This window comes from Pseudomonas sp. SORT22, from assembly GCF_018417635.1.
Classification (GTDB): domain Bacteria; phylum Pseudomonadota; class Gammaproteobacteria; order Pseudomonadales; family Pseudomonadaceae; genus Aquipseudomonas.
In genome coordinates this window covers 2528795-2990167 of sequence record NZ_CP071007.1, presented here as the reverse complement: position 1 = coordinate 2990167, position 461373 = coordinate 2528795, and the positions used below count along the sequence as shown (strand labels likewise).

Sequence of the window (461373 nt, the reverse complement as noted above, 5' to 3'; positions counted from 1 at the left end):
CGTGAGGTCCCATGGCCTGCACCTGGTAGGCGTGCACATGCATATCGGCTCGGGCGTGGACTACCAGCATCTGCAGCAGGTTGCCCGCTCGATGGTCGATCTGGTTGGCCGGTTGGGTATGGACATCGAAGCCTTTTCGATCGGTGGAGGGCTGTCCACGCCCTACCAACGCGGCGACAAGCCGGTCGACCTTGAGTGTTACGCCCGCACCTGGGCAGCGGCCCGGCTGGAGATCGAGGCAATACTCGGTCATGGGGTGCGCATGGAGATCGAGCCGGGGCGGTTTCTGGTGGCGCAAGCGGGCTGCCTGGTGACCGAAGTCCGTGCAGTGAAACAGGTGGGCCGTAATCTCTTCATCCTGGTCGATGCCGGCTTCAACGACTTGATGCGCCCGGCGCTGTACGGCGCCTATCACCGCATGACCCTGCTCGACGCCCAGGGGATGCCGGTAGATCGCCCGCTGCAGCCCAGCCTGGTGGCCGGGCCGCTGTGTGAGTCAGGTGATGTGTTTACCCAGGACGAACTGGCGCTGGCCCCTCAGCACCTGCCACAGGCTCAAGTCGGTGATCTTCTGGTGATCCACGACACAGGCGCCTACGGTGCATCCATGTCTTCGAATTACAACAGCCGGCCGTTGCTACCTGAGTTGCTGATCGAAGACGGTGCCTTGCGGATGATCAGGCGCCGACAGACCATACAGGAGCTCATGGCACTGGAAATGGAGGTGTAGGTTTCCCCTTCGCCAGCGTCCCGCCCTTTTGGAAATGACCTGTGAAGGCCGTTATGATGAGGCGCTTCGTCATGCGTAAACGCAGGGACGCGAAAATACGGATAGCCCGGCTAAGCCGGGCACTTGAAGATGGGTATACGGCATGACTGACCGGGAATTACTGGAACTGGCAGCCAAGGCTGCCGGCTATGAACTCATCGAATGGACGGATGCATGGCAAGGCCATACGGGGCACCCGAGGGACGGTGAAGCGGGTTTTCTGCTGCGCGTCGACACACGGCACGTGCTGTGGAACCCGCTACTGGATGATGGCGACGCCCTGCGCCTGGCGGTGCAGCTAGGTATTCACATCGATTGCGCATTTCTCTGCGCGATGCCCAGGGACCTTTACGGAAAGAGCCCCGACGACTGGACTGAAGGCTCGGATATCGACTCGGACGACGAGTGTGAGTTGATGCGCCGCGCCATTGTCCATACCGTGGCCCGTATCGGCAAACGCCAGCATCAGATCAACGGTGAGTCCGCATCCACTCATCCGCCACGTCGCCCATCGTCAGGGGTTCCGCCGTTTTAACCCAGGCCATGAAGGGTCGGTCGAACTTGAATGACGCCCCGCACTGGCCAATCAGAAACCGCCGGACCTCCTGGGTATTGCGATAATTCTTGTCCAGCGGCGTGCTGCGGGTAATCGGCCCTGCGTGCCAGTCGAAGCTCATTTCCTGTTCCCTGGATGGTGTGGTTCGCCCAAAGCCTAGCACTGCCCAGGCCACAAAACACCAGCAGGGTGACCCGCACCGTTCAAGGCAGTGGATAGATCTGCTAGTACCCGCTACCTTGAGGCTTCACGCAAGGAGTTCGGACATGGCCGATAAATATGTTGGAAAGCTCATGGGTGTCGGCACGGACAACGTGCAGTACGTGATCAACATTTATCAGGACGAGACCGTTGAACGCTCATCTCACGGCATGGTTCGCCATGAGGGCCGCAAGCATTTCGAGATGCAATTCGGCGGTGAGGTGAAGAAGATTTCCGAGACGGAGTACGAGATTGTGGCCACGGGCATCAGGGTCACTGTGCGCGGTGACCAACGCTAGCCTCACCCTTTGCCTTTATTCCTGTTCCTGGCCCCGCCCTGGCGTGCTTTGAATTTCGGATTTATCCCGCCAGATCGATTCGCCCGAATCGCCTTCACCAGATTCGCATCGAAGCCGATGTCTTGCCCCCTGCATGCGCGCCAGCATTGACACTGTTACGGCAGGTTGATGTTAATATTCGGCGCGGCCACGCCGCACTGCGCAACAGGAGCAGCATGCATACCTTGCAGGTATGCTGATTTTTGATAAGGACTATTTCTCATGCGTTTTCAACGTTCGGGCATCGCCGCCCTTCTCGCCACGTTAACCTGCACGGCTGTTCTGGCCGCAGATGACATTTCCGGCGTCGCCCTTGGATCCTCGTTGGCTGTCGCCAAAGAAGCCATTGCAGAGGCAAACCCAAACTTCAAGCTTTCGCCATTGATGCTGCGTGACGGCAAGGAAGCCGGCGTTACAGCAGTTACAGCAGACCGACTCAAAGGAACCGGCCTCAGCAATCCGGGGGGGCCTTCTGACGAGTTTGCAGCGCTTCAGAATGATGCTGGGAAAGTGTGGTTCATTGCGCGTGTTCAACGCTTCGAAGACGGGTCGCGCATCAAGACAGAGGCACTTAAAGCTGCCTTGACTGAAAAGTTCGGTAAACCGTCGAACATTACCCAGATGATGTCGCTCGGCCTTGTCTGGCAGTACGACCGCGACGGGAAACAGTACTTTGGCCCCAGCTCAGAGGGTCCATGCAAGGGCGTGCGCAGCGCCAGCAGCAACATTCCCGGTGTGTCGTTTCCGGCGCCGCAATCGTTTAGCCCAACCTGCGGGAAAATCATCCAGGTTGGCGCTTCGGAACAACCAGACGAAATGGTGCCTCACTACACAGTGTCCATCATCGACGTCAAATCGATGTTTGACGAGCTGGCTGCGCGTGATGCTAACGCCGAAGCCGATCGAAACAAGAAACTGTCTGATGAGCAAGCGAAGAACGTAAAACCGAAAATCTGACAGGAAGGAAAAGGCCGTTGGTAAAACAACGGCCTTTGATCTTCAGGTCAAGGCTTGGCTTCATCACCACCGTGCATAACGACCTATCCTGCCTGCCAAACGCATCTGCCTAATGAGTCTTGCAATAGTAATGCAAATAGGGGTAGATCGCTTCAACGCGTTAATTCATCACACGTCTCGAAGTCAGGCCAAATTATGCCGTTAAGCTTTCATAAAATGCACGCCAATGGTGATGATTTCGTCATCGTAGACTCGCGAAATTCACTCAGTCCGGTTACCAGCAATATGGCTCGGCGAATGGGCGATCGGAACCGAGGAGTCGGTTTCAATCAACTTGCGGTGATGCTCGATTGCGATGACGCAGATGCGCGTTTGAAATTCTGGAATGCGGATGGCTCACCGCTGGACGTTTGTGGCAGCGCAACGCGCGGTGCCGCGGATATGTTGATGCGTAGCGCCCAAAAGACTTCAGTAATACTGCGAACCAAGCGTGGCTTGCTAACGTGCAAGCGAACCTCAACCGGCGGCGTTTCTGTAGACATGGGAAAGCCGCTTTTGGGCTGGTCAGATGTTCCTCTGGCTATGGAAATGGATACTTTGCTGTTGCCACTGCCGGGGAGCCCAACAGCCTGTGGCATGGGTAATCCGCACTGCACCTATTTTGTCGATGATCTGACAGCCGTTGAGGTTGCGTCGATTGGGCCGACAATTGAAACCACGTCCTTGTTTGCGCTCAGGACGAACGTGCATTTCGTGCAGGTCATTGACCGAAAGCACATCCGGTTGCGAATTTGGGAGCGCGGGGGTGGTATACCGCTGGGTTCAGGCTCCTGCGCTTGTGGCGCCGCGGTGAACGGCATTCGTCGTGGCTTGTTAGACAATTGCGTTGAAGTTGAATGTGACGGTGGAGCCGTGACGGTTCAATGGGACGGCGTGGGATCAGTCTTTCTCTGCGGGCCGGTAGAGACGACTTTTTCCGGAACAATCGCGGATGCTTTGTTAAAAGCCTGATTTTCAGGCAGGCCGCTCGATTCATGCCGCGTTCTACGAGTTCGAATTTTTCACTGGCATGAGGTTATCTGCACCACCAATGACGGCCAATCCTCAAGGAATTGGGGATCGGCTACCGGCGGCCATACAACTGCTGTCACACCTATGCGACAATATGCTCAATGTCTGGCCTCAACCCCGCATTTATCGCCCAACAGCTCGGGCATAGCGTGCAGATGCTCTTATCGACGTATGCACGCTGGATAAACTCGTCCAATGACTGGCAGGCGCTGGAAAAGCTCCAGATTGGTCCGAAATTGGTCCGCAGCTGCGAAGACGTCACATAAGCTATTGATAGGTAAGCCCTTTGATCTCCACCGCTAACATCACCATGCAGTCCTGCATGGGTGTTAGCGGGTGCCAATGCGTTGATTTCATTGGGCGAAATCCCCCATCAGCACCCACCCAAGCGCACCCATTGGTATCAAAATTGGTATCAGCATCACCCCTCCTCTGGCGTTCTTGCGCAGCCCTGCAACTGCCCACGTCGGCACCCCGTCATCTGGCGCGTGGCAAGGCACCTGAACCGGCACTTCGACGCGCACGAGGCGGGCCTCCGGTTGAGCCTGCGCAACACAGCCGCCCAGAGCCAGCAAGATCAGCAGTCCGCACCTACGAATAGCGCCAGTAAATACGGGGCTGCGGTTCGGACAAGGCCATTCCCGCCCCCACAAGAAGTGTCGTAGACCAGCGGGCTATAGACCAAGCTCCTTCGTGCGAATTTGGTTGCCAGCCCGCAAGAGAAAAATAGCGGCCCTTACTATTACCACAGTGCATCTCTTATAAAAAATAGAAGCTCATAAAAAATATCGTCACCCTTAAATCTATCGAGAAACACAGGCGATTACGCTCGCCACACTATCCCCATTAAAGCAGAAATTAAAATTTCTCCCTTTTAGCGAACAAGAAATAAATTGTAACAAAGGCCTCTTGAAATACTCTAAACACCAAGAAACCAACATTTATTGACGAAGAATGAGAAGCCTTGCCTTCTATAGCTGGATGGAAACCCAGTTCATTAAAACCCCACCCAATGGTAACGTATGCTTTCGCATTGCTCAGAACAAGAAGTAGCACGAGCAAACTTGTTGGTTGAATAAAGGATTAACGAATGACTATCGAGCGAGAGATTTTCTCGGCCCTTATCGCGCAGAACGCATTACAAGGTGAAAAGCCAAGCGTACAAAGCTACGCCCAGCTAGCCGTCGACAAGGGGTTTAGAGCGCTTTCGTCAAAGCAACAGGCAGTGGTAAGCCCCTTCCTGCAAAAAAAATGCGAGGGAACGAAAAAACCAAATGAAAAACATAACAACTGCCAAAATACTATAGGCGGTCGTGAATTGGTTACAGCCCTTGAGAGGTCAGAGCTTTATAAAGGATGGCGCTGCGGGAGCTGCCGAGGCGCATCTGAATAATAATACAGCGACCTCAAGAGAGTAGTAACCTAAAAACCTATAAGAACAACCAGGAAAACCACTATTACTCTCGCCACTCCTGAGCGATATTGCAGCAGGCCACCACAGGCCTGCTCGCAGTTCTTTTCGATAGCCCCATCAAATCGCCGCCCACTCGTCACGCACTTGAGCGCTTCGGAAAAATTCTGTACGACGCTGCCAAATCCTTCTGCGTGTCTAATTTTTAAAGGAAAAAATAGTGCCTATATATCAAATAGCACTGCTGGTCGTTTTCGGTATTGCCACACTCTGGTGAGGTTACCGATTGGATAAGAGGAACCGTCAAAAAGAGCTGGCCGCAAAAAGACAAAGCGAAACCCGAGCTTCCTAGGGTCGCTGGCAAACTCCCTGATATACGTCTGCGCCGCCCTCAAGGCTGCTTTGTCGACGATGAGGTCTCTGCGTAAATCGAGAACAGCTTGTCCAGTTTCTCGACTGAGTTCGATGGTTCCTGTATCACCCACGCTGCCCTGCCACCTGGGGTGCAATGCCGCCGCAGGGTTAGCGCTTAGTGCAGCGTGCGTGCAGGTCCGCCAAGCGACCGCAGCTGATACTCAGTGACAGCCTGGTAGAGTGATTCGGCCTCCAGGCGCAGGCGTTCGATTTCTGCCGCTGGTTCGCCGGCGTCCTGGGCTGCTTGGTAGCGTCGCTGCGCATCGATAGCTTGCTGAATCAGTGGCTCGCCCGCCTCGATAACTCCCGTCAGGGTCTTCTTCACGCTCGCCGCTCCAGTAATTTAATCAAGCAGCATAGGCCAATAGCGATTCAGGCCTTGCTGTGGGGCGGCCAGATCAGTGACGATCACCAATGTCTGCTTCCGGCCAGAAGCAGCCCTTCACAACATGCAGCTATAACTCTGATGTAGCTTGGATTCCATTCCAGGCTAAGAGCATGGCAAGATGGTAAGGGCCCTAGGAAAGCGGTCTGGTAGGTCACTGCTGTTCTTAAGCTCCCATTCCTCTGAGGGAATTAGCTCCTCTGGCACAGGATGCAAGGCATTGGGGTTATGGAACATTTTTATGCCTTCGGCTCAGGTTTCCTCGCAGTTATCGTCAACCTCATAGGCAAACAGTTTTGGCAGCGATGCATTCGGATTGTGATCATGCATGGCGCTTCTGTGGATCAATTCAATGTTGCTATCACCGAAGCCAGCCTGCGGGGGCTTTGATTTCGATCGCGCTACCTCGACATCAAGCACTTAGCCCCTGAAGACGCTTGGGTTTATTGAATCCGACGCTGTTGCCATTTCGATTTCGGCATCAGAAGATGGAGGTGGAATTTTCGCAGCGACTGGATGTTGACCACGGTACGTTTACAGGAGGTAAACAATATGAGTTCGGCTCGGCATGACTACCAGCAATTCCTAACTTGGCTTCATCTTCCAGAACGCGGTGCTACCGAAGACACTCGACGGTTTGCAAATCTGGTCGACCAAGATTTCGACACCGTAGCCGCACACTCGCGTGCTATGAGCCGCCGATCGGTGCTATTGGCTGCCAAAGCTAAAGAATCTCTGCTCCAGACCGACTTCACACCTCCCGCAGTTGCGGGAGCGGTTACTGTTGGTGAGTGGGCATGGAGCGCACTGCATAGTCTTACCGTCGGCCCTTTTCGTGGCTTCCGAGTGGCTGAGACGTTCAATTTTCCTCAGCGAATTACCATGTTCTATGGCCCTAATGGCAGCGGCAAAACGAGCCTCTGCGAAGCGTTAGAGCTGGCACTCTTGGGGGCCGTAGATGAGGCGTCGGCTAAGCGAATCCCTGCTCAACGCTATTTCGCGAACCTTCACGAAAATAGGTATGAAGCCCCCACCCTCGCTGCACGAGGCGCGGAAGGTCAGGTCTCGGCAGTGCAAGCGGACTCAGAGGCCTATCGATTCTGCTTCGTTGAGAAAAACCGCATAGATAACTTTTCGCGAATCGCATCTAAGAGCGCAGGTGAAAAGAAGGATCTGATAGCGGCTCTGTTTGGTATGGAGCAGTTCCATGACTTCGTCACTAACTTCAACGAGTCGATGGACCAGCAGCTCAATCTAGTTGCGATCCAACAGCAAGAGCTCGAAACGCAGCGTGCAGCGCTGCAGCGCGATCAAGCAACAATAAATGGCGAGCTCCAGGCAGTTCAGACAATCGCGCAAGAGGAGACTGCCTATGCTGGAGCGTATGCTGCCGGCCTCTCGTACCAGCAGCTTCTTGAACTCATCGGCAGCGAAGTCGCTCCAGGTCGTCTGCATTACCTCAATGCGCAACTGGATGGGCCAACGCCAGGTCTCTATGGCGTCAGCAGCGAGGCGTTGGTTGCGGCATATCAGGCTGCGGATCGTGAGCAGGAGCTGCTCGAGGATGTGGACAAAAGGCTAACTGCCAAGACTGGTGAGACCTCCTTCCAAAATCTGTACAACGCGGTTCTTGGCTTACAAGCCTTGTCGCCCGATAGCTGCCCCGCTTGCGGGACGCCAATCAATGGTGATTATCACGTTGTACGTGACCCATACGTGCAGGCGCGTGACGGTCTGGCTCAGCTTCAAGAGCTCGCTAACCTGCAGGCTGAAAAAAACGCAGTACGAGGCGAATGGGAACGTGCGTCCCGAGGCTTGGAGGGGCTGTTAACTGCCTTCGGTCAGCGCGTTAGCGCTCAGCCTGATCATGCCGATGACAGGGTGCGATACCTCGCATCTCCGGGTGCTGACCACCGTGCTGCCTGGTGGAAAGCGAGCTATGTAAAACAAGGCGATGCGCCTTCGATGGCGCAAAGGATCGTCGACTTAGCAGTCGAATGCGAAAGGATTGATACCCAGACAAACCAGGCACTGGCAGATCGCGCGGCACTGGCACAAGAGCGCACTCGGCTTGTTCAGGCAGCGCAAGATGTAGCTGGTTTTCAAACACGTCGCGCTGAGGTAGCTCGGCAAGTCGGCATTGCTAGACAGACAATTGCCAACTTTGACCAAGCGAATGCAGCGCTCATCGATGCTGTACAGCAAGAGGCAGTGCAGCTCGCACTCAGTCGACGCATTAAAGCGGCCTATGACGAATTCTTGAGGTTGCTCAGGCAGTTCAGATCAGAGCTGCCCGGTACGCTCATAGCTGGGCTTAACACTGTCGCTCTGGAGATCTATAACGAGTTCAACAGACGCGATCATGACGGCGACAAGCTAGCGGCACTTTATCTGCCGACCAACGAAGAAGAGCGTATCGGGCTGGCGTTTCGCGCTACCCCAGATACCAGGGTAGATGCGTTGCACGTCCTCAGCGAGGGACATGTTCGTTGCCTGGGCGTTGCAATCCTTCTTGCAAAGGCACTGCATATTCAGGCTCCGACGATCATCTTTGACGATGCGATCAACGCGATTGACACCGAGCACCGTGAAGGCATCAGAGAGGCGATCTTCCAGAGTGAACGCTTCGCAGCAACTCAAATTATCGTCACGTGCCATAGCAGCGAATTCATCAAGGATCTGCAGAACCATGTCGAGAAAGGCCAATGGACGGCCTACTACTTCATGCCTCATATCGGGGATCACCGGCCGCGGGTAAAAGGTAACGAGATCACCTTCAACTACTTGGAGCAGGCCCGTGCCGCCTTGGACATTGGTGACTGGCGCAACGCACTGGGCGCATCCAGGCAGGCCCTGGAGATGCTTACGGACAAGATTTGGAAGTGGCTCGGCAAGAACGACCTCGGAGTAATAACCCTGCCGTTAGCTGGCCGCGGGGCGGAGCCGAATCTGAGAAATCTCTGCGAGTCTTTGAAAAGACGGCTCGATGACTCGAGAACATTTGTGCACCAGGACAAGCCCGCCGTCGTTCAGGGGCTTGGTGACGTCATAGGTGTTCCGGTGCAATCGAACGTATGGACGTATCTAAACAAAGGCGTCCATGAAGAGGCTGACAGAGATGACTACGATCCGAACCTCGTCCGCACCATTGTGGAGAACCTTGAAAGGATGAATCAGCTTCGGCTTGGCTCAATGCCTGTTGCTATCGCTGGAGCCGCCCAAGCGGCAGTTACGCAAGCGGTCGCTGACCTGGCTAATCCGCTATAACTGTTTTCTGTCATCGGTAACCCGGCGACACATACAGAGGAATAGCCAGGCTCTTCCAGTGCTGTCGGCGACCTCGGGGAGTTGCATATGGAGTGCTTCAGAGTTGACGAAAGTGGCTATACCGGATTTGACTTGCTAAATCTCGAGCAGAGGTTTCAAGGGGCCGCAGCCATTGCCATTGATGATGATCAGGCCAGACGCTTGATCCAAGAGCACTTTCCTAAGCTACAAGCGGAAGAGCTCAAGTACCGGGCTCTGTCACGCCGGCCAGCCAATCACCCACGGCTTCTGGCGTTAATGCGCGATGTCCTGACCCATCACAAGTGCGTTACCTACGTCTGTGATAAGCGCTTTCTGCTGCTGCTGATGTTTCTGGATTACGCAGTTGAACCCTACTACTACGAGCGCGGATGCGACTTTTATAAGGATGGGCAGAACTACGCGCTCGGGTCGCTGCTTTATGTGGCGGGCCCCACTCTTCTCGGAGAGGCAGCCTTTGAGCAGTTGCTCGTTTGTTTCCAGCGCGCAGTAAAGGAAAAAAGCCCTGCAGCACTTACCGACCTCGCGGCTGCTGCTCGCGCCACACGCTGGCAGGAACTACCGGAAGCTTTGGGGCCTTTGGCGCAGTATGCCGCGCCGGAATGCCTTCAAGCGATCGCGACATCAGGTGTCACCACTGACGCCGCTTTTGTGGTGTTGCAATCGCTGATAAGCCGGATGGAAGTCATGGCTGATGGCCCCTACTTGGTTGAGCATGATCAGTCCAAGAACCTGCTCACTTACCATGACTTGCTGCTGCGCTTTATTAATCACAAGGACGAGGTCACATTTCGCCAATCGGAGATCGCGAGCCTCACCTTTCCACTCAAGCTCCAGTCAGTGACACAAGTCGACTCGAGGACCAGTCCTGCAGTACAGCTGGCGGACGTTATGATTGGTGCTGCCATTGAGGCGACTAACACGCTTACGGGACAGCGCGCCGGAGGGTTGAATCCTCATGATGTTATGTCCCTCTATGCGGATCATCAGATAATCCACATGCTGCCTTCGACTGACTTCGAAGGGCAGAAACGTTTCCGCCAGGATACGCAGGCCAATGAGGTCATAGATTATTTCGGCAAAATTTTCAATGAGCCCTAGGTGATATTCCGCTTCGGGTGGAAAGCTGTCTTCATCAGGCGGCTGCTTCAGGCCGATAACTGTGTGCCGTGGAGGTCAGCTATGGGTCGAAAGCAGTCTCTTTACGGCTTATTCCCGATGCCTCGTGCGTAGGCCTGGCACGCTCGCAGGGCAATCAATCCTTGGTCACCGGCATCGGTGATGGTGACAATTCGTTGAGCAGTTGCTGGGTCAAGTTCGGCTCGCGGGGCTCCATAAACCATGCCGCCGGCGCCGTTGGTGGCTGACACCCCACAGCCACTACCCTGGGCTGGGGCGGCGAGTAGGACTGACAGCCGGAGATCAGAAGAAGCGAGGCGATCACGTAGGCGAGCCTGGGTTGCTTGAGCATTGGTCAGTTCCTGGTGGTGGGTTTTGTCGATGGCTTGCAGTTGATCTTCTAGGGCGCGCCGCCGGGACTGCTCTGCGCCCTGCCAGTTGATCAGCGCCAAAGCGGCCGCCTCTCGCTCCCGCTGGAAGGTATTGGCTTGCTTCTCGCTCTTGGCCTGCCATTCGGCATCCATGGTCGAGCGGCCGTGCTCGTAGGTACCCCAGAACGCCCAGAGCACCAGCGCCAGCGATGCCGCTGCACCGATCGTGCGCCAGCTGATCACGCCAGCACCTTCAGCGCGCGGTCATACAGGGCCTTTCGCTCAGCGGCACCGTGCGGCACCCGGCCAGGCTTGCCAGTGTTGATCACGCTGCCAATGTCCTGGAAGCGGCCGGCGTCGGCCAGCTCATTCAGGCCGTGGGTCGACCACCACCAGGCGGCGGACATGGCGGCGTGCTCGAGCTGCTCGAGCAGCTCGGGGCTGTCCTCCAGCGGCAGGGCCAGGCCGGCGCCGGCGGCGGCATAGTTCGACCGGCCGGTGAGTTGGATCAGCCCGCGCCCACGGTACCGCCAGCCGTCCCCCGGGCGAGTGTTGCCCATGCGCCCGCTGTACACGATGTTGGCGATCTTCTCCGGCTGCCGCGCACAGACAGCCGCCGACTCTGCAGTGAACCGGCTGGGCCAGGTACGCACCAAAGCCTCGGCGCTGTAGTTCAGGTTCTCCACCATGGTGCGCAGTTGGCCCGACTCATGCCCGACCTGGGCCAGGAACGCAGCCACTCGCACGCGGCTGTCGATCTTGTAGCGCGCCTTGGCCCGGTTCAGCGCAGGCAAAAAAATGCCCGCGACTGGGCGGGCGTTCGGGAAAATCTGCAGTAACTGCTGCATTGTAATTGGCATGGGCTTCAAACCTCGAATAGTAGGAAAGAAAAAGCCCCGACAGTGCGGGGCTTTATTGGGTGTGTTCCGCCTCTTGTGGCAGCGGCGCGGTAGCATCCTCGGGGCTTGGCGGCCAGTCGATTGACAAGGGGTAATCGGGTTGCTGGTCCAGGCGATTCAGAGCTATGCGGTAGCGCTTCCAGGCCAGCAGCGCTTCCTGCTCCTGCGCTGACGCCTCGCCGAGGTCGACCGCATCCTGCAGGGGCGCGATGCGCGTCGAGGCATAAGCCAACTTCTCTTCGCGCAAGGCCAGCCCTTCGGCGCGGATGCTCTCGTTCTGCGCCACGGTATCCAGTACCCAGGCGGCGCCGTCCCAGTAATAGAACTCGCCCGGGTACTCCTGGCGGGTCAGTTCGGGGGGTAGCTCGCCAAGGGCGGTGTGCTCCGTGGCATTGCCGGTGGCCACCTCGTAGACGGTACCTCGGTTGTCCTCAACCAGGGCCCAGGCATTGCAGGCCAGATCTCGAACCACGGCATGGCCGGGCACGGACTCGGGCGGCGTATCGAGGTAGGCATACGCCGGAATCAACCAGTGCTCGGCATCGAGCGGGTCCGGGTCTGCCACACCCTGGCCGATGTACTGCAGGGTTTCAGGGTGTGCGTTGTAAATGATTGGAGCGTCCATTAGAGGCCTCTTCAGTATTTGATACAGGCAAGCAGTGCGATGTTGCGCGGACGCGCTTCGCTGCCGCCATCTGCATGAATCGTTACGCCGTGAACGTGGTCGCCTACAGCGGCCGCAGTACCAACCACGGGGTGCGCGTGGTTACCACCAGAAGAAGTGAAGTTCCTCCATGCCGTAACCCCAGCGGTGTTGCCCGCCAGCGATGCAGCGGATTCTCCCGGGGCGATGCTACCGAAGCCCCCCACCCCCACCAGATCAGCGGCGTTTGCAACGGCCGTGGCGGTACCGCTTACAGAGTGGGCATGCCCACCCGCAGCGGAAACCGTTCCGCCGTGCACGTGGTTCGCGTTCTGACCCGCTTGAACAGAGCCAAGCGCTCGCCCAGGGTCAACGCCGCGCCCTTCATCAAAGCAACGGATAAATTCCCCGCGCAGGTCCGGCACGTTGAAGGTGCTGTAACCATCGCCGGCACCGCCAAACGTCCCGATAGCCGCGAATAACGCCGCGTAAGTGGTTCGACTGATCACCGCGCCGTTCGCTTTGAGGAATCCGGGCGGTGGGTTGGCACCAGGGAAGTACACAATGGTTCCAGGCGGGGTGTTGTTGTCGAGCCGCGTCCAGGCGTTCCACTGCTCCCCGTAACAGCTACGGGCATAGACGGCATTGCCCTGGTTGTACTGGATGGCCAATTGAGAGCGGTTCGCTCCCGGGGCCAGGTACCCGTAAAACGTCGTGGTGATATGCCAGTAGTACCTGTTATCCGGCGTGTTGGCGTGCTGGGTCAAAATGACTTGGTTCACGGCCAGGTTGGGGTCTTGATCAACCGGCCCCTGATTCATGCCACTGGCTGCCGTGAGTGCTGCGGCCAGGCCTGAGATGTCCGCCATGGCATGGCTGTGCGACGCTGCTGCAGCGCCCAGGGTGCCCCGCGCTGTTGCAGTATCAGCGGCGCCGAGAAGCCCGCGCATCAGAGCCGACAGCGGCGCCATAGCGAACTGATCAACACCGGTGCTGAAAATGATCTGATTTGCTGCAGTGCTCAGCGCTGCCAGAGCCGACAGGGTGTTATCCATCGGCTGCTTACTTGCCAGCGCATTGGTCATTGTCGTGGCAAAGTTTGGATCATTGCCCAACGCTGTAGCCAACTCGACCAACGTGTCGAGCGCACCCGGCGCGGCGCCGATCACGCCATTGATCAAGCTCTTAACCCAGGCGGTGTTAGCAATCTGAGTGTCATTCGCCGCCACTGCAGCGGTCGGCGCTTTCGGCGCACCGGTAAAGTTCGGGCTGTCGATCGGTGCCTTGCTGGCCAGCGCGGCATTGATCGCCTCCAGGTCAGCGATAGTCAGTGCCCGCGACCACTTCATTGACTCGGGGCCGCCCGGGGGCTTGGCGAACTCGCCAAACCAGACCCGGTGCCCGTATTCAAAAACAATAAAGTTCGTCATGTCGGCACGCGGCGTGCTGGCAATAACCCCCAGCAGCACCGAGCCCGTTCCAGGCGGCGCGTTGGGCGTCGGCGCCGACGTTGCCGCACCGTTTGCCTGGTAGAAACCACCCGGCACAATTGCCTTGAAGTCAGGAAGTGCCGGCGCTTTCGTGGCATCCAAGCCCACTTGGCCAATTTTCAAGGCATCGGTAATGCCCATGCCGGCGAGCGTGTCCGGGCTCGATGCGCTCACTACGCGGCCGTCAGCGGCTACCTTGACTTTGGTGTACTCACCTGCAGCTACGCCGGTGCGCCCCAGGGCCTGGGCGAAGTTCAGCGGAGTGCTGCCCAACGTCGGCGGCACCAGGTTGGTCAGCTGCCAGGTAGTGCCGCCGTTGGCCGTGCCACTCTGCACAGGCACCAGGTGGCCCGGGATACATTCAACGCTTTCGTTGGCGTCCTGAGCCCGCACCCAGGCCCCGGCAGCGGCGGTATAGATCCAGTTCTGTGCGGCGTTGGCTTGGTTCTTCACCAACACCCGGTCGCCGGCCAGCACGCTCACGCCATCAATGTTCTGCAGGCCGCTCAGGGCGATAGGCCCCGTGGTCGCGCAGCGCACCGAACGCTTGGCATCGGTCGCGGTGATGGTCTGAATCGCCTTGAGCAGCTGGCTCAAGTCGCCTTCGGTCGGCGTCATGCCGGCCGAGAGGATCACGTTCAGGATTTCTTCCGTAACAGCGTTGCCCCAATGCGCCGGGATCAGCGAACCGATCTGGCCGAGGGTTGGGTTTTCGTCCACAAACTTGCCGTCCACCAGGCCAACGCCGGGCGTACTCTTGGGGTAGTCCATCAGGGTTTATCCGTATTGAATGAATTCGAGGGTGTGCGCCGGCGCCGAACGCCTGATCACACATTCCAGGGCGCCGCTTGGGTTCATCCCGAAGCGTTGCCCCCAGTAGCTCGCGCCAAAGCGGCGCCCGAGGCGCAGGCGCGGCCCGGTTTCTAGGGTCCACATAAACTGGGCGGTCCACGTCCCGAAGTGCGCGGCGCCAAAGCGCGACCGGCCAAAGCGTGGCGCGCGGTGCTCGACCACCCGGGCCTGCGTGTAACCCAGGCTGAAAGCCAGCTCGACAAAGTACGCCGGCGTCTGCCCGCCGACCTCGACCAGCCGGCGACGCACCGCCAGTTGCCGGTCATCGAAGGTCGGCGACTCGCCCAGGCACGGGTCGGGCAGTTTCATGACCCGTTCCCAGTCCGGTACCAGCTCGCGCACGGTGTCCGGCTCGCTCTCGGTCAGCAGGTCCGCCACCCGCAAATCCTCGCGGGCCAGCTCCTGGGCGGCGGCAGCCAACAGCGCGTCAACCTGCGGGTTAAGCTCACGGTCCCAGGCCGGGCCCGGGGGCAGTAGCGCGCGCAATTGCCCGTGGTAGTCCTCTGCCGTCCTTACAGCCACAGCACACCCCCATAGGTCAGCAGCTCATGGGCGGCGGCCGATACGTTGCCCACCGGCGCAGTCAGGGTGTGGTCACGCTCGCCGGCGGCGCCGCTGATTGCCTCGCCGATATGCGTGGCCAGCAGCTCGGCGCCCAACTCCGACTCGCGGTTGTGCAGATCGATCAACGCCGCCTCGACCGCCCGCCGCACCGCGCTGCTGTCGGGGGTAACCTTGAGGTGGTACTGAACCGGCTTTTCTGCCGGCGGCAGCACGTACACCTCAGCCGTTACCGGCCGTTCTTTCTCGATGTAGGCCTTCACCTTCGCGCAGGCCTCGGCGTTGGGGATAATGTCGATATCGCCGTCACGCACAAAGAAAACCCCCACCGTGCCGGGGCCCATCCAGCGGCGCACCACCCAGGCCCGCGTCACCCCGGCCACCTCAAGCGCCCAAGTGACGTAATCGTCCTTACTGCCGCCGTGCGGGATCACCTGATAAGAGCGGATCACCCGGCCGCGCAGCGTCTCGATACTCTCCTGTTCGGTACCGCCCTGCAGGCCGGGTTCCTCAACGGTGAAAACCTCATTGAGCCCGAGCACCGGGCTGATAAGCCGCAGCGTAGTACCGGCCGGGGTGTTGCCCAGCAGGCCGGCTTCCAGGGCTTCCAGCTTGGCCACGCCCTGGGCTGCGCTCAGCTTGACCGTGGCCACCACCCGAAAGCGTGCCCCGTCATCACGCTGCAGCAGCGTGCCGGCATCGAGCAGCGCCGAGACGGCACCGGTAAAGGTCGCGGTACCGCTGGCCGCTACTGCCGCCAGGCGGTCACGCTTAAGCCGCGCGCGGGCCATGCGGCGCAGCGTGTCTTCATCGGCAGTGTCGGGCAGGATCTGCGCGGCGATGTACTCTTGATGCCCATAGCGGGCAAAGGAGGCGCCGCCCAGCACCCGGGCCAGCACCTCCGCGTCAGACCGTAGCAGCGCGCTGGAGCCCGCCAAGTCGGCCTGCGCCCGAGCGATCAGCCCGGGTAACGTCGGGGTTTCAAACGGCATTGATCACCTGCCAGAGATTGTCGAGTTTCAGGTCTATGGCGGTGCCGTCCTTCATCGACAGCACCACCAACATGTTCAGCCGGTCCACCCCGCGCGTGGTCGTTACGCTAACGCTGGTTACCCGCCCGTCCTCCAGCATCCAGGCCAGCGCCTCCCGGGCGAAGGCCACCGCGTCGCGCTCGGTGTCAGCGGTCAGCGTGCGCCGGCGCAGTTGCCACAGGCGCGACCCAATGCGGTCATTGGCCAGGGTGGGGAAGCTGTCGCCCCACCAGCCATACCGCTCGCTGTCGTCCAAGCGGTCGTCAGCCTCGGCGCGGCGCCAGGTCAAAAGGCTGATCACCGCCGCCCGGCGCCAGGCGCTTTCGCACGCGTCGTCATTGAGCAATGCCATGTCAGCCCTCCGGTACCGGCTTTTTGTCCGAGCCTTCGTGAACGTGCAGGGACGTGCTCACGCCGGCGGCGATCTGGTCGCCGGCCGATTCGATGCGCCCCGTGGTGCGAATAACCGGCGTGTCGAACTCAACCGCCGTTTCCGCCTTGACCTTGAGGGTCAGCGTGCTGACCTCGATCACGCGGTCACGCTTGAAGTGCAGGTAGTCGCCTTCGTCGGTGTACAACGCCACCTCGCCGCTTTTGAGCCCCTGCAGACGAAAGCGCCGGTCGGACACACAAATCACTACCCCAAGCGAGCGGTCACCGTTCAGAAAGGCCGCCAGGGCCTCCGCGCCGGGTTGGGGATTTGAGGTCAGGCCGTAGGGCTCGAAGTGCTCCATGCCGTCTTTCACTTCATCAGCAGTCAGCCGCATTTGCAGGCCCTGCATCTTGCTGCCGGCGTTCACCAGCGACAGCACGCCCCGGGCCAGGAAGTTTTTGAATCCACTCATGTGCCAGGCTTCCAGTCAGCGGGAATCAGGTATTCGAAGTTGTCCGCCTTGCCGCCCTTCTTCAGCTTGCGGGCTTTGTGCGGGTCTTTCGGTTCGGGGTCGAAGGCATCCGGCGGGCCTACGGTGATGTTGGCCACCGTGCCGTTCTCGTCCAGGCTGTATTCGATTTCGCTGATCAGCATGTCGCGGTCGATGCCGATCAGGCCATCGACCACCCGCACGACCATGTTGGGCAGCCATAGCGCGCCGTTGGACTGCCGCCACCCCTGCACTTTGTATTGCAGGGTCAGCGCCTTGCCCATGCGGTTACCGCGCTCCCAGTTGGCCCGCGCCTCGGCGAGCGTCGGCGTCATCTGGCCGCTTTCGTGGATCAGCAGCACCCGCTTGCGCGTGGCGCGCGGATCAGTGACCGACGCCCGCACCTCCGAGGCCTTTACGCCGAATTCCTCATCGGTGCCCGAGCGCTGGCCGGTCACCCGGTATTCAGAAAACACCCCGGAAAAGTCCAGGGCGGCCGAGCCGGTCAGGATGTTTTGCCCCAGCTCCAGGCGGTCAACCGCGCGGCCGGCGCTCCCCGGCCGGATGATCACCAATCGGCCGCGGGCATCGTCGGTCGAGAGCAGCCGGGAAAGCGTCAACAGGCGGTCGATCGACTCGAACACCGTTTCTCCCGGTTCGATGCTGTGATCGGCCAACTTCGTGGTTTCGGCCGCCTGGCTCAGCACCTGCACCCCGTAGGGTTCGGCCAGGGCTTGGACGATCTTTTGCACGCTCTGCCCGCGCCACTGCCCGGGTTTGTTGATCGCCGAGCAGTCGACCAGATCAGACGTCATCGAGCGGCCGGCAACGGCCCGATTGACCGACTTGCTGTCGTAGCTAACCGGTGTGCTGTAAATCCAGCCCGACAGCACCAGGTCATCACCAATGCGCACTTGGCAGTAATCACCCTGGCGCACAGGTATTTCGGTGTCCTGGCCGGGCCACCGCCAGGTAACGTCGAGCTTGAAGTCTCGGCTCTGCCGCTCGATCCCGGCGCTGATGCTGACTTTCGTCCAGCCGCGATAATCCAGGCCGTTCACGCTCAGCGTGACAGCGTTCAGGTTGTCCATGGGTTTAATCCTGGGCGACGGTCAACACTCCCGGCGGCAGGAAGCCCGGGTGGATGGCCTTGTTACGCGTAACGATTTCGCCGGCGCGCGTGGCGTCGCCGAAACACTGATAAGCCAGCACCAACGCCGGCAAACTTTCCTGCGTCGTCACCTCGGTCAGGCGAACGCCCGAACGGGCCACCTCGGTCAGGTGCCCGGTAACGTGCTTGCGCACGGCCTCCAGCACCTCAAAGTGATCATGCGATGCGGTCTGCGCCGCCTCCCACAGCGCGGCACCGATGGCGTCACGAATCAGCACCACCTCATCGGCCGCCGGCACCTCCGGGCGCTGGATCGGCGCCGCCACCTGCTGGGCCAGGGACGGGCTACCCGGCAGCGGCGCCGGCGCAGCGATCACCGGCATAACCGCCGCCGTGCGCGCGGCCAGCACAAGCAAGGCATCGCGCACCAGCTCGCGGGCCGCCTTGACGACTGCGACCGTAGCCGCGCCGCCGGCGGTGTTGCTGATCGATTTGTCGGTAGCAGCCTCGGCGGCCAGCGCCCTGGCCGTTTCGACTTGGCCGGTGATATCCCGGGTCGCCGTCACGAAAGTGGTAAAGACCGGCTCAACCTCAGCCAGGCCGGCGACCGTGCGGGCAAACTCCGGGTCGGCCTCGAGGTCGGCCGCCGCGTTGCCGCCGCCCCCTCCACTGCTGCCGTTACCACCGCCGCCGCTCGATCCGCCACCGCCGCTACCCGTGCCGCCACTGCCGCCACTGCCGCCGGCACCAGAGCCAGAACCGCCACTGCCGGTACCACCCGACGAACCGCCGGCACCGCCCGAGCCGCCCGACGACGGCGCCCAGCGGTAGCCCGAGGAACGCGAATGGCCGCCGATATCCGCAAACTGCGCCCGGATCATCGCGGCGAAGTTGCCCGGGGCGTTGATCAGCATGTCAGCCAGCGCCTCGACGGAACCGACCAGGGCGACCAACTGGCCGAATTCCTGATAGATCGCCATCTGTATGCCGGAAATGCCGTTTTGCAGGGCGACCACCGCCAGGCGCGCCCGATTCACCACCGACATGGCTGCCTTGTATCGGCTGATCGCCGACTCAAGCAGGCTTTCCGATGATTCCTCAAGCTGCCGTGCAGTGTTCGGCACACCGGCCGGAAAACCCTTCTCCCCGGCTTCGATGAACACCAGGTCAAAGCGCGCCATGCCGCCTTCGCGCCGCTCGTGGGTGACCTCGCAATCTCCCGCCGTTACGTTCATGCGCCCGAACCAGGGATGCACCAGCTCCCCCGGGCCGGGCTCATCCAGCGCTTTCAGCAGGTCGTCACGCTTCACCAGGTAGTCATCACCAATGACAAAGGCGGTTAGCTTGGTCGTCCGCGTGCGCCGGCCCATATCCTCAACCAGCGGCTTATCCCGCTGGGGATATTCATGCAGCTGCGTGCGCCGACCAACCGGCATGGCGTCGCTGTCCACATGAAACGGCACCCCGCGAAAGGATGCCGGGTGCAGCTCATCCCGCCAGGTTCTTTCCATTGTCACCCCCTCAACGAGCGGTAGCCGACTTGCGGGGTTACCGTCAGGCCGGGTTGATTGGTTTGAGGCTGGTCCACGCGCATACCCGCCGGGGCGTTCTCAAAGCGCACCAGCATGGAACCTTCCAGATTGGTTTTCTGCGTGGCCGCCGCCTGCTGCACCAACGACCCGCGCGCGGCTGGCAAACTGGCCGCTGCCGCTAACTGCCCCGCCGATGCGCCCGAGCGTGGCGGTTGGGCTAACTGCTGGGCCGCCTGGGCGGCTTTGAGCATGTCCGCCGGGGTCACCCCCTTGGGTTGCTCAAACTGCGGCACCTTCGGCATCGCTGGCAGCGGCGCCGGTGCGGGTTGTTGCGTCAGTTCGCGGGCCTTGGTTGGCACCACCTGCAGCACCGGGCCCGGCACTTTGGGCGGAGCCACCTGCAGCACCGGGGCCGGAACCTTGGGCGCCTCAGCCTTTGGCACCTGGGCATCGGCCGGCCGCTGTTCGGCTTCCGGCAGCATGTCCTGCGGGCCCACCTTGGGCACCAGGGCAAGCCTTGGCAGCGCCGGTGCCGGCACTGCAGCAGCGGCGACCGCCGGCGGTGTTGCCGGTACCGGCGGTGCCGGCGGCCATTTGGCGGCATCTGGAAGCGCCGTAGCGGCCGCCTGCGATACCGGCAGCGGTTGCGGTACCGGTTGCGGCTTCAGCAGCGGCAGCGGTGCTGCAGGCGCCTCAGCCCCTGGCGCACGCAACAAACTGGCCACGCTGGTTGCTGCCGGCATCAACTCCGGCGCCTGCGCAATCGGCTTGACTAGTTGCCCCGGTGCCGGGTGCTTGGCTGCGTTACGGACCTTCTGTTCCTCGGCCCAGGCATTGACCTTGTCCGTCGCCGCGTTGACCACGCCGGAACCATCAGCACCATCAGACTCGAAGCCAAGGAACTTCATCATCGGTTCAATGATGGGCCGCAGCTTCTCCCATAGGCTGCGGAAAAATCCGGTGATCGGCTCCCAGTGCTTGATGATCATGCCCAGCGGCGACCAGTCAAACACCGACTTCAGGAAGTCGAAGAACGGCACCGAGAAGGCTTTGACCAGCTCCCACAGGGCGCCGAAGAACCCGCTGATCGGCTCCCAGTTGGCGATAATCTGCCCCAGCGGCGACCAGGCAAAGGCCGTTTTCATCCAGCCCCATACCGCCATCGCAGGCCCCTGAATCCGCGCCCAAATCGCCTCGAAATACGGCGCCAGGGTCGCCCAGTTGGCGATCACCAGGCCTGCAGCTACAGCGATGCCACGCACCACCAGGCCAATCGGGCTCATGCTGGCAACGCCGTTCATCACCGTCAGCGCAGCGGTTGCCGCTGCCGTGGCCAGGCGCAGCACGGTAAAGCCCGCAGCCGCGCCGATAATGCCCTTGATCAACCACGGGTTGGCCCCGGCAAGCTCCGTCACCTTGCCAATGATCGGCCCCACGGTGGCCATGAACTCGTTAAACGGCGGCAGCAGCACACTGCCAACCGTGATGCCCAGCCGGGTCACCCGGTTCTGCAGGAGCTGCATGGCGTTTTGCGTAGTCGCCGCGCGGGCCGTGTATTCCGCCTGCATCGATCCGGCGTATTCGCTTTCGTCGCCGACAGACTTAAAGTTCTTCTGCAGCGTGTTCAAGCTGGTCAGCAGCGGCGCAATGGCCCCTACCGATTCCTTGCCGAACAGGTTGGTAAGCACGGCCGCTTGCTTACTTTTCTCGACCTTGGCCAGCGTCTGCAGCACGCGGTTAATCGTGCCCTCGCTGTCGGTCTGCATGCCCTTGGAGATTTCCTTCGCATCCAGGCGCAACGACTTGTAGGCCTGGGCCTGCGATTTAGTCGCGGCAGTGCCTGCAGTGAGCGTCAGCATGAAGTTCTTGATGCCGGTGGCGGCCACGTCCTGGGCGATACCCACACCGGCCAGGGTCGAGCCCATCGCCGCCAACTGCGCAGCGCTGACCCCGGCCACCTCACCCAGCGGACCAATGGCCGTCAGGATCGCCGAGATTTGCCCGGTGCTGGCCGCGCCGGTGTTGCCCAGGTAGTTAATCTGGTCGGCCAGGGTGACGACCTCAGCCTGATTCATTTTGAACGCCGTTCGCCACTTGGCCATCATGCTGCCCGACTGTTCGGCCGTCTGGTCGAACGCGACGCCCATTTTCACCGCGTCTTCAGCAAACTGATTCAGTTCTTCCCGGGCAATGCCCGACTGGCCGCCGGCGGCGACAATCTGCGCAATGCCCTCGGCCGCCATCGGCAGGCGTTCGGACAGGCCCAACACGTCGTCGCTCATCGCCTTGAACTGCTCGGGCGAATCGAAGTTAACCACCTTCTTCACGTCCGCCATGGCGCTTTCAAAGCCCATGGCAGCCTGTACCCCCATGACAAACGGGGCCGCGATGGCCCCGCCCTGAATCGCATCCATGAAGGTGATCTTGCCAAGGCCCGAGCTGTTCAGCTGCTTGCGCAAATTGGCCGCATTCTTGCGAACCCCGCTCAGCACCGGCGATAGCTTATCGACGCCGGTAATAAGCGCTTTGAGCTGGAACTTATCCGCCATTGCCGCCCCCTACTAACGCCTGAATTCGCCAGGCGTTTTCTTCACTCTCGAACAACACGTCGAGCGGCCAGGCCGTGACCTCTCCCGGGCTGACTTTCCAGTACCAGGCCAGGTCGTAGGCCAGCTCGATCAGTCCGTCGATTGAGCTGAAGCGGGGGCCATGAAAAAACCAATGACCATCCACGCCAGGGTGTTCAGGTCGGACAGGTCCAACTGGTTAACCGAGCTGGGCGGGATGCCGGCACAGACGGCGATGTACTTCGACGCGGTTTCAACATCTGCAATGGGGTAGCCGCTTTCGCCCATGGTGTACGGCAGGAGTTTGATGGCCCGAACCTCCTGCACTGTCGGGCGGCGCAGGTTCAATTCAGTGACTTCCTCGGCGTGGGCTTGAATGGGGGCGTTCAGCTTGTGGGTTACGGTGCTCATTACTGCCAGTCTCCTGCAATGCCTTCAAACTTCAGCGCGACTTTCGCGTCATCGCCGGTCACTTTGGTTTCATCAACCAGATACGCGCCGCTCAGCACGTAGCTACTACCGTCGGCCAACTCGGCGGTAATGGTCATGTTGGTGGCGTTGGCCAATTTGGCCCGGGGGAAGTTGGGCGTTTTAACCGCATCGACGCTGATGTAAGGCACCAGGTCTTCTTCCTTGTAGTAGCCCCGCGTGATGGTTTCGCGCTTCTTGTCCGACAGCGGGCATTCCACGCCGCCGGTGATCGTGAGCTGTTCGCCGTCGGCCTTGACGTAACAGGTGCCCGCGACTTTCTGACCCATGAAGGGATCTCCCATAAAAAAGCCCGCGCGTGGCGGGCCGGAGTTGTACGAAAAGGGTTACACCGCTTCGGGGTACTGCAAGCGGAACTGATACGCCAGGGCGAACACCCGCAGTTGATTGACCAGATCCGGCGGGAACAGGACGCTGACACGGTTGGGGTTACGCGGATCACGCTCGACCACCAGGTACTCTTTGAACAGTTCGCTGTTCTCAACAATGCCGTCGCGCTCAAGCGCGCCATAGGCGGCGATCAGTTCGCCCCGGATCACAACCGGGGTGACGATTGCCTGGCCAGCACCGAAGCGGGTGCCGTCGTTGGCCAGCTTGCTGCGCCCGTACTTGCTGGTAATGATCCCGCGCAGGTAGCGGATAACGTGCGCCGACTGGTGCAGCGTCTCGCTGTCGAGGTAGGAGTCATCCGGCTGGCCTAGGTCGTTACGCTGGTAGGTCGTAACGGCGCGCTCGATGCGGTAGTTACCGCCGGTGTAACAGGCCGTGGCAATGCCGCTGGTCAGCAGCGATTGCCGCTCGGTCAGCATGAAGCGCTCGCTCGACGGCGCCGGTTCAATGCCTGCCAGCGCACCGGTTTGCGTCGGGCGAGCCGGGTCGGCACTGATGAACACGGCAGTACGCGCGGCCCACTGCGCCGCGATTTCCCAGACTGGCTGGGGCACGCCCTTTTCACAGCCGTGAATGCTTACGTGCGGGTCATTGCGCAGGCGCCCCGCCGCCACCAGCTGGCCCAGCGTGCCGCGCTTGGCGGTGTAGACGTGGCCATACAGCTGCTTTGCCCAGGACCAGCGCCCGGCGCTGTCATCCATTGCGACTTTCCAGGCATCGAGCGTCGCGGTGTCAGTCCAGGGCTGACAAATGAACTCGAATTCCTCATCACCCAGGGCCGCCAGGGCCTCGGCAATGTCCGGTGTTCCGGTGCCACCGGTCATGGCAGTGATGGTCAGCACCAGGCCGGCGGGGGTTACCTCGCCGTTATTGCGGCCCAGGCGATTGAGCTGCAGCTGAATGTCGTTGCCCAGCTCACCCGAAAACTTGGCCACCAGCTTCACCGCCGTGGCCTCTGCCGTGGCCTTCACCGGCATATCAGCCGCCGCGTTGATGCTATCCGCCAGGGCGGCGGCCACCACGTCAGCGGTAGCGCCGGCGACCACCGGGACACGCACACGCTGCCCGGCAATGGACAGATTCACCAGGCCGCTCACGGTGACCGTGCCCGTTACGGTAACGCTGGCTTTCGCCGGCGTGCCGACCGCCTTGAGCGGCAAACACCAGACCTCGCCGGCCGAGTCAATGGCGCGGTGCTGTTTGTGCATGGCGGCCAGCATCGAGCCGTCACCCGCGATAGCGCGGGCCTCGGCGGTGCGGGCCACCAGTACCAGGCTACCGATCTCGGGGCTGTCGGCGTCGTCGTTGACCTGGCCGACCAGCAGCCGGCGCAGGGTCGAGGCGCCGCTATTGGCCTGCGAGTTGTCGACCTCGGCATAAAACAGCGGCACGCGGATGTCGACCGGAATAGTGCTGAAACCTACGCTCATTGCGCCTTACTCCCTCGGGCTGGCTTGGATTGAGTGACGGGCTCAGGCGCCGCCACAGGTTCGGGCCCTACGACCGGGCTTTCTGCCGGCGCAGCTTCGACGCGTACTACGTCGCCGTCGCTGATACGGCGCTGCCAGTACGCGTCGTGGGGCACCTTGGCGCCCGCCTCCGGCAGCAACTGGCCGCCCTTCTCCGGCATGGGGCAGAGTCGCCCCGGTACCGGCTTCACGTGAATCAGGTTCATGGGTTCAAGTCCTCTCGGGTTTCAAGTTCGACCCGCCCGTCAGGCCCGCCAGGAGCCGCGTTCGGATCCCTCAGGGGGTCGATAAAGTCGTATCGCATATCGATGCCCTCCAGCGGAGGCAGGCCATCAAGCTCGCGCTCGTGCCACGTCTCAGCCGGGTCACCCTCACGACTACGGCCCAACTGGAACTCAGCGCTGAAGCTGTAGCGGTAGATCACGCGGGCTCGGTTGATGAAGATCAGTGCGCCCCCGCCATAGGTGATGGCGTCGTACTCGCTGCCAGGTTTCCACCCCACCAGTGCCCGCCAGATTTCCGCGCGCAGTTCGTGCAGATCCTGCGCGGCCTCCTGGCCACGTTCATCGCTGGTGTCCAACACAACAACCACGTCGAAGCCATCTGAAATAACCTGGCGGACACCGGTCTGCAGGTCATTCGGTTCTGCCTGATCGTCGGAAGCGATCACATAGGCCGATGGGTGCTGCAGCTTGGAACTGCTCGCGACTGCATCCCAGTCGATACCCGCCGCAATCCGTGTGGAAAACGTCGGGCAGTAGGCGCGCAAATGCGCGACGATCACATTTAGTCTCATCGTGGTTTCCGGTTCGGAGGTCAGTTCAAGGCGGCCGCAAATGCAGCTGATAGCAGCGCCTGCACCGATGATCTCGAGTCCTGCAAGGCATCCGCCATGTAGTTGTCGCGGGGGGTAATACGCCACCCAGCAGCGGCACGGGCAGCAAGGGCCAGCGCCCTATCGCCCTTGGCTCGGCGGTTCGATTTGCCTTTACCCATGCCTGGTGCAAGCTTTCCGGGGCGGTTTCCTTTCTTGACCCCGTAATGCAGGTAGGCCGGATAGAACTCCTTCATGGAACTGGTCTTGCGCGGAGCGATCCGCACGAGAAAGCCGGCCCGCGACACCTTGAAGTTGATCGATTCAAGGGTGGCGCCCGTACGGTTGACCGGATAGCCGTCCTGGCCTTTACCAAGCGCTAGGTTCATCTGCGCTCGTTGCGTGACCAGGCGGCCGGCTTTACGCATCGCCGCGCGGATCTTGGACTTGTCGAAGGCGTCACGCTCAAAACTGTCAAAGCCCTCAAAGTGCACATAGCCTTCGACCGAAGAACGGCTAGCCATAAACGCCCCCTCCAGCGGTCACCCCGCCGATCATCTCAACTTCCAACACCGTGAAACGATGGGCTCCGTTCAGATCAGCCACGCGACGCACCCTGTAGATTTTGGCCCCGTGCACCACCTCATGATCCTCCGAGATACCGTCCAGAAAGCGAAAGGTAACGCGGTGAGTGACCTTGGCATCCAGCTGAACACCCGCAGCGTACGCAGCGGTACCAACAGGCAAAATGGATGCCCAGCGCCAAACCTCGCCACTGAAAGCCGAGTCCAAGCCGAAGTCTTTAGCCGGCTTATCGGTGCGTTGCCGAATCATGACTCGCCGGTTTAATTCGCCCGTTGCGGGCTCCCTGAGTGCCATGATTAAAATCTCGGCGGGACAGTGATGTCCGCTATCAGATGGTCGATAAAGCTCGACGGCAACTCGGTCAGCGACTGGCCAACGACCATCAGCCCACGATTAGTAAATGCGGTTTCGGCGGCCATCAGCAGCCAGCTCAAAACACCCGGGTGCGCCTTGAAGTCCACCCCGGCGCGATAGCGAATACGCAGCCGGCCCTCAGGTCGCCCCCCCGGAAAGATCAGATAGCTCTCCTTCCCTCCTTGGCGGAGCTCTACCCTCCCTTCAAATGCCTTTTCCTGCCCGGCATCGCCGACGGCCAGCACCGATTCAACGGCAACCACCTGGCCAACATCCAGCGAATGCCCCGACGGATACGACGCTGGCCAGTCCTCCTCATAAACCGCTTCACGAATGGCCGCCCCGGTTTTCGATTCGGCCTGGGCGGTAACCCCTGGGATGATGATCTGATCGATCAGTTCTGGCTGCAGGTCCTCTGGCTCAGCCCTGCACTGAAAGGCCACCTGCTCCAGCGTCAGCACCGGCGCCCCTGTATAGGCGATGCGGCGAGCCATAATTACGGTTTCCCGCTTTCGTCCACCTGCTCACTGGCCTTGCCGGCAGGCGCTGAGCCCTCTTCGTTATCAGGCTTTTTGCTCGCAGGTGCAGGGCCGTCAGCGCCGGCTTTACCTTTCTTCGAAGCCGGCTTGCCCGCTTCTACTGCATAGCCTGATCCGATCAAGCTTTCAGCGATTCCAGCGTCAAAGCCAGCGGTTTCACCCGCGGCATAGCCGCGCCAGTTTTTCTCGAAAGTAACGATGCTTTTGCTCATGGGATGTTCCCCGGTTTTAAGTATTGGATGCCCGGCGTGCCGGGCGGATGCCTTACAGCGAGCGGCCCCATTTGACGTCAGTCATCACCGCCACAGACTCGACATGGCGCGGGCCAAAGTCATGCTTGGCGATCACACGCACGAGCGTCTGATCACGCTGGAAAGAACTGATGACATTGCCGCTGCCGTCCTTGTAGGTGGCTTCCTTGCTGAAATCGATGACCATGGCGTCGTCCTCGCCGATGAAGCAGTCGGCGAAGTCCGCGAAATGGATTTCCGAAGCATCGCCATCGGCGCCCAGGTTGATTGGGATCTGGGTAGTCGAGCCGACCGGAAACCCTTTCAGCATGTTTTGATCCAGCTCCGGGTAGGCCTTGTTGCCGTTACCATCACGCAGGGCCGCCAACCAGCGCTTGGTGCGGGGCGCCATGGCAAAGCCTGGTGCCGTCATGTTGGAGTTGGCATTCTCCAGACGCAGGATCAAGGCTGACAGGGCGAGCTCCACAGCCTGCAGTGTCATTTCCGCCGGTGCGGCGAACACGTTGAAGGCCGGTGCCCAGAAGCGCAGCCCCTTGGGCAGGTTTCCGGTGCCGGCGCCACGCAGGAAGGACAAGTCTTCAGCCGTCGCTACGGATGCCACCAGGTCGTTCACGACCAGGCGATCAACACTTGGATTAGTGCCGGAGTACGACAGCAGGTCATTACTGATCGGCACCAGGGCCGCCAGCTTCTTCGACGAGAGTTTCAGATCGTCGAACTGCATGTCGGTGGTCGGCATGTCTTCTTCAGTGCCGATGTAACCGACAACTGCACCACCCTTAATTCGCGGTACCGTCAGGTTGCCGTTGTGCAGCGGCAACGACACGGCGCCCAGGCTGCGTACCACCGACTTCGGTCGTAGCAACTCGATCACTTCGCTGGAGAAGTTCTGCGGTACCAGTACGCCGCCGGCACCGGGTGTGACGGTGCTGAGCGCCATGGCGATTTCGGGGTTGTAGCCGGAATCTGCGGCCATTTTGGCGGCGGCATGCTGGTCGCCACGTGCGGCAGCCAGCACGCGCACCATCTGCGCCATGTTGGCACCTGGTACCGGCTTGGCGGTGAACGGACCGCTGATATTGCTGGGTGGACCATTCAGACCCTGAGCACTCTCGTTGACAGGTACTGCGCTTGCGGTCGCCATTCGCTCAGCGGCTTCTGCACGCGAAAGTTTGTCCGTGAGAGCATTGAACTGGGTGCTGAGTTGTTCGAACTGGGCCAACTGCTCGACGCTGAGCGAGGTGCCCGCGGCTTCAAGCTGGGCCAGGGCCTGGATCTGACTGTTGAGAGTGGCGCGTTCGCTACGCAATTGAGTTACGAGGGACATACTGCCTCCTGGGCATAAAAAAGCCGCCCGTAGGCGGTTGGTATCACTGCCGCGAACGCGGTCAGAGTTGGGTCTGAATGGCGAGCGCTGCGGCTTGCACACTGATTCGTTGTCGCGGTTGGGCGCCTTGTCGCTGGGCTCGACTGAGTGCGACCGCCTGAGAAAGATTGTCTACCGCGAGCTGGGGCGCTTCGAGGCGATCGGCCAGGCCGGCGGCAATAGCCGCTGCGCCGCGATAGCAGGCTGCCTCGGTCGCGATGATGTCTGCCACGTCACGGTTGCGATACTCGGCGACATGCGTGGTAAAGAGCTGGTAGCTCTCCTGCACGATATTGTTGAGCACCTGCTGGGACCGTTCGGTCAGTGGCTCGTTTGGGCTCAAGTCGTTCTTGTGCGCCCCCGCGAACACCGTGGTCACTTTGACGCCCATACCGTCGAGCATCTTGGAGCGATCCATGTGGCTGGCAATCACGCCGATGGACCCCACACCCGATGTCAGGCTGACCACGACTTCGGAGCAAGCAGCCGCGATCAGATAGCCGCCGGAATACGCCATGAAATTGACCAGGCCGGTGATGGGTTTGACCTTGGTAGCGGCACGGATGTCAGCGGCAAGCTCGAAAGCCCCCACTGCGCTGCCCCCAGGGCTGTCGATATCGAGCACGATGTGTTCAACCAGCGGGTCAGCTACCGCTACGTTCAGTGCGGCGCGTAGTCCTTCGTAGCTGGTCATCGTTTCGCAGGCATTCAAGTGACTACCGCGGCTCACCAGTACGCCATGGACCGGGATCACCTCAACACCTGTTTGGGCGATAGCAGCGCGGCGCTGCTCTTCGCGGCGCTCCTGCTCAACCTGGTAGTCCTCTTCATCGTGGAACAGCATTGGACCAGCAGCCGCGCCGCCCACGCCTAGATTGACGATGTTCAAGCTCATGGTTTGGTTGGCCCAGCGCACCGCCAGGTCCAGCATATCGGGGGTCGTTAGCAGCGGCTGATTGAACAGCAAGCTGGCAGCGCGCAGATGTCGTTTCATGCAGCAAGCATCCTCAGGATATCGTCGCGCTGCTGCTCGAGCTGGGCGCGGACGTCAGGGTTGTTAATGTCGGGCAGGCCGTGGGCAACGTCGGTCATGTTCAGCGGCTGTAGATAGCTATCGCCGTTGGCAACGGGCGGCATGTTTTCCAGCCGCCGGATATCGTTGATCGACAACCAGCCCCATTGCCTGCCGATCGCGTAGGCGTCGTACCGACTTTTCTGGTCGCCACGTAGCAGGCCGGAGAGGTTGAACTCGATGAAGTACTCGCGCCGCTCCGCCGGTAGCAGGAAGTCGCGCATCATTGCCTGCTCGTGGCGCTTGACCCACGGCACCAGGGCAAAGATCACGTATTGGATCAGCAGTTGTTCAAGGCTGTTGTAGCTGGCCTTCTCCAGCTCGTTGATCATGTGCGGTGGAATCTTGTAAATCCGGGCGATATCCAGGCCAGTGGCTTTGAGTATGCCCAGCAACTCGGCGTCGACGTTGTTCATTGACACCGGTTTGAAGGTCATGCCTTCCTGCAGCATTGCGACCTTTTTCGCATTGTCGATCCCAGAGAACTTGTTGCCCCACTGGTCGAGAATCCGATCGATACTGCCCTGCTCTTTGATGGGCGGCGCCTCGCGTGGACGCTCGATAACGCCGCTGACTGCAGTGCCATTGGCAAATGACTTGCCTGCGTATTGCCTCACCGCCTGCGCCAAGCCAACCGCATCGGCATGTAGTTCAACGGGTGAAAGGCCCGTGTAGTGATTCTTGGTGTGCCATCGCACATGATGGACCAGCCGCATAGGCAGAGGATCGTGCCCGCCAATCCGATAGACAGGCCGCAGATCTCCTCCCTTGAGTACCGTCACCTTGTCGTTGCCCAGCGGATAGAGCGCCTTAACTGAACCATCGTCGTTGCGCTCGATGTAGCTGTAGCAATTACCGCGCAAGCCCAAGGCGAATTGGCCAGCTTCGCGGTACTCGTAAGGGGTCTGCCAGGGGTTTGGCTGATAGCGAAGAACGTCATAGAGCGGGTGGGCCGTAGCAGATTCGCGCTTGCCGTCACCCAGTCGGCGATACAGTTCAAGTGGCAGCTGGCCCACGCTCTCGGCCAGAAGCGTGACGCAAGTCTGCAGAACAGTAATTGCAAGCGCGCTGTCTGGAGTTACCGTAACCCCAGCCGCCGAGCGGCTAGAGCCGATCAGGCCCCGCCAAAAGCTGCTTCCCCCAGCGGAGACCAGCCCCTCATTGGCACCGAGAAGGTTGCTGAAGAACATGCTCAGCCTCCCTCAGGCTTATGATTGATTTGCATGCGAGCGGCCGCTTTGTCAGCGAGCCAGGCCCAACCGATGAGGCCGAGGCCCGCAGTAATGAATGCCGCGGGCACATTGATCAGAGCGACGCCGGCGACCAGCGAGCCGAAGCCAACCAGGCCGGCAACCCATGCAGCGATTGCGATGCTGTTCAAACTCCAACTCCTTCGTCGTATATGGAACTGCCATTGCTTCCGGATGACGCAGCGCCGCTGATGCCCGTGGCCATGATCGCGGCGATGATGCCGTCGATCCGACCTGTTGCCTTCGCCTTGTCTGCTTTGCGGTTGTTTGCAGGGTCGGAAACGATTACCGCGTTGCCGGCACACCACGTCATTACCGGATTGCCGTCATGGCGCAGCGACTCCACCGCTTCTGCCGTGACCGCATCGTCAAAGAATTCCTCGGCTTCATCTTCAGGTCCCGGCTGAAGCTCCGTCATTCCCAGCAAACGCCGCTCGAACTCATCAACTGCAGGCCCCATGTCCTTGAAGCCCTGACCGAACTCAACGAGTTCGGGCAGCGTGATGTCGTACTCGACCATCAGCTGACGCATGTCTTCGATCCGCCAACGGTCAAATGCAATCTTGTCCACCTGAAAGAAATCGCAGATCGTCTGCATCCTGCGCAGCACGTGTAGCTTGCTGATCGCACGCCCAGGGGTTGTTTCTAGATCCCGCGATTTGATCCACGCGGCGTAAGGCACCTTGTCGCGGACTTCGCGCTTGTCCAGCTCGTGGTCAGGAATCCAGAAGTACGGGAGCAGTCGCCAGTGCGGATCCTCATAGGTCGGATAGAACAGCAAAACGAACGATGTCAGATCGGTCGTGCTGGACAGATCCAGGCCGCCAACGCTGGGACGATTGCGCAGCAGCGACATCGGCACGCGCTCTTCAGCCTGGCTCCAGACATCCCACGAGATCCAGGGCGACTCTGCGCCAGTCCATTCACAGAAGTTCAGGCGGCGCACCATTGCCTCCTTGCTCGGCATGCCTCGCGCCTCTGTGACCTGCTCTCGCAAGTACTTCATGCCTGGGAGGTCGGCGTCTTGCAGCGATGGGTTTGATTTGAACCAACAGCTCTCATCCCTGATGGGATCATCGCCCTCATCAAGCGAGCAGATGTAGGCGAAAAAGCCGTCATCGATCAATGATCCCGCTGCCACCCTGGTGCCGTACTCGTGGTATTCCCAGCACGGCCCGCGCTTGTTGGAGCCGCTGTTGGTGATCATGAAGATCAATGCCTGCTTACGGCTTTTTGTGCCGGCTCGCATCATCTCCACGACCATGTTGGTCTTGTGCTCGTGCACCTCGTCGATCAGTGCCATGTGCGGCCTTGGGCCGGACTGGCCATCATCCGAACTGATCGGGCGAAAGAATGACCCCGACTTGAGGTAAGCCAGGTTCCAGATGTTTTGGCCGGTGCCGCTACAGGCGAGGCGCTTGGTCAGCTCCGGCGACTGCTGGACCATCGCAACGGCATCACGGAACAGGATCATTGCCTGATCCTTCTTGGTCGCAGCCGCATAGATCTCGGCGCGAGCCTCATTGTCGCTGACCAGTCCTTTCAGTCCGACGCCGGCGGCCAAGGGAGACTTGCCCGAGCCCTTTCCGCTCTCGACATACACAACGCGAAAGCGACGATAGCCATCCTCAGACTTCCAACCAAAGATGCTGCCGACGATGAATTTCTGCCAGGGCAGCAGCTCGAACGGCAGCCCTTCGAACTCCCCACCATTGAGCTTCAGAACAGTGCGATAGAAGCGAATGGCCTTGTTGGCCTCTTCGAGATCCCAGATCAGCCCGCGCTTAGGTCCTTCCTTCAGATCCCGAAGATGGCGAGCGCAGGCGTTTCGGATGTCGGGCCCCGCTGTCCGCTGGCCGGAATGCACTTCCTCGGCGTACTGGGTCGCCGGATCTTCAACCGAAGAACTCCGCGAACTCGTCTTCTTTTGGCTCATCGTCTTTTACTTGGACCTTGGATCGAGCGGCCGGAGTCAGGCCGAACTCGACCAGGTAGCTTTTGAAGCGACGGTCGACGTCGGCCAGCATGGCAACTGCCGGGTTCGCCTTGAGTACCAGCTCACCTTGGGTGCTGGTGGTTTCGTAGGTGCGCCCCTGTGCATCGACCAGGTCGCGCAGGGCAAGAATTTCGGCGTAGCAATCACAGAGCCGCTCCAGCGCGAAGCCATCGGCTTCAGTGAGCACCCCCATGCGATCCAGCAGAACCGTGAGGCGTCCCCATGCGACCTGGCCTTCACTGCTCAAATGTCCTGGCGCGCTGGGAATACGCTTCGCAGGCTTGGGTTCGTTCTTGTTGATCGGACGCTTACCAGGATTCCCTCTGACAAGCTTCAGCTCCGTCGGAGTGGGTCGTCTCCCGGCCATTGTTTGCTCTCAAAAAAAAACTTTTCATTTCGCGGTTTTGCACAAAGAGGGGGGCGAACGGTCAGGAAAAGCTTCGCAAAAAACTTTTTACCCCCCCTACCCCTGGGAAGAGCGCTTGACGGGGCCTGTGAGGGCTCAGGAGGGCCGATTCCAGTGGTGCCGTGGGTCCAGAGGCCTGCCGCTGACGTCGCAACCAACCTCGCGCCCTGACTTCTCCAAACGCTGCTTGTAGGAGCTGTGGCAGTTGGTACATAGCGATTGCCAGTTGCTCCGATCCCAGAACAGGGACATGTCGCCGCGGTGTGGTTTGATGTGGTCAACGACGGTGGCGGGCTTAACGAGACCGTCTTTATGGCATCGGGTACACAGCGGATGGCTGCGTAACCAGCCTTCGCGGGCCTGCTGCCAGCGGTAGCCATAAGGCTTTGGCTTCTTGCCTTCTGCGGGTAGAGTCATGCGTTAGCCCTGCGCCTTGCGGGACAGGAACAGATCGGAGTATCCCCGCAGCTTCTCCACACCCATGAAGCCAACAGCACCGCCGGCGAAGGTGGCCATGCCCTGCGGCAGACCCATCCATTCGAGCAGCGGCACCAGGGCCAAGGTGATGAGGCCGCACAAGGCACCCTCCAAGAACATCTGCCGGCGTGTTCCGCCGCCGTACACAACGCGCAGCGCGGCGATTACAACGGACAGACCAGCAGCGTAGAGCTGTGGCTGGTGGGCGATCACCCAGGCAATCACTGCGGCCCACAGGCCGGGGTCCTTCTCAGGCATGTTTGGCATCTCAATTCCTCCCGTTGCGGGGAGCACAAAAGAAAAAGCCCAGCGCTATGGCTGGGCTCTGATAAAAATTGTGGCTAGGGAAACTTAATTAGTCGTCGCCCGGCTTCCTGACATTGCGATTACGTTCGGGCTTGAGCTCTTTCTGCTTCAGAAGCTCAATCTCATCCTTCGCTAGCGCCTCACTTGAGAAAGGAAGGGGGTACGGCTCTCCATCCACATACACGTTCCAGATCTCAAAACCATCAATCGTATTCTTCTTCCAAGTGTAAATAGCCATTGCATCTCCTTTGTTCAGAGGCAACGAATACCACTCAGAACGAGGAGTCGCAATTAATGCCGGATACATGTTGATAAAACAGCACAAACAAAAAGCCCGACTCAATGGCCGGGCTTCTTTGGTCACTCCTCAACACGCGCAGGAATGACAGGATGGAGATAATTTCGCTCACTCGCTCACTGATGTCAACAGGGAATCACGCCGCGTCTTTCATCAGCAGTCCTTCAGCCTCCAGAATCTCCCGCACCTCGGCCAAGGCGTCGTCTACCATGCCATCGAGCTTCTCGTTGATCTGTGCTCTCCAGCGACGGCGCGTTGGCTCGGGGGTGGCATCCAGGTCCCAGGTGTTCATGTCGTAGAAGCTGTCGGCCAGGATGATCACATCCTCTTCCAGCGCCTCGATCCGGCGCTTTTCGGACTGCCCCGCAGCAACTGCAGCATTCACCGTCGCCTCGCGGCGCCATGGCGATGCGTCGAGAGGCACCTCAACCGACACTGAGCGCGGCGCCTTCCGGCGAGCCCCCTTCAGCTTAGGGATCGCCCAGGCCGTCACCGCCTTGTAGATGAATAGCGCCGGCGCCGGGCTCGCGATGAGCGGCCTCACCAGCGTGATGGCCTGAACCTTCTTCGCCTTGCTGGTGCTGTACTTCGCGACCAGCGCATCCCAGTGCCGAGGGATCAGCAGGTGATGCAGGCGCGCTGACAGCCAGTAATCCACCTGGGTGCGGTCCAGCCCGTGCGACTGACCGCCCAACGAGGCCAGGCAACCACCCTCCTCTTCGGTTGCCTTGTACAGCTTCTGCCAGGCCTGCCCTTTCGCTGCTCCCTTTTCCCCCGCAGCCAATGCTGCAACCACTGCTCCCGATACGCTTCCGTAGACCATGTCCTTCCCCTCAATCCAATGTTCTGTTCGAACCGCCGGCACCGCGGCGGTTGTTGTCCTGGTAAATCGCCTCCGGCCCACTGGCCCGAGGCTGTTTCAATTCGTTGATCTGTCGCTGTACAGCCTGCAGGCGCAGGCTCAATTGGATGACCAGCTCTTCCACCGGCAGCGCCTCACCCGTTGCGGCGGCCACCCAACCCGAGGCGTTGCATTGCACGCAGGCCAGGTCATGGAACACGCCCTTGATCACCGCTTTGCCACGGCACGCCGGGCACTGGGCCAGCTCCATCGCCTGCTTGCGAAACGCCGGTCCATGGCTCTTGATCATGCTTTTGAAACCTCGCTATTAACAATTTTCGGAATTACCTTGCAGGCCACGTCGTTCAAGGGCTGCACAGGGTTTTGCGAATCTTCATATTGGGCGCCTGTCAGGTTGTGAACCGTGTTGAACCCGCGCTCATCTAACCAGGCGTGCCACTTCTCCAGTGCGGCCAGACGCTGCTCCCGGGCCTGGGTGTTGATATAGGTCGAGGCGATCTTGCCCAGCGAGTGGTTCAGCAGCATCTCGCCGATATGGCCGTCGATGCCCAGGTCAGTCCAGGCGGTACGGGCGACCTTGCGCAGGTCATGGCTAGTCCATTCGCCCTGGCCCAGACGGGTGAACACGGCGCTGGCCTGACCCTCGCTCAGTGCCCGACCACGCCGGGACGGGAACAAGTAGATACCCTCGTAGCCCTGGGCGGTCTGGGCGGCGCGGTACCGGCTCAGCATGGCCTTGACCTGGGCGGTTAGCGGCAACCGGTGCTCGGTGCGGGTCTTGGCGTGCTCGGCCGGAATGAACCACTCGTTATCGGCCATCGAGATATCGGACCAGCGCGCCAGGCGGGTCTCCCCCACCCGGGTGCCGTGGCACAGCATCATCAGCGCGAGCATGGCCTCGCCGGGCTCAGTGTCGAACAGGCCGGCCAGCATGGGCACCAGCTCGACCAGGTGTACGCCACGCAGCCGGGCCGGCTTGGGCATGATCCGGGCCTTGGTGAAGTCGACGAACTTCAGCGCGGCCATGGGGTTGGTATCGATCAGCCCTAGCTTATGGGCTTGACGGAACGCGACGACCAGCAGGCCAAACAGTTGGCGCACGTAGGACAGCGAAAGCACTTCCTGCGCGGGCCACATCAACAGCTTGTCCAACTCAGGTGCCGACACGGCCCGAATCGGCAGATCGGCCAGCCGTGGTTTCAGGTGGCACGCAATGGCCGACTTGGCGCCGGTCTTCCGCTTGGCCGACAGCGAGCGGTCGCGACTCATGCGGTCGCTATACCAGTCGAGCAACTGGCCCACGGTGGACAGGCCGCCCAAGGCAACGGCGGCGTCTGGATCACGTAGCAGGCGCTGACGCAGCGCAGGCAGCTCGGCCAGCACCGCGGCGGCGCCCAGCTCGGGATAACGGGCGATCTGGTTCCAGGCCTTGCCCTTCACCAGGTACCACGACCCGCGCTGCCGGTCCTGGCCGAATCGCAGGTAAAGGCCGGGGTGACGCGGGTCGCGCAGGTCATGCACGGCGGGGTCGGCGGCCTGCCGGCGGATCTCGGCGTCGGTGAACTTCACAGCGCGAGTCTTGCTCATGCGGCAATCACCCCTTCACGGATCAGCAGATCCTGGGTACGCATCACGCCTTCGGCGTGGTACTGGCGCGCGGTCACACGGTCAACAAACTTGCTGCGGCCGCCGCATGCATCGTGACAGGCGCTGCAGGCATGGGCGCCCTGCAGGTCATTCGGCTTCATGCCGACGCCGCAGGTGCCGGCCATGCGGTAATGGGCCAGCACGGTAGTGTTGGGGTCGCCGTTGCAGACACCCGGAATGCGTACCTGGCATTCCCGTCCGCGGGCGGCTTTGGTCAACTTGGATTGCTTCATGAACGTTCGTCCTTGTGAAGATCAACAACGAGCCAGGTGGATGGCCACAGCTTGCCGCCATGAGCTCGGGCGACCTGCTCGTCTCGGTAAATGGCAACAGGCGGCTCAGGCTTGTCAGAGAGGCCGAGCAAGTGGCTACGGCAGTACAGTGCCCAGCGGTACTCCGTGGGATCGGGAGGAAGCAGCATTGGATCGATCATGCTCGGGCACCTCGAGCGGACCGCAACGCGTCAAGCGCGGCACGGCCAACATCCAGCGAGCGCGGAGCAGCTGGTGCAGCGAGCTCAGCAACCGGAACCGGGCCAAGGCTTTCGCCCTGCCAGATCTTCCGGCACTGCGCCAAATAGTGTTTCTCGAAGCAGGTCAGGCCAAGTTCACGCGACATCAGCGGCAGGCTGTGAAAGCCGACCGTGGCCGTGGCGTGGTAGACCGCCGGATGCATCCACTTCGCCGCCGATCGCATGGCCGGATGGCAGTTGCGAAGCCCCTGGGCGTAGGCCTTGTCGGTACTGGGTAGGCCCAGACCTTCCGGGGCAAAGCACCAGCTCACGAACACGCCAGGTGCCGGAACAAACGGGGACTTGCTCGCGCTCAGCACCCGCATGCCGTGGTCGATCTGCTCCAGGCGGGTAATGCCCGAGCGCATGAACTCTCCGAGCCACTCCAACTTGGCCGCATTCATCACAGCCTCGGTTGGCCAGGACTGGCGCCAAGCCCCGCAAGCGCCGCGCAAACGCAAGAACAGATCCTCAATCACTCGCTGGGTGGCTGGGTCAATCGGCATCGCCCCAGGCTCTACCGGTGGCTGGTAGGCGGGATCAGTCCGGCGGTTGGCCAGCAATTGGCGGACGTTGGTTGCGGTCATACTCGAACTCCATTCTTGGCCCAGTCGGCGCCGGCCTCTTCCTGCTCAGCTGCACCTTTTGCTCTTTCGGTCTTGACCCACTTGGCCAGCCGGAAGCACCAGCCGCCGTTGCTGTCGAACACCCGCGGCTTGGCGACGTAGTAACCCAGGAAGCTCTGGAGCATTTCCTCGGTCAGCGCCTCCAGGGCCAGGCCTGCCAATTTCAGCTGGGTGGTTACCAGGTCAGCCGGTGGGTTCCACTCGGCGAACATGGCAAAGCGCTGCCGGTCGTCCTGTGATTCGATGGCCTGGCGATCCTGCTTCATGATCATGTCGGCCAAATCGCGCGGCTGCTGCTCTTCGGTTCCTTGATGGTTCACTGACGGATTGGGTGCAGCTGCTGCACCCCGTTCTGCGTTTTCCTGCACCCCGTTCTGCTGTGAGCTGCACCCCGTGCGGTTATCTGCACCCCGTTCTTTACGAGGTGCAGCAGATGCACCCCGTTTTAACTGAAGGTCATAAACCACTGGGCGCCGGTCGCGGCGATCGATGTAGGCAGCGGCGATTGCTTGATTGCCTTCGGCGATCCACCCACCCTTCTCCAACTCATCCAGTTTCAGGCGCACGGTGCGCTCGGACAGGCCGGTGTCTTCGGAGAGGGTTCCAGCAGATGGGAATGCACCGCGCCCGTCGCTGCCGGCATAGTTGGCCAGACACAGGAGAACATGGCGCGCAGCGGGGTTATCCAGAGCAGCCTTGGGGATGGCCAGTGCCCAAGTCATGGCTTGAACACTCACACCCTGCCCCCACTCTTCCACGACCCGTACTGACGCGACAGCTTTGGAGAAATACCGAAAGCTGACGCGCTAGCCCTGGAGTTGATTGCCTCGACTGTAGTGTGCATAATCGACCCTGTTATGTTTTGAAGAAGCCGCCCTGCCAGGCGGTTTTTTTATGCCTGCGATTCAGGCGTTATGGGCGTCCGGCGCATCCGTGGTAGCTTTTTGCTTCCACACGAAAAGGCCATCGGAGGCCGAACATATGAGTCTTAATAGAGACCTGCAGAAACGAATCCTGGAGCGCATTTCTGCGGCTTATCCATACAGCTTGCCCGACAGTGAATACGACGAACTGGCGGAGGCCAGCGGGGAGGAAGTTCTTGATGCCAATCTCTACTATCTGATTCAGCACGGACTGATTGAAAACTGCCTGCGGGTCGCAGACAGGGAAATCTTGGTCAACACCAGCCTGATGAAATGCACTGCCAAGGGCATGGATTTTCTGGCTGATGACGGTGGCCTTAGCGCTATTCTCGACACAGTGACGGTCAAGCTTCATGAGGACACGCTCCGTCAGCTGATCGAAGCGAAAATCCAGGCTGCCGACCTTCCAGAGGAAAAGAAGAGCGGGATTCTGAAAGCTCTGCGAGAAGCTCCCGGCGAGACCACAAAACAGCTGATAACGAAGTTAGTGGACCTGGGCATGGAGAATGCGCCGAAAGCACTTCCGCTAATTCAAACGTTGCTACAGGGCGGCCCCCCCTGAACTCATCAGCGCTGCGCACACGAGCGAGGCGAGCAAAACCGAGAAGCTCGCCCTGCCCCCACAGTTCAAGGAACACTTCCTCGAGGTCGGACTCGGTTTGAAGGAAGAGCTCGGTCGATGATGGGGATTTGCGTCCCTCAAGCGCTAGAAGCGTGAGCAATTTCATGTGGGTTTCCCTACTGGTTAAATTCACAGCTAAACCTGATCACTACTGGCGCAATGCCAGGAGCTGGATAATTCGTTTCGTACTCAGGCGGCCCCGCTTTGCTGCTTGGCCTTCAGGGCGCCCCTGGTAATTCGCTCAATCTGGTACTGCCGCAGCTCCGGCACTTCATCCCACTGGCGAATTGCCTCGTAGGTGACGCCGAGAGCCTTTGCCAACACCGAGATGGACCCGAAATGTTGAATTGCTTGGCTTTTGGTCATGGCGACCTCCTTTGCTTGTCTCGATATTCAAGCATGCTTGTATTTTCAAAACAAGCATGCTTGCCAAGCACTCTTGTAGATTGCCCACATGAAAATCACTGACCGAATTACGAAACTCGTACTCGCAAGGAAGCCCACGATCGGCGTTCGGAGCGTGAAGCGAGACATTGCGACCACATGCGGCATCAGCTACGAAGCCGTTCGCCAGTGGTTCGCAGGTGACACCGAGAACATCAAGAACGAGAACCTGGTTGCTATCGCCGATGGATATGACACAACCGTGGATTGGCTTCTTGCCGGCAAAGGCGAGCCACCGAGTAAGCGGGCGCCTGGGTCGGCTGGACTGAACCTCCCTCCCTCGTCGACGTCATCGGCAGATCTGGTGCAACGGATGCTCGAAAAGCACGGCAAAGGGTTGTCGGAAGAGGCGCGCCGGAAAATTGTCCAGGCAGTAGAAGCTGACCCATCGGGCTCAGGCGGCAGCAGTAACTTGCTCGCAACTAATATCGCTACAGAGGGTGACATCTCTGTCCCCCAGTACGACGTCCGCGCCGCCATGGGCCATGGTCAGTTGCCGCCTGAGTACAGCGAAGTAATTCGGAACGTGGTCATCCGCGAGGAGCTGCTGCGCGACAAGGGAGTGGCATACACCTCACCTCAAGCGCTGGCGATCATCACTGGGTGGGGCCAGAGCATGGAAGGCACGATCAACGACAAAGATCCCGTGATTGTCGACCGCGGAGTCAATGACTATGCGGGCGAAGGGGTGTACGTGCTGAGTTGGCACGGGGACCTACTGATCAAACGCTTGCAGCGGAAAGATGAAGATCACGTCTGGCTGATCTCAGATAACCCGAAGAACAAAGATCTTGAGGCCCGGATCGACGACGTAACGATCCATGCAAAGGTACTTCTGGTATGGAATGCAAGAAAAGTCTGAACCACCTCCAGAGCTGAGGGAAAGTTGCGTTTAAAGGAGTAACCGGTGAAACCTGAAAAACAACGAAGTTACGTCTTCGACTTCTACTGCTTGAACTCAAACCAGAACGATCTATTTTCGACTCCAACGGACATTGCTTTTGAGCGCCTTCTAAACGAGGAGGCGTATGGGAATATTTCTCACTACGGCTCCACAAGAGAACTATTCGGGCTGACTTATCGTAAGGAAAGCAACTCCTACGCTGGACAGATTCGCAAAATCCGAAAAGCCGACTTGCCAGAGGTCGGGGCTCCAGGAAAGCACAGCAAAACAATTGAGCTCAATGCTGACGAAGGCGTAATTGAAAAAAATTTCTTTGTATTCTACAAGGAAAATTCTTTGCTTGTGATGCATCGCAACGATACTGGGAACACTGGAAGTCATCTAGCCCAACTATTAACCGGGACGACTGGTGTAGCATTTTTTGCCGGCCCTCTGATTCGTCCGGACCAAGCAGAAAAGCTCCTCAACAACAAGCTGAATATCAAGAAATTCTCCGTCAAGATCCCGAAACCGACTAATCCAGAGCTGTATCCACAAGACAGTATAAGCGCCAAGACCATCGAGCTCCTTAATCAGTCTGGTGCGGATAGCTTAGATGTAACTTTCACAATTGACCAAAAACTTGACACTAGTGCTGGTCGCCTCACAAGTGCCCTTCAAAGTGCAATTGGATCGTTATTATCAATGGGCGCGACAAAAGCAAAGTTAGACACAGATGAAAATGGCAAAATATTGCCTATAGACTTAATCGCAAACCGTATATACTCGAAGCAATACATCAAGACGAATTCATTTTTTCCGCCGAGTGAAAGCATGTACAGACTTGCCGACCAAGCGAAGGAAGAACAGAGGGAATTACTCGATGAATATTTCGGGAATACTTCAAGAATCATTTAAACTATTGATTGCAGCAGGTGCAACAATAGTTTTTCACCGCAGAGAGTTTTCTTTTCAGCCTAGTGACATAACAACACTAGCCAATGCAATTGCAAGTAGCTCCGGGACCATTTTAGGCTTTTTAATAACAGCGATTGCTTTAATGGCGTCAGTAATGGACAGAGGCCTACTGAAAAACTTACGCGCCACGGGAGGCTACCGGGTACTGATTTCAGGAAGTTTTACGTGCGCAGCCCTTTTCTTGACTCTACTAGCATTGTCGCTGTCTCTGCTACTGCCAGGAGCGAGCCAAGCACATTGGTTGCTTTTAGCCACCATCTTTGTGGGGGTGCTTGCCGCTATAAACCTGGCCCTTTCAGGCCTTGGTTTCTACAGGGTGATCATGTCAATCAGTAGGAGCTAACGCTTGAATAGCCCGCCTTGGCGGGCTTTTTCATGCCTGTCAAAAAGGTGCTTCCTCCTCTTCCCGCTCCACCGCCTCCACATCTTGGTTGCTCTCGATCACTCGATCATCGTCGGTCTGCCTTTCCCATTCAAGGATGACCGACCCGTCGTCGCAAAAGGTCATCTCCAGGCCGTCAGTCTCAGCAAGCAGCTCCATCATCGCTTCCCAGTCCTGATCCACATCCGTGTCCAGGCGGTGAATCAGCACCCTCCTCCCCAGCTGCGCCAGTGGCGAATTGATCATCGCTGAAACCCTCAGACCCAGTCTCTCCAAACCAGTCAGCTCCTGATGCTTTGACTTCTCTGCTAGTGCGGACATTTCCCATCTTCCAAGAATACTGTATGCACATACAGTATCGAAAAACGACACAAGCTCGCTTGCATTTAAAGCACAAGCATGCTTTTATTAATGCAAGTTTACTTGTGTTTGAGCTTACCGAAATGCCGGATCACCACCGGCCAGCAACGAAGGCAGCGATGGACAGGCCTCAACAGTCCAGAGGGTTGGCAACTGACCCAGGCGTGCAGCGTAAAGCGCCAAGAACAGTTATCCGGCGGGCCAGGGTCGCGGTCGGAGGAACAACAAACGATGTGCACCCGGCCTGCCGCCAGTAGCGAGGCCGGGACTATTTCACCGATTGGCCTTGGCAACAGGACCAAACGGGAAATCAAACGGAGCACCTCCCATGAACAAAGAAGAAATCTACGACAGCCAAGTCAGCCCACTGATGCAGCAGGTGATTCAGATCGCGAGGGATAACGGTATCGCCATGATCGCAAGCTTCGCCATTGGCCATGAAGACGGCGGCCCCAACGGCGAGGATGCCACCAGCCTAACCGTGACCACCCACTTGCCTGATGGCGACGATAAGTTCGATGCACGCTTCAGCAGGTCGGCGAACACCATCCGCAGCGGTTTCTCTCTCCCCGGCAGTACAGGCTCAGTCATGCACATGACTACAACCAAGCCTGACGGTAGCAAGATCCTGACCGCGGTTATCTGATCAACCAGCGCCACGTCAGCCTGACGCTAACTGCCCGATCACCTGGTCTTCCCCAGCACCAGGCTGCATCGGTAGAGCTCTTCCTGGTCCTATTCAAGGGTTCAGGGCGACAGTGCAGGAAGAGCTCTACCAATGCAGCCCAACGGAAATTAATTGCGATGGCAAAGTCATTCAAACAAATGATCAAGGACGGCGAGGTTCGTCGAGCCGATGCGATGAAGGTCAAGCTTGAAGACCTCCATGAAGAACCCGGTTTCAACCTTCGTACTGAAGGTGCGGCCCTCGAAACCAGTATTGAGTTGCTTGCCGAGTTCATTGCTGAGGGCGGCCAGATACCGCCCCTTGAGGTGCGCCCGCGTGCTGATGGCGGAGTCTGGGTTGTTGACGGTCACCGTCGTCGCCGAGCGCTCCTAAAGCTAGATGCAGCAGGACGCTTGCCCAGGACACCGAACAAGGACAACCCTGATGTTCTCGAAGCCTGGGTATCCGTTATTGCCTTCGAAGGCAGCGATGCCGATCGGGTTGCACGGATTATCTCCAGCCAAGAAAATGAGAAGCTCTCACCTCTCGAATTGGCTGAAGGCTACAAGCGGCTCAGGGCGTTCGGCTGGACCAGCGATCAAATTGCGAAGAAGGTCGGCAAGACGCGTCAGCACGTTGAGCAGGTCATCACAGTAGGCAATGCAAACACCGACGTGCAGAACTTGATTGCAGCAGGTCAGGTCTCGGCAACCACTGCAGTTCACGCGGTTCGCCAACACGGCGACGCTGCTGGGCAGGTGTTGAGCTCGGAGCTTGAGAAAGCCCAAGCCAACGGCAAGAAGAAGGTAACCGCAGGAACCATCAGAGGGCCTTCTATTCCGAAGCCCCGTCTCGAAGCCGTACACATCGCCTCAAGCAATTTGATTGCAGCGCTCGGGCAGATCGACGAGCAGGCCGACACCATTCCGCTGTCCACCGACCTAGTAATCAAATTGCGTGCAGCCCTGGGCGGCGCTCAGCTCAGGTAATTCATCATGGAAACGATCACCAGCGGCTCATGGAAGGGCTTCCTCGGGCGCGGCCTGGCTCCGCGCGAACTGGAATGCCTGCTGGCCGTGGCCCAGGGCATGACCGCAAAAGAGATTGCCCGCCTGATCGACATTGCCCCTGGCACCGTCGTAAAGCGGTTGAGCGCAGCCATGTTCAAGCTCGGCGTGCAGCGTCGTACCGCCCTAGTCGCTGAGGCCATGAAGCGCCAAATCATCAGCCCGATGTGCATCCTGCTGGCCAGCCTGATCGCCATGCACGCCGCCATGGGCGACACCGACCCGATGCGCCGCGACCGCCGCCTGCCCGAGCGTCGCATTGCCCAGGTCCGAATCATCCGCAAGGCCGAATCCTTCGACCTGCACGCCTGAAACCCACCCCGAGGAGTTCACCATGCACCCAGTCCTGCAGCACCGCGTCGACGGCCTGGCCGCCCTGCGCGCCCGTGCCACTCTCGCAACTGCCGACTTCTGCGCGCTGACCGGCCGGCCGGCGCCAGCACAGAAGATCCGCTACCAGGTCGTGACCAAGGGTAAGGCGTACCACATCGTTGAGGTGACCACCGGCAAGACCAAGGGCTTCTGTTTCAGTTACCGCGCGGCGATCAACTTCGCCCAGGCTATGGAGGCAGCTGCGGACCGTAAGCTGGTACGGCGGCAATGATCGGCGACCCTATCCCAGACCCACGCATCCAAGTGCTTGAGCAACTGAACGCGAGCATCGACAAATTCTTTGCAGCTAGCGGCCAGGCCACTGAGGTCGAAGGCTGCCAGAGCACTACCCCGCCGGAGCGATCCACGAAGATCGATCCTGAAACCATCCTGAGGCGTCGGCGCCGTCGCCCAACCCCGGCAGAACGCGCAGTCCTGCGGAATCTCGCGGAGGGTCTATGAGCAAGCGCAAACCGCACAACATGCGAGCTCGGATCGAGCGCGCCTGCCGGGCGCTACTGGGTACCAACCATGTGGCAGTAGTGAACATCGACCCCAGCGGCCAGCAGTGCCTGGTCAACTGGAAGAACTACAGCCGCATCCGGAGCCGCCAGATCGTCGATGCGGTGTGCAATATCCCGCATCGCTGGACCATCTACTTGAGAGTGATGTGCCAGAAAACCAAGGGCGAGCAGTACTGCAAGTCCATCGAGGTCGCCCCTCAGGGCAACTACCTGGCATCGCATCTGACCGACGTTATCGAGGCTGTCCACACGGACCTTCGCGCCCGGTGCAACCAGGGACACATCGTTGCCTCGGGATGGCTCGCTATTCCTTTCGACGTGTCGCTCGACGAGGCGCAGGCCGCTGCAGTGTTTGAAGCCGTCGGCGCTTGGCGTCAGCATAAGGTAGCAGCATGAAACGAATGCGCCGAGTCCAGCATGACCGGCGCCAGCAACATCAAGCTGCTGAGTCAGTGAACTTACTACCAAAATATTTCCCAATCGCGGCGCATGCAAAAAACTGTGGTTTGACGTAGCTGCCGGGGCTATATTTACGTAATTTTTTCCGCTTTTTACGAAGGGTAAACCCTCTAGTTATAAGCAAAACCATTTCGCAAGGCTCCATTGCATCATAGAAAATAGAAAAATAGTACTTTTTCCTATCGTCTGGCAGACTAGAGCCATCAATGAAGTCGAACACCTTCCAAGCTCGAGCGATAGTCTTAGAAAACCTATCCAGACGAAGCTCGCTGTTAATGTGAGATTTCAGGGCAGGCAGGCACTCTTTAAGAGTTTTAGCATCGAACTCTGCGCGTTGCTTTCTTAAATCCTGTAACGCACGAAGCCCATAAGTTAACTTGTCTTTCGGCACCTTAACCCTCAGATATGATTCTGCCGATGCCTCATATCTTTCCAATAGCGTATAGAAAGTTGTTTCGAAGCGCTCTTCCTGCATCAATTTTTGTTGTTCAAGCATGATAGTTGAAGTTTTTCTAGCCTCCTCGGTCTGTATTAGCGTGGTACGCAAAAGAACTATCAAAGCCATGAAACTGAGAGCAGGATTAGTTAGCCCGCCTACAAAATCACCAACCTGCCCAAGATTCTCGCCAAAGTTAAACTCTGGACTGACAAATACATGGAATAGGAAAAGCATTGACAACCCAAATGCACAAGCCCCCAGACCGATATAAAACTGATTATATGGCTTGACTTCATCGTACTCTTTGCCAGGCAGCTTATATAGATAGAAAGCTAACCCAGCGGTGAAAAATTGGAGAACAACCAAACCTATTACCAACAGCGTCATTTTCTCGCCCCTCCTCAGGAGGGAGGATGATAATTTTTTCTCATTAATTTTCCTAACCAAATTGCCACCATGCCGCATCCGGCCACGGAGGGCGGCGCATGCATGGAGAAAGCCATGAGCCAGTTCTACTTACAGGACAGCCGCAGCCATGTCGGCGACGGCATGATGTTCTGGGCGAAGGAAGGCCGCGGCTACGTGACCAACCTGGACCAGGCCGAGCTGTTCACCTTTGAGGAGGCGTGCCGACACCGCGACACCGATATCCCTTGGCCGAAGGAGTACATCGATGCCAGGGCGCACTACGGCATCGACTGCCAGCTGATGGATGACGATCGGCGCATCGCTGGGCTTCAAGCCGGCACCAATGTCTACGTGCACGTGCCAGGCGACTGGAACGGGAACGATGTCTACTGGGTCAGCGAGCAGCGCGGCAAGGTGACCGAGAACCTGCAGCAGGCTCTCAGCATGGGCCTGGAAAACGCCCAGTTCACGTATGCCAACCACGCCGGCCAGGGCACGCGAGTTTTCTGGCCTGCAGCCTACATCGAGGAGATCAGGCGGCGCCTGGTGCATCGCCAGAACGTCGACCACAAACTAGCCCTGCGCGTGGCCGGCGTGAAGATGCCCAAGCCACCCAAGATCGCCAAGCGCCGCCAGCCGATGCTCAATTGCCAGGGTTGCGGACGCTTCATCAGCTGGGATGGCCGGTTCCTGAATGACTGCCGCAACTGCGGCGCGAACAACTGCCCCTGACCCTCCCGCGCTGCCCGCCAGCGCCTTCCCCTATTCAACGATAACGCTTCCTCGGCAAGGGCGGAGTCTCCGACTGATAAAGTCTAGGAAATATTGAGGCCACGACGCTTCAGATTACGAAGGCCTTATAAGCAAGGATTGAAAGCACGCCTGCGAGTATCGCTCCGCCCACAGTAAAAACCAGAAAAGCTCCATATTTCATGCGTCGAAATACAGTTTCACCTTCTTTCACTCGATTCCATTCCATCTTAAACAGTAGAGCGAAGTCGCGGACCAACTCACGACTCATTTCAGCTGATTTTTTATGTCCATCACCGATTGAACTTTCTAACTTACTAAGCTTTTCGATAAGCGCCGCATGCTCTTTTGGATTTAATCTAAGCACAATTCTATTACACAGCAAGTCTATTTTTGCATACTCCTTTTGATGTGACTTCCAGAACTCGTTGACCTGATTCTGCACCTCCGCCTCCTCAAGCGAGAAATCAATTGTCACATCGAATACACCCTCCAGAATATTATATTCCCCAAGGAGCTCTGAAACATCGTTTCGCATCGACTCAATCCATGCCTGCCGGAATTCAGATGTTTTATTTTCTTTAGCTAATACAGTGACAACAAACGTGATTAGCGCAGCGATTAAGGCGGCTACCACCGGACCGATGACAGGAATAAAGCTAATGGCCTTGTCCATATAAAAATTGCTCCTCATTAGAATGTGCAACTATACCGGCCAGGAGTCATCATGCCCATCACTTGCGGAAGCGTCTGCAGCGGCATTGAAGCTGCGACTGTTGCCTGGCACCCGCTGGGCTAGCTCTCACAGAGCCACAAAACCCAATCCCCCACTTCAACGAATCACGCCACCCCGGCTAGGGCGGCGCCTGCACGCAAGGACCACAACATGACCGAGCAACAGCACGACGAAAGCAAACTCGAGCGGGTCATCCGCAAGATCAAGCGCTGCCTGGCCCTAGCCAAGAGTTCGAACGAGAACGAAGCAGCCACGGCCATGCGCCAGGCTCAAGCGCTCATGCGCGAATACCGCCTCACAGAAATGGATGTTCACCTCAGCGATGTAGGTGAGGCTGAGTCAGGGGTGGCCCGAGCCAAGCGCCGACCTACGTGGGACCGCCATCTAAGTTCGATTGTCGCCCAAGCCTTCGGGGTTCGACCGCTCTCTCGCCAGCACTGGTGTCGCTCTACCTGCAGAATGGTTGATCGCGCTCTGTTCGTAGGCGTGACCCCGGCGCCACAGATTGCGATGTACGCCTACGAGGCATTGCTCGCGATGTTGTCTCTGGCCCGACGGGAATACGTTTCGCAGGTGCGATCAGGCGAGCGGCGTAGCGCTTATTCGCCAGAGACCGCGGGCGATCACTTTGCACTCGCGTGGGTTTCAGCTGTGCACGGGAAGATTCATGAGCTCGTACCCCGCGGAGAAGAAGACCTCTCACTACCCCACCATTCCAGCGGGTACGGCCTCGTTGCAGTAGAGGCGCAGGACAAAGCTCTGATCGATCAATACCTCGCAGGCCGGGAGATTGGTAAGCCTCGGAAGGCGCGGGAGGTCGAACTCGACATGAACGCACAGATAGCCGGACTTCTCGCGGGGCAGCGCGTCGAGCTCAATCCCGGGCTGGCAACTTCGGGTCAAGACCAGCTGAAACTGGCAAGCGCATGAACATCAACCCCTACCACATCACAGGGCCGGCGCAGATCGGCGTAAGTGGCGGCCGCACCAGTGGGCACATGCTCTGGAGAATCCTTGAATCCAACGGCGGCAAGCTCCCGGCAGACGTGCACGCGTTCTTCCAGAACACCGGCAAGGAACGCGAGGAGACGCTGGTCTTTATCGACGCCATGGCCAAGCACTGGAGCGTCAAAATCGTCTGGATGGAATGGTGCCGGGTGTACGGCCAGCCGGCCGACGCTCCCTGGTATAAGATCGTCGACTTCGAGACGGCCAGTCGCAACGGCGAGCCTTTCACCATGATGCTCGAGTACTACCAAGCATACCGGAAGGCTGAGAAGAGCCTACCCGCGGTGCTGCCGAACTTCAGCAACAACATGTGCACCGCCTACCTCAAGGTGAAGATCGGCGAGAAGCACATGCGCGCCCTGGGCTACGACGAGTGGGACTGCATCGTCGGCATCCGCTACGACGAGCCCCGCCGCTATAGCCGGATGATGACCGCCAACGAACGCGGCAATGCTCGCTGGGACAGTGTTTGCCCATCCTACGTCGCCGGTATCATCAAAGAGGACGTGGCCGACTTCTGGGCCGATCAGCCTTTTGACCTGGGCATGGATTCTGACTACGGCAACTGCGATCTGTGCTGGAAAAAGAACGAGGTCAAGCTGATCAGGACCATTCAGGAAGACCCGTCCAGGGTGATCTGGTGGTCTGGCACCGAAGAGCGTTTTGGTCAGGTGTTCCGACAGGATCGATCCAACTACCGAGCGCTAGCCTGGTCAGCGGACCAGCGGGCCAGGCAGAAGGATTTCAACTTTGACTACCTGGCCCAAGATATAGACTGTTTCTGCGGGGACTAATTCGTTAGCTCTCTTATCATATTAACCACTGCAATGGTTTATAACCTGATCTTGATCTCGCGGTAGCATCGAGCTGATCAAAAAGCAGCCCCATAAAGAATCTGATTGGTTGAGTATCATCTGCGAATGTTAAATATCGACCGTCATGCGCCAGCTTAATTTTTTCGCCAAATTTTTGATCGTGAGTCCATAGGCCTATACCATCCAGACATATGAGGCTTTGTGAGTTACGTATAATGGGATTACGAAAACACTCATCTGCAAATCCCTTATAGCCAGATTCGAATCCAAACATTGCACACAACGGGTAATATGTCTGGCCACCTCCAAGCTTCCCGTAACTCGCAACCTTCAACCCTTTGGGGTTGTTCGGATCAAAGCACTCTATCATTTTCGAAAACTGGTCCAGCGACTCCTTTCTTACATTGCTTTTCACTTCAATCACCCGAAGAACCGAGTCAACTGGATAGATTCCGCGCCCAGCAGCCTCCAAAATCGGCGGCATAGATCTTTTATCGTAAATTATTATATCGGCTTGAACGCTCTGCCCACCAAAAGCATCAACAACTAAACCAGAACCTATACCGAAAACTTCCGGCAAAAATTTACTTATCAAATTAATCAGAAACGACTCACGAAGCGATCCTTTTTCACCGTTATGCAAAATAGAGCCAGTAGCCAAAAACATCGACCTGAGCTCAGAAATTCTTGCCTTATAAATTTCTCCATGCATGATCTGCTTCTCCAGACTGTATGACAACTATTCCGCAAGAGACTTGAATATACATCTCGCCGGCTGACAGACTGCGATCCGACAACCACCGGCTGACCATTCACATGGGCGGCAACGTTGTACCGCCGCTAGCCGGACAACGGGTGATTGAAGCGCTCCTGAAAGCAGCCTAATGCTTCCGGCTTTTGCCAAGCCCGTAAGCACCACCGTTGACGGTGAGGACGCTGCGACCCTTCTTCTTTTTCTTCTTGGGACTGAAAAGCAGTCGGAGCCGGCGTGCACGGGCTTCCCCAGTCAAATCGCACACCCTGGCTCCTACTGGCCCTTTGCAGGTGTCGATGTGCTTGCGCAGTTTCTTGACCGTGAAGAGCCTGCCGCAGTGCTTGCAAGCCTGGTCGATCGGCCTTCCCCTTGAATCCACTTCAACCGTCATGGCTTCCCTCCAGCAGAGCCGTGATCATAGCCGCGAGGTATCCCCATGCCCACAGAAAACCGATCCAGCAACACCGAACAGATGGTCAGCGCCCGCGTGTGCGCTTACACACCAGGCCAATCGAAGGTCGAGCTTCAGTTGATCCCACCCAGCGCTCTGCCATCCTGGCTTGAGTTAGGGCAGCAAGTCATAGCCAGGCCAGCCGCCCAGCATCAGGGCACGCCGGTGGCATATCTCGTCACTGATGTTCACGGTCAAAAGAAGGCTCTCGCCGGAGCCGAAGGCATTGAAAGGCATCGCCATTCAGGTTCTACCCTGGTACCGCTCTACACCCACGCCGATGCTGGCGAGGTTGAGCGGCTGCAATCCCAATTGATAGACAGCAGGGATGACTTGAGGGCGGCTATCAGTCGTAACCAGAGCCTGATGCGTCGATTGGACGAGCGGGATCAGCTCCTGCAGCGATGCCTGATGTCCGTCCGCGAGCAGCACTGCGATGAGGGCGAAGCTGACTTCGACCTGCCCGCCAACCTCATGACCGAGATCGACGCCGCCCTATCCGCCAGCGCAGAGCCGAGCGCGCCGAAGTGCAAGCACGCTGCCTGCAAATCGCTGGGTGAACATCACCCGTTCTGCGACTTCGTTCAGGCTATAGAGTCGAGTGCGCCGGTAGAGCGCGACCAGGGCATACCTGGCACCTCCTTCCAGCGCCTGAACATGCTCGCCAATCAGGGTGAATAACCAAGGGGGTACATTTGTACTCCACGAAATGAATCAAGCCTTGCGAGCGCGCATCGGCGCCTGTGCCACACCCTCCTCGGCGATGTGCCAAGCCTTGCCCACACCCCAGGCCAGGGCGCGAGTCATTGATTCATTCGAGCGGCAGTCGATGCCCTCTTCATAGAGCGCCATCCCAGATGCTGAATACACCCCTATGAACAACTGGGTAACGCCTGCCCGGGACAGCCTGACCTGAACATCGATAGTTGCCCCACCACTGAGCTCCTCTTCATGAGTTCGGCAGTGAAGCGTTGGGTCTGCCCATTCCCAATAGGCCTTACCTCTGGTGCGCATCTAGTTCCTCCTTGCTGACCATTAAGTAAGGCATACGGGGGGACGAACGACTACACCGCTACTCCGGTTCTTTGAACCAATTCGAAATTAGAACACGAAATTCTTGATAGCCGCGGCAGCGGCGAGGACGAAGTCATGCCCAGGAAAACGCACCTCATCGTCGACTCAGGATGCACCCAGGACAATGAGCGCTGGTCTCTCTCGGCCTGCGGGCTGAATGAAGACTCCGATGGGGAGTGGGACGGCGCCCGCGATCGGGAGTCGGTCACCTGCAAGCGGTGCCAGGCCCACATGGCGAAGCCGCGAAAGGCACCAGATCCATTCCACAAAGATCGCCCCATTCTGTTCAACGGCGCGATGGTCCGCTCAATCTTAACTGGGCAAAAGGTGGTGACGCGGCGGCCGATCAAGGGCCGCCAAATACCCAGCCGCAGCAAGTCCGACTCTCCTGAGCACCAATGGATCGCGGTGGTTCAAGATCATCCGCGATGGGGATTTGCTGTTTTTGGCGCGACAGAAGCGGAGTGTGCCGCTGAACTGGTTGTTTACGGAGCCTGCCCGTATGGCCGCCGCGGTGACCGGCTGTGGGTGCGCGAGGCCTGGGCCGAGATCGACGTAGCTCAAGCGCCTGGTGAAAAGTGGGTGGTGTACCGCGAACACGACAACCGCACCGACTACGGCGGCCCCTGGAAGCCGAGCATTCACATGCGCCGACGCGATAGCCGCATCCTGCTGGAGATTACCGACGTGCGCGTCGAGCAGCTGCAGGACATCACTCCGAGCCAGCGCATCGCCGAGGCGGCTTGGCGAGAAGAAGACAAAGAACTCGGGCGCGGCCAAGAGGCAGTGGAAGCCTTCGCTGATCTCTGGAACTCCACCGGCGGCGACTGGGATGCAAACCCCTGGGTCTGGGTCGTCGAGTTCAAGAGGATCGAGCCATGACCCTGCTACTGCTGTACATGGCCTACCTGATCTGGAAGGGGCCGAGGCCATGATGATCGACGTTGGAGGTGGCGTGCTTGAACCGGGAGAGCTGACCAACAGGGCGAGGCAAGAGCAGCCGGAGCGGCGCCAGCGGTTCATCGCTGTGATCCATGGCTGGCACGTCCACAGCAAAGGCTTCAACGTGCATCAGCTATCGGCAACTAATTACGACGAAGCCGAGAGGGAAGCCTGCTGGCTCAATCAGCAGCGGGACGCCCCCTTCGACCGCTGCGCCTATGTGGTGGTCGAGATCGACGGCCGCGAGCACCTTCCCCGGCGCCTGACCTGGCGCGAACGCCTCACCGGCAAGATTCAGTAACCCCTCCCCCTACAACAACTCAAGCCTGCCGGTAGGCGGGCGAGGATGAGCTATGTCCGCAACAACCCGTTTTCACGAAGCAGCCAACGACGCCCTGGTGCAAATCAGCGACAACCTGTGGCCCGAGGCCAAGCTCGCCCTGGTCATCTACACGCCTGGCGAGCCCGGCAAGGATATCGTTCTGAAGGACCAAGGCATTGTCCTTGGTGAGGTGGTCAGCACCCTACGCCGGTCGGGCCTGAGCATTGACGGCGAAAACGCCTACAAGCAGGACCTCTGTGACTCGATCTTCGGAGCTTTGGCTTTCGGCAAGCAGAACACCAACCCGCCTCCCGCTGATCATTGGGGTCAGCGCTTCTGGGATATCGGCCGGGCCGAAGGCGAGCTGCAGGAAGAGCTACTTCTGGCCTTGGCGCAGGTGACCGACTGTTTGAGCAAGGCGCTCACTGGTGGCGAAGTGTCCGCCGCTGCAGCTGGCAACGCGCTGACGAAGGCCGGCGAGCTGATCATCAAGCACCGAACCTAACCCCTCCTCACCTCTGCCGCCATGCGCGGCGTGGAGACAATCATGACCACCGAAACAGACGGTGACTTCGACAAGGTCACCGAACAGCGCATGGCCGATCTACTGGGATGCACAAAGCGAACCCTGGAGGGGCGGCGCCTGCGCGGAGTATTCCCCGAAGGCGTCTGGATGAAGCACCAGGGCCGAATCATCTATAGCAAGAAGAGGTATGACGAATGGCTGGAAAGCCAATGGATTTACCCCGAGGGGTCGAAGTCTTCCGCAACTCCCTCCGGATTCGTTTCACATGGGACGGTATCCGTCGATGCGAAACGCTCCCTTACCCCCCGACACAAAAAGGCATCAAGGCTGCATCCCAGCTTCGCGATCAGGTAGTTAGCTTTAACAAGCTTGGCCTTCTGGACCAGGACAAGTACGCCGAGCTTTTCCCGGGCTCGCAAACTGTCGCGGGCAGCAAGCCGACATTTGGTGAGTACGCCCAGCTCTGGCTCGACAGCCGGGAGATTACGCCCGGCACTTACAACAACTACAAAAGCGCGCTGAACAATTACTGGATGCTCCACTTCGCGATGGTTCGTGTGGACCTGATCACCACCACCCTGGTTCGCAAGGTGGTGAGTTCAATCACCTGGAGATCGCCGGGGGTAAAGCGCAACGCCCTGGTGAAGCTGTCAACGATTCTGCGCTCAGCGGTGATCGACGGATTGATCAGCAGAAATCCTGCCGAGGCTCTGCAACTGCCCAAGCGCACCAAGAAAGAGATCGACCCGTTCACTTTAGAGGAGGCGAACCAGATCACCGCCAGGCTCTACGAGCACCCGCACTGGCCAAGCCAGATCTACGCGGCGTTCTTCGAGTTCGTGTTCTTCAGCGGCGTACGCCTGTCGGAGGGCCTGGCGCTGCGCTGGGATGCTGTCGATTTGGAGAAGAAGGTTGCCCATGTGAAGCGCACTGTAGCGCTGGGCGAGGTAGTCGAGCGCACCAAAACCGGCAAAGATCGGTTCGTGCTACTCAACGAGAGGGCCTTGCATGCGCTCGAGTTCGCCAGGGAGTACGCCGAGCGACGCAGGAAAGGAAAGGGGCGGGTCACGGAGTCACCGTTTATTTTCCCGCCATCGAAGAACGCAGAGTACGTCCGGCAGACCTCCGATCTGCATCATCAGTGGCGGCCGGTGCTTAAAGAACTGGGGATTCGTTACCGTCCGCCATACAACTGTCGTCACACCTATGCGACAATATGCTTAATGTCTGGCCTCAACCCCGCATTTATCTCCCAACAGCTCGGCCACAGCGTGCAAATGCTGCTGTCGACGTATGCGCGTTGGATTAACTCAAGCTCCGACTGGAGCGAGCTGGAAAAGCTGCAAATTGGTATCAAATCGGTATCAGCCGCAATGCCAGCGACGTAAGCTATTGATAGGTAAGCCCTTTGATCTCCACCGCTAACATCACCATGCAGTTCGGCGCCAAGCCCTTGTTCGAGAACGTCTCGGTCAAGTTCAACAACGGCAACCGCTACGGCCTGATCGGCGCCAACGGCTGCGGCAAGTCGACCTTCATGAAAATCCTCGGCAACGATCTGGAGCCGTCCGCCGGCCAGGTCATGCTCGAGCCGAACGTGCGCCTGGGTAAATTGCGCCAGGATCAGTTCGCCTACGAAGAGTTCACCGTGATCGACACCGTGATCATGGGCCATGAAGAGCTGTGGAAGGTCAAGGCCGAGCGCGATCGCATCTATTCGCTGCCGGAAATGACCGAAGAAGACGGTATGGCCGTCGCCGAGCTGGAAACCGAGTTCGCCGAGATGGACGGCTACACCGCCGAATCCCGCGCCGGTGAGCTGCTGCTGGGCCTGGGTATCCCGCTGGAACAGCATTTCGGCCCGATGACCGAAGTCGCGCCAGGCTGGAAACTGCGTGTATTGCTGGCCCAGGCGCTGTTCTCGGACCCGGAAGTGTTGCTGCTCGACGAGCCAACCAACCACCTGGACATCAACACCATCCGCTGGCTGGAAAACATTCTCACGGCGCGTAACAGCACCATGATCATCATTTCCCACGACCGCCACTTCCTCAACAGCGTCTGCACCCACATGGCCGACCTGGACTACGGCGAACTGCGCCTGTTCCCGGGCAACTACGACGAGTACATGACCGCCGCGACCCAGTCGCGCGAGCAGCTGCTGTCGGACAACGCCAAGAAGAAGGCCCAGATCGCCGAATTGCAGACCTTCGTCAGCCGCTTCTCGGCCAACGCCTCGAAAGCCAAGCAGGCCACCTCGCGCGCCAAGCAGATCGACAAGATCCAGCTGGCCGAGGTCAAGCCATCGAGCCGGGTCAGCCCGTTCATCCGCTTTGAGCAGACCAAAAAGCTGCACCGCCAGGCCGTGACCATCGAGAAGATGTCCAAGGGCTTCGACGGCAAGACCCTGTTCGAAAACTTCAGCTTCACCGTCGAAGCCGGCGAGCGCGTAGCGATCATCGGCCCCAACGGTATCGGCAAGACTACCCTGCTGCGTACCCTGGTCGGTGAACTGAGCCCGGATGCCGGCGCGGTAAAGTGGACCGAAAGCGCGGAACTGGGCTACTACGCCCAGGACCACGCCCACGACTTCGAAGAGGACCTGAGCCTGTTCGACTGGATGGGCCAGTGGACTCAAGGCGAGCAGGTAATCCGTGGCACCCTGGGGCGCATGCTGTTCTCCAACGACGAGATCCTCAAGTCGGTCAAGGTGATCTCCGGTGGTGAGCAAGGCCGCATGCTGTTCGGCAAGCTGATCCTGCAAAAGCCCAACGTACTGGTGATGGACGAACCGACCAACCACCTGGACATGGAATCGATCGAGGCGCTCAACCTGGCGCTGGAGAACTACCCGGGCACGCTGATCTTCGTCAGCCACGACCGTGAGTTCGTATCGTCGCTGGCCACCCGCATCATCGAGCTGAGCCCGAGCGGTGTGGTGGACTTCAGCGGCACCTACGATGACTACCTGCGCAGCCAAGGTGTGGTGATCTGATCCAGATCTGATCGCGGGGCAAGCCCGCTCCTATAATCCTGTAGGAGCGGGCTTGCCCCGCGATGCTGGAAAATCCGTTAGCCTGCTTCCTTTTCTCTTCGCACCCGGCGATCATGGGCCCTCTCCCACCGCCCGCCAGCGAACGAGCTCATGTCCGCGCAAGCACCCGCCCCCGTCGATACCGGGTCGATCACCCGGCAAATCCTTTCGATTGTCTTTTATACCTTTATCGCCTTCCTCTGCATCGGTTTGCCGATCGCGGTGCTGCCCAGCTATGTGCATGACCAGTTAGGCTTCAGTGCGGTGATCGCCGGTATCACCATCGGCCTGCAATACCTGGCCACCCTGCTCAGCCGGCCGCTGGCCGGACGCGCGGCAGACAGCCTGGGTACCAAGCGGGCAATCATTTACGGCTTGATCGGTATTGCCGCCAGCGGTGTGCTGACCTTTGCTTCAGCGCTGACAGTCGATGTGCCGTTGCTGAGCCTGCTGGCGCTGCTGGGCGGGCGCGTGCTGCTGGGCATCGCCCAGGGTCTGATCGGCGTCGGCACCTTGAGCTGGGGCATCGGTGCGGTGGGCGCCGAGCACACCGCGCGGGTGATTTCCTGGAACGGCATTGCCTCCTACGGGGCCATCGCCATCGGTGCGCCGCTGGGCGTGGCACTGGTCGACCGAGTCAATTTCGCCACCCTGGGCCTGGCCTTGAGCGTCCTGGCAGTGCTGGCCCTGCTGGTAATCCGCAACAAACCGTCGACGCCGGTGGTACGTGGCGAGCGCCTGCCGTTCTGGGCCGCATTCGGCCGGGTTGCGCCGTGCGGGGTCAGCCTGACTCTGGCGTCGATCGGCTACGGCACCCTGACCACTTTCGTCACCCTGTTCTACCTCGAGCAGGGCTGGAGCGGCGCAGCCTGGTGCCTCAGCGCATTCGGCGTGTGTTTCATCCTCTCACGGCTATTGTTCGTCAACGCAGTCAACCGCTTTGGCGGCTATCCCGTGGCGATGGCCTGCATGGCCACCGAAGCCCTGGGCCTGGCCTTATTGTGGCTGGCACCCAGCCCGGTGCTGGCATTGATTGGCGCAGGTCTTGCCGGTTTCGGCCTGTCGCTGGTGTATCCGGCGTTGGGTGTCGAGGCGATCAAACAGGTGCCCAGTTCCAGCCGCGGTGCAGGCCTGGGCGCCTATGCGGTGTTCTTCGACCTGGCCCTGGCGATTGCCGGGCCATTGATGGGTGCGGTGGCCCTGCACCTGGGCTATGCCTGGATTTTTTGCCTGGCTGCTTTGCTTTCGCTGCTTGGCGTCGGCCTCACCCTCCTGCTGTCACGGCGCGCCGGCAACTACTGATCGGCCATGTGCAGGCCGGCCTGATGGCGGTCAGCCAGGGTGTGGTTGAAAAACCGCGCAGCCTCAGCCTGCAACGTCAGGTGAATATCCTCACGGTCGACGCCGTCCGGGTCGTTGCACAAGGCGGCCATTTTCTGGCGCTGCTCGTCGTCGCACGGCGCCATGAACACGAAGTGCCCGGCACCGGCCAGCAGCTTGTAGTTGGGCGTGACCGGCAGCTTGCGCGCCAGGGCCTGGGCATTCTTGTCGATGGCCAGCAACTGGTCCTTGTCGCCGCTGTAGATCAACGCCGGGACCTTGACCTCGGCCAACGCGTGACGGCCGAACATCAGGCTCAGCGGCGCCATCAACATCAGCGCCTTGACCCGCGGATCGGGTGCGGCACGCAGGTCGGCGCGGTCGGCGATCAGCACGCCCTTGGTTTTGCAGGCATCGGCATCCAGCGGCCGCTCCTGGCAGTAGCGCTGCAAACGCTCCAGGTCCGGTTGCGCCCCGGACAGGATCAAGGCGGTCTCACCGCCAGCCGAATAGCCGATCACGCCCACCTGCGGGCCATTGATGTACGGGGCCAGAAAGCTATCGCCGAGGCTGGCGGTGATCGCTGCGCTGATCTGCAACGGCCGCCCGTAAAGGTTGCTCAAGGTGCCCAGGCGGCTGTGGTCGCGGGCATTATCGCCCGGGTGGGTGACGGCAACGACGATAAAGCCGCGCCGCGCCAGGGCGGTGGCCAGATCGTGCAAGGCCAGCGGCGTGCCGGTATTGCCGTGGGACAGCATCAACAGCGGATAACGGCCGATAACCATCGGCGCACCTTCCCAAGCCTGGACCCGGTAGCCGTCGATGCGGCTGCTGCGCTCAACTGCACTGGAAGGATAGAACGCCAGGGCCTGCACCGGCTGCGCATCGAGCGGGTCGGCGAAACTGAGGCGATGCACGCCAACACTCCAGTGCGCAGCCGGCTCGGCCTGCACCATCAGCGGGCTGCCCAACAGGACTAACAGGAGTAATGCGCCAAGACGCCGCATCGTTTTGCACCCTAAGCAACGCTATCGATCAATGCTGATAGTGCGCAGCATAGAACGGGCCAGCCCGGCGCAGATGAAACCTCAATGAAAAAACCGACTGCAGGCGCTGCCGGCAGTCGGTTTGATTACTGGCCCAGAGATCAGGCGGCGACGAACAGGTCGGTGCTGATCTGCACTTGCGCGGCGTTCAGGGCCTTGGCCCGGTGCTCATCGCCATAGGCCAGGCCGTGGGCACGGACGATTTCCAGGTCGGTGATGCCGATGAAACCAAGGAACACCTTGAGGAACTCTTCATGGCCGACCGCGGTAGGCTGGCCGGCGTGCAGGCCGCCTGCGGTCGATACCAGGATCACCTTCTTGTTGCCGCACAGGCCTTCAGGGCCGGCTTCGGTGTAGCGGAAGGTCTTGCCGGCCACTGCGACCCGGTCAATCCAGGCCTTGAGCTGGGTCGGCACGGTGAAGTTGTACATCGGCGCGGCCAGTACCACGGCGTCGGCGTCGAGAAACTCCTGCAGGGTTTCGGCGCTGAGTTTGGCTTCATGCTGCTGGGCGGCGTCGCGCAGTTCTTCCGGGGTGCCGGCGGCGACCAGGGTTGCGGCCGAGAAGTGGCTGATGGCGTCGCCGGCCAGGTCACGGTAAGTCACTTGCAGCGACGGCTCGGCGGCTTTCCAGGCTTCAACCACGCTGCGGCTCAGCTGACGGGAGGCGGAATTATCGCCCAGGATGCTCGAATCGATATGCAACAGTTTCATGGGACTCTCCTGAATGAAGACCGCGAGTGGGCGATCACGATGGGGAGAATCCTACTTGGGTGGCGAATAGCTGATAAGTCAGCAAAAATGCGTTAGTTTGTCCTACTGGCAGGACAATGGTGACGCACATGCAAGACCTCAATGATCTGTTCTATTTCGCCCGGGTGGTCGAAGCTGGTGGTTTTGCCGCCGCTGGCCGTGTGCTCGGGATTCCCAAATCACGCCTGTCGCGACGTATCGCCGAACTCGAAGAGCGCCTGGGCACGCGCCTGCTGCAACGCACCACACGCCAGTTGAAGCTGACGGCCGTGGGTGAACGTTATTTGCGCCACTGCCAGGCCATGCTGCTGGAGGCGGAAATGGCCGACGAAGCGGTGGCGAGCATGACCAGCGAACCGCGCGGGCGCTTGCGGGTGTCGTGCCCGGTGGGCCTGGCCCATGAATTTTTACCGAACGTGATCAGCCGCTTCCTGCAGCAATACCCGCAGGTGCAACTGGACATGATCCTCCTCAACCGTCGCGTCGACCTGATCACCGAAGGTGTCGACGTTGCCCTGCGAGTGCGCGACCTGGGCGATGAAGACCCGGCGCTGGTCACCCGGCGCCTGCGTCAGGCGCAGATGCTGCTGGTGGCCGCCCCGCAGTTTGCCGCCGCGCAGGCGCTCGACCACCCGCAAGACCTGGCCAGCCTGCCGGTACTCGGTGCGGTGGATGCCGACCGCCTGGTGCATCTGCGCCTGCTCGATGGCCAGGGCCACAAGCACGAACTGGCCCTGGAGGCACGCCTGGCGATCGACGACTTTGTCGTGCGCAAAGCCGCCGCTGTCGCCGGCCTTGGCTTTACCACGCTGCCGATCATGCACTGCGAAGAAGAACTCGAACGTGGCGAGCTGGTGCGCCTGCTGCCAGACTGGTCGCTGCCCGGCGGTTATCTGCAGGCGGTCTACCCCCATCGGCGCGGGCTGCTGCCGGCGGTGCGGGTATGGATCGATCACCTGGTCGCGGAATTTGCCCAATGCGGGGAGCGTTATGTCTGACAAGAAAATCAGCGAAGAGCAGGTCGCAGCGTTCTGCCTGAGCCTGCCGGGTGCGCGCGAAGACTACAAATGGGGCGGTATCCGGGTGTTCTCGGTGGCCGGCAACAAGATGTTTGCCGTGCTTGACCTGGGCGGCGCCGGGTTGTCGTTCAAGGTCGATAGCGAGCTGTTTCTCGGCTACGTCGACCGCCCCGGCGTGCGCCCGGCGCCCTACCTTGCGCGGGCGCACTGGGTCAGCATGGCACCGCCCTACCCCATGGGCCGCGCCGAGCTGACCGAACTGCTGCAACGCTCCCATCAACTGGTGGTCCGGCGCCTGCCCAAGCGCCTGCAGCCAGGCTTGCTTATCTGAGGATTGGCGCCAGGGCAGCGCCAAGCCAGCGGCCGCCGAGCAGCAGGTGGTCGATCCAGAACAACTGATGCACGCCGACAATGGCCCAGAAACTGAGCTGAAACGACAGTTTGCGGGTCTTGTGCCGAAAGCGTTGCTGGGCCAGCAAGGCGCCCGGCCAGCCGCCGCACAGCTCACTGGCGTGGAGGACTTTCTCTGGCGTGCGCCAGGCCTGATTGCGGGCCTGCTGCTTGTCGCGCCAATACAGCACGAAACTCACCAGGCTGGCCAACGGGTAGGCCACGGCCGGTAGCCAGGATTGCCCGCTCAAAAGCATCTGCAAAGCGCCGCCCACCGGCAGCAGGCACAAGCCGACAAAGGCCAGCAATTTGCTGCGGGGGTTTTGCAGGGCGCCGCTGGTTTGGGCTGCGCGGCGTGGCTGGCTTGGGCTACGGCTCATCTCAACCGTGCGCCGTGGTCCAGTCAACCCAGCCGAACAACCAGGTGCCGAGGATGATCAAACCGAACACGATACGGTACCAGGCAAAGGCCGCGTAACTGTGGTTGGCGATGAACTTGAGCAGGCCGCGTACCGCGATCATGGCGAAGATGAACGAGACCACAAAGCCGATGGCAAATACCGGGAAGTCGTCTGGCTGGAACAGATCGCGGTACTTGTAGCCCGAATACACCGCCGCACCGACCATGGTCGGCATGGCCAGGAAGAACGAGAACTCGGTGGCTGCTTTGCGCGACAGGCCGAACAGCAGGCCGCCAATGATGGTCGAGCCGGAGCGCGAAGTACCCGGGATCATCGCCAGGCACTGAGCGCAACCAATCTTCAGGGCGTCGGACCAGCGCATGTCGTCGACCTGGTCAACGCGGATCACATGCTCGCGGCGCTCGGCCCAGAGCATGATCACGCCACCAACCACCAGGGCGGCGGCCACGGTGATGGGGTTGAACAGGTACTCATGGATCAGGTCGGCAAACAGCACCCCCAGCACCACCGCCGGCATGAAGGCGATCAGCAGATTGACCGTAAAGCGCTGGGCCTCACGCTGACGCGGCAGCCCCACCACCACCTCGAAGATCTTGCGGCGAAATTCCCAGACCACCGCCAGGATCGCGCCCAGCTGGATGATGATGTTGAAGGCCATGGCCCGCTCACCACCGAAATTGATCAGGTCGGCCACGACAATCTGGTGGCCGGTACTGGAGATCGGCAAGAACTCCGTCAAGCCTTCGACAATACCTAGAATGACAGCCTGCAGGCCGGTCCAAAGATCCATGCTTCCCCCGTGGGGCAATGCCTGTGGCATGCCCCTTTATAGTCTTTTAGTTGCCAATGGCTGTTCAGCGCCTGGCCGTTTTACAGCGACAGTTGGTCGCAAAGCCAGCAGAAAAGTTCACGCGGCCTTCAGGTTTATCCCGTCGAGGCCGAAATCCTATCAGACCTCTCGGATAAACGCTGCTGGGACGACGCAACAGACCTCAACGAATCAAGCACTTAGTCCTTGGTCGAGTAGGTGGCGGGAGGCAAAGCATGCTTGGATGTGGGCAACAATAAAAAAGAACTCGAGGTAAGCATTCCATGAAGACTCTTCGCAGTATGTCGATCAGCCGGCGTTTGTGGCTGATCCTGGTAGTGGCAGTGGTGATGCTGGTAACCCTCGGTTTGCTGATGCTGCGCCAGATTCATGGCGACCTGTACCAGGCCAAGGCGGAAAAAACCCGCCATGTGGTAGAAACCGCCGCTGGCGTGCTGGCGTATTACCAAGGGCTGGAAGCAGCCGGCACATTGAGCCGCGACGCGGCCCAGCAACAGGCCCTGAGCGCGGTGCGCGGCCTGCGTTACGATCAGAATGACTATTTCTGGATCAACGACCTGGGGCCGAAGATGATCATGCATCCGACCAACCCCAAGCTCGACGGCCAGGACCTTTCGGCAATCCGCGACCCGGACGGCTTTGCCCTGTTCAACGAAATGGCCGCCCTGGCCAAGGCCAAGGGCGCCGGCAGCATCGACTACCGCTGGCCCAAGCCCGGCGCCAGCGAGCCGGTGAAAAAGACCTCCTACGTGCAGCTGTTCAAGCCCTGGGGTTGGGTGATCGGTTCGGGCGTTTACATCGATGACATGCAGGACGAGTTTTTGCGCCAGTTGCGCGATGCCTCGATCCTCGGCCTGGGCATCGCCCTGGTCATGACCCTGCTGGTGGTGCTGATTGCCCGCAGTATCGCCCGGCCGCTGCAGGAAGCTGTCGATGCCATGGCCACCATTGCCAGTGGCGAGAGCGACCTGACCCGGCGCCTGGATACCCACGGCAACGATGAAGTCACCCAGCTGGGCATCCACTTCAACAGCTTTACCGGTAAGTTGCAGGGCGTGATCAGCCAGTTGCAGGGCGCGGTGCATGCCCTGGCGCAATCGGCCAGCGATGTGGGCAACAACGCCGGCCAGGCCCAGCAGCGCAGCGAGCAGCAATCCCAGCAAATGGAGCAGGTGGCCACGGCCATCAACGAAGTGACCTACGCCGTGCAGGATGTGGCGAAGAATGCCGAACAGGCGTCCAGCGAAATGCATGACGCCCAGTTGCGCGCCGAACAGGGGCAACACAGCATCCACGGCAGCCTGCAGCGCATCGACCAACTATCGACGACCATCGATGAAGCGGTGCAGGTGATCCGCGCCCTGGCCGGTCAGAGCACGCGCATCGGCAGCGTACTGGAAGTGATCCGCTCGATTGCCGAACAGACCAACCTGCTGGCCTTGAACGCCGCCATCGAAGCGGCGCGGGCCGGTGAACAGGGCCGCGGTTTTGCCGTGGTGGCCGACGAAGTGCGCCTGCTGGCCCAGCGCACCCAACAGTCCACCGCCGAAATCCAGAGCATGATCGAACACCTGCAAGGCCAGTCCGAGGCGGCCGTGAAAGCCATCGACGCCAGCAGCGAAGCCTCGCGCCAGACCGTCGAACAAGCCAGCGAAGCCGGAGTCAGCCTGGACGCCATCAGCCAGGCGCTGCACAACCTGACCGCGCTCAATGCCTCGATTGCCAGCGCTACCCTGCAGCAGTCCCATGTGGTCGAGGAGATCAACCGCAACGTTACCGAGACGGCCGACCTGTCGCGTCAGACGGCAACGGCCGCACAGCAGTCGAGCAGTGCCGGCGTGGCCTTGAACCGCCTGAGCGAGCAGCTGGATCGAACCCTCAGTCAGTTCCGGGTCTGACGGTTGGGCCCCGGGGAGCGTACCTGCGGCTACTTCGCCAGCGCACTAGTGGCGCTTGGCGTGCCACAAGGTACAATCCCCGCCCTACCCTCGAACCCTCCAAGGAACGCCGATGTCCGGCCTCGAACTGTTCGCCGCCGTGCTCGGCGTTATCGCCGTGTGGCTCACGACCAAACAGAACCCCTGGTGCTGGCCGATCGGCCTGGTGATGGTGTTGCTGTACACCTGGGTCTTCTATGACGTGAAGCTGTATTCGGACATGCTCCTGCAACTGGTGTATGCCGTGCTGCAACTTTATGGCTGGTGGCAATGGACGCGGCCGGGCAGCACGCGCGAAGCTCGCCAGGTCAGCCTGTTGCCGGCGCATTCGGTTGCCTTTGGCCTGGGCATTGGCTTGCTCGGCAGCCTCGGCCTGGGCGCGGCCATGGCCACCTGGACAGACGCCGCCCACCCCTGGCTGGACGCCGCGCTGACCGGTTTCAGCCTGGTGGCGCAATGGTGGATGGCGCAAAAGCGCCTGCAGTGCTGGCCGCTGTGGGTGGTGCTTGATGTTATTTTCGTCGGCCTGTTCCTGTCCAAGGCCATGTACCTGACCGCCGCGCTCTATGCCCTGTTCACCTTGATCGCGGTACAGGGCTGGCGCGACTGGCGACGCGATCCGGCGTTGACCTACGCATGAAGGTAGTGGTACTCACCGGCCCTGAATCCAGCGGTAAAAGCTGGCTCAGCGCCGAAATCCAGGCGCACTTCGGTGGCGAACGGGTGGGCGAGTACGTGCGCCACTTCATTGACGAGCAGGCGCGTGACACCTGCTATGCCGACATCCCGGCCATTGCCCGCGGGCAGTTGGCCTGGGAAGACGCCGCACGAGCGCGGCAACCGGCGCTGCTGATCCTCGACACCCACCTGCTGAGCAACATGCTCTGGAGCCGCACGCTGTTCGGCGATTGCCCGGCGTGGCTGGAACAGGCGCTGCTGGCCCGTCACTACGACCTGCACTTGCTGCTCAGCCCCGAGGCCGTTGCCTGGCACGACGATGGCCAGCGTTGCCAGCCGCTGCTGGCCGAACGTATGGCGTTTTTCAATGCCACGGGCGAGTGGCTGGCGCAGCACCAGCAAGCGTTCCAGGTCGTGCAAGGCGACTGGGCGCAGCGCCGGCGCGCAGCCTTTGCCGCAGTTGCGCAGTTGCTCAAGACCTGAGCAGCTGCGCGCTGCACAGTGTCCATTCCTGAAACACTCTCACCTGCGCAAAGCCGCGAGCTAAAGCGGCCAGCCCGTGCCCGGAGAAAAGTGTTAAGCCGCTGAAACAATCCCCGGGCATGCCTGTTGCCGGGCCGTGGCGCCCGCAGTATCAGGTGCTGAACAGCGCCGGTGTCTCAGCGGCGTTACAACATTTTTTTGACCCTGGCCAAGCATAAAACCAAGCCATTGTTTTCGCTTGATAAATAAAAACCGGCACACCTTCTGCTCTCTTCTTCGCAACGCTGAACAGGGCCAGCGCACCATAAGAAGGAATTGCCATCGTGGGAAAGATTGATAAAGGCATCTACCGCCTCCTGCTGCTTGCCTGTGCAGTGAGTTCAAGCCTGAGCTTGAGCCTGCCGGCCCAGGCCGAGAACGGCATCGTCGTCATCACCCGCGATGTGCAGCCGCGCAACGCCATGCGCCCACCGCTGGCGCCCGACCCTTATCCGACCACGGTCAACACCAACCCGTCGGCGCAGATCCTCAAGCAAACCAACGAGCTGAGCGACGGCGATTTTGCCTCGATCACCAGCGGCTCGGGAATCGGCGCCATGGTCACCCAGCAGACCAATAACCTGGGCAGCAACATCAATAACCAGACGCAACTGCCGAACCTGGCCGGTGGACGTTCCGGCAACTCCGGCAACGGCATCTCCAACATGGTCAATTCCAGCGTGCAGAAAGGCCTCGCGCCCCTGCAGATCCTCACCGGAGGCAAGTGAGATGAAGCACTCGTTGCTGATTCTGGCCATGTTCTGCAGTGTACCGGCCTTCGCCCAGCCCCCCGTCGTCAATAACGCCAACATCGACAATTCCGGTGCCCAGTACCAGGGCAACCTCACGGTCAACCAGGCTGCCGGCGATCAGCAGCAACAGGCCAACGCCCGGGCCATCGCGGTGGGCCATGGCGCCAGCGCCAGCACCCAGATCCGCCAGCGCCTGCGCACGACAGTAGACCCAAGCATCGATGCCCAGTCGAACATCCAGGGCAACTCTTTCAGCCACGGCAGCGGCGCCCTGGGCGTCAACCAGAGTGCCGGGGCCAGCAACCAGCAAGCCAACGCCATGCGGATCAGCATCAGTTCCGGTCCGCAAAGTATCGACGACAGCGTCCTCATGCAACAGAACGTGGCGCTGCTCAACAACTCCGACTCAGCTGACTCCGCACCCGGCTTTCGCCAGGTCACTACCAGTGACCAGGCCTTCACCGGTAGCCGTGGGGTGATTCAGCTGAATCAGAGTGCCGGGGTGGGAAACCGAACGGCCAACACCCTGAGCATCCGGGTCGCGGACTGACCCAAATAGTTAGGAACAACACTTAACCTAAAATAAAGTACGGAGAATCACCATGAAACCTTCGATGGCACTCAAGCCTCTGGTTTTCGCAATTGCTGCGGTCATGGCTGTTGCTGTACAAGCTGGGCAGAACGAACCACGTGGCCATGGCCATAACGGTCATCACAACAATGGCCACCACACCCCTCCTCCTCCCACCAAAATCTCGATCAACGCGACCGCCAACGCGTGGGACAAGCAAAGCAGCACCAACAACCGCATCCGCAACGAAGGCACTGTGAACGAAGCCGAAATGAGCAGCTCGGCCACCGGCACCAGCGGTAACGTCGGCGTCAACGTGGCTGCCGGTGCCGGCAACCAGCAAGACAACGCCGCCGCCATCGCCAACGCCGCCACCGACAACTCGGAAATCGACAACACCTTCGTGTTCGGCAACGCAACGGCGACCGCCAAGGTCTCGCAATACAGCAACAACAACCGGGTCGACAACTACGGCAGCACCAACTCGGCGGTCATGGGCGGTTCGGGCAACAACGGCAGCGGCAACATGGGCATCAACATTGCCGGTGGCGACCTGAACCAACAGAAAAACACCATGGCAATTGCCAATACCAACGCTGCACTGGGTAACGCAACCGCCACCGCCTCCGCCGAGCAAAGCGGCCCTGGCCTGACCGTCAACAACAACGCTGACCGTACCTATCGTGTCGATACCCTGACGGTGACCAAAACCGCCAGTGGCAGCGCTTCCTACGACAAGTCCATGGAAGCCAGCGGCAGCAAGAGCAACTCTTCGAGCTTCGAGCTCGCCGGCGCCAACAGCTTCAATGCCAGCGGCTCGCACAACTCCGAAGCTAGCGGTTCTAAAAACCATGAAGCCAGCGGCTCGAGCAGTGCTTCTCTGACCGCTTCGCTGGATGCATCGGTTGAAGCCAGCAGAAACTCGTCCTATGACTATGGCCGTCATCACAGCGGCAGCAGCTCGCAGTCGGCCGATGCTTCGCTGACTGCCTCGCTGGATGTTGATATCGACAAGTCGTGGAACAAAGAGTCCAGCTCTTCGTACGATAAGTCCAAGAGCTCTTCGTTCGAAAAAGCCTTCGATTCTTCGTTCGAAAAATCGGGCAGCAAATCCTCCGAGTCTGAGTACAACAAAGCGAAAAGCTACAGTGAAAGCAGCTCTTATGATTTGAGCAATACTTTCTCTTATCAAGTGCTGACTCCAACCGGCTGGGCCAACCCTGTAACCAACACTGCAACCCTGAGCGGTTCGGTGAACGGCGGCAGCGGCAACCTGGGCGTCAACGTAGCAGCCGGTGTGGGCAACCAGCAAAGCAACTCGCTGGCCATCTCCAACACCTCGATGTAAATGCTGTGATCTGGAGGCCCCCTTCGGGGGGCCTTTTTCAACACCATCAGGGGGGCGTCGGACATGCGCGTTATCGCCTTGGCATTTTTGCTCTGCCTGAGCAGCATCAGCGAAGCGGCGCAATTGCCGCTTTCGGTATTACCGGGTGGTGCGGTGGTGTTCAAGCCCATCCAGAGCGTGCGTGAACGCAAATTCGCCGACCTGGTGCAACAGAAAACCGATTTCAGCTGTGGCGCCGCGGCATTGGCGACCATCTTGCGCCAGGCCTACTGGCTGGACGTCAGCGAAGAACAGATCATCGAAGGCATGCTCGCCCACTCCGACCATGATGTGGTGCGGGTCCAGGGCTTTTCCATGCTCGACATGAAGCGCTACGTCGAAAGCCTCGGGATGCGCGCCCGCGGTTACCGGGTACAACTGGACGCCTTGCAGAGCGTGCGCATTCCGGTGGTGGTGCTGATGGACGTGCGCGGCTACAAGCACTTCGTGGTCATGCAGAAAGTCCACAACGGCTGGGTGTACATCGGCGACCCGGTGCTCGGCCATAAACGCTACAAGATCGAAGACTTCGTCAAAGGCTGGAACGGCATTCTCTTCGCCGTCATCGGCCGGGGCTACGACAAGGCCAACGCCTTGCTCGACCCACCACTGCCGCTCACGGCCAAGAACCGCATCAATACCTTCACCCCGGTGCAAGACGCTGAGTTGATGGATTTCGGCTTCATCCAAAGCGACTTCTTCTAATGACAAGGGAGCATGAGGCTCCGGGAGCATCCCATGAAGACTTCTATCTGGCTCGCCGTGCTTTGCCTGGCCGCCAGCCTGCCAACCCAGGCCCAGACGCTCAAGCCCATTGAACTGAAGGATCAGGAACTGGCCAACCTGCGCGGCCGCTTTGTCATGCCCGGGCGGATCATCAGCTTTGGCATTGTCATGAGCAGCACCTGGCAAAACGCCAATGGCGAAGTGATTGGCGCCAGGTCTTCGATGCAAATCCAGCAAACGACGATCAAGCCGCAGTTCTACGTGTCGATGATCGACGAAAAAGGCAGCGGCGCGGCGCGCTCGCAGAGTGTCGGCAGCGGTAGCGTCACCGGTGGCAGTGGCCTCAACAGCACCGAGGGCGTGACCCAGGTGGTGCGCGCCGCCGGCGACAACAACAGCGCCTACAACAACGTCGATATCAACGTCACCAAGGCCAACCAGGCGCCCGCAGCAGCCACGCAGCCACAGGGCGAGGCCCTGGCCGCAGGTTCCACCCTGGTCGGCGCCAACGGCGCGGGTTCGCTGAGTGTGTCCTCAACCGGCAGCGGCGTGCAATTCAACATCATCGCCAACAACAACCAGGGCAGCACCGTGCAGCGCCTGGCCCAGGGTGGGCTGATGCAGAACACCACCTTGCTCGGCGCTGGCAACAAGGTCAGCAACCTCACCTCCCTGAACGTCGTGCTGCGTGACAACGTGCCGAGCGCCGGGGCGCTGAACGGTAACCTGGACCAGCTCAAAGGCCTTCGCACTCTCGGTTTCTGATCTACGCTCTGTCTCATCACTTGTAGTCAGAAGGGACGGCTAACCCATGCACCGATCGTTAACCTTCAGAGCTATTGTCTGTTTGAGTAGCCTGACCCCGGCCACATTGCTCTACGCAGCAGCCGACCCCCAGGTCGAAGCACTAAAACAAGAACTCATGGAGTTGAAACAACGCTACGAAGCCCAGCAGAACGCGTTGATGGTCCTTGAACAGCGCGTTCGCCAGGTCGAAACAGCACCGGCAGCACCCGCGCCCAGACGCCTGACCAAATCCCCCGCCGAAACCGTCAAGGGCGGCCAGACCGTGGCCACCGGTGCGCCGGGAACCACCGGCAGCTCTTATGGGCAGTCGCTCAAAGACGACTCGGAACCGGCGCAAAGCGTTTCCAACCTGTATGACGAAGCCAGCGGCTTTTTTGGTGGCGGCAGGTTCAGCGTCGAAACCGGCCTGACCTACACCCACTACGACACCCGCGCCCTGGTCCTCAACGGTTTTCTGGCGCTGGACTCGATCTTCCTCGGCAACATCAACCTCGACCGCATCAAGGCCGACAACTGGACCCTGGACCTGACCGCCCGCTACAACCTCGATCAGCGTTGGCAGTTCGATATCAACGTCCCGGTGATCTACCGTGAATCCACCTATTCCTCCGGCGGTGCCGGCGGTGCCGGCCCGGTTACTTCCGATGCGACCGTCAGGCGCGATCCAACCATTGGCGATGTCAACGTCGGCATTGCCTACAAGTTCCTCGATGAGTCGGAAAACTGGCCCGACGCGGTCGCCACCCTGCGGGTCAAGGCCCCCACCGGCAAAGACCCCTACGGCATCAAGCTGGTCAACGACCCGACCAACGACAACCTCTCGGTGCCTGAGAGCCTGCCCACCGGCAACGGCGTCTGGGCGATTACACCGGGTATCTCGCTGGTCAAGACCTTCGACCCGGCGGTGCTGTTCGGCAGCCTGTCGTATACCTACAACATGCAGGACTCGTTCAGCGACATCAGCCCGACGATCAACACCAAGGTCGCAGGTGACGTGAAACTGGGCGACTCCTGGCAGATTGGCGCCGGTATCGCCTTTGCCCTTAACGAGAAGATGAGTATGTCGTTCTCGTTCACTGACCAGTTTGCCAGCAAGAGCAAGATCAAACCCGATGGCGGTGACTGGCAATCGGTGCCCAGCAGCGACTACAACGCGGCCAACTTCAACATCGGCATGACCCTGGCCGCCACCGACAACCTGACCATCGTCCCCAACCTGTCCATTGGACTGACCGACGACTCGCCGGATTTCTCCTTCAGTCTGAAATTCCCTTACTACTTCTAAGGTTCACAGCCATGAAAAAGCCCGCTTCAGCGGGCTTTTTCATGCGCATTGGTCACGACTCAACGAATCTGATGCTTGTGCAGCAGCCGGTAAAAGGTCGGCCGGGAAACCCCCAGCACCTTGGCTGCGATGCTCAGGTTGTCGCTGTGGCGGTTGAGCACGTCGCACAAGGCCTGGCGCTCGGCCCGGTGCTTGTAGTCTTCAAGGGTGCCCATGCTCGGGGCGAACTCGTGCTGGCCCAGCAAGCCCAGATCCTGTGCCTCGATCTGCCGGCCTTCGGCCAGAACCAGGCCGCGGCGCACGCGGTTGGCCAGCTCACGGACGTTGCCGGGCCAGTCGTGCTTGCCCATGGCCACCAGGGCGTCTTCGCTGAAGGAGCGGGGCCGGCGGCCGGTTTCCAGGCTGTAGAAGTGCGAGAAATGACTGGCCAGCATCGACAGGTCACCATGGCGATCGCGCAGCGGCGCGGTGACCACCTGCAGGACATTCAGGCGGTAATACAGGTCTTCGCGAAAGCGCCCGCTGTCGATGGCTTTTTCCAGGTCGACGTGGGTCGCTGCCAGTACCCGCACATCGACGGCTATCGGCTGGCTGCCGCCGACCCGCTCGATGTGTTTTTCCTGCAAAAAGCGCAGCAGATTGGCCTGCAGCTCCAGCGGCAGGTCACCAATTTCATCGAGAAACAGCGTGCCACCGTGGGCGGCTTCGATACGGCCGATCTTGCGTTGATGGGCGCCGGTGAAGGCGCCTTTCTCGTGGCCGAACAACTCGGACTGGATCAGGTGCTCGGGGATGGCGCCGCAGTTGATCGGCACGAAGGGTTTGTCACGGCGCTGAGACTGGCGATGCAAGGTGCGCGCCACCAGCTCCTTGCCGGTGCCGCTCTCGCCGCGAATCAGCACCGGCGACTCGGTGGGCGCCAGCTTGCTCAGCAGCTTGCGCAGTTCGCGAATCGGCCGGCTGTCACCGAGCAGTTCGTGCTCCGGTTCATCGACATGCACATAGCCCTTGCCGCGCAGGCGCGCCATGCCGAACGCGCGGCCAAGGGTGACCTGTACCCGCGAGACATCAAAGGGCAAGGTATGAAAGTCAAAAAACCATTCGCAGACAAAATCACCGACATTCTGCGCCCGCAGCTCCTGCGGACTGAGTACGGCGATCCATTCGGTATTGCTGCGGCTGATCAAATCCTTGACCGCATCCGGGTGCTGCAGGTGCGAAGCCTGCAAACGCAGCAGCCCGACGTCGCAGGGATGTTCCAGGGCCGAGTTCAAGGTGCAGCTGTGTACATCCCAGCCCACACTGCGCAAGCCAGGCAATAGACGATGGCAGTCATCGCAAGGATCGACGATCAGCAGGCGGCGGTTGGATGCAGGCTCTAGCATGACCTATTCCTTGGCGCCAATAGTTGGAATTTTAAATAGAAACAGTGTGTTGGCAGGCCCGTTTTAACAGTAGCAACGATGCGTCAATCGCCCACTACCGTCTGTCTGCTGGAAGGGAGTATTTGTCGAGCATTTGCGGTCAAAGGCGGCGCCGCAACGAGCTGGATACCGGGTGGGTATCACTGCGGCTACCCATAAATTTTGCTGACGCTAGAACGCCTGGATCCTCAGTATTCAGCGTACCAGCTGGCGGCGTTCGGGCAAGCCCGGGTCGAGCTGGCCGGTGGCGGGTTGAGCGGCACTCGGGCAACTGCTGGCCGCCACGCATCGCTGGGCCGACGGGGAATAGAAGCTGCCGGCCGGGCAGCTGTAGTCAAAGCGATGCCACCGCCCACCTGTTAGCACACACCTGAAATAGCGCGTGCAATCGCTGGGGTCTGGATGATAACCCGCCCCGACCGCCGCACAATTCACCTGAACCTCTTCGTTGCTGACGCCCCCGGATGAGCTGCAGCCTGCTAACAAGATGAACGCTGATGCGACTACCAGACGCCCCAAGGTACGACGTGAACGGTATGACATGATGCACCTCTTTGCTCGGTGGAGAATCGTTTTAATGTCCCATACCAGATTCAGTCAGCGGGCCTTGTGCTTGTCAGAAACCAACCGCCCGCATTGATAGAGCGGGAATTACAGCGAAAGGTATTAGCCGAGCCCACTTCATAGACGCGCTCGGCTCCGGGGCATTGACCGTTGGTAAACATGAAGAAGTAGCGCCGCATCAGCGATGGAAACGGCTGCGCATAGTGGCCCAGCAACAACGCTTCATCACTCGCCTGCACCGGGCTGCCGCCCCGACTCTGCATCAATTGCAAGCCGGTCGCATAGGACGTGGAGAGCTCGTCGACATTGAGCCAGCGTATGTTCGACACCTGCACCGTGTAGGCAACGCTGCGCTGGTTAGCATCGCGAACCGTGATGGTGGTTGTCCCGTTGCCCATGCCGGTGACTTTCCCCTGTTGATCCACAGCGGCTATCTCGGGGTTACCGGCGACATAGGTATACGGCGGTTGGCCACCCGTAGGCTGGCGCTGCGAAGTGTTGCCAGAAAAGTCCCTGGTCTGTTGCCAGTTTTTCGTCACCCGGACTGCCGGACCATTCAACACCAGGAGCTCTGGGGCAATGCTAAGACCCGTACGCAGCGTCAGGCGGAGCAAGGGGAAGGTAACCGCGTCGGCTTCTTGTTGCGTGCGCGCGAAGCTGACTTTGAATTCCACCCGTAGTTCGGAGTTATCCCGCAGAAGCACCAGACGGTTGCGCGCGATCGCCCTGCTCAGGCCATTTGCGGCTTCGCCTTCATTCACCTCGGCGGCGCTGCCCAACTCGATGACATCGGCATCACCGTTGAGCTTGGTGCCATGACAACGCAGCCACACGCGTTGCCCTGCGTGGGCGAAACTCCACCGCATTATCGATACCAGGGGATTGTCGGTTACTCGATCAAGGTCCAGTGTCGTTCCAATCACACCGGCGACGGCGGGCTGCGCCAGCCCTGCCAGGGGCCGTATGCCCAGACTCAACAGCGGCGACCGCTGTGCCCCGCCGCCCACGCGCTCGACGTCATAGCGGACCTGTACCGTGCGCAAGCTGGGCCCGATGTTTGCGCCCACAAGCTCAGGGGCAAGGGTAAATTCGACTTCACCGCGAGGATCTCCCCTGAGCGGTTCGCTAATGGTCGATCCAATGGCCGAGCCGGTCCAGTTCAAGGTAATGTTTTCCTGCACGGTCATGTGCGGGTAACCAACCTTGATGTTTACCCCGGATAACGCTTGCAAAGGATCAAGCTGTCCCGCCGTGGCCTGAGTAACGCAGGGCTGCTGCAGTTCCAGGGTCTGGAGCCTGATCCATAACGACAGTAACTGCGAGTGCCGGGTCCGTACACCTGGCTCCACCACCCAGTATCGGAACAAGATATTTTGGCCGATGGTCGGAATAATGAATTCGACAGGCAGGTCAAAGGTCAGGTCCGTTAAGGCGGTCACCTCCTTGTCCCTCAGATAGCTGCCCCCGCCACCTGTTCGAAGGCACTCCAGATAAACCCTTTGTCCAACTAACATGCCATCGTAGACAACCACGCGCACAGTAGCGGTTGTCAGACCGATTGGATCCAGCCTGCCCTCCTTGGCTTCGTCTACCAAAGGGGGAGACAGCACCAGGTCTGTGCGCCCGACTTCCAGATCCAGCTGGTCAGATTCGTGCCAGTCGGTTTCAAAATCAAATACACGATACCGCACCATCAATAGGCCCTTGTTGAGCGGGGCGATATGTTCGGCCAGCACGAGGAAATCGATAGGCTCTCCCACCCTGTCGGCGTCAACGATCCGATCCTCGGTATGCAAATAGTGCTGATTGTTTTCCCGCCGCCCATCCCAGATCATTCGCACCAGCTGGTTGGCGGCCATTTGCGCATACACCGGGATTTGTACCGTCGCACGCTCAAGGGTATCGACGAGGTTGTTGCCAACGGCTTCAAGTACGACCGGCGCCGGCAAAAGTTGCTGGGTTACTACACCTTGGCGCATCCCATCCTCCCGTCATTGGCGCATAAGCGCTGTGGCTGGCCCTATTCAACGCCGCTCCTGACATGGCCGCTACTGACAAAAATGCCAGGTGCCCCGTCATCAACCGATGAGCGGTATTCAACTATTTTTAAAAGAAGTGTGACTTACCCCCCGGTCGGGTGCATCAGTACAAGTAACTCACCGCTGCGCAAACAGGCGCGCGGGTTTATTCCATGTTTGGGCCCACAGAGAGACCGAACCCATGAACGCCCCGCTGCGTATCAACGATGCCCTGCTGATTGCCGACCACGCCTTTGAACCTTTCCAGTGTGTTGCCTGGGATGTACCCAACGGTACCGGTGAGTTGAGCCTGGCAGTCATCGACCGGACCAGCACCCGAATTGGCAGCAAGCAAGTCCCTTGCAGCACCTACTCCGACCCTGCGCAACTGGCTAATTTGATTGAAGAAGTTCGCGCCGAGTTGAGCGAGAAAGGTTATGCGTTGCAGCCTTGGTCGATGCCCAAGTAATAGCGGTTAATTGCCAAAGGCGCTGTATTCGCGCACGCCTTTGGCAACTTTGCTATAACTCGCTGGACAAACTGCGACACTTGGCCGCAGTTGTTTTTATTGATACCAGGTTATCCGCCGAGCAGTGCCAGTGTCTCCAGGTGCTGGTAATCGGCATGCAGTTGTTGCGCAAGTAACTGTGCCCTTCCCAGCTTGACCGGCGAACTTTCGATATCCACCAACAGCGATTGGCAAGGCAGCGGCTGCAGCGCCTGCCAAGCCTTGAGCCGGCCATCGGTCACGATCAGGCATCGCTGCAGTTCTGCCGGATAGCGTCGTTGACGCTCCTGCAGCCAACTCCGTGCCTGCTCCAGTGCCGCCAGCAATGGCGTACCGCCCCCCGCCCCCAACGCCTCCAGCCACGGCTGCAAGCTCGCCGAGGCTTTTAGCCCGTGACGTTGCCAGCGCGGCGCATTGCCGCTGGCGGTGAGAAGGGTCAGTCGCGCGCGGTTGCGGTAGGCCTGATCGAAAAACCCCGCCAGCATGCCCTTGGCCCGGCTCAGGGCCTGGTGACGGCGGGTTGACGCCGAAGCATCGACAATCACCAGCCACAGCTCTTGGGCGCTGGCCGTGCGCTGCTGCCAGCGCAGGTCGTTGCGCGTGCGCGGGCGGCCCTTGAGCAAGGTCGCCGGCCAGGCCACCGCGCCGGATGCAGCCTGCTTGCCACGCCCACGCGGGCCCGCAGTCAGTGCACCGGGTCGGGGTCTGGCATCCGCGCTGGTGTGCCGGCGGATGCTCAGGGCTTTTTTGCCCAGCTCGGTACCTCGCGCCGGGCGCCGCTCGGGGTGGCTTGTGGCGGCAGTTCGCCCCATTGACCCTGGCCTTGCTGGCCGGCCGATGGCGGCATCGCCGCACCGTTGTCTGGCGCTTGCGATTGTGGCGCCGGGGCTTCACGGCGGCGATGGCGCAAGGCGAATTCGGCCACGGCATCGATATCCTCAGCTTCGATCGCCAGCGCTCCGCGCCAGGCCGCGTGGGCCCGGGCCGCACGCAGCCAGACCAGGTCGGCACGCAGGCCATCGACGCCAGCGGCAAAGCAGCGCTCGGTAATCTGCGCCAGGGCCAGGTCGTCCAGGGCAATCTGCGCCAAGCACTCGCGAGCGCCATGGCAACGCTCGCGCAGGGCCGCCTGAGCGGGTGCCCACTGGGCACAGAACGCCTCGGGATCACTGTCGAAATCCAGGCGCCTGCGAATGATCTGGCCACGGGCTTCGGGCAACGGCTGGCCCTCGAGCAGCACATTGAGGCCGAAGCGGTCGAGCAATTGCGGGCGCAACTCGCCCTCTTCCGGGTTCATGGTGCCAATCAGCACGAAACGGGCACTGTGGCGGTGGGAAATGCCGTCGCGCTCGACCCGGTTGGTGCCACTGGCGGCGACGTCCAGCAACAGGTCGACCAGATGATCCGCCAGAAGATTGACTTCATCCACATAGAGCACGCCGCCGTCGGCCTTGGCCAGCACTCCGGGGGAAAACTGCGCCTTGCCCTGGCCCAGCGCCGCATCCAGGTCGAGGGTACCGACCAGGCGCTCTTCACTGGCACCCAGCGGCAGGGTCACGAACGGCCCTTCGCCGAGCAAATCAGCCAGGCCCCGGGCCAGGGTGCTTTTGGCCATGCCGCGCGGGCCTTCGATCAGCACGCCGCCGATCTTCGGGTCGATGGCGGTCAGGCACAGCGCCAGTTTCAGCTCATCGGCGCCGACCACGGCGGCCAGGGGAAAATGTGCAGGTTCGCTCATCTCAATTCTCTTCTTCGCCGGCCAGCAGCTGTTCTTCCAACGCTTCACGGTAGTCGCCCGGCTCCTGCCAGAGCCCGCGCTGCTGGGCTTCGAGCAGGCGCTCGGTGATGTCGCGCAAGGCCTCGGGGTTGTGCTGGCGGATAAAGTCGCGGGTCGCATCGTCGAGCACATAGGCGTCGGCCAGCGACTGGTAATGGTGGTCGTCGATCAACTGCGTGGTGGCATCGAAAGCGAACAGGTTATCGACGGTGGCAGCCAGCTCGAAGGCACCTTTATAGCCGTGACGCTTGACCCCGTCGATCCACTTGGGGTTCAGCGCCCGGGCGCGGATCACCCGGTTCAGCTCTTCTTTCAGGGTGCGGATGCGCGGCCGGTCCGGCTGGCTGTGGTCGCCGTGGTAACTGGCCACACTGCTGCCGCCCAGGCTCTCCACGGCGGCGAGCATGCCGCCCTGGAACTGGTAGTAGTCATTGGAATCGAGCAGGTCGTGCTCGTGGTTGTCCTGATTTTGCACCACCGCCTGCACCTGGCTCAGGCGCCGGGCAAAATCGGCGCGCGCCGGCGTGCCGTCATCGGCGGTGCCATAGGCATAGCCACCGTGATTCAAGTAGACCTCGGCGAGGTCCTGGCGGTCATTCCACAACCGTTCGTCGATAGCATTCTGCACGCCGGCGCCATAAGCGCCCGGTTTGGCCCCGAACACCCGCCAGCCGGCCTGGCGAGCGGCCTGTTCGGCGTCCAGGCCCTGGGCCAGCAGTTCTGCGCGCTCGCTACGGACCTTGGCCGCCAGCGGATTGAGCTCATCCGGCTCATCCAGCGCCGCCACCGCTTGCACCGCCGCATCGAACAGCTTGATCAGGTTGCCAAAAGCATCGCGGAAGAACCCCGAGACGCGCAAGGTGACATCCACCCGTGGCCGGTCGAGCAGGCTCAAGGGCAGGATTTCGAAGTCGTCGACGCGCTGGCTGCCGCTGGCCCACACCGGCCGCACGCCAAGCAGGGCCATGGCCTGGGCGATATCGTCGCCGCCGGTGCGCATGGTCGCCGTGCCCCACACCGACAGGCCGAGCTGGCGCAGGTGATCGCCATGGTCTTGCAAATGGCGTTCGAGGATCAGGTTGGCCGAGGCAAAACCGATGCGCCAGGCGGTGGTGGTCGGCAGGTTGCGCACATCGACGGTATAGAAGTTGCGCCCGGTCGGCAGTACGTCCAGGCGCCCGCGGCTTGGCGCGCCACTGGGGCCGGCAGGCACGAAGCGACCGTCGAGGGCAGCCAGCAAGCCGTGCATTTCTGCCGGGCCGCAGTTGTCCAGTTGCGGCGCGACCTGCTGCGCCAGCGCGTCGAGAATCGCCTGTACCTGTGCCCATTCAGGGCCGCCGACCAGCTGCACGCTGCCATCGAGGGTCTGCTCGATCAGTTGGCTGGCGTACAGCTCAAGGCGCTCGCGGGTATCGCCGGCGGTGCGCCAGGCTTCGTCCAATGTCGCCAAGAGTGCGGGCCGAGGGCCTTGCCAGGGCTGGCCGAGGTCGCAATCGAGCGGGTCGAAGCCCAGGTTCAGCGCCTTGGCCAGGGCCCGCAACAAACTGCCGTTGGCCCCGCGCCCATCACCGCGTTCCACCCGCAATAGCGCCAGCAAGGTGTCGATACGCAGGCGCCCGGCCGGCGACTCGCCGAACACGTGCAGGCCATCGCGGATCTGCGATTCCTTGAGGTCGCACAGGTAGGTGTCCAGGCGTGGCAGCCAGATCGCGGCATCGTCCAGGGCGCCTTCGATCTGCAGTTCGCGATCGATATGGTTGTCGCGCACCAGCGCCAGGATGTCGCGCTGCAGCTCGCGGGCCCGGCGCGGATCGAGCAACTGCGCCTCGTAGTACTCGTCGGCGAGCAGCTCCAGGTGGCGCAACGGCCCGTAGGTTTCGGCGCGGGTCAGCGGCGGCATCAGGTGGTCGATGATCACCGCCTGGGTGCGGCGCTTGGCCTGGGCGCCCTCGCCCGGGTCGTTGACGATAAACGGATAAATGTTCGGCAGCGGCCCGAGCAAGGCGTCCGGCCAGCAGCTATCGGACAGCCCGACACCCTTGCCCGGCAGCCATTCGAGGTTGCCGTGCTTGCCGACATGGATCAGCGCATCGGCGGCAAAGCCATGGCGCAGCCAGAAGTAGAACGCCAGGTAGCCATGCGGCGGCACCAGGTCCGGGTCGTGATAGACCGCGCTCTGGTCCAGCTGGTAACCCCGTGCCGGCTGGATGCCGACAAAAGTCAGGCCGTAGCGCAGGCCGGCGATCATCATCCGCCCGCTGCGCCACATCGGGTCCTGGCTCGGTTCGCCCCAGCGCTCGCGCACAGCGAGCTGATTGGCCTCGGGCAAGGTAGCAAAGGCCGCCAGGTAGTCCTCCAGGGCCATGCTCTGCATGCACGGGCGCAGGTCGAGGCTGTCCAGGTCGTTGCTGACGCCACCGAGCAAAGCCTGGATCAGCGCCGTGCCGCTGTCGGGCAAGGGCGCCAGCGGATAGCCCTGGGCCTGCAGGGTGCGCAGGATGTTCAGCGCCGCTGCCGGCGTATCGAGGCCCACGCCATTGCCGATGCGACCATCGCGGGTCGGGTAGTTGGCGAGGATCAGCGCCACGCGCTTCTGCCCGTTGGGTATCTGCGCCAGCGCACACCAGCGCCGCGCCAGCTCGGCGACAAAGTCCATGCGTTCGGCCTGGGCGCGGTAGCAGACCACATCGGACTGGCTGCGCTCGCTGCGCCAGGCCAGGTCCTTGAAGCTGACCGGGCGGGTGATGATGCGCCCGTCCAGCTCCGGCAAGGCGATGTGCATGGCCAGGTCACGGGCACCCAGGCCCTGCTCGCTGGCCTGCCAGGCCGGTTCGTTGTCCTGGGCGCAGATCGCCTGCAACACCGGGATGTCGCGGCGAAACGGGCGCAGGTGCGGCTGCTCGGGGCTGGACTGGGCAAAGCCTGTGGTGTTGATGATCAGCGCAGCGTCGACCTGGTCCAGCCAGTCTTCGACCTGCTGCAGGCACGCAACCTCCTTGAGGCTGGCCACGGCAATCGGCAAGGGGTTGAGCCCGGCCAGTTGCAAACGCTGGCAAAAGGTGTCGATAAAGGCCGTGTTGGCCGCCTGCAGGTGCGAGCGGTAGAACAGGATCGGCACCACTGGCTGCTCGACCTGCCACTCACCGAACCAGTCCTGCAGCGCCGCAGCGGCCTTGCGCGGGTGGTACACCGCGGTGCGCGGCAGTTGCTGCGGCGCGCTCCACGGGTAGTCGCGCTGCAGGTACTGGCTGGCCAGGCAGTTGAACAGGTTAAGGGCATTGGCCTTGCCGCCCTGGCGCAAGAAGTGCCAGAGCCGTTCGGCCTGCTCGGCCGGCACCGTGCTCAGGCCGGTCAGTTCCGGGTCAGGGCGGTCGTCGCCGGGCACCAGGATCAACTGCACGCCACGGGCGGCCAGTTCCAGCAGTTGCTCCACACCATAGCGCCAGTAACCGACGCCGCCGTGCAGCGACACCAGGATAACCTTGGCATGGCGCAGCACCTGGTCGACATACAGGTCGACCGAGGCATGATTCTGTACCTGCATGGGGTTGGCCAGACGCAGGCTGGGGAAATCCTCGGGCAGCTGCTGGGCGGTTTCGGCCAGCAGCGCCAGGTGCGAGTCACCGCTGCAGAGGATTACCAGCTCGGCCGGGGTCTGGCCGAGGTCGGCAATGCTGTCGTCCGGTACAAAACCACCGGGCTGGGTCCGCAGCAGGTGCATGGGTCAGGCGCCCAGGGCGGCGCGCAGGCTCGCTTGCAGCTGCGGCGCATCCAGCTCCTGGCCGATCAGCACCAGGCGCGTGGTGCGCGGCTCTTCGCTGCGCCAGGCGCGGTCGAAGTGCTTGTCGAAACGGGTGCCTACGCCCTGGATCAGCAGGCGCATCGGCTTGCCCGGGATCGCCGCAAAACCTTTGACCCGCAGGATGCCGTGTTGCACCACCAGTTGGGTCAGGGCGTCGAGCAGCAGGCTTTCGTCGGCTTGCGGCAGCTCGATGGAGATCGAGTCGAAGGCGTCGTGGTCATGGTCGTCGTGATCGTCACCGTCGTGGTGCGAGTCGTGGTGGGTGCGGCGGCCATCGATGTGCGCCTCGGATTCGGCACCCAGGCCCAGCAACACTTCCAGCGGCAGGCGGCCGCTGCTGGCTTCGATCACCTTGACCGCCGGCGGCAGCTCTTCTTCGACTTCGGCGCGAACCTTGGCCAGGTCGTCGGCGGCGATCAGGTCGGCCTTGTTCAGCACCACCAGGTCGGCGCTGGCCAGCTGGTCGGCGAACAGCTCGTGCAGTGGCGATTCGTGGTCAAGGTTGGGGTCGAGCTTGCGCTGCGCATCGACCTGCTCCGGGTAGGCGGCAAAGGTGCCGGCGGCAACAGCCGGGCTGTCGACCACGGTGATCACTGCATCAACGGTGCAGGCGTTACGGATTTCTGGCCACTGAAAGGCTTGTACCAGGGGCTTGGGCAGGGCCAGGCCGCTGGTTTCGATGAGGATGTGGTCGAGGTCGCCGCGACGCGCCACCAGCTCGCGCATCACCGGGAAGAACTCTTCCTGCACGGTGCAGCACAGGCAGCCGTTGGCCAGCTCATAGACGCGGCCGCTGGCCTCTTCTTCAGTGCAGCCGATGCTGCATTGCTTGAGGATTTCGCCGTCGATGCCCAGCTCGCCAAACTCGTTGACGATCACCGCGATGCGCCGCCCCTGGGCGTTGTCGAGCATGTGCCGCAGCAGCGTGGTCTTGCCCGAGCCGAGGAAGCCGGTAACGATGGTGACGGGGAGTTTGGCCAGTGTTTTCATTTCGATGCCCTTGGCAGGATGGCGGGCATGCGGGACGAGCGCCAAAGGTGTTGTGCACCTGGCCTGTTCGCCACCGGATCACCCCGCCCGGTTGAATGTCGGAAACTGTTCGAGGCAGGTCTCCTGGCTTGCATTGCACCGGCGCAGTGGCCAGTCGAACGACGCCTTCCCGCACGTGCTGCAGTGGCTGTGTCGAACCCTTCAATGCTTACAGTTGCGGGGGCAGCCGCGGCTTGAACCGCGTTCCCGTCTTAGCTTCGGCCAGCGCCGAAGAACCTCGAAGCGGCTAGGCTACGCAGTGCCCGGTGAGCGGTCAACTGCTGTCACGATTGACGCCTGCCCGCGCCCGTGATTTGCTAACGCCATTCGTTTGGGTGCCCCTTGAGGGTGAAACTGGGAAACCGGTGCGTCGTACGCTCTTTATAGGGTGTATGGCAAGTCCGGTGCTGCCCCCGCAACGGTAAGTGAGAAAAGCGTCAGAGCCACTGTGCCCGCTGTCTGGCATGGGAAGGTGACGCCTGTGGTGTGGCCTGCGGCCAACCCTCACCAGCCCGGAGACCGGCCCAACGCTTGACCGAACAAACCCGCGGTGGGCGGGCGCTGTTACAACCCCTGGGCGAACGCCGCGCAGGGGTTTGCTGCGCTTGCCTGTTGCCGACAACACCAAGAGGAAAGCGCCATGCGTACCAGTACCGCCATTAACCAAGCCGTTACCCCGTCAAGCCTCAGCCAGCGCCTGCTGGTTGCTGTCGGCGCCTCGCTGCTGGGCCTGTGCCTGGTGTACTTCGCCGGTTTCTCGCACATCGAAGCGGTGCACAACGCTGCCCACGATACCCGCCACAGCGCCGCCTTCCCTTGCCACTGAGTGCTGCCCCGATGATCAAGCGTATTGCCAGTACCGCAGGCTTTACCGGCCTGCTGGCCGCCCTGCTACTGACCCTGCTGCAAAGCTTCTGGGTCGCGCCGCTGATTCTCCAGGCGGAAACCTATGAAAGCGCCGCGCCTGCGCTCGAAGCGCCCCATGAACATGCCGCCGGCACCGCCGAGCATCATCACGACAGCGAAGCCTGGTCGCCGCAAGACGGCTGGCAGCGTGTGCTGTCGACCACCGGTGGCAATCTGGTGGTGGCGGTCGGTTTCGCCCTGATCCTCGCCGCGCTCTACACCCTGCGCGCACCGAAAACCGTGATCAGCGGCGCGCTCTGGGGCCTGGGCGGCTTTGCCGTGTTCTGCCTGGCGCCGACCCTGGGCCTGCCACCGGAACTGCCGGGTACCGCTGCCGCCGACCTGGCCCAGCGCCAGGCCTGGTGGGTTGGCACCGCTGCCGCCACCGCCGTGGGCCTGGCCTTGATCGTGTTTGCCCACAACTGGCTGCTGAAGATAGTCGGCGCAGTCTTGCTGGTAGTGCCGCATGTGATTGGCGCGCCACAGCCGGAGGTGCACCAGATGCTTGCGCCAGAAGCCCTGGAAGCCGAGTTCAAGGTCGCCTCGCTGCTGACCAACGCCGCATTCTGGCTGGCCCTGGGGCTGATCAGCGCCTGGCTGTACCGCCGTTCGAGCCAGGCCTGAACTATGCAGCTGTACCTCGGCCTGGGTTGCCGTCGCGGCTGCCCGGCCGATGCCCTGAGCGAGCTGCTCACCCGCACCCTGCTCGCCCATGACCTGCCGCCCGGCGCGGTCATGGGCCTTGCCAGCATCGACCTCAAGCACGACGAAACCGGCCTGCATGAACTGGCCCGGCGCCTGGGCGTGCCGCTGCGGTTCTACAGTGCGGCGCAGCTGGCCGCTTTCGAATCACAGCTGAGCCATCGCTCTGCGGTAGCCTTCCAGCACAGCGGCTGTTATGGCGTGGCCGAGAGCGCCGCCCTGGCCCTGGCCGAGCAGCTCGGCGGCCCGGCCCGGCTGCTGGTCACTCGCACCTTGCAGGCCGACGCCAGCCTGGCATTGGCCTGCACCAGCGGTTTTCGCTGATAATCAGCCCTTTACCCGCAAGGACACCCCATGACCGTCTATTTCATCGGCGCCGGCCCCGGCGATCCGCAGCTGATCACCGTCAAGGGCCAGCGCCTGATCCAGCGCTGCCCGGTGATCATCTACGCCGGCTCCCTGGTGCCGCCCGCAGTGCTGGAAGGTCACCGCGCCGAAATCCTGATCAACAGCGCCGAACTGCACCTGGCGCAGATCATCGAAGCCATCAAAAGCGCCCACGACAATGGCCAGGACGTCGCCCGGGTGCACAGTGGCGACCCCAGCCTGTATGGCGCCATCGGCGAGCAGATCCGCTACCTGCGCGAGCTGGGCATCCCCTACGAGATCGTCCCCGGCGTCACCGCCGTGGCCGCCAGCGCCGCCCTGCTCGGCTGCGAGCTGACCCTGCCGGACATCGCCCAAAGTGTGATCCTCACCCGCTACGCCGACAAATCACCCATGCCGGCTGGCGAGCAACTGGCCGACCTGGCCCGCCACCAGACCACCCTGGCAGTGTACCTGGGGGTCAAGCACCTGGCTAAAATCGTCGAAGAGCTGCGCCCGCACTATGGCGGCGACTGCCCGATTGCCGTGGTGCACCGCGCAACCTGGCCGGACCAGGACTGGGTGCTGGGCACCCTGGAGACGATTGTCGAGCTGGCGGCAGCGAAGGATTTTCGCCGTACCGCGCTGATTCTGGTAGGCCGGGTGCTGGGCAACGACAGCTTCAGCGAGTCGGCGCTGTACCGCGCTGGCCACGCCCACCTGTTTCGGCCCTGAGCGTATACACTGACGATTCCGTTCCGCCTGCGAGGACCTGACCATGCTCGAATTGCGCCCCAACTGTGAATGCTGTGGCAGCGACCTGCCCGGAGATAGCGCGGATGCGTTGATCTGCTCGTTCGAATGCACCTTTTGCCGTGACTGCAACGAACGTCAGCTCAAGGGCCAGTGCCCCAATTGCGGCGGTGAGCTGGTCAAACGCCCGGCGCGCTCGGCGGCCAAGCTGGTCAACAACCCGGCCTCGACCCAGCGGATCGTCAAGGAACAGGGCTGCCCCAGCCACTGACACACTCACTCAGGGCTCTGGTACTGGCTCAGGTATTTGTCCAGTACCGCCTTGTCGCCGCTGCCATCCCCCGCCACCTGCCACAGGCGCCGTTCAATGCCCTGGGCCAGCAAGTGCCCCACCGCCGCCTCGATCGCCGACAGCACGCACAGCTGCGCCGGTTCGTTGGTGGTGTAGCCGACCTCGGCTTCCAGGAGCTTCTTGAATTCGATGAACTTGAACACCCCGGCGCTGCGCCCGACCGAGTAGATGGTCTTGCTGGTCATGACGTTGGCCAGCACCTGGCCGCTGCGCACGTCCACCGCCCGCAGGTTGACCGAGACCTGGTCGACCCGGTACTCGCGCGACAGGTCGATACCCAGGTAGCGCGCGCCCTCGCCGCCGCTGCGCACGTTGGTGTCGTAGGCGATGATGCCGCCTTCGAGCATCAGGTTGGCCGCCTGCAGCGGCGGCAGCTCGCCCTGGATATTCACCGGGGTGTCGGGCTTTTTCTGCGAGGCGCGAATGATCTTGCGTTCGGTCAGCAGGTTCTGCAGCCCTTCGCGCTCAAGCACCACGAACCAGCCGCTGGCCTGCAGGGCATCCATCAGCATGCTCGCCGCACCCTGGGTGACGCTGGTGGAAAACGAGCTGGCCGGGGTCGGCTTGTATTGCCCGGTCTGGTCGCGAAAACCATACACCACCGCCATCAGCCGGCCCTTGGGCCGCGGCATGTTGAGCAGGTCGTAGTAGGTCGAGGCCCGTGGCGTCAGGGTCGGGCTTTCGCTGTCCTGTTCGGCCGGCATCGGTTCGCGCAGGCTGCAGCCTTGCAAGGCGGCCAGGATCAGCAGTGTGCTCAGAAATCGTTTCATGGCTGTCTCTCCCCGTTGTCCTGGCCCTTCAAGGGTTCAGGCCGTTGACCTGAATTTCCGAGATTTCCCCGGTTACCCGGTCGGTCACCTGAATGCTCAGGGCCCCCGAGTCGTCGATGACGTTGATGATGAAGGCGTCGGTCTGCAGGCTGCCGGTGTTGCCGTTGTTGATGTTGGTCAGCAGTTGCGAGAGCAGGCGCGACTCCAGCTGGCTGGTGAAACGCTCCAGTGCCGAGGTGCTGGCAAAGGCCGAGGTGCGGTCCTTGATGGCCGGGTCTTCGTGATCGTTCTGCGCCTGGGCGTTGTTGAGCAGCCAGGTGCCGTTCAGCGGGTTGCCGCCAAACGCCGGGTTGACCGGGGTGTAGACCAGTTCCGTGGCGCTGGCTGCACTGGCGAGGCTCGCCAGCAATACCAGCGAGGCCAGGCTGCAGGTTTTGTTGTTGTTCATAGCTCGTCCCTCTCCAGATCAGTGGTGTCCTGCAGCAGCATCTGCAGCTTGCGCTGGATGATCTGCGCCTTGACCAGGTCCGCAGCCTCGTAGGCGGCGTCCTTAAGCTCGGTGGTGTTGGGTGGCAGAAAACGCCGGTACAGCACGCGTTGCTCGTACTCGACCGTCACCAGGCTACCCCAGCGCGGGTCGGGTCGTTCACGTACCACCAGGTTGAAATCCAGGCGGCTGGTGGCACGCAGCCGCTCGGCAAAGCTGTAATAGAAGTCGTGGCCGATGTGCGAGATGGTGTTGTCGACGATAAAGCCCATCATCTCGTCCTCGGCGCCGCCCCGGGCGGTGCCGGCCAGCAGCACCAGGGCCAGGGCCAGGGCACTGAGGCGGCGGTTCATTGCCCGGCTCCCTGGGCCAGGCCCTTGCGTGCGCCGGCGGCGCTTTCGTTGAAGGCCTTTTCGGCGACGAACTGCCAGTCGCTGTAGTGCTCAAGGCCGTCGAACTCCGACCATTGCCCGGCAAAGCCGGTGCGTTTGAGCGGCAGGGCCTGGGAGCGGCTGTAGACGCCGGTGATGCGCCCGTCGATCGAGCGCAGCAGGCCCCAGTCATCGCTGGCGGTGATCGGGTCCGGGTACAACTTGCGCAGGTGCCGCTTGGGGTTGGGGTAACGGCTATCCTCCAGCAGCTCCTCAAGGCTCTGCGGGTATTGGGCCAGGCCAGGTGAGGCGCGAAAGTAGCTGCGCAGGGCCTGGGCATACTGGCCGCCGACCCACAGCAGCTCGCGTTCGCGCTCGCGCTGGGCGACGGTCGACCACAGCGTGCCGGTGGCCGCCAGGGCCATGCCGGTGACGGCGATCAGCAACAGCACGCCCAGGTAGGTGAAGCCTGCCTGCCCGGCATTACCACTCGGCATAAAGGCTGCCATCACGGGCCCTCCCGGTTGAACCGCTTTTGATGTCGGCAACGGCGCCGGCGACGCCTTCAGGCGGTGCCACCAGCAGCCAGCCGTCACGGCGTTCGGTGATCGGGTCCAGCGGCGCGCCGCGCAGGTAGCGCTGCTCGACCAACTGTTCCAGCGACTCGGGGTAGCGACCGGTGTCGCCGTAGTAGTGGTCCAGCGCCTCGCGCATCACCGCCAGGCTCTGGCGCAGGGTGGCCTCGCGCGAGGTCTCGAGGCTGTTGAAGTAGCGCGGCATGGCGATGGTCATCAGCGTGGCGATGATCGCCATCACCACCAGCAATTCGATCAAGGTAAAGCCCTGGTTGCGTTTCATGCTGCTCACCACTGCCCGTAGGCGATGCCGTTGAGGCCCTTGCCGCGGGCCCGGGAGTACACATCAAAAACGTCTTCACCATCACGCGGGCTCTGCGCCGGGCTGTCGTAGGCGCGCAGGCCCCACCCGCCCTGCTCGTCGTCCTTGCGCGCGGCCAGCAGCGGGTCCTGGGGAATGCGCCGCAGAAAGTAGAACTTGGCGCCCTTGGCACTGCGCACATCGCGCACGCCATCGACCAGCACCTGCAGGTTCGGCGGGTAGCCGCTGGCGTCGAGGGACTTCTCGATATAGCCGGCGTCGAAGGCGCGCTTGTAGGCGTCGATGGCATCGCGCAGTTGGTACAGCGCGGTGCGCAGCTCCTGCTCCTTGTTGCGCCGCACCAGGGTTTCGGTCAGCGGCGCAGCAATCGAGGCGAGCAACCCGAGCAGTGCCAGGGTCAGCATCACTTCGATCAGGCTGAAACCTGCCATCGGGCGTTTCATGATTTACGGCCTCACCGCGGTCGGTACCGCCGCAATCGGTTGTTCGTCGTCGACCTCGATGCTGCGGTTGAGGTTGCGGATCTGCATGCTGGTTTCAGTGCCGGTGGCAAACTCCATGTCCGACGGGCTCTGGTACGGCAGGTTGCGGATGATCCGCGGGGTGATCGACAGCACCAGCTCCGACTGGCTGTTGTCGCTGCGGTTGCTGCCGAACAGCCGGCCCAGGCCGGGAATGTCGCCAAGCCCCGGGATCTTGTTGCCGCTGCCACCCTGGTCGTTGCGCATCAACCCGGCCAGCACCTGGGTTTCGCCGTCGTGCAGGCGCAGGCTGGTCTGGGCGTTGCGGGTGTCGACCTGAACCGGGATGGTGCCCTGGCGGGTCGGCTCCAGCGGCTTGGCGTTGCTGACTTCCAGGGCCACCTTGATCGCCACCTCGTTGTTCAGGTGCACCACCGGGGTCACTTCGAGCTTGAGGCCGACGTCCAGATAGGTGACGCTTTCGGTGATCACCGGGCCCTGGGTCGAGGGCACCGAGGTGGCGCTGATGATCGGCACCCGCTGGCCAATGTGGATGCGCGCCTGTTCACGGTTGCTGACGCGGATCACCGGGCTTGCCAGGGTGTTGATGTCGTTGTCCTGGGCGTTGATCTTGGCTTGCGGTGCCGGGGCGATGCTGATGCGCGAGGAGTTGATGCCGCGCAGTTGGTCGAGGGTGCCCACCGGGTTGCCATCGGCGTTGAGGATGCCAAAGGTGTTGGGCCACTGCAGGCCGAGTTCGAGGATCCGCGAACGGGCAACCTCCATCACTTCCACCTCCAGCACCACTTCCGGGTTGGACTGGTCCTGGGATTGCAGCAGTTTCTCGGCCATGCGCACGGCGTCGGGGGTGTCGCGCATGGTCAGGGTGTTGAGGCGCTCGTCGACGAACACGTCGCGGGTCTTGAGCATGGTCTTGACCATGTTCAGCGCAGTGTTGGCGTCGATGCTGGTCAGGTAGAAGGTGCGCATCACCAGCTCCTGGTAATCCTTGATCTTCTGCGGCGAGTCCGGGTAAATCAGCAGCGTGTTGTCGTTCACCACCTTCTGGTGCAGCTGGTTCTGTTCCAGCAGCAGGGCCACGGCGTCTTCGATGCGCACGTCACGCACGAAGATGGTCGCCTTCATGTCCGGGCGCAGGTCTTTGTCGAAGATAAAGTTCAGCCCCGCCACCTGCGACAGCACCTCGAAGATGGTCTTCAGGTTGGCGTCGCGAAACTCCAGGGTCACCGGCCGTTCGAGCTTGCTGCGCAGTTGCGGGTTGGGCTGGGCGGTGCGGCTTTGCACCAGCTCGATGTCCTTGCGCAGGGCCAGGCCGCCTTCGTTCTGCGGGTCGAGCAGCAGCACTTCGCGCATGTGCCGCTCGGCGCCGAACAGGTCGCCGCTGCGCAGCGCCGCCTGGCCCAGGGCAATGCGCTCGCCGAGGTTGCGCATCTGCTCGATCTGGCGCACCGCATCCAGGGCCCGGCGGTTGTTCGGCTCCAGGGTCAGCACCCGCCCGTAACCTGTGCGCGCACCGCCGAAGTCATGGCGGCTGCGGTCGCTGTCGGCCTGGGTCAGCAGCGCCTCCACCGCCTGGCGCCGGCCCTGGATCAAGGCGATGTTCAGTTCGGTGTCGCGCGGGTGTTCCTTGAGCGCGTCTTCAAGCTGGGCGATTCCGGCCTCGTACTGGCCCTCACCGATCAGGGCCTGGGCGTCCTTGCGCACACCCGAAGTGCCGCATCCGGCCAGGGCGACACACAGGGCAAGCATCAGGTACGGCGCTTTGTGGCTGAGCCTTGGCGAATTCATGGTGCGCTCCCTACAGACAAGGTCTGGGACAGGTGCAATGGCAGGTAGACCAGGCTCAGCTCCGTAGCGGAGATCTGCTCGATCCGGTAGGTGTCATCGATCACGTCGCCGCGGCGCACGACGTAGAGTTTTTCGCCGCTTTGCAGGAACACCTGCTGGTCGTCGCGATCATCCAGGCGGCCAACGAACTGGAATGGCAGTGCCGGGGCGACAGGCGCCACGGCCACCGGAGCGATGACCACCGGTTGTTCGGTGACGGTGGTGACCTGCACCGCAGGCTTCCAGCTCTTGCTCGGGAACAGGTCGCGCGGCTGCAGGGCTGCCGGCCTTGCCGCCATCTGCGCAGTCGGCGTCAGCGGTGCAGAAGCCTTGCCGGCGACCTCAACAGCCGCCTCGGCGTCTTCAGCTACGTCGTCGAAGAAATACCCCGGCGCCCAGGCCAGCACCGCGGCGGTGCCGAGAAAAGCCAGCCAGGCCAGGCTGCGTTGAGTGTTCATCATGACCTCGACAGGTAAAGGGTCATACGGATGCGCCCGGTCAGCTCGCGGTCGCCGATCTTCTTGCGCTGCAGGTCAATGTCTTCGAGCACCAGTGCCGGCAACTGGCCGAGCAAGGCATGCACGTAGCGGCGGATTTGCGGGTAGCTGCCGCGCACCGGCAGGAGGATCTGGTAACGCGCCAGCTGAGTCTTGGGATCGACCCCCAGGGCGTACTCGCCGCGGGCCAGGGTGATCTGCTCGGCCTTGGCCAGGGCATAGATGCGGTCGATGGCCACAGTGGCCTGAGGCTGGGCCGGCAGCTGTTTGTGAAAGTCTTCCAGCTCGTGCCTGGGCACCTGCGCCAGCTTCAGCGTGCCCTGCTTGAACTGCGCGACCTGCAACAGCGCCTGATCACGCTGCTGCTCCAGCTGTTGCAACTGCTGCCATTGGCCGAGCAAGGCAGTAACGCCATACAGCAGGGCCAGGGCCAGCAACCCGGCACCGGCCAGGCCCACTACGCCGAGCTGGCGGGCGCGTTCATGGAGGATCAGGCTAGGGATGCGCATTGCCGTTCTCCCAGGTGGCCGACAGGTTGAACTGCACCGGATGCTCGGCCTGCTTGGCGATGATTTCGTGGTTGAGCAGCGACACATCGCGCAGCTCGTCGCTGGCTTCCAGACGCTTGTGGAAGGCCAGCATGGCCTCCAGGTCGCGGGCCTCGGCGCTGATGCGCAGTTGGCCCTTGCGCGCATCGGGGGTCAGGGTGAGCAAGGCAACGTCGTCTTGCGGCAGCCCTTCAAGCATGTTGAACAGGCGCTCCCACGGCCGTTGCAGTTGCTGCGAGACGCTGCGCATCTGTGCCAGTTTTTCGGCCTGCTCGCGGCTTTGCGCGGCATTGAGCGCTGGCTCGGCCTGGGGCCGTTTGCCCAGTTGCCGGTCGAGCTGTTCAAGTTGCTGTTCAAGCCCGGCCTGTTGTTGATCGAAGCCCTGCTGCAGCAGCGCAGTGCCGAGCAGCAGGCTCAGTGCGCATGCCAGCAGCGCCCAGGCGGTCCAACCTGTGCGGGCGGGCTGCAGGTCCAGCATCAGGCGGCGCATTTCAGGCCACCGCCCGTGACATGCTGCACAGCACGTCGCGTACCGCCAGCGGCGCTGGCGCCAGCTCGCACAGTTGCACGCCCGCCAGCGCCGGTACTGGCTCAAGGCGCCCGGGCGCATGCAGGTACACCGGCAGTTGCCCCTCGCCCTGGTGCAACTCGCTGTGGCGGGCGATCAAGGCTTGCAGGGCCTGGTCACTGTCGCTGCAGCCCTGGGCACTGACGTGCTGCCAGGCGCCGTTTTGCGCCAGCAGGCAGACGCTGCGTTGCGGCTCGGCCAGGACGAAGAGAAAGTCGCCCTGCCCCAGTTGCTCGGCAAAGTGGTTGTAGGCCGCCATCAGGTAAGGCCGCGTCGAGCGCAGGCGTAGCCCGAGGTTGCGGCACAGGGCCTCAAGCTGATCGAGCAAGGCCTGCGGCGTGGCGCTGGCGATGCGCGGGCAACCGCCGGCTTCGGGGGATACGACAATGCGCCAGCCTTCCAGGCTCTGCCCGTAATGCGCCTCGAAACAGGCGCGGGCGTACTGCTGCAACTCGTCCGGGCGGCTGATGGCGGCGCTCCAGGGCACCAGGCAGAAGCGGCTGTACTGGGCCGAGAGCAACACCTGCAACTGCGCACCCTTGCCGGCATGTTCAACCAGCAGGTGCTGCAGCGACTCCAGGGCCACGGCCCAGGCCAGGCTGCGCTCGGCGATAAAGTCCAAGCTTGAGAGCCAGCGTTGCTGTTGACCCTGGCGTTGGCACAGGCCCACACCCTGGGCGCCGAGCACGGCGATAAAGCGATCAGGCGATAAAAGTGACACGATTGATCTCCTCCAGGGTGGTCCGGCCATCACGCACCAGCTCCAGCGCCGAGCTGCGCAGCAGGCGCAGGCCGCGTTGGCAGGCCAGGGTCTTGATTTGCGCCAGGGGCTTGCGCTCGACGATCATCTGGCGCAGGTCGTCATCCAGGTGCAGCAGCTCGGCAATCGCCGTGCGTCCGCGATAACCGCTGCCCCGGCACTGGCCGCAGCCACTGCCGTGAACGAAGCGGTAATGGCCGACCTGGCCGGGCTCCAGGCCCGAGGCGACGAGTTCTTCATCACTGGGTTGCTGGGCAGCGGCGCAGTGCGGGCAAACCAGGCGAATCAGGCGCTGGGCCAGCACGGCGTTGAGCGCCGAGACAAAGCTGTAGGGGTCGACCTGCATCTGGCTGAAGCGGCCGATCACATCGAAGACGTTGTTGGCGTGGATGGTGGTGAACACCAGGTGCCCGGTGAGTGCCGACTGCACGGCGATTTGCGCGGTGTCCGGGTCGCGGATTTCGCCGACCATGATCTTGTCCGGGTCGTGGCGCAGGATCGAGCGCAGGCCGCGGGCGAAGGTCAGGCCTTTCTTTTCATTGACCGGGATCTGCAGCACCCCCGGCAACTGGTACTCGACCGGGTCTTCGATGGTGATGATCTTGTCTACGCCGTGGTTGATCTCGCTGATCATGGCGTAAAGGGTGGTGGTCTTGCCGCTGCCGGTGGGGCCGGTGACCAGGATCATCCCGTAGGGTTCGCTGGCCAGCCGGCGCAGGCTGCGCAGGGTCTGCTGTTCAAAGCCCAGGGCCTGCAACTGCACGCCGCTGACGCGATCGGCCAGGTCCTGTTTGTCGAGCACCCGCAGCACCGCGTCTTCGCCGAAAATGCTCGGCATGATCGAGACTCGGAAATCGATCTGCCGGGCGCTGATGCCGATCTTGAAGCGGCCGTCCTGGGGTACGCGTTTCTCGCCGATGTCAAGCTCAGCCATGACCTTGATCCGCGAGATCACCTGGTCGGCGAACTCGCTGCCACTGACCTTGCTGATGCTGTTGAGTACGCCGTCGATGCGGTACTTGATCACCAGGCCGCTGCCGGTCACGCCCAGGTGAATGTCGCTGGCGTGCATCTTCAGGGCATCGTAGAGGGTCGAGTTGACCAGCTTGACCACCCGGCTCTGGTCTTCGCTGATGCTCGCCAGCGACAGGCTCTGCAGGCTGTCGAGCTCGTTGGCGGTTTCGCTTTCGGTGTCCAGCGAATCGACCGCGTGGAAGCTCTCTTCGTGGCGGGCCAGAAAGCCCGTGAGCTCGGCGGCTTGCACCAGGTACAGCGGTGCGCCTTGCAGGCAGTCGTCGATCCAGGCCAGGCGGGCGTCGTCGAAGGGGTCGGCGAACACCCCGAGGGTCTGGCCGTCATGCTGGAGGAGGATGAATTCGCGTTTCAGGCACTGGGCCAGGCTGACCCGCTCGAACAGCGGCGTGGCGGCGAACAGCGCCGGGCCGTCGAGCAGCGGGTAATGCAGGGTGGCGCCCAGGCACTGGACAAACGCTGCCGGCTCAAGGCCGCTGAGCGATTGCAGGGTATCGAGCAGGCGCTCGCCGCTGAGTTCGGCACTGGCCCTGGCCTGGGCCAGCAGCGCGCGGCCAAGGGGCGCCGGGGTGCTGGCTAGAACGGGAGGAACGAGCGACAACGGTTCCATGGCATGCTCTCCGACGCGGGGCGCGGAGAGCCTGGTTCAGCCCTGCTCGCGCGTTATTCCCCGGTGAGCAGCTGGTCGTCGTCGGGCCCCGGCGGCCGTGCGCCATTACGTCGGCGATCGGCCAGGACCCAGCTACCGTCGAACAACTGCAGGGGGAAACTCTCACTCCTGCTCTGGCGTCGTTCGACGAACCCTGTGTCCTTGTCGGCTGCGCGCCGGCTTTCTCGCTTGATGCCCATCAGGTCGAGGACTGCGCGGGCCAGTTCCGCCAGGGGAAAAGGCTTGAACAGGATATGGCTGACACCCAGTTGGCTGGCCCGCTCACGGACCTCGGCGGTCGGGTGGGCGGTGATCAGCACGAAATGACAGCGCGTACCTTGTTGGCGCACAGTCTCAAGAACCTGAAACCCCTCCATATCGGGCAAGCGATAATCCAGCACTACCACTTCGGGCCGGGTGCGTTCGGCAGCGCCGATGGCACTGGCTCCGTCGTGGGCAACATGGACGTCGAGGCCTTGCAGAACCAGGTAATCCTGGATATTGCCGGCAAGGGTCTGTTCGTCATCGACTACCAATACTCTGTTCACCAAGGTCCACTCCCTGAAGCATCGCTGGCCCGGTTTCCCGGCCCGGCACGAGTGCGGCCTTGTAGAGGCTTACGCATGCTTCGTGCCAGACGTGATACGGCGCAAATCAATGTGCTATGTCGTTGATTCTGTAAGCATAGACGCAAACGGGTGCTAGCCCCTTCCCCAATCCCGGGGGACAGATGGCGTTTTGCCCCTAGTGCTGCCCCCAATAGTGGGGGCGGCGCTGCGCTCAGTCGATACGCTGCAGTTGACCGCTGTCGCGCAAGCGTTGCAACAACGCCTGACGCGCCTGCGTCTGCAGTTGATCGATAAGAAGGGTTTTAGCCATTGCAAGTCCTTGCTCCCGTTGGACAGGGTCGCCCTGGCTTTGGTTCTGCCCACCCGCAAAGGTTTTCGCGTTGGCTTGATAGAACGCCGACACCTGCGCCGCGCTTGGCTCCGGCACGCGGCTGGCAGCCACGAACACCTGCTGCGCGGCCATCTCCTGACGGGTGTAAGCGGCAAAGCTCTGGGGGTCGAAACCGGCATCGGCCAGGCGCCGCTCGAACACTTCATTGCTGCCGAACGCCTGGCGCAGGTGGCCGATGCGCGCCTCGACCTCGGCATCACTGACCGCCACGCCCTGGCGCTGGGCCTCCTGCCACAGCAGCTCGCGGTCGATCAGGTCGTTCAGCGCCTGTTCACGCAGGCGCTTGTACACGCTGGGGTTGCGGATACTGGTCAGCGCCCTGCCCTGGTCCTCAAGATACTCGGCAAAATAGCGCTCCAGGCGCATCTGGCTGATCTCCACGCCGTTGACCCGCGCCGCCGGCGGCCCGTCCGCGGCGTGCAGCGATACAGCCAACAGGCACAGCAGCAACGGCATCAGGCGGTTCATGGCGACCTCGTCTCAAGGACACTCTGATAGGCGGCAACCGGATAGAACACCGGGCCGGGCATTTCAACGGTGACCACATGCGCACCGTTCAGGCCCTGGCGCCGGCCCGGGCCAAAGCCCAGGGCCGGGGTCAGGCCGGTGTGCACGTCGTGCAGGCCTTCGAGGGCCTGGGTGAGTTTCTCGCGGCTGGCATCACGCCCGGCGCGCTTGAGCGCTTCTTCAAGCAATTGCATGGCGCACCAGGTACTGACCTGCAACAAGCCTTGGCGGCCATCCAGGCCCTGGCGCTGGCGCAGCGCGGTGAGCGCCTCGCGGCCCTGGGCGGTCCAGTCGCTGGGGATGAACGGATAGGCCAGGAACACCCGCCGCGACCACGCCTGTGGTACCAGCAGCAGCTCGCTGGCGACCTGGCTTGAGGCGGCGAACAGGTAAGGCGTGCGCCCGGCCTGCTGCAAGGCGTCGGTCAGGCGGCTGAAACCCGAGGCCTTGCCGAGATAGAACAGCGCCTGCCCGGTCGGCGCCTGCTGCTCGAAGGCCTCGACCTTGACCTGGCTCCAGCCGCGCGCCAGCAAGGCCTCGCGCAAACTGGCCGCCAGCGCGGTCTGGTTGGCCTCGGCATAAACGATAGTCACCTGGGCCTGCTGCAACGACAGGCTGCCCTGGGCGTAGTCGGCCAGGCTCAGCAGCTGCTCACGCAGCCCGGGCAAGGGGTCGAACACCTGACGACTGCCGGCCAGCTGCGGGGCGGCGCCGATCAACGGCAGGCGCGCCTGCTCCAGGCGCTCGCCCAGCGTGGCATCAAGGGCTGGCGCCATCGGCGCGACCAGGGCGAATACCCGCTGCTGGTCGATCAGTTGCGCCAGCGCCTGCTCGGCACTGGCCTGGTCGGGGCCGGGATCGAGGTTGACCAGCTGCAAGCTGCGGCCATGAATGCCGCCCTGGCGGTTGATCTGCTCGATACGGTCGGCCAACACCGCCGCCACCACCCGCGCAGGCTGGGCCAGAGCGCCCTGGGTCGGCAGCAAGGTGCCCAGGCGCAGGGTCTGTTCCTCCAGCCCAGGATCGCGGTCATCGGCCAGGCGCTTGAGGTAGGCACTGAGGTCGCGCTGGTCGGCCATGCTCAGGACAAAGCGCGGCATCGCCGGGTCCAGGCGGTTGCCGGCCGGGTCGCGGCCCTCCTGAATGGCGCGGTCCAGGCTCGCCTCGGTGTAGACCGGATAGCGGCGGCCATTGACCTCGCGCATGCCCTGCCCGCCGGCCAGGCGCTGCCAGTTCAACGACGGCGGACGCACTCCGCCCTCGGCCCGGCCCAGGCCATCGTTGCCGTGGCAACTGGCACAGGGTACGACGCTGGCCGGCACCAGCATGTCGGCGGCGCCGACCCGCGCCGACACCTGGGCATCGCTGCTCGACAGGCCTTCGCGGTACAGGCGCTTACCGGCCTGCTCCTGCGGGCTGAGCTCGAGGGCGCTGGCCAGCGGGCTGACCAGCAGCACGCTCAGCAGCAGGCCGATAGCCAGGCGCGCGGCCATGGCTCAGCGCCCCGCCAAGGGTTGCGACAGCAGTTGCAGACGCTGGGCGATGGCTTGCGCCGGCGCGTCCGGGCGGATCTTGCTCCAGCGCTTGTTGGCCACGTCGCCGGCAATCAACTGGGTCGAATGCTGCTCGGGGCTTGGAATCAGGTGGCCCAGGCGCGCCAAGACTAGGTCCATCTGCGCCTTGTCACCGGTGAGGAACAGCCAGTTGGCGCTGTCCACCCCCTGTTTTTCAGCAAAGGCCTTGAGCACCGCCGGGGTGTCGTTCTGCGGGTCGCTGCTCAGGGAAATGAAGGTGACCTTGCTGGCTGCGTCTTCGCCCAGGGCTTCGCGCACCTCGCGCAACTTGCGGGTAATCAGCGGGCAGGCGTCATTGCAGTGGGTGAAGATCACATTGAGCAGCACCACGCGGTCTTTCAGGACGTCTTGGTAAAAGCGCAGGTTGCGACCGTTCTGGTCCTGCAGCACGGTGTCGGTGAAGTACGTGCGGGCGTCGCGGGTCCCGCCCTCGGCCGTCGCCGGGGTGGCGTTGGGCGGTGGTGCGCCATGGCCTTCATGGGCCAGGGCCACTGCGCTGAGGATCCACAGGCACAGCGCCAGGGCCAGCCAGTCGGTGCTGCGCATGCCACGGCTGACGGCGCTCATGGTTGCACCTCCTGGGCGATGGCGGTGTGCTTGGCGTGCACCCGGCGGGCGCTGAGGCGGTCGATCTCGCTGATCAGCAGCTGTGGGTCGGTAAAGCCGTAGTAACGCGTCCAGTGGCCGCTGTGGCCGTCACCGACGAGGATCAGCGGCGGGTGCTGGCCGAGGTCGGCGCTGAAGCTGCCCAGGCCCTTGAGGGTTTCGTTGATGGCATACGGGGTGCCGGTCAGCCAGCTCCAGCCCGGACCATTCTGGAACGCCTGGGCATAGCCGAGCAGGCGCTTGGGATCATCGCGCTGCGGGTCGACGCTGATCGACACCAGTTGTACCTCGGTGCCGACCCGGCCGCCCAGCTGCTTCTGCACCTTGGCCATGATCGAGGAAACCACCGGGCACACCGTGGTGCAACTGGTGTAGATAAAGCCCATGACCACCAGGTGATCGGCCACCAGGTCCTTTTCCAGGCGCACCGGCATGCCGTTCTGGTCGAGCAACGAGACATCGGCAAAGCGCACCGAGGTCTTTTCCTGGTGGGCGGCGGGCGCGCCATGGCCGCTGTGGTCGACACCGTTGTGGGCCTGGGCGATACCGCAACTGGCGGCGAGCAGGCAGAGGCTGAACAGTCTGCAGCGATCGAGCAGTTTCATTGCACACTCCTTGGTCCGGCGTCGGATGCTTGCTGTGCGCCGGCGGGCATTACCCGCAGGCTGGTGTAGTTGTTCTCGGCAAAGCGCTTGCCCAGCGACGGCGCCTGCACATGCAGGTACCAGGCGCCGGCTTCAAGTTGTTCCAGCGGCGCCTCGTAGATGCCCTCGCCCACTTCGCGGACCACGCTGGTCCGGGCCCGCGAGGTGGGCGCAAGGAAGTAGCGCAGGCTCAGGTCCTTGATCCCGGTGCGCGGCGTGCCGTTGCCCTCGCTGATGCGAAAGCGCGCAACCAGCGGCCGGCCCTGGTCGACCACCGAGGGGCCGATAAGAAACTCCACCCGTGGCGTTTGCCGGTGCGGGGCGCTGCTGGAGGCCGCCACTTCGGTGCTGAAGCAGTGAATGATCTGCGGCTGGTTGAGCAAAAAGGCGACATCGAAGGTACCGGCGGCCGGCAGCTTGATGGTCGAGCTGTACACCCCCGGCGCCACCTCGCGCAGGCTGCGGTCGATGACCAGTGCGGCGCGAGCGCTGTGGCCACGGTTGGCGTAGCCGGACATCGGCGCGTTCATGCCTTCGGCGTAGAAGTAGGTGGTGTTGTCCACCGGGTTGACCACAAACACCGAGTTCTCGTCGCGGGCCACGGTCAGGCCCTGGGCCAGCGGCAGGTCGCCGGCCTGACGCGGCGCCGCGGGCCCGGCTTCGAAGCCCTGGACGATCGGCTGGCGGCCTTCGCCGAGGCTGCTGAGGTTGATCATGCTGACCTTGGGCGAGGCCAGGCCGCGGACATAGGCATAGGCCTGGGTGAAGGTCAGCTGGTAGGGTTCGGCGGCCACCGGCAGGCTGTGGATCAGCCGGTCGCTGCTGGCATCGATGACCATGGCCTGGCTTTGCAGGGTGTTGAGGACGATGCCAAAGCGCCCGTCATTGCTGAAGCGCATCGGCCCCAGGCCCTGCTTGCCTTCGATCAGATGGCGCTGGGTGTGGCTGCGGGCATCGATGACGATGATGCTGCCGTCGCGCCCATCGGCCACATACACCGCCTGGGACAGCGGCGAATAAGCCACCGACAAGGGGTGCGAGCCGACCTTGAGGGTTTTTACCAGGCGCATCTCGCTGGCATCGATCACGCTCAGGGTGCCGCTGTCGCGGTTGCTGACAAAGGCGTAGCGCGAATCGCTGCTGAAGGCGATTTCGTGGTGGCCGGCGCCGGTGGCGAAGAACTTCAGGGTCTTGCGGCTGGGCACGTCGATCACTGTCACCCCGCTGCTCTCGGCGTCGCGGGCATTGTTGCCGACCCACAGCAGGCGCTGGTCGGGCTGCATGGCCAGGCGCAGCGGCTGCTTGCCGGCCGGCAGGTTGGCGACGCGCTGGAAGGTCTCGGTGTCGATCAGCGCCACTTCACCGCGCTCCGGCATCGACACGTAGACCTGTTTGTCATCCTTGCTCGCCACCCAGTCCATCGGCGTTCCCGGCAGTTCGATGCGTGCCAGGGTGCTGGTGACCCCGCCCACCGACACCGACGGATCAATCACCGTGAGGCTGGCGTCCTTGTTCAGCACCAGCAGGAAGTAGCTGTTCAAATCGAGCAAGGGCCGTGCGCCGATGCTGCTTTTGAGAAACAGCGCCACCCGTGCCTTGCAACTGGTGCTGCGGTCCTTGGCCGCTTCGCCGGTCAGCGCCGGGTCCAGCCAGGCGCCGGGGGATACCCCCGACAATGGCTGGCCGCTGTTCTGGTCGGTGATCTTGAAGCGCACATTGGCGAAGCTGCCTTCGGTCAAGGTCCCGCCGCTGCCCAGCGGCCGCGCCTCGAACTCGACGCTGACGCCGTCGCGGCTGAAGCTATGCAGGCCCTGGGGGTCACCTTCGACCTGCTCGCTGCGCGGGTCGCACCACAGGCTTTCGTAACTCACCCCCAGGCCGATCAGGGTCAGGCCCACCAGCAGGCCCAGGTACAGCGGTCGATTCTTATTGTTCATGACCTTCCCCTCACTCACTGTGCTGGCGGCGTGGCCGGTGGTGTTTCGTTGGTCACCCGCAGGATGCCCCACAACCCGGAGGCGTTGCCGTAGGCGGCGTAGTCGCGGAACAGGTAGTCACCCGGCACCGCGTTGCTGCCGCCGGCGCTGGGCAGCATGAAGCTGAAGTGCGCGGCCGGCAGCACGCTCTCCTGGGCGCCGATGTACATGGCCTGCGGGTTGTAGCCAAAGCGCACCGAACCGATACCGGGCTGGTACATCGGGTAGCCACCGGGGTCGGCCTTCTCCGGCTGGTAGGCGTGCAGAGGCCACAAGTGCCCGTCGAGCTGGTAGGTAATGCCGCGGCTGCCGCCGGTGGGCATCAGCACGTGGTTACGCAGCGGCTGGCCAGGCTTGGCCCAGAGCACCGGGGTTTGCGGATCGCCGCCGACCAGGGCGTTGCTGTAGGCCATGTGGGCGTTGGGCACGTCGGCCCAGCCATTGCCATCGGCATGGCCGAACGGCGCATCCGGGGCCAGGCCGAAGCGGAACCACAACGGCTCGGTCTTGTAGTTGATGGCCATGTTCGAGTTGTCCTTCGGATCGCCCGGCACGCCATTGCCTTCAGTGGCAATGCCCTCCACCGGCCGGCCATCGGCCCAACGCATGTTCAGCGAGCGCTGCCACAAAGTGACGAAGTCGCGGAACGCGGTTTGCCCCGGCACCTGTACCGTGGCCGAGGCGCGGCTGGCGCTGTCTTCACTCCAGGTAGCGCCCAGCGGCAGGATGCTCATGGCGCCGATCAGGCCCTTTTGCCCCTGCTTGATGACATCGGCCGGGGTAATGTTCAGGCCGCCGAACTCGATAGCGGTGGTGTTGATGTTGTCCACCGCACGGCCCATCTGCAGCACCGGCTTGCCTTCACGCTCCAGGTGTCCGGCGTAGTACTGGTAGACCTTGCTCGGGTAGGCGCCGCTGTTGCCGGCCCGTGGCGGCACGGTCTGCACCGGGTTCTGGCCGACGTTGGCGCCGTCCGACTTGGTGATGTCGTAGGCCAGCAACTGGGCATGCAGGCCGACATGGCTGGAGGGCCGCATGAGGTTGTTGTTGAAGGCGGTGGAGCCTTCACTGCCATTGCGGTCGCGCTTGACCACGTTCTGCATCACGGCGGTACTCGGCAGGTCGGGCATTACCTGCGGCAGGCGGTTTTCCAGGGTGACCTTCAGGCACTCACCGGCAGCGGCGCGCAGCACCAGCGGCTCGATCGGCACACCGGGCTTGAGCTTGCCGGTGCCCGGGTCGAGGTCGGCCTTGCGCACATAGAGGATTGCCGTCGGGTCGTGCAGCGGGCCGCTGTGGCCGCCGATGGTGAAGGTCTCGCCATCTTCGGGGTCGGTCACCGTCACCTGCGGGATGCTGGTGCGTCGGCTGTTGTACACCAGAGTGCCGCCGTTGGCCTTGAGCGGGCCGCCGACGTGCTGGCCGGCGCCGGCCGGGTCGGTGATGCTCACACCCAGCGAGTTGCCGAGGATATCGTTGGCCAGGGCGGCGACGACTTCATAGCTGCGCTGCACCGTTGGCCGGGTGCCGATGCCATTGGTGTTGGCGGTAAAGCGCGGGCAGATGCCGTCAAACGCCACGGTATTGCGCGCCGCCATCGGCAACGGGTTGTTGGGCAGGGCAAACAGGTCGTTGCGGCTGTTGCTGTAGTTGCGCATAACGCCCCAGATGCCATTCCAGTAGCCTTCGTGGGCGGCGTCCAGCGAATACAGGTAGTCACCGTTGGGCGCCGACGCGCTGGAGATCATCGACACCGGTGCCATGAAGCCCAGTTGCTCGGAGATCCCGACCATCTGCGAGGCCTTCCAGCCGGAGTTCGAGCTGTTGCCGAAGCCCGAGCCGTTCTGCAGCCATTTGACGCCATGCAGGGTCACGTTGTGTTCCTCTTCATGGCCACCGGCATGCATGCGCAGGCGCACGTTGTCGCCAGAGTAGGTGCGCAGCATCGGCGTGAACGGGTCGCCCGGCTCGGCCCCGGCGGCGTTGATGTGCGGCGGGAACAAGGTGGTGCCACCGGTTGGCCCCACAGCCGAGGTAACAGCCGCCGGCGACAGGTTCATCGCCGGGATGGCGCGGTCGGTGCGGCTCTGCATGGCATAGGCGAGATCGCCGGCCAGGCCGTCGGCCTGCATGCCGCGCTTGCCGTCGGGGGCGACCTTGTTGGGGTCGTAGACACGCAGGGCCAGCGGCTCGTTGCGGTAGTTGACGACGAACATCCCCGGGTCATCCACCGAGATTGCCTGCGGGCAAGGCCGGCTCGGGCAGCCCGGGTTGAGCCCGCCGCGCGACTCGACCACCGATTCCAGCAGGTTCGAAGCCTTCTGCCGCACCGGCGGGTTGATCGCATAGCGGAAGCTGTCGGCGCTGGCCGGGTAAGCCTGGGCATTGGGGATGCCGTCCGGGCCGGCACCCACGTAAACACCGGCCTCATAGGCATGCTGGAAGTCGCTGTACTCGAGGAAGAACTCGCGGTAGCTGTCGTTGCGCCCGTCACCATCGAGGTCGCCGGTTTTCACCACCGCCTGCCACGAGGTCGGCCCGCCGTCTTCGCGCAGGGCACTGTTGTACAGCAGCTCGCCGGTTTCGGCGTGGTACCAGGTAGAGCCGGCAGGCTCGGCCAGCACGGTGGCGTACAGGCCCAGTTGCTGGTGGGTCGATGGGCCGAGGTGGTCGTGGGTAAAGATGGTGCCCAGGCCACGGTCGACGTTATGCACGTTGACCACCGGGTCGACGAACCAGCGCTGCATGGCCGTGCGTGCGCCCAGCCAGTCGGCGCGCCCGTAGCGGCCGAAGAACGGGTGCGCCTTGGCCACCGGGCACTCGGCCGTGCCTTCGCGCGGGTCGCCGGCGCGGCACTCGTTGAACTCGCGAATCGCGTGGATACGCTCGACCACGGTGCCAGGGGAAAGGATACCGTCCTCGTAGTTCCAGCCGTTGGCCGAACCATCGGCGGCGGTCAGGTCCCATTTGGGCAGGTGGATGTGCTGGCCGATAACGTCGGTTGGCGTACGCACCTGGTAGTCGTCCATTTCATAGTACGAGGGGATCAGGTTGGTGTGCTGGTACATCACGCAGTCGAAGGTGTTCATGCGCATCACCAGCGGCTCCGGCGGGCGCTGCTTGTTGATCACCGCCCAGGCGTCTTCCCAGAGGCTGATGATCCGCGCCTGCGGAAAGTGGTAGCCGACCTTGTTGTACACCGCGTCGAACTGGATGTTGGCGCCCTTGTAGATGCGCGGGCGGTCGGCGGTGAAAGTCGAGCTGCCGGTAAAGCTCATGCCGTCCAGGCGCTCGCCGCTGTTGAACTCACCGGCGCCGGACAGTTGGGTCAGGCGCTTGGCGCGATCATCCATGCACGGCTCGTAGTACGGCGCGCCGGCGGTAGGTGCGGCGCCGTTGGTGCGAAAGTTGCGCGCCACGGTCTGCTTGCCAGGCAGCACGGCATAGCTTGGGTGCTCCAGTTTGGAATGGAAGCTCATCGCCGCCTGTTCGACGTCGGTACCCTCCTCGGGCAAAAACACCGCCTTGGCCTTGGTGATCGCCTTGGTGAAGTCCAGCGCAGTGGTGGTCACCAGCGCCTCGCCGCCGGCCGACAGGCCGTCCAGGGCATGGCGTGGCAGGCCGCCGTCCCAGCCACCGACCTGGGCCGGGTCGAGGTTGGCCCACAGGGCGTTGCCGGAGTTTTTCAACTGTTGCGCCTTGGCCGGGTCGAGCATGTCCAGCGGCGGGGTTGGCGGGCGCTGGCCGACGGTGTTTTCCATGCCGCCGATCCAGAACGGGAAGCCCGGGTTCTTCAGGCTGCCGTCGGCGTTGCGGTTGGCCTCGCTGCGATCGACCAGGGCCAGCGAGCCGACTGCGCGCGGCGCGGCGTCGTCATGGCCAGCGTCATCATCGCCCTCTTCTTGCTCATCGTCGTCATGGTTTGCGGCAACCAGGGTTTGCGCCAGCTTGGGAATCACCGCAACCTTGCCGGGCATCGGCGCCATGGCCTTGCCGGGCAACGGCACGATGGCCGGGATTGGCGTACCGGCGACGATCTCGCCGTCCGGCAAGGCCCGGGCGCCCGCGGCCGGCTTGCCGCTGCGCAAGGCGAACGGCACGCTGTGATAGCCGTTTTCGCTCTGCCCGGAGACTTCCAGGCGGGTGCCTTCTTCGAACACATCGTGGACCCGCCACATGCTCCACATACCCTGGGCAAAGTGCGGGTAGAAGTGGCAGTGATAGATCGCATCGCCGGCCACGCGGTTACGGTTGCCCGAGCCGCCGTTGGCGATTTCGTAGGTGTAGCCGACACCCGGGCCGATGCCCTGGGCGTCGACATAGTCGGAGTTGTCGTCATTGGGGTTGAACAGCCACTGGTGGCCGTGCAGGTGAAAGATGTGCTGCTCGTGGCCGTTGTGGGTGTTGCGGAACTTGACCATGTCACCGATGTAGCTGTGGTTGACGTTGGCCGGTTCCGCCGGGTACAGGGCCATGGTCGCCTTGACCCCGACCTGCTCGGCGCTCGGGGTCTGGCCCGGGCGGATGTTCTCCAGGCCGACGTTAGCCGGTACGTCCACCAGCATCGCCACGTCGCCGACGGTGTGCGAACTCAAGAAGAACTCTTCATAGGCGCATGACAGGCAGTCATGCATCGGCCCCACGCCCAGGCGGTTGGCCACAACCTCGGCGCCCATGCCGCCGGAGCCATAGTTGATCATGAACGAGTCGCGGGTCGGCTCCAGCACATGGCCCATTACCGGGTCTGCCCAGTAACCGGGGAAGGCCTGGGTCGAGGCGGCTTCGTCGGTGAACTGCGCGGCGAAATCACGGAACGGCTCCAGGCGGTTGGGGATCGCCGGGTTGCGTTTGCCGATGCTTTCCAGCGGGTAGGTCGAGGCCGGGAAACTGCCATCGGCGTTGGGGCCCATGACAATTGCGTCGGATTCGCTGGAGATGATCTCGTTGCCATCGGTCATGGCAATGATCGGCGAACCGGCCTTGCCTTCGCGGATCCACGGCTCCTGCTGCGGGTAGCGCGCCTGGTAGTCGACGATCGGCTGGCCGGTGGGGGTGCGGCCGCTGCTGCTCAGGCGCATCTCTTCTTCGGTCAGGGTATTACGGAAGGTACGCCCACCTTTGGGCACCACCACCACCTGGCCGAACAGGCCATTGGCGACGTTGCCGGCACCGCCCTCGCCGCCAAAGGTCGCGCCCTGGCTGGTGGCGGCAAACGCGCCTTCACGCTCGGCGTAAAGGGTGTAGGAACGGCTGGCGCCGGGGGCGATCAGGAAGTTGCCGTTGCGCCCGGTATTGGCGGCGATGTCACCGATACTGTTGACCGCCTGCATGCCGTTGACCTGAAAACCGACATGACGGTCGCTGACCTGCTCGTCGGCGACAAAATGCTCGCCGCCCTGCTCGTTGCCCTCGCCGGCTTCGTTCTCAGCGCCTTCGTTTTCCTCGCCTTCGACCTCGTTCTCTTGCTCGTGGTCGATGCCGTGCTTGTTCGGGTTGGCCTGGTAGGCCAGCAGGTTTTGCAGGTTGATGGTCAGGCAGTCGCCCGCCGCCACCCGCAGCACGATCGGCCGCGGGCGTTTGTCCGGGCGCAGGCTGACCTTGCCCGGTACCGCGGCGCCGCCAGTGGCCAGCGACACCTGGTGCTCGTCGACCACGTCGCGGCGCAGGGCGAACATCATGCCGTTGGCGTTCTGCGCACCGAGGCGGTTGAACATCAGTGGCTGATCGAGCGCCACCACATTGGCCACCAGGTTGCGCTCGCAGCGCACGGCAGCTTCGCTGAGCGGTTGCCAGGCAAGGCTGGCGGCCGCAAGCAGCAGTGAAGTCAGGACTGAGCCTTTGATTGGAGTCATCATGGCGTGCCTCGGTGGTGCAAGGGGACTCTGGAGGGGCCGGAGCAAGGCCCATGCCAAATTTTTTATTGTTGTTTTTCAGTAGCTTATAAAGCTGAATGAATCTTGATTGGGGGTGATTCCCCGGTATTCCCCACTAATCGGGGGTTGCCTCATCGCGGGGCAAGCCCGCTCCCACAGGTTTTGCGACTACAACGGCGCATCCACCGCCAGGCCCTGCAGCCGCCGGTACTGGCGCAGCACCTTGGGCACGTAGCGCTGGGTTTCGGCAAACGGCGGTACTACCCGACCGCGACGCAGCACCGCATCTGGCCCGGCGTTGTAGGCGGCCACGGCCAGGGTGATGTCGTTGTCGAACAGGGTCAGCATGCGCTTGAGGTAGCGCGCCCCGCCCTGCACGTTGGCGGCCGGGTCGAGGACATTCTTCACGCCCATTTCCTTGGCGGTGTCGGGCATCAGCTGCATCAGCCCGGCCGCGCCGCTGGTCGAGCGGGCGTTGGGGTCGTAGCGCGATTCGGCCTGGATCACTGCGTGCAGCAAGGCCGCCGGCAGGTCGTTGGCCTGCGCCGCTGCCGCCACCACTTCGGCGTAGGGCATGCCGGTGATCAGTTGCGGGCCGTTGCTGGCCAGGCTCACGGCCTCGCTGATGACCCGCTGGTAGGTTCGCCCCGGCCGGTGGACGTTGCTCAACACATAACTGCCATCGGCCTTGATCGAGATGTACACATCGGCCTGAGCCGGATTGCCTGTGGCCAGCCAGGCCAGGATTGCCGCAGTGAGCCAGCGCATCGTGCCACCCTCCCCGTTGCGTCCCCCAGAAAGTGGGGCATATGCCCCGATTGCCAGGGCGTTACCCTTCTGACGCAAGCACTGTGCCGCCTTGCCAGGCCCGTGCGGCAAAGGCCCGGCGCAGACGCGCACGGCAATTGCATAAGACCTTGCAGCGCACCTGTGGAGGGCCTGGCTATGAACAACAACCATCGCGCGCAACGCGGCTTCACCCTGCTCGAACTGCTGGTAGTCCTGGTAGTGCTGGGCCTCTTGGCCGGCATCGTTGCCCCCAAGTACTTCAGCCAGTTGGGGCGCTCGGAGGCCAAGGTCGCCCGGGCGCAGATCGAAGGCCTGAGCAAGGCCCTGGACCTGTACCGGCTGGAAGTGGGGCATTACCCCAATTCCGAGCAAGGCCTGCAGGCACTGGTGGCGGCACCCAGCGACGAAACCCGCTGGTCGGGCCCGTACCTGCAGAAAAAGGTCCCGCAAGACCCCTGGGGGCGTAACTACATCTACCGCCAGCCCGGTGAAAACGGTGAGTACGACCTGCTGTCGATGGGCAAGGACGGCCAGCCCGGCGGCGATGGCGAAAATGCCGAGATCACCAGTTGGCAATAACCGGAGGGCTTGCGCATGCGCTATGAACTCAAGGCCCTGGGCAAGGCCGGGGTGGTCTTGCTCCAGGTCGACGCCCAGGACCCGGGCCAGGCCCGCGAGCAGGTCGAGCAGCAAGGCTTGCGGGTGGTCAGCGTGCGCAGTTGCCAGCGCCTGGCCGGTCTGCGCTGGCGGCGTGGCGAGGTGTTCAACCTGGTGCTGTTCAGCCAGGAGCTGACCACCCTGCTCAATGCTGGCCTGCCGCTGATCGACGCCCTCGAGAGCCTGGCCGAAAAAGAGACCGCGCCCCAGGCACGCAAGACCCTCGGCGAACTGGTGCGCCTGCTGTATGAAGGCAAGTCGTTCTCCCAGGCCCTGGCGCAGTTGCCCAGCGTGTTCCCGCCGCTGTACGTGGCGCTGGTGCAATCGAGCGAGAAGACCGGCGCCCTGGGCGATGCCCTCGGCCGCTATGTTGCCTACCGCCAGCGCATGGACGAAGTGCGCCAGAAGATCATCAGCGCCTCGATCTACCCGCTGCTGCTGTTGCTGGTCGGCGGCGGCGTGGTGCTGTTTCTGCTCGGCTATGTGGTACCGCGTTTCAGTCTGGTGTTCGAAGGCCTGGGCACCGAGCTGCCGTGGATGTCGCGCTGGCTGATGCAGGCCGGGATGTTCCTGCACGCGCATCAGCTGGCCATGGCCAGCAGCTTTGGGCTACTCATGGCGCTGCTGTTCATGCTGCGTCGCGAGCCGCGGGTGCGGCGCTGGCTGAACCGCCAGCTGGAACGCCTGCCGGCCCTGCACAAACGCCTGGTGATGTATGAGCTGGCGCGGTTCTACCGCTCGCTGGGGATCCTCCTGCAGGGCGGCATCCCGATTCTCACCGCCATGGCCATGGCCCGCGGCCTGCTCGGCGCGGCCAGTGGCCTGCGGCTGGAGCAGGCCTGTGAACGGGTCAAGGAAGGCCAGTCGCTGTCGGCGGCGCTGGAGGCCGGGCACCTGGTGACGCCAGTGTCGTTGCGCCTGCTGCGCGCTGGCGAGCAGTCGGGCAACCTCGGGCAGATGATGGAGCGCAGCGCCGACTTCTACGACGAGGAGATCAGCCGCTGGATCGAGTGGTTCGTGCGCCTGTTCGAGCCGCTGCTGATGACCTTCATCGGCCTGCTGATCGGCCTGATCGTGATCCTCATGTACATGCCGATCTTCGAGTTGGCCTCGAGCATCCACTAGCGCAACGCGTGACAATCCAGGGCCCTTGCTGTATAGATTCGGCCACCAAGGGGAGCCCGGCAACGGGCTGAGAAACCGCTGGCATGTGCAGCGCGGTGACCCTTCGAACCTGATCCGGATCATGCCGGCGAAGGGATGGGTATTGTGCACCTGCCTTTTTGCCGGCCTCACTGCGGGGCCGACCATGCCAGACATCACCGGCCCCGCTGTCGTCACGATAAAAAGGACAACAGCATGACCGCGCGCTTCACCGACAGCCTTCGCCAGCAAAGCGAGCCGAGCTGGACCCAGTGCATCGAACACCGCTTCGTCAATGAGCTGCTCGACGGCAGCCTGGCCGACCCTGTGCTGGTCAACTACCTGATCCAGGATCACCGTTTCATCGATGCGTTCCTGACCCTGCTCGGCGCCGCCATCGCCAGCGCCGATACCTTCGAGGCGCGGATTCGCCTGGGGCGCTTTACCGGGGTGATCGCCGGTGAAGAGAACACCTACTTCCTGCGCGCTTTCGAAGCCCTGGGCGTCAGCGAGGCGCAGCGCCTTGAGGCACCGGACTCAGCGCCGACCGCAGGCTTCAAGGCGATCATGCGCGAAGCCGCGGCCACCCGCTCCTACGCCGCCGCCCTGGCGGTGCTCAACGTCGCCGAGGGCCTGTACCTGGACTGGGCGCTGCGGGCCAACAAGCAACTGCCGCCGCGCTTCGAGCACGCCGAGTGGATCACCCTGCACGACAACCCGGCGTTCCAGGACTTTGTCGCCTTTCTGCGCGCCGAGCTGGACCGCGTCGGGCCTGCACACGCACAGGTCAGCCGCGACTTCTTCCTGCGCAGCGTGGCGCTGGAACAGGCGTTTTTCGACGCCGCCTACGACATTGAGGGCTAAGCCATGGATATCTTCGAGCGCCTGAAACAGGCCGCCAGCGCCGACTGGCACAGCTACGTCGAGCACGACTTCGTTCGCCAGATGGGCGCCGCCACCCTGGCGCAACCGGCGTTTCGCAAGTACCTGGTGCAGGACTACCTGTTCTTGATCCAGTTCGCCCGCTCCTGGGCCCTGGCCGCCTACAAGAGCCGCACCCTCAGCGACATCCGCGCCGCCCAGGCGGGGCTGGCGGCGATTCTCGACGAAACCGAGCTGCACGTGCGCCTGTGCGAGCGTTGGGGGCTGTCGGCCGACGACCTCGCGGCGACACCGGAGCACCAGGCCACTGTCGCCTACACCCGCTTCGTGCTGGACTGCGGCGCCGCCGGCGACCTGCTGGACCTGCACGTGGCCCTGGCGCCGTGCGTGATCGGCTACGCCGAAATCGGCCGCAACCTGACCCCCGACGGCGTTCAGGCACTGGGCGATCATCCTTACCGCGAGTGGATTGGCGAATACGCAGGCGCCGGCTACCAGGGCGTGGCCACGGCTGCCCGCGCGCACCTGGATGACCTGGCCGCGCGAACCATGACCGAGCGCCGCTTCGAGGAACTGGTCAAGGTCTTCGCCCAGGCCTCGCGGCTGGAAGCCGACTTCTGGCAGATGGGGCTGGATGCGGCTGGACAGTAAGGGTTAAAGATTCCACAGGTCAGTAATCGTAGCGATCCACCGCCCGCCGCCGCTCGTTGTCATCGCGCATGTCGTAGTTGGCGGTGGTCTGGATGTTGGTGTGGTGGGCCAGCTTTTGCGCGATCGACAGGTCATGCTCTTCGATCACCCGGGTGATGAACGAGCGGCGAAAATCGTGGGGCATGATCTTTACCCCTACTTGAGTGCCACGCTGGCGGGCGATGTAGTAGATCGCGTGCTTGGTGATGCGCTCGCGGGTGATGTGGCTGCCACGGCGGATGCGGTTGAACAGGAACTCGTCGTCGGCCTGCCCTTCAGGCAACTGCTCGCGGCGAAACGCCAGCCAGGCGTTGAGCTTTGCAAACGCCCAGGGCGGCGCGTACTTGATCAGTTGCTTGTTACCCTTGCCCAGCACCTGCAGGCTGCGTTCGCTGAAGTCGACCTGGCTGAGGGTCAGGTTGACCGACTCGGACTTGCGCATGCCGGTGCCGTACAGCAAGGCGATCACCGCCGCATCGCGCAACCCCTGCGGGCGCGGGTCGGCAGCGCAGGCGTCCATCAGCTCGCGAATCAGGCTGCGCTTGAGGTTGCGCCCGGCCGGCAGGCGCGTGCCCTGGGTCGGCTTGACCGTGCGGATCTTGAGCAACTGCTCCTGGCTGATCAGGCTCAGGCGCCAGGCCTCGTTCATTACCCCGCGTACCGCGTTGACGTACAGCGACGAGGTGTTCGGCGCATAGCCATCGGCGCGCAAGGCCGCCACCAGGGCGGTGACATGCCCGGGCTCGAGCTGGTGCCAGGGCACCTCGGCGATGTCGCAATCCTCGAAGCCCAGGCGGTCGGCAGCATCCTGGAGGATGTACTTCATGGTCAGCTGGCTGGACGGCGCCAGGCGGGCGAGGTATTGCAGCAAGGGGTTTTGCAGTGAATCGGACAAACCGGGAATCCTGTAGAGCGCAGCTGAGGTCAGGGGCCTGCAACGGGCCAGTCTGACTCGTGACAACACCGTGGCCACTGACCTGCATCACAATCAGGTCATTGATTGGCAAGTCTTTTTAGCCACGGCAAGAATCCCGATAGTACCTCATCGTCGCCCCCGGAATCGATTGAGGGCATTTTCATGGCACCGAGTCATCCAGGTACAGCTTCACGGTTTCGCGGGTCAGCGACATGACTTCATGGGTCAAACCGTTGAAATCCGTCTCGCCATGCTCCAGGTAGCCGTCACTGCGCTTGACCACATAGGCCACGTAGCCGCGTGGGCGGCCGGTGTCGTTATCGATGATTTGCAGGCGGTCGCTGTACAGCGGCAACGGCTCGATCCGCGGCACCAGGGGCGAACGACCGATGACAATCGGCTCGGGCTGCCACTGCACCAGGCGCTCGCGGTGCCGGGCCACTTCGGTGAGCACCTGGTCGACCGGCAACTGCAGGGTTTTCGAATAGTAGGCATCGTAAAGAAACGCGGTAATGCTCAGTTTGCAGGGGACATGCGCCTTGTCCGCCAGCAGGCGCTGGATCGCCGGCTTGAGCAGTTCGGTCTGCGTGCTGCGGTCCGGGGTGGTCTTGTAGAAATGCGCGTTGACCACGTAGTTGTAGCCCTTGATTTCGGAGATGCCCTCGAAATCGACACCGCCAACCAGGCTGTAGATCATCGCATGGCCAACGGTGAAATCCTGGTCATCGTCCAGGGCGCAGGTAAACCACTCGCCGATCTGCCCGTCGCCGGTATGCCGTTCGAACAGGCTGATAATCTCTTCGTCGCTGCGAAAGCGCAGGGAGTAAGAACCATCATGATAGGTGAACGAGGTGAATTCCAGCGGCATCGACTCGATACCGTGGCTGCAACCGCCAAGCGCTAGCGCAGCGCCCAGGGCGCACGCGGCGAGGCGTAAAGAGGGGGCGAACAAAGGGGCGTCATCCATGAGCAAGCGAGGCGCGCAAGAATGCCCAAGGCCGCGCCCGCCAGCAAGCATTTCCGCGCCCGCAGGCGGCAACGATGGGCTACAGTTGCCGAGGAACCCCCTGCCCCGAGGCCCCATGGCTTTCCATCGACTGACCCGCACCCACCCGCGCCTGAGTTTTTCTGCCGTTGCCGGCTGCCTGGGCGGCTGGCTGATTCCCGCCGACAATCTGGTGCAGCACATCCTCACTGGCTGGAACATCGGCGTCTGGCTGTACCTGCTGCTGGTGCTGTGGCTGACCCTGCGCGCCAGCCCCGAGAAGGTACGCGAAGTGGCCTGTGTCGAAGATGAAAACGCCGGCCTGGTGCTGCTCACCGTCAGCATCGCAGCGATCGCCAGCCTTGCCGCAGTGACCCTGCAACTGGCCGCCAGCCGCGGCCTTGGCGGTGGCCCGCAACTGCTGCACTACGCCTACACCGGCTTTACCATTGCCGGCTCCTGGCTGATGATCGGCACCATCTTCAGCCTGCACTACGCCAGGCTGTTCTACACCGCCGGCAGCAAGGAGCCTTTGCTGCGCTTTGCCGATGGCGAGCTGAACCCCGACTATTGGGACTTCCACTACTTCTCGTTCACCCTCAACGTCGCCGTGCAGACCTCGGACGTGGGCGTTGCCGACCGGCAGATGCGCCGTATCGTCCTCGCCCACTCATTGGTGGGTTTCGTGTTCAACACCGCGATTCTGGGCTTTACCATCAACATCGCCGCCGGCCTGTTGAACTGACGGCACGCCTTCAAGCACCTGCATGGCGCAACGGGCGATGCGCTGGCAGGCCTGCTCCAAACGGTCGCTGTCGAGCACCAGGCCAAAACGCAGGTGGCCGGCGGCGCTGGGGCCGAAGGCGTCGCCAGCGAGCACCGACACCCCATGCTCCTCCAGCAGACGCTCGGCAAAGGCCTGGGCGCCAATGCCGGTCTCGCGGATATCGATCATCACGAACATGCCGCCATCGGGCTTGTGCACGCGGATGCCCGGGCAGCCGTCAAGGCTTGCGCAAACCCGGTCGCGCCGCTCGCGGTAGCGCTCGCGCATCTGCCGCACCTGGGGCAGGTCTTGCTCCAGGGCCACCTGGGCGGCGTCCTGGATAAAATCCGGCAGGCCGTACAGCATGCACAGCGCCAGGTTGCTCAAGTGCTCGGTCAACTGCTGCGGGCCGATCACCCAGCCGACCCGCCAGCCCGACATGGCATGGGACTTGGACAGACTATTGATGGTCGCGCTGCGTTCGGCCATGCCCGGCAGGCTGGCCGGGCTGAAATGCTCGCCCTCGTACAACAACTCGCTGTAGACCTCATCGGAAATCAGCCACAGGTCGTGGTCGATGCACAGTTGCGCCAGGCGCTGCCAGGTAGCCTTGGGCAGGCTGGCGCCAGAGGGGTTGTGCGGGCTGTTGAGCAGCAAGGCGCGGGTGCGCGGGGTAATACGCCGGGCGATGTCGTCAGGGTCGACCCTGAAGCCCTGCTCGGGGCGTACCGGCACCGGCACCAGACTTGCGGCGCAGGCACCGAACACCGCTTCGTAGGTGACATACATGGGCTCGGCGACGATCACCTCGTCGCCCGGGTCGAACAGGCACTGGGCCACGCCATACAACGCGCATTGCGCCCCGGCCAGCACCACCACTTCCAGCGGGTCGACCGGCTGGCCGCTGTGGCGGGTGTGATGGGCGGCGATGGCGCGGCGCAGGGCCTCGCTGCCGCGCACATCGGAATAGTGGGTGTGGCCACCGCGCAGGCTGTCGATGGCGGCGTCGACTATTGGTTGCGGGGTGTCGAAGTCCGGGTCGCCAATCGACAACAGGATGATATCCCGGCCCTGGCCTTGCAGTTCGACGGCGCGGTAGTGGATGTTCCAGGCAGCAGCACCGTCACCGGCGATACGTTGGGTGAGCGCGGAATAACGCATTGACGGTCTCCTTGACTGAACCTGGACGCGCCATTGGTCTGAAACTCCCAGGCAAGCATCCCAGCCGACTGTCGGTAAAAATAGCAGAGCGGCGCCATAGCAGGCGGGGAAATATTGCCAGCAAACGTTTGCCGCCAACACCAAAGTGGTCGCCGCGCCTGCCGGGGAACGTGAGCTGGGTCAAACTCTCGACAAACCGTCATCATCCTGGGCCGACACTGGCGCCATCAATGCTATGTTTAGGTTTCCCGCCGGGTCGCACCGACCCGCCCATTCTTGCGTGAGGTTCACCGTACAAGGAGGCCGGCATGAACAAGCTGACGTTCCCCAACGCCTGCCAGATGATGCGCTGGCATTTTCATCCGCTGGGCTTCGAGGCCAGCATGGACGCCCCGCGCAGCATGGTGGCGCGCCTGTTCGACCGGGCCACCGGCGAAACCCTGCTGGCGATTGCCGGCATTCCCTGCGCCACGCTGATGCACGCGGCGGACGTCGAGCGCATCATCGAAGCGGTTGAGGCCGAACTCGACGCCTTCGAACCGTCCTGCAACCTGCGTGCGGTCGGCTGATCAGCTGACAACCCGGGGCTCGCGCCCGCGCTCGATATCGGCAATGAAGCGCTCGGCCGGCTGTGGCTGGCCGAGCAGATAACCTTGCAACGAGTCACATCCCAGGCGGGTCAGGAAGCTCTGCTGGCGGTCGGTCTCGACCCCTTCGGCGACAATCCGCAAGCCCAGGGCCTGGCCCAGCGCGACGATGGCCGAAACGATGGCAGCGTCGTCGCTGTCCTGCTCCAGGTCTCGCACGAAGCCGCGGTCAATCTTCAATTCGTTGGCCGGCAGGCGCTTCAAGTACATCAGGCTCGAATAGCCGGTACCGAAGTCATCGATAGACAGGTCCACACCCATGTCCGAAAGCCGCTGCAGCACCTGCATGCTGGCGTCGGCATCGCGCATGGCGGTGGTTTCGGTGATTTCCAGGGTCAGGCTGTTGGCCGGCAACTGATGACGCGCCAGCACCCTGGCAACGCTCTCGACCAGCCCGGTGTGGCAGAACTGGATGGCCGACAGGTTAACGGCGATGCGCCAGTTGCTGTGGCCCCGGTCGATCCAGATGCGCATCTGCCGGCACGCCTCGTCCAGCACCCACTCGCCGATGGGGATGATCAGGCCGGTTTTTTCCGCCTGGATGATGAACCGGTCGGGCAGCAGCAGGCCATGTTGCGGGTGTTCCCAGCGCAGCAAGGCCTCGGCGCCGATCGGCTGGCACTCGAGGGCGTCGAACTTGGGCTGGTAGTACAGGCGGAACTGGCCCTGCTCCAGGGCCACGCGCAAATCCTGCAGCAGTTGCAGTTGCAGGCGGGCGTTGCTGTTCATCGACACGTCGAAGAAGCTGTAGCCGTTCTTGCCGGCGCTCTTGGCGTGGTACATGGCCGCATCGGCGTTGCGCAGCAGTTCGTGCTGGTCGATACCATTGCCCGGGTAGAGGACGATGCCGATACTCGCCGAGATCTGCAGGTTCTGTTCAGCAACGCGAAAGCTGCGCGAGATCAGGTTGACCTGCTTGGCCGCCACGCCCACGGCGTCGTCGGCTTCCTGCAGCTCGACCAGCAGCACGAACTCATCGCCGCCGATCCGCGCCAGGGTGTCCTGGCTGTGCAGGTGGCCGCGCAGGCGCAGGGCGACTTCCTTGAGCAACTGGTCGCCCATGTGGTGACCGAAGGCATCGTTGACCGGCTTGAAGCCGTCCAGGTCGATGAACATCAGCGCAAAACAACCGCCCTGCTCGGCCACCTTGCTGATCGCCTGGTCGATACGGTCGGCCAGCAGCGTACGGTTGGGCAGGCTGGTGAGGGTGTCGTGCAGGGCCAGTTGGGTCAGTTCCTGGTTGGCCAGGGTCAGCGAGCGGGCAAGCTCGGCGGTGCGCGCTTCCAGGCGCGCATCCAGCACCGAGGTCAGCAAGGCTGCGGCCAGCACTGCCAGGGTGGTGATCAGCACCAGGTAATCCAGGCCGTTGCCGCTCAGGCCGCCGCCCAGGGCGCCGCAGTAACTGCCTTCGGGGAAGTTCGCCGCGGCCATGCCGGTGTAATGCATGCCGACGATCGCCACGCCCATGATGATCGCCGCGCCGCCACGCAAGTGGCGCACGTACAGGGTTTGCTGGCGCAGGCGGAAGGCGATCCACAACGCCGCTGCCGAGGCGCCGACAGCGATCAGCAGCGAGGCGCTGAACAGCGCGGGGTCGTAGTCGATGCCCGGGGTCATGCGCAGCGCGGCCATGCCGGTGTAGTGCATGCTGCTGATGCCGGTGCCCATGATCAACGCGCCAGCGCCCAGTTGCAGCCACGGCAAGGTCGGCTGGCTGACCAGCCACAGGGCGAAACCCGACGACAGCCCGGCGATCAGCAGCGACAGCAGGGTCAGGGTAATGTCATAACCGAGCTCGATCGGCAGGTTCAGGGCGAGCATGCCGATAAAGTGCATCGACCAGATCCCGATGCCCATGGCCAGCGCCCCGCCACCGATCCACAGGTACACCGCACGGCCCTTGGCGGTGTTGATCCGGCCGGCGAGGTCGAGGGCGGTATACGAAGCAAGGATGGCCACACACAGCGAAATCAATACCAGCGACGAAGAGTAACTACCGATCAGCATGAGGCCTTCCACAACCCGTAGACCGGGCACTGGCGAGGCCCGGATAAAAGCCGATGATTGTACTCAACCTTTGGCGAAACGCACGGAGTTTTCGGTGGAAGATGGCAATGACGAATCACTGCCATCTCAAGTGATTTCTAGCAGAAAAATACTTTATAAATCAATAAGATATATAACTTTATTAATGTGAAAAGCAAGAAAACAGTGCAGCTTGCACCACAAGCTAACCTACCGAACAAACAACATTAATAAATCAACTTATACCTTTGATTTATATTGATTAATTAACACTATCCTGCTCGGCAAACACCGCCTGCGCCTCCCAGCCCCCACCCAGCGCCGCGATCAACTGCACGCTCGCCACCAACCGCCCCTGCAGCAGGTTGAGCACGCTGCGCTCGTTGCTCAGGGCGGTGGTCTGCACGTTGACCACGTCCAGGTAGGCGATCAGCCCGGCCTTGTACTGGTTGTTGGTCAGGCGCAGGGATTCGCGGGCCGAGGCCAGGGCTTCGCTGCGCACCCGCGCTTCGTCTTCATAGACCTTGAGCTGTACCAGGTAGTTTTCCACTTCCTTGAAGCCGTCGAGCACGGTCTGCCGGTACTGGGCCACGGTCTGGTCGTAGACCGCTTCGCTGCGGTCGACTTCTGCCGCGCGCTGGCCGGCGTCGAACAGGGTCATGGCCAGTTGCGGGCCGACCGACCAAAAGCGGTTCGGCAGGCTGATCCAGTCGCTGAAGCTGCTACTGCTGTAGCCGCCGCTCATGCTCAGGGTCAGGTCCGGGAAGTAGGCGGCGCGGGCCACGCCGATGCTGGCGTTGGCCGACATCACGTTACGCTCGGCCTTGGCGATGTCCGGGCGGCGCTCCAGCAGTTGCGAAGGCAAGGCCAGCGGCACTTGCGGCAGGGCCGGGATGTCCTTGCTGTCGGCCAGGGCGAACTCGGCCGGGGCCTTGCCGAGCAGCACGGCAATGGCGTTTTCCAGCTGCGCGCGCTGCCACACCAGGTCGATCAGGTCGGCCTGGGTGCTTTTCAGCTGGGTCTGCGCCTGGGCCACGGCGTCCTTGCCCGAGACCCCGGCACGGTACTGGTTCTCGGTCATTTTCAGCGAACGCTCATAGGCCTCGACGGTGGCCTCGAGCAGGCGCTTCTGTTCGTCGATCACCCGCAGTTGCAGGTAGTTCTGCACCAGTTCCGACTGCAGGCTCAGGCGGATCGCCGCCATGTCGGCGAGGCTGGCCTCGGCGCTGGCCTGGTTGGCGGCCAGGCCGTCACGCAGTTTGCCCCACAGGTCGGCCTCCCAGCTCACCCCCAGCTGGGTGTTGTAGGTGTTGCGGATGCCGCTGCTGTTGTTGCTCAGGCTCGAACTCGAGCTGCCGGTGCCCTGGCTTGAGCGGGTCTTGCCGGCCGACAGGTCGAGGCTTGGGAACAGTGCGCCGCGGGCGCTTCGCACCAGAGCCTGGGCCTGGCGGTACTGGGCTTCGTACTGGGCGACGGTCTGGTTGCCGGCGTTGAGCTGCTCGACCAGGCCGTTGAGCTGGGCGTCGCCGTACAGCTCCCACCAGGCGCCGCGGGCGATGGCGTCCGAGGGGTTGGCCTGGGTCCAGCCTTCGGCGTGCTTGAAGGCCACCGGCGCCGGGGTTTCGGGCCGGTGGTAGTCCGGGCTCAGGGTACAGGCGCTGAGCATCCCCAGGCACAGGGCCGAGGCCAGCAGGCGCGAGCCGCGGGCAGCCAGCAACGGCTGCAGCGAACGGTCGGAAAGAAGCGGACGTCGGGTCATAGCGGGGTTTCCAAAGCAGCGTCGGTACGCACGCCGCGCCAGCGGTTGAAGCGATGGCGCAGGCGGTCCAGATAGAGGTAGACCACCGGGGTGGTGTAAAGCGTGAGGATCTGGCTGAAGACCAGCCCGCCGATGATGGTCAGGCCCAGCGGCTGGCGCATCTCGGCGCCTTCGGCGTGGCTGAGCAGCAGCGGCAAGGCGCCGAGGATGGCCGCCAGGGTGGTCATCAGGATCGGCCGCAGGCGCAGCAGGCAGGCACGGCGGATCGACTCCTCCGGGCTCAGGTGCTCGTGGCGCTCCAGTTGCAGGGCCAGGTCGATCATCATGATGGCGTTCTTCTTCACCACGCCAATCAGCAGGAACAGGCCCAGCAGCGAGATCAGGCTGAACTCGCTGCCGACCACGTACAGCGTCAGCAAGGCCCCTACCCCGGCCGATGGCAGGGTCGAGAGGATGGTCAGCGGGTGAATGTAGCTTTCATAGAGAATGCCCAGCACCAGGTACACCGCCAGCAAGGCGCCGAGGATCATGAACGGCTGGCCCTTCTGGCTTTCGGCGAAGGCATCGCCGGTACCGCCGAGCTTGGCGATCACGTCCTCGGGCAAGCCGACCTTGGCCACTGCCCGCTCCACCGCGGCCAGGGCCTGGTCCTGGCTGTAGCCTTCGGCAATGTCGAAGTTGATGCTCTCGGAGGCAAACTGGCCTTCGTGGCTGACGCGATCATCGGCCAGGCTGTTCTGGTAATGGGCGAAGGTGGACAGCGGTACCCGCGCGCCATCGGCGGTGATCACCTGGACCTGCTCGAGGGTGCGCGGGTCCTGGGCATATTTGGGGTTGATCTCCATCACCACCTGGTACTGGTTGAGGCTGTCGTAGATGGTCGAGATCTGCCGCTGGCTGTAGGCGTTGTTAAGCACCGAGGTGACCATGCTCATGTCGATGCCCAGGCGCTTGGCCTGTTCGCGGTCGACCACCAGGGTGATCTGCTGGGTACCGCCGCCTTCGCGGGCGTCGATGGCGGTCAGTTCCGGCAGGCTCTTGAGCGCCGCGACCACCTTCGGGTACCACTCGCGCAGGGCCGAGAGCTCGCTGCTTTGCAGGGTGTAGAGGAACTGCGAGCTGCTCTGGTCGCGACCGCCGCCGAACTGCAAGTCCTGGTCGGCCATCAGGAACAGCCGCCCGCCGGGCACCTTGGGCATCTCTTTGCGCAGGCGCTCGATGATCTTCTGCGCCGAGACCTTGCGCTCGCTGATCGGCTTGAGGCGCACCAGCACCATGGCGTTGTTGGTGCCGCTGTTGCCACCAATGAAACCGGCAACGCTTTCCACTGCCGGGTCGGCCAGCAAGGCGCGGCGGAAGATCTCCATCTTCGGCTGCATGACCTGGAACGACAGACCGTCGTCGCCGCGGACAAAGCCCATCAGCTGGCCGGTGTCCTGCTGCGGCAAAAAGGTCTTGGGCACTACCACGTACAGGGCGATGTTGACCGCGATGGTCACCAGCAGGCTCAACAGGGTCAGGCGCCGGTGGCGCATGACCCAGTCAAGGCTGCGCCCGTAGCCGGCCATCATGCGCTGGTTGAGCTGCTCGCTCCAGCGTTGCAGGCGGGTCTGTTGCCCCTCGGCGTGGGGCTTGAGCCAACGTGCGCAGAGCATCGGCGTCAGCGTCAGCGACACCAGCAGGGAGACCAGGATCGCCACTGCCAGGGTGATCGAGAACTCGCGAAACAGCGAGCCGACGATGCCGCCCATGAACAGGATCGAGACGAACACCACCACCAGCGACAGGTTCATCGACAGCAAGGTGAAGCCCACCTCCTTGGAACCCATGTACGCCGCACGCATCGGCGGTACGCCTTCGTCGATATGCCGGGAGATGTTCTCCAGCACCACGATGGCGTCATCCACCACCAGGCCGGTGGCAAGAATCAGCGCCATCAGCGACAGGTTGTTCAGAGAAAAGCCGCACAGGTACATGGCCGCGAAGGTGCCGACCAGCGACACCGGCACCGCCAGGGTCGGGATCAGCGAGGCGCGCAGGTTGCCGAGAAACAGGAACACCACCAGCACCACCAGCACCACGGCGATGATCAGGGTGTGCTCGGCTTCCTTGAGGGTCGCCTTGATCACCGGCGAGCGATCCATGGCCACGTCCAGCTTGACGCTGGCCGGCATCAGCGACTCCAGGGCCGGCAACTGCTCCTTGATTTTGTTCACGGTCTCGATGATGTTGGCGCCGGTCTGGCGGTTGATCACCAGCAGCACCGCGTCCTGGTCATTGAAGAAACCACTGTTGTAGCGGTTCTCCACCGCGTCGCTGACCTTGGCCACATGGCTCAGGCGCAGCACCGCGCCATCCTGGTAGCGAATCACCAGCGGCTCGTAGTCCTTGGCTTTCTCCAGCTGGTCGTTGGCCTGCACCTGCCAGTTGCGCTGGCTGTCTTCGACAAAGCCCTTGGGCCGGCGCTGGTTGGCGTTGGCGATGGTCTGGCGCACGTCGTCCAGGGACACGCCGTACTGGTTGAGCAAGTGCGGCTCGAGCTCGACCCGCACCGCCGGCAGCGAACTGCCGCCGATCTGCACTTCGCCGACCCCCGGCACCTGCGACAGGCTCTGGGACAGGATGGTCGAGGCCAGGTCGTACAACTGGCCCTTCTGCAGCACGCTTGAGGTCAGCGCCAGGACCATGATCGGCGCCTGGGACGGGTTGTATTTCTTGTAGGTGGGCATGCTGCGCATGCCGCTGGGCAGCAAGTTGCGCGAGGCATTGATCGCCGCCTGCACCTCGCGCGCGGCGGCGTCGATGTCGCGGCCCTGGTCGAAACCGAGGATCACCCGCGTCGAGCCCTGGCTCGAGCTGCTGGTAAGGGTGGTCACCCCGGAGATCGCGCCCATCGAGCGCTCCAGCGGCGTGGCCACGGTCGAGGCCATGACCTCGGGGCTGGCGCCCGGCAGGTTGGCCTGGACCACGATCACCGGGAACTCGATCTGCGGCAGCGGCGCCACCGGCAACAGGCCGAAGCTGACACCGCCAAGCAGCATGATCGCCAGGCTCAGCAGCATGGTCGCCACTGGGCGGGCGATGAACGGAGCTGAGAGGTTCATGGGCGGCTCCAGTTGCAAGCTGCAAGCTGCAAGCTGCAAGCAACTTGAGGTGACCTTCGATGCACAGATCGAACACCGGACCGCTTGCAGCTTGTAGCTTGCAGCTTGTAGCTGGCCCCGATCACACCAAGTCTCCAGTCAGGCCACGGGAGCGAAGGCGCCTCGACAACCGATCAAAGTACAAATAGATGACAGGCGTAGTGAACAGCGTCAGCACCTGGCTGACCAGCAGCCCGCCAACCATCACCAGGCCCAGGGGCTGGCGCAGCTCGGCGCCGGAGCCGCTGGCGAGCATCAGCGGGATGGCGCCGAACAGTGCCGCCAACGTGGTCATCAGGATCGGCCGGAAGCGCAGCAGCGCGGCCTGGTAGATGGCCGCTTCCGGGGCCATGCCCTGGTTGCGCTCGGCCTCCAGGGCGAAGTCGATCATCATGATCGCGTTCTTCTTGACGATACCGATGAGCAGGATGATGCCGATGATGGCGATCATGCCCAGGTCGTTACCGGAGAGGATCAACGCCAGCAAGGCGCCCACCGCCGCCGACGGCAGGGTCGAGAGGATGGTCACCGGGTGGATGTAGCTCTCGTAGAGCACGCCAAGCACGATGTACATGGTCACCACCGCCGCCAGGATCAGCAGCAAGGTGCTCGACAGCGAGGCCTGGAAGGCTTCGGCCGCGCCCTGGAAGCGGGTTTGCACGCCCACCGGCATGCCGATGTCCTGCTGCACCTGCTCGATGACCTTGACCGCCTCGCCGAGGGCCACGCCGTCGCCAAGGTTGAACGACATCATCACCGCCGGGAACTGGCCGATATGGGCAATTGCCAACTGCGCCTGGCGCTGCTCGATGCGCGCCAGGCTCGACAGCCGCACCTGGCCGCCGTCGGCAGCCTTGACGTGAATCTGCTCGAGCACCTGCGGGCCGATGCTCGACGCCGCCTCTGCCTGCAGCACCACGCGGTACTGGCTGGCCTGGGTGTAGATGGTCGAGATCTGCCGCTGACCGAAGGCATCGTAGAGGGCGTTGGTGATGTCGGCGACGTTGATGCCCAGGCGGCTGGCGGCGTCGCGGTCGATCACCAGGAATACCTGCAGGCCCTTGTCCTGCAGGTCGCTGGCGACATCGGTGAGTTCCGGGCGTTGCTGCAGGGCATCGACCAGCTTGGCGCTCCACTGCGCCAGCAGCTCGGCATCCGGCGAGGACAGGCTGAACTGGTACTGAGTGCGGCTGACCCGGTCTTCGATGCTCAAATCCTGCACCGGCTGCATGAACAGGCGGATGCCGACCAGCTTGTCGACCTCCGGTTGCAGGCGGGCAATCACCTGGGCTGCGGTGAGGTCACGCTCGCCATGGGGCTTGAGGTTGATCAGCAGGCGACCACTGTTAAGCGTGGCGTTGTCGCCATCGACGCCGATGTACGACGACAGGCTCTGCACCGCCGGGTCCTTGAGGATCACCGCGCTGAGCTGCTGCTGGCGCTGGCTCATGGCGCTGAACGACACCGACTGCGGCGCCTCGGAAATACCCTGGATCACCCCGGTGTCCTGTACCGGGAAGAAGCCCTTGGGCACCACCAGGTACAGCAGCACGGTCAGGCCCAGGGTCGCCACGGCCACCAGCAGGGTCAGCGGCTGGTGGCGGAGCACCCACTGCAGGCCACGGCCGTAGTAGTCGATCATCCAGTCGATCCAGGCGCCGCTGGCACGGTAGAAACGCCCCTGCTCTTCCTCCTTCGGTTCGCGCTTGAGCAAGCGCGCGCACATCATCGGCGTCAGGGTCAGCGACACCACCAGGGAAATCAGGATCGCCACCGCCAGGGTGATGGCGAATTCGCGAAACAGCCGGCCGACCACATCGGCCATGAACAGCAGCGGGATCAGTACCGCAATCAGCGAGAAGGTCAGCGAAACCAGGGTGAAGCCGATCTGCCGCGCGCCTTTGAGCGCCGCCTGCATCGGCGTCTCGCCCTCTTCGATATGCCGCGAGATGTTCTCCAGCATGACGATGGCATCGTCGACCACAAAGCCGGTGGCGATGGTCAGGGCCATCAGGGTCAGGTTGTTGATCGAGAACCCGGCCAGGTGCATGACCGCAAAGGTGCCGATCAGCGACAGCGGCACAGCCACCGAGGGGATGATGGTGGCGCTGAAGCGGCGCAAAAAGATGAAGGTGACCATGACCACCAGGGCGATGGCGATCAGCAGCTCGTGCTGCACGTCCTTGACCGAGGCGCGGATGGTCTGGGTGCGGTCGGTGAGCACGCTGACATCCAGGCCCGCCGGCAGGTTGTCGGTGATCGACGGCAGCATCGCCTTGATCCGGTCGACCACCTCGATGACGTTGGCCCCGGGCTGGCGCTGGATGTTCAGCAACACCGCCTGGTTCTGGTTGGCCCAGGCCGCCAGGCGCTCGTTTTCGGCGCCGTCGACGATCTCGGCGACATCCTTGAGGCGCAGCGGCGCGCCGTTGTTGTAGGCGAGAATCAGGTTGGCGTATTCCTCGGGCGAACGCAGCTGGTCGTTGGCGTCGAGCATCGACACCCGCGTCGGGCCATCGAAGTTGCCTTTGGGCTGGTTGACGTTGGAAGCGCCGATCAAGGTGCGCACGTCGGCCAGGTTGAGCCCGGCCGAGGCCAGGGCGTCGGGGTTGACCTTGATCCGCACCGCCTGGCGTTGGCCGCCGGCGATGCTGACCATGCCGACGCCGCCGATCTGGGCGATTTTTTGCGCCACGCGGGTGTCGACCAGGTCGTTGAGCTTGGGCAGCGGCATGGTTTTCGACGAAATCGCCAGGGTCAGCACCGGCGTGTCGGCCGGGTTGACCTTGTTGTACACCGGTGGCGCCGGCAGGTCGCTGGGCAGCAGGTTGCTGGCTGCGTTGATCGCCGCCTGCACCTGTTGCTCGGCAACGTCCATGTTCATGTCCAGGCTGAAGCGCAGGGTCAGCACCGAGGCGCCACCGGAGCTGGTCGAGGCCATCTGGGTCAGCCCGGGCATCTGCCCGAACTGGCGCTCAAGCGGCGCAGTGACCGCGCTGGTCATCACCTGGGGGCTGGCGCCGGGGTACAGGGTCATCACCCGGATGGTCGGGTAATCGACCTGGGGCAGCGCCGCCACCGGCAGCATCTTGTAGGCGATCAGGCCGGCCAGGACGATGGCCAGCATGCTCAGGGTGGTCGCCACCGGGCGCAGGATGAACAGCCGCGAGAGGTTCATGCGCCGGCCTTGCCCTGTGCGCCGTCAGCGGCGGAGGCTTCTTTCTTGTCCTGGCCCTGCAAGTGCTGGCCAGGGGTGACCGGCACTTCGGCGCTGTCGTTGACTACTTCGACCTCGCTGCCATCACGCAAGCGGTCGGTGCCTTCGAGCACCACCCGCTCGCCCTTGGCCAGGCCTTCGTTGACCACGGTGAGATCACCATCGCTGGCGCCCAGCGTGAGCTTGCGGATGCGTACCTTGTTGTCGCCTTCCATGACATAGACGAACGAGCCGTCGGTGCCGAACTGGATCGCCGCCGACGGCGCCATCACCACACCCTTGAGGGTATCGGCGAGCAGGCGCACGTTGACGAACTGGTTGGGGAACAGCGCTTCGTCCTGGTTTTCGAAGAAGGCCTTGAACTTCAGGGTGCCGGTGGTGGTGTCGATCTGGTTGTCGAGGCTGCGCAGCACGCCGGCCGCCTGTTGCTTGCTGTCGCTGCGGTCCCAGGCCTCGACCGGCAACTGCGCGCCGCTGCGGTAGCGCGCCAGCACCGTGTTCAGCTCTGTTTCCGGCAAGGTGAAGGCCACGGTGATTGGCTGGGTCTGGGTGATGACCACCAGCGCGGTGGTGTCGTTGGCCGCCACCAGGTTGCCGACGTCCAGCTGGCGCAGGCCCAGACGGCCGCTGATCGGCGCGCGGATGCGGGTGAAGTCGAGGTTGAGCTTGGCGTCGCCTACCGCCGCCTGGTTGGTCTTGATCGTGCCCTGGTACTGGCCGACCAGTGCCTCCTGGGTATCGAGGGTCTGCTTGGCGATGCTGTCTTCGGCGAACAGGCCTTTATAACGCTGCAGGTCGATCTGGGCGTTTTTCAGTTGCGCCTGGTTCTGCGCCAGAGTGCCTTCGGCCTGTTGCAGAGCGATCTGGTAGCTGCGCGGGTCGATCTCGGCCAGCAGGTCGCCGGCCTTGACCTTCTGGCCTTCCTGGAAGTTGACCTTGACCAGTTCGCCGCCGACCCGGCTGCGCACATTCACCGTGTTGGTCGCGGTCACCGTGCCCAGGGCCTTGAGGTATACCGGGAAGTCGCCAACCGTGGCCGGCTCGACCCGTACCGGTACTGGCCCGCCGAACGCGCCAAAACCCGGCCGCCCGCCCTTGCCGCCCGGCGCGGCACCTGCCTTGTGCGCCGCCGGCGACGGCCACAGCCACCAGCACAGGCCGGCGACCAGCAGCAGGATCAGCAGGCCGACAAGCCAGCGACGGGAGGAACGGGAACGAGAAAGCATCGGTTGATCGACCATTGTGCGGGAAAGAATTCTTTTCAGGAGGCTGAACGATAAGCACTGCAGACAGATAAGCAAAGCGCCTTTACCGGCACTTTACCTTGAGCTTACGTAGCTAACGTAATGAACTATAAATAAAAACGGCCTGGACGAGGGCCAGGCCGTTACATCTCTTCGCAATTCTTCGCGGGGCAAGCCCGCTCCTACAGGGATGGTGTAGGAGCGGGCTTGCCCCGCGATCGGCTGTCACTGTTACTTCAGAACAGCCAGGGCAGCCTCATAATTCGGCTCTTCGGCGATTTCGCCAACCAGCTCGCTGTGCAGCACCTTGTCGTTCTCGTCCAGCACTACCACGGCGCGGGCAGTCAGGCCGGCCAGCGGGCCGTCGGCGATTTCAACACCGTAGTTGCCGAAGAACTCACGGCCGCGCAGCAGCGACAGGTTCTGCACGTTCTCCAGGCCTTCAGCACCGCAGAAGCGCGCTTGCGCGAACGGCAGGTCGGCGGAGATGCACAGGACGACGGTGTTGTTCAGCTCGTTGGCCTGGGCGTTGAACTTGCGAACCGAAGTGGCGCAGGTCGGGGTGTCGACGCTTGGAAAGATGTTCAGCACTTTGCGCTTGCCGGCCAGGGAAGCCAGGGTCACGTCGGCAAGGCCTGCACCAACCAGAGAAAACGCAGGTGCCTGGGCGCCGACTTTCGGCAGTTCGCCTTTGACCTGAACCGGGTTGCCTTTAAGAGTCACTTGAGCCATGAACGAAGTCCTTATGCGGGGGTGATTAAAGGACCAGAGTTAACCATGAAAGTGCCCGTCTACCTATGGGCGAATGTTAAATTGTTGAATTGCCAGACAACTTTTGTGGACAATCTTTAGTTGTCCGGGAGCCGATTGCCGGCTCCCGAATCAGGCATTTCAGCTCAGCAGCGAGTACACCAGTGCCGAGATGGCCACCAGGCCCACGGCGACGACGAAGACGTTGGACATCTGCCCGCGGTACTTGCTCATCGCCGGCACCTTGCGGATGGCGTACATCGGCATCAGGAACAGGATCGCGGCGATCACCGGGCCGCCGAGGGTCTCGATCATGCCGAGGATGCTCGGGTTGAGGGTGGCGACGATCCAGCAGATGATCAGCATGAAGGCTGCGGTCATGCGGTCCAGGGCTTTGGCGCCCGGGCGCTTGCCGGTCTTCAGCACCAGGCCTTTGAGGCCTTCGCTGGCACCGATGTAGTGGCCCAGGAACGACTTGGCGATGGCGATGAAGGCAATCAGCGGCGCGGCGAAGGCGATGGTCGGGTTGCTGAAATGGTTGGCCAGGTACGACAGGATCGACAGGTTCTGCGCCTTGGCTTCGGCCAGTTGCGCCGGGGTCAGGGTCAGTACGCAACTGAACACGAAGAACATCACCATGGCCACCATCAGCAGGTGGGCGCGGCACAGGATCTGCCCGCTGCGCTCATCGGCATGCGCGCCATAACGGCGCTTCTGGTCAACGGCAAAGGCCGAGATGATCGGCGAATGGTTGAACGAGAAGACCATCACCGGAATCGCCAGCCACAGGGTATGCAGGAACGCCGAGCCCGAAGGCATTTCAGTGGCGGTGCTGAGGATACCGCCACTCCAGTGCGGAATCAGGAACACCGCGAGGAACGCCAGGGCGACGATGAACGGATAGACCAGCCAGCTCATGACCTTGACCGTGGCCTGCTCGCCGCAGCGCACGATGGCCAGCAGGCCGAGGATCAGCACGAACGACAGCAGCGCGCGCGGTGGCGGCTCGATGTGCAGCTGGTGCTCCATGAAGCTGCCGACGGTGTTGGTCAGGGCCACACTGTAGATCAGCAGGATCGGGAAGATGGCGAAAAAGTACAGCAAGGTGATCAGGGCACCGGCACTCAGGCCGAAATGCTCTTCGACCACGTCGGTGATGTCGGCGCCGTCGCGCCCGGAGAGCACGAAGCGGGTCAGGCCGCGGTGGGCGTAGAAGGTCATCGGGAACGCCAGCAGCGCCAGGATCAGCAGCGGCCAGAAGCCGCCGAGGCCGGCGTTGATCGGCAGGAACAGGGTCCCGGCGCCGATCGCCGTGCCAAACAGGCCCAGCATCCAGGTGGTGTCCTGACGGGCCCAGCTGCCGAGGGCGGCGGGGGTCGATTCGAAGCGTTGTTCAACGCTTGGGGCCTGCTCATTCATCCGGGTGCAACTCCACTCGCAAGACTGCAACAGGGCCAGGAGTGGCTAAACAGACGCTTCGCCCCTCTTGACCATACAAAGAGGGGCGCGATTGTGCGCCGATTGGTTGCACTTGCAAAGCCCTGGCCGAGGAGTGGTTGCACCTTGGGTTGAAAGCATCGCGGGTCAAGCCCGCTCCCACAGGAGCTACCCCATCCTTGAAATCAGCTGAGTCACTGTGGGAGCGGGCTTGACCCGCGATTAAAGTTACTTATTGAACCGCAGCGAACGCCTTGGCCACTTGCTGCAGGTTGTCCGGACGCAGGCCGGCCATGCACACCCGGCCGCTGTCGATCAGGTACACACCGAACTCGTCACGCAGGCGACGCACCTGCTCGACGCTAAAGCCGGTGTAGCTGAACATGCCGCGCTGGCGCAGGAAGAACTGGAAGTCCTGGCCCGGCAGCAAGTCACCCAGGGTATCGACCAGGGCCTGGCGCATGTCGAGGATACGCAGGCGCATCTTCTCCACTTCCGCCTCCCACTGGGCATTGAGCTCAGCATCACCGAGCACCGCGGCCACCAGCTGTGCACCAAAGCTTGGCGGGCTGGAGTAGTTGCGGCGCACGGTGGCCTTGAGCTGGCCGAGCACGCTTTGTGCAGTATCGCTGTCGTCACAGACCACCGACAGGCCGCCAACCCGCTCGCCATACAGCGAGAAGATTTTCGAGAACGAGTTGCTCACCAGGCACGGCACGCCGGCGCGGGCCACTTCACGGATGGCGTAGGCGTCTGCGTCCAGGCCTTCGCCAAAGCCCTGGTAGGCGATGTCGAGGAACGGGATCAGGTTGCGCGCCTTGAGCACTTCGATCACTTGCTGCCACTGCGCCTGGCTCAGGTCGACGCCGGTGGGGTTGTGGCAGCACGGGTGGAGCAGGACGATGCTGTTGGCCGGCAGGCCGCTGAGGCTGCCAAGCATGCCGTCGAAGTCGACGCCGCGGCTGGCCGGGTCGAAGTACGGGTAGGTGTTGACCTTGAAACCTGCGCCTTCAAAGATCGCCCGGTGGTTGTCCCAGGTCGGATCACTGACCCACACCTGCGACTCGGGGAAGTAGCGCTTGAGGAAGTCGGCACCGACTTTCAGCGCGCCGGAGCCGCCGACGGTCTGTACGGTGGCCACACGACCGGCCTCGACCGCCGGGTGGCCGGCACCGAACAACAGCGCCTGGATCGCCTGGCGGTAGCTGTTCAGGCCTTCCATCGGCAGGTACATCGAGGCTTCGTGAGGCTGGGCGGCAAAGCGCTGCTCGGCTTCGCGCACCGCGGCCAGCTGTGGCACCACGCCTGCGGCATCATAATACAGGCCGATGCTCAGGTTGACCTTGGCGCCGCGCGGATCGGCCTTGAAGGTCTCCATCAGGGAGAGAATCGGATCGCCGGCATAGGCATCGACATGTTTGAACACAGCGCACAGCTCCTTGGGTCAGGACAGTTCGGACTAAAAGCTGTGTCGAGGATACCTGTACTGGCGGCCGAGGAACATTACCCTTGGTGCAACTGATTTGTGCATGTATGCACGGTAATCGGCTGGCTGCCCTACCCCGCCAGGCCCTGTAGCTGCTCAAGCTCCGCCACTGTCAGGGTCACGCCCTCCTTCGCCGACTGCTCGCGCTCGCGAAAACGCCGCTCACCCGGCATGCGCTGCAGGCCCACCGCCTGCATCTGCCGCACCAGCTCGCGGCTGCGTTCAGCAAAACGGTTACCTACTGAGCGGGCCGGGTCGATGACGATGATCAACTGCCCGGTCCAGGGCGTTTTCGCGCCTGGGTGCTGCGACCAGTCGAACTCGAACGAGAAGTTGCCGCCGGTCAGCGCCGCCGCCAGCAGTTCGACCATCATCGACAGCGCCGAGCCCTTGTGCCCGCCAAACGGCAGCAGCGCGCCGCCATCGAGAATCGCCTGCGGGTCGCAGGTCGGTTCGCCTTTATTGTCGACGCCCATGCCTTCGGGCAGCCGTTCGCCCTTGCGCGCGGCGATCTGCACGTCGCCATGGGCCATGGCGCTGGTGGCCATGTCGAAGACGATCGGGTCGCTGCCGGCGCACGGCGCGGCAAAGGCAATCGGGTTGGTGCCAAACAGCGGTTGCCGGGCGCCATGGGGCACCACGCAGGTCATGCTGTTGACCACGCTCAGGGCCACCAGGCCTTCATCGGCAAAAGGTTCGACATCCGGCCAGAGGGCGGCGAAATGGTGCGAATTATGGATCGCCAGCACGGCGATGCCGGCGCTGCGGGCCTTGGCCACCAATAGCTCGCGAGCCGCGGCCAGCGCCGGCTGGGCAAAGCCGCCCTTGGCATCGACGCGCACATAACCGCTGGCGAGGTCTTCGACAGCGGGTACGGCCTGGCCATCGACCCAACCACTTTCCAGGGTCGAGACATAACCGGGAATACGGAACACACCGTGGCTGTGAGCGCCATCGCGCTGGGCGCTGGCGCAGTTGAAGGCCAGGGCCTGGGCGACCGCTGCGCTGCAACCATGACGGACGAAAATACGCTGCAACAAGGCCTGCAGGTCGGCAAAGGCGATCTGCGCGACAGCAGTGTCGGGACGTGCGGACATCTGAAGCTCCCTTATTGGATTTGGAATGGGCGACAGCGATGGGCAATGGCCAGACTTTCCTCCAGTGACAGCAAACTGTCAAATGTTGACTTGATGACAGAAAACATTCATTTTCTGTTTCCACGTGCCACCGCCTTCGAGTATCGCCCTGTGAGCCAACCGATCAAACAGCGCCTGGAACACAGCCTGCACAACGCAGCGGCGTCGGGGCGCAAGATCGCCAGCTACATGCTCGCCCACCTCACCGACCTGCCGTTCGAAACCTCCGCAAGCCTGGCGGCGAAAATCGGCGTCAGCGAGTCGAGTGTCGGGCGCTTCTGCCGCTCGCTGGGTTACGAGCACCTCAAGGCCCTCAAACACGATCTTAAAGACGACCTCGGCGAAGGCCCGTGGCTGGTCGGTGATCGCCTGCAAGAATTTCGCCAACGCCATGGCCAGGATGCCGCCGGCCTGGCACGCAGCCTGGAGCAGGAGGTTGGCGCCCTGGTGCGGGTTTACGAATACAGCCGCACCCCGGCCTGGAATACCGTCAGCCAGCGCCTGGCGCAGCGGCGCAAGGTGTTTATCGCCGGTTTTCAGACCGAGCGCGGCATCGCCCAGTGCATGGCGCACCTGCTGCAATACCTGCGCGACGGCGTGCAGGTGGTCGATGGCAGCGCCGGGCATTTTGGCGAAGTGCTGCTCAGTGACCCGGCCGACTGCGCCCTGGTGGTGTTCGAGGCCCGCCGCTATTCCCGCCATGCCCTGAACCTGTGCCGCAAGGCGCATGCCGCGGGCATTGCCGTCACCCTGGTGACCGACACTTTTTGTGACTGGGCCGATGCCAACGCCAGTGAGGTGTTTCGCATCCCCACCGAATTCAATCTGTTCTGGGAGTCCACCGCGACGATGCTGTCGTGGGTACACCTGATGGTCAACGAGGTCTGCAAGAAGCTAGGACCGGATGTTGAAAAACGCTTGGAAGCAACTGCAGCTCTACACAACGAATTCGTTGGCTACACGTCAACGAGCAAACAATAGCAAGAGTGCAAACAACAACAGATCGAGGTGTGTCATGAAACCTGTTATCCGCTTCGCAGGGGCTTGCGCCCTGCTGCTCGCCGGCTCGACCCTGGCCCAGGCCGAAACCCTGAAGATCGCTATCGAAGGCGCTTACCCACCGTTCAACTACGTTGATTCGGATAACAAACTGCATGGCTTCGACGTCGACATCAGCCACGCCCTGTGCGAACAGATGAAGGTCGAATGCACCCTGGTGGCCCAGGACTGGGAGGGCATCATCCCGGCCCTGATGGCCAAGAAGTACGACGCGGTGGTGGCGTCGATGATCAATACCGAAGAACGGCGCAAGAAGATCGCCTTCACCAACCACTACTACAAGACCCCGTTGTCGGTGGCCGTGGCCAAGGACAGCGACATCACCGACGCACAGACCACCTTCAAAGGCTACACGGTCGGCGCGCAATCCTCCTCGACCCAGGCCATCTACGCCGAAGACGTCTATGGCAAGGCCGGCGCCGACGTCAAACTCTACCCGACCCTCGATGAAGCCAACGCCGACCTCGCCGCCGGGCGCCTGGACGGGGTGATTGCCGACAAGTTCCCGCTGACCGAATGGCTGGGCAAGGCCGGCAAGGACTGCTGCAAGATCCTTGGCGACGTCAACGGCACCAAGGCCGACGCCTCGATTGCCGTGCGCAAGGAAGACCAAGCGCTGCGCGAACGCCTGAACAAGGCCCTGGACGAAATCGTCGCCAACGGCACCTACCAGAAGATCGCCAGTCGCTACTTCGACTTCGATATCTATCAGTGACTGATCGCGGGTCCATCCCGCTCCCACAAATACCCTGTGGGAGCGGCGGTGCGGCGTCCCGACTGGACCCGCGAAGAGGCCCTCCAAAGCACTATCACTCTTGAACCGAGAGGGTTCGCCCATGCTCGAACAACTGTCACTGCTTTCCTTCGCCAGCGGCGGCTGGGGCCAGGCTTTGCTGGCCGGCGCCCTGGTGACCATTTCCCTGGCCCTGGCCTGCCTGCCCATCGGCCTGCCGCTGGGCCTGGGAGTGGCCCTCGCCGCCCGCTCCTCCAGGCGCTTCCCGCGTGCTGCGGCGACGGTGTTCTCTACTGTGTTTCGTGGCCTGCCGGAACTGCTCACGCTGCTGATCATCTACTACGGCTGCCAGATTGCCGCGCAGAAAATCCTCCTGGCCATGGGCTATGAAGGCGAAGTGCTGATCAACACCTTCCTGGCGGCGATGATCGCCTTCAGCCTGGTGTTCGCCGCGTTCTCCAGCGAGATCTGGCTGGCTGCGTTCAAGACCGTCGCCAAGGGCCAGTACGAAGCCTCGGCGGCGCTGGGCCTGAGCAAGGCCACGACCTTTCGCAAGGTGGTCTTCCCGCAACTGGTACGCATCGCCCTGCCGGGCCTGTCGAACAACTGGCTGTCGCTGCTCAAGGACACCTCGCTGGTATCGACCATCTCCCTGGTCGACCTGATGCGCCAGACTAACCTTGCGGTCAGCGTGACCAAGGAGCCGATGTTCTTCTACGGCGTCGCCTGCCTGGGCTACCTGTTGTTCTCGGCGCTGTCGGGACGGGTGTTCAGCTTCATCGAACAGTATTTCAGCCGCCATTTGCGGGGGGCACGGACATGAGCTTCGAACAACTGCTGGCGCTGGTCCTCGACCCCGACCTGCTGGAACGCTACGGCCCGCGTTTTATCGACGGCCTGCTGGTCACCGGCAAGCTGGTGGCACTGTCGTTTACCCTCGGCGCCCTGCTCGGCATGCTCCTGGCCCTGGCCCGGCTGTCGGACAAGCTGGTGCTGCAACGCCTGAGCGCCGGCTACATCTACTTCTTCCGTGGCTCGCCGCTGCTGGCCCAGCTGTTCTTGCTGTACTACGGCCTGGGGTCGCTCAAGGGCTTCTGGCAGGAGGTTGGCCTGTGGTGGTTCTTCCGCGATGCCTGGTACTGCACGGTGCTGGCCTTCACCCTCAACACCGCCGCCTACCAGGCGGAGATTTTCCGGGGCAGCCTGCTGGCAGTCGCCCCCGGCCAGTACGAAGCCGCCAAGGCCCTGAGCCTGAAGCGCTCGACCACCTTCTTCAAAGTGATCCTGCCGCAGTCATTGATCGTTGCCATCGGCCCGCTGGGCAACGAACTGATCCTGATGATCAAGGCCAGCGCGATTGCCTCGCTGGTGACCATCTACGACCTGATGGGCGTGACCAAGCTTGCGTTCTCGCGCAGTTTCGACTTCCAGATCTACCTGTGGGCTGCCGTGCTCTACCTGCTGATCGTCGAGATCGTGCGGCGCAGCCTGAAACACATCGAAGCCCGCCTGGGCCGCCACCTGCGCTGATCGCCTGTTTGTGAGGACCGCTCCAATGCATTGTCAAACCATCGTTCTGGGCGCCGGCATCGTCGGCGTGTCCACGGCCCTGCACCTGCAGGCACGCGGGCGCAAGGTGATCCTGATCGACCGTGAAGAGCCGGGCAGCGGCACCAGCCATGGCAACGCCGGGCTGATCGAGCGCTCCAGCGTCATCCCCTATGCCTTCCCCCACGAGCTGTCGAGCCTGTTGCGCTATGGCCTGAACCGCCAACCCGACGTGCGCTACAGCTTCACCCACCTGCCCAGGATCGCCCCATGGCTGTTCAAGTACTGGAAGAACTCCTCGCCCGCCGGCCTTGCCGTGGCCACCCAGGCCATGCTGCCGCTGGTGCAGCGCTGTGTCGAGGAACACGACGCGCTGATCGATGCCGCAGGCCTCGGCGAGCTGGTCAGGGCCAGCGGCTGGATCGAGGTGTACCGCAATGAAGAGGCCTACCGCAAAGCCGTGGCCGACGCCCATGCCCTGAAAGCCTATGGCTTGAAGTACGAAATTCTCGACCGCCAGCAACTGCACGCGCGCGAAGTGGACCTCAGCGACAAGGTGGTCGGCGGTATTCACTGGCTCGACCCCAAGACCGTCAGCAACCCCGGCGGCCTGACCCGCGGCTATGCGGCGCTGTTCGTCCAGCGTGGCGGCCAGTTCATCCACGGCGATGCCCGCACCCTGCGCCAGATCGGCAGCGACTGGCAGGTCGACAGCCGCCAGGGGCCGATCAGCGCGCCGGAAGTGGTGATCGCCCTCGGTCCGCAGTCGGCCGAGCTGTTCAAGCCGCTGGGTTATCGCATTCCGCTGGAAATCAAGCGCGGCTACCACATGCACTATCGTGCCCGTGACGGCGCCGAGCTCAAGCATTCGATCTGCGATGCCCAGGGCGGTTACGTGCTGGCGCCGATGGCCATGGGCATCCGCCTGACCACCGGCATCGAGTTCGCCGCCAGCAGCGATGCCGCCAACCAGATCCAGTTGCAGCGCTGCGAAGCGTTGGCGCGCAAGGTCTTCCCGCTGGGCGAGCGGATCGATGCCGAACCCTGGCTGGGCCGCCGCCCGTGCCTGCCGGACATGCGCCCGGTGATCGGCCCGGCCGCGCGCCACAAGGGCCTGTGGTTCAACTTCGGCCATGCCCACCACGGCCTGACCCTGGGCCCGGTGACCGGCCGCCTGCTGGCGCAAATGATCACCGGCGAAACACCCTTTACCGACCCTGCGCCGTACCGCGCGGACCGCTTCAACTGATCGCGGGAGAATAACAACATGACCGCTTCACTGAGCCTTGCTACCCCAACCCCTGCCCTTGCCGCCGACCCGCGCAAGGTCGTGGTGACCATCGAGGGCCTGAACAAGCACTACGGCGCCTTCCATGTGCTGCGCGACATCAACCTGCAGGTGCGTGAAGGCGAGCGTATCGTCTTGTGCGGCCCTTCCGGTTCGGGCAAATCGACGTTGATCCGCTGCATCAACCGCCTGGAAATCGCCGAACAGGGCAACATCCGCGTCAACGACACCGATCTTGCCCTGACCACCCGCCAGGCCGCCGAGGTGCGCAGCGAAATCGGCATGGTGTTCCAGCATTTCAACCTGTTCCCGCACATGAGCGTGCTCGACAACTGCACCCTGGCGCCGATGAGCGTGCGCGGCCTGTCGCGCAAGGAGGCCGAAGACCGCGCGCGCTTTTACCTGAACAAGGTCGGGATCGAAAGCCAGGCCGGCAAATACCCCAGCCAGTTGTCTGGCGGCCAGCAACAACGGGTGGCGATCGCCCGGGCGCTGTGCATGAAGCCGAAGATCATGCTGTTCGACGAGCCGACCTCGGCGCTGGACCCGGAGATGGTCGCCGAAGTGCTGGATGTGCTGGTGAAACTGGCCGATACCGGCATGACCATGCTCTGCGTTACCCATGAAATGGGCTTCGCCCGCCAGGTGGCCGAGCGGGTGCTGTTTCTCGATGGCGGGCAGATCATTGAAGACGCAGCGCCCGAGACGTTCTTCAACAGCCCGCAGAGTGCGCGGGCCAAGGGCTTTCTGGCGCAGATACTGCACTAACCTGGGATTACGAGCGCTGCGCGCTCGATCGCGGGTCAAGCCCGCTCCTACAACGAACCTGTGGGAGCAACTGTCTTAAGCAGCTTGCAAGTATTGGGGCAGCCCGGCTGTGTTTGAGCTGATCCATTTGATGATGAGGCGCTGCCGGCGCCTTCCGCCCTTACGGCGGGTCACTTTTGCTTGGCGGCAAAAGTAACCAAAAACGCCCTGTCCCTTCATCGGCCCTGCGCTGCGCTCCGGGTTCCCTCCTTCCACCCTTGCTCCCGTGGGGGCGCGCCGAAGGGCCGTCCCTGGCCCTGCGGCGCTCGCCGGCCATCCATGGCCGTCGCCCCACTACGCAAGGGTTCCACTCGGCCTTCTGCAAGGGACGATAGGTAGCGCCTGCGATTACGTACATCTAGAAGCAAAGCGCTTCTTTGCTTTCGCTTCTCGTGCATCGCCGGTCCATTCGCCGACAAGGCGCAAAGGTGAAGTGTGAGCAGCATCGCCAATGGATCAGCTCGCGCCTCTAAAGGCCTACGCTACCTGTAGGAGCGGCGGTGCGACGCCTCGACTTGTCCCGCGATGAGGCCAGCGCAACAATACTAGTTATGTTATAACGCACCACCTCATCCTTCCGGCGCTACCTCACCCATGCCACCCGCCACCCAACGCCTGCTTTGCATCGACGCCCTGCGCGGCCTGGTCATTGTCTTCATGCTCCTTGACCATGTACGCGAAACCTTCTTTCTGCACCGCCAGGTCAGCGACCCGATGGATGTCGCCAGCACCGACCCCTGGCTGTTCCTCAGCCGTACCCTCGCCCACCTGTGTGCGCCGGTGTTTGTCCTGCTCACTGGCCTGTCAGCTTACCTGTATGGCGAAAAGCACCAGGGCAAGGCTGCGGTCTCGGCCTTCCTGTTCAAGCGTGGCCTGGTCCTGGTGCTGCTGGAGTTCACCCTGGTCAGCCTGGCCTGGACCCTGGAACTGCCGCCCAAGGTGATCTACCTGCAGGTGATCTGGGCCATTGGCTTGAGCATGATCGCCCTGGCCGGCCTGGTGTGGCTGCCGCGCCCGCTGCTGGTGGTAATCGGCGTGCTGATCGTCGCCGGGCACAACCTGCTCGACCCGCTGCACTTCGCTGCGGGCTCGGCGCTGCATGTCCCTTGGGCGATCCTGCATGACCGTGGCTGGTTCGAGGTAGCCGACAACTTGCGCCTGCGTACCTCGTACCCGTTGCTGCCATGGATCGGCGTAATTGCCCTGGGCTATGCCATGGGCCCCTGGTTTGCCCAAGGTGCGGATGCGCAGGCACGTCAGCGCACGTTGCTGCTGACCGGCCTCGGTGCCCTCGCCGGCTTCCTGCTGCTGCGCTTGCTCAACGGTTACGGCGAAGCCCGGTGGCAAGTCGGCGAAACCACGTTGCGCACGCTGATGAGCTTTTTCAACATCACCAAATACCCGCCATCGCTGCTGTTCCTGGCCCTGACCCTGGGCGTCGGCCTGTTGCTGCTGCGCAGGTTCGAGCACCTGCAAGGCAGCCACGCGATCCGGGTGCTGAGCGTATTCGGTGCCGCGCCGATGTTCTTCTACCTGCTGCACCTGTATGTACTGAAGGTGCTGTACCTGATCGCCCTCGCCTGCTTTGGCCTGAACCAGGGCAGCTACTTTGGTTTCGACGGGGTCTGGTCGGTATGGCTGACGGCGATGGTCTTGAGCGTTGCGCTCTATCCGCCGGTGCGCTGGTTCGCCGCCCTCAAGGCCCGGCGCCGCGATATCGGTTGGCTGAAGTACTTCTGAACAGGACCGCCCCTGCAATCAGGGGCAGGCCTGGCAAGGCTTACTGCGGATGCATTTTTGATTTGATCAGGCCGGCGATGAAGGTGAGCACCGCGCCCCCTGCACCGCCGCCGACAATACTGCTGATCAGTGCCGGCAGGTCCAGCGAACCGCCCGCTGCCACCGCCGCACCGGGTTCACCGGTAAAGGCTGCGAGTATCTGCCCGACAATCACCCCACCCACTCCACCGAAGATCGAGTTGAGTAACGGGCCCATGCTTTGTTTACTCATACCGGCTGCGTTGCCGCCCACCACACCGGCAACAATCTGAATAATCAGACTGACAATATCCATGATCCAACCCCTTTGTAGCGTTATCAATTGACGACTCGCGTCCTGCTACTTCAGAAAGTCACGACCACGGGAACTGAGACTGCCGCGCTCCGGTCAACGACGGCACACTGTTGCGGATAGGCACAGTATAGGTAGCCAGCGGCCAGTGCGCCAAAACGGCGCTCAGGGCTTGATGTTCTTCAGGCAGTTGAGCAGGCCCAGCAGCTCGTGCAGTTTGTCTTCGCCGAACTGCTCAAGGATGCGCTGGTAGTTGTGTTCCATGTCTTCGCTCATGTCGACGAAGCATTGCTGGCCCTGTTCGGTCAGGCCGACAAACACCCGGCGCTGGTCCTGGGTCGACTTCTTGCGTCGCACCAGGCCGTCACGCTCCAGGCGCGCCAGCACGCCGGTCATGCTCGGCTTGAGGATGCAGGCCTGCTCGGCCAGTTGGTGGCTTTCCAGTTCGCCTTGCTGGCGCAGGATGCGGATCACCCGCCACTGTTGTTCGGTCAGGCCATGGGCGTTGAGCGAGGGGCGGAAGAAGGCCATGGCGGCTTCGCGGGCTTGCAACAGGGTCAGGGTCAGGGACGGTCTTGGAGTGGGCATGGTTCAGGCTGGTAGTCATCGGTGACAGCCAGCTTAAGAGAAACCGCGCGATGCAGCAAAGCCGCGCAGGCGCTGGTTCGGCCATACACCGGACGCTTGTTAAATATAATGAACTGGCCGCAACAGGCGCCTTACCGGTTATCGGGGGCTGCAGACCGATAATTGCATCCAGGCAATCTCAAGCTTCGCCCGTGCAATCTGAAGTCGTTTGACATATTAAACGGCTCTGGCAAGCTATATGACAGGTTTCGACCGGATACAGCCCCTTGCTTGGCGTACCGGCAGTGCTCGAAACCTCAGGCAGCGCAAAGGTTCCAGCTGCGCGCCTGCACAATAATGACAGGCTGCGCCTGTCCCAAGGTGACATATGCCCAACAGCAACATTGGCAATAAGAATCAAACCCTTCGCAAACCCGTCGTGCTGATGACCATGGGCTCCCAGGAGCGCAAAGGCCACGACTATCAGGTAATGACCCACAAATACATCGTCCCGCTGGTAGAACACGCCGGCTGCGTACCGGTGCTGGTGCCGACCTGCTGCGGTACTGACGACCTCGAAGCCTACCTGGACATGGCCGACGGTGTTTACCTGACCGGCGCCGGCAGCAACATCGACCCGGCCCTGTACGGCCAGGAGAACGAAACCCCGGGCAAGGCCCAGGACCGCGACCGCGACCTGTTCGACCTGCCGCTGGTGCAACTGGCTATCGCCCGTGGCCTGCCGATCTTCGGCATCTGCCGTGGCATGCAGGAAATCAACGTGGCGCTGGGTGGTGACATCTACCAGAAGGTCTACACCGAGCCAGGCTTCAACGACCACCGGGAAAACCCGGACGATCCGGTCGATGTCCAGTACAGCGCGGTTCACAGCGTCAAACTGGAGCAAGGCAGCTGGCTGCAAAAGTTGCTGCAGAGCGATGAAATCCGCGTCAACTCGCTGCACGGCCAGGGCCTGAAAAACCTCGGCGAAGGCATCGAACCCCTGGCCCGTGCCGAAGACGGCCTGGTCGAAGCCATCCACGCCCCGAGCCTGTCGCCGTTCCTCTTCGCAGTGCAATGGCACCCGGAATGGCAAGCGGCGAAAAACCCCGACTCGGTGAAGATGTTCCAGGCCTTCGGCGAAGCCTGCCGCAAGCAGGCTGCCAAGGGTCAGGTGGTGAAGAAGCTGGGTACGGCTGCCTGATTGCAATCGCGGGTCAAGCCCGCTCCCACACGAGTTTACACACGCTGTGGGAGCGGGCTTGACCCGCGACAGGCTACCTGCCAATCACCCAGGCCCCTGCAAACGCGGCGCCCAGTCCTCGACTTCGGCCTTTTCCAAACGTCGTGACAGGGTCCGGCGCCAGGAAGCCGCCAACGGCAGTTCCAGGCACTGGCGAATCACCTCGAGGTCGACCTGCCTGTCGAACAGCACCGACGACAAGCGCGCTACCGACCACTGCGGATGCGGCCGTGCGATCAGCTCGATGTTCATGCCGGCAGCCAATATGCCTTCTTCCAGCACCCGGTAGTACCAGCCGGTACGGCCGCTTTGCTGGACCCGCAACGACATGTCTTTTACCCCGAAGCGGTCATTGAGTTTCCAGCACGGCATGCGCCCCTGGGAAATCTCCAGCAGCGCGCTGCCAGCGCGAAAGCGATCGCCCAGGCATACGGTCTGCTCGGTCCAGCCGCAGGTGCTTAAGTTTTCGCCGAAGGCGCCCGGAGCCTGCAGCAGCGGATGCTCGCCCAGCTCTGCAACCCAGGCGGCATAGTGTTCGCGGGGGTAATGGTGGATGGCCTTTTCGACCCCGCCATGCACACGTAAGTCGCCCTGCTCATCGCCAACCAGGCCCAGTTCGGTGACCGCGACCTCGCCGTCACGCGGCATCTTGGCGATGGCACTGGATGAGCCCGGACGGGTGAAAGGCACGGCGCGCCCGGTCAATACGCTTTGCAGTTGCAGTTGTTGCGCCAGCATGGGCGACTCGCTCCTGGTGAAGTTCGGCGAAGTGTAAGGGTATCACTGAGCGCCGCCCGCACCAGTGCTCAATAGCTATCTGCCAGGCATGGGCAAAAGTCCTCGAGCCTCGCTATGCTGCAAGGCATGAACGCCACCCTGCCCACCCGCACCCCCTGCCCGCCCGGCGCTTGCGACTGCGGCCGCGAGACGCTGCAGGACCCGCGCATCCTGCTGCTGACGCGCCAGGAAGAAAGGCGCCTGCTCGAACGCCTGGAAAACCTGCAGAGCCTGGACGACCTGGAGCACATGCAGCGGCGCTTGTATGAGCAGTTGGGGATTCGGCTGCAGATCACCCCGAGCTTCAACGAGGTGCGGACCATGCGCGGTATCAGCATCCAGATCGAAGACCTGCCGGGCTTGTGCCGCAAGACCCGGCAGAACATTCCGGCGGCGATTCGCCGGGCACTGGAGAAGCAGCCGGAGATTGCCTACCGGCTGCTGGATGCCCATGACTTGTTGCGCGATACCTGAAGGCTTACCAGTTGTAGGTCAGGTCGGTGGTGATGGTCCGCCCTTCGCCGTAGTAGCAGTCCACGTCACTGGTGCAGCGGCTGACGTAGGTCTTGTCTTCGAGGTTCTGCAGGTTCATCTGCACCTTCACGCCCTTCAGGCGCAGCGGCGATTGCTGCAGGTCGTAGGAGAGCATGGCGTCGTACACGGTGTAGGACGGGATGCTGAAATGCCCGTCGGCAAAATCGGTACCGTCGCTACCGCGCACATAACGCGCGCCCAGGCCCATGCCGAGGCCGGCGACCTTCGTGTCGCCGGTGAAGTGGTAATCCAGCCACAGCGCTGCGGTCATCGGCGGTGTGCCGGACGGATGACGGCCTTCGCGGCCGTCGTTGTCCTTGGTGTAGACCACGTCGTTGCGCGACACCGAGGCGATCAGGCCGAGGTTGTCGCTGAGGCTGGCCTTGCCTTCGAGTTCGACACCGCGTGAACGCAGCTCGCCGACCTGGCTGTTGAAGCCGGGGTTGCTGACATCGGCGGTGAGGATGTTCTGCTGCTTGATCTCGTACACCGAGAGCTGGATGAAGCTGTCCTGGCCAGGCGGCTGGTACTTGATACCGGCCTCGACCTGCTTGCCGGTGGACGGCTCGAACGCTTTGCCGGCGTAGTCGGCGCCGGCCAGCGGCAGGAATGATTCGGAGTAGCTGAGGTAAGGCGTGACGCCATTGTCGAAGGCGAAGCCCAGGCCGGCGCGGCCGGTGAATTTCTCGTCCTTGACAGTGGTATGGGTGCCAGCGAGCGGCTCCTTGTTATCGGCCTCGGCCCAGTCATAGCGACCACCGAGGGTCAGGAACCAGTTATCCCATTTGAGCTGATCCTGCACGTACAGGCCGGTCTGGTTGATGGTGCGGTCCCATTTGAACGGCTGGCCGAAGTTCATCGGCTTGCCATACACCGGGTTGTAGAGGTCGATGATCGGTGGATTGCGGTCGTACAGGCCGAGGAATCGGGAGTTGGAGTGGTAGTAATCGACACCGATCAACAGGGTGTGGGCGAGGTCGAAGGTATTGAACTTGGCCTGGGCCATGTTATCGATGCCGAACACCTTGTTGCGCTGGGCCCAGTCGACGCCAAAGCGGGTCATGGCGCTCTGGTCGTCGGCGCCGGTGACCGGGTTGGGCACGAAAGCGTAGCCGTGCAATGGCGCCCGAAACTTGTCATCGACGTAGGCGTAGCGGGTGTTCTGCTTGAGGGTCCAGACATCGTCCAGCTCATGGCTGACTTCGTAGCCGAAGGTGTACTGCTCGCGATCATAGGCGTTGACCCCCGGTTCACCGATGAAGCGGCTGCGCTTGATCCGCCCGTTGGCGCTGGCGAACACCGTGCCCACCGCCGGCAAGCCCTGGGCTTCGGGTACGCCGTTGTCGCGCTGGTAATGGCCGTAGACGGTCAGGCGGGTCTGCTCGTTGGGGCTCCAGGTCAGGCTCGGGGCGATCATGTAGCGCTGCTGTTCGACGTAGTCGATTTCGCCGTTCTTATCCAGGCCCATGCCGGTGACCCGGTACTGGTACTCGCCCTGGTCATCCACCGGGCCGGCGAAGTCGAAGGCGCCATAGCGGCGGTCCTGGCTACCGCCACCGATCTTGACCTCATGCAGCGGCGTCGCGGTCGGGCGCTTGGAGACCATGTTGACCAGCCCGCCTGGCTGGTTCTGGCCGTAGAGCACCGAGGCCGGGCCCTTCATCACCTCGATGCGCTCCAGCGCGTAGGGGTCGATCTGCAGGGCGCCACCGGTACTGCCACCGCCATACGGCAGGTGCAGGCCGTCCAGGTACAGCGGCGTCGGGCTGAAGCCGCGGGAGGTCGGTTCGTCGAAAATCCCCACCCGGTCGGAGAAGCCGCCACCGGTAATGCCCGGGGTGTAGCGCAGGGCCTGGGTAACGGTCTGCGAACCCAGCGCCGAGATTTCATCCTGGGTGATGACGTTGATGGTCTGCGGCACTTCCAGCACCGAGGTGTCGGTTTTGGTCGCGGTACCGGTGCGTTTGGCCACATAGCCCTGCACCGGGCCCCAGGCGTCTTCACTGGCGTTGGAGACGATCTGGGTCAGGCCCAGCTCCAGCGCCCCGCTGTGCTCGGCCGGCACCAGGCTCCAGGTGCCGCCGGCGGTGATATTGAGGTTGAGGCCGCTGCCATTGAGGGCCTGGCTGGCCGCTTGCTCGGGCGTGAACTGGCCGCTGACCGCCGCCGAGCGCTTGCCTTGCAGCAGCGCCGGCTTGACCGACAGCACCCGCCCAGACTGACGGGCGATGCGGCTCAGGGCTTCGCCCAGGTCGCCGGCCGGGATATCGAAGCGCTGGCTGGCGCTGACGCTGCTGTCGGTTTGCGCCACGGCGTACAACGGCGCGCCGCTGCCCAGGGCGATGGCAAGGGCCAGCAGGCTGGGACGGATCATGGAGTCGGGCATGGAGGTGTTGGCTCGTTCAAAGTTGTTGTCGATAACGAGGACACGCCACGCAACAAACCCCCTCAAGGAAATCGCAATTATTTTTATTCAGATCACATCGATGCGGGTCAGCCAGCCACCGAAACTGTCGACCCGGATCGGCAAGGTCTCGGCCAGGGAGCGCAGGGTGCGTTCGCTGTCATCCAGCGGAAAGCTGCCATAGACCCGCACCTGCGCGGCCTGCGGGCTGATGCGCAGCAGCCCGGCGCGGTACGGGCGCAAGGCTTCGATCAGCTCGCCCAGGGGTTCGTCGCGCACATCCACGCGGCCCTCGGTCCAGCTCGCCCGGGTACGCAGCGACGCGGCCAGCGGCTGGCTGGCGTGGCCATCGAAACGAAAGGCCTGGCCCTCCTCCACACGCAAGGCCGGTGCACTGCCGCTTCTGAGCAGCACGCTGTGCTGCTGCACCGAGACCACGCTCTGTTGTTGTTCCTGGCGCACGCTGAAGCGCGTGCCCAGGGCCTGCACCTGGCCTTCGCGGGTGGCGACGACAAAGGGCCGGCCCGGCTCTGCAGCAACCTCGGCTTGCAGCTCGCCGTCGCGCAGCAGCACCAGCCGCTGCCCGGCGCTGAAGCGCACATCCACCGCGCTGCGCGCATTCAGGCGCAGCCGCGAACCATCGGCCAGGGTGAAGGTGCGCCGCTCGCCGGTGCCGGTGCGCAGGTCGGCGAGCAGGTCGCCCAGTGGCGTCATGCGATTGCCGAGCGCGCCGGCGCCCAAACCCAGCAACAGCATCGCCAGGCCGCCGCCCAGGGCCTTGCGCCGCGACGGCGACGGCAAGGCGCGCAGGCTGCGGCTGGCCATGGCCAACTGGCCGGGGCTACGCTGCTCGGCCTGCTGCAGGTCGGCCAGGGGTTCGTCGAGCAAGGCGTTGACCCGCTGCCAGGCGGCCTGATGGCCGGGCGATTGCTTGAGCCAGGTGTTGAAGGCCAGCAGCAAAGGGCTGCCGGCCGGGGCATTCTCCAGCTTGAGCAGCCAGTCCACCGCTTCGTGGGTAGCGCGGTCCAGTGGTGTGCTGCTCATTCTGGCCTGGCGCTCAGGCAATGCAGGAAGGCCCGGCGCAGGTCACGCTCGACCGTGGCCAGCGACACCCCCAGGTGCTCGGCGATGGCCGGCTGGCTCAGGCCTTCGAGACGATGCAGGATGAACCCATGGCGCACCCGCGTCGGCAGGCCGTCAAGCAGGCGATCGATTTCAGCCAGGGCTTCACGCACCAGCAGCACGTCTTCAGCCGAAGGCATGCACTGCTCGGGCAGGCTCGCCAGCTCGTCGAGGTAGGCCTGCTCCAGCGCCCGGCGGCGGAACAGATTGCTCAGCAGGCGGCGGGCGACAGTGGCGAGAAACGCCCGCGGCTGGTCAAGGGCGGGCAAGGCGCTGCTGGTCATGGCCCGCACAAAGGTGTCCTGGGCCAGGTCCGCGGCATCGTCCGGGCAGTTCAGCCGCCGGTACAGCCAGGCACGCAGCCAGCGGTGATGGTCACTGTAGAGGTGGGCGACGATAGCCTTGGAGTCGACAGAGCTCGGCACGAGAGTGATCACACATTAATGGTAATTACTCTCATTATCATGATGCTGGAGTGATTGCACAATCCCCTTTCGCGGGGCAAGCGGACTTGCCCCGCGCGGCGGGCTCAGCGCAAACGCGCCCTGATCCGGTGGCAAACATCCAGCACCTGCTCCACCTCACCCTCGCCCAGGTCGATCTTGCAGGCCATGTTGCTGAACACCTGCGCCGCCTCGGCCTTGAGCTCACGGCCCTTGTCGGTCAGCAACAGGTTGCGCCGGCGACGGTCGTTGGGGTCGAGGTACACGGTGATGAAGCCGTTGTCGGCCAGGCGTTTGACGATCGGCGTCAGGGTGCCAAGGTCGAACAGGGTCAGCTCGCTCAGGGCGCTGATCGAGACATCGTCCTGGCCCCACAGGCCGGCCATCACCAGCAGTTGCGGGTAGGTTACGCCGCGCTTTTTCAGCGGCTCGGCGTAGTCGCGAACCATGGCGTTGGCCGTCGAGTACAGCGAGAAGCACAGCATCCGGTCGAAGTCGAAGGTCGGGTCAAGCATAGGCACCTCCGCGCACACGGCTCAGTTCATGCACGGCATTGACCAGCGTGGCCACCGCCTCGGGCGAGGTCGCCGGGGAAATCCCGTGGCCCAGGTTGAACACATGGCCAAAGCCCGCAGCGGGCGGCCCGAAGGCCTGCAGGGTACGCTGCACTTCATGGCGGATACAGGCCTCATCACCCAGCAACACGCTGGGGTCGAGGTTGCCCTGCAGGGCAACACTGTTACCCACCAGTTGCCTGGCCATGCCCAGGTCGCAGGTCCAGTCCAGGCTCAGGGCATCGGCGCCGCTGTCGGCCATCTCCGCCAGCCACGGGCTGCCGCCCTTGGTGTAGATGATCGACGGCACCCGCTGGCCGTGGTGGGTCTTGTGCAGGCGCGCCAGCACCTCGCGCATGTAGAACAGCGAAAACCGCTGGTAGGCGCCGTCGGCCAGCACCCCGCCCCAGGTGTCGAAGATCATCAGCGCCTGGGCACCGGATTCGATCTGCGCATTGAGGCTGGCCGCCACCGCCTGGCTGGTGACCTGGAGAATGCGCTGGAGCAGCTCCGGGCGGCGGTAGAGCATCTTCTTGATCAGCTGGAAATCGCCCGGCGGGCCGCCTTCGACCATGTAGCAGGCCAGGGTCCAGGGGCTGCCGGCAAAGCCGAGCAGTGCCACCTTGGGGTCAAGCTCGCGGCGGCTCTGGGCCACCGCCTGGTACAGGTAGTCCAGCGCTTCGGGCTCTGGCACGCGCAGGCGCTTGATGGCCTGCTCGTCACGCAGCGGATGGCGAAAGCGCGGGCCTTCGCCATGGCCGAAATACAGGCCCAGGCCCATGGCATCGGGCACGCTGAGGATGTCGGAAAAGACGATGGCTGCATCCAGGTTGAAACGCCGCAAGGGTTGCAAGGTGGCTTCGGTGGCGTAGTCCGGGGTTTTCACCAGGCTCAGGAACGACCCGGCCCGGCCCCGCAGCTCGCGGTACTCGGGCAGGTAGCGCCCGGCCTGGCGCATCAGCCAGACCGGCGTATGCGTTGTCGGCTGACGCAGCAAGGCCTTGATTAGGGTTGTAGTGTGCAAGGACAGGTAACTCGTACTGGATTCGCGAGAATCGTTGGAAAGACCGCCTATCAGTGGCGGTTGGGCAAAGCGTGGGCAATCTCGCGGCGCAAGGCCTCGATGCTGGCGCGGTAATCGCCCTGGGCGAAAATCGCCGTGCCGGCCACGAACATGTCGGCGCCGGCGGCGGCCACCTGGCCGATGGTGTCAAGGTTGACGCCGCCGTCCACCTCCAGACGGATCGCCCGGCCACTGTCGTCGATAAGCTTGCGCGCTGCGGCAATCTTGGGCAATACCGCAGGGATGAACTTCTGTCCGCCAAAGCCCGGGTTGACCGACATCAGCAGGATCAGGTCGAGCTTGTCGAGCACGTATTGCGCGGCGTCCAGGCCGCTGGCCGGGTTGAACACCAGGCCCGCCTTGCAGCCCAGGTCCTTGATCAGTTGCAGCGAGCGGTCCAGGTGCAGGGTCGCCTCGGGGTGAATCGAGATGTAGTCGGCGCCGGCTTCGGCAAAGGCCTGGATCATCGCATCCACCGGCGTCACCATCAGGTGCACGTCAATCGGCGCGGTGATCCCGTGGCTGCGCAGGGCCTTGCAGAACTGCGGGCCCATGGTCAGGTTGGGCACATAGTGGTTATCCATCACATCAATATGGATGACATCGGCACCGGCGGCCAGTACCTGCTCGGCTTCAGCGCCGAGGCGGGCGAAATCGGCCGCCAGAATCGACGGTGCAATCCAGAACTCTTTCACGGGTGTACTCCATTACTCATTGACTAATCGTTGCCGCGGCCCGGGTTCACGCTGAAGCAGCGCGGCGTTGATCTGCGCGATCAAGGCCGTGCCGGGTTCCTCCAGGTGAAAATGATGGCCGCCCTCATGCCAGTGCACCTGGGTGGCCCAGGGCAAGGCGTTTTTTCTTTTATCGAACTGGGCACCGGCAAACAGCCCCTGGCGCCCGAGCAGCAGGTGCAGCGGGCAGCTGATCTGGCGCAAAAAGTCGCAGGCCTGGCGCTCGGTCAGTTGCATAGGCTCAGGCAGCACCAGGCGTGGGTCGTGGCGCCAGCGGTAACCGTCGCCGACACTGAGCAGGTCGCGCATGGCCAGCAGCCGCGCGCCCTCGGCGCACAGGGTGCCGTCGATGCTGTTGCGCCGCTCGCCGATGGCCGCTTCAAGGCTGCCAAACTGTGCCGATTGCGGCGCTGAAAACCCATGCAAGCGGGTACGCAAGGCCAGGCGCAGCAGGCGCTGGGATTTTTTCAGGTGCTCGACGGTGTCTTCTTCGGCAATGGTAAAGGGCGCGCCCATGCCGTCGATGAACACCATGCTGTCGATCGACTTGTTCATCGCCGCCAGAATCGATGCAACCCCGGTGCCCATGGAGTGCCCCAGGACCGAAAAACGCTTCCAGCCCAGGCACTCGATCAGGGCGTTCATGTCGTCGGCGTGTTCCCACAGGTAATAGCCGCTGTCACCCCGACGGTGCTCGGAGCGGCCGTGACCGGCCAGGTCCGGGGCGACCACGAAGCAGTCCTCGAGCAGCGGCGCGATCCGTTCGAACGACGCTGCGTTGTCCAGCCAGCCATGCACGGCGAGCACCGGATGGCCGCGCTCATTGCCCCAGATGCGCAAGGCGAAATGGTTGCCGTTGACGTCCAGCGATTGCTCGCGACCTCTGTTGCCCAGACTCATATCCGCACATCCTGTATGCCTGAATCACCGATAAAAAAGCGCCACTCAACCGGCCACGGCCAGTTGCGCATGGCGCGCTGTCTGTTGCAGTTGCTGCAAGTCGAACTTGCCATTGGCGGTGCGCGGCAGGTTGCCCTCGATGCTGATCGACAGCGGCACCTTGTGCGCTTCAAGGCCATGGCGGCAACGTTCGAGCAAGTGCTCGGCACTCAGGCTGACACCTTGGCCCAAGGTGACGAACGCCCATAGCCCCTCGCCGACCGAGGCATGTTCGATACCGACCACCGCCGCCGCTTCGACACCGTCGATGGCATACAGAAAGCTCTCGACCTCGCTGGGGCTGACCTTCATGCCGCGCGACTTGATCATGTGGTCCATGCGCCCCTGGAAGTACAGGTAGCCATCCTGGTCGAGGCTGCAATAGTCGCCGGTGTACAGCACGCTTTCCCCCGGGTACGGCCCCGGCTTGAGTTTTTGCGCGGTGGCCTGGGGGTTGCGCCAATAGCCGGCCATCACCGTGGCGCCGCGAATCACCAGCTGGCCGACCTGATGCGGCGTGTCGATGCGCCGGCCCTCATCGTCCACCAGCCACAGCTCGGTGTTGGGGATGGCGATGCCGACACTGCCCGGCTTGTCGTCGATGTCCTCGGGCGGCAGGTAGGTGCAGCGCTTGCACTCGGTCAGGCCGTACATCGAGAAGATCAGCGCCTGGGGGAACAGGCCCTTCATCTGCGCAATATGGTTGGCCTTCAAGGCCGCGCCGGTGTTGGTGACCATGCGCACCTGCGGGAAGGTCGCCTCGCGCTTGTGCGCATACTCGTGCAGGAGCATGAGCATGGTCGGCACGAACGGGATCACCGTGACCTGGTACTGGCGGATCTTCTTGATCAGGAAGATCGGCCAGGTGAACTCCTTCTCCAGCACCAGCGTGGCCCCGGCGCTCAGGGCCATGATCATCTGGTACAGGCCGTAGTCGAACGACAGCGGTAGCGAGCACAGCACATTGTCGCTGGCCTGGTAGCCCAGGTAGGTGTGCAACGAGTTGAGCGCCGCGAGCATATTGCGGTGGGTGAGCATCACGCCCTTGGGCGCGCCGGTGGAGCCGGAGGTGTAGATGATCGCCGCCAGGTCCAGGTCAAGGTTGCCGCACGGCAGCGGAATGCCGGCGCCCTGCCCCAGCAGGCTTTCAAGCGTGTGGGTATCGGCTGCGTCGGCTTCGCCGTCGAGCAACACAATGGCCTTGAGGTAGCTCAGCCCGGCGGTGCCGGGCGCCAGGCTGGCGAATTTCTCCGAGGTGGTGATCAGCACCGAGGCCTCGGCATCGCGAATGATGTAGTCGAGGCTGTCGGCCGGGGTTTCCAGGCCGACGTTGACCATCACCCCGCCGGCCCGCAGCACGCCCCAGAAGGCACAAACGGTTTCGACCCGGTTGCCCAGGCACACCACCACGCGTTCCTGGCGCAGCAGGCCATTGACCTGCAGGCCGGCGGCCAGGCGCCCGCTGGCTTCATCGAGCTGGGCGTAGGTGTAGGTTTCATCGGCGTAGATGATCGCCGCTTTGTCCGGGTGCAGGCCGTTGGGGGTTTCCAGCACCTGCTGCAGGAGGACGTCAGACGCCTTCATGCTGCACCTCGGTACGCGACCGGCGCGCGACCGCCGGTTGACGATGAGCGTCGATGTAGCCCGCCAGGGTCGCCACGGTGTTGAAGTGGCCCGGGGCGATGGTGTCGGGATTGACGAAGAAGCCTTCGATGTCGTCTTCGAGGTTGACCAGCAGCTCCATCGAGGTCAGCGAGTCCAGGCCGAGGTCGTCGCGCAGGTGCGAGTCGGCGCTGATCACGGTGTTTTCCGGCAGCTTCAGCACCACCCGCAGGATCTCGCCAAGCTGGCGCTGGGTCGCGGCCTGGGCGATCGGCGTCGGCTCGCCAGGTGCCGGTGCCGGTGCCGGTGCGGCGCCGAGCATGGCCGACAGTGGTACGTCGGCATGGCTGTCGCGGATGTCCAGGGCGGTTTGCCGGGCGCGGGCGAGGAACAGCTGGCCGTTGCTGACGATCACCTCGGCCGGGTGGCCATGGCTGTGGAACAGGGTGGGCGATGCGGACGGGCCATAGGCGCCGGAAGCGGTGACAGCGAGGATGTCGCCCTCGTGCAGGGTTTCGATCTGCAGGTCGCGGGCCAGCAGGTCGTCGGGACTACAGAGCGGCCCGGAGATATGGTATTCGCGCAGCGGTGCGCCGGTGCTGCCGGTGGCATGGACGATACGAAAGTTGCGCTTGAGCACCTGGCCGCTGCCGGCGGCGGCGCCATGGCAGTTGGTACCGCCATCGGTGACGGCAAAGGTCTTGCCGTGGTTTTCCTTGATGTTGTCGACCGTCACCAGCAAGGCGCCGCACTTGCCGGCGATAAAGCGCCCGGACTCGACGATGATGCGGGTCTGCGGGAACTGCTGGTTGAAGGCTTCGAACAGCGGCGCCAGCAGTTGCTTGAGCTGGCGGGTGTCGAGTTCGTTCTCGTTCTCGTAGTACTTGATGCCCAGGCCGCCACCGACATCGACCATGCTCATGTCCAGGTTGTAGCGCCGGGTCAGGCTGCGGAACAGGCCGAGGATGTACTTGGCGTTGTCGTACACCGATTGCGCATCGAGGATCTTGGTGCCGTTGTAAACGTGAATGCCCTTGATCTTCAGGTTGGGCAACGCTGCGTAGTCACCGAAATTGGCCACCGCGGTGTCTTCTTCGATACCGAAGTGGGTCGGCCGCCCGCCCATCTTCCACGGCGAGCCGGAGGCGGAGAAATTCGGGTTGATGCGGATCGCCACCGGCGCCACGCAGTTCAGCTCGCCGGCCAGGACCGAGAGCTTGCGCAGCTCGGTCTCGGACTCGACGACGATGGCGAACACCCCGACCTCCAGGGCGCGCCGGTGTTCTTCAGGCTTTTTATAGGGCCCGAGGAAAATGATGTCCTGGGGGTCGACCCCGGCCTTGAGGGCAATTTCCAGCTCGCCCAGCGAGCAGACTTCGGTGTTACCGCCGTAGGAGCGGATCAGTTTTACCAGGGACAGGTTCGGGTTGACCTTCAACGCATAGAAGATGTCCACACAGTCCGGCAATGCATCGCGCAACTCGTTGAAACTGTTGCGCAGCACGGCTTCATCGTAGAGGTAGGTCGGTGTCCCGAACGTTGCTTTTGCCTGGACGACCAGTTCCTTGGAAAGCTTCATCTGTTGCTCCCTTCGTTCTTATAGTGTGCCGCCGCTGCGCGCGTACCCCGTCCCGGCTCGAAAGCACCGTTACAGGGGCGAATAGCGGGATGGCGTCAAGGTTGGTTGCGCACCACTGCCGGACGTGTGCTGGCGTCCGGCATAAAACTTTGCGCGCAAAGTTTGTGAAATTCTGCGGCCGCATTTGCGGTGATGTCAAGATAATTCCACGGGGTTTTGGCTGCGACACAGCGACACGCATTTACCGGCACGATCAATGCAGAACAGCAGTAATTCACTACAGCTTGCCCATAACAGGTGCCGTATTGGCCAATGAATACGGGGGTTTGATCTGATCCGGTGTTAACGCAGGTTTCTGAGTCTGTTTTGTATGTCGGCAGCTTCCTAGAGTCTGCGCCTGTGCCCCTGCCCCACGGCAGGGCGAGCCATACAGGAACTGTGGAAACTAGCCATGAGCACACATCAACAGGCGCAGGCCTATAACTACAAGGTGGTCCGGCAATTCGTCATCATGACGGTGGTCTGGGGTATCGTCGGCATGGCCATGGGCGTCTGGATCGCCTCGCAACTGGTCTGGCCGGAACTTAACCTCGACTTGCCCTGGACCTCGTTCGGCCGCCTGCGCCCCTTGCACACCAGCCTGGTCATTTTCGGCTTTGCCGGTAGCGCGCAATTTGCCGCCAGTTACTACGCCGTGCAGCGCACCTGCCAGGTGCGGCTGTTCAGCGACAAACTCGCCGCCTTCACCTTCTGGGGCTGGCAGGCGACCATCGTGATCATGCTGGTAAGCCTGCCCCTGGGCCTGACCACCACCAAGGAATACGCCGAGATCGAATTCACCGGCGCGGTGTGGATGGCCATCGTCTGGGTCGCCTACGGCATCGTCTTCTTCGCCACCCTGATGCGCCGCAAGGCCAAGCACATCTACGTCGGCAACTGGTTCTTCGGCGCCTTCATCGTGGTCATCGCCATGCTTCACGTGGTCAACCACCTGTCGATCCCGGTCAGCTGGTTCAAGTCGTACCCGGTGTACGCCGGGGCCACCGACGCCATGGTCCAGTGGTGGTACGGCCACAACGCCGTGGGCTTCTTCCTGACCACCGGCTTTCTCGGCATGATGTATTACTTCGTGCCCAAGCAGGTCGGTCGCCCGGTGTACAGCTATCGCCTGTCGATCGTGCACTTCTGGGCGCTGATCACCCTGTACATCTGGGCCGGCCCACACCACTTGCACTACACCGCCCTGCCCGACTGGGCGCAATCGCTGGGCATGGCCATGTCGCTGATCCTCCTGGCACCCAGCTGGGGCGGCATGATCAACGGCATGATGACCCTCTCCGGCGCCTGGCATAAGCTGCGCAGCGACCCGATCCTGCGCTTTCTGGTGCTGTCGCTGGCGTTCTACGGCATGTCGACCTTCGAAGGCCCGATGATGGCGATCAAGACCGTCAACGCCCTCTCGCACTACACCGACTGGACCATCGGCCACGTTCACGCCGGCGCCCTGGGCTGGGTGGCGATGATTACCTTCGGCTCGCTATACCACATGATCCCGAAAGTGTTCGGCCGCGAGCAGATGTACAGCGTCGGCCTGATCAACCTGCACTTCTGGCTGGCCACCATCGGCACCGTGCTGTACATCGCCTCGATGTGGGTCAACGGCATTGCCCAGGGCCTGATGTGGCGCGCCACCAACGACGACGGCACCCTCACCTACTCGTTCGTCGAGGCGCTGGTGGCCAGCCACCCGGGCTTTATCGTGCGCTTTGTCGGCGGCGTGTGCTTCTTGAGCGGCATGCTGCTGATGGCTTACAACACCTGGCGCACCGTGCGTGTGGCCGATGAAAAACTGGCGCTGAACAACGCCAGCCTGGCCTAGGAGGCCCGACCATGGATGACTGGCTGTATGCACTGTATTGCCTGAGCGGCGTACTGTTCTTCTACCTGGTCACCAGCGCCTGCCTGCAGCGTCACAGCGGCGAAGTGGACGATCAGGCCAGCCTGATACCCTTCGCCGATGACCCGGCGGTGGCCCGCCGGGTCGAGGCCGCCACCGGCAAGCCGGTGCCGGCAGTGGCGCCGGATGCGGCCCTCAAGGCCTGAACCGCGCCGGGCTCAGAAGGCGCCCAGGTAGCCCTGCCCGCGCAGCACTGCCACCAGCTGCGCGACGCAGGCGTCGACATCCTGGCTTTCGGTGTCCAGCAGCAGCTCCGGCTGCTGCGGCGCCTCATAGGGTGAGTCGATCCCGGTGAAGTTCTTGATCTGCCCGGCCCGGGCCTTCTTGTACAAGCCCTTCACATCGCGCTGCTCGCAAGTGGCCACACTGGCCTTGACGTAGACCTCGACAAACTCGTCGCCCTTGACCAGCTCGCGCACCAGCTGGCGATCGGCGCAAAACGGCGAGATGAACGAGCACAGCACAATCACCCCGGCATCGACAAACAAGCGCGAGACCTCACCCACGCGGCGGATGTTCTCGATGCGGTCGGCTTCGCTGAAGCCCAGGTCCTTGTTCAGCCCGTGGCGGACGTTGTCGCCATCGAGCAAGTAGGTATGGAAGCCCTGGTCGATCAAAAACTGATCCAGTGCATTGGCGATGGTCGACTTGCCTGCCCCGCTCAACCCAGTGAGCCAGATAATGCACGGCTTTTGCCGCTTGAGCCTGGCCCGTGCCTGCTTCTCGACCGCTTGTGGATGCCAGACGATATTGGTTCCGACTTTTCCCATGTCCATCGACCTCATGCAATAACGGTTGAAGTTCCACTTCACGCTGTGTCATCGGCTGCCCGGCGGTTCAAACCGGCGGGAACGGCAGCACCCGGTCGATGACATAGGTAGACAGTTTTTGCGGTAACAACTTCTGCACTAGGATCAGCAGCTTCACGTCACTGGACAGGTTGATGCGAAACTGGCGCCTGAAGCAGCCCTTGAGAATCGCCGCGGCCGCCTGGCCTGCGGGCATCGGCTTGCCACGGCCCATCTTGGCCTTGATCCAGGCCGGCATATGCTCAAGCTCACCGGCGTACATCGGCGTGTCCAGGTCGCCCAGGCAGGCCAGGTGCACGTGCACCTGGCGCGGTAACAGCTCGCGGCGGATGGCATCGGCAAAGTTGTTCAGGCCGCCCTTGGAGGCGGCGTACAACGAATAACCGGCCGCGCCCACCAGACCAAAGCCCGATGAGATGAACAGCACATGGGCGCCGCGGCGCAGCAAGGGGATGCCCAGGTAGGTGGACGACACCGCGCCGAGCAGGTTGATCTTCAGGTTGCGGTTGACCTCCTGCAGGCTCTTGTAATCGCCCAGCAGGTCGATGGTGGCAATCGCCGCGTTGACGATCAGAAAGTCGATGGCCTCAAAGCGCCGGCTGATCGTGGCAAAGGTGCTGCACATGGCCTGTTCGTCGGCAACATCACAGACGAAGGTGTGCACGTTGATCCGGCTGTTCAGCGCCTCAAGGCTGGCCTTGGCCGCCTGCAGCCGGCCCTCGTCGCGGGCCAGCAGCAGCACGTCATAGCCTTTTCTGGCCAGTTGCCCGGCCAGCTCCAGGCCCAGGCCGGATGAGCCGCCGGTAATCAATGCGATCTTGTTCATCGGCTTCACTGCCCCTGTATGCGGACGATCGGCGCCACCCGGTACTGGCCCGAGAGCAAGGCTGGCCCCGGGTTGTAGCAGCGCAGGTTGAGGTTGAAGTAGCCGCTGTGCGAAGGCAGCCAGTTCCCCGCGAACGGCGGCGCAACCGGCGCCTTGCCAATGAACACCGAGGTCGAGCCATCGGCATTGGCCTGCAACTGGTGATACAGCGAATTGACCGTGTACTTGTCCTGCGGGTTGTCGGTCAGGCGGCCCTGGTCGTCGTAGTAGCTGATCGACCAGAAGGCTTCAACCGGCGGCAACTGCCCGGCTTCAAAGCGGATTTCATACTGGTTGTCGCCATGCAGCAGGTTGCCTTCGCAATCCGTCCAGGCCATGAAGTACAGGCTTTCTTCCGCTACGTTGGCCCAGATGCCGTGCAACGACACCAGCGCCCGCAGGATGTAGTCATGGCCGTAGTTACCGATCGCCCCCGGCAACTTCCAGCCGTTGTTCAGCTCGCCGCGCTCGAACACCTTGCCTTGCAGGATCGCCGTGGCTTGCACCACCGCGCGCGCCAGGCCTTCGCGCACTGCAGGTGCCAGGCTCTGGTGGGCGAAGCCGTTTTCAACGCTGATACCGACGTCGGCCATCAGCCCGAGCAACATGCCTTCGCTGGCGCTGGGCGGGACGAACTTGAGCACCGCGCCCAGCTCTTCGAAGAACGCCAGCTCCGCCGGGCAACTGGAATCGCCCGCGCGCAGCGGCGCACAAGACCCCGGGGTAACCTGCGCGAGGTCAAAGCCCGGGTGGTCGGCGCCATGCAGCGGTGTCAGGCGCAGGCCGTCCTGCAGGGCGTTAACCGCGCTCAGGTCTTCATGATCGCCTGCGGCAATGCGCCCGACCACATACAGAAAGTCGCTGTCGCTGTAGATCACCGTGGCCTGCGCCGGCACCCGATGCTGATCGCGACGGTTGGCAATCACCACGCTGGGCAGTTGTCGGCCATAGGTGCGGGTGCCGAGGTTGGCCAGGGTCTCCATGTACGGATCGAGCACCTGCAGGCCATACCAGCGCTCCTGGAAATCTGGCGCCGTGAGTACCAGCGGGCCCTGGTGTAAATCCAGTACCGCGGTTGAATAGAGAAAATCGGTGGCCGAGTTGACGAACTTGCTCGACGCCCGGGTCGACAGGCTACGCATATGCTGGAAGGCGTTGATCGCCTGCCCCTGCGCTTGCGCGCCGTGGCCGACCACCTTGCCCAGGCGATACTTCCAGCACTCGACGATCGGCAGCCCCCAGACCACCAGTTGCACACCGACACTGAACGCCCAGTCCTGCTGACCCTGGGCAACCGTTTGGTGGATATCTTCAGCCATGCTCATGAACACACTTCCTGCGCTATAGAGGGGTGAGCCTGTGGCCCACGCGGACATTGACGGGTGAACCAGGGCACTCAGTAGTTCATGTCGCAGGACCAGTCGCGGCTGTTATCGACGACGATGTCGGGCGGCAGGCTGTATTTCATTTTTTCCAGGGCAAAGCCCCAGTTGGCCTCGATGGCCCGGGCCTGCTGCTCGCTGTAGGTGTATTTGTTCTTCTTGTAGCCGGCGATCGATGCCAGGTAGGCCTCGATGTCCTTGAGTACGGCAGGCTCGAGCGGCAGGTCGAGGGTCTGGTAGATGCGCTTGACTTCGTTGAGCGGGTCTTCGTCGAAGTCCTCGTAACTCACCTCGACCAGGTTGCCCGGCGGCACCAGGTCGCGCGCATCCCAATAGGCATTCATGATCTTCCCGTACAGGCTGTAGCAGAGCTCGGAAAAGTCCTCGTTGGTGAACTCTTGCAAGGCCATTTCCTCGGCTTCCTTGACGAAGTCATGCAGCGCCGAGACATAGATGTTGTAGGGGTTGCGCGAAATATGAATGAACTTGGCATTGGGATAGAGCTTGAGCAGCGTCGGAATCCGTGCGGTGTTGTAGGGGTTCTTCAGCACCAGGCGCTTGCCGTTGGCCAGGAACGAGGCCTTCTTGATCACCTGCTGGTAGACCTTTTCCCAGTTCGCCACCTCGTCGGGGCTGGTCTGGAACAGCACGTACTTGTCGAAACTTTCGCGGATGGTGCGCGGAAAGTGGTTGCAGTGGTGCGAGGTGGTCATCAGGCACGACAGGCTGAATTCTTCTTCCTGGGGCAGGTCGACGCCGATCTTCATGTTGTCCATCATCCGCTGCGCCGGCAGCAGGCTGGCAACCATGCGTTTGAGCAGCTTGTGGCGGCTGAGGATCACCGCGCAGGTAGGGAAAATTGCCTGCAGGGTGGTCAGGTAGCCCAGGCGCTTGTCCTGGCTGATGACGTTGTGCAAATGGGTGGTGCCGCTGCGCCAGTGGCCGAGGATGAAGATCGGGTCTTCCTGCAGGCGGCTGCGCTCGATGGCCTTGTTGAACCGCAGGGTTTCCACCAGGCGCAGCGGCAAGGTCAGCGCCGTGCCGCACAGTGTCAGGGTGAAGGTCGCCAGCTTGTCGCGGCTGACGCCGCCATGCTTGATGACATTGCGGATCAGGTTGCTGGCACTGCCGCCGATGTACGGATGCACCGACAGCTTGCCTTGTTTCTTATCGCTCATGATGACTCCCTTGTTTTTATAGTTATGCGCAGACACGCTCAGCCTTCGCGCTGTTGCGCGCTGGCCTGCGGTGCATCGAGCAGGTCCATTTCCATCAGGGTTTGCAGGGTGGCGGCGACCGCCTTGTCCAGCTCCGCGGCGCTGAGCTGGGAGTGGATCGAATAGCGCACCACACCCATGCCCGCCGGGATTGCCGGCTGCAGGAACACCGAGGTCAACACCCCGCGCTGCTGCAATTTGCCGTAGAACACGCAGGCTTGCTGTTCGTCGTCGAAAAACAGCGAGACGATCTGGCACTGGCTGTCGCCCACCGCCACCCCGGCCTCCTGCAACTGGCGGCGAAACTCGCTGGCGTTGTCCAGGCAGCGCCGGGCGCGCTCGGGTTGGTGCATGATGATGTTCAGCGCAGCCAGGTGCCCCGCCGCCGAGACGCTGGAGGTGGCCGAGCTGAAAATCACCGAGCGACAGCCGGCGCGCACCAGCTGCATGGCTTGGGCATTACCGGCAATCAGCCCGCCGTGCCCGCCCAGCGCCTTGTTCAGGCTCACCGTGCGAAAGTGCACGCGTTCGGCCAGGCCCAGCTCCACCGCCAGCCCGCCGCCGTTGCCGAACATGCCGAAGGAATGCGCCTCGTCGAGCACCAGCAGGCACTCGTGGGCTTCGCAGATTTCCAGGTAGCGGCGGATGTCGCCAATCGAACCGTCGGTGCTGTACACCGCATCGATGACGACGATGCCCGGGCCGTTCTTCTCCAGCCGGCGCAACAGGTCGTCGGTGTCGTTGTGTTCGATGACGATCTTCTTGCCCAGCGACAACTTGATGCCGTCATACAGCGACGCATGGGCATGCCTGTCGATGTACACCGGCTTGAACAGCGGCGTGATCGCCTCGAGCAGGCCGACGTTGGCGGCCCAGCCGGAGGTGGTCAGAATCGCGTCGTCGGCGCGCATGCAGCGGGCCATCTGCGCGCGGAACGCCTCGCACTCATCGGCGCTGCCGCCAAAGATGCTCGACATGAACGACTCGTCGCGCAACTGGGCATTGGCCCCGGCGCGGGCGGCACTCACGGCCGGGTGATTGCCCAGGCGCAGGTAGTCGTTCTGGTGCAAGGCGATGTAGCCGCTCAGGTCGCTCGGCTGGCAGAACGGGAACGGGTCGAGGCTGGCGACGAACTCGCAAGCCGGGCGCATGTGCTCAACGTACCAGTCAGGCACGCGCGCCGGGTTAGAAGTGTGCAGGGGTGCGTTCATGGTCAGGCCATCCCGATCATTTTCTTCAGGAACCAGCGTGAACTGCTGGTATAGGGCGCGCGCACCGCATCGAGGAAGTTGATGCGCGACTGGCGGAACACCGGCTTGAAATGGCTGAAGGCCTGGAACCCGCGTTCGCCGTGATAGGCACCGAAGCCGCTGTTGCCGACGCCGCCGAACGGCAGCGATTCCTGGGTGTAGTGCAGCAGCGTGTCATTGATGGTCACGCCACCGGCCACTGTGCTTTTGAGCACGTAGTCCTCGACGTTATGGTCGTCGGTGAACACATACAGGGCCAGTGGCCGCGGGCGCTGGTTTATGTAGCCAACGGCGCTGGAAAGCTGCTCGTAAGGCACGACAATCAGCAGCGGGCCGAAGATCTCGTCCTGCATGATCCGCGCATCCTCGGGCGGGTCGATCAGCAGCGTCGGCAACAACCTGCGGCTCTGCGCGCAAGACAGCTGCTGCGGGTACACCGGGTGCTGCTGCGCCCCACGGCCAATGGCATCGTCGCAGTAACCCTGCAGGCGCTCGAAGTGGCGGCTGTTGATGATGCTGGTGTAATCCGGGCTGTGCAGCGGGTCGGGGTACATGTGCCGGACCTGCGCGCTGAACGCCTCGACGAACTCGGCCTGGCGCGCCTTGGGCACCAACACGTAGTCCGGTGCGGTACAGGTTTGCCCGGCATTGAGCAGCTTGCCGGTCACGATCGACTTGACTGCGCGCCGCATGTCGAAGTGCTCGTCGATGATCACCGGCGACTTGCCGCCCAGCTCCAGGGTCAGCGGCGTGAGGTTGGCCGCCGCGGCCGCCATCACCTGCTTGCCGACCGAAGTGCTGCCGGTAAACAGCAGGTGGTTGAAGGCAAGTTCAGTAAACTGCCGGGCCAGTTGCTGGTCGCCTTCGACCACGCACACGTGCGACGGCTTGAACGCCTTGGCCAGCATCACCTGCAGCAGGCGGCCGACTGCCGGGGCCATTTCGCTGGGCTTGATCATTACCCGGTTGCCGGCGGCCAATGCGGCGATCAGCGGCTTGATCACCAGGCCAAACGGGTAGTTCCACGGCGACATGACTCCCACTACCCCCAGCGGCTGCGGCATCACCCAGGCGCGGGCGGGCTTGAAGTTGATGTCCACCGCGCAGCGCCGGCGTTTCATCCAGCGCTTCAGATGACGCTTGGCGTAGGTGCAGGCCTTGAGGCTGCCGACGATCTCGGCCATCAGCGTTTCTTCTTCGCAGCGGTGGCCGAAGTCCTTGTCCAGCGCCGCCTGGATCTGCGGGATGTGGCTGCGCACCAGTTGCTCGAGGTCGTCCAGCGCGCGCAGGCGCTCCTCAAGGCTGGGCATCGGCTGTTCGAGAAAGGCTGCCGTCTGTTGCTCGAAAATCGCCTGCAGCGCCGAGGCTGGCGCCTGTGGCTGATCACTCAAGGACACAGGGCGCACCTGGGCCGGGTCGGCAACACTGGAAATCGAATGATTCATGTCCATCACCTGCCTTCAGTTACTCAGCCAGAGAAAGGGGTTGCTTGATCGGTGCCAGCCGGTGCCCGGGCACCAGTGCCGGCGCCTGGGCTTCATGACGGGTCTTTCTCGACAGCCAGACTTTCTTGTAGCGATAGAACGGCGCGCCGGGGTACAGGTGGTGCGACAGGTGATAGTTCTGGCCGACGAACAACGGGAAGAACAGCCAGTCCATGCCGACCCGGTTGTTGGTCGCCTGGTACTTGTTGTCGTGCGCCTTGGTGGCGTGGGGAAAGTGCGGCAAGTAGTCGAAGGTGATCGCCAGGAAGAATTGCGCGACCCGGGTCGGCAGCAGGTACAGCACCAGGAACGGTACGATCCAGCCCATCAGGCAGACTGCCACCACCACCGCCACGGCAAATAGCCAGGCCAGCCAGAACTCGACCTTCTCGGCGGTCGGCCGGGACTGATAAGAGCCGTTGCGAAAGTAGGTGGTGATGTAGGCACTGTCCATCATCAGCCAGCGCAGCGGCAGGGTCCAGGCGCGGCCGCCACCGCAGGAATAATCCGGGTCCAGGCGCGGATCATTGGTGTGATGGTGGTGGGCCATGTGCAGGAAGCGGTAGGTGCGCAAGAACGGCGTCAGGGTCACCAGCAGGAACCCCAGGCGGCCAATGACGTCATTGGCAAAGCGGTTGGCGCAGATCAGCCCGTGGGACGCTTCGTGCAACACGGTGTAGGCCAGGTACGAACACAAGGTGTTGATGACGAATGCCCAGCCCATGGCCAGGCGGTCGCTGACCGCCAGCGCCGTGGACAGGATGAAGGCCAGCATGATCACCACGAACAGGATGATGGTCGGCCAGGCGAAGCGCGGGCGGGTCATCAGGCGGCGAAACTCGTCCTCGCAATCGACGCGCGCGCCGTGCTGCGGTACTGGGTTCATGGTTCAGCCCTCGTGAACGTGGAAAGGTGGTTGCTGAGTTCGTCGATCGACGGGTAGTCGTAGACCAGGGCAGGATCGAGCTCGCGCTCAAGCCATTCACCGAGCTCACCGATCATGCCCACGGCATCGCGCGAGGCGACGCCGTACTCATCGAACGCCAGGGCGCTGTCGACCTGGGCCAGGTCAAGCTTGAGCAGGCTTGCCAGGTGTTCGCGCAGCCATTGGGCGATCTGTTGCTGGCTCATGACGTCACCTCCCTGGTGCCCTGGTGGTTGAGCTCGAACGGCGAGACCACCGCCTGCAACTGCCCGTCCAGGTACAGGCTGCGGCACTGCGCGCGCTGCAACTTGCCACTGGAGGTCAAGGGCAAGCGGCTGCTGACGAACAACAGCTCATCCAGGGCCACACCATGGGCACGCGCCACTGCCGCGCTGATCGCCTGGCTGGTCTGTGCGACCGAGAAGATCTGCGCCTGGCTCTTGTGCAGCGAGATCACCACCACCAGTTGCTCGCGCTCGTCGCGATCGACGGAAAACGCCGCGATGGAAAAGGCATTGGCGATGCTGATGCTCAGCTCGGCGAGGGTGCTTTCGATGGTCTGTTCAAGGTCGTGGGGGTAGTGATTTTTGCCATCGATGATGATCAGATCCTTGCGCCGGCCGGTGACGAACAGCTCGCCCTGGTGCATGAAGCCCAGGTCGCCGGTGCGCAGGAAGCGCCGCTGCGGCTCGCCTTCAAGGGTTGCCTGCAGCACCTCCTGGGACAGTTGCGGGCGGTTGCGATAGCCGCCACTGACGCTCGGGCTGCTGACCCAGATTTCACCGACCAGATCGTCCGCCAGCGCCACGCAGCGCTGCGGGTCGACCACGCGTACCTGGCAGCTTTGCGCCGGTACCCCGGAGCTGACGAAGTGAATGCTCTGTGGCCCGGCGTGCTGTGCGTCGACCAGCACCGCGCGGTCGAGGTTGAGCTGCGCTTTGTCCAGGGTCAGGGTCAGCGGCGTGACGCCTTGCGGCACGCCGGTGACGAACAGCGTGCTTTCGGCCATGCCATAGCAAGGGCAATACGCCTGCGCCCGAAAGCCACTGTCGGCAAAGGCTTCGGCGAAGCGTTCGAGGGTGCCCTTGCGCACCGGTTCGGCGCCGCTGTAGGCGACCGTCCAGCTGCTCAGGTCCAGCTGCTGGCGTTGCTCTGGCGTGGTGCGCTGCAGGCACAGGTCGTAGGCAAAGTTCGGCGCGCCGCTGGTGGTTGCGCGGTAACGGGAAATCGCCTCCAGCCAACGCAGCGGGTTGGCGACAAAAGCCAGCGGCGACATAAGGATGCAGCGCACGCCCAGGTAGAACGCCTGCAGCAGGCCGATCAGGCCCAGGTCGTGGAACACCGGCAGCCAGCTGACATACACGGTGTTGTGGTCGTGATTGAGCGACTCGGCAATCATCTGCTCGTTGCTCATCAGGTTGGCGTGAGTGACCACCACGCCCTTGGGAATGCCGGTGGAGCCCGAGGTGTACTGGATAAAGGCAACTGAGCCTGCATCGATGGCCGGCGCCTGCCATTGCCCGGCAAGCGCGGGGTCGGCCTGGTCGACGTCGACCACCTGCACCAGGCCGGTGATGGCCTCATGCGCGAGCAGCGCCGCCAGCGACAGCCGGTCAGTGATCAGCAACTGCGCCCCGGCATCGCTGATGACCCGGCACAAGCGTTCACTGCTTTCATTTTTTTTCTGCGGGTAGACCGGCACTGCGGCAATGCCGGCATACAGGCAGGCGAAAAACGCCAATACAAACTGCGGCCCGGGTTGCGTGGCGATGATCGCCGCCGGTGGTTGCCGCTCGGCGCCGGCCTTCAGGGCCAGTTGCTGTTGAAGTTCGACCGCCAGTGCCCTGGCGGCGTAATCCAACTCGGCGAAGGTATAGGTCTTGCCCTCTTCGCGGCCCTTGTCGAGCCACAACAAGTACTGTTTATCGGGTTGTACCCGGGCATGATGACGGGCGAGATCCACCAGCGTTGCAACTACCGATGCAGCGGCCGACGGTTTCACCAGCGAGGTGCTCCGCTCAACGTTCATATTCATGATTAACGGCTCTGGTTCGTTATTATTTTTATACAGCGCACAGCCCTAACTCGCGCGCGACCGACGTGTTATTGAAACAGTGTTATTAGCTGTGACGTAAGAGACTCAACTGCTCAATATCAAACGCTGCGCTTCATTGCGTTCAAGTTTTACGCAATAAAGAACAAAGTAGGGTGTCCCGACAATAATATTGAGCATGATGGTTTTGAGAATTTCCGGCGTACCGACCAATCGATGCGCAGCGGCATAGGTCAGCAGGGTCAAGCCATAGGGGACAAATGCAGCAATTGGAAAGCGCCAGGGTTTGGGCGTGACGCTAAAGGCAAACTCTACCAGGCCGGCAACCAGGTAGCCGCCAATAAAGCTGCCCAGCGCCTGTACCATGGCCGAGGCCATGGCGGTTTCCAGCCCGGCGTTTACATAATAGGCCCAGCCGCCGTAGAGGATGGCCGACAACACCCCGGTTATAAACATTCGCCTGCTTTTACTGCCACGCGCTGTTGTTGTTATTGTTGTGCTCATCTCGAACGGTCTCCGGTGATTGCCAGTAGTAGCCGCGGTCTATCATTAGAAACAAACAAACGTACTGTCAGAGGATCAGAAAGCCCAGGCGCACGCACATCGCCAGGAGCACCAGCCAGCTCAGCATGAACAGCTTGGAGCGTGGCCCGACCTTGTTGTTGGTGACGTGCACCAGGCTCTGCAGCACCCGGCAGGCGACGTAGGCCCAGGCCAGGCCGATGAACACCCAGTCAACCTTGGCCAGGCTGATCAGGGCGACACACAGGAAGTAGAACGGTGGCGTCGACTCCAACAGGTTGTGAAAGCAGCGCTCGGTCTGGCGCACTGCCCGCGGCAGCTTCTCGCCGGTGTCATAGGTCTTGAAGTAAGCGGCACTCAGCGCTCCGGACTTCACGGCACTTTGCCGTCCACGAAACATCAGATACAGCACCACGACGGTCAGCAGGATCATTGCCAGCGCCGGATAAAACATCAGACCTTGATTCATTGCACACACCTTCTTATTGTTGGTTTTCTACAACTTTCCGATGCCCAGCCGCTCGCCCGCCACTACACCGGCGCGCAGGCTGAACAGTTGGCCCTGGGTTCAAGGCCAAATCGACGATAACAGACCGACTACTTTACGGCGGCGTAATACAGCGTAAGAAACATCCCAAACAGTTGTGACTATTCAGGCTACTTCGGCAGCATTGACAGCGATTGCCCGAGACCGTGTCTACTGCATGTAGCAGCAGCGGTTACGCCAGCAATCTGAGCAGGACCGAGACGACAAAAGCCGTGTGGTGATGGGTTTAACTGCAACCCGAATGACGTGGTCGACTCCGTTCGACATATTCGCGCTCCTCGCTTAACTGTTTCCAAAAGTTGCACGGTTCTTTTCGAGCGTCAAGCGAAAAAAAATGCCGCTCATCGCTTTTGGATCCCTTCGCCGGGCACTTGCGCTGTTTACCTGTAAAGATGTTGTCACACCAGCATCGAGTAACAAGTCTAGACCGGGCATCACGCCATAAAGAGGGATTGGCGATAACGGCTATTCAAATGAGTTGATATTTTTTAATAAATAACTATCGGTCTTACAGTGACCAAACGGTCACGCTATTTTCCCGCTGAATTTGCAGTTTCAGCGTTGCCCGGATTTACATTTCATTACTGGACGCTGGGGGGTAGCAGACCTAGGATCTTTTCGCTGCCCATAACAATTACAACGCCCAGGGAAGGTTTATCCGCATGCACAGCCCCGTGTTGTCTATGGTATTGCCTGTCAGCCTCATTGCTCTGCTCGCGGCCTGTGACGCCCCTGCCCCGCCTTCGCCCCCTCCCCTTGCGGTGCTGATTGTCCATCCGCAGGCGGCGACCGACCTGGCCGATGCCTACCCGGGGGAAGTGCGCGCACGCTTCGAGCCGGAGCTGGCCTTTCGCATCGATGGCAAGGTCAGCAAGCGCCTGGTCGAGGTTGGCCAGAAGGTTCGCGAGGGCCAGCCACTGGCGCAACTCGACCCGCAAGACCTGCATTTTCAGCTCGACGCCCGCCGCGCCCAGGTGGCCGCCGCCCAGGCCAACCTGCGCCTGGTGCAGGCCGAGCGTGATCGCTACCAGCGGCTGTTGCAGCGCAATATGGTCAGCCATTCGCAATTCGAGAATGTCGACAACGCCTACCGCGCAGGCGAAGCCCAGCTCAGGCAGGCCACCGCGCAATTCAACAGTGCCCGCAACCAGGCCGACTATGCCGTGCTGCGCGCCACCCAAAGCGGGGTGATTGCCCGGCGCATGCTCGAAGTCGGGCAGGTGGTCAGCGCCGGGCGCACGGTGTTCAGCCTGGCCGCCGACGGCGAGCGTGAAGTGCTGATCAACTTGCCGGAGCAAGCCTTCGAGCGTTTTCGCATTGGCCAGCCGGTATCGATCGAGCTGTGGTCGCAACCACAACGGCGCTTCAACGGCCAGATCCGCGAGATGTCACCGTCGGCCGACCCCCGCTCACGGACCTTTGCCGCCCGGGTGACCTTCACCGACAACGCAGTGCCGGTGGAGCTGGGGCAAAGCGCGCGAGTGTTCATCGCCCATGAAGCCAGCGCGACCCTGGCAGTGCCGCTGTCGGCGCTCAGCGCTGAAGCCAACCGGCCGTTTGTGTGGGTGGTCGACCCGCAGCAATCGACCCTGCGCCGTGCCTTCGTCAGCATCGGCAGCTTTGGCGAACAGCAGGTCGCGGTGCTGCAGGGGCTGGCGCCGGACGACTGGGTGGTCAGCGCCGGGGTTCAGGTGCTGCGCGAGGGGCAGAAGGTCCAGCCGGTCGATAACCAGAACCGTCAGGTTGCCTTGGCCGGCAAGGAGTAGCCCGGATGAATTTCAACCTGTCTGCCTGGGCGCTGCGCAATCGCCAGATCGTCCTCTATGTGATGTTGCTGATGGCCGTGACCGGCGCCCTGGCCTACACCAAGCTGGGCCAGAGCGAAGACCCGCCCTTCACCTTCAAGGCCATGGTCATCCGTACCCTGTGGCCAGGAGCGAGCGCCGAAGAGGTGGCGCGCCAGGTCACCGAGCGGATCGAGAAGAAGCTGATGGAAACCGGCGAGTATGAACGCATCACCTCGTTCTCGCGCCCGGGGGAATCGCAGGTGATCTTCACCGCCAGCCAGACCCTGAACTCGGCGAAACTGCCCGAGCTGTGGTACCAGGTCCGCAAGAAGGTCAGCGATATCCGCCACACCCTGCCCCAGGGCACGCTCGGGCCGTTCTTCAACGATGAATTCGGTACCACCTTCGGCAACATCTATGCCTTGACCGGCCAGGGCTACGACTATGCCGTGCTCAAAGACTACGCCGACCGCATCCAGTTGCAGCTGCAACGGGTCAAGGACGTCGGCAAGGTCGAGCTGCTGGGCCTGCAGGATGAAAAGATCTGGATCGAGCTGTTGAACACCAAGCTGGTCAACCTCGGCCTGAGCCTCGGCGCGGTGCGCCAGGCCCTTGAGGAACAGAACGCGGTGGCCGCCAGCGGTTTCGTCGAGACCCCGACCGACCGCGTGCAATTGCGGGTCAGCGGGCGCTTCGAGACCGTCGAGCAGATCCGTAACTTCCCCCTGCAGGTGGCCGGCAATACCTTTCGCCTGGGTGACGTTGCCGAGGTCAAGCGCGGCTTCAACGACCCGCCGGCGCCGCGCATGCGCTTCATGGGCGAACCGGCGATCGGTCTTGCCGTGTCGATGAAGGCCGGCGGCGACATCCTGGTCCTCGGCCAGGCTCTGCAAGGCGAGTTTGCCCGCCTGCAGCAGCACTTGCCGGCGGGCATGCAACTGCACAAGGTCTCTGACCAGCCGGCGGCGGTAAAGACCGGCGTCGGCGAGTTTGTCCGGGTGCTGAGCGAAGCCCTGGTGATCGTGCTGGTGGTCAGCTTCCTGTCGCTGGGGCTGCGCACCGGCCTGGTCGTGGCCCTGTCGATCCCGTTAGTGCTGGCCATGACCTTTACCGCCATGTACTACCTGGGCATCGGCCTGCACAAGATCTCCCTGGGGGCACTGGTGCTGGCGCTGGGATTGATGGTCGACGACGCGATCATTGCCGTGGAAATGATGGCGATCAAGATGGAGCAAGGCCTCGACCGATTGGCCGCGGCCAGTTACGCCTGGACCAGCACGGCCTTTCCGATGCTCACCGGCACCCTGATCACCGCCGCAGGTTTTCTGCCGATTGCCACCGCGCAGTCGGACACCGGCGAATACACCCGCTCGATCTTCCAGGTGGTGACCCTGGCACTGTTGATGTCGTGGATCGCCGCGGTGGTGTTCGTCCCCTACCTGGGCGCACGGCTGCTGCCACAGCGCAGCCACACCGGCGCGCAAGCTCAGGCGCACGGCGCCCAGGCCACTTACGACACGCCCTTCTACCGCCGGGTGCGGGCACTGGTGGCCTGGTGCGTGGACCATCGCAAAACCGTGATCGCCCTGACCCTGGGGTTGTTCGTCGCCTCGATCCTGCTGTTTCGCTTCGTCCCGCAGCAGTTCTTTCCGGCCTCGGGGCGCCTGGAGCTGATGGTAGATATCAAGCTGGCCGAGGGTGCATCGCTGACCGCGACCGAACAACAGGTCCATCGCCTGGAGCGCCTGCTGGCCGAGCATGACGGCATCGACAACTACGTGGCCTATGTCGGCACCGGTTCGCCGCGCTTCTATCTGCCCCTGGACCAGCAACTGGCGGCGGCAAGCTTTGCCCAGTTCGTGGTGCTGGCGAAAACCATCGAGGACCGCGAAGCGCTGCGCCAGTGGCTGGTCGCGACCCTCAATGAACAATTCCCGGCCCTGCGCACACGGGTCTCACGCCTGGAGAACGGGCCGCCGGTGGGCTACCCGGTGCAGTTTCGGGTATCGGGTGAACACATTCAGGAGGTCCGCGCCCTGGCCCGCCAGGTGGCCGACAAAATTCGCGAGAACCCCCATGTGCTCAACGTCCACCTCGACTGGGAAGAGCCAAGCAAGGTGGTGCGCTTGAACATCGACCAGGACCGCGCCCGGGCGCTGGGGGCCAGCACCGCCGACCTGTCGCGGTTCCTCCAGGGCTCGCTGACCGGCGCTGCGGTCAGCCAGTACCGCGAAGACAACGAACTGATCGAGATTCTTGTGCGCGGCAGCGAGCAGGAGCGCCAGCAACTGTCGCAACTGTCCAGCCTGTCGATGCCGACCGCCCAGGGCCATAGCGTCAGCCTGGCGCAGATCGCGATTCTTGAATACGGCTTTGAAGAGGGGGTGATCTGGCACCGCAACCGCCTGCCGACAGTGACCATTCGCGCCGATATCCAGGGCGACCAGCAACCGGTGAGCCTGGTCAAGCAGATCCAGCCGACCCTGGAGCCGATCCGCGCCAGCCTGCCTGACGGCTACCTGCTGGAAGTCGGCGGCACGGTAGAGAACTCGGCGCGCGGCCAGCAGTCGGTGAAGGCTGGCCTGCCGCTGTTCGTGGTGGTGGTGCTGACCCTGTTGATGGTCCAGTTGCGCAGTTTCTCGCGCTCGATCATGGTGTTCCTCACCGCCCCGCTGGGGCTGATCGGCGTCACCCTGTTTCTGCTGATGTTCCAGCAGCCGTTCGGCTTTGTCGCGCTGCTGGGCACCATCGCCCTGTCGGGCATGATCATGCGCAACTCGGTGATCCTGGTCGATCAGATCGAACAGGACATCAAGGCCGGCATGGACCGCTGGCAGGCGATCATCGAGGCCACGGTACGGCGCTTTCGGCCCATCGTGCTGACCGCCCTGGCGGCGGTGCTGGCGATGATTCCGCTGTCGCGCAGCATCTTCTTCGGGCCCATGGCGGTGGCCATCATGGGCGGCCTGATCGTCGCCACCGCCCTCACCCTGTTGTTCCTGCCGGCGCTGTACGCCGCCTGGTGCCGGGTCAAGCGGCCCTAGCCAGGCACGCGCTCGTCGGCAAAAAAGGCCTTGCGCCCATCCACCTGGCTGGAGGCGCGAGGCAGGTTGGCCGCCTCTGCCGTGGGCTTCTCGACATACCAGTAGCAGTGTTTCGCCGCGCGGGTAATGGCCACGTAGGCCAGGCGCAGGACTTCGTCCTTTTGCGCGTTGTCGAACGCCTGGGCATCGCCGCTGCGGCCCAGGCCCGCCTGACGATAGACCTGGTTCTTGTACGGCGAATGGGTCAGGTGCTGGCAGTCGCCGAGCATGAACACCGCGTCGGCCTGCAGGCCCTTGGCGCTGTGATAGGTCAGCTGGCGCAGGCGCCGTTGCGCCGCCGGCAAACCGGCTTCGTGGTTGACCAGTGCCTGCAGGTGCTCGGCAATCGCCGCCTTGTCGCTGCTCTTGCGGTACAGCAGCATGACCGATTCGCCGTTGCGGTAGTGCTCCAGCAGGGTTTCGGCCAGGCTCGCCTCGTCGCGCTCGAGCACCTTGACCGGCAGCGGCGTCTCGGCCGCCGGGCCGCAAGCCCTGGCCTTCTTGCCGCTGATGGCCGGCGCCGATTTGACGATATGCTCGGCCGCATCGATGATGTGCTGGTGGCTGCGGTAGTTGTCGGCGAGCATCACCCGCGTGCTGCTCGGCGCCGGGAACTCCTTGGCAAACTCCATGAAGTACTTGGGCGAACTGCCACGCCAGCCGTAGATCGACTGCCAGTCATCGCCCACGCACAAGAGCGACGAATGCTGCGCCACCCGCCCGACCTGCATGGCCGGGCCACGGCGGCGGATCTCGCGCAGGCAGGCGCGCAGCCAGGACACGATCTGCGGCGAGACGTCCTGGAACTCGTCGATCATCAGGTGTGCCAACGGCCGCAACAACGGGTCGGGCAACAGTTGCAGGTTCTGCGGGTTGTTCTCGCCGAACAGGGCGAACATGCGGTTGTAGCTCATGATCGGCGGCGACTGGCCCAGCAGGTGCGCCTCCAGGGCTTTCCAGTACAGGCCCAGGGCTTCAAAGAACAGGGCGTCGGTGTCGCCGGCCGGGAAGCTCATGGCACCGACCGCCTTGTTGACCTCAAGCCCGAGGTTCTCGATAAAGCCGGCAGCGCCAACAAAGGCATCCAGCAGCGGCGCCGCGCCCAGCTCGCCCTTGACCTTGTAATCAAAGCCCGGCCCGGCCACGGCATCACCGGCCAGGGACGATGTCAGGCGCTTGGCCGCAGCGTAGTTTTCCAGCCAAATCACAGGCTTATCGCAGAAAGCTTGAAACAGGGTGCGCTTGATCACCCACTCCGCCCACACCGGCAGCTTGGCCCCGGGGCGCTTGTACTGCTGGTTTTCTCCGGGGTCGAAACCGAGCACTACGTAGGCGTCCAGCTCAGCGATATGGCCATGGAAATGAAAGCGGCTACCGTTGATTTCGACGGTTTCGCGGCTCGGCTCGATGCCCTTGATCGGCCAGGCACCGGCAGCAAACCACAGGTCTTCGAGGGTGTCGCACAGCTCTTCATCGCGGCTGGCCGACAGCTGGGTCACCGCCACACGCTTTTGCACATCGGGGTGGTCGCGGTCCAGCGCCTTGAGCTGCAGGGCCTCGCGGCGCAGGCCGGCGATCAGCTCGGCAAAGCGCGGGCTGCTGCCCAGCAGGTCGCGGTAACAGAGGTTGAGTTGCTGGCGTTGGGCATCGTTGATACGCAGGTCGAACGGGTTGCTGTCAGCATTGGCTTCGCTGCCGCCGGGCATTTCGCTGCCCAGGGTCTCGAACGCGCGCACCTGGCTGAAACCCGGCAGGCTGCGCACCAGCGGCAGGATACGCGAATGGAAGGTGCGCACCAGCTCGCGCGCCTGCACCTGGCTGAGTTCCAGTTGCCACAGGGCAAAGACCTGGACCAGGCGGTTGATGAAGTCCTTGCGCGATTCGCGGGTGAAGGTCACCACGGTCATGGCGTCCAGCTCGTAGCCCAGGTAATGGCGCAACAGCAGGATGCGCAGTACCAGCGAAGTCGACTTGCCGGCGCCGGCACCGGCGATCACGCAGGTCGACGGCGTGTCGCTGAAGATCATCTTCCACTGCGCCGCGCTCGGCTGGGCGTGGGCTGGCAGGCGCTGGGCGACGTCGGCCTTGAAGCGCTTCTTGAGCTCGGCAGTCAGCGCCAGGCGCCAGTCGTCGAACAGGGCGTCGTCGAGCCCGGGCACGCCATGGCCGTCGGGGCGGGTGTCACGGATCACCAAAACCTGGCGCCCGGCTTCGTAGCCATCAATCCGCCCTTCTTCGTAGCCTTCGCGCAAGCCATCGGCGTGACCGGTGCGCTGACCATTGGCATGGCCCTGGAACCAGGAGTCGCGGTGCTGCGCCTGCAAACGGCTCAGGCCGCGACCCAGCAGGCGCGCAGCGAGGCGCCGCAGCCAAGGCAACTGCGCCGGCGCAATCAACTCCAGGGGTAGCTTGGGACGCTCTTCAGACACACCGACTCCAACAGAATGAAAACCAGCGGCCATGTTCGCTCCATCGGGCAAAAATCACCAGCCGATTACTTGTAGATCAGTGAATTAGGCGATGAAGCGTACAAATTACCGCAGCTCTATGTATCGACAAACATGATTATTATCAGTCGAAATTTACGCTTATTTTCGATCATTGATTGATGGATCATTTGTCCCATCCACTCACTTTCGAGGACAACCATCATGCTGCAACTGCGCCCGTTCAAGAGCCTTGGCCATGCCAACCATGGTTGGCTCGACGCCCATCACCACTTCTCGTTCGCCGAGTACCACGACCCGGCGCGCATGCACTGGGGTACCCTGCGGGTCTGGAACGACGACCTGATCGCCGCCGGCAGCGGCTTCCCGCCGCACCCGCACCGCGACATGGAAATCATCACTTATGTACGTGAAGGCGCCATCAGCCACCAGGACAACCTGGGCAACAAGGGCCGTACCGAAGCCGGTGACGTGCAGGTGATGAGTGCCGGCACCGGCATCACCCACAGCGAGTACAACCTGGAGCAGGTCGATGCGCGCATCTTCCAGATCTGGATCATCCCGCAGCGCGTCGGCCAGGCGCCGTCCTGGGGCACCCGGCCGTTCCCCAAAGGCGAGCGCGGCGAAGGCTTCGTGACCCTGGCCAGCGGCCGTGAAGGCGATGAGCAGGCGCTGCAGATTCGTGCCGATGCACGCCTGGTGGCGGCGACCTTGCGCGCCGGGGAAAGCGCCGAATACCGCTTCGAAGCCGGGCGTCGAGGCTACCTGGTGCCGGCCAAGGGCCTGGTTGAAGTCAACGGCGTGCGCGTCGAAGCCCGTGATGGGCTGGCGATCGAGGATGAGCAGGTGCTCAGGGTGATGGCGGTGCAGGACAGCGAGATAGTGCTGGTTGATATCGCGTGAGGGCCATCGCGGGTCAAGTCGGATCGCCGCACCGCCGCTCCTACACCCATCTGTAGGAGCGGCGGTGCGGCGATCCGACTTGACCCGCGATGCTGTTAGCGGTCAGGCAATCGCCGCATCCACCAGTTCCTGGGCTTCGGCCACCAGGCGCTGCAGGTGCGCTTGATCGATGAAGCTTTCGGCGTAGATCTTGTAGATGTCCTCGGTACCCGACGGCCGCGCGGCGAACCAGCCGTTGGCAGTCATCACCTTGAGGCCACCAATGGCCTGGTTGTTGCCCGGCGCATGGCTGAGGATCTGCTCGATCGGCTCACCGGCGAGCATGGTCGACTTGACCTGCTCCGGTGCCAGTTTGCTCAGCAGGGCCTTTTGCTGCGGGTTGGCCTTGGCCTCGACGCGGGTGGCAAACGGCTCGCCCAGCGTAGCGGTAAGCTCGGCATAGGCCTGGCTCGGGTCGCGGCCGGTGCGCGCGGTGATTTCCGCCGCCAGCAAGGCCGGGATCAGGCCGTCCTTGTCGGTGGTCCAGACGCTGCCGTCCTTGCGCAGGAACGAGGCGCCAGCGCTCTCCTCGCCACCAAAGCCCAGGGAGCCATCGAACAGGCCGTCGGCAAAGAACTTGAAGCCCACCGGCACCTCGAACAGGCGACGGCCCAAGCGCGCGGTGACGCGGTCAATCAGGCCGCTGCTGACCACGGTCTTGCCCACGGCGGCGTCGCTGCGCCACTGGGGACGGTGCTGGAACAGGTAGTCGATGGCCACCGCCAGGTAGTTGTTCGGGGCGAGCAGGCCATTTTTGGTAACGATGCCGTGGCGGTCGTGGTCCGGGTCGCAGGCAAAGGCCACGTCGAAGCGCTCGCGCAGGCCGATCAGGCCTTGCATGGCGTACGGCGAGGATGGGTCCATGCGGATCTGCCCGTCCCAGTCGACCGACATGAAGCGGAAAGTCGGGTCGACCTCGGTGTTGACCACTTCCAGGTTGAGCTTGTAGTGCTCGGCAATCGCCGACCAGTAGCGCACCCCTGCCCCGCCCAGCGGGTCGACGCCCAGGCGCAGGTTGGCGCCGCGGATCACGTCGAAGTCGATGACGTTTTCCAGGTCGGCGACGTAGCTGGCGACATAGTCATGACGGTGGGTGGTGCTGGCCGCCAGCGCCTGCTCATGGGCCATGCGCTTGACGCCGTCGAGGCCCGCTGCCAGCAGGTCGTTGGCCTTGGCCTCGATCCACTTGGTGACATCGCTGTCGGCCGGGCCGCCGTTGGGCGGGTTGTACTTGAAGCCACCGCTTTGCGGCGGGTTGTGCGACGGGGTAATGACAATGCCGTCGGCAAGGCCGCTACTGCGCCCGCGGTTGTAGCAGATGATGGCGTGGGACACCGCCGGGGTCGGGGTGTACTCGTCGTCCTTGGACAACATCACCTCAACGCCGTTGGCCGCCAGTACCTGCAGGGCGCTGGCTGCTGCCGGGGTCGACAGCGCATGGGTGTCGGCGCCGATGAACAGCGGACCGTCGATGCCCTTGGTCTGGCGGTACAGGCAAATGGCCTGACTGATGGCCAGCACGTGGTTTTCGTTGAAGCTCAGGTCCAGGGAGCTGCCACGGTGCCCGGAGGTGCCGAAGGCCACGCGCTGGGTAGCGATGCTGGCATCGGGCTGGCCGGTGTAGTAGGCGGTCAACAGTTGCGGGATATCCACCAGCACGGAGGCCGGGGCCGGTTTGCCCGCCAAAGGACTGAGCTTCATGCAAAACCTCAAGAAAGGATGTTCAGGGTGATGAAAACACGCAGTTTACTGGCAGTTTGACCAGCAAGCGACCGTGACTATCCCCGCGCCGGCGATTATTTCTGCTCAGGCGCCCACCAGGCCGGAAACATGCGCTGTACGCGGGCTTCGGCGAAGCGGTCATCGATCAGCAACAGCGTGCCACGGTCGTCGTTGCCGCGAATCACCCGGCCGGCCGCCTGGATGACCTTCTGCACCCCGGGGTACAGGTAGGTGTAGTCGAAGCCTGCGCTGAACAGCCGGGCCATGCGCTGCTTGATCTGTTCGTTGACCGGGTTGACCTGGGGCAGCCCGAGGGTGGCGACAAAGGCGCCGATCAGGCGCGTGCCCGGCAGGTCGACGCCTTCGGCAAAGGCGCCGCCGAGCACGGCAAAGCCGACGCCCTGGCCCTGGGGAACAAAACGCTCAAGAAAACCCTGGCGCTGCTGCTCGTCCATGCCCGGCGCCTGGCTCCATTGGCTGATGGCCGGGTAGCGCGCGGCCAACAGGCTCGAAACCTGCTGCAGGTAGTCGAAACTGCTGAAGAACGCCAGGTAGTTACCCGGCGCCTGGGCATACTGCTCGGCGATCAGCTCGACGATTGGCGCCAGCGACGCCTCGCGGTGCTGGTAACGGGTCGAGACGCTGCTGATCACCCGCACCTGCAGTTGCTCGGCGGCAAACGGTGAGGCGACCTCGAGCCAGGCGCAATCGGCCGGCATGCCGAGCAGGTCGGCGTAGTAATGGCGCGGGCTCAAGGTGGCGGAAAACAGCGTGGCACTGCGCGCTGCAGTCAGCCGCGGGCCAATCAGCGTCGCCGGCACCACGTTGCGCAGGCACAGGGTCGACAAGGCGCGCTTGCCCGGGCCCGGGCGCTTGCTGATATCGAACAGGAAGTGCTCGTCGAACAACTCGCTGACGCGGCTGAACTGCAGCGCCTGAAAGAAGAACTGTAACACCGCAGGGTCAATACCGGTCGGCGTCTGGTTGAGTTGCTCCTGGATCAGCCCGATGCACTGTTGCAAGGCCTTGAGCAGGGCGTCGGGCAGGCCGTCGACCACCCGGTAAGGCGCCAGCTGCGCCTTGTGCAGGGCATTCCACTGGCGATTGAGGCGCTCCAGGGCGCTGCCCAGCCCGGCCGGCTTAAGCTTGCGCAGGGTCAGCAACTGGCCCTGGTCGAGGCTTGCGCTGTACATCTGCCGGGCCCGCTCGACCAGGTTGTGCGCCTCGTCCACCAGCAGCGCCAGACGCCATTGGTTGGCCTGGGCCAGGCCGAACAACAAGGCGCTCTGGTCAAAGTAATAGTTGTAGTCGGCCACCAGCACATCGACCCAGCGGGCCATCTCCTGGCCCAGGTAATAGGGGCACACCTGATGGGCCAGGGCCACCTCACGCAGGGCGGCCTTGTCCAGCACCGCCACGGCCTGGGCGGCCTGGCGCGCCGCTGGCAGGCGGTCGTAGAAGCCCTTGGCCAACGGGCAGGCATCACCATGGCAAGCCGTGCCGGGGTATTCGCAGGACTTGTCGCGGGCCACCAGCTCCAGGCTGCGCAGGGCCGGCTGGGTGCCGCTGGCCATCACCTGGCGCAGCGCCTCCAGCCCCAGGGCGCGGCCGGGGGTCTTGGCGCTGAGGAAGAGGATTTTGTCCAGTTGCTGCGGGACCATGGCCTTGAGCAGCGGAAACAGCGTGCCCAAGGTCTTGCCGATGCCGGTGGTGGCCTGGGCCATCAGGCAGCGGCCGGTGCTGACCGCCTTGTAAACGGTTTCGGCCAGTTCACGCTGGCCATGGCGAAACTGCCCGTGGGGGAATGCCAGGGCCTGCAGGCCCTGATTGCGCAAGGCCTGGCGCTGCAGCTGCTGCTCGGCCCAGTGCAGGAAGATCGCACACTGGGCGTTGAAGAACTGTTCAAGCTCCTGGGCACTGCGCTGCTCTTCGACCAGGGTCTGTTCATCGTTGTCGACATTCAGGTACACCAGCGCCAGGCGCAATGCCGGCAACTGGCGCTGCTGGCACAACAACCAGCCGTAGACCCGGGCCTGAGCCCAGTGCAACTGGCGATGGTTGTCGGGCTGGCGCGCCAGGTCGCCGCGATAGGTCTTGATTTCTTCGAGGCGGTTGAGCCGCGAGTCGTAGCCGTCGGCGCGGCCGCGCACCTGCAAGGTCGCATACTGGCCTTCGAGGCTGACTTCGGCCTCGTAGCCCTCGCCGCGCCCGGCCACCACCCGCCGGTGGCCGCTGATGCCCTCCTGGGCCGTGGGCGACGGGGTGAAGCGCAGGTCGAGGTCGCCGACCTTGGCGGTAAACTCGCACAACGCCCGCACCGCCACGCTGTAGCTCATGGCGCCCAGTGCACGTGACAGACTTCCACCGGCAGGCCGTGCCCGGCGCAGAATTCGATCCAGCGCAGCTGGCTGTCCTGCAGGCGGTCACCCGGGCCCTTGACCTCGACCATGCGGTAGCGTTGCTGCTCGGGCCAGAACTGGATCAAATCAGGCATGCCCGAACGGTTGGCCTGGATGTCTTCGAGCAGGCGCTCGAAACAGCTTTTCAGGTGTGCCGGGGGCAGGCAGATCAGCGCCTGTTCGAGCAGCTCTTCGCTGAGCACCTGCCAATAGACGAAGGGCGATTGCAGCCCCTGCTTGCTGACAAAATGACGGCGAATGGTCTGCCGGTAACTGCCGTCGTCCAGTTGCCCCAGGCAACGGGCGAACAGCTCGCTGCGCCGGCCATGGAACTCGGCGTCGTGCAAGTCCTGCGGAGCGCTCTGGAACGGGTGGAAGAACGCCCCCGGCAACGGCGCGAAGATCGCCTCCCAGCACAACAGGCCGAACAGGCTGTTGAACAGGCTGTTCTCGACGTAATGCACCTGCCCGCCGCCCTGCCCCAGGTGCAACTGCACGGCCTGCTCGACGCCCAGCGCCGCCAGTTCGGCCGGCAGTTGCAGCTCGACCAGGCTGACCTGGGGCTTGGCCCGCCGTGGCTGCGGCGGCCCGCCCAACTTGCGCTGCAAACGCGGCAGCATCCGCGCCAGGGCCTGGACCTCAAGGCTGTTGGCCGGTTGCCGGGCGATCTGCGAGGCCAGTTCGAACGCCTGCGCCCACTGCTCGCTACGCTCCAGTACCCGCACATGACGGATGCGCGCCTGCGGATGCTGGCTGCGCGGGTAGATGCGCAGGGCCAGCGGCCAGTCACCGAGGCGCTCACTGTGCTGGCCAAGCTGGTACAGCAGCCGCGAGCGACGGCGCAGCAGCCAGGGGTTGTCGCTGTCCAGGCACTCGATGTGCCCGACCACCTGCTCAAGCGCCACGCCCTGCTCCAGCAGCTCGGCGCACTGGTGCAAGGCCAGCGCCACATCGATGTCGCTGCGCTGGCGCAGGGCCCGCGAGTCGGCGCTGAAGGCCACCTGCTCGTAGCGCAGCAGGCCCAGATCGGCCAGCACGAACTCCGACCAGTCCTGGTACAGGTTGCCGAAGAACAGCAGGCGCAGACGGTCGCACAAGGCCTGCAGGCGTAGCTCGATGATCGGCTCGACAAAGCCCGGCAGCCATTGCTGCAACGGCTGCGGCGGCAGCTCAAGGGCCTGCAACTGGGCCAGCAGTTCGCCCTTGGCCGCCCGTGGCCGTTCGAGCCGGTCGGCAAAGCCCTGGGCCAACTCGTCCTTGCGCAGCAGCTGGAACAGCTGCTCAAGGCTCAGCACGCCGTCATCGACCACCCAGCCCAGGGCCAGCAGTGGCGCCAGGGCAGCCTGGGTCGAGCCGATTTCGGCGTAGTCGAGCTTGCTCGGGCGAAACAGCTGACCCTTGCGCATCACCATGCGCACCAGCAAGGCCCGGGCCGCCTGCGGCTGCTGGCGGAACTGGCTGATGAAGGCTTGCTCCTGGTCGTCGAGCAGGTCGGCATAGCGCAGCTCGATCCAGTCGAGCACTTGCTGGAAGTTGTGCAGGTAGTAGAACGGGTCGTCGACGGAATGGGCGATCACGGCGCGGTACGGGCTGGCGGCTGGAGTACTGGTTATACATACAGACGCCGCCCTCTGGCAACCCGCGGGCGACCAACGCGCTGCCTAGCGCATCAGAAGTCCACCGTCGCCGACAGCTGCAAGGTTCGCGGATAGCCCGGCGAGATGGCGCCATAAGAGGCTACCCCCGACCAGTACTCACGGTCGAAGACGTTCTGCAGCGTGGCCCGGAAGGTGGTCGGGCGCCCGTCGATGCGGGTGCTGTAGCGGGCACCGGCATCAACGCGGGTCCAGGCGTCCAGCTCCTGGGTATTGGCCTGGTTGATGTACTGGCTGGCGGTGTAGATCGCTCCGCCGGTCAGGGTGAAGCCCTCGGCCCAGGGGGTGTCCCACTCGGCCCAGAGGTTGGCCTGGACATCCGGCACCCCCACCGGCTCATTGCCCCGGTTGGCAGCGGTGGCCGAGTCGGTCAGCTCGCCGTCGAGCAGCGTCACCCCGCCGAGCAAGCGGGTGCCAGGCGCAACTTCACCGAACATGCTCAGCTCGATCCCGCGGTTGCGCTGCTCTGCCTGCACCGCGAAGACATTGCCGCTTGCCAGTTCGCCACTGGGTTTCTCGATCTGGAACAGCGCCAGGGTGGTCATGAAAGTGCCGTGCTCGTACTTGACCCCCAGTTCATGCTGCTTTGACTCGTAGGGCGCAAAGGCCTCACCGGCGTTGGCCGCCGTGGCCGGGGCGATATCGCCCTTGCTCAGGCCTTCGACGTAGTTGTAGTAGAACGAGACGTCGTCCCAGGGTTTGACTACCAGGCCGACCACCGGCGTGGTGGCGCTGTCCTTGTAGCGTGAGCTCACTATTCCGGTGGCGCTGTAGTTGCGCGACTCGATTTCCTGGCGACGCACACCCAGGGTCAGTTGCAGGCGGTCTTCGAGCACCGACAAGGTGTCGGTCAACGCCACACCGGAGAGTTCCGACTCGGAGATGCGCAGCACCTTCGGCGCACTGATGTACTGCTTGGGCACATCGATCGGGTGGTAGATGTTGGAGAGGATTTCGCTGCCGTTGTTGATGCCCCGGGACAATTCGTCCTGATAACGGGTCGCCATCAGCGTGGCCGTATGGGTGACCGGGCCGGTGTCGAACAGCGCGCGCATGCCCACGTCCGCCGTCGAACGGTCGACGTTGAACTTGTAGTAGCCGGGAATGTTGCTGGTGTCGCCCGCCTCGTTGAGGATTCGCGGTACCTGGTCGGACATCCGCTTGACGTCCGCCTTGCCGCCGCCTGCGTGGGCAAACACCGTGACGGAGTCGTTCAGGTCATACTCGCCGCCGAGCAGTGCCGATTGCTCGCGGGTATTGGACCAGCCCCAGTCCTGCGGCAGGTTGCTGCGCCCGTTCGGCGCCGACGGTACGTCGATGCCCGGAGCCACGGTAAAGGGTCGCGAGGAGGCGTCCCATTTTTCTTTCTGGCTGATGAAGTCAAGGTTCAGGCGCAAGCGCTCGCCCTGGTAATCCAGGGCAATGGCGCCGATATCCAGGGCGCGTTGCTGATCGTCAATGGCGGTATCGCCCTGGGCGACACTGCCGTTGAAACGCACGCCCCACGCTTTCTCGCTACCGAAGCGGCGGCTGATGTCCAGGTGCCCGCCCACCTGGGTGTCGGAACTGTAGCTGGCGGTAAAACGGGTCAGGTCTTCGGCCAGCGGGCGCTTGGGCACGATGTTGATCACCCCGCCGACGCCGCTATTGGGGGAAATGCCATACATCAGCGCCCCGGGCCCCTTGAGTACCTCGACCCGTTCGGCGTATTCGGTGAACACCCGGTAGTTGGGCGCCACGCCATACACGCCGTCGAAGGCCAGCTCACCCAGGTTGCCTTCGCCCACAGCAAAGCCGCGAATGAAGAACGAGTCGACGATCCCGCCGGTCTGCCCGGTCGAGCGCACCGACGGGTCGCGTTCCAGGGCATCGGCGACGGTGACCGTCTGCAGGTCGGCCAAGGTCTTGGCGGTGTAGCTGGTGACGCTGAACGGCGTGTCCATCACGTCCTTGTTGCCGAGCATGCCCACGCGCCCGCCACGGGCCACCTGGCCACCGGCATAGGCCTCGGGCAGGCCGCCGGCACGGGTACTGGTGGCCTCGATGGTGGTGGCGTCCAGAGTCAGGCCGTCGGCGCCGGCAGGCAGCCTGGCGAGGGTGAAACTGCCGTCGGCGCGCTCAAGCAATTGCAGGCCGCTGCCGGCCAACAGCCGCGCCGCGCCGTCGTGCGCTGTGTAGCTGCCGCGCAGGCCCTGGCTGTGCTGCCCTTCGGTCAGTGCCGGTTCGAACGACAAGGCCATACCAGAGGCCATGGCAAAGCTCGACAGCACGCGCCCCAGCGGCCCTGGCGCAATGTCGTAGGCCTGGGCGGCGACGGCATCCAATGGCTGCGCGGCGGCAAGCCACGAGGCGCCACTGCCTGCGACCAGGGTAAGACCGAGCATGGCGCTACGCACGGCCAGGGCCAGGGGACGTTGAGCGCGAGGGCGACTTGCAACAGACATGACTGAGGGATCCTTTGGACTGGATAAATGAGGGGTGCACTCCCCTTGCCAGTCGAAACGCAAAAAAGTATCAGCGCCAGCCAGGTTTATTTTCCTGCGCCTGACTTAGGCCGGCGTGAGCAACAGCCAATAGCCGTTCAGGTGCGCCTTGACCGCCAGCGGGTAGGTCGCTGCCAGCATGTTCAAGCTGCGCTGGCTGTCGTTGAGCGGGAACGCGCCCGATACGCGCAGGTCGGCGATCTGCGGGTCGCAGCGGATGAAACCGCGCCGATAACGGCCAAGCTCGGCGGCAAAATCTTCCAGGCGCATGCGGTCGGCAAGCAGCATGCCCTGGGTCCAGGCGCTGATGCTGGCGTCGACCGTCTGTGGTGCACGGCTGCTGTGGGCATCGAAGTCGGTCTTTTCTCCGGCGCGGACAACCTGCACCGCGCCAGGGGGTGCATTGGCCGGTTCGATGCGGACGGCCCCTTCGAGCACCGCCAGGTAAGTCCGCCCGCCCTGCTCGCGCACGCAAAACCGCGTGCCCAGCGCTTGCATGCGGCCTTCGCGGGTGCCAACCCGCAACGGCCGTGGTGGCTGCTGGCGGTCGGTGGCGGTGTGCACGAGGATTTCGCCACGCAGCAACTGGATGAAGCGCTGCTGCGCGTCATAGCGCACATCGATGGCCGAGTCGGTGTTGAGGAACACCCGGGTGCCGTCGGCCAGGGTCAACTCGCGGCACTCGCCCAGCGCAGAACGGTAGTCGGCCATCCACGCTTGCTCGTCGCTGACCTTCCAGCCGGCCCAGGCGGCTGGCACTGCCGCGAGCATCAACGCCAGGCGGGCGATGGCGGCGCGCCGGCGCGGGTCTGCCGGGCGATCGAGCGCCGACATGGCCAGCGCCGGCGGCAAGCCGCCGAGTTTGCCCAGCAACAATTCGGCGCGCTGCCAGGCGCGCTCACGTTCGACGCTGCTGGTGCGCCAGGCCGCCCACGCCGCCTGCTCAGCCTCAGAGGCCTCGCCTTCGCTCAGGCACATCAGCCATTGCGCCGCTTCATCGAGCGCTTGCGGGTCAATCGCGGTTGACGTCATCACTCCACCAGCGTCAGGCACTGCAAGAAGGCCTGTTTCATGTAGCGTTTGACGCTGATCAGCGAAACGCCGAGCTGTTCGGCAATCTCGGCGTACTTCATGCCGTTCAGTTGCGACAGCAAAAAGGTGCGCCGGACCACCGCCGGCAGGGCATCGAGCATGGCATCGATTTCGTGCAGGGTCTCGAGCACCAGCAGGCGCTGCTCAGGGGACGGCGCCTCGGGCACCGGCAGTTGCGCCAGCGCCGTCAGGTAGGCGCGCTCCAGCGATTTGCGCTGGCACCAGTTGGCGAGAATGCCGCCAGCGACGCAATTCAGATACGCCCGCGGGTTGTCGAACACCGCCACCTTCGAAGCGAGGATGCGGGTGAAGGTATCCTGCGCCAGGTCTGCCGCATCCAGCGCATTGCCCAGGCGCTTGCGCAGCCTGGCGTACAGCCAGCCGTGATGGCCACTGTACAGCGCCTCGACAGTACGCAGGTGGGAGTCGGCAGAAGGCAGCGCATCGCTCATGGGGTGGCGGTTTTTTTGTAATTGATAACGATTTTCAATACTAATTTAAACCGTTGCTGCGCCGCAACTCATCACTGAGCACACTCAAGCCGTAGGGCAAGTCCCCTTGCGGCCCGGCTGGCCAGCCCAGGCGCAGGTGCTGGCGAAAATCGCCCTGCAGGCTGAACAGCTCGCCCGGGGCAATCACCAAGCCCTGCTGCAGCAGGCGATGGAACAACGGCCGGGTCTCTACCGGGGCGCATACCCGGGCCCAGATGCAGCCACCGCCGGCGGGCATCTGGAACTCCAGCTGCGAGCCCAGGTACAGCTGCATCTGCCGGTACAGGAGGCCCAGGCGCTCGTGCAGACGCGCCCGCAGTTGCTCCAGGTGCACATCGACACGGCCCTTGCTGTACAGCCTGGCCACGGCTTGCTGGCGCAACGGCGGCAGGCGAAACCCGCGCAACAGGAACTGGCGCAGCAAGGGCCCGTGCCACTGGCGCGACAGCAGGAAGGCGTAAGGCGCTTCGGCGCCAACGCTGCGCTCCAGCGACGAGAACACCAGCAGGCGCTGCGGGTCGACCAGTTCGCGCAGGTCAGCGCCAGAGCCTGGGCTGAGGCACAGTTCGCTGTCCAGGTCGTTTTCCAGCAGCCACACGCCGTGCTGGTTGAGCAACCTGGCCACGGCCTGGCGCGCGGCCTCGGGCATGATGCTGCCATGGGGCAGGCTCAGGCGCGAGGCCAGCATCGCCAGGCGCACCGGCTCGTCGCGCAGCAGCCGGGCAAAGCGCTCGAGATCAAGGCCGCCGTCGGCCTGCAAGGGCACTTCAAGCACCCGTATCCGCGCCGCCTGAAACACCCGCAGCAAGCGCCAGGAACAGGGCGTGGTCACCACCACGGCGCTGTTGTGCAGCTCAAGGGCGGCCAGGGTGGTCTCCAGCAACGAGCGCAGGTCCAGCGCCAGGTAGACATCCTCGGCGCTCCAGTACAACTGCGCCGAGCGGGTATAGCGCGCCGCCAGGGCGGTGCGCAGTTCCAGCTCGCCACAGGGCTGGGGGGCGCCGCCCAGGCGCGGGTACTGGCGCAGCAACTGGCGCTCGATGCCCAGCAAGGTTGCCTCCAGCGACTGCGGCGCCTGCTCCTGGCCGCCGCTGAGCACCAGCATGCGCGCCGAGTTGGCGTGCTGCTGCAAATCCTGGAGCAGATCGCCAGCGCTGGGCCGTGCCGGCTCAAGGGCCGGCCCCCTGGCGTAGTAGCCCGACTTGGGCACCGGCTGCACCCGCCCTTCGTGCTCAAGCAGCGAATAGGCGTACTGGACCGTCGAAATCGACACGTTCAGGCGCTGGGCCAGGTCGCGCAACGACGGCATCCGGCTGTAGCTGCCCGGCGCCATCTGCTCGATCAGCTCAACCAGGTAGCGATACACCGCCCGGTAGGCGAACTCGCTACTGTGCGGGGCTTTCATCAGTACCGGCCTGGCTGCTCTGCCTTGAGCCAGGCCCGGGACGGCGGCTGCACGCGCAGGTGGCGCAGGTCGGCGCCGCGGCCCTGGATTCGCGCCAGCAACGAACGCGGCCGGGCCCAGCTTTCCGGTTCACGCAGATAGAGCATCTGCAGCAGTGGCAGGTCCAGGCCACTGATGTCGACCATCCACTGCACCACCGGCTCCGGCGCCGGTAATCGTTGCAGGGCCTTGTGCAGGTAAGGCAAGGCCACCAGCATGCCGGGGTGACAGCGGCGCAAAAACACCTCAAGGCGCAGGCCCCGGGAAACAAACGGCGCAAACAACTGGCAGACCAGCTGCGCTTCGCTCAAGCCGTAGGCCTGCAAGGCGAAGTCGCTGGCCTGGCTACGGCGTTGCTGTAACTGCTCGGCGTGCTGCCAGCGGCCCAGCAGGCGCACCTGCAACGTGCGCGGCAGGCCCTTGCGTTGCATGCGCTGGCGCGCCTGGCGCAGGTAGGCATCGACGCCTTCGCGGTAGTCGCTGTCTTCGATGAACTGCCCGTGCAGCCCGCTCAGGTGCGCCAGCAACAGCGGGTTGGCGGTGCCCGCCTGCGCGCAGGCAAAGTACTGCTCGTCGAAGCGACAGCCCAGAAAGCGGTTCAGGCGCTCGTCATACGGCAGGTCGGGGTCATGCACCAGGTCATCGATGATGATGAAGCGCATCGCCGGCGCACAGTAATCGCCGTTGGGCCCGGTAGCCATGGGCCGGGCCTGGCCGTACAGCTGCTGCAGGTAACGCTGGCGCAACTCGCTCATGCCCTCGCACAGCGACGTGGCACAACTGTGAATCGGCCGGATGCACAGCAGGTCTTCCTCGCGCAGGGCGCGGCGGCTCCAGGCCAGCAGACGCCGGCGCTCGGGCAGCGGCTGGGCGGTGATGATGGCATCGACACCGCCGCGCCAGCCGATGGCCTGACGGCACAGCTCGGCAAGGCGCAGGGTGCCATGGCTACCGAAACCGGCCCGTGGCCCGCCAGCGAGCAAATGCCCGAACAACAGCAATTCGTGACGCTCGGCCAGTTGCTGGCTCTGGGAAATAGCGTGGCGGCGGTCGAATGGCAGCAACTGCTGGTCATCGAGCATCAGCAGCTCGACCCGCGGATCATCGTGCAGAAACAGCGCCGAGAAGCCCTGCTCGATATTGTTCAAGGCCGTAGTACTCATGCCGGCCTGGCGCACCACGGCGATACGCAGCTCGAAGGTGCCCGGCGAGCGCGCGGCAATGCTCAGTTGCGCCGCGCGCAGGCAGGCCAGGGCATGGCTGGCATTCTGGCTGCCATCATGGGCGAACATCAGCCTGAAGCCGTTGATGCGCTCGGCACCGCCCGCCGCGACAATCAAGCGTTGAATCAATAACTGCAAAGAGGCCCGCTGGGCCTGGGACAAATGCTCCAGCAAGCGCGCCAATACTTGCTGGTAGATATACTGCATGGCTTGATCGTGAATGCTGCTCATAACGCCTACCCGATTTCAATAAACGGCCACCTGAAAGAAAAAGATTCCATCGAAGAACTTTCAATCAGCAAAGAAGGATAAATAAGCTTATCCTCAGAAACTTCCTACAACTTCCTACGGAAATAACTTCAGAAGCTCTTGCTCACCATCGTTCTCCCCTCCCCCAGTCCGGCAGCACAGCGCCTTTAACCCCTGGCTTACGACCCATCATGCCTCGCTCCGTGAGACGACTATTGAAGAACTATTATCGGGCGTTGCCCCGCGAATAAAAGATACAGATCACGGTAAAAAAACCATTCAGATTCATCTTCGACAATACCGATAATCAGACAGGCTGCCTGTGCTTTTTCCTATTGCACAAACATAGCGCAAGCAGGCAAGCGCCAGCAGGCAAAGTTACCTCGGAAATATCCTAAACAACCCTGGGAAATACCCACAAAAAAGCCCGAGTCAATGCTCGGGCTTTTGCCGTGATGGACAGTCGTGCTGCGTTTACTCCGCCTGCGACAAGTCCAGCACCAGCCGGCCACCGCACGGGCATTCGTCCATGTAGCGGTGCGCCTCGACCACCTTCTCGAACGGGTAGGTCTTGATGATCAGCGGCGTCAGCAGCTTGTCGGCGGTGAACTGGTTGATATCGCGCAGGGCACGCTGCAGCGCCACCTGGTCCTGGCTGATGCCCAGCTCCGGCTTGCCGGTGAAGTTGCCGACGCAATGCACGAAGAACTGGATGTTCTTCTGGAACGCCGCACAGGCCGGGAACGGCGTCTGGTTGCCGCCTTGCAGGCCATACAGCACCAGGCTGCCACGCGGTGCCAGGGCATCACCGAGCAAGGCCATCTGCGGCCCGCCAAGGCCGTCGAGGACCATATCGACACCGCGGTTGTCGGTGTACTTGTTGATCTGCATGAGCAGGTCCTGCTCTTCGGTGACGATCACCTTGTCGGCGCCGAGCTTGATCAGGTAGTCGCGCTGCTCGGCCTCTTTGGTCGCGGCAAACACCTTAAGGCCCAGGGCCTTGCCCAGTTGCACGAAGGCCGGGCCTGCGCAGTGGCTGGCGTCGGTGATCAGCGCGGTTTGCCCGGCCTTGGCCCGCGCCAGGTCGACGAAGGCAAAGTAGGCGATCAGCAGCGGCGTGTAGTGCACGCTGGCCTCGACCGGCGAGAGAATCTCGGGGTAACGGGTCAGGGCATTGCGCGGCATGACGATGACTTCGCCGTACACCGGATGCTCGTTGGCACTGCTGGCCGGAAAGCTGGCAACCTTGTCGCCGACCGCCAGGTCATCGACACCTTCGCCCACGGCTGTAACCACACCCGCCATCTCGTGTCCGATACCGGCAGGCAGACGCGCCTGGGACGGCGCCAGGTTCTGCCGCCAGAGCACGTCGTACCAGCTGATGCCGATCGCTTCAACGCGAATCTGCACCTCGCCAGCCGCCGGTTGCGCCGGGGCCTGCTCTTCGATCTTGAGCACCTCGGCCGGGCCGAACTTGTGGAAACGGATCATGCGGGACATCGCAAACCTCGCCAATTGAACCTCTAATGCCCTGAACTCTATCCGGGCTTTGACGGTTAGACCATCAGTGGCCATTAATAGTCAACATGCTTGTCATTGATTGATGGTAATGCAGCGTCCATCAAATTATGCGGTGCAGGGTAGCAGCCTTTACCCGTAAGATTCACCCCTGCCCCATCCGCCTTGTGAAGCCGAGCCGATGAACCGTAACGACTTGCGCCGCGTCGACCTGAACCTGCTGATCGTCTTCGAGACCCTGATGCACGAGCGTAGCGTGACCCGCGCGGCGGAAAAACTCTTCCTCGGCCAGCCGGCCATCAGCGCCGCCCTGTCGCGCCTGCGCAACCTGTTCGACGACCCGTTGTTCGTGCGCACCGGGCGCAGCATGGAACCCTCGGCGCGGGCGGTGGAGATCTTCGCCCTGCTGTCGCCGGCGCTGGACTCGATCTCCACCGCAGTCAGCCGCGCAGCGGATTTTGACCCGGCGACCAGCACCGCGGTGTTTCGCATCGGCCTGTCGGACGATGCCGAATTCGCCCTGCTGCCGCAACTGCTCAAGCGCGTGCGCGCCGAAGCCCCGGGCATCGTCCTGGTGGTGCGCCGGGTCAACTACCTGCTGATGCCGGCATTGCTGGCCTCGGGAGAAATCTCGGTCGGCGTGAGCTGGACCAACGACCTGCCGGCCAACGCCAAGCGCAAGGTGCTGCGACGCAGCAAGCCCAAGGTCCTGCGTGCCGACAGCATGCCCGGGAGCCTGAGCCTCGACGACTTCTGCGCCCGCCCCCATGCCCTGGTGTCGTTTGCTGGCGACCTGGGCGGGTTCATGGACGAAACCCTGGAAAAGGTCGGGCGCAAGCGCCACGTGGTCCTTGCCGTACCGCAGTTCAACGGCCTGGGCAGCCTGCTGACCGGCACCGACATCATCGCCACCGTCCCCGACTACACCGCCGAAGTGCTGACCGCCGCCGGCGGCCTGCGCGCCGAAGACCCGCCGCTCGAGGTGCAGACCTTCGAACTGCACATGGCCTGGCGCGGGTCGCAGGACAATGATCCGGGGGAGCGGTGGTTGCGGTCGCGGATTCAAATGTTCTTCGGCGATCCGGACAGCCTCTGAAAGCACTTCAGAACCTGCGCCAACTGTTCAACGCACTCGCAACCCGAGTGAGTACAAGGCCAAGCCTTGCCTGAACGACGCCCTCATCAATCACACTGATGATTACTATCGAGTACCCCAGCTGTCTGCTTGCCACAACCACCCCCTATAATCGCCTGCAGATTTCCCCCGCTCCCCTCGCCTGCCCCAGGCGATATCCCCCCTTGGAACCCCGCACCATGCCAAGCGCAAGCCAAGGCCGTCACGGCCTTCCCGAACATAATCAACAGAGCGTCAAGCAGCAGTGGCTGGCGATTCTCTCGGTCGCCGTGGGTGCCTTCGCCCTGGTAACCAGTGAGTTTCTGCCGGTGGGCGTGCTCAACGATGTCGCCAGCGACCTGGGCATCAGTGCCGGCCAGGCCGGGCTGATGGTTACCCTGCCCGGTATAATGGCCGCCCTCGCCGCGCCCTTGCTGTCGGTGGGCATTGGCGCGCTGGACCGGCGTTATCTGCTGATCGGCCTGACGCTGATCATGATCATCGCCAACGCTGTGGTGGCCTACGCCAGCGACTTCAGTCTGCTGCTGTTCGGCCGCGTTCTGCTAGGCGTGAGTATCGGCGGTTTCTGGGCGACGGCCATTGCCCTCAGCGGCCGCCTGGCGCCCAAGGGCGTGGGCGTGGCCCAGGCCACTTCGATCATCATGGTCGGTGTGACCCTGGCCACCGTGCTGGGCGTGCCCGTCGGCACCTGGCTCAGTGGCTTGATGGGCTGGCGCATGACCTTCCTGGTCACTGCGCTGGTCGGCGTGCCGGTGCTGCTGGCGCAGGTCTTCCTGCTGCCGCGGCTCAATCCCGACAAGGCCATTCGCATCAGTGACCTGCCGGCCCTGTTTATCAATCCACAGGCCCGGGTTGGCTTGATTGCGGTATTGCTGATTGGCCTGGCGCATTTTGCCGCCTACACCTACGTCGCACCGTTCTTCAAACAGAGTGCCGGCTTCGATGGACCGACCATTGGCTCACTGTTGCTGCTGTATGGTGTGGCCGGGGTGGCGGGCAATATCTTTGCCGGTTTCGCCGCCAACCGCAGCGTGCGTCACACCCTGATGCTGGTCGCCCTGATGATCGCCATCAGCACCGCGCTGTTCCCCTACTTCGCCACCGGCATGACCGGCGCAGCGCTGCTGATCGCGCTCTGGGGCTTCGCCTTCGGCGCCTTCCCGGCCTGTGCCAGCATCTGGATGTTTGTGGTCGCACCCAAGGATGTCGAACGCGGCATGCCCCTGTTTGTCGCCATGTTCCAGGTGATCATCGCGCTGGGCTCGTTCTTCGGCGGGCAGATCGTCGACCAGCTGGGCAGCTCGGTGCTGCTGAGCCTGGCCACGGCCCTGGTGGGCTGCGGTTTCGTCACGGTGCTGGTGCTGGGGCGTAACGTCAGCAATCGCCTGGCAGCCCAACCCGCCTAGCCGCTGGACAGACCCGTGGCCAATAGCTAGACCTTCTGTACTGAATCTATTCTCACTGTCGCGTTCAAACGCGACAGTGAGTGGATAGGAAGGCGTGGCAATGACAACAATCGCTGCTAAATCCCGCTTCAAAGCAAAGCTTCTGCGCCCGGCAAAGCCTGGCGACGATGCCTCGTGGGCGTTCGTCGTCCTGCCAAGAGAGGCAAGCGAACAGCTTCCCAGGCGCGGCCGGACCAGCGTTGACGGCACCATCAACGGGCAGCCTTTCCAGGCAACGCTTGAGCCCGATGGCCAACTGAGCCATTGGCTGCAGGTAGACAGCGCCTTGCTCGAAGCCGCAGGCGCGGCCGTGGGGGATGTCGTTACACTGGAGCTGACCCCGGTGAAGAAGGAGCCCGAGCCCGACATCCCGGCCGACTTTCAGCAGGCCCTGGCCAGCGCTGGCGAGGCGCGTGAAGTCTGGAACAGTACGACCACCCTCGCACGCGTCGACTGGATCCACTGGATCACGTCAGCCAAGCAACTCAAGACCCGGGCAAAACGCATAAGCGATGCCTGCGATATGCTTGCATCCGGCAAGAAGCAGGTGTGCTGTTTCGATTCGTCCGGCTACTACAGCAAGGCGTTGCGTGCGCCCGAGGCAGACAGCGCATAGTGCGTGGTCAATCATTTTGCAGAACGTGTTTTCGCAATCCAGTCGAGATGCGCAGCTACAGGCGTATAAACCCCCGGCGACTCGCGTCCACACACATTGCCGTAGCTGACAATTCCAATCTGGACTGACTGCCCATCTTCAGCCCGCTTGAAAAGTGGCCCACCACTGTCCCACGAGCACGCATCTTTACCCTGTTCTCCCGCACAAATAGCATTTGCCGGTAATGTAGCGTTGTAATGCTTGCTGCAATCACTAAAGCCTACAACCGGCACCTCAACTTCCAACAGCAGATTTGATTTAACGCCAGCCTCGGTCAAGCCCCAGCCGGTGGTCGTTAGGCGCGTCCCCGGCTTGATCAGGGCCGTCGCCTCTGCCTGACTGGGCAAGCGCATAAATCCTCGCACCGGTATGGGTGTGTCCAAGCGAACTAATGCCACATCAAATTCTTTCCCCCTGGGATCATACTTCTCATTCACCACCACTCTCTTTATCTTGACCTTCGCAACAGCTTTTGTAAGGTCGTCAGCGTTGTACCCCACATAAAACTTCGAATCCGGCTTTCTACTTTTTGTGGTCGGATCGAAAAAGCAGTGTGCAGCTGTTAATACCCAAACCGAATCAATCGACACCCCACCACAGACGACTGCAGACCTGGTATCGGCTGCACCAAACTGCAGCAGCGCAACCTGCCAGGGCGAAAACTCAATTTTGACCGGCTTACCGTTATAGATCGTCGGCTCAGCGTATTTTTCTATCCAGGCTTTTAATTCGTCGCTGATCTGTTTCAACGCTCCTGCCGATGTGTTGCCATAGCCAACCGTCGCCAGTGCGACAACGGCAATCACGGCCCACGCTCGAACGCAGTTCATTAGCGCAGACCTACACGCCAGGTATCAACGGAAATGGAACACTGGTTCCCGCTTTGCGATGTGCTTCGTTAGCAGCAATCTTGGCCTTCAGCAACGCAATTCGAGCCGACGTAACGTCCACCGCCACAGGGGTTTCGGGAAGCAACGCATCAGCCAGGGCTTCCTCTGCCTTCTGCACTTCGAGGTCGGCAAGCAAAGCATCTTCGCGCGCCGCTCGCCGGGATGCTTTATCCGCATCTTTAGCGTCTGCAGATTTAGGTAAATAGCCTTTAAGCACCGTACTTACCTCTTCCTTTGAAGAGGATAGGGCATTGCCCAGATACAACGCGAACTTGCTTCCCTCACTGGTCTCACTTAACGTTAGCTGCGTTACAAAGTAGGTGAAGACCTTGTCTTCAAGATCAACGTCTTCGCCCATGCTTTCACACGTAGCGGGTTTTTTATCGGCTGTGCGCGCGGGTCTATAATCACACACCGTTCCAGCCCACTTTTTGCGGTGTTTATTTGAGTTGGCAGCCTCAATGGCGTTGTCCAGGCGTTCACGATCAGCCGTCAATGAGTAATTGCATCGATCATCATGCAACTGATGGTCTTTACCCAGCTTGAGGTTCTGGGCGCTCATGGCCGCACAGTACGTATCGACCGCCGCGACAACACGTTTGTCCAGGTAGACACTTTCCGGCTGAGAAGGTGTTGGGTCCTTGGGGTTTAGAATATCGAGCGCCAACAAATAGCGAGCCACCCTGGCTTCCTGTTTTTCCTTAGCCTTAGTGGCATCTGCGGACGCTGGTGGGAATGCAATGGGAAGCGTCGACGCTGAGCTCAGGCGCCAATCGCCTGCCTTTATTTTCTCGCCCCGACGAATGTCCTTGAACGTCATCTCAGCGGAACCAAACGGCGCAGCGCCCCCAGGAACGGTCAAGGTAACGGCGACGATGAAGTCGCGTTTCCTGGTACCAAATAATCGCCAATGGTCAAACTCGGTTACCTCCAGATAGTTTGGCGTCAGCTGAAAGTACTGCAGTCCTCTCAGGCGATTAAGTTTTGCTTCGTAGTAAAAATGTAATTTCGTTAAGCCGTGGAACGCCTCGACTTTGGCTGCAAACTCATGCCGGGTTATCGACTTCGGCTCAAATTCACCACGAACAACCACTAGGCAGTTTGTTCGGCTGAGTATGTCAGCCTCTTGGCTGACTTTATAAAAATAGTCCGCGGATTTCGCTGTCGATGCCGTAGTCTTTGTTTGACCAGCAGCCTTCAATGCCTCGGCAGCCATATCAACTGCCCCCTCTATCAGCTTCGGGGCCATAGCTGCAGCAATCAGGGCGATCACTCCGGACCGATCACTGTCTTTCACGATGGGAGGGGGAGGGTCACTGGGGCACGTTGACTGCCAGACTACACGGGTCTGCAGCGATCCCTCGGCAGCGTAAGCTGGGCTGATCGCCAGAACACAACATGCCATGCTTATGGCGATTCCCCCGCCTTTAACGAAAAACGATAGGGGAATCTGATGAAGCATGAGTGCTCTGGCCATGACTCGCTCCTAGCAGGCTTTAACAACTAATAGCAGTTGGCCATGAACCCTGCAAATTAGTGGCTGCCCACGTGGTTCGCGAGAAACTGATTTTAAGCAGTAAACGGATCGATAACCCGCTCAGACTAAAACAGGCACCCCCTCCTCCTTGCCAACCGCATGCCCACCCGCGACAAAATCCTCCTTGCGCAACACCACCAGCGCCAGCAGCGACGCCACCCCGGTGCCCACATAGAAATACCAGGGCGCAGTGATGTCGCCGGTCAGCTTGATCAGCCAGGTAGAAATCAGCGGCGCACTGCCGCCGAACACCGCCACCGGAATGTTGTAGGCCACGGCGATGCCGGTGGAGCGGATGCGGGTGGGCAGCAACTCGCTCATCAAGGCGTAGGTCGAGGACGCGTACAAACCGAACAAAATCGCCACGGCCATCAGCGGCCAGAACAGGGTCGCAGGCGTGGCGCCCGGCGCGGTCTTGAAGAACCAGTACATGGCCAGGGTTGCCAGGGTGCCGATCACCAGCAAGAACGGCTTGCGCCCGTAACGGTCGGTGAAGGCGCCGCCCAGCGGCATCACCAGCGCCGCCGAGAGGCTGGCGACGAAGACGTAGAGCAAGGTGGTGCCGCTGTCGAACTTGAGGGTGTTGGACATGTAGGTCGAGGCGAAGGTCAGCACCAGGTAGAAGATCGAGCTGTGCAGGGTGATGATGAAGAACACCAGGGCAATCGCCCGCTTCCACTGCCAGACCTCGCGCAGCGGCGCCTTGGAGGTCTGCCCGGCCTCGACCAGGGCGAGGAACTCCGGGCTGTCTTCAAGCTTGAGGCGGATGTACATCGAGATGAAGCCCAGTGGGCCGGCCACCAGGAACGGAATACGCCAGCCCCACTCCTGCATCAGCTCGGCGCCCAGGGCCCAGGTCATGCCATTGGCCACGGCGCCGCCCAGCAGCAGGCCGAGCACCGCGGTGACCATCAGCCAACAGGTGGCAAAGCCGCGGCGGCCGGGGCCGGCGTATTCGGAAATGAAGCTGGTGATGGTGCCGATCTCGCCACCGGCCGAGAAGCCCTGCACGCAGCGGATCAACACGAGGATTATCGGCGCGGCGATGCCGATGCTGGCGTAGGTTGGCAACAGGCCGAGCAGGAAGGTCGAGCCGGCCATCATCACCAGCACGGTGATCAGGGTTTTGCGCCGGCCGATCTTGTCGGCCAGGGGGCCGAAGAACAGCCCGCCCAGGGGCCGGATGAAGAAGCTCAGGGCAAAGGCGGCAAAACTTGCCAGCAGGCTGCTGGTGGGGTCGTCAGAAACAAAAAACGCCTTGCCGATGTACACGGCGAGAAAGCCGTAGACGCCATAGTCGTACCACTCGATCAAGTGGCCGGAGGTGGCGCCGATAAAGGCCCGGCGCCGCTGGCGCTGGGGGTTGGAAGCTGGCACACCCATAGTGGGGACTCCTGTCGTAGTGCTATCCATGAAATACCGCGCTTCAGAGGTTGATCAGAGGCTGCGAAGGCTCCTGTAGCCACTGGCGCAAGCGGGTCTTGAGAATCTTGCCATAGCTGTTCTTCGGCAGCTCGGGGCAAAAGACGAACTTTTTCGGTTTTTTGAACGAGGCCATGCGCGCCAGAAACCACTGGTTGAGGGCCTGCGCATCGAGGCTATCGGGTGAACGCAAGGCCACGAAGGCTACCACCGATTCGCCCCATTCGGCATCGGCCTCGCCGACCACGCACACCTCGAACACTTCGGGGTGCTGCATCAGCACTTCCTCGACTTCGCGTGGGTAGATGTTGCTGCCGCCGGAGATGATCACATCCTTGCAGCGATCGGTGAGGGTCAGGTAGCCCTGCTGGTTGAAAAAGCCAATGTCGCCCGTCAGCAGCCAGCCGTTTACCAGGGCCTCTTGGGTGGCTTGCGGGTTGTCCCAGTAGCCCAGCATCACTACTGGCCCGCGCACCACGATCTGCCCCGGCTCGCCCGCGGCCACCGGCTGGCCTTGGGCATCCACCACGCGCACCTCGACGCAGGCGTGGGCACGCCCCACCGAGGCGGCGATCTGCGCCCAGTCGGCGTGCCCGCGATCGGCGATGGCCTGGCGCGACAGCGCGCTGATGGTCATCGGGCATTCGCCCTGGCCGTAGATCTGCACCAGGCGCGGGCCGAAGGTGTCCAGGGCCTGGGCAAGATCGGCCAGGTACATTGGCCCGCCACCGTAGACGATGGTCTTGATGCCTTCGCCGGCATACCCCTGCAGGCGCGCCCGGTCGACCATGCGCTTGACCATGGTCGGCGCGGCAAACAGGCTGACCTGGCCCAGTTGCTGCGCAAGCTCAAACAGCTCCGCCGCCTGGAAGCCGCGCGAGGCCGGCACCACATGGCGGGCGCCACAGCGCACATGAATGAAGTTGTACAGGCCGGCGCCATGGGACATCGGCGCGGCGTACACCACCGCGTCACCAGCGGCCACCGCATCGACGTCCAGTGGATAGCACAGGGACATGGCGATCAAATTGCCATGGGACAGCATCACGCCCTTGGAGCGCCCGGTGGTGCCGGAGGTGTAGAACAGCCAGGCCAGGTCGCTGTCCTGGCGCGGGTACGGCTCGGGCAGTTGCTCATCCGCCAAGGGGCCTTGCGGGCTCGGCGTGTGCGCCGCCAGTTCTTGGCAGCCGCTCGGCAAAGCGCTGCTGGCGAACACCTGGCCGTCATCTGTGTAGACCAGCCGGGCGCCGGCATTGGCGGCAATCCAGGCGGCTTCCAGGGCGTGCAGCTTGCTGTTGATCGGCACCGCCACCGCGCCGCTCCACCAGATGGCGTACAGCAGTTCGAGATAGCGGCAGCTGTTCTTCATCAACAGCGCCACCCGCTCGCCCGGTGCAATGCCGTATTGCTCGCGCAGTTGCACGGCGCGGGCCCGGGCCTGGGCGGCGAACGCCTGGTAGTCGGCAACCTGGCGCTGCCCCTCGAACAACGCCGGGCGCTGCGGCCAGCGCTGGGCCGCATCGCGCAGCCAATGGGCGATGTTCATCCTCAGGCCTTGACCGCTTGCAGGACACTGGCGTAGTTGGCCACAGCCATGCCGCCCATGTTGAACAGCAAGCCGAACTCGGCGCCGGGTACGCCCAGGCCGATGGGTTCGCCGGTCAGCTGGGCAAAGCCCAGGGCATGCATCGAAACCCCGGTGGCGCCCACTGGATGGCCCTTGGCCTTGAGCCCACCCGACAGATTGACCGGCAGGCGCCCGCCCTGGCGCACGATACCGTCGTCGAGGGCGCGATGGCCTTCACCGCGGGGGACCAGGCCCATGGCTTCGTAAATCAGCAACTCGGCGATGGTGAAGCAGTCGTGGACCTCGGCAAAGTTCAGGTCGCCTAGGGTCACCCCGGCTTCGCGCAAGGCACCCTGAATCGCCCGCTGCGGCCCCTCGAAGGCCAGCACATCGCGGCGCGACAGCGGCAGGAAGTCGTTGACCTGGACCATGGCACGAATCGCCACCTGGCGGCGCATCGAACGTGCACGCTGCGGCGAGGCGAGGATGATCGCCGCCGCGCCGTCACTGATCAGCGAGCAGTCGGTCAGGCGCAGGGGCGGTGCGATCAGCGGGTTGCCCGAGGAAACATTGTTGCAGTGTTCGAAATCCATCAGCCGGTGCATCTGCGCCAACGGGTTGGCCATGGCATTGGCGTGGTTCTTTACCGCAATCGCGGCCATCGAGGCCAACGGGCTGTGGTAGCGCTCGGCATACTGCTGGGCCACCTGGCCAAACAGCTGGGCGAAGCTCAGGCCGGCCTCCTGCATGGCGTTCTGGTAGCCGGCACCGGCCAGGGCGCGGGTGACTTCGACGGTGCTGTTGCCGGTCATTTTCTCGGCGCCGACCACCAGCACCAGGTCGGCGGCGCCGCTGCGAATCGCGTTGATGCCGGCCTGGATCGCCGCCGAGCCCGAGGCGCAGGCGTTCTCGCAGCGGGTGGCGGGCTTGAAGCGCAGTTGCGGGTCGGCCTGAAGCATCAGCGAGGCAGGAAAGCCATCGGCCACCAGGCCTGAGTTGAAGTGCCCGAGAAACAGCGCGTCGATCTCACCGGCGTCGATCTCGGCGTCTGCCAGGGCTTCGCGGGTGACCTTGACGATCAGGTCTTCGAGGTTGAGGCCATCCAGGCGACCAAAAGGGCTGTGGGCAGCCGCGACGATGGATACGGAATCGTGTGTCATGGTGATTTTCTTCTGTCCTTGAAGCGCGTATTCCATACAATGATTCAGCGCCCGAATCCCACGCTAGTTGGGGCAACTACTTACGCCAGTAAGTAGTGTCCGCCAACCCGGTGCACACCGACAAACCCGAGGCAGGACGCCCGATGATCGAAGACGCCCCGCACTTCCAGGACCTTGAGCGCCTGGCCTTCCAGGTTTCCCCCGCGCCGCAGATGATCACCGGCCATCGGCGCATGCTCGACTGCAACCAGGCCTTTGAGCGCCTGTTCGGCTACGAGCGCGAGCATTTGCAAGGCAACCTGACCCTGTTGCTGTACCCCTCCCACGCCGACTACCAGAGCATCGGCGAACGCAGCGAGCACTGGCTGCGCAACGGCCCCGGCGCCTTCTACTCCGACGAGCGCTTCATGCAGCATCGTAATGGCGAGGTGTTCTGGGCCCGGGCCCACGGCTTTTCGCTGACGGTCGAGGACCCGTTCAAACTGATGGTCTGGCATTTCGAGCGCCTGGACCGCCAGCCGGCGCCGACCATCCAGCTGACCCCGCGCGAACGCGAGATCTCGCTGCATATCGTCAACGGCCTGACCTGCAAGGAAGTGGCGCGCAAGCTGGGGATCTCCCACCGCACCGTGGAAGTCCACCGCGCCCGGCTGATGAAGAAGCTTCAGGCCAAGAACAGCGCAGAGCTGGTGTCGAAGATCATCTTCATCAGTTGAGCGGCGTCAGGCGTTTCCCTTGGCCTGCTGTTCCAGGTGCACCTGCAAGGCCGGATCGATCTGCAGCGCGCCGGCCAGTTCGTCAAGGTAGGCCCGCTCTGCGTCCTGCTGGTCATCCACCAGCATTACGCTGGCCAGGTACATTTCCGCGGCCATGCCTGGGTCCTGGGCCGACTGCGCCACCTCGCCAGCATCCAGTGGCTTGCTGACTTCCTCATCCAGCCATTGCTGCAGTTGCGGGTCGTTGGTGTGACGTTTGATTTCAGCGTAAATCAACGCTTGTTCTTGCTCATCGATACGACCGTCAGCCTTGGCTGCCGCAATCAGCGCGCGCAAGATTGCATGACTGTGGCCCTCGGCCTCGGCGCCGGACAATTGATCGACCGTACGCAGCGCCTGTTGCGGGGCCGCCGCCTGGCTGCGCTGCCAGCTTTGATAGGCCTGGAACGCCATCATGCCCAACGACGCCAGGGCCGCGTAATTGGTGCCTCCGGCGGAGCGCCCCTGGCTAGCGCCACCCGCGCTGCCCCCCAACAGGCCGCCCAGTAAACCTCCCAGGCCAGCATTGCCCGCCGATGCACTGCCGCCGCCCAGCAGACCGCCCAGCAAGCCGCCCAGACCGCCCAGGCCGTCTTGCGCGGACCTGCCGCTGCTCCCTTGTTGCGCTTGCGAGCCCTGCCCGGCGCGAAGTAGCTGTTCGAGTAGATCACTGGTGTTCATAGCACCGCCCTCGGTCGGTAGTTGCTGTTTAGACAAGCAACGATAGCCCCCGCAAGGCGATCTGCCATGACCGTCTGGCCGACGGCTAACCCGGGGCTTACCGAGCACGCAGGTTTATGTGAGCATAGCCACCCCGCCCTGCCCCGCGCCCCACGAGAGGCTGTATGACGACTTTCCACAGAACCGCCCTGACGCTGACCCTGGCCGTTGTCGGCCTGTTGGCGCTACCGAATCTGCATGCCGCGAGCAAAGCCGGCAGCCAGACGAAAGCTGAAGTAAAGGTCGCGGTGCTCGGCGGCAAGTTCAGCTTCACCCTGCCGGCAGGCTTCATCGCCAGCCCCTTGAGCGCCGACGAACAGAGCAGCGAAGGCGCCGGCGCCGTGGGCACCCTGTATGCCAATGCGCAGGAAAAGCGCGTGGTCATGGTGGTCGAAAAACCGCTCCCCGAAGCGTCGCGCCCAGGTGACAACGACGACGCCTTCCTCGACGGCGCCGTCAGCGGTTTCGTCGAACGCCAGAGTGCCGGGCTGCCAGACTTTCGACAAACCGGCGAAGCGCGCCTGAACCGCAACGGCCTTGGCGTGCGACAAATCGACAGCACGGCGACCCTGGGCGGCGGCAAAACCTTGAACAGCACCTTTATCGCAGGCTCCGGCGAGCGCATGGCGGTCATCCAGGTCATTTCCCGCAGCGACCAAGCCAGCAGTCATGCGGCGCTGGTCAAGCGAATCGCGGGGCAATCCTCGGTGCCGGTTTCGGAATCTCGCAAAAATCAGGGTAAATAGCATGCAAGCGCCCCCCCCCGCTTGCGAGGGGTAATCCATCAGAACAAATTATCTATTCCTGCGGACCGTTCCATCTCAGGTCGCAAAACCTCAAGCACCAGCCTTTCAGTTATTTGCTTGACAACGTTAAGGCCCTGCATGAATTCGCCTTCCGATATATCTTTTTCACACAGCAGGATCTTCTCATAGAGAAAATTAAAGCTACCTTCTTTATTCCCGGCCTTCTGGTTAGCCATCAGGATAAACATGCTCACCAGCGCATCCTTGACCACCTCGTCATTCATCAAGCCCGACAGTTCCTGCATTCGATCCTTGTTACCCTCAAGCAAAAAGACAAAGGGCGCAAGGAAAACCTGGTTCAGCCCAGACGCTTGCAACAGCTTGCGGGTCGCCAGGGTGTAAAGATAAAAATCAAGATGGGCAGTGAAGACAAACCAATACGCAGATTCGTTCATCTGGTATTTTCTGGAATAGCCATTCACCACTGACAAAAAGGCGTCCATGAAATCCGACGCAGGTTCGCCCTTGACGGCGAACACATTGATAAATGAGCATACCCTTGAAGCCTTGACTGCTGCTTGCGCTTCGGCCTTTGCTTTACTTCTTGCAAGATCTTCCGTGCGCTGCAGTTCCAGCTCCCGGGCTTCGGCCCGCGCCAAATCTTCTTTGTAATAGTTCAACTCATCATAGAAAAATGACGAATAGTATTTGAACGCCATGTAAAAGAAATCGGTGGTTTTTGCGAGCACATCGCCCTCCAGCCCCGAACACCCTACCAGGGCCGATGACAGCGCCTTCAAGTTATCATCATGCACAATGAACTCGCGAATATGCTCCTTGTCCTTGAAGTTATGCTCACCTATAAGCGCTACAATCTTCTCTTTATTTTGATTTGCCTTAACAAAAAGGAAAAAACCTACCACCTCATCTTTCAGCGAAATATTGCTGAGAATTCCTCTTCCGCCAACATGATTACGCACATCAATGAGGGATGCATCATTCCTTTTCAACGAGGCATACACCACCCTGAAAACATCAAAAACCAATCCCAGAGGGATTTTCCTGAAGGTCAACGCGAGCGATGCGTTTATGACCACATCCGAACCCACGAATTCGATAGTTGAAATACTGCAAAGCGGAATATGCCCGCGCTCGCCCAGCAGGTTATACACCAGATAATTTTTTGTAAAAAGAACCCCCTCGCCCCACAACCCTAAAAAACTATCATCGAGAAAAACCAGACAGTCATCCTCCGCCATGATCTTCAGATCAACGCGGGTCAAGAAATTATTCAGCTTGAGCTTTTCGATTTTCCCGTCAACAAAAACTCTTTTCAATGAGCAGAACTCATTAAAATCGCCGACTCTTAACATAGACCTTTCGCCTTAACAAAAAACCGGCTGTCCCAGCAGCGCGTGAGAGGGGGTTCCCAGCGCTCCAACATAGCAGCAATCTGCCAGCACCATCAACGAAACAGCCCATCTTCAGAACCGAAGATGTCCAACGAACCCAGCTTCACCGAAAGAGCGTGCTCGAGCGCACGCCCCCCCCTACTGCGCAATAACCCGATACCGCGCCAAATTCAGCGCCACCAGCAGCGCCACCACCGCCATCAGCGCCCCGGTGAGGAACCCGCCGCTGTAACCGACCTGCGCGGTCAGTCCCAGCAACAGCGAGGACGACAGCATTTCGCCAAGGTCGCGGGTGCTTTGCACGGCGGTCATGTCGGTGCCGGCCTGGTCGCTTTGCCCGGCAAACGCCATCGAGGCGGTCATGATTGCCACTGAGGTCGCGCCGGTGGCAAACGAGCCCAGCCCCACCGCCAGCCAGATCAACTCGACCCGGGGCGCCACTAGCCCGCTTGCCTGCAGCAGCCAGACCAGCGCCGCCACCCCGGCCATGGCCACCGCCAGCATGAACGCCGGCCACAAGCCCAGCACACGGATCAGCCAGGCACCGCCGCCGCAACCGAGCACGATGGTCACCACGCCGCCGCTCATGCCCAGTTGGCCGATGGCCTGCAACGACCAGCCAGCATCGTTGAGGAACAGTTTCGACAGGCCGAAGCCAGACACCGCGGTCATCGCCGAGAGCAATGCCAGCACCACCAGCGACAGCGCCCCGGGCCGTTTGATAAAGCGCAACAGGCTGGCGTGGGCGACGTCGGGTTGTTTCTCTTTCGCCGGTGCCACGTGCAGCCAGGCTACGCAGCACAGGCTCGCCAAGGGCACCAGGGCCAACAGGCCGAAGGCCGTGGTTTGCCCGAAGTGGCCACTGAGCAGCAGCGCCCCGGCGCCGCCGACGAAGAAGCCGAACATGGTGCCGCCGACCTGGATGGCGTTGATCCGCGCGAGCATGTTGTCGCTGAAATACTCGGCGGCCATGCCGTCGGTGGCGATGTCCTGGGTGGCGCTGGCGAACGAAGCGAGGATCAGCAGGCCCACGGCCCAGCCGGCGGTATCGACACTCAGGCCGATGCTCGCCAGGGTCACCAGGCACAGCAGCACAAGGATCTGCATCGGTATGATCCAGCTGCGCCGCCGCCCCAGGCGCGGGCTCCAGTGGTTGTCGACCTGCGGCGCCCAGATGAATTTCACCACCCACGGCAGGCCCACCAATGGCAGGAAGGCCAGGGCATCGAGGGCCGCGCCGTCGTGGCGCAGCAGGGTTGGCAAGGCGTCCATGGCGATGCCGAAGCAGATGCCCTGGGACAGGTACAACAGGGCGAAGGTCAGCACCATGCGCCAGTGTTTCAACAGATCCAGCATGCGAGTCTCCATTCAGATAGCGTTGGCGTCGGCAGCCCGTGCCGTACGCGAAAAAACAGTCAGGCGGCGCACCGCCCACAGGGCACTGGCGCCCACGAGCAACAGCACCAGGTCAATCGGCCATAGGCTCAGGTTGGCGTGCACCAGGCTGCCAGCCAGGTGCAAGGCGCCAGCACTCAGGAAGGCCAGGCCGGCCACGCTCAACAGCAGGCGTAGCGGTTGGCGCTGCGGCGGCATCAGCGCGGCCAGCAGCAGGCTGGCGATCCAGCAGCCCCAGAACCACGCCGTCAGTGAACTGCGCGGCAACAGCCCGAGGTTGGCCAGCGCCCCGGCGCACAGCAGCACGGCGCTGGCCGCCAGCAACCCGCCGCCGCCACCGACCACCAGGCGCAGCAGCACTTGCCAGCCTGCCCCGCCCTTCAGCCGCCGGCGCTCCAGCCACAGGTACAGGCCGCTGAGCACCAGCACTGCGGCGCCCAGGGCCATGCTGAAATGCACGACGCGCAACAGCGGCCCGGCGTGGGGTAGCCAGCGATAATCGGCAAAGTGCAGCGGTTGCACCGCGATAAACGCCTGCAGCCAGAAGCCTCGGCCACTGGCACTGCTGGTGGCCAGCGGCTTACCGTCATCGCCGCGGTAGGCATGGCGTTCGAACACTGCGGTGCTGGGCAGGCCGGACTCGATGCCGGCCACTTCCAGCCAGGCTCCGGGCTCGCCCCAGTGATGCAGGGTGACGCTCTGGGCGGTGAAGCCCGGGTGCACCGCCGCGTCGTTGCTCAGCAGTTGATCGAGATCGAACGGCTGGGCCGGCGCCGCCTGCGGATCGACCTGCGGTGGTGCGCCCAGCAGCTGCATGAACGCCTGTTGCGGGGCCCCGGGAAACGCCTGCCCGGCCAGGGTCAGGGTACCCAGGGCGCCAAGGCCGGACATCGCCCCGGTAACCCCGAACAACAGCAGCCACGGCCCGGCCCAGCGGCCGATCAGGCTGTGCAGGTCGTGGGCCAGCAGCCGCGGGCCACGGTCACGGCGCAAGCGCGTGAGGTCCTGCAAGCGGCCACTGTGCAGCACGCTGCCGGCCCAGATCATCAGCAACAGCACCACCCCCAGCAGGCTGATCAGCACCCGCCCGGGGAAGCCGGCAAACAGGCTTTTGTGCAGGTTGAAGAGGATATCGGCGGCGTTCTCTGCCGCCAGCTCCCGGCCAGTGGCCGGGTCCAGGGCCAGGTTACACGGCTTGGCAGGCGCGCACAGCTCGACCACCGCGCGCTCGCCGTCGGGCAGGCGAATCTGCAACGCCTCGGGCGCCAGGCCGTGGCGGCTGGCCACCGGCAGCCATTGCGCCAAGGGCAACAGCGGCCCTGGCGCCAAGGCTGCCGGGCCGCGAAACCAGCTGCGCAGGTCCTCATGGGCCATGCTCCAGGCGCCGCTGAGCAGAATCACCAACAGCAGCACGCCGAACACGCCGCCGGCACCGGCATGCACGCGCTGCACCAGCGCCCGCGGTGCGCCCATCATGACCCGGCTCCTGCCCATGCCAGGCAAGGGCTGAACAGCAGCAACCAGGCGCTGGAGCGGTAGACCACGCGCTTGCAGTCCGGCGCCAGCAGCGCCCACAACAGCACCGTGACGAGAAACCCCAGGCCGAGAAAGATCGCCGCATAAAGCCGCTCAAGCCCGTCGCCCAAGGGGTAGTGGCGGGCCAGCAGCACCGCCAGTTGCAGGCTGCTGAGCACGCTGCCGGCCAGCGCCAGGCTGATGCGCAGCCACCATGGCCCAAGGCCCGGGGCTGCCATCAGAACGTGCCTCGCAGGGTCATGTTGAGGCTGCGCGGCTCCCCGTAGCGGTTGTTCCAGTTGGGGTTGGAAAGGCTCTGGTAATACTTGCGGTCGGCCAGGTTGTTGCCGTTGAGCGAGGCCGTCCAGTGCTCGTCAATGCGATAGGCAACCCGTGCATTGAGCAACACATAGCCGCCCTGCTGCATCGATACGGCGCCCGACTGCGCAGAGAAATCACTCTGCGCCTGCACCCCGGCACCGACGCTCCAGCGCCGCTCCTGCCAAGGCAGCTCGTACTGGCTCCACAACCGCAGCATGTGCCGCGGGGTGAACTCGGCATAGCGCTCGCCGGAGTTGCTGCGGGTGTCCTTGAGGTATTCGGTGGTGGTGTAGGTGTAGCCGGCGAACAGGCTCCAGTCCGGGGTAATATAGCCGGTGCTTTCCAGCTCGAAGCCCTGGCTGCGCACCTTGCCGCCGCTGATGTAGTAGGTGTTGGGGCCGGCGCCGGGGTGTTCCGGGTCGACCTGCGGATTGTTCTCCAGGTCGATGCGGAACGCCGCCAGCGACACGTTCAGGCGGCCCTCCAGCAACTCGCCCTTGACCCCGGTCTCGTAGGTCTTGCCTTCCACTGGCTTGAGCAGGTCGCCGCTCCAGGTCTGCCCGGTTTGCGGCTGGAACACCTCGGCGTAACTGGCGTACCACGACCAGTCCTGGGCGAAGTCCCAGATCAGCCCGCCGTACGGGGTGATCTCGCGCCCGGGCTTGAAGTGATCGCTCGGTGCATCCTGGTCCCACCAGCTGGCCCGGGCACCGACCACCAGGGTCAGCGGATCGAGCAGCTTGAAGCGGGTCAGCGCGTAGACACCCTTGGAGGTGGTGGTGGTCGAACCCGGCGATGTGTAGGCGCCGATACCCGGCTTGGGCACGCTGTGCGGGTCCCAGCGATAGACGTTGACCGGCACGTTCAACGACGTGGTGAAGTCCGCCGTGCGCTGCTCGGTTTCACCCTGGCTGTAGTTGCTGCCCAGCAGCAGTTCATGGCTGCGGCCGAACAGTGAGAACGGCCCGTTGACCGAGGCATCGACGCTCTTCTGGGTGCTTTCGAACTTGTACGCCGCGCCCATCAGACGGCCGCCGTCACCGGTGACGGGGTCAATCGCACCGTAGGCGCCGGCATAACGCAGGCTGGAGTCGGCGTCCTGGTATTCGGCGGCGACCTTGGCTTTCCAGCCGTAGTCCAGTTGCTGCTCGAGCGAGCCGAACACCCGGCGCGTGGTCCACTTGAAGCGGTCCCAGTCGACATCCAGGTAAGTGGAGCGCGGCAGGTTCAGGCTCGAGCCGTCCTTGGCCATCGGCACACCAGCCATGTTGGTCACCGAGTCGATGGTCTGGTACTGCGCGCCCAGGGTCAGCAGGGTGTCCGGGCTCAGGTCGAACTCGCTGATGCCGTACAGCAGCTGAGTGTCTTGCTTGCCGATGTCGTAGAAATAGTCGCGGTCCTCGTAGGCGGCGACCATGCGCCCGCGCACATTGCCAGACTCGGTCAACGGCCCGCCGACATCGACCTCGCCGCGGTAACGGTCCCAACTGCCACCGCTCAAGGTGGTGCTGGCGGCAAACTCTTTTTGCGGGCGTTTGCGCACCAGGTTGACCGTGGCTGCCGGGTTGCCACTGCCGTGCAGCAAGCCGTTGGAGCCCCGCAGGATCTCGACCCGTTCGTACACCGCCATGTCCTGCGGTGAGCTGGCGGTGTCGCCGAGCAAGGCCGGCACGCCGTCGAGTTCGAACGAGTTGACCTTGAAGCCACGTACGTAATAAGCGGTGGTCAGCAGCTGGAACGGCTGCACGGTGACGCCAGTGGCTTGCTGCATCACCTCGTCGAGGCTGAACAGGTTCTGCTGCTCGATGCGTTCGTGGTCGATCACACTCACCGACTGCGGCGTCTCGCGCAGCTTGAGCGGCATCTTGCCGATGGTGGTGACCCCGGGTGCGGTCACGCTGCTGGCGCTGTCCTTGCCGATGATCTCGATGTTGCCCAGTTGCAGCGTGCCGTTGCCGTTCTCTGCAGCAATCGCCAGCGCCAACGGATTCAGGCCCAGTACCAGGACCATCGCCAAGTGCGCCCGGCTGCGTTGCCCCATCCGTCCTGCCTTTTTGACTCCCTGATGTAACATTGCCCCGCCCCAATTTCGATAATAATTCTCATTAGTATCCTTCAAACGAGTGGGCGAACTTTTCGATTTAGGGACTTTTTCAATTGATGCCCGGCACCGGTGCATTCAATCGACGACACCGTGCTGCTCGACGAACTGCGCATACCACGGGTGGGTGGCCAGCAGTTGCTCATGACTGCCGCTGCCGCTCAGGCGCCCGGCCTCCAGCACCAGGATCTGATCGGCGTCGCGCACCAGCGCCGGGTTGTGCGACACCAACACCAGCGTGCGCCGGCCGCGCAATGCCCGCAGGCTGCGATTGACCCGCGCCTCGCTGCGCGCATCGAGGCTGGCAGTGGGCTCGTCGAGCAACAGGATCGGCGCCGGCGACAGCAGCGCTCGCGCCAGCCCTACGCGCTGGCGCTGGCCACCGGAGAGCAAGGCGCCGCCCGGGCCGACCTCGCTGTGCCAGCCCTCGGCCAGGCTGGCGATCACCTCATCCAGCGCCGCTGCTTCAGCGGCCTGCTGCAATTGCCCAGGCGTTGCCTGTGGCCGCGCCATGCTGACATTCCATAGCAGGCTGCCGGCGAACAGGCCGCTGTCCTGGAACACCTGGGTCAAGTGCGCGGCAAGGGTTTGCTCGCTCAACTGGCGGATGTCCACCTGGCCCAGACGCACTTCGCCGGCCTGGGCATCCATGCCCCGCCCCAGCAACGCCAGCAGCGTACTTTTACCGGCGCCCGACGGCCCGACAATGGCCGTGAAGGTACCAGACGCGCAGTACAGGTCGAGGTCCTTGAGCAGGTGCTCGCCATGTTCGCCGTAGCTGCTCAGGCCCTGGCCCTGCAGGCTGGCGTCCAGGGGTTGCAAGCCGGGTTGCGGGCTGTGCAGGATCGGTTGCGCCAACACCCCCAGCACCTGTGCCAAGGCCTGCCAGGCCATGCGCAGGGCCTGGTCCAGTTGCGCCAGTTGTGACAGCGGCTCGACAAAGCGCACCAGCAATACCAGCACCGCCACCAGCAGCGCCCCCGGCAAATGCCCGGCGGCGACCGCCAGCACGCCGCCGACCAGCAGCGCCGAAAACACCAGTTGCACTGCGCTGGCAAAGCCCAGGCTGGCGGGCAATGCCTGGCGGTTGAGCGAACGGGTCGCCTGATGTTGCTGCTGCAGGGCCTCGCGCAGGGCCACCTGGCCCTGGCTGGCAACGGCGCTGCTACGCATCAGCGCCTGTTGTTCGGCGAAAGTTTGCAGCAGTTGCCCGGCATGCCGATCAACCGCCTGGCGCTGTTGCTCAAGGTCCAGGCTGCGCCGCCCGGCCCAGCGCAGCAGGCCGAACAACGGCAGGTAGGCCACGGCCAACGCCAGCGCCACGGATGGCGCCAGGGCGAACAAGCCAAGGACCACCACCGTTGGCGTCACCAACGCGGTAATCAACGGCGCCAACAGGTGCGCCGGGATACTCATGCTGCTGAACACCGGCCCGCGCACCAGGTCGTCGAGATGGCGCTGGCGGCCCCGCGCCAGCCGTGGCAAATGCTCCAGCAAGCGCGACACCAGCCCCGCTGCCAGCCCTGCCCCAGCGAGGTAACCACGCCGCTGGGCGATATAGCTGACCAGGGCCTGCAGCAGCGTCAGGCCCAGCAGCAGCCCCACCGGCTGCAGCACATCGGCGCCTGCGCGGTCGAACCAGGCCAGCACCAGCGGCACCAGTGCCAGCCCCGCCAGACCATCAAGCACCGCGGCCAGCACCATCCATATCAGCGCCGCGCGCAGGGCTAGCCAGGTGCGCTGCGGCAACTGGCGCAAGGACGAAAAAACACTCATGACACAGGCTCCATTTGCTCGGCATCGGACATTTGTTCACGCCACAACTGACGGTAAAGGCCGTCCATGGCCAGCAACTGCTGATGACTGCCACGCTGAACAATCCGGCCCTGGTTCAACACCAGGATCTGCTCGGCATGGCAGATGCTCTGCAAGCGGTGGGCAACGATCAACCGCGTACGCCCGGCCGCCCCCTCGTGCAGGGCCATGCGCAAGGCCCGCTCGGTGTGCGGATCGGTGGCCGAGGTCGGCTCGTCGAGGAGCATGATCGGCGCACTCGAAAGCAGCGCCCGGGCAATGGCCAGGCGCTGCAGTTCGCCGCCCGATAGCTGCACATCGTCACCGGCTATGCTCGCGTAGCCCTTGGCCAGCGCCATGATCCGGCTGTCGAGGCAGGCCGCCCGTGCAGCCTCGCGAATCTGCTCGAGGCTGGCGTCGGGCTGGTACAGGGCGATGTTCTGCGCCAGCGACAGGCGCAGCACTCCGGCGTGCTGGAACACCAGCGCCAGATGCCGTTGCAGTTGCGCGCTGGCGATCTGCCGAACATCCACCCCGCCGACCAGCACCTGGCCGCTGTCGACGTCCATGAACCGCGCAATCAAGCCGGCCAGGGTACTTTTGCCCGCGCCCGACGGCCCCACCAGGGCCGTGGTGGTGCCTGGCTCCAGGCGCAGGTTGATCGCTGACAATACCGGCACCTCGCCATGGGCGAAGGACACCTCGCGCATTTCCACGCTGGCGTCCCTGGGCGCTTGCGGCGCGTCGGGCTCGGCCAGCGGCGGCGTGCTCAACACTGCCTGCAAGCGCTGCGCACTGACCCGCGCGCTATTGAGGGCATCGAGGCCGTGCCCCATGGCCAGCACCGGCGCGGCCATGGCCCGGACCAGCAACACAAAGGCGCACAACTGCGCCGCGCCGATTTCGCTCAGCCCCGGCAGCAACGCGCCAAGCACCACCCAGGCCAGCAGCCAGGGCGCACTGAGCAGCACCTGGACCAACGCCGCCAGTTGACCGGCGCGGCTCACCCAGTGGCTGAAACGCTGATCAAAACGCTGCACCGCCTGTTGCAGGCTGCGCTGCACGCCGGCCCCCGGGAACTGGCGCACCAGGCGCAAGTTGGCGGCGAACTGGCTGTAGTCGCTGAACAACTGCTGCACCACCGCATTGCGCTGCTCGACATCTTCACGGTAGTGCGCCGAGCCCAGCCGCCAGTACCCCAGCACCCCCAGTGCCAATGGCAGCAGGCACCACAGCGCCAGGGCGCTGTCGCTCCACAGCAGGTAGCCGAAGATGGCCAGGGGGATCAGCAGCAGGTTGACCAGATCGGTCGGCGCATGGCCGACCAACTGGTGCAATGCACGTACGTCCTGCTCGGCATAGCGGGTCACGCCCTCGGGCCCGAGCCGGGCGAACCAGCCCAGCGGCAAGCGTTGCAGACGCTCGGCCAGGCGCACGCGCAAACGCTCGCACAGGTCGGCATCAACACCGTGGGTGAGGTGCAGGGCCAGGGTCTGGCCACACAGCCACAGGGCCGAGCCGAGCACCGCCAGCAGCACCCAGTTCATCACCCCGGGCGCCAGCGGCGGCGCCTGTTGCAGGCTGTCGGCCAGGTGCGCCAGGGCAATCAGCGGCAACAGCGAGCTGACCCCGGATATGGCCTGCACCACCACCGCCAGGCACAAACGCGCCCGGAACGGGCGCAACAGTGCCCGCAGTTCAGGCCCGAGCAGGTTCATTGGCACCCCTCCAGCGCCTGCGCCAGGGTGGCTGCCGGCAAGGCCTGTGCGGGCGTTTGCGGAAAACCGATGGCGGCTGTCACCTGCTGCCACAGCGCGACCACTTCCAGGCTGCGCTGTTGCCGGCGCACCAGGCCTGCACCGTCGAGCAACGGCTCCAAGGCCCTGGCCGCAGCCTGTGGCCAGAGCTGCCGATAGACCTGGCCCCAGTCCGTGGCGGCGTCCATCAGCACTTCGGCACACGGCAAGGCGCCGCCGCTCAGCACAAACAGGCCGTCCTCGTCCTCGCGCGGCGCGCGCACCGCTGGCATCCACAGCAGCGGCCCGTGCGGTGAGGCCAGCAGCAAGGTGCCGCTGTCGGTGGCCAGGCTGATGCGCTGGAGCATCTGCATGCGCCCGTCATCGGCCGCCGCCAGTTCATTGAGCACCCGTAACGACACCGGCACCTCGGCCATCACCAGGCTGACATCGCGCCACGGCGACAGCGCCGGTGCCAGGTTGTCCAGCGACCACGGCCCCACCGACTCCAACAACGCCGCCAGGATGTCGAGGGTGGCGTAGCTGACCTGCACCGCACAACTGGCCTCGATATGGCGGATGCCCTGCTGACGATGCAACTGCCGGCCCAGCTCGATGAAGCGCGCCACCCACGGCAACTGCGGGTAAAAACTGTTGAGCAGGCAACGGCGCTGCAAGCGTGCCGCGCAGCGCAACAGCTCGTGCAGCTCCTGAGGCAACAGCGGGTGTTCGATCAACACATCGATACCGCGCGCCATCAACGCTTGCGCCAGGGCCGGGCCCTGCTCGCCGCGCGCCGCGCCGCCCACCGCCACGCAGGCCAGGCGGGTGTCGTCGGGCAGCTGTTCGAGGGCCGCGAAACACGGTACACGAAGATGCCGGGCCAGGGCCTGTGAACGGCGACTGCCCTGGCCCAGCACGCCGACCAGCTGCAGGTGCTCGGCAGCGGCGACACCGGCGGCGTAGAACTGGCCGAATCGGGAACCCACTACCAGGGTTTTGACGGGAGTGTTCATGGGCGCTGTTCCTCCAGCAAGTAACGACTGAGCCCGGCGTTCAGGCAATCGAAGTGATTGCCGCGCAGGGTCTGGACACTGAGCGGCGCCAGCGACGCGGCCTGCCACCAGGCCTGCAGGCTGGCCTGGTGATTGGCGATCAAGGGGTTGCCGACACTGGGCACGAACAGGCGCACGGCACCGATGTACGGCGCACTGTCGCTGTAGTGGCTGGCCCGTACCGAATGGGCAAACACCCGGTACAGCTGTTCATCGGCGATGCCGCTGGCGGCGCTCAGCACCCGGGCCTTGAGCTGGGCAACGTCGAAGGCCGGCAAGGCTGCGCTCAAGCTGCCCGCCGGCAGGTGTTGCACGGATGCCTGCACAAGCGGCGCCAGGGCCGCCTGCAACTGCTCGGCCGACGGCAAGCCGAGCGCCTGCGGGTCCAGGCCGAGGGTGGCGGTAAAGCTGTAGAGGATCAGCAACTCGTCATCCAGCCGATACGGGATGCGGTAGCTGGAGACTATATCCACCCGGCGCACCTCGGCGCCCAGTTGCAGCAGCGCCTTGGCCAGTTCCAGGGTCACCAGCCCGCCGGAGCAGTAGCCCAGCAGATCGAAGCTGCGCCGGCCGCTGTCCCACAGAGCCTGGGCATAACGCTTGCCGAGGGTGGCATTGACATGCTGCGGCGCCAGGCGCAGGTAGGCCTCGCTGTCGTGTACCGCCAGCCCCAGCAGCGGGCCGCTGCCGGCAAGCTCGGCAATCAGCCGGCGATACGGCAACAGCGTGCCGAGGCCTTCATGCACCAGCACCCGGGCGATGCCCTCGCCTGCGGCCAGCTCGCTCAAGGCGTCGACCCGTACGCGCCCGGCCAGCGGCGCGCGGGTGGCTTGCAAAACAGGCGTTGCCGGCTGTTCAGCGGCCGGCGCCTCAGCCCCTGACTCACTACGCAAACGCTGGGCCAGGCCGGCCGGGGTCGGCTGGCTGAGGGCCCAGCGCAACAGGCGATCGAAGGGGTGTGCACGGGCCAGCGCTTCCTGCTCGCGCAGGCCGGCGATCAACTGGGCGATCAGCAGCGAGTCGCCACCGGCGGCGAAGAAGTCCTGATCGGCCGACAGCTCGTTGCAGTCGAGCACCCGCTGCCAGTGCCCGATCAGGCGCTGGACCAACTCATCGCTGACCTCGCTGCGCACCTGGCGCACCGGCTCCAGCTGGCGCTGCTGGGCCTGATGGGTCAGGGCGCGGCGGTCGATCTTGCCGTTGGCGGTCACCGGCAGCGCGTCCAGCACCCGCACCTGGGCCGGCACCATGTAGCGCGGCACACGCTCGGCGATAAACGCCAGCAGGTCGTTGCTGGCGAGCACGGGGCGGTCGGTTTTCATCCGTGCCACCAGCAGGTCATAGCCCAGCAACGACAATACGCTGTCCGCTGACCCCAGGGCCTGGGCATGGTCGCCGGCCTGAGCGTTGAGCCAGTCCAGCCACTGCTGGCGGTGCACGAACAATTGCCCGGTGCTCGCCCGCAGGTCTTGCGGTGTTTCCATCATCAGGCTCTGGCTGATGCTGATTTCCCGGTGCTCGCGGGTCAGCTCCTGGATCACCAGCCAGGCATCGGCCTGCAACAGCTGACGCAGCCCGGCCAGCAAGCGCGGGGTGTCGAGGGCATTGTTCAAGGCCCCGGAACTGAGCAGCAGGTCCACCGAGCCTGGCTGCAGGCCCTGCTCGCAGGCGGGTTTGTTCATGTCGAAATGCATGAAGCGCACCCACGGGTACTCGGCAAAGCGCTCCCGGGCAGCATTGAGGAAGTAGCTGGAGACATCCGAGAACAGGTAGTCGATCTGCACCCCGGCTGCCGCCAAAGGCGCCAGCGCGGCAATGACCGAGGCACTGGCGGCAGCGGTGCCGGCGCCGACTTCAAGAATGCGCCAGTTGCGCATGCCTTCACGGGCAACAATCGCCCTGACCGCCTCGGCCATGGCCTGGTGCAGCACCTGGGCATGCAGGCCACGGCTGTACATGGCCTCGGCAATATGCGCCGAGCCCTCGGGGAACATCAGGCTGGCCGGGCTCAGCCGGCCATCCAGTTGCTCGGCCAGGCGCATGGCGCTGCCACGCAGGTAATCCACCAGTTCCACCGGCCACAACGGCGCCGGGGCCAATTGGGCGAAATGCGCCCAGGCCTGGGCCTGATCGAACGCGCCGGGGTCTACCAGGCAGCGCCAGCCTGCACCCGCACGTTGCAGATAGCCGCTGTCGGTCAACAGCATCAGCCAATGCTGCAGCAGCCGCTGCTGACCGGTTTCAAGCTTGAGCGCCTGGCACAGCGGGGCAAAAGCCACCTCCTCGCCCGCTGCGAGCAGGCCGCTGCTGGCCAGCCAGTGCAGCAGCGAGGCATCGGCCGCCCGGTCCAGCGCCGCCAGGGCGGCCTGAATCTCTTCACGCGGGCCGAAATCGGCCTGTTCCAGGGTGTCACGCGCCTTGGCCATAACCTCGGCCAATTCCTCGCCAACCCGTTGTGGATCGTTAGCCGAAGTTTGTGCAGTGACAAAGCTGCACAGCGAACGCTCGTGACGCTCGCCCACCAGTACCGTGGTGCTGGCAGCGATCTGTGGGTGAGCGAGCCAGGCAGCGTCGATCTCCGCAAGCTCGATGCGATGGCCGCGGATTTTCACCTGATCGTCCTGGCGCCCGAGGAACTCGATCAGGCCGTCCTCGTCCAGGTAGCGGCCGAGGTCGCCGGTGCGGTACAAGCGCCGGCCGCTGGCATGGGTGATGAAGCGCTCGGCGGTACGTTGCGGGTCTTCGGCGTAGCCCAATGCCAGGCCCAGGCCGCCGATATGAATCTCGCCGCGAACCCCCGGCGGGCATTGCCTGCCGAGGCTGTCGAGCACTTCCAGGGTCTGGCCGTTGAGGGCGAGGCCGTAGGGGATGCTCGGCAAGGCCGTGTCGGCGGGGCGAATCGGGTGCTCCACCGACCAGATCGCCGCCTCGGTCGCACCGCCGAGGCTGAACAGCTGGCTGTCGGGCCAGCGCTGCCACCAGCGGGTTGGCAAGGTGGTGGGAATCCAGTCGCCAGACCACATCACGCAACGCGGCCCGGGAATGGCTGCCGGTTCGCTTTCCAGGTAATCGATCAGCATCTGCCCCTGGGCCGGCACCGAGTTCCACAGGGTCACACCGTACTCGGCCATCAGTTGCGCCCAGTGCGAAGGATCGGCGCCACGCTCGGGGTCTGGCAGTACCACCTGCGCGCCCACAGCCGTTGCGCCGAAAAAGTCGTACACCGACAGGTCGAAACTCAGCTCCGCCAGCCCCAGCACCCGGTCCCGGGCATTGACGCCGTAGCGCTGGTTGATGTCGTCGAGGGTGTTGACCACCGCGCCATGGCTGAGCATCACGCCCTTGGGCGTGCCGGTGGAGCCGGAGGTGTAGATGATGTAGGCCAGGTCGCCAGCCTGCACCGCCAGCGGTTCGCGCGGCGGCCAGTGGCTGGCGGCGGTGAGGCTGTCGATGGCAATGCGCGGCAGCGCAAGGCCTGCAGGCAAGGCTTCGGTTTCCAGGCAGATGAGCGCAGCAATTCCGGCATCGCGCAAAATGGCTTCGCGGCGCAGAGCCGGTTGGCGGATGTCGATGGGCACATAGGCTGCGCCCATCTGGTTGATGCCGAGCACGGCCATCAGTTGCCAGGCGCTCTTGGGCAGCATCACCGCCACCCGCGCCCCGGGGGCAACATCAAGGGCCTCCAGCGCCGCGCGCACGGCGTCGGCGTGCCGGGCGACCTGGCGATAGCTGTAAACGCCGTCGCGATCGCTGATCACCGGCGCATCCGGGCTGCGCAACGCCTGACCGGCAAAGCCGCTGGCGATGTTGCGGTCCTCGGCTTTAACCGCCGACAGATGCGCGACCCGCTGCTGCGCCAGGACGATATCGCCGCGCTGCTGCCAAAGCTGTGCATCCGCAGACAGGCGCTGCAGCAACGCGACATAGGCCTCGAACATCTGCGCCGCCATGCCGTCTGGCAGGACGCCGACGCGCACGTCCCAGCCGATCTGCAAGCCGCCATATTGGTCGCTGACCTGGCAATCGATCCACACCTGAGGGGTCTGGCTGATCATGTAGCTTGGCGGCTGCAACAAGCGCCCGCTATCCCCCAGCAGGCGCTCGACGCTGCCGATGCCGCTGGTGAACACCACCGGCATCAGGTCGGCGCCACGGCCCTGGACCCGTGCCAGTTCGCGCAACACCTCGACCCCGGTAAAGCGGCTGTGGTCGAGGTCGTCGAACAACTGCGCGCCGATGCGCCGTGCCCGCTGGACGAAGTTGGCGCCACTGGCGCCATTGACCTGCAACAGGCTCAAAGCGGTGAAGTCGCCCAGCACCTGGCCCAGTTGCGGGTGCAGGTCCGGGCGGTTGAGGACGGTGAGGTTGAGGCAAAAGTCAGCGCTCTGGCTCCAGCGCCCGATGACCTCGGCGAACGCCGCCAGGGTCACCCCCGCCGCACTCAAACCCTGGGCGCTGGCCAGGGCACAGAGCGCATTCCACTGGGCCACGCTCAAGCTGGCATGGTGGTGCTGGAAGCGCCGCGAGGTGATCCCGGCGTCATCGCTCAAGGGCAGGTCCGGACGCCCCGGCAGGCTCTCCAGGCGCGCCAGCCACCAGGCCTTGTCGCTCTGCCAGGCAGCGCTTTCACGGCTCTGTTGTTCATGCTGCAGGTAGTCGCGAAAGGTCGCCTCCAGCACCGGCCAGTGCCGGTTTGGCTCCAGGTAGCGCTGGCTCAGCTCTACCAGCAGCAGTTGCAAGCTGGCGTAGTCGATCAGGGTGAAATCCACCGAGCAATGCAGAACCGCGCGATCGGCGCCCAGGCTCAGTTCCGGTAGCAGGACCGGCCACTGGTCGAGGGCATGACAGGCATGATCGAGGCGCTCGCGTACCTGCTGCAGGTGCGCATCGAAGGCTTGCGCCGAAGCCTGGCGCAGGTCATGCAACGGCAGGCATTGCCAAGGCACCTGGGCCTGCACGCACTGACGGCTGTTGTCTTGCACCACCGCGCGCAGCATCGGGTGGCGCTGCACCAGGGCGTTCCAGGCCTGGTTCAGTTGCTCGCTGTCGACAGTAGCCGGCCAGGGGTATTCAACATACAAGTGGCAGGCATTGCCGCCATAGTCGAAGGCCGGATTGCGCCCCAGCACGTAGGCGCCCTGCACCGCGCTCAGGGCAAAGGGCTGCAGCGCCTGTTCGGGTTGCGAGCGCCACTGCGAACGCGGCAACAGATGGTCCATCAGCGCCTCGCGCTGGGCGCGGATACGTTCGGCCAGGGCCGGGTCCAGCGCCCCTTGCGGCGCACGAAAATGCAACTGGTCTTCAGTAGCCCAGAGTTCGATCTGGCGCTCACGGCAGATGTGCAACAGGTCATTCAGGCTCATAGCACGCCCTCCTCTACTGCGGCACTGCTGGCCAGCAGCGCGGCCATGCCGGCCAAGGTTGGCTGCAGGTAGAAGTCACTCATGCGCAGGCTGATGCCCAGTTGCTCGCGCACGCTGGCCAGCAGCCGGGTCGCCAGCAGGCTGTCGCCGCCGAGGCTGAAAAAACTGCCCTGGGCGCTGCGCACCGGGCGTCCGAGCACCGCCTCCCAGCACCCGGCCAGGGGTTGTAGCGCAGGATTGAGCTCGCCCTCCTCGCTGCTGGCCGGCTGTTGGCGCTGCAGCGCTTGCATCATGCAGGCTTGCAGGCGCTTGCGGTCGATCTTGCCGTTGGCGTTGAGCTCCAGGCGCGGCAGGCACCAGAGGTGTTCGGGGCGCATCGCTTGCGGCAGGCGTTGTTGCAGCCAGTGCTGCAGACTGTCGGCGCTCAGGGCATCGGCCGTGGCGCTGGCGCTGAGCAACAGCATCGCCGGGTTCTGCCACAGGCTGTGCAGCTCGGCAAAGCCACTGCGGCCAAGCAGCTGGGCGATCTGCGCAGGGTCAGCCAGCACTGGCCTGCGGCTGTCGAGCAGCGCTGCGCTGACCAGCCTCAGCGGCGAGTCACGCAACAGCTCGGCGAGCAGCAGGCGCCCGCCCGGCTTGAGCAGCGCCTGGGCCAGGTTCAGGCAATCGGCTGGCTGCGCATAGCTGTGCAAGGCGGCGAAGCTGATCACCAGGTCGTACTGCGCGCACTGCTCGACGGGCAGCAGGCCATCCACCAGCAGTTGGCTGGCAACGCCCGGGCGCTTGCCGGCAGAGGCGGCCAAGAGGCCGGGGCTGGTGTCGAACAGGGTCAATTGCAGCTCGCGCTGGCCGAGGTGGTCGAGCCATTGATCCAGCAACTGGCCACCGCGCACGTCCAGCACCGCGACCTTCAGCGGCCCGACCTGGGCGCTGCACTGCTGCTGCAGCGCCTGGCTCATGGCATCGAGCAACTGGCGCCCGGCCGGCAGGTTAAGGGCCATGGCCTGGGGCGCCAGCAGCGGATCGAACAGCACCTGGGCAGCGCCACCCTCGACCGCCAACAGCGACTGCAGCGAAGCGACCATGGCCTGCAGGTCGGCCTCGCGCCAGCCCAGTTGCGCCAGGGCATCACCGAGGCTCATGGCTTGGCTGGGTTGTTCGCCCAACCACTGGCGCCAGGTGTCCAGCAGCGCCGGCGCCGGCAACGCTTGGCCATTGAGCAGGCGTTGCAGCAGCTCGGCGCTAACCCGTGCTTCAGCTTGCAGGGTGTCGTCCAGCATTGAGCCGCCTTGCAGGGCATCCGTGGCCACAGTCACCGGCGCCGGGCTGCTCACCAGCACCGCGCCAAGGCTAGCGACAGTGCCTGGCAGCACCGCCGCGCAGGCGTTGTCGATCAAAGGATGGGCACTCAGCGCCGCCTCGATCTCGCCCAGTTCGATGCGTTGCCCACGCACCTTGACCTGCTGGTCGATACGGCCGAGAAACTCAATGGTGCCGTCGCCCCAGAAACGCCCGCGATCGCCGGTGTGGTACCAACGCCCGCGCTCGTCGCTGCGAAAACGCTGGGCAGTCAACTGTGGGTCGTTGCGATAACCACGGGCAAGGCTGGCGCCGCCGATCAGCAATTGCCCGACCACCTGCTCGGGCACATCGCGGCCGCTGTCGTCGACCACCCGATAGGCCTGGCCGGCCAGAGGTTTGCCATAGGGGATCGAGGTCCAATGACCCGGCACCTCGTCGATGCTGTGCAGGTTCGACCAGATTCCGGCCTCGGTAGCGCCGCCCAGGCCATACACCCGGCACTGCGCCGTGGCATGCCGGCGCAGGCGCGCGGCAAGGTCCAGGGCGATCCAGTCGCCGGACAGCAACACTGCCCGCAGGCTCTGGTAGTGGCAGTCGCTGGCGGCAATGCCCAGGGCCATTTCCAGCAACGCCGGCGCCGAGTTCCACAGGCTCACCCGGTGCTCGGCAATCAACTGCGCCCAGCGCGCCGCATCGCGGGTTTCTTCGGGCTCCAGCAACACCAGGCGCGCGCCCTGCCCCAGCACTCCGAACAGGTCGAACACCGACAGGTCGAAATCCAGCGCCGACACTGCCAGCAGGCAGTCGTCGCGGTCGATGCCAAGTTCGGCCTGCAGCGCGTCGATGGTATTGATCGCCGCGCCATGGCTGACCTCGACACCCTTGGGCACACCGGTGGAGCCGGAGGTGTAGATCACATAGGCACTGGCCTGCGCCGCCACCGCCCGCGGCGCTGCCAATGCTGCGCACTGTTCCAGCTGCGCCAGGTTGAGCCAGCGCAATGACGGGCTATGCGCCGTGGGCGTTGGTGCTTGCTCCGCAATCACCAGGCTGATGCCCGCCGCCGATTCGATCAGGCTACGGCGCGCTGGCGGTTGCGCAGTGTCGACCGGTACATAGCAGCCGCCTGCCGCGAGCACGCCGAACACCGCGACGATCTGCCCGAGCCCGCGCGGCAGGCAGACTTCCACCGCCTCGCCCTGGCGCATGCCGGCCTCCAGCAAGCCGGCAGCCACCCGCAGCGCGCGCGTGGCCAGTTCGCCGTAGCTGCAACGCTGGGCGCCACAGATCAGCGCCAGGTCATCCGGGCGCTGGCTGGCGTGGCGGAAAAAGTCGTCCAGCAGGCCGCGCCCCGGGGCCAGCGCTGGTACGCTGTTCTGGCGCTCGCGCCGGGCCTGTTGCGCCAGCGGCAGGAGCACCGGTTGCGGCAGGCTCCAGTCACTGTCGGCAAGGCGCTGCAGCAATTCGATGTAGGCCTGGAACATCGCCGCCAGCACACCCTCGGCGAACAGTTCGCTGATGCTGTCCCAGGCCAGCAACAGGCCGTCGTCAACCCGGTACAGCTGGTGGTCGAGCCATACCTGCGGGGTTTGCGAAAGCATGTCGTCGAGGTCGCCAAACACCTGGCGAAAGCTTGCCGGAACAAACCCCGTCTCGTTGAGGTTGCTGGAAAACACCACCGGCGCTGAGCGCGGATGGCCCTGGCGACGGCCTTCGCGCAACACTTCCAGGGCCGCAAAGGCCGAACGGTCGATGGCGCCGTGCAGGCTGCGCTGAAACTCGCGCACCGCCTCGGCGAAGGGCAACTGCGGCGCGTCCTGGCATTCCACCAGCAGCAAGGTGGTGAAGTCGGCGATCGCCCGGTCGATGTCCGGATGGTCATCATGGCGGTCGAACAACGGCACGTTGAGCAAGAACTTCGACTGCCCGCTCCAGCGCGCCAGCACTGCGTTGAAAGCAGTGGCGAACACACAGGACAAGGTCAGGCCATGGTCGCTGGCCTGGCGCTGCAAACGCTCGGCTTCAGCGGCGCTTAAGACAAACGCCTGGCGACTGAAACGCGGTTCGCGGATTGACTCGGGGGCGCAGGCCAGCGCCAGCGCCGGGCCATCGGGCAATTGCGCCAGGCGCTGGCACCAGTACTCGCGGTCGCGGCCGTAAGCCTCGGCGCGCCGTTGCTGGCGGCGGCTCAGGTAGTCGGCAAAGTGCAGGGCCGGCGGCGCCGGCAGCAACGCCGGCGCTTGGTAAGCCTGGCCCAGTTCGGCCATCAGCAGGCGCAGGCTTTCTACGTCGGCGGCCAGCAGGTCGACACTCAGCCAGACCCGGTCGCGGCCACCCGGCAGTTGCACCAGGCCCACCAGCATCACCTGCCCCGCCTCCACCGCCAGGCACTGGTGCGAGCGCCAGCGGCGCAGTTCAGCCCAGGCCTGCTGCGCGTCATGGGGCGACTGCTGACGCCAGTCCTGGTGGTCGAAGACCTGCGCGGTCGGCGCCGCCAGGATCTGTTGCTGGCCGTCGTTGAAACGGGCGCGCAGCATCGGGTGGCGACGTTGCACCAGGTTCACCGCTGCTTCGAGGCGCTGCGGGTCGATGCTCTGGCAGTCGAACTCGAGCCAGGCGTGACAACTGATATTACCCAGCACTTCGGCGGCGCCCCGGCCCAGCCAATAGGCTTGCTGCACGGCGCTGAGCTCGAAGTGCTGCTCGCCAACTGATGCCGGTGCAACGCCAGGCGCCAGCGCAGGTTGCAAGGTTTGCCCGTGCAGCAGCGCCAGCCAGGCGGCCAGGCTCGGTTCAGCGCTCAGCTGGGCAAACTCGACCTGCAGGCCGTGGCTGCGCAGGCGCTCTTGCAGGTACATCAGGCGGATCGAATCAAGCCCGCAGCCGAGCAGGTTCTGCTCGTCGCCCAGGCTGTCGATTTCAGCCACCGAGGCGCCCAGCAACTGGGCGAGGTGTTCGATCAGCCAGAGGCGCAACGGGTTGGCCGAGGGGGTGTCTGCTGTTGTCAGCTCGCGCATGAAAAGCTTCCTGTAGCCCGTAAGAATAAAGTCTGCGTGGCTCACCAAGATGCAAGCCATTATCAAATGAGACTTTATCGCAGGTGGGTTTTCAGGAAGCGCTCAAGGCTTTAGATGCACAGGCCTTTTTATTCGATTCAGAGTCAGCGCGCGTCAGCGGATCTCGCTGGGCGATACGCCATAGCGTTTGCGAAAGGCAATGGAAAAATGCGCCGGGCTGTAGCCCACGCCATAGGCGACGGTCGAAACGTTGCTCTCTTCATCGCTGAGCATGCGGTGCGCTTCGCTCAGGCGATGCTCGTGCAGGTAGCCGAACACACTGGTGCCAAACACCTTGCGAAAGCCTGCGGTGAGCTTGCGCGGGCTCATGCCGACATGGGCGGCCAGGGCATTGAGGCTCGGCGGCTCGAGCAGCGAGCGCACCAGCAGGTCACGGGCGGCGTGCACGCGCTCGACATCCGAGGCGGTGATGCGCAGTTTCTGCTCTGGCTGGGCGCGTTCATCCAGTAAAAACTGGGCACTGAGCGCGGTCAGCTCGAGGGCCTTGCCACCCAGGTACAGCGAGCGGCTCGGGCCCTGCATCGGGCAGGTGGCGATCTGCGTGGCCAGGGCCTGCATTGCCCGCGGCGCCGGGCGCACCATCATGTAGGGGTCGCCGCCCCTGGCCGCCAGCAGCTTGCGCGGGGCCATGCCCAGGTGGCGGTCGAGCGACTCCAGGTCGAGCTGGACGATGGTGTAGCGCAACGGCATCGAGGTGCCGTAGATCTGCGACGAGGTGAACTCGCCGTCATTGACGATGGTGCACAGGCTCGGGCCGCGGATCGATTGCTCGGCGTGCCCCGGAATCCGGCAGGACAACTCGCCGCTCTGCACCAGGATCAGCTTCAGACCGCGCTCCAGCGGGTCCTCGACCCAGGCCTCGCTCTCGGACCAGAGGGTGCCGGTAACCAGGGTCATGTGCGGTTCCAGGTAGACCGTCCCGGGCTGGTTGCCCTTGGGGTCGGCCTGCTTCTCTGGGTGAGTGGGGGCGATGATCGTAATAGTCATTGGGTTTTCCCTTTTCCTGAGGCCATTACGTAGGGCCTGACCTGAAATAACGGGAGGTTTGTAAACCCTCAACCTCCCTGTTTGAAGCCACTGCGTATTTCATCTAATGAAAAAGTCGCGGCACCGAAAGCCTTGGCGTTGAGAAGCGCTCGGCGAAGGATAATGATAATAGATCTCATTAAGCCATTTGTAGCCAATTATTTTCTACAAATAGGAGATTTCATGTCCTTGAACACTTCGACCCCCCTGCCAGATGCCGTAGGCGACGCTCCCGACTGGCCGCCGGCCTTTGCCCGGCGCTATCGCCAGGCCGGCTACTGGCAAGCGCAGACCTTTGCCCAGGCCCTCGACACCGCCGCGGCCCGCAACCCGGCAGCGATCGCCATCAGCGACGGCGCCCTGCATTTGAGCTACGCCAGCCTGGCAGAACGCTGCCAGCGCCTGGCCGGCGGCTTGCGCGCCCTTGGCCTCAACGCCGGTGACAACGTGGTGGTGCACCTGCCCAATGGCAGCGCCTTTGTCGAAGTGTGCTTTGCCCTGTTTCGCCTCGGCGCGCGGCCGATCCTGGCCCTGCCCGCTCATCGTCAGCACGAGATCGGCGGCTTCTGCAGCTTCGCCCAGGCCACGGCCTACATCGGCTGCGAGCAGCTCGAAGGTTTCGACTGCCGGCAGATGGCGCGCCAGTTGCGCACTGCCAACCCGCACCTGCGGCATGTGCTGATCGACGGTGACGCCGAAGAATTCATTGCCCTCGGCACGCTGTACGGCGGCGAAGCAATGGAGCAGGACGCCGGCGATCCCGAGGCGGTAGCCTGCTTCCAGTTGTCGGGGGGGACCACCGGCACGCCCAAGCTGATTCCGCGCCGGCACGCCGAATATCTCTACAACGTGCGCGCCAGCAGCGCGGTCTGCGGGCTCGACGCGCAGACCGTGTACCTTGCCGCGCTGCCCATGGCGCACAACTTCACCCTCTGCTGCCCCGGGGTGATCGGCACCTTGCTCGCCGGTGGCCGGGTGGTGTGCAGCCGCCGCCCCGACCCGGACACCTGCTTCGCCCTGATCAGCGCCGAGCGGGTCACCGTCACCGCCCTGGTGCCGCCGCTGGCCATGCTCTGGCTCGACGCCCAGGCCCAGCGCCAGGCCGATCTGTCGAGCTTGCGACTGCTCCAGGTCGGCGGCGCGAAGCTGCTCAGCACTGCTGCGGCGCGGGTCAAACCGGTGCTCGGCTGCACCTTGCAACAAGTGCTGGGCATGGCCGAGGGGCTGCTCTGCTACACCCGCCTGGACGATCGCGAGGAGTTGCTTCTGCACACTCAGGGCCGGCCACTGTGCGCCGATGACGAGCTGCGCATCGTCGACGAACAGGGCCAGCCTGTACCCGACGGTGTAGTCGGCGAGCTGCAAGTGCGCGGCCCCTACACCATTCGCGGCTACTACCGGCTGCCCGAACACAACGCCAAGGCCTTCACTGCTGATGGTTTCTATTGCAGCGGCGACCGCGTGCGGCGCACCGCCGAGGGTTACCTGGTGGTCGAGGGGCGGGACAAGGACCAGATCAACCGCGGCGGCGAAAAGGTCGCCGCCGAAGAAGTGGAAAACCTGCTGATCAACCATCCCCAGGTGCATGACGCGGCGCTGGTGGCGATGCCCGACGCGGTGCTGGGCGAGTCCACCTGCGCCTTTATCGTCGCCCGCGATCCGGCGCCCTCGGCGTTTGGCCTCAAGCAGCACCTGCGCAGCCAGGGCCTGGCCGCGTTCAAGGTGCCAGACCGCATCGAGTTCGTGGCGCAGTTCCCGCAGACCGGAGTCGGCAAGGTCAGCCGCAAGGACCTGCGCGCAACCCTGCGCCAGGCCTGGCTCGATGCCAACTGTGGGAGCGTCGCCTCGTGATGGCCGGGCTGTTGTCCCAGGGCGAGCGCTGGGTGCGCCCCTATCGATTGACGCCGATGCCGCGCTGGCGCCTGGTGTGCTTTGCCCATGCTGGCGGCAGTGCGAGTTTTTTCCGCGACTGGGCCAGCGCCCTGCCCGCCGATATCGACCTGTTGGCCATCCAGTACCCGGGCCGTGAAGACCGCTTCGGCGAAGCCTGCCTGAGCGACATGCCCAGCCTGGCCGAGGCCGCGAGCGTTGCGCTGCGTGGCTATGCCGACCGGCCGCTGGCGCTGTTCGGCCACAGCCTCGGCGCGGTGGTCGCCTATGAAGTGGCGGTGCGCCTGGCGCAGCAGACAATCGCCGTCGAGCAGTTGTTCGTCTCCGCCCACCCGGCGCCGCAGTGCCAGCGTGGCGGGCAGTTGCACAGCGGCCCCGACAAGGCCCTGCTCGACGATGTGCGGCGGCTGTCGAGCCGGCCCAACCCGCTGCTCGAAGACCCGGCCCTGTGCCAGATGTTCCTGCCCAGCCTGCGCCATGACTACCAGATCGTCGAAACCTACAGCCGCGCCGCGCCGCAGCCGCTCAACAGCCGCATCACCGTGTTCTACCCCGAGCAGGACCCGGAGATCGACCTTGACGAAGCCCTGGCCTGGCAAGCCGCCAGCCTCCAGCCACTGCACCTGCAGCGCTGGCAGGGCGAGCACTTCTACCTCATCGAACAGCGCCAGGCGCTGCTCGATGCCCTGGCGGCCAGCCTGCTCGGCCGTCGCCCGCTGACATCACCTGCCCTTGAGGAAGCCCTCTGATGAAATCCCCTGACGCTTGTGAAGGCCTGCCGGACATCCGGATCGCCATCGATTCACTGGACCACCAGATCATCGAACTCATGCGCCAACGCATGGCTTACGTCAAAGCCGCCGCCCGCTTCAAACCGACCGAAAACAGCATCGCCGCGCCCGAGCGCGTCGCCCAGATGCTCCCGCAACGGCGCCAGTGGGCCGAGGACGCCGGGCTCGATGCACACTTTATCGAAACCCTGTTTGCCCAGATCATTCATTGGTACATCGCCCAGCAAGTCGTGCACTGGCGCAGCATGAGGGTGCCGGCATGAAAGCCCTGACCCGACTGGAAGAGCACCTCGGCGAGCTGACCCAGGTGTTCGAGCAGGCCCGCCAGAGCGCGGTGCTGCAAGCTGAGCCGGTGCTGGCCAGTTACGCCCTGGCAATCGATGCGGTGGACCTGCTGGAGCTGTTTTGCCGGGTCGACCAGCCCTGCGCCGAGGCCGTGTTCTGGCGCGCCGCCGATGGCGGCAGGAGCCTGTTCGGCTGGGGCGTGGCTGCAGAGCTGAGCGGTGCTGGCGAGCAGCGTTTCGCCAGCGTTGACCAGCAGTGGCAGCACTGGCTGCGCAGCGCGGTGATCCACGGCCCGCAGCCGCCGCTGCTGTGCGGGGGGTTTCGCTTCGACCACCAGGTCCAGGCCAGCAGCGCCTGGCAGGGTTTTGGCGACGCCTCGATGCGACTGATGACCTTGCTGCTGATACGCGACGCCGACGCCTGCTGGCTGCTGTGCCAGCAGTTGGTCGGCCCTGCGGACACTGCCCAAAGCCGCTGCGAGCAGGTGCTCAATGAGTGGCACGGGCTGATGGATCGCTACCTGTCGGCGCCGGTTGTCACGCCGCCCGCGCAGCACCGCCGCGACCAGAGCCTGCCGCGCGCCTGCTGGGAGAGCAAAATCGTCCAGGCCCTGGACGCGCTGCGCGATACCTCGATGAAAAAGGTGGTGCTGGCGCGCGAAGTGCTCAGCGAGTTTTCCCGGGCCGTCAGCCCGGGACGCACCCTGGCGCGCCTGGCCAGCAACGATCCGGCGGCCTACCTGTTCGCCTTTCGCCGCCAGCAAAGCTGCTTTATCGGCGCCTCGCCGGAACGCCTGGTCAAGCTCGACGGCGGCCGCCTGCAGACCCTGGCGCTGGCCGGCACCAGCCGCCGCGACCCCGACCCGCAACAAGACGCGCAACTGGCACAGGCGCTGCTGGACTGCGAGAAAAACCGCCACGAACATGCACTGGTGGTGCAGATCATCGAAAGCGGCCTGGCGCCATGGGCAAGCCAGTTGCAGGTACCGGCGACCCCGTCGGTGCAACGCCTGAGTCGGGTCCAGCACCTGAGTACAGTGATCGAAGGTCGCCTGCGCCCGCAAACAAGCCTGCTGCAAGTGGTCGAAGCCCTGCACCCGACACCCGCCGTCGGCGGCCACGAGCGCCAGCAGGCCATGGCGCATATTCGCCACTGCGAAGGTTTTGACCGCGGCTGGTACGCCGCGCCCCTGGGCTGGCTGGACGCGCGGGGCAACGGCGAATTCATCGTCGGCCTGCGCTCGGCGCTGTTGAACGGCGAGCAGGCCCGTCTGTTCGCCGGTTGCGGCATCGTGCCCTGCTCGGACCCGGCCAGTGAATACGAGGAGACCTGCATCAAGCTTGCGGGGATGCAGTTGGCGTTGCAGGCGTGAGTGCGGTTGGGGTTGGGATAAGCCCGCTGCCCCAACGTCCAAACCCAAGGATCAATTTCCCCGGTTTGCGCCAAGAACCTATAATTGAGTTGACCGGTAGCCAACCCGGGCACAGCCCCCTTCGGCGATCCGGACTGCCTCTGACATGAACACTACCCTCTTCACCACCTGCCTGCTCGCCCTCTGCCTGGCACTCACGGCCGGTTGCTCGAGCAAACCCAAGGCCAAATACCTGGCCGCCAACGCCGGTTCCAACTGCCACGCCAAAGCCGTGCCCACAGCCGGCGAAGGCGGCCTGGCGTGGGGCCCGACCTTGCAGATCGCCCGGCAGAAATCCATGAACAACTGCATCCGCTACGCCGGGCGCTCCGGCGGCCAGCCCAGGACCTGCAAGGTGGTGCTGGCCGAGTGCAAACGCTGATCCGCATGTAAGCCATACGCTATATAAATTCTTATATAGCGTTGTCAACTTGCTCGCCTGGCTCTAGTATCGGCGGCGTTCTGCCGTTGCGCGTACCCGCTTGATCGATGCGATCAGACGGCTCCGGGGAGGGAGCTGTCGGTCGTTTTGCGCCACGCGCTATATAAAATAATATATAACGATACCGACCAAGGAGCGTCATGACCCCGTTCGCCCCCCGTACCCTGCTGCTCGCCCTGGCCGCCATCAGCGCCGAGGCTGCCGTGGCCGAGCAGAAGAAAACCTTCAGCCTCGGTGAAATCCAGATTTGGGCCCCGCAGGATGAGGCGCTCGCCACCGGCAGCAGCGTCGTCGAGCTCGAAGACATGCGCCTGCATGACCGCGAGACCGTCGACCGCGCCCTGGCCCTGGCGCCTGGGGTGAACCTCGCCTACATGGGCGGGCGCGCCGAGCAGGTGGTGTACGTGCGCGGTTTTGACCGCCTGCAGGTGCCGGTGTATATCGACGGCATTCCCACCTATGTGCCCTATGACGGCAACATCGACCTGGGACGTTTCACCACCTACGACCTGTCGCGCATCGAAGTGGCCAAGGGTTTCGCCTCGCTGCTGTACGGCCCCAATACCCTGGGCGGGGCGATCAACCTGATCACCCGGCGGCCCACCGAAACCTTCGAAGGTGAAGTCGGTGGCGGCCTGGAGCTGACCGACCACGGCAACGTCAACGCCTATCGCAGCTACGCCAACCTGGGTTCCAACCAGGGCAACTGGTGGATGCAGGGTGGCGTATCGTATGTCGACTATGACTACACGATGCTGCCCGACGACTTCGAGCCAACCAACAACCAGCAAGGCAAGGGCCGTCGGGAAAACAGTAACAAGCGCGACGGCAAGTTCAGCTTCAAGCTCGGCTTCACCCCCAACGATACCGACGAGTACGTGCTCGGTTATGTCCAGCAGGAAGGCCGCAAGGGCCAGCCGCCCTACGCCGGCGACCTGCCCGCCAGCGGCCAGCGCAAGCGCTGGTGGGAGTGGCCGCAGTGGGACAAGACCAGCCTGTTCCTGGCCACCAACACCCGCTTCGGCGAGCACGGCCTGAAGACCCGGGTGTTCCGCGACACCTTCAAGAACTCGCTGGAAAGCTTTGTCTACAACAACGGTATCCATGGCGCGATGCAGCCGGGGTTCCCGAGCAAATACGATGACGAGTCCACCGGCTTCTCGGTCGAAGGCGACCTGGCCCTGAGCACCGGCAACCGCCTGGGCATTGCTTATCACTTCAAGGAAGACGTGCACCGCTCGCGCGATGGCAGCGACCCGCAAACCCACTTTCGCGACCAGACCCAGTCCATCGCCCTGGAAGATACCCTGCGCCTGAACGACATCCTCAGCGTGGTCGGCGGGGTGTCGTACAACTACCGCAAGAGCCTTGAGGCCGAAAACTTCGGTACCAGCGCCGCCTCGCCCCGGGTCAAGACCCTGTATGACGAGCCGACCGGCAGCGACGATGCGGTCAACAGCCAGTTGGGCCTGTTCATCAACACAGGCCCCTTGCTGGACATCGACCACAACGGCCAGGTGCGCCTGACCGTGGCGCGCAAGAGCCGCTTTGCAACCATCAAGGACCGCTACTCGACCCGCTTTGGCACGGTGATCCCCAGCCCCGATCTGAAGTCCGAACGCGCCACCCACTACGAGCTGGGCTACAGCGGCGCGATCAGCCGCCAATGGACCCTCGACACGGCGCTGTTCGTCAGCAACATCGAAGACTCCATCCAGCAGGTCACCGTCGCCCCGGTCGCCGGTTGCGCAGCGCCCTGCGGCCAATACCAGAACATCGCCAAGGCGCGTAACCAGGGCGTCGAACTGGGCCTGCGCGGCGATCTGGGCAACTGGGAATTCAACACCAGCTACACCTACCTCGATCGTGAAAACCGCAGCAATCCCGAGCTGCGCCCGATCGATACACCGCGCCACAACCTGTTCGCCTCGGCCAGCCTGAACCTCGACGCCTGGCGCCACACCGCCAGCGTCGAAGCCGCTTCGCGGCGTTACAACATGTCCGATGGCAGCCAGATGAGCGGCGGCTATGCGCTGTACAACCTCAAAAGCGGCTATCGCTTGAGCAATGACGTGCGCATCGAAGCGGGCATCCGCAACCTGTTCGATCGCCTTTATGAATACAGCGAGGGGTACCCGGAAATTGGCCGCAGCTACTTCGTACAGTTCAATGTGCCGCTCTAAGGCCTGGCTGCTGGCGCTGCTGCTGGGCGCAGCCAGTGCCCGGGCGGGCGCGCCGCAGCCGGTGGTGGTGTTGACCAGCTACCCCGAGGAGATGATGACGCGCTTCGAAGAGGCCTTCGAGCGCGCCAACCCTGATTATCGCCTGCAGATCCTCTGGCGCCAGGGCTTCGATGCCCTGCCCTATCTGCGTCAGGCCGATCAGGGCGGGGTCGATGTCTACTGGGCGCCGTCACCGGGCAACTTCAAGCGTCTGGCCCAGGACGCCGGCTGGCAGCCGCTAGGGGTCGAGCTGGACGGTTTGCCGCCGCGCATTGGCGGCATCGCCCTGCGCGATCGCGCGGCGCGCTACCAGGCCACGGAGCTTGCCGGTTACGGCTTTGCCATTAACCCGGAAGAACTGGCCAAGCTGAACATGCCTGCCCCGCAAGACTGGCCGGACCTGCTCGATGCCCGCCTGCGCGGGCGCATCGCCTTGCCCGACCCTGCGCACGTCGGCTTTGCCCCAGTGCTGCTGGATATCGTTTTGCAGGCCTACGGCTGGGATCAAGGCTGGGCGCTGTGGAGCGAGCTCGCCGGGCAATCGCGGCTGGTCAGTCGCGGTGGCACCCTGGTCAGTGACGAGGTCGCCAGCGGGCGTTCGGCAGTGGGTGTGTCGATCGACTTTTTCGTGGCTTCGGCGGTGAGTAACGGCGAAGCGGTCGAGTTTGTCTACCCGGCCCACGGCGGGCTCAACCCGGCGCATATCGCCATCCCTCGCCAGGCCAGGCAGGTCGAGGGAGCGCGGGCCTTCGTGCGCTTCGTGTTGTCGCCTGAAGGGCAACGCCTGCTGGCCGACCCGGACATTCGCAAGTTGCCGGTGCGCCCCAGCATTTATGCCGACTTGCCGGCGGGCTATCACGACCCCTTCGCCGCCGCCCGCCAGGGCGCCTATGCCTACACCGACGACAGCTCGCGCGAACGCCTGGCGCTGATCACCTCGCTGTTCGAGCAATGGCTCGGCCAACCCCATGAACGCCTCGCCGTGTTGTGGGCGCGGGTGCATGCCGGTGAAGCCCAGGGCCGCGACCTGACCGCGGTGCGCGAGTTTCTCAGCGTGCCGCCTATCGACGAAGAGCAAGCGGCGTCGGCGCCGTTGCTGGCACTGTTTGCCCAGCGCCAGGACCATGGCATGCAGCGCCAGCCCGCGAGCGACCGGGATGCCCTCGGCCGCGAGGAAATCGCCTGGCAGTTCCATAGCGCCCGGCAACAGGCGCAAGCCGAGCGCCTGCTGTCGGCCATGGGCCTGTGAAGCGCGCTATCTGCTTGCTGCTCGCCACGCTGCTGAGCACGCCCGCCAGCGCCGCCGTCAGCCGTGAAGCCTTCGCCCAGCCCTTGCCGGGGCTGGACGATGCGCAGCAGCTGGAGCGTTTCTTTCACGGCCGCAGCCTGTTCCGCCAGGCCTGGGTGGTGGCGCCTTCGCGGGACGAAGCGGTCGATGGCCTGGGGCCGCTGTACAACCGCATCAGCTGCATTGCCTGCCACCCCAAGAATGGTCGCGGGCAGGCACCTGCCAGTGAACAGCAACCGCTGCGCACGATGCTGGTGCGCCTGTCGCTACCCGGGCACGATGCCCACGGCGGACCGCTGGCGCATCCGGTCTATGGTGATCAGCTCAGCGAATCGGCTGTTCCCGGCGTGGCCGCTGAAGGTCGGGCGCAAGTGCGCTGGCAAGAGCAATGGGTCACCCTGACCGATGGCGAACGCATCGGCCTGCGTTCGCCGCGCCTGAGCTTCAGCGAACTGGCCTACGGCCCGTTGGGTAACGTGCGCACCTCGATGCGGGTCGGCTCGCCGGTGTTCGGCCTGGGCCTGCTCGAAGCCATCGAGGCCAGCACCCTGCAGGCACTGGCCGACGCGCCCAAGCCCGATGGCGTCAAGGGCCGCGTCAACCAGGTATGGAGCGTCGAACGCCAGCGCCTTGAGCCCGGGCGCTTTGGCCTCAAAGCCAACCAGCCGGACCTGCGTCAGCAGATTGCCGGCGCCATGCACGGTGACCTGGGGATCACTTCGCCACTGTATCCCCAACAAAACTGCACGCCGTTGCAAACGGCCTGTCGCCAGGCTGCCAGCGGCGGCGAACCGGAGCTCGATGCCGTGCAGCTGGGCGACCTGCACTTCTACCTGGCCCACCTGGCGCCACCGCCGCGCCGCGACCGGAGCAAGCCCGAGGTGCAGCGTGGCGAACAGTTGTTCAGCCAGGCTGGATGCGCCCAATGCCACCGTCCGCACCTGAGCACGGGCCAGCATCCGCTCTACCCGCTGTTGTCAGCGCGGCAGATCGAGCCTTACAGCGACCTGTTGCTGCATGACATGGGCCCGGACCTGGCCGATGGCCGTGACGATTACCTGGCCACCGGCCGCGAGTGGCGCACCCCGCCACTGTGGGGCCTGGGCTTGCTCGAACGGATCAACCCCGGTGCCGGGTACCTGCATGATGGCCGGGCGCGTACGCTTGAGGAGGCGGTGTTGTGGCATGGCGGGGAAGCGCAAGTGGCGCGCGAGCGCTTCAAGGCGCTGGTGGCCGATGACCGCCGGGCGTTGCGGGCGTTTTTGCGGTCGCTGTAATTTCAATCGCGGGCCAGATGCCCTCATATCATTCCCAATGATAATAACCTTCGCCCCATTCGATTCGTCGTTGATAGTTTCAAATCGCAGAATCCGCCCACTATCAATAAATTGGCGGACTCCCCATGGAACAGTCACTCAAACCTTTGCGTTACCCCCTTGCTCTATTGGCTGTATTGGTGATGAGTGCCTGCGGTCGCACCCCGGAGGCCGTGCAGGCGCCGGCGGCGACCAAGGTCAGCGTGGCCAAGGTGCTGGAACAACCAATCAACGAATGGGACGAGTTCACCGGCCGCCTGGAGGCGCCGGAAACCGTCGAGGTGCGTCCGCGCGTCTCCGGGCAGATCGACCAGGTGGCCTTCACCGAAGGCGCCCAGGTGAAAAAAGGCGATCTGCTGTTCCAGATCGACCCGCGTCCGTTCCAGGCTGAGGTCCGCCGCCTCGAAGCCCAACTGCAACAAGCCCGCGCCACCGCCATCCGCAGCGAAAACGAAGCCCAGCGCGGCGAGCGCCTGCGCAGCAGCAACGCGATTTCCGCCGAGCTTGCCGAGTCGCGCACCAGTGCCGCTGCCGAAGCCCGCGCCGGCGTTGCCGCGATCCAGGCGCAACTGGACCTGGCGCGCCTGAACTTAAGCTTCACCCGCGTCACCGCGCCGATCAGCGGCCGGGTCAGCCGCGCGCAGTTCACCGCCGGCAACATCGTCACGGCTGACGTCACGCCGCTGACCAGCGTGGTCTCCACCGACAAGGTCTACGCCTACTTCGACGCCGACGAACGCGTGTACCTCAAGTACACCCAGCTGGCGCGCGACGGCCAGCGCGGCCAGAGCACCCCGGTGTACCTGGGCCTGTCCAACGAAAACGGCAACCCGCACCTGGGCCAGATGAACTTCGTCGACAACCAGGTCAACCCCAAGACCGGCACCATCCGTGGCCGCGCGGTGTTCGACAACCGCGACGGGCAGTTCACCCCGGGCCTGTACGCACGCCTGAAACTGGTCGGCAGCGCCACCTACTCGGCGGTGCTGATCAACGACGAAGCGGTCGGTACCGACCTTGGCAAGAAGTTCGTGCTGGTCATGGACAAAGACAACAAGGCCGCCTACCGCGCCGTCGAGCTGGGGCCGAAACTCGAAGGCCTGCGCATCGTGCGCAACGGCCTGAGCAAGGATGACCGCATCGTCGTCAAGGGCCTGCAACGGGTACGCCCGGGCTCGCCGGTCGACCCGCAGGACACGCCAATGGCCAGTGACGCGACCATCGCCGCCCTCGCCCAACAACGTCAGGCGCTCGAAGCCAGTATCCAGGGCAAAACAGTGGCCACCCCCAGCGTAAAACTCGCCAGTGCCTCGGCACCGCGCGGTTAAGGGATCAGTCCGATGAATTTTTCCAAGTTTTTTATCACCCGGCCGATCTTCGCCGCGGTGCTGTCGCTGCTGATTCTGATCGCCGGCAGCATCTCGCTGTTCCAGCTGCCGATCAGCGAATACCCGGAAGTGGTACCGCCCACCGTGGTGGTGCGTGCCAACTTCCCCGGCGCCAACCCGAAAGTGATCGGCGAAACCGTCGCCGCGCCGCTTGAGCAGGCGATTACCGGGGTCGAGAACATGCTCTACATGTCCTCGCAGTCCACCGCCGACGGCAAGGTCACCCTGACCGTCACCTTCGCCCTCGGTACCGACCTGGACAACGCCCAGGTTCAGGTGCAGAACCGCGTGACCCGCACCCAGCCCAAGCTGCCCGAGGAAGTCACGCGTATCGGTATTACCGTCGACAAGGCTTCGCCCGACCTGACCATGGTGGTGCACCTGACCTCGCCGGACAACCGTTACGACATGCTCTACCTGTCCAACTACGCCATCCTCAACATCAAGGATGAGCTGGCGCGCCTGGGCGGTGTCGGTGACGTGCAACTGTTCGGCATGGGCGACTACTCGCTGCGGGTCTGGCTCGACCCGAACAAGACCGCTTCGCGCAACCTCACCGCCAGCGACGTGGTCGCCGCCATTCGCGAGCAGAACCGTCAGGTAGCCGCCGGTCAACTTGGCGCGCCACCCGCACCCGGGGCCACCAGCTTCCAGCTGTCGGTCAACACCCAGGGCCGCCTGGTCAGTGAAGAAGAGTTCGAGAACATCATCATCCGCTCCGGCGCCGATGGTGAGATCACCCGCCTGAAGGACATCGCCCGCGTTGAGCTCGGCTCCAGCCAGTACGCCCTGCGCTCGCTGCTGAACAACCAGCCGGCCGTGGCCATCCCGATCTTCCAGCGCCCAGGCTCCAACGCCATCGAGATCTCCGACGAGGTCCGAGCGAAAATGGCCGAGCTGAAGAAGGACTTCCCTGAAGGCATGGACTACAGCATTGTCTATGACCCAACGGTATTCGTTCGCGGTTCGATCGAGGCGGTGGTCCACACCCTGTTCGAAGCGCTGATCCTGGTGGTGCTGGTGGTCATCCTGTTCCTGCAGACCTGGCGCGCCTCGATCATCCCGCTGGTGGCGGTTCCGGTTTCCTTGATCGGTACCTTCGCGGTAATGCACCTGTTCGGCTTCTCGCTCAACGCCCTGTCGCTGTTCGGCCTGGTGCTGGCCATCGGTATCGTGGTGGACGACGCCATCGTCGTGGTGGAAAACGTCGAGCGTAACATCGGCCTGGGCCTCAAGCCCCTGGAAGCCACACAAAAGGCCATGGGCGAAGTGACCGGGCCGATCATCGCCACGGCGCTGGTGCTGTGCGCGGTGTTCGTGCCGGCGGCGTTCATTTCCGGCCTTACCGGGCAGTTCTACAAGCAGTTCGCGCTGACCATCGCCATCTCCACGGTGATCTCGGCCTTCAACTCCCTGACCCTGTCGCCGGCCCTGGCCGCGGTACTGCTCAAGGAGCACCACGCACCCAAAGACCGCTTCTCGAAAGTGCTCGAACGCCTGCTCGGTGGCTGGCTGTTCGGCCCGTTCAACCGCTTCTTCGACCGTGCCAGCCATGGCTATGTCGGCGCTGTCGGCCGGGTCATCCGCAGCAGCGGCATCGCCCTGTTCGTCTATGGCGGCCTGATCATCATGACCTGGCTGGGCTTCTCGTCGACGCCTACCGGCTTTGTACCGGCGCAAGACAAGCAGTACCTGGTCGCCTTCGCGCAGCTGCCGGATGCCGCCAGCCTTGACCGCACCGAGGCGGTGATCAAGAAGATGAGCGAGATCGCCCTCAAGCAACCGGGCGTGGCTGACTCGGTGGCCTTCCCGGGCCTGTCGATCAACGGCTTCACCAACAGCCCGAACAGCGGCATCGTCTTCACCCCGCTCAAGCCCTTCGATGAGCGCAAGGACCCGAGCCAGTCGGCCGCAGCGATTGCTGCCGCGCTGAACGCGCAGTTCGCCGATATCGAAGACGCCTACATCGCGATCTTCCCGCCGCCGCCGGTACAGGGACTGGGCACCATCGGTGGTTTCCGCCTGCAGATCGAAGACCGTGGCAACCTGGGTTATGAAGCGCTGTACAAGGAAACCCAGAACATCATCGCCAAGAGCCACAACGTGCCGGAGCTGGCCGGGCTGTTCACCAGCTACCAGGTCAACGTGCCGCAGGTCGATGCTGCCATCGACCGCGAGAAGGCCAAGACCCACGGTGTAGCGATCAGCGATATCTTCGACACCCTGCAGATCTACCTGGGTTCGTTGTACGCCAACGACTTCAACCGCTTTGGCCGCACCTACCAGGTCAACGTCCAGGCCGAGCAGCAGTTCCGCCTTGAAGCCGAGCAGATCGGCCAGCTCAAGGTGCGCAACAACCAGGGCGAGATGATCCCGCTGGCGACCTTCATCAAGGTCAGCGACACCTCGGGGCCGGACCGCGTCATGCACTACAACGGCTTCATCACCGCCGAGATCAACGGTGCCGCAGCACCGGGCTACAGCTCCGGGCAAGCGGAAAAGGCCATCGAGAAACTGCTCAAGGAAGAACTGCCCAACGGCATGACTTTCGAATGGACCGAACTGACCTACCAGCAGATCCTGGCCGGTAACACCGCGCTGTTCGTCTTCCCGCTCTGCGTACTGCTGGCCTTCCTGGTGCTGGCCGCCCAGTACGAAAGCTGGAGCCTGCCGCTGGCGGTGATCCTGATCGTGCCGATGACCCTGCTGTCGGCGATTACCGGGGTGATTCTGTCCGGTGGCGACAACAACATCTTCACCCAGATCGGCTTGATCGTACTGGTGGGGCTGGCGTGCAAGAACGCCATCCTGATCGTCGAGTTCGCCAAGGACAAACAGGCCGAAGGCCTCGACCCGCTGGCCGCGGTACTGGAAGCCTGCCGCCTGCGCCTGCGGCCGATCCTGATGACCTCGATCGCCTTCATCATGGGTGTGGTGCCGCTGGTGTTCTCCTCCGGCGCCGGTGCTGAAATGCGTCATGCCATGGGTGTGGCGGTGTTCTCCGGGATGATCGGGGTGACCTTCTTCGGTCTGCTGCTGACGCCGGTGTTCTTTGTCCTGATCCGCCGTTACGTGGAACGCAGCCAGGCCCGCAAAGCGGCGCGTGCGCTGAAGCTGGAGACTCATGCATGAACCGCAGTGTGAAATTCTTTATGCCCAGCCTGCTGGTGCTGGCCCTGGCCGCTTGTGCGGTGGGCCCGGACTACAAGGCCCCGGACACCGCGGCGGCGCAATTGAGCGCGGCCAACGAACCGAGCGCCAAGGCCGCCTTCGACCGCAGCCGTTTTGAAAGCATCTGGTGGAAGCAGTTCGACGACCCGGTGCTGAACAAACTGGTCAGCCAGTCGCTGGACGGCAACCGCGAACTGCGCGTGGCCTTCGCCCGCCTGAAAGCGGCGCGGGCGATTCGCGACGATGTCAGCAACGACGCCCTGCCCACCGTCACCAGCCGCGCCAGCGCCGACCTGGGCAAGGGCCAGGTGCCTGGCCAGAGCGAAGATCGGGTCAACAGCGAACGCTATGACCTGGGCCTGGACATGGCCTGGGAGCTGGACCTGTTCGGCCGCATCCAGCGTCAACTTGAAGCCAGCGAAGCCGAGCAGGCCGCCGCCCAGGCCGACCTGCAGCAACTGCAGGTGAGCCTGATCGCCGAACTGGTCGATGCCTATGGCCAGCTGCGCGGTGCGCAATTGCGCGAGAAGATCGCCCTGGCCAACCTCAAGACCCAGCAGGATTCGCGGGGTATCACCGAAACCTTGCGTGACGCCGGGGTCGGTAACGACCTTGATGTGGTGCGGGCCGATGCCCGCCTGGCGGCGGTCGAGGCCAGTGTGCCGCAACTGCAGGCCGAACAGGTACGGGCGCGCAACCGCATCGCCACCCTGCTCGGCCAGCGCCCGGACGCCCTGGCGGTTGACCTGTCGCCGGCGCAACTGCCGGCCATCGCCAAGGCGCTGCCGGTGGGCGACCCCGGCGAGCTGCTCAAGCGCCGCCCGGATATCCGCAGCGCCGAGCGCCAGTTGGCAGCGGCAACCGCCAACATCGGCGTGGCCACCGCCGACCTGTTCCCCCGGGTCAGCCTCAGCGGCTTTCTCGGCTTTACCGCCGGGCGCGGCTCGCAACTGGGCTCCTCGGCCGCCAAGGCCTGGGCCCTGGGCCCGAGTATTACCTGGGCGGCCTTCGACCTGGGCAGCGTGCGCGCCCGCCTGCGCGGCGCCAACGCCGATGCCGAGGGCGCCCTGGCCAACTATGAGCAGCAGGTATTGCTGGCCCTGGAAGAATCGGAAAACGCCTTCAGCGACTACAGCAAACGCCAGCAACGGCTGCTGGCCCTGCTGCGCCAGAGCGAAGCCAGCCGCAAGGCGGCCGATCTCGCCTCGATTCGCTACCGCGAAGGCACGGTCGACTACCTGGTGCTGCTCGACGCCGAACGCGAACGCCTGAGCGCCGAAGATGCCCAGGCCCAGGGCGAAGTCGACCTGTACCGCGGCATCGTCGCCATCTACAAGGCCCTCGGTGGCGGCTGGCAGGCCGAAAGCGTGGCTGCGGCGAACTGATTCAACGGCTCCTTTGGTTGGTTTCTGACCGGCCTTTTGCCCCGCTTGCGGGGCTTTTTTATGGCCGATCGCGGGGCAAGCCCGCGCCTACAGGTTTGGCATCGCTGCGATATCTGTAGGCGCGGGCTTGCCCCGCGATAGGGACCCACCCCCCTTTTACATTTGACGTCACCGGCCCTCGTGACCCAAGCTCAAGCCTTTGCAGCCGCGACACGCTTCGGATTCACCATGTCGAAACAGCGCCAGTACACGCTTATCAGCCTGACCCTGCTCATCATCCTCGGCCTGGGTGGCTATTTCTGGCGTGACGACAGCCCGGCGCCGACGCCTGCCCTCAAGCACAGCTACACCAAGGCCCTGACCATGGCCCATGACGGCCAGCCCGGCGCCGCCCGGGTGCTCTACCAGCAACTGGGGCGCAATGACCTGTCGCCGATCCGCCGCGCCAGCCTGTACGCCGCACTGCCCAACTACCCCTCGCCGCTGGCATTGAAACTGGCCAGCCGCGACCTGCAGCATGACGAGCCGCTGGTGCGTCGCGCGGCCATCGCCAGTATCCAGACGATGCTGCCCGGCGCCCAGCGCAGCCTGGTGCTCGGGCCGTTGCTCGATGATGAGGAGCAAAGCGTACGCTTTGCCGTGGTCGATGCCCTGCTGGGGCTCAGCGCCGATGACATCGGCCTGTACTTCGGCCCGCTGCAAGAGGTGCTGGAGCATTATCAGCAGGTGCTGGCGCAGCGCGACGACGATGCCAGCGCGCAGTTGCACCTGGCGCAGCTGTACCTGCATGAAAACAGCTACCAGGAGGCCGCGCAGGCGCTTGAGCGCACCTTGCAGCTGGCGCCGGATAACCTCGAAGCACTGGCCGCGCAGGTGCAGTTGCTGGAGCGCCAGAACCAGACCGACGCCTCGCGCCAGGTGCTGGCCAAGGCCCTGCAACAACGTCCCGACTCGGCCTTTCTACAACATGAACTGGGCCGCTGGCTGCTGCGCCACGGCCAGGACGAATACGCCCTGCTGGCCTTTGCCCGGGCCCTGGAGCTGGAGCCGGACAACAATGACTACCGCTACACCCTGGCCACCAGCCTGCATCAGTTGGAGCAGGTCGACGCCGCGCAAAAGCAACTGGAAACCATCCTTGCCCGGCAACCGGCCAACCGCAAGGCCCGGGTGCTGCTGATCGAGTACTGGAAAGAGACCGGCCAGTTGCAGAATGTGCAGGTGCTGCTAGCCCAGCTGGAGCAGCAGAATCCCGACGATCCGTTGGTGCAGCAAGGCCTGTAGGCTTGCAAACGACCGTCTGACAACCCGGTTGAACCCCTCAACCCAGCCTGTGGTCCAGAGATAGTGCGAACACGGCAGGCACCGGCGGTGCTTGCCTGAGCGTTATCAAAGGAGAACACCCGTGGGCGACGCGTTAGCCAATGCCGAACGAGCGCTGATCCTGGCCCCGGCCCAGCTTAGCCAGCTGGCCCAGCGCCTGCTCGACCAGGCCGGCATCCAGGCGCTGCAAGCGGCCAGCATGGAAGACCTGGGCCTTGCCCTGGAGCAAGGCGTGGGCCTGGCGATCATTGCCGACACTTGCCTGGACGGCAGCGTACGCTCGCCTTTGCACCTTTACCTTGGCAAGCAGCCGGTTTGGTCGGACTTGCCGGTGGTGCTGCTGACGGGGCCGCCAGTCCAGGGCCAGAGCCCGCCGCAAAGCCAGCACGCCGCGCTCGGCAACTTGTTCCTGCTGCAGTATCCATTCGAACCCGACAACCTGCTGGCCCTGACCCATTCCTCGTTGCGCGCGCGGCGGCGCCAGTACCAGGCACGCAACCAGGGCCAGGAACTGGAGCGCCAGAGCCAACGGGTCGAAGAGCAATTGCGCCAGTTGCGCGAAGAAGAACAGTACCTGCGCCAGGCGCAGAAAATGGAAGCCATCGGTCAGCTCGCAGGCGGCGTCGCCCATGACTTCAACAACCTGCTGACCGGCATCGGCGGCAGCCTGGAAATGATCGGCAAACGCCTGCAGCAGGGTCGCCACGACGCCCTGCCCGCCCTGCTCAGCCTCAGCCAGGCGGCGGTCAAACGCGCCGCCAGCATGACCCACCGCCTGCTGGCGTTTTCCAGCCGGCAATCGCTCGATGCCCAGCCCGTGGAAGTTGCCACCCTGCTCACGGCCGAGCGCCTGCAGCCGTTGCTTGACCCGCAGATCAAGCTGCAACTGCATATCGAGGCGGATCTGTGGGCCGTGGAAGCCGACCCGGCGCAGCTGCAGGAAGCCCTCGGCAACTTGCTCAGCAACGCCCACGACGCCATGCCCAACGGCGGGCGCCTGACCGTCAGCGCCAGCAATCAGCGCCAGGACGGCAGCCTGTTCGGTGGCCACTCGCTGGCCGCTGGCGACTATGTGCTGATCAGCTTCAACGATAATGGCTGTGGCATGCCGCAAAGTACCCTGGACCGCGCTTTCGACCCGTTCTTCACCACCAAGCCAATCGGCCAGGGAACGGGCCTGGGGCTGTCGATGGTGTATGGCTTCAGCAAGCAGTCCCAGGGCCATGTGGCGCTGCAAAGCCGCATCGGCCACGGCACCCGGGTCGATGTCTACCTGCCGCGCCACGCCGCACCCAACCGTGAAAGCGAAGAGCCAGCAACGCCGGCGCCACCTTGCGGCAACAGCCACACGGTGCTGATTGTCGAGGACGACCCCGCTGTGCGCCAGTTGGTGCATCAGGTGCTGAGTGACCAGGGTTACCCGTGCAAGGTGGCCGAGGATGCCAATGTCGCCCTGGCCATTCTGCAGGCCGGAGAAGCGGTCGACCTGCTGGTCAGCGACGTCGGGCTGCCAGGCATGAACGGTCGGCAACTGGCGGAAATCGGCCGGCAATTGCGCCCGCAACTCAAGGTGCTGTTCATCACCGGTTACGCCGAAACCGCGGTGGCCCGCGGCGGCTTTCTTGACCCCGGCATGCAGATGATCTGCAAACCCTTCGAGTTCGCCCAGTTGACCGCCAAGGTCGCGCAGATGCTCGGCAAGGGCAGCACCTCATGAGCCAGGTGCAACCCAGCGCCGCCCTGGCGGCGGCGCCGGCCGTGCAGCGGGTGCGGGTGCTGACGGTCAATGCGCACAAGGGCTTCAGCGCGCTTAACCGTTACTACGTGCTGCCAGAACTGCGTGAGGCGGTACGCAGCGAAAACGCCGACCTGGTGTTCCTCCAGGAAGTGCTCGGCAGCCACCGCCAGCACGCTCTGCGCCACCGCAACTGGTCGGATGTGCCGCAATATGAGTTTCTTGCCGACAGCCTCTGGCCAGAATTCGCCTACGGCCGCAATGCGGTGTATCCGGACGGCGAACACGGCAATGCCCTGCTGTCGAAATACCCGATCCGGCGCCACGCCAACCTCGATGTCAGCGTCCATGGCACCGAGCAGCGCGGCTTGCTGCATTCGGTACTGGCCTTGCCCGCCGAGTGCGAGCTGCATACCGTCTGTGTGCACCTGGGCCTGGACGAGCGCCAGCGCCAGCAGCAGTTGCACCTGCTCTGCGAATTACTGCACAGCCTGCCGAACGACGCGCCGGTGATCGTCGCCGGCGACTTCAATGACTGGCGCCAGCGCGCCGATGCAGTGCTAGCCGAATGCGGCCTGAATGAAGTGTTCAGCCAGGCCCATGGTCGCCCGGCACGCAGTTTTCCGGCGCGCTGGCCGCTGTTGCGCCTGGACCGCATCTACCTGCGCAATGCCCGCGCACAGGCGCCCAAGGTCATGGCGCGCAAGCCCTGGACCCACCTGTCCGATCACCTGCCATTGGCAGTGGAGGTGCTCTTGTGAACAGCCAATGGCGACCTGACAACCAGGTGCAACTGCTGATCAACGGCGAGGACTATTTCGCCAGCGCCTTTGCCGCGATCGAGCAGGCCCGGGCGGAAATCCTCCTGGAAACCTTCATCATCTTTGAAGACAAGGTCGGCAAGCAGTTGCAGCAACTGTTGATCGCCGCCGCCCGGCGCGGGGTAAAGGTCGAGATGCTGGTCGACGGTTATGGCACCGCAGACCTGAGCCTTGACTACCTGCGCGAGCTCAGCGACGCCGGCGTGCATTTGCAGGCCTTCGACCCGAGCCCGAAACGCCTGGGCATGCGCACCAATCTGTTTCGCCGCCTGCACCGCAAGATCCTGGTGGTCGATGGCGAGGTCGGTTTTGTTGGCGGCATCAATTATTGCGCCGATCACCTGGCCGATTTCGGACCGATGGCCAAGCAGGACTACGCGGTACAAGTGCGCGGGCCGATCGTCGCCGACCTGCAGCGCGCCACCTTGACCCTGCTGGAGCAACAGAGCGCGCTCAAGCCCGGAACCCGGCGCTGGTGGCAACCCCGGGTGCCGATCGCCGCCGACAGCGAACAGGCAAGCATAACCCTGTGCATCCGCGATAACCAGGATCACCCCAACGACATCGAACAGCACTACTTGCGGGCGCTGAACGGCGCCCGCGAGCGGATCACCATTGCCAATGCCTACTTCTTTCCCGGCTACCGCCTGCTGCGGGCGATCCGCAACGCCGCGCGCCGGGGCGTGAAGGTTACCCTGGTGCTGCAGGGGATGCCCGACATGCCCTGGGTGCGTTTGTGCTCGCGCTTGCTGTACAACTACCTGATCCGCGACGGCGTGCGCATTTTCGAGTACTGCGAACGGCCCTTGCACGGCAAGGTGGCACTGGTGGACCGGCACTGGTCGACGGTCGGCTCAAGCAATCTCGACCCTTTGAGCCTGGCCCTGAACCTTGAGGCCAACCTGGTCATCCGCGACCAGACCTTCAACAGCCGCCTGCATGAACACCTGCAGGAGCTTACCGCCCACCGCTGCAAACCGGTGAGCCTGCAGCGGGCACTGCGTGGCTACTGGTGGCGGGCGCCGCTGATCTTTTTGACCTTTCACTTCATCCGCCGATTCCCGGCCGTGATCGGCTGGCTGCCGGCCCATGTACCACGGCTCAAGCCGCTGTATGACGGCGAGCAACCTGCGGGCAAGCCGACATGAGCAAGCAGCACAAGCACTGGCGCCGTGCCCGCCAGGCGCTGACCCTGGCGTTCTTCATCCTGGTGCCGGTGCTGCTGTTCAGCGTGCTGAAAAACCTCGACTGGCAAGAGGTGTACCAGGCCCTGGCCTCCTATCGCTGGCGCACCCTGGCAATGGCTGCAGGCGTAACCCTGTGCAGCTTTGCCCTGTTCAGCAGCTTCGACCTGCTCGGGCGCTACTACACCGGGCATCATTTGCCGGCGCGCCAGGTGTTGCCGCTGGCTTTCGTGTGCTACGCATTCAACCTAAACCTCAGCGCCTGGGTCGGCGGCATCGCCCTGCGCTACCGTTTGTACAGCCGCCTCGGCCTCAAGGTCGCGACCATCACCCGGATCCTCAGCCTGGGGCTGTTGACCAACTGGGCAGGCTATTTCGCGGTGGCCGGCAGCTTGTTCGTCTGCGGGCTGCCGAAGTTGCCAGCGGGCATGGAGATCGGCAATACCGGCCTGCGCCTGATCGGTGCAGCGCTGTTGTTGGTGGTCATGGCTTACCTGCTGGCGTGCGCCTTCGCTACTCGCCGCACCTGGCACTTTCGCAAGCAGCAGATCACCCTGCCAGGCATCCGCCTGGCAGCGTTGCAAGTGGTGATGGGCGCTCTGAACTGGTCGTTGATGGCGCTGGTGGTGTTCATCCTGCTGCCCAAGGGGGCTAGCTACCCGACCGTGCTGGCAGTACTGATGATCAGCAGCATTGCCGGGGTCATTACTCATATTCCGGCCGGGCTTGGGGTACTCGAGACGGTGTTTTTGACCCTGCTGCAAGGCACCTACGGCAAGGGCACGCTGCTCGCGGCGCTGATTGGCTACCGGGCGATCTACTTTCTGTTGCCGTTGCTGGTAGCCACGCTGACCTACCTGATGCTCGAGCGCCTGGCCAGTCAGCGCGCCAGCGGGGAAAGTTCGCAAACCACCGGCTGAACCGGCTCGAGCATCTGGTGAACCTGATGCACCAGGTCTTGCAAGGCGAAGGGCTTGGTCATCAGGGCCATGCCGGGCTCCAGCACCTCCTGGTCGGTCACTTCCTGTTCGGCGAAGCCGGTGATCAACAGCACCTTCTGCTGCGCCTGCAGCATGCGCAGGGCATTGGCCACCTGACGGCCACTGAAGCCGCCTGGCAGACCGATATCGGTGATCACCAGGTCAACCGTGCCCAACTGGCGATACTGCTGCAGCGCGCTGTTGGCGTCAGCGGCGGTAAACACCTCGAAGCCCTCCTCCTCCAGCGCCTCCTTGATCAGCAAGCGCAAGGTACTCTCGTCGTCGACCAGCAGGATGCGTTCGCCATTGGCGCGTGGGTAGCGCTTACGCCCCGGCTCGCCGGCCAGCGGCTGCGGCAGCTCGCCCACATAGCGCGGCAGCAGGACCTTCACCCGGGTACCCTGGCCAGGGCTCGAATCGATCCACACCCGGCCCCCTGACTGACGGACAAAGCCATAGACCATCGACAAGCCAAGCCCGGTGCCCTGGCCGACCGGCTTGGTGGTAAAGAACGGGTCAAAGGCCCGTGCGACGATATCGGCGTTCATGCCGTGGCCGTTGTCCTGCACCTGCAAGGCAAAGTAATCACCCGGGCCCAGGCTGTCTTCGCCCTCCAGGGCCAGCTCGTGACGTTCGTTAGCGGTGGTGATGCGCAGGCAGCCACCGGCGCCCATGGCATCGCGGGCATTGATGCACAGGTTGATCAGGGCATTTTCCAGCTGGTTGGCATCAATCAGTACCCACCAGGGCGCCGGCTCCACCTGGACCTGCAGATCGATATGGCTACCCACGGTCTGCTGGACCAACTGCTCGATATCCTGCACCAGTTGGTTGACACAGGCAGGCTTGGGGTCGAGCGCCTGGCGCCGGGAAAAGGCCAGCAAGCGGTGGGTGAGCGTGGCGGCGCGCTTGGCCGCACCCCGAGCGGCATCAAGGTAGACCTGCAGGTTGTCCAGATTACCCTGGGCAATGCGTCGTTCGAGCAACTCCAGGCTGCCGCTGATGCCGGTCAACAGGTTGTTGAAGTCATGGGCCATGCCGCCGGACAGTTGCCCGATGGCTTCCATCTTCTGGCTCTGACGCAACAGTTCTTCAGCATGGCGCAGCGCCTCTTCGCGCTCGCGCTCCTGGCTGATGTCGGTGCCCACGGCGGTAAAACCAAGCTCCGAGGGTACCGCTGCCCAGTTGAACCAGCGGTAGTGCCCGTCCTTGTGGCGCAAGCGGCTGATGGTGTTCTCGGTGCGCTGGCCGGCGCGCAGGCGCTCAACCACCGAGGCGACTTGCGGTTGGTCGTCGGCATGCAGCAAATCCATGATCGAGGTGTCCAGCACCTCGTCTGCAGCCCAGCCAAGGATCTGGCTCCAGGCCGGGTTGACCGCACTGATGCGCAAATCCGGCAGGACAATCACCATGATGTCGCCGGACAAGTCCCAGAAATGGTTTCGATCAGAGGTGCGTTCCTGCACCTGGCGCTCGAAGGTATTGGCCAGGTGACGCCACTGCTGCGCCGACTCGACGCTGGCGGTGGTTTCGATCACCGTGTCGAGAAAGCCGGCCACCGCCCCGCGCTCGTCTCGAATGGGGCTGTAGCAGAAAGTGAAATAGGCCTGTTCGAGGCTGCCGTTGCGATTGATCATCAACGGGAAGTTCTCGATGAAGATCGCCTCCCCCGACAGGGTACGGAAGACCAGCGCGCCGATGTTCTCCCAGGCCTCGCTCCACACCTCGTCAAAGCCGCGTCCCAGTGCCTCGGGCTTGGCCCCGAGGATCGGCTTGAAGGCATCGTTGTAAATGGTCACCAACTGCGGCCCCCAGACCAGGCAACCGGGGAATTTGGACGCCAGCAGCATGTCCACGGCAATGCGCAAGGGCGCCGGCCACAGGTGCAAAGGCCCAAGGGCGGTACTGGCCCAGTCGTGGTTACGCACCTTTACACTCATTGATCCTGGCATGGGCAAGCTCGGCTGACGGTGGGGGCCTGAACAATCGGACCTAAACGCCGATATCTTCGTTCCAGAGTTCGGGGCTGTCCTTGATAAAAGCGCGCATCATCTTGACGCAGTTATCATTGTGCAGCACCTGCACATCGACGCCGCGGGCCTTGAGCAGCGCTTCCTCGCCCATGAAAGTCTGGTTTTCACCAACAATCACGCGCTTGATGCCATACAGCAGGATCGCCCCGCTGCACATCGGGCATGGCGACAAGGTGGTGTACAGGGTCGCCTCGCGATAAACCCTGGCCGGCTGGCGGCCGGCGTTTTCCAGAGCGTCCATTTCGCCGTGCAGGATCGCGCTGCCCTTCTGTACCCGGCGGTTGTGGCCACGGCCGATGATCTGGTTATTGTGTACCAGCACCGAACCGATCGGTATGCCGCCTTCTTTACGGCCCAGTTGGGCCTCATCGATAGCAGCCTGCATGAACGCATCTACGTCTTGGTTCAACGTGCTCATCGGTTGGTCGACTCCCTGTGGCAAAGCGGTTTTCTTCGCAGGCTAGCATACCGCCAGCAAGGAATGGCATCCATGCCAGTCGCTACTATGCTGTACAGGTTTCTCCTCTGCGACCTGGGCAGTCCGGGTCCGTTCCAGTATAGGGAGCGTTGCGATGAGCAAGAAAATACTGGTGGTGCTGACCAATACGGCCAAATACCCGACGCTCAAGCGCGCCACCGGATTGTGGCTGGGCGAGGCGGTGCACTTTGTCGACAAGGTTGAAAAGGCCGATTACAAGGTCGATTACCTCAGCCCCAGCGGCGGTTACGTGCCGATTGACCCGCACAGCCTGCAGATGGCCGCGGATATCGACTGGCATTGGTACCAGGACAAAGCGTTCATGAACCGTCTGGGCAAGACCCTGAGCCCCGGCGAGGTCAAGGCCCAGGACTACAGCGCCATTTATTATGCCGGCGGTCATGGGGTGATCTGGGACTTCCCCGACAACAGCGGGCTGCAGGACCTGGCCCGGCGCATCTTTGAGGCCGGCGGCGTGGTGGCCTCGGTGTGCCATGGCGCGGTCGGCCTGCTCAATATCAAGCTCAGTGACAACACCTTGCTGGTCAAGGACCGCGAGGTCACCGGTTTTTCCGATACTGAAGAGAAACTGGCCGAACTGGACAAAGTGGTGCCTTACCTCACCGAAACCGAGCTCAAGGCCCGCGGCGGTTTGTACCGCAAGGCAGAAGAGCCGTGGCAGGCCTTCGCCATCGCCGACCAGAAAGACGGACGCTTGATTACCGGACAGAATCCCGCCTCCGGGGGCGCGGTGGCTGACCTGGTGTTGGCCGCACTGAAAAAGCGCTGAGGCGCCTACTTGGCTTGCCGATAGGTACTTCGCCGAGGGTAAACGCGGCCTACATCCGCCGCTGATTGCGCTCTTTATGCTGACGAGTGTCACCCGACCAGGAAGGTCGGGCTCTTGTTCAGCATAGAGGTGCACTCATGGCTCCAACCCGTCTTGCCGGCCGCAGCCTGCTCGAGTTTCTGATAACCCTGCTGATTGGCCTGGCGCCCGTGGCCTGTGGCCTTCTGGTGTTGGCCCTGCAGGTCGAGCGCAAGCAGGAAGAAACCGCCGAGGTGTCTGTGGTCGAGGCTATCTATGCTATCGACCGGGTCTTCGATGCCATGCACGGCTCCAGCAATGCTGTGCTCGGGTTGGTCGGGCAACCCTGCGAGAAAATCCTCCCGACTCTGCGCCAGGAAGCGCTGAGGCAGCCAAGCGTGCGCTCGCTGGTGCTGACCCGGGAAAACCGTGCCTACTGCAGCACCCTGCTCGGCAGCATCGACACGGCAATCGACCCGGGCAGCTACTTCAACCAGCGCCTGCGCCTGGACTCGCGCAACGAAATCACCCCGGACATGCCGGTGCTGCACTACCGCCTGCAGGAATATCCCATGGGCGTCATCGCCATCAGCGATGCGCGCTCCCTGCAAACAGAACTGCAGGGCTTCAAGAACGCCATTGTCCTGGCCCTGCAGTTCGGCAGCGATTTTGTCTGGGCAACCGGCAGTGGCAGCGCCGAGCAGGTACCCAACCATGAAGAAGACAGCCAGCGCATGGTCTCGGAGAAGTACGGCTACACCGTCCACGCCGGCTACCCCGATGGCCACACCCGCAAGATGCTCAGCCAGGCCATGAGCTCTACCGCGCCGTCATTGCTTCTGGTCGGCATTATCACCTGCGCCGTGGCCTACTGGGGGCTGTTCAGGCAACGACGAAAAACAGCGTGAGCTCCACCATGAAAAAAGGCCATTGAGCGTTTGCTCAATGGCCTTTTTCAGTGACGGTCCGGATCAGTCGGTACTGAGTACACCGCGACGGACCTGGTCACGCTCGATCGACTCGAACAGGGCCTTGAAGTTGCCTTCGCCGAAGCCGTCGTCTCCCTTGCGCTGGATGAACTCGAAGAACACCGGGCCCATCAGGGTTTCGGAGAAGATCTGCAGCAGCAGACGCTTGTCACCGGCTTCGGAGGAACCATCGAGCAGGATGCCACGGGCCTGAAGTTCGCCGACCGGCTCGCCATGGCCCGGCAGACGCCCTTCGAGCATCTCGTAGTAGGTGTCTGGCGGCGCGGTCATGAAGCGCATGCCGAGCTTTTTCAGGGCATCCCAGCTCTCGAGCAGGTTGTCGCTGAGGAAGGCCACATGCTGGATGCCCTCGCCGTTGAACTGCATGAGGAACTCTTCGATCTGCCCGGCGCCCTTGGACGACTCTTCGTTCAGCGGGATGCGGATCATGCCATCCGGCGCGGTCATGGCCTTGGAGGTCAGGCCGGTGTATTCGCCCTTGATGTCGAAGTAACGGATTTCGCGGAAGTTGAACAGCTTCTCGTAGAAACCGGCCCAGTAGGCCATGCGCCCGCGATAAACGTTATGGGTCAGGTGATCGATGATCTTCAGGCCCGCACCGACCGGGTGACGATCGACACCTTCGATGAAGTTGAAGTCGATGTCATAGATCGAACTGCCTTCCTCGAAACGGTCGATCAGGTACAGCGGCGCACCGCCAATGCCCTTGATCGCCGGCAGACGCAGCTCCATCGGCCCGGTTTCGATCTCGACCGGCTGGGCGCCCAGTTCCAGGGCGCGGGCGTAGGCTTCGTGGGCGTTACGCACACGGAAGGCCATGCCACACACCGACGGACCATGCTCGGCGGCAAAGTACGAGGCGACGCTTTTCGGTTCGTTGTTCAGGATCAGGTTGATACCGCCCTGGCGGTACAGATGCACGTCCTTGGAACGGTGGGTAGCCACCTTGGTGAAGCCCATGATCTGGAAGATCGGTTCCAGGGCGCCCGGGGTCGGCGATGCGAACTCGATGAATTCAAAGCCCATCAGGCCCATCGGGTTTTCAAAGATATCAGCCATGCTCGTTTCCTCATCATCAAAGCGGGTAAATAACGGTCGTTAATTGCTATCGATGTCGAGCAGGCGTGGTGGCGCGCAAGAGATGCCCCTCACACTTCTGGCGAGGTAGTCACCATAGATCAGCTTGAACCCATGACACTTCATATGGACCCATTCTCGGCGGGTTGATTCCCCGAAGGTGGAGAACCTTATTATTGTATGCGTAACGGGATTCTACAGTGCGTAAACCGTTTTGTCCGCACTTTAGTTGACGCCCGAGCGGCGACGAACGGCTATCCTAGGCACACAGCCGTTTTCATTCCCCCGCTTGTACAGGTTAGCCGCCATGCCGCTCACGGTAAAACGCCCCGGACGCTGGACCCTGCGTGCCCTGCTGCCCTGGGCGGTTGGCGCCCTACCGGTGCTGTGCGGGCTGCTGATCATGCACCTGCAGGCCCAGCGTGAGCTGGACGCCCGCAGCCGCGCCACGGCGCAGCAGGTGGTGGCCCAGGTAGAGCTGATCCTCGACAACATTTCTGGCGCAGCCAGGTCGTTGCTGCCCTTGGCCGGAATGCCGTGCGTGGAAGAGAAACTGGCCCTGCGCGACCAGGTCACCCGCCGCTCGTTCGTACGCTCGACCAACCTGGTGTACCGCAACGAGCTGTATTGCAGCTCGCTGTTCGGCCCCTACAGCGAACCGGTCAATGCCAGCGACTATGTCGACGGCAAGCTCTGGCTGATGAACGGCAACTCGGTGACTCCTGGCCACCCATTGCTGGTGTATCGGGTCTATGAAGGCGAGCGCGGCGCCATCACTACCGTCGATGGTGACCACCTGCTGACCGCCCTGCGCCTGATCGGCCCGCAGACCCAGTTGCTGCTACAGGTGGGCCGTTACTGGATGGGCAAGGACGGCCTGGTCCATGAAGGGATCGCCCCCGCCGCTGAGGTTGCGCCAGTGCGCCTGACCTCCAGCCACTACCCGTTCTCGATCCACAGCGGTTATGCGCCAGGCAAGGTCGGCCAGGTAATGCGCGATGAATATCCTGCCCTGTTCGGCCTGCTGGTGTTTCTCGGGGTGATTGCCGGTACCGTATGCCGCTGGATGCTGCGCCGTGCCAGCTCCCCACGGGCCGAGCTGCAGCGGGCCATGGAAGCCAACGAGTTCTTGCCGTACTTCCAGCCGGTGGTGCGCAAGGGCGACTACCGCTGGGCCGGCGCCGAAGTGCTGATGCGCTGGCAGCACCCGCGCGACGGTCTGGTGCGCCCCGACCTGTTCATTCCCTACGCCGAGCACAGCGGCCAGATCGTACCGATGACGCGCATGCTCATGCAGCGCACTGCGCAATTGCTGGCGCCGCATGCCGCATTGATGGGCGAGGGTTTTCATGTCGGCATCAACATCACCGCCGATCATTGCCAGGACCTGGCCCTGTACGACGACTGCCGGGCCTTTCTCGGCGCCTTCCCGCCTGGCCGGGTATTGCTGACCCTGGAGCTGACCGAACGCAAGCTTATTGCCCCCAGCGAAGTTACCCAGACGCTGTTCGGCAAACTCCACGAACTGGGGGTGATGATCGCCATCGACGACTTTGGCACCGGCCAGTCCAGCCTCAGCTACTTGCGCCAGTTCAAGGTCGATTACCTGAAGATTGACCAAAGCTTCGTCGCCCTGATCGGGGTCGATGCGTTGTCGCTGCACATTCTCGACAGCATTATCGAACTGTCGGCCAAGCTTGAGCTGGGCATCGTCGCCGAAGGCGTCGAGAACGAAACCCAGCGCGATTACCTGGCGCGCCACAATGTCGATTTCCAGCAGGGTTACCTGTTTGCCCGGCCGATGCCGATCGAGGACTTTGTCGCCGCCCTGGCAGCCCAGGCCGAAACCGCGCCGCAGGTCGCGAAGGTTGCCGGTTAGGCCTGCGCCCTGAGATCATGGCGGGTTCCCCGCTCTGTTTTCTTCTGTAACCGAGGCATTTGTGTCAAAAGGCATCATTACATCGGTCACGGCCTCGTTCCTGTTTGCCGTGATGTACTACTACACCTCGCTGCTCACCCCGCTCGATGGCGAGGAGGTGTTCGGCTGGCGCATGCTCCTGACCTTGCCCTGCGTTACCCTGTTCATGCTGTTTACCCGCGACTGGCCGCTGGTCACCGGCTTGCTCGCGCGGGTTAGGCGCACGCCGCTGCTGTTGCTCGGCCTGCTGGGTACTTCATCATTGATGGGCGTACAGCTCTGGCTGTTCCTCTGGGCGCCGTTGCACGGACGCAGCCTGGAAGTGTCGCTGGGCTACTTCCTGTTGCCGCTGACCATGGTCCTGACCGGCCGCCTGGTGTATGGCGAACAATTGTCGCGGCTGCAGAAAGTCGCGGTAGCCTGTGCGATGACCGGTGTCGGCCATGAGCTCTACCAACACGGCAGCTTTGCCTGGGAGACCTTGCTGGTCGCCGCAGGCTACCCGCTGTACTTCGTGCTGCGGCGCAAATGCGCGACCGATCACCTTGGCGGTTTGTGGGCCGACATGTGCCTGCTGCTGCCGGCGGCGCTGTACTTTGTCATCCAGGGGCCGCTGTCAGCCGAGGACCTGGCCGCGCATCCGGGGCTGTACGGCCTGATCCCGCTGCTTGGGGTGATCAGCGCCCTGGCGCTGATCTGCTATGTGCTGGCCAGCCGCCTGCTGGCCTTCAGCCTGTTCGGCCTGCTCAGCTATGTCGAGCCGGTGCTGCTGGTGGCCGTGGCCCTGCTGCTGGGCGAGACCATCGGCCCCGACCAGTGGCTGACCTACCTGCCGATCTGGCTGGCGGTGCTGGTATTGATCGCCGAAGGCGTCAGGCACCTGCTGCGTCAACGGCGGCGTTCGGTGTAAGGCGCACCTGGCGCACGCGGCGCTCCTCCACCGCGACCACGGTCATTTGCCAGTTGTTCCACACCAGGCTGTCGCCGACCATCGGCAAGCGATCGAGCAGGCTCATGACCAGGCCGGCGAGGGTCTGGTAGTCCTCGGTGGGCTTGGCGGCAAAACCGGTGCGTGCCTGGATCTGGCTGAGGTTAAGGGCGCCGCTGACGACAAAGCCGTGGCCGTCCTCGACGATGCCCGGGCCTTCCACCTCACTGGCATCGGGCAGTTCACCGGCGATGGACTCAAGGATGTCGGTCATGGTCAGCACCCCGGTGAAATCACCGAACTCGTTGACCACGAAGGCAATGTGCGTCGACTGGTTGCGCATCTGCTCCAGGGCGTTGAGGATGCTGAAACTCTCCAGCAGGTTCACCGGCGCCCGGGCCAGGCTCTCGAGGTCAGGCTGATTACCGGCCAGCAGTTCCTTGAGCAGCTCCTTCTTGTGCACGAAGCCCAGCGGTTCTTCGATACGCCCGTCACGAATCAACGGCAGGCGCGAGTAGGACGAATGCATCAGTGCGGTACGAATCGCCTCGGCCGGCTGCGCCAGGTCGATGGCATCGACCTCGGCGCGCACCGTCATCACCGTCTTGATCGGCCGTTCGGCCAGGTTCAGCACGCCGCTGATCATCACCCGTTCGCGGCGGTCGAACAGCACCTGTTCTTCGCCACCTTCGACCAGATCGGCAATTTCCTCGCCGACATCATCAGCCTCGACCCGGCGCCCGCCCAAAAGGCGCAGGACCGCGTGGGCGGTGCGCTCACGCAGCGGCCGGTGTTGCTGCAGGCTGCGCTTGCGCCGCGCCCGGGCCAGCTGGTTGAACAGCTCGATCAGAATCGAGAAGCCAATGGCCGCGTACAGGTAGCCTTTCGGAATATGAAAGCCCAGGCCCTCGGCGGTGAGGCTAAAGCCGATCATCATCAAGAAGCCCAGGCACAGCATGATCACCGTCGGGTGATTGTTGACGAAGCGGGTCAACGGCTTGCTGGCAACGATCATGATGCCGATGGAGAAGATCACCGCGATCATCATGATCGACAACTCTTCGACCATGCCCACGGCGGTGATCACCGCGTCGAGGGAGAACACGGCATCGAGCACCACGATCTGCGCGACGATCGGCCAGAACGCGGCATGGCGCACACTGCCGGTGTTCTGCGCAACGTGGCCTTCGAGGCGCTCGTGCAACTCCATGGTGGCCTTGAACAACAGGAACACACCACCGAAGAGCATGATCAGATCGCGCCCGGAGAAGCTCTTGCCGAACACCTCGAACAGCGGCGCGGTGAGGGTCACCATCCACGAGATACTGGCCAGCAGGCCCAGGCGCATGATCAGCGCCAGCGACAGGCCGATCACCCGCGCGCGGTCGCGCTGATGGGGCGGCAGTTTGTCGGCGAGGATGGCGATGAACACCAGGTTGTCGATACCCAGTACCAGTTCCAGCACAATCAGCGTGGCAAGGCCCAGCCAGGCCGTGGGGTCGGCTAGCCATTCCATGGGCGATTACTCATGTGCGAGAACGGGCGGGAAACGTCGCAAGGACGGGAGAATGGCCGGGACGGCCGGGTACTGGGAGGCTCCGAGAACGAAGTCATATCAACCTGAAATCAATTGGGGATGTGATCCTACAATTGCAGCAGGCTTTTCTCACAGCGCGAAACTATTTCAAATTCTGTACCCGCCCGTTCCCACAACTGCCTAGATCAACCCACCACCATCGATATCAATGACGCTGGCGGTCATGAAGCCGTTCTCCATGGCCAGCAGATACCCGGCCGCCACTTCATCCGCCGCCCCCACCCGTCCGACCGGCAGGCCCGCGCCGGCGCGGGCGAACATCGCCTGCCGCGACTCGGCGTCCATCCCGGCGTAGGCTTCGGTTTCGGTCAGCCCCGGGCTGACAACATTGACCCGGCGTGGCGCCAGCTCCTTGGCCAGTTGCCTGGCCAGGGCTTCGAGCGCCGCATTGAGGGTGGTCTTGATCATCTGCCCGGCGACGAACTTGCGTGACAGCAACCCCGAGGTCAGGCTGATGCTGGCGTGCGCAGAAAGGTGCGGCAACGCCAGCTGGATCGCCTGCAAGGCGCCCCAGAACTTCACCTCGAAAGCCTCGCGCGCCAGTTGCAGGTCGCTCTGCGCCAGGGGCCTGGCCTGCACGGCGGGGCCAGCGCTGATGACCAGATGATCGACGGTGCCAACGCCGGCAAACAGCACCTGCAGCGCCCGGGTATCGGTGATATCGGCAACACATGCCTCGATCCCCTCGCCCGGGCTTACCGCCTGGCGGCTGGCAACGATGACCCGTGCCCCACGTGCCCTGGCCTGGCGCGCTACCGCCGCGCCAATACCGCTGGCGCCGCCGAGCACCAGCACGGTCTGGTGCAACAAGGATTGATGAGCGTTGTACATGATGATCACTGCCTGTGCTTGAAAGTGATTACATCTTGCTCTGCGAGCAATCAGGGAAAAACCAGGCTGTACGCCAAGCACCTGTAACCATTGCTTGAAGATATCCAGGGTAATTTTCTTCAATACCCGGCCATTCGCCGCGCCTTAGGCTGTGTCGGTCTTCCACTGCTGGATACCCCCCATGAGCCTGATGTTATCAATGGCCGCCTTCGCCCTGGCCGCCTCAATCTCCCCCGGCCCGGTCAATATCGTCGCCCTGAGCGCCGGCGCCCGCCACGGCTTTCGCGCCAGCTTGCGGCATGTCAGCGGCGCAACCCTCGGCTTTGTCCTGCTGCTGGTGCTGATCGGCCTTGGCTTGCACGAGTTGCTGCGCCATTGGCCGGCCATGACCCAAGTGTTGCACTGGGCCGGCGTGGTGTTCTTGCTGTACATGGCCTGGAAACTGGCCAGCGACAACGGCGAACTGGGCGCTGGCGGCGCTACGAGCGCACCCTCGGTGCTCGCCGGTGCCACCCTGCAATGGCTCAACCCCAAGGCCTGGCTGGCCTGCGTGGCCGGCATCGGCGCCTATGTCGGCGAGGGCGATAGCCGCCGGTTGTGGCAGTTCAGCGCGATCTACCTGGTAATCTGTTTTCTGTCGATTGCCAGCTGGGCCTGGGCCGGCAGTGCAATCAGCCACTCCCTGAGCAATGCCCAGCGTATGCGCCGGTTCAACCGCTGCCTGGCACTGCTGTTGCTGGCTAGCGCGCTGTACCTGCTAGTGGGCTGAACGATAGTGCCCAGGCGTCGCCGCCAGGTGGCGCTTGAAGGCACGCTGCAAGTGCGCCTGGTCGGCAAAACCTGCCTCCAGTGCCACCTCGGCAATCAACCGCCCGCGGCGCAACTGGGCACGGGCATACTGCACCCGTTGATCGAGCAGGTAGCCATGGGGCGTCAAGCCGAACTGCTGCTTGAACGCACGGATCAGATAGGACGCGGACAAGCCGGCAGCGCGGCTGATGTCTTCAAGGCGCAAAGGCTCGGTGCAGTGCGCGCGGATGAATTCGGCTGCGGCCAGCAGGCGCGGGTCGCCCTGGCCCAGCGCGCTTGCGCTTTCGCCCAGGCGCAGGCTCAGTGCGCTGCAAAACACTCGCAGTGCCGCCTCTTTGCCAACTGGCGGCTGCTGCTCATCCAGCAGCACGGCAAACAGCTGCAGCAAATCATCGAACAGCCCCGCCTCGGTGCTGCTGACAGCCGCCAGCGGCGAGAAACCCAGGCCCTGCAACCAGGCCCAGTCGATGAACAGCATCAGGTAGGACCAGGGTTCGCCCGCGATGGGATTGCAGGTGTGCACCACTGCGGGGTTCATCAGCACCACGGTGCCGGCAGCCACTTGCTGCTGGCGATCGCCACTGATGTAGGTACTGCGCCCTGCGGTAATCGCACCAATCGAGAAACTCTCGTGCGAATGCGCCGCGTAACAGACCTTGCGACCATCAGCGACGCTGCGCACTTCAACGAAGGGCAGCGCCGGGTCACGCCAGAATCGCGAATTTGCGTGCATAGGCTTCAGCCCTCGGCGTCGTGCACCACCACCAGCAACTGGGCCTGCACCGGCCCCAACGAACGCAGGCGGTGCGGGGTCTGGGCGTTGAAATACAGGGCATCGCCACGCTCGAGGATCACTCGCTCATTCATGAAGTCGACCTCGACCTGGCCTTCATGGACGAACAGAAACTCCTCGCCAAGGTGCTCCTTGAACGAGGCATCGCTGAACTCCGGCGGCGGGCTGATGATGAACGGCAGCAGGCTGCGGCTGCCGATCTGCTTGGCCAGCACCGAATAACCCGGCCCCTGCCCCGACACCGCCTGGCGTTCATGGCTGCGCACCAGGCTGTAACGGGCCTGGCCTGGCTGGTCTTCGGCAAACAGCTCCTCGACATTGACGTTCAAGGCACGCGCCAGCTTCAACGCTGCAGCGATGGAGGGCGTATTCAAGCCGCGCTCGACCTTGGACAGGTAACTCTTGGTCATGCCAGCCGTTTCAGCCAGCGCCTCCAGGGTAATACCCAGTTTTTTTCTCAACAGTTTCAATCGGATAGACATGTGACGCGATTTTCCCAATGCCATGGGCAAGTATTTTCTTGCTAATGACACCTTGTGTCATATAGCCTTGATTGTGTCATGCAATTGACCACCCCGTCACCTTCCAAGCAACCGGGGTGGGCCAGCCGTGACACTCCATCACGCCACCGAGGATAGCCCCATGGCCAAGACAATGGCACTCCCCAAGGACCAACTGATCCAGCAGGCCCTTAAGCAGATGCAAGGCTCGCTTGCCGATAATACGTGGACTGTGCGCGAAAAGCTGGCACTGACCTGCCGGATTCTGTTCGACAACGGCCACGACTCCGGCCTGGCCGGGCAGATCAGCGCCCGCGGCCCGCAGCCAGGCACCTTCTACACCCAGCAACTGGGCCTGGGCTTCGACGAAATCACCGCCAGCAACCTGTTGCTGGTCAACGAAGACCTGGACGTGCTCGAAGGCCAGGGCATGCCCAACCCGGCCAACCGCTTCCATAGCTGGGTGTACCGTGCCCGCCCGGATGTGCACTGCATCATCCACACCCACCCGACCCACGTCGCCGCCCTGTCGATGCTGGAAGTGCCACTTGAGGTCTCGCACATGGACCTGTGCCCGCTGTACGACGATTGCGCGTTCCTCGAGGCCTGGCCCGGCGTGCCGGTGGGCAACGAAGAAGGCGAGATCATCAGCGCCGCACTGGGCGACAAGCGCGCCATCCTGCTGTCGCACCACGGCCAGTTGTCGACCGGTGCCAGCATCGAGGAAGCCTGCGTGATTGCCCAGCTAATCGAGCGCGCCGCCAAGCTGCAACTGCTGGCCATGGCCGCCGGCAGCATCAAGCCGATCGCCCCTGAGCTGGGTCGTGAAGCCCACGACTGGATCTCCCGGCCCAAGCGCCACAGCGCCGCCTTCAACTACTATGCGCGCCAATGCCTGCGGGTACATGGCGACTGCCTGAACTGAACCAAGCCTGTCACTGACCTTGCGGAGTAGATTTCATGTCCAAGACTTTTCACGGCATCATCGGCTACACCATCACCCCGTTCAGCGCCGACGGCGAACAGCTTGACCTCGAGGCCCTGGGCCGCTCGATCGAGCGCCTGATCGAGGGTGGCGTTCACGCCATTGCGCCACTGGGCAGCACCGGCGAAGGCGCCTACCTGAGCGATCTGGAATGGCAGCAGGTAGCCGCCTTCAGCCTGCGCCAGATCGCAGGGAGAGTACCGACCATCGTCAGCGTCTCCGACCTGACCACCGCCGGTGCCATTCGCCGCGCGCGCTTTGCCCAGGAACACGGCGCCGACGCGGTGATGGTGCTGCCGGCCGCCTACTGGAAGCTCACCGAGGAGGAGATACTCGAGCACTACCGGGCCATTGGCGCCAGCATCGAACTGCCGATCATGCTCTACAACAACCCGGCCACCAGCGGTACCGACATGTCGGTGGAGCTGATCCTGCGCATCGTGCGCGAGGTCGAAAACGTCACCATGGTCAAGGAGAGCACCGGCGACATCCAGCGCATGCACAAGCTGCAGCTACTGGGTGAAGGCAAGGTGCCGTTCTACAACGGCTGCAACCCGCTGGCCCTGGAAGCCTTCGTGGCCGGCGCCAGCGGCTGGTGCACCGCCGCTGCGAACCTGATCCCGGCCCTCAATCAGCAGCTTTACCAGGCCGTCCAGGCCAACGACCTGGGCACAGCCAAGGCGGTGTTCTACCGTCAATTGCCGCTGCTGGAGTTCATCCTCAAAGGTGGCCTGCCGGCAACCATCAAGGCCGGTCTGGGCATGACCGGTTTGCCGGTGGGTGAGCCGCGGCGGCCGGTATTTGCCCTCGACAACGCAGGTCAGGCGCACTTGCAACAACTGCTCAAACAAATGCTGTAGGACGACCGTAACAACCCGGCACTGCAACAGTGCCGGGGACCGGTGCAGAGTCACCCAGCAGTTCCGGAGAAGTCCGACACTGCTTGAAGAAAGCCCATCTGGGGCTGTTGTCCTGCCGTTTCTATCATCGGCTGCTCTAACCCATGACAGGACAGTCACCATGAGCACCCGACGTTTTTCAGGCTTTACGCTGGGCGTACTCGCCTCGGCCGTATTGATTGCCAGCACGGCATTCGCCGCCCCGCTAACTCGCGACAATGGCGCCCCGGTGGGCGACAACCAGAACTCGCAGACCGCTGGCAGTACCGGCCCCACCCTGCTGCAGGACGTGCAGTTGATCCAGAAGCTGCAGCGTTTTGATCGCGAGCGGGTGCCCGAGCGTGTGGTGCATGCCCGCGGTACCGGTGCCCATGGCGAGTTCACCGCCAGCGCCGATATTTCCGCACTGACCCAGGCCAAGGTATTCACCCCGGGGGAGCGAACCCCGGTGTTCGTGCGCTTCTCCTCGGTGGTGCACGGCCTTCATTCCCCGGAAACCCTGCGCGACCCGCGCGGCTTTGCCACACGTTTCTACACCACCGATGGCAACTGGGACCTGGTCGGCAATAACTTCCCGACCTTCTTCATTCGTGATGCCATCAAGTTCCCGGACATGGTTCACGCCTTCAAGCCCGACCCGCGCACCAACCTTGGCAACGACGCGCGCCGCTTCGACCTGCTCTCGCACATGCCTGAAGCCACCCGCACCCTGACGTTGCTCTACTCCAACGAAGGCACGCCGCTGAGCTACCGGCACATGGATGGCAACAGCGTGCATGCCTACAAGTTCGTCAACCGCGATGGCGAAATCACCTACGTGAAGTTTCGCTGGAAAACTCTGCAAGGTCAGAAAAACCTGAGCCCTGGCGAAGTGGCCAAGATTCAGGGGCATGACTTCAGCCACATGACCAACGACCTGGTCAATTCGATCAATCGTGGTGATCATCCGAAGTGGGACCTGTATATCCAGACGCTCAAGCCCGAGCAGCTCGCCGGTTTTGACTTCGACCCACTGGACCCGACCAAGATCTGGCCAGATGTGCCTGAACAAAAAGTCGGGCAGATGGTACTCAACCGCAATGTCGGCAACTTCTTCCAGGAAACCGAGCAGGTGGCCCTGGCGCCCTCCAACCTGGTGCCGGGCATCGAGCCTTCGGAAGACCGCCTGCTGCAAGGCCGGCTGTTCTCCTATGCCGACACCCAGATGTACCGGGTCGGCGCCAATGCCGCCGGTTTGCCAATCAATCAGCCCAGGGTCAGGATCAATAACGCCAATCAGGATGGTGCCCTTAACAGCGCGCGTAGTGTCAGCGGGGTCAACTACGAGCCCAGCCGCCTGATGCCACGCCCCCCGACCGAGTCGGCACGTTACAGCCAGCAACCCTTGAGCGGCAGCACCCAGCAGCAAGGCATCGAGCGTCAGCAGAACTTCAAACAGGCCGGCGAGCTGTTCCGCTCCTATAGCGCCAACGACCGCCGCGACCTGATCAATAGCTTCGGTGGCTCATTGGCCAGCAGCGACGACGAAAGCAAGCACCTCATCCTCGCGTACCTGTACAAGGCCGACCCTGCCTATGGCAAGGGCGTGGCCAAGGTTGCCGGTGGCGACCTGGTCAGGGTCAAGCAGCTGGCGGCGCAATTACCGGACTGAGCATGCGCTGGCGGTAACTGCCCGGGCTCTCGCCGGTCCACTTCTTGAACGCCCGGTGGAACGCACTGGGCTCCTGGAAGCCGGTGTGCTCGGCGACTTCGGCAATACTCAGGTGCGTCTGGCGCAGGCACTCAAAGGCCATGGCCCGACGCACTTCATCCTTGATCTGCTGGTACGAACGGCCCTCGCGCTCCAGCTGGCGGCGAAAGCTGCTGGGGCTCAGGCCCTGGCGTTCGGCCATGGCCAGCAGGGTCGGCCACTGGCCGTACTGACGGGCACGCAGATAACGGTACACCTGAGCCACCTGTCCATTCTGGTTGCGGTAGCGAATCACCAGCCACTGCGGTGCGCTGCGCAGGAAGGTCTTCAGCGCCGCCAGGTCCTGGACCACCGGCAAGCGCAGGTAATCGGCAGCAAACTCGATCTCGGTACGGCCACCGCCCATCTGCACGTTGGCGCCCCACAGCAACGGGTCATCGTCCTGGGCCGGGCGTGTGTCGGCCAGTGCCGTTCGATCGATGACCACGCGTCGCCCGACCAGCCAGCACGCCAGGCTGATCACCAGGGCGAGAAAGGTTTCCTCGGCGTAGACCCGGGACAGCGGATCTTCGATGCCAGTGCGCAGGCTGATCACCGCGCGCCCACCCTTGATCGTCAACTGCCCGCGGATATCGCGCAGGAACAACGCAAAGTTGTTCAGGCACTGGCGCAGCGCCCTTTCCAGGTTCGGCTCCTGGATCAGCCCGCGGCAGATCAGGGCAAAGCTGCCCAACGGCATGCCATGGCTGTCGAGGTTGAAGAATTCGTCGTCAAGGGTCTCGATCAGCAGCAACCACAGGCGTGCAAACGCAGACGCTGGCACCCGTGCGCCAGGCGCTTGGAGCACCGCCGGGTCGATTCCGGCTTCGACCAGCAGCGCCGCCGCCCGCGCCGGTTGCGCGCGCAGGGCATGGAGCATGGTATGGACGAAATAGACGGCAACTGTATCGTTTTCCCGCATGGCGGATTCCGCAAGGGTGTGGCAAAAAATACCAGTGTCACTGGACAGTTATGGCATAGGCCCGTACGCAGGCTTTGCCTAGACTCGAAGCCAACCTGAAGGTGGCTGCGGGCAGCATTCTGGCAGACGCCGGGCCTGCCCCGCCACGCTTTCGCACACTGGAGTCGATCATGAATACCCCGGACATCTATGTAGTCAGCGCTGTACGCTCGGCCATCGGCAGCTTCGGCGGCGCCCTCAAGGACCTGCCCCTGGCGGACCTGGCCAGCAGCGTGACCCGTGCCGCCATCGAACGTGCAGGCGTTGCCCCCGAGCAGATCGGCCATGTGGTCATGGGCAACGTGATTCCGACCGAGGCGCGCGACGCCTACCTTGCGCGGGTAGCGGCCATGAACGCCGGCATTCCCAAGGAAACCCCGGCGTTCAACGTCAACCGCCTGTGTGGCTCGGGCCTGCAGGCCATTGTCTCGGCGGCGCAAAGCCTGCTGCTGGGCGACGCTGAAGCAGTGGTCGCCGCTGGCGCCGAATCCATGAGCCGCGGCCCTTACCTGCTCCCGCAAGCCCGCTGGGGCGCACGCATGGGTGACCTGCAGGGCATCGACTATATGCTCGGCATCCTTCACGACCCGTTCGCCGGCTTTCATATGGGTATCACCGCGGAAAACGTCGCCGAACGCAATGGCATCACCCGCCAGATGCAGGACGAACTGGCCCTGACCAGCCAGCGCCGCGCCGCCCGCGCCATCGCCGAGGGCCGCTTCGCCAGCCAGATCGTGCCGATCGAGATCCCCAGCCGCAAAGGCCCGGTGCGTTTCGAGGTGGATGAACATGTGCGCGGCGAAGTCACCGCAGAGCAACTGGCCGGCATGAAGGCGGTGTTCAAGAAGGACGGTACGGTCACCGCCGGTAATGCCAGCGGCCTGAACGACGGCGCCGGCGCCCTGGTGCTGGCCACAGGTGACTTCGTCAAGCGCCACAACCTGCAGCCGCTGGCACGCCTGGTGGCCTACGCACACGCCGGCGTCGAACCTGAGCTGATGGGCCTGGGCCCGGTACCGGCGACTCGCAAGGTGCTCGACAAGGCCGGCCTGAGCGTTGCCGACCTCGACGTGATCGAATCCAACGAAGCCTTTGCCGCCCAGGCCTGCGCGGTTGCCGGTGAACTGGGCTTCGACCCGGAAAAGGTCAACCCCAACGGCTCGGGCATCTCCCTCGGCCATCCGGTCGGCGCCACCGGGGCGATCATCGCCACCAAGGCCATTCATGAACTGCAGCGCATCCAGGGCCGCTACGCCTTGGCAACCATGTGCATCGGCGGCGGCCAGGGTATCGCCATCGTCTTCGAACGCGTCTGAGCAAGGATTTAAAAGTGAGTATTCAGAACATTGCAGTAATTGGCGCCGGCACCATGGGCAATGGCATCGCCCAGGTCTGTGCGGTTGCCGGTTACCAGGTCACCTTGATCGACGTTTCCGACGCCGCCCTGGAGCGCGGCCTGGCCACCCTGCGCAAGAACCTCGAGCGCCAGGTCAGCAAGCAGACCCTGGCCGCGGAAGATGCCGAAGCCGCCGTGGCACGCATCCGCACCAGCACCGACTACGCGCAACTGCAACAGGCCGAACTGGTGATCGAGGCGGCCACCGAGAACCTCGAGCTCAAGCTACGCATCCTCAAGCAGATCGCCGCCAGCGTCAGCGAGCAGTGCGTGATCGCCACCAACACCTCGTCGCTGTCGATCACCCAGTTGGGCGCGGCGGTCAGCCAGCCGGAGCGCTTTGTTGGCGTGCACTTCTTCAACCCGGTGCCGATGATGGCCCTGGTCGAGATCATCCGCGGCCTGCAAACCAGTGACGCCACTTACGCCAAGGCCCTGGCCCTGACCGAAAAGGTCGGCAAGACCCCGATCAGCGCCGGCAATCGCCCGGGCTTTGTGGTCAACCGCATCCTGGTGCCGATGATCAACGAGGCGATCTTCGTGCTCCAGGAAGGTCTGGCCAGCGCCGAAGACATCGACACCGGCATGCGCCTTGGCTGCAACCAGCCGATCGGCCCGCTGGCCCTGGCCGACCTGATCGGCCTCGACACCCTGCTGGCGATCATCGAAGCCTTCCACGAAGGCTACAACGACAGCAAGTACCGCCCTGCGCCGCTGCTCAAGGAAATGGTTGCCGCCGGCTACCTGGGGCGTAAAAGCGGTCGCGGCTTTTTCACCTACTAGGGAGCCCTGCCATGGACGCCGCTTTGCGTTGTGCGAACTTTGAAGAGCGGCGTGACAAGGCCCTGGAGCTGTTCGCCGAGAAGGGTTTCGGCCAGGTCAGCATGCGCGAACTGGCCGCCCACCTGGGCCTGACTGCAGGCTCCTTGTACCACCACTTCCCGAGCAAGCAGCACTTGCTGTTCGACCTCATCGAGGAGTTGTTCGAGGAGCTGCTGGCCACCCTTAACCCGGGGCGGCGCAGCCAGCAACAGACCCTCGGCGAGGTGATTGCCGCGCACTGGAGCCTGCATACCGAGCGGCCGCTGCAGTTTCGCCTGGCCGAGCGTGACCTGTGCTGTTTGAGTGTCGAGCAGCAAGCGCGCATCGGCCAACTGCGTCAACAGTATGAAAGCGCCCTGCTGCGCCTGCTGGCGCCCAAGGCAACTCTGCACGGCAAGGCACTGCAAGCCACCGCCCATGTCATCGCCAACCTGCTCAACAGCCTGCCCGGCTGGCTGCAAGCCTCGCAACTGCCCCAGGCCCAGGGCCTGGCGCTGATGGAAAGCATGCTGCTGGGCGGAATCGAGCGGACCCTGCGCGGTGAAAGCCTGAACTCGATGGCCTGACTTACCAGGCGCCATAGGGGATACCGTGGGCGTCGATGTAGGCTTGGGATTTGGGTTCCAGGGGTAGGTAGCCAACGCTGGAGCGCCCCAGGTCCGGTCCCAGTGGCACTATGCGACCGACCGTTCGAATCACCTTGATGCGCTCAAGGCAAACTCCACGCAGCCAGGTTTGGGCGACACCGCCAGGGGCCAGGCCGATGGTCACGTATGTACGGTAGTTATCGATGACTCGATCATTCAAACGACAATAGGCGCGCTCAGGTTTCAACATGCTGTGGCGCGTTGCCTCAGGAATCTCAATGACTACTTCGTAGGTCTGTGCTTCGGCCAATGATTGCCAGCGAACATAAATCAACTTGGGCAGATCACTGCCCGATACATATTTTCCCGACCCCACTCCCGTGCGCGTTGACCAACCATCCTCAGGCTTGAATGTAAAATCCATTCTGGCGTTCCCGCCCATGACTCGTCTGAACCCGCGGTCCTTGATGTCCAGCACATCGGCAGTCTCAATCCACACGGCCATGTGGGTAGGCGCCACAAAACCCAAATACCATGGGCCAGCAGGCAGCCGAATACTGTCTTGACCTGCACACCCTGCAAGCAGCAAAGCAGTGAGCAGCAGCACGACTCGCCAGGTACTACTCATTGGGTAATACCGTGCGTTGACCGTTTGCATTCGGCCTATGGATAAACACCACTTCTGTGCTGTCGCGTACTAGATAACCCAGGGGGTTCCAATGGCTGGACAGATGAATGTATCGAGTACGCAATAATGTCTCTTCATCAGGGGTGAGCCCAGTACTGGCCCGATCGCCTAGCGCATAAGCGGTCAGTTTCGCTGCAATCCCCTGAAGCTCATCGGGCAAGTCCGGTTGATCACCAATTTCATGGAACGGCACACCACTTCGTATGCCAAGTTCGCGCATAATGCGCAAATAGACCCACGATAAATCGGCAAACACATCGCGCTCACATCGAATAAAGGCAAATACACGCTTGTACGGGTGTGCGTCTCGATTGGGAATAAAGGGCAGGTCCACCGACCATGTAACTATGTTCATTTGCAACTTCAGGCGTTCCCACTTCGAGCGATTGCGCAAGTAATCTTCCTGTACTTTTAGATAGGACTGGCTCCGTTCGTTGGCCAGGCTACGTAGCTCGACACTGCTACGCGGCCTGGACAGCAAGACTTTTTCTCGCATACGTGGCAGGTAACCTCCACCGACATCAGAGTGCGCACCAGGCACCTCGATATCATTATCGGTTCGGGTCAGAGGGAAATTTTTGCGCCACTCATCCCTTGCCACCAGTTGTACGACCTTATGGGCAACACCTGCCTTGAGGCCCATTTCCACACCAGAGTAGTTAGCGTTCGCCGGACTGAAGTTACCGCGAAGAACCGCAACAATCGCTGCAACAGAATCAAACAGGCCAATAAACTGAATGCTCAAATGACTTTTTGAGTTCCAGTCGAAGTCATCAGAAAGTTTGACGCGCACCGGCCAGCGTGCAGCCAGACCGCCGCGCTTGCCCCTGTGAAGACTGTTAGCAAAGTGCCTCGCCGCGGCAGCGCCTCGACTGAAGCCAAACAGGTCAAATTGCAGTTCGGATACTTTTGCCTGAGGATTTTCATCAAACCAAATGTTGACCTGATTCAAGACCTCGGCGTGTGCCTGTTCTGCCCGAGCAATCACCCCTGTCCCGTATCGACCGGTTGCCTGAGAAAGAGCGGAATCCTTGCCCCCGCTCGTAGTGCCGACCCCTTCGATATAGACCTTGAGCACCACCTGGCGCCTGCCCTGCTGTTCATCACCCCACACCCGATCCTGATACAACTCATACAACCGCGCGACATTGGTCATGTCATTGCCGTAGCTGTCATCCGGCACACTCCCCTGGCCGTCATAGCCATACCTGGCGCAATGGCGACGCACTTCCTCGGCCTCCTCTGCCAGCTCTACATCGCGGGCAAAACACTGGGCGACGGTGGCGCTGTTGGCGAGGTTGTTACCCGTGCCATCAAAGAACACGCCAATACGCAGGGTGACGCCATTGTCTGCCTCGACCTCTTCCTCCTCTTCTTCGAGGGCAATAGCGGGCGGTAGCGATCGCCCGGTGGTGGTCAGGCCCATGCGTGCGCGCCGCTGGCTGGCAATCAGCGCGTGGCTGCCATAAGGGCAGGCGCAACGCACCAGGTGACCTTCGCCGGCCACCGCCTGGCCGCTTACCCGGTAGGCCGGGTTGCCCTGGGCAATTTCGCCGGTACGCTGGCAGCGAGGGCAATACACCGGGTCGCCCATGCGGGCGATGGGCCGACCGCCAAGCGGATGCTTTGCGCAACCATTGCGTACTTCACCACCGGTGCTGGTGGCGTCTCCCTGGCGAACGATAAAGCGCATGCGCCGACTCCCTGTGGCGACTCACAAGGATGCTATCGGACGCTTTTTACTCGGCGGGGAATATCAGCCAGCCATGCTGGATGGCGTGGGAAGAGTCAGCAGGCTCCTAGCGCAATTGCTCCTGAATCTGCTCGCGCAAGCTGTTCAGGTCGAACGGCTTGGCCAGGATCGGCGCCTTGAAGGCGATCGGGCTGCCTGATTCGCGGATTTCCGCGGGGTAGCCACTGATGAAGATCACCTTCAGGTCCGGGCGCATCTTCACCGCAGGTTCGGCGATCTGCACCCCGGTGATTCCTCCCGGCAAACGAAAATCGGTGACGATCAGGTCCAGGTGCGGCTTGCTCGCGAGAATCTTGAAAGCTTGCTCACCGTTCTCCGCCACCAGCACGTGGTAACCCTCGCCCTTGAGGTAGTCCTCGAGAATCATGCGAATCACTGGCTCGTCTTCGACCACCAGTACTACGTCTTGCGCATCTTCACTCATGCCAATGCCTTGTTCGATAAAATATTCAGCTGTTTGGCTATACGACCCCGGCCTCAGGCAGAGGTTGCCTGGTGCCGGTCATTTTCCCGCAGCGATTGCGGCAGCGGCAGACGCACGGTAAAGGTCGCGCCCGCACCCTCAATGCTGTGCACGCTGATGCTGCCGCCATGGGCCAGCACAATCTGCTCGGAGATATACAGGCCAAGGCCCAGGCCGGCGCTGCTCTGGCTGGAGGCAACCCGCTCGAACTGCTGGAAAATCCGCTGCTGGTTGTGCTCGCTGATGCCGATGCCGTGGTCGCGCACTTCGACGCAGGCCATGCCGCCTTCCTCGAAGGTGCGCACCTGCACCGGGCTTTTCGCCCCATAGCGCAGGGCGTTGGTCAGCAGATTGGCGACCACCTGCTCGATGCGAAACTCGTCCCATACGCCGGCCAGCGGCACGCCGGCGTTGAACTCGATATGCGACTCGGCAGCTGCGGCCTGGGCCTGGAAGTTCTCGATCAAGCCGCCGACCAGTTGCCCGAGGTCGAACTGGCTTGGGCGGATCGACAGCTTGCCGGTGCGGATCCGCGACACGTCGAGCATGTCTTCGATCAAGCGGATCAGGCTGTTGATCTGCCGCTCGTCGCGCTCGACCATGGCGCGCATCTTGTCCAGGGTAAAGGCATCGGCGTTGTCCTTGGCCAGGTGCAGCTTGCGCAACTGGGTTTCCAGAATCAGGCCGTTGAGCGGCGTGCGCACCTCATGGGAAACGATCGACATGAAGTCATCGCGCATGCGCACCGCGTGCTCAAGCTCCCGGCGGGTCACCTGCAACTGGGCCAACAGCAGTTCCTGCTCTTCGCGGCTGCGCTCCAGGGCTTCCAGTTGCTGGCCGAGGGCCTTGCGCTGGCGGAACAGGTCGACAAACACCGCCACCTTGCTTTTCACCGCCAGGCTGTCCAGCGGCTTGTGCAGGAAGTCCACCGCGCCGCTTTCATAACCTTTGAAGGCATAGTTCATTTCGCGCCCGGCGGCGCTGACGAAGACGATGGGGATGTTCTTGGTCTTCTCGGTGCCGCGCATCAGTTCGGCCAGCTCGAAGCCGTTCATGCCGGGCATCTGCACGTCAAGAATGGCCAGGGCGAATTCGTGCTCGAGCAGCAGCGCCAGCGCCTGGTCGGCGGACTGGGCCTGGTGCACCTCGCGGTCTTCGCCTTTGATCAACGCCTCCAGGGCCAGGAGGTTCTCCGGCAGGTCGTCGACGATCAGCAGTTTTGCTTGTATGTGCCTTAGCATTCTGGGGCTTCCAGGCTGGCGAGCAGTTGCCCGATGCCATTCAAAGGGAGTATGTAGTCGGGCCGATGCAGGGCCAGCGCCGCACGCGGCATGGTCGACACTTGCGCTTCAAGCGGGTCCTGGACAATGGTCCGACCGCCTTGGCGCTTAATGCAGGCAAGGCCGCGGGCACCGTCCTCGTTGGCACCGGTCAGCAGCACGCCAAGCAGGCTCGCGCCGTAGGCATCGGCGGCCGACTCGAAAAGGAAATCGATTGAAGGCCGGGAAAAATGCACGCGCTCTTCCTGGCTCAACGACAGGCTGTGGTCACGCTCCACCGACAGGTGATAACCGGGCCCGGCCACATAAATGGTGCCGGGGGCGATGTCTTCCTTGTCGCGCGCTTCGCGCACCGGGCGCTTGAGCCTGCGGGCAAGGACCTCGGCCAGGTGGCTGCGCCGGTCATCCGGCAAGTGCAGCACGCACAGCAGCGGAATGCGAAACGCCGGCGGCAAAGCATGAAACACCGTGAGCAAGGCACTGACGCCGCCCGCCGAAGCGCCCAGGGTAATCGCCTGAACGCCGTTCATGATTTGCGGTAGATCCGTTCGGGCTTGACCAGCGCCTCGAACTTGTCGGCATAGGCCGAAAAGTCCAGGGTTTCCTTGCTGCCCAGCACCAGGAAGCCGCGATGGCACAATGACTCGTGAAACAGGCCAAACGCGCGGTCCTGCAGGGTCTTGTTAAAGTAGATCAGTACGTTGCGGCAGGAGATCAACTGGGTTTCGGAGAACACGCTGTCGGTGGCCAGACTGTGGTCGGCGAAGGTCACGTTGTCGCGCAGGCTGCTGTCGACGATGGCGTTGCCATAGGCCGAGGTGTAGTAGTCGCTGAGCTCACCGCGCCCGCCGGCCTTGCGGTAGTTGTCACCGTACAGGCGCATGTTGTGCATGCTGTAGATGCCCTGCTTGGCCTTCTCCAGGGAGCTGGGGTTGATGTCGGTGGCATAGATGATGGTGCGCTCCAGCAAGCCTTCTTCACGCAGCAGGATGGCCATCGAATAGACCTCCTCGCCGGTGCTGCAACCGGCGATCCAGATCTTGATCGACGGCCAGGTACGCAGCAGCGGCACCACTTCCTGGCGCACTGCAAGGAAGTGCTCGGGGTCGCGGAACATCTCGCTGACCGGGATGGTCAGGAACTGCAGCAACTGCATGAACATGCCCGGGTCGTGCAGCACCCGCTCCTGCAGGGCCGAGACGGTCTTGCAGTCGAACTGGCGCAATGCGTGCTGGATCCGGCGCTTGATCGAGGCGCCGGAGTAATCGCGAAAGTCATAGCTATACTTGAGGTAGATCGCCTCGATCAGCAGCCGTATTTCAATGTCGGTGTTGCGTTCGATACTCAAATTCGCTCCAGTTGCGGCAGCCAGACACGGATCAGCGAGAACAACCGGTCAAGGTCGATGGGCTTGGCCAGGTAGTCATTGGCCCCAGCCTGCAGGCAACGCTCCTGGTCATCCTTCATCGCCTTGGCGGTGACGGCGATGATCGGCAGTTTGCGCCAGCGCGGGTCCTTGCGGATCAGGCGGGTGGCTTCGTAGCCGTCCATCTCCGGCATCATCACGTCCATCAGCACCAGGTCGATGTCCTCGTGCTGCTCCAGGCGCTCGATGGCTTCGCGGCCATTGCGCCCGATCTCGACAATCGCGCCCTTGTGTTCCAGGGCACTGGTCAGGGCAAAGATATTGCGCACATCGTCATCCACCAGCAGCAGCTTGCGGCCCTCGAAGACCTTGTCGCGGCTGCGCGCGGTCTTGAGCATGCGCTGTCTTTCATGGGACAGCTTGGATTCGACTTTGTGCAGAAAAAGCGTCACTTCATCGAGCAGGCGCTCGGGCGAGCGCGCGCCCTTGATGATGATCGAGCGCGAGTACTTGAGCAGGTCGGCTTCTTCTTCGCGGGTCAGGTTGCGCCCGGTGTAGACGATCACCGGCGGGAACGCGCGGATGTCGTCGTCGGACATGCGCTTGAGCAGCTCATTGCCGAGCATGTCCGGCAGCTTGAGGTCGATGATCATGCAGTCGTAGATATTCTCGCGCAGCAGGTCCAGGGCCTGCTGGGCCATGCCCACCGCGGTGATCTCGATGTCTTCGTCGCCGATCAGGCGGGCAATGCTTTCGCGCTGCAGGTCATCGTCCTCGACCAGCAGGATGTGCTTGAGCTTCTGGGTCAGCTTGGCTTCCAGGCGCGCGAACACCTGTTTGAGCTCTTCGCGGGTGGCAGGTTTGACCGCGTAGCCGATGGCGCCCATGTGCAGCGCCGCCTCGACCCGGTCCTCGACCGAGATCACATGCACCGGAATGTGCCGGGTGCTGGCCTGCTCTTTAAGGCGCTGCAGCACGGTGAGACCGGAATGGTCCGGCAGGCGCATGTCCAGCAACACCGCATCGGGAATGAAGCTCGCCGCCAGTTCAAAGCCCTCGTCGGCAGCCTGGGCCACCAGGCAGCTGTAGCCCAGTTCGTGGGCCAGGTCGAAGAGGATACGGGCGAAATTCGGCTCGTCTTCGATCACCAGGATCAAGCGGTTGCTGAACGGCGCCTTGTCGCGGTCGTCGGCAAAGCTCGGCGCCGGGCGTGCTAGCGGCGCAGGCGCAACGGGTGCCGGCAACGGCGCGCTGACCAGGCGCGCTGGCTGATGAACGATCTGCACCGGGCTCTGGTCGACAATCGGCTCGTAGCGCTCCGGCAGGACCAGGCTGAACACACTGCCCTGGCCCAGGCTGCTGTCGACACTGATCTGCCCGCCCAGCAACTGCGCCAGGTCACGCGAGATCGACAGGCCCAGGCCGGTGCCGCCATACCGGCGGTTGGTGGTGCCATCGGCCTGGTGGAAGGCTTCGAAGATGCTCTGCTGCTGGTCGGCGGCGATGCCGATGCCGCTGTCGCGCACCGAGAAGACAATGCCGGCGCCGGGCTGCCAGCCGATAGTGAGGCTGACTTCGCCGCGTTCGGTGAACTTCACCGCGTTGGACAACAGGTTCTTGAGGATCTGCTCCAGGCGCTGGCGATCGGTGTACAGGGTCGCCGGCACCTGCGGCTCGACCGACACTGTGAAGCTCAGCTGCTTCTCGCTGGCCAGCGGCTCGAACAAGTTGCGCAGGCCTTCGCTCAGGCGCGCCACGTGGGTGGTTTCCGGGCGCACTTCAAGCTTGCCGGCCTCGACCTTGGCAATGTCGAGAATATCGTTGATCAGGTTGAGCAGGTCGTTGCCCGCCGAGTAGATCGACTCGGCAAACTTGACCTGCTCGCCGGTGAGGTTCTCTTCGCCGTTCTCGGCCAGCAGCTTGGCCAGGATCAGCGAGCTGTTGAGCGGCGTGCGCAGCTCGTGGGACATGTTGGCGAGGAACTCGGACTTGTACTTGCTCGAGCGCTGCAGCTCTTCGGCGCGCTCCTGCAGCTCGACCTGGGCCTGGTTCAGTTCGCCGTTCTTGCGGTCCAGCACGTCGCGCTGCTCGGCCAGGGCTTCGGTGCGCTCGGCCAGTTGCTCGTTGGTCTGCTCAAGCTCGGCCTGCTGGGTTTCCAGGTGCGCCTGGGACTCCTTGAGCACCCGCGATTGCTCTTCGAGCTCTTCGTTGGCGGTTTTCAGCTCTTCCTGCTGCACCTGCAGCTCTTCGTTGAGCTGCTGGGTTTCGGCCAGCACTTCCTGCAGGCGCTGGCGGTAGCGGGCGCTCTCGATCGAAGTGCCCATGTTGCCGGCCACCAGCTCGAGGAATTCGATGTCGCGTTCATCCAGGCTGCGCAAGAAGCCCAGTTCGACCACGCCGTTGATCTGCCCGTCGTTGCTGGTCGGCATCACCAGCACGCTGCGCGGCAAGCCCTGGCCCAGGCCGCTGCTGACCTTGAAGTAGTCAGCCGGCAACTCGTCCAGGCGCAACAGGCGCTCCTGCATCACCGCCTGGGCCAGAATGCCTTCGTGGCTGCCGACCAGCTGCTCTTGCCCGGCCTGCTCGGCCGACATACCGTAAGTGGCCACCCGGCGCAGGCCGCCGTGCTCGTCACGGGCGTACATGGCGCCGACAGCACTGCCCAGGTAACCGGCAAAAAAACGCAGGATGTTGTTGCCGAGCATCGGCAGGGTCAGTTGCCCGAGCACCTGGCTGGCCAGCTCGGTCTGCCCGGTACGCAGCCAGGCCTGGCGTTCCAGGCGCTGGTTGGCCCGTTGCTGCGACTCAAGGCTGCTGGCGTAGCTGCCCGACAGCGCCAGCAGGTCGCGGCGCCCCAGGTAGGCCAGCAGGCCACTGAGCAGGATGACAAACACCAGGTATGCCGAAATCGACACGATGGTGGTGGTATTCACCGTGTCGTTGCGGGCCACCCGCAGTTGATGCTCCATGGCAATGAACGCGTCGAACTCCTTGCGGATCTCGTCGGTCAGGCGCTTGCCCCGTCCGGAGCCGACGGCCTCGCGGAAATTACCGTTGTCGCGGCGCAGGCTGATCATGTTTGCGGCGAAGGTGTTCCACTCATCCTGCAGGCCCAGCAGGCGCTGCAGGCGGTCAACCTGCTGCGGGTTGTCGGCCACCAGTTGTTCCAGGCCCTTGATGCCGGCAATCACCTGCGGCTTGGCCACCTCATAGGGGTCGAGAAAGCGCTCCTCGCCGGTGATCAGGAAGCCGCGCATGCCGGTTTCCATGTCGATCGACAGTTTCACCGTCTCGTTGGCGTTGTTGATCACCCGGTCGGTGTGCTCGACCCATTGAATGGCCGACAGCAGGTAGCTGATGATCGTCACGAACACCACCGCACTGAGCAGCCCTACCCCCAGGGGCAGGCCGATGTTGCGGGTCAGCAGCTTGCGAAAGCTGCGCTGATCGATTGAGGCTGGTTGAATCATCTCAAGACGCCCAAGCTAAGGAAGCAAACGAAAGAGTGTGGCGGAATTTTCGAGTAATCGTTCTATTTTCCGCGGGAACGGCCATTCTGCCAGCCCTTCCTACTCCGAGTCTAAACGCCTTTGGCCATTCTGGCAGGGCATTTAGCCAGCATTTGAGAGGTGTCGCGCGCAAACGTTCCCTGCTTTTTCAATGACCGCTATGCTGTTCATTCGGGAGGCTTTTTTCAGCGCAGAGGGAACTTCAGGGCGTGCCCGGCTTACAGATAATGAACAGACTTTTGTACAGGAATACCGCCATGCCGCAGACATCCCCGCCCCTGCTCGTCGTTGAAGATGACGATATCGTGCGCATGCTGACGGTCGAGGTGCTTGAAGAGCTGGGCTATCAGGTGCTGGAAGCGGCTGATGCGCACACGGCGCTGGTGGTTTTGCAAAACACGCAACAATCCCTGGCCTTGATGCTCACCGATGTCGGCCTGCCGGACATGAACGGCAAGGACCTGGCCGTCAAAGCCCGGGAACTGCGGCCGGAGCTGCCGGTGCTGTTTGCCAGCGGCTATGGCGACGTTGACATACCGCTCGGCATGCACCAGATAACCAAGCCGTTCAGCATCGACCAGTTGCGTGACAAGGTGCAGGGTATTCTCCAGGCCATTTAGTGCACCTACCGGCCCGCCCGGAATCTGCTTTAATACGCACTTTTTGCCAAGGTCCCCGATGCCCATGCCCGCCCCTGCCCTCAACGTCCTGGTCATCGGTTACGTGTGGCCCGAACCGCGCTCTTCGGCCGCCGGCTCGCACATGATGCAGATCCTTGAAAGCTTCGTGCAGCGCGATTGGCGCGTCACCTTCAGCAGCCCCGCAGCCATCGGTGAGCACAAGGCCGACCTGGCGAGCCTGGGCATCGGCGAACAGGCCATTGCCCTCAACGACAGCAGCTTTGACGCGTTTGTCAGCGAACTGGCCCCGGACGTGGTGCTGTTCGACCGCTTCATGATGGAAGAGCAGTTCGGCTGGCGCGTCGAAAAACATTGCCCCAACGCCCTGCGCGTGCTGGAAACCTCCGACCTGCAAAGCCTGCGCGATGCCCGCCAGCAACTGCTGCGCCGGCGCCTGATCGAAGGGCTGGACCCGAATGACTTTCGCGCGCTGTTCAACACCTCCGGCCCCGACCTCTATCGGCAGATGGCCAGCGCCGACCTGACCCTGCGCGAACTCGCCGCCATTTACCGCAGCGACCTGAGCCTGATGATTTCCGATGTCGAGATCGACCTGCTGATCAACGGCTTCGGCGTGCCCGAGCACTTGCTGCACTGGTGCCCGCTGATGCTCGACGCCCCCAGCGAGCCGTTCAAGCCATTTGCCGAGCGCGCGCATTTTCTCAGCATCGGCAACTTTCGCCATGCGCCTAACTGGGACGCGGTGCTGTGGATGAAGAACAGCCTGTGGCCGATGATCCGCCGGCGCCTGCCACAGGCGCAGCTGCACATCTACGGCGCCTACACCCCGCCCAAGGCCACGGCGCTGCACAAACCCGCCGAGGGTTTTCACATCATGAACTGGGCTGAAGACGCCCTGGAGGTGATGAGCAACGCGCGCATTTGCCTGGCGCCGCTGCGCTTTGGCGCCGGGATCAAGGGCAAGCTCACCGACGCCATGCAGTGCGGTACCCCCAGCGTCACCACTCCCATCGGCGCCGAAGCCATGCACGGCGCCCTGCCCTGGCCCGGGGCAATCGCCGAAACCGCCGAAGGCCTGGCCGAAGCCGCCGCCGCCCTGTACAGCGATGAAGCACGCTGGAACCGCGCCCAGCAGGACGCGCTGCGCTTGCTCGGCGCACGCTACGACCGGCGCCAGCACGCCAGCGCCCTGGTCGAGCGTATCGAGTACGCCCTGGCCGACCTCGACCAGCACCGGCTGTTCAACTTCACCGGCGCCATGCTCCGACACCACCAGCACAAGAGTACCCAGTACATGTCGCAGTGGATCGAGGCCAAGAACCGCCTGGCTACAGCGGCCGACGCAGCAGATAAGTGTCCATGATCCAGCCCTTGCGCGCCCGTGCCTGTTCACGGGCGGCGAGGATCTGCGCCTTGACCTCCAGTAGCGGCCCGGCGATCAGGACCTGATCGGCGCTACCCAGGTAAGCGCCCCAGTAGATATGCAACTGCGGATCGTCCAGCGCGGCAAAGGCGCACTGGCCGTCGAGCATCACCACCAGGTTGTCGATGCACGGCTGTTCAGCCAGGCGCCGGCCAGGCAGCACGGTCAGCGGCTCGCCGATACGGTTCAAGGGAATACGGTGAGCGGCGGCCAGGGCCTGGACGCTGCTGATGCCGGGGATCACTTCCAGCGCCAAAGCCACGCCACGGGCCTGGACCAGGTCGAGAATACGCAGGGTACTGTCGTACAGGGTCGGCTCGCCCCAGAGCAGGAAAGCGCCACATTCGCCGTCAGCCAGTTCGTTTTCGATCAGGTTGGCGTACAACGCCGCACGCTGCTGGTGCCAGTCCTCGACGGCGCCAACGTAATCGCTGGCAGCGCCATCGCGCAGGGGGTCTTCGACCTGCACCAGGCGATAGCCGGGCTTATCGATGTAACACTCGAGAATGTGCTTGCGCAGTTGCAGCAATTCGTCCTTGACCGCACCCTTGTCGAGCACGAAGAACACCTGGGCCCGGTTCAGCCCGTCGATGGCTTGCAGGGTGATCTGGCGCGGATTGCCCGGCCCGATACCAATCAACAGCAGTTGTTTCATTGCGCGTCGCTTCCATGATTCGGCCAGCCTTCATAGTCGGCTGGCCGAAGCACAATGGCAACGTACTGCGCTTTAGAAAATCGAGAAGTTGTAGCTGACGATCACCCGGGTTTCGTCCATGTCGCGGGCATACTTCTCATAGTTGCTGCGGTAGGTGGAGTTACGCAGGCGCACGCTGACATCCTTGAAGGTGCCGCTCTGGACCTGGTACTTGAGTTCGCTGTCGCGCTCCCACTCCTTGCCCTCGGCCAGGCTGCCCGGAACCTTGATATGGTCGCCGTTGATGTAGCGGGTAAAGAAGCTCAGGCCCGGTACACCCATGGCCTTGAAGTCGTAGTCGTAGCGCAGCTGCCAGGAACGCTCCTGGGCCGCCGCGAAGTCGTTGACCTGGGCGTAGTTGACCAGGTACGGGTTGCTGCCATCCAGGTACGGCATGGCGTTCTCGCCATACATGCGCTGCCAGCCGGCGCTGACCTTGTGACCACCAAGGCTGTAGCCGAGCATACCGCTGAAGGCGCGGTGATCGATGTCACCGGCGCGGGCACGGCCAATGTCATCGCTTTTTATCAGGCGCAGGTCGGCCGACAGGCTGCCGACGCTCAGCGGCTGGCTGGCCACCAGGCCGAAAAAGTGCTGGCGGTAGATGTTTTCAAGTTTGCCTACCTGGTATTGCGCACTGAGGCGGTCATTGAACTTGTAGTCGATCCCGGCCATGTCGAAATGATCGGCCGTGGTACCACAGGCGTAGCGCTTGTTCTTGCAGTGAACGCGAATGTCCTCGCGGTCGGTCGAGTCCCGCGCGGTGTACTTGTCCAGGCGCGCCACGGTGAACTTCAGGTCCTTGAATTCTTCGGAACTCAGCATCGCGCCCTGGAACATCGTCGGCAACAGGCGGCCGTCGTTGTACTTGAGCAGCGGCATGTCCGGCATCATCGAACCGACCTTGAGCACAGTCTGCGAATAACGCATCTTGCCGGCTACGCCCATCTTCGCGTACTGGTCTACCGAACCACGCGGATCATGTCCGCTGGAGGGCAACAGACCACTGTTGCTATCGGCCGGACTGGAGTCGAGTTTGAAGCCGAGCATGCCGATGGCATCTACACCAAATCCTACAGTGCCTTCGGTATAACCAGACTGCACATTGAGAATAAAGCCCTGGGCCCACTCTTCGCGTTTCGACGCGCCCTGGTCGGAACTGGTATGACCATCGCGAAAGTCACGATTGAAGTAGACGTTGCGTGCTTCGACTTTGGCGCTGCTGTCTTGAAGAAAACCAGCGGCCTGTGTCGAGACAGCAGCAAACATCGCGAGCAGGCCGACAAGGCTGCGCCCGGGCGCGAGAGGGTATGGGGCAAACATGAGAAGCGAAATCCGAAAGAAAGGCAAAAAACAACCGGCGCCGATCCCGGCGCCGACAATGCTCCCAGCGTCGATGGCAGTCGACGGTGACCGATCATGATCTCGCAACCGCTCTATTCCGGGCCATTGGACCATGGTCTAAGGCCGCTGGCGGAATATTGACTAGTTCTTTGGTCAAGGTCTGGTGGCAATTAAGAAAGTTCCATAACACACAATATAAAAGTTTAATGTTTACCCACTGCGCGACGACTACTACACTCTTTATTAGTGCGATGTTGTGCCCAACCCGGTGGCGGCTGCGTTATACAGAATGTTGCTATCTACACGCATGCCGGGCCACTGCAGACTTAAAGGAGTGATGACAGTGTCCAGACTTGCAGAGTTCCGCGCCGCCGAAAAGGCCCTTCAGGAACAAATGGCGCAATTGGAGGCGCTGAAAAAGGACGCCGGCCTGAAGCGTGAAATCGAGTTCGAGAAGAAACTTGTCGACCTGATGAAACACTACGACAAGGGCCTGCGCGATATTGTCGCGATCCTCGACCCGAAGGCTACCCACAAAGCCCCGCCCAGCGCACCTAAACAACGCCGTGCGCGGGTGGTAAAGGTTTATGAAAACCCGCACACCGGCGAGTTGATCGAAACCAAGGGTGGCAACCACCGCGGCCTCAAGGCCTGGAAGGAGCAGTACGGGGCCAAGACTGTCGACAGCTGGTTGCGCAGGTGAAAAAACCCTTCACACTTTTTTCACATCGACTGGCTCAGGATGAAGACTGCTAACGGACTAGCGCCCCATACGCCCGCTTCGGCGGGCTTCTAATTCTTGCGCCCCGCCCCACAAAGGCGGGGCGCAAATCGTTTGCGCAATCGCTTCAGTTCCGTATCATGACGCCCTGACTGTTTTGCTGGCAGCGCTGTTGCCAGCCTCAAATGCGGAGAGCCCATGAGCCTGAACCATCTCGACACCCTCCCTGGTGTCACCGCGCAACCGGATGCCGCGACCCACAAATTCGTTTTCAACCACACCATGCTGCGGGTCAAGGACGTTGCCAAGTCCCTGGACTTCTACACCCGCGTGCTGGGCTTCAGCCTGGTCGAGAAGCGCGACTTCCCCGAGGCCGAGTTCAGCCTGTACTTCCTCGCCCTGGTCGACAAGGCGCAGATCCCGGCCGATGCTGCCAAGCGCACCGAGTGGATGAAATCGATCCCGGGCATTCTCGAACTGACCCACAACCACGGCACTGAAAACGACGCCGGGTTTGCCTACCACAACGGCAACACCGACCCGCGTGGCTTCGGTCATATCTGCATCTCGGTGCCGGACATCCGCGCCGCCTGCGAGCGTTTCGAGCAACTGGGCGTCACCTTCCAGAAGCGCCTGAGCGACGGCCGCATGAAGCACCTGGCATTTATCAAGGACCCGGATGACTACTGGGTCGAGATCATCCAGCCGACCGAGTTCTGATCCTTCTCGCCGGTTCCCACGGTGTGCGCCAGAGCTGTGGGAGCCGGGCTTGCCGGCGATCGAGCGCGCAGCGCTCGCAGCCAACTATTACACCTGCAAATCACGTATTACGGTCTAGCTTCCGAGGATCACGCCCCATCAACGGATTGCTGCCGGCGTTTCGCTGAAGCTGACGTTCGTCGGCCCGGATCCAACCGCGCCGCTGCTGTGGTATACCCGAAAAAGCACCCTGACTGAGGCGCTTTCGATACCACAGCAGCGAGGTAAGGACGATGAGAACCCTTCAATGCGAGCATCGCAACCACACCATCACCGCCAGCGTCGAAACCCACCCCGGCATCCCCACGCCCTATAACGCCGGCTGCCTGATCACCGATCCCGAAGGCCACACCAGCCGGCGCTTGTCATTGCCGGTGAAGATGGCCTACCTGGCCGACCTGGAAAACGCCCAGCATGCGGCGCTGGCCCACGGCAAGTGGCTGGTCGATCAGCAACTGGACAGGCGCCAGCAGCTGTTCTGAGGCCCCTTCACGGTTCGGCCGCCTGGACCACGAAGGCGGCCCACGCCTCCTCGGTCAAACGCAACGCCAGGTTCGCTTCGGCGTGCTCGCGGGCACTGGCCAATGCCCGCATGCGCTGAAGATAATCGTCATCGCGCAGCTCGCCCTGGCTGTCCATGATCGCCTCCAGCTGGTTGCGATAAGGCAGGTCAAGGGCTTCGAACTGCGCCTTGTGTTGCGCCTTGAGGTAGTCGAGCCAGAAGTCCCGGCTACCGATGAAGCGCTGCAACGCCTGCGTCTGTTCAAGGCCCTCGATGCGCTGGCGGGCGCTGGCGATCTCGCCCTCATCCAGCGGCGCCAGGGCCGGGAACAACATGCTCTGTGGCTTGCTCGGCAAGTCCAGCGCCTCGCCCAGGGCAATGCGGTAGGCCAGGTTCAGCTCGACGACATCGACAACTGCCACCGCGTTTGTTGGCGCCTGCGCCTGCTCGGCAACCAGCAGGTCTAGTTGCTCCTGGCGAAACAGCCGCCGACCCAGGCTCAATAGCCGCTGTGCCAGAGGCTGGTCGGTCGCCAGGTGCGAGGCGATGTACACCGACGCGCGGATTTCCAGGGTGGCAAAATTGAGGGTGACGCTGTCACCGCAGGTGATTGGTGAGGCCGCAAGCTCGAACAGCGACTCGCGCAGTTCGGGCGCTTTGCTGGCGGCATCGAGCAAAGCCCATACTCGCCCCCCCAGGTCAGCAGGCGTGCGCTGAAACTCGGCAGTCGCGCTGAGGTCGGCCAGCAGCTGGAACAAACCTGTCGCCTGCGGCTCGTCGGCCAATGCCTGCCAGGTAGTCAGCGCCTGGGCGCTGTCGCCGGCCGGCGCCGCTTGCAGCCACAGGCGCCGCGCCTTGCTCACTGGCGACTGATGACTACGGCGGCTGGCCAGGCGAATACCGGTGCGCTGCTGGTACTGCTCAAGCTGTTCAAAGGTTGCCTGCGACAGCGGGTTGTCATGCAGCGCCAGCCCGCGGTTGATCCAGCCCGGGGCGTCAAGCACCGCTTGCGGCAGGCTGTCGATCTGGTTGTTGCGCAGGTCCAGGCGGTAGCCGTGATAGCGGTTCAACAGCCCGTGCGGCCAGGCTTGCAGCCCGGTGTTGCGCAGTTGCACCTCCTCCAGGCGCGACAAACGTTCAAGGTCCAGCAAGGGCCCCACAGGATTGTCATTGAGGTTGAGGATGCGCAGTTGCGACAGCCCGGCCAGTTGCCGGGCCGCCTGCTGGTCGAGTTCGATGTGATTACCCGGCGCCAACAAGCGCGTCAGCGCCGGCATAGCACTCAGGGCGTCGGGCAAACGGGTCAGGGCGTTGTTGCCCAGGTTCAGCTCGCGCAAGCGCTTGAAGGGCAGCAGGAAAGCCGCCGAAGCGTCGCCCAGGCCCATGTTGTGCAACTGTAGATCGACCACATGGTCAAAATCGACCTCGGCCGGCCAGCCAGGCAAGTCGCCGGTGTACAGCCCTTCAAGGCTCAGGCTGTAACCGATGACGCTGCGGTTGGACCAACGTTTGGGCGACAGCTTGCGCCAGGCACGGCGGATCAGCAGCGCCGCCTGCTGACGGCTGCGGCGCAGGGCCTGGCCCACTTCATCGGCGGCTACTGACTGGCTCCAGGCCCGCAAGGTGCCGTCGAGCAACTGGTATTCACGCTGATAGGCTTTGATGCGCGCCGCGACGTCGACACCATTGCGCAGCAGTGCGTCGACAAAGGCATCGGCGTCGGTATCCGAGAGCCCCGGGTACAGCTGGCGGATATCCCGCACCTGGGCCGCGCGGCGCCCACCGAACAGGCCGCGACCACTCAAGGGATAGCCGATACGCCCATCGGCCAAGCGCTGTGGCGGATTGAACCAGGGGCGTTGCCTGGGCGTCGGTTGCAGCCACTGCCCAACCTTGCCGCGGTGCAGGTGCAACAGCTCGCCAAGGCGGCTGCGCAGCGGCGTGTCCAGCGCCGCCTGTTCCGAGGCAGACAGCGCGTTGCTCAAGGCACTGAACAGATCAGGGTAAAACTCGCCCGTGTGCTCCCCAGCCTGGCGATACAGCTGGTATCCCGACTCCAGCCTGACGATCTGTACGCGACGGCTGCCGGTCGCTGGCGCGGCCGGGCCGAGTCTGGGCCCTGACAGGCTGCCTTCGAACACCTCGATAGCCAACGCCTGCGGCCAGCCGGGCAGTTGCCCAAGCAGGGCCAGGATCAACCTGTCGCTGTCGCGGCTGCGCACCGATTGCAGGTACAGCCCTTCGACGGCGCGGCTGATCCGTACATCGTGCAACGGCGCCCGTATGCGGTTGGCCATCGCCAGAGGCACCCGCCATTGCTCCACCAGGCGTCCTAGTTCAGCGTCACTGGCCGCCTCGAGCAGATCACCGACGAGGCTGCTGGGCAGCTCGGGAAAATCCACCTGGACCACGGACCCGGCGATGCCCGCCAGGCGCGTACGCAGGCCATAGCAATGGCTGAACAGCGCCTGGCGCAGCATCCTTGCGTGCCGGGCCAGCACCCCGAGCGCAGGGCTGGTGGTAGTGTCAGCGGGCAGGCGCGACACCAGGTAGTCACGCATCTGCGCCTCTGTGGTGTCCAGCGGTGCCCCAGCCGCAAGTTGCTCGATAAAGCGCTCGATGTCCTGATCCAGACGCCAGCGCAACAGGCAGTCGCGCAGCAGGCCTGGAGCCGCCAGGTTGTCCAGGTGCAAGCGGCGTAACTGCCCGCCATCAAGGCCGCTTATGGTCAGAATCTGTTCTTGCGCAGGCTCCGCCAGCGTTGCCAGCTCAGGTAGCAGGCGCTTGAGCATGAACCGCGTGTCTTGCCACTGCAGCGGGTTCTCCCCGCTATGGCGCCACCCTCCCCGAGCGTTGCCCTGCAGGACCGGCGAATAGCGTTCGCCCCCCTCGGAATGGACGATGCGCCATTGCCCCAGAGCGCTGTCGTGCTGCACTGCGTAAACCCGGTCGTCCAGGGTGAGATAAGGGCCCGGGTCGCCGCCAATGACCCCTTGGGCATCAGCCGTACCCGGTTCGATCCGGGCCTGGTAACCCGCCAGGTCGGGCTTCCACAAACGCGCCTGGCCTTGCCGGTTACTGACCGGTACCAGCGCCTCGATGAAGGCTGCGTGGCGCAGCGCCTTGCTCACCAGGTGCACGCCGGCGCCAGCGGCCGCAAACAACGCCAGGTTCTCGACCACGTCGGTCAGGTGTTCGAGCGCCTTGTCGCTGTCGCCCTGAAGCCAGTCCTCAAAGCCTTCGAACAACTGCGAGGCCAATTGCGCAGCAGCCACGCCGAGCACTGCCGCGCCCAGTACCGGCACAAACAAACCGGCAACATTGAGAAACAACAGGCCGGCGTTCTCGTAGGCATGCAGGCGTTCCACCCGCTGTTTTTCATCTTCGTCATCGGTAGGCACGGCCAGGGTGCGCGCATCGTTGCGGATCTTCGCCAACTGTTGGCTGGCAAGGGTACTGAACAACGGCCCGGCGAAGGCCGACAAGCCCATGCTTATTGCCAGCGGCGCGCCCGGCGCAGCGCGCTGGCGTTGTTCACCCAGGCTCGCGGCAAATGCCAGTTGCTCGGCCTGGGGCACGAAGCGCGTGAACCAGCGCGCGTAGCCGGGCGATTTCAAGCGCCCCCCCAGCTCACCCAGCATATCCTCCCGGGCACTGAACTGAACCAACGGACGTTGTGGGTCACCGGGGATGTACAATAGCCAGTTCAGTTGACCAAGGCGCACCACGCCCGGCGATGTATCGAAGGCCGACTCCGGCAGTAGCTCGAAGACCACCATGCCATTGAGCCTCACCCCACCCAACCGCACCTGCAGGGGGCGGATGACCGGATCATCGCCTGGCTGCAGAAAATCTGCATGAATATGCTGCAGGAGTGCCGTGAAGCCGTACTCATCGAGCGCGCCACTGAGTACCGCGAGCAACGCGGCGACTTCCAGGTCGTGGTAGTGGCTGCGCCGCAGCATTTGCGTGAACTCGTCCGTCAGCACCTGATCCAGATGCAGCTGGTAGCGGCCACCCAGGTCGAGTGTGCGGCACAAGCCGGCGAAGGATTCGGGGGTCAATTGCGCCAAGGTTGCCAGCGGTCGCACGAACTGCAGCCGGGCCTTGCCCGCAAGCCCGCCATTGGCCGCCTCGGCCGCGCTGAAGTTCTGTAGCGCCGCTTGTAACAGGCTGTGGCTGGAGACCACGGCGGTTGAACCCTGGCGCGGCAGCGACAGCAAGGTCGAGGTCCGGCTCAGGTGCCGGGTGTGGACCAGCTGGTTGTGCTCGACGTCAAGGTCCACGCCGGTCTGCCTGCGCAATTGTTGCCGCAGCAAGGTGCGGGCGAAACTATCGAGTGGTTGAATGTTCGACAGTACGCCAGCAACCCGGGTACGTTGCTGCTGGCTCAACTGCATTGCTCGGCTCAGGGCCAGCAGGCGCTCGGCCGGCGCCTGCAGCAGCCATTGAGGCAGGTAGTCATGGACCTGGCTGTCGTTCACTGGCACGTGCGCCTGCGGGCCTGGCATGTTCATAGCCCCTCCTCGCTCATGACGCCGGCGCTGGCCGCGGGGTGGAGCCCGAGGGCAAGGGTGGTCAACTGCAGGACCAGTTCGCCACGCGCCGCTTCCCGGGCTGCGCCGATGTCATTGCTGCGCTGCAGGTACTGCTGGTCGGTGAGTTCGGCGTGTATCGCCTGCAGCGATTCCAGTTGCTGGAAGAACGCCTGGTCGAGCGCATCGAACGCCGCCTGCTGATGCGCCTCGATAAACCTGACCCAGAATCCCCGTGCCGCCACCGATGCCGCCAGGCGTGGCGTGCGCTCGGCCATACGGACCTGGTCGCGCATGGTGTTCAAGGCATGCCGATCGACGCCGGCGACAAAGCGGTAAGCCATGCTCCGTGGCTGCCCGACCAGTTCCAGTTCGTCGGCAAGCCCGGTGCGAAAAGCCAGCAGGACTTCGATTTCGTCCGGGGCCATGCCCATCGCGCGACGCAGCTGGATTTCCTCGGCGCTCAGGCGGTCCACTTCATCCAGGCGAAACAGCGAACGGGCCAGGTTCAGCAACGGTTGCTGGCGACTGGCTCCGCTAAGGCCACGGGTCGCGGTGAGTTCATGGGCGCGCACCTCCAGGGCGCTGAAGTTCAGGGCGACGCTGTCCGAGCAGCTTCGCGGTGCGCCGGCCAGGGCGAACAGTTCGTTGCGCAAGCCGGTATCGTCATAACAACCCTCAAGCACCTCCCAGACACGGCGCGTGAGGTCCTGGCGCCGACGCCTGAAGTCGGCCGTCTCACGCAGGTCACCCAACAGGCGAAACAGGTCGGCGGAGCCTTCCTCCCCCTGCAGTGCCTGCCATTGCCGGGCGCGCTGCACGCGCACTTCGTCTTGCGATCCAGACAGCCACTCCTCCTGCAGGTTGTCGAAGCGCGCGTGACTGAAGCCGGCGACCGCCGGCAGCAACCCGGCGCGCTCGAACGCCAGCAAGCGTTCACGGCTCTCGGCGTTGAGCGGGTTGTCGTGGAAGTTGATGCGTTCGAGGATGCGCCGCGGCGCGTTGAACAGGCCCTCCTGCAACACCACAATGGGGTTCTCGCGCAGGTCGGCGCTCTCCAGCGCCGGGCGGCTGAGCAAGCCGGCCGGTACCGTGGTGATGGCGGTATTGCGCAGGCGCAACAAGCGCAAGCGCGACAACGCGGTCACATCCGGCGGGGACGCCAGCGGATTGTGATCCAGGTCGAGCACCTCCAGGCGGCCCAGCGATGCCAGCAGTCGATTGTCGGCCGGGGTCCAGGCAATCCGGTTGTGACTGAGGTTCAGCCAGGTCAGATGATTCAACCCGTCAATGCCTTCAGGCACTCGGGCGAGATCACCGTGCACCACATCCAGCCAGCGCAATGCACTAAAGCGCTGGAGAAAGCCTGGCGGCAACTCGGTGATCTGCAAGTCATTGAGGGTAATCTCCGCCACATGAGCGAAGCTGATGCTCTCTGGCAACTGCGGCAATGCACCTATCGGCTCGTGCTCGAGCAGCAGGCGATAGTCGGCGCCGCGATTGCGCACCCGCGCCGTCTGCCGGCGCCAGCAGCGACGCAAGCGCGCGGCGACCCGTTCGCGGGCAGCGCCGCGGATCGGGTCGGCCGCTTGCCAGCTGTAAAGGGTTTCGTTGAGGGTTGCCAGCTCCTGATGCAGCGCCTGCAAGCCGCTCCACAACTCGCGGCCAGACACCCGCAACTCGGTGAGGAACTCGCCAACCTCGGCGTCGCTGAACGTGGGGTACAACTCACGCACGGCGCGATTGACTGCCTGCCGCCCGCCCACCCCACGCCCGCTCAAGGGGTAACCAATGCGCCCGTCGGCCAGGCGCTGCGGCGGGTGAAACCACTGCCCCGGCTCGCTCAGGCCGATAATGCCAGCCACCTCCTCGCGTCGCGCACCGCTCAGGGCCGCCAGCGTAGCGCTGCTGGCCCGGCCCGGGCTCTGCAGGTGGACAGCTTCCAGGGCGCGGTTGATGCGTACTTCGCGCATCAGCAGGCGAGCCTCTTCCAGCATCGCCAAGGGCACTTTCGAGGTGTCCAGCAGGCTCTGCAGGTGATCGGCCCGGGCGTGGCTGCAGATCTCTTCAGCGACCACCAGCGGTAGCCCGGGAAAGTTGCGCTGGAGGATCTGCGCCCCGGCGCTCGGCTCCTGGCGCGAATGGGCATAGAGGAAGTCGAAGGCGTCGGCACGGCGTTGTTCAAGGTGCCTGGACAGGCGCGCGAGCAGTTGCTGGCGCTCGCTCAGGCCCTCGCCCGGGCTTGTCAGCAACGCCAGCTTGTCAGTCTCCTCCAGCGCCAGCAGAACCTGGTCCAGCCAGTCGCCACTGGCCGAAGGCACAGGGCTCAATTCGATGGTCCGCGGCGACGTCGGCGTTGCCTGGCCGAAGCGCTCCTCGCCCAGGGTCACCAGCAGTTGTTCAGGCCAGCCTTCCAGGGCGGTCAACGCCCGCAGCAGCACAGGCGCCGGCTGGCCGACGTTACCCACGCTCAGGCTACTGAGCGTTGAAGCAAGCTGATGATCGAGCCGAACTCGCTCAAGGGCATCGACCAACGTCGCCGGTGGCGCTTCACCGTGCACCTGCCACTGCCTGATCTGTGCTTGCTCGGTGCCGGTGATTGCCAGCACCCGCTGCAGTTGCGCGTCCGAGGCCTGCTGCCATTGCCCGCCGAAGCGCTTGAGCATTGCCTCACTGCCCTGCCAGTGCTGCGGGCTGTCCCAGGCCGGGCGCCAGCCCGTGGCACCGACCGTCTCCAGGCGATGGGCGAAGGCATTGTCCCGGTACGTCTGCAGGTCGGGGTTCCACAGGCGCTGACGCTGGTCAGCCAGTTCGACCGGCACCAGGCCATCGACAAAACCCGACCGCTGCAGCGCCTTGACCAGCACCTTGCCGCCCGCCAGCAGCAAGGCGTTGGCCGCCAGGTTTTCCGCCACCCCGAGCAAGTGGTTCATGGCGCCTTCACGGTCGCCCTGCTGCCAGTCTTCATAGCCGTGATAAACCTCGCCCAGCAGCTGCGCGACGGCAACCCCGAGCATCACTTCCCCGAGCCCGGGGACAAAAAAGGCTGCCAGGTTGGCCAGGGTCAGGCCAATCTCCTGGTACTCCTGCAGGCGCTGGCTGCGCTCTGTGCGGTCTTCATCATCGGTGGGCACTGCCAGTACCCGGGCGTCATCCTCGATTTTGGCGATGCGCGCAGCAGACAGCGTGGCCAGCAGTGGCCCGGCAAAGGCAAAGTGACGACCATCAAGCTCGATCGCCGAGCCCGTTGAGCCTTGCGTGAGCAGCCGCCTCAGGGTCGTCAAGAAGGCACCGCGATCACGCTCACTGACAAAGCGTTGAAAGAAGCGTGCATAGCCGGCCTGAGCAAAGCGTGCAGCGAGCGCCGAATAGGCCGCGTCCCACGAGGTGTATTGCTTGAGCGGCTTGAGCGGGTCATCGGGTATGTACAACACCACGCTCAACACATCAGAGTAACCGTTGGGTTCGAACAACTGCTCGCGCAACTCGAAAGCCACCACGCCGACCAGGCGCTTACCCAGCAGGTTGAGGTGATGGGCAAAGCTGCTCAGGGTGGCATTGGGCACCAGCGGCCTGAGCGCCAGGGTGCGCAACAGGCATTGGTGGCTGGCGTCATCGAGATCGCCCTTGATCCAGGCCTGATTGAGCGCCACGGCCAGACCACTGCGCCAGCTCTGTTCGAGGGTCTTGTTGACCTGCCGGGCGCCCTCGGCGGCCGGGCTGAACACCGATTTAATATGGGCCTGGTACTTGCCGCCCACATCCAGCTCCCGGCACAGGCGGGCGAAAGCCGCCACCGACAGCGGCTGGACCGTGCCGTGCTCGTCGATGATCGCGGTCTGTTGATCATGACTGCCTTCGACGGCTTCTTCAGCGGCAAAGTTGTGCAGCGCGGCATGCAACAGGCTCTGGTAAGTGGTCACCACGCGAAAAACCGGCGGCAGTGACGCTTGCGGCAGGCCGTCGAGAATGCGTCGCACCAGGCGCAAGCGCCAGGTGCGCACATTTACCCGCTGGGCAAAGCGCGCACTCAGCGCTGCGCTCAACAGTGGCGCGGCAAAATCTTCAGGAGACTGCAGCGAGTCCAGCAGTGCCTGCATCGGCACCTGGGCGCGCTGACTGTCGCCCATGCTCTGCTGCAAGGCTTGCACCGCGGCCAAAGGCGCATCCCGCAACCAGCCTGGCAGGCGTTGGGCGATAAAGCTGTCGATCGAGGCATCGTCGTGGTCGTTCATGCTGACTTCCTGGTGTTGGAAAAGTCAGCAGCAGACCCTGGCCAAGGTCTGCGCGGGTGCTATTTAAGTAGTGTGGCCCGCTGCGCTGCGCCTTCGTAGTCGGCCGGCGACGCCAACCCGTAGTCACCCTGCTCGTTCCAGTCGTCACCGAACATCTCTGCCGGGTGCATGGTACGGTCGGCGCCGTTGCCGCAAGCCAGGGCGTTGGCCGCGCAGTAGCGATCGCAGCCCCAGCAGATGCGCTCGGGGTGCTTGGGGCTGACAGGAAAGGGCTTGGCCATGAAGTGCCTCAGGCGGCAATGGGCGAGCGTTCACGCTAGCGCCCAGTGCCGGGCTTGCCCTTGATACAGATCAAGGGCGCTGATCCAGACGGGCATCAAACCTTGAAGCGCGCCACGGTCTGGCTCAGGCTGCCGGCCATCTGCGCCAGGTCCTGGCCGGCGCTGTCGGTGTGTTGCGCCCCCAGCAGCACCTGTTCGGAGAGGTTGCGAATGCCCACCAGGTTGCGGTCCACCTCACGGGCCACCAGGGCCTGTTCTTCGGTGGCGCTGGCGATCATCAGGTTGCGCTCGTTGATCTGCGAAATCGACCGGGTGATCGCCTCCAACGCTTCGCCGGCACGCTGGGCCACGTCCAGGGTGGTGTGCACCAACTCGCTGCTGCTGAGCATGGCGGTCACCGCCTCGCTGGTGTCCTGGCGGATGTTGCCGATCATCTGCTCGATCTCCTGGGTCGACACCTGGGTACGATGGGCCAGGGCCCGCACCTCGTCGGCGACCACGGCAAAGCCGCGCCCGGCATCACCGGCGCGGGCCGCCTCGATGGCGGCGTTGAGCGCCAACAGGTTGGTCTGTTCGGCGATGCTGCGGATCACATCCAGCACCGTGCTGATGTCCTGCACACGCCCGGCCAGTTGCTGGATGCGCGCGGAGGTATCGCTGACGCCGTCGGCCAGGGTGCTGATCGAGGCGACCGTCTCGCGTACCTGTTCACGGCCACGCTGGGCGGTTTGTTCGGAGACCTTCGAGGCTTCGCTGGTGCTCACCGCGTTGCGCGCCACTTCGTCCACCGCGGCGGTCATCTCGTTGACCGCCGCTGCCGCCTGTTCGATTTCCAGGCCCTGCAGCTGCAGGCTGCTGCTGGTCTGGCTGCTGACCGCGCTGAGTTCCTCGGAAGAACTGGCGACCCGCTCCACCGAAGCTGCGATGTGCTTGACCATGCTGTTCAGGCTCTGCTGCATCTGCTGCATGTTGAGCATCACGCTGCCGTCGGCACTGCCATAGGTCGGCACGGCGATGGTCAGGTCGCCCTCGGCGATCCGGCTGAGCACCCGCGCGGCGGTATCCGGCTCGCCGCCCAGCGGCCGGGTGACGCTGCGGGTCACCAGCAGCGCAGCGGCGATCACCGCCAGCAGGCACAGCACGACCAGGCCGAGCATGTTCAGCCGGGCGTCGTTGTACAGGGCCTGGGCGGCCTGTTCGCGCTCGACGAAGATCTGCCCCTGCAAGGCCATCAGGCTTTCCAGGTGCTGGTATACCTCGTGCTCGGCGGGTACCACGTTTTGCTTGAGCTGGGTCATTGCCGCCTGCGCGTCACCCTGGCGGATCAGTGTCTGTACCTGGGTAAACGCCGCGACATAGGTTTCGCGGCTGGCTTTCAGCGCAGCGTAGGCGGCCTTGCCCTCGGGCAGGTAGAACAGCGGCTCAAGCGTTGCCAGGGCCTGGCTGATGCGCTGCTTGGTGGTGTCGATGGCCTGCTGCACCTGCAGGTTGTCCTTGTCGAGCAACAGGTCGCGGGTGTTGCGTGCGTTGTCGCGCACCCCGGTGGCGATGACCATGATCGGTTCGATCTTCGGCCAGTCCTGTTTGACGATCACCACCGCCTGCTCTTTGAGCGTGGCCAGGTCATGCAATGCATAAAAGGCCAGGCCCAGAAGCGCCAGGGGCGCGATGGCAAAACCGATGAGGATACGTTGTGCTGTGGTCAATCTGGTCATTTCAAAGCCTTACTAGTCGCGTACTTCAAACGCGGGAAACAGCGTGTGGAGGGTGTCCCACAGCTCGGGTAGCAATCTGTGTGCCGAAGCACCGGGCAGCTGCGGGTCGAGCATGCGTGCCGTGCGTACCCGCTGCACGACGAAGCGTTGGACCCCAAGCGCATTCAAGCGCCGGGCCAGGGTGAGGAATCGCGGTGGATCGATCAGGTGCCAGTGCACCGTGGTGCGGCATTCGTAGTCGACGCCGCTGGCCAGCAGGGAATCCAGGCTGCGCCAGTTGGCCTGGCCACTGCCGCGCACGCCGGTAACCAACTGGCAGTCTTCGGCCAGCGCCTTGACGTCAAAGCCGACCCAGTCGGCCCCAGGCAATGCCCGGGCAAACGCCTCAGGCTTGATCCCGGCACTGTGCAGGCCGATGGCAAAGCCCATGGCCCGCACCTGGGCCATGGCCTCTGGCAGACTGTCCTGCAGGGTTGCCTCACCGCCGCTGAACACCACGGCATCGAGCAGGCCGCGGCGACGCTGCAAAAACGCCAGCACCTGCGCCCAGGGCAGTTCATCACGGCCCCGGGGCGGGATCAGTTGCGGGTTGTGGCAGTAACGGCAGCGCCAGGCGCAGCCCTGGCAGAACAGCACACAGGCGAGCTTGCCGGGGTAATCGAGGGTGGTCAGGGGCACCATGCCCCCGACCCGCAGCGCTCGGCTCATGGATGCCCGGCCGTTGCCGCGCCCTCATTGAAGTGCAGCCGCTCGTGGTGCTCGGACTGTTTGCCGGGGTTGAACGCCGACACCGGGCGGTGATAACCCATGACCCGGGTCCAGACTTCGCACCGTTGGCGTTGCGCCGTCGGCAGGGTTTGCTGTGCAGTCATGATGAAGCTCCTTGCTGTTGAGGGTAAAACGGGTCAATGCACGCTGCCCTGCTGCTGGGCCAGCAGCAGCGCTTCGTCGCATTTGGGGCAGAACTCATGTTCGCCATCCAGGTAGCCATGCACCGGGCAGATGGAAAACGTCGGGGTGATGGTCAGGTACGGCAGCCGGAAGCGCTCCAGGGCCCTGCGCACCAGTTGCTTGCAGGCCTGGGCCGAGGAGATCCGCTCAGCCATGTACAGGTGCAGCACGGTGCCGCCGGTGTACTTGCATTGCAGCTCGTCCTGCAGTTCCAGGGCCTCGAACGGATCGTCGGTATAGCCCACCGGCAGTTGCGAGGAGTTGGTGTAGTACGGCGCCTGGCTGCAGCCGGCCTGGAGGATGTCGGGGAAGCGCTTGAGGTCTTCCTTGGCGAAGCGGTAGGTGGTGCCCTCGGCCGGGGTGGCTTCGAGGTTGTACAGGTGGCCGGTTTCTTCCTGAAAGCGCACCAGGGTGGCGCGCACATGGTCCAGCAGGTTCAGGGCGAAGCGCCGGCCCTGGGCGGTGTGCAGGCCCATCTGCTCGTCGCTGAAGTTGCGCAGCATCTCATGCAGGCCGTTGACGCCGATGGTCGAGAAGTGATTGCGCAGGGTGCCCAGGTAGCGCTTGGTATAGGGGTACAAGCCCGCATCCATGTGGTGCTGGATCACCTTACGCTTGACCTCCAGGCTCTCCATGGCCAGCTCCATCAGCGCATCCAGACGCTGCAACAGGCCGCTGATGTCGCCCTTGTACAGGTAGCCCAGGCGCGCGCAGTTGATGGTCACCACCCCCAGCGAGCCGGTCTGCTCGGCCGAGCCGAACAGGCCGCCGCCACGTTTGAGCAGTTCGCGCACATCCAGTTGCAGGCGACAGCACATCGAGCGCACCTGGTTGGGCTGCATGTCCGAGTTGAGGAAGTTCTGGAAGTACGGCAGGCCATAGCGCGCGGTCATGGCGAACAGGCGCTCGGCGTTGTCGCTGTCCCAGGGAAAGTCGTGGGTGATGTTGTAGGTCGGGATCGGGAAAGTGAATACCCGGCCCTTGGCGTCGCCGGCCTGCATCACTTCGATGTAGGCACGGTTGAGCAGGTCCATCTCCGCTTGCAGCTCGCCGTAGGCAAAGGGCATTTCTTCACCGCCGATCACCGGGATCTGCTCGCGCAGGTCCTGCGGGCAGACCCAGTCGAAGGTCAGGTTGGTAAACGGCGTTTGCGTGCCCCAGCGCGACGGCACATTGAGGTTGTAGATGAACTCCTGGAGGGCCTGGCGCACCTCTTCATAGCTCAGCCGGTCCTTGCGCACGTAGGGCGCCAGGTAAGTGTCGAAGGAGCTGAAGGCCTGGGCCCCGGCCCACTCGTTCTGCAGGGTGCCGAGAAAGTTGACCATCTGCCCCAGGGCGCTGCTCAGGTGTTGGGGCGGGCCGGCCTCGACCCGCCCGGGCACGCCATTGAGGCCCTCGTGCAGCAGGCTGCGCAGCGACCAGCCGGCGCAGTAGCCGGCGAGCATGTCGAGGTCGTGGATATGCAGGTCGGCCTCGCGATGGGCGCGGCCGATGGCTTCGCTGTAGACCTCGTCGAGCCAGTAGTTGGCAGTGACCTTGCCGGAAACGTTGAGCACCAGGCCGCCAAGGGAGTAACCCTGGTTGGCGTTGGCCTGCACCCGCCAGTCTTCGCGGTTGAGGTATTCGTTCATCGAGGTGGCGACTTCGACCAGGGTCTTGCGGTCACGGCGCAGGCGTCCGTGCTGTTCGCGGTAGACGATATAGGCGCGTAGCGAAAGGAAATGCCCGGCGTCCATCAGCACCCGTTCGACCCGGTCCTGGATCTGCTCGACGTGCAGCTTGGAGTAGCCCTCAAGGTGGGCAAGGACTGCTTCAAGCAAACCGTCTGCCTCGGCTTCGGCATATTCGCCAGTGGCCTTGCCGGCGGCGATCAACGCCTGGCGGATCTTGTCGGCGTCAAAGGCCACCAGGCTGCCATCGCGCTTGTGCAACCGGTTGTGCCCTACCCTGATCAGCGTGCTGTGCATTTGCCCTCCTGACACTACATATAGACGTTTATTGATTTGGAAACACAATATGCAGTGCAGGCTACGGGTAAAGCGGGTGAAAGAAATTGATCGATATCAAGAATCGCGGGGCAAGCCCGCTCCTACAGGGTGGGAGCGGGCTTGCCCCGCGATAAGGCCCTGACGGCCACCCTCACCCGCCGCTCATGTTCATGAACCGCAAGATCTGCACCTCCCCCTGCGGGTTGAAATCATGGCGCAACGGCTTGCGGCGCAACGCCTGTTGCAGAGCGCTGATGATCGGTTGGTCATCCAGCGGATAGCGCCGCAACAAGCCGCGCAAATCCAGCGAATCCTCTTGCCCCAGGCACAGCAGCAAGCGCCCTTCCACGGTCATCCGCACCCGGTTGCAGCTGGCGCAGAAGTTGTGGCTGTTGGGCGAGATAAAACCGATGCGCGTTGCCGGGTGCCGGGCCAGGCGCACATAGCGCGCCGGCCCGCCGCTGTGCTCGGCGCTATCGAGCAAAGCGTGGCGGCTGGCAATCAGCGCCCGTATCTCGTCGCTGGCGCAAAACGACTCAGCGCGCGCACGGCCGACCTCGCCCAAGGGCATTTCCTCGATGAAGGTGATGTCGATGCGCTGGTCGATGGCGTACTGCAGCAGCGCCAACACCTCATCGAAGTTGCGCCCCTTCATCACCACGCAATTGAGCTTGATGCCTTCGAAACCGGCCTCGCGCGCCGCCTCGATGCCGCGCAGCACCTGATCCAGATCGCCCGTGCGGGTAATTGCCCGAAAGCGCTGGCCATCGAGGCTGTCGAGGCTGATGTTGATGCGCTTGACCCCGGCCTCTACCAGCGGCCGGGCCAGGCGCTGCAGCTGCGAGCCATTGCTGGTCATCACCAGTTCACGCAGGCCGGGCAAGGCGGCAATGTCACGGCACAGCTCGACGATACCCGGGCGAATCAGCGGCTCGCCGCCGGTCAGGCGGATCTTGCCCACGCCCTGGCCGACGAACAGCGTGGCCAGGCGCCGCAACTCTTCGAGGGTCAGCACCTGCTGGCGCGGCAAGAAGGTCATGTGTTTGGCCATGCAGTACACACAGCGAAAATCACAACGATCGGTCACTGACATGCGCAGGTAATCGATCTGCCGCCCGAAGCCGTCCTGCATCACAGTGCTCATCAGCGTCCCCTTATTGCACCAGCGGTGAATCGGCGCCCTGCAGGCGGATGCCACGAATATCGGCGGCGCCGATCAGGGTTTGCAGGTACTGCACCAGCGCCTTTTGCCACACGCCCTGCTGCAACTGGGTGCGGATCGCCGTGGCCACTGCCTCGTAGGGCAAGGCCTGGCCTTCGATGCGCTGGTCGACACTGACCAGGTGCCAGCCGTAGCGGCTTTCCAGCGGCTTGAGCGCGAGGCCCGGCGCCAGGGTGAACAGCTGGCGCTCAAGCTCCGGCACGGTCTGGCCCTTGCTGATCTGCCCCAGCTCACCCCCCTGGGCCTTCGACGGGCAGGCCGAGTACTTTTGCGCAAGCTCGGCGAACTGCTCGGGGAACTGCAACAGCCGCTCGTGGAGGATCTCGGCCTGCACCAGGGCCAGGCTGCGCGCCTCGGCATCGTCCGGCGCGCATTCGAGCAGGATGTGCCGTACCGCGAGCAGCGGCGCGCTGTGAAAGCGCCCGCGGTTGCTGTGGTAGTAGCGCAGGCAGGTGGCCTCGTCACAGCTTGGCACCTGCACTTCGCGCTCCAGCAGCAACCGCGTGGCCGCTTCCTCCGGGTTCTCGCCGGCGCCCACCTGCAGCGCCAGCCCCAGTTCGGCGATGCGTTGCTGCATCAGCTCGCGGATCACCAGGGCGCGGGCGGCCATGTACACGGCCTCCTCGCGATCGCTGGCCGGGTGGTATTGCAGCTCCTGGGCCAGGGCCTGCTGGCTGATGACCACGTCATTGACACTGATGACCGGCCACTGCTGTTCGCTGCTGGCAATCAGGTGCGCTTCGCTTGCGTGCGTCATGGCGACCTCCTCAGGCTTTCTGCCGGACAATTTGATAGCGCCGGCCCAGGTACCACACCGGCGCGCTGACGATGTGCACCAGGCGGGTGAAGGGGAACAGCACGAACAGGGTCAGGCCCAGCAGCACGTGCAGCTTGTACACCAGGCTCACCGGGGCGATTGCCGCCGCCGCATCCACCGGGCGCAGCAGCACGGTGTTCTGCGCCCAGTCGGCGAGCATGACCATCACCGAGCCGTCCATATGGCCGGTGGAGGCGACGATGGTCAGCAGGCCGAGTACCAGTTGCGCGAGCAATACCAGCAAGATGAGAATGTCCGAGGTGCTGGAAGTCGCCCGCACCCGTGGCTCGGTCAGGCGCCGGTGCAGCAGCATGATCAGGCCGATCAGGCACAGCAGGCCGAAGAAACCACCAGAAACCATCGCCAGCAGCTGCTTGTGCTCGGTGCTAAGCACATGGTGATAGACCGACGCCGGGGTCAGCAGGCCGACGAAGTGCCCGGCCAACACGAACAGCACGCCGACATGGAACAGGTTGCTCGCCACGCGCATGCCGCGCTTGTCGAGCATCTGGCTGGAGCCGGCCTTCCAGCTGTACTGCGAAAGGTCAAACCGTGCCCAACTGCCGAGCAAGCAGATCGCCAGGGCGACATAGGGATAGACCCCGAACATCAACAGGTTCCACTTAGACATTACCCACCTCCCCGGCCGGCGCAGCAGCCTGGCCTTGATGCTGAAAATCGACCCAGTGCAGCGGTACCGCGCTTTCTTCCCGGGCCTTGCCCGGCGCGCTTGGCAGTGAGCTGCAACGCTCCTGCTGCTCGGCCTTGAGAAAGTCCACCGCCTCCTCTTCCCAGATCTTGTCCAGGGCTTCGAGAGAATCATCGCGTTGCTCGGCGGCGACTTGCTCGCGCAAATCAGCCACCGCCTGGTGCGGCTCGGCGCCGGCAATCTGCAGCAACGCCCGGAAGCAACTGGCGTAGGCGCTCTCACGCTCCTCCAGGCGTGCGGCAAGCAGCGCCAGCAGGTGCGCGACATCGGCCAGGCCCTCGCGGGCCTCGAGGTCTTCGCGGGTCGAGAGGTATTCCAGGTACAGCGGGATGTAGTCCGGCAGCTCCTTGACGCCAATGGCAAAGCCCGCCGCTTGGTACTGGGCGAGCATGTCGACCATGGCCTGGCCGCGGTCGCGGGACTCGCCATGCACATGCTCGAACAACAGCAGCGACAACGAACGGCCACGGCCAAACAACGCGCCGTAATGCTCCTGGCCATCCATCAGGTCGTTGTTGCAGATCAGCTCCAGCAGCTCGAACAGCGCGCCGCGCTGGCGCGGGCTGATTTCCCGCGCCTGGATGATCGCCTGCTCCAGCTCGTCGCGGCCGGCCACCAGGGCTTCGTTCGGGTAATCGAGTAGCAGCGAAATCACTTTCAGGATGCGCATGCTCATTCCTCCCACAGCTGTACGGTTTTGAGGATGTCGCGGCGGTTGGCCTTCTTCGCCCCGAACAGGTTGGTGTCGGAGCTGCCGCTGCAGCCGCTGCCGAAGCTGAAGCCGCAACCGGAGCGCTCGGCGAAGGCATCGCTCATGGCCTCTTCGCGGTGGGCACTCGGTACCACGTAACGGTCTTCGTAGTTGGCGATGGCCAGGTAGCGGTACATCTCCTCGACCTGGTTGACGCTCAAGCCGACGTCCTCCAGCACCTTGAGGTCCTGCACGCCCTCGACCTGCTCGGCGCGCTTGTAAGCGCGCATGGCCAGCAGGCGCTTGAGGGCGCGTTTGACCGGCTTTTCGTCACCGGCGGTGAGCAGGTTGGCCAGGTAGCGCAATGGGATACGCAGGCTGTCGACGTCCGGGATTACCCCGTTCATGCCCACGGTGCCGGCAGCTGCGGCGTTCTGGATCGGCGACAGCGGCGGTACGTACCAGACCATCGGCAAGGTGCGGTATTCCGGGTGCAGCGGCAGCGCCAGCTGCCAGTCGACGGCCATCTTGTACACCGGCGAGCGTTGCGCGGCGTCGATCACCGACTGCGGTACGCCGTCCTCCAGGGCCTGGCGGATCACCGCCGGGTCGTTGGGGTCGAGGAAGATTTCCAGCTGCTTCTCGTACAGGTCGTGCTCGTTGGCGGTGCTGGCCACCTCGGCAATGCGGTCGGCGTCATACAGCAGCACGCCGAGGTAGCGGATGCGCCCGACGCAGGTTTCGGCGCACACGGTAGGCATGCCGGCTTCGATGCGCGGGTAGCAGAAGATGCACTTCTCGGATTTGCCGCTCTTCCAGTTGAAGTAGATCTTCTTGTACGGGCAGCCGCTGATGCACATGCGCCAGCCGCGGCATTTTTCCTGGTCGATAAGGACGATGCCGTCCTCTTCGCGCTTGTAGATCGCCCCGCTCGGGCAGGACGCCGCGCACGCAGGATTGAGGCAGTGCTCGCACAGGCGCGGCAGGTACATCATGAAGGTGTTTTCGTACTCACCGTAGATGTCGGCCTGGATCTGGTCGAAGTTCTTGTCCTTGCGCCGCTTGGCGAACTCGGTGCCGAGGATCTCCTCCCAGTTCGGCCCCCATTCGATCTTTTCCATGCGCTTGCCGGACACCACCGAGCGCGGCCGCGCGGTCGGCTGGTGCTCGCCCAGGGGCGCGGTGTGCAGGTGCTGGTAGTCGAAGTCGAACGGCTCGTAGTAGTCGTCCAGGCTCGGCAGATCGGGGTTGGCGAAGATGTTCGCCAGCACCCGGAACTTGCCGCCGATGCGCGGGTTGATCGAGCCGTTGGCGTTGCGCAGCCAGCCGCCCTTCCACTTGTCCTGGTTTTCCCACTCTTTCGGGTAGCCGACCCCGGGCTTGGATTCAACGTTGTTGAACCAGGCGTATTCCATGCCTTCGCGGCTGGTCCAGACGTTCTTGCAGGTGATCGAACAGGTGTGGCAGCCGATGCATTTGTCCAGGTTGAGGACCATGCCGATTTGTGAACGGATCTTCATGACAGTGCTCCTTATTCCATCTCGGTCGGCAGCGGACGGGGCAGCTCATCGCCGCGCGAACCGTCGAGCCAGTCGACCTTGGCCATCTTGCGCACCACGACGAATTCGTCGCGGTTGCAGCCGACCGTGCCGTAATAGTTGAAGCCATAGGCCTGTTGCGCGTAGCCGCCGATCATGTGGGTCGGCTTGAGCACCACGCGAGTGACCGAGTTGTGGTGGCCGCCGCGGGTTTTGGTGGTCTCGGCGCCAGGCACGTTCACGATCCGTTCCTGGGCGTGGTACATCATCACCATGCCCTCCTTGACCCGTTGGCTGACCACCGCCCGCGCAGTCAGCGCGCCGTTGGCGTTGAAGCACTCGATCCAGTCGTTGTCCTCGATGCCGGCCTTCTTCGCATCAATCTCCGAGAGCCAGACGATCGGCCCGCCACGGCTCAGGGTGAGCATCAGCAGGTTGTCGCTGTAGGTGCTGTGGATGCCCCACTTCTGGTGCGGGGTGATCCAGTTCAGGACGATCTCGGTCTCGCCGTTGCTGCGCTTGTCTTTTACCCCGGCGATGGTGCGGGTGTTGACCGGTGGCCGGTAGCTCATCAACTGCTCGCCGAACGCCTGCATCCACGGGTGATCCTGGTAGAACTGCTGGCGGCCGGTGATGGTCCGCCACGGGATGTTCTCGTGGACGTTGGTGTAGCCGGCGTTGTAGCTGACGTGATCGTCCTCGAGCCCCGACCAGGTCGGGCTGGAGATGATCTTGCGCGGCTGCGCCTGAATGTCGCGAAAGCGGATCGCTTCGTGGGCCTTGGACAGCGCCAGGTGGCTGTGGTCGATGCCGGTGAACTGCGACAGCGCCGCCCAGGCCTTGACCGCCACGTGGCCATTGGTTTCCGGGGCCAGCGAGAGGATGACTTCCGCCGCATCGATCGCGGTATCGATCTTCGGCCGGCCCTGGCTGATGCCCGCCTCGACTTCGCGGTAGTTCAGCTCACCGAGAAACTTCACTTCTTCATCGGTGTTCCAGTTGATGCCCTTGCCGCCATTGCCGAGTTTTTCCAGCAGCGGGCCCAGCGAGGTGAACTGCTTGTAGATGTTCGGGTAGTCGCGCTCGACCACCTGCAGGTTCGGTGCGTTCTTGCCCGGCTGCGGGGCGACGCCGGCGGTTTTCCAGTCGGTGCCGCCAAACGGCTGGGCCAGCTCGCCGACGCTGTCATGCATCAGCGGCACGGTGACCAGGTCCTGCTCGACGCCCAGGTGCCCTTCGGCCATAGCCGAGAAGGCCTTGGCGATGCCCTTGTAGATCTCCCAGTCCGAGCGCGATTCCCAGGCTGGGTCAATGGCTGCCGACAACGGGTGGATGAACGGGTGCATGTCCGAGGTGTTCATGTCGTCCTTCTCGTACCAGGTCGCGGTCGGCAGGACGATGTCGGAATACACGCAGGTCGAGGACATGCGGAAATCCAGGGTAGTCACCAGGTCGAGCTTGCCGATGGCGCCGTCGTCGACCCATTCGGCCTCTTGCGGCTTGCAGTCGCCGACCTGGCCGATGTCTTCGTTCATCACCCCGTTGCGGGTGCCGAGCAGGTACTTGAGCATGTACTCGTGGCCCTTGCCCGAGGAGCCGAGCAGGTTGGACCGCCAGATGAACATGTTGCGCGGGAAGTTGACCGGGTTGTCCGGCTGCTCGCAGGCAAAGCGCAGGCTGCCTTCGTGCAGGCCCTTGACCACGTAGTCCTTGGGCGCCATGCCGGCCGCGGCGGCGTCACGGCAGATGTGCAGCGGGTTGGTGTTGAGCTGCGGCGCGCTGGGCAGCCAGCCGGCGCGTTCGGCGCGGATGTTGTAGTCCAGGGCGTGTTCGGGAAACTCGCGCTTGTCGGCCAGCGGCGAGAGCACGTCGTGCATGCTCATCTTCTCGTGGCGCCATTGCGAGCTGTGGGCGTAGAAGAAACTGGTGCCGTTCATCTGCCGTGGCGGCCGGCTCCAGTCCAGGCCAAAGGCCAGCGGCAGCCAGCCACACTGCGGGCGCAGTTTTTCCTGGCCGACGTAGTGGGCCCAGCCGCCGCCGGTCTGGCCGACGCAACCGCAGAGCATGAGCATGTTGATCAGCCCGCGGTAGTTCATGTCCATGTGGTACCAGTGGTTCATCGCCGCGCCGACGATAATCATCGAGCGGCCACGGGTCTTGTCGGCGTTGTCGGCAAACTCGCGGGCGATCTGGATGGCTTTCTCGCGGCTGACGCCGGTGATCTGCTCCTGCCAGGCCGGGGTGCCGGGCACGCTGGCGTCGTCGTAGTCGCGGGCCACATTGGCGCCGCCCAGGCCACGGTCGATGGCAAGGTTGGCCGCCGACAGGTCGAACACCGTGGCCACCTTGACCTGGCTACCGTCGGCCAGGGTCAAGCTGCGCACCGGCACGCGGCGGTACTGCACGGCGTCGCCGGCGACATGCTGGAAGTGCTCGTGGCTCTCGCCGGCAAAGTACGGGAAGGCCACTTCGGCGACGTCGCCACCGATCAGGCTCAGGGTCAGGTCGATCTCGCGGCCTTCGCCGCCTTCACGGGCAAGGATGTTCCACTTGCCCTGCTCGCCCCAGCGGTAGCCAATCGAACCCTGGGGCGAGACCAGCTCGCCGTCGGCATCCAGGGCAATGGTTTTCCACTCGGGGTTGTTGTCCTGGCCAAGGTTGTTTGCCAGATCCGAAGCGCGCAGGAAGCGGTCCGGCTGATAGCCGTTGCCCGGCGCGGTGCCGAGCATCGGCTTGAGCAGCACCAGCACCGGCAGGTCGGTGTAGCGCTTGGCGTACTCGGTAAAGTAGGCGCTGGGCCGGTCGAGGTGAAATTCCTTGAAGATCACATGGTTGAAGGCCTGGGCCAGGGCGGCGTCGGTACCCTGCTTGGGGTTGAGCCACAGGTCGGTGAGCTTGGCCACTTCCGAATAGTCGGGGGTGATGGCCACGGTCTTGGTGCCCTTGTAGCGCACCTCGGTGAAAAAGTGCGCATCCGGGGTGCGGGTCTGCGGAACGTTGGAGCCCCAGGCGATGATGTAGTTGGAGTTGTACCAGTCGGCCGATTCCGGCACGTCGGTCTGCTCGCCCCAGACCATCGGCGAGGCCGGCGGCAGGTCGCAGTACCAGTCGTAGAAGCTCAGGCAGGTGCCGCCCAGCAGCGACAGGTAGCGGGCACCGGCGGCGTAGCTGACCATCGACATCGCCGGGATCGGCGAGAAGCCCACCACCCGGTCGGGGCCGTATTGCTTGATGGTGTAGACGTTGGCGGCGGCGATGATCTCGGTGACTTCATCCCAGCTGGAACGAATGAAGCCGCCCATGCCGCGCTTGCTCTTGTAGCTGTCGGCCTTGGCCTGGTTCTCGACGATGCTGGCCCAGGCTTCGACCGGCGCCAGGTTCTGGCGCGCCTCACGCCACAGTTTGAGCAGCGGCTTGCGGATCTTCGGGTACTTCAGGCGGTTGGCACTGTAGATGTACCAGCTGTAGCTGGCCCCCCGCGGGCAACCGCGCGGCTCGTGGTTGGGCAGGTCGTTGCGGGTACGCGGGTAGTCGGTCTGCTGGGTTTCCCAGGTGATCAGGCCGTTCTTCACGTAGATCTTCCACGAGCAGGAGCCGGTGCAGTTGACCCCGTGGGTGGAGCGCACGATCTTGTCGTACTGCCAGCGCGAACGGTAGACGTTCTCCCAGTCGCGCGACTCTTTGCGGGTTTCGCCATGACCGTCGGCGAACTCGCCCTGCTTGCGATTGAAGAACCGCAGTTGATCCAGTAAATGACTCATGGTGCTTTCCTCTCAGGCTTGCGGCTGCGGGGTTCTGCGCCCCGCCCGGGCAAGGTGTGAATTCGGGGTTCTGTCAGCAGGGGGTCGCAGCGCCTTTGCGTGCGTACCACCACCAGGTCACGACGATGCAGCTCAGGTAAAAGCCGACGAACAGGTAGAAGGCCATCTGCGGGCCACCGGTCAGGGCCATGGAAGTACCGAAGGTCTTGGGGATGAAGAACGCGCCGAAGGCGCCCATCGCCGAGCTGAAGCCCAGCACTGCGGCCGATTCCTTGCCGGCGTTCTTCAGCGCCTGTTCGCGGGCGGCGGCGCCTTTGCCGCTGGCGGCCTGTTCGTGCAGGGTGCGAAAGATCACCGGGATCATGCGGAAGGTCGAACCGTTGCCGATGCCGGTGGTGATGAACAGCAGCATGAACATGCCGAGAAAGCCGTAGAAGTTGCTGCTCTCGCCCTGGGCGGGGATGAACGCCAGCACGCCGAAGACCATGACGATCATCAGCACGAAGTTCCACAGGGTCACCCGCGCGCCGCCGAGCTTGTCGGCCAGCCAGCCACCGAGCGGGCGTACCAGGGCGCCGACCAGCGGGCCGAGGAAGGCGAAGGTCAGGGCATTGACCTGCGGGAAAGCGGTCTTGATCAGCAGCGGAAAGGCTGCGGAAAAACCGATGAACGAGCCGAAGGTTGCCAGGTACAGCCAGCACATCAGCCAGTTGTGCTTGCGCTTGAAGATCACCGCCTGCTCGCTGAACGAGGCTTTGGCGCTGGACAGGTCGTTCATGCCGAACCAGGCCAGCACCGTGACCAGGACAATGAACGGCACCCAGATGAAACCGGCGTTCTGCAGCCACAGCTGACCGCCGTCGGCGAGTGCCTGCGGCTGGCCACCGAGGGCGCCGAACAGGCCGAAGGTGATCACCAGCGGCACACAGAACTGCATCACCGAAACGCCGAGGTTACCCAGCCCGGCGTTCAGGCCCAGGGCGGTGCCCTGCTGCGACTTGGGGTAGAAAAAGCTGATATTGGACATGCTCGAAGCGAAGTTGCCGCCGCCAAAGCCGCACAGCAGCGCGATGATCACGAACACGCTGTAGGGGGTGTTCGGGTCTTGCACGGCAAAGCCCATCCACAGCGATGGTGCCAGCAGCGAGGCGGTGCTCAGGGCAGTCCAGCGCCGGCCGCCGAAGATCGGCACCATGAACGAGTAGAACACCCGCAAGGTCGCCCCCGAGAGCCCGGGCAAGGCGGCCAGCCAGAACAACTGGTCGGTGCTGAAGCTGAAGCCGATGGCATTCAGGCGCACGATCACCGTGCTCCACACCATCCACACGGCAAAGGCCAGCAGCAGTGCGGGGATCGAGATCCACAGGTTGCGGGTGGCGGTCTGCTTGCCGCTTTGCCCCCAGAACGCGGGGTCTTCCGGGCGCCAGTCGTGAATCACCGGGCCTTGGTCAGGCTGTTTAAGAACCGACATGGTCTTCTCCTTGGGCAATGCTGGAAAACGGGGGCATTACGGCTGCGGGCTGTCTGCCCAGCAGCGGGCGCTTGCGGATTTCGCTGAGGTACATCCAGATGAGCGAGACCCAGACCACGCCGTACATCAACATGAAGCAGGAGGAGCGCACGCCGGTGAGGTCGACCAGCGCGCCGAACAGGATCGGCAGAATGAAGCCGCCCAGGCCGCCGGCCAGGCCGACAATGCCGGACACCGCGCCCATGTTCTGCGGGTAGTCGTTGGCGATGTACTTGAACACCGAGGCCTTGCCGAAGGCGAAGGCGATGCCCATGACGAACAGCAGCACGGTGAACAGCGCAGGGTTCAGGCCGATGTGAAAGTCCAGCGGGCCGTTGATGGTCTGCACCTGCAGCTGGGTTTGCGGGTACGAGAGCAGGAACAGGCAGATCCAGCTGACCCACAGCACCCACCAGGTCACGCTCTGTGCGCCCCAACGGTCCGACATCCAGCCGCCGACGGCGCGCAGCACGCCACCCGGCAGTGAGAAGCAGGCGGCCAGCAGCGCCGCGCTTTGCAGGCTGAAGCCGTATTCCTGGACGTAGTACTTGGTCATCCACAGCGCCAGGGCCACGTAGCCGCCGAAGACGATCGAGTAGTACTGGCAGTAGCGCCACACCGCAGGCTCGGCCAGGGCCTTGAGCTGCTCGCCAAGGCTCGCACCGCTGGCGCTGCGATGGGCCTTGTTGTCGGCACTGAGCAACCAGAACAGCAGCGCGGTAATGAACAGGATGGCGCTGAACACCTTCGGCACCAGCTGCCAGCTGCCGGCGGCAATCAGTGCCGGGGCGAGGAACTTGGTGACCGCGGCGCCTGCGTTGCCGGCACCGAAAATGCCCATGGCCAGGCCCTGGTTGTCTTGCTCGAACCACTTGGCAACATAGGCGATGCCCACCGAGAACGAGCCACCGGCCAGGCCGACAAACAAACCCAGGACCAGGAACTGCCAGTACGCCGTAGCGTGGCTGATCAGGTACAGCGGCAGCACGCAGGCGAGCATCAACAGGAAGAACACGCTGCGCCCGCCAAAGCGGTCGGTGAGCATGCCCAGCGGCAGGCGCACCAGCGAGCCGGTCAGTACCGGGGTGGCGGCCAGCAGGCCGAACTGGGTTTCGTTGAGCTGAAGCAGGTCCTTGATCGGCACGCCGAGCACGGCAAACATCATCCAGACCATGAAGCAGACGGTGAAGGCCAGCGTACTCATGCCCAATACCAGGCCTTGGCGTATTCGCGGTTGAGTCATCTCGGGTCTCCAGTCAGGTAGCCATGGCCGGCAGACTAGAGAGGCAAACCCCGATAAAACTTGACCCCGATCAAAGAAGCCCTGGCGCCCCTGGGCCTATGCTTGTACTGCCTACCTCCAACGAGGTAGCGCCGAAAAACCTCTAAACCCTTTGTTTATCAGGGCCTTGTCAAGTTTCTCAGCGCCATCGCAAGAAATCTGACAGTTGCAAACTCTTTAGAGGTAGAGCGCCAGGGAAGGCTGCGAAACGATCAGCTGCAACACCCTGGAGTGCTCCATGTACCGCTTTACACTCATCGCCCCCGGCCGCCGTCCATGATCGGCTGGCTGCGCAGCTCGTTGCCCGCGCGCGCCGGCCTGGCGGTGATCCTGATTGCCGTGCTAGCCCTGGCCAGCTCGCTCAGCGCCGGCCTGATCGCCTGGTTCAGCCAGGGCGATGCGGCGGCGATCAATACCGCAGGCTCGGTGCGCATGGAGACCTACCACCTGAGCTGGAAGCTCGCCGCCGGTGCCGAGCCTGCCGAGCTTGAGCGCATCCGCGACAGCCTGCAGCAACGGCTCAACAGCCCGGCCCTGCAAGCGGTGCTTGAAGACGGCAAGAACCTTGAACTGCAGGCCAGCTACCAGCGCTTGCAGGACTACTGGCAGCACACCCTGTTGCCAGCCTTGCAGCGCGGCGACGCCGCCACGTTTCAGGCCAGCACCCTGCCCTTCGTCAACCAGCTCAACCAGTTTGTCAGCCTGCTGCAGCGCCAGAGCGAGCATAAGCAGGGCTGGCAGCAAGTGATCCAGGGCGCGGCGCTGTTCACCACCATGATCGTCCTGCTGTTCGGCCTGTACGAGCTGCAGTACAACGTCATCACGCCGCTCAAGGAATTGGTCGACGCCACCCAGCGCTTTCGCCGTGGCGAGTTCCAGGCGCGGGTCAATCATCAGTCGGCAGACGAACTCGGCGAATTGGCCACCCGCTTCAACGCCATGGCCGAAACCATCGAACACTCGCACCGCACGCTGCAAAGCCAGGTGCAGCAAAAAACCCTCAACCTGCAGCAGGCCAATGCCGCCCTTGAACTGCTGTACCAGAGCAGCCGCAGCCTGGCCACGCGGCTGGCCAACGCCGAGGGCCTGGATGAGCTGATCCGGCGCTTTCAGCAGCGCTTGCCGGGCCTGCGCCTGTCGCTGTGCCTGCAAGGCCAGTTGCAGGCCCCGGCCCAGCAACTGCTGGCCCTGCATGGCGCCGCCAGCCGCAAGATCTGCGCCAGCAGCGACTGCGCCAGTTGCCAGCGCCACCAGCGCACCCTGCGCCATACCTTCAGCATCAGCAACCAGGGCAGCACCCTCGGTGAATTGAAGGCGCACTTTATCGACGGCCACGAGCCGCAAGCCTGGGAAACCGAGCTGATCCAGGCCCTGGCCAACCTGATCGGCACCTCGCTGTCGCTCAAGCGCCAGCGCGAACAGGACCATCGCCTGGTGCTGCTCGAAGAACGCGCGATCATCGCCCGCGAGCTGCACGATTCGCTGGCCCAGGCGCTGTCGTACATGAAGCTGCAGGTCAGCCGCATGCAAACCCTGATGCGCCGTGGCGAGCCGGTGGCAACCCTTGAGAACGTCACCGCCGAGCTGCGCGAAGGCCTGAACAACGCCTACCGGCAGTTGCGCGAACTGCTCACCACCTTTCGCCTGCAGATCCATGACGCAGGCCTGGTGCAGGAACTCAAGGACACCGCCGAGGAGTTCTCCCGCCGGGGCGAGTTCCAGGTGCACCTGCACGTCGACAGCCTGGCCTTCGAGCTGTCGGCCAGCGAACAGATCCACATTCTGCAGATCACCCGCGAGGCGCTGTCCAACTGCCTGCGCCATGCCCATGCGCAGAACGCCTGGCTGCAATTGCGCCAGCACGGCGAGCAGGTCTGCCTGTCGATCGAGGACGATGGCCGTGGTTTCAGCGCCACCCACGACCTGCGCGAGCACCATGGCCTGAACATCATGGACGAGCGGGCGCGCAGCCTGCGCGGCCAGTTGCAGATTGTTGGCCGGGCGCCGCAAGGCACCCGGGTACAGATGGAATTTCGCCCGGAATTTCTCGGGCACTTGAACGAAGGTAACTCTGTATGAACCCCTCCCCGCGCTACCGGATACTGCTGGTCGACGACCACCCGATGATGCGCCATGGCATTCGCCAGATGCTTGAACTGGAAGACGACTTCGAGATCGTCGGCGAGGCCAGCCACGGCGAACAAGCCCTGGCCCTGATCGCGCCGCTGCAACCTGACCTGCTGCTGCTGGACAACAACATGCCGCAGATGAACGGCATCGAAACCCTGCGCCATCTGCGCAGCCAGGGCTTTGCCGGCAAGGTGCTGCTGTTTACCGTGTCCGATGCCGAAGACGATATCCGCGCTGCCCTGCGCCTGGACGCCGACGGCTACCTGCTCAAGGACATGGAGCCGGAGCTGTTGATCCAGTACATCCGCGATGCCATGAACGGCGCCCTGGTGATCAGCCCGGGGCTGACCCGGGTCATGGCCCAGGCCCTGCGCTCACCGCCACGCCAGGCCGACGTCGAGCTCACCGAACGCGAACGCCAGGTGCTGAAAACCATCGCCAGCGGCTACAGCAACAAGGTCATCGGCCACAAGCTGGGGATCACCGAAGGCACGGTCAAGGTGCATGTGAAGAATCTGCTGCACAAGCTCGGCCTGCGCTCGCGGGTGGAGGCGGCGGTGTGGGCCCTTGAGCACCTGCGCCACAGTGCCTGAGCCGGCGACTGCCCCTTTGGAGGTAGACCGGCAGAGGCATAGGCCGCCGGCGCCACGGGTTCTACCATAGGCGTCAGCGGAGGTACGCCATGCTGACCCACCCTTCTAGCGTTCTGCTTTTACGTCGCCATCACCTGTTCAGCCAACTGCCGGAGAAAGTCTTCGAAGCCGTCTGCAGCCTGGCCATGCTCCGGCGCCTGGGCTGTCATGACACGCTCATGCACCAGGGCGACCCGGCCAAGCGCTTCTTCTTGCTGGTCAGCGGCCAGATCAAGCTGTACCGGCTCAGCGCCGAGGGCCAGGAGCACCTGGTGGAGATCATCCAGCCGGGCCAGACCTTTGCCGAGGCGCTGCTGTTCAGCCAGGCGCGCAGCTACCCGGTGACGGCCACAGCGCTCAAGGATTGCCTGCTGATCAGCATCGACGGCGGCCACTACCGCAATGCCCTGGAAGACCAGCCGCAGGTGTGCCTGGCGATTCTGGCGAGCATGAGCATCCACCTGCATCAGCGCCTCAAGGACATCGACACCCTGACCTCGGCCAGCGCCAGCCGGCGGGTGATCAATTTTTTGCTGCAGGAGTGCGACCCGGACAGCGGCCGGCTCGAGTTGCAAGTGTCCAAGCGCCTGGTGGCCTCCAAGCTGGGGATCCAGCCGGAGACCTTTTCGCGCACCCTGCACCGCCTGGTGGAACGCGGCCTGATCGCCATGGAGCGGCGCAGCATCCAGATCCTCAACACCGATGATCTGGCCGGCTACACGGGCTAGCCCGCGCGCCGGCGCTGCCCAGAGCTTGCCGCCAGGCCCTTGCCGGCGCGTTCCAGGTTGCGCCACAACCACACCGGCAGCACCTCGGGGTCGAGGCTGTCGATCAGGTTTTTCAGGGTCAGGCCCAGCTCGGTGTCGCCCTCGATCACCAGGCGGCGGCGAAAGAACAGGGTGTCCGGGTCTTCCTGCCGGCTGGCCAGCAACAGGAACTCGCGCCAGTTGCCACGAATGGTCACATCGGCCCTGGCCCGCTCGGCGATCTGCAGGCCCTCGCGGTTGCGGGTCAGGTACCAGGTCAGGTCCAGGTCAGGGATGCGCAGGCACAGCCAGCGCCCGCGCAACAGGTCGAACTCGCCGTCGCGCAAGGGCTCGGCCAGGCAGCGGTTGAGCGCCTGCTGCAAGGCCACGCGCTGGATCACAAAGGGCACCTTGCGCACCAAGGGCAGGACCTTGTCGGCGCCTTTGAGCAGCCATTGCGTACGGTTCAGCACAGGCCAACCTCCTCGACCCGCAACATGCCCGCCTGGCCATGCCAGTAGCCGTTGCAGCCGTCGACACAGAGCGGCGGCGCCTCGCCCTGGCGCACCCGGGCAAAGGCCTCGATCACCTCGGACATGCCCTGGGCGCGCGGGCTCAGGCGCAGCAGGTCGGCGCCGCAGGCTTGCAACCCGGCATAGTCGGCCAGCAGGTTGGTGACTTCGGCGGACATGGTCTGGATGCCGTTGAGAGTGAACAGCGCCTGGCCTTCCTGGCTGCTCAGGGCCAGGCCATCGGGGTAGTTGATGCAACAGAACTGGCAGTCATCCTTGGGCCGGTTTTCCGCCCGCGCGGTAAAGCAGCGCGCCGAATAGGCCAGCGGCAGGTGGCCATAGGCAAAGACCTCGACCTCGGGCAGTTCACGGCCCAGTTCAACGGCCTGGTCGAGCACCGCGCGAATCAGTGCCGCCGAGCACTCCACCGGCGGCACCCAGCGGATCATCCCGCACTCGAGCAGCTTGGCCAGGGCATGGCCGTTGTAAAGGTTCAGCGCCGGCCCGGCCACGAACGGCAGCTTGCGCTCGGCCAGGTACTGCACCGCGCCCATGTCGTTGGCCTCCACCAGCAACTCGCCGTTATCGCACAGGCGGCGCAGGCTGGAGAGCTCGGACGCAGCTTCGATCAGGGTCAGGCCCGACAGCACGATCTGCGCCGGGCTGCAGGCCTGTAGCTCGCGGCCCAGGCCCAGCCAGTGGTCGAGGTTCATCGCCCGGCGTTTCGAGCAGACGGTTTCCCCCAGGTAAATCACATCCAGGGGCAAAGCCGACATTTCGCTGTAGAAACGCCCCAATTGTTCCTTGTCCCAGTAGTACAACACGGGTCCCAGGCTGAGCTTCATGTGCAGTCCCTCATTGCCATGATCGATGGTAAGCACCCAGGGTGGTCTGGCTGCCTTCGGACAAACCGGCCAGCACCTGGCGCCACTGCGCCTTGACCGTGAAGCGTTGCGGCGCCAGGCGGTGGGCGTCGAGCGCGGCGCGCCAGACCTGGGTGACCTGCTCGACATACGCCGGGCTGCGCTGACGGCCTTCGATCTTGACCGCCTCGACGCCCATGGCGGCGAGCTCTGGCAGCAGGTCGAGGGTGTCGAGGCTGGTGGGCTCTTCCAGGGCGTGGAAGCGCTTGCCGCCGACCATAAAGCGGCCCTTGCACAAGGTCGGGTAGCCGGCGGGTTCGTCAGCTTGATAGCGGTCGATCAGCACCTCGCTCAGGCGCGCGCTGAGGCCATCGGCATCTTCGCTCCAGCGCACCGCCTTGGCCGGCGAACACACGCCGCACAGGTTCGGCGACTCGCCGGTGATGTACGAGGACAGGTGGCAGCGCCCTTCGGCCATGATGCACAGGCTGCCGAAGGCGAACACCTCGATCGGTACCGTGGTGCTGGCAGCGACCTGACGCACCTGGGCCAGCGACAGCACCCGCGGCAGCACGGCGCGGCGAATGTTGTAGTGCCGGGCGTAGAAAGCCAGGGCGCTGGCGTTGGTGGCCGAGCCCTGGACCGAGAGGTGCAGGTTCAGCTGCGGGTGGCGCTCGGCGGCGTAGCCGAGCACCCCCGGGTCGGCGGCGATCAGGGCATCGACACCATGGTCGGCGGCGCGGTCCACCGCCCGCTGCCAGCGCTCCCAACCCAGCGGTTGCGGGTAGGTGTTGACCGCGACATAGAGCTTGCGATTGTGCTGGCGGATATGGCCGACGGCGGCGTCGAACTGCTTGTCGTCCATGTTCAGGCCGGCGAAATGGCGGGCGTTGGTGTCATCGCGAAAGCCGACATACACCGCATCGGCGCCTTGGCGCACCGCGGCTTTGAGCGCAGGCAGGTTGCCTGCCGGGCAGACCAGTTGCATGGGTTTTCCTCATCAAAGAAACCTATCTCCACTGGCCTGCGCGGTTGACACAGGCCCGGAGCACTGGAAAAAGCGCTGCCAGTCTAGCCAGCGCCTCCAGCAGAACCTTGACGGCAATCAAGGCCACTCACTGCATCAGCTCGGCAAATGACAAAAACTGTACGCTGTCGTGTTTGTGCACCTGTTGCTCGCACTCCACCAGCGCCAGGCCGTCGGCCCAGCAGGCGGCGCTGAGCATCGCCGAACTTTGCTGCGGGTGCAGTTGCACGCTGGACTGGCCGTTGGCCTCGGGCAACAAGCGCGCCCGCAGGTACTGGCGGCGCTTGTTACGCTGCAGCCAGTCAAAACCGGCCGGCAGCGCCACGGGCTGTGGCAGCACGTCACGCACGCCCTGGGCGCGCAGCAGCAAGGGCCTTACCACCACCAGCGCGGTGATCAGCGCCGCGGCCGGGTTGCCCGGCATGCCGATCCACGGCCGCCCCGCCACCTCGCCAAAGGCCAGGGGCTTGCCCGGCTGGATCGCCAGGCGCCAGAAATCGACACGGCCCAGCGCCTGGATGGCTTGCTTGAGGTGATCTTCCTCGCCCACTGACACGCCGCCAGAAGTCAGCAGCAGGTCGCACTCGGCCGCCGCCAGGTTCAGCGCGTGCTTGCTGGCCGCCAGCTCATCGGCCATCACCCCGTAGTCATGCACCTCCACGCCCCAGCCTTGCAACAGGGCCGTCAGGCAATAGCGGTTGCTGTTGTAGATCTGCCCCGGGGCCAGCGGCTGGCCGGGTTCACGCAGTTCGTCGCCGCTGCTCAGCAAAGCGACGCGCAAGGGCCGATGGACCTCGACCCAGGCCAGCCCCGAGGCGGCCAGCAGGCCCAGCTCCTGGGCGCGCAGGCGCTTGCCGGCCTGCAGCAGCAGATGACCTTCGCGCACCTCTTCGCCGGCCTTGCGCACATGCGCGCCAAGGCTTGCGGCCGGCAGCCAGACCTGCTCGCCGTCAACCCGGCACAGCTCTTGCGGGGCCACCGTGTCGGCGCCTGGCGGCAAGGGTGCGCCGGTAAAGATGCGCAGCGCCTGGCCTGGCTGCAATGCAGTACTGGCCTGCTGGCCGGCGGCGATGCGCCCGGCCAGGGTCAGGCAACCGCCCGCCGCAGGCAGGTCGGCGGCCCTGAAGGCAAAACCGTCCATGGCGCTGTTATCCCAGCCCGGCAGGCTGCGCGGGGCGTGGATATCGGCCGCCAGCACCCGGCCCAGGGCCTGCTCCAGCGAAACCATCTGCGCCGCCGGTGGTGGCGGCGCCTGTTCGAGCAAATGGCGGATGGCCTGGTCGACCGGGATCAACTTGCCGCTGTCGCACACGCGCCCGCTCATGGCCGCGTCCCACAGGCGTCGATGGCCTGCTCGGATTGAGCCTTGAGATGCGGGGCGAAATTGCACGGACCGGTGCGGCTGTCGAGCTGGCTGTCGAGAATCTGCGTCCAGGCCGTGCGACAGGCGCCGGGCGAGCCCGGCACGCAGCACACCAGCACGCCATTGCTCATGCCGGCCAGCGCGCGCGACTGCAGGCTGGACATGCCGATTTCGGCCAGCGACACCTGGCGGAACAACTCGCCAAAGCCCTCGACGTGTTTGTCCAGCAACGGCAGCACCGCCTGCGGGGTGTTGTCGCGGGCGGTAAAGCCGGTGCCGCCGGTAGTCAGTACCACCTGCACCTTGGGGTCGGCGATCCAGCGCGAGAGCGTGGCGCGGATCTGGTAGATATCGTCCTTGACCAGGTCGCGCTCAAGCAGCACATGCCCGGCCGCCTGCAGCAGGTCGACAAGGGTCTGCCCCGAGCTGTCGGTATCAAAGTTGCGCGTGTCGCTGATGGTCAGCACAGCGATGTTCAGGGGTTCAAACGTGCGTTGCGCCAGATGGGCCATGGCCTGGGCTCCGGTGAGATAGGGATGGGCCCAAGCCTGAACCTAAAGCCTGGGCGAACCTATTCCTCCTTGGAGGTATCTCTTCGGACTCAGGGCGCCAGGCGCTGGCGCGTCCATTGCCCGCCCTGATGGCGGTAGTCGAGGCGGTCGTGCAAGCGGTCGGCACGGCCTTGCCAGAACTCCATGCGTTCAGGCTTCAGGCAGTAGCCGCCCCAGTGCTCGGGGCGGCGCAGGGGTTGTTCGACGAAGCGGCGAATGGTCTGCGCGAGCATTGCCTGCAGCGCGTCGCGGTCGGCCAGCGGCCGGCTTTGCGGCGACGCCCAGGCGCCCAGGCGGCTGGCTTCGGGGCGCGAATCGAAGTAGGCATCGGACAGCTGCGGGTCAAGCCGCGCCACCGGCCCTTCAATGCGAACCTGGCGCTCCAGCCCCGGCCAGAAGAAAGTCATCGCCGCATAGGGATTGGCTGCCAGTTCCTGGCCCTTGGCACTCTGGTAGTTGCCGAAGAAGGTAAAGCCCTGCTCGTCAACGCCCTTGAGCAGCAATACCCGGCAATGCGGGCGGCCAGTGGCGTCCACCGTGGCCAGGTGCATGCTGTTGGCCTCCACCGGCTCGCGTTCGGTTTCGCGGGCCTGTTGCAGCCACTGGGCAAAGAGGCTCAGAGGCTCCAGCGGCGCTTCGGCTTCCTGCAGGCCACCGAGGGTGTAGTTGCGACGCATCTGGGCAAGGGACAACGGCATGGCGATGATCTCCTGGTTAGGTGTGCGCAGTCTGTAAGCAGCGCCACGCCCGCACCTTGACCGCCATCAACGCCAGCGGCGTTACTTGAGACGCAAGCGCCTGGCCAGTTTGTGCAGGTTGCTCGGGTCGAGCGCCAGCAGCCGCGCGGCGCTGGCCCAGTTGTCGCCGCTCAGGCGCAGGGCCTGGGCAATGGCCTGGCGCTGGCAGGCGTCGACGGCTTCGCTCAGGGAACTGAACGCCAGCGCCGGTGGTGCCCCCTGCTCTGCCACTGGCGCGGCAGCCGGCGCACTGTCGAGGTCGAGCACCTGCGGCTCCAGGGTAATGATCAGGTTGCGGCTGCCCTCGCGGCTCAGTTGCTTGAGCGCGGCGCGGCTGATTACATGCTCAAGCTCGCGCACATTGCCCGGCCAGTGGTAAGCCAGCAGCGCCCGCTCGGCCGCCGGCGACAGGCGCAAGCCGCGCAGGCCCAGGCGGGTGCGGTTGAGCTCAAGGAACTGCCCGGCAATCATCAACACATCGTCGCCGCGCTCGCGCAGCGGCGGGATCGGCAGCGGATACACCGACAGGCGATGGTAGAGGTCGGCGCGAAACAGACCGTCGCGGATGCTGTCGGGCAAGTGCCGGTTGGTCGCGGCGATGATGCGCACATCCACGTGCAGCGGCTTGTCGGCGCCCAGGCGCTGGATCTCGCCGTTCTGCAACGTGCGCAGCAGCTTGGCCTGCACGCTCAGCGGCAGTTCGCCGACTTCATCAAGAAACAGCGTGCCACCGTTGGCCGCATCGAAGCGCCCGGCGCGGTCGCTGCTGGCGCCTGAAAACGCACCTTTGACATGGCCGAACAGCTCACTCTCGGCCAGGGACTCAGGCAAGGCCGCGCAGTTGACCTGGATCAGCGGCTTGTGGCGGCGCCGCGATAAACCATGCAAGCGGCGGGCGAACAGCTCCTTGCCGACCCCGGTCTCGCCCAGCAGCAACACCGGCAGTTCGGCGTCGGCGAGCAGTTCGATCTCGTTGAGCAACTGCTGCAGCACCGGGCTATGGCCAAGAATCTCGCTCGCTTCCAGCGGCGCACGCAGGTCCTGGGGTTCGCTGCGTGACAGGCGCAGGCTGCGGTTCTCCTGCTCCATGCGGGTGACCCGCAGGGCCGCTTCGATCTGCAAGGTGCAGCGTTTGAGTTCATCGCGGGCAGCGCTGTCGAAGGTCCCCGGCTGCAACGCATCGAGAGTGATCGCACCCCACAGTTGGCCTTCTACGTAAAGGCTGACGCCCATGCAGTCGTGCACAGCCAAGGGCTCATGCAGCGCGCTGTCGAGCAGGCCATCGTAAGGGTCCGGCAGGCGGCTGTCGGGCTCGAACCAGGTCGGCTCGCGCGAAGCCATGATCGCTGCCAGGCGCGGATGCCGGGCGATCACGAAGCGCCGGCCGAGGGCTTCGTGGACCAGCCCGACGCTGGCCTGCGGGCGCAGGCTGTCGCCCTCCAGGCGCAACAGGCCGACCGCGCCGCAGTTGAAGTACTCGCGCAGGGTTTGTACCAGGCGCTGCAAGCGCACGGCATTGGGCAGTTCGACGATCAGGTCGGCGGCCAGGCTTTCACGCAGCATGGTAGTTACTACCCTCTATGGTTATCGCTACCCGCAGGCAGGCAGGTAGATTTCACCACAAGCCCGGCGCCAGACCTTGATTTCGGGCAAGTAAAGCTGGCATGGGCGATGCAATCACCCTGGGACACTTTGCCAGCAGAGCAGGCCCCCTGATGAACCCGACCGAACTGATCGCCCATATCCTCACCCGCTACCACGATCGTCACCGTGAGCAACTGCCGGAACTGATCCGCCTGGCCCGACGCGTCGAGCAGGTCCATGGCGGCCACGCCCAGTGCCCCAACGGCCTGGCCGACCACCTGCAGGACATGCAGCAGGAACTTGAAGGGCACATGCTCAAGGAGGAACAGGTGCTGTTCCCGATGTTGCAACGGGGCATGGGTCGCCAGGCGGGTGCGCCGATCCAGGTGATGCGCATGGAGCACGACCAGCATGGTGAGGCGCTGGAGCGTTTGAGCCTGTTGACCAACGACATCAGCGCGCCGGAAGGTGCCTGCAACACATGGCGTACCCTGTACCGTGGGCTGGCGGAATTTCGCGAGGATTTGCTGCAGCATATTCATCTGGAGAACGATGTGCTGTTCGTCAAAGCCCTGGCTTAACGCACTGGCCTCATCGCGGGGCAAGCCCGCTCCTACAAATGGGTCTGTGTACGCCAAACCTGTGGGAGCGGGCTTGACCCGCGATCGAGCGCGCAGCAGTTGTAATCCAGGCAAGGGCCCGCCTGAGTACGGCGCAGGCTAATGCCAATAGAACATCGCCTTGGCCAGTACCACGATCACCAACATATGGCCAAGAATGCTGCAGCGAATCCAACGCGCACGCCCCTCGCTCAAGCGTCCGCGCTTGAGCCAGTACGCCAGCAACAGGTAATGGCCAATGATGCTCAGGGCCAGGACGATCTTCAGGCTCAGCAGGCTGGCAAAGCTGCTGGCCAGCGGCTGGCTCAGCGCCGCGCGGTGATGCCAGGCCAGGCCAAGCCCCGCGCCGTACAACAACAGCACCACACCATGCAGCACCTTGCGTGAACGCACCGACAGCGCCTGGTCTACCCCGGCCAGCGCCGCAGCCGGCACGTGGCGGCGCGCCGCCTGCCAGATGAGCAGTTCAAAAAACAGCGTGCCGATAAAGGCGATGGCTGCCAGTAGATGAACCACCAACAAATACGGATACAGCATCCTTCGCCTCCAGGCGCTTAACCAGGGTGCCCGTCAACCCGGGCGCGCAACAGCATCGGCGCATAGCGCCAGGCATACAAGGCAAACGCCAGCACCCAGCACACGCCCGCCAGCCACAAACCGCCCAGCGGCAGCCACAGTACCAGCAACACCCGGCTGACCCCGGCCAGATTGAGCAGGATGAACGCCAGGGTCATCCCCGCCGGCGGCTGCAACGCCCGCCCGGTATGGCCAAGGCTGACCCGGGCGATCATCGCCAGGATCAACCCAGCCATGGCGCCGATGGTCAGGCAATGCACCGCCAGGCTCGGATTCAGCGCCACGCCGAAATGCCACAGGGCCATGCCCAGGCAGGCCAGCACCAACCAGGCATAGGCCAGGTGCAGCGACCACAGCAGCGGCACCCGCCACAGCCCGTGGTCATACCAGCGCCACAGGCGTAGCCCGTGGCCGCACGCCAGGGCAGCAAACAGCGCGCCGATCCCGGTATTGGTGGTCAGCGCCGGCCCCGCCGCATACAACAGCGCCACCAGTGCCGAACCCGCCAGCAGCAGCCCGTCGAGCCACGGCCAGGGCACTACCGCCGCGGTGCGGCCCAAGCCGCGCTGGGTGAAGAACGGAATCACCCGCCCGCCAATCAGGCCCATCATCGCCCCGACCAGCCAGATGCCGCCGAGCACGCCCTGGCGCTGCCAACCGTCGTGCTCTTGCACCAGGCCATACACCGACAGGCCATCGACCGCCGTCAACAGCAGCAACACCATCACGATCGGGTAATTGCGTTTTTGCCGCACCTGCCACAGGGTGCGCCCCATCAGCACCGCCACCAGCAGCGGGAAGCCCAGTTCCAGCAGCGCCAGCAACGGCCAGGGCGCATTCACCAACCATGCTACCCGCCCGGCCAGCCAGAGCAACGCCAGGCCGGCCAGCGGCTTGCCGCTCAGGCCCGGCTGGCCGGTCCAGGTCTGCACCGCCGTGAGCACAAAGCCGGCAATGATCGCCAGGCCAAAACCGAACACCAGTTCATGCCGGTGCCAGGCCAGCCAGCCGCCGGCCGGCTGCCAGTTGCCCAGGGTGCCGTTCAGGGCCGCCAGCCACAGCGGTATCGCCAGCACTGCCAGGGCACAGCCCGCGAGGAACAACGGGCGGAACGCCAGGCGCAACAGCGGCGCGATGGCCAGCGCTTTACGCCGATCAAGTACTTGCATCAAGCCTCTCCTTACCTTGTTCCCGACAGCTCAGCGTGACCCGTCGGACTTGAGCAAGGTAGTGCAAGAGCCATGCCCCTCGCGGTTTGCGGGGCGCGGGCTCGGCCATGGGCTGAATTCGGGGTAACAATGACCCTGCCATGGTTGTTTCTACCCTTGTCATCCAGGGTATTTTCGACCCTCAAAAGAATAGTTGGCCAGGCTCAAAGACCGGCATCGTGATCGACCCATTGCTGCTGTTCGAACAGCTGGCAGATGGCATCCACGTTCACCCGCCCGGCGGGCAATATGCTGATGTGGCGCGCCGAGACCTCCACCAGCCCTGTCCGGCGCATGGCCTCCAGCTGGCGCCAGGCACTGGCGAAGTACTGGCGAAAATCCACGCCGTAGCGGGCCTCGATGGCCTCGATATCCAGCTCCAGGTCACAGGCCAGGCGCTCGCTGACGCCCTGGCGCAGTTGCTCATCGGCCTCGCAGCGCCAGCCGCGGCACGTAGGCAACTGATCGTTGCGCAACGGCTGAAGGTAGTGCGTCAGGGTCAGGGCGTTCTGCGCATAGAGCGCGTCGAACTGGCTGATCGCGCCCAGGCCCAGACCGACATGGTCGCAATAGCCGTGACGGGTAAACCCCTGGCAATTGCGCCGCAGGCGCCCGCGCTCCTGGGCAATCGCCAGGTCGTCGTCGGCGCGCACGAACTGGCCGAGGCCGATGTGTTGGTAACCTGCAGCCAGCAACTGGGCAAAGCACAGGCGCCGCATCAGCGCTTTGTCCTGCTCGCTGCAGGGTGCCTGCCGGGCACATTGGGCGTAGCGCGCCGGCGGCTGGCTGTAGTCGAAAACCTGCAGGCGGTCGGGCTCAAGCTCGATCAGGGTGGCAAGCTTGCGGGCAAAGCTGTCCGGGGTCTGCCAGGCATGGCCATAGCCGAGGTCGACACTCACTGAGCGAAAATCAAAGGTGCGCGCGGCATCGATCAGTGAATGGATCGGCGCCGGGTTCTGCCAGTCGGCAGCCGACAGCACACCGCCCTGGCCACAATCGGGCACACCGATACTGACCTGGTTGAAACCCAGGTCGCGCAACAGCCCCATGGTCGCCCACCGGGTGTGGTGCAAATCGACTTCAACAGCGTAGTCACCCAGTTCGTGTGGCAAAAAACTGAAGCGTTGGCGCAGTTGCTCCATCAACCGCTGCAACACCTCAAGGCCTGGAGTGGCACCGCTCAACCGGAACTGCTCGATGCTCTGGTCGGCCCCCAGGTGGCAGCCGACCAGGGCGATCTCCCGTTGCAGGCCGCGCAGGTAGGCGTCCTGCTCCAGCTCATCGAGCCCGGCCGCCAGTTGCACGCTTAGCGACAATGGCCGGTGCTGCTTGCGGCTCGCGCGCAAGGCGCGCAACACGTCCAGCGAACCGATGCCGGTGTGGAACCTGCGGGTATCGGCATGCCCGCCGGGCTCGCCCGGCCATTGCCCGTGCACGCTGACGGGCTGCGGGTGGCGATGGTGTAAATCAGGCATGGCGGGCTCCCAGGCGGGCTGCGGAGCCTCAGTGTCTGCCCTGAGCGGCGCACAGGCCTTGATTTGCATCAAGCGCGGCGCGGGGCGCACGGCTATGACTCATCATCGACCGCCAGGCCGCGGCGCGCCTCGAGCAAGGTCCTGGGCAAGGCAAATCCGGCGAAACTGCGCTGGGTCACCGGGTTGTTGGCCTTCTGTACCTCGACCCGGTAGCGCATCAGGCCATCGGCGACGGCAAAGGTCAGATCGACGCTGGTGTCGGTGCGGCCGTTGAGCTGGGCGCGGCTGAGCAGGCGAAACAGCGACCAGGGCCCACGATAGCTGAGGCTGGCGGTGTTACCGCTGCTGTTCACCAGCGTCAGCTGGCTGGCACTGGCACTGCCCAGGTCATTGGGCCAGACCAGCCCGGTGCGCTGCGGCGCGCCATGGCGGTACGGGACCAGTTGGCCATCGATGCTCAGCAGGCTGCTCAGGCGACTGCTGCTCAAGGCCAGGGGTTCGATGCTCAATTGCACCGCCAGGTGGCCGCGGTTGTTGAAGAAGGTGTCACGGATGCGTTCGGCATGCTGCAGTTGCTCCAGCACATCGCTGCGCACCAGGTAGCCACCCAGGGCATCGGAGTACAGGGCGTCGAGGTTGTCCTTGAGGAATACGCTCAGGTACTGGTCCTGAAACTGTTGCAAGCGCCCCTTGGGGCCGAAGAAGCTCTCGAAGTCTTCCAGCGAGGCATCCTCGCCAGCAGGCCTGAACGGGTAACGATTGGCCAGGCGCTCATGGTAGAAACTGTAGACCTCGCTGTCCCAGCGCTTTTCCAGCTCGCCCAGAGCGGCGATCATCAACACCTGCGCGGTCTGGTCGGCAAGCTTTCTGGCCTGCTGGTTGAGCGGTTCGGGCAAGCCGGCGGCGATCCGCTGCAGGTTGGCAATCGGGTCGGCGGCGCCCAGCGAGAAGCGCTGCAACACCGCTTTCAATGCCGCCTTGCCCGGGTCGGGGCTGTCGTGCACAGCCTTGGCGTAGTCGTACACCGCACTGACCGCACGCAGGGTTTCGTCATAGTAGGACGGCCGGTCAGCCTGGGCCGTGATCAACTCCGTCAGGCCGGAAAATGCCCGGCGGATCGCCACCGCCTGGGGCGGCCCATCCGTAGCCCTTTGCGCACCGGTTAGCGGCTCAACTTCGGCCACCGGCAGTGATGCAAAGATCACCGTATTGTCGCGCAGGGTTTCCAGCAGGCGGCGCACCGGTGCGCCAGGCCCGGTCACCTGCTCCAGCACCGCCACGCCGTGGCCCAGGTCACGAAAATCGACGATCGAAACCTGGCTCAGTGCCCGGCGCCAGCTGTCCACATAGTCGGCGTGGTACAGGGCGCGAACGCGCTGGCCGAGCACCTCGCGGTCATGTTCGGAGTAATCCAGGCGCTGACGCTCGCCGAGTACCCATTGGTCGATCATTGCCAGCTCGATGAGGTTACGGCTACCCGACTCGAAGTAAGCCTTGTAGCCTTTGGCCGTGAGCAGCGGAGCCAGTAACAGGCTGTCGCCCTCACTGGCGGACGGCACCTGGTAGATGATGTCAAAGGCCGGGCCCACTTCGCTGCGCAGGTCCAGCGCCGGCTGCAGACGCGCCTGCGCCTGGCGCTTGAGAGCCAGATAAACCCGCTCGGCCATGGGCCGCTGACGCAAGGCCTGTTGCACCTGGGCGATTTTTTCGTGGTGCTGCGCCAGATCGGCGTCGGCGTACTTCAGCGCGTAGTCGAGGTGGCGCATCAGGTCGGCTTGCACCTGCCCCTGCCCGGGGTAGGCGCGCTGCCATTGCCGAGCTGCCCACTGCTCGACAATGGCCGCCTGGCGATTGCCTCGATCTTCAATCATGCGGTACACGCGCAACGCCTGCAGTTGCTCGTCACTGCCGGTAGGCGCAGCAAAGACAGCTTCCAGGGCGCGGCTGGCGATGGCCGGCAAAAAGCGCTTGGACAGCAGCTTGAGGTAGGCTTCGTCCACCGTCGGGCCAATCTTCTTGCCCTGGTACAGGCCCATGTCGGACAGCAGCGGCCAGGCCTGACGATAGTCGCCGTACACCGACACCGCGTCACGAATCTGGTCCAGCGGCGCCAAAAGATTACGGCCAGTGGTGTCGACCTTGGCATCGATATCCCGTGCACTGAACTCCTGGCTTTTGGCCAGGACGCTGGCCGCCTTGCCACGGTTGACGCTGAAGTACAGCTGCCACAGCCCCACCGCCAGCAAGCAGCCCAATGAAGCGACGGCAAACCCGGCAAGCAACAGCCGGCGCTTGCTGCGGGCGACCTTGATATTGTCGCCGGCCAGCCCCGCCTCCGGGTAGATGACGCGCTGGAACAGCTGCTGGGCGAAATAGACCACCTTGCCGCCGGCAGGCTTTACCTCGGCTGCCGGCGACGGCAGTTGATAGGATTTGCCGGCCTCGTCGACGAAGGCGTTGCTCAGCGTACCCTGCTGGTACACCGAGGAAAAGTACACCCCCCGTACCAGTGCCGGCGTGGTGAAGCGGTCGCTGCCGAGCATCTCGGCGAAAAAACCCAGCAGTGCCGGACGCAGGCCGGATAACTGGCGCACCAGCGCCACCAGCCGCTGACGCTCGCTCAACGAATGGGCCTGGGCGCAACTGTCGAATACCTGCGCCCCCAGAAGCTCGACAAACCTGTCGTAACGGCTGGCCAGCTCTTGCTGCCAGGCATCGAAGTCGTCCACTGCCGCCAGGCTGAAGGTGAAGCCCAGCAATGCTTCACGCCCGCTCGGCGAAAGCCGGGCAAAGCACTCTTCGAAACCTTCCAGCAGGTCGACCTTGCTCAGGGTCACGTACACCGGCAGGCGGGTGCCCAACTGCCGGGTCAGTTCATACAAGCGTGTGCGCAGCAGGTTCGCCTGGGCCTTGCGCTGCTCCGGCGCCTGGGTCAGCAAGCTTTGCAGGTCAATCACCAGCACCACGCCATTGAGGGCGCGACGGCTGCGGGTGCGGGCCAGCCAGTCGAGCAGGTGCAGCCACAGCCGCTGGTGAGTACCGACGGGGAGCCCCTGCTGAACGCTGTCTTCGCCCTCGGCACTGGCTTGGTGGGGCAATGGCTCTTCAGGCTGGCTGAGCAGTTCGCCCGGCGGGTCGAACAGCACTGCCTCGTCCCCTATCCACCAGTCGATCGGGTACGCCAGATCGGGATCCTGCTGGGCGCTGGCGCCCGCGCGGGTGACCTGGGACAGGGCGAAGCTCTGGTTGGAGCGGGTAATCAGGCTGGTCTTGCCGGCATTCTGCGCCCCGAGCACCAGGTACCAGGGCAGTTGGTACAGCGAGCGGCGGCGCTCCATGTTGTTGAGCAGGTGATCAAGGCTGCGCGCCAACGCCCGCTCCTGGGCCTGTACATGGGGCAGGCAGGGGTCGGCCTGGCGCGCCGCCTGCTGTTGGCGCTCGGCCTGAAACGCCTGGTATCGCCGGCGTACCCGCCAGGCCCAGGCCAGCAGCGGCGCTACCAGCACCACGACACTGGCCGCCACGCGCATGGGCAGTGGCGCCAGCGGTCGATGGTCATTCCAGACCAGTTGCGGGCCCAGCCACCAGATTGCGCCCAGCACCAGCAGCACGCCCAGCAGCACCAGCAACGTCAGTGACCGGTTGAACTGGCGCAGCATCGGCAGCCGCCAACGCTTGAGGTGACTCCAGACCCTATCCATATTTTCGCTACTCCTTGACTGCAGTGATCAGCGGGTCGGCGCCAGAGCGCTGTGCCACCTTCAGGTACAACTGTGGCTCCCAGCCCTGTGCGCTGGTCTCGCGCATCATCCGGGCAACGCCGGCATACAGATCGTCCGCCAGCCACGCCAGACCGCGGGCGGCCAACAGGTCGGCGGCAATCACCGTGGCATAGCAGCGCTGGCGTGGGGCCTGCTGCTCGGCTTGCAGTTCCTGCAAGCGCAACAGCACGACCTCGACGCCTTCGCGATCAAGCTGGGCAATCAGTTCGTCGCGCAGCCCGGCGAACTCCTGCACCGGGCTGTGCGCCGCCTCGGGCTGATCGGCGCCGCTGATCCAGGCCAGGGTCTGGGCATCGGCGAACGGCGTGCCGTCGCTGAAGCACAAGCTGGTCAAACCCGGTAAACGGCAGGCGAAGCGTTCGCAGGCCTGGCGAATGGCACCCGCCACTTCGTCCATGGCCAGGCGCGAAGCCACGCTGGCCGCCAAAAAGCTGCCGCGCAACCAGTAGGGTGAGGCGCCAACACTGCGCTCGATGCGCATCAGCAACGCGGGCTCGACGTTGTTGGCGGCCAGGGCGTCGTGGTAGCTGTCGACGATATCCCGGGGCACCGCGCTGAGTTCGCTGCGCCGCTCGCGGGTGACCGACGGCGCGGTGCGCACAGGGGTCCACAAGGCGAAGCGCCGCAACTGATAGCCCACCGGGTCGTAGGGGTCCTGCTGGTTGATCTGTTCAGCCATGTTCAGCAAGGCCCGGCGCTGTTCACGCTCATTGCCCACCGGCGCCGTGCTTGCGAAGAACGCCGGGCTCAGGCCGGCATCGGCAGCTACCGCGCGACCTGCCGGGGCCGGCAGGCAGCGTTCGCGGTACTTGCCCAGTTGCAATTGCAGCGCTTCGATCGCTGCGGGCTCGAGCCGCGTGGTTTCGATGCCGTCCAGCAAGCTGGCCAGGGCCTGTTCGGCGTCGGTCTGGTGAACCTCGGCAAAGCTGCTACGCTGCAGGCTCGGCAGGGCCTGGCCGAGCCCCTCGAGCAGGCGCAGCACCTGCTTGCGCTTGTTCAGGTAGCCGGTCGGCCCTGGCACCGGGTGAGCACTGTCCCAGTAATGCTCGACCATGCCCGCCAGCAGCGTCAGGGCAGCGCTCCAGTGCCCCCACTCTGCGGTGCGCAGCCACACCACCTGCAGATGGCCGAGAATGCGCAGGTGCTTGCACTGAGTGGCAAGGTACTGACGCGAGGCTTCATCGATGTATGGCCAGTCGATAGTGTTCTCGCGCAGGCCGCCCAGCTTGACCATTTCCTGGTCGATGGCCTGGAAGGTTTCATCTTCCACATCAAAATAACCGGCGGGCCGGTCGGCCTCGATGGGCGCCAACAACTGCGTGAGAGCGCCGGCCGGGAGGTCGATCACCAGCGACATAGCTGGCGCTCCTGCTCGATCAGCTCACCCAAACCTTGCGCATCGAAAACCAGCCCGTCCAGTGCCGGGTAATCGCTTTTCACCCTCAGGCGCTGGCCGCCGCCCATGCGCCGCAGCAGGGCAATGGCTTGCAGCCCGCGCCCGGCGTCAACCACCAAACCGGCATCGTCGAGTACTTGCCACGGGTAGGCATCGGCCACCGGCTGGCCGTCCTTGAGCAGTTGCAGGCGGATACGGTTGGGCCCGGGCGGCTCATCCAGCACCAGTTGCACCCGGGAAATATTCGCCTCGCAGCTGATCGCAAGGTAAGGCCGCGGCGGCGCGACGCCCAGCGCCGGCGCGGAAATGATCATCCGCTGGCGGCTGTCATCATCGGCTTCGGGCCAGAGCGATGCGAGGAAGCGAAAGTCGTCCGCGGCGCGGCGCTGCTCATTGCGCTGCACCAGGTCGACGACAGCCGGTACCAGGCCTACCCGCGAAGCCGGGCTCGCCACCGGCGCCGGGCCCGGTGGCGTACCGGCGGCTTCGTCGAAACAGGCCAGGCGCTTGAGCGGCGAAACGATCGAGGTGCAGTCCGGCGCCGCCAGCGCACTGGCTGGCAGCAATACCGCTACGCACAGGCCCAGCCACCTGTATTGCCACTCCTTGCCCATAGCGCCCATCGCCACTCCTCAGCTGCAACTCATGCAAGTTTGCCGATAGTTGTTCAATCGAATAAAACGCATTTAAAGCATCACTCAATTAAAAAATGAAATGCAAGCTGCAACAGGTAAAAAATCAGCAAATCGCCAAATACAGGAAGAGCAAGTAAGAAATATAAACACCGTCTTAAACGCAAATCAGAACATTGGCGAATTGTCCTACGCATTAATCAGAACATTTTAGGAAACATCCGACATGACAAAGGGTATTGGATCCACTCCTAATATAAATGACCTACAGCCTGAAATGGATATTCCCATGTCTAAAATGCACGGTTCCGTCGCCCCCAAAGAGCGCATCAATATCAAATATGTGCCCGCTACCGGTGATCAGCAGGCAGAAGTCGAACTGCCGCTGAAATTGCTGGTCACCGGGAATTTCCTGGGCCGCGGCGATACCTCGAGCCTCGAGGAGCGCCGCCCGGTGCGCATTGACAAGGACAGCTTCAACGCCGTGCTGGCCGAGGCTGAGGTGGGTTTACAGATGGCAGTACCGTCAACACTGTGCGCCGACCGCGACAATGACTTGAACGTGCACCTGCACTTTCGCTCGATCAATGACTTCGGCCCGGATGCCATCGCCCGGCAAGTACCGGAGTTGAACAAATTGCTGCAACTTCGCGAAGCACTGGTCGCCCTTAAAGGGCCGATGGGTAATGTACCGGCCTTTCGCAAGCACTTGCAAAGCCTGCTCAGTGACGAAGCCACTCGCCAGCGCCTGGCCCAGGAACTCGACCTGGTACTGGATGCAACAAATACGGTTACCGACGCATAACAACCGCGCAACTAACACTGACTCCCCCTGCCCTGCATCCCAGTTATGAACGGAGAACCCACCATGCCCAAGGAAAGCGCTGCAGCCCAGGTCCTGACGACCGATGAACACGCCTCGCTGCTCGATCAACTACTGGCCAACACCACGATCCGCCCTGCCCAGGAAGGCTACGCCATCGCCCGCCAGGGGGTGGCCGCCTACATCAGCGAGATCCTGCAAAGCGGTGATCACCAGCAACCGGTGAACAAACACCGGGTCGACCAGATGATCAGCGAAATCGACCAGGCCTTGAGCCGGCAAATCGACCAGATCCTCCACCAGCCGCAGTTCCAGCAACTGGAATCGGCCTGGCGCGGTTTGAAGCTGCTGGTCGATCGCACGGATTTTCGCGAGAACATCAAGCTCGAGGTGTTGCATGTCACCAAGGAGGAGTTGCTCGACGACTTCGACAATGCCGGCGACATCACCCGCAGCGGCCTGTACAAGCACGTCTACAGCGCAGGCTTCGGCCAGTTCGGTGGCGAGCCGGTGGCAGCGATGATCGGCAACTACACCTTCGGCCCGTCGTCGCCGGATATCAAGTTGCTCGGCTACGTGGCAGCGGTTGGCGCCATGGCCCATGCGCCGTTCGTGATGGCCGCAGGGCCTGAGTTTTTCAACCTCAAGAGTTTCCAGGAGCTGGCCGCGGTCAAGGAAGTCAACGACATCTTCGAAGGCCCGGCGCATGCCAAATGGCGCGGTCTGCGGGACATGGAAGACGCCAAGTACCTGGCCGCGACCCTGCCGCGCTTTTTGTTGCGCTCGCCCTGGCACAGCACCGAGAACCCGATTCGCAGCTTCTGCTACGACGAGGGCATCGACGCCAATCACGATCACTACCTGTGGGGCAACACGGCGTTTTTAATGGCTTCGCGCATCACCGAAAGCTTTGCCCGCTACCGCTGGTGCCCGAACATCATCGGCCCACAATCAGGCGGTGCGGTCGATGACCTGCCGGTGCACCTGTTCGAAGCCATGGGCCAGTTGCAGGCCAAGATCCCCACCGAAGTGCTGATTTCCGATCGCAAGGAATTCGAGCTGTCCGAAGCCGGCTTCATCCCCCTGACCATGCGCAAGGACAGCGACAACGCGGCGTTCTTTTCGGCCAACTCGGTGCAAAAACCCAAGACCTTCCCCAAGACCCGCGAAGGCCAGCAAGCGCAGACCAATTACAAGCTGGGCACCCAGCTGCCCTACCTGTTCATCGTCAATCGCCTGGCCCATTACATCAAGGTGCTGCAACGCGAGCAGATCGGCAGCTGGAAGGAGCGCCAGGACGTCGAGCGCGAACTGACTACCTGGCTCAAGCAATACGTTGCCGACCAGGACAACCCGTCCGCCGACGTACGCAGCCGCCGGCCCTTGCGCGCCGCGCAGATCGAAGTCCAGGAGGTGGCCGGCAACCCGGGCTGGTACCAGGTCTCGCTGGCGGTGCGCCCGCACTTCAAGTACATGGGCGCCAACTTCGAGATCTCGCTGGTTGGCCGCCTGGACACCCAGTAGATGAGCGTCAACAGCCTGTTCGAACGCCTCGAGCCCGACGCCCCGCACTACCGCCCGGGCACGGCGCAGAGCCAGGCCCGGCAGGCGATCGAAGCGATCAAGCGGCACCTTGAACAGGTGCTCAACGCCCGCCAGGGCTGCTCGCAAAGCAGCCCTGAACTGGGCCTGCGCGATTTCAACGGTGCCGCCCAGGGCAGCAACGACCTGCTGATCGCCATCAGCGCCGACATTCGCCGCTCGGTCGAGGCATTCGAGCCGCGGATCAAGGTCACCGGTGTGCGTTATCAGCCTGACCCGGACCTGCCGCTGGAGCTCAACTTTCGCCTCGACTGCCAGGTACGGCTCGAGCACAGGGAAGAACAGGTGCAACTGGAAGTGGCCATCCATGGCCACGACGGCTACACCCGGGTGAAGTGAGAAGACCATGAGCTTGAAACAACGCTTTGCCGATGAACTGCGTTACCTGCGCGAGCTGGGCCGCGAGTTTGCCGAAGACAACCCGCAGCTGGCGCAGTTTCTCGGCGATCAGGCCGGCGACCCGGACGTCGAGCGCCTGCTGGAAGGCTTCGCCTTTCTCACCGCCAAGCTGGGCATGAAGATCGACGACGACCTGCCCGAGCTGACCCATCCGTTGCTGCAGATGCTCTGGCCCAACTACCTGCGCCCACTGCCCAGCGCCACCATCGTGTGCTTCGAGCCGCGGCCTGACGCGATCACCCGGCGCAAAGTGCTGCCCAAGGGCACGCGGTTGTTCGCCAAGCCCGTGGATGGTGTGTCGTGCGAGTTTCGCACCTGTACCGAAGTCAGCCTGTTCCCCCTGGCCATGCAAGAGGTCAGTGATGCGCACAGCCGCGAGACCTCAATGCTGCGCATCGATCTCAAGGTGCTGACCCCGCAACCGCTCAACAGCCTGGAGTGCGAGCAACTGGATTTTCACCTCAGCGGTGACGACGCTACGGCCCAGACCCTGTACCTGTGGATTGCCCACTACCTGAAACGCCTGACCCTGCATATCGATGGCAACACCTACGGGCTGTCGGCCGAGAACATCGGCTTTCCCGGGTTCAGCGCCGAAGAGGCGCTGCTGCCCTACCCGCGCAATGTCTTCGACGGCTACCGGATATTGCAGGAGTACTTCGTCTTCCCCCAGCGCTTTCACTTCTTCAGCCTCACTGGCCTTGCCCGGGTATGGCCGGCGCTGAGCTGCGGGCAGATTCGCTTCGAGTTCGAATTCTCCCGACCCATGCCGGCCAACATGCGCCTGTGCACCCGCGACCTGCAGCTGTACTGCGCACCGGCGGTCAACCTGTTCAGCCACGATGCCGAGCCCATTGCCCTCGACGGACGCCAGCTGGAGCGGCGCATCCGGCCTGCGGGCAAGCACCCTGAAGCGTATGAGGTGTTCAGTGTCGACCGGGTGGCCGGCTGGGATGCCAGCGACAAGGAACGCCAGGGCGAGCCGCTGCGCACCTTCACCCCTTTCGAGTCGTTCCAGCACGAGATCGAACTCGCCCGCGGGCGCACCGCCCTGTACTTTCGCACCCACATCGAAGAATCCCATGGCCGTGATGGCCTGATCCATCGCATCGCCTTTGTCCGCGGCGACGAGAGCCTGTACATCGGCGAGCGCGAAACCGCCTCGATCGAGCTGACCTGCAGCAACCGCGACCTGCCCCAGGCCCTGGGTGTCGGCGATCTGTCGTTGTCGACCGAGGCGACGCCTTCGTTCGCCACCTATACCAACCTGATCGCGCCGACCCGCGCCTACCGGCCGGTACTCGACAGCAGCCTGCACTGGACGCTGATTTCCAACCTGTCGCTCAACTACCTGTCGCTGCTGTCGGCCGAGCCGCTCAAGGCGGTGATTCGCGCCTACGACTTTGCCGCCCTGCATGACCTGCAGCAGGCCCGGGCCACACGCAAGCGCCTCAATGGCATTGGAAAGGCCCAGACCTGCGCGGTCGACTGGCTGATGAAGGGCCTGCCGGTGCGCGGCCTGCAGACCTGCCTGCACCTGGACCAGCAGGCCTTTCTCTGCGAGGGCGACCTGTACCTGTTCGCCAGCGTGTTGTCACGCTTCTTTGCCCTCTACGCCAGCATCAATTCCTTCCATCGCCTGGAAGTGATCAACACCACCAACAACGAGCACTATGAATGGCCACTGTTGACCGGCAGGCAACCCCTGATCTAGCCCAAGCGCTGCTGGCCGACGCCCGCAACTATTCGTTCCATCGCCTGCTCGAGCACCTGCACGCCCTGCACGGCGACGACCTCGAAGCGCTGCCCGCGGCCCTGGCCACGCGCCGCCGGGTTCGCCTGCAGAGCCAGGCCAGCCTCGGCTTTCCGGCGTCCGACGTAACCCAGGCGGGCGTGCTGGCCGACGACGGCAGCGGCAACCAGCGTTATCGGGTACAGACCAGCTTCTTCGGCCTGCAGGGCAGCGACTCGCCCCTGCCCGCCTACTACCTCGACCGCCTGGCTTACGAGCAGGCCCAGGAGCGCGGGATTCGCCCGGCATTCCTGGACTTTTTCAATCATCGCCTGCTGACCCTGCTGCACCAGAGCTGGCGCAAGTACCGCTACTACATCCGCTTCCAGCCCGGGGCCCGCGACCGTTTTTCGCGTTATGTGTTTTCTCTGATCGGCCTGAACGACAACGACCTGCGGGGTGCTACGCCCTTGCCCTGGGGCCGCCTGCTGAGCTTTGCCGGGCTGATCGCCAGCCGCAGCCGGCCGCCGTCGATGGTGTCCGGCATCGTCGAGCATTGCTTCGATGTACAGGGCGTCTACCTACGTGAGTTCGAACGGCGCACCGTGCCCGTGCCCTCGCGCCAGCGCCTGGTGCTGGGCGAGCGCAACGGCCAGCTGGGCAACAGCTTCGTGCTCGGCGAGCGCACCCGGACCCGCGCCAGCAAGTTCACCCTGGTGATCCCCAACCTGTCCCAGGCGCGCTTTCGCCAGTTTCTGCCCAGTGGTACGCAGTTCGCCCGCCTGCGCCAGTTGCTGGAGTTTCTGCTGCGCGACGTGACCGCCTACGATCTGGAGCTGCGCCTGTGCGCAGAGGACGTACCGCCGTTCAACCTGCAGCGCCAGGGCGGTACCCACCTGGGCTGGACCAGCTTCATCGAGAACCAGCAACAGCGCCACCCTGCCGTGGTACGGATCAGGGGGCGCGCATGAAACTGACCCTGGTGATCGGCAATCCGGCGCAGCTGCTGCATGGCTGCCTGCCCAGCCGGGGCATGGATTACCGCGGCGGCCTGATCGGCAGCCACGGCTGCGACTGGCTGCTGCGTGACCGCTCTGGCCGCGTGCGCCCGCAGCACTGCCGGATCCACTGGCATGAAGGCCGCTTCTGTGTCACCGACCTGTGCGACGGCACTTACCTCAATGGCCATGACCTGCCCCTGGGCCGCGGCGCCACCGTTCGCCTGAACGAAGGCGACTGGCTTAAGGTCGGTGTCTACCGGATCGTCGTGCACCTGCACAGCGCTGCCTGTACCGACGATGACCCACGCCACCTGAGCCAGCGTTCGCTGGCCGAGCTGTTCAGCGGGCACGAGGACGGCCTGGAGGACTGGCACGCCAATACCCGCCCGCTGCAGCCAGCGCCTGTGCCTGCCCCGGCCTTGTGCGCGGATTTCGATCGCCTGTGCCGGCCACTGGATCCGCGCGAACAGCACGACCCGTTGCTGGGCCTGGGCGCGCCGCCGTCGATGCCGCTGGCAACAGCCCATCGCCAGCCCGCACCCAACCACCGCCACCCGCCTGTTGCGCGTGGCAGGAAACACCCGGCAGCGGCCAGCTCACTGCGCCTGGGCCTGTTGCTGCTGGCAGCCCTGACCCTCGGAGGCTGCACACTGCTGGGCAAGCTCGGCCAGGTGATCGTCGACCCTTCGACGCCGGTGGGCGGCCCCGATGATCAACCCAGCTACTACTCGCTGAGCCTGCACGCCAGCGATGACGTCAACCGCCGCCTGGTCACCCCCGGCAACGCGCCAATGGCCGCCGAACACCCCGCCGAGGCGCCCTACCGCCTGGACATCAAGGCCAGCAGCCCCCAGGCCCTGGCAGACAAGCTGCAAGCGGTGCTCGAGCATCTGTACGAAAACGCCCCGGCGCAATCACCCGTGCGTGAAGAACCTGCGCCTGAACCCCAGGCGTCCTGGGTCGAGGAGTCGCCCCTGGGCGATTACCAGGCTGCCGGCGTCCACCTGGCTACCTCGGCACAGCACCTTGCCCCGCAACTGATTGCCACGCCGGTGGCGTTCAGGGTCCTGCAACTGAGCGACGACTCGTTGCTGATCAGCGCCAGTGCCCAAGCCCTGGCGCTCGACCTGAAACACGCCCTGGGCAGCACCTATATCCGCGTCGACGACTACCTGTTGCGGCCCGGCCAGTTCAAGTTCATCGACCCACAGCCCCTTGATGAGCAGACGCGCTTCGTCGCGGTGATCGCCGACTACCACAACGAGGAGGTCAGCCAGTGGAAGCAGCTGCTGCGCGTCGAACCCAAGGGCCGGCGCTACGCGTTGCTGGTCGAGCTTGGCCAGGCGCAAGTCGAGCTCAAGGGTGAAACCCGATGACGCCAGCTTGCGCCCCTTACCTTCAGAGAGCCCGACAATGAGTTCACGCAACCCGGTCATTTGGCACGAGGGTTTGTTCGTCAAACCCCAGCACTTCCAGCAACAGGCACGCGCTATGGAGGCCGCCGCGCAACAGCGGGTCGAGAGCCTCAACCCGGCGCCGTACGGCTTCAGCGAGCTGGAGCTGAACAACGAGTTCCTCAATTTTGCCAAGGTGGCGATCAATCGTGCGCGGGGCATCCTGCCTGACGGCAGCGTCTTCGACATCCCCGGCGACCTGGCCCCGCCAGCGCCACTGGAAATCAGCGACAGCGGCCTGGTCAACCAGGTGGTCTACCTGACACTCCCGCTCAAATCCGCCGCAGGCCTGGAGGTGCGCTGGCCCGAGCAGTACGCCAACAGCCGCTACATCGCCCAGCGCAAGCCGGTGCATGACATCCACAGCGAAAGCGGCGACCAGGTGGAAATGAACCTGGCGGTCCCCAACCTGCAACTGATGCTCGAACGCGATGACCGCAGCGCCTTCACCAGCATTGCCCTAGGCAGGATCCACGACAAGCGCCCCGACGGCAGCCTGGTGATGGACGAGCAGTTCTATCCCACCAGCCTGTCATTGCAGGCGGTGCCGGCGCTGCAGCGCTACCTGGGCGAAATCACCGGGCTGATGCGTGAACGGGCGCGCAACCTGGCCGAACGCATCGGCTCGCCCGGGCAGTCCGGGGTGGCCGACGTCACCGACTTCAACCTGCTGCAAACCCTCAACCGCTGGTACCCGCTGTTCCAGCACCTGAACCGGCAACGCCACATCCACCCCGAACGCCTGTACATCACCTTTGCCCAGGCCTGCGGCGAGCTGGTGACCTTCACCGAGCAAAGCCACCTGCCCGAGGAATGCCCGGCCTATCAGCACGACAGCCTGCACCAGTGCTTCAAGCCCCTGGAACTTACCCTGCGCCGGGCCCTGGGCACGGTGCTGCAACCACGGGCGGTATCGCTGCCGATTGAAACCCTGGAGTACGGCGTCATGAGCGCCGCACTGGGCGACAAGCGACTGCTGGACAACGCCGAGTTCATTCTCGCGGTACGCGCCAGCCTGCCGCTGGAGACCTTGCGCCAGCAGTTGCCGCGGCAGATCAAGATCAGTTCCAGCGAAACCCTGGGCCGGCTGATCAGCCTGCAACTGCCGGGCATCCCCTTGATCCCCCTGCCGGTGGCGCCACGCCACCTGCCGTTCCACGCCGGCTTCAGCTACTTCGAACTCGACCGCCACGACCCGGCCTGGCAAAGCCTGCACAGCGCCAGCGGCTTTGGCTTACACATCGCCGGTGACTTCCCTGAGCTTGAGCTGCAGCTGTGGGCCATCAGGAGTGAAAAAGATGCGTGATGCCAGCCAGGAGCCGAGCAATCAAGAGCTCCACTTTGACGCGGTGCCGCACAAAACCGGCAACCCCGCCGGCGCTCCCGGGCCGCTGCGCTGCGACCCGCAGTTCGACTTGCGCGGGCTGTCGTGGAACCCCCTCTGTGATGCCGCCATGCCGCTGATCGGGCTGGTCCTGCGCCTGCATAGCCTGGACGCGCACGATGAGGTGCTGGCCTTGCGCCAGAGCATTCACAACCAGATCGTCACGGTAATGGAAGAAGTCGCCCAGCTCGACTACCAACCCAGCACTCTCAAGGCCTACTCCTACAGCCTCTGCCTGCTGGTGGATGAAGTGGTCATGAGCAGCGCCTGGGGCTTTCATGGCGAGTGGCGACAGCAGCCGTTGCTCAGTGCCTTGCACCATGAATCCTGGGGCGGCGAAAAGTTCTTCACCCTGCTGGCGCGCATGTCCAGCGAAGCGGCCAAGTACCAGCACGTCCTGGAGTTCATGTACCTGTGCCTGTGCGTGGGCCTCAAGGGCAAGTACGGCAAGCAGGCCAACGGTGAGGTCGAGGTGCAGAAGATCATCACCCAGTTGCACGGCGTGCTGCGCCCGCTCAGGGGCGAAACGCCCACGCAGTTGACCGAGCCGCTGCGCAACATTGCCCCACGCAATTACCGGCTCAAGCGCAGCTTGCCGCTGTGGACACCCTGGGCCCTGGCCGCCGTGGTCCTGGTGGGCGCCTACAGCGCCTACGCCCTGCGCCTGAACAGCATCAGCGAACAGGTGCTGGTGTCGCTGGAACGGATTCTCAGCCTTTGAACGATTTTCAGCGCGCCCCCGGGCGCCTGCAAAGCCTGGCCCATCGGGCCAACACACTCACCGTCATGGCGACGGTGGCGACCTGCGGGTCGTTCAATCGAACGCGACACGGAGCATGTCATGCCAACACCTGCCTACATCAGCATCCACGGCCAGAACCAGGGCCACATCACCAAGGGCGCCTTCACCGCCGACTCGGTCGGCAACGTCTATGTCGAAGGCCATGAGGACGAGATCCTCGCCCAGGAAATCGATCACCAGATCACCACCCCGACCGACCCGCAGAGCGGCCAGCCGTCAGGCCAGCGGGTGCACAAGCCGCTGATCTTCACCAGCGCCCTGAGCAAGGCCTCGCCGATGCTCTACCAGGCCCTGGCCACCGGCGAAATGCTGCCGACTGTCGAGGTGAAGTGGTTTCGGACCTCGGTAGACGGCAAGCAGGAGCACTTCTTCACCACCAAGCTGGAAGACGCCACCGTGGTCGACATCCACACCGTGCTGCCCCATGCCCAGGACAGCGACAACGCCAACTACACCCAGCTGATCAAGACCAGCCTGGCCTACCGCAAGGTCAGCTGGAGCCATGAAGTGGCCGGCACCGAGGCCTCTGACGACTGGCGCAAACCGGCCTAACCGCTGCGCCCGTACCGTTGCACCACGGCTCGCCTGTGGCGCACCCCTTTCCTGCTGCACCGATCAGGAGGCGATATGCCTGCCATCGTACTGCTTGGCCACAACCATCACTGCCCCACCTGCGGCCCGACCACGGTCGACAGTGGCGCCGACAGTTTCACCGTCAACGGCCGCGCCATTGCCCGGGTTGGTGACACCCTCGGCTGCGGCGCCAGCATCACCAGCGGCTCGTCGTCGATGACCATTGGCGGCCATTCTGTGGCCCGGGTCGGCGATACCACCGACCACGGCGGCACCCTGGAAAACGGCGACGCCAGCTGGCTGGTCGACTGACCCTACAAGGAGCCCCCCATGCCCCGCCAAAGCGACCTGCGCTTCACCTTCGAGCCCCTGCAGGGCGACGCCTTCGAGGTGGTCGAGTTCCACCTCGAGGAAGGCCTGTCCCAGCCCTTTCGCCTGAGCCTGGAGCTGGCCAGCCACGACCCGGCCGTCGACTTCAACCGCGTGCTCGACCTGGCCGCGCTGTTCACCCTGTGGCGGGGCGACACCCCGGTGCGCTACGTGCACGGCCTGGTCAGCCTGTTCAGCCAGGGCGACACCGGCTTTCGCCGCACCCGCTACCGCGCCGTGCTCGAACCCAGCCTGGCACGCGCCGGCCTGCGCTCGAACTGGCGCATGTTCCAGGGCCAGAGCGTGCCCGAGATCATCCTCGCGGTGCTCGAGGCCCAGCGCCTGAGCGAGGTCAAAACCTACCTGTGCTTCGACCATCCGCCGCGCGAATACTGCGTCCAGGCCGGCGAAAGCGACCTCGACTTCATCGCCCGCCTGGCCGCCGAAGAGGGCCTGCTGTACAGCTTCGAGCACCGTGCCGACGGCCATACCCTGTGGCTCACCGACCGCGTCGGCGGCCTGGGCACCATCGGCACCCACGAGCACTGCCCGGTGCTCTACCAGCCGCTGGCCGGCGGCGACAGCGCCGAGCCGGCCCTGCAGCGCTTTCACTACACCGAACAGGTGCGCAGCGCGCGCCAGGTGCAGCGCGACTACACCTTCACCCACCCCTATTACAACCTGCAGCACAACGCCGTCGGCGCCAGCGACCTCGACCACCAGCACAGCGACTACGAACGCTACGACTACCCCGGCCGCTACAAGCGCGACGCCAGCGGCAAGCCCTTCACCAAAACCCGCCTGACCGCGTTGCGCAGCGACGCCCGCCTGGCCCACATGGAAGGCGATGACGCGCGTCTGCAGCCGGGCCTGGCCTTCGACCTCAACGACCACCCGCGCGAAGACTTCAACGACCGCTGGCGCACCATCGCCATCGAGCACCACGGCACGCAGCACAGCAGCCTGCTCGAAGAGGCCTTCGGCAGCGACAGCGGCACCGCCTACCGGCTCAGCGCCAGCGCCATCCGCTGGGACGCCGACTGGAAAGCGCCGCTACGGCCCAAGCCGCGCATCGACGGCCCGCAGATCGCCAGCGTGGTCGGCCCGCCGGGCGAAGAGATCTACTGCGACGAATGGGGCCGGGTCAAAGTCAGCTTCCCCTGGGACCGCGACAGCCACCAGGACGACCACAGCTCCTGCTGGATCCGCGTCGCCCAGGGCTGGGCCGGCGCCACCTGGGGCGCCATGGCCATCCCCCGGGTCGGCCAGGAACTGATCATCAGCTACCTGGACGGCGACCCCGACCAGCCCATCGCCACCGGCCGCGCCTACCGCGAAACCAACCTGCCGCCGTATCAACTGCCCAAGCACAAAACGCGCATGACCATCAAAAGCCGCAGCCACAAGGGCCAGGGCTTCAACGAGCTGCGCTTTGAGGATGAGCTGGGGCAGGAAGAGGTGTTCATCCATGCCCAGAAGGACAAGAACGTTCATATCAAACACAACAATGGGGTGTTTGTTGGCAATGATCGCAGTGAGAAGGTCGAGCGCGATGAGCAGATCGAGATCGGCCACGACCGCAGCGAACGGGTCGGTAACGATGAGCGGGTTGAGGTTGGGCAGGATCAGTATTTGCAGGTGGGGCGTGATCGCTTTCAGACCATTGGCCGCAACCACTCGCTCAACATCGGTGGCGATCGTATCGAGGAGATAGCCAACAATCGATTAGAGAAGATTGCCGCTGACTATCACTCCGAAGTTGGAGGCAACGCCCAACATTCGGTGAGAAACGCCTATCAGCTGTCTGCCCGCCACAGTATCGAGCAAAAGACTACCCGCTTCGAAGTTGCCGCAGGCGAGCGAATCGAGCTCAAGGCCGCTGGCGGGAGTATCACCATCGATTCCAGGGGCATCACCCTCGACGGATTGACCATCCATTTCAAGGGAACGGTGACCAGCGATGCAAACGGATCGGGTAATTCGTTTACCCATGCACCTCCCTCTCCCGCTCCACTCGGCAATTTCTTGGGCCGCTACACGCTGGTGAAGAACGATCAACGCGCCTTCTCAGGTTACCGGTACCGCATCAGCACTGGCGCGAGCGTACTCGCCGAAGGCTTGACCCGCACTTCAGGCGAAACCGATTGGGTGACAACCGAGAACGTCCAAGCCGTGCAGGTCCATAAGGCCGTCATGCGTGAAGACCAACGGATCACCGAGGACTGGCAGTCAAAAGTGGCTGCGATCGACTGGCAAGCTGCTGAGTACAGTGCCGATGAATTGTTTCCGGACGCATTGATTGACTATTACATGGGAGTAGATGACTGATGCCAGCCCCCGCCGCTATTGCGCGTGTAATCGAGGCCGCCTATCGCGCCTACAGGGCGCATCAGGTTTCTGAGGCAGTAAAGAGCGCAGCAGATCTGGCCGAATTCGCGCACGAGATTACTGAACGCAGAAACAAGATCAAGCAAGTTCTTCAAACCACCATAGAGAAGATGGCGCAGGAAGTTGACACTAAGAGTTCAACCTTTGCTCAAGTCGACCACGGTGGCAATAGCACCGTCTCCAGAAGAGGCAATGAAAATATAACGTTCAAGGAGTTCATTGAGCGCAAGGTTCCCTTTCGCCCTGCCATTAGCCAGGTGTGTACCACTGCGTTGCAAATCCCCATCAAAACACCTCGACGGATTCGCAAGAAGATGGGTGATGAATTGGTCAACAGCACAATCGAGATCGCACTCAAGCAACTCACTGCCTCATTGTTTTTCGAAGCCATTGACGAAGCGCTGGACTGGCACAGCCCACTCAAGGCTGAACCCAATTACAACCGTGCTAGCAGCAAAGCTCTGCTAGGTGAACCACCGACACGGCCCAAGCGCTTTGGCAAGGTGACGTCATTCTGGCCGCGACCTCGGGGAAGCCTTGCACCGGACTTGGTGGTAGTCGAGCACCGACAAGAACCCTTTGAAATCGAAAACGTTTTTGCGGCAGTCGAAATCAAGTTCCCCAGGGATTGGGCCAAGGCGATACAGATAAAGGAATACGTCGACCTCATGACGCCAAAATCCGGGGTGAATCGAGAGAAGATCGGCAAAGAAAAAGTAGCACTGCTGCGGGTTCCGGAAGATTGCACTGGCTTCGAAGCGGAAGAAAAGAAAAAAATCCCATCAGCACAAACACGGAAGAAAAGATAGCCATGAGCACTACTCACCAACTATTCACCTCCGAAGAGCGGGACCTGTTTGTCAAACTACTAAAAGAATGGCCAAACTCGGAATCTGGCAACACAGAAGCCACCTATAGCGTTACACCATTTATCACCTTTTACTTCTTGCCAAAAGAAGAAGAAAACAAAGAAATTTCAGCACTGTTAGTTGATATTCACGAGGAGTTTGAACAGCTGGCCGGGTACCCCTATAGCATCTTCATGCACGGCGCCGCTGCACGCCCTCGTCGCTATGATGCATTGCACCGCCCTGACCTTAGAAAACTGGCCAGCAAGACTGAGCCGTACGAATACTTTGTCTTCGAGTTCACCGATGAAGAAAACCATGCCTCTTCACCGACGACGGCCGGCTACTTTTGGCGCAGCAAGTTCAAAGCGGCCGACTGGAAAACAGCCTATTCATCGATTGTCTTTTACTACCGCTGGCAATGGTGGCTGGACAACCGCGAGGCGTGGCGCACATTTGTGCTCAAGACCATCGACCGGCTCAAAGCCGACCAGGTCTATAGCGGCTTTGCCATGGCCAACCCGCTGGAGTTCGGCACACGTGCCGCCGTCACCACCTGGGAGCGCGCCTTGACACCTGCGTTCTACGGCTTGGATATCGATTACCCGTACGGGATGGACAACGAGTTACTCGACGGCATTCGCCCACCCACGTGGGCCTTTTTGCTCGCCGACCCCTGGCGCGAAAAACTTGACCTGACGCGTGAGCAAGTGCACAACGCCCTGGCGCATCCGCGCATCAGTATCACCGAATTGCAATGCGGCCTATGGATCGAACTGGGCGAACAACCGGAGCTCTATCCCGCCGAGTATGGCGTGCCTGAGTTGCCAATGCTGTTGAACAAATTGTTAAAGCCCATTCGCTACGACGACTTGGGCTTATTGGGATTTGGTCAATGGGACGGCGATCCCAACGAGCGCTTCACCGACGCGGACGGCCGTCGCTGGATGGGCCGCTTTGATGCCGACAGCGACTGGCCTACACCCTTCATGCGCGTTGGCGCGCTGCCGACGAAGACGTGCACTCTACCCCCTGCACCGGCATGCGCCGTCGCCGGTATGCCATGCCTCCAAGCCGGGGTTTGGCGCATGGTCGGCCAGGCGGACAGCCGCCGAGTGTTTGAACAGGGGGACATCCTGCCCCACTTGAGCAATGAGTCGGATGACGGCTTTGTTATCTGGCAGCGCGACCCCGACCAGACCCCGCCGGAACCGGCTCGTTACGCCAACAGCCATGAGCCAGCTCCTCGCGCAGGGCGCTGGGAACTTGAGAGCGACCCGTGCGTGTCATGCGAACTGCGCGTGAATGATCTGCTCCCGCTTCATGCAGATCAGATTGTGCGCTGGCGCTGGCTTGGCTTCGGGCTTCGTGTACTCAGTGGGTCACTGTGTCCATATCCTGGAACATGGGTATGTGAGTACAAAACTGGCAGCAAGCGCTTTTTCGAATACGAGGCCCCTATGCCGACCATCGACGGCGAAAAAGTCGTCTGGTTTTGGTTGACCATATCGCCCCTGTGAGACTTGCTACTTGGTGATCATTGACTGCAACAACCACTCGCTACAGCCCAAGCAGAACGTACAAGCCGCGACCAAAACGCCATAGAGAGCACGTTCCAATGTACATATTCGACGACGCTATGAAATATAGTCCACCCTTTCTCGACAACCCCGCTCCAGGGCGCAAGTACGACCTGCCACGTCCGAACCAGCCACCAACTATGGAGCCTTCCCCTCTATTGCTGGCGAATTCGCCAAATCACGTAAATGACATATATCTGGAACTTGCCAGCTCCACGGCGTGGATTCGTGGAATCGGGCTTTGGTGTGCAGCGTGTATGGCTGCAACAACAATTGCACAGGCTTATTTTTTTGTCCTTATCAGCTTTAGTGCCCCACCGCCCTACCTCCAATTTTATATATATCAGAACTAGGAATTACGCTCATTGGATTGTGGCTAGTCGCTTATATCTGGAGAATGGACACCGAAGCCCCCCGAGACGAACCTATTCGGTTCAACCGCCTCCGTCGCAAAGTCTATGTATACCGTTTTTTCCATAATGGTCTTCTTCCTTTTAGCCGAGTTGCCTGGGGGGGGTACTCCCGGTAGCATACGATTGGGATGACCTCCACGCAGAAGCCTGTAGAGGCTATGTTCCTGGAACAGCCAGAGTAGAGAACATAACAATTAGTGTTCTTAAGCCAGGTACAAACGAGGTATTAGATCGCTTCCCGTTTTCCTGTGACATTCTACAAGGCGAAATGTACCGGGCCATGGCCCAACTATTCATGCAGCAGGGACCGCAGGCGCTCCCTGCCTTCCCTCGCCCGCCCCGGGACTGGAACAACGAAAAGGTCACCTTCAATCTCGCCCGGCGCCTCGCGCCCAAGGTGAAATGGCCGGAAGATCTGGACCTGGAATCACGGACGGCCCCTTGATGCCCGTAAAAGAAACAGCCCCTAGTCAACAAAATCCAGATCTCATCCGACATATCTGACAGACAAAGGCAAAGAGCTATATAGGACGTGTCTGATTTCCATCTCGTCTCTTGAGGCACGAAGCCCCACCCACCTAGATTCCCCTGACGCGTCCCCTGCAGCCTCAGGCTCAGGCTCAGGGCGCTACCCCAATCAACGGCAAGGATGTCGACATCAATTCAAGGACCCACGATGGAATTTCACAACCAGACGCCCTTTGCCGCGCTGTGTTTCAGCGCACTCGACCCGCGGGGCAACGAACATCCCGTGGTGGCCATCAAGGTTGGTTATCGCCTGCTGCCGATTGCCGGCCAGCCGGGGCACTGCAGTGCCGAAGTGATGGCTGAGGAACCGGCCCTGCTCTGCGCCGCCGATCGCTACTTCGGTGAACAAGGCCGCAGCAGTGTCTATGAAGAAAGCGACCTGGCGCCGTTCAAACCGCGCTGCGATGTGATCGTCAACGGCCATGCCCACGCCCCCGGCGGCGAACCGGCAACGTCCTGGACCGCCGGCATCCGCTTGAGTGCGCCCCAGGGCGAAACCGCGGGCGAAATCCTGCTCGACAAACAGCTGCGTTTCAGCGGCCCGCGCTACTTTGAACACGGTCTGTTCAGCGGCTGGCGCCTGTCTGCCGCGGAACCGGCCACCTGTGTGCCGCTGCGTTGGGAGTATGCCTTTGGCGGCAGCAGCGTGTTGGCCAACCCCGGCTACCCGGGCACCAGCGCCGAGCCCTACCTGCTCCATCAGGTCTGCTACAGCAACCCCCTGGGCCGGGGCTGGATCGAAAAGCGTCACGAAAAACACGCCTGGTCCCTGCAAACGCCACTGCAACGCCTGGCAGCCCCGCAAATCGAAACACTCGAGCGGCCGGTGACCCACCTGCACATCACTCACCACCCGGACGGCGACATCAGTGCGGCCGACATGGCCCAGCTGTCGGCCACCTACGGTTACTGCCCGGCAGGCTTCGGGGTGGTGGGCCGGGACTGGGCACCACGCCTGGCCCTGGCCGGTACCTATAACAAAGCCTGGCAGGCAAAGCCCTGGCCCGGGCTACCCGCCGACTTCGACTTTGCCTACTGGAACGCTGCCCCTATCGACCAGCAAATTGACTTTCTTCCCGCCAGGCTGCGCATCGAACTGTTCAACCTCACGGCTCCAGCCCTGGGCCACAACGGCCAACTCTGCGTCGAACTGCCCGCGCACCGGCCCTTCGTGCTGATGCACCTGCGCAGTGGCGAAGTCCTGGCGCTGCCCCTGTTCACCGACACCCTGCACATCGATACCGATGCCATGACCCTGTCGTTGACGCACCGGATCAGCCTGCCCCGCCCGGATGACATCAAGGCACTGGAGGCCTGCTTCGAAGCCGAGCCGTGCGCGGCTGACTGAAAACTCCACGCCATTCCCTCCCGACGCTTTTTCGTTTCTGCGTCGCTTTTACGTTTCTGTGCGACACATCCCACTTCAGGCACTCCCGTACCAGGCCCTCATGGTGGTAGCTTGGAAATGTTTTGTTGCACCCATCCTTTCTCATTATTTGCCTGCAAAGGAATGCCCCCCGCAATGAATTTCGCCCTGAAAAAACTGGCTGCGGCCACCTTGATGCTGGCTGGCCTGGCGTCAATCACCACGCCTGCCTATGCCAACCTCACCCCACAGCAAAGCGCGGCCATTCTCAAGAGCTTCAGCGACACTTCGGTCAAGGACTTCCGCCAGTTCCTCGCCAGCCTGGCGAAAAGCGAACTCGGCAAGGCCGACAAACTCGATCAGAGCATCGCCGCCTTCCTCGCCAACCAGCAGCTGACGGCTGAACAACAGAACGAAATCCATCGCCTGCTGGGCATCTATGCGCGGGTCAAGTACGGCGATGCGGCCACCCAGACCCTGCGTGAGCTGGTGGCCATCCCGACCTTCCGGGTCGACGGCGTCGAGCAGCACGACAACCCCGAGTTCATCAAGATCGCCGAGAAGATCAAAGGTCTGGCCAAGGCTTTCAACCTGAACTTTCGTAACATCGACAACCGTGTCTATGAGATTTCCCTTGAAGGCAAAGGCGATGAAGTGGTCGGCATCCACGCCCACGCCGACGTAGTACCGGTGACGCCAGAGAACTGGGTACTCAAGGACGGCACCCGCCTTGACCCGTTCAAGGTCACCCTGATTGGCGATCGCATGTACGGCCGCGGCACCGAAGACGACAAAAACGGCATCGTCGTGGCGATGTACGCGATGAAGATCATCAAGGAAGAAAAGCTGCCACTGGCGCGCAACTTCAAGCTGCTGGTCGACACCACCGAAGAGACCACTGGCGACGCCATCCCCTACTACTTCGAACGCAACCCCACGCCCAACTACAACCTGGCGCTGGACGGTGGCTACCCGGTGGTGATCGCCGAGAAAGGCTACGGCACGGTCATGGCCAGCTTTGCCCGCCGCGCAGGCGAAGGCAACGGCGCTGAAATCACCACCCTGAGCGGTGGCCTGGCCACCAACCAGATCCCTTCGACTTCGGTGGCGACCCTGGTGACCGACAAGCCCGCCGAACTGGCAGCCAGCCTGCAAAAAGCCGGCGCTGAGTACGTCAAGGCCAATGGCGGCAATTTCGAGGTCAGCGCCAAGGTCGACGGCAAGGATGTAAAGCTGACCGTCACTGGCGTCTCGGCGCACTCCTCTGAACCTGAGTCCGGGGTCAACCCGGTGGCGCGGATGCTCGGCTTCATCAACGGCCTTGATGGCAAGGTTGCGCTCAAACACAACCACATCACCGACGCCGCTCGCTACGCCGCCGACAACTGGGGCCTGGACTACCTGGGCGGCAAACTGGGCGTGGGTTTCTCCGACAGTTTCATGGGCCCGCTGACCACCTCGCTGACCTACGTTGGCCTCGATGACAAAGCCTTGAAACTGGCGGTCAACCTGCGGGTGCCAAAGGGCAAAAGCCCGCAAACCCTGAAGAGCGAAATCGCCGGCAAGCTGGATGCATGGAGCAAGCAGAGCCACATCAGCCCGACCTTCGACTACTCGATCGCCGAGCCGATGTACCGCAACCCCGAGGGCGAGTGGGTCAAGGCGCTGCTGGCGGTTGCCAGCGAGAACCTGGGCATGAGGCACGAATTCGGCACCTCCGCAGGCGCCACCTCGGTGCATGAACTGCCCAACGGCGTGCAGTTCGGCCTGGCCATGCCCGACGTCAAGTACACCGGGCATAACGACAACGAATTCAAGACGGTGGAGCAGTTCCTTCTGGACCTGCAGGTGGTGACGGAAATGATGGGGCGTGTCGGGCAACTGCCCAAGCTCTGACCCATGCAGCAGGCCCGCTGTTGTGGCGGGCCTGCCTTGCGCAGTTTGTTAGACGCTATCGCACAACTTGCAGGTTATGATCCACCAACGTCCCTCCATGGAATGGATAAAACATGCACAAGCCCCCACCCAGGTCACGATTGCTCAGGGCCGCAGTGTCTGCACTGGCCATCGCCAGCATCAGTGGCTGCCTGACCAGCAAGTTGTACGAGCCGCGAGCCAGCGATGAAGTCTATACCGAGCAGGTTGGCCAGCTCTATGTGACGGCAGACCAGAAGAGCTTTGTGGTGCTGGGCAAAAAGTACCATTACTTCATCCTCGTCGAACCCGCGCTGTTGCAGGCGATTCGCTCAGGGTTGCATGCCAGGATGCAGGCCGAGTTTCTGCCGGTTCACGTCAGCATGTATGAAACCCTGGACGGCGAGTTCGAGCTCAGGATTCCCGGGCTTGCGCAACTCCAGGCACATGAGATCAACGAGGCAAAAGCGCTGGGCTTTGTGGTCTCAACGCAACAGGACGCCCTGGTGCGTCGCTACAAAATTCAAGGCAGCCGATTCGAGGCGAGAAAGGACATCAGCGCCCTGGAGGGCAACACGCTGAACAGCACCTACACCCTTCAGGTTTCGGCCTACAGGGAAAAGAGCAAGGTCACCCAGGTGCTGCTGACACCGGTCACTGTCACTGCGGATGGCGTGTTGATGATCCTCGCCGTGCCGCTGCTGCCGGTGGCGTTCATGGCGGCGCAACCGTTCCGGGTCAAATAGCACTTGTACAGCCAAGTGATATCATTTTGACGTCAACTAATTTACCATCGCCGCGCTCTTCTGCGTGGCCCTGTCTTTTTGTCAGCGCAAGGTCCAGCCCCGCACGGAAGCGAAGCACTTAAAACGCCGCTAAAGGAATGAACCGTGACCCCCGTGATGTTCCGCAAAACCCTGCTCGCCCTGGCCGTAACCGCCACCGCCCTGCCCGCCCTCGCTGAAACCGTGCAACTGACCAACGCCGGCTTCAAAAGCGAGCACCAGCGCTACAGCGGCAACCTCGAGATCAACGGCGCCTACAGCGGCGGCAGCGACGAAGATGCCATCGAGCTCAATGGCTCGAGCATCGAGAAAGACCTGATTCTCAACGCCACCATCAACAGCACCGGCGACTTCGCCGGCGGCGTCGATATGGACGTGTGGGAAGGTACGCAGCCGTGGGTGGCCAACAGCGTTGGTGGCGACGTGATCAACAAGGGCAGTATTTCTGCCATCGGCGGTGGCGCCAACGCGCTGATGATCGACCCGGCCAAGATCGGCGGTAGCGTCATCAACGAAGGTTTGCTGTACGCCGAAGGTGCGCCGTTGAGCGACGACGGCGGCCGTGATGTTGCCCGCGCCGTGGATTTCTCCGGCTCGTCGGTGATCAAGGGCGACCTGCTCAACGCCGCCAGCGGCAAGATCATCGCCAAGGGCGAAGATGCCAAAGGCATCAACCTGGAAGGCGGCGAGATCGTCGGCAAGGTCATCAACCGCGGCCTGATCGAAGTCACCGGCGCCGGCGCCACCGGCATCGACGCCACCACCAGCGGCTCGGGCATGTACACCGACATGGTCGACCTGGCCGGCATCGAGAACCACGGCACCATCATTGCCAATGGCGACGACGCCGAGGGCATCCGCATCGACGGCGCCAGCTTCACCGGCATGAACAACCACCTGGTCAACACCGGCACCATCCGCGCCGAAGACGCCGCCATCGCCATCGGCTTCAGCGACTTCGACAGCCCGGGTGCCCAGCCCTGGTACAAAGCCGAAGGCGACTTCAACATCTTCAACAGCGGTTCGATCATCTCTGCCGACGAGGCCATCGACGCCTCGCAAAGCAACCGCCCGGTCGAGCTGATCCTGCGCAAAGGCAGCGTCATCGTCGGCAACCTGATCGACCTGAGCAACATCGAGATCGAAGGCGACACCTCCTTCACCGGTACCGACAGCCGCGCTGACGGCGCCAACATCCGCATGAAAGACGGCGGCTGGATCGATGTCGGCAGCCTCAGCGACGACCTGAAAACCACCCTGACCTTCGAAGCCCCGCACACCAGCATCGACGGTAACCTGTACGTCGCCGGCAACTCGGCCCTGGGCCTGAACCTGAGCAGCGCCACCGACGCCAACCGCGCCGTGCTCAAGGTCAGCGGCACCACTCAGTTCGGCCAGGGCGCCCAGTTGCAACTGGCGGCCAAGGGCGAAGACTTCAACGCCAATGGCAGCCGCTACACCCTGCTCCAGGCCGGCCAGATCGAACTGCTGGGCGCCGACGGCGAAACAGTCGACCCGAATGGCAAACTCAACCTGGTCAGCAGCTCGGCGCTGCTCAAGGTCGACAGCTTCACCGTCGACAACAACCAGGTGGTGGCCGTGGTCACCGGAAAGGGCAAGGAAGAAGTCGAACAGATCATCACCAACCAGGGGGGCTCGGCCAACAGCCAGAAAGCCCTGGGCAGCCTGACCGCCGACGGCATGATCGCCAAGCTGGCCAACAACGATCCGTTCAAGCAGGCGCTGCTCAACGCCGACGAAGCCCAGGTCGCCAAGCTGGCCTCCGAGCTGACCCCGGAAACCAACGGCGGCGCGACCCAGGCGGCCACCACCAGCCAGAACCTGGTCAGCAACGTCACTGGCAGCCGCACCAGCTCGCTGCGCGGCGCCTCCTCGGGTGAAGGCTTCAAGGAAGCTGGCGTCTGGGTGCAGTCGCTGTACAGCGATGCCAGCCAGGACCTGCGTGACGGCGTGGCCGGCTACAACGCTTACAGCCGCGGTATCGCCGTCGGTGCCGATGGCAAGCTCAACGACAACCTGACCCTGGGCCTGGCGTACAGCTTCATCAACACCGACGTCAACGGCAAAAGCGGCAACCAGACCGAAGTCGACAGCCATGCTTTCACCCTCTACGGCGGTTTCGAGCACGGCAACTACTTCGTCGATGCCAGCCTGACCTACGGCTTCAACGACAACCAGAGCAAGCGCAGCATTGCCGGCACCCAAGCCAAGGCCGACTATGACAGCGACCTGCTGGGCCTGAACCTGGTCGGTGGCTACACCTATCACATCAACCCGCAAGTGCTGGTCGAACCGCGCCTGGCGGCCCGCTACAGCCTGGTCAACATCGACGGCTACCGTGAAAAAGGCTCTTCGGCAGCGCTCAAAGTCGAAGACCAGCGCTATGAAGCCATCGAGCTCGGTGCCGGCCTGCGCGTGGCCGGCAGCGTCGCCCTGGGCGCCGGGACCCTGGAGCCGCAAGCCAAGCTGATGGCGTATCACGACTTCGCCGCTGACGAAGCAAAAAGCACCTCGACCTTCCTGCTCGGCAGCACGCCGTTCGTGACCAGCGGTGCCAAGGCGGCGCGTGACAGCTATGAAGCCGGCGTGGGCGCCGACTACAAGCTGGGCGCGGTAACCCTGGGCGTCAACTACGACTACATCGGCAAGTCGGGCTTCGATGCCGACGTGTTCTCGGCGAAAGTCCGTTACGACTTCTGATGAGTCAACACCTTGCCGGCCCACACCCGTGGGCCGGCGTCGGTCGAACCTTGGGGGCGCTGCTGGTCAGCGCCCTTCTTGGTGCCTGCCAATCCCCCTTTCAAGCGCTGCAGGAGCTGGCTGAACAGCACGGTCGCCACGTACAAATCGTGCCGGGCCAGGCGTTCCCGCTGGTCCTCTTGCCGCCGTCTGAGCAACGCCCCAGCGAGCGCCTGCGGGTGTACCTGGAGGGCGACGGCCATGCCTGGGCCACGGCTAGCCAGCCGAGCCTCGACCCCAGCCCGCGCAACCTGCTGGTGGCGCGCCTGGCGATCAATGATCCAGCCCCCAACGCCTACCTTGCCCGGCCCTGCCAGTTTGTCTCGGCTGCAGGCTGCACGGCGGCGCTGTGGACCGATCGGCGTTTTTCCCAGGAGGTGGTGACCAGCCTCAGCCAGGCCCTGGACCGGCTCAAGCAGCGCGTTGGCAATCGCCAGTTCGAGTTGGTGGGCTATTCAGGTGGTGCGGCATTGGCCGTGCTGCTGGCCGCGCAACGGGACGATGTCGCGCAGATCCAGACCCTTGCCGGCAATCTTGATCCAGGCTTATGGGTACAGCTCAAAGGCTTGTCGCCCCTGAACGGTTCGCTCGACCCGATGGTCTATCGCCAACGCCTTGTAGCATTACCCCAGCGCCATCTGCTGGGCGGCCGCGACCAGGTGATCAGCGCCGAGATCAGCGCCAGTTTTCGCGGCACGCAGGCATCCAGCCGGTGCAATCAACGGGTGATCATCCCGGCTGCAACCCACGAGCAGGGTTGGGAGACAGCCTGGGCGCTTTGGCAAGGCCAGGCGATCGGACCCTGCCCCTGAACCCAGGCATCGCCTCACTGTGCCCAGCGCGCCTCGCTGTTTTGTAGCGCCGAGGCAATGGTCGCCAACTTGCCGTCCGGCAGGGTGTCCGGCAACAGGTCGGTACCGGAGCTGACGTACAACTGCGCATAGGCATTACGCAATTCGGCATACGACAGGTCGCGCTTCAACTGTGTCTGCAGGTTGTTCAGCTCGCCCTGGATCAGCTCCAGCTCACCAATGTTCTGGGTCTGGTAGCGGTTGCGCAGTTGCTCGGCGATCTGCCCGTCCAGTGCCGCCAGCTCTTCGCTGGTGCGAAACTGCCGCGCGGCCTCGTTGTAGTTGGCGTTGGCCACGTACAACTGTGCCAGCACCGCCATCGACATCGCCTGGCGGCGCGCCGCCGCGACGTCTTCGCCGGCCTTGGCGACCTTGATGGCCGCCGGGGCCGAAAGCACGTTGAACAGGTTCCAGGTCACCTTGACGCCGTAATCCGCCCAGCTCTGGTTGACCAGGAAGGAGTTGCTGTCGTAGTGCCCGCCGGCCGAGAACTCCAGCCCCGGCAGCAGGCGCAGCATGGCCTTGCGGGTTTCGGCGGCACTGATCCGCGCCTGGTAGTCCTGCTCGCGCAGTTCCGGACGGCTGGCCAGGGCCTGTTGCTCCAGGCGCGTGAAGTCGCCCTTGAACTGCGGCACCGTGTAGCCCTCTTCCGGCGCCAGGCTGAAGTCGGTGTTCAGCGGCAGGTTGATCAGCGCCGCCAGTTCAGTCTTGGCCAGCGACAGCGCGCGGCGCTGCTCTTCGAGCTGGCGGGTCGCCTCGATCAACGCACGCTGGTAGCTGAGCGACTGCACCGGGTCGCCAATGCGCTGGCTGCTCATGTGCTGGCTGTTGTCCCGGGCCTGGGCCACGCGGCCCATCAGGCTGTCGATCTGGGTCAGCAGGCGCTGCGCCGCGACCGCCCGCCAATAGGCCGAGCGCACGTCCTGGGTGATGGTGTGGATGACCTTGCGGCGCCGTTCCTGGAGGATCAGGCGCTGGTCGGCCTGCTGCTTGGCACTGACGTAGCTGACACCGAAATCCAGGACGTTCCAGACCATGGTCAGGTCCGCCACTTCACGGTCGCGGTCCTGGGAGGTCGACGGCTCCAGGGACTGGGTGCCGGTCTGCACGCTCTGGCTGCTCGAAGCGCTGACATTGTTGCGCCCGGCGTAGCCGGCTTCCATGGCCATGCGTGGCAGCATGTCGAAGCGCGCCAGGTCGACCTGGCGCTTGGCCAGGGCTTCTTCCATGACCTTAAGGCGTGATTCGAGGTTGTACTTGACCGCCCGGGCCATGGCCTGGTGCAGGGTCAGCGGGCCGTTGAGCGGCTCCTGGTCCTTGAACATACTGACCAGGTCGGTGCGCGCGCGCTCCTCGCTGATGCTGCGCTCGATCGGTTCGCTGGTAACCGCACATCCGCTGATTGCCAGCGCCAGCAAGCTGGCGCTGAACAGTTTCTGACTTTTTTTCATCCTTGGGCCGCCCCCTGGTACGGCTCGATCATCTCTGAATAAGTGCTGGCGTTTCAGGTCCGGTTGCCGATCTGTGTCGGCTGTGCCAGAGCCATGGCCAATTCGCGTACGGGACGCTGTTCGGCGTCCTTGATGTCCTGCAACTGCTGCTCCAGCGAGGCGGCGCCAAACACTGCGCGCAAGCCTTGGGCAGGGTCGGTGGTGCGCCACTGCTTGCCGTCGAAAACCCGCATCGACTCGCCCTCCGGCGCCGCCTCGCGGGCAAACAGGGCGGCAAAGGTACTGGTGCCGAACACGCCCCCATCACCGCCGCCAAAACCGAGAAAGCCCTGCCCCGATCCGTCGCCGCTGCCATCGCTGCTGGCAAATACCTGGGCGATGAAGCTCGGCGCGCTGAGACCGTTGTGAATGAAAATGCTGCCCAGGGTGTCGATGCCACTGCCCAGCGTGCGCTCCTCGAACAGCGGCGCGGGCAGCATCGGCGACGTGCTGGCAACCGACGGCAACTGCGGAACTTGTGGCTGCAGCAGCGGTACGCTCACCGCCGGGTTGCTGACGGGCGGATTGACCCGGAATTCGAGATCGCCGACATCCTGGTTCGGCAACTGATACAGCGGGCTGCTCATCGACACCGCCAGGGCATTGCCGGCGCCGTCGCGGATGCCGCTGTTCAGCGCGTTGAGGCTCAGCCCCAGGCCGCCCTGGCCGCTGATACTGCCCAGGGTTACCCGGTAGGTACGCGCATCCAGTTGCTGCACCGACTGCACCACCCCCGTGGCGCTGCCGCTGGACAGCACGCTGAAGTCAGCGGCATCGACGCCGCTGACCGCCTCGTCAAAGCTCAAGGTGTAGCTCAGCGTCCGCTCGCCGGGCGTTGCCGGAGTTTGCACGGCGATCTCGGCAGGCCGCGGTGCCCGGGCATCGACGAGGATGCCGGCGGTGCTGGCGACGTTGCTCAGGCCGGTGCCGGCATCGTTGCCGCGTGCATCACGCACGGTGCTGCCATTAAGGTCCAGGCTCGGCGCCACGCTCAGGCCATTGCTGGCCTGCAGGCCCGGGCTGATGGTCAGGCGGAACACCAGGGTGTTGCTGCCGGAGCCGGAAACGTAATCGGCATACACCACCCGGCCATTGTCCAGGGTGACCGCCAGGCGCGGCGCGCCAGCGGCGGTATCGACCAGCACCGCTTCGTCCAGCTGCACGCTGAACTCCAGCCCCTGCCCGGCGACATAACTGCCCGCCGCCGGCACCGCCACCGCAGTCACGCTTGGCGCCACGCGGTCGATACTGTAGCTGCTGCCTTGCAGGCCCCCTGCAAGGGCGTTGCCGGCCGCATCGGTGATGCCGGTGCCGGTCGGATTCAGGTCCAGGCGCAGGGTGCCGACACCGCTGAGGTTGTCGACCAGGACGCTGTAGGTGCGCCCGTCAAGCTGCGTCACGCTGCTGATCCGCCCGCTGGCGCTGGCGCTGAACGCCAGGCTGAAGTCGGCCAGGTCAACGCCGCTGACGCTCTCGTCGAAGCTCACGGTGTAGCGCAGCGAACCGCTGTTGCTCGGGCTGACATCGACGCGAACGATATCCGCCACTTGTGGCGCTGCGGTATCGATACGCACCCCTGTGGTGCTGGCGAGACCGTTCAGGCCCAGGTTAAGGGGGTTGCCTGCCGCATCGCGCACTGTGCCACCGTTCAGATCCAGGGTGCTGCCGACCTGGATGCCATCGGCATCGTTGTTACCGGCTTGCACGCTGTACTGGAACACCAACTGGCCGCTACCAGAGCCGGACACATAGCTGGCATAGCGGGTCAGCCCGCCAATAGTCAGCTGCAGGCGCGGCGTGCCGGCAGAGGTATCGACGATCAGCGCTTCACTGGCGTTGACCGTGAAGCTCAGCACGTCGCCAGCGTTGTAGCTGCCTGCTGCCGGTACCGACACGCTGGCCACCGTCGGCAGCACAGCGTCGACCAGTACGCCACTGGTGCTGGCGACGTTGTTGAGGCTGATCAGCGCGTCATTGCCAACGCTGTCGCGCAGTGCACCGCCATTGAGCACCAGGCCGCTGCCCAGGCTGATGCCGGTGCTGTCGAGCTGGCCGTTGCTGACCGTCAGGCGGAACACCAGCGCGCCAGTGCCAGAGCCGGACAGATAATCAGCAAACACTGTGCCGCCAGTGTCGAGGGTGATTTGCAGGCGCGGTGTACCGGTGACCATCACCGCCTCGCTGAGGTTGACGGTAAAGTCCAGGTGCTGGCCAGCGACATAGTTGCCGTTGGCCGGCACCGTAACGCTGTTGACCGTCGGTGCCACCCGGTCGATCTGGTAGCTGGCGCCGCTCTGCCCATTGCTCAGGCTGTTGCCGGCCGCGTCGCTGATGCCGGTGGCGCTGCTGTTGAGGTCCAGGCGCAGGCTGCCAACGCCGCTCAGGCCGGACACCAGTACGCTGTAGGTGCGCCCGTCCAGCGAGGTGACGCTGCTGATGCTGCCGTTGGCCGTGCCACTGAACACCAGGCTGAAGTCGCTGGCATCGACACCGCTGACCGCTTCGCTGAAGGTCAAGTTGTAGCGCACGCTGCCGGCATTGCTCGGGCTGGCATCGATGGCCAGCAGCGCTCCAGCGCTGGGTGCCAGGGTATCGACCAGCACGCCGGCGGTACTGCCCAGGCCATTGAGGGCCAGCACCAGGCCGTTGCCGGCGGCGTCGCGCAGCGTACCACCGTTGAGGTCCAGGGTGCTGCCGAGCTGAATGCCGTCGGCATCGTTGACGCCGGCATCGACACTGTACTGGAACAGCAACTGGCCGCTACCGGAGCCGGACACATAGCTGGCATAGCGGCTCAGCCCGCCAATGGTCAGTTGCAGGCGCGGCGTACCGGTGGAGGTATCGACGATCAGCGCTTCGCTGGCGTTGACGGTGAAGCTCAGCACGTCGCCGGCCTTGTAGCTGCCCGCAGCCGGTACCGCGACGCTGCCGATAACCGGCGCCACGGCATCGACATTGACGCCCGTGGTGCTGCCGACGTTGTTGAGTGTCGCGCCTGCCAGATTGCCGGCCTGGTCGCGAACCGATCCGCCGTTGAGCACCAGGTTGCTGCCAAGGGTGATGCCGTTGCTATCGAGCTGACCGCTGCTGACCGTCAGGCGGAATACCAGCGCGCCGGTCCCGGAGCCGGAAAGGTAATCGGCGAACACGGTGCCGCCAGTGTCCAGGGTGATCTGCAGGCGCGGTGTACCGGTCACCGTCACTGCCTCGCTGAGGTTGACGGTGAAGTCCAGCTGCTGGCCGGCGACGTAGGTGCCATTGGCCGGCACGCTGACACTGGTAACCTGCGGCGCGATGCCGTCGATGACCAGGTTGTGGTTGGCCCCCAGCGAATGGGCGGAGCCCGGCGTTGGCAATGTCAAAACGGCATTGTCGAAGGTGGCGTTGCGAATCACTGCACCATTGAGGGCCAGGGCGGCGCTGCCGGCGTAGTCGAGGTCGGCGCTGGTATCACCGGCCTGCACGGTGTACTGGAACGTCAGGGTGTTAGTGCCCGAGCCGGCCACATAGGTGGCATAGCGATCGATAAGGCCGGTTTCCAGCAGCAAGGCCGGGATGCCGCCAGTGGTGTCGACGCTGACCATCTGGTCGAAGGTCAGGGTCAGGGTAATGCTGTCGCCGGTCTTGTAGCTGCCATTGGCGCTCTGCGCCGAGACATCGGTAACCCGCGGGTTCAACGAGGCGACGTTGATGCTAACGGTGTCGGTGTCGGTCTGCGCCCCGCCGCTGCCGCTGCCGCCCAGGTCGCTGGTGGTGATCTGCAGGCTGGCCGAACCGTGGTAGCCGGCCACCGGGGAGAACACCAGGCCGTTGAGCGCGGCATTGATATCGCTTTGCGAGCCGGTGAAGGTCATGCTCGCATCGCCCGTGCCGCTGCCGACGGTAAACACCAGGCCGCTGAGGCTCGACAGCGTCAGCAGGCCATTGCTGGCGGTCAAGGTCACCTGCAAGGCGGCGCTGCCGGCGTCAACATCGCTGATGCTGATCAGGTTGCCGTTGCCGTTGTTGAAGGTCAGCGAGCCGTCCTGAAGGACGTTCTGGCTACTCGGTACCTGGTTGACCGGCGCATCGTTGACCGCACCAATGGCCAGTGTCACCACCCGCTGAGTGAGCTGCGCCCCGCCGCTGCCCGTGTTGCCGCCATCGTTGTAGGTCACCGTCAGGTTGACGTTGCCGTTGCCGTTGGCGGCGCCGATGTAGGAGACCCCGTTGGCGGCGATAAAGGCGTTGATGTCCGATACCGAGCCGACCAGTATCAGACCGCTGCCCAGCGTGTTGACCGTGACGCCGGCGCCACTGTTGGCGTGCAGTTGGCCCAGCGCCACGCTCAGGGTCAGGGTGACCTGCCCGCTGCCGGCATCGGCATCGCTGATGGAAATGCCCGACACCGTGCCAGAAGCATCTTCATTGAAGTTCAGGCTGCTCGGTACGCTGAGGATCCCGGCGTCGTTGACGGCCTGGATGTTGACGGCCTTGCTGGCGACGGCGCTGTCGCTGTTGCCGTCATTGACCGAGAACGACACGGTGCGCGTCGAGGTGTCGGGGTTGTCGGAAACGTTGCGATAGCCCACCGATTGCAGGGCGACCTGCCACTGCCAAAGGGTCGCGGTGGCCCCCGCCGACGTCAGGGTCAGGACGCCGGTCGCGGCGTTGTAACTGGCGTTGATGTTGCCCGTAATCGGCGAACCGGAGCTGAACTCCAGTACATCCTGGCCGGCGCGGAAGTTGCCGGTGATGCTGATGGTAGCGCTGGCCAGGGTGTTGCTGTCGATGTCGCTGAGCGTCAGCCCGCTGTCGATTGCCACGGGCCCTGCGTTCTCGAAGTAGGTTTCGCTGCCGCCGCTGGTGGCGATCACCGGCGTGTCGTCTACTGTCGCCACGGTCAAGGTGCGCGTCGCGGCCGGGCTGTCCAGGGTGCCGTCGTTGACCACGAAACTCAGGGTCCGGGTAGCCGTGCTGGGCGATTCGCTCTGGTTGCTGAAGGTCACCGAGGCCAATGCCGCCTGCCACTGCGCAAGGGTGGCAGCGGCGCCTGCGGAGGTCAGGGTCAGCACGCCGGTGGAAACGTCGTAGCTGGCGCTGATGTTGCCCATGGTTGCCGGGTTGTTGGTAAATGCCAGCACGTCGAAACCGCCCTGGAAATTACCGATAATGCTGACCCTGGCGCTGGCCAGGGTGCTGTTGTCGGAATCGCTCAGGGTCAGGCCGCTGTCGATGACTACCGGGGTCGAGGGGCCGTTGTTGCCCTCGACGAAGTGCGCGCTGCCAGCGCTGGTGCTCAGGTTCGGCGCGTCATTGACCGCCGTGACGGTGATGCTGGCAGTGTCGCTGGCGATGGAAAACGCCGTGCTGGCGCCGCTGGCCGTGGTGTCGACCTTGCTGCCCTGCTGCCCTGCCGAGGCGCCAGTCTGGTCCCAGGCCTTGTAGGTCAGGGTTGCCACCATGGCGTGGGCGCCGTCGGGCACCAGGCGCAGCTTGTCGCTACCGCGCAGCAGCAAGGCGCTGTTGCCGGCCACGGCGCCGATATCGCTCCAGGTGCTGCCATCGGTGCTGTACTGCCAGGTGCCGGTGCCGCTGTTCAGGCCGGTGATGGCGATACCGACAAGGGCGCCGGTGTCGACATCGGTTACGCCACTGAGGAAGCTGGCAACGGTTTGCCCGGGGTTGTTCAGCTGGCCATCAGTGATGCCGATGAGCACCGGTGCAGTCGGGGTCAGCAGCGGCGCGTCGTTGACCGCGCTGATTGTGATCTGCGCCTGCGCGGTGCCGACCGAGAAGCTGCTGCTGCCGCCGTTAATGGTGGTGTCGCCAGTGCGGCGTACTGAGTTGCTGGAGGCCGTGCCGCTGGTCTGGTCCCAGGCCCGTAAGGTCAGGCTGGCGCTACCGGCATTGGCGCCATCGGGGACGAAACGCACTTGCGTGGTGCTCGACAGCAGCAGGCCGGCGCTGCTGGAGACCGCGCCGATGTCGGCCCAACTGAATCCGTCGCTGGAGTACTGCCAGAAGCCATTACCGCTGCTGCCGATCACGGCGACGCCGCTCAGCGAACCGGCGCCGTCGACATCGCCATGGCTCAGCCCGGCAAGAATGCTTGCAATCAGCTGGCCGCTGGAGCTGCTGTCTTCATCGGTGCCCGGCAGCACGAACGGCCCGCCCGAGAGGCTGGGCGCATCGTTGCTGGCCTGCACCGTGACCGTTGCGCTGATGGCCAGCGAAGTGCTGTCGGCACCGCCATTGCCGGTGCCGCCGGTGTCCGCCACGCCGCTCAAGGTGATCACCCGGGTGCCGATTGTCGGCGCATGGCTGAGGTTGCTGTATTGCACGCCATCGATCAGCGTCTGGGTCAGGCCGCTGCTGATGCCGGCGGCCTTGGTCAGGGTCACCGTCGCGGTCGCGCCGCTGAGCGTCACCGAATAGCTGAAGCCGTTGATGGCCGTGGTGCCCGAGGCGCCGTTGACCAGGTCGATGTTGCTGCCGTCGAGGGTCAGGCGCTCGTTGCCGGGATCACTGACATTGCTGACGGTGAAGGTCAGCTGCTTGATGCCCTGCCCGGCCTCGACGGTAGACACCACCACCGCGCTGAACAGGTCGACCGGCGCGCCACCTTCGGTGAAGGTCGGGGTGCCGCCGCTGGCGGTTACCGTCGGTGCATCGTTGACCGCGCTGACATTGACGCTGACCAGGGCGCTGGCGTCGCTGGCGCTGTCGCCATCGTTGATGCTGACCTGCACCGTACGCGCCGCGGTTGAGATATCGCCATTGTTGCTGTTGCTGTAGGTCAGGTTGCGCACCAGCGCCTGCACCGCAGCGGCGGTCGCGTTGCTGTTGAGCGAGATCACCAGGTTGCTGCTGGCGCTGCCGCCGGCAAAGCTGCCGATGATCACCCCGGCATAAGTCACGTTGCTGCCCGAGACACCGATCTGCCCGGCCCCGCTGCCCTGGTTGAAGATCCCCAGCAGGTCTTCGCCGCTGACCCGGTTGGCGGTGATCGCCACAGTGACGTTGCCGCCGTTGAAGTCCGCCGAGTCCAGGTCGGTGAGCAGCGCATTGCCGCCGGCATCGAGCAGCACCGGCGCCCCACCCTCGATAAAGGTGTTGCTGTCGCCATTGAGGTTGCTCAGCACCGGCGGGTCATTGGACTTGGTGGTGAAGTTCAGCGTGGTGTTGTTCTTCACCCCCTTGAAGATCGCGCCATCGCCATCGACGAAGGTCTTGGCGTCCAGGCGGATGGCATAGCCGGTGCCCAGTGCCAGGGGGACCGGCAGGGCGATGGTCCAGGTGGTGCCGGAGCCGCTGATCTGCGCACTGCCAATGGCGATGGTCTGGACCACGACATTGTCGAAGGTGCGCACGATGTAGATGTTGCCGCTGCTACCCTTGCTCACCGCTTCGTTGAAGGTCAGCACGATGTTGGCGTTGGTGTCGACGTTGCTGGCGTTGTCGCTGGGCGTCGAGCTGACCACGATCGGTGGGCGGTCGTTCTGTACATACAGGTTGCCGGCGGTGCCGTTGAACCCACCATACAGGTCGATATCGCCGTCGCCGTCGAAGTCGGCGGCGCGATAGGTGGTGCCGGTATGATCGACCAGGCTCAGGCCGGCCAGCGGCGACTGGGCCAGGGTCTGCAGGGTGAAGGTGCCGTCGCCGTTGCTGCGCGCATAGGCGAAGGCTGTGCCGTTGCCGCCAGTCTGGTAGAGGATGTCGGCATCGCCATCGCTGTCGAAGTCGGCCAGCACCATGCGGCCGAACGCTGCCGGGGCCGGGAACGAGGCGGTTGACTGGCTGCTGAAGGAGGCGCCGTCATTGCGCAGGTAGACCCCGGTGGTGGCGTTACTGCCGGCCAGTACGTCGATGTCACCGTCGCCGTCGATGTCGGCGGCGTAGTAGTTGCTGCCGTTGTGGTCCGGCAGCGTCAACCCGGCAAAGGGTGATTGCGCCAGGGTCAACAAGGTAAAGGTGCCGTTGCCGTTGCTGCGCGCATAGGCGAAGCCGGTGCCGTTGGCGCCGGTCTGGTACAGCAGGTCGGCGTCGCCATCGTTGTCGAAGTCAGCGGCGAGCATCCGTGAGCCGGCCGCTGGCGCCGGGAAGCTTGCCGTCGACTGGCTGCTGAAACTGCCGCCGTCGTTGCGCAGGTAGGTGCCGGTAGTGCCGTTGACCCCGGCCAGCACATCGAGGTCGCCGTCGCCATCGAAGTCGGCAACGTGGTAGTTGGAGCCGGTATGGTCCGGCAGCGACAACCCGGCAAAGGGCGACTGCGCCAGGCTTTGCAGGGTGAAGCTGCCGTTGCCGTTGCTGCGCGCAAATGCCCAGAGCGTACCATTGCCCCCGGTCTGGTAGAGGATGTCGGCGTCGCCGTCGTTGTCGAAATCGCCCACCACCACCCGGCTGCCGGCGGCGATGGTGGTGCCGCTCAGCGGCGCGCTGCCGGTACTCCAGGAGGTGGCCAGCAGCTCCTGGTAATCGTTGAGCGCCAGGGCCGTGGTTGCCAGCGGGCCGCTGCTGCGCTCCAGGGTCCAGTTGCCGCCCAGCGCACCGCTACCGGTGTCGTCGCTGGAGGCGCCGATGTCGGCACCGGTCAGGCTTGCCAGCTGGCTGACAAAGGCCTGGCCAGCATCGTCCTTGCCGACCTGGCAGCCATACAGCATCAGGTCGCCGTCGGCCTTGAGCGACTGGCCGATGGACTGCAGCGTCTCGCCGTGATCGGCAAGGTTGCTGCTGCTCAGCCAGACATTGCCCAACTGCACGGTACCCGACGCACCGTGGGAAAATACATGGATGGCATCCAGGTCGCTGCGGCCCTTGAGGTAGTCGGCCATTTGCTGCAGGCCGTCCTTGCCCGGGTCGAGCACCACCACTTCACTGCCCGCCGGCAGGCCCTTGAGGGCTTCCTGCGGGTTGCTGATCTGGCCATCGACAAACACCACTTCATGGCGTTCGCTGGCACTGGCGCCACGCGTATCGGCCGTGGCCAGCGCGGCCTTGTCGGCCTGCGCGGTATCGCTTGCGCTGTCTTTGCCGGTGTCCTTGGCGGCCTCGGCAGTTGCCTCCTGGGCAACCACCGCAACCGAGGCGTCGAACATGATCCGCGGTTCCAGGGCAAACAACAGCGGTGCCTGAACGGCAGGGGTGGGCACTGGCCGGCCCTGGCGTTTGAATCGGTCGATGAACTTCATGTTGCACCTCAGGCTGTACGGGTTGTTGCCCTAAAACTGCTATGGAACGGCTATGGCAGCGGTGGCGCGCATCACGCGCCACCGCGCCGGTTCATCAACCGCGCGAAGGGAAGATGCCTTCGGTGGCGATGATCATGCTCAGGCCCAGGTACGGGCTGAGGTTGTTGAAGGGCTGATTGCCACCGGCAACGCCACAGCTTTGCGCTGCCAGGTTGGTCAGCGCCGTGGGGTTGCCATAGATGTTGACCGTGCCCAGGTTGGCATCGCCGCTCTGCGCCAGCACCAGGCTTGCCGTGCCCTTGTCGGCGCCGGCAGCTTCCGTCGAGACCATTAGCGGATGGCTGTGCATCGGCATTTGCTGCACGGTCAGCGTAGTGTTCTGGCTACCTCCCGTTTCACCGAGATCGACTTCACCCAGGCCCGGGCCCTGGCCCCAACCGACGGGCGAGCGGCCGCGCAGGTCGGGCAAGCCGAAGGTGACCCGGCCGTCGCCGCCATAGATCGTGCCGAGGATCGAAAACAGCGCGGCGTTTTGCGATATCGCCATCAATTGCCCACTGCACATTGCATAACCACGGGGCGCAAAGTTGCCACCGAACATCTTGATCTCACCGAGGAAGGGATCACTCATCTGGCATTACCTGTTTTTGGGTTGTGGGTGTGAACAGATCAGTTCAGGGCGCTCAGGCCTGCGGCTCCCGCTCACGGTGCAGCACCGCCTGCAGCACATGGCGGCCATCGGGCTCGGGCTGCACCGGGGTCATCAGCAGCAACCATTCCTGCTGCTGCGGACCGATAACGCGGTACACGCCCTGCTGCGGCAGCAGGCCGGCGGGCAAGGCGAAAAACACCAGGAAGCATTCGTGGCGGGCGCTCATGGCCACGCCCTCACTCAGTTGCACGCGTTCGACGGCTACGCGCTGCTCCGGCCCCAGCCAGAGCGCAAAGGCATGGCGGTCGGCCGCTTGCAGCTCGGCGAAGGTGGGCATGGGGAACTGGCCGGCGGCGCTCATGAGGCCTGCGCCATCAGGCAGCCAGGCACCGGCTCACGCCGCAGGCGGCGGTAGACCCCCGACTCGCCGACCGGGATAAAACCAAGCCTTGCATACAGCCGTTGCGCCGGATTGTAGTGCTCGACACACAGCTCGCAGGCGAGCCCGCGCTGGTCGGCGCGGCGCAGTAAGTCGTCGAGAATGGCGCTGCCAGTGCCGTGGCCAATGCAGGCGGGCAACAAGGCGATATCGATGAGGTTGAGTGCAGTCTGCCCCCAGAACAGGTACAGGCGGCCGATGGCCTGGCCCTGGCGTTCGACCAGGAGGAACTCACCGTCCGGGTAATGGGCCTGGTAATACTGGTGCTGGGCATTGAATTGCTGGCGCAGAAACTGCGCAATCTGCTCGGCCGACCAGCCGCTGTGGCGCATTTCGCCGGCGCGGGTGGTGGCGTACAAATGCTCAAGGAAAGGCAGGTCGCCTTGGCCGATGGGGCGGAAACTCAAACCGAGTGGGTTCATCGTGTGTAGCGTCCCTGCGAGATGCTGAGCATTGATCCGTCCGCCCCAATGCCCCACGCCGGGCGTGAGATCATTGTGATGGCATTTTATTCTAATTGTCTGACAATCGCACTATCAAAATCCGCTTTCTCTTACCCCCAGCGCGGCCATTCGTCGCCATGCCGATGCCAGCAGCGACTGGCCCTTGCCTTCGAGCACCACCAGCCCGCGAACCGGGCGTTGCAGGCCCCCAGGCGGGCTGTTTTCGAGGGCAAAGCGTACGCCGTATTGCCCCTGCAGCGGCTGCGCCCGGCGGTTCTCGTCGCGGCGGATGGCGATGGGGCCCTGGTGCTCGGAAACCAGCGCCTCCTGATCGATGGCGCTGACCCCGGTGGTGTCGATATCGCTGAGGCTGACCCGCAGCGAATCGCGCAGCGGATCATCGGCAACAAAATGCCCGGGCGCGCCGGCCTCGACCCGCCACAAGTCCGCTTCGGCCAGGTAACCACGCAGGCGCAGGCCCTCCTCGACCACTGCAGCCAGCGGCAACTGCGCGGCAATCCAGCGGCCCGGTGCCAGGCCCACGGCCAGGTCGCGTATCACCCCGGCGTGCGGCGCGCGCAGGTTCAGGCGCTCGCGCTGGGCGGCCAGGCCGCGGTATTCGGCCACCGCCTCGGCCAGGCGCTGCTCGAGGATGCCGCTGTCGGCGGCGGTTTCACTGCGCCCGGCCTGGCGACGCAATTGCAGCTGCAGGATCTGGATTTCGCGCCGTACGATCTGCAGGCGCGATTCCAGGTCCGGTGACTCCAGCACCACCAGCAACTGATCGCGGGCCACGCGCTGGCCGTCCTGCACATGCACCTCGCGGATACGCGCTGCGGTCGGTGCATGCAGGGCACTGACCCGCGACGCTTCGAGCAGCGCCGGCACCTCGACATCGCTGCGCCACGGCAACACCAGCACCAGCAGCACCGCCAGCAGGCCGAGGCCCAGGCCCAGCACCTTGCGCGGTTGCGCTCGCTGGCGTTGCTGCCACCAGTGCTGGCCCTCCTTATAGACCGGCAAGGCGATGAACCAGGTCAGCTCGACCAGCATCAAAAAGATGCCCAGCGCCTTGAAAAACAAGTGATACACCGCCAGGGCGATGCCGAAAAACAGCACTGCGCGCCACAGCCAGGCGGCGTAACCCCAGCTCAACAAGCGCCGGCGCATGGCCGCCGACCACGGCTCGGGCGCCGCCTCGCCATAACCGAACAGCGCCTCGCGCAAGCGCCAGCGGCACAGGGCGAAGGCCCGGCCCTGGAGGTTGTCAACCGCCCACAGGTCGCTGAGCAGAAAGTAGCCGTCAAAGCGCATCAACGGATTGAGGTTGATCGCCAGGGTGGTGATCCAGGTGGCGCTGGCCAGCATGAACGCCGCCGTGCGCCCTGCCCCGTCCGGCAACAGCGACCAGGCCAGCAGGGCCAGGCAGGCCAGCAGCAACTCGGCGAGCACCCCGCCGGCGCCGATCAACAGGCGGGTGCGGCGGTCCTGCACGCGCCAGGCATCGCTGACATCGGTGTAGAGCATCGGCAACAGCACCATGAACGCCAGGCCCATGCTCGGCACCCGGCAGCCGGCGCGTTTGGCCATGTAGGCGTGGCCGAATTCGTGGCACAACTTGGCAAAGCCCAGGGCGATGGCAAAGGCTGCAGCACCGCCGAGGCTCAACAGGTGGGGAAAGGTTGCGAGAAAACGCTGCCAGTCGCGCATGACCAGAAACAGCCCCAGGCACAGTACCGTGGGCAGGCCGTAGCGCAGCAGGTTCGGGCCGAACCGCGCCAGCCACGGCCAGGTACGGTTGAGAAAGGCATCCGGGCGCCACAACGGGATACGAAAGAACAGGTACTTGTGCAGCAACTGGGTCCACAGCCCCTGTCGCTGGCGGGCGGCTTTGTCGGCGTAGCTGGCCCGTTGCTCGTCATCACTGGCGGTGACCAGGTCATGGCCACGCAAAAAGCGCAACAGCTCCTCAATGGCCGTGCCCGGCAGCGGCATGCCCGGTTCGCGATTGGCTGCGGCCAGCACCCGCGCCGGATCGCCCAGCGCCCAGTGCCGCAACAGGCGCATGGCGGGCGCGCCGAGCTTGAAATAGCGCCCGCGCAGCGGGTCGGCCAGGGTCCATTGCGCAGCGCCGTCCAGCCCTGGCGCGGCGGGCGACAGTTGCAGGTCCGGGCGCAGTGCCGGCAGCATCAAAGGCCCACCGTCTGGCGCAGGGCCGCCAACGGCCGGCGCAGCAGGTACAGCGCCAGCGGTGCACGCTGGCCAAACAGCTTGGCGGTGCCACGCAGGCCGATGCGCGGCGGCGCGTCGGTAAAGCGTGCGTCCAGGCGATAAGCCAGTTGCCCGGCCGGAGTGTTCTGCGCTTCGTAGGCGGCGCGTTCGAGCTCGGCGCCATGACGGTGCAACGGGTCGCTGTCGAGAAACAGCGCCACTTCGGCGCCAGGCTCAAGGCTCAAGGCATCGGCCACCGGCAGCTCGATGCGCAGCTCGGCCTGGGCCGGGTCGGCGATTTCCAGCAGACGCTCGCCGGTCTGCAATGGCTTACCGGTCAGGCGCTGGGCGTCGGCGAACACGGCAATACCGGCACGCTCGGCACGCACATCGGCGCGCGCCAGCAGCTCGCGGGTATAATCGCGCTCGGCGCGCTTCTGCTCGACACGGGCGGCCAGCAGGTCAAGCCGGGCGCTGGATTCAGCATCGGAAAAGGCTCGCTGGGTGTTGGCCTTGAGCTCGGCCTCGGCGACCCCGAGGGTGCGCTCGGCAACATCGGCCTGGGCCTTGAGGCTGGTGGCGTCGAAGCGCACCAGCACCTGCCCGGCCTGCACCGCCTGGTTGGGCTTGATCAGGAACTCGGCGATCACCCCATCCAGCGGTGCGGCCACCACCTGGCCGTTGCGTGGCACTACTTCGGCCGGCGCCAACACCGACTGGCGCACCGGCACCAGCAGCACCAGCAGGGCTGCGGCGCCGATCGCCCAGCGGCTGCGTGCCGGCCAGCGCAGGCGCCATGGTTTGCCCGGCTGCAAGGCCAGCCAGGCATGGCTGTAACACTCGCCCAGGTGGTTGAGCAAGCTGTGCTCGGCCTCGACCCAAGGGTTGTCGCGGGCCAGCCACAAACCGCCAAAAACCACACCCTGGCGGTCCTTGAGCGGCAGCCAGAAGGCGTGGGCAGCTGACAACGACTGCCAGTCATCGCGGCTGGCCTGATCGAAACTGTCCGGGTTCAGCGGGCCGCTGGTGTCCAGGCGGGCACTGTTGCCCAGTTGCGCGGCGGCATGTTCGATGAAGGCCACGAACGGCGCGTTCGCCTCGACCATGCTGATCGCGGTCAACGCCCGCACCTTGCCGGCAATCAGCAATGCCGCGTGGCGAAAGGCGAACAGCGGCTGGGGGTCGTTGACCATGCTGAAGGCCAGCGCCTCGACCGTGCTCGCGGCGCGGGCCTGATGCTCCAGGCGCAGGTAATGCGCCAGCAGCTGCTCCATGCCATTGGCTACGGGCGCGTTCATGGCTGGCCGGCGAAGTGCGCGGTGCCGCTCATGCCGGCCAGCAGGCCGCGGCTGTCGGCCGGCAGCGTGCCGATCAGCAGCAGGGTCTGGCTGCCTTCATCGATGCGCGCGCCCAGGCGCTTGACCACCGCCTGCAGCGGCGCGCCGGTTTCATCGGGGACGAAGCTGAAGGTCTGTTCCGGCTTGAGCTTGCCCAGCCAGCGCGAAGGCACCAGCAGGTGCACCTCCAGCGAACGGTTGTCGACGATTTCCAGCAACGGCGCGCCGCTGGCCACGCTTTCGTGGGCCTGGACCTTACGGGCAACCACCTGGCCGTCGAACGGGGCCTTGACCTGGCAGCGCTGCACCTGCACCTGATAAACCTGCGCCTCGGCCTGGGCCTGCGCCTGGCGCGCTTCGGCCAGGGTCACTTCGAAGCGCCCGACCGAATTGAGCGCCGCCAGTTGCTGCTTGTTGCGCAGCTCTTCACGGGCCGCACGCACGGCAGCGCCGGCGGCATTCTGCTGGGCCTGGTAAGCGCTGCAATCAAAACGCACCAGCACATCGCCCTTGCTGAACGACTGGCCTTCGGCGAACGGCATGTCCACCACCCGCCCGGCCAGCTCGCTGGCCAGCACCGCCTGCGAGCGCGCGCGCAGCACGCCGCGCACTTCGCTGACGCTCGAGGTCGCGCCCTCGAGCAGCGGATCGCTGTCGGCAGCCGCCTGCGCCAGGCTTGCGACCATCACCAACGCCAGGCACCAGGCTCCGTGCTTCATCTCGCTGCATCCTTTCATTATTGGTTGTATGCGTTGTGTATCGGTTGCAGCGGCGCGAACCTGATTACCGTTGGTCAGCAGCCGCTGGCTGGCAACCCAGGCACCGCCCTACGTGCCAGGCACAGGTGGCATGGCAAGTGTAGTAGCGGGGAACATGCGCGATGAAATGCGCGAACTGCAATCAAGGTAAGTGGCAGGATGCTATCAGTGTTTTTCGAGGCGCGGTAGCGGGTGCGAGGGGGTAAACACTATATTTTTTTTGGCCCGGCGAGCTGGCCTTCGTCAGCGATGAGAACGATGCTGCTTTTGCGCACGGTTCTCTACCAGCAGCACGCTCAAACACGTCTGAATACAGACTCCATAAAATACGAACTTACATCTTGTCAAAACATTTGCATTGACGCTTCAGCCCCTCTGGCGAAAACAATAAACCCAGACCGAGCGATACACAGAAGTTTGAAAAGCAAACATTAAAGATGCTTCCTACAAACAATAAAAAACATTAAACAACTTCCCCCAATACGTTGAAAGCAAACGTTCACGCAGGGCCGCACATGTCATTAAAAAGTCGTTATATGGAAGAACGCCGGCGCCTGCGCGAACTGGCCGACGAATTTGCCGAAGACGATCCGCGCCTGGCGCACTTTCTCGGCAGCGAAGCCTCTGACCCCGACGTCGAGCGATTGATGGAAGGCTTTGCATTCCTGACTGCAAAGCTTGCGATGAAGATCGACGACCACCTGCCGGAAATCACCCAGCCGCTGCTGCAACTGGTCTATCCCAATTTCCTTCGGCCCTTGCCCAGCGTCACCCTGGTGCGCTTCGACCCGATCGATCATGCGCTGAGCGAAAGCCAGCTGATCCCCAAGGGTACCGCGCTGTTCTCCAGGCCGGTCGACGGCGTGAACTGTACCTTTCGCACCTGTACCGACGTGACCCTCTACCCCTTGGTCATCGATGAGATCTGCCACATCGACAGTGCCGACAAATCCATCGTCCACATCGACCTTGGCGCGCTGACCGAGCAACCGCTGCGCCAGCTCGACTGCGACCGGTTGAGCTTTCATCTGGGAGGCGCTGCAAGCAACGCCCTGACGCTCTACCAATGGCTGTCACAGCACCTGCACAAGGTGGTTTTGCACATCAACGACCATCGCTATTCCCTCCCGCCCGCGACCTTGACCTTTGCCGGTTTCGAACCCGGCGAGGCACTCCTGCCAAGCCCGGGCGAGCACCTGGATGGCTACCGCCTGATACAGGAGTACTTTTACTTCCCGCAGCGCTTTCACGGCTTCAACCTGACCGAACTGCGCCGCTACTGGCCGGACGCCGCAGCCGAGCATATCCGCCTGGAACTGCGTTTTGACGCGCCCTTCCCCAACGGTTTCCAGCTCGACCGCGACAGCCTTTCACTGTACTGCACACCGGCCATCAACCTCTTCAACCACCCGGCCAGGCCCATCCCGCTTGACGGGCAGGCCGTCTGCGAAGCCGTGCAACCCAGCGGGCGGCGAGCGCAGGCCTATGAGATTTTCAGCGTTGACAAGGTCGCTACCCGACGCCGGGACACACAGACCTCGCAGGATCAACAAAGCCTGGAGTTCGCGCCCTACGAAGCACTGCCCCGGCGTGTCGAACGCGCCGAAGAGCGTAGCGCACACTATTACAGCGTGACGCTCGAACAAGACCTGATCAAAGAGCGGGCGCGCCATGTCATCCGCCTGCTGCACGGTGATCAACGCCCCTACCGGGGCCAGCAGCAGACCCTGAACATCGACCTCACCTGCTGCAATGGCAACCTGCCCCTGCAACTGGACATCGGCGATATCAACCTCACCACCCAGGCCACGCCCTCGTTTGCCACCTACCGCAACCTGACCCGCCCGACCCGCTGTTACCCACCGGCGCTGGATGACGACCTGCACGGGGATGTGCAGTGGGTACTGCTTTCCAACCTGGCCCTGAATGACCTGTCGCTGTCCTGCGCCGACGCGCTCAAGGCGGTGCTGCAAGTCTATGACTTCGTGGCGCCCTATGACCTGCAGCACAAGCGCGCCACCCAGCGCCGCCTTAACGCTATCGAACACGCCAGCACGGCGCCGACTGACTGGTTGATCAAGGGCCTGCCCGTGCGCGGCATGCTCACCACGCTCAGGGTCAACCCCAACGCCTTCGACAATGAGGGCGACCTGCAGCTGTTTGGCAGCGTGCTCTCGCACTTCATGGCGCTGTATGCCAGCAGCAACTCCTTTCACCAGCTGGAAATCATCAACAGCGTGCGTAACACCAGCTTCGTCTGGCCCGCACGCACCGGCCAGCAGCCGGTGATGTGAACCCGGCAGGCCGCCACTACCTGAGTATGAGCCGGGAAAAACTACGCGTGCGATGCGCTGAGTTGCGTTCAATAACGTGCACTTAAACCGCTCTGTAATCAGCAGAGCAAACTACTACGCCTGCAAAAAACACCCCAAAAACAACAAGTGACTTTTCCCACAAGCATTTAGGAAGCCCAACAAAGACAAGGCAGTAAGTTACCTCTTACTGTCTCCCCCCTCTGTAAGAACAAATCTTGTTGGACGTTCCATCCACGTCCATTCGACCTGCCCGACGCAATGAACAGCAGGAGTTGCCATGCCCGGCCAGCGCGATGTGCGTTTTACCTTCAGCTCGACGGCTGACATTGACTTTGATGTGGTGTCTTTTGAACTGAACGAGGGTATTTCCCAACTCTATCGTTTGACCATCGAGCTGGTCAGTGCAACCGCCGACGCCGACTTTGCCACCCTGCTCGACCAGCCTGCGGCTCTGACCCTCTGGCAGGGCAACCAGGCCGTTCGCCATGTGCATGGCCTGATCAGTCGTTTCGAACAGGGCCAGACCGGCTTTCGCCGCACCCGCTACCGCGCCGAGATCGAACCGCAGCTGGCGCGCGCGCAACTGCGCTCCGACTGGCGCATCTTCCAGAAACGCAGCGTGCCGCAGATCCTTGAGCAACTGTGCAAGGAGCGTCAATGGGGCCAGGCCAGCCAGCACCTGAGCGAAACCCACCTGCCCCGCGAGTACTGCGTGCAGGCGGGCGAACTGGACCTGGACTTCTACCTGCGCCTGGCGGCCGAGGAAGGCTTGCTGTCGAGCTTCGAGCACAGCGAAGCCGGCCATCGGCTGATCCAGGCCGACCATATCGCGACCTTCGGCGCCATCGAGGGCGGGCCGGTACTGTATGAGGCCAATCCGGGGGGCGAAGCCTGGCAACCGTCCCTGCGCCAGTTCACCTACCGCGAACAGGTACGGACCAGCTGCCAGACCCAGCGTGACTACACCTTCAGCCATCCGCGCTACAACCTGGAGCAAAACGTGCTGGCCGCCGAGATGGGCAGCCAGACCGTCGACTACGAGCGCTACGACTACCCCGGTCGCTACAAGCACGACGACGCCGGCAAACCCTTCACCCAGACCCGCCTCAAGGCCCTGCGCGGTGATGCGCGCACCGCCGAGGTCGAAGGCGACGATGCGCGTCTGCTGCCGGGCAAGGCCTTCACCCTCAGTGGCCATCCGCGCGAAGACCTCAACAGCGGCTGGCGACCAATCCAGATCAAGCACCAAGGCCGCCAGCACACCGCCCTGGAAGAAGAGTCTGCCGAAAGCGAACACGGCACCTGGTACAGCCTGACCGCCACCTTGATCCCCGATACCGTTGAATGGCATGCCCCGGCGCGCCCCAAGCCATGCATCGAAGGGCCGCAGATCGCCATGGTGGTCGGCCCGGCCAAAGAGGAAATCTACTGCGACGAGCATGGCCGCGTGCGCGTGCAGTTTCCCTGGGACCGCGAAGGCTGCGAAGACGATCGCAGCTCGTGCTGGGTGCGCGTCGCCCAGACCTGGGCCGGGGCGGGCTGGGGGCATGTGGCCCTGCCGCGGATCGGCCAGGAAGTGGTGGTGGGCTTTCTCCACGGCGATCCGGACCAGCCAATGATCATGGGCCGCAGCTATCACGCGATCAACCGCCCACCGTACCGCTTGCCCGAGTTCAAGGCACTGAGCCCGCTGCGCAGCAAAGAGCACCACGGCCAGCGCCACAACGAACTGCGCCTGGACGACACCAGCGGGCAGATCAGCGCCACCTTGATGAGCGATCACGCCGCCAGTGCCTTGAACCTGGGCTACCTGACCCATCCCCGGCCCGGTGGCGGGCAGCCCCGGGGTGAAGGCTTCGAACTGCGCACCGACGCCCACGGCGTGGTGCGTGCCGGCGGCGGCCTGCTGCTGACCAGCGAACTGCGCGCCCGCGCCGCCTCCCACCACACCGACCTGCCGCAAACCGCCGAACGCCTGAAGACCGCCCAGCAATACCACGCCACTTTCGCCAGCGAAGCCCGCGACCACCTGGCCCAGGAAAGCGGCGACCAGGACGAAGTCGCCGATGCGCTTCAGGCCCAGCACGACGGCATACGCGGCCGCGGTACCGGCAACCCCAATGCCAATCAATACCCCGAGTTCAGTGAACCCTTCCTGGTCCTCGACAGCCCGGCCGGGATCGCCAGCAGCACGCCGCAATCCACCCACCTGGCCAGCGGCGAACACCTGGGCCTGAGCAGTGGCGGGCACACCAGCCTGGCCGTCGGCAAGCGCCTGCTGATCAGTGTCAGCCGAGGCCTGCGCACCTTCGTGCAAAGCCTCGGCTGGCGCCTGGTCGCAGCCTCCGGCGATATCGACATCCGCGCCTTGAAAGACAGCATCAACCTGCTGGCCAAACTCAAGGTCACCGTCAGCGCCGAACGCATCATCCTCAGCGCCAAGGAGGAGCTGGTGATCCAGGCGGCGGGCAGCAGCACCACCTACAACGCCGGCGGCATCAGCCACGCCACCAGCGGCGTGTACACAACCCACGCCACAGACTTTCTCTACAAAGGCGCAAAGAGCCAGGCGGCGGCCTTTCCTGAAGGGCCAAAAGCCGGCAAAGGCAATCTTGAGCTGTTCCAGCACTACGCCAATGGTTTTGCGTTCAAGGGCTCGGAGTATCAGGTCGAGGATGCACTCGGGCAGGTTTTCAAGGGCACGCTGGATGACAACGGCTTTGCGGCGGTGGCAGGCCTGGCGCCAGGACCGGTCAAGGTGCTGTTCGGCACAGACAAGACTCGCGCCGCCTCGGCAGCGCCATTTGCAGAGCAAGCAGCACGATCAGCAGCGACACCCGGCGCCATGACTACCTTGCGGCCGTCGCAGGTCATCCAGCAGACGCTGGACCGCCTCTTCGCAATGGAGTCCGCTGATAAAGGACTGCCCCTCTCCCTTCCCGCTATTCCCGCAAATCGAACCAGTAACGGAGGCGGCCCGAATGGCTCGATGTGAAGGTGCGGTCGCGCCCAAGAATACTTTTACCGAAGAGGATGTAAGGGCTGGCACCGACAAACTGGCGCAGTGGCTGACCGGGCTCACCGGTGATGCCGTCAACTGGCGCACTGTTATTACTGTCGGTGAACTGCTACCCGTCGCGGGCTCGATCTTCGCTGCGGCCGATGCGATCGGCGACATCATTGAGCTGGCCCAGGGCGACGCCACCTACAGGGCCGATCTCTACAATTGGGTCGGCCTGGGGATCAACCTGTTCGGCCTGGTTCCGCTTCCTGGAGTCGGAGCAGCCCGAGCGGTCATGCGCCCTTCACTGAAGACCCTCACAACCACCAAAGGCGACATCAGCCAGGCGCTGCTGACTACCATAGAAAGCGCGCTGGCCGATGTCTGCCCCGGCGATCTCGAGGCATTCGTCAAGGAGGTTGAAGCCACCCTGCACAGCATCCTCAAGGCCTTTGCACAAAAGGTCATCGAGGTTTGTAAATTCCTTGCTGACCTCATCCGCTCGGTGGCAAGCGGCGTTGTACAGGACGTGGCACTGACCGTGCTCTTTCCCGGAATCAGCCTGGTAGTTGAAGCGGCCGATGCCTTCAAGAGACGCACCGGATTCGGCTTTGGAAAAGACGATATCGGCTTAGGCGACAGACAAAAGCAACAGTTGCAGAAAACCCTTGAGCCCGTTGCGGCGAGCATCGAGCAGATTGGCAATATCGCCAGCGACAAGATCATCCAGACAGGCAGTGAAACCAATCCGGACAGCCTTCTTAGCATCATCAGGGCGCTTTCCAGTGCCTTGCAGCGACGCAAGAATGCCCCACGCCAGGCGAATATGGCGCCTGGCAGAACCAACGAAGCCAGAAGGCCACAGCCGCAAAATGGCACTCAAGCCAGTCCGGCCCAGCGCTCTGCCCGTGCTGACGGTAACTGCCAAAAGCAGGGAAGCAAAGCTGGCACCCAGTGCAGCATCAGCTTCGCCATGGGCAGCGAAACAATTGTCCATACCGACTTCGAGCTTCCCGGCACCTTCCCCCTGGTGTGGAACAGGACTTACCGTTCCTCACTCTCAGCCTTTGACAACAACCCGTTCGGTGCCCGCTGGATCACGCCGTTCTCCAGCCGCTTGGATCTGAGCGAAGATCAACTCACCTACCATGCGACCGATGGGCGTAGCCACCACTACCCGCTTCCCGACGTTCACCATCACCATCTCGACCCGATTGAAAACCTGGTCATTGCGCGCACCAGCAAAAACAGATTGGTACTGCTGCGGGGGCATGACAGCCAGGAGCACTACGAACGGGTAAGCAATCAGTTCCGCCTGACAGCCATCAGCCTGCGCGGCGGTGCCCGCATTGCCTTGCACTACGAGCACCAACACGCTGAACACAGCGTGCTCTCGGATTTGCTCACCTACCAGAACGACACCCCGCACCAGCACATCCATACCCAGATCGACGACCAGGGCCGAATCAAGGCACTTTGGCTCATGCATGACGGCCAAGCGCTTCGACAGTTGGCACGTTATGAGTTCGACCACCAGGGTGACCTGCGCGCCGCCCGCGACGAGCACGATGCTCAATGGAACTATGACTACCAGCACCATCTGCTAACCCGCTACACCGACCGCACCGGTCGCGGCATGAACCTGCAATGGCAAGGCAACGGGCCGGATGCCAAAGCGGTTCGAGAATGGGCCGACGATGGCAGCCAGGACACCCGCCTGAGCTGGGACCCGGACATCCGCCTGACACGCCTGCTCGACGCCAACGGTCAAGAGACGCTGTATTACTACGATGTCCTCGGCTACACCTACCGCATCATCCATCCCGATAGCAACGAGGAGTGGTTCTATCGCGACGACGCCAAGAACCTCACCCAGCACATCCACACCGACGGCAGTGTCGACAGCTACGCCTACGATGAGCGCGGCAACCTGGTCCAGCACACCCGCCCCGACGGCACCAGCGTCCACCATGCCTACGACGACCAGGACCTGCGCTTCAAGACCCGCGATGCCGAGGGCGGGCTGTGGAAGTACGACTACGACCCGCGTGGCAACATCATCGAAACCCTCGATCCGCTGGAGCACAAGACCCAGTACAGATACAACAGCGACAACCTGCCCGTTGCCATCATCGACGCCAACGGCGCAGAGAAAAAACTCGCCTACAACGCCGACGGCCAGCTGATCCGCTACACCGACTGTTCCGGCAAAACCAGCCAATGGCGATACAACGCGCTGGGGCAACTGTCCCAAGTCACCGACGCCGCGGGCATGGTCACCAGCTACCATTACCAGGCAGGTCAGCTCAGCCGTATTGTTCACCCGGACAAGACCGAGGAGCGTTTCGAGCGCGATGCCGAAGGCCGTCTTCTCGACCACATCGACGCCCTGCAGCGCCGCACCGTCTGGCAATACAACGAAGCGGGGCTGATCCAGCAACGCCGGAACGCCGATGGCAGCATCCTCAACTACCGCTGGGACCGGCTTGGCCAGCTTGTCGAGCTGCGCAACGAGAACAACAGCACGGCTACCTTCAAGTACGACCCGGTTGGCCGCCTGCTGAAGGAAACCGGTTTCGACCAGCAAACCACCCACTACCTCTACGACAACGGCAGCAACCAGCCTACCCGCCGCCTTGATGGCGATCGCGTCACCTGTTTCGAATACGACCCCCTGGGCCGACTGCTAATGCGCCAGGCAGGCCAGAGGACGGCGCAGCAATGGCAAACCGAAACGTTCGCCTACGACGGTAACGGCAATCTGCTGCTCGCCGAGAACGACGCCTGCAAGCTGCAATGGTTCTACGATAGCGCTGGCAACAACACGCGCGAACACCAGTACCTGCGTTACCTGAAAAAGCCCCATGTTGCCATCTGGCGGCACGAGTATGACGCGCTGAACCAGCGGGTTGCCACGGTCCGTCCCGATGGCCATCGGGTCAGTTGGTTGACCTATGGCAGCGGCCACCTGCTGGCGCTGAAGCTGGACGATCGGGAACTGCTGAATTATCAGCGTGACGACCTGCACCGAGAGATTGGCCGCGAGCAAGGCAACGGCCTGCAACAACGCCAGAGCTGGACACCGAACGGTCACTTGCAGGAACAGACCGTCGCTCGACGCGGTGAGTCAAGCCGCTTGTCAGTGCGCAACTACCGTTACGACGTTGCCGGTCAGCTCACCAACATCCAGGACCTGCGCCGTGGCGCCATCAACTACCGCTACGATCCTGTTGGCCGCCTGCTCGAAGCAGGCAGTTTGGCAAATAGCGAACATTTCGCCTTCGACCCGGCCAGCAACCTCCTCGACCCGCAGGCACCCCAGGAGCACAACGGCTACCCGCGCAGCAAACTGCTCGACAACCTGCTGCGCGACTACTGTGGCAAGCACTACCTCTACGACGAACGCGGCAACCTCAAGGAGCGCATCGAGAACGGCAAGAAAGCCACCTTCAGCTGGGACCTCTACGACCGCTTGACGCACTACGAGGATGATCGGCTGACTGTCTACTATGCCTATGACGCCCTCGGCCGGCGCCTGTGCAAGCGCTCCCGCGCCAAGTACCAGAACCGCCGCGAGGCCGGTCCCGCATGGAACCAGAACGAACAGCGCAAGCTCGATCAGCAGTACGGCTGCGGCAACACCCTCTACGGCTGGGATGGCGACACCCTGGCCTTCGAAAACCGCACCCATGACCTTGGCGCCCGCCTGACCCACTACGTGTACGAGCCCGGCACCTTCGTGCCCGTTGCTCAAGCGGTGGAACACCGCTCCATCAAGTTGCTGCTCGAGCCTGTCTACGACTTCCCCTACGACATCGAGCGGGATCCCGTCTGGCAGCACAACCCCGCGCCAGCGCCCTTCGATGCGTTTGCCTGGTACCAGTGCGACCACCTGGGCACGCCCATGGAGCTTACCGACGAACAGGGCGAAGTGGCCTGGAGCGGCACCTACAAGGCCTGGGGCGCGGCACAGGAGAAACGCAGCGACACCGCCAAGCGCGCGGGCATCCACAATCCGTTGCGCTTTCAGGGGCAGTACTTCGATGTCGAGACAGGGCTGCATTACAACCGGTATCGGTACTATGATCCGGGGGTCGGGCGGTTTGTTGGGAAGGATCCGATCGGGTTTGCGGGTGGGTTGAATGTATTTGCTTATGCGCCGAATCCGGTTGAGTGGGTTGACCCGCTGGGGTTGGCGAAGAAGTGCCCATGCGAGTTCCCGGAAGGCTCAGTAGGTGCTTTGAGAGCGGCCGAGAAAAAGGACGCGCATCACATTATCCAAGATGCTGCCGTAAGAGAGCTGCCAAATTACAACACGAACGAAGCCCCCGGCCTTCAATTGCAAGGCCCATCCAATAGAATTGGTACACCTCACTACGCCGCCACGCAAGTCCAACGACAAGCAGGCGGAGGAACTTACGGCGCAGAAAGAAGAATCGGCTACAAGGCCATGAGACAAGCAGGAGTATCGCAAGTTGATGCTAGAGCCAACATTCACAGAGCTGATCAATACTTCGAGTCTATTGGAGTTAACAAATCAACTCCAACACGCACTGTAAAAAACAGACGAGGATCACAACGATGAGAGTTCTCCCACACGAAGCGTCCAAAGAATTGCTTAGCATCATTACCTTGCTCACAAACGGCCAGTATCAGAAAATTGAGAGTCTTACATCAAAAGGCGGATTGACTGCCGACGAAATGCGCAGAGCGATAGATGATTATGGACAAAAATTAACCACACCAACATCCGAAGAGCTCAACTCAAGTATTGACGCCATAAAAATTAACTGCAGCAACAAAGAAGCCTGGTCAATTCAACTACCACTCTGGACTGAGGAAGAAGGAGAATCAGATCTCACGTTAGAGGTCACCGTTACATTAAGAAATGGGGATGGCATACAAATACAAATTGAAAACATTCACATCCTATAGTATTCATGCCCCCAACAGAGGGCACCCGAAAAATAGCGACATAGTTACACGCGATGCTGGAGACAACATGAGAGCAATTGTTCGCCTCAACGACTCGACAGACCACGGCGGTACTGTGAGTAATTCCATCCCTCGTACGGACCTCAACGGCAAACCAATAGCCGGCAAAGGCAACCTAGTCTCCTGCCCGCTCTGCAAAGGCATCTTTCCCATCATAGAAGGCAGCAGCACCTACAGCGTCAACGGTATCCCGGTCGCGCTCGACGGCATGAAAACCGCCTGTGGCGCCAGCCTGATTGCCAGCGCCTCTCACGGCAGCGTGCATCGATAACCCGAAACTAAAGTGCACTTTGTTCGCACGGATTGCGACCACACCTCAGCGTCAACGGAGGATGAGGCCATGGGCCAACTGAAAACCCGAATTGCCGAGCTGAAGCAAGCCCTGCAACAGCTTGTCGAGCACAACGTCCACAACCCGGACGACGATGACCACTGGAGCGGCGTGCTGTTCTTCTGCGCCACGGACGAACGCACCCGCACTCTGGTTGAACAGGTTGAAACCCTCGCCAGCGAGCTGTTCTTCGACCCTCAAGGCAGGGCCCTGCGCCACCGCATGCGCACCGCCTGCATTGACGGCGTCATCATCCAGGAGTCAATGCCCTCCCGCGGCGATGAAACGGTTATCCGCATCGAGGTGTTACAAGCAGGTCGTATCACTGTGAGTGCAGCCAGGGAGTAAGGGCTACCGCTTGAATACTTGGCCTTCGACCCGGCCAGCAACCGCGCCAAGTACCAGCACCGCCGCGAGGCCGGTCCCGCATGGAACCAGAACGAGCAGCGCAAGCTCGATCAGCAGTACGGTTGTGGCAACACCCTCTACGGCTGGGATGGCGACACCCTGGCCTTCGAGAACCGCACCCATGACCTTGGCGCCCGCCTGACCCACTACGTGTACGAGCCCGGCACCTTCGTGCCCGTTGCTCAAGCGGTGGAGCACCGCTCCATCAAGTTGCTGCTCGAGCCTGTCTACGACTTCCCCTATGACATCGAGCGTGATCCCGTCTGGCAGCACAACCCCGCGCCAGCGCCCTTCGATGCGTTTGCCTGGTACCAGTGCGACCACCTGGGCACGCCCATGGAGCTTACCGACGAACAGGGCGAAGTGGCCTGGAGCGGCACCTACAAGGCCTGGGGCGCGGCACAGGAGAAACGCAGCGACACCGCCAAACGCGCGGGCATCCACAATCCGTTGCGCTTTCAGGGGCAGTACTTCGATGTCGAGACAGGGCTGCATTACAACCGGTATCGGTACTATGATCCGGGGGTCGGGCGGTTTGTTGGGAAGGATCCGATCGGGTTTGCGGGTGGGTTGAATGTATTTGCTTATGCGCCGAATCCGACTCAGTGGACTGACGCACTAGGCTTAGCGAGAAGAAGCAAGGATTCCAAACCCTCAGCGGCCAATCACTCACCATGCTGTTCGTGCAATGAAGGCTTCGCATATCGAGTTCTACGCGACGACGAAAGTATCGCAAGCGGACTCTCCGCGAAGGACCCAAATGCAAACTACGAAATGGAAGGCCACGTTTTACATGGTTCGAAAATTAAAACACAATATATTTCCGCCTCGAGATCACTGGAATCAGCAATTTCCAATAGGGCTACCTATGGAAACTCATCGCAAAGGATCGCCCGGATAGATTTGTCAAAAATACCAGGAAAGTCCATCGATTTATCCGGATAACTGCTCCCCCCTAAAGGGAACCACTGCAAAGAGATACGCAAACGCATCTCAAGAGATTTTGATTATTGGAAACGTCCCACCATCAGCGATACGGTTAGTAAGGTGACCACAATGGACATTGACGAAAAATGGGAAGAAGCCATAGTTTCTTTAACTTTAGCCGCAAGAACCAACGCGGGTGTATCCCAAGACAGGATTGACCAAGCACTGCAATGCACAATTGAGCTTTGTCACAAATACAAAGGAAAGAGAGGCATCCCAATGAAAATTGTGAATACATTAATTGACATGCAGTCCAGCCTAATTACTTGTGGGGATAGACACCTTAACGAACTAAACAATAAGGACCAAGCTAGAAAAATTTACGGTGTAGCGACGAACCTGTCCTCCATTGCTCGAGAGATGACCACATGACCCACGTTTGTCGTGCATATTAGTGCAGCGATTTGCCTGCATTTATTTGATAAGTAAATGAATTGCGCGACGCAATTCCTCCGAACAATAACACTCAGTTGGGCAGCGCGTAATGAGAAAGATAGTTCGCCTTGGAGATTCCACAGATCACGGAGGCTCAGTCATTGAGTCCTTATCTCCCACCAACCTCAACGGCAAACCAATAGCCGGCAAAGGCAACCTAGTCTCCTGCCCACTCTGCAAAGGCATCTTCCCCATCATCGAAGGCAGTAGCACCTACAGCATCAACGGTATCCCGGTCGCGCTCGACGGCATGAAAACCGCCTGTGGCGCCAGCCTGATTGCCAGCGCCTCTCACGGCAGCGTGCATCGATAACCCGAAACCAAAGAGCACTTTGTTCGCACGGATTGCGACCACACCTCAGCGTCAACGGAGGATGAGGCCATGGGCCAACTGAAAACCCGAATTGCCGAGCCGAAGCAAGCCCTGCAACAGCTTGTCGAGCACAACGTCCACAACCCGGACGACGATGACCACTGGAGCGGCGTGCTGTTCTTCTGCGCCACGGACGAACGTACCCGTACCCTGGTCGAGCAGGTTGAAATCCTCGCCAGCGAGCTGTTCTTCGAACATCCTCGACAACCTTTTGCGCGACTATTGCGCCAAGCACTACGCCTACGACGAACGCGGCAACCTCGGGTGACCACTCAACCAATTTGCAAGACAATGTGTCCAGGCGACCGGTCAGTCGAGTGTATGAAATGTCGTTGAGGCGCGTACCAGAGCCTTGGCTGAAAGCATTAAGCAAAAGCGCCATGCTTCGCGCCCTGACCACTTGCGATTTCTCCCCATCCCGCCGCTTGCCCTGTGCACGCTCCTTGCCCGAAGATCCAGCCTGGCGATAGCAGATCGTCGAAACAACTCAGGCAAAGGACTTACCGTGAACAACAAGAAATCGCCAAACTCAGGCGACAGCCTCTCACCGCCCTGGACCACCCATATGCCGCGCGCACTGCACCAGCTGGAGCAGTTTCGCCGCGAGTACACTCGCAACTGGCGGGTCAATGCCAACAGCCACCGCAACCAGGGACACTATGCCTGGATGACCGCTCAGGTTGAGGGCTACCTGCGCCTCCTGGAGATTGGTTGCGGCGTCGGCCATTCCACCCTGGCGCTGCTGAAAAATGGTCACAGCGTGGTCTGCGTGGAAGAGAACCCCCACTGCATTGCAGCCACTCAGGCCCTGCTCTCAGAACACGGCTACTCGGTCGCGGTCATTGCACGCGAATCTGCCCAAAGCCTGGACGACAACGCCTACCGACTCGACTACTGCGCGCCGGGTGATGCGCCCAAGGCCGACTGCCTGCTGATCGAAGGCGATGCCCTGGGTGACCCGCAGCTTGAGCAGTGGCTCAAGGCCCAACCTCGATTCGACGCAGTGGCCTGCTGGCTGCTCGGCACCCACAACGCCCGAGGCCACAACGTCGCGGTGGACACTCGCCTGATGCCAACCGCCTTCGAGCACCGAATTTTCGTGCAGAACAGCGTCTATGAACTGGCCGATGAAGTGCTGCGTCCCGGCGGATTGTTGAGCGTGATCGACCGTGGGCAAACACCCGACACGGACGTTCTCAAGCACGCCATCCTTGGCGGTCACCGTGATCAGGCCAGTGTCACCTCATTGCAGGTCGAGAAGCTGGAGCACACGCCCTACATGCACACCCGCGAGGAAGGTGCGATGGGGATGCAACTGACAGCCCCCGTAACCTCTGCCGTACCGACCGGTCCCGTGACGCTGTCGCTGACGGCGGTTACTTCGCGCAAACCCTGAAGCGGCTGCCCCGCCCTGCGTGGGCGGGCACTGCCACTTCACAGACCGTCAATGGAGAGCCAATGGACAACCCGCACCGAAACCTCAAGGCCGCTGCCGATATCCGCCAAACCCTGAAGGCCCTGCAAGAAAGCCTGCCACTTTTGGCAGCCAAAGGCTTTGCCAAGGAAGCGCACCGAATTGGCGAAATCGTCAAAGACACGCAGAAGACGATGGACCGCATTGCCGTAGACACGGATGGTGAATTCATCTCAAGGCACTGATGGTTCAACGATGCGTCAGTGCCCTGGACCAGACACCTGCCCAGCACCGAACAGCAGAAACGAAAAAAGGCCCCGAAGGGCCTTTTTTCTATCACCACAGCACTCTGCTGAATGCTGTAGCGCCATATTTGGAGCGGGAAACGAGACTCGAACTCGCGACCCCGACCTTGGCAAGGTCGTGCTCTACCAACTGAGCTATTCCCGCGTCGTGATGGGGGCTATTGTAACGATTCAATAAATCTCGTCAAGCCCTTGATTCAAAAAAGCTTTATTTCTGCTCCGAGCCTTCGCGCAGGTGCGGCCAGGCGGCGCGCAGGTAGTGCACCATCGACCACAGGGTCAGGCCGGCAGAAATCATCAGCAAGGCGTAGCCAAGAATCACCCAGAAGGTCAGCACCGGCGGGTTGGCCAGCAGGATCACCAGGGCGAGCATTTGCGCTGCAGTCTTCCACTTGCCCAGGTTCGACACCGCCACGTGCGCCCTCGCCCCAAGCTCGGCCATCCACTCGCGCAGCGCCGAGACCACGATCTCGCGGCCGATGATCACCGCCGCCGGCAGGGTCAGCCAGAAGTTGGCGTGCACTTGCACCAGCAATACCAGGGCCACCGCCACCATCAGCTTGTCGGCCACCGGGTCCAGGAAGGCACCGAACGGCGTGCTCTGCTGCAGGCGACGGGCCAGGTAACCGTCCAGCCAGTCAGTGGCCGCGGCGATGGCGAAGACACTGCTCGCTGCGATATAGCTCCAGTGATACGGAACATAGAACAGCAAAATGAAGATCGGAATGAGCAGGACGCGAAGAACGGTAAGCAGATTTGGAATATTCATCGGCACAACTGGCTGCAAAGTGAGCGGGCATTCTACTCGCTATGCAGGTTGGCATAAATCGACTCGGCAAGCTTTTTACTGATTCCCGGTGCTTTGGCGATTTCTTCGACGCTGGCGCGGGTCAGCTCCTGCAAGCCACCGAAGTGTTTGAGCAGGTCGCGGCGACGTTTCGGGCCGACCCCGGCGACGCCTTCAAGGGTCGAGGTGCGGCGGGTCTTGCCGCGGCGGGCGCGGTGGCCGGTGATGGCGAAGCGGTGGGCTTCGTCGCGAATCTGCTGGATCAGGTGCAGCGCTGGCGAGTCGCCCTTGAGGGTGAACTCATGGGCCACGTCGTTCAGGTACAGGGTTTCGAAACCGGCCTTGCGCGTGGTGCCCTTGGCCACCCCGAGCAAAATCAGGTCGGGCACCGCCAGTTCCTGCAGCACTTCACGGGCCATGTTCAGCTGGCCCTTGCCGCCGTCCACCAGCAGCACGTCGGGCAGCTTGCCCTCACCGTCCTTGAGCCGGCCAAAGCGCCGGGTCAGGGCCTGATGCATGGCCGCATAGTCATCGCCCGGGGTTACGCCTTCGATGTTGTAGCGGCGGTAATCGGACTTGAGCGGCCCTTCCGGGCCAAACACCACGCACGAGGCGACGGTGGCTTCGCCGCTGGAATGGCTGATGTCGTAGCACTCCAGGCGCTGCGGGGTTTCGTCCAGGGCCAGCACCTGGGCCAGGGCCTCGAAGCGCGAGGCCATGTGCTGGCGGTTAGCCAGGCGCGCGCCCAGTGCCTGCTCGGCATTGGTCACCGCCAGTTGCTGCCAGCGCGCACGGGTGCCGCGCACCCGGTGGCTGATGGTCAGCTCGCGGCCGCGCAGGGTTTCGATCGCGGCGGTGATGGCGGCAAAATCCTCGTGGACGACGTTGACGATCAGCTCGCCCGGCAGTTCGCGCTCGGCGTTGCCCACGTAATACTGCGAGAGGAATGCGGCCATGACCTCGGCCACCTCCTCCTCGATGCCCACTTGCGGGAAGAAGTTCTTGCTGCCCAGCACCCGCCCGCCGCGCACGCTGATCAGGTGCACGCAAGCACCGCCGGGGTTGACGAAGGCGGCGACGACATCGACGTCGCCGCTGCCGCCTTCCATGCTCTGCTGGTCCTGCACGCGGCGCAGCAAGGCGATCTGGTCGCGCAGCTCGGCGGCCCTCTCGAACTCCAGGGCCATGGCCGCCTGTTCCATCTCGGCGTTCAGCTCGTTGGTCAGCTGGTGGCTACGGCCTTCAAGGAACATCACCGAGTGGCGCACATCCACCGCGTATTCTTCGGGTTCGACCAGGCCGACACAAGGCGCCTTGCAGCGCTTGATCTGGTACTGCAGGCACGGCCGGGTGCGGTTGCTGTAGTAGCTGTCTTCACACTGGCGGACGAAAAAGGTCTTTTGCAGCAGGCTCAGGCTTTCGCGGATGGCGCCAGCGCTGGGGTACGGGCCGAAGTACTTGCCCTTCTGCTTCTTCGCCCCACGGTGGATGCCCAGGCGCGGGTAGTCGCCGTCGGAAAGAAACACATAAGGATAGGATTTGTCGTCGCGCAACAGGATGTTGTACGGCGGCCGCCATTCCTTGATCAGGGTCTGCTCGAGCAGCAGCGCCTCGGTCTCGTTGGCGGTGATGGTGGTTTCGACCTGGGCGATGCGCGCCACCAGGGCAGCCGTCTTCGGCGCCAGGCCAGCTTTGCGAAAGTAACTGGCGAGGCGCTTCTTGAGGTTCTTGGCCTTGCCCACATACAGCAGCCGGGCCTCAGCGTCGAACATCCGGTAGACGCCCGGGCGACCGCTACAGGTCGCCAGGAATGCGCTTGAATCGAACACAGGTGTCATGAATGCGCTCAGAGACTGGCGTCAACCATGCCGTGGCGGACCGCCAGCAGCGTCAGCTCGACGTCGCTGGTGACCGAGAGTTTTTCGAAGATCCGGTAACGGTAAGTATTGACCGTTTTCGGTGACAGGCACAGCTTGTCGGAGATGATCTGCACCTTCTGGCAACCGACGATCATCAGTGCGATCTGGATTTCCCGCTCCGACAACGCATCGAACGGCGAGCCTTGCGGCTGGAACGACTTGAGCGCCAGTTGCTGGGCAATCTGCGGGCTGATGTAGCGCTGGCCGGCAAACACCAGGCGAATGGCCTGGACCATTTCGTCCAGCCCGGCGCCCTTGGTCAGATAGCCGGCGGCGCCAGCCTGCAACAGGCGGGTGGGGAACGGGTCTTCTTCGCAGACGGTCACCGCCACCACTTTCACGTCCGGGTGGCTGCGCAGCAGTTTGCGCGTCGCCTCCAGGCCGCCGATACCGGGCATTTTCACATCCATCAGGACCACGTCGGGCTTGAGCTCGCGCGCAACCTTCAGCGATGCCTCGCCAGAGTCGGCCTCGCCCACCACCTGCAAGCCATCGATATCGGCCAGCATGCGCGTGATGCCCGTACGCACCAGATCGTGGTCATCGACCACCAGCACCCTAATCAAGCAGACACCTCGCACTGCGGCGGTAATTGGATCCCGCCACCTTAGCAAAAAATACAGCCGTAGACCTAACGGAAGACGTCATTTACCTGACGTCATTTTTTTATTTGCCCGACAGTCGCCCGTACATCCCGCGCTCATAGCCGCCCGCTCTCGCCGGCGGCATCTGGGCACGCTCGGCAAGGCTGCCGAGCAACTGCCGGACGGCAGCCTGGTCGGCCTCTTGCAGCAGGCGAAAACTATTGAGCAACTGTTCTTCCTGGGTGTTCAGGCTGCTGTGTTCGACCGGCGTGTGCACTCCGCTCAATACATACAACGCGTCGACCCCGCGCGCCGCCACTGCCGCCAGGTAGTCGGCCTTGGGCGTGCGCTCGCCGCTTTCATACTTGCCCTGGGCGTTGGGCTCTACCCCGCCAATGTCGCCAAAGGCGCGCTGGGTCAGGCCCAGCCGTTCTCTTTCTTCCCTGATACGCGAACCGATTCCGTTCATTTGCTTGGCGTCCTTTATCCAGCATCCGGATGGATGAGCACACAGCCGTCAATGGCGTGCCTCGAACGAAGCCCGAACTATGCCGCGATCAGCCGCGCGGCACAAGTCAAAGCCCGCCCTACCTGTCCGGGGTTGTCTGGACAACCTGCAACTCTGCCCCACACTTGTTACTCAAGGCGCTAATAAGCCAACAACTTTGCTTAATAGCTAAAGTGCCATCACCGACGAAATCAACAGCCACTAATACAACAGCGCGGGGAGAATAAAGAAGTTCCATAGCGCATGCAAAAGCCCCGTCAAAAAAACCGTGAAAATCGTCAAAAGCCACAGATGCAACGGCTTTCTGGCGCCATTTTCTCGGCAAAATGCCGATATCGGATTTTTGACGTCGAACTAACAACAAACTTTATCTTATTGATTTATAAGGGTTTTTAAACTTTAACAGAGCAGATTTAAACTTTATCCAAGCAAGAGTTAGAGACTGCTTGCCGAAGTTAAAAAAACTCCCTTAGGATGTAATAAGACAACGAAAAAACGCTTGCATCGCCTCCTTTTAGCGCGCTGCTTTTTCTTGCGCGTCTGCCGCGTCGACCATGCCGTTTAACTGAGTATCTCGGTCAGCTTTCGCTGCACCTTGGGAGAGGGAACTATGAATATCAGTATTTTTGGATTGGGTTATGTAGGCGCTGTCTGTGCCGGTTGTTTGTCTGCACGGGGCCATCAGGTGCTGGGCGTGGATATCTCGCCGGCCAAGATCGACATGATCAACCAGGGCAAGTCGCCCATTGTCGAGCCGGGCCTTGAGCAACTGCTGCTCGATGGCGTGCGCCATGGCCGCCTGCGCGGTACCACGGATGTCCAGGCTGCGGTACTGGCTACAGAGATGTCGCTGTTGTGCGTGGGTACCCCAAGCAAGAAAAACGGCGACCTGGACCTGGTCTACATGGAAGCGGTGTGCCGCGAAATCGGCACCGCCATGCGCGACAAGGCCAGCCGTCATACCGTCGTGGTGCGCAGCACCGTGCTGCCCGGCACGGCCAAGAACGTGGTGATTCCGATCCTCGAGAAGTACTCCGGCAAGCGCGCCGGCATCGACTTCGGCGTGGCGGTCAACCCCGAGTTCCTGCGCGAAAGCACCGCGATCCAGGACTACGACTTTCCGGCCATGACCGTGATCGGCGAACTGGACGCGCAATCGGGCGACCTGCTGCAGTCGCTGTACCAGGGCCTGGACGCCCCGGTGATTCGCAAGTCGATCGAAGTCGCCGAGATGATCAAGTACACCTGCAACGTCTGGCACGCGACCAAGGTCAGTTTTGCCAACGAGATCGGCAACATCGCCAAGGCCTCCGGCGTCGATGGCCGCGAGGTGATGGATGTGGTCTGCCAGGACTACAAGCTCAACCTGTCGCGCTACTACCTGCGCCCCGGATTCGCCTTCGGTGGCTCGTGCCTGCCCAAGGACGTGCGCGCCCTCACCTACCGCGCCGGCCAGCTGGACGTCGAGCACCCGCTGCTGGCCTCGATCATGGCCAGCAACCGCAACCAGGTGAAGAACGCCTTCGAGCTGATCACCCGCCAGGACAAGCGCCGCATCGGCCTGCTGGGCCTGAGTTTCAAGGCCGGCAGCGACGACCTGCGCGAAAGCCCGCTGGTGGAGCTGGCGGAAATGCTCATCGGCAAAGGCTACGAGCTCACCATCTACGACGCCAACGTCGAGTACGCGCGGGTGTTCGGTGCCAACCGCGAATACATCGAATCGAAGATCCCCCACGTTTCGTCGCTGCTGTGCAACGACCTGCAGCAGGTGATCCGCGACGCCGAGGTGGTGGTGCTGGGCAACAACGATGACCGTTTTGCGCAAGCCCTGGATGCCAGCGATGGCAAGCAGATCATCGACCTGGTCGGCTTCATGGCCCACGGCAGCGATGCCCGGCGTGAAGGTATCTGCTGGTAAGGCCCCGTACTCCAGCACAGAGCACTCCAGCCAGAAAGTACTCCATCCAGAGAGTACCCGGCGATTGACCCAGGCGCCCCGCCTGACTGACTGCCCACCTGCCTCCTGCCCGGCCGGCCTTGTCCTGGCCAGGCGCGAACAGTGCGCATGTCATTCAGCCGGGTGCGGCCCGAACACAGGAGCAACGACTACATGGAACGACAGCAACAGCCGCCCTCGGGCCGGCCGGACTACCTGCAGGCAGGCGCGCGGTTTTGCGCCTGGGCCTGCCTGTTCGGCCTGATTGCGCTGGCGTCGGAGATGGTCGCGCCGCAGTACCTCGACCCTGCGCACCATAAGTTCATCTTCATCATCGGTGCACTGGGCATGTGGCGCTATGGCAACGCCATCGTCCATTACCTGCGCGGCATGTACTTTCTGCACTGGAAGTTCCCGCGCATGCGCAAGGCGGTCGAGCGCATGGGCGATGCGGCGCTGCCGGCGCACATGTTCATGGTAGTGACCAGTTTTCGCATCCCCACCCACACCACCTTCAAGGTTTACCAGTCGGTGTTCCAGGAGGTGCAGCGGCTGAAGGTGCCGTGCACGGTGATTGCCTCGATCGTCGAGAAAGGCGACGAGCAGTTCATCAAAGAGATCATGCGCAACGAGGTCAAGGACCGCGATGACATCAAGCTGGTCATCGTCCGCGCCCGTGGCACCGGCAAGCGTGACGGCCTGGCCCATGCCTTTCGCGCCCTGTCACGGCAGATGCCACTGGAAGACTCGGTGGTCGGCGTGGTCGATGGCGACACCATGATGCTGCCCGGCTGCGTCGAGCGTGCGGTCAAGCTGTTTGCCTACCTGCCCAACGTCGGCGGCCTGACCACCAACGAGTTCTGCGAAGTCGAAGGCAGCAGCCTGATGCGCCAGTGGCACTCGATGCGCTTCGTCCAGCGGCACATCAACATGTGCTCGATGGCCTTGTCGCACCGGGTGCTGACCCTGACCGGACGGCTGTCGTTCTTTCGCGCCAGCGTCATGACCGACCCGGACTTCATCCGCGACGTCGAGGCGGATTTTCTCCAGCACTGGCGCCTGGGGCGCTTTCAGTTTTTGACCGGGGACGACAAGTCGTCGTGGCTGAGCCTGATGCGCGCCGGCTGGGACACTTTCTACGTGCCCGACAGCAACACCCTGACCGTCGAGCATCCACCAGACAACAGCTTCTGGCGCGCCACCCGCCAGTTGATGTTCCGCTGGTACGGCAACTCGCTGCGCCAGAACTTTCGTGCCACCGCCCTGCTCGGCCGCGCTCGCCTGGGCCTGTTCACCCTGTATGTGCTGCTCGATCAGCGGGTGTCGATGTGGACCTGCCTGATGGGCCTGACCGCCTCGGTGGTCGCCGGCATCTTGTTCGGCATCCAGTACCTGCTGGTGTACCTGTTCTGGGTGCTGCTGTCGCGCAGCATCGTCACCGTGCTGTTTCTGTTCGCCGGCCACCCGGTCAGCCCGGTGTACCCGTTCGTTCTTTATTACAACCAGATCATCGGCTCGCTGATGAAAGTCTACGCCCTGTTCCACATGGACCAGCAGAGCTGGACCCGGCAAAAAACCACATTAAGCAACGGCGCCGTCAACTTCGATGCCGCCCTGAACCGCTGGTCCTCGAAGGCGATGCTGTTTTCATCCATCGCGATTTTCTTCGGGGTCATCTCGGTTCTTCTCGAACTCACGCAACGTTAAGGAAAGGCGCCTGCCATGAGTAGCTCAAGCACACCCGCAGTACCGGCCAACGTAGTCCACGAAGCCATCGACGAACGCCAGTACGTGCGCACCAAACTCAATGCCCGGGTCAAGCTCAGCGCGGCCGGCCAGCCGCCGTTCGACAGCACCCTGCAGGACATCTCCCTGGGCGGCATCGGCCTGGTCCACCCCGAGCCGCTGAAGATCGGCAGCCTGTACCACGCCTCGATCCAGCTGCGCCTGAACCAGGTCGACCTGAACATCGACAGCCAGATCAAGATCGTCTCCCAGCGCGGCCAGGAAGTCGGCGCCCAGTTCGTCGAGCTCGATTCGCAAAAGCGCGACATCCTGCGCTACATCATCAGCGCCTACCTGTCGGGCGAAATCGCCGACATCAATGGCCTGTTCAACGTGATGCAGCGGGAAAACTACATCAAGGAACGCAAGCACAAGTACGCCAGTGCGCGCAGCTCCAGCGAGCGCCTCAAGGCCACCCTCGGCACCCTGCTGTATGCCGCCGCCGGCCTCGCCGCGCTGGGCTTTGTCGCCTACAAGTGCTACCTGCTGTTCTTCCGTATCCCGGCAGTACAGGCCCAGGTCTCGGCCAATGCCCAGGTCATCAGCATGCCCGACAACGGCTATGTGAAGTTCCTCCTGGCGCCGGGGCAGACCGAGGTCAAGGCCGGCGCGCCGGTGGCGAGCATTTCCACCCAGCTGGCCACCAGTTTCACCAGCCCGGCCGACATGAAGGCGGTGGCCGACCTCTCGCCCGGCGACCTGCAGACCCTGCTCGGGCGCGCCACCATCGAAACCGTGATCAACAGCCCGTGCGACTGCGAGCTGTACTTCCCGAGCAAGCCCCTCGACGGCTTTGGCTACAAGCAGGCGCCACTGGTGCATCTGCTGCCCAGGGATGAAGGCCTGTTCGTCACCGCCAACGTGCCGTTCGACAAGCTCGCCGACATCGGCCGGGTGACCTCGGTGGACCTCAAGGTGTTCGGCCTGGATGAGACCTTCAGCGGCAAGGTCATCGACTCTCGCGTCGATGAAGCCAACAAGAACCTGGCCCTGACCATCGCCCCCGACAGCCCGCTGCCACGCGCTGCGTACCAGAAGCCGGTGGCGGTGGACCTGTACCTGGGCCTGCCGTTCACGGCGTCGCGCTAAGCACCCCCAAGGAAGGAATAGGCAATGAATGCGAAGACGCCCTCCCGCCTGCTGCTGGCAGGCTTTGGCCTGGCCTGTGCCGGCAATGCCCTGGCCGGGCAAAGCCTGGAGCAGATCCGCTACGCGCTGTACAAGGACCCGAGCGCCAATGTCAGTGCCGACCTGCGCATCCTGGCCGAGCGCGGTGACCTGGCGTCCAAGCTGTTGCTCGGTGATGTGCTGGCCAACAGCGATGGCGCCAGCCGCGCAGACGTCATCGCCCTGTACAAGGAGGCGTTTGCCGACGGCCGCGGCCAGGTGCCGGCGCTGGCCTCGCTGGCGCGCCTGCTGGACCGCACCCCGAGCCTGCAAAAGGGCCAACAGCAGTGGATGGCCCAGGCCCTGACGCGTTACCCGGCGACCCTCGACCCGCGCAATGCCAGTACCACCCTGGAGGTGTTCTTGGTGTACCCGCAGCTGGTCTCCAGCGAACAGGCGGCGCAGTTGCTGGCGCTGTACCAACAGTCGTGCCTGCTCAACTGCCGTCCCGAGCTGTACCAGGCGGTGCTGGCCGAGCGCCAGGGCGACCGCGCCGGCGCCGAGCGCTGGTACCAGCAGGCAGTGCGCGTCGACGTGCGGGCGATCGACCGCTACTACCGCTTTCTCGGCGACGACCAGGACCGCACCTTCCCGGCCTTTGCCCGCAGCCTCGAAGCGCTGCGCCCGACCCTGGCGGTTGAAATCGTGCACCGCATCGGCTCGCTGCTCGACAGCATCAACAGCGTGCAGCGCGCCGAGCAGGAAGCCGACCGCTACCAGCGCCAGGCCAGTGCCATGGGCCCGGCGCGGGTGCAGCCGGACGCCGCGCAACTGGCCCTGGAGAAACAGCGCAGCGATGCCCTGGACCTCGCCCGCGGCGAAGCCCATCGCTGGCGTGACAACGCCGTCGAGCGCGGCTTCGTGCCGGCGATGGTGTCCAAGGCCAACTTTATGATTTCCAACCCCACCGAGCACAACGCCGAAGAGACCCAGGCGCTGATCGACCAGGTGCGGACCCGCGAAGCGACCCGGGCCAAGGCGCTGCAGGCCTCGTTCTACATGGTCAACAACTGGCTGACCCTGGACCCGGACAAGGCCCGCGCGCTGATCGACGAGCTGGTTGCCAGCCGCTACCCCGACGCCGAGCTGCTGCTGGCCGAGTACTACAGCAAGGGCGTGGCCGACCAGCCCGACCAGGACAAGGCCCTGCAGATTTTCCAGGCCCAGGCCCGGGCCGGCTCCACCGCCGCCTGGTACCGCATGGCCACCCTGCACGCTTACGGCCGTGCCATCTGCCATGACCCGGTCAAGGCCTACACCTACGCCCAGGTGGCCGTGGCGCTGGGCGAGAACGGTGCCCGCAGCCTGGTCACGCGCCTGGAAAAGACCCTGAAAAAGGATGACATCGCGCGCGCCCTGGCGGCACGCAACGATCTGTTGAAGGAGGCAACCCTGTGAAAGCCCACCACACCCTGTTCGGCGCCCTGCTGGCCCTGGCACCGCTGTACCCGGCGCACGCCCTGGAAGAAGTCACCGGCCCCGAGGCCGACAGCAGCGAGCCGGTGCGGGTCGCCAATGGCAGCGAGCCGGTGATCACCTCGGAGTTTTTCAACAAGCTCACCGTGCAAACCGGCTACGGCCCGGAGAACGCCGAAGTCGGCCGCAGCCGCGAGATGTTCTACAGCCTGCGCTACGAGCCGTCGTTCGCCTGGTACTCGCCGGAAAAACGCTGGGCCAAGTGGATGGTCTATGGCCGCCTGTGGCTTAACTACGACTCCAGCGAGTCGGCCAGCGTGCAGAACGAAAACGCCAACAACCTCGACCGCGAACAGCCCGAAGGCTGGTACGCCGAACTGCGCGAGCTGTATGTGAAACGCAACCTGCTCGGCGACGACCCGCGCTTTTCGCTGTCGGCCGGGCGCCAGCGCTATTTCGACGATTACGGCATCTGGTGGGACGACAGCATCGAGTCGCTGCGTTTCAACTACAACGACACCTTCTCCCGTGGCTTTGTCGCCGTGGCGCAGAAGTTCTACAACTACAACAGCGACGTCAATCGCCTGGCCGACAGCGAGGAGCGCACCACCTACCTGATGGGCGAGTACGCCTACCGCTGGAGCGAGCACAACTGGGCCGGCGTGCGCCTGATGCACGAGAATGACCACAGCGGCCACGACGCCGAAGACCGCTACGACTTCAAGGGCATGCGCTACGGGCTGTTCTTCAAGGCTGACGATCTTGACCTGACGCCGCTGTTCAGCGACTACCACCTGGAACTCGCGGGCCTGGACGGCAAGGTCGACAACACCGATGTCAACGGCCTCACCAGCAGCGGCCACAACGCCAGCGGCTGGGCGGCCCTGGGCGAAATCGGCAAGCGCTTCCACGACCTGCCATGGACACCACGGGTGGCCCTGCGCGGCGGCCGGACCGACAAGCCGAGCAACGACAACGACGGCTTTCGCCTGAATGCCATCCAGTCCGACCGCATCACCCGCCAGGGCAGCTACAGCACGCGCCTGGCCAGCTCTTTCGTCAGCCTCGACCTGCGCAATCTGAGCTACTACGGCATCGCCCTGGAAACCAACCCAACACCGCGCAGCGCCCTGGATTTTCGCCTCACCGAACTGAAGCTGCGCGATGCCAACGGCACCCTGCCGATTCGCCTTGAAGGCGACCAGCGCAGCGAGCGCAACCGCGCCATTGCCCAGGGCAACCACGGCGGCGGCAAGGACGTCGGGCAGATGCTCGACCTCAACTACTACTGGAAGATGTTTCCGGTGGCCATCGACGGCAAGCACCTGGACGTCAACGCCCTGGTCAGCGCCAGCTACCTCAACGCCGGCAACGCCCTGGACAGTGGTGATGACTACCAGCTGACCTTCGGCGTCGTGGTCAGCTACTAAGGACGGAACCCGAGATGATCTTCGCCTCCAACGTCTTCCTGTTCCTCTACCTGCCGTTGTTCCTGGCCGTGTACTTCCTCGCCCGGGCGCCGTGGCGCTCGACGGTGATCGTCGCCGCCAGCTACATCTTCTATGCCTGGTGGCGGCCGGACTTTTTGCTGCTGTTCGTCGCCATCACCTACTGGAACTACTGGTTCGGCCTGCGCATCAAGGCGCGCCTGGATGCCGGCGACAAGCGCTGGGCGTTCCGCCTGCTGTGGATCGGCATCATCGGCAACCTGTCGACCCTGGGCTACTTCAAGTACGCCAACTTCGGCGCCGAGGTGCTGGCCGCCCTGCTCGCGCCGCTGGGCATCAACACCTTCACCCTGGAGACGATCTTCCTGCCGCTGGGTATCTCCTTCTATGTGTTCCATGCCCTGAGCTACATCGTCGACATCTACCGCAAGGACGCCACGCCGACCAACAACTTCATCGACTTCGCCGCCTTCGTCGCGCTGTTCCCGCACCTGGTGGCCGGCCCGATCCTGCGCTATAGCCAGCTGGCACCGCAGCTGCGCCAGCGCACCCATTCGCTGGAGCTGTTCTCGCTGGGCGTGTGCCGGTTCATGCTCGGCTTCATCATGAAGGTGCTGATCGCCGACCAGCTGGCGCCGATCAACGTGCTGTTCATCAGCGAAGGCACCCTGCAATTGAGCGATGCCTGGTTCGGCCTGGTGGTCTCGACCCTGCAGCTGTACTTCGACTTCGCCGGCTACAGCCACATGGCCCTGGGCCTGGCCTTGATGATGGGTTTCCGTTTTCCGGAAAACTTCAACCAGCCGTATGTGTCGCAGAGCATCACCGAGTTCTGGGCGCGCTGGCACATGACCCTGGCGCACTTTCTGCGCGACTACGTGTACATGCCGCTGGTGCGCAAGCGCATCGCCGGGGCGCTGCCGGCGCTGGTCTACACCATGCTGCTGTCAGGGCTGTGGCACGGCGCCAGTTTTGCCTTTATCTGCTGGGGGCTGTTCTTCGGCTTGGGCATGGTCATCGAGCGCAAATTCAACCTGGCGACCAAGATCACCACGCCCTACCACCTGGGCCGCAACCTGCGCACCTTCGTGCTGATCATCCTGAGCATGCCGCTGTTCTTCACCAACGACCTGCGCCACAGCATCGACATCTACCAGGCGCTGTTCGGCCTCAACGGCCTCGGTTCGCTGGACCTGTACGTGCTTGGCGCCTCGAAGATGGCCATGTCGTTCGCCGCCATCGCCCTGTGCTGGCTGGTGCTGGCCGGCAGCAACAACGTGCGCTTCTACGCCGGCAACAAGGAGCAGTACTTCATGCGCCATGTCGGCGGCCTCAAGGCCCTGCTGCTGTGGGCCGGCTTTGCCCTGGCGCTGAGCAGCCTGGCGGCGCATTCGTTCTCGCCCTTTCTGTACTTTCAGTTCTAGGAGACCGCCATGTACCCGGTCATGAATTCGGCCAGCAAGGTCAACGGCATTGCCTTCGGCGTCCTGCTGGCGGGCATGTTCGTCTACTCGCTGCCCCCGGTGTTCAGTTTTGCCCGCAACCAGACCGACGCCTGGAACCTGTTCGTCGACGGCAAGCTGCTGCGCAAATTCGAGCAGGTCTACGACAAGCGCTTCTTCCTCCGTGAGCCGTCGGTCGAGCTGTGGGCCAACGCCCAGTACCGGCTGTTCGACGAAGGCACCAAGGGCGTGGTGCTGGGCAAGGACGGCTGGCTCTACACCAACCAGGAATACCGCGTGCCGAACAACCTTGAGGCCAACCTCGACGGCCAGCTCAAGCGGATCGCCGAGGTCGAGCAGCAGCTCAAGGCCCACAACAAGCGCCTGATCGTGCTGCCGCTGCCGATGAAAGTCGATGTCTATGCCGCGCACACCCAACGCGCCGTCGACCCACGGGCGATCAGCCTCTACGACCGTTTCGTCGAGCGCCTGCAGGCGCAGGAGATTGCCGTCACGCCGTTGCGCTCGGCATTTCTGGCCAACCTTGCCGGCCCCGAGCTGTTCCTCAAGTCCGACACCCACTGGAGCCCGCAAGGCGCGCGCCTGAGTGCCTACGAGCTGGCCCGCCAGCACCCGGAACTGCTCGGTGACCAGCGTTACCTGTCGCACAAAGTCGCCGACAAGACGGTCAAGGGCGACCTGATGAACTACATCCAGTTCAACCACGCGCAACTGGCGCCGCAGTTCGGCCCCAACCAGATCGCCCTGTACGAAACCCTCAAGGCCGAGCAAAGCGCCAGCGACCTGTTCGCCAGCGAAAACCAGAGCCTGATGCTGGTGGGTACCAGCTACAGCAAGATCGATGACTGGAACTTCGTCGGCTTTCTCAAGGAGGCGCTCAACCGCGACCTGCTGAGCGTGTCGGTGGAAGCCCGCGGGCCGTTCGAGGCCATGAGCCAGTTCCTTGCCAGCGACCAGCTGAGCAACCCCGAGATCGACACCGTGGTCTGGGAATTCCCCCTGCGCACCCTGCTCGCCCACCGCCTCGGCTCGCTGAGCCGCCCCGGCCAGACCCAACATTTCTAAGGAGAGACTGATGAACACTGCACTGCAACGCCTGCTCGCCACTTCCGCCCTGCTGCTGGGCAGCGCCGCCGTTCATGCCGCCGAAGGCAACGCCGACCTCTATGACGCCGTGGCCCCGGCCGACTCGGCCTTCGTGCGCGTGCTCAACCTGTCCGGCGGCAACATCGATGTGACCCTGAGCGGCAAGATTACCGCGCAACGGGTCGCCGCCGGCCAGCTCAGCGGTTACCGCTTCACCCCGGCCGGCGCGCACAAGATCGCCGTCGGCGGCACCGCCATCGAGCCGCAGCTCAAGGCCAACGCCGCCAGCACTGTAGTCTTTGATGGCAGCAAGCTGACCCTGATCGCCGACAAGTACGTCAACGAGCCGAAGAAGGCCCAGGTCGCCTTCTACAACCTGACCCCGGCCCAGGCAGCGCTGAAAACCGTCGATGGCAAGCACGTGATCGTCGACCCGCTGGGCAAGGACCAGACCGGCAGCCGCATGGTCAACGAGATCAAGATCGGCTTTGCCGCCTACGTCGATGAGCAGAACGTTGCCCAGTTCGACGAACTGTTCCTGAAAAAGGGCCGCTCCTACAGCTATGTGCTGCTGCCCAAGGGCGCCGGCTACCAGAGCATGAGCCTGGCCAACAGCATCGACCCGAGCGAGTGATCATGAAGCGCATTCTTCCCCTTGGCCTGGCGGCGCTGCTGGGCCCTCTGCTGAGCGCCCCGAGCGTGGCCGCAGAGCCCGCCAAGGCCAGTTGCACGAGCCTTGAGTGCATGGTCTGCCCGGGACTGAGCAACCCGCAGAATTACGCCGAAGGGCGCATGAAGCTGATGCGCGAAATCGTTCCGGCCAAGGACCGCTGGCTGTTCCGCTCGGCGGTCGACCTGACCAACGACTTCGGCATCCCGGCGCCCATGCGCCCGGAGTTTGCGCGCTTGATGGCCGCCTTTCGCCAACAGGGCATCCATGTGGCCATGGCGGTGCAACCGACCCGTGGCCTGATGCACCGCGACAAGCTTTACGCCGACAAGCTGCATGGCTTCGACTTTGCCCGCGCCAGCGGCAACCTGGAAAATTACCTGCAGCAATTGCGCGCCGGTGGCGCGGTGGTGCCGCCGTTGATGCAACTGGTGCACACCCCGCCCAAGGGCGAGTTCTTCTTTCGCCGTGACCACCACTGGACCCCGGCCGGTGCCCAAGCTACGGCGCGGCTGGTTGCCGAAGAAATCCGTCGCCAGCCGTTCTACGCCGACCTGAGCAAAAAAAGCTACCGCACCGAACCCGGGGTCATGGTGCCCAAGGACGGCACCCTGAACCTGGCGCTGAGCTATATCTGCGGCAACAACTACGGTTTCCAGTACGTGCGCGGCTACCAGACCATCCCCGAGGCCGCTGGTGCCGATGCGCTGTTCGACGACGCGCCGGACCCAGAGGTGATCCTGGTTGGCGACAGTAACGCCGCCGCCCGTGAAGACGAGAGCAAGCAGTTCAACTTCGACGGCTACCTCAAGCAGTACCTTGAGGTCGACATCCTCAACTACGCCCTGCCCGGCGTCGGCCAGGACGGCTCGCTGCTCGAATACCTGCTGTCAGAGAACTACAAGCCCAAGGCACCGCCGAAGCTGATCATCTGGGAACTGCCGGCCAACTACCAGCTGGAATCCGAGCAGATGTACCGCCAGCTGATCCCGGCGATCAAAGGCGGTTGCCCGGTGTCGACCGAAGTCCTGGCCAACCGGGTAGAGCGCCCGCCGCTGCGGGTCAACGAGCGCATCGAACTGCTCAGCAACGCAGGCGAAAACCGCAAGCACCTCGGTAACGGCCAGGGCTTTCTCGATATCCGCATCAGCGACAAGAACGTCAAGGATTTCTACGTGATCGTCTATTACGACAACGGCGCCCGCGACAAGGTCTGGTTTCGCCGCGAGGCGGTGGTTAGCGGCGGCCAGTACTACCTTGAGCTGAGCCGGGCCAAGGAATTTGCCGGGGCCAACCTGCTGTCGGTGTTCATGGAGCCGACCAAGCCCGGCACCGCCGCCACCCAAGTGGAAACCCGCGTATGCCTGTAAAGACCTGGACCGCGCTGGGCCTGGGCCTGTGCGCCAGCCTGCAGTTGGCCGACAGCCTGGCGGCCAGCTCGATCTGGCCACCGCGGGCCACCGCGCAATCGGCGATGATCGCCGACTACCGCACCTTAAGCTGCAGCAAACAAGCACCGCCGCCCTACACCGGCAGCCTGCAGCTACAGAGCAAGTACGACCAGCGCGACGCCAGCAAGTCGACCCTGCGCAGCAGCCCGGACGCCAACAGCGAACAGATCGGCAAGCAGGTCAAACAGTTCATCGGCGGCCTGATCTACGCCAGCAAGCGCTTCCAGCGGGCGAAGAATCCGCAGGAGGCGAACATGGCCCTGGCTTGCCAGGACCAGTGGCTGGAACGCTGGGCCGAGGCCGGTGCGCTGCTCAACCCCGACGCCAGCAGCACCGGCATGGCCGCGCGCAAATGGGCGGTGGCGGCCATGGCCTCGACCCTGCTGATGACCCAGGCCGCCAGTGACGCCAAGCTGCAACTGTCACCGGCGCAGCAGGCCTGGTTCAACCAGTTGGGCGAGCGCATCATCGCCGAGTACCAGCCGCGCCGCACCCCGGGCTTTACCTGGTTCAACAACCACGACTACTGGGCGGCCTGGGCGGTGGCGGCGACCGGCATGCTGGTGCAGCGCGACGACTTCATCCAGTGGGCCGACGGCAACCTGCGCCGCGGCCTGCAGCAGGCGGTGAAGTCCGCTGACGGCAGCTACGCCTACCTGCCGCTGGAAGTGGCGCGCAGCAAACTGGCCGCCACCTACAGCCAGTACGCCCTGGTGCCGCTGGTGTTGCTGGCCGAGTCGGCGCGGGCCAACGACCTGCCGTGGAGCAGCGACGATCAGCAGACCCTGGAGCTGCTGGCCAACTTCGCCGCCCGCAGCATCCTCGACCCCGACGGCCTGCCCGAGCTCAAGGGCAAATCGCAGAGCGACGTCGCCCCGTACAAACTGGCCTGGCTGATCCCCTTCCTGCAGCGCGCCCCGGGTAACCGCCTGGCCCGCCAGCTGTATGACAGCGAGGATGGCGAGGTCGACAACTACAGCCAGATCGGCGGCCCGCTCAAGCCGTTCTATCCCACACTGCCGTAACCCAAGGACGAACCGTCATGGCCATGCTTGCCCGCCCGCTTACCCTTTCCTGCCTGGCGCTGCTGTTCAGCGCCCTGACCCAGGCTGCCAGCCAGAGCTTGCCGCTGCAGCAAACACTGAGCCCGGTAGACAGCGTCGAACACCAGCGCGACCTGCAGCAGTTGCAGCAACAGGTCAGCCAGGCTGTGCAACTGCAGGTCAGCGAACGTCCGCGCCCGGCCGGCCGCGCCAGTGTCAGCCTGCAACCGATGTTCTCGTCACAGGCCGGCAGCTGGCCGTTCGAGCCGTTCGTCAACAACGGCCTGTTCCGCGCCATCGCCGGCTACCAGGCGCATCACCCGCAAGCGGTAATGGTGCGCGGCGGCAGCATCAGCCTGGCGCAACTGCACGATGCCCTCAACGACCCGAAGATCATCAAGCGCTACAAGGACGGCTACCTGCTCAGCTACCCGCTGGTGATCGCCAGCGACGGCGGCCTGTTGCTCGAAGGCACCAGCCTGTACCTGTACAGCTACTCCGGCACGGCGCTGATCAACCAGGGCTGGCTGGGCCTGAACCAATCGCGCCTGGAGAGCGTCGCCGGCGACAAGCCCGGCAGCACCGAGCGCGCCTGGCGGCCGTTCGTGGTGGCCTGGGCCGGTAGCCACACCCAGGTGATCGGCTCGACCCTCAACCGCCTGGGCTACAACGCCAACCTCTCGCGCGGCCTGAGCACCGCCCTGAGCAGCCAGCAGGCAGCCTCTACCCGCCCGGCCACGCTGATCATCCGCGACAGCCAGTTCAATGAACTGTCCAGCGCGGTAGAGCTGCAACACAGCCAGGCGCAGATCGACAACAGCCAGTTCGGCCAGTCCCAGCAGTACGCCATCGACGTGCGCGACAGCCAGGTCGTGGTACGCAATAACCAGCTACGCGGCATCGACAACAACAGCGGCATCCGCCTGCGTGGCCAGACCCGCGCACGTATCGAGCACAACCTGATCCTTGGCGCGCACAAGGCGGCCATCGAAGTCAGCGAGCAACAGGGTGCCCTGCTACTGAGCGGCAACTTGATTGGCGATAGCCGGGGCAACGGCATCCAGCTGCGCAACCTGACGCCGAGCGCAGCCGCACCGCTGCTGATCAGCGACAACCTGATCGGCAACAGCCAGGGCAGCGCCGTGGATGCCAGCGAGGTCGGCGCCGTCAGCCTGATCGGCAACCGCATCGGCAACAGCCCGGAATACGCCGTCAGCCTGCGCAATGCCACGCCGCTGGCCGGCCCCCTGACCTTGAGCGGCAACACCCTGGGCAAGGTCGGCAAGGCGGTGGTGCGGGTCGAGGGTGTGCAGCAGGTGGTGCTGGGGCCGAACACCTTCGAGGGCAAGCCGATTTTGCAGAACCTGCTGATTGGCGACCTGTTGCCGGTGCAGGGCCTGCTGCTCGAGGCGACCCAACGCCAGGGCTGCATAGTACGGGTCGAGCTAAGTGATCGCCCGCTGCATGCGCAAAAAGCACTCGTCTTCGCCGACGCAGACAAAGCCCTCGCGCAGGTACAGCAAGCGTGCCGGGTTGCTCCTGAACACCATCAGGCGCAGCAGCGGCAAGTGCCGTTGGCCGGTCCAGTCGGCCAGTTGCGTTAATACCCAACTGCCGATGCCGCGGCCGCGAAAACCTTCGAGCAGGTGCAGTTCACGGATGAACAGGGCCTGGCGGTCCTGGCTGAGGCTGAAGTAACCCAGCGGCTGTTCGGCGTCGCTGATCAGCCATTGCTCGCGCCACCCCCAGGCCTGGTCGAAGGCTTCTTCCTGCCAGAGCAGGTCGAACTCGCAGTAATAGGGCAGCATGGCCCGCCGGGTGAGGTCGCGGGCGAAGGTGCGGTGCTGGTCGGTGGCGGGGGTCAGTTGCACAGTCATAGTGGTTCTCTTCGCGGGTCAAGGTTTGAACTCGTCGGCATAACACACCGGCGAACTCCCCGGCCCCTGGCGCTCCAGCTCATCCTCAAGCCATTGCGCCAGCACCGTGGCATTGTTGTGCCCGGTGTCCTTGCCGGCATACAGCAAGGTCAGATCGCCCTGCCCGGCCATGCCCAGCAGTTTCCACCAGTGTGCCGGCTGCGCCGCCAGCTCCTGGCGGTAACGCTGGGCAAAGCCGGCAAAGTCCACTTCACCCTGATGAAACGCCTGGCGCAACGCCGTTGACGGCGCCACCTGCGGCAGCCACAGGGCCTGCAGCTGGTCCTTGCGCGTGTTGCGCGGCCACAGGCGGTCGACCAGCACCCGCTGGCCATCGGCAGCGTCCTGCGGGTCATAAACGCGTTTGCAGCGGATCATCGTTATCCTCCATCGGCAGGTCCCTTGATCCTAGGACTTTCCTTGACCGAGGTCACGGTGCTGTCACCGATTGTTTTTATCATGGCCGGGCAAGGCTAGACCCTTTCTGGTAACCCGGACCCGTCATCATGACCACCCCGACCCTGGCTGGCAGCCCATCGCTGGCCAACCACGATCCACGCCCACGTCTGGATCACAAACCCGGCCGTACCACCCTGACCCTGTTTTTCGGCCTGCTGGTGGCCGGCCTTGTATATACCGCCTGGAGCGTGTTGCGCGACATCGACGCCACCGGCACCGTCGTCACCACCTGGACCCCCTTCCTGCTGCTCGGCCTGGCGTTGCTGATTGCCCTGGGCTTCGAGTTCGTCAACGGTTTTCACGACACCGCCAACGCCGTCGCCACGGTGATCTACACCCATTCGTTGCCGCCGTCGGTGGCCGTGGTGTGGTCTGGCTGTTTCAATTTTCTTGGCGTGCTGCTGTCCAGCGGCGCGGTGGCCTTCGGCATCATCGCCTTGCTGCCGGTGGAGCTGATTTTGCAGGTTGGCTCTTCGGCCGGCTTCTCGATGGTGTTCGCCCTGCTGCTGTCGGCGATCATCTGGAACCTGGGCACCTGGTGGCTGGGCCTGCCGGCTTCGTCCTCGCATACCTTGATCGGCTCGATCATCGGCGTTGGTATCGCCAACGCACTGATGCACGGGCGCGACGGCACCAGCGGCGTGGACTGGGCCCAGGCCAGCAAGGTCGGCTATTCGCTGCTGCTCTCGCCGCTGGTGGGCTTTACCTGCGCGGCGCTATTGCTGCTGGCCCTGCGCATGCTGGTCAAGCGCCGCGAGCTGTACCAGGCGCCGGTCGGCAACACGCCGCCGCCCTGGTGGATTCGCGGGCTGCTGATCCTCACCTGCACCGGGGTGTCGTTCGCCCATGGCTCCAACGACGGGCAAAAAGGCATGGGCCTGATCATGCTGATCCTGGTCGGCACCCTGCCCATGGCCTATGCCCTGAACCGGACCATGCCGGCCGACCAGTCGCTGCAGTTCGCCGCCGTCGCCGAGGTCACCCAGCAGGCTTTGCAGCGCAGCGCCCCGCAAGCAGCGCCGGCGGACCCACGACAGACCCTCAGCGCCTTCATCCGCCAGCCACAGGCCAGCGACGAACTGCTGCCGGCCCTGGCGGCGCTGGCCGGGATGATCGGCAGCGAAGTCAAAGGCTACGGTTCGCTCAACCGGGTGCCCGCTGAGGCCATGGCCAACGTGCGCAACGACATGTACCTGACCTCCGAGGCCATCCGCCTGATCGACAAGCACCAACTGGCGCAGTTCGATGCCGATACCCAGGCCAAGGTGCAGCTGTTCAAGCAACAGATCGACAGCGCCACCCGCTACATTCCGTTGTGGGTGAAGATCGCCGTGGCCATCGCCCTGGGGCTGGGGACCATGGTCGGCTGGCGGCGCATCGTGTTGACCGTCGGCGAGAAGATCGGCAAGACCCACCTGACCTACGCCCAGGGCGCCTCGGCGGAGCTGGTGGCGATGTGCACCATTGGCGCGGCGGACATGTACGGGCTGCCGGTGTCGACCACCCACGTGCTGTCGTCCGGGGTGGCCGGGAGCATGGTTGCCAATGGCTCGGGCTTGCAGATGCGCACCCTGTTCAACCTGCTGATGGCCTGGGTGCTGACCTTGCCCGCGGCGATTGTGCTGGCCGGGGGGTTGTACTGGGTGTTTCGGCAGGTGTTTTAGTCATCGCGGGGCAAGCCCGCTCCCACAGGTATGTGCGAGCGGGCTTGCCCCGCGATTGGGCGCTAAGCAGGGATCTTCAACCCCCGCTCCACCGCCGGCCGCGCGACAAACGCCGCGAGCACGCGCTTGACGTTGGCAAAGTCGTCAAAGCCCACCAGCTCGCCCGCCTCATAAAAACCGATCAGGTTGCGCACCCAGGGCACAATGGCGATGTCGGCAATACTGTACTCGTCCATCACCCAGTCGCGCCCTTCAAGACGCTTGTCGAGCACCCCGAGCAAACGCCGCGACTCGGCCACGTAGCGGTCACGCGGGCGCTTGTCTTCATAGTCCTTGCCGGCGAACTTGTTGAAGAACCCTAGCTGGCCGAACATCGGCCCGATGCCGCCCATCTGGAACATCAGCCACTGCAGGGTCTGGTAGCGCTTGGCCGGGTCGGCCGGCAGCAGCTTGCCGGTTTTTTCCGCCAGGTAGATGAGGATCGCCCCGGACTCGAACAGCGCAAGCGGCTGGCCGCCCGGGCCGTTGGGGTCGAGGATCGCCGGGATCTTGTTGTTGGCGCTCAGGGAGATGAATTCGGGGGTGAGCTGGTCATTGCTCTCGAAGCTGACCTTGTGCACCTCGTAGGCCAGGCCGATCTCCTCGAGCATGATCGACACCTTGACGCCGTTGGGCGTGGGCAGCGAATACAGCTGCAGCAGCTCGGGCTGTTTGGCCGGCCATTTGCGGGTGATCGGAAATGCGCTGAGATCAGTCATGAACAGAACCTTGAGCAATAAGAGGTGAACGACACTTTAACCAGTTTTATCAACGCCGCGCGACCATCACCCAGTCACGATGACGCTCCGGCCCGCATTCGAACACGGCCTCGCCGACCTTGTTAAAGCCATTGCGCTGGTAGAAGCGGATCGCCCGGGCGTTTTGTTCGTTGACGGTCAGGCGAATGGCGCCGCTCACCTGCGCCAGGGTGTCGTCGAGCAGCCGCTGGGCGCCGCCGTGGCCATGGTGCTCGGGTAGCACGTAGCAGCGGCTGAGCTCCGGCAAGCCGTCCGCTTCAGCAATTCCCAATACCTCGGGTGTGCTGTCGAGCAGGCTGTAGCCCACCACCGTGCCCAGGTGCTCGAGCACGCGCAGGCGCTTGCGCCGATTGAGCAGGTGCAAGACAAAGTGCTCGGGCTGCAACTGCGTGTCGATGTACGCCTGCAATGCCGGGGCGGCAGCGTCTGGCGGGCTGGCCAGGGCAAAGGTCTGGCCAGCGATGATGCTCAGCGCCTCGGCATCACTGGGCCGGGCAACGCGGGTAGTGAATGGCATGCAGCAACATCCTGTCGAACGGGCGATCCGGCATGGTAGCCCGAACCTTCAGAAGGCAAAACAGGAACAACCAAAAGCACCCCAAAAGCCCTGGAAATCACTGACCGGCACCGACGATTGGCGCGCGTGCTGGTGCTGGTGGGCATGCACCGCACAGGCCCCGACGCATTGATGCACCTGGGCGCTCAGCGGCGCACCCTGGCGCCAATGCCCAGGCACCTTGGCCACCGGCGACCAGTCGGGCAACACCGGCAACGCCGGCGGGTCAAGCCGGGCAAACTCGGCTGCGCCGTATACCACCTTGCCGTCGACCAGGGTCAGCACCGATTCCAGGTGTTTGATCGCTTCGGCGTCGATGCTGAAGTAGTCGGCGCTCAAGGCTGTCAGGTCTGCCAGCTGGCCAACCTTGATCTGGCCCTTCTTGCCCTGCTCGCTGGAAAACCAGGCGCTGCCATGGGTGAACAGCGACAGCGCGGTGTCGCGGTCCAGGCCCTGCGGGTACAGCGCCAGGCCGCCGACGGTACGGCCGCTGACCAGCCAGTACAGCGAAGTCCAGGGGTTGTAGCTGGACACCCGGGTGGCGTCGGTACCGGCCCCCACCGGGATGCCCTCGGCGAGCATGCGCTGGATCGGCGGTGTGTGCTGGGCGGCCTTGGCACCGTAGCGCTCGACAAAGTACTCACCCTGGAAGGCCATGCGGTCCTGGATGGCGATGCCGCCGCCCAGCGCCCGCACCCGCTCGATGTTCTTCGGGCTGATGGTTTCGGCATGATCGAAGAACCACGGTAAACCGTTGAAGGGAATGTCGCGATTGACCTTCTCGAACACCTCGAGCATGCGCGAGATCGATTCGTCGTAGGTGGCGTGCAGGCGAAACGGCCAGCGCTGTTCGACCAGATGGCGTACCACCGGCTCCAGGTCGCCCTCCATGCTGGCGGGCAGGTCCGGGCGTGGTTCGAGGAAGTCCTCGAAGTCGGCAGCGGAAAACACCAGCATCTCGCCGGCGCCGTTATGGCGCAAAAAGTCGTCGCCCTGGCCGTACTTGACGCTGCGGGTCCAGTGTTTGAAGTCGGCCAGCTCTTGCTTGGGCTTCTGGGTAAACAGGTTGTAGGCGATACGCACGGTCAACTGCCTGGCCTTGGCCAGTTGCTCGATCACCGCATAATCGTCGGGGTAGTTCTGATAGCCGCCACCGGCATCGATGGCGCTGGTCAGGCCCAGGCGGTTGAGTTCGCGCATGAACTGGCGTGTCGAGTTGACCTGGTACTCCAGTGGCAGCTTCGGTCCCTTGGCCAGGGTCGAGTAAAGGATCATCGCGTTGGGCCGGGCGATCAGCATGCCGGTAGGGTTGCCGTTGGCGTCGCGCTGAATCTCGCCACCCGGCGGGTTGGGCGTATTGCGGTCATAGCCGACCACGCGCAGGGCGGCGCGGTTGAGCAAGGCACGGTCGTAAAGGTGCAAGACGAACACCGGGGTGTCGGGCGCGGCCTGGTTCAGCTCATCAAGGGTCGGCAAACGGCGCTCGGCGAACTGGAACTCGTTCCAGCCACCGACCACCCTCACCCACTGCGGCGCCGGCGTGCGCAGGGCCTGGTCCTTGAGCAGGCGCAAGGCGTCGGCCAGCGACGGCACGCCTTCCCAGCGCAGTTCCAGGTTGTAGTTCAGGCCGCCGCGGATCAAGTGCAGGTGCGAATCATTGAGCCCGGGGATCACTGTGCGTTGCCTGAGGTCGATGACCTGGGTCGCCGGCCCGCGCAGGGCCATGACCTGGGCGTCATCGCCGACCGCCACGAAGCGCCCGTCGCGGATGGCCACGGCGCTGGCTTGTGGCCGCTCGCGGTCCACCGTGTGCAGCCGGCCGTTGTGCAGGATCAGCTCGGCCGGCACGGCCGTTTCGGTCCCGCGCAGGAGGGCTCCGGCGGCCAGTGGCGCCGTCGAGTACATGGCCCCGGCGGCACCGAGCACGGAACTGGCGGCGATAAAGCGGCGGCTGTTGCTGGGCTCGGTCATAAGGCCTCTCTCAGGCAGGATGTACTCACCAGACAGAAACCATAGACCACTGCCGGTCAGACCTCTACCTGCAGCCTGACTGCCGGATCGCCGAGGATCACATAGTTGCGTGCATCGTTGCTGGCAATCCACAGCGCGCCAAGCGCGAGGTCATCTCGCTTGGCGATCGGGTCTTTGAGCACATCCAGTTCACCATTCAACGCTACCGCCACTTCGGCGTGACGCATGGCGAAATGATCCATTGCCAGCCCCACGCGCTTGCCCTTCATCAACGCCTGTACGGTACCTTTGAAGGTGGCCAGGTCATCGCCGCAACCGGGCCAGTCAAACGAGTAGGACCAAGCCCGCTCGACATGTCCGATCACCGCCAGCGCAGCGCCGGCCGGCAAGCTCAGCGCACGCATCGGCAAAGCGGCCAGAAATGGCCGCGATGCAAGCTGGCGCAAGGCCTCGTTGCTGTGCTTGAAGTTATCCTGCAGTGGCGTGCCGGCACCATAACAACAGAAATGCATCATCACGCTGCCGGCCAGGCACAGATGGTCGTCCAGATCATCGGCACTCAAGTAGTAGTCAGCGGGGATCGCCCCCCGGTGCTGCTGCGGCCCAGGCCAGTCCTGGCACAGCAACGCGCCCTGATGGCGCAGTTGTCGCGGATCGCCGCAAGGAAAGCCCATGCCATGGCTGGCGGTGAACAGCAGAGACGGCGGCTGCCCCGACAGTTGCCCAAGCAGCCTGGCCTTGGTGGCCTGGTCTGCCACGCACTGCTCGACCTGCCAATGTTCGAGCGAAAGCTTTGCGAGTTGTTGTGCCAGGGGTTCGACCAGCAGCGCGCAACTTAGCCGAGTGGCCGCATCCGCCTCGTTGCAGGGGCCGAAGAACAGTGCCCGGCGTGTCGATGCGACCTCGGCGGCCTGCGCCGCGACAACCGACCGGGCGTAGTTGTGGTAGCCCTGCAGATGGTCAAAATGGATTCGGCCGACTGCATAGCTGACGGCCAGTTCATACTGGAAGCGAAAAGGAATGTCCTGCGGGTCAGCAACGATCATCAGGTAGTAGGGCACCTTCTGCGGAGCGACAACACCCGGTGACTTGCCGCGGGGCTGGCGAGCCAGCCATGCACGTGCGGTATCGCCTGGCCAGTAACCCGCTTCGCCGCTGAACTCGCGGTACAACGCCCCGGCCTCCAGGGCCCGCAACGCCAGCAGCGGAGCCAGGGCCTGGCGTACCTCGGCGCGCGCCGAGCGGGCAAAGATTACCGCCCAACCGGTTTGCGCCAATGCCTGGCCATCCATGTCCAATGGCAGACCGAAGCACGCCTGCCTTTTCAGGTCACGCGCCTTCAGGGATTCAAGGTCACTGGCAGGGTCGTTCAATTGCATCAGGCGCTGCCCCAGACACTCAGGCGTTAACGGTGCAGTCAGGTAATTGCCGTCGGCACCGTTGATACCGTTGAAGACAACCGTCTGGTTGTTCATTGCGCCTGCGCCTGGGTAGGCACCTCGACGACTGCCGTGGGCCTGCGCGCCAGACGTTGCGCAGCGGCGCGCATTACCTGCGGTTGCAGTTGCCATTGCCAGAGCGCGTTGCTCGATACCAGCAGTTCGTCCGCCACGGCGGCCATTGCGCTGATCGGCGTCCCCCGGGGGCTGCCCACTGGCGAGCACTGGTCTTCACTGACCGGCGTCGCGCACAGCACCATCTGCCCTTCGCGATCACCGCTGACCAGCAGGGTGGAGTCGAACTGGGCAAGGTAGGCAATACTCGACACCGCCCGGTTGTGCCACTGGCTGGAACCCAGGAGCTGCAGGTCGGCCACCCGCCACTCGATAACCGATGCATCATCACCACCGGAAGCGAGGCGCTCGCCATTGCTGCTGAAGGCCAGAGCAGTGATCAATACCTGGGCTCCCGCACTGACCTGATTGACCTGGCTCAGCGCGCCGCCGTCGGTAGACCATAGTTCGATGACGCCCCAGTCCCCTGCAATGGCCAATTGCTTGCCAGACGGACTGAAGGCCAGCGCCTTGATCCGTTGCTGCTCGGCCAGCGCGTGCTGGCCCACCAGTGACCAGCCGCCATTGGTGTCTTGCGCCCAGAGTTTGAGTTGATTACCGAAGGCACTGGCGAGCAATTGCCCGCCGGGCTGAAATGCCACGGACTCATCGCGCTCACTTCGGCATTGCAGCTCCTGCCGGCCGGCCCTGCTTTCCAGCCTGCGTTGCGGTGTATCGCCCGTCACATCCCAGACTTGCAAGTAGCCATCGCAGGTCAGGTCTGCCAGGGTATGCCCGTCGCCCGACAATGCCAGGGTCGTCAGCCGCCGTTCAGGGCCCGGGAAGTCCAGGGACTGCGGTTGTGCGTTGGCCTCGCGCCGGTACCAACGCCTGACGCTCAGCGTATTGGCCGACAGGCCGACCACCACCTGCTGATCATGCGAAGCGCTCATTGCCCGCCAGGGGCCTTCACTGCCAGTCATGCGGCTGGTCAAAGGCGTCATGCGGTTGAGATCGAGCATGCGGATCTGGGTACCGCCCCCCACTGCGACAATGCCTTCCTGTTGCGGGTGCAGGGCAATACTGTAGAGCTTCTCGCCCCAGCCATCGACGCGCACGACCTGGATGGCGGATGCCAACTGTTGGGTATCCAGCGGTTTGGCTGCTTGCTCAGGGAGCGTCCACTCAAGCAACAGTTTGTCGCCGCCAACGCTATAGAGCTTGTCCCCCTTGCGGGAAAAAGCCATGGCTGTGACGCGGCCGTGATGCATGAAACTGGGCACTACCACTCCGCTGTCGCCCGGCTTTTGCGCCCACAGATCCCAGAACAGCAGGCTGCCGTCGGCTGTGCCTGCTGCCAGCCAGCGCCCGGAGGGGTCGACCGTTGCGGCAAAGACACCGACTTTCTTGCGAATGACGTCCAGGGTGTGCAGGGTAACGACAGGTGCCGTGGCCGTTGCGGGCAGTTTCCACAGTGCCAGATTGCCCTCGGTATCGGCAGAGACCAGGTAGCCGGCATACTTTCCGGCCGGCACGAAGGTAACCCTGGAAATGTTGGTGGTGTGGTAGCCACTCAAGGTTGCGACCACGGCCGGCTTGGCCAGGTCGGCCAGCGACCAGACCGACAACGACGGTTGCCTGCGGCGATTGCCCGGGGTTACCAGCCACTGGCCGCTGGCATCGAATTGCGCACTCATCAGCACGCCACGGTCGACACTCACATCCCGAGCATTAAACCGCGCCAGCTCCACCGGGGCCGCGCCACCTTCCTGCCAGAGGACCATTGCACCGATGCGGTTGGCGCTGACCAACAGCTTGCGCAGCGGGTTGTAGGCCAGCGACTGGATGCTCTGCCCTGCATCGTTGTCCAGGCTCTGGCCGGGCGCCTCGTCCCCGGCCAGCGGCCAGGCGAAGGTCTGCCCGTTCCAGTCGCCGGAGTACAACTGCCCGCCATCGGCGGAAAACTGCAAGCCCTTGACCACATGGCCCTGGCCGACCACCCGGGTCAGCGGCGGACTCGACCCCAACGCTTTGAGCAAGCTTCGAAAATACATCGCCTGCATCGACACACTCGTGCCGGGCTCCAGCAGCGACAAGCTGCTCAACGACCGGCCACTGTCAGTCTGCACGTTGGCTTCCATCATTCGTGCCTGCAGCAGCCGTTCCTGGGCCTGGTACTTGGCCTGCAAGGCTTCAGTACGTTGCTGGTCCGCAGCGATTTTTGCTTTCTCTGCCGCATCCTTGGCATCGTTTGCACTGATCCAGGCAATTGCCACGATTACCAGGCCGAAGACCAGGCTGCCAATCAACCCCGCGGCAATCCCCAGGCGCTTGCCCAATCGGCGATTGTCAGCGCGTATCTGTTCATTGCGCCGTGCCTGCTCCTGCAGCTCGGCCTGCAAGTCCCGGGACTCCTGGAGAAATTCGCATTCGAGCGGGTTGAGTTCGCCAGGATGCTCCTCCACGTATTCCTGGGCTTTTAGTAACTCTGCAGGATTGAGCAGCAGGTTTTCCGCGCGGTTTTCCTTGATCCACTGCATGGCGCGCTTCTGCACCAACTGCAGGTGCGACTCCCGCCACTTCTGGTTATTGTCCAGAATCGGCCTGACCAGGCGATCATGGGACAGCTCCAGCCAGGTGCGCTCACCCGAGGTGTCGGCACGCAACAGGTGGCCGTCGATCAATGAGTCCACCGCTTCATCCAGAGCAGGATCAACGCCGATTTCCCGCAGCACCCGAGTACGTGCCTGGCTGTCGGTCAACAGCTTGCTCTCGATCCAGTCGCGTAGAGTGCGTTCTCGAATCTTGCGACCGGCGCTGGCCCGATTCAATTCGACCTGGTAGTACTCCTCCAGCGCGGTGTCGACCTCGTTGCTTTGCCCATCGGCATTGATATCCGCCGCGGTGATTGCCCGCTGTTCGCCGATAACCACTTTGTCCCATAAGCGCAAGCTGACGACCTGCAGTTGCACCGGTTCGACATAGCGCCCTTGCTTGGTATTGCGCTCGCCCGGCTGGCCGGTGCCGCTTAGGTCGCTGACCAGGCGCTCGGCGGCAGCGGCTTCAAACCACCCCGCTGCCGGGCCAACGATCGCCTCCACTGCCTGCGTGCGGTCCAGTGGTTCGAGCCGATAACGGAAAGTCAGGGCCGTCGGAATCAGGTCCAGATACGGCTCAAGTTCGGCAACATAGTCCTCACGCATCGAGAACAGTGCCCAGACCTGCTGCACCCGGGGGGTGCCATCCTCGCCGGGCCCCAGGTCAATGCCTTCGCTCAGCAGTTTACCCAGTTGCTGGATGAATGCCTGCTTGCGCTCCCAGTCGTATCGATCCAGGGTAAACAGCTCTTCAAACTGGTCGAGGACCAGCACCGGAAACACCCCATTGGGCTGCGCCTGCTCTGCATCGCGCATGCGCAGTTTCAAGTAGCTTGCCAGTGTTTGCTGCGCCAGCACGCCCTCGCTCAAGCGCTCATCGCCGCGCCCGGCCTCCATCGAATGCAGGGTCGCGCTCAGGTACGGATTGAACGAATCGCTTTCGCCCGCACCAGGCGGGCTCAGGCTGTCCAGGCGGATAATCGGCAATGGCCACAGGCGCTCTCTGAGCTGCGGTAGCAAGGCGGCCTGGATCAGCGATGTCTTGCCGGCACCGGAGGGTGAAATCAGCAGTACGATGCGCTTGCTGATCAACAGGTCGAACAGCACCTGGGTTTCCTGCTCCCGACCGTACAAGGTTTTGCCTTCAGTGAACGGTAACGGACCAATATAGGGGTTGGCATGGTCTGTCATGGTGCCACCTCGTTACGCGTCAGGAGGGATTACACCTTGTTCGATACAACGTTCCGTCAGTGACTGGATAAACGCCTGGGCGCTGCCCCAGAACACGTGAAGCTTGCCTTGGTGGGCATCGATGAAATACTTGGCGAGGTAATCACTGGCGCGGTCCGGGTCGATGATCAGGCCCTCACGCGGGCTGACCTGCACCGCCACGCGGGTACCGTTAAGCGAGCTTCCCGGCTGCATCAGGATCCCTTTGAGCAGCACCCGGAAGTCCCAGTCATCGGGTTGAAATCCCAGTAACAGTGCACCTTGCGACGCCAACGCGCTGGACACCGCCCCCGGGATACTGGCCAGCTGGGAGCGCTCATTGCGGGTGACCGCCATGAGGAAATCAAAATAATCATCTTCGGTAATCACCAGGCTGTTGGTATATTCGAGGCTGCCATACACATAAAAGATCAACGGTTCGGCGACACTGGGTTTGTATTTCTTCGGCAGCGACGGGCCATTGAACTGCGGCGTATTGTTATTGGTCACCCAGGTACACAATGCAATCTGCGGTTGTTTACCTGCTTCAATCAAAGCATCCCTGAGAAAATTATCCCGGTTGGCATTGATGTAAATCGGCACTGGCAACCTGGCCAATAATCGATGCACATCTTCTTTATGCTGCTGGCGCTGATGACGGCCAACAAAAGCCATTAACTCATTGAGGGTTTGATCCGAGTCCTTGCCATTGCGCAACCGTTCACCCTGATCATCCTCCACTATTGCCAGCTGTTCCTTGTAGCGTTCACGGATGTGCGATATCAAATACGACTGAAGTTCCGCCACGACCACATTCGGACTTTGCCGGTACTTCAAGTACTGGGCGACATGCTCGATCCGATCGCGGTGTTGAGGGGCCAACGGAAACTCATACAGTTGCGCCCACTTCTTGGCAATGTTACCCATGCTGCCCAGTGTCGACTCCACCAGTCCGGGCCCCAGAATCGGTACGCACTTTTCCTTGGCCACATCGGTGACGATACTTTTCCATCTGTCGAACTGGGCGTCGGGCTGGGCAAACGCCGGCCACAACCGCCCGGAGCGCAAGCGCATGAACAGCACCGGCATCCACCAGTCGCTTTCACCGCGCACCTGGCTGCGCGCAGCGGCCACGGCACGGTCGATCTGGCCGTGGCAGGCGAGTTCCTCGAACAGCGTGCTGATGAACATGGCGCTGGTGCGCTGGGTGATCGCACCTTGCATGGCTATCACCGCCGGCACCCCCGCTGCCGCCAGGCTGGGACCGATGGCGGTCAATGCGCCGGCGTGTTCGTCGCCGGCGCTGGCGCAGGAAGCGAGAATGATCAAGCGAGGCCGCTCATCCATGTCTCGAATACGTTCGACCAGCTCCTTGCCTTCGATGAAATGCGAAGTCTTGTCTTCTTTTTCGAGCAATAGCCGGGGTTTGCCATCGCTGGTAATCGCTCCGTGGCAAATGATGTAGAGGACGTCGGCGTATTTGTGCTTCAGGGCAGTGGCAATATTGAACACCGAGGCGGGTTTATCCAGGGTGCGTATCTGTATGCTGGTTGACGCACGCGCTTCGCCCAGCTTCACCGCGTTCGTGACCCGCGCCAGCTCGGCAGCACTGTCGATGGCCGCAAGGTTCCAGCGCGTGTTCAAGTCATCCGGGTTGGCCACCACCACCAAGGTGGAGATTTCCCCGCTGTCGGCACGCGGTTGCCAGCGAAAGTCCCGGGCACTGAGGAAGCGCGAAAACCATACATTCTCCTGCACCAGCAGCCGGCTGTTATCATCCGGATCCTGCAAGGTTTCCCAACGTAAAGCGTGAAGTTCCGGCGCACTGCTCTGAATATTCAAACGCACGCGCAATCCATGTTGCCTGGCGGCGGCAATACGTGCATGGACATACGCTTCCCGCAAGGGACTTCCGGCGCCGGAAAACAACAGGTGGGTCAATAATGTTCCGTAGCGCTCGGCATCAAGCACGGCATCACGAAGTTGCGCCATGTCAAACGTTATTCGCACCGGCGCAACCAGTTCATTCTCCGTATCACTACTTGGGTTCATGAACCGTGCATCCAGCAGATAACTGCTTTCATCATGCCAGGCCAAGCGTAACTCTAATTCACAGTATTCATTCTTCGGCATGATATTCAGCGTCCTGACAACACCTCGTTCCCTTGGTATAGCAGGCGCTATGCGCCACGCAAACTACCGCCCGGCGCAGGTGTTTCAAGCGCGCAACAGTACAGCCAGACTATCGCTAATTGGCCAAGCGGCGATAACAGCTTATGACATTTAGCTGTTATCTATACGTCCTCCTTTAGTTGCAATTTACATGTTTATTCAAGATGTTACCCCGGCGCTTGGATCCACACGCGGCCCCGTGCACAGGGCCTTAACCATTGGTCGGAATGCCGTTTGTTGATCAACGTCGACGAAACAGCGGCCGTGGTTCGATCACCGAACGCCCGTACAGCACGCTCATGCCGGCCAGACCCTTGAGGGCATCCTCGGCACACTTGTCTTCGCGCACGGCATAGCTGTCAAAACCGCACTGGCGCATATGGCTGAGCTGGTCACGCAGCACATCGCCCACCGCGCGCAGCTCGCCATGCCAGCCCAGGCGGCTGCGCAGCAGGTAGGCCTGGCTGTAGCCACGACCATCGCGAAAGCTCGGGAAATCCACGGCAATCAGTGGCACCTGGGGCAGCCACGGGCGCAGCGGCTCGAGCTCGTCGTCCGGGCCCAGCAACACGCCATCACGGCCGAAGGGCCGCTGGGTACGGCGGGCAATCCAGCTGGCCAGGGGCAAGATCACCAGGCCGTCAGGCAGCAGCTCGCCGGGTTCGCGCAACAGCTGCCAGGGATCGTCCTCGATCAACTGCGCTTCACCGTTGCGCAGGCCAATCACATTACGCATATCAGCTCCTCCGGGCGCTTGGCATAGACACGTTCCTTGAAAGGCTCCAGGCCGACCCGGCGCACGGTGTCGACAAAGGGTTCGTCCAGTTCGCGATAAGCGCAGTAGGTAGCGATGATCTGCTCGATCACCTGGGGGATCTCGGCGGCACTGAACGACGGGCCGATGACCTTGCCCAAGGTGCTGTGCTTGCCCTGGGCGCCACCGAGGGTCACCTGGTACCACTCGCTGCCGTTTTTATCGACGCCGAGGATGCCGATGTTACCGATGTGGTGGTGGCCGCAGGCGTTGATGCAGCCGGAGATATTCAGGCTCAGCTCACCCAGGTCGTGCAGGTAGTCAAGATCATCGAAGCGGCGCTGGATCGACTGCGCAATCGGGATCGAGGTGGCGTTGGCCAGGGCGCAGAAGTCGCCGCCCGGGCAGGCGATGATGTCGGTCAGCAGGCCAATGTTGGCGGTGCCCAGGCCGCGCTCGCAGGCCAGGCGCCACAGCGCGTGCAGGTCGCGCTTGCGCACGTCGGGAAGGATCAGGTTCTGCTCGTGGGCAATACGGATCTCGCCGAAACCGAACTGCTCCGACCAGTCGGCCACCGCATCCATCTGCGCATCGGTCAGGTCGCCCGGTGGCGAGGCATCGCCCGGTTTGGTCGAGAGCACCACGCTGGCATAACCCGGGACCTTGTGCGCCTTGACGCAGCAGGCCACCCAGCGGGCGAAGGCGTGATCCTGGGCCAGGTGGGTGTCGTAGGCCAGCTCATCATCGATGACGCTGTCGTAGGCCGGCGGTTCGAAGGCGGCGGCGACACGCTGGAATTCGTCCTCGGTCAGTTGCGCCGGGCCGTCCTTGATGTGTTGCCACTCCTCCTCCACCTCGCGGGAGAACGCCTCGATGCCCAGCGCCTTGACCAGGATCTTGATCCGCGCCTTGTACTTGTTGTCGCGCCGGCCATGGCGGTTGTACACGCGCAAGATGGCTTCGACGTAGGACAACAGGTGCTGCCACGCCAGCCCTTCGCGAATCTGCAAACCGAGGATCGGCGTGCGCCCCAGGCCGCCGCCGACCATCACCCGCAGGCACATCTGGCCGCGGCCGTCGCGGTAAAGATAAAGGCCGATGTCATGCATCATGATTGCTGCGCGGTCTTCGATGGCCGAGCAGATGGCGATCTTGAACTTGCGCGGCAAGAACAGGAATTCCGGGTTGATGGTCGACCACTGGCGCAGGATCTCGGCCAGCGGCCGCGGGTCGAGCAACTCGTCGGCGGCCACCCCGGCGAAGGCCTCGGTGGTGATATTGCGCACGCAGTTGCCGGAGGTCTGGATCGCATGCATCTCGACCTCGGCCAGGCGCTGGAGGATGTCCGGCACCTGGGCCAGTTCGATCCAGTTGAACTGGATGTTCTGGCGCGTGGTGAAGTGGCCGTAGCGACGGTCGTACTCGCGCGCGATCTGCGCCAGGGTGCGCAGTTGCCGGGCACCCAAGGTGCCGTAGGGAATGGCCACGCGCAGCATGTAGGCATGCTTTTGCAGGTACAGGCCGTTTTGCAGGCGCAGGGGCAGGAACTCTTCTTCACTCAGTTCGCCAGCGATGAACCGGCGCACCTGATCGCGAAATTGCGCCACGCGCTCGAACACCAGCGCACGGTCATACTCGTCATACTGATACATGGTTCGGACCTCATCAGGGAGGCCGTTACTATGGCTTTTGGGTGTACTGAGTTACAGATTCAGGTTGGCGGTAATTATACGGATCAGATGGACTTTAAGCATCGCGGGGCAAGTCGGGTCGCCGCGATGAGGCCCTAAAGGGCGACACCGTCCGTGCGCTTCAACTCACCAATTTTCTCCAGCCGCGCGCGCACGATGTTGCGGCTGATATTCAGCAAGCGCCCGGTCTGCAACTGGTTGCCATGGCAGAAGCGGTACGCGCTGCGAAACACCGTCTGCTCGATATGCTCGTACAAGTCCGGAATGTTCTGCTCGAACAGCGCCGTCAGCGCCGCTTCAAGGCTTGGCGGCTCGCTGGCGATGCGCAGCGGCTGGCTGTGTTCTTCCTGGCGGATGCCCACCGAGCGCATGTCCACCAGGTGCAGGTCGGCCGGCTGCACCAGCTGTTGCCGGCACACCAGCAGCGCATGGTGAATGGCGTTTTCCAGCTCGCGGATGTTGCCCGGCCAGCTGTGCGAGAGCAGCTTGCGTTCGCTTTCCAGGCTCAGGCTGGCGCGGCTGTAACCCAGGCGCTGGCAGTGCTCTTCAAGGAAAAACTCAGCCAGCGGCAGGATATCCCCAGGCCGTTCGCGCAGCGGCGGCAGGCGGATGGTTGCCACGTGCAGGCGGTAGAACAGGTCTTCACGGAAATGCCCGGCCACCACCGCATCGGCGAGGTTGACGTTGGTCGCCGCCACCAGGCGCACGTTGATCGGGATCGGTGTGCGCGAACCGAGGCGCACCACTTCGCGCTCCTGCAGCACGCGCAGTAATTTCACCTGCATGTTCAACGGCAGGTCGCCGATTTCATCGAGGAACAGCGTGCCGCCATTGGCCGCTTCGAACCAACCGGCCTTGCTGTTGGTGGCACCGGTAAAGGCGCCCTTCTCGTGGCCGAACAGTTCGCTCTCGACCAGGGTTTCGGCGAAGGCGCCGCAGTTGACCGCCACGAACGGCTCGCGCCCGCGGCGGCTGAGTTGATGGATATGGCGGGCGACCAGCTCCTTGCCGGTGCCGGTCTCGCCGATGATCAGGGTGTTGGCTTCACTCGGCGCCAGGCGTTCGATGCGGCTGAGCAGTTCCTGGGAGCGCGGGTCCTTGAACACCAGAACGGTGGCGCGTACGGATTTGGTCAGTTCCCGGGCATGGGGATGGGTTATCAGCGACATGGTGCATTCCTGGCAGTGAAAGCGCAGGGCCATAGTGCCCGAAACAAATTAGAACAAATAATTATTAATTAGTATTTATATATTCCAGTTAGAGATATGCACTTGACGCTGCTGCCACAGCAGCAGTCGCCCAGCAACCCGTGGCTGCCAGCCAGCATCGACGCGCCGCCAGGATTGCCCTTGAAGGCATTTCGGCCCCGCAAAACCGGGCCCTGCAGCGCCCTGGCACGCATTTCGCTCAGGCCTGGCAAACGCACCGTGCAAGGACCTCTCGATGAAACTGGAAAAAACCTTCGCCTTTGGCCTGAGCCTTTTGGCCCTGTCGCTCAGCGCCGTGGCCGCAGAAACCTTCGCGCCAAAGCCCGACCCGCTGCAAGGTGATGGCCGGGTCTCGGCGTTCTACAGCTGGAGCCAGGCGATCCCTGGCAAACCGGGCAAACTGCTGCGCAGCGAACCGCTGGAAAAGACCCTGAGCCTGCCTGGCGCCGCCTCGCAACTGCGCATTCTCTACAGCTCTACCGACGGCATCGACGGCAAGACCCCGGTGGCGGTCTCCGGCGCGCTGTTCATCCCCAAAGGCCAGGCGCCGGCAGGCGGCTGGCCAGTAGTGACCTGGGGCCATGGCACTGTGGGCGTGGCGGATGTCTGCGCGCCGTCCTGGGCCGGGCGCTCTTACCGCGACGTGCAGTACCTGACGCGCTGGCTCAACGAGGGCTACGCCATCGTCGCCACCGACTACCAGGGCCTGGGCGTGCCCGGCGGCCATCCGCTGCTGAACAACCGCATGGCCGCCTACGGCATCCTCGATGCCGCCCGCGCGGTGATCGCCGGGGTGCCGGGGTTGGCCAACAAGGTGCTGGTGGTCGGCCAGTCCCAGGGCGGCGCCGGCGCCTTCGCCTCGGCCGCCTATGCGCCCACCTATGCCCCGGACCTGGGCCTGAAGGGCAGCGTCGGCACCGGGGTGATCTACACCGTCGGCGCCAAGAACGTCGGCGAACAGGACCAGGACAAGGTCGACGCCTCGCTGGCCTACGGTTTCTACACCCTGCTGGCGGCGCAGCAGTACGACCCGAGCATCGACCCACGCGACTTCTACACCGACAAGGCCCTGCCGCTGTTCGAACAAGCGCGCAGCACTTGCCTGTCGTCGCTGGTGGCCGATGTGCTCGGCACCGGCCTGACCCCGGCCAACACCCGCAAGGCCAACAACGGCGAGCAGCTCAAGCCGTGGCTGGCGCAAGTCTCCTACCCGACCCTGAAACTCGCCCAGCCGATCTTCATCGGCACCGGCGCCGAAGACAAGACCCCGGCGGCTGCCACCCAGGTGGCGCTGATGCAGGACGCCTGCAAGACCGGCTCGATCGTCGAAGGCCACCTGTACAAGGGGCTGGGCCACAGCGAGACGGTCAACGCCTCGCTCAAGGACTCGCTGCCGTTTGCCCGCAAGGTGTTCAACGACCAGCCCATCACCCCCCTCTGCAACCCCACCGTGCAATAAGGACGCTGACCGTGAGCATTGAATTCTTCACCCGCCTGCCCTTGCACGGCGAAACCCAGTTCCTCCCCGGCGACCCGCGCAACCGCGGCGACTGGCATGCCGGCGGCGACAGCACCGGCGCCGTATCGAACTTTGCCGTGGGTGATCACTTCACCTACATCGACTACCTCGGGCAGATCGCCCGCGCCGCCGAAATCAACGGCTTCGGTGGCGCGCTGATGGTCAACGCGCCGTCCGGCGAAGAGCCCTGGACAGTGTGCTCGCTGTTGGCCCGCGAAACCCGCACGTTGAGCTACGTCACCGCCTTCCAGCCCTACCACTACACGCCCTGGATCGCGGTGCAGCAAGCGGCGACCTACCAGCGCGCCAGCGGCAACCGCCTGGTGTGGAACATCATCAATGGCGGCTCGGATAGCGTGCAGCGCCAGGTTGGCGACTTCAGCGACCACGATGAACGTTACGAGCGCGCCACCGAGTTCATGGACGTGGTCAAGGGTTACTGGCACTCGGAGAACTTCCACTACCAGGGGCGCTTCTACAAGGCCGAAGGTGGCGGCCTGCGCGGTCCGCAGAAAAAGGCCGAGTTGCCGCTGATCTGCACCGCCGGCTCGTCGATCGCCGCGCGGGAATTCGCCGCCCGCCACGCCGACTTCTACCTGATGCGCGCCGAGCACCCGGACGAGATCCGCACGCTGATAGCCGACATTCGCGAGCGCGCGCTCAAGCATGGCCGCAGCAATATCCGCTTCGGCCTGTCGATCGATGTGATTACCCGCGAGACCGAAGCCCAGGCACTGGCCGAGGCCAGGCGCTTCTTCGACGAAGGCGTGGCCAAAGGTGCGGTCAAGGCTGTGGCCGCCCATGCCGGGCTGCGCACCGCGCGCAAGCTCAGTTACGAAAACGAGTACGCGGCCAAGGACGAAACCCGGCCGTTCGACGACTTTTTCATCTACCCCAACGTCTGGGCCGGTTTTGGTTACATCGGCATTCCGCCGGGCCTGGCGCTGGTCGGCAGCTACGCCAACGTGGTGGCGCGGATTCGCGAGTACAACGCGCTGGGCATCGACCTGTTCTTCCTCGCTGGCTACCCGCACCTGGAAGAAGCCTACCGCCTGGGCGAGCACATCCTCCCGCACTTTCGCGGCGAACGGGCGCCGCTCAAGCGCATCGACACCCAGGCGCCAGCCCTGCGTGCAGCAGGAGCCTGAGGCCATGGACCTTTTCGATCAGCAGCGCCGACGCTTTCTCGGCTATAGCCTGGCGCTGGGCAGCGGCCTGCTGCTCAGCGGCTGCGGCCCTGACGCACCGGCCGCCAGCAGCCCGGCCAGCGACCAGCCGCGCCACGGCGGGCGCCTGCGCCTGGGCGTGCTGGCCGGCGGCCAGGTCGGCAACCTCGATGCCCACAAGCCGATCGGCAGCGGCATCGTCCGCGGCTTTGCCCTGTACAGCAAGCTGTGGGAATGGGACGAGCAGATGCAGCCGCGCCTGGCCCTGGCTGAAGAAGCCGAAGCCAGCGCCGACGCCAGCAGCTGGACCGTGCGCCTGCGTCAGGGCCTTGAGTTTCACAACGGCAAGAGCATCGATGCCGACGACCTGATCTTTTCCATTCGCCGCCTGACCGACCCGCAACTGGCGTCGCCTTACGCCGCGCTGCTGCACTGGGTCGATCGCGACAATCTGGAGAAACTCGACGCGCGCACCGTGCGCATCCGCTTCAAGGACGGGCGCAGCTACCTGCCGCTGGCCGAAACCTGGGTCAACTTCGGCGGCATCGTCCCGGTCGATTACCACCCGGTGACCAACCCGGTGGGTGCCGGGCCGTACAAGCTGAAAAGCTTTAGCCCCGGCCAGCGCTCGGTGTTCAGCCGCTTCGAGAACTACTACAAGGACGGCAAACCCTACGCCGACGAACTGGAGATCATCGACTTCAAAGACCAGGTCTCGCGCCTGGCGGCCTTGCGCGCCGGGCAGATCGACATGGCCAACGGCCTGCCCAGCGAGCAGCTGCAGATCATCGAACGCGACCCGCGCCTGCAACTGGTGACTTCGGTCAGCGGCAACTGGTTGTCGTTCGAGATGAACACCAGCAAACCGCCGTTCGACAACCCCAAGGTGCGCGAGGCGTTTCGCCTGCTCGCCGACCGCCCGGAGCTGGTGCGCCGTGCCTTGAACGGCCAGGGCCGGGTGGCCAACGACCTGTACGCACCTGATGACCCGACCTTCAACCACAGCCTCGGCCCGCGCCCCCATGACCCGCAACGGGCGGCGCAACTGCTGCGCGAAGCCGGCTACGAGCAGTTGCAAGTCGAGCTGGTGACCACCAGCGGCCCGGCCCTGGCCTCGGCGCTGGTGTTCGCCGAACAGGCCAAGGCCATCGGTGTGAACCTCAAGGTGCGCCAGGTCGACCAGGCCACCTTCGACGGCCCGCAGCACGACCAGTGGCAACTGAGCACTGGCGGCACCATCGGCGCACCGTTTCTGGCCAGCGCCATGCACATCGACGCGCCCTTCGCCGTGGCCAACAAGACCCACTTCAACGACCCGCAGTTCAGCGAACTGTTCCTCCAGGCCATGGCCCAGCCGGACCTGGCCAAGCGCAGCGCGCTGGTGCACCAGGCCCAGCAGATTCAGTATGAGCGCGGCGGCTTGCTGATCTGGGGCTATGTGAATCTGCTCGATGCGTTTTCGCGCCAGGTCGGCGGCGCCGCAGCCGAGCAGACACTGTTCAGCACCTGGCGTTTCGACAACCTCTGGCTGCGCGGCCAGGCCTAGCGCAATCCAGCCTGACGCTGACGGTACTCCCCCGGCGTCAGCTGCGCATAGCGCAAAAAGAACCGGCTGAAGTACGCCGGGTCTTTGAAGCCCAGGCGGTAGCAAATCTCGTTGGCCGAGCTGCCGGTGTACAGCAGCAGGCGCCGTGCTTCCTGCATCAGGCGTTCGAGAATCAGGCGCTTGGACGGCAGGTCGGCGATGCGCCGGCACACTTCGTTGAGCCGCGCTTCGGTGACGCCGATGCCCTGGGCATAGCGCGCCAGCGGCCAGTGCTCAAGGTAGTGGGCCTCGATCAGTTCATTGAAACGATGAAACACCTGCAAGTCTTCATGACGGGTTTGCCGCGCCGGCAGCGAGCGCGCGCACAGGCGCAGCAGGCTGGTCATGATCAGCCGCGTCAGGCTTTCCAGCGCCGCCCCGCGCCCGGCGGCGCTGGCGTTGATTTCACTGTGCAGCTCATCGAACAGCAGCGCCAGGCGCCGCGCCTCGGCGGCGTAGCTTGGTTCCAGGCCGCTCAAGGCCACACAGGCCGGCGCCACCTGCGGCCCCGGCGCCAACCCGGGATCGGCTTCAAGTAGCTGCCAGACCAGTTGCTGGCGCACGGTCAGCACATGGCCGTCGGCATCGGGTTCGGTTACGAAGGAATGCGGGATGGTCGGTGGCGTAAGGAAAAACATCGGCCCCGATTCGACGTACTGCTGATCGTCCAGGTACACCCGCACCGTGCCGCTTTTGACGTAATGCACCTGGAAAAACCGGTCATGGCGGTGCACCGGCATATTGCGGCCGAAAAACCCGGCGAGGTTGCCGAGCTTGTCGTAATGCACCTCGGCATCGCTGTAGCGCTGATCGTAGACCTGGCCGATGTTGATGTTGGGGATTGGTTGTTGCTCGCGCATGGCCCTGCTCACGCTTGTTGTTATGCGGCCAGCTTACTCCTGCTGCAAGCCGCTTGCATTTCGTTAACATCTTAATTATAACGTTAACACATTAACAATTATTCGAGCAGGGACCCTGCCCCTGCCCCAGCCAGGAGAACCCCATGAGCCGTGCCTTGCACGATGCTGCCAGCGGTACCTTGTTCGGCGTTGCGCTGAACTACCAGGGCCTGCTTGACCAGCGTCTCGCCGAATTCGAACAGCCGCCCTATCAAAAGCCACCGGTCAAGCCGGTGCTGTTCATCAAGACCCCCAACACCCGCAATGGCCATGGCCAGCCGGTGGTCTACCCACAAGGCATCGAGCACCTGCAACCGGGCCCGGCCCTGGGTGTGGTGATCGGCAAGCGTGCCACCCGGGTCAGCGTCGACGAGGCCCTCAGCCATGTCGCCGGCTACACCATCGTCAACGAATTCAGCCTGCCCGAAGACAGCTACTACCGCCCGGCGGTCAAGGCCAAGTGCCGCGACGGTTTCTGCGCCCTGGGCCCTGAACTGGTGCCGGCCGCGCAGGTCGCCGACCCGCAGCAACTGAGCATCAAGCTGTTCGTCAACGGCGCCCTGCGCCAGCACAACAGCACCGCCAACATGGTTCGCAGCGTCGCCCAGCTGATCGCCGAGATCAGCGAATTCATGACCCTGCACGAAGGCGATGTGCTGATTACCGGCACCCCCGAAGGCCGCGTCGATGTGCTGCCCGGGGACCAGGTTGAAGTCGAGATCAGCGGCCTCGGGCGCCTGACCAACAGCATCGTTGCCGCGCAGGAGAAGCGCTGATGAAACACGCACGTATCCGTTACCAGGGCGAAGTCCACGCCGTCACCGTCGAGGCCGACAACGCCGTGCGCCTGGCCGATGGCCGCTTGCTCGCCGAGCAGCAGGTCGAGTGGCTGCCACCGGCCACCGGCAATATGTTCGCCCTGGGCCTGAACTACGCCGACCACGCCGCCGAGCTTGCCTTCACACCGCCCACCGAACCGCTGGCGTTCGTCAAATCGGTAGGCACCTACACCGGCCACAACCAGGTCAGCTGGCGCCCGGACAACGTCGCCTACATGCACTATGAGTGCGAACTGGTGGCAGTGATCGGCAAGCCTGCGCGCAACGTCAAGCGCGAGGATGCGCTGGAGTACCTGGCCGGCTACACGGTGTGCAACGACTACGCGATTCGCGATTACCTGGAGAACTACTACCGGCCCAACCTGCGGGTGAAGAACCGCGACGCCACCACCCCGGTCGGGCCGTGGATCGTCGATGTCGCCGATGTGCCGGATGCTTCCAACCTGACCTTGCGCACCTGGATCAACGGTGAGCTCAAGCAGCAAGGCAGCACCAAGGACATGATTTTCGACATCCCCTACCTGATCGAATACCTGTCCAGCTTCATGACCCTGCAGCCGGGCGACATGATCGCCACCGGCACCCCCGAAGGCCTGGCCGACGTGGTGCCGGGCGATGAAGTGGTGGTCGAAGTCGAAGGCGTCGGGCGCCTGGTCAACCGTATTGTCAGCGAAGCCGAGTTCTTCGCCCTCAACCGCCAAGAGGCATGAGCAGCATGATCAAACACTGGATCAACGGCCGTGAGGTCGAAAGCAAAGACGTGTTCGTCAACTACAACCCGGCCACCGGCGAGGCCATTGGCGAAGTCGCCAGCGGCGGCGCAGAAGAAGTGGCCCAGGCGGTAGCGGCAGCGAAAGAGGCGTTCCCGAAATGGGCCAACACCCCGGCCAAGGAGCGCGCGCGGCTGATGCGCAAGCTCGGCGAGCTGATCGAGCAGAACGTGCCGCACCTGGCTGAGCTTGAAACCCTCGACACCGGTTTGCCGATCCACCAGACCAAAAACGTGCTGATCCCGCGGGCCTCGCATAACTTCGACTTTTTCGCCGAAGTCTGCACACGCATGGACGGCCATACCTACCCGGTCGACGACCAGATGCTCAACTACACCCTGTACCAGCCGGTGGGCGTGTGCGGGCTGGTGTCGCCGTGGAACGTGCCATTCATGACCGCCACCTGGAAGACCGCGCCGTGCCTGGCCCTGGGCAACACCGCAGTGCTGAAGATGAGCGAACTGTCGCCGCTGACCGCCAACGAACTGGGGCGCCTGGCGGTGGAAGCCGGCATCCCCAACGGCGTGCTCAACGTCATCCAGGGCTACGGCGCCACCGCTGGCGACGCCCTGGTGCGCCACCCGGACGTGCGTGCCATCTCCTTCACCGGCGGCACCGCCACCGGCAAGAAGATCATGCAGACCGCGGGCCTGAAAAAGTACTCCATGGAGCTGGGCGGCAAGTCGCCGGTGCTGATTTTTGAAGACGCCGACCTTGAGCGCGCCCTGGATGCGGCGCTGTTCACCATCTTCTCGCTCAATGGCGAGCGCTGCACCGCCGGCAGCCGTATCTTCATCCAGCAGAGCGTCTACCCGCAGTTCGTCGCCGAGTTTGCCGCGCGGGCCAAGCGCCTGATCGTCGGCGACCCGCAAGACCCGCAAACCCAGGTAGGCTCGATGATCACTCAGGCCCACTATGACAAGGTCAGCGGTTACATCAAGATCGGCATCGAAGAAGGCGCGACCCTGCTCGCTGGCGGCCTTGAGCGCCCGGCCAACCTGCCGGCGCACCTGGCCCGCGGGCAGTTCATTCAGCCGACGGTGTTTGCCGACGTGAACAACAACATGCGCATCGCCCAGGAAGAAATCTTCGGCCCGGTGGTGTGTTTGATCCCCTTCAAGGACGAAGCCGAGGCGCTGCGACTGGCCAACGACACCGAGTATGGCCTGGCCTCGTACATCTGGACGCAGGACATCGGCAAGGCGCATCGTCTGGCCCGCGGCATCGAGGCCGGCATGGTGTTCATCAACAGCCAGAACGTGCGCGACCTGCGCCAGCCGTTCGGCGGGGTCAAGGGTTCGGGCACCGGCCGTGAGGGCGGGCAGTACAGCTTCGAGGTGTTTGCCGAGATCAAGAACGTATGTATCTCGATGGGCAGTCACCATATTCCGCGCTGGGGCGTCTGACAGCATCGCGGGGCAAGCCCGCTCCCACAGGTTTTGAGACTGCCTTGTGGGAGCGGCCTTGACCGGCGATGAGGCGCAACCGATCGCACACAAGAACAACAATTTCCAGGAGTTCCATCATGGGCGAAGTCGTCCTGGCAGCCAAAGTCTGCCACGTACCCTCGATGTACCTGTCCGAACTGCCCGGCAAGCACCATGGCTGCCGCGAGGCGGCGATCGCCGGGCACAAGGAAATCGGCCGCCGCGCCCGCGAACTGGGCGCCGACACCGCCGTGGTGTTCGACGTCCACTGGCTGGTCAACAGCGGCTACCACATCAACTGTGGCGAACACTTCAAGGGCACCTACACCAGCAACGAGCTGCCGCACTTCATCAAGAACATGGACTTCGAGTACCCCGGCTGCCCGCAACTGGGCGAGCTGATCGGCCTTGAAGCCAACGCCGCCGACGTGCGCACCCTGGCCCACAACATCCCAAGCCTTGAGCTTGAATACGGCACCCTGGTGCCGATGCGCTACATGCACATGGACGTGCCCGACGCGCACAAGCTCAAGGTCGTGTCGATTGCCGCCTGGTGCGCCTGGCACCGCCTGGAAGACAGCTTCGCCTTCGGCGCCGCGGTGCGCCGGGCCATCGAAAAGAGCGACCGCAAAGTGCTGGTGCTGGCCTCCGGTTCGCTGTCGCACCGTTTTTCCGATGACCGCAACGCCGAAGCCAACATCCACAACTGGACCCGCGAATTCGACAAGCAGATGGACCTGCGCGTGGTCGAGCTGTGGAAGCAGGGCCGCTTCAAGGAGTTCTGCGCGATGCTCCCGGACTACGCCAACCACTGCTACGGCGAAGGCGGCATGCACGACACGGCGATGCTCCTGGGCCTGCTTGGCGGTGCCGGCTACAACAAGCCGGTCGAGGTCCTGACCGAGCCGTTCGGCAGCTCCGGCACCGGGCAAATCAACGCCATCTTCCCGCTGTAGCGCGAAGGCAGCAGCCACAAGCTTCAAGCCACAAGCTGCAAGCGAAGAGCACGCGTTCTTGCCGCTTGTAGCTTGCCGCTTGCCGCCGTTCAAACGGAGATCTTCATGCCACACTTCATCGCCGAGTACACCGACAACATCGAGCAACAGGCCGACCTGCCCGGCCTGTTCGCCAAGGTCCACGCCAGCCTGGGCGCCAGCGGCGTGTTCCCCCTGGGCGGCATCCGCAGCCGTGGCGTGCGCCTGGACAGCTGGCGCATGGCCGATGGCAAGCACGACTACGCCTTCGTCCACATGACCCTCAAGGTCGGCCACGGCCGCGATCTGCAAACCCGCACCGAGGTCGCCGAGGCGCTGTTCGCGGTGATCACCGCGCACTTTGCCGAGCTGCAAAGCCAACGCCTGCTGGCGCTGTCGTTCGAGATGATCGAGCTGCACCCGCAGCTGAATTTCAAACAGAACAACGTTCACGCCTTTTTGCAAAACCAGGCGGGCTGAATCACAGCCACCCGCCCTCCCCAACGGCCCTCTGACAAAAAGTACAAGATCATGAGCACAGCCAATACTGCCCAACACGCTGCCCTTGCCCAACATGACTCGACCCACAGCAAGATCACCTGGCGGCTGATGCCGCTGCTGCTGATTTGCTACCTGTTCGCTCACCTGGACCGCATCAACATTGGTTTTGCCAAGATGCAGATGAGCAGCGACCTGCACTTCAGCGACACGGTCTACGGCTTTGGTGCCGGGCTGTTCTTCATTGCTTACGCGCTGTTCGGCGTACCCAGCAACATTGCCCTGGACCGCGTCGGCCCACGGCGCTGGATCGCCACCCTGATGGTGGTCTGGGGCACGCTGTCGACCAGCATGCTCTGGGTCGAATCGGCCTCGGGCTTCTATGTCCTGCGCTTTTTGCTCGGCGTCGCTGAAGCCGGCTTCTTCCCCGGCATCCTGGTTTACCTCAACCGCTGGTACCCGGCCCGCCGTCGTGGGCAGATCACCGCGCTGTTCGCCATCGCCGTGCCCATGGCCGGGGTGGTCGGCGGGCCGCTGTCGGGCGGCATCCTCGAGCTGTTCCACGACGCCGCCGGCCTGCGTGGCTGGCAGTGGATGTTCCTGATCGAAGGCGCGCCGGTGGTGTTGCTCGGCCTGGTGGTGCTCAAGTGCCTGCCCGATAGCTTCGAGAGTGTCAGCTGGCTGAACGGCACTGAAAAGCAGCAACTGCGCGAGCAACTGAACCAGGAAGAGCAGCGCAAATCCATCACCTCGTTTGCCGGCATCCTGCGTGACAGCCAGGTCTGGCTGCTGGTGGCGGTGTACTTTGCGGTGATGCTGGCGGTCAACACCCTGGCGTTCTGGATGCCGACCCTGATCCACGGCGCCGGCATCGGCAGCGATGGCCGCGTCGGGCTTTTGAGCGCCGTGCCGTACCTGGCCGGGTGCTTCTTCATGATCGCCTGTGGCCGTTCCTCCGACCGTCAGCGTGAACGCCGCTGGCACCTGTGCGTGCCGCTGCTGATGTCGGCCACCGGCATCGCCGTGGCCGGCCTGGCACCCGGCAACCCGGTGATGGTGCTGGGCGGCCTGATCATCGCCGGCATGGGCGCCAGCGCTGCCTTGCCGATGTTCTGGCAACTGCCGCCGGCATTCCTGTCGAACACCACCCAGGCCGCCGGTATCGCCCTGATCAGCTCGTTCGGCAGCATCGCCTCGTTCCTCGCCCCGTACCTGATCGGCTGGATGCGCGACACCACCCAGAGCGCCAGCCTGGCCCTGTACGTACTGGCGCTGTTCATCACCCTCGGCGGCTTGCTGGTGCTGCGCACCAAGGCTGCCATCGTCAACCCTCAGTAAGAGATTTCGCCATGCTTGACCACAGCCAGATCCTGCACGCCGCCGCCCAGCTCGAGCGCGCCGAACGCAGCCGCGAACAGGTGCGGCAGTTCTCCCTGGAGCACCCGGGCATCAGCATCGAGGACGCCTACGCCATCCAGCGCGCCTGGGTCGCACAAAAAATCGAGGGCGGGCGCAAGCTGGTCGGCCACAAGATCGGCCTGACCTCACGGGCCATGCAGGTGTCGTCGAACATCACCGAACCGGACTACGGCGCGCTGCTCGATGACATGTTCTTCGACGAAGGCAGCGACATTCCCTTCGAGCGCTTTATCGTGCCGCGGGTCGAGGTGGAGCTGGCGTTTGTCCTCGGCAAGCCGCTCAAGGGCCCGAACGTGACCCTGTTCGACGTGCTCGATGCCACCGAGTGGGTGATCCCGGCGCTGGAGATCATCGATGCGCGCATCCAGCAGATCGACCCGCAGACCCAGGCCACCCGCAAGGTCTTCGACACCATCTCCGACAACGCCGCCAACGCCGGCGTGGTCATGGGCGGGCGCGCGGTGCGTCCGGGCGATATCGACCTGCGCAAGGTGCCGGCGGTGCTCTACCGCAACGGCGTGATCGAAGAGTCCGGGGTTTCGGCGGCGGTGCTCAACCACCCGGCCAAGGGCGTCGCCTGGCTGGCCAACAAGCTGGCGCCGTACGACGTCACCCTTGAAGCCGGGCAGATCATTCTCGGCGGCTCCTTCACCCGCCCGGTGGCGGCCAACCCCGGCGATACCTTCCATGTCGACTACGACATGCTCGGTTCGATTGCCTGCCGTTTCGTTTGAGGAATTGCCCATGGACATGCCCGTCAACCGCTTCAAACAACGCCTGCAACGCGGCGAGGCGCAAATCGGCCTGTGGCTTGGCCTGGCCGAGCCGTACTGTGCCGAGCTTGCCGCCAACGCCGGTTTCGACTGGCTGCTGATCGACGGCGAACACGCGCCCAACGACCTGCGCGGCATGCTCGGCCAGTTGCAGGCCATCGCCCCCTACCCGGCCCAGGCGATCATCCGCCCGGTGATCGGCGACACCGCGCTGATCAAGCAGGTGCTGGATATCGGCGCACAAACCCTGCTGGTGCCGATGGTCGAAAGCGCCGGGCAGGCCCGCGAACTGGTGCGCGCCATGCACTACCCGCCCAAGGGCATGCGCGGTGTCGGCAGCGCCCTGGCGCGGGCCTCGCGCTGGAACAGCATCCCCGGCTACCTCGACCAGGCCGATGAGCAGATGTGCCTGCTGGTGCAGATCGAAAGCCTTGAAGGGCTGCGCAACCTTGAGGCGATTGCAGCGGTCGAGGGCGTTGACGGGGTGTTCATCGGCCCGGCGGACTTGAGTGCCTCCATGGGCTATCGCGGCAACCCCGGGCACCCCGAGGTGCAGGCGGCGATTGAACAGGCGATCGTGCAGATTCAGAAGGCCGGCAAGGCGGCGGGGATTCTCAGTGCCGATGAAGCCTTGGCACGGCGCTACCTGGAGCTGGGCGCAGGCTTCGTCGCGGTGGGGGTCGATACCACGGTGTTGATGAAGGGCTTGCAGGGGTTGGCGGGTAAGTTCAAGGGGGATGTGGTAGTGGGCTCGTCTGGGCCTTCTGTGTATTGACTGTACTGGCCTCATCGCGGGTCAAGCCCGCTCCTGCACATCCCGTAGGAGCGGGCTTGCCCCGCGATGCGGTCACCGCCCCACCTGCTTCAACTCCTCCAGCAAGCCCAGCAACGCCTGCAGCTTCTGCTCGCCGAACTGCTCCTGAATGCGCCGGTAATTGCTCTCCATGCATTGGCTCATCGAGGCAAAAATCTCCTCGCCCTTTTGCGCCAGGTTGACCAGCACCCGGCGCTGGTCCTGTTCGGCCTTGCGCCGGCTGACCAGGCCGGCCGCCTCCATGCGTACCAGCACCCCGGTCATGCTCGGCTTGAGGATGCAGGCCAGTTCCGCCAGGCGGTAGATCTCCATTTCGCCCTGTTGGCGCAGGATACGGATCACCCGCCACTGCTGCTCGGTGAGCCCGTGCTGGTTGAGCGAGGGGCGAAAAAAACGCATGGCCGCTTCGCGGGCTTGCAACAAGGTCAGGGTCAACGACGGGCGCGGCTGGGGCATGGGATGGCTAATCATCAGGCTATTTTGTTAACACTTTAACAAAATCAACGCCTTGCCACAGCCCTGGCACCGGCAGTCAAGCTCGGCGGCACGCAGGGTCAAGACGCAGGCGCCGGGCAAGGCCTTAATAGAGCCCATCAGTACTTCACTTTTCAGGCTGCGCCATGATCAACATCGAAACGCCGACCTACTACACCGCCACCAAAAAATACAACCTGAGCTTCCCGACCCTGGAACAGGACGTGGACGCCGACGTGGTCATCATCGGCGGCGGCTTTTCCGGGATCAACACGGCCCTGGAGCTGGCGGAAAAAGGCATCACCAACATCGTCGTACTCGAAGCCCGCTACCTGGGCTTTGGTGGCACCGGGCGCAATGGCGGGCAGATCATGGCCGGCATCGGCCATGACCTGGAGAAGATCAAACAGCACGTCGGCGACGATGGCCTGCGGCAGATCTTCGAGATCAGCGACCTGGGCGCCGACATCATCAAGAGCCGCATTGCCAAGTACGCCATCGACGCCGACTTCTGTCACGGCTATGGCTACATGGGCTTCAACGCCCGCCAGGAAAAAACCCTGCGCGCCTGGGAAAAGGACTTCAAGTCGGTCAACTCCCAGCATGAGATCCGATTTCTCGGTGGCAGCGAGGTCAAGCAGATCATCGGCTCCGACGCCTACAGCAGCGCCTTGCTGCACATGGGCGGTGGCCATGTGCACTCGCTGAACCTGTTGCTCGGTGAAGCCAAGGCGCTCAGCGAACACGGCGTGCGCATCTTCGAGAACAGCCCGGCGCTGCAGGTGCAGTACGGCGAGCGCATCCGCGTGCGCACCGGGCGCGGTTCGGTGACCGCCAGCAAGCTGCTGTGGGCTTGCGACAGTTTCCTCAACAAGCTGGAGCCGGAGCTGCACCGCTCGACCATCAACACCTACGCCTTCCAGATGATGACCGAGCCATTGCCGGACGAGCTGATCCAGCGCATCAGCCCGATTCGCGGGGCCTACAGCGACATCCGCCCGGTGATCGATTACTACCGGGTGACCAACGAGAACCGCCTGCTGTTTGGTGCCGCCACGCCGCTAGTCGAACACATCCCGGGCGATCTCAAGGCCTGGAACCGCAACCTGATGCTGAAGATTTTCCCCTACCTCAAGGACGTGAAAATCGACCTGGCCTGGGGCGGGCCGATGGCCTGCAGCCCCAACCTGTTCCCGCAGATCGGCACCCTGCCCGGTCGGCGCAACGCTTTCTACGTGCAAGGTTATTCCGGTTTTGGCGTCACCCCCAGCCACATCATCTGCAAGGTCCTGGCCGAAGGCATGAGCGAAGGCTCGGCGCGCTATGACCTGATCAGCTCGGTGCCACGCCCGACCATCCCGGCCAAGGATCAACTGCGCTCGGTGCTGCTGACCGCCGGCAAATCCTGGCACCAGCTGTCCGGCTACTGGAATGGCCGGCGCTAAGCCCCAACTCTTTCAACCCTCAAGGAACACTGACATGACCCTGACTGCCGTCACCCCGAACCTCCAGCTCAGCCAACTCGACGCCTGGGGCACCGTTGCCGACCTGGGCTCGCAGATACTCGAAGGCGAAGTACGCGCCTTCGGCAAAATGACCTTCGGCGCACCGACCGACCCGGTCAGCAGCGCCTACTTTGGCACCACCACCGGCAAGTTCCGCATGGTCTACCCGTTCAACGAACAGGCCGTGGTAGTCACCGGCCAGGTGCGCTTGACCGACGAAGCCACGGGTGTGAGCCGCACCTACAACGTGGGTGACAGCTGGTTCGTGACCAAGGGCACGCCGGTGCTCTGGGAGATTCTCAGCGAGAGCTTTGTGAAGCATTACTTTGCGGTGGTCTGACTGAAAGCATCGCGGGGCAAGTCGGGTCGCCGCACCGCCGCTCACACAGAGCCACTCTGTAGGAGCGGCGGTGCGGCGACCCGACTTGACCCGCGATGAGGCCCTAGAGCCTGGCCAACGACATCCCGAACATCCACCAAAGCGCCGCCAACCGCCGCTCGAACGCCTCCGCCCCCGCATAGATCAACTCGACATTCAAACTGTCGACGATCCCCAGGTAGGCATCGCCATACAAGCGCTGCTGCCCCTCCTCCAGCCCCGGCGCGAACGTGCGCAACGCCTGGGCAAACAACTCGCCCAGCCTCGCCAGGTAGGCCTCGAAGCCGGCACAGATCACCGGCCGCAGTTCACTGGGCGGGAAGAACGCCGTGCGCAGCATGAAGCGCAAATGCGCCGAGGCCTGGTAGCGCGCGTTCAAGCGCTCGGCAAAACGTTGCCCCGGCAGCTCGCCGGTCGGCACCTGCTCGGCAAAGCACGCCTCCAGGTACTCGTGCTCGGCGTGCAGGGCCCGGGCATAGACCACCTGGAACAGGTCGTCCTTGCCGGCAAAATGCGCATACAACGACGGCTTGCGCATGCCCGCCGCCGCGGCGATATCGTTGAGCGACGAGGCGTCATAACCCAGCTCGGCAAACTGCTCGACGGCAATCGCGCAGATCTTTTCCGCCGACGGCGTCAGGCTTCTCATAGCGGTGTCTCCCCCAACAAATACGGATCAATGCCCAGCCAGGCTGTGCACCTGCGGCTCGGCATGGCGGGTGCTGATGTGCACCAGCAGCGCCACGCACAGCGCCGAAAGGCCGAGCAACAACGCCCAGTGCGCCGCGCCCAAAGGCGCCATGATGCCCGACAATGGCGTGGCGAACGACGAAATGATCAACTGGAAGGCACCGAGCAACGCAGCAGTCGAGCCCAGCGCGGTGCTCTGCGAAGACATCACCAGCGACATCAGCGTGGCCTCGGCAATGCCCAGGCCGAACATGGCAACCGCCATGCCGGCAACGATACCCACCAGCCCCGCCGCACTCAGCGCCCCGAGCAGCACCAGCACGGCGCCGACCAGCATGCACGCCGCGCCCCAGCGGGCCAGGCGCACCAGGCCCTTGCGCGCCACCAGGCGGCCCGCGGTGATGGCGCCGAGCAGAATGGCCACGCCGGTGGCGCCGAACAGGGTGCCGAACGCCTCGACCGACAGCCCGAAGTGATGCTGGTAAACGAAAGCGGCCCCGCCGATGTAGGCAAACAGAAAGAAGAACACCGCCGACAAGGCCAGGGCCGGGCGCAGGAACTGGCGGTCACGGGCGATCCGTACGTAAGTGCGCAAGAACTCCCGAGGCTGCCAGGCCATGCGCTTGTCCTCGGGCAAGGTTTCCTTGAGCATCAGCGCCGAGTTGATCAGCACCAGCACGCCCAATGCCGCCAGCACCAGCATGATCGCCCGCCAGCCAAAGTGCGCACCGACAAAGCCGCCCAATGCCGGGGCGATCACCGGCGCCAGGCCTTCGATGGTCATCAGCAAGGCGAAGATCTGCGCCGCCCGCGCGCCTTCGGCAACGTCGCGGACCATGCTCATGATCACCACCAGGGTCAGGGCGCTACCCAGGCCCTGGATGAAACGCGCCAGCAGCAGGCTGTTGAGGTCGGGCGCGGCAGCGGCGGCCAGCGAGCTCAAGACGAATACCAGCAAACCGGCAAGCAACGGCCGGCGCCGACCGAGGGTGTCGACCAACGGCCCGAACAACAACTGCCCGGCGCCCATGGCCAGGAGGAACACGGTCAGGGTCAGTTGCACCCCGGCATAAGAGGTGGCGAACTCGCTGGCGATGCTTGGCATGCTGGCCAGGTACATGTCGACCGCCGAGGGCCCGAGGGCGCCGATCAGGGCCAGGGAAATGGCGAAGCCGACCCGGGCGGTCGGCGTGGAGGCTGCACTGTGCATAGGCTTGATTCCAGATAAAAACGGGACCTGGCTGGCGCTTGGCGCTCTACCTACCTATCGGTAGGTAGCCAGGTCGGACGAGCCTATACAGACCGCATCCTGCGGTCAAGCCAGCAACGATCAAACGCTGATCAGGCCAGGCTGCTGGCGCGGTAGTCCTTGGGCGACTGCTCGAACTGCTTCTTGAACGAGCGGCTGAAGTGCGCCGAGTCGGTGAAGCCCCATTTGTAGGCAATGGTGGTGATCGACTCGCGCTTGAGCACCGGGTTGGCGAGGTCGGCGGCGCTGCGTTTGAGGCGCGCGCGCTGGATGTAGCGGCAGACGCTGTCGCCCTGCTCTTCGAACAGGCGGTAGAGGTGGCGCACGGAAATGTTCAGGCGGTTGGCGAGGTTGACCGGGGTCAGGTTGGCCTGACCGAGGGAGTCATCGATGACTTTTTGCACATAACTGCGCAGGTTGGCGCCCTGTATTGAGGCCGGCAACGCGCAGAGGTCGTCGCTGCCTTCAAGGGCCGAACCGAGCAGCGACAGGAAGGCGCAGTGCAGCGCCTGACCTTCGCTCTGCTCGTCTTCGCCGGCGCTTTGCTCTTTGCACAGCTGGTCCATCAGCAGGTGCAGCATGCGCCCGCAGGCGCGGGTCTGGGAGATCTTGCCGAAGGTGCGGCTGTCGCTGCCCAACTGCTTGCACACCTCGGCCCGCGACAACGACAGCGAAGCGTGCTCGATCAGGCCGAAGGGCATGATTTCGCAGGCACCGGCGGCGTCCATCAGGAGCATTTCGCCGGGCGCCAGCTGGATGCTGACGCCGTTCTGGGTGATCTGCGAGAAGCCGGTGCGCTGGCTGACCAGAAAGCAATGCTGGTCGTTGTCGCGGTCGCTGTTCAGGCCCTTGCGGCGGATCAGCCCGGCGTTGGTACGCAGGTTGGCCAGGGCCAGGCCGCCGCGCGACCAGGTGGAAATCTCGCCGATGAACAGCGAGGGGTTGAACGCCAGTTCCGTCTCGTACACCCCGCAGATGTTCTGCATCGTTGCGTTCCAGCGTTCCAGCGCAGGGCTGCTGGCGTGATGGATACTCATGGGTACCTCCACAATGGCATCTTGTTTTTGTTGGGCAATAGTTAACATGTTATCTATGTGCGCGCAACTTGCGTGAAGCAGCCAGAGTGGAAGCAGGTTTGATGCCAGATGGCCGGCTCAGAGCCCGGCCAACAGCCCCGGCACGCCTTGCAGGGTGGCCAGCAGGTGCTGGCGTTGTTCGGGGCTCAGGCGAATGTAGCGACGAAAGGCCGGCAGGCGGTTGACCACCTCGCTGGCGCCGATGTGTTCGAGGGTCAGGGTCCATTGGCCGTCGCTTCTGTGCAGGCGCAGGCGCTTGAAGTCCAGGGGCATCAGTGCCTGCAGCAACGCGCTATCGGCCAGCAGGCGCCGTTGCAGTTCGGCCTGCAACGCCGGCTCGCCCTGACGCAGCTGAACCCGCAGGCCGCTGCGGCGCAATGACCCGCTGTGGTGCAGTTCAAGGTGGGCGCTGCCCTGCCCTGTGGCAGGCAGGCTCAGGCTGAATTCGCTCAGCACCAGGTGCATGAGCAACTGCGCTTCGCAGCGCTCGCGCACCTGCACCGCCTGCCCGGCCCAGTTGAAGCGACCAAGGCCCGGGCCGAGCACCTCGAAGCTGTCCAGGCCGAGGTTGCGTTGCAGCTTTTCAAGGGTCAGCCCCGGCCGATAGCCGGCCGGCGCCCGATCAGACAGCCTTTGCCACAGTTGGCGCAGGGCAATAGCCATGTGCAGTCCCCGGTTGATGAGCGAATTCGCGCGCCAGCACCTCTTCCACCGAAGCCGGCTTGAACGGGTTGACCTTCTGCACCAGTAGCGTCCAGAACAGCGCATACACCGCGGTGCCGGCCAGCATCAACCCAAAGGGCACGTAGATGTCGGCCGGGTCCATGCCCGGCGGGGTGATGAACCACATGCCCAGGACAATACCGACGCTCGAGAGGATTTGCGGCAGCGGGAACCATGGCGAGCGATAGGCCCGTGGCAGGTCCGGGCGACGGATGCGCAGGATCACCACCGACAGGGTCACCAGCAGGTACGCGGTGCTCCAGGCGCACACCGCCGCCAGCACCAGGTGCATGATGCGGTCGGTGTTGCCGCCCAGCCACAGGGCGTGCAGGCATGGAATCAAGGCGGCGACGAGGATGCACAGCAGCGGCGTTTTAAAGCGCGGGTGCAGGTAGGTGAAGACCTTGGGCAAGGCGCCGTCCACGGCCATGCCGTAGAGGATCCGCGGCACCCCGGCCATTAGCGTGTTGATGGTCGCCGCACCGGCGAACAGAAAGCCGATGCCCAGCCACAGCGGGCCGATATCGCCCATCACCTGTTCGGCAAAGCGCGGGATGGCCATGGGCGTGTCGAGCAAGTGCACGCCGCTGGCGGCATCGAGCAGCACGTTGTCGACCTGGCGCTTCATCGCCGCGCCATAGATGAACATGCACGTCGCCACCCCCAGCAGACCCAGGGCCATGGCCCGCGGCATGCTTTTCGCCGACTGGCGCAAATCCGGCGCCAGCGGCGTAACGAACTCACAGCCGACGAACATGAACATGGCCATGCCCACCAGCGAGAGGATGGTCACCAGGTCCGTGCCGACCAGCGACACGCCGAACCAGCCCTCCAGCTCCACCGCCGGCGCGGCCATCAAGCCGAGCACGCCGAAGACCATCAGCGTGGTCCACATGCCGAAGGTGAGGATGATCTCGGCCTTGCCGAAGGCGCTGACGCCAAAAGCATTGAGGATGGCGAAGATGATCACGAAGCCGACACCCAGCAGCCACGAACCACCGGCCGATTCGGCCAGAGTGTTGAGGTGCTCGAAGTTCACCAGGGCCATGACCCCGGCCAGCATGGTCTCGGCGGTGCCGGCAAAGACGTGGACGATCAGGTAGGCCGAGAGCGTGCCGGTGATGGCGAAAAAGCGCCCCATGCCGCAGTTGATGTAGTCGTACACCGCGCCGGTGGTCGGCAGGATCGACGCCGCCTCGGCAAAGGTGGTCGCCTGCGCCAGCATCATCACCACCGCGATCAGCATGGCCACGGCGAAGGCACTGCCGCCGATACCGAAGCCCATGGTCGCGGTGAGGATCACCGGGCTTGCCATGATCAGGCCGATGGTACTGGCAAGGGCGGTGGGAAAGCCGACCGTGCCGCGATTCAGGTGCGCACTGAGCGTGTCGTTGAGCGACATGGCAAAAGACCTCGAGCAGAAGGATGACAGTGGTCCTACTCTGCGCGCGCTGGCAATGGCCGTCTTGCCCGTGGCTGCCGTGAAGGTTGTAGCTGGCTGCCAGGCTCAGCCCCGGGCCGGCAGGCGCACGCAGTCGTGCGGGCCGAGCAGGCGGCCGTCGGCGGCGCGCAACTGCAGGGCCTTGACCGGTTTGCCGTGTTCGCGGTCGACCAGTTGCGAATGGGCCTCGCCCTCGGCGAAGTAGAACGCCTCGCCCCATTGGCGCAAGCCGACGATCAACGGGAACAGTCCCAGGCCTTTCTCGGTGAGCACGTATTCCTGGTAGGCGCTGCCCTCGGACACCGGCACCAGCTCGAAGATCTGGTGCTCGACCAGTTGCCGCAGGCGGGTGCTGAGGATGTTCTTGGCCATGCCCAGGTTGCGCTGGAACTCACTGAAGCGCTTCAGGCCATCGAAGGCGTCACGCACGATCAGCAGCGACCACCAGTCACCAATGGCATCGAGGGAACGCGCCACCGGGCATTCGGCGTCTTGCAGGCGGGTACGTTGGACCATGGGAAATCTCGCCAGTGAAAGTGGTTGCAATATAAAACCAGTTTCTCTAGCGTACAACTGGTTTCATTATGCAACCAGAAGGATCGAGCCCATGCAGCCCCAACACCGAATGTCATCCGCCGTCATCTTGCTGTTCTCCGTGGCCTGCGCCCTGGCGGTTGGCAATGTCTACTACGCGCAACCCTTGCTCGAAGCCATGGTCCGGGAATTTGCCATCGACCCCGGCCTGGTCGGCCTGGTGGTGACCCTGACCCAGGTCGGCTATGGCCTGGGCCTGTTGTTGCTGGTGCCGCTGGGCGATCGCCTCAACCGCCGGCGGCTGATCGTCGGCCAGTCGCTACTGTCGGCCCTGGCCCTGGTGCTGATTGCCTGGGCACCGAGCACGCCCTGGCTGCTGCTGGGCATGGGCCTGACCGGCCTGCTGGCGGTGGTCACCCAGGTACTGGTGGCCTATGCCGCGACGCTGTCGGCGGCTAGCGAACGCGGTCATGTCGTGGGGGTGATCACCAGCGGCATCGTCATTGGCATTTTGCTGGCGCGTACCTTGTCCGGGGCCATGGCTGACCTCGCCGGCTGGCGCTCGATCTACTGGCTGTCGGCGGCCTTGACCCTGGTGATTGCCGCCCTGCTCTGGCGCGTGCTGCCTCGGCAACAACCGGTGCAGGCGGCGGGCAGTTACCGCGAGCTGCTGCATTCACTGGCGTTGCTGCTGCGCGATGAACCGCTGCTGCGCCGGCGCTCAGTGCTGGCCCTGCTCAGCTTCGCCTCGGCGATGGTGCTGTGGACGCCGCTGGTGTTGCCCCTGAGCGCCCCGCCGCTGTCGTTGTCGACCAGCGAAGTGGGCCTGTTCGGCCTGGCGGGCGCGGCGGGCGCACTGGCGGCGGCGCGGGCCGGGGCGCTGGTGGATCGCGGACTGGGCCAGTGGGTCAGCGGCGGCTCGCTGGTGTTGATGCTGGCGTCCTGGGCGGCCATCGCCCTGACTGAATATTCGTTGTGGGCGCTGCTGCTCGGCGTGGTGGTCTTCGACCTGGGCCTGCAGGCCGTGCACGTCGCCAGCCAGAGCCTGATCTACCACCTGCCTGAAGCCACCCACAGCCGGCTGACCGCTGCCTACATGCTGTTCTACTCGGTGGGCAGTGCCTTCGGCGCGCTGACCTCGACCCTGGCCTATGCCTGGGGCGGCTGGCTGCTGGTGTGTGCCTATGGCGCGCTGCTCAATGCCGTGGCCCTGGGTTACTGGTGGCTGAGCGAAGGCGCACGGGCTCAGAACTGCACGTCGAGTATCACGTTGTCCAGGTAGGTGCCGGCGGGCGGTGTGGCCTGGTCGGTGTAGACCTTGGCGTTGTAGTTGAAGATCTGGCTGCCGGTGCCGGTGCCCACACCGGGGTTGATATCGGCGTCGCTGCTGGCCCGCCGGGCCGTGGTGACGCTGCCCCAACGCACGCTGCCGGCGCTCTTGAAGATGTCATAGGCCATATAGTTGTTGGCCGCCGACTTCATCCGCCGGCGCCCGGCGGAGACATTCTGGCCATCGTCCAGGCCCACGGTGTAGTTGCTGCCCTTGGTGCAGGAGACATTGACGTTGCTGTTGACCGTGCTGAAGCCGCCGACCACCGGCGCGCTGCCGAAGCTGATGTTGGGGCTGGTGATCTGGCAGTCATTGGTGACTGTCAGGCTCACGGTCAGGCTGGTGGTGCCGGTAAGGTTCTGCCGGCCCAGGCAGATACTGCCGACGCCAATGCCCCAGCAGTAGCTGATGTTCCAGTACACCGTCAGGACTTCCTGATAAAGGCCGGCGGCGACGTTGCTGCCGCTCAGGCTCTTGAGGTAGAGCGGCACCGACTTGGGCGTGGTGCCGTTGAGCAGGCCCAAGGCATCGAGGATGCCGTTGCGGGCGAAGTCGTAAGGCAGGCTGCGGGCGATCGGGTAGTTGGTGGTGTTGTTGGCGTACAGGGTGTAGCCGATCACATCGCCCGTGGGGCCGAGCAGGCCGGTACTGCCGGCCGGTGGGGTGAAAGTGGCGTAGAAGTGATCGTCGCTGGCCAGCAGGCTGACCAGCGAGCCGGTGCATTGCAGCCCGCCATTGAGGGTCGAGGCCGACTGCACGGTGGTGCGCACCAGGGTCGAGCTGACACTGCCAAAGCTTGCCGGCGCGGTATCGATCACCGAGCACAACGCGTGCACCTGGGGGCTGGCGAGCACGGCCAGGAGCATCAGCAGGCGCTTCATTGGCACACCAGCGGGCCGATCAGCGGCACCTGGTCCTGCTCGGGCGCCAGCTTGAACTGCACCCGGCAACTGCCGCCGTTGGCGATCTGCACCTGCAGGCTGTTGTCCGCAGCCAGCCCTTCGAGGTACACCAGCCCGTCCCAGCCGACCACCGCCAGCGCCCCGCTCTGCTCATGGCGCACCTGGCTGCCCAGCGGCAGTTCCTTATGGTTGCCATCGACCAGGACGATGCTCGCCGCCACCACCCGTTGCAGCGGGAATTCCAGCAGGTAGCCGCTGCCCCGGCGCACCGCCACCCGCTGCTCGACCTGCGGGCTCTGGACGTTGGCCGGCAGTTCCATGGGGTCGATCTCGTACTTGGCGCGGTAGTAGGCGCTACTCCAGGGCACCAGCAGGTGGCCGTTCTTGTCGGTGCGCCCGACCAGCTGGTTTTCGTAGCGTACCGGCACTTGGGCAAAACCCTCGGTGCTGACCACCACGAAGGCATCGTCGATACGGTTGGCGGCGAACAGCCCGGCGTCCATCCACACCAGCGAACCGCTGGCATCGGCCCAGCGGGTCATGCTGTCGCTGCTGCCATAGGCACCGGCCTGCAGTTGCACCGACTGCAGGCGCCAGGTGACGTCGGCTTGACGGTAAGCCTCACGGTCGCCGTCGGCGTAACCGAGGTTGAAGCCCAAGCCACCTTCGCTGGGCACCGCGCGGCTGTAGTTGACCCGTTGCTGGTTCTGGCCCTCCTTGTTGCGCTCAACGCTAAAGCTCAGGGTGCCGCGCAGGTCGAACGGAATCACCAGTTGCGCCTGCACCGCCCACTGGCTGTCGCCGATTTCGCGGTTGGCCGACAGGTACAGGCTGCTGTTGCGCCACAACGGCTTGCTCCAGCTGAGGTTGAGCAAACGGGTGCGCGAGTTGTCACCGGCGCGCACATCGAAGTAACCGGCGCCGAGGCTGCCGTAGCGTTCGAGGTTGACGCTCATGGTCACCTGTTCGCTGCGCTGGCTCAGGCGCGTGTAGGGGCTGTCGACCAGCGACAGGTCGGCATAGTCGCCGCGCCGTTGCAGGCGCTGGTAATTGAAGCCCAGGCGCTGGCTGTTGTACTGGTAGCCGACGCTCAGTTGCTGGCCGCTGCGGCTGTCGAAGCTGCTCTGGCTCAGCGCCGCATTGACCACGCCCCAGTTGCCCACCTGCCAGTTGCCGCCCAGCCCGCCAAGGGCCAGGGACTCGGCCGCCTCGGCGTGGCTTTCGAGGGTGAAGCTGTCGCTCAGGCCGTAGCGCAAACTGGCGGCGGCCACCCCCGGGCCATAGGCAAAGTCGCGAAGCGCGTAGTCCCGGCGCAGGCTGCCGGCGGCCAGCGAGAAATCCGCCAGGCCTTTTTGCAACAAGCTGCTGGTGACATAGAACGGCAAGGTGGTCGACACCTGCCGGCCGAGGGCATCGGTGGTCACCACCACCGCCTCGCCGGCGCCGTTGATGAACGGCACGTTGGTCAGGGTGTAGGGGCCTGGCTGCAAATCGGCGCTGGAGCTTTTGTAGCCGTTGATGAACAGATCCACCGAGGACGGCACCGCCGCTTCCCCGGCAAAGGCCGGCAATGGGTAGGTGACCAGGTCCGGGCGCACGGCAAAGTCACGCGACAGTTGCAGGCCGCCCAGGCGCACCGAACTGGTCCAGGGCAAGGCGCCGCTGAGCACGTCGCCGACTTCCAGGGTCAGCAGGCGCGCCTCGTCGGTGTAGCGCCAGGTGGTGTCGTAGCGGCGAAAGCCTTCCTGGCTGTCGGCGTAGTCGTTGCCGCCCAGGGACTGACGCCACTGGCCGGTGGTCGACAGCGTGCCCCAGCTGTCGAACAGGCGCAGCTCGTTCCACGCCGCGAGATAGCGGCCACCGTCGTCGGTATCGTTGAAATACAGGTCATAGTTGAGCAAGGCGCCAAAGCTGCTGCGCGCTTCGCTGGCCGGGTACAACTGGCGGCTGCCGATGCGCTGGGTCGGCAACCAGGCCGGTGGCACCTGCAGCACCAGGCGCTGGCCCTGGCTGTCGTAGTCGGTGTGCAGGCCGGGGATGCTGTCCAGCGCCACTTCGTCGCCGTACTCGCCGGGCAGCTCGATGCCAGCCGCCTGCAGGTCGGCGGTGGCCATGTACAGGCGCCCGGCGCGCTGCTGCACCGCCACCAGTTCAGGGCTGCTCATCTGGTTGACCAGCAGTTCCAGGAACAACGGCGCATCGGCGACCGCCTCGAGGCTGGCCGGGGGCGGCGGCAGCTCGCCAGCCAGCAGCGAACCACAGCCCAGCACGGTCAGGCCACAGGCCCGCAGCGCCGAAGAGATGCTCACACACAGTATCCGACCATTACCGGGTCCTCCCTGGCCCCTGTAGTGCTGCTAGCTGTCGTTCATTGCCCCTGACTCAGGGTTTGCGCAGGCTCCTGGCCATTGACCCGGCCCTTGAGCACTGAAGCGGCGCCCAGCGGCTGCGGCGCCGGCCAGCGCATGCTGGCGCCGGGCAGCACATAGCCGAGCAAACCCTCCACCAGCGGCCGGCTCTGGCTGCCCTGCTGCAGCACCACGTCAGTCAGGCGCGCATGCACCGGGCCGCTGTTGCGGATTTCCACATAGGGCTTGCCTTGTACAGAGACCTGACGCCAGCTCAGCAACGGCTTGCCCACCGCACTGTCACCGCGCTGGCCACTGGGGTCAGGCTTGCCCCACAAGCCTTCGCCATAGACGAACAGCGGCACCGAATAACGCATCTGGAAGCGGATCGCCGCCTGGGCCTTGTCGGCGCTGGCCGCGGCCGGCAAGGCCGGGGGAATTTCATCGATGATGATCCGGTAGGCCTGCTCTTGGCCCACCGGCGAGCTGCCGGTGCGGGTCAGGCGAATCAGCTGCTTTTGCCCCGGGGCGATGTTGGCCACTGGCGGGCTGCCGATAATCTCGCGCTGGGCCTGGTACTGGTCGTCGAACTCGCCCTGGCGCCAGGCGAACACCCGTACCTGCAGGTTGGCCGGCGCATCGCCACGGTTTTCCAGCCACAGCGCGCCGGCTTTCTGATTGGCCTCCAGCACCGGATCGATCGGCCAGATCAGTACCGAGGTGGCGGCCTGCAACGGCGCACTGCACAACAGCGCCAGGGCGCAGCTCAACAGGGTGTAGCTCAAGCGCGAACTGCCGGCGCCTACTTCCATGCACACTCTCCTTATTGTCATATTCATCCGGCGGCGCCGTTCAAAAGGTCAGCACCACCTGCACCACATCGGTGTAACTGCCGGCCGGCAGGTTGCCGGTCAACTGGGCCCGGGCGTAAACCGGCAACTTGATCGTGGTCGGATCGCTGTAGCTCACCGCCACGCTCTGGTTGATGCCCAGGCTCTGGCTGAAGCCGGCGTCGCGAAACAATTGGTAGGCCACCAGCGAGGTGCCGCTGCTGCGCTTGAGGTTGCGCGTGCCGCTGGCGCTGTTCAGCCCGGCATCGACGCTCATGCTCAAGCTCACTCCTGGCGTGCATTGCAGGGTCACCGTGGTGCCGCCCAGGGCGGTGGTGACGCTGCTGGTCGACAGCGCCGAATAGCTGCCGAAATTGAGGTTGCCGTAGTTGCTCACGCCGCCCACCACCAGGCAGCCGGCCGCCACCGTGGCGCTGACCTGAAAGGTACTGGTCAGCACCGCCGCCAAGGGCAGCGGTACGCTGAAGGCGGCCAGGGCCAGCAGCGCAGGCAAGGCGCGGGGCACGGTTCAGAAGCTCAGCTCGACCGCCACCGTGTCGGTGTACACCCCGGCGGGCAGGCCCGCCTTGCCCTTGGCCTGGCCATACAGGTTAACCGTCTGGGCCACGCCGGTACTGGTCGGCAAGGTGATGGTGCCGTCGATGACCAGCAGTTGGGTATGCCCTGAATCGGTGTAGAAGTCGTAGGGCACGTAATTGGCCACACCATCGTAGAGCGCGCGGCTGCCGCCGGGCGACTGGCTGTCGTGGGCGCCGGCACGCACCTTGATCACCGGCACTGTGCCGCTCGAGCAGAGGATGCTCATGGCGCCACCGCCGCCGCCCAGCACCTGCCCGCCGGCAGTGGTGAACAGCGCTTCCTGGGTACCGAAGTTCAGCGTACCGAAGTTCAGGCCGCTGGCACCGCCGCCCCCGTTGACCTGGCAACTGGCGATCAGCGTCAGGGTGGCGGTGATGTTGCCGGTTACCGTGGCCGCCTGGGCCTGGGTGGCGAGCGCCAGGCCTAGGCCTGCGAAAATCAAGCGTGAGAGGTTCGGGTGCATGAGTCACTCCTTGCGTATTACCAGTCCAGGGTCACCATCAGGGTGTCACGGTAAATGCCGGCCGGTAGCGCCTTGGGATGGGCGACTACTGCACCGTAGATTGGAATCGGAATCTGCGCGGCGCTGCTGACCGAAAAGTTGCGGGTCTGGCCGATGTTGTAACGGGCCCGGCCCGACGGGTCGGCAGACAGCTCATAGGGGATCAGCTCGCGGCCATTGCTCAGGCGCCGGGTGGCGCCATCACCGTTGGCACCGCCGTTGATGCTCACGGTAAAGGCGCGCACCGCCGGGTTGCAGCGCACCTGCAGGCGGCCGTCACCGGTGGCCTCTTCGATGCCGGAACGCAGTGGGTTGGTCCAGCTCGGGCCCTGGCTGCCAAAATCCAGTACACCGCCGCCTGGGGTTTCCAGGGTGCCCGGCCCGCCGCTGATCTGGCAGGCGCTGCTGATCACCAGGCGCGCCTGGATATGCCCGCTCATGGCCGCGAAAGCATCGGGGCTGAGCAACAGCAGCGGGCCAAGCGTCAACAGCATTATCCCTTTCATACTGCCAGTTCCTTTAGCAGGCGCCGCCCCGGTTACCAGGTGACGGTGACTTTGAGCAGGTCCGAATAACGCCCCACCGCCGGCACTTCGGCCAGGCGCTCGATACGCGCATACAACGGCAGCGCCACCGAGCCCGAATCGGGCACCCGCGCATGCTGGGCAACATTGACCGGCAGCGGCAGGCGCCAGGCCGGGTCCTGGTACAAACGGTAGGGTATGGGTTTCGCCGCAGGCTGGTTGCTGGCCAGGTAACGCACCTCGCCGATACCGCCGTGCTGGCCGCCATCGACCTGCACCTGGTAAGCGGTGTCTGGGTTGCATTCCAGGCGTGGCGGGCGTAGCGCGAGCAACTGGCTGCTGAGCGGGCCGGCCGGGTCGTCCAGCCGCGCCGTGCGGCCGAAATCGAGCACACCCAAGGCCTGGGCGCCGGCATCGCGGGGCTGGTGGATGAGCAGGCAGCCGCGCTCCACTTGCACTTTGACTTCAACCATGAAATCGGCGGCGCCTGCCGTGCTGGCCATGCTCAGCCCGAGCAGCGTCGCCAAAGAGCGTCCCTTCACCTTGTCATCCTTCAACGCAGGAGTGATCTGACCTTGAGGGTAGCAGTGAAGGAAAAACCTGCCAGTTTGCAGGGAAATGTATAAGCCCCGTACAAGATCTATCTGTAGGATCGGGCTTGCCCCGCGATAGAAGCCATCACTTATCCCGCTCAGAGATCGCTGGCCGGCCTTATTCATATTGGTTAAATTAGCCGCCCTCGCTCAAGCTGGCCCTTGAGTGCCGTTGCCCCGAGGAGCCCGGTTTGCCTGCCCTGCCCCCTTTCTGGATACGTTCGCCGTTGCGCGCCTGGCGTCGCTTGCGCACGCCGGTGGCCGAAGACAACAGCGTGGCGGCGACCGTTCGTCAGCATTTTGCCGCCAAGGCCCAGGCCCGCGGCTACACCCTGAGCGCCGGCCAGCTGCGGGTCATCGAGCATATGGCTACCGAGGCGGCGCGGCTCGACAGTGGCCAGGCGCGCAGCCTTTACCTGTACGGCGCGGTCGGGCGCGGCAAAAGCTGGCTGCTCGACGGTTTCTTCCAGGCCCTGCCCCAGGCGCGCAAGCGCCGCCTGCACTTTCATGACTTTTTCGCCCGCCTGCACCAGGGCATGTTTGATCATCGCCAGCAGGACGACGCCCTGGCCTGCACCCTGGATGAGTTGCTCGACGACTGCCAGGTGCTGTGTTTCGACGAGTTCCACGTGCATGACATCGGCGATGCCATGCTCATCACCCGGTTATTTCAGGCCTTGTTCGAGCGGCGGATTTTTCTCCTGGTAACCTCCAACTACGCGCCGCAAGGCTTGCTGCCCAACCCGTTGTATCACCAGCGTTTCGAGCCGGTGATCCGCCTGATCAACAGCCGCATGCAGGTGCTGGAAGTCGGCGGTGAGCAAGACTTTCGCAGCCTGCCCGGCGCGGCTGGCCAGCAGCGCTTTACCCAGGGCCATTACCTGTGGCCGGGCAGCCGCGAACAGCGCCAGGCCCTGCAGTTGCCCGAGCCGGGTGACGCGCCGGTTTTACTGGAGGTAGGCAAGCGCACACTGCGCGCCCGCCTGAGCGAGCAGCGCACCGTGGGCTTTGACTTTGTCGAGCTGTGCGAGCAACCCACCGCGGTGATCGACTACCTGGAGCTGGCGCGGCGTTTTGACCACTGGATCATCGACTGCCTGCCGAACCTTGAAGACTGCTCGATTGCCGCCCAGCAGCGCTTCGTCAACCTGGTGGACGTGCTCTACGACCAGGACAAGCACCTGGTGCTGATCGGCAGCCTGCCGCTGGCCGCAAGCCTGGGCGGCAGCGGCAGCGCCAGCGACCTGGCCCGCACCCGTAGTCGGTTGGGGCAGTTGCGCCAGGCAGGCTGCTGAGTTCTGTGGGCGCTGGCTTGACCCGCGATGAAAGCCCTACCCAACCCGCGCCAGGCTCGCCAACACCGCTTCAATCTCCACCAACACCGCCGGATCATCCAGGGTCGAAGGCGGTGTATACGGCTGCTGATCGGCAATCTTGCGCAGCACCGCGCGCAGGATCTTGCCCGAGCGGGTCTTGGGCAGGCGCTTGACCACCCGCACCTGGTTGAAACAGGCCAGCGCACCAATCTGCTCGCGCACGCTGGCCACCAGCTCGCTCTGCAACTGCGCCTGGGCAATGTCCTGGCCGTCCTTGAGCACCACCAGCGCCAGCGGCACCTGGCCCTTGATCTCGTCGTGCACGCCGATCACCGCGCATTCGGCCACCGCCGGATGGCGGGCCACCAGGTCTTCCATCTCGCCGGTAGACAGGCGATGGCCGGAGACGTTGATGACGTCGTCGGTGCGGCCCATGATGTAGACGAAACCGTCTTCATCCAGATAGCCGCCGTCGCCGGTGTGGTAATAGCCGGGGTAGGTCTTCAGGTAGGCATCCAGGTAGCGCTGGTGGTCGCCCCACAAGGTCTGGCTGCAGCCAGGCGGCAGCGGCAAGGCAATGACGATCGAGCCTTGCTGGTTGGCGCCGAGCAGATGCCCGTCATCATCCAGTACCTGTACGTTGTAGCCCGGCACCGCCCGGTTGCTCGAGCCCGGCCGCGCTGCACTGCCCTCCATGCCCACGCACGGTGCGGTCACCGGCCAGCCGGTTTCGGTCTGCCACCAGTGGTCGTGGACGGTCTTGCCGCTGGTGGCCTCCAGCCATTGATGGGTGCTGGAATCAAGCTTCTCGCCGGCCAGAAACAGCTGGCGCAGGGAGCTCAGGTCATAGCGGCGCAGCAATTCGCCGTCGGGGTCTTCCTTGCGGATCGCGCGCATGGCGGTGGGCGAGCAGAACAGGCCGTTGACCCGGTACTGCTCGACCACCCGCCAGTAGGCGCCGGCATCCGGGGTGCGGATCGGCTTGCCTTCGTAGAACACCGTGGTGCAGCCATTCATCAGCGGCCCGTAGACGATCAGCGAATGGCCAACCACCCAGCCAACGTCGGAAATCCCCCACCACACGTCGCCCGCCTGCATGCCATAGATGTGGCGCATGGCAAAACTCAGGGCCACGGCGTTGCCGCCGTTTTCGCGCACGATCCCCTTGGGTTTGCCGGTGGTGCCCGAGGTATACATGATGTACAGCGGGTCAGCGGCGGCCAGTTCCACCGGCGCCACTGCTCTGGCCGTGGCCACCGCTTCGAGCCAGTCGAGGTCGCGGCCTTCGACCAGGGTTGCGGTGGCTTGCGGGCGTTGCAGCACCAGCACCTGGCGCGGCTGGTGTTTGGCCAGCTGCAAGGCGCGGTCGACCAGCGGCTTGTAGTCGACGACCCGGTCGAATTCCAGCCCACACGAAGCAGTCAGCAGCAGGGTGGGCCGGGCATCGTCGATGCGCAGCGCCAGCTCGTTGGCGGCAAAGCCGCCAAACACCACCGAATGCACCGCGCCGATACGCGCGCAGGCGAGCATGGCCATGGCCGCCTGGGGCACCATGGGCATGTAGATGATCACCCCGTCGCCCTTCTCGACCCCAAGCTCGCGCAGCAAGCCGGCCAGGCGCGCCACTTCATCGCGCAGCTGGTTGTAGCTGAACTGCTGCTGGCTGCCGGTTACCGGCGAGTCATAGATCAGCGCGGTCTGCTCGCCACGGCCCTGTTCGATCTGATGGTCGAGGGCCAGGTAGCAGCTGTTGAGACGGCCGTCGGCGAACCACTGGTGGCTGCCATCGGCATTTTCAACAAGGGTTTGCAGGGGCTTGCGGTACCAGGCCAGGTGATCGGCCTGTTCGGCCCAGAAGGCGGCAGGATCGGCGATGGAGCGGGCGTAGCTGTGCTGGTATGTCATCGAATGTAGAACCCTGAACTTGTTGTTATTAATAAAGGGCGAGCTTCGAGTATGGACCGCAGTTGTCAGTCTGCCATGGGACTTAAGTCGCATCTTGCCGGTATGATGACCGGCGTTTATTTACGAGCCTGCCGCCCCCCCATGCATACCCTTGAAGACCTCAAAGCCGGCCGTCTGGCGGGCATTACCCGCCTCGACCTGGCCTGCGGGCTGGAACACTTCCCCCGGGAAATTTTCGACCTGGCCGACAGCCTGCAGGTACTCAACCTGACCGGTAACAACCTAAGCGACCTGCCCGAGGACCTGGGCCGGCTGCACCAGCTCAAGGTGCTGTTCTGCTCGCAAAACCGCTTTCGCCACCTGCCCGAAGGCATCGGCCAGTGCCCGATGCTGGAAATGGTCGGTTTCAAGAGCAACCAGATCGAGCAGGTCAGCGGCGCGGCGCTGCCACCACGGCTGCGGGCCCTGGTGCTGACCGACAACCGCATCGAAACCCTGCCCGAAGCCCTGGGCGATTGCCCGCACCTGCAAAAGCTGATGCTTGCCGGCAACCGCCTGCGCGAACTGCCGGCAAGCCTTGCGCGCTGCACCAGGCTTGAACTGCTGCGCCTTTCGGCCAACCGGCTGCCGGCCCTGCCCGACTGGTTGCTGCAGATGCCGCGCCTGGCCTGGCTGGCCTACGCCGGCAACCCCATGGCGGCGGGCTACTGCACACCGCAAGATCCTGGCCATTGCCAGGTGATTGACTGGCAGCAGATCGACCTTGAACAGGTATTGGGCCAGGGCGCGTCCGGGGTCATTCACCAGGCGCGCTGGCAGCAGCAGAGCGCGCCAGTGGCGGTCAAGCTGTACAAGGGCGAGATCACCAGCGACGGCTTGCCGCTCAACGAAATGAGCGCCTGCATTGCCGCTGGCGATCACCCGCAACTGGTGCGCCTGGCCGGGCGTATCGACAACCGCCCGCAGCAACTGCCGGCGCTGGTGATGCAGTTGATCGAGCCGAGCTGGTTCAACCTGGCCGGGCCGCCGAGCCTGGATTCATGCACCCGCGACTGTTATCCGCCCGAGCGGCGTTTGCGCCTTGCCAGCGTGCGGCGCCTGGCCGCTGCCATTGCAGCGGTAGGCGCGCATTTGCACGGGCACGGCATCACCCATGGCGACCTGTATGCGCACAACGTGCTGTGTGACGAGCATGGCGACTGCTTGCTGGGGGACTTTGGCGCGGCGTCGTTCCATCCGCTGGATGGCAGCGTGGCGACTGAAGCGCTGCAGCGGATCGAGGTGCTGGCGTTCGGGGTGTTGCTGGGGGAGTTGCTGGCGTGTTGCGAGGGCGATTGCGAGGTGTTGCGGGGGGTGCAGCGCGAGTGTGTGCGGGATGAGGTGATGCTGCGGCCGGGGTTTGCCGAGGTTTGTCAGCGGCTTCGCGGCGTCTGAATCGCGGGTCAAGTCGAGGCGTCGCACCGACTTGACCCGCGATGAGGCCCTTACGGTTTACATCAACCCGCCAGACCTACATAGACGTTCTGCACGTCATCGTTATCGTCGATCGCTTCCAGGAAGGCTTCAACCTCTGCCATCTGCTCATCGCTCAGGGTGCTGACCGGGTTTTTCGGGGTGTAGCCGATTTTTGCCGAGACCACGGTGAAGCCTTGACCCGGCAGGGCTTTCTGCACGGCGTCGAGGTCGGTGGTGTCGGTGATGAACAGGGTCGCGCCCTCTTCTTCGCCTTCGGCAAAATCCTGGGCGCCGGCTTCGATGGCGGCCATTTCCGGGTCAGCGTCAGGGCTGGCCGGCGTGGCTTCGATCAGGCCGACATGGTTGAAGTCCCAGGCCACCGAACCGGAAGCGCCCAGCTGGCCCTTGCGGAACAGTACGCGGATTTGCGCCACGGTGCGGTTGACGTTGTCGGTCAGGCACTCGACGATCAGCGGCACCTGGTGCGGGGCAAAACCTTCGTAGGTGACGGCGGTGTACTGCACCGCGTCGCCGTCCAGGCCGGCACCCTTGCGGATGGCACGCTCAAGGGTCTCGCGGGTCATCGAAGCCTTTTTGGCTTGCTCGATGGCCAGGCGCAGGCGCGGGTTCATGTCCGGGTCGGCGCCGGACTTGGCAGCGATCTGGATCTCTTTGGACAGCTTGCCCATGATCTTGCCTTTGGCGTTGGCTGCGACTTCTCTATGCTTGGCTTTCCACTGTGCGCCCATCTCGACTCTCTTGTTTCAGGTGCCGGTTCAGGTAGCGACCGGCCAAAGTGGCAAGCAGTTTATACGCTCCGCAGGCCATCGACAAAAAAACCCTTCAGCCCTTGTCGGCCTTGCCCGCAGCAGCGGCAAAACGCGCCAGGCGCACGTCAAGGTGGCGCGGGCGGCGGCCGTTGTCTTCGGCCTGCTCCTTGCGACGGATGGCATTGCGCACCATCAGTGAGCCCAGGTAGCGGATCGGCTCCGGCGGGAAGTAGCCCAGCGGGCCGTTGACCAGCGGCGAGCGGGTCCATGGGTTGTCCAGGCCCAGGGCCAGCGACGAAAGGATCTGCCCGCCCATGTGGCAGGGGCCGACGCCGCTGCCCGAGTAGCCAAAGCCGTAAAACACGTTGCCCTGGCCATTGAGCCGGCCAAAAAACGGCAAGCCGGTCACCGAACGGTCCGACGGCCCGTTCCAGGTCGCGGCAACCGGCACCTGGGCCAGGGCCGGGAAGAACTCGCCAAGGCTGCGGCGCAGCAACGGCTCATAGGGCGAAGGCTGGTCGAACACCGGCAGCATCCGCCCGCCGTAGGCGAAGGTATTGCCGCCCTTGCCGAGCATCAGCCGGCCATCGCTGGTGTTGTGGTAGTAATGCACGAAGATCCGCGAATCGAGCACGCTGATGCCGCTGGTCAGGCCGATCTGTTCGAGCAACTGCGGTTGCGGCTCGGTGATGATCATGTCGCTGGAGACGATCGCCACGCTGCGCTCGAACTGCGGGAAGGCCCGCGCCATCCAGGCGTTGAGGGCCAGCACCACGCGACCGGCGCGGATGTTGCCACGGGCGGTTTCGACCAGCGCCTGCGGCCCTTGCTGCAAACCGCTCATGGCCGTGCCCTCATAAATGCGCACGCCCTTTTGCAAAGCGATCCGGCGCAGGCCGCGCACCAGTTTGCCCGGCTGTACCGTGGCAGCGGCCGGCGAGAACCAGCCTTCCAGGTGCCTGGTCGAGCCTGCCAGACGCTGCACCTGCGCAACCGCCAGGCGCCGGAACGAGTTGATGCCCTGGCGCTCAAGCGCTGCAATCACGCCATCGGTGGCGCCGACCTGGGCGCGATTGGTGGCCGTGTACAAGGTGCCGTCCAGGCGGTAGTCGGCGTTGATGCCATGGGCCTGGCAGAACTCGCCGATGGCGTAGATGCTCTGCTCCGAAGCCTTGACCAGGCGCACCGCCTCCTGCGCCCCGAACAGGCGTTCGAGGGTGAAGTACTTGGCCGACCACGACAGCGCGCAGCCGCCGTTGCGCCCACTGGCGCCGGCGCCGCAGATGTCGGCCTCGATCAGCACCACATCCAGCGCCGGGTTGTGCTCCTTGAGCATGAGCGCCGTCCACAGGCCGGTGTAGCCGCCCCCGACGATGCACACCTGGCAGTCGGTATCAGCCGCCAGCGGCGGGCACGCGGGTGCAACTTCCTGGTCCAGCGCCTGTTGCAGCCAGAACGGTCTCATGTCGGTTTCCTTATAGGTTCAGGTACGCAGCGGTTTGATCGCCATGGCCGTGTTGGGGGCAACGGCCGGGGTGTGCTCGGGGCTGGCCGGGCGGCTGTTCCAGTGCGGCAGCAGCACCAGGGCGGAAAACAGCGCACAACCGGCAAAGACGATGAACACCGTGACGCTGTCGAAGTAACCCGGCAGCAGGCCGCCGAGAATCGCCCCGACCGAACCGCAGCCGTTGACGAAGCCTGCGGCAGTGGCGCCGGCCTTGGCGGTGCCGAAGTCGATGGCGGCAGCGCCGCTGATCATCGAGTCTGGCCCGTACAGGGTCAGGCCCATGACAAACAGCAAGGCCACCACCAGCAACACGCTGCCAGTATGCAGGGCGGCCATGAACAGCCCGAGCACCACGGTCAGCACCACCAGGCTGATCACGCAGGCCGGCATGCGCCGGGCGCCGAAAAGTTTGTCCGAAGCCAGGCCAATCATGATCGGGCCGAGCAAGCCGGCCAGCTCGAAGGCGGTGGGGATGATTGCCGCACCAACCTTGCCCACCGACGGCATCTGTTCGAAGACGATCACCGGGCCCCAGAGCAGAATCGCGTAGCGCGCAGGTTTTAACAGAAAGTACGCCAGCCCCAGGGTCAGCACCGTGCGGTTGCGCAGGATCTCGCGCAACGGCGCCCAGATGCTGCAAATCGTCGAGCCCGGCACCATGCTTTCGGGCTCGGGCTCCACCGCCGGCAAACCGACGTCTTCAGGCTTGTTGCGCTGGAAGATGAAGAACAGCACCGCTACCAGCGCCACCACCGCCGCGCTGGAGATGAACGCCGCATGCCAGCTGCCGATCAGGGTGTAGGCCCACCAGCCAGCAAACGGCGAGGCCACCAGGCCGCCGAAGGCATAGCACGAGCTCCACAACCCCAGCACCCGCCCACGCTGGGACGAGGGAAAGAAGCTGCCGATGTTCTTGCACAGCCCGGCCCAGCCGGTCGATTGCGCCATACCCTGGACCAGCATGCAGGTAGCAAAGATCGGGAAGGTCGCGTAACTGCCCATCACCACGGCAGCGGCGGCAGAAATCACCAGGCCGCCGAGCACCACCACCCGCGGGCCGAAGCGGTCGGCGAGCATGCCCCAGGTAAATTGCCCGAATGCGTAGGCGGTCAGGTAGATGGCGTCGAGGTTGGCCATGGCCATTTTGTCGAGGGTGAAGCTTGGGTCTTCGGCGATGCCGAGCTTGGCCACCGAAAAGGCTTTGCGGGTGAAGTAGAACGCGGCGTAGGCCAGCCAGGTGATGGCAAAAATCTGCACGCGCCAACGTTTGATATCTGCAACGTGTTTGTTCATGGTGGGATCTGACCTCGAGAGCTGAGTGTGCCGGCAGAATTTGAAAAAAAAAAACGCCTGTCTTGTTGTTGTGTTGCGCACTGCGTGACGGCCGGTCGAACCCGTCACCTGCTCAGATAGAAACAATTACTGACTGATAAATAAAATCGATTTATCGTATTTCACAAATAAGCTCAGCTTGTAACAGGTGCTGCGATGTCGGTGTCCCACGCTCAGTTGAAGGCTTTTCACGCAGTTGCCCTGCACGGCAGCTTCACCCGCGCCGCCGAACGGTTGTTCCTGACCCAGCCGGCGATCTCCGACCAGGTGCGTAAACTCGAAGAACGTTTCGGGGTTTTGCTGTTTCACCGCAACAAGCGTTCGGTGCAACTGACCGATCTGGGCGAGCGTTTACTGGCGATCACCCAGCGCTTGTTCGTCTGCGAGGCCGAAGCCCATGAGCTGCTGCAGGATTCGCGCGCCTTGCAGACCGGCACCCTGGTGCTGGCGGTGGATGCGCCGGTGCACGTGCTGCCGCAGATTGCGCGCTTCTGCCAGCAGTACCCGGGGATCAGCGTCAAGGTCGAGACCGGCAATACCGACGAGTCGCTGCTGCGGCTGTTCAACTACCAGGCCGACCTGGCCCTGCTCGGCCGCGACGTTGATGATGACCGGCTGCTGTGCGTGCCGCTGCGCAGCGACCCGATGGTGGCCTTCGTTTCGCACAACCACCCCTGGGCCAGCCGTGGTTCGATCAGCCTGGCCGACCTTGACGACACGCCAATCGTGCTGCGTGAACCGGGTTCGGTCACCCGCCAGACCCTGGAAGAAGAAATGGCCCGCGCCGGCCTGCGCATCCGCGCGGCGATCCAGGTCGAAGGCCGCGAAGCTGCGCGCGAGGCGGTGGTGGTGGGGATTGGTGTGGGCGTGGTGTCGGCCGCCGAGTTCGGCGCCGATGCGCGGGTGTGTGCGTTGCCGATTGTCGATTGCCAGCGGCGTTTGACCGAGACCCTGGTGTGCTTGCGCGAGCAGAGCTCACGGCGGCTGGTGGCGACGTTTTTGCAGATGGTGCAGGACAGCCTTTAGTCCCATCGCGGGTCAAGCCCGCTCCTACAGTAGGAGCGGGCTTGACCCGCGATCAGGGCCTAAGCCGCCTCCCTGCCCCGCGCCACCGCCTGGGCCGCCGCTAACATCGAGCGCAACAGCACCGCGCAGCCATCGGCCAGGTCTTGCGGCGCGGCATTCTCGATTTCGTTGTGGCTGATGCCGCCCTCGCAGGGGACGAAGATCATCCCCGCCGGGCCCAGTTCGGCGACGAAGATCGCATCATGCCCGGCGCCACTGACGATATCCATGTGCGACAACCCCAGGCCCTGGGCTGCGCTGCGCACCGCCTGCACGCAACCCTCATCGAAGTACAGCGGTGGAAAGTCTGCGGTCGGCGTCAGGCTGTAGGTCAGCCCATGCTGCTGGCAGGTGCTGCTGATCACATCCTTGACCTGGGCGATCATCGAGTCGAGCCGCGCCGGCTCCAGATGCCGGAAATCCAGGGTCATGCGCACCTCGCCAGGAATGACGTTGCGCGAGCCGGGATAAGCCTGCAGGCAACCGACCGTGCCGCAGGCATGGGGCTGGTGCTCCAGCGCCACGCGGTTGACCGCCGCCACCACCGCGCTGGCGCCGACCAGGGCGTCCTTGCGCAGGTGCATCGGCGTTGGCCCGGCGTGGGCCTCGACGCCGCGCAGGGTCAGGTCGAACCACTTCTGCCCGAGCGCGCCAAGCACCACGCCGATGGTCTTGTGCTGGTCTTCAAGAATCGGCCCCTGCTCGATATGCGCTTCGAAATAGGCGCCCACCGGATGACCACTGACCGCCCGCGGCCCGGCATAACCAATGGCGTTAAGCGCCTCGCCGACGCTGATGCCTTCGGCGTCGGTCTTGGCCAGGGTCTGGGCCAGGGTGAATTTTTCGGCAAACACCCCCGAACCCATCATGCACGGAGCAAAGCGCGAGCCCTCTTCGTTGGTCCACACCACCACTTCCAGCGGCGCTTCGGTTTCGACCTTGAGGTCGTTGAGGGTGCGCAGCACTTCCAGCCCGGCCAGCACGCCAAAGCAGCCATCGAACTTGCCACCGGTGGGCTGGGTATCGATATGGCTGCCGGTCATCACCGGCGGCAATTGCGGGTTGCGCCCCGGGCGGCGGGCGAAGATGTTGCCGACGCCATCAATGCTGACGGTGCAGCCGGCCTCTTCGGTCCATTTGACGAACAGGTCGCGGGCCTGGCGATCGAGGTCGGTCAAAGCCAGCCGGCAAACGCCACCCTTGACCGTGGCGCCAAGCCGGGCCAGCTCCATCAGCGACTGCCACAGGCGTTCGCCGTTGATATGCCGTTGGGTCGATTGCAGAACATCCTGAGCGGTTTGCATGTGCGTCTCCTGCATCACGTGCCTGGCCTCTGCGGGCCATGGGCTTACACGGTGGGTTTGAGGTTGGCCGTGCGGGCGGCCCTGAAGCTACCGAGGGCGTAGTAGATCAGCCCGCCCAGGGCAGAACCGGTGAACCAGCCAAAGTCGTAGAACCAGCTGAAGGCGCTGCTGTGCAGCGACAGCAGGGTCAGCGCCACCGGCACGCCGAAGGCAATGAAGCCAGCGGCGTTCCAGGCCGGGTAGACGTCGTCGCGGTACAGGCCGGCGAGGTCCAGGGTCTGTTTGCGGGTGATGAAGTAGTCGACCACCATAATCCCGGCTATCGGCCCGAGCAGGCTCGAATAGCCCAGCAGCCAGTTGGAATAGACGCTCTCCAGGCTGACGTCGCTGACGATCCAGCCGAGCTTTTTCAGCAGCTCATGGCCCATCAGCAGCAAGCCCACCAGGCCGGTGAGCAGCACCGCCGTGGTGCGGCCGATCCATTTGGGCGCCAGGTTCTGGAAGTCATTGGTCGGCGAGACGATGTTGGCCGCGGTGTTGGTCGACAGCGTGGCGATGATGATCAGGGCCATGGCCAGCGCCACCCACATCGGGCTCTGGATATGGCCAATGAGGCTGACCGGGTCGGACACGGTTTCGCCCACCAGCGAGGCAGAGGCTGCGGTCAGCACCACGCCGAGGGCGGCGAACAGGAACATGGTCAGTGGCAGGCCGAAGATCTGCCCGAGGATCTGGTCCTTCTGGCTTTTCGCGTAACGGCTGAAATCGGGGATGTTCAGCGACAGGGTGGCCCAGAAACCGACCATCGCAGTGAGCCCGGCAAAGAAGTAGCCGTAGACGCTGGCGCCCTCGGGGCGCTTGGGCGGCTGGGCCATCAACTCGCTGATCGAAACGTTGGGCAAGGCCCACACCAGCAGGCCCGCTCCCACCAGTACCAGCAGCGGCGCCGACAGGGTTTCCAGCCATTTGATCGACTCGGCGCCGCGCAGCACCACCCACAGATTCAGGCACCAGAACAGCATGAAGCCGATCACCTCGCCGGTGCCGCCGAGGGCTTTCCAGTCCGCCGACAGCGAGCCGAGAAACAGGTGAATGGCCAGGCCGCCGAACATCGTCTGGATGCCGAACCAGCCGCAAGCCACCAGGGCGCGGATCAGGCACGGTACGTTGGAGCCGATGATGCCGAAGGACGAACGCAGCAGCACCGGAAAGGGAATGCCGTACTTGGTACCGGGAAAAGCGTTCAAGGTCAGCGGGATCAATACCACGGTGTTGGCCAGCAAAATCGCCAGCAGCGCCTCGCCCACGGTCAGGCCAAAATAGGCGGTGAGCACGCCGCCCAGGGTGTAGGTCGGCACGCAGATCGACATGCCGACCCACAGCGCGGTGATGTGCCATTTGTTCCAGGTGCGCTCGTGCACCTTGGTCGGGGCGATGTCGTGGTTATACCTGGGGCTGTCGAGGACGTCGCTGCCGGCGTCGAGTTCGAACAAGCCGTCGCGTTCGCTCACCTGCGATCTGGTCTGCTGCATGGCCGCTCCACTGTTGTTGTGTTTTTGGGAGTTGGTTGCATTGCACGGGCATGTGGGCAATCACGGTTGCCCATGAGAAATCTTGACCATTTCTACAACCTGTCAAGAACGACAGGACCACTGGTCGTTTTCCCTCAGCACCGCTCAAATCATATAACTCTTATAAATCAGTAAGTTAACCTTGTTACATGCATATAAATTAAATATTTGCCCTATCTGAAATCGCCGACTAGATTCATTTCCTGACAGCGATGACAGGTTTTCGCCTACGCTGAAAAAAGTACAAAACCTAGAACCGGTAACAACCGGTCAAGCCTGCGAGGAGCATCTGATGACGCTTATGATTCGTGGCGCCACCCTGATTACCCATGAAGAAAGCTACCGCGCCGATGTCTTGTGTGCCGACGGCGTGATCAAGGCCATCGGCCCTGCCCTTGAAGTGCCGGCCGGCTGTGAAGTGCTCGACGGCAGCGGCCAGTACCTGATGCCCGGCGGCATCGACCCGCACACCCACATGCAATTGCCCTTCATGGGCACCGTGGCCAGCGAAGACTTCTACAGCGGTACTGCCGCGGGCCTGGCCGGCGGCACCACCTCGATCATCGACTTCGTGATTCCCAACCCGCAGCAGTCCTTGCTCGAAGCCTTCCACCAGTGGCGTGGCTGGGCCGAGAAGTCGGCCAGCGACTACGGCTTTCACGTCGCCGTGACCTGGTGGAGCGAGCAGGTGCGCGAGGAGATGGGCGAACTGGTGCGCCTGCACGGGGTCAACAGCTTCAAGCACTTCATGGCCTACAAGAACGCGATCATGGCCGCCGACGACACCCTGGTCGCCAGCTTCGAGCGCTGCCTGGAGCTCGGCGCGGTGCCGACCGTGCATGCCGAGAACGGCGAACTGGTCTATCACCTGCAACGCAAGCTGATGGCCCAGGGCATTACCGGGCCGGAAGCGCACCCGCTATCAAGGCCCTCGCAGGTTGAAGGCGAAGCCGCCAGCCGCGCCATTCGCATCGCCGAAACCCTCGGCACGCCGCTGTACCTGGTGCATGTTTCGACCCGCGAAGCCCTGGATGAAATCACCTACGCGCGCAACAAGGGCCTGCAGGTCTACGGCGAAGTGCTGGCCGGGCACCTGCTGCTGGATGACAGCGTCTACCGCCACCCCGACTGGCAAACCGCCGCCGGTTACGTCATGAGCCCGCCGTTCCGCCCGCGCCAGGACGGCCACCAGGAGGCGCTGTGGCACGGCCTGCAATCGGGCAACCTGCACACCACCGCCACCGACCATTGCTGCTTCTGCGCCGAACAGAAAGCCGCCGGGCGCGACGACTTCAGCCGCATCCCCAACGGTACTGCCGGCATTGAGGACCGCATGGCAGTGCTGTGGGACGAAGGGGTCAACAGCGGCAAGTTGTCGATGCAGGACTTTGTCGCCCTGACTTCGACCAACACCGCGAAGATCTTCAACCTGTTCCCGCGCAAGGGCGCCCTGCGCGTCGGTGCCGACGCCGACCTGGTGCTCTGGGACCCGCAAGGCACACGGACCATCTCGGCGGCCACGCACCATCAGCAGGTGGACTTCAACATCTTCGAAGGCAAGACCGTGCGCGGCATCCCCAGCCACACCATCAGCCAGGGCAAGCTGGTCTGGGCCAACGGCGACCTGCGCGCCGAGCGCGGCGCCGGGCGCTACATAGAACGGCCGGCGTACCCGGCGGTGTTCGACCTGCTCAGCAAGCGGGCCGGGCATTCCCGGCCGGTCGCCGTTAAGCGCTGAAGAGCATCGCTGGCAAGCCCGCTCCCACATGTGGGAGCGGGCTTGACCCGCGATGGAAGGCAAAGCCTTCCCCAAAAAAAATAAAAAAATGAGGAACCCACCGTGATCGATTCCCTCAACCACCTCCCCCGACCGTCCGAGAACAACGCCACCCTCGCCGAACACTTCAGCGACCTGGCGCCAGCGTTGAACGCCCGCCAGGCCGCGCTTGAAGCCTCACGCTGCCTGTATTGCTACGACGCGCCTTGCGTCAACGCCTGCCCCAGCGAGATCGACATCCCCTCGTTCATCCGCAACATCCACCAGGAGAACGTCCAGGGCGCGGCGCAGAAAATTCTCTCGGCCAACATCCTCGGCGGCAGTTGCGCGCGGGTGTGCCCCACCGAGATCCTCTGCCAGCAGGCCTGCGTGCGCAACAACCACCAGGAGTGCGCGCCGGTGCTGATCGGCCTGTTGCAGCGCTATGCCGTGGACCATGCCGAGTTTGCCCAACACCCGTTCCAGCGCGCCGCCAGCACCGGCAAACGCATTGCCGTGGTCGGCGCCGGCCCGGCGGGGCTGTCGTGCGCCCACCGCCTGGCCTGGCACGGCCATGACGTGGTGATCTTCGAAGCCCGGGACAAAGCCGGCGGCCTCAATGAATACGGGATCGCCAAGTACAAGCTGGTCGACGATTTCGCCCAGCGCGAGCTGGACTTTGTCCTGCAGATCGGCGGCATCGAGATTCGTCACGGCCAGGTGCTGGGCGACAACCTCAGCCTGGCCGAGCTGCAACAGCAGTTCGACGCGGTGTTCCTCGGCCTGGGCCTGAATGCCGTGCGCCAGCTGGGCCTGGCCAACGAGGCGGCGCCGGGCATGCTCGCCGCCACCGAGTTCATCCGCGAACTGCGCCAGGCCGATGACCTCAGCGCCTTGCCGGTGGCCGACCGTTGCATCGTCCTCGGCGCCGGCAATACCGCCATCGACATGGCCGTGCAAATGGCCCGCCTCGGTGCCCGCGACGTCAACCTGGTGTATCGCCGTGGCGTCGAGGACATGGGCGCCACCGCGCACGAGCAACACATCGCCAAGGACAACCAGGTACGCCTGCTGACCTGGGCCCAGCCCGAACAAGTGCTGCTCGACGATCAGGGCCGGGTGCGCGGCATGCGCTTTGCCCGCACGCAGTTAAGCGATGGCCGCCTGCAGCCAACCGGCGAGACCTTCGAACTGGCTGCCGACGCGATCTTCAAAGCCATCGGCCAGGCCTTCGATGCCAGTGCCTTGAGCGACAGCAGCGGCCAGCAGCTGGCCCGCGAGGGCGAGCGCATTCGCGTCGACGAGCAGCTGCGCACCAGCCTGCCCGGCGTGTATGCCGGCGGCGACTGCACCCAGCTCGGCCAGGACCTTACCGTCCAGGCCGTGCAGCACGGCAAGCTGGCCGCCGAGGCCATGCATGCGCACCTGATGCTCAATGTGGAGGCTGCATAATGGCTGACCTGTCGATCGAATTCGCTGGCATCAAGGCGCCCAACCCGTTCTGGCTGGCCTCCGCACCGCCCACCGACAAGGCTTACAACGTGGTCCGTGCCTACCAGGCCGGCTGGGGTGGCGTGGTCTGGAAAACCCTGGGCGAAGACCCCGCCGCAGTCAACGTTTCGTCGCGTTACTCGGCGCATTACGGGGCCAACCGCGAGGTCATGGGCATCAACAACATCGAGCTGATCACCGACCGTTCGCTGGAAATCAACCTGCGCGAAATCACCCAGGTGAAGAAGGACTGGCCAGACCGCGCACTGATCGTCTCGCTGATGGTGCCCTGCGTCGAAGAATCCTGGAAAGCCATTTTGCCGCTGGTCGAAGCCACTGGCGCCGACGGCATCGAGCTCAACTTCGGCTGCCCCCACGGCATGCCCGAACGCGGCATGGGCGCGGCGGTCGGCCAGGTGCCGGAGTACGTCGAACAGGTCACCCGCTGGTGCAAGACGTACTGCTCGCTGCCGGTGATCGTCAAGCTGACACCGAACATCACCGACATCCGCCAGTCGGCCCGCGCCGCCCATCGTGGTGGCGCCGACGCGGTGTCGCTGATCAATACCATCAACTCGATCACCAGCGTCGACCTCGAACGCATGGTTGCCCACCCCATTGTCGGCGACATGAGCACCCATGGCGGCTATTGCGGCTCGGCGGTCAAGCCGATTGCCCTGAACATGGTTGCCGAAATCGCCCGCGACCCGGCCACCCACGGCCTGCCGATCTGCGGTATTGGCGGCATCGGCAGCTGGCGTGACGCCGCCGAGTTCGTCGCCCTCGGCTGCGGCGCGGTGCAGGTGTGCACGGCGGCGATGCTGCATGGCTTTCGCATCGTCGACGAGATGAAGGATGGCCTCTCGCGCTGGATGGACAGCCAGGGCTACCGCAGCCTCAAGGAGTTCCAGGGCCGCGCCGTGGGCCACACCACCGACTGGAAGTACCTGGACATCAACTACCAGGTGGTGGCCAGGATCGACCAGGCGGCGTGCATCGGTTGCGGGCGCTGCCACATCGCCTGCGAAGACACCTCGCACCAGGCCATCGCCAACCTCAAGCAGACCGACGGCAGCCACCGCTACGAGGTGATCGACGCCGAATGCGTGGGCTGCAACCTGTGCCAGATCACCTGCCCGGTACAGGACTGCATCGAGATGGTCCCGCAGGACACTGGCAAGCCGTTCCTCGACTGGCTGCATGACCCGCGCAACCCCTATCGCGAAGCGTCCTGAGGCATAAGGTTACGACCTTGGCGCTGCAAAGCGCCAAGGTCGCCTTGCTCACAAAGCTACTCGGGCTCGAACTCAAACAACGTAGGCTTGCCGTTGATCAGCTCAATTCGGCCAACCTGCCACCGGTTGGCTTCGAGCTGAACAGGCTTGGGATAAAACGTGTGTACATTCGTGCCCAGTGTGACTGTGCAGCAGACATGTTCGGCGGTGAGCTCGCCAACCTTGGAATAGTTGGTTACCACGATATCGTAGCGCCTGTAGTACCAATAAGAGATATCGATGACCTCCATTCCCGGGCCCGTCATTACATCCTGGACAAGACGGGCGTAAGGCGACCTTTCCAGATCGCCCCTGTTTGCGTAACTCACGCTTGGCTGTTCATTGAGCGACGCCTGCGGCATGTTCAGGGCGACATCCAGATCTCCGAGTGCGGCGCTCCAGCTCAGGCATACTTTTCCTGCCCGGCCGCTTGTAAGTTGAGGGCCAGTGTCTTTTGTTAGTGTTTGTGCAGCAACGTCAAGCGTTTCAACGAATAGTGCGTTTTCGATCTGGGTGGCCAGCTTCGGCTGTAGACGCTCCATTTCTGCAGTCGCTTCGCCGATGTAACGAATGCGGCTGACTGCCAGGACTTCATTGGCCGCCACAAGAGCGGCGTGATCTGCCGGACCGTGATTGACCACGAACACATCCGCCTGCGGACAACTGCGCGCATAGTCATCGGCGGCAACGGTAAAGTTGCCGCGGCTGGCGTTCAGGTAATGTTTGCACTCAAGGACAAAACGGGTGTTGCTGTTACGGTCGCCGGCAGAATCGACGCGCAGGATGCGAAAGTCCGGTTGAATACCGACTTTGCGTTTTTTACTGGTCCCTATCAGGTCGGAGCGCAACTCTGCCCAGACATCATACTGCTCACCCTGCCACTGGTAAGACGCCAGCCGGCTACCCCCAAACGCGAAAGACAAGACCCCATTTGCATCGGGATGGAATTGCAGGCTTTCGGTACGCCGCGCTGCAGTTTGCAGCAGAACGCTGCCAACCCATACGGAATAGAGCTCGTGGCGCTTGCGCCATAACGGCAGGTTGAGCAGGTCAAGCAACTCCTTGCGGGTGCGATCGACCCATTGCTCGCGTGTTGTCAGTGCGTCGAGTGTTGGTGTGACGCTCGCCACAATATCCTGGGGGGCGAGCCTGCCCTGGCGGACTCCCTCGACAATCGACCTGAGGTAGAACTCGATTCCGGCATCTACCTGATCGTGGGTTGCCGAGATCCGTGCACGATCCACTTCTGACAAGCTGGGCAACCGAGAGGCCATTAGACCATCCCTGCTTGAAGCCATGCTCCCACACCAGCTTCTAAGATCATTCAGCAATTGCGCAAGACGCAGCACTACATGATCAAATTCGGCATGCTGAGTAGCCGGCATAGGCAGCACCTGGGGAAACCCCTCGCATTTCGTGCTGCCGACCCCCGGCACAAACGATTTCAAGCTATTCCTTAATTCCCAGAGCTGAACGGCCGAAGCTAACTCATACCGCGAAACCAATACCCTTTCCAGCCGCTCAACAC

Annotated in this window: 394 protein-coding genes, 1 tRNA gene, 7 pseudogenes and 3 riboswitches (2 of these 405 only partly in view); of the genes and pseudogenes, 172 read left to right on the top strand and 230 right to left on the bottom strand. The window is 63.4% G+C overall.

Going from position 1 to position 461373, the window contains the following annotated elements; genetic code table 11:
• Together lysA and JYG36_RS13810 are read left to right on the top strand one after the other, a co-directional pair.
• On the top strand, window positions 1-730 hold the 3' portion of the coding sequence (gene lysA, locus JYG36_RS13815; RefSeq protein WP_213601162.1) for a diaminopimelate decarboxylase. The gene continues 503 nt to the left of window position 1, outside the view; the window shows 730 of its 1233 coding nt (coding positions 504-1233); the start codon falls outside the window, past its left edge; its stop codon occupies window positions 728-730.
• A 142-nt stretch (window positions 731-872) separates the two neighbouring features.
• Window positions 873-1304, top strand: a complete 432-nt coding sequence (locus tag JYG36_RS13810) for a hypothetical protein (RefSeq protein WP_213601160.1) — start codon at window positions 873-875, stop codon at window positions 1302-1304.
• Here the strand turns inward: JYG36_RS13810 and JYG36_RS26635 are convergent.
• Complete coding sequence (locus JYG36_RS26635) at window positions 1240-1446, bottom strand: DUF6434 domain-containing protein (protein WP_093382644.1); 207 nt, start codon at window positions 1444-1446, stop codon at window positions 1240-1242. The two genes, JYG36_RS13810 and JYG36_RS26635, sit on opposite strands and share 65 nt — an antisense overlap.
• 145 nt (window positions 1447-1591) lie before the next feature.
• Here JYG36_RS26635 and JYG36_RS13805 point away from each other — a divergent pair, with 145 nt between their 5' ends.
• From JYG36_RS13805 to JYG36_RS13790, 5 genes and pseudogenes are all read left to right on the top strand, one after another.
• The gene (locus JYG36_RS13805) at window positions 1592-1825 is read left to right on the top strand and encodes a hypothetical protein (RefSeq protein WP_093382641.1); all 234 of its coding nucleotides are present in this window, start codon (window positions 1592-1594) and stop codon (window positions 1823-1825) included.
• Window positions 1826-2086: 261 nt separating this feature from the next.
• Window positions 2087-2821 (top strand): hypothetical protein, encoded by a 735-nt coding sequence (locus JYG36_RS13800; protein WP_213601151.1) that lies wholly within the window; start codon window positions 2087-2089, stop codon window positions 2819-2821.
• A 195-nt stretch (window positions 2822-3016) separates the two neighbouring features.
• Entirely contained in the window at window positions 3017-3832 is an 816-nt protein-coding gene (gene dapF, locus JYG36_RS13795) for a diaminopimelate epimerase (RefSeq protein ID WP_213601149.1), read from the top strand.
• Window positions 3833-3918: 86 nt separating this feature from the next.
• A pseudogene (locus JYG36_RS26630) lies at window positions 3919-4158 on the top strand (site-specific integrase); the annotation flags it as partial.
• An 824-nt stretch (window positions 4159-4982) separates the two neighbouring features.
• Complete coding sequence (locus JYG36_RS13790) at window positions 4983-5285, top strand: hypothetical protein (protein WP_213601148.1); 303 nt, start codon at window positions 4983-4985, stop codon at window positions 5283-5285.
• Between the two features lie 547 nt (window positions 5286-5832).
• Here the strand turns inward: JYG36_RS13790 and JYG36_RS13785 are convergent.
• Window positions 5833-6042, bottom strand: coding sequence for a hypothetical protein (locus tag JYG36_RS13785; protein ID WP_213601147.1), 210 nt, complete (start codon window positions 6040-6042; stop codon window positions 5833-5835).
• Between the two features lie 288 nt (window positions 6043-6330).
• Between JYG36_RS13785 and JYG36_RS13780 the strand changes: the two genes are divergently transcribed.
• From JYG36_RS13780 to JYG36_RS13770, 3 genes are all read left to right on the top strand, one after another.
• Window positions 6331-6492, top strand: coding sequence for a hypothetical protein (locus tag JYG36_RS13780; RefSeq protein ID WP_213601146.1), 162 nt, complete (start codon window positions 6331-6333; stop codon window positions 6490-6492).
• A 162-nt stretch (window positions 6493-6654) separates the two neighbouring features.
• Entirely contained in the window at window positions 6655-9369 is a 2715-nt protein-coding gene (locus JYG36_RS13775; protein WP_213601145.1) for an AAA family ATPase, read from the top strand.
• Window positions 9370-9456: 87 nt separating this feature from the next.
• A complete protein-coding gene (locus JYG36_RS13770) occupies window positions 9457-10509 on the top strand; it encodes a DUF3800 domain-containing protein (RefSeq protein ID WP_213601143.1) in 1053 nt (350 codons plus the stop codon).
• Between the two features lie 101 nt (window positions 10510-10610).
• Here the strand turns inward: JYG36_RS13770 and JYG36_RS13765 are convergent, their stop codons facing one another.
• The 36 genes from JYG36_RS13765 to JYG36_RS13590 form a co-directional block, all read right to left on the bottom strand.
• Window positions 10611-11141, bottom strand: a complete 531-nt coding sequence (locus JYG36_RS13765) for a lysis system i-spanin subunit Rz (RefSeq protein WP_502937457.1) — start codon at window positions 11139-11141, stop codon at window positions 10611-10613.
• Complete coding sequence (locus tag JYG36_RS13760; protein WP_213601141.1) at window positions 11138-11758, bottom strand: glycoside hydrolase family 19 protein; 621 nt, start codon at window positions 11756-11758, stop codon at window positions 11138-11140. The genes JYG36_RS13765 and JYG36_RS13760 overlap by 4 nt, the downstream gene beginning before the upstream one ends.
• A 52-nt stretch (window positions 11759-11810) precedes the next feature.
• Complete coding sequence (locus JYG36_RS13755) at window positions 11811-12422, bottom strand: tail fiber assembly protein (protein ID WP_213601139.1); 612 nt, start codon at window positions 12420-12422, stop codon at window positions 11811-11813.
• A gap of 11 nt (window positions 12423-12433) precedes the next feature.
• Window positions 12434-14701 (bottom strand): tail fiber protein, encoded by a 2268-nt coding sequence (locus tag JYG36_RS26625; RefSeq protein WP_249744348.1) that lies wholly within the window; start codon window positions 14699-14701, stop codon window positions 12434-12436.
• A gap of 6 nt (window positions 14702-14707) precedes the next feature.
• Window positions 14708-15304 carry a YmfQ family protein gene (locus JYG36_RS13745; protein WP_038995186.1) on the bottom strand — a complete coding sequence of 199 codons (597 nt, stop codon included), beginning with the start codon at window positions 15302-15304 and terminating at the stop codon, window positions 14708-14710.
• Window positions 15295-16335, bottom strand: a complete 1041-nt coding sequence (locus tag JYG36_RS13740) for a baseplate J/gp47 family protein (protein WP_213601138.1) — start codon at window positions 16333-16335, stop codon at window positions 15295-15297. Before JYG36_RS13740 ends, JYG36_RS13745 begins: the two co-directional genes overlap by 10 nt.
• Complete coding sequence (locus tag JYG36_RS13735; protein WP_213604425.1) at window positions 16325-16720, bottom strand: phage GP46 family protein; 396 nt, start codon at window positions 16718-16720, stop codon at window positions 16325-16327. Before JYG36_RS13735 ends, JYG36_RS13740 begins: the two co-directional genes overlap by 11 nt.
• Window positions 16721-16727: 7 nt before the next feature.
• Window positions 16728-17219, bottom strand: coding sequence for a phage baseplate assembly protein V (locus tag JYG36_RS13730; protein WP_213601136.1), 492 nt, complete (start codon window positions 17217-17219; stop codon window positions 16728-16730).
• A complete protein-coding gene (locus JYG36_RS13725) occupies window positions 17216-18328 on the bottom strand; it encodes a phage baseplate assembly protein (RefSeq protein ID WP_213601134.1) in 1113 nt (370 codons plus the stop codon). Before JYG36_RS13725 ends, JYG36_RS13730 begins: the two co-directional genes overlap by 4 nt.
• A gap of 4 nt (window positions 18329-18332) precedes the next feature.
• The gene (locus JYG36_RS13720) at window positions 18333-19859 is read right to left on the bottom strand and encodes a DNA circularization protein (RefSeq protein WP_213601132.1); all 1527 of its coding nucleotides are present in this window, start codon (window positions 19857-19859) and stop codon (window positions 18333-18335) included.
• A gap of 2 nt (window positions 19860-19861) precedes the next feature.
• Window positions 19862-22429, bottom strand: a complete 2568-nt coding sequence (locus tag JYG36_RS13715) for a phage tail tape measure protein (RefSeq protein ID WP_249744347.1) — start codon at window positions 22427-22429, stop codon at window positions 19862-19864.
• A 129-nt stretch (window positions 22430-22558) separates the two neighbouring features.
• Window positions 22559-22858 (bottom strand): phage tail assembly protein, encoded by a 300-nt coding sequence (locus tag JYG36_RS13710; protein WP_134063860.1) that lies wholly within the window; start codon window positions 22856-22858, stop codon window positions 22559-22561.
• A complete protein-coding gene (locus JYG36_RS13705) occupies window positions 22858-23205 on the bottom strand; it encodes a phage tail tube protein (RefSeq protein WP_213601130.1) in 348 nt (115 codons plus the stop codon). Before JYG36_RS13705 ends, JYG36_RS13710 begins: the two co-directional genes overlap by 1 nt.
• A 57-nt stretch (window positions 23206-23262) precedes the next feature.
• Window positions 23263-24756 carry a phage tail sheath subtilisin-like domain-containing protein gene (locus tag JYG36_RS13700; protein ID WP_213601122.1) on the bottom strand — a complete coding sequence of 498 codons (1494 nt, stop codon included), beginning with the start codon at window positions 24754-24756 and terminating at the stop codon, window positions 23263-23265.
• The gene (locus JYG36_RS13695) at window positions 24753-25001 is read right to left on the bottom strand and encodes a DUF2635 domain-containing protein (RefSeq protein WP_213601120.1); all 249 of its coding nucleotides are present in this window, start codon (window positions 24999-25001) and stop codon (window positions 24753-24755) included. The genes JYG36_RS13700 and JYG36_RS13695 overlap by 4 nt, the downstream gene beginning before the upstream one ends.
• Window positions 24998-25591 (bottom strand): phage tail terminator protein, encoded by a 594-nt coding sequence (locus JYG36_RS13690; protein WP_195883545.1) that lies wholly within the window; start codon window positions 25589-25591, stop codon window positions 24998-25000. The genes JYG36_RS13695 and JYG36_RS13690 overlap by 4 nt, the downstream gene beginning before the upstream one ends.
• Before the next feature lie 20 nt (window positions 25592-25611).
• Complete coding sequence (locus JYG36_RS13685; RefSeq protein ID WP_045201452.1) at window positions 25612-26133, bottom strand: hypothetical protein; 522 nt, start codon at window positions 26131-26133, stop codon at window positions 25612-25614.
• The gene (locus JYG36_RS13680; protein WP_045201451.1) at window positions 26126-26488 is read right to left on the bottom strand and encodes a head-tail adaptor protein; all 363 of its coding nucleotides are present in this window, start codon (window positions 26486-26488) and stop codon (window positions 26126-26128) included. The genes JYG36_RS13685 and JYG36_RS13680 overlap by 8 nt, the downstream gene beginning before the upstream one ends.
• A gap of 2 nt (window positions 26489-26490) precedes the next feature.
• Window positions 26491-27042 (bottom strand): hypothetical protein, encoded by a 552-nt coding sequence (locus JYG36_RS13675; protein ID WP_213601118.1) that lies wholly within the window; start codon window positions 27040-27042, stop codon window positions 26491-26493.
• Window positions 27043-27044: 2 nt separating this feature from the next.
• The gene (locus tag JYG36_RS13670; RefSeq protein WP_213604504.1) at window positions 27045-27299 is read right to left on the bottom strand and encodes a hypothetical protein; all 255 of its coding nucleotides are present in this window, start codon (window positions 27297-27299) and stop codon (window positions 27045-27047) included.
• Window positions 27300-27351: 52 nt separating this feature from the next.
• Window positions 27352-28647, bottom strand: coding sequence for a phage major capsid protein (locus tag JYG36_RS13665; protein WP_249744346.1), 1296 nt, complete (start codon window positions 28645-28647; stop codon window positions 27352-27354).
• A gap of 79 nt (window positions 28648-28726) precedes the next feature.
• Window positions 28727-29698, bottom strand: coding sequence for a S49 family peptidase (locus tag JYG36_RS13660; RefSeq protein ID WP_213601115.1), 972 nt, complete (start codon window positions 29696-29698; stop codon window positions 28727-28729).
• Window positions 29695-30966 (bottom strand): phage portal protein, encoded by a 1272-nt coding sequence (locus JYG36_RS13655; RefSeq protein ID WP_213601113.1) that lies wholly within the window; start codon window positions 30964-30966, stop codon window positions 29695-29697. Before JYG36_RS13655 ends, JYG36_RS13660 begins: the two co-directional genes overlap by 4 nt.
• A gap of 2 nt (window positions 30967-30968) precedes the next feature.
• Window positions 30969-31157 (bottom strand): hypothetical protein, encoded by a 189-nt coding sequence (locus JYG36_RS13650; protein ID WP_213601111.1) that lies wholly within the window; start codon window positions 31155-31157, stop codon window positions 30969-30971.
• Window positions 31154-32962 carry a terminase large subunit gene (locus JYG36_RS13645; RefSeq protein ID WP_213601109.1) on the bottom strand — a complete coding sequence of 603 codons (1809 nt, stop codon included), beginning with the start codon at window positions 32960-32962 and terminating at the stop codon, window positions 31154-31156. Before JYG36_RS13645 ends, JYG36_RS13650 begins: the two co-directional genes overlap by 4 nt.
• A complete protein-coding gene (locus JYG36_RS13640) occupies window positions 32922-33269 on the bottom strand; it encodes a phage terminase small subunit P27 family (RefSeq protein WP_213570596.1) in 348 nt (115 codons plus the stop codon). Before JYG36_RS13640 ends, JYG36_RS13645 begins: the two co-directional genes overlap by 41 nt.
• A gap of 255 nt (window positions 33270-33524) precedes the next feature.
• On the bottom strand, window positions 33525-33845 hold the full coding sequence (locus tag JYG36_RS13635; protein WP_213601107.1) for an HNH endonuclease: 321 nt from the start codon (window positions 33843-33845) through the stop codon (window positions 33525-33527).
• 3 nt (window positions 33846-33848) lie between these two features.
• On the bottom strand, window positions 33849-34172 hold the full coding sequence (locus JYG36_RS13630) for a phage holin, lambda family (RefSeq protein WP_150776818.1): 324 nt from the start codon (window positions 34170-34172) through the stop codon (window positions 33849-33851).
• A gap of 88 nt (window positions 34173-34260) precedes the next feature.
• Window positions 34261-34449: a hypothetical protein gene (locus JYG36_RS13625; RefSeq protein WP_213601106.1), complete on the bottom strand. Its 189-nt coding sequence runs from the start codon at window positions 34447-34449 to the stop codon at window positions 34261-34263.
• Window positions 34450-34645: 196 nt separating this feature from the next.
• Entirely contained in the window at window positions 34646-35332 is a 687-nt protein-coding gene (locus JYG36_RS13620; protein ID WP_213601104.1) for a hypothetical protein, read from the bottom strand.
• 10 nt (window positions 35333-35342) lie between these two features.
• Entirely contained in the window at window positions 35343-35660 is a 318-nt protein-coding gene (locus tag JYG36_RS13615) for a hypothetical protein (protein WP_213601102.1), read from the bottom strand.
• The gene (locus tag JYG36_RS13610; protein WP_213601100.1) at window positions 35657-36958 is read right to left on the bottom strand and encodes a tyrosine-type recombinase/integrase; all 1302 of its coding nucleotides are present in this window, start codon (window positions 36956-36958) and stop codon (window positions 35657-35659) included. Before JYG36_RS13610 ends, JYG36_RS13615 begins: the two co-directional genes overlap by 4 nt.
• Complete coding sequence (locus tag JYG36_RS13605) at window positions 36955-37251, bottom strand: DUF1364 domain-containing protein (RefSeq protein ID WP_213601098.1); 297 nt, start codon at window positions 37249-37251, stop codon at window positions 36955-36957. Before JYG36_RS13605 ends, JYG36_RS13610 begins: the two co-directional genes overlap by 4 nt.
• Complete coding sequence (locus JYG36_RS13600) at window positions 37248-37451, bottom strand: hypothetical protein (RefSeq protein ID WP_213601096.1); 204 nt, start codon at window positions 37449-37451, stop codon at window positions 37248-37250. Before JYG36_RS13600 ends, JYG36_RS13605 begins: the two co-directional genes overlap by 4 nt.
• Window positions 37448-38116, bottom strand: a complete 669-nt coding sequence (locus JYG36_RS13595) for a replication protein P (protein ID WP_213601094.1) — start codon at window positions 38114-38116, stop codon at window positions 37448-37450. Before JYG36_RS13595 ends, JYG36_RS13600 begins: the two co-directional genes overlap by 4 nt.
• The gene (locus JYG36_RS13590; protein WP_213601092.1) at window positions 38113-38877 is read right to left on the bottom strand and encodes a DnaT-like ssDNA-binding domain-containing protein; all 765 of its coding nucleotides are present in this window, start codon (window positions 38875-38877) and stop codon (window positions 38113-38115) included. The genes JYG36_RS13595 and JYG36_RS13590 overlap by 4 nt, the downstream gene beginning before the upstream one ends.
• A gap of 172 nt (window positions 38878-39049) precedes the next feature.
• On the opposite strand from JYG36_RS13590, the gene JYG36_RS13585 reads away from it, so the two are divergent.
• Window positions 39050-39640 (top strand): hypothetical protein, encoded by a 591-nt coding sequence (locus tag JYG36_RS13585; RefSeq protein ID WP_213601090.1) that lies wholly within the window; start codon window positions 39050-39052, stop codon window positions 39638-39640.
• Between the two features lie 249 nt (window positions 39641-39889).
• Here the strand turns inward: JYG36_RS13585 and JYG36_RS13580 are convergent, their stop codons facing one another.
• Window positions 39890-40066 (bottom strand): Cro/CI family transcriptional regulator, encoded by a 177-nt coding sequence (locus JYG36_RS13580; RefSeq protein ID WP_213601087.1) that lies wholly within the window; start codon window positions 40064-40066, stop codon window positions 39890-39892.
• An 88-nt stretch (window positions 40067-40154) separates the two neighbouring features.
• Here JYG36_RS13580 and JYG36_RS13575 point away from each other — a divergent pair, with 88 nt between their 5' ends.
• The 3 genes from JYG36_RS13575 to JYG36_RS13565 are packed head-to-tail and all read left to right on the top strand — an operon-like array spanning window position 40155 to window position 42348.
• The gene (locus JYG36_RS13575) at window positions 40155-41006 is read left to right on the top strand and encodes an XRE family transcriptional regulator (RefSeq protein ID WP_213601085.1); all 852 of its coding nucleotides are present in this window, start codon (window positions 40155-40157) and stop codon (window positions 41004-41006) included.
• Between the two features lie 45 nt (window positions 41007-41051).
• The gene (locus JYG36_RS13570; protein WP_213601083.1) at window positions 41052-41945 is read left to right on the top strand and encodes a DUF6731 family protein; all 894 of its coding nucleotides are present in this window, start codon (window positions 41052-41054) and stop codon (window positions 41943-41945) included.
• Window positions 41911-42348, top strand: coding sequence for a hypothetical protein (locus JYG36_RS13565; protein WP_213601081.1), 438 nt, complete (start codon window positions 41911-41913; stop codon window positions 42346-42348). Before JYG36_RS13570 ends, JYG36_RS13565 begins: the two co-directional genes overlap by 35 nt.
• 39 nt (window positions 42349-42387) lie before the next feature.
• Here the strand turns inward: JYG36_RS13565 and JYG36_RS13560 are convergent, their stop codons facing one another.
• Window positions 42388-42708, bottom strand: coding sequence for a DUF1654 domain-containing protein (locus JYG36_RS13560; RefSeq protein ID WP_213601079.1), 321 nt, complete (start codon window positions 42706-42708; stop codon window positions 42388-42390).
• A gap of 367 nt (window positions 42709-43075) precedes the next feature.
• On the opposite strand from JYG36_RS13560, the gene JYG36_RS13555 reads away from it, so the two are divergent.
• The 5 genes from JYG36_RS13555 to JYG36_RS13535 all read left to right on the top strand — a co-directional run bounded on the left by JYG36_RS13555 (window position 43076) and on the right by JYG36_RS13535 (window position 45773).
• Window positions 43076-43393, top strand: a complete 318-nt coding sequence (locus JYG36_RS13555; protein WP_150776805.1) for a hypothetical protein — start codon at window positions 43076-43078, stop codon at window positions 43391-43393.
• 158 nt (window positions 43394-43551) lie between these two features.
• The gene (locus tag JYG36_RS13550) at window positions 43552-44403 is read left to right on the top strand and encodes a ParB/RepB/Spo0J family partition protein (protein ID WP_213601076.1); all 852 of its coding nucleotides are present in this window, start codon (window positions 43552-43554) and stop codon (window positions 44401-44403) included.
• Between the two features lie 6 nt (window positions 44404-44409).
• Window positions 44410-44793, top strand: a complete 384-nt coding sequence (locus tag JYG36_RS13545; RefSeq protein ID WP_213601074.1) for a response regulator transcription factor — start codon at window positions 44410-44412, stop codon at window positions 44791-44793.
• A gap of 22 nt (window positions 44794-44815) precedes the next feature.
• A complete protein-coding gene (locus tag JYG36_RS13540; RefSeq protein ID WP_213601072.1) occupies window positions 44816-45085 on the top strand; it encodes a hypothetical protein in 270 nt (89 codons plus the stop codon).
• Window positions 45086-45311: 226 nt separating this feature from the next.
• On the top strand, window positions 45312-45773 hold the full coding sequence (locus tag JYG36_RS13535; protein ID WP_213601070.1) for a hypothetical protein: 462 nt from the start codon (window positions 45312-45314) through the stop codon (window positions 45771-45773).
• Between the two features lie 40 nt (window positions 45774-45813).
• Here JYG36_RS13535 and JYG36_RS13530 read toward each other — a convergent pair whose 3' ends face one another.
• Window positions 45814-46662 (bottom strand): hypothetical protein, encoded by an 849-nt coding sequence (locus tag JYG36_RS13530; RefSeq protein WP_213601068.1) that lies wholly within the window; start codon window positions 46660-46662, stop codon window positions 45814-45816.
• A 114-nt stretch (window positions 46663-46776) separates the two neighbouring features.
• Here JYG36_RS13530 and JYG36_RS13525 point away from each other — a divergent pair, with 114 nt between their 5' ends.
• Window positions 46777-47415, top strand: coding sequence for a hypothetical protein (locus JYG36_RS13525; RefSeq protein ID WP_213601066.1), 639 nt, complete (start codon window positions 46777-46779; stop codon window positions 47413-47415).
• 109 nt (window positions 47416-47524) lie between these two features.
• Here JYG36_RS13525 and JYG36_RS13520 read toward each other — a convergent pair whose 3' ends face one another.
• On the bottom strand, window positions 47525-48109 hold the full coding sequence (locus JYG36_RS13520; protein WP_213601064.1) for a hypothetical protein: 585 nt from the start codon (window positions 48107-48109) through the stop codon (window positions 47525-47527).
• Between the two features lie 210 nt (window positions 48110-48319).
• Here JYG36_RS13520 and JYG36_RS13515 point away from each other — a divergent pair, with 210 nt between their 5' ends.
• Both JYG36_RS13515 and JYG36_RS13510 read left to right on the top strand, forming a co-directional pair.
• On the top strand, window positions 48320-49099 hold the full coding sequence (locus tag JYG36_RS13515; RefSeq protein WP_213601062.1) for a DUF2786 domain-containing protein: 780 nt from the start codon (window positions 48320-48322) through the stop codon (window positions 49097-49099).
• The gene (locus JYG36_RS13510; protein WP_213601060.1) at window positions 49096-49971 is read left to right on the top strand and encodes an adenine nucleotide alpha hydrolase family protein; all 876 of its coding nucleotides are present in this window, start codon (window positions 49096-49098) and stop codon (window positions 49969-49971) included. The genes JYG36_RS13515 and JYG36_RS13510 overlap by 4 nt, the downstream gene beginning before the upstream one ends.
• 16 nt (window positions 49972-49987) lie before the next feature.
• Here the strand turns inward: JYG36_RS13510 and JYG36_RS13505 are convergent, their stop codons facing one another.
• Window positions 49988-50704 (bottom strand): DUF6602 domain-containing protein, encoded by a 717-nt coding sequence (locus JYG36_RS13505; RefSeq protein ID WP_213601058.1) that lies wholly within the window; start codon window positions 50702-50704, stop codon window positions 49988-49990.
• A 59-nt stretch (window positions 50705-50763) separates the two neighbouring features.
• On the opposite strand from JYG36_RS13505, the pseudogene JYG36_RS26620 reads away from it, so the two are divergent.
• Window positions 50764-50877, top strand: a pseudogene (locus JYG36_RS26620) (DNA cytosine methyltransferase); the annotation flags it as partial.
• Here the strand turns inward: JYG36_RS26620 and JYG36_RS13500 are convergent.
• The gene (locus JYG36_RS13500; protein WP_213601056.1) at window positions 50874-51137 is read right to left on the bottom strand and encodes a C2HC-type zinc finger protein; all 264 of its coding nucleotides are present in this window, start codon (window positions 51135-51137) and stop codon (window positions 50874-50876) included. The pseudogene JYG36_RS26620 and the gene JYG36_RS13500 overlap by 4 nt on opposite strands.
• Window positions 51138-51182: 45 nt before the next feature.
• Here JYG36_RS13500 and JYG36_RS13495 point away from each other — a divergent pair, with 45 nt between their 5' ends.
• Window positions 51183-51878, top strand: a complete 696-nt coding sequence (locus tag JYG36_RS13495; RefSeq protein ID WP_213601054.1) for a hypothetical protein — start codon at window positions 51183-51185, stop codon at window positions 51876-51878.
• A gap of 33 nt (window positions 51879-51911) precedes the next feature.
• Here JYG36_RS13495 and JYG36_RS13490 read toward each other — a convergent pair whose 3' ends face one another.
• Complete coding sequence (locus tag JYG36_RS13490) at window positions 51912-52211, bottom strand: hypothetical protein (protein WP_213601052.1); 300 nt, start codon at window positions 52209-52211, stop codon at window positions 51912-51914.
• 135 nt (window positions 52212-52346) lie between these two features.
• Here JYG36_RS13490 and JYG36_RS13485 point away from each other — a divergent pair, with 135 nt between their 5' ends.
• The 6 genes from JYG36_RS13485 to JYG36_RS13460 all read left to right on the top strand — a co-directional run bounded on the left by JYG36_RS13485 (window position 52347) and on the right by JYG36_RS13460 (window position 58397).
• Complete coding sequence (locus JYG36_RS13485) at window positions 52347-53153, top strand: ASCH domain-containing protein (protein WP_213601050.1); 807 nt, start codon at window positions 52347-52349, stop codon at window positions 53151-53153.
• Window positions 53154-53202: 49 nt separating this feature from the next.
• On the top strand, window positions 53203-53514 hold the full coding sequence (locus JYG36_RS13480; RefSeq protein ID WP_213601048.1) for a hypothetical protein: 312 nt from the start codon (window positions 53203-53205) through the stop codon (window positions 53512-53514).
• A gap of 52 nt (window positions 53515-53566) precedes the next feature.
• Window positions 53567-54040: a hypothetical protein gene (locus JYG36_RS13475; RefSeq protein WP_213601046.1), complete on the top strand. Its 474-nt coding sequence runs from the start codon at window positions 53567-53569 to the stop codon at window positions 54038-54040.
• Window positions 54041-54255: 215 nt separating this feature from the next.
• Entirely contained in the window at window positions 54256-55449 is a 1194-nt protein-coding gene (locus tag JYG36_RS13470; protein WP_213601044.1) for a tyrosine-type recombinase/integrase, read from the top strand.
• Window positions 55450-55469: 20 nt separating this feature from the next.
• Window positions 55470-57056, top strand: coding sequence for an ABC-F family ATPase (locus JYG36_RS13465; RefSeq protein ID WP_010226270.1), 1587 nt, complete (start codon window positions 55470-55472; stop codon window positions 57054-57056).
• 150 nt (window positions 57057-57206) lie between these two features.
• The gene (locus JYG36_RS13460; protein ID WP_213601042.1) at window positions 57207-58397 is read left to right on the top strand and encodes an MFS transporter; all 1191 of its coding nucleotides are present in this window, start codon (window positions 57207-57209) and stop codon (window positions 58395-58397) included.
• Here JYG36_RS13460 and JYG36_RS13455 read toward each other — a convergent pair.
• Together JYG36_RS13455 and JYG36_RS13450 are read right to left on the bottom strand one after the other, a co-directional pair.
• Window positions 58391-59422 carry an alpha/beta hydrolase family protein gene (locus JYG36_RS13455; protein WP_093382359.1) on the bottom strand — a complete coding sequence of 344 codons (1032 nt, stop codon included), beginning with the start codon at window positions 59420-59422 and terminating at the stop codon, window positions 58391-58393. The genes JYG36_RS13460 and JYG36_RS13455 overlap by 7 nt on opposite strands.
• 140 nt (window positions 59423-59562) lie before the next feature.
• On the bottom strand, window positions 59563-60174 hold the full coding sequence (locus JYG36_RS13450) for an FMN-dependent NADH-azoreductase (protein ID WP_093382354.1): 612 nt from the start codon (window positions 60172-60174) through the stop codon (window positions 59563-59565).
• Between the two features lie 128 nt (window positions 60175-60302).
• On the opposite strand from JYG36_RS13450, the gene JYG36_RS13445 reads away from it, so the two are divergent.
• On the top strand, window positions 60303-61211 hold the full coding sequence (locus JYG36_RS13445; protein WP_093382349.1) for a LysR substrate-binding domain-containing protein: 909 nt from the start codon (window positions 60303-60305) through the stop codon (window positions 61209-61211).
• The gene (locus JYG36_RS13440) at window positions 61204-61563 is read left to right on the top strand and encodes an MmcQ/YjbR family DNA-binding protein (protein ID WP_093382345.1); all 360 of its coding nucleotides are present in this window, start codon (window positions 61204-61206) and stop codon (window positions 61561-61563) included. The genes JYG36_RS13445 and JYG36_RS13440 overlap by 8 nt, the downstream gene beginning before the upstream one ends.
• Here JYG36_RS13440 and JYG36_RS13435 read toward each other — a convergent pair.
• Together JYG36_RS13435 and JYG36_RS13430 are read right to left on the bottom strand one after the other, a co-directional pair.
• The gene (locus JYG36_RS13435) at window positions 61556-62002 is read right to left on the bottom strand and encodes a DUF1294 domain-containing protein (protein WP_093382340.1); all 447 of its coding nucleotides are present in this window, start codon (window positions 62000-62002) and stop codon (window positions 61556-61558) included. The genes JYG36_RS13440 and JYG36_RS13435 overlap by 8 nt on opposite strands.
• 1 nt (window position 62003) lies before the next feature.
• Window positions 62004-62834, bottom strand: coding sequence for an undecaprenyl-diphosphate phosphatase (locus JYG36_RS13430; protein ID WP_093382336.1), 831 nt, complete (start codon window positions 62832-62834; stop codon window positions 62004-62006).
• Between the two features lie 302 nt (window positions 62835-63136).
• Here JYG36_RS13430 and JYG36_RS26835 point away from each other — a divergent pair.
• The 4 genes and pseudogenes from JYG36_RS26835 to JYG36_RS13415 all read left to right on the top strand — a co-directional run.
• Window positions 63137-63865: pseudogene (locus JYG36_RS26835) on the top strand (cache domain-containing protein); the annotation flags it as partial.
• Window positions 63866-64036: 171 nt separating this feature from the next.
• Window positions 64037-64771, top strand: coding sequence for a methyl-accepting chemotaxis protein (locus JYG36_RS26830; protein ID WP_371128679.1), 735 nt, complete (start codon window positions 64037-64039; stop codon window positions 64769-64771).
• Window positions 64772-64883: 112 nt separating this feature from the next.
• The gene (gene pnuC, locus JYG36_RS13420; RefSeq protein WP_045198353.1) at window positions 64884-65450 is read left to right on the top strand and encodes a nicotinamide riboside transporter PnuC; all 567 of its coding nucleotides are present in this window, start codon (window positions 64884-64886) and stop codon (window positions 65448-65450) included.
• Window positions 65447-65971, top strand: a complete 525-nt coding sequence (locus JYG36_RS13415; RefSeq protein ID WP_045198351.1) for an AAA family ATPase — start codon at window positions 65447-65449, stop codon at window positions 65969-65971. The genes pnuC and JYG36_RS13415 overlap by 4 nt, the downstream gene beginning before the upstream one ends.
• Before the next feature lie 151 nt (window positions 65972-66122).
• Here the strand turns inward: JYG36_RS13415 and JYG36_RS13410 are convergent, their stop codons facing one another.
• Complete coding sequence (locus JYG36_RS13410; RefSeq protein ID WP_143013277.1) at window positions 66123-66317, bottom strand: hypothetical protein; 195 nt, start codon at window positions 66315-66317, stop codon at window positions 66123-66125.
• On the opposite strand from JYG36_RS13410, the gene fapA reads away from it, so the two are divergent.
• The 6 genes from fapA to fapF all read left to right on the top strand — a co-directional run bounded on the left by fapA (window position 66295) and on the right by fapF (window position 71538).
• Window positions 66295-66738, top strand: coding sequence for a functional amyloid chaperone FapA (fapA, locus tag JYG36_RS13405; protein WP_093382321.1), 444 nt, complete (start codon window positions 66295-66297; stop codon window positions 66736-66738). The genes JYG36_RS13410 and fapA overlap by 23 nt on opposite strands.
• Before the next feature lies 1 nt (window position 66739).
• Window positions 66740-67312, top strand: a complete 573-nt coding sequence (gene fapB / locus JYG36_RS13400; RefSeq protein ID WP_045198343.1) for a fibril amyloid subunit FapB — start codon at window positions 66740-66742, stop codon at window positions 67310-67312.
• 52 nt (window positions 67313-67364) lie between these two features.
• Window positions 67365-68681: an amyloid-like fimbrin subunit FapC gene (fapC, locus tag JYG36_RS13395; protein ID WP_093382316.1), complete on the top strand. Its 1317-nt coding sequence runs from the start codon at window positions 67365-67367 to the stop codon at window positions 68679-68681.
• Window positions 68682-68744: 63 nt separating this feature from the next.
• Window positions 68745-69425, top strand: a complete 681-nt coding sequence (fapD, locus tag JYG36_RS13390) for a fibril amyloid maturation endopeptidase FapD (RefSeq protein ID WP_045198341.1) — start codon at window positions 68745-68747, stop codon at window positions 69423-69425.
• 33 nt (window positions 69426-69458) lie between these two features.
• Window positions 69459-70211 (top strand): fibril amyloid subunit FapE, encoded by a 753-nt coding sequence (gene fapE / locus JYG36_RS13385; RefSeq protein ID WP_045198340.1) that lies wholly within the window; start codon window positions 69459-69461, stop codon window positions 70209-70211.
• Between the two features lie 46 nt (window positions 70212-70257).
• Window positions 70258-71538 carry a fibril amyloid transporter FapF gene (fapF, locus tag JYG36_RS13380; RefSeq protein WP_045198339.1) on the top strand — a complete coding sequence of 427 codons (1281 nt, stop codon included), beginning with the start codon at window positions 70258-70260 and terminating at the stop codon, window positions 71536-71538.
• A gap of 59 nt (window positions 71539-71597) precedes the next feature.
• Here the strand turns inward: fapF and JYG36_RS13375 are convergent, their stop codons facing one another.
• The 3 genes from JYG36_RS13375 to JYG36_RS13365 form a co-directional block, all read right to left on the bottom strand.
• Window positions 71598-72923 carry a sigma-54 dependent transcriptional regulator gene (locus tag JYG36_RS13375; protein ID WP_045198338.1) on the bottom strand — a complete coding sequence of 442 codons (1326 nt, stop codon included), beginning with the start codon at window positions 72921-72923 and terminating at the stop codon, window positions 71598-71600.
• Window positions 72924-73157: 234 nt separating this feature from the next.
• Window positions 73158-73505 carry a chitin binding peritrophin-A domain-containing protein gene (locus JYG36_RS26825; protein ID WP_213601040.1) on the bottom strand — a complete coding sequence of 116 codons (348 nt, stop codon included), beginning with the start codon at window positions 73503-73505 and terminating at the stop codon, window positions 73158-73160.
• Window positions 73506-73555: 50 nt separating this feature from the next.
• Window positions 73556-75505, bottom strand: coding sequence for an Ig-like domain-containing protein (locus tag JYG36_RS13365; RefSeq protein ID WP_213601038.1), 1950 nt, complete (start codon window positions 75503-75505; stop codon window positions 73556-73558).
• Window positions 75506-75746: 241 nt separating this feature from the next.
• Between JYG36_RS13365 and JYG36_RS13360 the strand changes: the two genes are divergently transcribed.
• A complete protein-coding gene (locus JYG36_RS13360; RefSeq protein WP_093382303.1) occupies window positions 75747-76013 on the top strand; it encodes a DUF1652 domain-containing protein in 267 nt (88 codons plus the stop codon).
• A gap of 110 nt (window positions 76014-76123) precedes the next feature.
• Here the strand turns inward: JYG36_RS13360 and JYG36_RS13355 are convergent, their stop codons facing one another.
• The 4 genes from JYG36_RS13355 to cobW are packed head-to-tail and all read right to left on the bottom strand — an operon-like array spanning window position 76124 to window position 82621.
• Window positions 76124-76864 carry a vWA domain-containing protein gene (locus tag JYG36_RS13355; protein WP_093382298.1) on the bottom strand — a complete coding sequence of 247 codons (741 nt, stop codon included), beginning with the start codon at window positions 76862-76864 and terminating at the stop codon, window positions 76124-76126.
• The gene (locus JYG36_RS13350; protein WP_093382295.1) at window positions 76789-77790 is read right to left on the bottom strand and encodes a magnesium chelatase ATPase subunit I; all 1002 of its coding nucleotides are present in this window, start codon (window positions 77788-77790) and stop codon (window positions 76789-76791) included. Before JYG36_RS13350 ends, JYG36_RS13355 begins: the two co-directional genes overlap by 76 nt.
• Window position 77791: 1 nt before the next feature.
• Window positions 77792-81550 (bottom strand): cobaltochelatase subunit CobN, encoded by a 3759-nt coding sequence (gene cobN / locus JYG36_RS13345; protein WP_213601036.1) that lies wholly within the window; start codon window positions 81548-81550, stop codon window positions 77792-77794.
• Between the two features lie 3 nt (window positions 81551-81553).
• Window positions 81554-82621 (bottom strand): cobalamin biosynthesis protein CobW, encoded by a 1068-nt coding sequence (gene cobW / locus JYG36_RS13340; RefSeq protein ID WP_045198466.1) that lies wholly within the window; start codon window positions 82619-82621, stop codon window positions 81554-81556.
• A 96-nt stretch (window positions 82622-82717) separates the two neighbouring features.
• A riboswitch (cobalamin riboswitch) is annotated at window positions 82718-82916 on the bottom strand.
• Window positions 82917-82975: 59 nt separating this feature from the next.
• A riboswitch (cobalamin riboswitch) is annotated at window positions 82976-83202 on the top strand.
• A 98-nt stretch (window positions 83203-83300) separates the two neighbouring features.
• Between cobW and JYG36_RS13335 the strand changes: the two genes are divergently transcribed.
• From JYG36_RS13335 to JYG36_RS13315, 5 genes are read left to right on the top strand one after another with little or no spacing between them, the layout of a single operon-like run.
• Window positions 83301-83486: a CbtB domain-containing protein gene (locus JYG36_RS13335; RefSeq protein ID WP_036995824.1), complete on the top strand. Its 186-nt coding sequence runs from the start codon at window positions 83301-83303 to the stop codon at window positions 83484-83486.
• An 11-nt stretch (window positions 83487-83497) separates the two neighbouring features.
• On the top strand, window positions 83498-84190 hold the full coding sequence (locus tag JYG36_RS13330) for a CbtA family protein (protein ID WP_045198325.1): 693 nt from the start codon (window positions 83498-83500) through the stop codon (window positions 84188-84190).
• A gap of 3 nt (window positions 84191-84193) precedes the next feature.
• Complete coding sequence (locus tag JYG36_RS13325) at window positions 84194-84592, top strand: cobalamin biosynthesis protein (RefSeq protein WP_093382287.1); 399 nt, start codon at window positions 84194-84196, stop codon at window positions 84590-84592.
• Between the two features lie 30 nt (window positions 84593-84622).
• Window positions 84623-85369: a precorrin-4 C(11)-methyltransferase gene (cobM, locus tag JYG36_RS13320; RefSeq protein ID WP_213601034.1), complete on the top strand. Its 747-nt coding sequence runs from the start codon at window positions 84623-84625 to the stop codon at window positions 85367-85369.
• A 43-nt stretch (window positions 85370-85412) separates the two neighbouring features.
• A complete protein-coding gene (locus JYG36_RS13315) occupies window positions 85413-85658 on the top strand; it encodes a DUF1272 domain-containing protein (protein ID WP_045198320.1) in 246 nt (81 codons plus the stop codon).
• A 5-nt stretch (window positions 85659-85663) separates the two neighbouring features.
• Here JYG36_RS13315 and JYG36_RS13310 read toward each other — a convergent pair whose 3' ends face one another.
• The 20 genes from JYG36_RS13310 to JYG36_RS13215 form a co-directional block, all read right to left on the bottom strand.
• Window positions 85664-86509 carry a CsgG/HfaB family protein gene (locus tag JYG36_RS13310; RefSeq protein ID WP_093382277.1) on the bottom strand — a complete coding sequence of 282 codons (846 nt, stop codon included), beginning with the start codon at window positions 86507-86509 and terminating at the stop codon, window positions 85664-85666.
• Between the two features lie 28 nt (window positions 86510-86537).
• Window positions 86538-86957 carry a curli assembly protein CsgF gene (locus JYG36_RS13305; RefSeq protein WP_045198317.1) on the bottom strand — a complete coding sequence of 140 codons (420 nt, stop codon included), beginning with the start codon at window positions 86955-86957 and terminating at the stop codon, window positions 86538-86540.
• Window positions 86954-87349, bottom strand: coding sequence for a curli production assembly/transport protein CsgE (gene csgE / locus JYG36_RS13300; RefSeq protein WP_045198315.1), 396 nt, complete (start codon window positions 87347-87349; stop codon window positions 86954-86956). The genes JYG36_RS13305 and csgE overlap by 4 nt, the downstream gene beginning before the upstream one ends.
• Window positions 87346-87876: a type II secretion system protein gene (locus JYG36_RS13295; RefSeq protein ID WP_045198314.1), complete on the bottom strand. Its 531-nt coding sequence runs from the start codon at window positions 87874-87876 to the stop codon at window positions 87346-87348. The genes csgE and JYG36_RS13295 overlap by 4 nt, the downstream gene beginning before the upstream one ends.
• The gene (locus JYG36_RS13290; protein WP_093382267.1) at window positions 87851-88225 is read right to left on the bottom strand and encodes a type II secretion system protein; all 375 of its coding nucleotides are present in this window, start codon (window positions 88223-88225) and stop codon (window positions 87851-87853) included. Before JYG36_RS13290 ends, JYG36_RS13295 begins: the two co-directional genes overlap by 26 nt.
• Window positions 88226-88230: 5 nt before the next feature.
• Window positions 88231-88707 (bottom strand): prepilin-type N-terminal cleavage/methylation domain-containing protein, encoded by a 477-nt coding sequence (locus JYG36_RS13285; RefSeq protein ID WP_045198311.1) that lies wholly within the window; start codon window positions 88705-88707, stop codon window positions 88231-88233.
• A 3-nt stretch (window positions 88708-88710) separates the two neighbouring features.
• Window positions 88711-90534 carry a secretin GspD/PilQ domain-containing protein gene (locus JYG36_RS13280; protein WP_045198310.1) on the bottom strand — a complete coding sequence of 608 codons (1824 nt, stop codon included), beginning with the start codon at window positions 90532-90534 and terminating at the stop codon, window positions 88711-88713.
• Window positions 90531-91031 (bottom strand): hypothetical protein, encoded by a 501-nt coding sequence (locus tag JYG36_RS13275; RefSeq protein WP_045198308.1) that lies wholly within the window; start codon window positions 91029-91031, stop codon window positions 90531-90533. Before JYG36_RS13275 ends, JYG36_RS13280 begins: the two co-directional genes overlap by 4 nt.
• A complete protein-coding gene (locus JYG36_RS13270; protein ID WP_213604337.1) occupies window positions 91031-91579 on the bottom strand; it encodes a type 4a pilus biogenesis protein PilO in 549 nt (182 codons plus the stop codon). Before JYG36_RS13270 ends, JYG36_RS13275 begins: the two co-directional genes overlap by 1 nt.
• Window positions 91566-92108 carry a PilN family protein gene (locus JYG36_RS13265; protein WP_213604335.1) on the bottom strand — a complete coding sequence of 181 codons (543 nt, stop codon included), beginning with the start codon at window positions 92106-92108 and terminating at the stop codon, window positions 91566-91568. The genes JYG36_RS13270 and JYG36_RS13265 overlap by 14 nt, the downstream gene beginning before the upstream one ends.
• Before the next feature lies 1 nt (window position 92109).
• Window positions 92110-92937 carry a hypothetical protein gene (locus JYG36_RS13260; protein ID WP_195884246.1) on the bottom strand — a complete coding sequence of 276 codons (828 nt, stop codon included), beginning with the start codon at window positions 92935-92937 and terminating at the stop codon, window positions 92110-92112.
• The gene (locus JYG36_RS13255) at window positions 92888-94588 is read right to left on the bottom strand and encodes a GspE/PulE family protein (protein WP_213604333.1); all 1701 of its coding nucleotides are present in this window, start codon (window positions 94586-94588) and stop codon (window positions 92888-92890) included. Before JYG36_RS13255 ends, JYG36_RS13260 begins: the two co-directional genes overlap by 50 nt.
• A 53-nt stretch (window positions 94589-94641) precedes the next feature.
• Complete coding sequence (locus JYG36_RS13250; protein ID WP_093382246.1) at window positions 94642-95178, bottom strand: response regulator; 537 nt, start codon at window positions 95176-95178, stop codon at window positions 94642-94644.
• A gap of 229 nt (window positions 95179-95407) precedes the next feature.
• A complete protein-coding gene (locus JYG36_RS13245; protein ID WP_123566611.1) occupies window positions 95408-96055 on the bottom strand; it encodes a SurA N-terminal domain-containing protein in 648 nt (215 codons plus the stop codon).
• On the bottom strand, window positions 96052-97587 hold the full coding sequence (locus JYG36_RS13240) for a cytochrome c/ABC transporter substrate-binding protein (RefSeq protein ID WP_213604331.1): 1536 nt from the start codon (window positions 97585-97587) through the stop codon (window positions 96052-96054). Before JYG36_RS13240 ends, JYG36_RS13245 begins: the two co-directional genes overlap by 4 nt.
• Before the next feature lie 3 nt (window positions 97588-97590).
• Window positions 97591-98235: an SCO family protein gene (locus JYG36_RS13235; protein ID WP_230090865.1), complete on the bottom strand. Its 645-nt coding sequence runs from the start codon at window positions 98233-98235 to the stop codon at window positions 97591-97593.
• Window positions 98232-98879: an SCO family protein gene (locus JYG36_RS13230; protein ID WP_093382236.1), complete on the bottom strand. Its 648-nt coding sequence runs from the start codon at window positions 98877-98879 to the stop codon at window positions 98232-98234. Before JYG36_RS13230 ends, JYG36_RS13235 begins: the two co-directional genes overlap by 4 nt.
• Window positions 98876-100855: a YncE family protein gene (locus JYG36_RS13225; protein WP_213604328.1), complete on the bottom strand. Its 1980-nt coding sequence runs from the start codon at window positions 100853-100855 to the stop codon at window positions 98876-98878. Before JYG36_RS13225 ends, JYG36_RS13230 begins: the two co-directional genes overlap by 4 nt.
• 14 nt (window positions 100856-100869) lie before the next feature.
• A complete protein-coding gene (gene mnxG / locus JYG36_RS13220; RefSeq protein WP_213604326.1) occupies window positions 100870-106749 on the bottom strand; it encodes a manganese-oxidizing multicopper oxidase MnxG in 5880 nt (1959 codons plus the stop codon).
• A 186-nt stretch (window positions 106750-106935) separates the two neighbouring features.
• Entirely contained in the window at window positions 106936-107535 is a 600-nt protein-coding gene (locus tag JYG36_RS13215) for a lytic transglycosylase domain-containing protein (protein WP_195884251.1), read from the bottom strand.
• A gap of 177 nt (window positions 107536-107712) precedes the next feature.
• Here JYG36_RS13215 and gspG point away from each other — a divergent pair, with 177 nt between their 5' ends.
• The 4 genes from gspG to JYG36_RS13195 all read left to right on the top strand — a co-directional run bounded on the left by gspG (window position 107713) and on the right by JYG36_RS13195 (window position 110889).
• Window positions 107713-108135 (top strand): type II secretion system major pseudopilin GspG, encoded by a 423-nt coding sequence (gene gspG / locus JYG36_RS13210; protein WP_045198278.1) that lies wholly within the window; start codon window positions 107713-107715, stop codon window positions 108133-108135.
• Window positions 108136-108150: 15 nt separating this feature from the next.
• A complete protein-coding gene (locus JYG36_RS13205) occupies window positions 108151-109338 on the top strand; it encodes a type II secretion system F family protein (RefSeq protein WP_093382220.1) in 1188 nt (395 codons plus the stop codon).
• A gap of 38 nt (window positions 109339-109376) precedes the next feature.
• Window positions 109377-109491, top strand: a riboswitch (TPP riboswitch).
• A gap of 81 nt (window positions 109492-109572) precedes the next feature.
• Window positions 109573-110220, top strand: a complete 648-nt coding sequence (locus JYG36_RS13200) for a TenA family protein (protein WP_093382217.1) — start codon at window positions 109573-109575, stop codon at window positions 110218-110220.
• 3 nt (window positions 110221-110223) lie between these two features.
• Entirely contained in the window at window positions 110224-110889 is a 666-nt protein-coding gene (locus JYG36_RS13195) for a TenA family protein (RefSeq protein WP_213604324.1), read from the top strand.
• A 19-nt stretch (window positions 110890-110908) separates the two neighbouring features.
• Here JYG36_RS13195 and JYG36_RS13190 read toward each other — a convergent pair whose 3' ends face one another.
• Complete coding sequence (locus JYG36_RS13190; RefSeq protein WP_093382210.1) at window positions 110909-111823, bottom strand: site-specific integrase; 915 nt, start codon at window positions 111821-111823, stop codon at window positions 110909-110911.
• A 181-nt stretch (window positions 111824-112004) separates the two neighbouring features.
• Window positions 112005-112796 (bottom strand): hypothetical protein, encoded by a 792-nt coding sequence (locus JYG36_RS13185; RefSeq protein ID WP_143013276.1) that lies wholly within the window; start codon window positions 112794-112796, stop codon window positions 112005-112007.
• 130 nt (window positions 112797-112926) lie between these two features.
• Here JYG36_RS13185 and JYG36_RS13180 point away from each other — a divergent pair, with 130 nt between their 5' ends.
• Window positions 112927-113574, top strand: coding sequence for a DUF1345 domain-containing protein (locus JYG36_RS13180; protein ID WP_093382204.1), 648 nt, complete (start codon window positions 112927-112929; stop codon window positions 113572-113574).
• Here JYG36_RS13180 and JYG36_RS13175 read toward each other — a convergent pair.
• A complete protein-coding gene (locus JYG36_RS13175) occupies window positions 113500-114756 on the bottom strand; it encodes a pyridoxal phosphate-dependent aminotransferase (protein WP_213604322.1) in 1257 nt (418 codons plus the stop codon). The genes JYG36_RS13180 and JYG36_RS13175 overlap by 75 nt on opposite strands.
• Window positions 114757-115064: 308 nt before the next feature.
• Between JYG36_RS13175 and JYG36_RS13170 the strand changes: the two genes are divergently transcribed.
• Window positions 115065-115325, top strand: coding sequence for a DUF1652 domain-containing protein (locus JYG36_RS13170; RefSeq protein ID WP_045198261.1), 261 nt, complete (start codon window positions 115065-115067; stop codon window positions 115323-115325).
• Here JYG36_RS13170 and JYG36_RS13165 read toward each other — a convergent pair whose 3' ends face one another.
• The 9 genes from JYG36_RS13165 to JYG36_RS13125 all read right to left on the bottom strand — a co-directional run bounded on the left by JYG36_RS13165 (window position 115326) and on the right by JYG36_RS13125 (window position 131561).
• A complete protein-coding gene (locus tag JYG36_RS13165; protein WP_093382198.1) occupies window positions 115326-117410 on the bottom strand; it encodes a putative bifunctional diguanylate cyclase/phosphodiesterase in 2085 nt (694 codons plus the stop codon).
• 280 nt (window positions 117411-117690) lie between these two features.
• Window positions 117691-119187, bottom strand: coding sequence for an efflux transporter outer membrane subunit (locus tag JYG36_RS13160; RefSeq protein ID WP_213604321.1), 1497 nt, complete (start codon window positions 119185-119187; stop codon window positions 117691-117693).
• Window positions 119184-122291 (bottom strand): efflux RND transporter permease subunit, encoded by a 3108-nt coding sequence (locus JYG36_RS13155; RefSeq protein WP_213604318.1) that lies wholly within the window; start codon window positions 122289-122291, stop codon window positions 119184-119186. Before JYG36_RS13155 ends, JYG36_RS13160 begins: the two co-directional genes overlap by 4 nt.
• A gap of 121 nt (window positions 122292-122412) precedes the next feature.
• Window positions 122413-125508: an MdtB/MuxB family multidrug efflux RND transporter permease subunit gene (locus JYG36_RS13150; protein ID WP_045198253.1), complete on the bottom strand. Its 3096-nt coding sequence runs from the start codon at window positions 125506-125508 to the stop codon at window positions 122413-122415.
• On the bottom strand, window positions 125505-126788 hold the full coding sequence (locus JYG36_RS13145) for an MdtA/MuxA family multidrug efflux RND transporter periplasmic adaptor subunit (RefSeq protein ID WP_195884258.1): 1284 nt from the start codon (window positions 126786-126788) through the stop codon (window positions 125505-125507). Before JYG36_RS13145 ends, JYG36_RS13150 begins: the two co-directional genes overlap by 4 nt.
• 234 nt (window positions 126789-127022) lie before the next feature.
• The gene (tpx, locus tag JYG36_RS13140; RefSeq protein WP_195884259.1) at window positions 127023-127523 is read right to left on the bottom strand and encodes a thiol peroxidase; all 501 of its coding nucleotides are present in this window, start codon (window positions 127521-127523) and stop codon (window positions 127023-127025) included.
• 159 nt (window positions 127524-127682) lie between these two features.
• Window positions 127683-128960, bottom strand: a complete 1278-nt coding sequence (locus JYG36_RS13135) for a serine/threonine transporter (RefSeq protein ID WP_045198247.1) — start codon at window positions 128958-128960, stop codon at window positions 127683-127685.
• Between the two features lie 250 nt (window positions 128961-129210).
• Complete coding sequence (locus JYG36_RS13130) at window positions 129211-130404, bottom strand: amino acid aminotransferase (protein WP_213604316.1); 1194 nt, start codon at window positions 130402-130404, stop codon at window positions 129211-129213.
• 131 nt (window positions 130405-130535) lie between these two features.
• Window positions 130536-131561 carry an Ldh family oxidoreductase gene (locus JYG36_RS13125; RefSeq protein WP_195884262.1) on the bottom strand — a complete coding sequence of 342 codons (1026 nt, stop codon included), beginning with the start codon at window positions 131559-131561 and terminating at the stop codon, window positions 130536-130538.
• A gap of 150 nt (window positions 131562-131711) precedes the next feature.
• On the opposite strand from JYG36_RS13125, the gene JYG36_RS13120 reads away from it, so the two are divergent.
• From JYG36_RS13120 to JYG36_RS13090, 7 genes are all read left to right on the top strand, one after another.
• Window positions 131712-132581, top strand: coding sequence for a MurR/RpiR family transcriptional regulator (locus tag JYG36_RS13120; protein ID WP_045198460.1), 870 nt, complete (start codon window positions 131712-131714; stop codon window positions 132579-132581).
• 34 nt (window positions 132582-132615) lie between these two features.
• Window positions 132616-133374, top strand: coding sequence for a transporter substrate-binding domain-containing protein (locus JYG36_RS13115; RefSeq protein ID WP_213604314.1), 759 nt, complete (start codon window positions 132616-132618; stop codon window positions 133372-133374).
• Between the two features lie 121 nt (window positions 133375-133495).
• Entirely contained in the window at window positions 133496-134215 is a 720-nt protein-coding gene (locus JYG36_RS13110) for an ABC transporter permease (protein WP_045198240.1), read from the top strand.
• Window positions 134212-134922, top strand: coding sequence for an ABC transporter permease (locus JYG36_RS13105; RefSeq protein WP_045198238.1), 711 nt, complete (start codon window positions 134212-134214; stop codon window positions 134920-134922). Before JYG36_RS13110 ends, JYG36_RS13105 begins: the two co-directional genes overlap by 4 nt.
• Window positions 134923-134947: 25 nt before the next feature.
• Complete coding sequence (locus tag JYG36_RS13100; protein WP_213604312.1) at window positions 134948-136189, top strand: NAD(P)/FAD-dependent oxidoreductase; 1242 nt, start codon at window positions 134948-134950, stop codon at window positions 136187-136189.
• 18 nt (window positions 136190-136207) lie between these two features.
• Window positions 136208-136996, top strand: a complete 789-nt coding sequence (locus JYG36_RS13095; protein ID WP_283817207.1) for an amino acid ABC transporter ATP-binding protein — start codon at window positions 136208-136210, stop codon at window positions 136994-136996.
• Between the two features lie 633 nt (window positions 136997-137629).
• Window positions 137630-138775: an acetyltransferase domain-containing protein gene (locus JYG36_RS13090; RefSeq protein ID WP_213604310.1), complete on the top strand. Its 1146-nt coding sequence runs from the start codon at window positions 137630-137632 to the stop codon at window positions 138773-138775.
• 40 nt (window positions 138776-138815) lie between these two features.
• Here JYG36_RS13090 and JYG36_RS13085 read toward each other — a convergent pair whose 3' ends face one another.
• A complete protein-coding gene (locus JYG36_RS13085) occupies window positions 138816-139109 on the bottom strand; it encodes a hypothetical protein (RefSeq protein ID WP_010222003.1) in 294 nt (97 codons plus the stop codon).
• 162 nt (window positions 139110-139271) lie between these two features.
• Entirely contained in the window at window positions 139272-139694 is a 423-nt protein-coding gene (gene hpaR, locus JYG36_RS13080) for a homoprotocatechuate degradation operon regulator HpaR (protein ID WP_045198230.1), read from the bottom strand.
• A 367-nt stretch (window positions 139695-140061) separates the two neighbouring features.
• On the opposite strand from hpaR (JYG36_RS13080), the gene JYG36_RS13075 reads away from it, so the two are divergent.
• Window positions 140062-140877, top strand: a complete 816-nt coding sequence (locus JYG36_RS13075) for a gamma-glutamyl-gamma-aminobutyrate hydrolase family protein (protein WP_195884267.1) — start codon at window positions 140062-140064, stop codon at window positions 140875-140877.
• A gap of 84 nt (window positions 140878-140961) precedes the next feature.
• Here JYG36_RS13075 and JYG36_RS13070 read toward each other — a convergent pair whose 3' ends face one another.
• The gene (locus JYG36_RS13070; protein ID WP_213604308.1) at window positions 140962-141654 is read right to left on the bottom strand and encodes an MOSC domain-containing protein; all 693 of its coding nucleotides are present in this window, start codon (window positions 141652-141654) and stop codon (window positions 140962-140964) included.
• A gap of 126 nt (window positions 141655-141780) precedes the next feature.
• Between JYG36_RS13070 and JYG36_RS13065 the strand changes: the two genes are divergently transcribed.
• Entirely contained in the window at window positions 141781-142167 is a 387-nt protein-coding gene (locus tag JYG36_RS13065; protein ID WP_176794330.1) for a hypothetical protein, read from the top strand.
• Window positions 142168-142171: 4 nt separating this feature from the next.
• Here the strand turns inward: JYG36_RS13065 and JYG36_RS13060 are convergent, their stop codons facing one another.
• From JYG36_RS13060 to JYG36_RS13020, 9 genes are all read right to left on the bottom strand, one after another.
• Complete coding sequence (locus tag JYG36_RS13060) at window positions 142172-144613, bottom strand: TonB-dependent siderophore receptor (protein WP_213604306.1); 2442 nt, start codon at window positions 144611-144613, stop codon at window positions 142172-142174.
• Window positions 144614-144700: 87 nt separating this feature from the next.
• Complete coding sequence (locus tag JYG36_RS13055; protein WP_213604304.1) at window positions 144701-145675, bottom strand: FecR family protein; 975 nt, start codon at window positions 145673-145675, stop codon at window positions 144701-144703.
• Window positions 145672-146178, bottom strand: a complete 507-nt coding sequence (locus JYG36_RS13050; protein ID WP_123566874.1) for a sigma-70 family RNA polymerase sigma factor — start codon at window positions 146176-146178, stop codon at window positions 145672-145674. Before JYG36_RS13050 ends, JYG36_RS13055 begins: the two co-directional genes overlap by 4 nt.
• Window positions 146179-146282: 104 nt before the next feature.
• On the bottom strand, window positions 146283-146711 hold the full coding sequence (locus JYG36_RS13045; RefSeq protein WP_038994982.1) for a MarR family winged helix-turn-helix transcriptional regulator: 429 nt from the start codon (window positions 146709-146711) through the stop codon (window positions 146283-146285).
• On the bottom strand, window positions 146704-147708 hold the full coding sequence (gene hemE, locus JYG36_RS13040; RefSeq protein ID WP_249744441.1) for a uroporphyrinogen decarboxylase: 1005 nt from the start codon (window positions 147706-147708) through the stop codon (window positions 146704-146706). The genes JYG36_RS13045 and hemE overlap by 8 nt, the downstream gene beginning before the upstream one ends.
• A 116-nt stretch (window positions 147709-147824) precedes the next feature.
• The gene (gene rpe, locus JYG36_RS13035) at window positions 147825-148508 is read right to left on the bottom strand and encodes a ribulose-phosphate 3-epimerase (protein ID WP_045198215.1); all 684 of its coding nucleotides are present in this window, start codon (window positions 148506-148508) and stop codon (window positions 147825-147827) included.
• A gap of 12 nt (window positions 148509-148520) precedes the next feature.
• Window positions 148521-149447: an alpha/beta fold hydrolase gene (locus JYG36_RS13030; RefSeq protein WP_213604303.1), complete on the bottom strand. Its 927-nt coding sequence runs from the start codon at window positions 149445-149447 to the stop codon at window positions 148521-148523.
• A 45-nt stretch (window positions 149448-149492) separates the two neighbouring features.
• On the bottom strand, window positions 149493-151070 hold the full coding sequence (locus JYG36_RS13025; protein WP_093382133.1) for a class I adenylate-forming enzyme family protein: 1578 nt from the start codon (window positions 151068-151070) through the stop codon (window positions 149493-149495).
• The gene (locus JYG36_RS13020; protein WP_213604302.1) at window positions 151057-152667 is read right to left on the bottom strand and encodes a phosphopantetheine-binding protein; all 1611 of its coding nucleotides are present in this window, start codon (window positions 152665-152667) and stop codon (window positions 151057-151059) included. Before JYG36_RS13020 ends, JYG36_RS13025 begins: the two co-directional genes overlap by 14 nt.
• Window positions 152668-153118: 451 nt before the next feature.
• Here JYG36_RS13020 and ccoN point away from each other — a divergent pair, with 451 nt between their 5' ends.
• On the top strand, window positions 153119-154546 hold the full coding sequence (gene ccoN, locus JYG36_RS13015; protein ID WP_045198209.1) for a cytochrome-c oxidase, cbb3-type subunit I: 1428 nt from the start codon (window positions 153119-153121) through the stop codon (window positions 154544-154546).
• 11 nt (window positions 154547-154557) lie between these two features.
• The gene (locus JYG36_RS13010) at window positions 154558-154770 is read left to right on the top strand and encodes a hypothetical protein (protein ID WP_038994976.1); all 213 of its coding nucleotides are present in this window, start codon (window positions 154558-154560) and stop codon (window positions 154768-154770) included.
• Between the two features lie 12 nt (window positions 154771-154782).
• Here JYG36_RS13010 and cysC read toward each other — a convergent pair whose 3' ends face one another.
• The 11 genes from cysC to JYG36_RS12955 form a co-directional block, all read right to left on the bottom strand.
• The gene (gene cysC / locus JYG36_RS13005) at window positions 154783-155394 is read right to left on the bottom strand and encodes an adenylyl-sulfate kinase (RefSeq protein WP_045198205.1); all 612 of its coding nucleotides are present in this window, start codon (window positions 155392-155394) and stop codon (window positions 154783-154785) included.
• A 67-nt stretch (window positions 155395-155461) separates the two neighbouring features.
• Entirely contained in the window at window positions 155462-156259 is a 798-nt protein-coding gene (locus tag JYG36_RS13000) for an SDR family NAD(P)-dependent oxidoreductase (protein ID WP_045198203.1), read from the bottom strand.
• Window positions 156260-156264: 5 nt separating this feature from the next.
• Window positions 156265-157623, bottom strand: a complete 1359-nt coding sequence (locus JYG36_RS12995; RefSeq protein ID WP_176794251.1) for a DUF1254 domain-containing protein — start codon at window positions 157621-157623, stop codon at window positions 156265-156267.
• A gap of 71 nt (window positions 157624-157694) precedes the next feature.
• Window positions 157695-158858: a sulfotransferase family protein gene (locus JYG36_RS12990; RefSeq protein WP_093382123.1), complete on the bottom strand. Its 1164-nt coding sequence runs from the start codon at window positions 158856-158858 to the stop codon at window positions 157695-157697.
• Between the two features lie 38 nt (window positions 158859-158896).
• Window positions 158897-160108 (bottom strand): aminotransferase class I/II-fold pyridoxal phosphate-dependent enzyme, encoded by a 1212-nt coding sequence (locus JYG36_RS12985; protein WP_052676522.1) that lies wholly within the window; start codon window positions 160106-160108, stop codon window positions 158897-158899.
• A 2-nt stretch (window positions 160109-160110) separates the two neighbouring features.
• The gene (locus JYG36_RS12980; protein ID WP_213604300.1) at window positions 160111-161592 is read right to left on the bottom strand and encodes a coniferyl aldehyde dehydrogenase; all 1482 of its coding nucleotides are present in this window, start codon (window positions 161590-161592) and stop codon (window positions 160111-160113) included.
• A gap of 19 nt (window positions 161593-161611) precedes the next feature.
• Entirely contained in the window at window positions 161612-162517 is a 906-nt protein-coding gene (locus JYG36_RS12975; protein WP_213604299.1) for a fatty acid desaturase, read from the bottom strand.
• On the bottom strand, window positions 162514-162762 hold the full coding sequence (locus JYG36_RS12970) for an acyl carrier protein (RefSeq protein WP_093382114.1): 249 nt from the start codon (window positions 162760-162762) through the stop codon (window positions 162514-162516). Before JYG36_RS12970 ends, JYG36_RS12975 begins: the two co-directional genes overlap by 4 nt.
• Entirely contained in the window at window positions 162759-164591 is a 1833-nt protein-coding gene (locus tag JYG36_RS12965) for a fatty acyl-AMP ligase (RefSeq protein ID WP_213604298.1), read from the bottom strand. The genes JYG36_RS12970 and JYG36_RS12965 overlap by 4 nt, the downstream gene beginning before the upstream one ends.
• A 105-nt stretch (window positions 164592-164696) precedes the next feature.
• The gene (locus tag JYG36_RS12960) at window positions 164697-165113 is read right to left on the bottom strand and encodes a hypothetical protein (protein WP_195884275.1); all 417 of its coding nucleotides are present in this window, start codon (window positions 165111-165113) and stop codon (window positions 164697-164699) included.
• A gap of 67 nt (window positions 165114-165180) precedes the next feature.
• Window positions 165181-165600, bottom strand: coding sequence for an MAPEG family protein (locus JYG36_RS12955; protein ID WP_045198192.1), 420 nt, complete (start codon window positions 165598-165600; stop codon window positions 165181-165183).
• A 740-nt stretch (window positions 165601-166340) separates the two neighbouring features.
• Between JYG36_RS12955 and JYG36_RS12950 the strand changes: the two genes are divergently transcribed.
• Window positions 166341-167444: an efflux RND transporter periplasmic adaptor subunit gene (locus tag JYG36_RS12950; RefSeq protein WP_283817204.1), complete on the top strand. Its 1104-nt coding sequence runs from the start codon at window positions 166341-166343 to the stop codon at window positions 167442-167444.
• 5 nt (window positions 167445-167449) lie between these two features.
• Window positions 167450-170509, top strand: a complete 3060-nt coding sequence (locus JYG36_RS12945) for an efflux RND transporter permease subunit (RefSeq protein ID WP_045198189.1) — start codon at window positions 167450-167452, stop codon at window positions 170507-170509.
• Here JYG36_RS12945 and JYG36_RS12940 read toward each other — a convergent pair.
• Entirely contained in the window at window positions 170506-173010 is a 2505-nt protein-coding gene (locus JYG36_RS12940; RefSeq protein WP_213604296.1) for a UvrD-helicase domain-containing protein, read from the bottom strand. The genes JYG36_RS12945 and JYG36_RS12940 overlap by 4 nt on opposite strands.
• A 189-nt stretch (window positions 173011-173199) precedes the next feature.
• Between JYG36_RS12940 and JYG36_RS12935 the strand changes: the two genes are divergently transcribed.
• Window positions 173200-173898 (top strand): pirin family protein, encoded by a 699-nt coding sequence (locus JYG36_RS12935; RefSeq protein ID WP_213604294.1) that lies wholly within the window; start codon window positions 173200-173202, stop codon window positions 173896-173898.
• A 102-nt stretch (window positions 173899-174000) separates the two neighbouring features.
• Here JYG36_RS12935 and pgm read toward each other — a convergent pair whose 3' ends face one another.
• The 9 genes from pgm to JYG36_RS12890 form a co-directional block, all read right to left on the bottom strand.
• The gene (gene pgm, locus JYG36_RS12930) at window positions 174001-175638 is read right to left on the bottom strand and encodes a phosphoglucomutase (alpha-D-glucose-1,6-bisphosphate-dependent) (RefSeq protein ID WP_093382090.1); all 1638 of its coding nucleotides are present in this window, start codon (window positions 175636-175638) and stop codon (window positions 174001-174003) included.
• 95 nt (window positions 175639-175733) lie between these two features.
• Window positions 175734-177995, bottom strand: coding sequence for an ATP-dependent DNA helicase (locus tag JYG36_RS12925; RefSeq protein ID WP_213604292.1), 2262 nt, complete (start codon window positions 177993-177995; stop codon window positions 175734-175736).
• Window positions 177992-179635, bottom strand: a complete 1644-nt coding sequence (locus JYG36_RS12920) for a VRR-NUC domain-containing protein (protein WP_213604290.1) — start codon at window positions 179633-179635, stop codon at window positions 177992-177994. Before JYG36_RS12920 ends, JYG36_RS12925 begins: the two co-directional genes overlap by 4 nt.
• A 92-nt stretch (window positions 179636-179727) precedes the next feature.
• Window positions 179728-182157, bottom strand: coding sequence for a TonB-dependent receptor (locus JYG36_RS12915; protein WP_213604288.1), 2430 nt, complete (start codon window positions 182155-182157; stop codon window positions 179728-179730).
• A gap of 105 nt (window positions 182158-182262) precedes the next feature.
• The gene (locus JYG36_RS12910; RefSeq protein ID WP_213604286.1) at window positions 182263-183228 is read right to left on the bottom strand and encodes a FecR domain-containing protein; all 966 of its coding nucleotides are present in this window, start codon (window positions 183226-183228) and stop codon (window positions 182263-182265) included.
• Complete coding sequence (locus JYG36_RS12905) at window positions 183228-183740, bottom strand: sigma-70 family RNA polymerase sigma factor (RefSeq protein ID WP_123566563.1); 513 nt, start codon at window positions 183738-183740, stop codon at window positions 183228-183230. Before JYG36_RS12905 ends, JYG36_RS12910 begins: the two co-directional genes overlap by 1 nt.
• Window positions 183741-183780: 40 nt before the next feature.
• On the bottom strand, window positions 183781-185184 hold the full coding sequence (locus JYG36_RS12900) for an aminotransferase-like domain-containing protein (protein ID WP_045198170.1): 1404 nt from the start codon (window positions 185182-185184) through the stop codon (window positions 183781-183783).
• Entirely contained in the window at window positions 185184-186677 is a 1494-nt protein-coding gene (locus JYG36_RS12895) for a hypothetical protein (RefSeq protein ID WP_093382071.1), read from the bottom strand. The genes JYG36_RS12900 and JYG36_RS12895 overlap by 1 nt, the downstream gene beginning before the upstream one ends.
• A 492-nt stretch (window positions 186678-187169) precedes the next feature.
• Window positions 187170-188195 carry a zinc-dependent alcohol dehydrogenase family protein gene (locus JYG36_RS12890; RefSeq protein ID WP_213604285.1) on the bottom strand — a complete coding sequence of 342 codons (1026 nt, stop codon included), beginning with the start codon at window positions 188193-188195 and terminating at the stop codon, window positions 187170-187172.
• 199 nt (window positions 188196-188394) lie between these two features.
• On the opposite strand from JYG36_RS12890, the gene JYG36_RS12885 reads away from it, so the two are divergent.
• From JYG36_RS12885 to JYG36_RS12875, 3 genes are all read left to right on the top strand, one after another.
• On the top strand, window positions 188395-189309 hold the full coding sequence (locus JYG36_RS12885; RefSeq protein ID WP_093382064.1) for a LysR family transcriptional regulator: 915 nt from the start codon (window positions 188395-188397) through the stop codon (window positions 189307-189309).
• 218 nt (window positions 189310-189527) lie between these two features.
• On the top strand, window positions 189528-190754 hold the full coding sequence (locus tag JYG36_RS12880) for an MFS transporter (protein WP_093382059.1): 1227 nt from the start codon (window positions 189528-189530) through the stop codon (window positions 190752-190754).
• 100 nt (window positions 190755-190854) lie between these two features.
• On the top strand, window positions 190855-191409 hold the full coding sequence (locus JYG36_RS12875) for a YdeI/OmpD-associated family protein (protein WP_213604284.1): 555 nt from the start codon (window positions 190855-190857) through the stop codon (window positions 191407-191409).
• An 11-nt stretch (window positions 191410-191420) separates the two neighbouring features.
• Here JYG36_RS12875 and JYG36_RS12870 read toward each other — a convergent pair whose 3' ends face one another.
• The 5 genes from JYG36_RS12870 to JYG36_RS12850 all read right to left on the bottom strand — a co-directional run bounded on the left by JYG36_RS12870 (window position 191421) and on the right by JYG36_RS12850 (window position 198024).
• On the bottom strand, window positions 191421-192254 hold the full coding sequence (locus JYG36_RS12870) for a serine protease (protein ID WP_176794250.1): 834 nt from the start codon (window positions 192252-192254) through the stop codon (window positions 191421-191423).
• 34 nt (window positions 192255-192288) lie between these two features.
• Window positions 192289-193815 (bottom strand): hypothetical protein, encoded by a 1527-nt coding sequence (locus JYG36_RS12865; protein WP_213604283.1) that lies wholly within the window; start codon window positions 193813-193815, stop codon window positions 192289-192291.
• A 120-nt stretch (window positions 193816-193935) separates the two neighbouring features.
• Window positions 193936-195258, bottom strand: a complete 1323-nt coding sequence (locus JYG36_RS12860) for an MFS transporter (protein WP_213604282.1) — start codon at window positions 195256-195258, stop codon at window positions 193936-193938.
• Between the two features lie 43 nt (window positions 195259-195301).
• A complete protein-coding gene (locus tag JYG36_RS12855; RefSeq protein ID WP_213604281.1) occupies window positions 195302-196843 on the bottom strand; it encodes a class I adenylate-forming enzyme family protein in 1542 nt (513 codons plus the stop codon).
• Between the two features lie 2 nt (window positions 196844-196845).
• Window positions 196846-198024 carry an acetyl-CoA acetyltransferase gene (locus JYG36_RS12850; protein ID WP_045198156.1) on the bottom strand — a complete coding sequence of 393 codons (1179 nt, stop codon included), beginning with the start codon at window positions 198022-198024 and terminating at the stop codon, window positions 196846-196848.
• A gap of 143 nt (window positions 198025-198167) precedes the next feature.
• On the opposite strand from JYG36_RS12850, the gene JYG36_RS12845 reads away from it, so the two are divergent.
• Complete coding sequence (locus tag JYG36_RS12845) at window positions 198168-198740, top strand: LuxR C-terminal-related transcriptional regulator (RefSeq protein WP_213604280.1); 573 nt, start codon at window positions 198168-198170, stop codon at window positions 198738-198740.
• A 6-nt stretch (window positions 198741-198746) separates the two neighbouring features.
• On the opposite strand, the gene JYG36_RS12840 is transcribed toward JYG36_RS12845, so the two are convergent.
• Window positions 198747-199460, bottom strand: a complete 714-nt coding sequence (locus tag JYG36_RS12840; protein WP_213604278.1) for a tellurite resistance TerB family protein — start codon at window positions 199458-199460, stop codon at window positions 198747-198749.
• A 164-nt stretch (window positions 199461-199624) separates the two neighbouring features.
• On the opposite strand from JYG36_RS12840, the gene JYG36_RS12835 reads away from it, so the two are divergent.
• Complete coding sequence (locus JYG36_RS12835) at window positions 199625-200245, top strand: DcrB/PsbP domain-containing protein (RefSeq protein ID WP_213604275.1); 621 nt, start codon at window positions 199625-199627, stop codon at window positions 200243-200245.
• Between the two features lie 38 nt (window positions 200246-200283).
• Here the strand turns inward: JYG36_RS12835 and JYG36_RS12830 are convergent, their stop codons facing one another.
• The 11 genes and pseudogenes from JYG36_RS12830 to JYG36_RS12780 form a co-directional block, all read right to left on the bottom strand.
• The gene (locus JYG36_RS12830; RefSeq protein ID WP_213604272.1) at window positions 200284-201618 is read right to left on the bottom strand and encodes a hypothetical protein; all 1335 of its coding nucleotides are present in this window, start codon (window positions 201616-201618) and stop codon (window positions 200284-200286) included.
• Window positions 201619-201795: 177 nt separating this feature from the next.
• Window positions 201796-203013: a RhtX/FptX family siderophore transporter gene (locus tag JYG36_RS12825; RefSeq protein ID WP_213604270.1), complete on the bottom strand. Its 1218-nt coding sequence runs from the start codon at window positions 203011-203013 to the stop codon at window positions 201796-201798.
• A gap of 12 nt (window positions 203014-203025) precedes the next feature.
• A complete protein-coding gene (locus JYG36_RS12820) occupies window positions 203026-204528 on the bottom strand; it encodes a PepSY-associated TM helix domain-containing protein (RefSeq protein WP_213604268.1) in 1503 nt (500 codons plus the stop codon).
• The gene (locus JYG36_RS12815) at window positions 204525-204806 is read right to left on the bottom strand and encodes a hypothetical protein (protein WP_213604266.1); all 282 of its coding nucleotides are present in this window, start codon (window positions 204804-204806) and stop codon (window positions 204525-204527) included. Before JYG36_RS12815 ends, JYG36_RS12820 begins: the two co-directional genes overlap by 4 nt.
• A pseudogene (locus JYG36_RS12810) lies at window positions 204806-206782 on the bottom strand (TonB-dependent siderophore receptor); the annotation flags it as partial. The gene JYG36_RS12815 and the pseudogene JYG36_RS12810, both read right to left, overlap by 1 nt.
• 285 nt (window positions 206783-207067) lie before the next feature.
• A complete protein-coding gene (locus JYG36_RS12805; RefSeq protein ID WP_213604261.1) occupies window positions 207068-208765 on the bottom strand; it encodes an ABC transporter ATP-binding protein in 1698 nt (565 codons plus the stop codon).
• A complete protein-coding gene (locus JYG36_RS12800) occupies window positions 208762-210501 on the bottom strand; it encodes an ABC transporter ATP-binding protein (RefSeq protein WP_213604259.1) in 1740 nt (579 codons plus the stop codon). The genes JYG36_RS12805 and JYG36_RS12800 overlap by 4 nt, the downstream gene beginning before the upstream one ends.
• Window positions 210498-211535 carry a Gfo/Idh/MocA family oxidoreductase gene (locus JYG36_RS12795; protein WP_195884297.1) on the bottom strand — a complete coding sequence of 346 codons (1038 nt, stop codon included), beginning with the start codon at window positions 211533-211535 and terminating at the stop codon, window positions 210498-210500. Before JYG36_RS12795 ends, JYG36_RS12800 begins: the two co-directional genes overlap by 4 nt.
• On the bottom strand, window positions 211532-216937 hold the full coding sequence (locus JYG36_RS12790) for a non-ribosomal peptide synthetase (RefSeq protein ID WP_213604257.1): 5406 nt from the start codon (window positions 216935-216937) through the stop codon (window positions 211532-211534). The genes JYG36_RS12795 and JYG36_RS12790 overlap by 4 nt, the downstream gene beginning before the upstream one ends.
• Complete coding sequence (locus JYG36_RS12785) at window positions 216934-221256, bottom strand: non-ribosomal peptide synthetase (RefSeq protein WP_213604255.1); 4323 nt, start codon at window positions 221254-221256, stop codon at window positions 216934-216936. Before JYG36_RS12785 ends, JYG36_RS12790 begins: the two co-directional genes overlap by 4 nt.
• A gap of 153 nt (window positions 221257-221409) precedes the next feature.
• Window positions 221410-222303: a helix-turn-helix transcriptional regulator gene (locus tag JYG36_RS12780; RefSeq protein WP_213604253.1), complete on the bottom strand. Its 894-nt coding sequence runs from the start codon at window positions 222301-222303 to the stop codon at window positions 221410-221412.
• A 222-nt stretch (window positions 222304-222525) separates the two neighbouring features.
• Here JYG36_RS12780 and JYG36_RS12775 point away from each other — a divergent pair, with 222 nt between their 5' ends.
• The 16 genes from JYG36_RS12775 to JYG36_RS12700 all read left to right on the top strand — a co-directional run bounded on the left by JYG36_RS12775 (window position 222526) and on the right by JYG36_RS12700 (window position 243914).
• Window positions 222526-224193 carry a (2,3-dihydroxybenzoyl)adenylate synthase gene (locus tag JYG36_RS12775; protein ID WP_213604251.1) on the top strand — a complete coding sequence of 556 codons (1668 nt, stop codon included), beginning with the start codon at window positions 222526-222528 and terminating at the stop codon, window positions 224191-224193.
• Entirely contained in the window at window positions 224193-224981 is a 789-nt protein-coding gene (locus tag JYG36_RS12770) for a thioesterase II family protein (RefSeq protein ID WP_213604416.1), read from the top strand. Before JYG36_RS12775 ends, JYG36_RS12770 begins: the two co-directional genes overlap by 1 nt.
• Entirely contained in the window at window positions 224981-225286 is a 306-nt protein-coding gene (locus JYG36_RS12765; RefSeq protein WP_213604249.1) for an isochorismate lyase, read from the top strand. The genes JYG36_RS12770 and JYG36_RS12765 overlap by 1 nt, the downstream gene beginning before the upstream one ends.
• A complete protein-coding gene (locus JYG36_RS12760) occupies window positions 225283-226680 on the top strand; it encodes an isochorismate synthase (protein ID WP_213604247.1) in 1398 nt (465 codons plus the stop codon). Before JYG36_RS12765 ends, JYG36_RS12760 begins: the two co-directional genes overlap by 4 nt.
• 145 nt (window positions 226681-226825) lie before the next feature.
• The gene (locus tag JYG36_RS12755; RefSeq protein WP_093381997.1) at window positions 226826-227101 is read left to right on the top strand and encodes a hypothetical protein; all 276 of its coding nucleotides are present in this window, start codon (window positions 226826-226828) and stop codon (window positions 227099-227101) included.
• A gap of 200 nt (window positions 227102-227301) precedes the next feature.
• Window positions 227302-229344: a TonB-dependent receptor plug domain-containing protein gene (locus tag JYG36_RS12750; RefSeq protein ID WP_213604245.1), complete on the top strand. Its 2043-nt coding sequence runs from the start codon at window positions 227302-227304 to the stop codon at window positions 229342-229344.
• Complete coding sequence (locus JYG36_RS12745; protein WP_213604243.1) at window positions 229331-230632, top strand: ABC transporter substrate-binding protein; 1302 nt, start codon at window positions 229331-229333, stop codon at window positions 230630-230632. The genes JYG36_RS12750 and JYG36_RS12745 overlap by 14 nt, the downstream gene beginning before the upstream one ends.
• The gene (locus JYG36_RS12740; RefSeq protein WP_249744428.1) at window positions 230629-231948 is read left to right on the top strand and encodes a di-heme oxidoreductase family protein; all 1320 of its coding nucleotides are present in this window, start codon (window positions 230629-230631) and stop codon (window positions 231946-231948) included. Before JYG36_RS12745 ends, JYG36_RS12740 begins: the two co-directional genes overlap by 4 nt.
• A 125-nt stretch (window positions 231949-232073) precedes the next feature.
• Window positions 232074-233315: a multidrug efflux RND transporter periplasmic adaptor subunit MexE gene (mexE, locus tag JYG36_RS12735; protein WP_213604240.1), complete on the top strand. Its 1242-nt coding sequence runs from the start codon at window positions 232074-232076 to the stop codon at window positions 233313-233315.
• 12 nt (window positions 233316-233327) lie between these two features.
• Entirely contained in the window at window positions 233328-236507 is a 3180-nt protein-coding gene (locus JYG36_RS12730) for an efflux RND transporter permease subunit (RefSeq protein ID WP_045198110.1), read from the top strand.
• Window positions 236504-237931 (top strand): efflux transporter outer membrane subunit, encoded by a 1428-nt coding sequence (locus JYG36_RS12725; protein WP_213604239.1) that lies wholly within the window; start codon window positions 236504-236506, stop codon window positions 237929-237931. Before JYG36_RS12730 ends, JYG36_RS12725 begins: the two co-directional genes overlap by 4 nt.
• 228 nt (window positions 237932-238159) lie before the next feature.
• On the top strand, window positions 238160-239215 hold the full coding sequence (locus tag JYG36_RS12720) for a tetratricopeptide repeat protein (protein WP_213604237.1): 1056 nt from the start codon (window positions 238160-238162) through the stop codon (window positions 239213-239215).
• Between the two features lie 121 nt (window positions 239216-239336).
• Complete coding sequence (locus tag JYG36_RS12715) at window positions 239337-240971, top strand: ATP-binding protein (RefSeq protein ID WP_093381980.1); 1635 nt, start codon at window positions 239337-239339, stop codon at window positions 240969-240971.
• Window positions 240968-241750 carry an endonuclease/exonuclease/phosphatase family protein gene (locus tag JYG36_RS12710; protein ID WP_093381964.1) on the top strand — a complete coding sequence of 261 codons (783 nt, stop codon included), beginning with the start codon at window positions 240968-240970 and terminating at the stop codon, window positions 241748-241750. The genes JYG36_RS12715 and JYG36_RS12710 overlap by 4 nt, the downstream gene beginning before the upstream one ends.
• Complete coding sequence (gene clsB / locus JYG36_RS12705) at window positions 241747-242958, top strand: cardiolipin synthase ClsB (protein ID WP_213604235.1); 1212 nt, start codon at window positions 241747-241749, stop codon at window positions 242956-242958. The genes JYG36_RS12710 and clsB overlap by 4 nt, the downstream gene beginning before the upstream one ends.
• Complete coding sequence (locus tag JYG36_RS12700) at window positions 242955-243914, top strand: lysylphosphatidylglycerol synthase domain-containing protein (RefSeq protein WP_213604233.1); 960 nt, start codon at window positions 242955-242957, stop codon at window positions 243912-243914. Before clsB ends, JYG36_RS12700 begins: the two co-directional genes overlap by 4 nt.
• Here JYG36_RS12700 and JYG36_RS12695 read toward each other — a convergent pair.
• Window positions 243875-245902, bottom strand: coding sequence for a hybrid sensor histidine kinase/response regulator (locus JYG36_RS12695; RefSeq protein ID WP_249744427.1), 2028 nt, complete (start codon window positions 245900-245902; stop codon window positions 243875-243877). The two genes, JYG36_RS12700 and JYG36_RS12695, sit on opposite strands and share 40 nt — an antisense overlap.
• 64 nt (window positions 245903-245966) lie before the next feature.
• Complete coding sequence (locus JYG36_RS12690; protein ID WP_249744426.1) at window positions 245967-246425, bottom strand: nucleoside deaminase; 459 nt, start codon at window positions 246423-246425, stop codon at window positions 245967-245969.
• Window positions 246426-246579: 154 nt separating this feature from the next.
• Here JYG36_RS12690 and JYG36_RS12685 point away from each other — a divergent pair, with 154 nt between their 5' ends.
• Window positions 246580-247275 carry a type 1 glutamine amidotransferase domain-containing protein gene (locus tag JYG36_RS12685; RefSeq protein WP_213604229.1) on the top strand — a complete coding sequence of 232 codons (696 nt, stop codon included), beginning with the start codon at window positions 246580-246582 and terminating at the stop codon, window positions 247273-247275.
• 137 nt (window positions 247276-247412) lie between these two features.
• The gene (locus tag JYG36_RS12680) at window positions 247413-248201 is read left to right on the top strand and encodes a CSS-motif domain-containing protein (protein ID WP_213604227.1); all 789 of its coding nucleotides are present in this window, start codon (window positions 247413-247415) and stop codon (window positions 248199-248201) included.
• A 63-nt stretch (window positions 248202-248264) separates the two neighbouring features.
• Here JYG36_RS12680 and hppD read toward each other — a convergent pair whose 3' ends face one another.
• The gene (gene hppD / locus JYG36_RS12675; RefSeq protein WP_123566094.1) at window positions 248265-249341 is read right to left on the bottom strand and encodes a 4-hydroxyphenylpyruvate dioxygenase; all 1077 of its coding nucleotides are present in this window, start codon (window positions 249339-249341) and stop codon (window positions 248265-248267) included.
• Window positions 249342-249666: 325 nt separating this feature from the next.
• Here hppD and JYG36_RS12670 point away from each other — a divergent pair, with 325 nt between their 5' ends.
• Window positions 249667-251238: an EAL domain-containing protein gene (locus JYG36_RS12670; RefSeq protein WP_093381937.1), complete on the top strand. Its 1572-nt coding sequence runs from the start codon at window positions 249667-249669 to the stop codon at window positions 251236-251238.
• A 61-nt stretch (window positions 251239-251299) separates the two neighbouring features.
• Entirely contained in the window at window positions 251300-252187 is an 888-nt protein-coding gene (gene rarD, locus JYG36_RS12665) for an EamA family transporter RarD (RefSeq protein ID WP_213604225.1), read from the top strand.
• Here rarD and JYG36_RS12660 read toward each other — a convergent pair.
• Window positions 252150-253721, bottom strand: a complete 1572-nt coding sequence (locus tag JYG36_RS12660; protein WP_213604223.1) for a TerC family protein — start codon at window positions 253719-253721, stop codon at window positions 252150-252152. The two genes, rarD and JYG36_RS12660, sit on opposite strands and share 38 nt — an antisense overlap.
• Before the next feature lie 201 nt (window positions 253722-253922).
• Entirely contained in the window at window positions 253923-254633 is a 711-nt protein-coding gene (locus JYG36_RS12655; RefSeq protein ID WP_213604222.1) for an SDR family oxidoreductase, read from the bottom strand.
• Between the two features lie 181 nt (window positions 254634-254814).
• Here JYG36_RS12655 and JYG36_RS12650 point away from each other — a divergent pair, with 181 nt between their 5' ends.
• Window positions 254815-255402: a LysE family translocator gene (locus tag JYG36_RS12650; protein WP_093381926.1), complete on the top strand. Its 588-nt coding sequence runs from the start codon at window positions 254815-254817 to the stop codon at window positions 255400-255402.
• On the opposite strand, the gene JYG36_RS12645 is transcribed toward JYG36_RS12650, so the two are convergent.
• The gene (locus tag JYG36_RS12645) at window positions 255391-256176 is read right to left on the bottom strand and encodes an AraC family transcriptional regulator (protein ID WP_213604220.1); all 786 of its coding nucleotides are present in this window, start codon (window positions 256174-256176) and stop codon (window positions 255391-255393) included. The two genes, JYG36_RS12650 and JYG36_RS12645, sit on opposite strands and share 12 nt — an antisense overlap.
• A 5-nt stretch (window positions 256177-256181) precedes the next feature.
• The gene (locus JYG36_RS12640) at window positions 256182-256718 is read right to left on the bottom strand and encodes a helix-turn-helix domain-containing protein (RefSeq protein ID WP_045198076.1); all 537 of its coding nucleotides are present in this window, start codon (window positions 256716-256718) and stop codon (window positions 256182-256184) included.
• Between the two features lie 160 nt (window positions 256719-256878).
• On the opposite strand from JYG36_RS12640, the gene JYG36_RS12635 reads away from it, so the two are divergent.
• The 3 genes from JYG36_RS12635 (at window position 256879) to JYG36_RS12625 (ending at window position 260271) form a co-directional block, all read left to right on the top strand.
• A complete protein-coding gene (locus JYG36_RS12635; RefSeq protein WP_195884321.1) occupies window positions 256879-257661 on the top strand; it encodes an aldolase in 783 nt (260 codons plus the stop codon).
• Between the two features lie 35 nt (window positions 257662-257696).
• Window positions 257697-258581, top strand: coding sequence for a dihydrodipicolinate synthase family protein (locus JYG36_RS12630; RefSeq protein ID WP_045198073.1), 885 nt, complete (start codon window positions 257697-257699; stop codon window positions 258579-258581).
• A 160-nt stretch (window positions 258582-258741) separates the two neighbouring features.
• Entirely contained in the window at window positions 258742-260271 is a 1530-nt protein-coding gene (locus JYG36_RS12625) for a catalase (protein ID WP_213604218.1), read from the top strand.
• Here JYG36_RS12625 and JYG36_RS12620 read toward each other — a convergent pair.
• Entirely contained in the window at window positions 260240-261271 is a 1032-nt protein-coding gene (locus JYG36_RS12620; protein WP_213604216.1) for an AraC family transcriptional regulator, read from the bottom strand. The two genes, JYG36_RS12625 and JYG36_RS12620, sit on opposite strands and share 32 nt — an antisense overlap.
• Before the next feature lie 170 nt (window positions 261272-261441).
• On the opposite strand from JYG36_RS12620, the gene JYG36_RS12615 reads away from it, so the two are divergent.
• From JYG36_RS12615 to JYG36_RS12605, 3 genes are read left to right on the top strand one after another with little or no spacing between them, the layout of a single operon-like run.
• On the top strand, window positions 261442-262626 hold the full coding sequence (locus JYG36_RS12615) for an acetyl-CoA C-acyltransferase family protein (protein WP_045198067.1): 1185 nt from the start codon (window positions 261442-261444) through the stop codon (window positions 262624-262626).
• 14 nt (window positions 262627-262640) lie between these two features.
• Window positions 262641-263489, top strand: a complete 849-nt coding sequence (locus JYG36_RS12610; RefSeq protein WP_045198065.1) for a 3-hydroxybutyryl-CoA dehydrogenase — start codon at window positions 262641-262643, stop codon at window positions 263487-263489.
• Window positions 263490-263500: 11 nt separating this feature from the next.
• The gene (locus JYG36_RS12605) at window positions 263501-264094 is read left to right on the top strand and encodes a TetR/AcrR family transcriptional regulator (protein ID WP_093381917.1); all 594 of its coding nucleotides are present in this window, start codon (window positions 263501-263503) and stop codon (window positions 264092-264094) included.
• 1 nt (window position 264095) lies between these two features.
• Here the strand turns inward: JYG36_RS12605 and JYG36_RS12600 are convergent, their stop codons facing one another.
• The 7 genes from JYG36_RS12600 to JYG36_RS12570 form a co-directional block, all read right to left on the bottom strand.
• On the bottom strand, window positions 264096-264743 hold the full coding sequence (locus tag JYG36_RS12600; protein ID WP_213604213.1) for a DUF2931 family protein: 648 nt from the start codon (window positions 264741-264743) through the stop codon (window positions 264096-264098).
• Window positions 264736-266496, bottom strand: coding sequence for a type VI secretion system family protein (locus JYG36_RS12595; RefSeq protein ID WP_213604211.1), 1761 nt, complete (start codon window positions 266494-266496; stop codon window positions 264736-264738). Before JYG36_RS12595 ends, JYG36_RS12600 begins: the two co-directional genes overlap by 8 nt.
• Window positions 266497-266602: 106 nt before the next feature.
• Window positions 266603-266980 (bottom strand): response regulator, encoded by a 378-nt coding sequence (locus tag JYG36_RS12590; RefSeq protein ID WP_093381910.1) that lies wholly within the window; start codon window positions 266978-266980, stop codon window positions 266603-266605.
• Between the two features lie 53 nt (window positions 266981-267033).
• Window positions 267034-268260 (bottom strand): hybrid sensor histidine kinase/response regulator, encoded by a 1227-nt coding sequence (locus JYG36_RS12585; RefSeq protein WP_045198057.1) that lies wholly within the window; start codon window positions 268258-268260, stop codon window positions 267034-267036.
• Window positions 268254-268829 (bottom strand): chemotaxis protein CheB, encoded by a 576-nt coding sequence (locus tag JYG36_RS12580; protein WP_195884329.1) that lies wholly within the window; start codon window positions 268827-268829, stop codon window positions 268254-268256. The genes JYG36_RS12585 and JYG36_RS12580 overlap by 7 nt, the downstream gene beginning before the upstream one ends.
• Window positions 268826-269647: a CheR family methyltransferase gene (locus JYG36_RS12575; RefSeq protein WP_045198052.1), complete on the bottom strand. Its 822-nt coding sequence runs from the start codon at window positions 269645-269647 to the stop codon at window positions 268826-268828. The genes JYG36_RS12580 and JYG36_RS12575 overlap by 4 nt, the downstream gene beginning before the upstream one ends.
• On the bottom strand, window positions 269644-273135 hold the full coding sequence (locus JYG36_RS12570; protein WP_213604209.1) for a response regulator: 3492 nt from the start codon (window positions 273133-273135) through the stop codon (window positions 269644-269646). Before JYG36_RS12570 ends, JYG36_RS12575 begins: the two co-directional genes overlap by 4 nt.
• A gap of 296 nt (window positions 273136-273431) precedes the next feature.
• On the opposite strand from JYG36_RS12570, the gene JYG36_RS12565 reads away from it, so the two are divergent.
• On the top strand, window positions 273432-273794 hold the full coding sequence (locus JYG36_RS12565) for a response regulator (RefSeq protein ID WP_093381907.1): 363 nt from the start codon (window positions 273432-273434) through the stop codon (window positions 273792-273794).
• A 64-nt stretch (window positions 273795-273858) separates the two neighbouring features.
• Window positions 273859-275178, top strand: coding sequence for a glycosyltransferase (locus tag JYG36_RS12560; RefSeq protein WP_213604207.1), 1320 nt, complete (start codon window positions 273859-273861; stop codon window positions 275176-275178).
• Here JYG36_RS12560 and cobF read toward each other — a convergent pair.
• Together cobF and JYG36_RS12550 are read right to left on the bottom strand one after the other, a co-directional pair.
• Window positions 275144-275893 (bottom strand): precorrin-6A synthase (deacetylating), encoded by a 750-nt coding sequence (gene cobF / locus JYG36_RS12555; protein ID WP_045198042.1) that lies wholly within the window; start codon window positions 275891-275893, stop codon window positions 275144-275146. The genes JYG36_RS12560 and cobF overlap by 35 nt on opposite strands.
• A gap of 72 nt (window positions 275894-275965) precedes the next feature.
• Entirely contained in the window at window positions 275966-277255 is a 1290-nt protein-coding gene (locus JYG36_RS12550) for an OprD family porin (protein WP_093381901.1), read from the bottom strand.
• Window positions 277256-277619: 364 nt separating this feature from the next.
• Here JYG36_RS12550 and JYG36_RS12545 point away from each other — a divergent pair, with 364 nt between their 5' ends.
• The 3 genes from JYG36_RS12545 to JYG36_RS12535 all read left to right on the top strand — a co-directional run bounded on the left by JYG36_RS12545 (window position 277620) and on the right by JYG36_RS12535 (window position 279238).
• Entirely contained in the window at window positions 277620-277979 is a 360-nt protein-coding gene (locus JYG36_RS12545; RefSeq protein WP_093381900.1) for a histone-like nucleoid-structuring protein, MvaT/MvaU family, read from the top strand.
• 216 nt (window positions 277980-278195) lie between these two features.
• Complete coding sequence (gloA, locus tag JYG36_RS12540) at window positions 278196-278717, top strand: lactoylglutathione lyase (RefSeq protein WP_123566119.1); 522 nt, start codon at window positions 278196-278198, stop codon at window positions 278715-278717.
• A gap of 272 nt (window positions 278718-278989) precedes the next feature.
• Complete coding sequence (locus JYG36_RS12535; RefSeq protein ID WP_093381898.1) at window positions 278990-279238, top strand: hypothetical protein; 249 nt, start codon at window positions 278990-278992, stop codon at window positions 279236-279238.
• A 7-nt stretch (window positions 279239-279245) separates the two neighbouring features.
• Here the strand turns inward: JYG36_RS12535 and JYG36_RS12530 are convergent, their stop codons facing one another.
• The 14 genes and pseudogenes from JYG36_RS12530 to JYG36_RS12460 all read right to left on the bottom strand — a co-directional run bounded on the left by JYG36_RS12530 (window position 279246) and on the right by JYG36_RS12460 (window position 304454).
• Complete coding sequence (locus tag JYG36_RS12530; RefSeq protein WP_213604205.1) at window positions 279246-283775, bottom strand: NEL-type E3 ubiquitin ligase domain-containing protein; 4530 nt, start codon at window positions 283773-283775, stop codon at window positions 279246-279248.
• Window positions 283772-288028 (bottom strand): NEL-type E3 ubiquitin ligase domain-containing protein, encoded by a 4257-nt coding sequence (locus JYG36_RS12525; protein WP_213604203.1) that lies wholly within the window; start codon window positions 288026-288028, stop codon window positions 283772-283774. The genes JYG36_RS12530 and JYG36_RS12525 overlap by 4 nt, the downstream gene beginning before the upstream one ends.
• A gap of 59 nt (window positions 288029-288087) precedes the next feature.
• Complete coding sequence (locus tag JYG36_RS12520; protein ID WP_213604201.1) at window positions 288088-288309, bottom strand: DUF3079 domain-containing protein; 222 nt, start codon at window positions 288307-288309, stop codon at window positions 288088-288090.
• Window positions 288310-288404: 95 nt separating this feature from the next.
• Entirely contained in the window at window positions 288405-290024 is a 1620-nt protein-coding gene (locus JYG36_RS12515; RefSeq protein WP_213604199.1) for a methyl-accepting chemotaxis protein, read from the bottom strand.
• Window positions 290025-290036: 12 nt separating this feature from the next.
• A complete protein-coding gene (locus JYG36_RS12510; RefSeq protein ID WP_213604197.1) occupies window positions 290037-290732 on the bottom strand; it encodes an anaerobic ribonucleoside-triphosphate reductase activating protein in 696 nt (231 codons plus the stop codon).
• A pseudogene (locus JYG36_RS12500) lies at window positions 290729-292942 on the bottom strand (ribonucleoside triphosphate reductase). Before JYG36_RS12500 ends, JYG36_RS12510 begins: the two are co-directional and overlap by 4 nt.
• A 172-nt stretch (window positions 292943-293114) precedes the next feature.
• Window positions 293115-294107, bottom strand: a complete 993-nt coding sequence (gene moaA / locus JYG36_RS12495) for a GTP 3',8-cyclase MoaA (RefSeq protein WP_213604195.1) — start codon at window positions 294105-294107, stop codon at window positions 293115-293117.
• Between the two features lie 10 nt (window positions 294108-294117).
• Window positions 294118-294942: a peptidylprolyl isomerase gene (locus JYG36_RS12490; protein ID WP_213604193.1), complete on the bottom strand. Its 825-nt coding sequence runs from the start codon at window positions 294940-294942 to the stop codon at window positions 294118-294120.
• Between the two features lie 10 nt (window positions 294943-294952).
• On the bottom strand, window positions 294953-295633 hold the full coding sequence (gene narI, locus JYG36_RS12485) for a respiratory nitrate reductase subunit gamma (RefSeq protein ID WP_195884341.1): 681 nt from the start codon (window positions 295631-295633) through the stop codon (window positions 294953-294955).
• A complete protein-coding gene (gene narJ / locus JYG36_RS12480) occupies window positions 295626-296381 on the bottom strand; it encodes a nitrate reductase molybdenum cofactor assembly chaperone (protein WP_045198015.1) in 756 nt (251 codons plus the stop codon). The genes narI and narJ overlap by 8 nt, the downstream gene beginning before the upstream one ends.
• A gap of 2 nt (window positions 296382-296383) precedes the next feature.
• The gene (gene narH, locus JYG36_RS12475; RefSeq protein ID WP_045198013.1) at window positions 296384-297922 is read right to left on the bottom strand and encodes a nitrate reductase subunit beta; all 1539 of its coding nucleotides are present in this window, start codon (window positions 297920-297922) and stop codon (window positions 296384-296386) included.
• Window positions 297923-297933: 11 nt separating this feature from the next.
• Window positions 297934-301701, bottom strand: a complete 3768-nt coding sequence (locus JYG36_RS12470; RefSeq protein WP_213604191.1) for a nitrate reductase subunit alpha — start codon at window positions 301699-301701, stop codon at window positions 297934-297936.
• A gap of 73 nt (window positions 301702-301774) precedes the next feature.
• A complete protein-coding gene (locus JYG36_RS12465; protein WP_093381874.1) occupies window positions 301775-303172 on the bottom strand; it encodes a NarK family nitrate/nitrite MFS transporter in 1398 nt (465 codons plus the stop codon).
• On the bottom strand, window positions 303159-304454 hold the full coding sequence (locus JYG36_RS12460; RefSeq protein ID WP_213604189.1) for an MFS transporter: 1296 nt from the start codon (window positions 304452-304454) through the stop codon (window positions 303159-303161). The genes JYG36_RS12465 and JYG36_RS12460 overlap by 14 nt, the downstream gene beginning before the upstream one ends.
• 315 nt (window positions 304455-304769) lie before the next feature.
• Here JYG36_RS12460 and JYG36_RS12455 point away from each other — a divergent pair, with 315 nt between their 5' ends.
• The 3 genes from JYG36_RS12455 to JYG36_RS12445 all read left to right on the top strand — a co-directional run bounded on the left by JYG36_RS12455 (window position 304770) and on the right by JYG36_RS12445 (window position 307983).
• Entirely contained in the window at window positions 304770-306572 is a 1803-nt protein-coding gene (locus tag JYG36_RS12455; protein WP_213604187.1) for a HAMP domain-containing protein, read from the top strand.
• On the top strand, window positions 306569-307216 hold the full coding sequence (gene narL, locus JYG36_RS12450) for a two-component system response regulator NarL (protein WP_093381868.1): 648 nt from the start codon (window positions 306569-306571) through the stop codon (window positions 307214-307216). The genes JYG36_RS12455 and narL overlap by 4 nt, the downstream gene beginning before the upstream one ends.
• Before the next feature lie 89 nt (window positions 307217-307305).
• Window positions 307306-307983 (top strand): Crp/Fnr family transcriptional regulator, encoded by a 678-nt coding sequence (locus tag JYG36_RS12445; protein ID WP_045198004.1) that lies wholly within the window; start codon window positions 307306-307308, stop codon window positions 307981-307983.
• On the opposite strand, the gene ubiT is transcribed toward JYG36_RS12445, so the two are convergent.
• The 7 genes from ubiT to norR form a co-directional block, all read right to left on the bottom strand.
• The gene (ubiT, locus tag JYG36_RS12440; protein ID WP_213604185.1) at window positions 307980-308474 is read right to left on the bottom strand and encodes a ubiquinone anaerobic biosynthesis accessory factor UbiT; all 495 of its coding nucleotides are present in this window, start codon (window positions 308472-308474) and stop codon (window positions 307980-307982) included. The genes JYG36_RS12445 and ubiT overlap by 4 nt on opposite strands.
• On the bottom strand, window positions 308468-309358 hold the full coding sequence (locus tag JYG36_RS12435; RefSeq protein ID WP_213604183.1) for a U32 family peptidase: 891 nt from the start codon (window positions 309356-309358) through the stop codon (window positions 308468-308470). The genes ubiT and JYG36_RS12435 overlap by 7 nt, the downstream gene beginning before the upstream one ends.
• A 10-nt stretch (window positions 309359-309368) precedes the next feature.
• The gene (gene ubiU / locus JYG36_RS12430; protein ID WP_093381865.1) at window positions 309369-310364 is read right to left on the bottom strand and encodes a ubiquinone anaerobic biosynthesis protein UbiU; all 996 of its coding nucleotides are present in this window, start codon (window positions 310362-310364) and stop codon (window positions 309369-309371) included.
• Between the two features lie 127 nt (window positions 310365-310491).
• Window positions 310492-311727: a molybdopterin molybdotransferase MoeA gene (locus JYG36_RS12425; RefSeq protein WP_213604181.1), complete on the bottom strand. Its 1236-nt coding sequence runs from the start codon at window positions 311725-311727 to the stop codon at window positions 310492-310494.
• Window positions 311724-312278 carry a molybdenum cofactor biosynthesis protein B gene (gene moaB / locus JYG36_RS12420; RefSeq protein ID WP_093381863.1) on the bottom strand — a complete coding sequence of 185 codons (555 nt, stop codon included), beginning with the start codon at window positions 312276-312278 and terminating at the stop codon, window positions 311724-311726. The genes JYG36_RS12425 and moaB overlap by 4 nt, the downstream gene beginning before the upstream one ends.
• Window positions 312279-312367: 89 nt before the next feature.
• Window positions 312368-313015, bottom strand: coding sequence for a pyridoxamine 5'-phosphate oxidase (pdxH, locus tag JYG36_RS12415; protein ID WP_213604179.1), 648 nt, complete (start codon window positions 313013-313015; stop codon window positions 312368-312370).
• Window positions 313016-313096: 81 nt separating this feature from the next.
• A complete protein-coding gene (norR, locus tag JYG36_RS12410) occupies window positions 313097-314617 on the bottom strand; it encodes a nitric oxide reductase transcriptional regulator NorR (protein WP_213604177.1) in 1521 nt (506 codons plus the stop codon).
• A 167-nt stretch (window positions 314618-314784) separates the two neighbouring features.
• On the opposite strand from norR, the pseudogene JYG36_RS12405 reads away from it, so the two are divergent.
• Window positions 314785-315219: pseudogene (locus JYG36_RS12405) on the top strand (hemerythrin domain-containing protein); the annotation flags it as partial.
• Window positions 315220-315357: 138 nt separating this feature from the next.
• On the opposite strand, the gene JYG36_RS12400 reads toward JYG36_RS12405, so the two are convergent.
• From JYG36_RS12400 to vasI, 6 genes are all read right to left on the bottom strand, one after another.
• The gene (locus JYG36_RS12400) at window positions 315358-315795 is read right to left on the bottom strand and encodes a hypothetical protein (RefSeq protein ID WP_093381857.1); all 438 of its coding nucleotides are present in this window, start codon (window positions 315793-315795) and stop codon (window positions 315358-315360) included.
• Between the two features lie 17 nt (window positions 315796-315812).
• Entirely contained in the window at window positions 315813-317003 is a 1191-nt protein-coding gene (locus JYG36_RS12395; RefSeq protein ID WP_093381855.1) for an NnrS family protein, read from the bottom strand.
• 203 nt (window positions 317004-317206) lie between these two features.
• Window positions 317207-318517, bottom strand: coding sequence for an oxygen-independent coproporphyrinogen III oxidase (locus JYG36_RS12390; protein ID WP_195884357.1), 1311 nt, complete (start codon window positions 318515-318517; stop codon window positions 317207-317209).
• A gap of 92 nt (window positions 318518-318609) precedes the next feature.
• Entirely contained in the window at window positions 318610-322218 is a 3609-nt protein-coding gene (tssM, locus tag JYG36_RS12385) for a type VI secretion system membrane subunit TssM (RefSeq protein WP_213604173.1), read from the bottom strand.
• Between the two features lie 7 nt (window positions 322219-322225).
• Window positions 322226-323656: a type VI secretion system protein TssA gene (tssA, locus tag JYG36_RS12380; protein ID WP_213604171.1), complete on the bottom strand. Its 1431-nt coding sequence runs from the start codon at window positions 323654-323656 to the stop codon at window positions 322226-322228.
• On the bottom strand, window positions 323644-324318 hold the full coding sequence (gene vasI, locus JYG36_RS12375; protein WP_249744425.1) for a type VI secretion system-associated protein VasI: 675 nt from the start codon (window positions 324316-324318) through the stop codon (window positions 323644-323646). The genes tssA and vasI overlap by 13 nt, the downstream gene beginning before the upstream one ends.
• 298 nt (window positions 324319-324616) lie before the next feature.
• Here vasI and tssB point away from each other — a divergent pair, with 298 nt between their 5' ends.
• The 20 genes from tssB to JYG36_RS12285 all read left to right on the top strand — a co-directional run bounded on the left by tssB (window position 324617) and on the right by JYG36_RS12285 (window position 347860).
• Window positions 324617-325132, top strand: a complete 516-nt coding sequence (tssB, locus tag JYG36_RS12370) for a type VI secretion system contractile sheath small subunit (RefSeq protein ID WP_213604169.1) — start codon at window positions 324617-324619, stop codon at window positions 325130-325132.
• Between the two features lie 63 nt (window positions 325133-325195).
• Window positions 325196-326674, top strand: a complete 1479-nt coding sequence (gene tssC / locus JYG36_RS12365; RefSeq protein ID WP_045197971.1) for a type VI secretion system contractile sheath large subunit — start codon at window positions 325196-325198, stop codon at window positions 326672-326674.
• On the top strand, window positions 326675-327091 hold the full coding sequence (gene tssE / locus JYG36_RS12360; protein ID WP_093381842.1) for a type VI secretion system baseplate subunit TssE: 417 nt from the start codon (window positions 326675-326677) through the stop codon (window positions 327089-327091).
• Between the two features lie 7 nt (window positions 327092-327098).
• On the top strand, window positions 327099-328865 hold the full coding sequence (gene tssF, locus JYG36_RS12355) for a type VI secretion system baseplate subunit TssF (protein ID WP_093381841.1): 1767 nt from the start codon (window positions 327099-327101) through the stop codon (window positions 328863-328865).
• Complete coding sequence (tssG, locus tag JYG36_RS12350) at window positions 328829-329854, top strand: type VI secretion system baseplate subunit TssG (RefSeq protein WP_213604166.1); 1026 nt, start codon at window positions 328829-328831, stop codon at window positions 329852-329854. The genes tssF (JYG36_RS12355) and tssG overlap by 37 nt, the downstream gene beginning before the upstream one ends.
• Window positions 329851-331260: a type VI secretion system lipoprotein TssJ gene (gene tssJ, locus JYG36_RS12345; RefSeq protein ID WP_213604164.1), complete on the top strand. Its 1410-nt coding sequence runs from the start codon at window positions 329851-329853 to the stop codon at window positions 331258-331260. Before tssG ends, tssJ begins: the two co-directional genes overlap by 4 nt.
• A 37-nt stretch (window positions 331261-331297) precedes the next feature.
• The gene (gene tssK / locus JYG36_RS12340; protein WP_213604161.1) at window positions 331298-332644 is read left to right on the top strand and encodes a type VI secretion system baseplate subunit TssK; all 1347 of its coding nucleotides are present in this window, start codon (window positions 331298-331300) and stop codon (window positions 332642-332644) included.
• The gene (gene icmH / locus JYG36_RS12335; protein ID WP_093381832.1) at window positions 332637-333443 is read left to right on the top strand and encodes a type IVB secretion system protein IcmH/DotU; all 807 of its coding nucleotides are present in this window, start codon (window positions 332637-332639) and stop codon (window positions 333441-333443) included. Before tssK ends, icmH begins: the two co-directional genes overlap by 8 nt.
• 120 nt (window positions 333444-333563) lie before the next feature.
• Complete coding sequence (locus tag JYG36_RS12330) at window positions 333564-334076, top strand: Hcp family type VI secretion system effector (RefSeq protein ID WP_045197961.1); 513 nt, start codon at window positions 333564-333566, stop codon at window positions 334074-334076.
• Between the two features lie 75 nt (window positions 334077-334151).
• Entirely contained in the window at window positions 334152-334409 is a 258-nt protein-coding gene (locus tag JYG36_RS12325) for a PAAR domain-containing protein (RefSeq protein ID WP_093381831.1), read from the top strand.
• An 18-nt stretch (window positions 334410-334427) separates the two neighbouring features.
• Window positions 334428-336794, top strand: a complete 2367-nt coding sequence (locus tag JYG36_RS12320; protein WP_093381830.1) for a type VI secretion system Vgr family protein — start codon at window positions 334428-334430, stop codon at window positions 336792-336794.
• Complete coding sequence (locus JYG36_RS12315; RefSeq protein WP_213604159.1) at window positions 336794-337663, top strand: VRR-NUC domain-containing protein; 870 nt, start codon at window positions 336794-336796, stop codon at window positions 337661-337663. The genes JYG36_RS12320 and JYG36_RS12315 overlap by 1 nt, the downstream gene beginning before the upstream one ends.
• 2 nt (window positions 337664-337665) lie before the next feature.
• Complete coding sequence (locus tag JYG36_RS12310; RefSeq protein ID WP_213604157.1) at window positions 337666-339222, top strand: type VI immunity family protein; 1557 nt, start codon at window positions 337666-337668, stop codon at window positions 339220-339222.
• Window positions 339223-339679: 457 nt separating this feature from the next.
• A complete protein-coding gene (locus JYG36_RS26820) occupies window positions 339680-339811 on the top strand; it encodes a DUF6708 domain-containing protein (RefSeq protein ID WP_502937511.1) in 132 nt (43 codons plus the stop codon).
• Entirely contained in the window at window positions 339790-340140 is a 351-nt protein-coding gene (locus tag JYG36_RS26815) for a DUF6708 domain-containing protein (RefSeq protein ID WP_502937518.1), read from the top strand. The genes JYG36_RS26820 and JYG36_RS26815 overlap by 22 nt, the downstream gene beginning before the upstream one ends.
• Before the next feature lie 231 nt (window positions 340141-340371).
• Window positions 340372-341571 (top strand): DUF2169 family type VI secretion system accessory protein, encoded by a 1200-nt coding sequence (locus JYG36_RS12305; RefSeq protein WP_213604155.1) that lies wholly within the window; start codon window positions 340372-340374, stop codon window positions 341569-341571.
• Between the two features lie 174 nt (window positions 341572-341745).
• Window positions 341746-343485: a dipeptidase gene (locus JYG36_RS12300; protein WP_213604153.1), complete on the top strand. Its 1740-nt coding sequence runs from the start codon at window positions 341746-341748 to the stop codon at window positions 343483-343485.
• Window positions 343486-343598: 113 nt separating this feature from the next.
• On the top strand, window positions 343599-344249 hold the full coding sequence (locus JYG36_RS12295; RefSeq protein ID WP_213604151.1) for a hypothetical protein: 651 nt from the start codon (window positions 343599-343601) through the stop codon (window positions 344247-344249).
• A 156-nt stretch (window positions 344250-344405) separates the two neighbouring features.
• Complete coding sequence (locus tag JYG36_RS12290) at window positions 344406-347009, top strand: autotransporter family protein (protein ID WP_213604410.1); 2604 nt, start codon at window positions 344406-344408, stop codon at window positions 347007-347009.
• On the top strand, window positions 347009-347860 hold the full coding sequence (locus JYG36_RS12285) for an alpha/beta hydrolase (RefSeq protein ID WP_045194001.1): 852 nt from the start codon (window positions 347009-347011) through the stop codon (window positions 347858-347860). Before JYG36_RS12290 ends, JYG36_RS12285 begins: the two co-directional genes overlap by 1 nt.
• 14 nt (window positions 347861-347874) lie before the next feature.
• Here the strand turns inward: JYG36_RS12285 and JYG36_RS12280 are convergent, their stop codons facing one another.
• The 8 genes from JYG36_RS12280 to JYG36_RS12245 all read right to left on the bottom strand — a co-directional run bounded on the left by JYG36_RS12280 (window position 347875) and on the right by JYG36_RS12245 (window position 364363).
• Entirely contained in the window at window positions 347875-349350 is a 1476-nt protein-coding gene (locus JYG36_RS12280) for a TolC family protein (protein WP_045194002.1), read from the bottom strand.
• Between the two features lie 53 nt (window positions 349351-349403).
• Window positions 349404-358562 carry a DUF4347 domain-containing protein gene (locus JYG36_RS12275; protein WP_213604148.1) on the bottom strand — a complete coding sequence of 3053 codons (9159 nt, stop codon included), beginning with the start codon at window positions 358560-358562 and terminating at the stop codon, window positions 349404-349406.
• A 94-nt stretch (window positions 358563-358656) separates the two neighbouring features.
• Complete coding sequence (locus JYG36_RS12270) at window positions 358657-359193, bottom strand: phage tail protein (RefSeq protein WP_045194004.1); 537 nt, start codon at window positions 359191-359193, stop codon at window positions 358657-358659.
• 52 nt (window positions 359194-359245) lie between these two features.
• The gene (locus JYG36_RS12265; protein WP_052676460.1) at window positions 359246-359575 is read right to left on the bottom strand and encodes a DUF6916 family protein; all 330 of its coding nucleotides are present in this window, start codon (window positions 359573-359575) and stop codon (window positions 359246-359248) included.
• Window positions 359572-360075, bottom strand: a complete 504-nt coding sequence (locus JYG36_RS12260) for a GNAT family N-acetyltransferase (protein WP_195884376.1) — start codon at window positions 360073-360075, stop codon at window positions 359572-359574. Before JYG36_RS12260 ends, JYG36_RS12265 begins: the two co-directional genes overlap by 4 nt.
• Before the next feature lie 114 nt (window positions 360076-360189).
• Entirely contained in the window at window positions 360190-362289 is a 2100-nt protein-coding gene (locus JYG36_RS12255; RefSeq protein WP_177329136.1) for a site-2 protease family protein, read from the bottom strand.
• Window positions 362286-363605: an efflux RND transporter periplasmic adaptor subunit gene (locus JYG36_RS12250; protein ID WP_213604146.1), complete on the bottom strand. Its 1320-nt coding sequence runs from the start codon at window positions 363603-363605 to the stop codon at window positions 362286-362288. The genes JYG36_RS12255 and JYG36_RS12250 overlap by 4 nt, the downstream gene beginning before the upstream one ends.
• Window positions 363602-364363 carry an efflux RND transporter periplasmic adaptor subunit gene (locus tag JYG36_RS12245; protein ID WP_082075376.1) on the bottom strand — a complete coding sequence of 254 codons (762 nt, stop codon included), beginning with the start codon at window positions 364361-364363 and terminating at the stop codon, window positions 363602-363604. The genes JYG36_RS12250 and JYG36_RS12245 overlap by 4 nt, the downstream gene beginning before the upstream one ends.
• 554 nt (window positions 364364-364917) lie before the next feature.
• Here JYG36_RS12245 and tssF (JYG36_RS12240) point away from each other — a divergent pair.
• From tssF (JYG36_RS12240) to JYG36_RS12200, 9 genes are all read left to right on the top strand, one after another.
• Window positions 364918-366696: a type VI secretion system baseplate subunit TssF gene (tssF, locus tag JYG36_RS12240; protein ID WP_213604145.1), complete on the top strand. Its 1779-nt coding sequence runs from the start codon at window positions 364918-364920 to the stop codon at window positions 366694-366696.
• Window positions 366697-366994: 298 nt separating this feature from the next.
• On the top strand, window positions 366995-369712 hold the full coding sequence (locus tag JYG36_RS12235) for a type VI secretion system Vgr family protein (protein WP_213604144.1): 2718 nt from the start codon (window positions 366995-366997) through the stop codon (window positions 369710-369712).
• Window positions 369699-374303, top strand: a complete 4605-nt coding sequence (locus tag JYG36_RS12230; protein ID WP_213604143.1) for an RHS repeat-associated core domain-containing protein — start codon at window positions 369699-369701, stop codon at window positions 374301-374303. Before JYG36_RS12235 ends, JYG36_RS12230 begins: the two co-directional genes overlap by 14 nt.
• On the top strand, window positions 374300-374653 hold the full coding sequence (locus JYG36_RS12225) for a DUF7668 domain-containing protein (RefSeq protein WP_213604142.1): 354 nt from the start codon (window positions 374300-374302) through the stop codon (window positions 374651-374653). The genes JYG36_RS12230 and JYG36_RS12225 overlap by 4 nt, the downstream gene beginning before the upstream one ends.
• A gap of 67 nt (window positions 374654-374720) precedes the next feature.
• The gene (locus JYG36_RS12220; protein ID WP_213604141.1) at window positions 374721-374984 is read left to right on the top strand and encodes a PAAR domain-containing protein; all 264 of its coding nucleotides are present in this window, start codon (window positions 374721-374723) and stop codon (window positions 374982-374984) included.
• 69 nt (window positions 374985-375053) lie between these two features.
• Entirely contained in the window at window positions 375054-375392 is a 339-nt protein-coding gene (locus JYG36_RS12215; protein ID WP_213604139.1) for a hypothetical protein, read from the top strand.
• An 18-nt stretch (window positions 375393-375410) separates the two neighbouring features.
• Window positions 375411-376397 (top strand): RHS repeat domain-containing protein, encoded by a 987-nt coding sequence (locus tag JYG36_RS26715; RefSeq protein ID WP_213604137.1) that lies wholly within the window; start codon window positions 375411-375413, stop codon window positions 376395-376397.
• Window positions 376398-376508: 111 nt separating this feature from the next.
• Window positions 376509-376811 (top strand): hypothetical protein, encoded by a 303-nt coding sequence (locus tag JYG36_RS12205; protein WP_213604125.1) that lies wholly within the window; start codon window positions 376509-376511, stop codon window positions 376809-376811.
• Window positions 376812-376923: 112 nt separating this feature from the next.
• Window positions 376924-377187, top strand: coding sequence for a PAAR domain-containing protein (locus JYG36_RS12200; protein WP_213604122.1), 264 nt, complete (start codon window positions 376924-376926; stop codon window positions 377185-377187).
• Window positions 377188-377238: 51 nt separating this feature from the next.
• On the opposite strand, the gene JYG36_RS12195 is transcribed toward JYG36_RS12200, so the two are convergent.
• Entirely contained in the window at window positions 377239-377445 is a 207-nt protein-coding gene (locus JYG36_RS12195) for a hypothetical protein (protein ID WP_213604120.1), read from the bottom strand.
• 367 nt (window positions 377446-377812) lie between these two features.
• Here JYG36_RS12195 and JYG36_RS12190 point away from each other — a divergent pair, with 367 nt between their 5' ends.
• Together JYG36_RS12190 and JYG36_RS12185 are read left to right on the top strand one after the other, a co-directional pair.
• Complete coding sequence (locus JYG36_RS12190) at window positions 377813-378643, top strand: class I SAM-dependent methyltransferase (protein ID WP_213604118.1); 831 nt, start codon at window positions 377813-377815, stop codon at window positions 378641-378643.
• 62 nt (window positions 378644-378705) lie between these two features.
• Window positions 378706-378906 (top strand): hypothetical protein, encoded by a 201-nt coding sequence (locus JYG36_RS12185; protein ID WP_213604116.1) that lies wholly within the window; start codon window positions 378706-378708, stop codon window positions 378904-378906.
• 129 nt (window positions 378907-379035) lie between these two features.
• Here JYG36_RS12185 and JYG36_RS12180 read toward each other — a convergent pair.
• From JYG36_RS12180 to JYG36_RS12160, 5 genes are all read right to left on the bottom strand, one after another.
• Window positions 379036-379111 (bottom strand) — tRNA-Gly (locus JYG36_RS12180).
• Between the two features lie 63 nt (window positions 379112-379174).
• Complete coding sequence (pgsA, locus tag JYG36_RS12175; protein WP_010221879.1) at window positions 379175-379735, bottom strand: CDP-diacylglycerol--glycerol-3-phosphate 3-phosphatidyltransferase; 561 nt, start codon at window positions 379733-379735, stop codon at window positions 379175-379177.
• A 32-nt stretch (window positions 379736-379767) separates the two neighbouring features.
• Entirely contained in the window at window positions 379768-381591 is a 1824-nt protein-coding gene (uvrC, locus tag JYG36_RS12170; protein WP_045194013.1) for an excinuclease ABC subunit UvrC, read from the bottom strand.
• An 8-nt stretch (window positions 381592-381599) separates the two neighbouring features.
• Window positions 381600-382238, bottom strand: a complete 639-nt coding sequence (gene gacA, locus JYG36_RS12165) for a response regulator transcription factor GacA (RefSeq protein ID WP_010221877.1) — start codon at window positions 382236-382238, stop codon at window positions 381600-381602.
• 100 nt (window positions 382239-382338) lie between these two features.
• On the bottom strand, window positions 382339-382725 hold the full coding sequence (locus tag JYG36_RS12160) for a helix-turn-helix domain-containing protein (protein ID WP_195884391.1): 387 nt from the start codon (window positions 382723-382725) through the stop codon (window positions 382339-382341).
• 649 nt (window positions 382726-383374) lie between these two features.
• Between JYG36_RS12160 and JYG36_RS12155 the strand changes: the two genes are divergently transcribed.
• From JYG36_RS12155 to JYG36_RS26605, 11 genes and pseudogenes are all read left to right on the top strand, one after another.
• Entirely contained in the window at window positions 383375-384682 is a 1308-nt protein-coding gene (locus JYG36_RS12155; protein WP_045194015.1) for a nucleotide sugar dehydrogenase, read from the top strand.
• A gap of 192 nt (window positions 384683-384874) precedes the next feature.
• Window positions 384875-386407, top strand: coding sequence for a glycosyltransferase (locus JYG36_RS12150; protein WP_213604113.1), 1533 nt, complete (start codon window positions 384875-384877; stop codon window positions 386405-386407).
• Between the two features lie 15 nt (window positions 386408-386422).
• A complete protein-coding gene (locus JYG36_RS12145; protein WP_213604111.1) occupies window positions 386423-387574 on the top strand; it encodes a PilZ domain-containing protein in 1152 nt (383 codons plus the stop codon).
• A 24-nt stretch (window positions 387575-387598) separates the two neighbouring features.
• A complete protein-coding gene (locus JYG36_RS12140; protein WP_093381743.1) occupies window positions 387599-389050 on the top strand; it encodes an SEL1-like repeat protein in 1452 nt (483 codons plus the stop codon).
• Window positions 389047-390498, top strand: a complete 1452-nt coding sequence (locus JYG36_RS12135) for an alginate export family protein (protein WP_213604109.1) — start codon at window positions 389047-389049, stop codon at window positions 390496-390498. Before JYG36_RS12140 ends, JYG36_RS12135 begins: the two co-directional genes overlap by 4 nt.
• A gap of 14 nt (window positions 390499-390512) precedes the next feature.
• Window positions 390513-391940: an MBOAT family O-acyltransferase gene (locus tag JYG36_RS12130; protein WP_045194019.1), complete on the top strand. Its 1428-nt coding sequence runs from the start codon at window positions 390513-390515 to the stop codon at window positions 391938-391940.
• 9 nt (window positions 391941-391949) lie between these two features.
• On the top strand, window positions 391950-393044 hold the full coding sequence (locus JYG36_RS12125) for an alginate O-acetyltransferase (protein ID WP_213604107.1): 1095 nt from the start codon (window positions 391950-391952) through the stop codon (window positions 393042-393044).
• A 10-nt stretch (window positions 393045-393054) separates the two neighbouring features.
• On the top strand, window positions 393055-393699 hold the full coding sequence (locus JYG36_RS12120) for an alginate O-acetyltransferase AlgF (RefSeq protein WP_093381735.1): 645 nt from the start codon (window positions 393055-393057) through the stop codon (window positions 393697-393699).
• 2 nt (window positions 393700-393701) lie between these two features.
• Window positions 393702-395105 carry an alginate O-acetyltransferase AlgX-related protein gene (locus tag JYG36_RS12115; protein WP_045194022.1) on the top strand — a complete coding sequence of 468 codons (1404 nt, stop codon included), beginning with the start codon at window positions 393702-393704 and terminating at the stop codon, window positions 395103-395105.
• On the top strand, window positions 395096-396211 hold the full coding sequence (locus JYG36_RS12110; RefSeq protein WP_213604105.1) for a polysaccharide lyase: 1116 nt from the start codon (window positions 395096-395098) through the stop codon (window positions 396209-396211). The genes JYG36_RS12115 and JYG36_RS12110 overlap by 10 nt, the downstream gene beginning before the upstream one ends.
• Before the next feature lie 17 nt (window positions 396212-396228).
• Window positions 396229-397389, top strand: a pseudogene (locus JYG36_RS26605) (right-handed parallel beta-helix repeat-containing protein); the annotation flags it as partial.
• Between the two features lie 285 nt (window positions 397390-397674).
• Here the strand turns inward: JYG36_RS26605 and JYG36_RS12100 are convergent.
• The gene (locus JYG36_RS12100) at window positions 397675-398106 is read right to left on the bottom strand and encodes a GNAT family N-acetyltransferase (protein ID WP_213604103.1); all 432 of its coding nucleotides are present in this window, start codon (window positions 398104-398106) and stop codon (window positions 397675-397677) included.
• Window positions 398107-398124: 18 nt separating this feature from the next.
• Entirely contained in the window at window positions 398125-398523 is a 399-nt protein-coding gene (locus JYG36_RS12095; RefSeq protein ID WP_093381728.1) for a DUF488 domain-containing protein, read from the bottom strand.
• Window positions 398524-398651: 128 nt separating this feature from the next.
• On the opposite strand from JYG36_RS12095, the gene JYG36_RS12090 reads away from it, so the two are divergent.
• Window positions 398652-400268, top strand: coding sequence for an inorganic phosphate transporter (locus JYG36_RS12090; protein ID WP_213604101.1), 1617 nt, complete (start codon window positions 398652-398654; stop codon window positions 400266-400268).
• Between the two features lie 62 nt (window positions 400269-400330).
• On the opposite strand, the gene JYG36_RS12085 is transcribed toward JYG36_RS12090, so the two are convergent.
• From JYG36_RS12085 to JYG36_RS12045, 9 genes are all read right to left on the bottom strand, one after another.
• On the bottom strand, window positions 400331-401026 hold the full coding sequence (locus tag JYG36_RS12085) for a glutathione S-transferase N-terminal domain-containing protein (protein WP_213604100.1): 696 nt from the start codon (window positions 401024-401026) through the stop codon (window positions 400331-400333).
• 49 nt (window positions 401027-401075) lie between these two features.
• On the bottom strand, window positions 401076-401582 hold the full coding sequence (locus JYG36_RS12080) for a GNAT family N-acetyltransferase (RefSeq protein ID WP_213604098.1): 507 nt from the start codon (window positions 401580-401582) through the stop codon (window positions 401076-401078).
• A gap of 48 nt (window positions 401583-401630) precedes the next feature.
• The gene (locus tag JYG36_RS12075) at window positions 401631-403469 is read right to left on the bottom strand and encodes an amidohydrolase (protein ID WP_213604408.1); all 1839 of its coding nucleotides are present in this window, start codon (window positions 403467-403469) and stop codon (window positions 401631-401633) included.
• A gap of 179 nt (window positions 403470-403648) precedes the next feature.
• Window positions 403649-405067 carry a hypothetical protein gene (locus JYG36_RS12070; RefSeq protein ID WP_213604095.1) on the bottom strand — a complete coding sequence of 473 codons (1419 nt, stop codon included), beginning with the start codon at window positions 405065-405067 and terminating at the stop codon, window positions 403649-403651.
• Window positions 405064-408873, bottom strand: coding sequence for an NACHT and WD repeat domain-containing protein (locus tag JYG36_RS12065; protein WP_213604093.1), 3810 nt, complete (start codon window positions 408871-408873; stop codon window positions 405064-405066). The genes JYG36_RS12070 and JYG36_RS12065 overlap by 4 nt, the downstream gene beginning before the upstream one ends.
• Window positions 408874-408885: 12 nt before the next feature.
• The gene (locus JYG36_RS12060) at window positions 408886-411024 is read right to left on the bottom strand and encodes a CHAT domain-containing protein (protein WP_213604091.1); all 2139 of its coding nucleotides are present in this window, start codon (window positions 411022-411024) and stop codon (window positions 408886-408888) included.
• A gap of 280 nt (window positions 411025-411304) precedes the next feature.
• Complete coding sequence (locus JYG36_RS12055; protein ID WP_213604090.1) at window positions 411305-411799, bottom strand: DUF934 domain-containing protein; 495 nt, start codon at window positions 411797-411799, stop codon at window positions 411305-411307.
• Window positions 411787-413469 (bottom strand): nitrite reductase NirA, encoded by a 1683-nt coding sequence (gene nirA, locus JYG36_RS12050; protein WP_213604089.1) that lies wholly within the window; start codon window positions 413467-413469, stop codon window positions 411787-411789. The genes JYG36_RS12055 and nirA overlap by 13 nt, the downstream gene beginning before the upstream one ends.
• A gap of 134 nt (window positions 413470-413603) precedes the next feature.
• Window positions 413604-414677, bottom strand: coding sequence for a sigma-54 interaction domain-containing protein (locus JYG36_RS12045; RefSeq protein WP_213604088.1), 1074 nt, complete (start codon window positions 414675-414677; stop codon window positions 413604-413606).
• Between the two features lie 274 nt (window positions 414678-414951).
• Here JYG36_RS12045 and JYG36_RS12040 point away from each other — a divergent pair, with 274 nt between their 5' ends.
• Genes JYG36_RS12040 through JYG36_RS12030 form a run of 3 tightly spaced genes read left to right on the top strand, consistent with a single transcriptional unit; the run spans window position 414952 to window position 418947 of the window.
• The gene (locus tag JYG36_RS12040) at window positions 414952-416175 is read left to right on the top strand and encodes a lipase family protein (RefSeq protein ID WP_213604087.1); all 1224 of its coding nucleotides are present in this window, start codon (window positions 414952-414954) and stop codon (window positions 416173-416175) included.
• A gap of 11 nt (window positions 416176-416186) precedes the next feature.
• Window positions 416187-417383: an LLM class flavin-dependent oxidoreductase gene (locus tag JYG36_RS12035; RefSeq protein ID WP_213604086.1), complete on the top strand. Its 1197-nt coding sequence runs from the start codon at window positions 416187-416189 to the stop codon at window positions 417381-417383.
• A 4-nt stretch (window positions 417384-417387) separates the two neighbouring features.
• On the top strand, window positions 417388-418947 hold the full coding sequence (locus JYG36_RS12030; protein WP_213604085.1) for an ABC transporter substrate-binding protein: 1560 nt from the start codon (window positions 417388-417390) through the stop codon (window positions 418945-418947).
• Here the strand turns inward: JYG36_RS12030 and hpaA are convergent.
• The gene (hpaA, locus tag JYG36_RS12025) at window positions 418944-419846 is read right to left on the bottom strand and encodes a 4-hydroxyphenylacetate catabolism regulatory protein HpaA (RefSeq protein WP_045194037.1); all 903 of its coding nucleotides are present in this window, start codon (window positions 419844-419846) and stop codon (window positions 418944-418946) included. The two genes, JYG36_RS12030 and hpaA, sit on opposite strands and share 4 nt — an antisense overlap.
• A gap of 143 nt (window positions 419847-419989) precedes the next feature.
• Between hpaA and JYG36_RS12020 the strand changes: the two genes are divergently transcribed.
• The 8 genes from JYG36_RS12020 (at window position 419990) to hpaI (ending at window position 427360) form a co-directional block, all read left to right on the top strand.
• Entirely contained in the window at window positions 419990-420661 is a 672-nt protein-coding gene (locus JYG36_RS12020; RefSeq protein WP_045194038.1) for a fumarylacetoacetate hydrolase family protein, read from the top strand.
• Window positions 420661-421434, top strand: a complete 774-nt coding sequence (locus JYG36_RS12015) for a fumarylacetoacetate hydrolase family protein (RefSeq protein ID WP_045194039.1) — start codon at window positions 420661-420663, stop codon at window positions 421432-421434. Before JYG36_RS12020 ends, JYG36_RS12015 begins: the two co-directional genes overlap by 1 nt.
• A gap of 5 nt (window positions 421435-421439) precedes the next feature.
• Window positions 421440-422900, top strand: coding sequence for a 5-carboxymethyl-2-hydroxymuconate semialdehyde dehydrogenase (hpaE, locus tag JYG36_RS12010; protein ID WP_213604083.1), 1461 nt, complete (start codon window positions 421440-421442; stop codon window positions 422898-422900).
• Between the two features lie 119 nt (window positions 422901-423019).
• On the top strand, window positions 423020-423877 hold the full coding sequence (gene hpaD / locus JYG36_RS12005) for a 3,4-dihydroxyphenylacetate 2,3-dioxygenase (RefSeq protein WP_213604081.1): 858 nt from the start codon (window positions 423020-423022) through the stop codon (window positions 423875-423877).
• Window positions 423878-423982: 105 nt separating this feature from the next.
• Window positions 423983-424375, top strand: a complete 393-nt coding sequence (locus tag JYG36_RS12000) for a tautomerase family protein (protein ID WP_123566361.1) — start codon at window positions 423983-423985, stop codon at window positions 424373-424375.
• A 51-nt stretch (window positions 424376-424426) separates the two neighbouring features.
• Entirely contained in the window at window positions 424427-425731 is a 1305-nt protein-coding gene (locus JYG36_RS11995; RefSeq protein ID WP_213604079.1) for an MFS transporter, read from the top strand.
• An 11-nt stretch (window positions 425732-425742) separates the two neighbouring features.
• Window positions 425743-426546: a 2-oxo-hept-4-ene-1,7-dioate hydratase gene (gene hpaH, locus JYG36_RS11990; protein WP_093381696.1), complete on the top strand. Its 804-nt coding sequence runs from the start codon at window positions 425743-425745 to the stop codon at window positions 426544-426546.
• A 10-nt stretch (window positions 426547-426556) separates the two neighbouring features.
• On the top strand, window positions 426557-427360 hold the full coding sequence (gene hpaI, locus JYG36_RS11985; protein WP_093381693.1) for a 4-hydroxy-2-oxoheptanedioate aldolase: 804 nt from the start codon (window positions 426557-426559) through the stop codon (window positions 427358-427360).
• 72 nt (window positions 427361-427432) lie between these two features.
• On the opposite strand, the gene hpaR (JYG36_RS11980) is transcribed toward hpaI, so the two are convergent.
• A complete protein-coding gene (gene hpaR / locus JYG36_RS11980) occupies window positions 427433-427855 on the bottom strand; it encodes a homoprotocatechuate degradation operon regulator HpaR (protein ID WP_093381688.1) in 423 nt (140 codons plus the stop codon).
• A gap of 164 nt (window positions 427856-428019) precedes the next feature.
• Here hpaR (JYG36_RS11980) and JYG36_RS11975 point away from each other — a divergent pair, with 164 nt between their 5' ends.
• Together JYG36_RS11975 and JYG36_RS11970 are read left to right on the top strand one after the other, a co-directional pair.
• Window positions 428020-429318: an NAD(P)/FAD-dependent oxidoreductase gene (locus JYG36_RS11975; RefSeq protein WP_213604077.1), complete on the top strand. Its 1299-nt coding sequence runs from the start codon at window positions 428020-428022 to the stop codon at window positions 429316-429318.
• A gap of 34 nt (window positions 429319-429352) precedes the next feature.
• Complete coding sequence (locus JYG36_RS11970; protein ID WP_093381683.1) at window positions 429353-429718, top strand: cupin domain-containing protein; 366 nt, start codon at window positions 429353-429355, stop codon at window positions 429716-429718.
• A gap of 103 nt (window positions 429719-429821) precedes the next feature.
• On the opposite strand, the gene JYG36_RS11965 is transcribed toward JYG36_RS11970, so the two are convergent.
• The 6 genes from JYG36_RS11965 to JYG36_RS11940 all read right to left on the bottom strand — a co-directional run bounded on the left by JYG36_RS11965 (window position 429822) and on the right by JYG36_RS11940 (window position 435452).
• Complete coding sequence (locus JYG36_RS11965) at window positions 429822-430406, bottom strand: TetR/AcrR family transcriptional regulator (protein ID WP_213604075.1); 585 nt, start codon at window positions 430404-430406, stop codon at window positions 429822-429824.
• A gap of 27 nt (window positions 430407-430433) precedes the next feature.
• Window positions 430434-431657, bottom strand: coding sequence for a multidrug effflux MFS transporter (locus tag JYG36_RS11960; RefSeq protein WP_213604073.1), 1224 nt, complete (start codon window positions 431655-431657; stop codon window positions 430434-430436).
• Window positions 431658-431788: 131 nt separating this feature from the next.
• The gene (gene feaR, locus JYG36_RS11955; RefSeq protein WP_213604071.1) at window positions 431789-432733 is read right to left on the bottom strand and encodes a transcriptional regulator FeaR; all 945 of its coding nucleotides are present in this window, start codon (window positions 432731-432733) and stop codon (window positions 431789-431791) included.
• A gap of 117 nt (window positions 432734-432850) precedes the next feature.
• Window positions 432851-433435, bottom strand: coding sequence for a DUF3156 family protein (locus JYG36_RS11950; RefSeq protein WP_093381672.1), 585 nt, complete (start codon window positions 433433-433435; stop codon window positions 432851-432853).
• Window positions 433395-434897, bottom strand: coding sequence for an APC family permease (locus tag JYG36_RS11945; RefSeq protein ID WP_045194052.1), 1503 nt, complete (start codon window positions 434895-434897; stop codon window positions 433395-433397). The genes JYG36_RS11950 and JYG36_RS11945 overlap by 41 nt, the downstream gene beginning before the upstream one ends.
• 105 nt (window positions 434898-435002) lie before the next feature.
• Window positions 435003-435452 carry a winged helix-turn-helix transcriptional regulator gene (locus JYG36_RS11940; RefSeq protein ID WP_213604068.1) on the bottom strand — a complete coding sequence of 150 codons (450 nt, stop codon included), beginning with the start codon at window positions 435450-435452 and terminating at the stop codon, window positions 435003-435005.
• 91 nt (window positions 435453-435543) lie between these two features.
• On the opposite strand from JYG36_RS11940, the gene JYG36_RS11935 reads away from it, so the two are divergent.
• Complete coding sequence (locus tag JYG36_RS11935; RefSeq protein WP_213604066.1) at window positions 435544-436752, top strand: MFS transporter; 1209 nt, start codon at window positions 435544-435546, stop codon at window positions 436750-436752.
• On the opposite strand, the gene JYG36_RS11930 is transcribed toward JYG36_RS11935, so the two are convergent.
• From JYG36_RS11930 to JYG36_RS11900, 7 genes are all read right to left on the bottom strand, one after another.
• Complete coding sequence (locus JYG36_RS11930) at window positions 436716-437681, bottom strand: Csu type fimbrial protein (protein ID WP_213604064.1); 966 nt, start codon at window positions 437679-437681, stop codon at window positions 436716-436718. The genes JYG36_RS11935 and JYG36_RS11930 overlap by 37 nt on opposite strands.
• Window positions 437678-440005, bottom strand: coding sequence for a fimbria/pilus outer membrane usher protein (locus JYG36_RS11925; RefSeq protein WP_249744440.1), 2328 nt, complete (start codon window positions 440003-440005; stop codon window positions 437678-437680). The genes JYG36_RS11930 and JYG36_RS11925 overlap by 4 nt, the downstream gene beginning before the upstream one ends.
• Window positions 440006-440070: 65 nt before the next feature.
• The gene (locus tag JYG36_RS11920; RefSeq protein ID WP_093381660.1) at window positions 440071-440862 is read right to left on the bottom strand and encodes a fimbrial biogenesis chaperone; all 792 of its coding nucleotides are present in this window, start codon (window positions 440860-440862) and stop codon (window positions 440071-440073) included.
• Between the two features lie 40 nt (window positions 440863-440902).
• A complete protein-coding gene (locus tag JYG36_RS11915; RefSeq protein ID WP_093381657.1) occupies window positions 440903-441406 on the bottom strand; it encodes a Csu type fimbrial protein in 504 nt (167 codons plus the stop codon).
• Window positions 441407-441409: 3 nt separating this feature from the next.
• Window positions 441410-441943 (bottom strand): Csu type fimbrial protein, encoded by a 534-nt coding sequence (locus tag JYG36_RS11910; protein WP_045194058.1) that lies wholly within the window; start codon window positions 441941-441943, stop codon window positions 441410-441412.
• Window positions 441944-441960: 17 nt separating this feature from the next.
• Window positions 441961-442488 carry a Csu type fimbrial protein gene (locus JYG36_RS11905; protein WP_093381654.1) on the bottom strand — a complete coding sequence of 176 codons (528 nt, stop codon included), beginning with the start codon at window positions 442486-442488 and terminating at the stop codon, window positions 441961-441963.
• A gap of 32 nt (window positions 442489-442520) precedes the next feature.
• Window positions 442521-443048 (bottom strand): Csu type fimbrial protein, encoded by a 528-nt coding sequence (locus JYG36_RS11900; protein WP_093381651.1) that lies wholly within the window; start codon window positions 443046-443048, stop codon window positions 442521-442523.
• A 242-nt stretch (window positions 443049-443290) separates the two neighbouring features.
• On the opposite strand from JYG36_RS11900, the gene zapE reads away from it, so the two are divergent.
• Window positions 443291-444394, top strand: a complete 1104-nt coding sequence (gene zapE / locus JYG36_RS11895) for a cell division protein ZapE (RefSeq protein ID WP_502937510.1) — start codon at window positions 443291-443293, stop codon at window positions 444392-444394.
• Window positions 444395-444430: 36 nt separating this feature from the next.
• Here zapE and JYG36_RS11890 read toward each other — a convergent pair whose 3' ends face one another.
• On the bottom strand, window positions 444431-446320 hold the full coding sequence (locus JYG36_RS11890; RefSeq protein WP_213604060.1) for a propionyl-CoA synthetase: 1890 nt from the start codon (window positions 446318-446320) through the stop codon (window positions 444431-444433).
• A gap of 141 nt (window positions 446321-446461) precedes the next feature.
• Between JYG36_RS11890 and JYG36_RS11885 the strand changes: the two genes are divergently transcribed.
• A complete protein-coding gene (locus JYG36_RS11885) occupies window positions 446462-447754 on the top strand; it encodes a leucine-rich repeat-containing protein kinase family protein (protein WP_213604058.1) in 1293 nt (430 codons plus the stop codon).
• 62 nt (window positions 447755-447816) lie between these two features.
• On the opposite strand, the gene JYG36_RS11880 is transcribed toward JYG36_RS11885, so the two are convergent.
• The 3 genes from JYG36_RS11880 to JYG36_RS11870 form a co-directional block, all read right to left on the bottom strand.
• Window positions 447817-448524, bottom strand: a complete 708-nt coding sequence (locus JYG36_RS11880; RefSeq protein WP_045194063.1) for a YebC/PmpR family DNA-binding transcriptional regulator — start codon at window positions 448522-448524, stop codon at window positions 447817-447819.
• Window positions 448525-448618: 94 nt separating this feature from the next.
• A complete protein-coding gene (locus tag JYG36_RS11875; RefSeq protein ID WP_213604056.1) occupies window positions 448619-450010 on the bottom strand; it encodes an FAD-dependent oxidoreductase in 1392 nt (463 codons plus the stop codon).
• 18 nt (window positions 450011-450028) lie between these two features.
• A complete protein-coding gene (locus JYG36_RS11870) occupies window positions 450029-451345 on the bottom strand; it encodes an MFS transporter (RefSeq protein ID WP_213604054.1) in 1317 nt (438 codons plus the stop codon).
• Between the two features lie 195 nt (window positions 451346-451540).
• Here JYG36_RS11870 and JYG36_RS11865 point away from each other — a divergent pair, with 195 nt between their 5' ends.
• Window positions 451541-452410, top strand: a complete 870-nt coding sequence (locus JYG36_RS11865) for a LysR family transcriptional regulator (protein WP_045194066.1) — start codon at window positions 451541-451543, stop codon at window positions 452408-452410.
• 59 nt (window positions 452411-452469) lie between these two features.
• Here the strand turns inward: JYG36_RS11865 and JYG36_RS11860 are convergent, their stop codons facing one another.
• Both JYG36_RS11860 and JYG36_RS11855 read right to left on the bottom strand, forming a co-directional pair.
• Window positions 452470-453753 (bottom strand): Zn-dependent hydrolase, encoded by a 1284-nt coding sequence (locus JYG36_RS11860; RefSeq protein WP_213604052.1) that lies wholly within the window; start codon window positions 453751-453753, stop codon window positions 452470-452472.
• A 44-nt stretch (window positions 453754-453797) separates the two neighbouring features.
• On the bottom strand, window positions 453798-455285 hold the full coding sequence (locus JYG36_RS11855) for an NCS1 family nucleobase:cation symporter-1 (protein ID WP_195884425.1): 1488 nt from the start codon (window positions 455283-455285) through the stop codon (window positions 453798-453800).
• A 331-nt stretch (window positions 455286-455616) separates the two neighbouring features.
• Here JYG36_RS11855 and hydA point away from each other — a divergent pair, with 331 nt between their 5' ends.
• From hydA to preA, 3 genes are all read left to right on the top strand, one after another.
• The gene (hydA, locus tag JYG36_RS11850; protein ID WP_213604050.1) at window positions 455617-457062 is read left to right on the top strand and encodes a dihydropyrimidinase; all 1446 of its coding nucleotides are present in this window, start codon (window positions 455617-455619) and stop codon (window positions 457060-457062) included.
• 102 nt (window positions 457063-457164) lie between these two features.
• Window positions 457165-458532, top strand: coding sequence for an NAD(P)-dependent oxidoreductase (locus JYG36_RS11845; protein ID WP_213604048.1), 1368 nt, complete (start codon window positions 457165-457167; stop codon window positions 458530-458532).
• Window positions 458529-459806 carry an NAD-dependent dihydropyrimidine dehydrogenase subunit PreA gene (gene preA, locus JYG36_RS11840; protein WP_093387493.1) on the top strand — a complete coding sequence of 426 codons (1278 nt, stop codon included), beginning with the start codon at window positions 458529-458531 and terminating at the stop codon, window positions 459804-459806. Before JYG36_RS11845 ends, preA begins: the two co-directional genes overlap by 4 nt.
• Window positions 459807-459862: 56 nt before the next feature.
• Here preA and JYG36_RS11835 read toward each other — a convergent pair whose 3' ends face one another.
• Window positions 459863-461373, bottom strand: the 3' portion of a protein-coding gene (locus JYG36_RS11835; RefSeq protein WP_093381617.1) for a hypothetical protein. The gene runs 397 nt beyond the window's last position; the window shows 1511 of its 1908 coding nt (coding positions 398-1908); its start codon lies beyond the right edge, outside the window — the gene reads right to left on this strand; the stop codon is at window positions 459863-459865.

Excerpts from the sequence above, each read along its gene's own strand:
- JYG36_RS12875 (WP_213604284.1), top strand. The coding sequence starts at position 190,855 with ATGACAACAATCGCTGCTAAATCCCGCTTCAAAGCAAAGCTTCTGCGC.
- JYG36_RS12145 (WP_213604111.1), top strand. The coding sequence starts at position 386,423 with ATGAGTAGCTCAAGCACACCCGCAGTACCGGCCAACGTAGTCCACGAA.
- JYG36_RS13295 (WP_045198314.1), bottom strand. The coding sequence starts at position 87,876 with ATGGCAGCCTTTATGCCGAGTGGTAATGCCGGGCAGGCAGGCTTCACC.
- mexE (WP_213604240.1), top strand. The coding sequence starts at position 232,074 with ATGGAACAGTCACTCAAACCTTTGCGTTACCCCCTTGCTCTATTGGCT.
- JYG36_RS12620 (WP_213604216.1), bottom strand. The coding sequence starts at position 261,271 with ATGCGGGAAAACGATACAGTTGCCGTCTATTTCGTCCATACCATGCTC.
- JYG36_RS12765 (WP_213604249.1), top strand. The coding sequence starts at position 224,981 with ATGAAATCCCCTGACGCTTGTGAAGGCCTGCCGGACATCCGGATCGCC.
- JYG36_RS12805 (WP_213604261.1), bottom strand. The coding sequence starts at position 208,765 with ATGAGTGTTTTTTCGTCCTTGCGCCAGTTGCCGCAGCGCACCTGGCTA.
- JYG36_RS12040 (WP_213604087.1), top strand. The coding sequence starts at position 414,952 with ATGAAACTGGAAAAAACCTTCGCCTTTGGCCTGAGCCTTTTGGCCCTG.
- JYG36_RS13455 (WP_093382359.1), bottom strand. The coding sequence starts at position 59,422 with ATGCGGCGTCTTGGCGCATTACTCCTGTTAGTCCTGTTGGGCAGCCCG.
- JYG36_RS12800 (WP_213604259.1), bottom strand. The coding sequence starts at position 210,501 with ATGAACCTGCTCGGGCCTGAACTGCGGGCACTGTTGCGCCCGTTCCGG.
- fapB (WP_045198343.1), top strand. The coding sequence starts at position 66,740 with ATGAAGCACTCGTTGCTGATTCTGGCCATGTTCTGCAGTGTACCGGCC.
- JYG36_RS13010 (WP_038994976.1), top strand. The coding sequence starts at position 154,558 with ATGGATGACTGGCTGTATGCACTGTATTGCCTGAGCGGCGTACTGTTC.
- JYG36_RS12515 (WP_213604199.1), bottom strand. The coding sequence starts at position 290,024 with ATGACCAGATTGACCACAGCACAACGTATCCTCATCGGTTTTGCCATC.
- JYG36_RS12020 (WP_045194038.1), top strand. The coding sequence starts at position 419,990 with ATGAGCCGTGCCTTGCACGATGCTGCCAGCGGTACCTTGTTCGGCGTT.
- JYG36_RS12115 (WP_045194022.1), top strand. The coding sequence starts at position 393,702 with ATGAAGCGCATTCTTCCCCTTGGCCTGGCGGCGCTGCTGGGCCCTCTG.
- JYG36_RS12720 (WP_213604237.1), top strand. The coding sequence starts at position 238,160 with ATGTCGAAACAGCGCCAGTACACGCTTATCAGCCTGACCCTGCTCATC.
- JYG36_RS13545 (WP_213601074.1), top strand. The coding sequence starts at position 44,410 with ATGGAAACGATCACCAGCGGCTCATGGAAGGGCTTCCTCGGGCGCGGC.
- JYG36_RS13660 (WP_213601115.1), bottom strand. The coding sequence starts at position 29,698 with ATGAAACGACATCTGCGCGCTGCCAGCTTGCTGTTCAATCAGCCGCTG.
- hpaH (WP_093381696.1), top strand. The coding sequence starts at position 425,743 with ATGCTTGACCACAGCCAGATCCTGCACGCCGCCGCCCAGCTCGAGCGC.
- gspG (WP_045198278.1), top strand. The coding sequence starts at position 107,713 with ATGAACAACAACCATCGCGCGCAACGCGGCTTCACCCTGCTCGAACTG.
- JYG36_RS12645 (WP_213604220.1), bottom strand. The coding sequence starts at position 256,176 with ATGCACGCAAATTCGCGATTCTGGCGTGACCCGGCGCTGCCCTTCGTT.
- JYG36_RS11960 (WP_213604073.1), bottom strand. The coding sequence starts at position 431,657 with ATGCACAGTGCAGCCTCCACGCCGACCGCCCGGGTCGGCTTCGCCATT.
- narL (WP_093381868.1), top strand. The coding sequence starts at position 306,569 with ATGAACCCCTCCCCGCGCTACCGGATACTGCTGGTCGACGACCACCCG.
- JYG36_RS12140 (WP_093381743.1), top strand. The coding sequence starts at position 387,599 with ATGAATGCGAAGACGCCCTCCCGCCTGCTGCTGGCAGGCTTTGGCCTG.
- JYG36_RS11855 (WP_195884425.1), bottom strand. The coding sequence starts at position 455,285 with ATGCAGCAGACCAGATCGCAGGTGAGCGAACGCGACGGCTTGTTCGAA.
- JYG36_RS13440 (WP_093382345.1), top strand. The coding sequence starts at position 61,204 with ATGTCTGACAAGAAAATCAGCGAAGAGCAGGTCGCAGCGTTCTGCCTG.
- gloA (WP_123566119.1), top strand. The coding sequence starts at position 278,196 with ATGAGCCTGAACCATCTCGACACCCTCCCTGGTGTCACCGCGCAACCG.
- JYG36_RS11965 (WP_213604075.1), bottom strand. The coding sequence starts at position 430,406 with ATGAGAAGCCTGACGCCGTCGGCGGAAAAGATCTGCGCGATTGCCGTC.
- JYG36_RS13160 (WP_213604321.1), bottom strand. The coding sequence starts at position 119,187 with ATGACCCGACGTCCGCTTCTTTCCGACCGTTCGCTGCAGCCGTTGCTG.
- JYG36_RS13145 (WP_195884258.1), bottom strand. The coding sequence starts at position 126,788 with ATGGTCGATCAACCGATGCTTTCTCGTTCCCGTTCCTCCCGTCGCTGG.
- JYG36_RS12030 (WP_213604085.1), top strand. The coding sequence starts at position 417,388 with ATGGACCTTTTCGATCAGCAGCGCCGACGCTTTCTCGGCTATAGCCTG.
- JYG36_RS12745 (WP_213604243.1), top strand. The coding sequence starts at position 229,331 with ATGTGCCGCTCTAAGGCCTGGCTGCTGGCGCTGCTGCTGGGCGCAGCC.
- JYG36_RS12790 (WP_213604257.1), bottom strand. The coding sequence starts at position 216,937 with ATGAGCCTGAATGACCTGTTGCACATCTGCCGTGAGCGCCAGATCGAA.
- JYG36_RS13435 (WP_093382340.1), bottom strand. The coding sequence starts at position 62,002 with ATGAGCCGTAGCCCAAGCCAGCCACGCCGCGCAGCCCAAACCAGCGGC.
- JYG36_RS13720 (WP_213601132.1), bottom strand. The coding sequence starts at position 19,859 with ATGGAAAGAACCTGGCGGGATGAGCTGCACCCGGCATCCTTTCGCGGG.
- JYG36_RS11905 (WP_093381654.1), bottom strand. The coding sequence starts at position 442,488 with ATGAAAGGGATAATGCTGTTGACGCTTGGCCCGCTGCTGTTGCTCAGC.
- JYG36_RS12565 (WP_093381907.1), top strand. The coding sequence starts at position 273,432 with ATGCCGCAGACATCCCCGCCCCTGCTCGTCGTTGAAGATGACGATATC.
- JYG36_RS13730 (WP_213601136.1), bottom strand. The coding sequence starts at position 17,219 with ATGAGTGGATTCAAAAACTTCCTGGCCCGGGGCGTGCTGTCGCTGGTG.
- JYG36_RS13260 (WP_195884246.1), bottom strand. The coding sequence starts at position 92,937 with ATGGCCGGACCACCCTGGAGGAGATCAATCGTGTCACTTTTATCGCCT.
- JYG36_RS11875 (WP_213604056.1), bottom strand. The coding sequence starts at position 450,010 with ATGAGACCGTTCTGGCTGCAACAGGCGCTGGACCAGGAAGTTGCACCC.
- JYG36_RS12650 (WP_093381926.1), top strand. The coding sequence starts at position 254,815 with ATGAGCCTGATGTTATCAATGGCCGCCTTCGCCCTGGCCGCCTCAATC.
- JYG36_RS11860 (WP_213604052.1), bottom strand. The coding sequence starts at position 453,753 with ATGCAAACCGCTCAGGATGTTCTGCAATCGACCCAACGGCATATCAAC.
- JYG36_RS11995 (WP_213604079.1), top strand. The coding sequence starts at position 424,427 with ATGAGCACAGCCAATACTGCCCAACACGCTGCCCTTGCCCAACATGAC.
- JYG36_RS13670 (WP_213604504.1), bottom strand. The coding sequence starts at position 27,299 with ATGAGCAAAAGCATCGTTACTTTCGAGAAAAACTGGCGCGGCTATGCC.
- pgm (WP_093382090.1), bottom strand. The coding sequence starts at position 175,638 with ATGAAGCTCAGTCCTTTGGCGGGCAAACCGGCCCCGGCCTCCGTGCTG.
- JYG36_RS12275 (WP_213604148.1), bottom strand. The coding sequence starts at position 358,562 with ATGAAGTTCATCGACCGATTCAAACGCCAGGGCCGGCCAGTGCCCACC.
- JYG36_RS12690 (WP_249744426.1), bottom strand. The coding sequence starts at position 246,425 with ATGAGCACGTTGAACCAAGACGTAGATGCGTTCATGCAGGCTGCTATC.
- hpaR (WP_093381688.1), bottom strand. The coding sequence starts at position 427,855 with ATGCCCCAGCCGCGCCCGTCGTTGACCCTGACCTTGTTGCAAGCCCGC.
- JYG36_RS12725 (WP_213604239.1), top strand. The coding sequence starts at position 236,504 with ATGAACCGCAGTGTGAAATTCTTTATGCCCAGCCTGCTGGTGCTGGCC.
- JYG36_RS13630 (WP_150776818.1), bottom strand. The coding sequence starts at position 34,172 with ATGCCAAACATGCCTGAGAAGGACCCCGGCCTGTGGGCCGCAGTGATT.
- JYG36_RS12750 (WP_213604245.1), top strand. The coding sequence starts at position 227,302 with ATGACCCCGTTCGCCCCCCGTACCCTGCTGCTCGCCCTGGCCGCCATC.
- JYG36_RS13065 (WP_176794330.1), top strand. The coding sequence starts at position 141,781 with ATGAACGCCACCCTGCCCACCCGCACCCCCTGCCCGCCCGGCGCTTGC.
- JYG36_RS12885 (WP_093382064.1), top strand. The coding sequence starts at position 188,395 with ATGAACCGTAACGACTTGCGCCGCGTCGACCTGAACCTGCTGATCGTC.
- JYG36_RS13490 (WP_213601052.1), bottom strand. The coding sequence starts at position 52,211 with ATGCGCACCAGAGGTAAGGCCTATTGGGAATGGGCAGACCCAACGCTT.
- cobW (WP_045198466.1), bottom strand. The coding sequence starts at position 82,621 with ATGAAAACACTGGCCAAACTCCCCGTCACCATCGTTACCGGCTTCCTC.
- JYG36_RS12080 (WP_213604098.1), bottom strand. The coding sequence starts at position 401,582 with ATGCCATTCACTACCCGCGTTGCCCGGCCCAGTGATGCCGAGGCGCTG.
- hpaI (WP_093381693.1), top strand. The coding sequence starts at position 426,557 with ATGGACATGCCCGTCAACCGCTTCAAACAACGCCTGCAACGCGGCGAG.
- hpaA (WP_045194037.1), bottom strand. The coding sequence starts at position 419,846 with ATGCGCGAGCAACAACCAATCCCCAACATCAACATCGGCCAGGTCTAC.
- JYG36_RS13055 (WP_213604304.1), bottom strand. The coding sequence starts at position 145,675 with ATGAGCAGCACACCACTGGACCGCGCTACCCACGAAGCGGTGGACTGG.
- JYG36_RS12880 (WP_093382059.1), top strand. The coding sequence starts at position 189,528 with ATGCCAAGCGCAAGCCAAGGCCGTCACGGCCTTCCCGAACATAATCAA.
- JYG36_RS12660 (WP_213604223.1), bottom strand. The coding sequence starts at position 253,721 with ATGGAATGGCTAGCCGACCCCACGGCCTGGCTGGGCCTTGCCACGCTG.
- fapE (WP_045198340.1), top strand. The coding sequence starts at position 69,459 with ATGAAGACTTCTATCTGGCTCGCCGTGCTTTGCCTGGCCGCCAGCCTG.
- narH (WP_045198013.1), bottom strand. The coding sequence starts at position 297,922 with ATGAAGATCCGTTCACAAATCGGCATGGTCCTCAACCTGGACAAATGC.
- JYG36_RS13690 (WP_195883545.1), bottom strand. The coding sequence starts at position 25,591 with ATGAGACTAAATGTGATCGTCGCGCATTTGCGCGCCTACTGCCCGACG.
- JYG36_RS12730 (WP_045198110.1), top strand. The coding sequence starts at position 233,328 with ATGAATTTTTCCAAGTTTTTTATCACCCGGCCGATCTTCGCCGCGGTG.
- JYG36_RS12055 (WP_213604090.1), bottom strand. The coding sequence starts at position 411,799 with ATGCGTAATGTGATTGGCCTGCGCAACGGTGAAGCGCAGTTGATCGAG.
- JYG36_RS13585 (WP_213601090.1), top strand. The coding sequence starts at position 39,050 with ATGCCTGCGATTCAGGCGTTATGGGCGTCCGGCGCATCCGTGGTAGCT.
- JYG36_RS13325 (WP_093382287.1), top strand. The coding sequence starts at position 84,194 with ATGCAGCTGTACCTCGGCCTGGGTTGCCGTCGCGGCTGCCCGGCCGAT.
- JYG36_RS26635 (WP_093382644.1), bottom strand. The coding sequence starts at position 1,446 with ATGAGCTTCGACTGGCACGCAGGGCCGATTACCCGCAGCACGCCGCTG.
- JYG36_RS13255 (WP_213604333.1), bottom strand. The coding sequence starts at position 94,588 with ATGGAACCGTTGTCGCTCGTTCCTCCCGTTCTAGCCAGCACCCCGGCG.
- JYG36_RS12710 (WP_093381964.1), top strand. The coding sequence starts at position 240,968 with ATGAGCCAGGTGCAACCCAGCGCCGCCCTGGCGGCGGCGCCGGCCGTG.
- JYG36_RS13025 (WP_093382133.1), bottom strand. The coding sequence starts at position 151,070 with ATGAAGGCGTCTGACGTCCTCCTGCAGCAGGTGCTGGAAACCCCCAAC.
- JYG36_RS12120 (WP_093381735.1), top strand. The coding sequence starts at position 393,055 with ATGAACACTGCACTGCAACGCCTGCTCGCCACTTCCGCCCTGCTGCTG.
- JYG36_RS13505 (WP_213601058.1), bottom strand. The coding sequence starts at position 50,704 with ATGCATGGAGAAATTTATAAGGCAAGAATTTCTGAGCTCAGGTCGATG.
- hemE (WP_249744441.1), bottom strand. The coding sequence starts at position 147,708 with ATGCGCCAGGCCGGGCGCTACCTGCCCGAGTACCGCGAGCTGCGGGGC.
- ccoN (WP_045198209.1), top strand. The coding sequence starts at position 153,119 with ATGAGCACACATCAACAGGCGCAGGCCTATAACTACAAGGTGGTCCGG.
- JYG36_RS12295 (WP_213604151.1), top strand. The coding sequence starts at position 343,599 with ATGCACAAGCCCCCACCCAGGTCACGATTGCTCAGGGCCGCAGTGTCT.
- JYG36_RS12315 (WP_213604159.1), top strand. The coding sequence starts at position 336,794 with ATGCCAGCCCCCGCCGCTATTGCGCGTGTAATCGAGGCCGCCTATCGC.
- JYG36_RS12595 (WP_213604211.1), bottom strand. The coding sequence starts at position 266,496 with ATGCGCTTTATCGTTCGCCAGGGAGACGCCACCAGCACCGGTGGTGAA.
- JYG36_RS13335 (WP_036995824.1), top strand. The coding sequence starts at position 83,301 with ATGCGTACCAGTACCGCCATTAACCAAGCCGTTACCCCGTCAAGCCTC.
- JYG36_RS12435 (WP_213604183.1), bottom strand. The coding sequence starts at position 309,358 with ATGAAGCTCAGCCTGGGACCCGTGTTGTACTACTGGGACAAGGAACAA.
- fapF (WP_045198339.1), top strand. The coding sequence starts at position 70,258 with ATGCACCGATCGTTAACCTTCAGAGCTATTGTCTGTTTGAGTAGCCTG.
- JYG36_RS12150 (WP_213604113.1), top strand. The coding sequence starts at position 384,875 with ATGGAACGACAGCAACAGCCGCCCTCGGGCCGGCCGGACTACCTGCAG.
- JYG36_RS13265 (WP_213604335.1), bottom strand. The coding sequence starts at position 92,108 with ATGCGCCGCCTGATGCTGGACCTGCAGCCCGCCCGCACAGGTTGGACC.
- JYG36_RS12270 (WP_045194004.1), bottom strand. The coding sequence starts at position 359,193 with ATGAGTGATCCCTTCCTCGGTGAGATCAAGATGTTCGGTGGCAACTTT.
- JYG36_RS11945 (WP_045194052.1), bottom strand. The coding sequence starts at position 434,897 with ATGTCGCTCAACGACACGCTCAGTGCGCACCTGAATCGCGGCACGGTC.
- JYG36_RS13205 (WP_093382220.1), top strand. The coding sequence starts at position 108,151 with ATGCGCTATGAACTCAAGGCCCTGGGCAAGGCCGGGGTGGTCTTGCTC.
- JYG36_RS12190 (WP_213604118.1), top strand. The coding sequence starts at position 377,813 with ATGCCGCGCGCACTGCACCAGCTGGAGCAGTTTCGCCGCGAGTACACT.
- JYG36_RS12395 (WP_093381855.1), bottom strand. The coding sequence starts at position 317,003 with ATGCAAGTACTTGATCGGCGTAAAGCGCTGGCCATCGCGCCGCTGTTG.
- JYG36_RS12100 (WP_213604103.1), bottom strand. The coding sequence starts at position 398,106 with ATGACTGTGCAACTGACCCCCGCCACCGACCAGCACCGCACCTTCGCC.
- JYG36_RS13555 (WP_150776805.1), top strand. The coding sequence starts at position 43,076 with ATGAACAAAGAAGAAATCTACGACAGCCAAGTCAGCCCACTGATGCAG.
- hpaD (WP_213604081.1), top strand. The coding sequence starts at position 423,020 with ATGGGCGAAGTCGTCCTGGCAGCCAAAGTCTGCCACGTACCCTCGATG.
- JYG36_RS13610 (WP_213601100.1), bottom strand. The coding sequence starts at position 36,958 with ATGAGCAAGACTCGCGCTGTGAAGTTCACCGACGCCGAGATCCGCCGG.
- JYG36_RS13485 (WP_213601050.1), top strand. The coding sequence starts at position 52,347 with ATGCCCAGGAAAACGCACCTCATCGTCGACTCAGGATGCACCCAGGAC.
- JYG36_RS12230 (WP_213604143.1), top strand. The coding sequence starts at position 369,699 with ATGGCTCGATGTGAAGGTGCGGTCGCGCCCAAGAATACTTTTACCGAA.
- JYG36_RS12615 (WP_045198067.1), top strand. The coding sequence starts at position 261,442 with ATGAATACCCCGGACATCTATGTAGTCAGCGCTGTACGCTCGGCCATC.
- JYG36_RS13165 (WP_093382198.1), bottom strand. The coding sequence starts at position 117,410 with ATGCTGATCGGTAGTTACTCTTCGTCGCTGGTATTGATTTCGCTGTGT.
- JYG36_RS12265 (WP_052676460.1), bottom strand. The coding sequence starts at position 359,575 with ATGAGCGCCGCCGGCCAGTTCCCCATGCCCACCTTCGCCGAGCTGCAA.
- JYG36_RS13230 (WP_093382236.1), bottom strand. The coding sequence starts at position 98,879 with ATGAAACTGCTCGATCGCTGCAGACTGTTCAGCCTCTGCCTGCTCGCC.
- JYG36_RS12860 (WP_213604282.1), bottom strand. The coding sequence starts at position 195,258 with ATGGGTGTGCCAGCTTCCAACCCCCAGCGCCAGCGGCGCCGGGCCTTT.
- JYG36_RS11880 (WP_045194063.1), bottom strand. The coding sequence starts at position 448,524 with ATGGGCGCACAGTGGAAAGCCAAGCATAGAGAAGTCGCAGCCAACGCC.
- JYG36_RS13580 (WP_213601087.1), bottom strand. The coding sequence starts at position 40,066 with ATGACCAAAAGCCAAGCAATTCAACATTTCGGGTCCATCTCGGTGTTG.
- JYG36_RS13000 (WP_045198203.1), bottom strand. The coding sequence starts at position 156,259 with ATGAACAAGATCGCATTGATTACCGGCGGCTCATCCGGCCTGGGCCTG.
- JYG36_RS13645 (WP_213601109.1), bottom strand. The coding sequence starts at position 32,962 with ATGAGCCAAAAGAAGACGAGTTCGCGGAGTTCTTCGGTTGAAGATCCG.
- cobM (WP_213601034.1), top strand. The coding sequence starts at position 84,623 with ATGACCGTCTATTTCATCGGCGCCGGCCCCGGCGATCCGCAGCTGATC.
- JYG36_RS12085 (WP_213604100.1), bottom strand. The coding sequence starts at position 401,026 with ATGACTGATCTCAGCGCATTTCCGATCACCCGCAAATGGCCGGCCAAA.
- JYG36_RS13705 (WP_213601130.1), bottom strand. The coding sequence starts at position 23,205 with ATGGGTCAGAAAGTCGCGGGCACCTGTTACGTCAAGGCCGACGGCGAA.
- JYG36_RS12260 (WP_195884376.1), bottom strand. The coding sequence starts at position 360,075 with ATGAACCCACTCGGTTTGAGTTTCCGCCCCATCGGCCAAGGCGACCTG.
- JYG36_RS12780 (WP_213604253.1), bottom strand. The coding sequence starts at position 222,303 with ATGACTATTACGATCATCGCCCCCACTCACCCAGAGAAGCAGGCCGAC.
- narI (WP_195884341.1), bottom strand. The coding sequence starts at position 295,633 with ATGTCTAAGTGGAACCTGTTGATGTTCGGGGTCTATCCCTATGTCGCC.
- JYG36_RS12630 (WP_045198073.1), top strand. The coding sequence starts at position 257,697 with ATGTCCAAGACTTTTCACGGCATCATCGGCTACACCATCACCCCGTTC.
- JYG36_RS13310 (WP_093382277.1), bottom strand. The coding sequence starts at position 86,509 with ATGAAACGATTTCTGAGCACACTGCTGATCCTGGCCGCCTTGCAAGGC.
- JYG36_RS13655 (WP_213601113.1), bottom strand. The coding sequence starts at position 30,966 with ATGTTCTTCAGCAACCTTCTCGGTGCCAATGAGGGGCTGGTCTCCGCT.
- JYG36_RS12625 (WP_213604218.1), top strand. The coding sequence starts at position 258,742 with ATGAGCACCCGACGTTTTTCAGGCTTTACGCTGGGCGTACTCGCCTCG.
- JYG36_RS12895 (WP_093382071.1), bottom strand. The coding sequence starts at position 186,677 with ATGAGCAGCATTCACGATCAAGCCATGCAGTATATCTACCAGCAAGTA.
- JYG36_RS13150 (WP_045198253.1), bottom strand. The coding sequence starts at position 125,508 with ATGAACCTCTCGCGGCTGTTCATCCTGCGCCCGGTGGCGACCACCCTG.
- JYG36_RS13170 (WP_045198261.1), top strand. The coding sequence starts at position 115,065 with ATGAACAAGCTGACGTTCCCCAACGCCTGCCAGATGATGCGCTGGCAT.
- JYG36_RS13445 (WP_093382349.1), top strand. The coding sequence starts at position 60,303 with ATGCAAGACCTCAATGATCTGTTCTATTTCGCCCGGGTGGTCGAAGCT.
- JYG36_RS26825 (WP_213601040.1), bottom strand. The coding sequence starts at position 73,505 with ATGTCATACCGTTCACGTCGTACCTTGGGGCGTCTGGTAGTCGCATCA.
- JYG36_RS13030 (WP_213604303.1), bottom strand. The coding sequence starts at position 149,447 with ATGAGTCTGGGCAACAGAGGTCGCGAGCAATCGCTGGACGTCAACGGC.
- JYG36_RS13810 (WP_213601160.1), top strand. The coding sequence starts at position 873 with ATGACTGACCGGGAATTACTGGAACTGGCAGCCAAGGCTGCCGGCTAT.
- tssC (WP_045197971.1), top strand. The coding sequence starts at position 325,196 with ATGCCCAAGGAAAGCGCTGCAGCCCAGGTCCTGACGACCGATGAACAC.
- tssK (WP_213604161.1), top strand. The coding sequence starts at position 331,298 with ATGAGTTCACGCAACCCGGTCATTTGGCACGAGGGTTTGTTCGTCAAA.
- tpx (WP_195884259.1), bottom strand. The coding sequence starts at position 127,523 with ATGGCTCAAGTGACTCTTAAAGGCAACCCGGTTCAGGTCAAAGGCGAA.
- JYG36_RS13565 (WP_213601081.1), top strand. The coding sequence starts at position 41,911 with ATGAATATTTCGGGAATACTTCAAGAATCATTTAAACTATTGATTGCA.
- JYG36_RS12815 (WP_213604266.1), bottom strand. The coding sequence starts at position 204,806 with ATGGCAGCCCCGGGCCTTGGGCCATGGTGGCTGCGCATCAGCCTGGCG.
- JYG36_RS12850 (WP_045198156.1), bottom strand. The coding sequence starts at position 198,024 with ATGACACACGATTCCGTATCCATCGTCGCGGCTGCCCACAGCCCTTTT.
- JYG36_RS12995 (WP_176794251.1), bottom strand. The coding sequence starts at position 157,623 with ATGAGCATGGCTGAAGATATCCACCAAACGGTTGCCCAGGGTCAGCAG.
- JYG36_RS13195 (WP_213604324.1), top strand. The coding sequence starts at position 110,224 with ATGGATATCTTCGAGCGCCTGAAACAGGCCGCCAGCGCCGACTGGCAC.
- JYG36_RS13090 (WP_213604310.1), top strand. The coding sequence starts at position 137,630 with ATGCCACCCGCCACCCAACGCCTGCTTTGCATCGACGCCCTGCGCGGC.
- JYG36_RS12465 (WP_093381874.1), bottom strand. The coding sequence starts at position 303,172 with ATGTCGGTTCTTAAACAGCCTGACCAAGGCCCGGTGATTCACGACTGG.
- JYG36_RS12945 (WP_045198189.1), top strand. The coding sequence starts at position 167,450 with ATGAATTTCAACCTGTCTGCCTGGGCGCTGCGCAATCGCCAGATCGTC.
- JYG36_RS13755 (WP_213601139.1), bottom strand. The coding sequence starts at position 12,422 with ATGGACGCTCCAATCATTTACAACGCACACCCTGAAACCCTGCAGTAC.
- JYG36_RS13125 (WP_195884262.1), bottom strand. The coding sequence starts at position 131,561 with ATGTCCGCACGTCCCGACACTGCTGTCGCGCAGATCGCCTTTGCCGAC.
- JYG36_RS12535 (WP_093381898.1), top strand. The coding sequence starts at position 278,990 with ATGAGAACCCTTCAATGCGAGCATCGCAACCACACCATCACCGCCAGC.
- JYG36_RS12520 (WP_213604201.1), bottom strand. The coding sequence starts at position 288,309 with ATGGCCAAGCCCTTTCCTGTCAGCCCCAAGCACCCCGAGCGCATCTGC.
- JYG36_RS13180 (WP_093382204.1), top strand. The coding sequence starts at position 112,927 with ATGGCTTTCCATCGACTGACCCGCACCCACCCGCGCCTGAGTTTTTCT.
- JYG36_RS12195 (WP_213604120.1), bottom strand. The coding sequence starts at position 377,445 with ATGTTCGAAGAACAGCTCGCTGGCGAGGATTTCAACCTGCTCGACCAG.
- nirA (WP_213604089.1), bottom strand. The coding sequence starts at position 413,469 with ATGTATCAGTATGACGAGTATGACCGTGCGCTGGTGTTCGAGCGCGTG.
- JYG36_RS13100 (WP_213604312.1), top strand. The coding sequence starts at position 134,948 with ATGCATTGTCAAACCATCGTTCTGGGCGCCGGCATCGTCGGCGTGTCC.
- JYG36_RS12955 (WP_045198192.1), bottom strand. The coding sequence starts at position 165,600 with ATGAATCAAGGTCTGATGTTTTATCCGGCGCTGGCAATGATCCTGCTG.
- hpaR (WP_045198230.1), bottom strand. The coding sequence starts at position 139,694 with ATGCCCACTCCAAGACCGTCCCTGACCCTGACCCTGTTGCAAGCCCGC.
- cobF (WP_045198042.1), bottom strand. The coding sequence starts at position 275,893 with ATGAAACAACTGCTGTTGATTGGTATCGGGCCGGGCAATCCGCGCCAG.
- hpaE (WP_213604083.1), top strand. The coding sequence starts at position 421,440 with ATGATCAAACACTGGATCAACGGCCGTGAGGTCGAAAGCAAAGACGTG.
- JYG36_RS13215 (WP_195884251.1), bottom strand. The coding sequence starts at position 107,535 with ATGCGCTGGCTCACTGCGGCAATCCTGGCCTGGCTGGCCACAGGCAAT.
- JYG36_RS12280 (WP_045194002.1), bottom strand. The coding sequence starts at position 349,350 with ATGAAAAAAAGTCAGAAACTGTTCAGCGCCAGCTTGCTGGCGCTGGCA.
- JYG36_RS12685 (WP_213604229.1), top strand. The coding sequence starts at position 246,580 with ATGAGCAAGAAAATACTGGTGGTGCTGACCAATACGGCCAAATACCCG.
- JYG36_RS11870 (WP_213604054.1), bottom strand. The coding sequence starts at position 451,345 with ATGAACAAACACGTTGCAGATATCAAACGTTGGCGCGTGCAGATTTTT.
- JYG36_RS12015 (WP_045194039.1), top strand. The coding sequence starts at position 420,661 with ATGAAACACGCACGTATCCGTTACCAGGGCGAAGTCCACGCCGTCACC.
- JYG36_RS11935 (WP_213604066.1), top strand. The coding sequence starts at position 435,544 with ATGCAGCCCCAACACCGAATGTCATCCGCCGTCATCTTGCTGTTCTCC.
- JYG36_RS12245 (WP_082075376.1), bottom strand. The coding sequence starts at position 364,363 with ATGAAGCACGGAGCCTGGTGCCTGGCGTTGGTGATGGTCGCAAGCCTG.
- JYG36_RS12325 (WP_093381831.1), top strand. The coding sequence starts at position 334,152 with ATGCCTGCCATCGTACTGCTTGGCCACAACCATCACTGCCCCACCTGC.
- feaR (WP_213604071.1), bottom strand. The coding sequence starts at position 432,733 with ATGAGTATCCATCACGCCAGCAGCCCTGCGCTGGAACGCTGGAACGCA.
- hppD (WP_123566094.1), bottom strand. The coding sequence starts at position 249,341 with ATGGCTGATATCTTTGAAAACCCGATGGGCCTGATGGGCTTTGAATTC.
- JYG36_RS12200 (WP_213604122.1), top strand. The coding sequence starts at position 376,924 with ATGAGAAAGATAGTTCGCCTTGGAGATTCCACAGATCACGGAGGCTCA.
- JYG36_RS13075 (WP_195884267.1), top strand. The coding sequence starts at position 140,062 with ATGCCCAACAGCAACATTGGCAATAAGAATCAAACCCTTCGCAAACCC.
- JYG36_RS11970 (WP_093381683.1), top strand. The coding sequence starts at position 429,353 with ATGACCCTGACTGCCGTCACCCCGAACCTCCAGCTCAGCCAACTCGAC.
- JYG36_RS13275 (WP_045198308.1), bottom strand. The coding sequence starts at position 91,031 with ATGAACACTCAACGCAGCCTGGCCTGGCTGGCTTTTCTCGGCACCGCC.
- JYG36_RS12825 (WP_213604270.1), bottom strand. The coding sequence starts at position 203,013 with ATGCTGGATCTGTTGAAACACTGGCGCATGGTGCTGACCTTCGCCCTG.
- JYG36_RS13155 (WP_213604318.1), bottom strand. The coding sequence starts at position 122,291 with ATGAACCTCTCAGCTCCGTTCATCGCCCGCCCAGTGGCGACCATGCTG.
- tssA (WP_213604171.1), bottom strand. The coding sequence starts at position 323,656 with ATGTCGCTGGTGATCGACCTCCCGGCCGGCGCTCTCACGCAGTTGTTG.
- JYG36_RS13575 (WP_213601085.1), top strand. The coding sequence starts at position 40,155 with ATGAAAATCACTGACCGAATTACGAAACTCGTACTCGCAAGGAAGCCC.
- JYG36_RS12940 (WP_213604296.1), bottom strand. The coding sequence starts at position 173,010 with ATGGCCGCTGGTTTTCATTCTGTTGGAGTCGGTGTGTCTGAAGAGCGT.
- JYG36_RS13560 (WP_213601079.1), bottom strand. The coding sequence starts at position 42,708 with ATGTCCGCACTAGCAGAGAAGTCAAAGCATCAGGAGCTGACTGGTTTG.
- JYG36_RS13535 (WP_213601070.1), top strand. The coding sequence starts at position 45,312 with ATGAGCAAGCGCAAACCGCACAACATGCGAGCTCGGATCGAGCGCGCC.
- JYG36_RS13685 (WP_045201452.1), bottom strand. The coding sequence starts at position 26,133 with ATGGCTAGCCGTTCTTCGGTCGAAGGCTATGTGCACTTTGAGGGCTTT.
- JYG36_RS13270 (WP_213604337.1), bottom strand. The coding sequence starts at position 91,579 with ATGCGCATCCCTAGCCTGATCCTCCATGAACGCGCCCGCCAGCTCGGC.
- JYG36_RS12070 (WP_213604095.1), bottom strand. The coding sequence starts at position 405,067 with ATGAACAACCAGACGGTTGTCTTCAACGGTATCAACGGTGCCGACGGC.
- JYG36_RS13475 (WP_213601046.1), top strand. The coding sequence starts at position 53,567 with ATGTCCGCAACAACCCGTTTTCACGAAGCAGCCAACGACGCCCTGGTG.
- JYG36_RS12455 (WP_213604187.1), top strand. The coding sequence starts at position 304,770 with ATGATCGGCTGGCTGCGCAGCTCGTTGCCCGCGCGCGCCGGCCTGGCG.
- JYG36_RS13515 (WP_213601062.1), top strand. The coding sequence starts at position 48,320 with ATGACCGAGCAACAGCACGACGAAAGCAAACTCGAGCGGGTCATCCGC.
- JYG36_RS13410 (WP_143013277.1), bottom strand. The coding sequence starts at position 66,317 with ATGCCTTTATCAATCTTTCCCACGATGGCAATTCCTTCTTATGGTGCG.
- JYG36_RS12965 (WP_213604298.1), bottom strand. The coding sequence starts at position 164,591 with ATGAATATGAACGTTGAGCGGAGCACCTCGCTGGTGAAACCGTCGGCC.
- JYG36_RS13620 (WP_213601104.1), bottom strand. The coding sequence starts at position 35,332 with ATGGTCTACGGAAGCGTATCGGGAGCAGTGGTTGCAGCATTGGCTGCG.
- JYG36_RS12980 (WP_213604300.1), bottom strand. The coding sequence starts at position 161,592 with ATGAATCATTCGATTTCCAGTGTTGCCGACCCGGCCCAGGTGCGCCCT.
- JYG36_RS13350 (WP_093382295.1), bottom strand. The coding sequence starts at position 77,790 with ATGAGCGAACCTGCACATTTTCCCCTGGCCGCCGTGGTCGGCGCCGAT.
- pnuC (WP_045198353.1), top strand. The coding sequence starts at position 64,884 with ATGTCCGGCCTCGAACTGTTCGCCGCCGTGCTCGGCGTTATCGCCGTG.
- JYG36_RS13095 (WP_283817207.1), top strand. The coding sequence starts at position 136,208 with ATGACCGCTTCACTGAGCCTTGCTACCCCAACCCCTGCCCTTGCCGCC.
- JYG36_RS13760 (WP_213601141.1), bottom strand. The coding sequence starts at position 11,758 with ATGCCAATTACAATGCAGCAGTTACTGCAGATTTTCCCGAACGCCCGC.
- JYG36_RS13590 (WP_213601092.1), bottom strand. The coding sequence starts at position 38,877 with ATGACTTGGGCACTGGCCATCCCCAAGGCTGCTCTGGATAACCCCGCT.
- JYG36_RS12890 (WP_213604285.1), bottom strand. The coding sequence starts at position 188,195 with ATGTCCCGCATGATCCGTTTCCACAAGTTCGGCCCGGCCGAGGTGCTC.
- JYG36_RS13740 (WP_213601138.1), bottom strand. The coding sequence starts at position 16,335 with ATGCCGTTTGAAACCCCGACGTTACCCGGGCTGATCGCTCGGGCGCAG.
- JYG36_RS13775 (WP_213601145.1), top strand. The coding sequence starts at position 6,655 with ATGAGTTCGGCTCGGCATGACTACCAGCAATTCCTAACTTGGCTTCAT.
- mnxG (WP_213604326.1), bottom strand. The coding sequence starts at position 106,749 with ATGATGACTCCAATCAAAGGCTCAGTCCTGACTTCACTGCTGCTTGCG.
- JYG36_RS12905 (WP_123566563.1), bottom strand. The coding sequence starts at position 183,740 with ATGAGCGATGCGCTGCCTTCTGCCGACTCCCACCTGCGTACTGTCGAG.
- JYG36_RS12525 (WP_213604203.1), bottom strand. The coding sequence starts at position 288,028 with ATGAACGACCACGACGATGCCTCGATCGACAGCTTTATCGCCCAACGC.
- JYG36_RS13460 (WP_213601042.1), top strand. The coding sequence starts at position 57,207 with ATGTCCGCGCAAGCACCCGCCCCCGTCGATACCGGGTCGATCACCCGG.
- JYG36_RS12095 (WP_093381728.1), bottom strand. The coding sequence starts at position 398,523 with ATGATCCGCTGCAAACGCGTTTATGACCCGCAGGACGCTGCCGATGGC.
- JYG36_RS11920 (WP_093381660.1), bottom strand. The coding sequence starts at position 440,862 with ATGGAAGTAGGCGCCGGCAGTTCGCGCTTGAGCTACACCCTGTTGAGC.
- moaA (WP_213604195.1), bottom strand. The coding sequence starts at position 294,107 with ATGAGCACTGTGATGCAGGACGGCTTCGGGCGGCAGATCGATTACCTG.
- JYG36_RS12580 (WP_195884329.1), bottom strand. The coding sequence starts at position 268,829 with ATGAACGGCGTTCAGGCGATTACCCTGGGCGCTTCGGCGGGCGGCGTC.
- JYG36_RS13715 (WP_249744347.1), bottom strand. The coding sequence starts at position 22,429 with ATGGCGGATAAGTTCCAGCTCAAAGCGCTTATTACCGGCGTCGATAAG.
- JYG36_RS13605 (WP_213601098.1), bottom strand. The coding sequence starts at position 37,251 with ATGAAGCAATCCAAGTTGACCAAAGCCGCCCGCGGACGGGAATGCCAG.
- JYG36_RS12975 (WP_213604299.1), bottom strand. The coding sequence starts at position 162,517 with ATGAACCCAGTACCGCAGCACGGCGCGCGCGTCGATTGCGAGGACGAG.
- JYG36_RS13615 (WP_213601102.1), bottom strand. The coding sequence starts at position 35,660 with ATGATCAAGAGCCATGGACCGGCGTTTCGCAAGCAGGCGATGGAGCTG.
- JYG36_RS13070 (WP_213604308.1), bottom strand. The coding sequence starts at position 141,654 with ATGCTGGCGCAACAACTGCAACTGCAAAGCGTATTGACCGGGCGCGCC.
- JYG36_RS13470 (WP_213601044.1), top strand. The coding sequence starts at position 54,256 with ATGGCTGGAAAGCCAATGGATTTACCCCGAGGGGTCGAAGTCTTCCGC.
- JYG36_RS12530 (WP_213604205.1), bottom strand. The coding sequence starts at position 283,775 with ATGAACATGCCAGGCCCGCAGGCGCACGTGCCAGTGAACGACAGCCAG.
- JYG36_RS13240 (WP_213604331.1), bottom strand. The coding sequence starts at position 97,587 with ATGGCCGCGCGCCTGGCTATCGGCCTGCTGCTGAGCGTGCTGCTGGTC.
- JYG36_RS13675 (WP_213601118.1), bottom strand. The coding sequence starts at position 27,042 with ATGGCTCGCCGCATCGCCTATACAGGGGCGCCGGTGCTGACGCTGGAG.
- JYG36_RS12235 (WP_213604144.1), top strand. The coding sequence starts at position 366,995 with ATGCCCGGCCAGCGCGATGTGCGTTTTACCTTCAGCTCGACGGCTGAC.
- JYG36_RS13770 (WP_213601143.1), top strand. The coding sequence starts at position 9,457 with ATGGAGTGCTTCAGAGTTGACGAAAGTGGCTATACCGGATTTGACTTG.
- JYG36_RS13105 (WP_045198238.1), top strand. The coding sequence starts at position 134,212 with ATGAGCTTCGAACAACTGCTGGCGCTGGTCCTCGACCCCGACCTGCTG.
- JYG36_RS12670 (WP_093381937.1), top strand. The coding sequence starts at position 249,667 with ATGCCGCTCACGGTAAAACGCCCCGGACGCTGGACCCTGCGTGCCCTG.
- hydA (WP_213604050.1), top strand. The coding sequence starts at position 455,617 with ATGACGCTTATGATTCGTGGCGCCACCCTGATTACCCATGAAGAAAGC.
- JYG36_RS12950 (WP_283817204.1), top strand. The coding sequence starts at position 166,341 with ATGCACAGCCCCGTGTTGTCTATGGTATTGCCTGTCAGCCTCATTGCT.
- tssE (WP_093381842.1), top strand. The coding sequence starts at position 326,675 with ATGAGCGTCAACAGCCTGTTCGAACGCCTCGAGCCCGACGCCCCGCAC.
- cobN (WP_213601036.1), bottom strand. The coding sequence starts at position 81,550 with ATGCACCTGCTGCGGACCCAGCCCGGTGGTTTTGTACCGGACGACAGC.
- JYG36_RS13710 (WP_134063860.1), bottom strand. The coding sequence starts at position 22,858 with ATGAGCACCGTAACCCACAAGCTGAACGCCCCCATTCAAGCCCACGCC.
- JYG36_RS12935 (WP_213604294.1), top strand. The coding sequence starts at position 173,200 with ATGCTGCAACTGCGCCCGTTCAAGAGCCTTGGCCATGCCAACCATGGT.
- JYG36_RS11975 (WP_213604077.1), top strand. The coding sequence starts at position 428,020 with ATGATCAACATCGAAACGCCGACCTACTACACCGCCACCAAAAAATAC.
- JYG36_RS12250 (WP_213604146.1), bottom strand. The coding sequence starts at position 363,605 with ATGAACGCGCCCGTAGCCAATGGCATGGAGCAGCTGCTGGCGCATTAC.
- JYG36_RS12700 (WP_213604233.1), top strand. The coding sequence starts at position 242,955 with ATGAGCAAGCAGCACAAGCACTGGCGCCGTGCCCGCCAGGCGCTGACC.
- JYG36_RS13790 (WP_213601148.1), top strand. The coding sequence starts at position 4,983 with ATGACTATCGAGCGAGAGATTTTCTCGGCCCTTATCGCGCAGAACGCA.
- JYG36_RS13595 (WP_213601094.1), bottom strand. The coding sequence starts at position 38,116 with ATGACCGCAACCAACGTCCGCCAATTGCTGGCCAACCGCCGGACTGAT.
- JYG36_RS12835 (WP_213604275.1), top strand. The coding sequence starts at position 199,625 with ATGACGACTTTCCACAGAACCGCCCTGACGCTGACCCTGGCCGTTGTC.
- JYG36_RS13235 (WP_230090865.1), bottom strand. The coding sequence starts at position 98,235 with ATGAGCGCCGTCAGCCGTGGCATGCGCAGCACCGACTGGCTGGCCCTG.
- narJ (WP_045198015.1), bottom strand. The coding sequence starts at position 296,381 with ATGCGCATCCTGAAAGTGATTTCGCTGCTACTCGATTACCCGAACGAA.
- JYG36_RS12285 (WP_045194001.1), top strand. The coding sequence starts at position 347,009 with ATGAGTCAACACCTTGCCGGCCCACACCCGTGGGCCGGCGTCGGTCGA.
- JYG36_RS13625 (WP_213601106.1), bottom strand. The coding sequence starts at position 34,449 with ATGGCTATTTACACTTGGAAGAAGAATACGATTGATGGTTTTGAGATC.
- JYG36_RS12655 (WP_213604222.1), bottom strand. The coding sequence starts at position 254,633 with ATGTACAACGCTCATCAATCCTTGTTGCACCAGACCGTGCTGGTGCTC.
- tssB (WP_213604169.1), top strand. The coding sequence starts at position 324,617 with ATGTCTAAAATGCACGGTTCCGTCGCCCCCAAAGAGCGCATCAATATC.
- JYG36_RS12820 (WP_213604268.1), bottom strand. The coding sequence starts at position 204,528 with ATGATGGGCGCACCGCGGGCGCTGGTGCAGCGCGTGCATGCCGGTGCC.
- JYG36_RS13365 (WP_213601038.1), bottom strand. The coding sequence starts at position 75,505 with ATGCGCCAAGGTGTAGTAACCCAGCAACTTTTGCCGGCGCCGGTCGTA.
- JYG36_RS13085 (WP_010222003.1), bottom strand. The coding sequence starts at position 139,109 with ATGGATATTGTCAGTCTGATTATTCAGATTGTTGCCGGTGTGGTGGGC.
- JYG36_RS13285 (WP_045198311.1), bottom strand. The coding sequence starts at position 88,707 with ATGAAACGCCCGATGGCAGGTTTCAGCCTGATCGAAGTGATGCTGACC.
- ubiU (WP_093381865.1), bottom strand. The coding sequence starts at position 310,364 with ATGCAACTGGTCTGCCCGGCAGGCAACCTGCCTGCGCTCAAAGCCGCG.
- JYG36_RS12970 (WP_093382114.1), bottom strand. The coding sequence starts at position 162,762 with ATGAGCCAGCAACAGATCGCCCAATGGCTGCGCGAACACCTGGCAAGC.
- JYG36_RS12840 (WP_213604278.1), bottom strand. The coding sequence starts at position 199,460 with ATGAACACCAGTGATCTACTCGAACAGCTACTTCGCGCCGGGCAGGGC.
- icmH (WP_093381832.1), top strand. The coding sequence starts at position 332,637 with ATGCGTGATGCCAGCCAGGAGCCGAGCAATCAAGAGCTCCACTTTGAC.
- JYG36_RS26625 (WP_249744348.1), bottom strand. The coding sequence starts at position 14,701 with ATGGACTACCCCAAGAGTACGCCCGGCGTTGGCCTGGTGGACGGCAAG.
- JYG36_RS12760 (WP_213604247.1), top strand. The coding sequence starts at position 225,283 with ATGAAAGCCCTGACCCGACTGGAAGAGCACCTCGGCGAGCTGACCCAG.
- JYG36_RS12185 (WP_213604116.1), top strand. The coding sequence starts at position 378,706 with ATGGACAACCCGCACCGAAACCTCAAGGCCGCTGCCGATATCCGCCAA.
- JYG36_RS13700 (WP_213601122.1), bottom strand. The coding sequence starts at position 24,756 with ATGAGCGTAGGTTTCAGCACTATTCCGGTCGACATCCGCGTGCCGCTG.
- dapF (WP_213601149.1), top strand. The coding sequence starts at position 3,017 with ATGCCGTTAAGCTTTCATAAAATGCACGCCAATGGTGATGATTTCGTC.
- JYG36_RS12925 (WP_213604292.1), bottom strand. The coding sequence starts at position 177,995 with ATGAGCTACAGCGTGGCGGTGCGGGCGTTGTGCGAGTTTACCGCCAAG.
- JYG36_RS13110 (WP_045198240.1), top strand. The coding sequence starts at position 133,496 with ATGCTCGAACAACTGTCACTGCTTTCCTTCGCCAGCGGCGGCTGGGGC.
- JYG36_RS12960 (WP_195884275.1), bottom strand. The coding sequence starts at position 165,113 with ATGAGCACAACAATAACAACAACAGCGCGTGGCAGTAAAAGCAGGCGA.
- tssF (WP_213604145.1), top strand. The coding sequence starts at position 364,918 with ATGTCATTAAAAAGTCGTTATATGGAAGAACGCCGGCGCCTGCGCGAA.
- JYG36_RS12600 (WP_213604213.1), bottom strand. The coding sequence starts at position 264,743 with ATGAGTAGTACCTGGCGAGTCGTGCTGCTGCTCACTGCTTTGCTGCTT.
- JYG36_RS12400 (WP_093381857.1), bottom strand. The coding sequence starts at position 315,795 with ATGCTGTATCCGTATTTGTTGGTGGTTCATCTACTGGCAGCCATCGCC.
- JYG36_RS12000 (WP_123566361.1), top strand. The coding sequence starts at position 423,983 with ATGCCACACTTCATCGCCGAGTACACCGACAACATCGAGCAACAGGCC.
- JYG36_RS12680 (WP_213604227.1), top strand. The coding sequence starts at position 247,413 with ATGGCTCCAACCCGTCTTGCCGGCCGCAGCCTGCTCGAGTTTCTGATA.
- JYG36_RS13225 (WP_213604328.1), bottom strand. The coding sequence starts at position 100,855 with ATGAACAATAAGAATCGACCGCTGTACCTGGGCCTGCTGGTGGGCCTG.
- JYG36_RS12310 (WP_213604157.1), top strand. The coding sequence starts at position 337,666 with ATGAGCACTACTCACCAACTATTCACCTCCGAAGAGCGGGACCTGTTT.
- JYG36_RS11930 (WP_213604064.1), bottom strand. The coding sequence starts at position 437,681 with ATGAAGCGCCTGCTGATGCTCCTGGCCGTGCTCGCCAGCCCCCAGGTG.
- JYG36_RS11865 (WP_045194066.1), top strand. The coding sequence starts at position 451,541 with ATGTCGGTGTCCCACGCTCAGTTGAAGGCTTTTCACGCAGTTGCCCTG.
- JYG36_RS12605 (WP_093381917.1), top strand. The coding sequence starts at position 263,501 with ATGGACGCCGCTTTGCGTTGTGCGAACTTTGAAGAGCGGCGTGACAAG.
- JYG36_RS12445 (WP_045198004.1), top strand. The coding sequence starts at position 307,306 with ATGCTGACCCACCCTTCTAGCGTTCTGCTTTTACGTCGCCATCACCTG.
- JYG36_RS12470 (WP_213604191.1), bottom strand. The coding sequence starts at position 301,701 with ATGAGTCATTTACTGGATCAACTGCGGTTCTTCAATCGCAAGCAGGGC.
- JYG36_RS13375 (WP_045198338.1), bottom strand. The coding sequence starts at position 72,923 with ATGCTAGAGCCTGCATCCAACCGCCGCCTGCTGATCGTCGATCCTTGC.
- JYG36_RS12300 (WP_213604153.1), top strand. The coding sequence starts at position 341,746 with ATGAATTTCGCCCTGAAAAAACTGGCTGCGGCCACCTTGATGCTGGCT.
- JYG36_RS13525 (WP_213601066.1), top strand. The coding sequence starts at position 46,777 with ATGAGCCAGTTCTACTTACAGGACAGCCGCAGCCATGTCGGCGACGGC.
- JYG36_RS13045 (WP_038994982.1), bottom strand. The coding sequence starts at position 146,711 with ATGCTTGACCCGACCTTCGACTTCGACCGGATGCTGTGCTTCTCGCTG.
- JYG36_RS12130 (WP_045194019.1), top strand. The coding sequence starts at position 390,513 with ATGATCTTCGCCTCCAACGTCTTCCTGTTCCTCTACCTGCCGTTGTTC.
- JYG36_RS12570 (WP_213604209.1), bottom strand. The coding sequence starts at position 273,135 with ATGATTCAACCAGCCTCAATCGATCAGCGCAGCTTTCGCAAGCTGCTG.
- JYG36_RS12785 (WP_213604255.1), bottom strand. The coding sequence starts at position 221,256 with ATGCGCGAGCTGACAACAGCAGACACCCCCTCGGCCAACCCGTTGCGC.
- JYG36_RS13245 (WP_123566611.1), bottom strand. The coding sequence starts at position 96,055 with ATGAACCGCCTGATGCCGTTGCTGCTGTGCCTGTTGGCTGTATCGCTG.
- tssM (WP_213604173.1), bottom strand. The coding sequence starts at position 322,218 with ATGGATAGGGTCTGGAGTCACCTCAAGCGTTGGCGGCTGCCGATGCTG.
- JYG36_RS12305 (WP_213604155.1), top strand. The coding sequence starts at position 340,372 with ATGGAATTTCACAACCAGACGCCCTTTGCCGCGCTGTGTTTCAGCGCA.
- JYG36_RS12110 (WP_213604105.1), top strand. The coding sequence starts at position 395,096 with ATGCCTGTAAAGACCTGGACCGCGCTGGGCCTGGGCCTGTGCGCCAGC.
- JYG36_RS13280 (WP_045198310.1), bottom strand. The coding sequence starts at position 90,534 with ATGAATTCGCCAAGGCTCAGCCACAAAGCGCCGTACCTGATGCTTGCC.
- JYG36_RS13355 (WP_093382298.1), bottom strand. The coding sequence starts at position 76,864 with ATGGGGCGAACTGCCGCCACAAGCCACCCCGAGCGGCGCCCGGCGCGA.
- JYG36_RS12900 (WP_045198170.1), bottom strand. The coding sequence starts at position 185,184 with ATGAAAGCCCCGCACAGTAGCGAGTTCGCCTACCGGGCGGTGTATCGC.
- JYG36_RS12640 (WP_045198076.1), bottom strand. The coding sequence starts at position 256,718 with ATGTCTATCCGATTGAAACTGTTGAGAAAAAAACTGGGTATTACCCTG.
- JYG36_RS12320 (WP_093381830.1), top strand. The coding sequence starts at position 334,428 with ATGCCCCGCCAAAGCGACCTGCGCTTCACCTTCGAGCCCCTGCAGGGC.
- JYG36_RS11885 (WP_213604058.1), top strand. The coding sequence starts at position 446,462 with ATGCATACCCTTGAAGACCTCAAAGCCGGCCGTCTGGCGGGCATTACC.
- pdxH (WP_213604179.1), bottom strand. The coding sequence starts at position 313,015 with ATGCCGTTGTCCCTTGCCCAGATGCGTCGCAACTACACCCTCGGTGGC.
- JYG36_RS12090 (WP_213604101.1), top strand. The coding sequence starts at position 398,652 with ATGACCACCCCGACCCTGGCTGGCAGCCCATCGCTGGCCAACCACGAT.
- JYG36_RS12390 (WP_195884357.1), bottom strand. The coding sequence starts at position 318,517 with ATGCCTGATTTACACCATCGCCACCCGCAGCCCGTCAGCGTGCACGGG.
- tssJ (WP_213604164.1), top strand. The coding sequence starts at position 329,851 with ATGAAACTGACCCTGGTGATCGGCAATCCGGCGCAGCTGCTGCATGGC.
- JYG36_RS12590 (WP_093381910.1), bottom strand. The coding sequence starts at position 266,980 with ATGAGTGAAGATGCGCAAGACGTAGTACTGGTGGTCGAAGACGAGCCA.
- JYG36_RS13600 (WP_213601096.1), bottom strand. The coding sequence starts at position 37,451 with ATGATCGATCCAATGCTGCTTCCTCCCGATCCCACGGAGTACCGCTGG.
- JYG36_RS13305 (WP_045198317.1), bottom strand. The coding sequence starts at position 86,957 with ATGAACAACAACAAAACCTGCAGCCTGGCCTCGCTGGTATTGCTGGCG.
- JYG36_RS13360 (WP_093382303.1), top strand. The coding sequence starts at position 75,747 with ATGAACGCCCCGCTGCGTATCAACGATGCCCTGCTGATTGCCGACCAC.
- JYG36_RS13290 (WP_093382267.1), bottom strand. The coding sequence starts at position 88,225 with ATGAAACGCAACCAGGGCTTTACCTTGATCGAATTGCTGGTGGTGATG.
- JYG36_RS13635 (WP_213601107.1), bottom strand. The coding sequence starts at position 33,845 with ATGACTCTACCCGCAGAAGGCAAGAAGCCAAAGCCTTATGGCTACCGC.
- norR (WP_213604177.1), bottom strand. The coding sequence starts at position 314,617 with ATGCTGCGTGAAAGCCTGGCCGCCGACCTGATCGTCGAACTGCCCAAT.
- JYG36_RS12060 (WP_213604091.1), bottom strand. The coding sequence starts at position 411,024 with ATGCCGAAGAATGAATACTGTGAATTAGAGTTACGCTTGGCCTGGCAT.
- JYG36_RS13020 (WP_213604302.1), bottom strand. The coding sequence starts at position 152,667 with ATGAAGCTTTCCAAGGAACTGGTCGTCCAGGCAAAAGCAACGTTCGGG.
- cysC (WP_045198205.1), bottom strand. The coding sequence starts at position 155,394 with ATGGGAAAAGTCGGAACCAATATCGTCTGGCATCCACAAGCGGTCGAG.
- JYG36_RS12220 (WP_213604141.1), top strand. The coding sequence starts at position 374,721 with ATGAGAGCAATTGTTCGCCTCAACGACTCGACAGACCACGGCGGTACT.
- JYG36_RS12155 (WP_045194015.1), top strand. The coding sequence starts at position 383,375 with ATGAATATCAGTATTTTTGGATTGGGTTATGTAGGCGCTGTCTGTGCC.
- pgsA (WP_010221879.1), bottom strand. The coding sequence starts at position 379,735 with ATGAATATTCCAAATCTGCTTACCGTTCTTCGCGTCCTGCTCATTCCG.
- JYG36_RS12425 (WP_213604181.1), bottom strand. The coding sequence starts at position 311,727 with ATGAGCGGGCGCGTGTGCGACAGCGGCAAGTTGATCCCGGTCGACCAG.
- JYG36_RS12560 (WP_213604207.1), top strand. The coding sequence starts at position 273,859 with ATGCCCGCCCCTGCCCTCAACGTCCTGGTCATCGGTTACGTGTGGCCC.
- JYG36_RS12225 (WP_213604142.1), top strand. The coding sequence starts at position 374,300 with ATGAGAGTTCTCCCACACGAAGCGTCCAAAGAATTGCTTAGCATCATT.
- fapC (WP_093382316.1), top strand. The coding sequence starts at position 67,365 with ATGAAACCTTCGATGGCACTCAAGCCTCTGGTTTTCGCAATTGCTGCG.
- tssG (WP_213604166.1), top strand. The coding sequence starts at position 328,829 with ATGGCCACTGTTGACCGGCAGGCAACCCCTGATCTAGCCCAAGCGCTG.
- JYG36_RS11910 (WP_045194058.1), bottom strand. The coding sequence starts at position 441,943 with ATGCACCCGAACCTCTCACGCTTGATTTTCGCAGGCCTAGGCCTGGCG.
- JYG36_RS13725 (WP_213601134.1), bottom strand. The coding sequence starts at position 18,328 with ATGGACAACCTGAACGCTGTCACGCTGAGCGTGAACGGCCTGGATTAT.
- JYG36_RS13060 (WP_213604306.1), bottom strand. The coding sequence starts at position 144,613 with ATGCCCGACTCCATGATCCGTCCCAGCCTGCTGGCCCTTGCCATCGCC.
- JYG36_RS12845 (WP_213604280.1), top strand. The coding sequence starts at position 198,168 with ATGATCGAAGACGCCCCGCACTTCCAGGACCTTGAGCGCCTGGCCTTC.
- JYG36_RS13800 (WP_213601151.1), top strand. The coding sequence starts at position 2,087 with ATGCGTTTTCAACGTTCGGGCATCGCCGCCCTTCTCGCCACGTTAACC.
- tssF (WP_093381841.1), top strand. The coding sequence starts at position 327,099 with ATGAGCTTGAAACAACGCTTTGCCGATGAACTGCGTTACCTGCGCGAG.
- JYG36_RS13450 (WP_093382354.1), bottom strand. The coding sequence starts at position 60,174 with ATGAAACTGTTGCATATCGATTCGAGCATCCTGGGCGATAATTCCGCC.
- JYG36_RS11940 (WP_213604068.1), bottom strand. The coding sequence starts at position 435,452 with ATGGTCCAACGTACCCGCCTGCAAGACGCCGAATGCCCGGTGGCGCGT.
- JYG36_RS13495 (WP_213601054.1), top strand. The coding sequence starts at position 51,183 with ATGCCCACAGAAAACCGATCCAGCAACACCGAACAGATGGTCAGCGCC.
- JYG36_RS12770 (WP_213604416.1), top strand. The coding sequence starts at position 224,193 with ATGGCCGGGCTGTTGTCCCAGGGCGAGCGCTGGGTGCGCCCCTATCGA.
- uvrC (WP_045194013.1), bottom strand. The coding sequence starts at position 381,591 with ATGACACCTGTGTTCGATTCAAGCGCATTCCTGGCGACCTGTAGCGGT.
- JYG36_RS13330 (WP_045198325.1), top strand. The coding sequence starts at position 83,498 with ATGATCAAGCGTATTGCCAGTACCGCAGGCTTTACCGGCCTGCTGGCC.
- JYG36_RS12830 (WP_213604272.1), bottom strand. The coding sequence starts at position 201,618 with ATGTTAAGAGTCGGCGATTTTAATGAGTTCTGCTCATTGAAAAGAGTT.
- JYG36_RS13695 (WP_213601120.1), bottom strand. The coding sequence starts at position 25,001 with ATGAACCTGATTCACGTGAAGCCGGTACCGGGGCGACTCTGCCCCATG.
- JYG36_RS13175 (WP_213604322.1), bottom strand. The coding sequence starts at position 114,756 with ATGCGTTATTCCGCGCTCACCCAACGTATCGCCGGTGACGGTGCTGCT.
- JYG36_RS12460 (WP_213604189.1), bottom strand. The coding sequence starts at position 304,454 with ATGACTCAACCGCGAATACGCCAAGGCCTGGTATTGGGCATGAGTACG.
- JYG36_RS13805 (WP_093382641.1), top strand. The coding sequence starts at position 1,592 with ATGGCCGATAAATATGTTGGAAAGCTCATGGGTGTCGGCACGGACAAC.
- JYG36_RS13680 (WP_045201451.1), bottom strand. The coding sequence starts at position 26,488 with ATGGCACTCAGGGAGCCCGCAACGGGCGAATTAAACCGGCGAGTCATG.
- JYG36_RS12585 (WP_045198057.1), bottom strand. The coding sequence starts at position 268,260 with ATGCTAAGGCACATACAAGCAAAACTGCTGATCGTCGACGACCTGCCG.
- JYG36_RS26820 (WP_502937511.1), top strand. The coding sequence starts at position 339,680 with ATGGACACCGAAGCCCCCCGAGACGAACCTATTCGGTTCAACCGCCTC.
- moaB (WP_093381863.1), bottom strand. The coding sequence starts at position 312,278 with ATGGCCCATCTGGCGCAACGCACGTTTGAACCCCTGAACATCGCTGTG.
- JYG36_RS13430 (WP_093382336.1), bottom strand. The coding sequence starts at position 62,834 with ATGGATCTTTGGACCGGCCTGCAGGCTGTCATTCTAGGTATTGTCGAA.
- vasI (WP_249744425.1), bottom strand. The coding sequence starts at position 324,318 with ATGGGCGCTATGGGCAAGGAGTGGCAATACAGGTGGCTGGGCCTGTGC.
- JYG36_RS12755 (WP_093381997.1), top strand. The coding sequence starts at position 226,826 with ATGAACACTACCCTCTTCACCACCTGCCTGCTCGCCCTCTGCCTGGCA.
- JYG36_RS12065 (WP_213604093.1), bottom strand. The coding sequence starts at position 408,873 with ATGACAGACCATGCCAACCCCTATATTGGTCCGTTACCGTTCACTGAA.
- JYG36_RS13200 (WP_093382217.1), top strand. The coding sequence starts at position 109,573 with ATGACCGCGCGCTTCACCGACAGCCTTCGCCAGCAAAGCGAGCCGAGC.
- JYG36_RS12795 (WP_195884297.1), bottom strand. The coding sequence starts at position 211,535 with ATGAACACTCCCGTCAAAACCCTGGTAGTGGGTTCCCGATTCGGCCAG.
- JYG36_RS12490 (WP_213604193.1), bottom strand. The coding sequence starts at position 294,942 with ATGACGCACGCAAGCGAAGCGCACCTGATTGCCAGCAGCGAACAGCAG.
- JYG36_RS13415 (WP_045198351.1), top strand. The coding sequence starts at position 65,447 with ATGAAGGTAGTGGTACTCACCGGCCCTGAATCCAGCGGTAAAAGCTGG.
- JYG36_RS13135 (WP_045198247.1), bottom strand. The coding sequence starts at position 128,960 with ATGAATGAGCAGGCCCCAAGCGTTGAACAACGCTTCGAATCGACCCCC.
- JYG36_RS12985 (WP_052676522.1), bottom strand. The coding sequence starts at position 160,108 with ATGAACGCACCCCTGCACACTTCTAACCCGGCGCGCGTGCCTGACTGG.
- JYG36_RS12990 (WP_093382123.1), bottom strand. The coding sequence starts at position 158,858 with ATGAGCGATAAGAAACAAGGCAAGCTGTCGGTGCATCCGTACATCGGC.
- JYG36_RS12775 (WP_213604251.1), top strand. The coding sequence starts at position 222,526 with ATGTCCTTGAACACTTCGACCCCCCTGCCAGATGCCGTAGGCGACGCT.
- JYG36_RS12510 (WP_213604197.1), bottom strand. The coding sequence starts at position 290,732 with ATGAGCCGAGCGCTGCGGGTCGGGGGCATGGTGCCCCTGACCACCCTC.
- csgE (WP_045198315.1), bottom strand. The coding sequence starts at position 87,349 with ATGAACCGCCGCCTCAGTGCCCTGGCCCTGGCCCTGGTGCTGCTGGCC.
- JYG36_RS12215 (WP_213604139.1), top strand. The coding sequence starts at position 375,054 with ATGGGCCAACTGAAAACCCGAATTGCCGAGCTGAAGCAAGCCCTGCAA.
- JYG36_RS13550 (WP_213601076.1), top strand. The coding sequence starts at position 43,552 with ATGGCAAAGTCATTCAAACAAATGATCAAGGACGGCGAGGTTCGTCGA.
- JYG36_RS12635 (WP_195884321.1), top strand. The coding sequence starts at position 256,879 with ATGGCCAAGACAATGGCACTCCCCAAGGACCAACTGATCCAGCAGGCC.
- JYG36_RS11950 (WP_093381672.1), bottom strand. The coding sequence starts at position 433,435 with ATGGCTATTGCCCTGCGCCAACTGTGGCAAAGGCTGTCTGATCGGGCG.
- JYG36_RS12045 (WP_213604088.1), bottom strand. The coding sequence starts at position 414,677 with ATGTCGCTGATAACCCATCCCCATGCCCGGGAACTGACCAAATCCGTA.
- JYG36_RS13510 (WP_213601060.1), top strand. The coding sequence starts at position 49,096 with ATGAACATCAACCCCTACCACATCACAGGGCCGGCGCAGATCGGCGTA.
- fapD (WP_045198341.1), top strand. The coding sequence starts at position 68,745 with ATGCGCGTTATCGCCTTGGCATTTTTGCTCTGCCTGAGCAGCATCAGC.
- JYG36_RS12290 (WP_213604410.1), top strand. The coding sequence starts at position 344,406 with ATGTTCCGCAAAACCCTGCTCGCCCTGGCCGTAACCGCCACCGCCCTG.
- JYG36_RS12125 (WP_213604107.1), top strand. The coding sequence starts at position 391,950 with ATGTACCCGGTCATGAATTCGGCCAGCAAGGTCAACGGCATTGCCTTC.
- JYG36_RS12865 (WP_213604283.1), bottom strand. The coding sequence starts at position 193,815 with ATGGCCAGAGCACTCATGCTTCATCAGATTCCCCTATCGTTTTTCGTT.
- JYG36_RS13480 (WP_213601048.1), top strand. The coding sequence starts at position 53,203 with ATGATGATCGACGTTGGAGGTGGCGTGCTTGAACCGGGAGAGCTGACC.
- JYG36_RS13780 (WP_213601146.1), top strand. The coding sequence starts at position 6,331 with ATGGAACATTTTTATGCCTTCGGCTCAGGTTTCCTCGCAGTTATCGTC.
- JYG36_RS13315 (WP_045198320.1), top strand. The coding sequence starts at position 85,413 with ATGCTCGAATTGCGCCCCAACTGTGAATGCTGTGGCAGCGACCTGCCC.
- JYG36_RS11890 (WP_213604060.1), bottom strand. The coding sequence starts at position 446,320 with ATGACATACCAGCACAGCTACGCCCGCTCCATCGCCGATCCTGCCGCC.
- JYG36_RS13520 (WP_213601064.1), bottom strand. The coding sequence starts at position 48,109 with ATGGACAAGGCCATTAGCTTTATTCCTGTCATCGGTCCGGTGGTAGCC.
- JYG36_RS13530 (WP_213601068.1), bottom strand. The coding sequence starts at position 46,662 with ATGACGCTGTTGGTAATAGGTTTGGTTGTTCTCCAATTTTTCACCGCT.
- JYG36_RS12160 (WP_195884391.1), bottom strand. The coding sequence starts at position 382,725 with ATGAACGGAATCGGTTCGCGTATCAGGGAAGAAAGAGAACGGCTGGGC.
- JYG36_RS12550 (WP_093381901.1), bottom strand. The coding sequence starts at position 277,255 with ATGTTTGCCCCATACCCTCTCGCGCCCGGGCGCAGCCTTGTCGGCCTG.
- JYG36_RS12855 (WP_213604281.1), bottom strand. The coding sequence starts at position 196,843 with ATGAACATCGCCCATTGGCTGCGCGATGCGGCCCAGCGCTGGCCGCAG.
- JYG36_RS13115 (WP_213604314.1), top strand. The coding sequence starts at position 132,616 with ATGAAACCTGTTATCCGCTTCGCAGGGGCTTGCGCCCTGCTGCTCGCC.
- JYG36_RS26830 (WP_371128679.1), top strand. The coding sequence starts at position 64,037 with ATGGAGCAGGTGGCCACGGCCATCAACGAAGTGACCTACGCCGTGCAG.
- JYG36_RS12205 (WP_213604125.1), top strand. The coding sequence starts at position 376,509 with ATGGACATTGACGAAAAATGGGAAGAAGCCATAGTTTCTTTAACTTTA.
- JYG36_RS12330 (WP_045197961.1), top strand. The coding sequence starts at position 333,564 with ATGCCAACACCTGCCTACATCAGCATCCACGGCCAGAACCAGGGCCAC.
- JYG36_RS13540 (WP_213601072.1), top strand. The coding sequence starts at position 44,816 with ATGCACCCAGTCCTGCAGCACCGCGTCGACGGCCTGGCCGCCCTGCGC.
- JYG36_RS12910 (WP_213604286.1), bottom strand. The coding sequence starts at position 183,228 with ATGACGTCAACCGCGATTGACCCGCAAGCGCTCGATGAAGCGGCGCAA.
- JYG36_RS13500 (WP_213601056.1), bottom strand. The coding sequence starts at position 51,137 with ATGACGGTTGAAGTGGATTCAAGGGGAAGGCCGATCGACCAGGCTTGC.
- JYG36_RS12915 (WP_213604288.1), bottom strand. The coding sequence starts at position 182,157 with ATGTCTGTTGCAAGTCGCCCTCGCGCTCAACGTCCCCTGGCCCTGGCC.